Here is a 461,373-nt window from a genome sequence, read left to right as displayed (position 1 = left end):
TCGGGTAGACGCCGGGAGTTGAGGCGAGAAAGCCCGAAAGGCGGACCAAAGGGCTGGGTGAAAGGGCATCGTGATGCAGTCGACCAGAAAGTCAGGGGAGATCTTCCTGCGGAGAGAACCGGAATCGGTTTCGCGCGCACGGGAGATGGTGCTCGATCTCCTCGGCGCCGATCATCCGGCCTACGAGCAGGTGCGGCTGGCCGTCTCCGAGATCACCACGAACGCCGTCGAACACTCGGAATCCGGCCCGGTAGGGGACCTGGTCATGGTCGTACTGAAGGTGGTCAACGACTTCGTCCACATAGAGGTCACCGACCCCGGTTCCGAGTCCAGCAAACCACACATAAGGGAGAATCAATCCACGAATGCGGAAGACGGACGAGGGCTTTTCATCGTCAACCAGCTTTCATCGGGAAACTGGGGCATTCGCGACTTCGGTGCCGGTGGCCGGACGGTATGGTGTGCGATCCCGGCAAATCCCTCAGGCTCCGATGAAACTCCGGTGGATATGTATGTCATTCCCGCCGTCCAGTCGGAGGCGTAGCATTCGGTAATTTTCTTCAAGCGAGGAATGCGCTCAAAACCCGGTCCTCGACCGTCATGGTGTGTACGTCTTCCTTCGGAAGAGCTGCCCCGAACCTGAATCGGCAGGGGCCGCCGCCTCCACGCCGGGCGAGGCGTGGCTGTGAGGTTCTCTCCAGGCCCTGTCCCCACTGCGGTCAGGTGGCGCCCCGCCGCGTTGTCGTCGGTCACCGAGGCGCGCCGCGACTCCCTCCTCCGTCTCGCGAGGCACCACCTGACCGATCCTCGCCACGGCGAGATCCGCCAGGCAGGGCCTGGTGCGTTTCGACTCTCCGTTCTGACAGGTCACGGATGTGGTGCTGAGATGTCCCACAGTCGTGTCGCGCTATCGTGGCCGGCGGTGGCCAGCAGGTGGCCGTCGGGGTGGAAGGCCAGCGTGTGGACCGGCTTGGGGTGGTTGAACAGGGCGACGGTCTGGCCGGCGGCGTCCCACAGCCGTACGGTGCCGTCCTCGCTCGCGGTGGCCAGGTAGTGGCCGGCTGGGTGGAAGGCCGCCGACCAGACGGTGTCGGTGTGGCCGGTGAACAGGGCGATGAGCCTGCAGGTGGAGACCTCCCACAGCCGTACCCCGTAATCCCAGCCCGCGGTGGCCAGCAGATGGCCGTCAGGGTGGAAGGCCACCGTGTGAACAGATCTGATGTGGCCGGCCAGGGGAGTGCCGACGGGCTTTCCGGTGATGGCGTCCCACAGCCGCGCCGTGTCGTCCTCGCCGGCGGTGGCCAGCAGGTGGCCGTCGGGGTGGAAGGCCAGCGTGTGGACCGGCTCGGTGTGGCCGGTGAGCGGAACACCGACGGGCCGGCCGGTGGTGGTGTCCCACAGCCGTGCTGTGCGCTTGGCACTGGTGTCCCACAGCCGCGTGTGGTCGCTGTCAGGCCGGAGGGGCGCGGTGTCGGTGTGGCCGGGAAGGGAGGCGCCGACGGGCCGGCCGGCGCTGGTGTCCCACAGTTGCGTTGTGTCGTCCCAACCGGCGGTGGCCAGCAGGTGGCCGCCGGGGTGGAAGGCCACCGCGCGGACGGACGCCCGAGAGCTGTGCCGGATGAGGGCGGAGTGCTCCCGGACGCCGTCGGGTGGGGCGGCTCGCAGGGACAGGCCGACGTCGGCAAGCCTCTGCTTGACATCTTCGGCCAACTCGGAATTGAAGCCCTCGATGGCCAGCAGATCCCGTTCGCCGAGGGCGGTCAGCTCGCCGCAGGTGTGGACGCCCACGCGCTTGAGACTGTTGTACGCACGGACCGTGAGGTTGAGTTCCTCGATGGGCAGAGCCAGGTCGCCGCCCGACGAGTACCCCAGGCACAGTGAGTCGTGGTCCGTTGTCCATGACTGGCGCAGTGACACCGTGGACCTTCCTTAAGATCACACTCTCCCCGCCGGGAGTCTTTCCACCGCCTGCCGAGGTGTCAACACGCGCCGTTCCGTACAGGCGCCCTCCGGCACTGCTCACACCACGGTTGAGGTGGTCGTGTGCCGGATCTGCCGGACCCGGGAGCCTGATGGCACACCGCCGGTGTCCGGGCTACAGGGGGAACCTCACCTCACGTCAGCGCGCCGTAGATTCAGCGCGTCGCTCATAGCGCGAGCGTGCGAGGTGATGGGCCGTACACAGCAGCTCACGCGTTGCGGCTTCAGTACGCGAGCCCGGGTTCACCACGGCCAGCCAGCCGACGGTGCCGTAGACGGGGTGCGCGATCACGGTGTCGGTGGCGCTGGGGTCGACCTCGACGGTGGCTGATTCGCGTGGCGCGTGACCGGTCCACCGGATGAACGCCTCCTTCCCGGGGGAGATGTTCACGCGGAAGGTGTCCGGCCGGTCCAGGCGCGATGCCTCGTCGCCGGGGTAGTTCTTGGTCACGACCGTCGCGAAGGGCTGGGTCGTTGTCGGGGTGACGCCATCAGGTGCGTAGTAGAAGAACGTGTCGCCCCAGCTGATCTCCGGCGAGCCGTCGCCGGGCGCCGGCCTAAGGGTCAAGGCGCCGTCAAGGCCGTCGATGAAGCTGATGATCTCGTCTATGGTCATGCGCTCCAGCGTTGCATTAAAGTGCTTGTGGAGACTTTGAGGATGAGACTTAGGGGCTTCAGGGTGTCAGGTCTCAAATCGCGGGACATGCGTACCGTCGATGTCGCGCGGCGTGCCGGGTGCTCCGTTCAGCAGGTGCGCAATCTCGAACGCGACGGTGTGCTGCCGTCGGCGACGCGCACGGCCACGGGCTACCGGATATATGGAGAGATACATCTACAGTCCGCGCTGGCCTACCGAGCCCTCGCAGCAGGCGCGGGTCCGATTGAGGCCAAGAAGATCGTTCAGGCCGTCCATCGGTTCCCTGTCTCGCAGGTGCTTGCCCTCCTCGACGCGGCGCACGCCCGGCTCGACGCGGAGCGCACGGAACTGAGGCGGGCCGAGGAGGCCGCCCAGGCAATCTCCAGCGAGCCGATCGAAGATGTATGCGCATCGGACTCGATGGGCGTCTCCGAGCTCGCCGCCGCCCTCGGCGTGCGCCCTTCGACGTTGCGGCACTGGGATGCGGAGGATCTTGTCGTCCCTGACCGCGACTCCGCGCGAGGAACGCGACGGTACACACCCAACCAAGTGCGGGACGCACGGATCGTTCACCAATTGCGCAGGGCCGGTTACCGCATCGCACCCCTTCGGGCCCTCATGCCGGAGCTACGGCGCGCCCGCCGATTGGCGGATGTCGCCTCCGCGCTGGCTGCCAGAGACGCCGGCATTACGGCTCGCTCCAAAGCCCTCCTCGATGGTGCCGCCGCACTCGGCGCTGTGCTCTCGTCCGCCACCTCGGCACCCCGCGACCCTGCCGACGCGAAACCCGCGTAGGCGAACCCCAAGTCCCACGAGTGTTTGTGAGTCCGGGGCGGACCATGACTTAAAACCGATTAAATCGGTATGGAAATATGGTTTTTATGTTCGCGGCACTGGCTGTTGACGGCAGCTCGATAGTGACTGTTTACTATCAAGCATTATGGAAGGACGACGTCCCCGAGTGGACGCGAGTCGGCGGCGTGAGGAGATCCTCGAAGCCGCTCTGGCCGAGTTCGGCCATAAGGGGCTGCATGCCGGGCGTCGACGCCGACAAGGCGCATTCCTTTGTCGCCGAGGGGATGCTGTACATGGCCTCCGCAGCGATGGATCTGCCGACCCGGATCAAGGAGGACCCGTGGGTCGAGCGGTTTCCGACCTCGGGCTGAGCGGTGTTTTTTTCGACATTTGATAGTGATTACTCACTACAAAGGAGATGTGACATGACCACAGCAACCGCCTGTCGCCGCCGGCAGGGCACCGCGGCCACCGGCCGGGGAGGGGCCGCCACCGCCCTCCCGCTGCCCGCCTGAACCGGGCCGGGGGGCAAGCAGCTGGATCTCCTCTCAACCCGCCCAACGAGGATGTCGTGATCGACGCCGTCGACCTGAGGGGTACACCAATGTCACCTATTCTCGAATCGGTGACGCTTGCCGACATCGCCGGGGGAGAACTTCCCGGCCATGTTCGCGAACTCGCCGGTGACCCCAACGCCTGGGTGACCCACTGGTTCCAAAGCCCCGGCCAAATCCAGGGAACAGGCCGCAAGGTCTGATTCACGCCATAGTCGAATCTCAGGGGGACGAAACGATGAGCGGGAGCTCCACCGGACTGATCACCGCGGACGAGCTGGCCGAACGACTCGGGTCGGGGTCGCGTGTCCGGCTTCTCGACGTTCGCTGGCAGCTCGGTGACCCGCACGGCCACCGCGCCTATCTCGAAGGCCACCTGCCAGGTGCCGTCTTCGTCGACCTGGACACCGAACTGGCCGCCCCGCCCTCTCCCGAGGGCGGGCGCCACCCGCTGCCGGACCTGGACACGCTCCAGCGCGCCGCGCGCCGTTGGGGGCTGGACGACGGTGACGAGGTCGTCGCGTACGACGCCGGTGGCGGTCTGTCCGCGGCCCGCGCGTGGTGGCTGCTGCGCTGGGCGGGGGTGTCCTCGGTTCGGCTGCTCGACGGCGGCCTGCGGGGCTGGACGGCGGCGGGCCATCCGGTGGAGACCGGCGAGGTCCGGCCAGAACCGGGAGGCGTGACGCTGACCTCCGGCGCCCTGCCCGTCCTCGACGCCGACGCCGCGGCCGAACTCGCCGGCACCGGCGTGCTGCTCGACGCGCGGGCGGCCGAGCGCTACCTCGGCCGGACCGAGCCGATCGACCCGCGCGCCGGCCACATCCCCGGCGCGGTCAACGCCCCCACCGGGGAGAACCTGACGCCGGAGGCGACCTTCCTCGACGAGGAGGCACTCGCCGTCCGCTTCGGCGCCCTCGGGGTGAAGGAGGGCACGGCGGTCGGCGTCTACTGCGGTTCGGGGGTGACCGCCGCGCACACCGTCTTCGCGCTGGAGCGGATCGGGATCCACGCGGCCCTGTACGCCGGGTCGTGGTCGCAATGGTCCAACGACCCCGACCGGCCCGCGGCCACCGGCTGACGGGGACTCGCCCACCGTGCCTTGGTGAGCGCAGCGGCCGCCGCGAGCCGCCGTGCCCTCCGAGGATGGTGGGCAGGGTGCCTGGACCCCCAGCCGGGACACGGGTACGGAGGTCTTGGACAGGGGCCGGTCTGGGCCGTGAACGGTGTCGCCGCCGGAACACGTACCCGACCAGGGTGTGATAAGCGGGGCATGGGATAGTTGGAGTGACGACGGGGCGCGGTGTTGACATCGCCGCCCGTCGGCCCGGGACGATCGTGTCCCGCGCCGCGCCTCCTGCCGCCGTCACCGCCGCACAGAGCGAGCGGAGACCCGCGGAGAAGTCTCTCGTGGATCATCCCCCTGTCATGCCCGACGCCCTCGCGCAGCTCAAGGCCCTTCCCTTGACTTCGCCTCCCGCCCCCGTTCCTTCCGCCGCCGCCCTACCCGGGGCGCCCGATTCCCCCTTATCCCCGCCCGAGGTTCCCGTCTCCGCCGCGTTCGAGGAGACTTCCTCCGCACCCGCCCCCCGGCTCGGGCGGGTCTTCGTCGCCCTGCTGCTGGTCACCTTCCTGTCCGCGCTGGATCAGACGATCGTCGCCACGGCCCTGCCCGCCATCGTCGGAGAGCTCGGCGGCCTGGAACACATGTCGTGGGTCGTGGCGGCCTACGCGCTCGCCGCGGCGGTCGCGATGCCGGTCTTCGGGAAGCTCGGCGACGCCCTGGGGCGCAAGTCGCTGCTGCTCGGGTCGATCGTCGTCTTTCTGGTGGCGTCGGTGCTGTGCGGCGCGGCCCAGGACATCGTCCAGCTCGTCCTGGCCCGCGCCCTGCAGGGCCTCGGCGCCGCGGGACTGATGATCCTGTCGCAGGCCGTGGTCGCCGACCTGGTCCCGCCGCGTGACCGGGGCAGGTTCCTCGGCCCGCTGGGCTCGGTCTTCGGCGTCGCCACGGTGGTCAGCCCGCTCATCGGGGGGACGCTCACCGACGGCGCCGGATGGCGCTGGATCTTCTGGATCAACCTGCCGCTCGGCATCGTGGCGCTCGTCCTCGTCGCCACCTCGCTACGGCTCCCGAAGCGGCGGCTGTCGGCCCCCCTCGACGTGACGGGCACCGCGCTGATGGCCGTCACGACGACCGCGCTCGTCCTGATCGGCACCTGGGGCGGCACGCTCCACGGCTGGGCGTCCCCGACGATCCTGGGCTTGGGCGCGTTCGCCGTGGTGGGAACGTTCCTGTTCGTGCTCGCCGAGCGCCGTGCGGCCGATCCGCTCATCCCGCTCGGCCTCCTCGCCGACCGCACGGTCCTGGTCGCCGGTGGACTGAGCATCGTGGTCGGTGCAGGGCTGTTCAGCGTGGTCAGCTACGTGCCGTCGTACGTCCAGATGGTGTACTCGATGAGTGCCACCGCGGCGGGCCTGTTCCTGGTGCCGCTGACGCTCGGCCTGCTCACGGCGAACATCGGCACCGGTCTCCTGATCAGCAGGTTCGGGCGCTACAAGATTTACCCGATCGTGGGCACCGCCCTCGCCGCCGCCTCGACGCTGCTGCTCGGGTCGATGACCACGCAGACGCCCTGGTGGCTGCTGGCCGCCTACCTGGTGTTGCTCGGCCTCGGGGTCGGCTGCTTCATGCAGGTCTCGATCACCGCGGTGCAGATCGCGGTGCCTCAGTCCTCGGTCGGCACCGCCACCTCGACCGTCGTCTTCGTACGGGAGATCGGCGTGACGGTCGGGGCGGCGGTGATCGGTTCGGTGTTCGCCAACCGGGTCGCCGCGGGGCTGGGCCCCGTGCTCGGCGGGGCCGGTGACCCGCACCGCCTGACCCCCGAGGCCGCCGCCGCGCTGCCTCCCGCCACCCGCGCGCTCGTCGCCGGCGCGTACGCCGACGGCCTGGTGCCGATCTTCCTGTGGTTGGCGGTGGTGTTCGGCGCGGGACTGGTGCTGGCGCTGCTGCTCAAGGAACGCCCGCTCACCGGATCACCCGGCACGGCCGCCGACGGGTAGCCCTCCGCGACCGCTACCGTGGCCGAGACCTCCCTCAGGTTGTCCACCTGGGGCAGCAGGGAGGCGCCCGGGGCCGAGACGTCCACCATGCCGCCGACCGCCTCGGCGGCGGCCTGGAGCATGCCGTCGCTGACCCGCCGCGCTCGCGACACGACCGCGCCCAGTCCCAGCCCCGGGTACAGCAGGGCGTTGTTGGCCTGAGCGATGACGTAGGTGACGGCGTTGTGAGTAATGGGGGCGATCGGGATGCCGGTGGCGATCAGGGCGCGGCGGTGTAGACGGCCAGCTTGCCGACGGCGATGCCGGAGCCGCCGCCCACCCCCCAGTCCCCGATGCCCAGGATCTCCTCCGCGTCGGAGCTGATGGCTGCACGCCTTCCCGGACGCCGAACCCGCTACCGCGACATCCGCCCCGCAGTGGCCTGAACACCAACCGCCATCGCTCAGGAGAGTCGCCCACGCCCACGGCTGGTGGCCCTTCTTCCGTCACTACCCGGAGATGCTCGCGGCGATGTTCGTCGGCATGGCGGTGCTCGGCGCCGCCGTGCGCGCCGGCCTGGCGCTCGCGGGCCTGGAGTTCCCGGCGCGATCGGAGGCGGCCGCCCTGGAGATGGCCGTCAACATGTCCGCCGGGATGATCGCCTGGATGCGCTACCGGGGCCACGGCTGGGCCGCGACGCTGGAGATGGCCGGCCGTGCTGCGTTTTGCGGCGGCGCCGACGTTCTCGTCGCCGCGCAGCTCGTGTTCCTCGCATGAGCGGCGCGCACGGGTCCGGACTTGTGCGCTCCGCTTGAAGCCGCTTTTGCCGTGGCGTGGGTCCTGTCCTGCCTGCGCCTCCCGTTCGGGTGATGCCTTGACCTCGGGTAAAACATTGCGGGAACCGTATCGACTGGTCCTTACTTCGGGTAAACAGTAAGAAAAGCTCCCGTCCGGCCCATGTCGTCGGCTGGTTTCCGCCCGGTGGACGCCGGAGTATCGGCGCCCGGCGTCTGGCCGGGACATCAAATGATCAATCGGAAGTCGACCCGTCATGAGTGCACACGTTCACGTCCGTCTCGACCACGGCCTGACCATGAACGAAAAGAGCGAGCTGGTCGAGCTGAAGCACTGCCAGTGTGGCGCCGTATGGACCACGACCCACTGGGCCGGGGACGGCGACCTGGAGTGACCGCCGGGCGGCGGTGGCCGGGGACCGCACGCTGTTCTCGCGGTCTTCGCGGTCTTCGCGGGACGACATCGACGAGCGGCTCAGGGAGTGGATCACGGCCGATGCGCCGATCATGATCGACAGCCCGTCCCCGTCCCTGTCGGCGCGGCGGATGTGGCACTGCTCGCTGCCCGAGGGGGAGGCACGCATACCCTGCGGCGGGACGCATGTCTCGCGGACCTCCGAACTGGGTCCCGTGCGGGTCTCCCTCTCCCTCCAGGACGCGGAGCTCACGATGCGCACCGTCGTGGGCCTTCCCGCACAGCGGTAAGGTCTGGCCGCGCGGGAGGGGCCGGCCGCGAGGGGAGGTCGGCTCGCGGTCCCACCGGGCCGGTGAGCAGCGGCCCAACCCGCTCACCGGTCTTCTCGCTGATCCGCTCACCGGTCTTCCCCGCTCATCGGCTCACCGCCGAAGCCAGGGCGCGCACCCGTTCGGCGTTCTGGTCGTGCCCGATGACGACCGGTGGCTCGTTGTACGGCATGGCGTCGGAGGAGCGGCGCAGTTTGACGTACTGGCCGCAGGCGTCGACGGCGTAGGGCTCCATGTCGTCCTGGAGCGCGCCGATCACCGTGATCCCGTACGTCTCGCCGATCCGGCGGAACAACGCCACGGCCTCCCTGCGGTGCTCCTTGCCGAGGTTGCGGCCCAGCTCGTCGAGGACCAGGCACAGGTGCCCGCCGCCGGAGGACGCGATCGCCGCCGCGCAGACCAGCTTCACCGCCTTCTCGTCCATCAGCGCGGTGTTGGCCCGCCGGTTGTACGGCACGAACCCCTGCCCCTCACCCCTGCGCCACTTGGGCGTCACCCGCCACGCCCAGCGCTGCTCGGGGTCGGCGGGAGCGGGAGGCACGGGGAACTCCAGCGTCGCGCCGTAGCCGCCGTAGGAGGTGTCGAGCTTGTCGAACTCCTCGGCCACCCGGGTCAGCCGCGCCCTGATCGCGGCGGTCAGCGCGGCCCGGTGCACGGCGGTGGACTGCGCTGCCTCCTCGGCGCCCCTGGCCGCGGCCGTCAGGTCGCGCTGCCGGGTGGTGATCTGCGTCTCGATCTGGCGACGCCGGTGCCGCTCGTACTCCTCCTGGCCGCGCAGGTAGGACGCGAGCGCCGAGCACACACCGGGGAACGTCGCCTGCTCGCGGGCGGTGCGCCCGGCCCCGGGCGCGGTCCGCTCCCTGACCAGGAAGCGCAGCTCCTCGGGCATCTCCTCGTCCTCACCGGGGAAGGTGTCGCGCAGCGCCTCGTCCAGGCGGCGCTCGGCGGCTCGCCACCACTCCTCGGCCGTCAGTGGGCGCTCCTGCTCGTCCAGGGTGCCCAGCCACTCGCGGGCACCGTCGACGGTTCCGCCCCAGTCGTCGGCCAGCGCGGCAAGCCTGAGAGCCTCGCGGTCGGCGGCGATTCTCGCCGCCTGCTCAGCGGCCTGGTCGCGGTCGGACTCGTGCCGGGACCTGCGGCCCTCCAGGCGCTCGACCTCCATGCTCCTCGTACGGGCACGGAAGTCCAGCGTGCTCGCCCGGCGCTCGGCCTCGCCCACCTTCGGCGTGACCTCGGCCAGCGCCCCGGCCAGCTCGGCGAGCGCGCTCCGCCGCCCGGCCAGCCGCCGTTCGATGTCGGCCAGCTGCACCGACCCCTTGGCCCCCTCAAGCCGCCGGCCGGCCTCGGCCACGGTGTCCTCGGCGGCCCGCACGGCCGACGCGGCGCTCTCCTGCGTGTCGCGTGCCCGGTGCAGCCGCTGCTCGGCGGCCTTGATCCGGGCCTCCCTGCCGGTGACCGCCACCTCGAACGACCCCACGACGGTGACTCCCGCCGCGCTGACCAGAACCGAACCGGGCAGCGCGTCCAGCGCCCGCGCCGCGGCCTCCAGATCGGCCGCGTCAACGATCACCGCGTGTTCGTGCGGCCACCCGCGCGACCCGAGCGCAGGAGCAGCCTCCTCGTCCCGGGCCTGCTCGGCGACGTCGATCGCGTCGAGCAGGCCCGTCGCTCCGACACCCGCTCCGGCGAGCGCGTTGAGCTGTGCCGCCGCGGGGCCGCCCTCGGCGTCGTCCAGCGCGGCCTTCGCCCCCTCGACCTCGCGGTCGGCCACGCCCAGTGCTTTCAGCGCCTCGTTCAGCCGTGTCCTGGCCTCGGCCAGCTCCGCGCCCGCCGTCGCCACGTCGCGCCCGTCGGCCAGACGGCGCTGCTCCTCAAGCCCGGGGATCCAGCCGCGCAGCTCGTCCACCGAGTTCTCCGCCACCGCCCGGTCGGCGTCCAGTTTCGCGGCGCGTGCCTGCAGGGTGGCCAGCTCCCTTCGGGCCTCGGCCAGGCCGCGCTCCAGGGTGTCGTCCTTGAGGGTGGCGATCTCCGCCCTGATCTCGCCGATCGCCTCCGTGGCGCGCTCGCCCGCCGCGCGGGCCCGCTCCAGCTCCACCGCCAGCGCCTCGTCCCGCTGCCCGGCGTCGGCGAGCCTGCGCGCCAGCCGTCCCCGCCAGCAGCGCATCGCCTCGGCCAGCCGGACACGGGCACGGTCGCGCCGGTCGAAGGTCTCCAGGAGCGTACGGGACTCGCCCTCGAACTCCCGCAGCATCTCCACGGCCCGCGTCGCGCGCACCCGCCTGGCGTGCTCGTCGCGGCGGGCCTCCCGCTCCTGGTCGAGCTCGGCGTCCAGACCGGTCAGCGCGGCGATCGCCTCGAAGACCCGCTCAGGGGAGATCTCGTTGAGCGGCTGGGAGAGCAGGTTGGTGGCGACCTTGCTCCGTACCGAGGTGGACAGGAACGACACGCACCTGACCCGGTCGCCGTACAGGAATCTGGTCAGGTCGCGCGCCACCACGTCGCGTCGGCCCGCCGAGCGGGGCAGCGCCGCCCACAGCGCGTCGGCCCGCGTCACCCGCTCCGCCTCCGAGGTCGCCGACGCCAGGTGCACTCCCCGGGTCCACCTGATCTCCAGGTGCGGGGCCTCCTGGTTGACCCGCAACCACACGGTCACCGCGTCGTCCAGGGAACCGGTGTCCGCGGGGCTTGTGTGTACGGAGCCGGCCGGCGCGAAGACGCCGACGATGTAGCCGTGGTCGGCGCTGGCCCAGGTCCGGCCGCCCCCGCCCGCGGCGAGTTCGGCGTTGAACAGCAGCTCCGACACCGACTTGGCACCCGAGGCGAAACGCCACTGCTCGTCTCCGAGCAGCGCGGTGATCATCGCGATGAACGACGACTTGCCGGCACCGTTGGAGTCCTTGGGACCGGCGCCCGCGACCACGATCAGCGTGCCCGGCACGGTCGGCACCGGGTGGGTCGAGAGCCGGGAGATGTTGACCGGCTGCACGGCGATCAGCACCCGGTCACCCACCACGTTCTCGGTCGGAGCGGTGGCGCGGATCTCCACGGGGACCAGACTCGCCTGCGTCCCGGCCGAGGCCACGGAGGTCTCGGTACTCGTGGCTCGACCCCTTTTGGCCGGAACATCCTCGGTCGGAGCGGTTACGGCCCGACTGCCCTCGGCCGGAACGTCCACGGTCCGAGTGCTCGCACCTCGGCGGCCCTTGGCCGATGTGTTCCCGGTGCGGGCGTTTCCGGCTCCGGCGGCTCGGGTGGCTCCGGCGGCTCGGGTGGCTCGGGTGGCTCGGGAGGTTCCGGTCTGGACGGCTTCGACCGTGTCGGTGTCGGTGTCGGTGCCGGTGTCCGTGTCCGTGTCCGTGCCCATGCCCGTGTCCGTGCCGGTGCCCGTGCCGTCGGCCTCCGCGCGGCTCCCGCGTGAACTCTTCGCGGCCTGGTTCCGCTGGTCGGTCAACCCCGTCGTTCCTTTCTTCCATCCTGTTCCCGGTGCCGGGAGCGCCGGGTCCTCGGCACCTCCCACCGGGGTCGACTCATCGCGCGGTGTGGTCGCTGCACTCCCGCTCACCGCCGGTTGGCCCGTACGGCCGCCGCCAGCGGGGTGTGCGGCCCCGCCGCGAGGATCAGTTCCTCCTGCAGGCGCGCATCAGCTCCCGCAGTTGGGCGTGGGACGCGGGGGGCCAGGAAGCGCACCGGGGGCCGAGCCGTACGAAGCCGTCCGCGACCTCCAGCCAGGCCGAGTCGTGCAGGCGGCGCAGCGCGCCGATCGCCCAGTTGCGCATCAGGTCGTCGCCGCGCCCGATCAGTGCCCGGTACGCGGACAGCACGTCGTCCACCGTGGCCGGAGTGCCCGGCCACGGGTCGGTGGTCAGGTCGCTCCAGCAGCACCGCAGCGCCGCGGCCAGCACCCGCCGGGTCTCGCCGGATCGTTCCACCGTGACCGGCGCGACCTGGTACTCCTCCAGAAGCGACGGGGTCGCCCCATCGGGCCAGACCGGCAGCGCCATGCCCGTCCCGTCACCGCGCCCCAGTCGCGCCATCCCCACCGGAGCCGCCTGCCCGGCACGGAGCGCGAGAGGCCCGCCCGCCCTGGCACGGACATGTGCCGTCGCGGACGGCTCGGCCTCCGAGGCCCGCGGGTATGTCTCGATGGCACGGACATGTGCTGTCACGGACGGTTCAGGTGCGACTCCCTGGACCCGCGCGTACGTCTCGGAGCCGGCCTCCCCGGTCGTCACCGTGTGCCCGGATGCCTCGGCGTCGGCGCTCGCCGGTCCGGTCGTCGAGGCCGGTACGTTTCGCGGATCAGCCGACACCGCCGGTCCTTTCCAGATGGCCGTGGGAGAGCCAGGCGGGCTCGGCGCCGGGGATGGCGGTGAGACCGTCGGACCAGCGCAGGCGATAAGGGGAGTCGGGGCGCAGGTCGGCCGAGACGAGGTCGGCCAGCAGGCGGCGGGCCGAGACCCACTCGCCGTCGGCGGTGAGCAGCTCCTCCAGCCGTGCGGTGGAGCGCCCGGCGAGGGCGGCCTCGGCCACGGCGGTCAGGTGGTCGAGGCCGTCGGTGGCGGGGTCGTAGGTGTCGGCGGGGCCGGTGTCGGGCAGAGCCGAGCGCGGGGGAGTGGGCTGGGCGGGCGCCGGGCGGGGGCTCTCGTCCACGGCCCTGACGATCGCCGCCGGGTCGTGCCAGGGGGCGGGGGCGTCGAAGACGAAGCCGTCGAGCACCGAGGCCAGCCGCTCCTTGCTCGCGGTCTGGGCGAAGGTGCGCCAGAGCTCCGCAGGGAGCAGCGTCAGGTTCCTCGTCGTACCCGCGGAGTCGGCCAGGCGTCCGGCGGCGCGGCGCGAGGCGTCGCTGTAGGAGTAGATCGCGGCGCGCAGCTCGGTGCAGACGCGGTCAAGGTCGGGCCAGCGGGTGAGGATGGTGCCGTGCAGGTTCTGCGCCCGCCGGGCGATCTCCTCGGTGCCCCACAGCTTGGGCGCCTGCTCGCGCAGTTCCTCGATGGTGCCGCCGGTCAGCGTGATCAGCTCCAGGGCCCAGAGCCGGAAGGCACGCGAGAGGTTCTGCGCGCTGGTACGGGCCTCCTCCATCGTCGTGCGGGGGTCGGCCACGTTGAGGTCTTCGAGCGCGAGCAGCCGGTGCATCTCCGACTGGCCGCCGTCGTCCATCATCCGGCGGATGAACATCAGCCCCACCACGCTGGTGAACGACGCGCGGTAGCGGAGCTGGTTGGGTTTGGGGAACACCTCGCGGATCGCGCCGAGGCCCCGCAGGACCCGGAGCCGGTTCTCGAACCGGTCGAGCGGATAGGCGCGGCAGACGTGACGCATCTGCTCGTGGGTCAGCCATTCCTCGCCGGCCTCGGCGAACGCCGCGAACAGGGTCTCGGCGATGTCGACCAGCGCGGGGTCGTCCACCACCGCGCCGCTGTCGCGGGCGAGCGCCGCGAACATGCGGCGGTAGGTCGAGAGCACGGCCTCCTCGGTGAGGGCCGAGTCGAGCGTGAGCTCGTGGTTCGTCTCTGGCACGCGCCCTACCGTAAGGCTTGTGCCCGACATCCCTGACCCGCACGAGCCAGAAGCGCAGATGGGGCGGGTCCGTCGGATGCCTCTCGCGGAACGGAGTGGGAGCGTGCTCACCATCGTTTTCGCAACTATTCGCAACTTTCAGGACAGATCGCAACATCCGACGTACGGTCGGAGGATCAACCCCCCGCGGTGACGAGGTGACGGAGATGGCGACCTCCACAGCACGCATCGACGAGGCCAAAGGCATCCTCGCCGCCCGGCTCAGAGCGCTCCGCGCCGACGCCGGGCTGACCGGGCGAGCGCTGGCGGCCAAGACCGGCCTGGACCACACCAAGATCTCCAAGATCGAGAACGCGGTCCAGATGCCCAACCAGGCCGACATCCGGACGTGGTGCGAGGCCTGCGACGCGGACGAGCAGGTGGTCGACCTGATCGCGGCCGCCCAGAACATCGACGCGATGTACACCGACTGGCGCCGCCTTGAGGAGAGCGGTCTCGGCCACGTGCAGCGCTCCTTCCAGCCGCTGTACGACAGGACCCACCAGTTCCGCGTCTGGCAGCACTCGGCCGTCCCCGGCCTGCTCCAGACCGGCGACTACGCCCGGGGTCACCTGCGTGCCGTCATCGACTTCCGTGGCATCCCCGACGACATCGACGCCGCGGTCGCGGCGAGGATGAAACAGCAGGAGATCCTGCGCAACGGGAGCAAGCGGTTCGCGTTCATCGTCGGTGAGCAGGCACTCCGCACGCCGCTGGTCGGCCCGGCGGAGATGGCCGCCCAGCTCGACCGGCTGGCGGAGCTGACCTCGGGTGTCGCGAACGTGTCCTTCGGCATCGTTCCCGCGACGATCAGGCCGCCGCTCATGCCGCCGGAGAACTTCTGGATATACGACGCCAACCGGGTCCGCGTCGACACCGTGCCGGGCCAGATCCAGCACAAGGCCCCGAGCGACGTGGTCGTGTACGAGAAGGCGTTCCGGGCACTGAGCGGTGCCGCGGCCTACGGGCAGGAGGCCCGCGTCCTGCTGCGTTCCGCGGCCGCCGCGTTCCGCGAGATATGAACTCGCAACATCGCGCAACATGGTTGAGGCGGCCATCTCATGATCTCTAATCTCGCGAGTGTGACCGTTGATCACACATCCCCCGAAGATCTCGCGCCTCACCCAGCCGAACTCCGGGCCCGTGAACTGGCGGCCCTGCTGGCCCGAGCCCACAACATCCCGGCTGACGTCCACCGCCTGCCGTCCGGCAAGGTAGTCGTCTCCGTCTACTACGGGCTGGTCGCCCGCCTCGACGACGCCTGCCGTTTCTGGTGGGTCGTCCCGGCCTCTACCGGCCGGCACAGACCGCTGTGGACGAGCGCCGCCACCCCGGTCGCGGCCGCGTTCCGGATCGCCGCCCACTACCGGGAGATACGGGCCCATCCGCTGACCCACCTGATCTGCGGCGGCTACCTGCTGACCGACGTCCTGCTGGAACACCACGCCGCCGTCGCCCCGATCTGACGCCGCCGAGATTGCCGCTGTCACTGCTGCGCAGCAGTGGCCTCTGGACCGTGGAGTAGGGCAGGGCCTGGTATTCGGGAGGGGTTCCGGTTGTCAGGTCCGTCGTCGCCTGGGTCGCCAGGTGGAGCTCGTTGGCCTGACCGACCAGACCGTGTCCCACGTAGTAGAGGACGAGCACCTCGGTCGCCTGCCGGGCCGCGTCGTCAAGAAGGCTCGCGAAGTGTTGCGGATCCGCTGGTTGAAGCGCTCCCCACGGCTAAAGCCGGGGGATTCCAGCCGGCCCGGACGCCGCTGTTGCGGTGGTCTGCGCTGCTGTTGCTTGGCGGCTGGCCTTCCGGCCCACGCGGTTGCGTGGTCTGCGCGCCCCAGCTCGCACACCCGGCCTGGGCTGTGCGAACTCCGCCCTCCCGGCGGTGAGTACGTTCTTGGCGGCGTTCACGTCGGCGTGTTCGGTGTGTTTGCAAGAGGTGCACCGAAAGACCGCTTGGCTCTCGCGGGACCTCCGATCCACCACCTTGCACACGTTGCACGTCTGACTCGTGTACGCCGGGTTGACAGTGATCACGTGGGTGCCCGTATACCGGGCCCTACCACGGGTGGCCACCTCGATCCGGTACCAGCCCTTGTCCAAGATGGACCGGTTCAGTCCGGCCTTGGCGGCGGCCCCGTTCGGCAAGAACGCGCCCGGCTGCTCAGGGTCTGGCCTGGGTTCGACGCCGGCGGTCATGTTCTTGGTCTTGAGCGCCTCGAACATGACCATCTCAAAACCCGTGGCCAGGGTATGGGCGGTCTTGGCGGCGAAGTCCTCCCGGCGTCCGCGGACCGTCCGCACCATGTCGGCGACCCGCGCGGCGGCTTTCTTGCGCCGAACCGACCCCTTCGTGGTCCGGGCGAAGTCCCGCTGAAGCTTCTTGACATGCTCGACCTCCCGATCACGGGCGAACACCCGGTGGTGGAAGCGGCCGTCCGAGCGGGTCACGACCTTGACCACGCCCCGATCGATCCCCACGGCGCTGCCGGGGCCGGCGTGCCGCTCAGGCGGGGTGACCCCGTCCTCGACGAGAAAGCCGATGTACCAGTGCTCGCCGTCCCGGCTGACGGTAGCGTTCTTGACCTTCCCGCCGAGCGGGCGGGTGATCCGGAAGCGGACCCAGCCGAGTTTCGGCAGCCTCACCCGCGCCCAGCGCCGGTTGAGCCGCTCGACCGTGATTTTCCCGCCCTCGGGGAACCGGAAGCTCGGCGGATTGGCGGCCTTCGACTTCCAGCGGACTTTCCACGTGCCGTGCTTGGCACACGCCTGATCCAGGTCGATCAACGCCTGCTGGGGACAGTGACCGGGTACCTCGGCCAGCCAGGGGAAGTCATCTTTCGCCTCAGCCACCTGGCGGCCTGGTCGTGGTAGCCGATCCACCCACCGCGCCGACGGTGGATCCGGCGCTGTTCCAGCGCGGTGTTCCACACCGACCGGCACGTCCCGCCGATGCGTTCGGCGAACTCCCCCTGTTCGGGGGTGAGGTCCAGGCGGTACCTGCGTCCGGTGAGCATCGGCGATCACCGGTTCTTCTGGTTCTCGACGTAGCGCTTGACCACGTCCGGGGGCGCACCGCCCACGGTCGCCACGAAGTAGGAGTTCGTCCACAAGGTCGGCAGCTTCGACCTCAGCGCCGGGAATTCCTCGCGAAGCAGGCGAGAAGTACGGCCTTTGACGGCCTTGACCAGCTTGTGGATCCCGAACTGGGGGTCCACCTCGACCAGCAGGTGAACGTGGTCGGGCATGACGTCGAGCTCCACCGGCCACGCCTCCTTCTCCTCGATCACCTCACGGATCAACTGTTTAAGCCGTTCTTCGATCCGGCCGCCCAGAACCCGCCGCCGGTACTTGGGGCACCACACCACGTGGAACGCGCACTGGAAGGCGATGCTGCTGTTCGTCCGGAGCGTCACGGTCACACTGAGTCACCATACAGAAGGAAGCTATCTACCGCTCAAAGATTCGATTACCCATCAAGGAGAACTCTCATCAGGTTCAGAGCATGCTCGGGCCTGGCGGCCCTCCCGCGCCGGGCTTACCCCCATGGCTAAAGCCAGGGACCCGCGCCCGGCATCTCCGATCGACGCACCTGGTGAGCCGTGCGGGGATCCAGGCCGGCCCTGTCCACCAGGCAGTCCCCGAGGTCCTGAACCGTCGTACGGCTCGCCGGCACGGAGGGCAGGTGTGAACCGGGAACGTAGCTTCCCGAACCGACGAGCAGCACGCGCGTTCCCTCGTGGGACAGCAGGCTCACCGCTCAAGCTCCGATGGGCGACCCGCGACGGTTTCGGCGATCGGGTGACCCGCGACGGCTTCGGCGATCTGGCCGGTGAGCGCCCGTACTCCTTCCGGGGTCAGCGACTTGACCCCTTTGGCGGTCACCTCGATCTCCTGACCGTCGCGCGAGATCCGGATCGAGACCTCGCCGGGTCGGCTGTTCAGCCAGGCGATGACGATGCCGGCGAGGGCCGCCACCGCGCCCCCCGATCCGAGGGCCACCTGGAGGAGGTCGGTCGTCGGGCCGAGCTCGTGAGGTGCCCCGTCCCGTTCGAGAATTCGGACACGTCCGCGGAATTCCGGTTCCTCGATCAGCCACGAGTAGAGATTACGAAGCTGGTCGGCCTCTGCCCGTAAGAGTGCGTCCACGATTCCTCGCCACCTTTCCGCCTGCCGTCAATTTAGCCGCGACTTAGCCGCGACCCTGATTATGGTGGCCGGTTCGAGTAGATCGCCAGAACGGGGCTGCTGCGCGGCGTCGGTGGAGGGCGATCCGACGGGATGCTGAGCAGTCGGTCCTCATTCGGGCTGGATGTCCACGCCGATTACCTGATCCACGGGGCGCGGCCCAGGTGGGGCTTGCGCTGGAAATCCTCTCTTGCGAGGACGATAGCCTCATGTCGGGTGTTTCGGTGTTTAACTCTGGTACGCAGTAATCAGCTGAATTCTGTGGGTAGTCTCCTCGCGTGTGGGCAGTGGCCCCGGGCCAGGCACGAGCGCACCGCGAAACGACGGGGGAGACAACCCATGATCAGCGTCCTGATCGCCGAGGACATGCACCTGGTCCGGGGGGCCATGGTCGCCCTGCTCTCCACCGAGGACGACATCAAGGTCGTCGGCGAGGTCGGTCACGGCGACGAGGTCGTCCGCTCCTGTCTGCACCATCGGCCGGACGTCGCGCTCCTCGACATCGGCCTGCCCGGCACCGACGGCCTCACCGCCGCGGCGGAACTGCGCAGAAGGCTTCCCGACTGCGCGACGGTGATCCTGACCGGACTCGCGACCCCGGCCGCGCTGCACCGCGCACTGGACGCCGGCGCGCGCGGCTTCGTCGTCAAGGACACCCCGGCGGGCCAGCTCGCCGACTGCGTGCGCAGGGTGGCCGCCGGTCAGCGGGTCGTCGACCCCGAACTGGCCGTCGCCACCCTCAACGCGAAGCCGAACCCGCTCACCGCACGCGAACTAGAGGTCCTGCAGGCCGCCGCCGAGGGCGCGCCGGTCGGCGAGATCGCCGACCGGCTCTGCCTGTCCGGCGGCACGGTCCGCAACTACCTGGGACGAATCCTCACCAAGGTCGGTGCCCGCACACGAGTGGAAGCGGTCAGAATCGCCAAGGAGGCGGGCTGGCTCTGGTCCGACGACCTGGCCGAACTCGGCCTGATCCGCTATCGGAGGACAGGGTAGGCGCGTCGGCCGGTGAACCCTTTGAAGAGATGCCCATTCCCTACGATGAGGTCATGGGCAGCCGGTCAGGGCTCCCTACGAGGAGGCCATGGGCAGCCGGTCAGGGCGGGCAGGGGGTTCGGGCGCCGATGCGGTCGCCTGTGCTCCGTCGAGGGCTCGCCGGATCGCGGCGAGGGCGGCGTTCGGGTCGTCGGCGTAGAAGCGGAGCCGCCGGGCGGTGACGACGGCTCCCAGCGGGCGCACCGCGGTCACCGGCTCCGCCAGGTCGACGACCAGGTTCGTCTGGGACGACACCGCCAGGGAAAGCTCGTCGCCGGTCACCTGCAGGAGCCTCTCGTGGTCGTAGCGCCGGTCCACCCGTACCGACTCGACCAGCGCCATCGGCACACGGAGATCGAACAGGGCGCCCCAGCGGAGCCTGAGCTCGCCCGGTGCGGCGACGTGGGGCCGGGTGATGCCGGCGGCCGTCATCGCCAGCATCGTGACCACCGCGTACACGTCCAGGACCGTTACGACCGCGTGGACGACGGGCCAGGGCAGCAGGATGGCCAGAACCACCGTCTCGATCACGCACACCACGAGCAGGATGAGCATCATGGGGGTCTGTTCGCGGGCGTAGCCGATCGCGACGGCGTCGCCGTGAACTCCCTGCCGCCGCCCGGCGACCAGGTATCCGATGCTCGCCGCGGCTTTCGCCTCATGCGCCGTCAACCGCAGGATCGGCTCGGGAACCAGCTCCCGCAGTGCCGCCCCGGCAGCCTCGGCGGCCGTCAGGCCCTGTGACCGGTGCCTCCTGAACGCCCCGGCCAGCAGGAACGCCTCCACCCCGACGAGGGTGGCGACGGCCACCTCGGCCACCACGATCACCGGCATCGGGACGGGGACGCCCGCGACCAGGCACACCACCAGAGCCATCTCAGCGGGGAGCACCGCGTAGGCGATCGCGCGGACCAGCCGTCTCATGACAGCCGTCCGGTGAGAAGCCGCAACGTCTCGCGTACGACCTCGGCCTGGGCCGGGGGAAGCTCCGCCAGGAAGGTCTCGCCGAGTGGATCGGTGGAGGCCCCCGGGAGATCGGAGCCGAGGAGGGCCAGTAGGTCGGCCGGGATGTGGTCGGCGAACTCGGCGGCCAGTGAGGGGATCCGCGGATCGTCGGCGGTCGCCTCGGTCAGCTCACCGAGCCTGCGGTAGAGCTCGTAGGAGCGGGCCACGGCGCCGGGGTCGGTGGCCATCGGCCGCATGGCGGCGAACAGCCGTTCTCGATCCTCGGGAGTGGCGGTCGTGTCCATCAGCGCGAGCAGTTCGCGGTCCCAGGCCGCCGGCGCGGGTTCCGGCAACTCGCTCGCAGAGGCCGACATCGCACCGAACAATCCGGCCAGTCCGGGGGAGACCACGTCGTCGGGGTCAAGATCGGCGCCGGAGGCCTTTTCCAGCAGCACCGCCAGCCGGGACCGGCGCTCCTGGATCGCCCGCTCCTGGCGGGCGAGGTCGGCGTCCAGTTCGACGAGCACCTCGTGCAGGTCGCGGCCCCGGTCGTCGGCCAGGACGTCGCGCACCTCCTCAAGGGCCAGGCCGAGTTCGGTGAGCCGCCGTATCCGTGCCAGCTCGACCGCGTCCCGCAGGCCGTACGCGCGGTAGCCGTTGGGTCGTCGCGGTGGTTCTGGCAGCAGTCCCTGGTGGTGGTAATGACGTACGGCGCGGGTGGTGATGCCGACCAGCGCCGCGACCTCTCCGATTCGCATACCTGCATTACAGACGTTGACGTCGCGTCAAGGTCAAGCTCCTCCCTGACCGCGACCTACCGCGGGGGCCCTCCTTCACGAAAGCGGTGTACGGGCGCCTCGGGGCTGAAAGCGTGGCGAGGGCGAGTGATCATCTATGTCAGCGCTCGTCACGCCCCTTCGGCGAGTCTCCAACACCGGCCCGCGCCCGTCACCGTCGCGCAGCGGCCCCCTCCAGGGGGTGGTGCCGCGGGGATCAACTCGGCCGTAGCAGTTCGACGAGTTCCGGGGCGATGCCCGGGAATTTCCGGTCCGCGGTGAGCAGTGCGTCGGCCCCTATTCCACGTGCGGTCGCGATGATGAGGGCGTCCGGTACGCGAATTGTCAGGTCCGCGGCCCTGAGCAGGTCCGCGCTCTCAGTCGTCGCCTCGTTCACCTCGACGATCCGGTCGATGACGGCGGCACGGAACGCCCCGAGCATCTTCCCGGCTGTGACGCCCTTGCGAACCGCGCCCACCCGCAGTTCGCTCCAGGTGATCACGGAGATGGCGAACGAGGCCGCCTTGTCCTCCCAGTGGCGGACCGCGTCACGAGCATGGCTGTGCAGCGCGTCATCGGGATGGAGTAGGCCGGCGATGACGTTGGTGTCGAGCATCACGGTCGGCACTCGTCATCTCCAGCTCTCGCGGTTCGCCTCGACGAGCCCTACTTCCACCCTTCGGCCCCGACGACGTGTGACCATCGAATAGCCCATCTAGCTCAGCGGACGTGCCTCGGAGGTGGCGGTGACGATCGCGCCGAACACGAGAAGGGTCACCGGATCCGCAAGCGTGGCGGTCATCGTGCGGGCGTCGTACGTGGGCATGGGCGTCACTGTAACCGCGTTGAGCAGTCTGCTGCGTCTCTATGCTTCGGCATCGGTAGGTTGAGTTCTCATGGACAGCGCAGAATTTCTGGATCAGGTGCGGGAGCTACGCGGCCAGGGCAGATCTCCGAAGGAGATCGCTCGCACGTTGGGTGTGTCGCCATCGGTTGTTGCCCCGCTGATACGGGCTGTCGCGGCGGAGAACCGTGCGACGGCTCCTGCACCGGAGATTGTTGGTTGCTGGGTCAACGTCGGCTGGAGTGTGGGCCTGTCAATTGACGAGGGGCGCGGCTGGGTGGACGAGGCCGCGTCCGAAGACGGGACCGCGGGCATAGTGAGCGTGCTGGTCGCCCGGCGGCATCGCTGGGACAAGGTGGCGGTGTGCGGCTACCTGGTAGATGTGTACTGCCTGGGGGTGAAGAAGGCTCTGGGGCCTGACATCATGGATGAGCTGGCTCTGCTTCGGTTCCTCCCTGACTACTACTCCGCCTATTCATCCGGGTGGCAGGAGGCGCCAATCGAGCTCGCACAGGACATCGTCTTTGGCGCGATCGAGTACGCGCGCGGCCTTGGCTTCGAGCCCGCTGCGGATTTTGCGCAGACCGCCGACCACCTCGGCACGTGGGAAGGGCTGTCCGCGATCACCTTCGGCAAGGACGGCCAGCCGTTCTACATCTCAGGCCCGCACGACAATCCCCGGAGCGTCGTCAAGACCCTTGAACGAACGGTTGGGATAGGCGACTTCCACTACATCGTCACGGTACCGGAACGTCCCTTCGGGCTTACCGGCCATGCTTGGGGCGGGTGATCTGCCGAGTCGGGTGATCGTGGGAGCGGTCGTCTTACGGCAGGTAGCTTCCCCCGAGGACTTCGGGATATAGCTCCGAGGGCTGGCTTGCTTCCGGTCGTCTCGGGTCCTGCCGAACGATCACCATGCCCATGCTCCCTGGCAGATATGACCGGGGTACCGGCAGACCAACACCACCTCCCGCACGCGCGCCTGGATTGCGCTGAACACGGGACATGCGAGTCCTCCTTCGGTGAATGGGATGCCGGTCACCACCCGGCTCTGTTTAGATGAACATCTAGAAGTGCACTGAAAATCTTGCGTTCTGGTCCCGCCTCGGATGATTCGGGGCCAGACTCGTTGCGTGCAGGGTGAATGGGCTGGAGAACCGGTAGGGCCGGATGTGTGGCAGACCTGCCGGGAGCTGATCCCAGCCGGGAGCGTTTTCGCGTTCCTGGCCGAACATCGGCAGACGCTGTTCCCAGCAGACATGTTCACGGACATGTATCCCTCGGCGAACGGGCGGCCGAGCATGCCGCCGCAGGTGCTCGCCACAGTGATCGTCCTGCAGAGCCTGCACGGGCTGTCGGACTTCGAGACGGTTCAGGAACTGCGTTGTGACCTGAGGTGGAAGGCCGCCTGCGGCCTGGGTCTGTACGACACCGCGTTCGACCCGTCGCTGTTGACCTACTTCCGACGGCGCCTGCAGCGCTCGGCCGATCCGAACCGGCTGTTCACCAAGGTCAGGGAAGTCGTCGCGGCCACCGGCGTCCTCAAAGGCAGGCAGCGCCGGGCGTTGGACTCCACCGTGCTGGACGACGCGGTCGCCACCCAGGACACCGTCACCCAGCTCATCGCCGCGATCCGCCGGGTCATCCGCGACGTCCCCGGCGCCGAGCCGGTCGCCGCCCAGTGGTGCACCGCCCACGACTACACCGACCCCGGCAAGCCGAAGATCGCCTGGAACGACCAGCAGGCGCGGGACACACTGGTCGACGCCCTGGTCACCGACGCCCTTAATCTCATCGCTCACGTGCCCGGCCAACCGCTCGGCGAGACGGCGGCAGGCGCCCTCGGACTGCTGGCACTGGTCGCAGGACAAGACGTCGAGCCCGCCGACGGCTCCGACGGCCGATGGCGGATCGCCCGGCGCACCGCCCACGACCGCATCGTGTCCACGGTCGACCCCGAGGCCCGCCACATCCACAAGAACCGCACCCGCCACCAGGACGGCTTTCGCGCACATGCCGCGTTCGAGCCCGAGGCGGGGCTGTTCACCGAGGTCGCCCTCACCGCGGGCAGCGGCGCGGACAACCACGAGGCCGCCGTCGCCCGAAGCCTCCTCGCCGGCGACGACGATGCCCTGACGGTACTGGGCGACACCGCCTACGGCACCGGCGACCTGCGACAGACCCTCCAAGCCGACGGCCACACCCTGGTGATCAAGCCGCCGCCGCTACGCCAAGCCGTCCCCGGCGGCTTCACCACCGACGATTTCCAGGTCGACACCCAAACCGGCCGCGTCACCTGCCCGGCAGGCCACACCAAAACCCTCGGCCGCCCGCTGGCAGGTGGTAACCGCCAGGCCCAGTTCAAGATCCTGTGCCGCACCTGCCCACTGCGCGAACGCTGCACCACGTCCAAGACCGGACGCACCTTCAACGTCCACCCCCACTATGACCTCCTCAAAACCGCCCGGCAGCAGGCCGCCACCAGTCAGCGATGGCAGCAGGAGTACCGCCGCTGGCGACCACCCGTCGAACGCGCCATCGCCTGGCTGGTCGCCAAAGGCAACCGTCGCGTTCCCTACCGCGGCGTCCTCAAGAACAACATCTGGCTCCACAACCGCGCTGCCGCACTCAACCTCCGCCGCCTCATCAACCTCGGACTCACCCACACAGGCGGCGCCTGGGCACTGAACCCCGCCACTGCATAAGCCGCCGGGGCGCCTGCTCCGCGCCGATATCCACTCAAACCAAGATCTTCAGTGCACTTCTACTACTACTAGTCAGCGCGGTCAGCCGTTGGTACCCGGTGGTGGGTGTTGGAGTTCGACGTCGTTGATCTGGGTCAGTAGGTCTTGGACGTTTCTGGCTTCGATGGGTTCGGGGGTGTTGGTGTTCCAGGTGGGGAAGGCCCAGTAGCGGCGGGCCCAGTGGCGCCAGAGGATGACCCATCCCGGATGGCGGGCTTCCAGGTCGCGGGCCAGCTCGGTGGCGTTGTCCGTGCTTGCTGCGGGTGGGTCGGTACGGGCAGGATCTGTGCCGCGGCGGCGGCCTTTGGGGCGGAGGGGTTCGTTTGCCGGTGTGACCATGGGAACCATCGCTTTCTGCCAAGTCACCGTGGGGTGGGGAGGCCGGCGTCCCGGACGAGGGGGGACCAAGTCCAGGGACGCCGGCCTTTTTGTACGGTCCGCGCCCGGCGCGGGGGAGCCGTCGGCGTGGACCGGCTCCGGGGTCGGCGGGGATCGAGGGGCGATCCCGGCTGCCCGGAGGTCGGGAGGTCAGGGTTGGTGAGGCCGGGTGGGGAGGTCGAACCAGACGCCGCTCCGAGCACTACGCTCCCCACGAGGAAGGAGGTGGCCATGCCCGTCGAACCCACCCCGCGGCGCCGCCGTCTGGGCGCAGAGCTCAGGCGCATCCGCGAAGCCCTCGGCTGGACCCAGGAAGAGGCGGCGAGCCGCCTCGGCTACCAGTCCCTCTCCACGGTCAGCAAGATCGAAAACGGGCTGCAAGGATTGAAGATCCAGCAGCTTCCGCACTTCTTCGAGGTCTTCGGCATCACCGACGCCGCTCTACGAGAAGAACTCCGCGACCTCGTACGCCGCGCCGGCGAAGCCGACTGGTGGCAACGTTACGAGGGCGTGGTCGATGACCCACTCGGCGACTACCTTTCCCAGGTTGAAACTGCCAATGGCCTGTTCGTCTTCAATCCACTCGCCATCCACGGCCTGCTCCAGACCTCCGAGTACGCCCGAGCGGTGACCGAAGGAAGCAGGGTCTGGAAGACCCCCGAAGACATCGACCACTTCGTGGCCCTGCGACTGGAGCATCAGCGCACCATGCTGGAGCGTCGACCTCCGCTGAAGATCTGGGCAGTGTTCCCCGAGGGCCTGCTGCGACAGGAAGTCGGCGGCCGATCCTGCATGCGTGCCCAGATCGAGCACCTGATCCACCTCGCCCGTACCAACCCCACCGTCACCATCCAGGTTCTGCCGTTCTCCGCCGGAGCCCACGCGGGAATGGACGGCCCGTTCATGCTCATGTCCTTTCCCACCGGCCGAGACCTGGTGTGCGTCGAGTCCTTGCGCGCCTCCCTGCACTTGAACGAACCTGAGACCGTCGAGCTTTATCGCACGACCGGCGACCTGCTGAAGTCCGACGCCCTGTCGCCGAAGGCCTCCCTCCCGCTTCTCACCACGATCGCCAAGGACCTCTCGTGAACAAGAACACCCTCCCCCCCGACTGGATCGAGACCCAGCTCCGCAACGCTCGCTGGCAGACCAGCAGCCTCAGCAGCGGCGGCACCAACTGCGTCCAGATCGCCTTCCTGGAGCAGGGCATCGTGGCCCTGCGCGACTCCAAGAACCCCGAAAAGGCCCCGCACCTGTTCACAGACGCCGAGTACGACGCCTTCACCGGCGGCATCGAACGCGGCGAACTCCGACGTCCCTGAACTTGCGAGCCCATCTGAATGAGACGGAATGATGGTGACCGCTGACCTGGCCATATGAGCCAACCGTGACCCTCGTGTCGTCGTCGCGTCGGATGCCCAGGCGCTCGACGCGGCCTTCGTGGAGTTGAACGAGAAAAGGCTTGGTGACCTCGGGGCATCAGATTCGATGTCGTCGGCCGACGGGGCGGGGCCAGGGGCCGAGTTCGGAGGGCGGGGGACCGGGGGGCGGACGAACCGGAGCGACAGGATGATTGATAAGGGCTGTTGGCGGAGAGTCGCTTCAGATGGTCGGTTCTCCTGGTTTGATGTCGATGGGCGCTGAAGCAAGATCGCCGCGTCCTCTGTTGTCCTTCTGACTTCATGCTGGAGGCCCCCCGATGACCGATGACAGGAAGAGGCTGACCGCCTCCGAGGAGCGCCTGGTGGCACTCGCGGACGAGCGCGCTTTCAAGGTCTTGAGGAGTCCGACAGTGAAATACCTTGAGCTTGAGCACGCAGGTCAAGGCCAGGTCGGCTACGTCGGACGCGAAACGCCGCAGGGAACCATCTCCGTGCTTGTCTCGCCTGAGACCGATCTCGGGCGCCTGACCTCAATTCCCGGGCTCACCATTCCTGACAAATTCCGCTTTGGTGCCGCTATGATCAAGTTCCCTAAAGGCATGAACAAAGGGAAGGAAGAGAGCCACGATGGATATCGGATCGTCTGCGCGGACATCACCGCCTACTGCCGTCTATTGGAACGGCTGGTCAGTGAAGAGTGCGGCCCCGTGTGATTGGCGATGTGACTCCACTGGTGGTCTCTTTGGTAGCCGTAATACTTTTCCTCGGTAGCTGATCAAATAGCAACGGTAGAAAACCGGGCGCGGGTCAGGCCGACATACAGAATTCGGTGCTCTTCGTTTTCCGAATCTAGTCCTTTACGGAGTGTCTCATGCTCCCCAGAGGTTAGCCGCACTGCGACTCGATCCCATTCGCATCCTTTGGCTTGGTGGATTGTTATTCCGAGAATACGGTAAGGATGAGTGCTCGCTACACGTTTTTTAATATTTTCGAGCTCTCGGTATGGGCCTGTTTCCGGAAGGTATTGCTTGGTCTCATGCCGGATAGAAAGGGAAAGTTTTTTCCATGTATCCTGAACCGGGTCGGAGGCGAGAGAAGCCAGAACGCCGCCCAACCACTCGAAAAGGCGCTGCGGGGCGGCGGGGTCGAGAATCCCCAGGTTGCGAAGGGCATCGTTCAGAAAGGTGGACGACAGCCCGAACTCGACTTGTGTCAGTTGGTTGAGCAAGAGAGCGACTGCCGACTCTGCGGCTGTGTGAGGTGGCCCGAACGAGAGCGGAAGGATTTCCGTACCCGCACTCCAGAGAGACTGCCACTTCCAGGCAAGGGCGACATCGACTTTCTCCCCTTCCCCCGCAGAGAGTTCGACAGGTTTGCGTGCGCGTAGACACTCTGCAAGCAGGATGGTTTCGGGAGAACGGAAGCGGAAGGATTCAGACAGCGGGCAGCTGATGAAGCCGTACCGGGACACGAGTTTGTGAACGAGTTCGGGAGTAGCACCCCGGAAGGCGTATAGAGCCTGCCAGGGGTCGCCGATGATGGTTGTTTTGATGTCCTGCTCGCAGGCCATGCTGACGAGTCGCAGGTCCAGCTCGTTGGCGTCGAAGATTTCGTCAACGATCAGCGCACGTATTGAAGTCTTTATATGTGTGGAGATCGCATCCGCAAGTGCATGGTTTTCTAATGCCTGATTCAGAACGGTTCGTATTTCGGCGTGGGTGCACTTTCCCTGTTCCAGGTGATCGCGATATGTGGTTATATCACAAGGAACTACTTCGCCATCTATGATCGACAGCCAGGAGCTCGTGTCAGGGTACGTGTAACCCCAGGCTTTCCAGGAGTCCGCGACCGTTAATTCGACGCAACCACCGGGCCATGTCAGCAGACCATGGCGGAGAAGATACCCGAGTAGATCGTGCAGGTAGGCATCGATGGTGGCAACCCGATGGGGCCAGGTCAGCGCGGTTCTTCCCCACCGGGTATTGATCCGTTCTCGAAGTTCGGTAGCTGCAGCTCGATTGAAGCAGAGGGCGAGTACGGCTCGGAAGTCCCCCCTGCTGGTATAACGGTGCACGCCAAAGCGTTCAGCGGCGATAACGGTCTTTCCCGATCCGGGTTCAGCCTCGATATAAACACGTCCGGCTTCTGTGCCGGCGGCTTTGATCTGCGCAGGGGTTAGATCAAGGTTGGAGGTCACTGTTTCCTTCTTCTGAACTTAAGAAGTGGTTGAGATCTGCAAGGACGAGGATGCTTGGCGCGGGTTTGTCGTATAGGAAATCAAAAAGGCGATGCATATGGTCGGAACGTGTACCGAGGAAGGGTCCTTGTCGATGCGATCCTGCAGTTCCTCGGCCAGTGCAAGGGCGAACTCTCCCTTTTTTCTGGATGCGGATCCAGCACTGGTTTTGTGCTTTATCGAGGCGCTACGGAACAGCAATTGAATCTCGTCGGGGGTGATCTGAAGAGGAATAATCACACCAATTTTCCCAAGTGCTGCTGCGACTGCATCCTCGTTCCCGGCTGTGATCGCAGGCTCCAGGGTCGGCTCGCTTGCGAAATGCTTCACGATTTTTTGATCATGGGAAGCGAGCCATGCCGGATCCGTGAGCAAATTGCCGCTTGATGGCTTATCCGTATCGCCGAGTACGGCGATACGGTCACAGAGTTCTTTGCCTTTGATAGCGAGAAGCTGCACGGCCCAAGGCCTTCCTTTGAAGCCCATCGGAATGATAGCCAGCGCATTGACGAACGATGTTCGATTTTGGTTGCCCGCAGCCCACGCCAGGCCAAGCTGGCGGAGCAGCGCCACATCCGTCACTCCTTCGACGAGAGCCATACGTTCGGCGAACAAAGCTGAGGATCGGGTGGCGTCCAGATGCAGACGCGCCTTAGAAAGGACGTCTTTTTTGATGTTCAGGTGCGCTACAGCACAGGCGATTCGTTTTCCGGACTGAGGGCGCCTCAGCACTATGAGCTCCTCAGGCTGACAGGCCGAGATGACATTGGGAGCGTGCGAACTGAGGAGCTGACCAAGCGCTTCGTCCGCGAATCCCGGATCACCGCCCGGTTGGAACACCCCGGTGTTCCGATCGTCTACGACCACGGAATCTACGACGGCGAGCTCTATCTGGTGATGCAGCTCATCGACGGCTCCCCGGTCTCCACCGTGATCGACGAGGTTGAGCGGCTTCCGATCGGCTGGGTTGCCGCCATCGGCGCGCAGGTCTGCACGGTGCTGTCGGTCGCGCACGCGGCCTCGCTCGTTCACCGGGATCTCAACCCGGCAACCTGATGCTCTGCCTGGACGGGACCGTGAAGGTTCTTGACTTCGGGGTCGCTGGCGCGTTCGAGGCGTCGAGCATGCCCCGGATCCCCCAGACCGGCGTGACGACGGGCACCCCTGACTACATGGCCCCGGATCAGGCGTTCAGTGCCGTCACCACCCCGCAGTCCGACCTCTACTCCCTCGGGGTCGTCCTGTATGAGCTGCTGACCGGAGAACTGCCGTTCAGAGGGCCGACGCCCCTCGCGGTGATGCGTGGACACACCGACGAGCCACCCCGGCCTCCGCGCGAGCTCCGTTCCGGGATTCCGGTCCGGCTGGAGGAACTGGTCCTTCAGCTCCTGGCCAAGAAGGCGGAGGACCGGCCCGAGGACGCGGCGGAGGTCTTCGCCAGGCTGACCGAGTTCTGCCGCTCGGTGCTCGCCGAGGTGATCGAGCCGGCCGTCCAGATTCTCGGCCCTGCCAGTTCCGAGCTGAACGGTCTCCGGCTGGAACTGGCCAATGTGCTCTTCCTCGGCGGCGACTACCGAAAGGCCGCTCCGGAGTTCCACCGGCTCGCCACGGACCTGGCCGCACGCGAGGGGGCCGACCATGATCTGGTGCTTCGCTGCCGTCTGCAGGAGGCCGTCTGCCACGCGAAGGTGGGGGAGAACAGCCTGGCTCTCCGGCAGCTCCGCGGTCTGCCGGCCGACGGATACAAGTTCGGCGTCGACGAGGATCGCATCCTGGAGCTTCGCCGCGAGATCGGACTGCTGGAGCTCGCCGCCGGCGACAAGGCGGTGGCGATCCACACGCTGTCCATGCTCCTTCCGGATCTGGAACGCCGCTACGGCCCGCGGCACCCCGCGGTGGACCAGATCGCCGAGATCCTGGCCGACCTGGACCTGCACACCACTACCCGGTGATCGACCAGCGAGACGACTCGCCGAGCACCTCCTGCGCGCCGTCCAGATCGGCCAGGCGTGCGGCGAGCGTGGCGACCGCCAGCCGTTCGGGCAGGGCCACCGCGAACTTCAGCCCCGTCAACGCCCTGGGGTCCACCTCGGGCAGGCAGAGCCGGTCCGCCGCTCCGTCCATCGCCTTCCGCCACCCGTCCGGAGTCAGGTTCGTCCGGAGCCGGATGGATTCCTCCTCCACGCGCTGACCGCTGTCGGCGATCTCCGACAGGGTGGCCGCGAGGGTCGCGTTGACCCGGGAACCGGCCCAGGTCCACCAGTGCACGTCGCCGGTCTCATCCCTGGTGACGACGGTTCCGCCGGGGTGGACCGTTGCCAGACCGTCCTCGCGGATCACGGCGAGCCGCTCCCGCGCCCGGCGGCTCAGCTGAACCGATGGGTCCTCGCCCAGCAGCACCGAACGCATGGCACGGCAGAGGACGAAGGAGAGCCCACCCAGCCCTCGTCCGTTCCAGCGGGCCTTACCCCTGCCGTCGGCGGGTTCCACGTGGCAGCGCCGCCGCCGCCAGTCGATGTGGTTGACCCGCCAGGTCCGCCCGGCGAGCAGCAGCAGTCTCGGTCCCTCGATCTCCTCGGTGAGCAGTGCGGGATCGGTCCGCCCGATCTCCTTGCGCCCGTGCAGCACGGCGAATTCCGGGGCGGCGGTGAAGACGGAGGTCATCTCCATGAAATGCCGGAACCCGAAGCGCCGCTCGGCCTCCGGGCCGATGAACAGCATCCCGGAGTCCTCGTCCAGGTATCCCGACGCGACCAGGTGACCGACGACGGGTTCGGAGCCCGGGCCGAACGGCCACAGCCCGTTCCACCACCGTGGCCAGATTCGGTCCCCGACCCGATGCTCCTGCAGGCAGAGCGCCAGCATCTGCTGGGCCATGATGTGCCGGGGCTCGGGGGGCGGGGTGACCGGCTCCACCCAGCCGCGCCCCCAGAGCAGCAGCAGCGCCGCGGCCCGCAGCAGCGATCCCTCGTCCAGGGCGAGGAACAGGCAGTTCCGTACGCTTCCCGCCCGGCGCCCGGTCCTGCCGATCCGCTGCAGGAACGACGCGACGCTGAACGGCGCGTTGATCTGGATCACCCGGTCCAGGTCACCGACGTCGATGCCCAGCTCAAGGGTCGAGGTCGCGATGATGACACAGTCCCGGGCCTCAGCGAACGCCTCCTCCGAGCGCCGTCGCTCGTCGGCGGAGAGCGAGGCGTGCGAGAGGAAGACGGTGATGCCCAGACCGCCGAGCGCGTGCCCCAGCTCCTCGACGAGCTGTTTGGAATCGCAGAAGACCAGCCGCTTCTCACCCCGGTGCAGCGCCGAGATCACCTTCGCGGCGTTGGACACCGAGCCCACGTAGTCCAGCTGCACCTCTCCCGGCGGTACGACCTGCGCCTGACCGGGCGGGCCGGGCGCGACCACGTGCGCGGGGCGCTCTCCCGCGCCGGATCCCTGCAGCCAGGTCAGCAGCTCGCCGGGGTTGCCCACGGTGGCGGACAGGCCGATCCGCTGAAGTGGGCGGCCGAGCAGGTGGGTGAGGCGTTCCAGTACGGCGAGCAGGTGCCAGCCTCGGTCGTCGCCGGCGAAGGCGTGCACCTCGTCGACGACGACGGCCCGCAACCCGGCGAAGAACTGCCGGTGGTCGACGTTGACGCTGACCAGCATCGACTCCAGCGACTCCGGCGTGGTCAGCAGCACATCGGGCTGCTCCCGGAGGATCCGCCTGCGCCGGGGGGAGGTCACGTCACCGTGCCAGAGCGCGGTACGCCGCCCGAGCCACCCGGTGTAGCCCTCCAGCCGGGGCAGCAGGTTGTTCAGCAGCGCCTTGATCGGGCAGAGGTAGAGAACCGAGGTGCCGTGCCACTGCTCCATCGCCATCCGCGACAGCAGCGGGAACATCGCGGCCTCGGTCTTCCCACCCGCCGTCGGGGCGAGTAGCAGCGCGTCCGCGCCGGTCAGCACCGGCGCGATCGCGTCCTGCTGGAACGGTCGCAGCTCCGGCCAGCCGAGCGTGTTGACGATGTGGTGCAGCACCACGGGGTGGAGCTCGGAGCTCACGGCAGATCCAGCGAGATGTCGTCCATTGACAGCGCGTTCCTCTCCACCTCGGTCAGCTCGTGCGCGCCGACGGTGAGCCGGTAGTGCACCCGGGGGTCGAAGTCGGGGAACTGGTCCACTCGGTCGAGCACCTCGCCGACCAGCTTCTTCAGGAACAACCTGGGTGCGACCCCTACCCTGTCGCCCAGTGAACCCGCGACCGCCCGCGCGAGATCTGCCAGATAGGCGTCGTCCACCACCGAGGCCACCCGGGTGGACGCCCCCGCGGCGTACAGGTCCCTGACCCGGATCCCCAGCTCCAGCAGGCCGTCGTGGCTGAACCCCGGCAGCCGGGTCTGCACCGCCCGGGGGTTGTCGAACCGGGCGTCGGTGTCGAAGTCGGTGGCCAGCCTGGCCGCCAGCGGTGCCAGTCGCTGAACCCCCTGGGAACCCTCCGAGAAGAAGGCGGGTGTCCCGGTGATGAGCACGTACAGCCCGGGAAACCGGCCGGAGTCGACCTCGTCGATGAGCTGGCGGAGCGCGTTGAGCGCCTTGTCCCGCACGTCGGAGCGGACCCGCTGCAACGTCTCCACCTCGTCGAGCACCAGCAGCAGGCCCTGGTGCCCCGAGTCCCGCAGCACGGTCAGCAGACCCTGCACGAAGCCGAGCGCCCCGAAGTGGTCCAGGTCACCGCGGACTCCCGCCGCCCGCTTGGCGGACGCCGCCACATGCGGCTGCCCGCCCAGCCAGGCCAGTACGGCTTCAGCGGTCACCGGATCGGAGGCGGCCAGCGCCGCCCGGTAGCCTCGGAGCGCGGCGGCGAACGCGGGCGCGGAGCGGCTCACCTCGGCCAGCCGCTTCTCCAGCAGGGCCGCCACGGCCGGGTCCAGCTCGGCTTCCGGCACCCCGGCGGCGAGCGAGTCCTCCTCCAGGGTGTACATCCACGCGTCGATCACGGAGCGGAGCGCGCTCGGTGCGAACTGCGCGGTCGACAGGTTCTCGCAGAGCCGCCGGTAGACGGTCTCCAGCCGATGCAGCGGCGTCTCGGTCTCGGAGATCTGCACCTCGGCCACGGCCGGCCCGGCACGCTTCGCCCGCTCGGCGAGCCAGCGGGCGAAGAACGTCTTGCCGGAGCCGTACTCCCCGCGGACCGCCTTGAAGACCGCGCCGCTTCGCGACGCGACGGCCAGCTCGTCGTCGAGGGCGGCGGTGAACCGGCCCAGGCCCACCGCGAGCAGGTCCAGTCCGGCAGACGGGACGGTGCCGCGCCGCAGCGCGTCGATGACCTCGCGGCGGCGGCGCTCGCTGACGTTCCCTACCGTCACGACACCCCGAACTGCTCGATGAGGATGCCGATGTCCAGCACGACGGTGACCCCGTCGCGGTCGTAGCCGATCGGGTCGTAGCCGTCGACGCTGAGCACCCGCCGGACCGCGGCCAGCACGCTGCGCAGCCGGGTCGCGGGCACCTGTGCGAGCGCGGAGAGCGTCGACTCGTGCAGCCGCCCGCCGCCGTCGAGCAGCGCGATCAGCACGGCGCGGACCCGCTCGTCGTCGGAGGCGGCCCGTCCGGCGCTCTCCCGCTGCCGCGCGTAAAGCGAGGTGGCGAGCAGTTTGTCGACGAACCGCTCGGCGGCGCGTCGCAGCACCGGTGGCGCGGCGGGGAGCGCCAGTTCCTCGAAGGAGATCAGCTCCTCCTGGTTCTCCGGAAGCCTCGAGGAACTCGGCCGCTGGGCCTTCCGGGGAGCCGGGGGAGTCACGGGAGCCGCCGTGGATGCGGCGAGGGTGACCGTACTGTGCCACCAGGCGGGTTCCTGCGCCGGGGCGGGCCGCCAGCCGGCGATCCCGTCCACCGGAGCGGCGCTGAACACCGCGAACGGCACGGCGACCTCGGCGGCGGAGACACCGCCGTGGTATCCGGCGCGCTTCGCGGTGTAGCGCAGCCCCTCGCGCCAGGGCAGTACGGCCGCGCCGCCGCCGAGCAGCACCCGGCGTCCCTCGATGGCGATCTCCCCCTCGGTGACCGGGCCGCCGACAGGACGCCAGCGGGCCGACTCGGCTCCGGTGCCGGTCAGCGGCACGCTGTCACGTTCAATGACATGCCCGTGGTCACTGGTGAGGATCAGGGTCCGGCCGGTCGCCCTGGCCGCCTCGGTCAGCGCCGTCAGATGCCGGACCTGGGCGCGCGTCCAGGTGGTGCCACCGGGATCCATCTTGTCGAGCGCGTCGTCGACGGTGTTGAGCACCACGCCGACCACCCGGGCCTCGCCCTCCACCGCGCCGCGGACCTCCGAGTGCAGGGAGTGGCCACCGGGGGCGCGCAGCTCGTCCTTGTGGAACAGCCGGGCCGCCGGATCGCCCGTCGCGGCGGCGAATCCGGATTTCTCCTCGCGCTGACCGCCGGTCCGCAGCGTTCCGGTGAGCAGGCTGGTCCGGCAGGTCTCGGTGACGGTGGGCAGCGCGGGCAGCAGCACCCGTCGATGACCCAGCGCGGAGTCGATCAGCTCGATCCACCGGCTGCCCACCAGTTCGGCCGCCAGCTCGGCGAGCACTCCGGCGGACATCCCGTCCAGGACGATCAGCAGCGACCGGCCGAGCGGCCTGACCAGCGTGGACAGCGCCGACTCTATCGGCACCAGGGTGCCGGGCGGGGAGTCGGCGGCGACCATGGTCGCCAGGTGTCCGGCGAGCACGCGGTCCCGCGCGTCGCGCCGGGCCGCGACCACCTCCAGCAGCGACCGGTAGGCCCGGCCCACCTGCTCGTCGAGATCACCGTCCCACACGTCGGCGAATGCCCACTCGGCGTAGGCGCCGACCCTGATCTGGTGGTGTAGGGTGTCGGCGAGGGTGAGCGCGGGCTCGTCGGGGACCGCGAGCGACCGAAGCAGCCGGAGCGCCATCTGGGCCACCACGGCCCGGCGCTCCCGGTCCATTCCGCGCTGGGCCAGTTCGTGCGCCGCGAGCTGGGCGTACGCCTGCTCGGCCCGGTCCAGCTCCGCCGGGCCGGGGACGGGAAGCGCGTTCCGTACGGTCTTCGCGAACTCGCGCAGCCGGCTGTCGTACGCGCCGGGCAGCAGGGTGGAGCGGGTGATCAGCGCCCCGGCGTTGAACTTGCGGAGCAGCTCTTCGGCCCGTTCGAGCAGGCCGTCCGGCTGGTTCAACTGGACGATGGCCGCCTCCGCCGCGCGGCTCCAGGTCTGGGCCTGCTCGGCGGGCAGATCGGCGCCGCCGAGCCTGGCCCGGAGCAGGCCGCGGGCCTCACCGATGGACTGGACGCCGGTCCTGCCCTCCGGCCACAGCAGCCCGGCGGCCAGCGCGAGCGGGAGCGCGTCGCCGCCGTGCCCGGCCGCCGCGGCCCGCAACGTCCAGATCCCGGCGGGTCCGGTGACGCCGCCCAGCCAGTTGGTCAGCCCGATCCGTACCTCGCCGGGAAGCGCGGCGACAGCGGCCGTCGCCACCGGGTCGAGCGACCAGCGCAGCAGTCCGGTCGCGTCCGGGTGCCCCGGGGTGAGGTACGGCTCGCCGTCGGCCCGGGCCCCGAACAGTACCGAGGCGAGGTGCCCGAGCGCGTGCTCACGGGTGAGCGCCCCTCCGGGAGCGGGCGGCCAGCCGGAACCGGCCGGTTCCCACCTGCCCAGCGCCGACGCGGCCCAGTCCTCGGCCAGCAGCAGCGGATCGACGCTCCGTGCCGCGAACGACTGCTTGAGCAGGTCCCACGGCTTCAGCGGGATCAGCATGCCGCGTACCAGGTGGGTGAGCAGCCCGAGCCCGAGGTCGGCGGCGTCCGTGTCGGTGAGGACTACCAGGTAGCCGGGGTTTCCCCGGTGCGCGATGAGCTCCTCCCGGACGGCCAGCGCGGACGGGCAGGCCCTGACCTGGACGAGGGTCTCGCCGGAGGCACCCTCCAGCGGGAACGACGGCTCCCCGGCCCATTCGGGACGGGCGTGGATGCCGATCACCCGTTTCGACTGGCCGGGCTTCGCGACCCCGCTCACGATGCTGCGGATCGCGGGCAGCGTCGCGGCGGCGAGCCGGGTCCCGGTCCCGGAGGTCTCGATCACGACTGCGCCTCTCCCGTCGAGATCCGCCAGCTGATGGTGATCTGCGCCCCGGGGTGTGCGTCGGCCAGCGCCTTCAGCGTGCCGAGCGCCCCGTCGATGGTGCCTGCGGTCACGGTCGTCGTACCTGTCTTATCCGTCACGGTCACCGGATCGGGGTCGGATGACCCGTCGATCGGATCCGGCCAGATGATGATCGGGTCCGGATCGATGATGATCGGGTCCGGGATGACGATATTGGCCAGGAGTTGCTGTGCCTCCCGCTTGGCGTCGGCGAGCGCCGGGCCGAGGGACAATTGCACCTCCTGATATCCGGCCGCGTCGCGGAGCCGCCTCACGAGGTCGGCGGCGGTCTGGTCATGGGACGAGCGGGTCTCGACCGCGCGCAGCAGGTCCCAGTCCATACGGTCCAGCGCGGCCACCATGCTTTCGGCCGTCTTCAACGACCGGGCCACGGTTTCCGGTGCGGCGTCCAGTGCCGCCGAGGCCAGGCCGCTGACCAGGTCATAGGCTTCGGGTTCCGCTGCCAGCGAGGTGACCAGCGAGGCCGCGTTCCTGACGAGGCCCAGCCGGTCCGAGGTCCCGTCGGCGGCCCGGCTCCCGGTGAGGCCGAGCGCGTCGCGGTGGGTCTCCAGCAGCGCGACCAGCTTCCGGGCCGGCTCCTGCAACGCCCTGGCCTGGGTGCGCACGGCTCCCGCGAGCCGGTTGACCGTGGCGGCCGACCGGCGCTCCCCGGACGGCACCCCGAAGATCCGGGCGGCCCGGTCGACGGCGCCGCGCCAGATGGACTCGTCGGGCAGCCGGGGCAGTCGCAGCTCGTAGGCGGCGTCGATCCGGTCCACCGGTGGCCGGGGGACCGGTCCCTCCTCGCCGCGGAACCATTCGCGGTCCTGTGCCAGCGCGAACGCCGCGACGACCAGCCCGCGAACGGCCGGGTCCAGGCCGCGCGCCTGCGGCTGGTCCAGCCAGCCGATCAGCTTGCCGACCCCGATGGACTGCTCCAGGCCGTCCTGGGCGGCGAGCTGGGTGAGGTGCCGGCGCAGCGGGAAGGTGTCGGCGGTCAGCAGGAACGCGTTCTCCAGCGCCTCACCGAGCTTCAGCGGGTTGGCCACCTTCTTGAGCACCTCGCGGTCCTTGGCCGCGATCGGGACTCGGCCGTGCTCGTCGGCCGCCGCCGCCTCCAGATACTCCAGCACGGTGGTGAGGTCGCTGCGCCGCACCTCGGACTCGATCCTGGCCAGGTCGTCGTTGGGGCCGAAGTTCTGCTCGTCGAACGGGAAGTCGATGACGAGCTTCCACCGGTCGCCTTCGGCGAGCAGCGCGGAGTCCGGCAGCTCCTCGGCGTTGCGGACGTTGCCGTAGACCAGGTCCACCGTGCGGCGGCTGCCGCGCCAGACGAACGAGTGCGTGTACCCGCCGCCGATGGTGTCGGCGGGAGCCGACGCGCCGAGCGAGGTGAAGACCAGCTTGCGCAGCAGCTGCCGGCGCTCTCCGTTGGTGTCCTGGTTGCGGACCCGGTCCAGCACGCTCTCGTAGTCGACGCCCGCGAGCTGAATCGTGATCAGCGGGTTTCTCTGGTCGTCGGAGAGGTGGATCTCGCTCACCCCCGACTGCCCGAGCTCCTTGAAGAGGGCCAGCACCTTGCCGGTCTCGTCGCCCACCAGCCGGACCTTGATCGTGCCGTGGTTCAGCGCGGCCAGCTTCAGCGCGGCCAGCTTCAGCGCGGCCAGCTTCAGCGCGGTGAGGTTGCGCAGCGCGGGGACGTTCGGCGCAATCGCGGTGAGCAGCGCCGTCTTAACCAGCCGGGCGTCGCTGACGAAGGCGTGGGTCCGCGGCAGGCCCTCGGCCCGGTCGGTGGTGAGCCGGTGCCGGTCCAGCAGCCGGGGCAGCAGCTTCTCCTCGAACAGGGTCCGCGCGTTGGCGAAGTGCTGCGCTATGTCGTCGGTGAGCGGCACCATGCCCGCGCTCATCAATACGTCGTAGACGTCGCCGACCGGGATCAGATCGTCCACCCTCAGCTCGTCCCGGCCCCGGCGGAGCAGCTCGGCCATGGTCCGCAAGCCGGTCCGCTCCCGCTGCAGCAGGCCGGCGAGGGCGACCATGGTGGAGACCAGCGCCGGTGAGAACGGATAGGTCCGGCGGAAGGAGAGCTGGTCGGAGGAGTCGTCCAGCCCGTCCAGCAGCACGTTCCAGACCTTCGGCTCCCGGGTCACATGCGCGAACGCCGCCTCCGGCTTCTCCCGGCCGCCGGGCTTGAGGGAGAGCAGCCGCCGTTCCACGATCAACGGGAGGTTGCCGTCGGCAAGGACGATCTTGTTGAAGCGGTCCTCCCACCAGCGGAACGTCTGGCCGGTGGCGTACTTCTCCGCGCCGGTGAAGTTCGCGCCGAGGAAGTCCTTGATGTCCCGCTGCCTGGCGACGAACGACATCAGCGGGATCGGGCGCCTGCTGGACGCCGACTCCACCAGCTTGGAGAGCTTGGGGCCCTCGCGGTTGACGAACGTCGTGTCGTTGCTGCGGGAGGCGAGCCAGAGCACCAGCTCGTCGATGAAGAGGGCGATGCCCTGGTAACCGAGCCGCCGAGCAGAGCCTCCTCGACCGTCGAGGCGCCCATCAGGTGGTAGTTGAGGCAGAGCAGCTTTTTCCCGGCCAGCCAACGGTCATGCCTGTCGAGCACCCCCTCCAGGTCACGGAGCCCCCGGGCGTCCGGGTTGTGCTGGAGGATGGCGTTGAGCACCGCCATGAAATGGCTCTTGCCCGAGCCGAACGAGCCGTGCAGGAAGACCGCGTCGCTGGCCCCCTTCTCCAGGGTGCCCTGGACGTAGCCGAGGGCCGCGTCGAAGCTCTGCGCGAGCTGCGGGGTGACCACGTAGCTGGCCAGGGTCGCGTCGATACGCGAGACGCCGTCGCTGAGCTTGAGCACGAAGTCGTTCGCGCTCAGCGACTCGGGGATCTCGATGACGTCCCTGAGCAGCACCGCACCGTCGGGAGAGGCCGCCATTCGTCAGTTCCCCTTCTCAGCCGTCGGTTGGGTGTTCTTGACCTTCTTTTTACCCTTGGTGCCGCGGGCGGGCGCCTTCGGCCGCCAACTGGCCAGATCCGGCCGGGTCAGCTCGTGTTCGGTGAGCCGGTCCCGCAACCAGCCGGAGAAGTGCTCGGCTCGGGCGGCGGTCCAGGCGTCCTCCCGGCGCTGGAGCTCCCAGACCTCCTCCCACTCCGCTCGCTTGCGCAGCCCGCTCTCCTTGTAGCGGTACGCGGCCAGGAACGGCACCTGCTCGTCCTTCAGCAGCGCGGCCAGGCTCGCGGTCAGGTCGTGGTCGGGGGTTCCGACGTAGAGGTCGAGCACCTGCCGGAAGTCCGTGTCCAGCCGGGCCAGGTCGGCGAGCTGCGCCACGCTCAGCGCTCGGGGGTCCCCGTTCCGGTCGGACCAGAGGCTTGGCTTCTCAAGCCGGTCCAGCAGCCAGTCGCGCAGCGCGTTCGCCCGCGTCGTCTCGTACGGCTCCGCCGCCCAGCGCCGCTTGCACTCCGGACGCTCCACCAGACCGAGCAGCGGCTTGTTCGCGATGAAGTCGATCCGCCGGCGGACCAGCTCTTTGTACGCCTCCGGCCAGTGTTCCGGGAGGTCGGTACGCATGGTCGAACGGTGCCGCTCGAACCAGGCGGTCTCCGTCCCCCCGGCCTCGACCTGCCTGCCGAGCACGATCTCGAACGCCCGCTCCCCGAGCGCCAGCCCCGGCAGGTCTTTTCCGCCGTAGGTGAGATCCTCCTCCAGGATCCCGTAGAGCTTGTAGACCTCCCAGTCCAGCTCTTCCTGTATTGAGATCATCTGTGCCCGGATCGGCGTTCTCGTCTTTCTTTCCGAAGTCTTCTCCAGTGACCTCGACATTGAGTTCGGTCTGACGGCCGCCGGACATGCCACCGCCGTAGATGAGGGAGTCGCCGGTGCCGATGTTCAACTGCAGACCGGGAGTGTTGGGGCCGTCCAGGCGGGTCACCCGGCAGGCGCGGAGCGCGGCGACCATCAGACGGAACTTGGTGATCGCGGTCGCGGTCGGGTTGATGTCCACGCCGTGCACGCTGTCCAGCGCACGCTGCACCCGGACCCGCAGGTCGGTGCCCGGTTCGAGCCGCCCCCACTCCTCCAGCAGCCGGTCGAACGCACCGAGCAGGAAGTGCCCCGACCCGCAGGTGGGGTCGATCAGCTTCAGTTCCGTCAGATCGAAACGTTCCAGGGCCGGGGTGAGGGTCTGGTCGAGGATGAACTCCTCCACGAAGACCGGCGTCTGCAGCAGCGCGTACTTCTTCTGGACGTGCTCGGAGAGATCCTGGTAGAAGTCGCCGAGGAAGCGGGTGTCCAGGCTCTCGCTGTGGAAGTCGTGCGCGAGCCGGATGCCGTCGCTGTCCCGGCGCTGGAAAGCCTCGATCAGCGCCTCGGCCCGGTCAGCCGAGATGTCCCACCACCAGACGAAGTCGGTGTCAGTTGGCCGTGCGATGGGAGATCATTTTAAGAGCAGGTAAAGACTCCCCGCAGGTGGCGCGATGTCAGCTCCATAACGAGCTACGAGAGGACATGCGGGTGCCCATCGGACCCGGTCCAACCCCCGGTGCCCCGTACGCAGCCCCCCTCGAAGGACACCAAAAGCCGAGCGAGGGAAGGCCGAAAGTCAGAGCAGCCGGAAGTCGGAGAAGCCACAGGCCAGAGCAGCCGGAGGTCAGGATGGTCAGAGTCGGGAGGACCAGGGGATGGGGCGGTCAGGGATTGAGGTGGTCAGGGATCAGAAGTCGGAGGTTGAGGCGGTCAGGGATCAGAGGTCAGGAGGTAGGGCTCAGGAGACCGCGGCGTGCTGATGTGCCTTGATCCAGGTGGTGGAGAGCTGGACCGCGCCGATGGCGCCCGGAGCCGGGTGCCCGTCCAGGTGTGGCCGGCCGCTCTGGTTGGAGGGGAGCACCGTGGCCTCGTCGAGCAGCCGCCGCCTGGCGCCCTCCTCGTCCAGTGCGACCTTCAGGACCGCCTCGCCGTGCCGGGAATCCTTGACGAGCAGGGCGACGGCGGTGGACCCCTGCCCGAGCCGCTGGATGACCTCGAACCTTCCGGGCTCCTCCTTGGTGCCGAGGACGGCGCCCTGTCCGGCGGTGAGCGGGTCGACGCGCGGCTGACCGCCGAGCTCGGCGATCAGCTCTTCCAGGGCCTGCGCGAACCGGTCCACCGACTCGGTGCGGAGGTCCACGTCACCGGTGGTCGCCTCGCGGACCAGGTCGGCCATCGTCTGCGAGGCGCCGGGCAGTTCCAGGGTGAGATCGAGGCCGTTCTCCCGGACGATCCGCAGCAGCAGCTCCTCGTTGGACTCGGCGGGGGCCTTGCCGGTCAGGATGAGGAAGGTCAGCGCGCCCAGGCCGAACACGTCGGCCAGGACCGCGTCGGCGTCCGTGTTGTGCAGCGTCTCCCGGGCGAGATAACCGTGCGCGCCCCGGTCGGTCAGTATCTCCAGGGTGCGGGTCCCGGCCACCTGTCCGGTCTGCCCGGGCAACATCCGACCGGCGGTGTGCCAGTCCCGGACGCGGGCACCGTACCGGCCGTCACCGAGGGTGCGGACGTAGACCGAGAGCGGGCTGAGCCTGCGGTGGATCAGGCGGCGCGCGTGCGCGTACCGGAGCGTCCCGGTCAGGGTGCGGATCAGCTCCACCCGCTGGTCGACGCTGAGGGAGCCGCCTTTCTGCCGCAGGAAGTGGTCGAGGCGGACCTCGGTCGGGTCGTGCGTGAAGACGACCGCCGGGCCGCGTTCGTGCTCGTACAGCTCGATGGCCCGTGCGATGCCGGGATAGGCGGCGTTCTCCAGGACGGAGTACTCCCGCTTGGCGGCCCGCAGGATCCCGCTGCTTGAGCTCCAGCAGGTAGATGCCGCCCCGGCCGATGACCAGGAGGTCCACCTCGTACTGGCGGTTGGTCTTGGTGGTGAAGGTGAAGTTGCTCCACGCCCGGTAGGGGTCGCTCTCGCTGAGCAGCTCACGGATCGCGGCCAGACCGCTCCGCTCGTGCGCGTACTCGGAAGGCGTGACCTCGACCCAGCGCTTACTTCCGGGCTCCACCCAGTCCCTCTTGATCCTCAATGGCTGCCAAGTTTAGACATGTCCTGTCCGAAGCTGTAGATGGACTACTCCTCGGCCCTGAGGGGACCGTCCCCGGTCAGAAGTTCGAGGACCTTGACCGCCTCACCGCGGCGGAGCATGTCGTGGCTGCGCTCGTTGCGCCGGTTGCGCAGGCACCCGTAGCAGGAGGTCTCCTCGCCGCAGTCGCAGTTGGACATCCGTTTCAGCGCGGTCTCCACGACCAGGTCCAGCGAGTCGGCGATCCGCGTCACCGAACCCGCCCCGCCCGGCACCGCGTCGTAGACCACCAGGCTGGTCTGGCCGTCGTGCCCGGGGTGAACGGCGCCGTCGATGTCACCCCTGCTGATCTCCAGCCCGTCGGCGGCCCCTTCGAGCAGGGCGTACAGGGTGGAGATCCACTGCGACCAGGACAGCGACAGGGACTCCAGCCGCAGCTCCATGATGTCGGTCTCGTAGGTGTGCGCGAGAGAGCGCCAACTCAGCTTGCCCTTGCATTCCGACTGCCGCATCGGGTGGGTGTGCGTGGCGCTCTGCCTGCCCTTGCCGAAGTTGGGCGTGGCCCAGCCGCACCAGTCGCAGATCAGATAACCACTGCCGGTCGGCCCCTCGGCGAGCGCGATCATCTCGCCGCGCGAGCCGGACCGGCACAGTACCGACAACCCGCTCGCCGAGCGCCAGAGCCGCTTGACGGGGTCGTCCGCGAGCGACACCACATGGGCTGCCCCGTTCCAGGAGGTCTTCGGCGGGGCCGTACCGGGCTTGGCCGTCTTGTAGTCGGCGACGAAGCCGAACTCCGGCTTGTAGTACTTGCGCGCCTGGAAGTCGGCGACGGTGCCGCAGGCCGGGCAGACCGGATCGAGTTTCTCGCCGCCCTGCCGGAAGTGCTGGCACTGCCTGCACACGTAGTAGTAATTGCTGATCAGCTCCCGGCCGGGCAGCCGGTAGAGGCCGGCCGACCGCCACAGCACGCCTCCGGCGACCACCTCGGAGCCGGGCGCGTACTCGTAGATCGCGCTGGACAGGTCGCGGTCCAGCTCCAGCCTCGCTCCGACGGAGCTGTCACAGTGCGCGGTACGCAACTCGACGACATCCACCGGGAAGCCGTACTTGGGCAGCACGTTCCGGTTGGCCAGGAAACCGATCAGGTTGCGCCGGGTGATGGTGTTGATGGTCCGCTGGTAACGGTCGGCCTGAGCGAACTTCCTGCTCTCCGCGTACTCCCTGATGCGCTGCTCGAAGATCTCGATGTCCTGGGCCATCTCCTGCCGGACCTTCTCCAGGTGGACACACAGCTTGGTCACCCAGGCCTCCGACTCCACGCCGATCTCCGCCTGCACCGAGGTCGGCAGGATCCGGCGGAGGGACGCGGTGATCTCCTCCGGTACGGGGGTGAGGAAGTTCGCGACCCTGGTGCAGGGCGCGTCCCCACCGTCGATGGCCCGGAAGAACTCACCGGCCGTGCGCCAGACCTCCCCGCTGGTCGCCTTGGCGTGCCGGAAGAACGCGGCGATCGCCACCGAGTGCGCGTGCCTGCGGTCGATCCGCTCGTTGCCCAGCGGCACGTACGGTGCGCGTACCTTACCCGCGATCATGGTCTCGGGTTCCTGGTAGCGGGACAGGTCGTGCGAGCGGCGCTGGGCGTAGGTCACCACCAGCGCGGCGGAGTCGGCGCGCCGACCGGCCCGGCCGGCCCGCTGGATGTAGTTGGCCGTGGTCGGCGGCATGTTGCGCAGCATGACCGTCTGCAGCTCGCCCACGTCGACGCCGAGTTCGAACGTCGTCGAGCAGGACAGCACGTTCACCTCGCCGCGCAGGAACCGCTGCTGGATGTCGGCGGCCTCGTTGCCGGTCCACTGGGCGGTGTGCTCCTGGGCGACCAGCGGGATGGGCGTCATGCCCTGGTAGAGCGCCCGGTAGTGGTCGGAGTCGTCGGCCGCCCACTCCTGAAGGGTGCCCTCGCACTTCAGTGTGGGGCAGATGCCGCGTACCGCCACCGTGGTGATCCGCCGGCAGAGGTCGCACCTATACATCTCGGTGGCCGGGACGAGCCTCAGGCTGCGGTGATCCACCTGGTGGACCACCCCGATCCGGGGAACCTGGTCCCTGGGCAGCCACCCCTCCCTGAGCGCGGTCAGGAACTCCCAGCACTTCATGAGCACCCGTCGCGGATCCTCGGCGGAGCCGGCCGTGGCGAGCACCCGCTGGAGATAGTCGAGCCGCCGATTGCCCCCTCGGGTCGGCACCCAGCTCAGCACCTTCAGCTTGGGCTCCGAACCGTCGCCGCGTACGTAGATGGGGCCCCGGCGTGGGTCGAAGGCCTCGTCGCCGGGGTCGACCTCCTCGGGCATGGTGATCGCCCCCTGGGTGCGGAGCGAGCGGGTGAGCTCGCCCAGCAGCGTCCAGACCTCCTCTTCCGAGAGCCCCAGGGAGAGGAACGCCGGAGGGAGCCGCCAGCGCGGATCCCGGTCCAGGTCGACGCGGATCAGGCCCCGGCCCTCCAGGGACTGGCGGTCGTCGAGGGCGACCAGCTCGTGCATCACCCAGAGGGAGACGGCGCGCAGCTTCGTCTGCTTGCTGTCCTTGCGCTGGAAGACGCCCGCCTTCGTGGCGGCCACGGTCACATGATGCACCAGGTCCTCGACGGGTACCCGGTCGTCGTCCCTGGTCGCCCGGCGCAGGCCGTCCAGCACCAGACGCCGCCGCTGCAGGTTCGTGTAGCTGTTCTCCAGATAGGGCGCGAAGAAGGCCGCCTGCTGGCGGCTGTCGCTGAACGTCAGCAGCTTGCGACCGCCACCCGGCTGGTCGGCCGCCTCCTCGTCCGGTGCGGGAGGCAGATCCTGGTAGAGCGCAGTGGCCAGTACGGCCGCCGCGGCGTCGTTACCGCTCTCGAACTGCCTGATCTGACCGGCTCCCCGGGCGCCGCAGGCATGGCAGCCGGTGGGCGAACTGGCCTTCGTGTTCAGCTTCCTGACCGGCCGGAGCCGGGTCTCCTGGCAGCCGCCGTACCCGCAGACCAGCGGCGCCGCCGCGTGCAGCGCGCCGCACCGGGGACACAGGTGCCCGTCCTGGGCGTCGATCTCCGGGCCGGCCTCCAGCGTCACCTCGTCCTCGTCGACGACCTCGGGAGCGTCACCGACCAGCAGCCAGGTACGGGAGTCCTTGTGCTTGATCCGGGGCGTGAAGACCGTGCCGCCCGCGGACATCTCCACCGAGCCGATGAGATGGACCGCGCCGCAGCGCTTGCAGCCGGCCAGCTCGAACATGGCGCCGCCGCAGGAGGTACAGACCTCGTGCCTGCCCAGCGAGACGTGCGGACCGGCGCTCGTTAGGCAGGTGAAGGCGCCCTCGGTCGCGCGGGCGAACAGGTGGTAGCGGGCCGAGAGCACCGAAGAGCCCGACCGGTCCTGCACCTGGCTGCCGACCTGCACCAGCGCGGAGAGGCCGCCCGCCGGGTCGTCCTGACCGCCGAAGATCAGCTGGGCGAGCTTGTCGAACGACCGCGGTCCTGCCAGGAGGGCGTTGCGGAGGGCGGCCATCGCGTGCTCACGGGCGAGAGCCGTACCGGCGTCGGTGAAATCCGCGCCCGCCGAGGCCGCGCGCCAGCACAGCTCCTCGCCGAGGTCCTCGCTCTGGGCAAGTTCCCGGTAGTCCTGAGCCGACAGCGGTCCCCAGAACGGGCCCTCGGGCATGTCCACCCTGGTCGCGCCAACGAGGTCCTTGCGGCTCTCGTCGCCGTCCACCCATTCGAAGTCGACGTTGAACAGCTTCTGGGCGAAGTCCATGACCGGGGGCGGCTGGTCTCCCACCGTGGCACTGGTGGCGATGCACTGGAGCCGCTGCCGGGGAGCCACCCGGTCGTGCAGGCGCCGCAACAGCATGCCGAGTTCCTCGGCCTTCGCGCCGTCGTAGACATGAGCCTCGTCAAGCGCGATGAACCGCCAGTGCCCGCCGTGCTCGCCCTCGAAGAGGTCCATGTCGGCCGGGCGGAGCAGCAGGTACTCCAGCATCGCGTAGTTGGTGAGCAGGATGTGCGGCGGGTTGGCGCGCATCTCCTCACGGCTGAGCAGCTCGTTCGGCAGCCTCCGCTGTCCGGGGTTGAGCTCCTCGAACTGGGCGATCCCCTTGAGAGTCTGCTCGGGGGTGTCGCCGGTGTAGCGGCCGAAGGTGATGTGCGGCACGGCCTCCAGCAGCTGGCGTAGCCGCTTGAGCTGGTCGTTCGCCAGGGCGTTCATCGGGTAGAGCAGCAGCGCCCGCACCCCCGGGCCGAGCTCGCCGTCGGCGTGCTCCTTCGCCAGGGTGTTGAGGATCGGCAGCAGGAAGCTCTCGGTCTTACCCGAGCCGGTGCCGGTCGCCACGACCAGGTTCCGTCCGGCCACCGCCTTGCGCAGCGCCCGCTCCTGGTGCAGGTAGAGGGGGCGATCCAGCGGCAGGGCGGGCCCGCCGAGCTTGGCGAACTCCTCGCCCAGCACCCCGGCGGCGATCAGCTCACGGAGCGTGGCCCCGGTCCGATATGGCGGCGTCGCTTCGAGCAACGGCCCCTTGGTGAGCATCGGACTGTCCGTGATCTCCGCTGCCAACGCCTCGGCGATCCTCGGATCCCGTACCGGCAGGATCGACCGCAGATAACGCCGGTAGGTATCGGTAATGAGCGCACTGGTCTTGAGCGGGTCCACGCGTCAACTCCGGGGGGAGGCTTGGTCGGTTGTCGGGGCAGGCCGGCTCGCTCGGCGAGTACGAGCGCACCGGTCCTGGGGGCCATGCGTCGATTACCTGCCTGCTTGGTCGGCTCGGCCCGCGAGGAGAAGTTCGGCGCGGATGAGGTCGATCGTGGTCAGGTCTGGGGCGATCTTCGACAGGGCCCGCCACATGGGGCGGAATTCCCTTTCCAGGTGGCGGCAGCCGCTGTGGCCTCGGGCGGCGATCCTGGCGACCAGGGCGAACGCGATGGACGCGGCCGGTAGGGCCAGCCACCCGTCGCGACGCAGGGGATGGCAGCGGGCCTCGATGGATCGCTCCACCCCCCGGTAGTCGGTGAGCTTGATACTCATCGCCTCCCGGAGCACCCGGGCCGCCTGGTTGGCCACGTCACGGGCGTCGTAGCTGGTGCGCTTGTCGAACAGTTGCCGGGCGGCGGCGACGCGGGTGTCCTTGTCGAGCAGGGCGGAGGGCACGACATTGACCGCCCTCCACAGGTTCTCCAGCTGCTCGGGAGTCTGCTGGGCCATCCATTCGGCATCGGGGCCGAACCTGCCGACCTCGGCGTCGGGATCCGCCTCTCCGAGAAGCAGCCGCCCGGCCGTCTCGCCGCACTGGGCCTCGATGTTCGCGAGCAGATCGGACTCCTCGGTTGCCTGGCCGGGCAGGGCCGAGCCGGTGAGCAGCGCCGCGACCGCCGGATACTTTCGCCACAGGCGGCCGTGGGACTCCCGGTATTCGGGGGCGGGCGCGGCGGCGAGACCCGTGGTGATCAGGGCGACGATGGTCCGATCGGGCGGCAACGCCGCCTCGGGAAGCACCTGGACCGCATCCGAATGATGTCGCAGGACGGTCGCGATCTCGTCGATGCGCCGGTTCGCGGACCGGTGGTCGATGCGATTGGCCAGGTCGACGATCGCCCAGAGCCGCTCCAGCCGGGAGACCTCAGTGGGAAGCTCGTTCATCCCGGCGAGATAGCCGGAGATGGCGGCCTCCTCCTCGTCGGCCCCGCCGAACCGGCCGGGGGCGTCGCAGACGAAGATCTCGCGGGGATGCGGCCAGCGTGGCCACTCCTCCCAGAGCCACGGATCCTGAATGGCGAGCCGTACGTGCAACTGCCCGGCATCGACCAGATGCGCGGGGAGGGGGATCGAGCAGTCCTGCTCCACCGGGATGATCTCCGGTTCCCGCCAGGGAGCGGTCGTCAGGTAGATCCCCGCTGACAGCCCTTCGATCCAGATGCCGTCCTCCAGCACCAGGCGATTTTCGCGGTAGGTAACTGCCGAGGCGAGCTTGGCCGGCCGGACACCGGCGACGGGCACCGCCCGGCCAAGGAACGGCAGGATGAGATCGGCGCTGCGGTGCGCCTTCAGCGTGGTGGTGGCGCGCTTGAGGTTGTAGAGCCCCCGGCCGGAGGAGGGAACCTCCTGCACCGACTTCCCGCCGGCCAGGATCTCGACCGAAGGGAGCGCGTCGACCCCAGGGACCTCCACGCGGAGGGATTCGAGCCTCTCCACCTCCTCGGTCACCAGGCGGAGGGGGCTCGCGTGCCAGCGGGGGCTCTGCCCGGCCTCCTCGACCAGCACCCTCATGTGTGGGGGCGCGACGATGAACGGCTCCGCGTGCTGGTCGGTGCTACAGGTGATGACGTGTTCGCGCTCGCGAGGAGTGTAGGTGAGCACGGCCGGCTCCACCCGCATGCCGGAACCGGCGGCCAGCGACGCCTGCCCGGCGACCAGTCCCTCATGGTTGAACAGGCGGATCTGGGGAGTGCACCGGGAGGTGAGGCTCTCGGCGATGACGATGGAGCGGCGGGTGTTACGCCCGATGGGGCCTCGAACCGTGATCTCGAAGGCGCCGAGCACCGGCCGGGGCAGCGTCTCCCAGAGCCGTTCCGAGATCTCGGTGGGTTCGCTGACGGTGAAGGACCCGGTGAAGACGGTACGGCCACCGGCGGACGGGCGGATGTCGACCAGCCAGGTGGTCTCCCGCTCGGCGGGAAGCCAGATCGACGGGAGCTCGGCGAACACGGCGGAGCCGTACGGCGTGGTCACACCGGTGACGGGGGCACCGGTGAGGACGCGCGGCTTGCTGTGCCCGCGAACGGGGCGGCGAGCGGCGCCGCCGCCCAGGCCGATCCAGGTCGCACCCTCCAGCGAAACCAGGACCAGCCGCCAGCCGTCCCAGCCGATGGGCAGCGGGCTCTCGGTGACCACGCGCGGTGCGACGTCACAGGCCGGCTCGCGGTCGGCAGGGTGGAGCAGCCAGACGGTGTCCGGCGGGAGGGCCAGATGGCCGGGCAGGTGTCTGCCGTCCTCGGTGAAGACCAGCAGCGGATCGGCCGGATCCACGATCTCCAGCTCCACCTCGTGGGCGGAGCCGTACAGCGAGACCTGGGCCCGTCGGGCGGGTTGGGCGATCGCGAACGTCGTGCTGGGCGCGGCCTCGGCCGTCCCCACCCAGAGAGACCGGCTGCGGACGATGTTCTGCAGCCCATCGACGGTCACGGTCCACCGCGCCGTTCCGTCCGGGGCGTCTCCAACGGGAGGAAGCACGACCTGGACGCCCTGGCCGAACGGGTCGAGGCTCAATCGAGGTCGCTCGGTACGGCCTCGCCTGGCCTCGGCCGCGTCATACCGGGTGAGGTCGAGCCTGCCCCGGGTGGCGAGGTTCTGCGCCTCCTCGACGAACCGGGTGGGCAGGCCGAGCCCGTCCAGGTCGGGGTCGGGGGAGTGGAGCCGGTCCGTCAGGTCGAAGCAGCGGTCCAGGACGTCCATGGCGTAGTCGGTGCCGTGCCGGATGAATCGCCGTGCGGGCTCGTCAAGACTGTTGAGCCGTCCCTCGCGGCCGACCGCCCAGGTGAGGAACGCCTCGGCGTCCAGCCCGGGGTCCTGGGCGCGCCGCTGCAGGAGGAGCCGGAAGACGTCCTCCAGGCAGTAGGTCGGGATGCCCGCGTGCATCAGGATCGGGCCGACGTACGTCAACGACATGTCGGGGAAGGTCGGCAATCCGAAGGTCTCCAGGGCATGGGCGAAGCCGCGGCCCCATGCCGTCTGGTCCTGGGCGGTGCCGTGCTGGTAGCCGGTGGCCTTCCACCAGTACGGCCAGAAGGTGCCCTGGCGGTAGTCGGTGGCGGCCACCCCGGAGAGCGCGACCGCCACGCATCCGGGCCAGCGGTCGAACAGCGTCTGGAACTTTCCCTTGAAGACCTTGAGGCGGTACAGCTCGCCCAGCGCCGCCGCGGCCATGGCGAGCGTCTCGCCGCTCGCCTCGACCTCGGTGACGAGCGAGACAGCGCGAAGCCGGGGCCGCCACTCGGTTTCGAGAATGTCGAGGAGCTCGGATGGCTGCGTTCGGATGGATGAACCGAGGCTACCGATCTGTGACATGTCGTTACACCGTGTCCGTCAGGGGGCCGTGGAAGGCGCCGTGCTGCACAGGCTAAAGAGTTGGTCGCCGCATCACATCGAGCGTTACATAGATGAAGCTTCAATCTCAGCGCTGGAAAGTCACCCCGGATTTCCATCCGACAGGCGCTAGGCACAAGTAAAGCAGTTGTTTATGCGATTCACAACCAATATTTGTCGGTATGTATGGTTGGAGGCTATCCGCGGAACCGGCTCCGGTGCGTGTCTTCCCTGGTCTGCGAGGAGCGGCTCGAGAGCCGCGCACAGAGCTCACCGGACGAGGACTCAGCCGGTTTTCAGTGCGTCGTGCAGGGTGCGGGTTTCCTCGCGGGCGGGCCAGTGGTTTCGAAGCTCGTTGTCCAGGGTGTGCAGCTCACGCATGATCCGTGCCGAGTCGGTCTGGCGGGCGATGGTGAGTGCGGTGAGTCCCAACTGGGTGGCCCGGCTCGGATCGGGCCGGCCGGCCTGTGAGACGGCGAGGGCGAGTTTCGCGGTGAGGTGCCCGCGGTCCCGGGTGAGGTTCTCGCCCGTCGCGGTGATCCTGTTCTCCAGGATGGTGACGGCGGTGTCCGCGCGTCCGGCGGCGCGGTGGCAGACCGCACTCTGCTCCTGAAGCGTGTCCAGGTCGTAGTGGTGCAGGTAGACCGGCGCGTTCGGATCGCTGACGGATGGATGGTCGTTCAGGAGATCGGTGGCCTCGTCCAGGAGGGCGAAGCAGCGGTCGTACTCGCCGAGCATGGCGTGTCCGCGAGCCTGCTGCTGGCCGGCCGGCGCGCGGAGTTTCGGGTCGAGCGGGCCGGGGGAGTTGCGGGCGGCCGTGGCCAGCTGGACGACGGCTGCCGGATCGTCGGTGAGGCAGGCGATGTTGGATTCGCGAACGAGCAGGTAGGCGGCCATCTGGAGGTCACCGGCGCACTGTGCCCATTCGGCCGCGCGACGCGACCAGTGTCGCGCCGCGTCAAGATTGCCGATGTCCTGGTGCAGCCAACCGGCCATCTCCCCGTACTGGGCGAGGACCTGGAAGAGCGGCTCCACGCTCGTTGACCGGGCGCCGCGGCGAAGCTCGTTCAGCACCTCGATGTGTGCCATCACAGGCCGGAGCAACAGCCGGGGGCCGAGCATCTTGTCGGCGGCGTAGTGCTCTGCCAGCAGGCGGCGGAAGTAGTCGATGACGTCGGCGTCGACCCGGGTGGGTTGCTCGATCGCGCGGGCGATCCGTTCGGTCTGGGCGATGTCGACGGTCCCGGGAAGGACCGAGGAGAGCGCACCGGTGGTGAGCAACCGGGCGAACTCGCGTCGCGACATGGTCACGTGGACGCTCCCTCCGTCAGGCGTTCGCAACTCCAGCATGACCGGTCCGTCATCGGAGGCGCCATTGGGTAGAGCGGGTGATCTCGATGCGGTGTCACAGCCGATCGCTTCGCGTAACGCGATGAGCATTCCCTCGGCATTGAGCAGGCGATCGAGCTGCCGGACCTGCTCCAGTGGGATGAGGATCTCGCCGTTCTCCGCCCGGGAAAGGCGCGTGTAGTCGTACAGCGCCAGCTTGCCGAGTTCGCGCAGCTCGCCTCCGCGGCACCGGGGTTCACCCCCGAGGATCGGGCGCTGTTGCTGCGGGAGTCCGGCGGTGGCTGGTCGCCCGCCGATGTGCCGCTGCTGGACGAGGCGGCCGAGCTGCTCGGCGAGGACACCCGGGCGGAGCGGATCCGGGAGGAGTACGAACGGCGTAGGCGTGTCTGCTACGCCCAGGGTGTGCTGGACGTCGCGATGGGGTCGCGGGCCACCGACCTGGAGGACGACCAGGAGGCCGAGATACTCACGGTCAACGACCTGGTCGACGCGGACACGCTCGCCGAGCGGCACCAGGAGGCGGACCACCGCACCTCGGCCGAGCGCGCGGCGGCCGACCGGACCTGGACATTCGGGCACGTGATCGTTGACGAGGCGCAGGAGTTGTCGGAGATGGCCTGGCGGCTGCTGATGCGGAGGCTTGGCCGGACCGGCGTTGGCCTCGGCACGGTTTGGCCCCTCCTCCTTGGTCGTTCCACCTCCGGTACCGAAGCCCACCTGAACCGCTTTCCATGAGTACACGGCCCCGCACCCGAAAGCTGTCCATGCAATAATCCTCGGACGGATTGTGGATTATTACCTGGAGCCCTACCCGCCAATGGTGGAGTATTCGCCTGACCGCCTGCGGGGGACCTGCGGCCATCCGGGTGGGGCGACGCCTATGCGTGGGTTTTTGTGGAATCGGGTATGAGCGTCGCGATCACGCTGACATACTGTTGTCTGAGCTGTCCGGGATCAGCGTTGTTGGCCGGTCATGGGCCCGACGGAGGGCACGGGCAAGGCTTTACCTGTGAAAGGGAGTGACCCATGCCACCTTCGATTGTCGGACGTGAGGGCCCGCTTGCCGGGGAACGTTTTCCGGTGGGTGACACACCCGTTACATTCGGTCGAATGGACGGTAACAGTGTGGTGATCGACAGTGGCAGGGCCTCGCGCTTTCATGCGGAGGTGATTCCCGAGGCCGGCGGCTATGTGTTATACGACCGGGGTAGCCGCAACGGCACGCTGGTCAATGGGAAGCGCGTGATTTCACACGTGCTCCAGCCAGGCGATCTCATCACAATCGGCGATGAGACGTTCTGCTTCGAGGTGACCGGCGCGCTGGAGACGATCCTCGATCCGGCCGCGGTCCAGGACTTGATCGCATCCGCCGCTCCCGCTGATCCGAGGGTGCTCAACGTCACCGTTTCCGGCGGCGGTCCCGTCGGCCTGGGTTTCGCCTTGTTGCTCGAACACCTCATGGGCGAGCGGGTGTCCATCACCGTATATGACGGTCGCTGGACCCAGAATGGAACGCAGGTCGTCTGGAAGGACGAAGGGCAGGGAAACATCCGGCGGCAGCAAGTGGTGACGGTCCAGAGTCGCCAATTTCTGAACCTCCCAGAAGAGGTGCAGGACCGGTTGTTCGGCGCCGGATCGTATACCGAGATGTGGCCCTCGGGCCCCGATTCCATTCGCGGCTACAGCCCGCGGAACATTCGGATCGCCTATATCGAGGATAAACTACTGGAATTGGCGAACGAGAAATCCGGCCGCATCCGGCTCGTTCCTGCACGCTTCGACCCGGCCGAATACCACGATGCCGCGGCCAAGGACCATGTGCTCGCCGTTTGCGAGGGAGGGCGCTCGCGCACCCGGGAGCATTTCACCGACAAATTCGGCAACGCCGACAAGTCCATCTACTCGCTGGACGGCCGGCATATCCAGGACGTCGTGCTGGGCCTGCGGGTGAAGTCGGATCTGTCGGACCCCATGACGGTCCTGCTCACTGTCACCCAGAACCGCTTCCTCCTGAACTCCCTGCGCGGCGAAGGCTTCCTGAACATGCGCCTCACCGATGCCGAGGCCAAAGAGGTCGTCGGGATCGACCCCGTCCGGCAGGTGTTCGAGGAGTGCATCGCCTCGCGCCCATGCGTGATGGGACGGGACGAGCACGGCGACTTCCACTGCTCGACCCACAGCACGCTGTTCCTGCCCGCTCTGATCAGAGGCTCCGCACTATGGAAGCGGGTGCAGGAAGGGCTGACGTTCTTCGGCGTCGCCGAGGGGAACCTCAGCGCCGTCACCGCGTTCCGGCTGGATATGGTGCAGCGACCGCGGTTCACCGCGCAACTGTTCCCCGCGACGTCGGTCGCCCCGGGCACGTACGGATTCCTCCTCGGCGACGCCGCCAATGCGATCCACTTCTGGCCGGGGCGCGGGCTCAACAGCGGTTTGGCATCGGCCATCTCGCTGGCGCGGTCTCTCAGCAACGCCTGGCGCGGTAAGCCCTTGCGCGATGCCGACTTCGTCCGCCATGAAGCAGCGATGTCGATGCTGCAGTACCGGCACAAGAGCCGTGCGTGGAACGCGATGGTGGCCGCCGACGAGCGCGGCGTCAGCCATGCGATCAAAGACAAGATCGCCCAGAGCATCGAGGAGGCGTCGGGCGAAGACCTGGACAAGGACGCGACCATTGACGCGCTCATGGAGCAACTGCGATCGGTGCGGAGCCGCCTGGCGCCACGCATTCCCGGAATGCCCGACGACGCGACCCTCAAGGATCATCTGCGAAAGCTGAAAGGCGAGACGGTGCGAACCCTGCTGCGAAGCGGGGCATGGGACACGTTGATCGTCGGCGGCGAAGAGGTGGACATTGACATCTTCTACCAGCAGGATTCGCCGGTCCCGTCCGCGCCGGAAGAACTTCGGGCCGGAGACCGCACCAGGATGATTCCCAGGAAATCGAACAACTCGATGCTCTCAGGATGACATCGGCGAGCACAGGCTCGTATATTCGCGAGTCTCTCCGAACCAGACGTGGAGCTTTCCCCTGATGCCATCATTCACGGCTTTGAGAACCGGAGACCCGTCCCGGCTGGGAGACTACGATCTCCTCGGGCGGCTCGGCGAAGGCGGGCAGGGCGTCGTCTATCTCGCCACCGACGAGTCGGGACGACAGGTGGCGCTCAAATGGCTGCGTCCGCAGTACGCCGAGGACGCGGTCATGGTCGAGCGGTTCGTCCGCGAGGCCGCCGTCGCCAAGCGGGTCGCGCCCTTCTGCACCGCGCAGGTCCTCGGTAGCGGGGTAGAGGACGACCGGCCGTACATCGTCAGCGAGTTCATCGAGGGCGCGTCGCTGCAGAGCGTGGTGGCCCAGTCGGGACCTCGTACGGGCGCCGGCCTGCACCGCCTGGCCATCGGCATGGCGACCGCGCTCGCGGCCATCCACCAGGCCGGAATCGCGCACCGGGACTTCAAGCCCGCCAACGTGATCATCGCCCCCGACGGCCCGCGCGTCATCGACTTCGGCATCTCCAGGGCCCTGGACGCCACCTCGACGCTCAGTTCCTCGCCCATCGGCACGCCCGCCTACATGGCGCCGGAGCAGCTTCTCGGTCAGATGGTGGGCTCGGCGGCCGACATGTTCTCCTGGGGCGCCACGACGCTCTTCGCCGCCACCGGCCAGGCCCCGTTCGGCAGTGACACCCTGCCCGCGGTGATCCACCGGGTGCTCAGCAAGGAGCCGGACCTCTCCTCCTTGGACGGACCGCTGCGCGACCTCGTCGTCGCCTGCCTGAACAAGGACCCGGAGCAACGCCCGTCGGCCGAGCAGGTGATCCTACGCCTGATCCAGAGTCCGGTCACGGCCAGCGATCCCGTCCTCCTCAGGGAGGCGGCCGCCGTAGCGGCCCCCGGCCAACCCTCGTCGCCGCCGCCACCCGCGGGCGCCAAGCCCGCCGAGACCATCGCGGGCCCGCCGGCCTCTGGCGAGACCATCGCGGACCGGCCGTCTTTCCTCGAGACCATCGCGGATCCGCCGGCCTCTGGCGAGACCATCGCGGACCGGCCGTCTTTCCTCGAGACCATCGCGGATCCGCCGGCCTCTGGCGAGACCATCGCGGACCGGCCGTCTTTCCTCGAGACCATCGCGGATCCGCCGGCCTCTGGCGAGACCATCGCGGACCGGCCGTCTTTCCTCGAGACCATCGCGGACCCGTCGACCCTTCCCCAGTCAGCGGAGCGGTCGACCGCCTTCGGTGTCGCGGGCCCGCCCACCGCGTCCGCCCCTCCTGCTCCGGCGCCACCCGACCAGCACGCCGCGCCACCGCCCCTCCACTACCCGCACCCCAACATCCAGCCCACCCAGCCCACCCATCAGGTCCGATTCTCCCAGGCCGCCCAACTTCCCTCGCCTGGACCTGGGCACCCACATCCCGCTCCACCGTCCTCTCCTCCGCCGCCTGGCGAAGGAGGATCGGGGCCACGTGGCCGTACGCTCGCCTTCGCCCTGGGCGGCGTGCTGGCGGTAGTACTGGTGGGCGTCCTCGCTGTGGTGGCGCTGCGCGGCCAGGACGCGAACGGCGAGCAGAACAGCCCCGTAGCCGTGCGAACGGCCGACGCCTCGTCGGCGCCGGTGCCCACGGAGGGCCTGACCGCCATCCCGCTTCCCGGGGGCGGGGAGACCAAGCTCTACGAGGACCCGGCTGACCGTCTCACGCTCACCTCCTACGAGGTCCAGGATGCGGGAACGCAGGGGCAGGTGGACTACGCCCGCGACTCTCTCACCGGAGATTTCACGAAATATCTGGATCAATCGGAGACAGTGGTGTCGCCGAACGGCCGCTACCTTGCCGTCCACGGCAACTCCGCCGCCGAAGACGGCTACGACACCGTGACGATCGTCGACAGGGAGGCCGGCAAGCAGAGCACGGTCAAGACCGTGCAGCAGCCGAGGACCACCGCCATCGGACGATGGTCCAAGGACAGCGCCCGCCTCCTGCTCGTCATCCAGCGAGGAGCCGGCGCGAGCCGTACGACCGAGGGCTTCGTCATCCTCACGGCCAAGGACCTGGCCGCCGACGTGGTCGGCAACGACGACTCCGCCGTGGACCAGTCGCCCTATGGCTGGGCGGGCAACACGGGCGGCACGGTCGCCGTCGCCGACGACGGCTACCAGCGGTCCCTGCGCTTCTACGACACCAGCGGCAAGCAGGTGCGCAGCATCGACGGGGTCGGGAAGGTGCCGGACACGATGGACTTCTTCTCACCCTCCGGAGCGTTCTTCGTCACCGACTGCCCCGGCGACACGCCGAACATGCAGTGCATCTGGAACACGGAGAGCGGTCAGCAGGCCGACACCATCACTTCCGCCTGCGACAAGGTGCTCGGTTGGTACGACGAGAGCCACCTGTACTGCTGGGAGTCGGCGGGCACCGGCAGAAGGGTCAGCGTGATCGACCTCCAAGGCCACCCGGTACGGACCCTGCTGGAGACGCCCCCCGGCGTCACGATCGAGGTGACCTTCACCCGCAGACCATCCACAACCAGCTGATCCACTGAGCCTGCTCCAATACACGTTCCACGTGGCCGCCGGCGCCCTGCGGCTCTCACCGGACGAAATGACCCGTCTCGGCTCCCTCCACCAGGGTGGAGAGTGAGCAGCAGGACCGGAGGGCGCCGGAGATCTTAAAGCCGGGCGGAGGTTTCAGGCGCCGGAGATTCTAAAGCCGGGCGGAGGTTTCAGGCGCCGGCCTCCAGGCCGGTGTGGGCGGCGAGGAAGGTGAGCATGTCGGTGGCCAGGGCGACCGCGCGGCCGGTTGCGCGGGAACCGTGGCCGACACCCCCCTCGTGGCGGAGCAGGATCGGCCGCGAGCCCGAGGTCGCCCACTGCAGGGCCGCGCACATCTTGCGCGCGTGCAGGGGATCGACCCGGGAGTCGCCGCCGAAGGTGGTCAGCAGCGTCGCCGGGTAGTCGACGCCCTCGGTGACGCGGTGGTAGGGGGAGTAGCCCAGTAGCCGGCCCAGCTGCTCGGGGTCGTCGGCCGAGCCGTACTCCGAACGCCAGGCCGGGCCGAGCCCCGAGCGTTCGTAGCGGACCATGTCGAGCAGCGGTGCCGAGCAGACCGCGGCGGCGAACAGGTCGGGGCGCTGGGTCAGCGCGGCGCCGACCAGTAGCCCGCCGTTGGACTCGCCGCAGGCGCCCAGTTGCGCGGGAGTGGTCCAGCCGCCGGAGACGAGCGCCTCGGCCGCCGCCGCGAAGTCGTCGAAGACGTTCTGCTTGCGTTCCAGCATGCCGTCGCGGTGCCAGGCGGCGCCCTCCTCGCCGCCGCCGCGTAGCTGGGCGAGGGCGAACACCCCGCCGGCCTCGACCCAGGGCAGGATGTAGCTGGAGTACGACGGGGTGAGCGAGAGCCCGAAGCCGCCGTAGCCGTACAGGATCGTGGGCCGGGGGCCCGCGCCCGGCCGCGCCAGCACGACCATCCGCACCGGGGTGCCGTCCGCCGAGGCGAAGACCACCTGCCGGGCCTCCAGCTCCGGCACCTGCACCGCGCCGGGCGCGGCACTGTACAGCGAGATCTGCCCGGTACGGGTGTCGTAGCGGTGCACGCCCGGTGGAGTGACGCTGTCGGTGTAGCCGAACCAGACCTCGTGGCCGCCCTCGGGACGGGTGGTCATCGCGCCGGCCGAGCCGAGGCCGGGCAGCGGCACCAGGCCGCGCCGCTCCCCGGTCGCCAGGTCGTGGACGCTGATCTCGCCGACCGCGTGCCGGGTCCAGCCGACGAGCAGCGTCTGCCCGGCGATCGCGAACTCGCCGATCACCGCCTCCGGGTCCTCGCCGACCAGCTCGATCCAGTGCTCGGCGCCAGGGCGCGCGGGGTCGGCCACGCAGAGCCGTCCCCGTGGCGCGTCCAGGGTGGTGAGCAGGTACAGGCGCCCGTCGCGGCCGACCGCGCCCGCCGTCACCGTGTCCGCCGTCACCGCGCCCGTCACCGTGTCCGCCGTCACCGCGCCCGTCACCGTGCCCGCCGTCACTGTGCCCGCCGCCCGCTGGACGACCCGCAGGTCAGGGCGCTCGGGGGAGGAGGCGGACAGGTCAGCCAGCCAGAGGTCGTTGCCGTCGTCCGCCGCCGCCGAGACGGTCAGCCAGCGCCCGTTGTAGCTGATCCCCAGCCCGTAGGAGCGATCCTCGCCCATGATCACGGCATCATCCTCGGCCGGGGTGCCGAGCCGGTGCAGGCGGACCTGGCGGGCGCGGACGTAGAAGAACGCCTTCCCGTCGGGCAGCCATGCCACCGGGGAGTACCGGCAGCGGTCGATCGGGCCGTCGACCACCCGCCGGGTGGCGACGTCCATCACCCGCAGTTCCGAGCGCTCGTCGCCGTGCGTGGAGAGCTGGTAGGCCACCAGCCGGCCGTCCGAGTCGGGCTGCCAGTGGTCGAGCGTGGTCAGTCCGCTCGGGTCCAGCTCCACCGGGTCGATCAGCGCCTCCTCGACCCCGTCGGGGCCGGTGCGGTAGAGGACCGCGTGCTCCTGGTCGGCCGTACGGCGCAGTTGGAACCGGCTCCGGCCGCGCCACATCGGCACGCCGGCCATCCCGGCGCCGGTCAGCGCGGCCACCCGCGCGTGCCACCGGTCGCGCCCCGGCAGCGCGGCGGCGTGGCCGCACCACAGCTCCTCCTGGGCGGCCGTCCAGTTCTGCGTCTCCGGGCTGCCGGCGTCTTCCAGCCAGCGGTACGGGTCGGGCACCGGGTGGCCGTGCAGGTGGTCGACGACCGGTTGCCGTTCGGCGGGAGGGTAGATCATCGAGTCTCCTTCGGCGTGGATACCTCGGGCTTTGGCCCCGGGAAGAAAGTCCAGGCACCAGCTCCTGGGCTCCGGGAAGAGAGTCAAGGCACCAGCTCCTGTCTGCTCGACGGGTTCCACTGTCCGGCCAGGTCGGCGTAGAGCGGGGAGGCGGCGAGCATCTCCTCGTGCGTGCCCAGCAGGACGCCGGTGCCGTCCATGACGAGGATCCGCCGGGCCCGCAGGGCGGAGGTCAGCCGGTGGGCGATGACGAGGAGTGTGCCGCCCCGGCGGGCGAACGCCTCCTCCGCGCGGGCCTCGGCCGCCGGATCCAGATGACAGGTCGCCTCGTCGAGGATCACCAGCCGGGCCGGGGCCAGGTAGGCGCGGGCCAGGGCGATCAGCTGCTGCTCGGCGGGTGAGAGCAGGCCGGAGTCGATCTCGGTGGAGTAGCCGCCCAGCCGCGCCACCAGGTTCGTCAGGCCGACCTCGGCCACGGCGGCGTCCACCGCCTCCTTCGGGGCGTCGGCCAGGTAGGTCAGGTTCTCCAGCACCGAGCCGCGGAAGACGTACGCCTGCTGGGGGATGAGCACCCGGTCGGCGGGGTCGAGGCGGTCGGCGGGCACGCCGCCCACCATGACCTGGCCGGAGCCCGGCGGCAGCAAGCCGGTCAGCAGTGCGGCGAGGGTGGACTTGCCGATGCCGCTCGGCCCGACCACGGCGATGTGGTCCCCCTCGGGGATGGACAGGTCGAGGCGGTCGATCACTGGTTCGGCGTGCGGGCCGTAGGCGAACGTCACGCCGTGCAGCTCGGCACCTCCGCTCTCGGCCGCGAGCCGCCCGCGCGCCCGTACGGGCGGGTCGCCGTCGCGCAGCAGCCGGTCGAGTGCCACCCGGAGCCGGACGCCGTTGATCCCCAGTCCCTCCACGAGGTTGCCGAGCGCGGGTGCCAGCGACTGCGTGACATAGGCCAGCGCGCCCAGGATCACCCCGGCGCCCGCGCCCTCGCGGAGCAGCCAGGGGGTTCCGGCCAGCACCAGCAGTACCGGCAGCCAGCCGCCCACCGCCAGCGACGCGGTGCGCAGCGCGGTCACCCGCGCCAGTGACCTGGCCGCGCGGGCCTGCTCGGTCACCCGGAGGCCGACGTCGCCCGCGACCCGCTCCTCGGCTCGGCAGGCGGTGATGTCGCGCAGCCCGCCCACCATGTCGGCCAGCGCCTCGGCGGTGCGTTCGTCGGCCAGGATGAAGTCCCGCTGCCGCCGGGCCAGAGCGCGCAGCGACAGCAGGAAGAGGACGAGGCCGGCGAGGAACGGCGGCAGTACCAGCGTGAGCACCCCGGGGACGAGGGTCGCCAGCCCGAGTACGACGCTCACCACGGTGAACGCGAACGACCTGACCACGGTGATGACCGAGGCGAAGGCGTCGCGGGCCAGCTCGACCTGGAGGTTGGCGCGGGCCACCGCCCCCGCCCCCGGCCCTCGCCCGGAGGTGACCGAGTGGCGCAACGCGTCGTCGACGACATGTGCGAGCAGCTCCTCACGGAACGGCTCCACGATCGCGGCGACGGCCAGCACCACCTGACGGGCGCCGACGGCGGCCAGCAGCCAGGCGCCGCCGAGCAGGGCCAGCCAGGCGAACCCGGTCGCGGGGTGCCCCGCGCCGAAGCCGTCGTCGATCGCGCGCGCGATGGCTAGGCCGATGACCAGCGAGGGCGCGGTCTCCGCGACGGACCAGCCCGCGAGCCTGACCAGCTGGTACGGGTCTCTCCTGAGCGCCCGCCCGATGGGCCGGTTCACGAGGCACCTGCCTGGAAGGCGGTACGTACCCTGTCCTCGCCCGGTCGGAGCCTTCCCCTGATGGGCCGGTTCATGAGGCACCTGCCTGGAAGGCGGTACGTACCCTGTCCTCGCTCGGCCGGAGCCTTCCCCCGATGGGCCGCTTCATGAGGCACCTGCCTGGAAGACGGCGCGGTAGGCAGGGTCGGCCCAGAGGGTGTGGTGGCTGCCGCAGGCGCGTACCCGGCCGCCGTCCAGCCAGATCACCCGGTCGGCGGCCGCGGCGGTCGCCACCCGATGGGTCACGATCAGACGGGTACGGTCGCGCAGCTCCCTGGACAGCGCCCGGGCGACCTGGCGCTCGGTGACGGTGTCCAGGCTCGAGGTGGCGTCGTCCAGGATGAGCAGGCGCCGTCCCTGCGCGAAGGCGCGGGCCAGACCGAGCCTTTGCCGCTCACCGCCGGACATGGGTGCCTCCTGCAGTGGCGTGTCGTAGCCGAGCGGGAGCCGCCGGACGAAGGTGTCGGCGCGGGCCGCCCGCGCGGCGGCTCTCACGACCTCCCCGTTCCCATCCGGCTGCCCGGTCCGGCCGTCGCCGGAACGGGCGGCTTTCTCGGTGCCGGTACGACGACGGCTGTGGCGGCCGGGGCCGGGGCCGGTGTCGGCGCCGAGGACGCGGGCGGGGGCGGGGGCGGGGGCGTCGGCGCCCAGGGCGATGGCGGCGGCGACGGTGCCGCCGAGGAGTACCGGGCGCTCGAAGGCGTACCCGACGGCCCGGCGGAGCGCCTCGCGGGAGAGGTCGGGCAGCGGGACGCCGTCGAGGTGGACCGTGCCGTGGCGCGGATCCACCAGCCGTCCGGCGACCGCGGCGAGCAGTGACTTGCCGGCGCCCGAGCGGCCGACCACGGCCACCGCCTGCCCGCCGGGGATGACGAGGTCCACCTCGTGCAGGCCGCCCGCGTCGACATCGCGGAGCTCCAGCGTGCCGGGACCCGGCGGCAGCGGCCGTGTGCCGTAGGACCGGGGACTCTCGGCGACCAGCTCGTCCACCCTGGCGGCGGCGGCCCGTGCCCTGGCCAGGCGGCCGACGTAGCCCAGCGCCGAGCCGAGGCCGGCGCCGAGCACGACGTAACGGGCGGCGGCGTACAGCTCGCCGGCCGTGAGGTCGCCGCCGGCCAGCCGTAGCCCGCCCACCCCGAGTACGGCGACCTCCAGCAGCGGGACCACGGCGCCGGCCTGCACGCCGGCCCGCGCGTTGGCCCGCCACATGGCCATGGCATGCCTGCGCAGCAGGGGCAGCGCGGTCAGCACCCGCGCCCGCTCCCGGTCGGCGGTACCGGCCGCGGCGATCGTACGGGCCCCGGCGAGGGCGTCGACGAGGCGGGCGGCGATGTCGCTCTGCGCCGCCTGGTAGTCGCCCGCGATCGCGGTGCTCACGGTGAGGAAGGCCCGCAGGACGAGCGCGATGAGAACGAGCCCGACGACCAGCGTCGCGGTCAGCAGGGGGTCGATGAGGGTGAGGGCCACGATGCCGCCCGCGGTGGGGATGACCAGCGCCGCCCCGGTGACGAGCGACTCGGGGACGTGCCCGATCTCCTCGGTGTTCAGGCCCATCCGGGTGACCAGGTCTCCCTCGGGGAAGCGTCGGGTGACCGCCGGCCCGATGCCGAGAACGTTGCGCACCACCCGTTCCCTGAGCCAGGCCGAGGAGCGCGCGCCGCTCGATCCCGAGGCCCAGACGCCGAGGGTGTCGCAGGCCACGGTCAGGATCACCACGCACGCGCAGGCGCCGAGCCAGGTCGCCGTGCCGGTGCCACCGGCCACGAGCTCGTCGACGGTCCTGCCCAGCACCAGCGGGAGCGCGAGCTGCGCGAACGCGCCCAGCACGGAGGTGACCGCGAGGACGGCCAGCCAGGGTCCGCCACGCCGTACGGTCTCGGCCACCAGCCGGTCCGCTGCCCGCACGGTCCCTCCTTTCGGGAACGGGTGTGCCCGGGGCGGCCGCCGTCGCTGGCCGTCCCGGGCACGGGTTCTCACTAGTGGCAGAGCAGCAGGCTCAGGTTGCTGGGTCGGCCGGACTGGCAGCCGAGGACGGTGAGGGTGCTGCCACCGCCGCCGCCGTGGCCGCCGCCGGGGGTCTCCAGGGACTGCAGGTCGAGAAGGACCATGGGAATCGCTCCGTTTCCAGGTTTTCTGGGTCTTTGTGGAACAGGGGGACTAGTGGCAGAGCAGCAGGCTCAGGTTGCTGGGCCGGCCGGACTGGCAGCCGAGGACGGTGAGGGTGCTGCCACCGCCGCCGTGGCCGCCACCGGGGGTTTCCAGGGACTGCAGGTCGAGAAGAACCATGTCGTTACACCTCCTTCGGTGAGTCGCAGGAGCCAAACCGTCCGGCGGATCCGTGCGCGGACGCCCAGGCAGGGGCGTTCGTGCCGCCGGGCGGCTCGATGAAGGGGAGGAACACCGGCCGGTCGTGCAGCACGGCGCTCATCGCGAACAGGACTCCGGCCGTGCCGGTCGCGAAGTCCATGGAGAGCCTGAGCAGCTGGTCGCCGGGGAAGGCCAGCCCGCCGCCGTGGGGCAGCGCGTGCCAGCCAAGCCCGCGCAGCTGCTCGGCCAGGTCTGTGTGGTCTGTGTGGTCTGTGCGGGAGGTCTCGGGTCCCAGGCCCCACCCGAGGGCGGCGAGCATGCCGCTCCTGCCGGTGAACAGGCCGGACTGCACGAAGTACCGTCCTCGGGTGACGAGCCGGCAGCCGTCGAGCGCGGTACGGAGGTCCGCGTCGTCGCGGTGGGCCAGGTGGCGGGCGAGCACCATGCCGATGCCCACGGACCCCTCGTCCAGGTAGGGCAGCGTGCGCCAGCCCTGGTTGACCTGAAGGGTTCCGTCCTCGCCGGTGACGCAGCGCCGCAGGTCCTGCCGGAGCGCCGTGGCCGCCCGGTCGAGCAGCGCCGTGTCGCCGGTGCGCTCGTAGGCGTGCAGGAAGAGAAGGGCAGGCCCGGAGGAGCCGTACATCAGCCCGGCGCGGGGATGGCTGCCGCCGCTGATCTCCGGTACGTCGTCGGGCCCGCCCAGCCTGTCGGAGCAGATGTCGACGATCCGCAGGGCAAGGTCGGTGAAGGTCCGCTCGCCGGTGGTGGTGCCCAGATGGAGAAGGTTCAGGCCCATACCCGCCAGGCCGCCGAACAGTCCCGGCTCCAGTGCCTCCCACTTCTCGCGCAGGCACAACTCGACGGTGTCGATCGCGTCCTGGCGGTGCCCGAGCAGGTCGAGGACGTAGGCGACGCCGTGCAGCCCGTCGTAGAAACCGATGCCGGTCCCCGAGGCGGGGGCCAGCGCCCTGCGGCGCAGCCAGTCCTCGTGGGCGGGGAGGCGCTCGGCCCCGGCCATCGCCAGCGCGTAGAGCACGCCCGCCGCGCCGTGCGCGAGGTTGACGCCTCCGCCGGGCTGGAACTGGGCGACGTCACCGGGGAAGAGCCGGTCGTCGCGGTCGGGGGTGGCGCTCGCCAGGATGGCCCGGGTCATCGCCTCCCTGAGCTCGGGCCAGCCGTCGTGGCCGGGTCTCGGCAGGGGGGTGACCGTCGCCGGGGCGGGGCCCGCGATGGTCAGGACCGCCTCGTCGATCACCTCGGGCGGCACGGGGAAGGTCTCGGTGATGAGCCTGGCCAGGTCGGCCACCTTGGCGCGGTCGAGTGGCAGCATGATCGTGAGCTGGGGGGCGAACAGGCCGAGGCAGAGGCAGGCGAGGGCGTAGTGGTCGACGTCCGTGCCCTGCCGGTCGGCCGGTGCGCCGAACGCCGGGTGGGCGAGTGCCGCGCGGCCGCGATCGGTGGTGAGGGTCGCCACCTCGTAGTCGATCAGCGCCAGGCGGCCGTCCGCGGTCACCAGGATGTTGTTCGGGTGCAGGTCGCCGAAGACCACCCCGCGCCCGTGCAGGGACTCGATCGCCCGCCGGACCTTGGGAAGCGTGCCGAGCACCCAGGCGGTGTACTCGGCGAGGGCCGTCTCGTCGCAGGTCGCCCTGGTCAGCGGGTATCTCTGGACGAGCTGCCGCTGGAGCGGGTTGCCGTCGACGAACTCCTCGACCAGGAAGTGGTGGCCACCCAGGGTGAAGTAGTCGATCAGCGCGGGCACCGCGTCCAGCCCGGACAGGCGCTCCAGCATGTCGCGCTCGTGTGCCAGCCGCGCCACGGCGTCCCGGCCGGCGGCGTCGAGTCCGGCGTGCGGACGGGCCTCCTTCAGCACGACCCGCTCCCCGGTGCGCAGGTCCTCGCCGAGGTAGACGCCGCCGCCGTTGGAGAACTGCATGACGCTCTCGACCCGGTACGGCAGGTTCTCGGTGGTGACCGCGTTGCGGGCGGCCAGGTGGGGTTCGAGGAAGGCGGGCAGCGTCACCCAGGGCGGCACGCCGAAGGAGGGCTCGCGCACGTCGGGGACGAGCCGCCCCTCGCCGTCCTCCACGGCCAGCACCAGCTCACCGTTGCCGGCCAGGCAGCGCCGCCCGGCGAACCCGCCGTACCGCACGAAGAGCGGGCCCTCGCCGTAGCGGAGGTCACTGAGGATGTACGGCCCCTCGACGCCCGCGAGCAGCTCGTCGAGCTCCTTCAGCGTGAGCTCCAGCTGTGCCTCGTCCACCGGGTAGATCGTCACGAGCTTGCCGCTGGCGCCGCGGGGGGCGGCCTTGGAGTTCAGCATGGTCATGACCGGCAGGCTGCGCAGGAACTTGAACGCGATGCCGCGGGGCACGCAGTAGTCCCAGACCGCCGCTATGGCGCGCTCGGCGTCCTCGGTACGGGCCGAGACGTGGATCTTCCAGCCCTGGGCGGGGATACGGCCCGCGAGCGGCGCGTAGTGCATCCACGTGTCGGTCGCCTGGTGCTGCCAGCCGTCCGGGACCTCCCGGGCCGCGAGCGCGAAATCGGGGTGGTCGCCCCGCCGGCCGTCAAGCGTGTCATAAAAAAGCGGGTCCGCCAGGCAATAAAGCTCATACTGGTCATCCACGGCATTCTCCCCTGCTGTCTTCCAGAAGAGAGAATTACGGATAACCCGAGAAACCACTAGTTACAAACTAAACCACTCGTATATGTGAAACACACGGTGTCGACCGTGAAGGCGGGCGCTACCTGTGCTTTTGTAGGGGACGTGAAGACTATTCGGAATAATTACCGGGAACCTCGGCTATCAGGGTGAACCACCCGTCAGAGCCGCCGGCCACCCGTACCGTGCCGCCCAGCTCGTCCAGGCGGTGACGCAGGTTGCCCACCCCGCTGCCCACCCCGCCGCCGATGTCGCCGCCGATGTCGCCGCCGGTGGAGGGCGCCTCCCGCCGGGGAGCCCCGTCGTTGACGACGGTCAGGCGCAGCAGGCCGCCGTGCTCGACCAGCTCGATCGCGCACCGCTTCACCTGGCTGTGCCGCAGCATGTTCGTCACGCCCTCGCGTACCACGGCACCCAGCGCCGTGCTCACGGGCTCGGGCAGCTCGTCGGCGTCCATCCGGACCGAGCAGTAGGCTCCGAACCCCTCCATCAGGGCCCTGGCCCGGGCCGCCTCGCCGGGGAACGACAGCCGGTGGCGGGCCGCCGACACGTTTCGTACCGCGTGCGCGGCCTGCCGTACCGCCTGGAGCACCTCTTCCAGATCCTCACGCAGGCGCGTGTCGCCGGCCGCCCGCCGGTGGGCCAGCTCTCCCCTGACAGAGGCCAGCCAGAGCCAGTGCCCCACGATGTCGTGCATGTCGCGGGCGAACCCCTCGTAGGCCCTGGAGAGGGCGCGCTCCCGCTCGGCGCGCAGGCGCCTGATCCGCAGGGTGAGGGCGAGCGTGACGCCCAGAGAGATCAGCAGGATGCCCACCCCGGCCGCTCCGACGAGGTAGGCGGGGTGCGGCATGGAGCGCCTCTCGCAGAGGAAACGATATTCCTGTCAATAAACTCAAAAAGATGTTGGCTGTCAATCAAGGAGGGGCCTCGCGGCGCGGTGCGAGCAGGCAGGAAATGTCGTGAAATCAGGTGTAAATATGTCGATATAGACAGAATAATGATTCAGTCGTACCTGGCGATCTTTGTCGCGCCGTCGCCGGTCAATGGGGCGCCGGTCAATGGGGTGGCGGTCAATGGGGCGCCGGTCAGGGGGCGCCGGTCAATGGGGTGGCGGGCGCGGGCTTTCCCGCCGCCTCAGCCGGCGTTCACCAGGTGAGCTTGAACGCCGTGGGCAGCAGCAGGTAGGCCCCGGCCACCAGGCAGGCTCCCGCCACCGCCAGGAAGAGGAACACCCAGAACCCGCCGGGCAGGAAGGTCAGCCGGGCGAGCTGGTCGGCGTCGGAGTCGGGCGCCCGGCCGTAACGCCGCTTGCGCTGCAGCTCCACGATCGGCCGCACGCCCCCCAGCAGCAGGAACCACACGGCCAGGTAGGCGAGGATCGCGTCCATGTCGGGCGCGGCATACCAGGTGAACGCGAAGATGGCCCCCCCGGTGGCCAGCAGGCTCACCACGCCGAACAGGTTGCGGATCAGCAGCAGCATGCAGAACAGCAGTCCGATCACTATCGCGATCAGCACCGCCACGTAGCCGGAGGCGGTCAGCCACGCCCCGCCCAGCCCCAGCAGGGACGGGGCGATGTATCCGGCGGCGGCGGTCAGGATCATGCCGGGCCCGCGGGGCCTGCCCCTGGTCAGGGTCACGCCAGAGGTGTCGGAGTGCAGGCGGATGCCCTCCAGCTTGCGCCGGGTGAGCAGCGCCACCAGCGCGTGCCCGCCCTCGTGGGCGATGGTGATCAGCCCCCGCGACAGCTGCCACGAGGTGGACCACGACACCACGCCCAGTGCGGCCAGCGCGGACAGCAGCACGACCCACAGGGGCGGCCCGGAACGGGCCGTGGTCAGGGTCACCCAGAGGTCGGACAACGCTCACTTCTCCTTCGCGGCATGAGAGCAAAGCGTCCCACGACCACCGGTGTGTTGGCGATAAAGTCGGAGTCGTGCAGAACATGATTCCGGCCCAGGCGTGAGGAGATCGACGAGGTGTGGGGGCTGCTGGCCGAGCGGGGCGTCCCCGTCGTCGTCCACGCCAGCTCGATCCCGCTGCCCGGCCGTTGCACGGGGCCGGCGCCGATCGGCGGGTTACTGGAGTACCATCCCACCCTGCCGCTGGTCGTGGCGCACCTCGGCATGCCGGAGTACGACGAGTTCTTCGAACTGGCGGAGACCTTTCCGAACGTGCGGCTCGACACCACGATGACCTTCACCGACTTCGCCGAGCGCGGCATGCCGTTCCCCGCGCGCCTCCGGCCGCGCCTGCGCGACCTCGGGCTGGCCGGCAAGGTCCTGCTCGGCAGTGACTTCCCCAACATCCCCCCCCTACGCCCACCAGCTTCACGCGCTGGACAGGCTCGACCTGGGCGACGACTGGCTCCGCGCGGTCTGCTGGGACAACGCGGACAATCTTTTTGACCTTTCCTCGCACTACACTCGGTCGGCAGGACATCTGTGATCGGGAGAAACTCGTGAACGATCGGAACGCCGAGCTCATCAAGGCTTTCTATGACGCCTTCGCACGCCGTGACGCCGACGAGATGGAGCGCTGCTACCACCCCGACGTCACGTTCGGCGACCCCGTCTTCCAGGACCTCGAAGGGCGCGACAAGGTCATGGGAATGTGGCGGATGCTGCTCGGCCGCAGTACCGACCTCGGGGTGAAGGTCCGCGACATCGCCACCCGCCCGCACGAGGGCACCGCGCACTGGACCGCGAGTTACACCTTCGGTAGGACGGGCAGGAAGGTCGTCAACGAAATCGACGCTCTCTTCCGTTTCGAGGACGGACTGATCGTTCGCCACCACGACGACTTCGACCTGTGGCGCTGGTCCAGGATGGCCATGGGCCTGCCGACCGGGATCGTCCTCGGCTGGACCCCGATGCTCAGGGCCAAGATCCGTAACACGGCGAGGCAGTCGCTGCGAGAGTTCATGACCACCCGATAAGGAGACACGTGTGACCGACCGGCGAGTGCGGGGCCTGCGGAGCCTGATGCGTGGGCGTCCCGGTGCCGGCCGGGAATCCCCCGAGCGTTCGATGGACCCCAGATCCGTCGGCGAGGTGCAGCCGGTCCCACCTCGCTCGCGCGTCATCGACAACGCGATCTACGTCAACGGGCACCGCGCGGCCACCCCCGAGTCGCTTCCCGATGCCTTCGAGTACCTGAAGAACACCCCGGGCAGCATGGCCTGGATCGGCTTCTACCGGCCGGAGGACAGCTTCATCCTCGATGTCGCCGAGAAGTTCGACCTGCACGAGCTGGCGGTCGAGGACGCCATCGTCGCCCACCAGCGGCCCAAGGCCGACCGCTACGGCGACACCCTGTTCGTGGTGCTCCGCCCCGCCAGGTATCTCGACGAGGCCGAGGAGGTCGACTTCGGCGAGCTGCACGTCTTCGTCGGCCAGAACTTCGTGATCACCGTACGGCACAGCGAGGCCCCCGACCTGTCCCAGGTCCGCCGCAGGATGCAGCACGATCCCGACCTGCTCGGCCAGGGCCCGCAGGCGGTGCTCTACGCCATCCTCGACGCGGTGGTGGACGGCTACGCTCCCGTGGTCGCCGGTCTGCAGAACGACATCGACGAGATCGAGGTGCAGGTCTTCGGCAACGAGCCCGGGGTCTCCCGCCGCATCTACGAGCTGTCGCGAGAGGTGATCGAGTTCCAGCGGGCCACCCAGCCGCTGCTTGGCATGATCGAGGGTTTCATCGCGGGGGCCGCCAAGTACGGGGTGGATGAGGAACTGCAGAGATACCTGCGGGACGTGGCCGACCACGCGATCACCGTCGCGGAGCGGGTCGGCGGCTTCCGCCAGATGCTCCACGACATCCTCGTGGTCAACTCGACCATGGTCGCCCAGGCCCAGAACGAGCACATGACCAGGCTCACCGAGGCGAGCAACGCCCAGAACGAGGAGGTCAAGAAGATCTCCGCCTGGGCCGCCATCTTGTTCGCCCCCACCCTCGTCGGCACCATCTACGGCATGAACTTCGACGTGATGCCCGAGATCCACTGGACCTGGGGCTACCCCTTCGCGGTCCTTCTGATGGCGGGCGTCTGTCTCACCCTGTATCTGGTGTTCAAGCGCCGCGACTGGCTCTGAGCCGGCCGGGCCCGAACCCGACGGGCTCCGGAGCCTGCGGGGGGAGGGGTGTCAGCCGAGCTTGGCCGGGATCCGGAGGAATCAGCCGAGTAGTTTGCGGGCGGCCGCCTCGATCTCGGCCTCCGACAGCAGCACGTGCCTGGACGCCTCGCCCAGCGGGATGAAGCTGTCAAAGGAGGTCACCCGGGCGATCCTGCCGGTGAAACCCGCGTCGAGCAGTTCGGTGACGATGCCCTCCGAGACCCCCCCGGTACGGCGGGTCTCGTCGGCGATCAGCACCTTTCCGGTCAGCTCGGCGGCCCGCATCAGATCCTCCACCGGCAGGGGGGAGAGCCAGCGCAGGTCGAGCACCCGGCAGCCGTGGCCCTCGGCGGTGAGCCTGACCGCGGCGCGCAGGCTCATCCGCAGGCCGTTGCCGAAGGTCACGATCGTCAGGTCGCGGCCGTCGCCGTAGCTGCGGGCACGCCCGATCGGGATGTGCGTCTCCGCCCAGCGGGCCGGGGGCGCGTACGGGGAGAGCCAGCCGTTGTCGCCCTCCTGGAACATGTCGCGGGTGCTGTAGAGCGCGATGGGCTCAAGGAAGACGCAGACGCTGCCGTCGGTGCGGGCGGCGGCCAGGCAGGTACGCAGCATCGAGGCGGCGTCGTCGGGGCGTGCGGGGGAGGCCACGACCAGGCCGGGGATGTCGCGCAGCGCGGCGACGGAGTTGTCGTTGTGGAAGTGGCCGCCGAAGCCCTTCTGGTAGGCGTAGGAGGCGACGCGCAGCACCATCGGGTTGCGGAAGGCGCCCCGGGAGAAGAACTGGAGCGTCGCGGCCTCGCCGCGGATCTGGTCCAGGGCGTTGTGCAGGTAGGCCAGATACTGGATCTCGGGCACCGGCAGCAGGCCGGAGACCCCTGAGCCGAGCGCCAGGCCGAGCACCGCCTGCTCGTCGAGGTGGGTGTCGAAGACCCGGCCGAGGCCGAAGCGTTTCTGCAGGCCGCGCGTGACGCCGTAGACACCGCCCTTGCGCGCCACGTCCTCGCCGAAGACCAGCACGTCGGGGTGGGTGGCCAGGGAGTCGGTGAGAGTGCGGTTGATGGCCTGGGAGAGGGTCAGCGGGCCCTCCTGCTCGGGGAGCCTGCCGCCGAAGGCCCTTGCCCTGGTCTCGGGGGCGGCTGCCTTCGCGCCGGCCGCGGCGACGGCCGCGGGGGTGCGCGGGGCCAGTGGTTCGACGATGTCGAGGGCGGAGACCAGCCGGGGCCGCCGTGAACTCTCCATCGCCATCTTGAACAGGTGCTCGCGCGTCGTCTCATACCGGAGCAGCAGCTCGTCGGGGGTGATCAGACCGGCTTCGACGAGCAGTCTGGCGGTCGCCACGAGCGGGTCGCGCGCGAGGTCGGCGTCGATCTCCCGTTTGGTCCGGTAGGAAAGCTCCACGTCCGAGCCCGCGTGGCCCATCAGCCGGACGGTGCCGACACGCAGCAGGGCCGGGGCGCGGTTCACGCGGACGTGGTCGGCGGCGGCCGACGCCACGTCGTGGACGTCGGCCAGGTCGCAGCCGTCGGCCTCGAAGTACCTCAACAGCGGGTGGTGGGCGGCCTTGACCCAGCCGTCGGGGGTGCGCACGCTGATGCCCAGGCCGTTGTCCTCGCAGACGAACAGGATCGGCAGCGCCAGCTTCTGGTAGGAGCCGTAGGCGGCGGTGTTGAGCCCCGACAGGGCGCTGGCGTGGTTCGTCGAGGCGTCGCCGAAGCTGCACATCGCGATCGCGTCGGCCGGCCATGGTCCAGGCAGGCCGAGCTGGCGGGCGCGCTCGATGGCGAAGGCCACACCCACCGCGCGTGGCAGGTGGCTGGCGATCGTGGAGGTTTGCGGGATCACCGCCAGGTCGGGATGGCCGAAGACCTTGTGCCGCCCACCGGCCATCGGTTCCTCGGCCGCGGCGGTCAGGCCGAGCAGCACGTCGCGCATCCCCTCCTCGGGCAGCCGTCCCGCCATCGCCGACCGGGTCAGGTAGAAGGCGCCGGACCGGTAGTGCGGGAGGACGGGGTCGGTGACGCGCAGCGCGGCGGCGATCGCGGCGTTGCCCTCGTGCCCGGCCGAGCCGATGGTGTAGAAGCCCAGCCCCTGCTCGCGGAGCCAGCGGGCGGTGACGTCCAGCAGCCTGCTGCCGAGCTGGAACTCGAACAGTTCGCGGCAGCGGGCCCCGGTCAGGGTCGTGCCCTCCCGTATGGGCAGGCCGGGATCGCGCGGCGCCCCGGGGGAGAGGGCGGCCACGGCCTCGGTGAAGTGGGTCTCAACAGTGTCGCGCGCCACAGCCCGATTATGTCCCCATCGACGGACGCCGTCCTCAACCTTGACATCTTTGGTGCGGCCGGGGCGCGGAACGGCCCCATTCGACAGTCGTCCATGACAGGTTGTCGGGGTTTGTCGCCGATCATCGGAAACGGCGGTCAAGGAGGAATCTTTGCCGGTGCGAGCCGGAAAACGAGGAAAGACTTGTGAAGGGCCGCCTTTCCGGGGGTGAGGATCAGTGAAGTATGGAAGGTGAGCGACGCGGGAGGGGAGCCGCAATGCCGGTACGGGACGACGAGCGGCCGGTGGTCGTCGGATACGACGACTCCACGGAGAGCAGGCGGGCACTGCGGTGGGCCCTTGTGGAGGCCCGCCTCAGGTTTCTCCCGCTGCTGCTGTGTCACGCCTGGCAGTGGCCCTACCCGATGCTCTCCGTCACCTCCGAGACCACGGCGGTCCTCCGGCGGATGGGTTCGCACGTCCTGGAAACGGGGCTGGCCCTGGCACACGACCTGGCCCCCCGCGTGCAGGTGCGCGGTCAGCTGGTGGAGGGGTCGTCGGCGGCGGCCCTGGTGGGCGTGTCGAGTACGGCCGAGTTGATCGCGATCGGTCCGCGCGGCTCCGGCGGCTTCGACGAGCTGAAGATCGGCTCGACAACGGTCCAGGTCGCCTCGCACGCCCGCTGCCCGGTGGCCGTCGTCAGGCAGCCGGGCCACCTGCGCACCGGCCGTGTCGCGATCGCCGTGGAGGAGGCGCACCTGGACTCGGCGGAGCTCGGTCTGGCCTTCGAGGAGGCGAGTCTGCGCAGGGCGACGCTGCTGGTGATCTGCCTCTGCCCTGAGGGCACCGGCGACACCCGGCGGGTGGCGGTCCACCTCAACACCAACGTCGCACTGTGGGAGGAGAGGTATCCGCAGCTGGAGGTGGAGACCCTGATCGAGACGGGATCCCACGCCGAGGTGCTCCGCCACGCGGCCGACCGCTCGGATCTGCTGGTGGTGTCCGACAGGGAGCGCGACGACCCGCCCGGCCTCGCCATCGGCCCGGCCTGCCAGATGCTGCTGCGCGAGGCGCCGTGCACGGTCATGGTGAACCCCTCGCAGGCCTGGCTCGTGTCCCCGCGCAAGGGTGCCCACGTCGCGAGTTAGTGGTTGCTAACTTTTGGGTGCGGCCAGCGCCGCGCGGGCCATGCCACGCAGCAGTTCGGCCATCACCGGGGGCGGCAGTTCGCCCGCGCTGTGCGGTGTGGAGTTGAGCAGCCCGAAGACGGCGTGGGTCGCGGCGCGCAGTTCGGTCTGGGGGCGGCCCGGGTAGATCTCGCTCAGCACGGTGACCCACTCCTCGACGTACAGCCTCTGCAACCTGCGGATCCGCCGCCGGGCGGGCTCGGGCACGTTGTCCAGTTCCCTGTCGTGCACGGTGATCAGCGCCGGGTGGTTCAGCGCGAACTCGATCTGGCAGCCGAGCAGAGCGTTCAGGGCCTGCTCGGCGTCGGCAGCCTCGGTCACACGGTGGGTGCCCGAGGTGTGCAGGTGCTCGCTGACGTCCAGCAGCATCTCGGAGAGCAGTGCCTCCTTGCCGCTGAAATGCCGGTAGAGGGCCGGACCCGAGGTGCCGACCGCGCCGCCGATGTCCTCGATCGAGACGCCGTGGAAGCCGCGCGCCGCGAACAGTTCCGCCGCGGCGTCCAGGATCTCCGCGCGCCGCGAGCCGCGATTGCGGGTACGGGTCTGGGCAGTCGTCACCTCTCGCATGGTAGACGGTAGCGTTAATAATGACTAACATCTGCGGTGGAGTTAGTGACCGTTAACCCAGCGGCGACGGAGCCGTACAGAGGAGGGCCCGCATGAGTGGCTGGCCGGTGCTGCGAAGCGCCTGCGACCCGGGCGGCGAGGGATTCGGGCGCAACGCCGAGGTCAACGAGCGCCTGGTCGCCGAGCTCGGAGAACGCGTAGCCGCCGCGAGGCTGGGAGGCCCGGAGAAATCGCGCGCCAGGCACGTCTCCCGGGGCAAGCTGCTGCCCCGCGACCGCGTCGACTCCCTCCTCGACCCCGGCTCGCGGTTCCTGGAGCTCTCCCAGCTGGCGGCAGGAGGGATGTACGGGGACGAGGCACCCGCCGCCGGGATCATCACCGGGGTGGGCCGCGTCTCCGGCCGCGAATGCGTGGTCGTCGCCAACGACGCCACGGTCAAGGGCGGCACCTACTACCCGATCACCGTCAAGAAGCACCTGCGGGCCCAGGAGGTCGCCCTCCACAACAACCTGCCGTGCGTCTACCTCGTCGACTCCGGGGGCGCGTTCCTGCCCAGGCAGGACGAGGTCTTCCCGGACCGTGAGCACTTCGGCCGGATCTTCTACAACCAGGCCACCATGTCGGCGCGCGGCATCCCGCAGATCGCCGCGGTCCTCGGCTCCTGCACGGCCGGCGGCGCGTACGTCCCGGCGATGAGCGACGAGGCGGTGATCGTCCGTAACCAGGGCACGATCTTCCTCGGTGGCCCGCCGCTGGTGAAGGCGGCCACCGGGGAGGAGGTCAGCGCCGAGGACCTGGGCGGCGGCGACCTGCACGCCCGGGTCAGCGGCGTCACCGACCACCTCGCCGACGACGACCGCCACGCGCTGAGGATCGTCCGCGACATCGTCTCCACCCTCGCACCGCGCACGCCCTCCCCTTGGGAACGCCTGCCGTCGGAGGAGCCGGTCTGCGACCCCCGCGACCTGTACGGCATCGTCCCCGCCGACACCCGCACCCCGTACGACGTCCGTGAGATCATCGCCCGCGTCGTCGACGGCAGCAGGTTCGGCGAGTTCAAGGCCGAGTACGGCAGCACGCTCGTCACCGGATTCGCCCGCATCCACGGCCACCCCGTCGGGATCGTCGCCAACAACGGCATCCTGTTCGGCGAATCGGCGCTCAAGGGCGCCCACTTCATCGAGTTGTGCGACCGGCGCAACACCCCGCTGGTCTTCCTGCAGAACATCAGCGGGTTCATGGTCGGCAGGGCGTACGAGGCGGGCGGCATCGCCAAGCACGGCGCGAAGATGGTCACCGCCGTCGCCTGCGCCCGGGTGCCCAAGTTCACCGTGGTCGTCGGCGGCTCGTTCGGGGCCGGCAACTACGCGATGGCCGGGCGTGCCTACTCGCCCCGGTTCCTGTGGATGTGGCCGGGAGCCCGGATCTCGGTGATGGGCGGCGAGCAGGCCGCCAACGTCCTGTCCACGGTCGGCAACGCCGACCCCGACGCCATCCGCAGGCAGTACGAGGAGCAGGGCAACCCCTACTACTCCACGGCCCGCCTCTGGGACGACGGGGTCATCGACCCCCTCGACACCCGAACCGTCCTGGGCCTGGCCCTGTCAGCCTCGGCCAACGCCCCCCTCGACCCCGTCGGCTACGGCGTCTTCCGGATGTGATCGCACCCATGACCCACCCATCAGCACCCCGCCGGATGTTCGACACCGTCCTCGTCGCCAACCGCGGCGAGATCGCCCTGCGGATCACCCGCACGCTCAGGAGGCTGGGCATCCGTTCCGTGGCCGTGCACAGCGACGCCGACGCCGGGGCGCGGCATGTCCGCGAGGCCGATGTCGCGGTGCGACTCGCCGGCGGCTACCTCGACGTCGACGGCATCCTCGCCGCCGCCGCGGCGACCGGCGCCCAGGCCGTGCACCCCGGCTACGGCTTCCTCGCGGAGAACGCCGCCTTCGCCAGGCGCTGCGCCGAGGCCGGGCTCGTCTTCGTCGGCCCGCCGCCGGAGGCCGTCGAGGCCATGGGCGACAAGATCCGCGCCAAGGCCGCCGTCTCCGCGGCCGGCGTCCCCGTCGTCCCCGGCGGAGCCGAGCCGGGAGACGACCTGGCCGAGGCCGCCGAGCGGGTCGGCCTCCCCGCGCTGATCAAGCCCTCGGCAGGCGGTGGGGGCAAGGGCATGGTGCTCGTGCGCTCCGCGGCGGAGCTGCCGGAGGCACTGGCGTCCGCCCGCCGCACCGCCGCCGCCGCCTTCGGCGACGCGACCCTGCTGATCGAGCGGTTCGTGGAGAACCCCCGGCACATCGAGATCCAGGTGATGGCCGACGCCCACGGCGGCGTCATCCATCTGGGCGAGCGCGAGTGCAGCCTCCAGCGCCGCCACCAGAAGATCGTCGAGGAGGCTCCTTCCCCGCTCCTCGACGCCGCGACCAGGGCCGCCATGGGCGCCGCGGCGGTCGAGGCCGCCAGGTCCGTCGGCTACACCGGCGCCGGCACCGTCGAGTTCATCGTCCAGGGATCCACCGGCGACTACTACTTCATGGAGATGAACACCCGCCTGCAGGTCGAGCACCCCGTCACCGAGCTGGTCACCGGCCTGGACCTGGTCGAGCTCCAGCTCAGGGTCGCCGCCGGCGAGCCCCTCCCGCTCACCCAGGAGCAGGTGCGGCTCGACGGCCACGCCGTCGAGGCCCGCGTCTACGCGGAAGATCCCTTCCGGGGCTTCCTGCCGACCGGCGGCCGGGTCCTCGCGCTGCGCGAACCGCCCGGCGTGCGGGTCGACTCCGGCCTGCTGGCCGGGGGCGTGGTCGGCAGCGACTACGACCCGATGCTGTCGAAGGTGATCGCCTGGGGGCCGGACCGGGCGAGCGCCCTGCGTCGGCTCGACGGGGCGCTCGCGGCCACGGCCGTGCTCGGGGTGCCCACCAACATCGCCTTCCTGCGAGCCTTGATCGGCCACCCCGCGGTGGTCGCGGGAGACCTTGACACCGGCCTCGTCGAGCGCCACCTCGACGAGCTGGTCGCCCGCGAGGGCGTCCCCGACGACGTCCTGGCCGCCGCGGCCCTGGTCCTGCACCACGAGCACGTCCCCGCGGGGCCCGCCGACCCGTGGGACGTCCCCGACGGCTGGCGGCTGGGCGAGGCGGCGTGGACCGTCTACCGGCTGGAGAGCCGCGACGGCGTCCGCGAGCTCAGGGTGCGCGGCCTGCCCGCCTCCGGTGCCGAGGTCTTGCTCTCCGCCGACCTCTCCGCCGACCTCTCCGGCGACCTCTCCGGCGACGTCTCCGGCGACGTCTCCGGCGACGGCGCAGGTGCCGGCGCCGGGACAGTACGGGCGCTGCTGGCCGACGAGGGCGAGGACCTGCTCGTCACCCTCGGTGAGACCACGAGGCGCTACGCCGTCGCCAGGGACGGCGACACGGTATGGCTCGGCCACGACGGCGACGCCTGGGCGTTCACCCGCCGCCACCTGGGCGACCCCGGTGACAGGGCGGGCGCGGGCGGGCCGGGGGACGGCCTGGTCCGCAGCCCGATGCCGGGCACCGTCCTGGTGGTGAAGGTGGCCCCCGGTGACCGGGTCACCGAGGGGCAGCCGCTGCTCATCGTGGAGGCGATGAAGATGGAGCACACGGTGACCGCGCCGATCGACGGGGTCGTCGCCGAGCTGCGGGTCCGGACGGGCCAGGCGGTCGGCATGGACGCCGTACTGGCCGTGGTCGGCGGGGAGGAGCCGTGATGCGCGTCGTACCGGGACGCCTGAGGGCCGAGACGGGGAAGGGCGAGGGAGCATGATGCGCGAGCCGCAGCGGATCGGGGCGGCGGGGCTGCCCGAGCGGGTCACGATCTACGAGGTCGGGCCGCGCGACGGGCTGCAGAACGAGGCGGCGGTGGTCCCCGTCCGGGTCAAGGCCGAGTTCATCGCCCGGCTGGCCGCCGCGGGACACCGGGTGATCGAGGCCACCAGCTTCGTGCACCCCAAATGGGTGCCCCAGCTCGCCGACGCCGCAGAGCTGCTGGCGGGCATGGAGCGGGTCCCCGGTGTGCGATACCCGGTGCTCGTGCCCAACGAGCGCGGCCTGGACCGCGCGCTGGAACACGGAGTCCAGGAGATCGCCGTCTTCGCGAGCGCCACCGAGACGTTCGCGGGCAGGAACCTCAACCGGACGCTGGAGTCGCAGTTCGACATGTTCGAGCCGGTGGTCGCGCGGGCGCTGGCGCACGGACTGAAGGTCAGGGCGTACGTGTCGATGTGCTTCGGCGACCCGTGGGAGGGCCCGACGACGATCGCCCAGGTCGTCTCCGTCGGGCGCAGGCTGCTCGACCTGGGCTGCTTCGAGCTGTCGCTCGGCGACACCATCGGTGTCGGCACTCCGGGCCACGTCGCCGCGCTGATCGAGGCCTTCGGCGACCCCTCCCGGCTCGCGGTTCACTTCCACGACACCTACGGCCAGGCCCTGGCCAACACCCTCACCGCGCTGCGGGAGGGCGTGACCGTGATCGACGCCTCCACCGGAGGCATCGGTGGCTGCCCGTACGCCGAGAGCGCCACCGGCAACCTCGCCACCGAGGACCTGGTCTGGATGCTGCACGGTCTCGGCGTCGAGACCGGTCTCGATCTTCCGTCGCTGGTGGAGACCAGCACCTGGCTGGCCGACAGGCTCGGCCGCCCCAGCCCGTCGCGGGTCGTCCAGGCACTGGCCGGGAGCCTGTCCCGCACCACCGTAGAGAACGTCGAGGAGTGACCATGCCCAAGCTGACCGACGAGTACGAGGAGCTACGCAAGACCGTCGAGGCGTTCGCCCGCGACGTGGTGGCCCCGGTGATCGGCGACCTCTACGAGCGCGAGGAGTTCCCCTACGACATCGTGCGGCAGATGGGCGCGATGGGCCTGTTCGGGCTGCCGATCCCCGAGGAGTACGGCGGCATGGGCGGCGACTACTTCGCGCTCTGCCTGGCCCTGGAGGAGCTGGCCAGGGTCGACTCCAGCGTGTCGATCACCGTCGAGGCCGCGGTGTCGCTGGGCGCGATGCCGATCTACCGGTTCGGCACGGCGGAGCAGCGCGCCGAGTGGCTGCCCAGGCTGACGTCGGGCGAGATGCTGGGCGCCTTCGGCCTCACCGAGCCGGGCGGCGGCTCCGACGTGCCGGGCGGCATGAGCACCACCGCCGTGCTGGACGGCGACGAATGGGTGATCAACGGTACGAAGGCGTTCATCACCAACTCCGGCACCGACATCACCGGCGTCATCGGCGTGGCCGCGATCACCGGCGAGCAGGCCGGGGGCAAGAAGGAGATCTCCACGATCCTGGTGCCGGCCGGAACCCCGGGCCTCACCGTCGCCAAGAAGTACTCCAAGGTGGGCTGGAACTGCTCCGACACCCGCGGGCTCTCCTTCGACGACTGCAGGGTTCCGGCACGGAACCTGCTCGGCGAGCGCGGGCGCGGCTACGCGCAGTTCCTGCAGACCCTCGACGAGGGCCGCGTTGCCATCGCCGCCCTCTCCACCGGCCTGGCCCAGGGCTGCGTGGACGAGTCGCTGCGCTACGTCCGCGAGCGCCAGGCGTTCGGCCACCCCATCGGCCACTACCAGGCCATCCAGTTCAAGATCGCCGATATGGAGGTCCGCACCCACACCGCCCGCCTGGCCTACTACCACGCCGCGGAGAAGATGCTCGCGGGGGAGCCGTTCAAGAAGGAGGCGGCCATCGCCAAGCTCGTCGCCGGCGACGCCGCCATGGACAACGCCCGCGACGCCACCCAGATCTTCGGCGGCTACGGGTTCATGAACGAATACCCGGTCGGCCGCTTCTACCGCGACGCCAAGATCCTGGAGATCGGCGAGGGCACCAGCGAGGTCCAGCGCATGCTCATCGCCCGCCAGTTGGGACTCGGAGACCTCTGAGTCGTCGAGAGGGCGGCGGTCCCGGCCGCGTGAGCGGGCGCAGGGCCGCTCGGCGATCGACGCGTTCCTCTGGATCAAGCTGCCGGGCGAGGCGGACGGCTGCACCGCCGTCTGACCCGGTGGTGCGGCCCTGATCCGGTACGGCTCGCACGGTATGCCCCCCGTGCGAGCCGTACTGGATTCTCGCGTCTTCCCCGCGGTTCCGTGGCCGAAAGCGAGAACCGGGGTCCTGGGCCAGAGCTGCGCGTTAACCTGTGCTTTTGCCCGGCGCGGAGACGCGGAGCGGGCCGGCCGGCGCCGCCTCCATGGCCGCGGTGGCCTTCGTCATGATCTGCCGCATGATTTCGACCTCCTCGGGGCTGAGCCGGTCGATCAGGAAGGCGCGCACGACGGCCAGATGCCTCGGGGCGGTCCGCTTCAGGCAGCGCAGGCCCTCCTCGGTGAGTACGGCGAGCACGCCCCGCTCATCCGAGGGGCAGGTCGCCCGTGTGACGAGTCCCCGCCTCTCCAGCTGCCCGATCTGGTAGGTGAGGCCGCTTTTGGAAAAGATCAGCCGGCGGGCGAGTTTGGTCATCCGCATCTGCCGGTCGGGGCTCATGGAGAGTTTCACCAGGATCTCGTACTGGGCGTGGGTCAGATCTGAGTCGGCTTTCAGCTGATCCTCGATGCGGCGCTCCAGCAGATGCGTCGCGGACAGGTAGGCCACCCACATGGCCATCTCGCTCTCGCTGAGCCATCTCGTGTCGCTCACCGGCACATCTTATGGCTTGTTCGAATTTGAACCAACTGTTAGGGTTTGGTTCAAATTCGAATGACAGTGAGGAGTCATCGTGATTGACCAAGTACGCCCCTACGCCCTGCTGCTGGCGCGGATCGGCATCGGTGTGGTCTTCCTGGTCCACGGGCTGCAGAAGTTCATGACCATGGGGTTAGCCCAGACCACGGCCTTCTTCGACTCGCTGGGCATCCCGCTGGCGAGCGTCGCGGCTCCGGCGGTCGCCGTCCTCGAAGTCGTCGGCGGCATCGCGCTCATCCTGGGCGCGGCCCTGCCGGTCTTCGGCACTCTCCTCGTGCTCGACATGCTCGGCGCGATCGTCTTCGCCCACGCCGCGGCCGGCTTCTCGGTGAGCGAGGGCGGCTACGAGTTCGTCCTCGCCCTCGCCGCCGGCACCCTGGCCATCGCCTTCAGCGGTGGTGGTGCCCTCGCCGTTGACGGTCTCAGGCAGGGGCGCCGCCGTCCGGTGGCGGTCTAGGCACGGCCCTCTGGATCCTCTGCCCGCCGTGACCGGTCAGGCGGCCTCGCCGTGTTGCCGCCGGTCACCGTGGCCCGCCGGGACTCCCTCCGCCGCCTCGCGAGGCTCCGGTCTGACCGGTCCTCGCCACGGCAGGCTCCGGTCTGACCGGTCCTCGCCACGGCAGGCTCCGGTCTGACCGGTCCTCGCCACGGCAGGCTCCGGTCTGACCGGTCCTCGCCACGGCAGGCTCCGGTCTGACCGGTCCTCGCCACGGCAGGCTCCGCGGGACAGGGCCTGAAGTCACCCGGAACATCGGGCGCCACGAGGTCCTGGCCCCCCGACAATGGGCATAGCTGTTTCGACGGTGCCGAATGGCTGGGGGTCGATGTGCGGTGGCTACGAAGAATCGGCAGTGATTTCAAGGCTCGGCAGCACATCGACGCGTACGCTCTCACGATCGTCGTCTTCGGCTTCGCATTTCTGTCAATTGTCAGCGACGCACTGGATGACGACATCAGATGGGCGGTCCTGCTCTCGGGAGTGGGATTGCTGCTCTACCGGATCACCCTTCCCACGGAGCTCACCGAATCTCCCGACAGTCTCCTGAACGACCGGTCGGTATACGACATCGCACCGCTGTCGTCGCTGTTCGCCCACGCGCGTGACGTCCGCGTGTTCGCGCCCTCCGCGGTCAATCTGCTCTCCGCGCAGACCTGCGAGATCATGCGTAACACGGTGCTCGCGCGGGAGAAGGGACGCGTCAGGATCGTCATTCTCGACCCCCTGGAGAGGGCGGCGGTCCAGCAGGCCGCGAAGCAGCTGGACGAATCGATCGAGTTTCCGGTGCAGAGGCTTCCCGCCGCGCTGGAGAGCACCATGGAGCGCCTCCGCCTGATGAACGGCTGGAAGACCGCGGGTGAGTTCGAGTATCGCCTGCTCTCCTACAGTCCGGGATTCAGCCTTGTGCTTCTCGACCCGGAAACCCCGCGGGGCCGGGTCATCGTGGAGATTCACGGGTTTCACAACCCGTCGACCTCGTCACGCATGCACCTGGAGCTGACCCGCGGTCGCGACGAGCGCTGGTACACCTACTGGGTGGAGCAGTTCAACCACATATGGGAGGCGGCGAGATCCGATGTCACGCCGTTTTCCGGAGAAACTCCTCAGCCTGCTTCCGGAGATGCGGCGGAAGCCCGGGAGTGACCGCGTCGAGCGCCCGCGAGGCGAACTCCTCGGCGGTCGCGCGCTGACCCAGCAGGGCGTGGACGCGTGCGGCCCGCAGCAGGACCGGACCGCTGTCCGACTCGTCGGCGGTCGCGTCGAGGATCTCCTGTCCCGCGGCGTCGAACCGCTGAGCCAGGGCCAGGGCCAGCGCCCTGGCGGCGATCGTGGTGGGCCGCTGGTGCCGTCTCACCCGATCCAGGTCGCGCAGGGCCTCGCCGGGCCTTCCGAGATCGGCGAGGATCTCTCCGCGCAGCGCCAGCGCCTCGGCGGGGGGTTCGCTCGCGAGCGCCACGGCGCCGTTGAGAAGGGCGAGTGCGGCGCGCGGCTGTCCCAGATGCCACAGCGCCTCCCCGAGCGCCAGTTGCGCGGGCAGGTCGTTGGGAACCCAGGAGAGAGCGGCACGCAACTGCTCCACCGCCCTGTCGTACCGGCCCTGGGCCAGCCAGAGCCGTCCTTCCGCGGTCAGCGCCGAGGCCACCCCGTCGAACCGCTGGAGCGTCGCGAACACGTCGGCCGCCTCCTCGAGGAGGCGCCGCGCACCCTCCACCTCGCCTCCCACCGCCGCGACCTCCCCCAGGACGACCAGGGCCTCGGCCCGCACCCACGTCTCGCCGGGCCCCGAGGCGCGGACCGCCTCCTCCGCGAGGCCGCGGGCCGTCTCCCAGCTCCCCCTGGCCAGTGCCGCCCGCGCGTCGCCGAGGTAGGTCGCCGGGTGCTGCGACTGGCGCACCGAGCCGATCAGGCGGTCGTGCTGCAACTCGTACCAGCGGATCCCCAACCGGTGCTCGCCCCGCAGCAGGTGACGGTCCTCCAGCGCCTCGGCGATGGCGTTCGGCATGCCCGCCGTCTCACAGAGGCCCTCGTAGACGGTGTTGCGCGTCCCGTGCTCGGTGACGAAGGTCCTGCGCAGCCAGGAGCGGATCTCGCTCGACGTGACCCCCGACTCGGCCGCGACCTGCGCCAGCATCCGCTCGCAGAAACCGGTCAGGAAGTGGTCGACGTTCACGTGCAGGTTCACGTGCTCGGTGGTGATCTCGCGCAGGCCCGGCGGCAGCGAGTCCCAGAGCGCGGAGCAGACGACCTGCAGCTGGACGGGCTCCACGGTGTTCAGCGTCACCGTGGTCGTCTGCCCCTCGTCGTTGAGGAAGGGGACGGTACGCAGGTCGTCGACGAGTCGTTCGGCGGCTCCGGGGGCGAAGGATCGGCCGGTGCGCTCCAGGGGTCTCGTCGTGGCGTCGAGCGCCGCCGCGCGCGACAGCGGCAGCAGCTGGAACCGCGCCCGCGAGCCCCGGCCGAGCGGGCGCTCGTACGGCAGCACGGAGGCCAGATACTCCTCGCGCAGCGAGAGCAGCAGGTGGAGCCCGTCGTGCTCCTCGACGGCACTCGCGAGCTGGCGCAGCAGCGCGTGACGCTCCTCCTCCCGGTCGGGCGGACCGCCGAACAGCTCCTCCGCCTGGTCGACGGCGACCAGGGTGGGCACCGGGTCACCGTACCGGTCGACGCGTTCCGGGCGCCCGGCCAGGAAGTCCGAGACCGTCAGCCCGGCCAGCACGGGCAGTGGCTCCTCCGGCGCCCAGGCCGACAGCAGCGCCAGCGCGTACGGGTTGCCGGTGACCCTCGGGCGCAGTGAGACGATCCCGCGGGGCGACACCCGGGCCACGGGCAGAACGTCGGCGCGTTCGGGTTCGATGCGCGGCAGGACACCCGCGTGCAGCAGGGACGTCTTGCCCACTCCGGAGGCTCCGAACAGCACGGTGAGACCGGTGGCCTGCCAGATGGTGGCGATGTCGCGGCCCTCGCGCTCCCGCCCGAAGAACAGCGCGTGCTCGCCGCGATCATAGGGGCGTAGCCCCACGTACGGGTGGGTGGCCCTGTCGCTTTGGTGAGTCGCGCCTGTCATGGTGCCCGTCCCATTCTCCGCAGGAGCTCCGCGCAGAACTCCGAGGCGGTCCCCAGAAAGATCGAGATGTTCCAGCCGTCGAGATAGTGGGTGATGTAGCGTCTGGCCTTGCTCTCCGCGTCGCTCGCCGATCCGTTGATCTCGGGCATCAGCTGCACGCTCACGTGCCGCCGCTTGTTGCTGCGGGGCGTGCCGCGCACCAGGCCGTGGAACAACACCCGGAACGTCCAGTCCTGCAGGCTGTAACCCACGAAGAGCAACGGGCGGGTGGTCATCGCCTGAAGGATCGGGATCGGCAGCGGATGCCGTCCGTCGGTCGCGACCGCGTCCACCATGTTGACGAGGTAGGTCAGGTAGTCGGCCTCGGTCAGCACCAGCGACGCCGGTTCGGACCAGCTTCCGTGCAGATGGTAGACGAGGGGCCGTTCCACCGTCGGCTCCGGCAGGACGGGCGTGGCGGAGTCGGCTTTCCACCAGGGGGAGACGGCGACGTGGGGCTCCTTGCCCTCCGCCCGCAGCGCCTCGACCAGGAAGTCGTCGTAGTTCGTGGTGAGGAACGTCGTCACGGGGAAGCCGGCCAGCAGCCGGTGCGGCTCCCAGGGATCGCTCGCGGGAGGACGCCCGTGTGACCGGAGGTGGCTGCAGACCGTCTCCTTGAGGTCCACCGGATCTCGCACCACGGCCTCGCCGTACTGCATCACACGGGCCAGGTTGCCGGGGTCGGCGAACGGATAGTCATAGCGCATGGCGTACTGGTTGCTCAGGGTGGTGCCGGTGGGAAGCGTGCCGGCGCAGGCTCCCGCTCCGAGAAAAGGGGCGCAGTCGCCCCTGCCGAGCTGGTCTATCAACCGTTTCCAGTCGACATCATCCATGGGCCACCCTGATCATTGGGAAACAGTCCCTTATAGGACTCTATTTCCCGTCATGGCTGCACAGAAGTCAAGATCTTTCATATGGACGATGTGAATCCGGCGGCCGGTCCGGTGTCGTCGTTGTCAAGTATCCGCCTTAATGCACGCTTAAGGTGGGAATCATCTATATGATCAAGGTCGGTCAAACTCAGTCCGGTGACGTCGATGAGAACGCTCTCGATGGAATCGATCTCTCCCGTGATGACTTCCTCGCCCATGCGGACTCCCCTGGCCGTGGCCGGTTCACGCGAGCCACTCACGCCGCGTGCACCACTTACACCATTATCTTTCCACGCTCACCGAGCGCTTCCAACCCAGGGTATCCGGTTATCCTGGCATCATAAAGAAGGAAAACATTCACGTCTTATCCTCTCTTTGGTATGTCGCCATGAGACTCTGGCCTCAGCGTACATGCGCTCGGTCCGCCGGGAGTCTAAGCTGGACGAGAATCGGGCGAGCGGAGGCGGTCGCATGTCCATTTCAGAGCCATCGGGAATTTCCCGGGCCACGGGGCGCCAGCCCAAAATCTGGGGCAAGGTCCCACAGCGGAACAAGAACTTCACCGGTCGTGAAGATCTGCTCGACAAGCTGCACACCGGGGTCACGGCTGAGGTCACCGCGGTGGTGCCCCATGCCCTTCACGGGTTCGGCGGTGTCGGCAAGACCCATGTCGCGATCGAGTACGCCTATCGCTTCCGCCACGAGTACGACCTGGTCTGGTGGATTCCCGCGGACCAGCCGATTCTGGTGCGCTCCTCACTGGCCGCGCTCGCTCCGCACCTTGGCGTGTCCTCCTCCGTCACCATGGGAGTGGAGGAGGCGTCCAGGGCCGTGCTGGACGCCCTGCGCCGAGGCGAACCCTACTCCAGGTGGCTGCTCGTCTTCGACAACGCCGAGCAACCGGAGGACGTCAACGACATCATCCCGCGCGGTCCGGGGCACGTCCTGATCACTTCGCGCAGCCACGCCTGGCAGAGCGTGGTCGACACCGTCCCGGTCGACGTCTTCAGCAGGGCTGAGAGCATCGACTTCCTCAGCAAGCGCGTGCCGAGGTCGACCAGTCTCGACGACAGGAACCTGCTGGCCGAGCAACTCGGTGATCTCCCGCTCGCGTTGGAACAGGCGGGAGCCCTGCAGACGGAGACGGGGATGTCCGTCGGGCAGTACCTCCGTCTGCTCGACGAGCAGACGGTCCAGCTGCTCGACGCCAACAAGGCGTCGGACTACCCGCTCTCCATGACGGCGGCGTGGTCACTGTCGGTGTCACAGCTCAAGGCGAAGTTGCCCGAGGCCGTGGAGGTCCTGCGTTGCTGCGCCTTCTTCGGCCCCGATCCGATACCCCGTGATGTCTTCGGAGTGCTTCCCGAGGAGTTCGCGCAGGGATCGCGTCTCGGCCCGCTCCTCGCCGACCCGATCCTGCTGAGCAAGGCCATCAGGGAGCTGGGGCGTTACGCCCTGGTGCGGATCGACTCGGAGAACCGGACCATCCAGGTGCATCGCCTGGTCCAGGCGCTCCTGCGCGACGAGCTGCGCGACGAGGAGCACGTGTCCTTCCGCAGGGAGGTTCATCTCCTGCTGGTGGCGGCGACGCCGGGCCTGCCCGACGACAACGGCTCCTGGCCACGCTACGCGGAGTTGCTCGGCCACATGAGGCCCGCGCTGGTGGAGGAGAGCGGGGATCCCCGCGTCCGTGGCTTCGCCCTCGACGTCGTTCGCTATCTCTACTCGTCGGGTGGTTACCAGTCGGCTGTCGAGCTCGTGGAGAGCTTCATCAGGAGGTGGCGGGCCGACAGCGGCGAAGATGACCAGAATGTGCTCTCCGCGCGGCGACATCTCGGCATCGTCCTGCGCGAGCTCGGCGACTATCGGGCTTCCTTCGAGCTCAATCGCGACACCCTGGCACGCATGCAGGTGACCCTCGGGCCCGAACACGAGGAGACCCTCCTGCTTGTCAACAGCCACGGTGCCGACATGAGGATGCGGGGCGACTTCGCGGACGCGCTGGAGCACGACAAGGAGTCGTTCGGCCGGCACCAGGCGGTGTTCGGCCCCGATCACCGCCGGACGCTGCGCGCCATGAACAATCTCTCCGTGGACTACATGCTGCTCGGTGACTATCCGCAGGCCTTCGAGCTGCAAAAGGTGCTTTACACGAAGCAACGCTCCTCGGACTCGACGTCGAGCTCACTGGTCCTGCTGGCGGCGAGAAACGGCCTCGCCAGAATCGTCCGGCTCAGAGGCGACTACTCCGAGGCCTGCGACCTCGGCGAGGACGCGTACGAGTTCGGCGTGCAGGAGCTGGGGCCCGACCATCCATGGACCCTGCGCGTGGCGAAGGATCTGTCCATCGCCAAGCGCAGGGCGGGACTCATCGACGAGGCGTTCGAGATCGCCGAGCGGACGTACGAGCGGGAGAACCGCATCTTCGGCCGTGACCACCACGACACGCTCGCCGCGGCTCTGTGCCTGGCCAACGCGCAGCGCACCAGAGGAGAGATCACCGAGGCGCTGGAGTTGCTGCGCGATACCGCGGCACGCTACCCGGAAAGGTACGGGGACGAGCATCCGTTCACGTTCGGCTGCGACATGAACCTGGCGCTGCTCCTGCGGGTCAACGGAGAGATCGAAGAGGCGAGCCGGCTCGACCGGAGATCCCTGGAGGGCCTCGATCGTACGCTCGGCCGTGGGCATCACTACTCGCTGACCTGTGCGATCAACCTCGCCAGCGACTTCGCCGCCATGGGAGACACTCCGGCGGCCAGGCAGCTGGGCCAGGAGACTCTGACCCAGCTGCGGGAGCTTTTGGGGGTGGACCACCCGCTCACCCTGGCCTGCGCGAACAACCTGGTCGTGGACATGCGGGCGGAAGGTGACACCGAGGAGGCCGGCACGCTGGAAGCCGACACCTTCGAGCGCTACCAGCGGGTGCTGGGTAATGATCATCCTGATACGAAGGTGGCCCTGAGGGGTGAGCGGCTCGACTTCGACTTCGATCCGCCCGCGCTCTAACCGTTACGTTCGAGCCAGCGCGCGTGGTGGTCGTCCGCGCGTGCACGGCTCAGGGCCCGCGCGCGGGCGGGCACGCTCTCCCGCGACCAGTCGTCCAGGCGCCGCGCCATTCCGGTGGTGAAGCTCTCACCGGCTCGGGTCAGCCGCCCGCTGCCGAGGAGGGTGGCGGTGACCAGGCGGGCGGCCTCGCGCCACTGGAAGAACTCCGCACTCGCGCGCAGCGCCGCCTCCCCCGATTCCAGGTCGCGCTGGCGCATCCAGAAGCCGGACACACCGAGGAACGCGTACGCCCCCTGGAGCAGCCCGGGCACGGGACGGGGATCATCGCGCCAGGGGGCGTAGTAGCGGGAGCCGTCGTCGGGGAGCGTCAGCGGGACGAGGTCGAGCAGGGCGGAGAGTTTCGCGTGCTGCGTCTCGTGCGCCAGGGTGACCGCGAGCGCCGCCGCGTCCGGCGGCGTCGACAGGGCCACGCAGCCGAAGGTCTCCCGAGAGGTCGAACTCGACTGGCCTCCGGGGGGTGCGACCAGTGGTGTGAGGACCGTGATCGCCGTGGCCACCTCCTCGGCCACGATCCGGTGGTGGCGCACCAGCAGGTCCCAGGCCGCGTGCAGTGTCGACTGCCAGCGCTCGGTCTCGGTCTCGGTGAGCCGCTCGCCGATATTGGCCGTCTCCGGCATCCGGTAGGGGTCGAGATCGTCGATGATCAGGCGAAGCGACATGCCGTCCACCTCGGTGTACAGCGAGCGCAGGCCCTTCCAGCCCGGCGCGTCCCGGCGGGGATCACGGGGAACTCGGACGACGGTCCGGTCCGCCGTGACCTCGGCACCGTCCGCGGCGCACTCGACGGTGGCCCAGGAGACGGTCGGTGACAGGATCGCCTGACCCAGCGACGGCAGGGTGACCACCCCGTCCAGCGCGGGCACGTCGACGTCGCAGGCCGTGCGGGAACGGATCGCCGCTGCGGCGGCCAGCGCCGCGAGCTGTCCTGGCGCCGCGGCGGCGTCGCCCGCGTGGAGCATCCTGATCGTCCGCCGCGCCCAGGCACCCACCGCCGAATGGCGGAGCACGGTGTCGACGGCGTCGGGGTGACGGCGCTGGACGGTGGCGAGCAGGTCGTAGGCGCGGCGGGTGGTCGCCGCTTCCGGATGATCGACCGTGCGAGCCGTCTCCATCACTCCGCGTACGAGAAGCACGTGCTTGCTGTGCTGGGCGGCGGCCAGACGGCCGACCGCGGGGGCACCGCCGCCGCCGTGGGCCAGCTCCGAGAACACCTTTGCCGGAATCCGATGCTCGCGTAGGTTCATCGTTCCCCCTCAATTCCCGTTCTTCGATCGGAAGGCCGGATCGGCTCCGACTGTGTTATCGATATGCCCGGTGAGGAGAAACAGGTAGGCACGTTGGGAGGTGCGTGGCGGAGTCGACCCGCGGCCGGACCCGCGGGACGATCTCATGGAGCGGTTCGCCGCCGTGCCGCGCCGACTCGATGCCGTCGAGTCGGCGCGGGTGAACGTGTTCGGGGATTCTCCCGGCCGCGGCGGCGAAGGTCTCCTGCGGCACGTACTGCGGGCGGCTATGCCAGCCAGAGCCTGCCATTTCGTACATATAGCAATATTTGCATGCAGGGTTGCGTCTACTACGGATCTTCCGAATAAACCGGTAAAAAGGCGTCGGTCTCCGGTCGAGGGCGGGCGGCTTGCCGGTACCCGGGTTCGGCGGCCAATCGCGCACTGTTGATCAGCCTCCCCCGACACGGCGTTATATGTGATGCCCGAAAGCTGACTTCAGGGTAGGTGGAAGATGGGTGTCGCCGCGGCGGAAGGAGTCATCCCGCTGTACGACTCTGACGCGTGGCTGAATCAAGTTTTACAAGTTTTAATCTTGACTAACGGCACAAAGTAGTGCGAGATGGAAATGGCGCAAGAGAGGCGTGCCGCATTTGTCAGAGAAGCCGAAACTGGAAATTCTGTCGCCCGAAAATGCGTTTCCAGCCACGCTCGATGTGGCCGGACTGCTGGCCTCGGGATGGAGGCCGTCCGCCTTCCGACAGTTCATCCTGAAGATTCACAGTAGATGCGATCTCGCCTGCCGGCACTGTTACATCTACGAGATGGCGGACCAGTCCTGGAAGGCCCAGCCGCGGCGCATGTCCGAGGCGATCGTCAATCGAACGGCACAGCGCATCGCGGAGCATGCCCTGGCCCACGAACTGGCGGAGGTGGAGGTCATACTCCACGGCGGAGAACCGCTTCTGGCCGGCCCGGAGCTCATCTCCCACGCTGTGCGCACGATCAGGGGAGCGGCCGCCGACGTCGGGACCCGCGTCCACGTCGGCGTGCAGACCAACGGACTGCGCCTGGACGAAACCTACCTGCGGCTCTTCGACAGCCTGGAGGTCCGTGTCGGGGTGAGCATGGACGGCTACGAGGCCGCTCATGACCGGCACAGGCTCTTCACCAACGGAAAGGGGAGTCACGCCATGGTCACCGCCTCGCTGCGGAGACTGACGGCCGGCCCCTTTCACCATCTCTTCAGCGGCCTTCTGTGCACGATCGACATCCGTAACGATCCACTGGCCACCTACGAGGCACTCCTGGAGTTCGACCCGCCGGCGGTCGACTTCCTGCTGCCGCATGGCAACTGGCTCACCCCGCCACCCTTTCGCGACCCCGACTCGGCCGCCACACCGTACGCCGACTGGCTGCTCCCGATCTTCGACCGCTGGTATGGGGCCGCCGTGGAGGAGACCGAGATTCGCTTCTTCAACGAGATCGTCCGGCTGCTCACCGGGCGTGCGTCCCGTACCGAGGCCATCGGTCTCTCCCCGGCACGGATGGTCGTCATCGAGACGAACGGCAGCATCGAGCAGTCCGACATCCTCAAGTCCAGCTACCACGGTGCTCCCGCGACTCTGCTGCACGTCCTGCGTGACTCCTTCGACACCGTGCTCGAGCACCCGTCCATAGTGGCCCGGCAGATCGGCGAGCTCGCGCTGGCACCCGTCTGCCAGGCCTGTGACATCCGTTCCATCTGCGGTGGGGGGCTCTACCCGCACCGCTACAGCGAGGCTCGCGGATTCCTCGGTCCTTCGGTCTACTGTCCCGACCTCTACCGGCTCATAGATCACATTCGTGCGCGGCTGCTACGAGACGTCGCCCGGCTGAAGGGAAGCGGATGAGGCTCATCTCGCGTCCGGTGTCCGAAGAGACGTTCTCCAGGCTCGCGGCGGGTGGGGGCGGGGCCGGTGCCATGGCCGAGCTGCGCGCGATGCAGTGTTTCAAGAACAGGCTCCTCATCCGTGAGCTTGTCCTGGAGGCGCGGACGGCGGGGCACCCCCACGCCGACCTCTCGGCTCGCGCCTACGACCTCATGGTCGAGATGGAGACGCACGGCAGGGGCCGGGTCGAATCGGAATTGTGCTACCCGGCCGTGGGCGCATGGGCGTTGCGAACGTACCTTTCGCTCAAGGCCGGTACGGGAGTGAAGGACGACCCCGGCAGGCTGGCCGCCCTGGTCGTGGCGGTCGCCGTCAGATCGCAGACCGCCTGCCAGGTCCGCCTCGCGCTCTCCGACGACGCCATCGTGCTGCCCGGCCTCGGCCGTCTCAGCGCACCGGCCGGTGCCCGGGGAGTGTTCGACGTCACCGTGCGACCGGACGGTGAGGGGGCCGAGCTCGACATCGGCCGGTCAACGGTACGCGTCGACCCGCTCCGTGACGACACCGGCTGGCAGGTCCTGCGCCGGCTGCCGGTGGGCTCCGGGTTCAGCCTCGTCGTCGACGACGCGGACCCGTACCGGTGGCCCGCGGGTCACGTCACCGAGCCGAGGCTGAGCGACGCGAAGCTGGATCACTGGGCCCGGTGCCTGCGCGAGGCATGGCGTGTACTGACCGCCCGTCACTGGACCGTCGCCGAAGAGATGACCTGCGGTGTCTCGGTGCTGACCCCCATCCACGCGCCGGCTTTCGGCCAGAACAGTGCCACCTCCCGTGAGACGTTCGGGACCGTCGCCCTGTCCGAGCCGCAGCACGGCCTGGGAATGGCCGCGACGTTCGCCCACGAGATCCAGCACGCGAAGCTGACGGCGCTGACCGGCATGGTCGATCTGACCCGGCCGGAGAACGGACGGCGGCACTACGCGCCCTGGAGGAACGACCCCCGTCCGGTCAACGGGTTGTTACAGGGAGCGTACGCATATCTCGGGGTGGCGGGATTCTGGAGGCGCCAGCACCGTTTCGAGCAGGGGGCTCGCGCCTTTCGCGGACAGGTCGAGTTCACGCGCTGGAGGGAGGCCGCCCACCGCGTCACCGGCACCCTCCTGGCCTGCGGGGGCCTGAACGACCGCGGTGAGGAATTCGTGAAGGCGATGAGAGGCACGCTGGAACGGTGGCTGGACGAGCCGGTGGACCTCGCGGTCGCGGCGCAGGCCCGACGCGAGGCCGACCAGCATCTCAGAGCCTGGACCCGCCGCAACTCCCGGATCTAGAAGCGGTCAGATCGGCGGAGGGTCGAAGTCACAGTCGATGCGACGACCCTCGCTCGCGAACAGGGCGTCGGGGTGACCGATCTCCAGCGGGCGTTCGTAGCGCCGCATCGTGTCGGCGTACAGGAGTTCGGCCTCTTGCTCCGCGCCCGTCGCCCGTCGGTCGAGGACGAGGTTGCTGGCGCAGGCCAGGCTCAGGAAGTGGTTCTCGCCGAAGAGGCCGCGCAGTTTGGCGAGCGTGTCCTCGCCGAGCTCACGGGCGCGGCTGGTCTCTCCGGAGGCCGCGAGGTCCGTCTGGAGGCTGATGGCACAGGTCAGCGGGTAGTGATGGTTCTGGCTGACCTTGGCGATCAGGCTCTTCCTGACCTTCTCGTTCAGGTCGCGGGCCGTTGAGACGTCTCCTCGCAGCCGGTGGAGGATCGCCAGGTTGCCGAGGCACGCGTTGGTGTAGGGGTGGTCGGCGCCGTACACCCTGGGATAGCGGGCAACCGTCCTGTCCGCGATCGCGAACGCCTCGTCGATCTCCCCGGCTGTCCGCAGGGCGTTGGAGAGGTTGATCGCGGCCGCCATGGTGTCGGGATGGCCGTCTCCGAAAAGCCGCTGGAAGCGGGTGTGCGTGTCGTGCGCGAGCTCCAGGGCCTCGGGGATCTCTCCCGCCCGCCGTTTGGCGATGGAGAGGTCCTTGGCGGCCAGCAGGGTGTAGTGGTGGTCGAGGGTCAACTCCTGGACGCCGTAGGCGTAGGCCTCGTCACCCAGGTCGCAGGCCTCGGTGTAGTCACCGCAGAGGCGAACGGCCCTGGCCAGGCTGTTCCAGGACAGCAGCAGGGTGCCCTTGCTGACCCCCTCCGTCGCGTCGCTCTGCTCCAGGTAGGTCTCCTGGTGCAGCCTCCGCGCCTGTGCGTAGTCGCTGGTCAGCGCGTAGTCGAGGGCCAGGTTGTACAGAACGCGCAGGGTGGACGGTGCGGTCGGACCCGGCCCGTTGATATGCGTGGTCCGCGACTCCTCGTCCAGCCTGCGCGCGCCGAGGAAGTCGCCGCGGGCGCGAAGCGAGGCGGCGTACCCGTTGATCGTCGAGAGGGTCTCCGGGTGATCGGGACCGAGAGTCTCCGTCATCCTGTCGAGGGTCTCGTGGTCGACGTCGTAGGCCAGGGCGTACTGTCCGAGACCTCGCAGGATGTTGCCGAGGTGCTTGTGCGCGACGAGCACGTCCTGGTGTTTCGGCCCGCTTATCTCGGTCCATCTCCCGATGAAGCCGTTGATGAACGAGTGAGCGGACTGGTAGTTGCCCGATCGATACAGGTAGCGCACCATGTCCATGGCGAACAGCCTGGCCTGGGGGTCCGTGCATTCTTCCAGGCCGGAGGGGGCGACGTGGGCGACCAACTCCTCGAAACTACGCCATTTGTCGGTGTCATCGGGATCGTTCGGGGCGCTGCCGGCCAGCAGCACGTGGACCTCGTGCCGGATCTCGTGCTGGTCCTTCTCCGGCAGGTCGTCACGGAGGAGCGCCTGGACCAGGCGGTGGACCTGGATCGTGCGGGTCTTGGGCTCGATCCTGGCCAGGGCGAAGCGCCTGAGCTCGCTCAGTGCCGTGGCGAGCAGGATGGGGTCGGACAGGATCGCGTTCAGGCGGGGGACGTCCGCCCTGTTGCCCCTGCGGAACACATCGCGCGGGATGGGCTCGGGGCCGAAGAAGGCGCAGCACCGCAGGACCGTGATGGCCTCGGGGAGGCGGTCCTGCAGGAGCGACACCGACACCTTCCAGGCGGCCGTCATCGACAGCGGGTACCCCGGTGCCCGGTTCGCGCCCAGCAGACGGCTTGCCTGCTCGCTGAGCTGTTCCAGGTATTCGTCGACCGACATCCCGGTCTCGTACTGCAGCGCGCCGGCCTGCTCAAGGGCCAGGGGAAGGTCTCCGAGTTGCTCGGCCAGCCGTGAGGAGTCCTCGTCGGGAACCTCCCTGCGCAGGCGCTTCTTCAAAAACGCCACGCTCTCCTCGCGGGTGAAGACGTCGACCTGGAGGGTCTCGAAGTGGTCCTCCCACTTGGGGTTGCGGGAGGTGATCAGGACGTGGCCGGGACCGCGGGGGATGAACTCCTCGACCTGCCCGGGGTCCTCGGCGTTGTCGAAGATCAGCAGCCAGCGGCGGTAGGGGTCGCCGCTCTGCAACGTCCTGCGCACGGCCTCGGCGGCCTCCTCGACACCGGTGGCCGACACCGGTGGCAGGCCCAGGTAGGGCGCGAGCGCCGCCAGCGCTGAGGGCACCAGCACACGCTGGTCGGCGGGGATCCACCAGACCAGGTCGTAGTGCGAGCGGTAGCGGTGGGCGTACTCGATGGCCAGGTGGGTCTTGCCGACGCCGCCCCATCCCTGGAGCGCCTGGGGTTGGGGGACGACGGCGGTGACGGTGCTGATGCCCTGGCGGAGCTTGAGGAGCAGGTCGTCTCGCCCGGTGAAGTTCCTGTTGCGAGGCGGCACTTTCTCCCAGACCTCGGGCTGCCGTTCCGGCACCGTGTTCGCGGCGTGTGAAAGCTCCACCACCTATGGCCTCCACCCTGTCAAGCCGAAGGATTCTGTCGCCATCTTAGAGCTTGATTCGAGGAGCCGGGCATAACAGAATAAAATAAATGGCGGGCGCATCTTGAATTTCATGCGCAGCGGAGAAGGCCGTCGCACCGTGTTTTGGATGGCCGAAACCAGGCTGGCGATAGGGTCGCGAAGCAGGGAGCATAAATGCATCATGACGGTGCGGCGTCAACGGTCTCCATCGACATCACCGGTCTGTCGTTCAGGGATCTTGAAAAGGTCGGGAGTGCCTCTCTCAGAAGGGTGCTGGAAGAACTTCTCGGGCATGGTGCGGATCTAGAGCCGAGTGCGGGGTTCGACAGCTCGATATGAGCGATCGCCTTGCGGTTCCGGGCAGACTGCGACAGAAAGATAACCGTGAAGCATCAGCCCGTTTCCTGGCGATCGGCGAGTCAGACGCCCACATCCGGACCGCCGGGGGTTGACCGCGGCAATAGAGTCGTCCGGCATCGGGTCCGACGTCCGGCCGGGCCTTCGGTCTGTGAGGTGGTGCCCCGCGTGCACGACATGGGGGAGGCCGAGTGGGAGCGCCTGCTCGACCAGTTGAACAGCGGAGACTGCACGCCGTTCCTGGGATCCGGGGCGTGTGCGGGCACTCTGCCGACCGGGACCGCGTTGAGCCGCGACATGGCGCGCCGATGGGACTATCCGTTCGACGACGACCATGATCTTCCTCGTGTGACGCAGTTCGCGGTGATGCGATATGGGGATTCCGTATATGTGAAGAGGCGGATCTGCGACGAGCTCGACGCCGGGGGCGCGCCCGACTTCCTGGATCCCCTCGAACCGCACGGCCTGCTCGCGAGCTTCCCGCTTCCGGTATATCTGACGACGAACTACGACGACTTCATCCTGCGCTCGCTCGAAGCCGTGGGAAAAAGACCGAATGTGGCCGTCTGTCCATGGAACAAAGGGCTGGCCTACGCCGAGGAGCTGTTCAGCAGCGAGGCAGGGTGGAATCCCAAGCCCGAGGCCCCGCTCATCTATCACCTGCACGGCAACCTGCAGGATCCGGCGTCGATAGTGCTGGCGGAGGACGACTATCTGGAGTTTCTCACCAACCTCGCGGTGGACGGTGTCGCGGGCGGCCAGCGGATGCTGCCCACCTCCATTCTCGCGGCGCTGACCAGGAGACCTCTGCTGTTCATCGGATACAGCTTGCAGGACTGGACATTTCGCGTGCTTTTCCATGGGTTGTTGAAAGCCGTTCCCGGCATCAACCGCCGCAGGCACGTGAGCGTCCAGCTCGCCCCCTCGATCGCCAGCACGAAGGCGGACGTGCTGGAAGTCCAGCGCCAGCTGGCCAGATACTACGAAGACTGGCGGATCTCCATCTTCTGGGGGACGGCGGAGGAGTTCTGCCGTGAGCTGCGCCGGCGGATGGGACCGGTGCCGTGACCTCTGACGTGACCTCCGACCTTGTCCGGCCAGACGCGGCCGGCCAGCCGTACGTCGGCCTGCGGGCCTTCCGCCGCGAGGACCGAGCCAAGTTCTTCGGCCGGGACAGGGAGGCCTGCGAGGTCTCCGACCTGTGGCAGGCCGGACGCCTGACCGTGCTGTACGGGCCGTCGGGCGTGGGTAAGACCTCGCTGATCCAGGCGGGTGTGCTCCCGCTGCTGGACGCGGGCAGGACCGACGTCCTCCCGATAGGCAGGGTGTCGCACGGCTCGCCCTTCCCCTCCGCCGCGCTGTCCCGGCACAACCCGCACGTGTTCGCGCTGCTGTCGTCGTGGTCCCCTTCCGAGACGCCCACCCGGCTGGCGGGGCTGACGATCCGTGAGTTCCTGAGCCGGCGCCCACCGCGCCAGGATCCCTACGGCGACCCGATCCTCACCCTGGCCGCGATCGACCAGGCCGAGGAACTCTTCGGGGACTTCGCCCACCGCCAGCCGTACCGGGAATGGTTCATCAGCCAGCTCGTCGAGGCGCTGGACGGCGACCCGAACCTGCGTCTTCTCGTCTCGATCCGAGAGGACTACCTCGCCGCGATCCTGCCCCACGAGCCGAAGCTGGCGGGCATGGCCAGGAGCCGCTTCTCCCTGACCGCTCTTGACACGGCCGCCGCGGTCCGGGCGACCGAGGGCCCGCTGGAGGGAACGGGACGCTCGTTCGCCCCGGGCGCGGCGCGTGGCCTGGTGGACGACCTCCGCATGATCAGGGTCGGCAGGGCGCTGGGTGAGGAGGTCGTCGCCGACGCCAAGGTGGTCGAGCCCGTCCAGCTGCAGGTCGTGTGCTCGGCCATGTGGCGCTCCCTGCCCGAGGACGTGCGGATCATCTCCTCGGACCACGTCCGCAGGTTCGCCAACGCCGACCGTTCCCTCACCGACTTCTCCGAGCGGATGATCTCCGAGGTGGCCCATGACCACTTCGGAGACGACGTCGCCGAGCTCAGGAGCTGGCTGCGTCGCTGCTTCATCACCGAACTCGGCACCCGCGAGGTCGTCTACCAGGGGGAGACCGTCACCGCGGGCATGCCGAACGCGTTGGTCAGGGCGCTGGTGGACCGCCACATCCTGCGCGAGGACATCAAGGCGGGCACCCGCTGGTGCGAGCTGTCGCACGAACGCCTCATCCAGCCGATCCTGCAGAACGACCACCTCGTCGTGCAGGCCGAGAGCCGGACCTTTCCCGAAGACCACCTGCGGGCCGCCGAGCTCTCGTTCCGCGACGGTGAGTTCGCGCTGGCCGCCAAACAGGCCGAGGAGGCTCTGGAGCGGTGCGGTGACAACACCAGGATCCGCGCGGAGATCGAGTCCTTTCTCGGCAACGTGGCGCACCGGCGGGAGGACTTCGAGAAGGCCGTGTCGCACTACCGCACCGCCGCGGTCCTCTTCGAGACGCTGGGGGCGACCTCGGCCGTCGGCGGCCTTCTCGCCGGGATCGGCCGGCTGCGGCTGGCCCAGGGACGTCCCTCGGTCGCGGTGCGGGAGCTGTACTCGGCGATACGCCGTGTCCCCAATGACATGAGCATCCAGACCGAGCTCGCCTGGGCGCTCTGGTACGACGGCCATCCCGACGCGGCGCGTGACGTCCTCAACGACGTTCTGGGAAGGGAGGGGAACCTCACCGAGGCGTTGCGGGCGCGGGGCGAGATCCTCGCCGGGCTCGGCCGGGCGGAGGCGGCGCTGCGCGACCTCGACCGGGTCAGGCCGCTGCAGTGGCCCTCCACCCGGGCCGCCCACGCGCTCGCACTGGCTCTCCTGGGGAACCTTTCCGAGGCGGAGCGGGCTGTCAGAGCGGTGCTACCGGAGGCGGGAGATCACGGTCCGGCGCTGCTGTACGCCGCTCGGGTCAGGGCTCTGGCGCATGACGCCGAATCGGCGGCCGATCTGGCCCGCCGGGCCAGATCGGCGAGGGCACCCGCACTCCCCGCTCACCTGGCCGCCGAGGCCGACCGGCTCATCCAGCCACCCTGATCGGGGGTCCCTGTGCCGGGGCGGCACCTCTCGGCCCGATCAGGGCACCACGCAGCGAGGGGACGGCTGTCACCAGCACCGCAACCACGATCATGGTGAGGAAAAGGACCGTCGTCGCCCCCTCGTTGCCGAAGCAGGTGACGAGAAAGGCGCCGAGCGGTGCCGCCACCGATATCGCCGCGCGGCTGGTGAGCCGGGACACGCTTGCCACCCTGGCTATCCTGTCCGGTCCGATCTCGTGGGCCTCGAACGTCCTGACCGTGATGTTGCTGAGAGCGCCGGTGCATCCGGTCACCAGTGTCGCCAGGGCGAAGAAGACGGGATGGTGGCCGACGGCGGCGATGGAGAAGGCGGCCGCCCAGATCCACACCTGCAGGAACAGCATGCAGGGCGGCGGTGTGAGGCGCAGGACCACAAAGGATCCCAGGGCCCCGCCCGCCCCGCCCCCCGCGAGCACCAGGCCGACGACCAGCGGCGACAGCTCCGCCGAGCCCGAGAGGAAAACCATGGTCAGCGCGTTGACCATCAGATTGGTGAAGGCGGTCAGCCCCATCGCGGTGCGAAGAAAAGGCTGCCGCGCGACTTCCCGCAGGCCGTCGCCGACCTTGACCAGCGGGCGTGGACGTGCTTTCTGCCGGACGCCGTTCGTGTTCATGCGCAGCAGAAAACCGAACGAGAGAAAGAAAAGCACCGTGTTGACGGCGGACGGTACCGCCTGCCCGATCCCCAGCAGGAAGCCGCCGAGAGGTCTTCCCGCCAGGACGGCGGTGTGGAAGCTCATCTCGCTTCGCGCGAGCGCGCGGGGAAGCCGGTCGCGGCTGACGAGCGAGGGGATCAGCGCGGTCTCCGCCAGTGAGTGCAGGACCCACAGGGCTCCTTCGATGACCGCGGCCACCACCAAATGGGCCAGCGAGGCCGAACCGCACAGCAGGGCCACGAACACGCCGGCCGCGGCGATCCCCCGGATCGCCTCCGTCCAGAGCATGACCCGGCGCGGGGTGAGGCGGTCGATCAGGACGCCTGCCGGGATGTACAGCAGGAGGCCGGGGACGGTCGAGGCGAACCCCACCCATCCGGCGGCCATGGGAGAGCCGGTGAGCATCAGGGCTATCAGCGGATAGGAAACGCCAAGGGTCCGGAACGCGGTCATGGAAAGCGTCGACCCGGCCCACGCCAACCTGAAGTCCCTGGTGTTGTGGATCCGGGTTGCCCGCTCCGGTCCTTCCCTCACAGCTTGCGTGTTCCTGTTCTCGTGTCAGCCGCTGGAAACAGCTGACACCGGTCCGTGAGGTAAGTGGCCGAAACCGCCGAATAGAAGATGAGAAATGGGGGTTTGTTGACACGAAAACGACTAGTGGCACCCATGTCACATGGGGTTCCAGTAGTTAATTCCGGTCTTGGGAGGCCCAAGCATATCGCCGATTCACACAAGCGAATCAACGTTCGCCCTCCCCGCGGGATCGCTTTCCGGGGGAGGGCCTTTCCGAAAGTCAGGCGGGCAGCTGGGCGTCCAGGCGGTAACCGTCCACGGTGACGTAGACCTGGTCGCCCGGCCGGGCGTTCAGGCGCATCAGGACGGGCTGCAGGGAGTCGAAGACAGGGTGGTCCCGCCAGACCAGGACCACCGCGTTGTCACCGGGGCCGGTGACCGACAGCAGCGTGCCGGGACGCATGCCCAGCCGGGTGGCGTACCCCTCGGGCACGGCCACGGGACCGCCCCGCAGGTGGTCGCTGGTCACCTCGATGCGCTGCCAGCGGCTCGGGTCGGCCGACGGGCTCGCGGGCGGGTGGAGCGGAGCCCGCCGGCTGGTGATCAGGTGTGGCCGGGTGTTACCGCCCGACAGGGCCGACAGCGTGGCCAGGGCGGCGCGGGGGTCGATGCCGCCGGCGTTCACCTGCGGTATCGGCTGGCCGCCGCGGTGGTGGTGGCCGTTGCTCCCCGGAGTGCGGCGAGGCAGCTGCCTGGTCGCATCGGAGGCGGCCTCCTGGGGAGGCGTCTCCTGCCCGCTCGCGGCGAGGGCGTCCAGCCAGGCCTGGGCCGAGTGGGCCCGGATGCCGAGCTGGTGCTCCATGAGCGCGGCCGCGTCGGTGTCGATCGGCTTGTTCGCCAGGAGTTGGCGGGTCCTGTCACGCAGGCCGCCCAGATCGCCCACGACGAGCCAGTCGTCCTGGAGCCGTCGGTCGGGCATGAGAGTGACCAGCACCCGCCAGAGCGGGGTTTGGAGGGTGGGGACCTCGACAGGGTGCGCGGGGTCGGCGCCGATGAGCTGGTCCTTGGTGGCGGCGGCGCCCAGCCACTCGGTCAGCCCGAACATGTGCCCGGTGAGCGGTGCGGACTCCGAGGAGCGCAACCAGAGCAGGATGCGCTCCTCGGCGGTGCGCTGGGCCGAGGAGAGCGCGTCCCGGTCGGCGTTCAGCTTGTGCGCGAGTGCGCGCAGGCTGATCGGGTCCACCGCGAAGAGCCGTTCCACGGCGACCGCGCGCTCCAGCACGCTCCAGTCGCGGAACATGTTGTCCATCAGGCGCACCAGTGGATAGTCGCTGAGCCGGACCGGGGGTTTGGCGGCGGGAGGCTCGGGGGCGGGAGGGGTGGGGGCGGGAGAGACAGGGGCGGGAGGGGCGGGGGCGACCGGCGCCTGGCGCTGCTCCTGCGGCGGAGGTGGCTGGGCCGGGATCGGTGGCACGGGCATCTGCGCGGGGGCCTGGACCTCTGCCTGGACCTCTGCCGGGGACTGAGCCTGAGCGGCGGCCGGTGCGGCCTGTTCGGCGATCCCCGGGATACGGCTGAGCACCTCGTGGAACATGGCGGTGACCAGGACCTCGGGAGAGGCGGGCATCGCGGGCCCGCTCAGGTCTCCAGCGGTCAGGCGGCGCAGTCGGCTCCAGCCGCCCAGCCCGGCGATGGCCGAGCGTGCGGGCTCGGGCCAGCCTGGCAAGGTGGGGTCGACCGTGTGCACGTGCAGGGCGGGCAGCACGTCGCTCAGCGGCAGGTGGTCCCAGCGCGACAGTGAGAGCCGGGCCAGCCTGTCGCAGACCCAGTCGAGCCCGGCGGCGCCGAGGGCCTTGGGCAGGGCGACCGAGGACCACCAGCCGGCGGGCAGTCGGGGGTCGGTCAGGGCTTCGGCGACTTGCTGGGGTCGGCTCCAGCGCAGGGCTGGGACCAGATCACTCAGGCAGATCGATGACTCGGCATCCATCGGCGGACCGCAACCTCCCCAAAGTGACGCGTGTGGCTAATGGTGCAGCCTACGCCGCAAGCTATCAATTGGTGCTAAGAGGGTAAAGCTCATTCGTATCCAACTCCGACGGAAGGATACGTGGACGGCCCCCCAAGACCGTCACGGCCTCCGCTCCGGCACGGCGTCCGGCGTCCAGCGCGGCCTCGTCGCAGGCCCCGCTCAGCAGGGCCGTCAGCAACCCGGCCGCGAACGCGTCCCCCGCTCCAATGGAGTCAATCACCTCGGTGGTGAGCGCGGGAACCCGGGCGGCCAACTTTCCATTCCTGGCCATCAGCGCGCCGCGGGAGCCGAGTTTCACCGCCGCCGCGCCGTAGCGCAGGCTCAGGATCTCCGCCGCCCCCTCGGCCGAGGTCTCGCGGGTGAGCAGCAGCGCCTCGTCCAGGTTGGGAATGATCAGCTGGGCGGTCAGGGTCTCCTGGATGAACCGCTCGACACCGAACGAGCGCAGGAATCCGGTCGAGGCGGGGTCCACGCTGATCGAGACGCCGCGCCGGGACGCCTCGGCCATGGCCAGCCGGGAAAGCTGGAGCCCCGGTTCGGCGAACAGCGTGTATCCGGACAGGTGGAGATGGCCCACCCCCTCCAGCAGGCTCTCGTCCCAGTCGCCCGTGCCGATGTGCCCGCCCGCCCCCCGGTTGGTGAGCATGGAACGCTCCCCGGTCACGTCGACCATGGCGATCACCACGGCCGTCGGCCGGTCGGGGTCGATCCGCAGATGGGGCCGTACTCCGAAGCGCCGCAGCTCGGCGGCGTGCCAGTCGGCGGTGTCGAAGCCGACCCGGGTCAGGATGCGCGTGTCGGCGCCCAGCCGGGCGGCCCAGGAGGCGGTGTTGGCCCCCGAGCCGCCGGGCCGCAGCACGATGTCGGCGGCGGTGTCCGTGCCGACGGCCAGGACGCTCCTGGCCGACCCGCCGTGCAGCGCGACGACGTCGGTCACCACGTCGCCGATGACCAGCAGACCCGTTCCGGTCATGGTTTCCTCAGTTTCCCCGGCTCCAGGAGGCCGCGATCCGCCCGGCGACGCGGACGTTGCCCCGCACCGCGGCCAGGTTCGCCTCAAGCGAGGCGCCGCCGGTGCCGCGTACCAGGTAGCCCAGGAGGAACGGGGTGATGGCCTGGCCGGTGATCTTCTGTTCTTCGGCCGCGGCGAGGGCCTCGGCGAGGACGCGGTCGTGCAGGTCGGGGTCGAGCTGCTCCGCCGGCGGCACCGGGTTGGCGACGATCAGCGCGCTCTCCGGGCCGCCCAGCGCGTCCTGGGCTCGCATGATGTCCGCGGCCTCGGCCGGAGTCTCGATCCGCCAGTCGATCGGCTCGCCCGAGGTGTGCAGGTAGAAGCCGGGGAACTCGTCGGTACGGAACCCCGCGATCGTGACGCCGCGCGTCTCCAGCCGCTGCAGGGTGGCTCCGACGTCCAGGATCGACTTCACGCCCGCGCAGACCACGGTGATGCGGGTCCGGCTCAGCATGTCGAGGTCGGCCGACTCGTCCTGGCTGTCGGTCCACCCGCGGTGCACACCGCCGAGACCGCCGGTGGCGAAGATCCGGATTCCCGCCCTGGCGGCCAGGAACGAGGTGGCGGAGACCGTGGTCGCCCCGCTCGCCCCGAGTGCGGCGGCGGCGGGCAGGTCGCGGAAGCCCAGCTTGCGAAGCCCGGGCTCGCCGGCGATGCGCTCCAGCTGGCTCTTGTCGAGACCGATGCGCGCCACGCCGTCCAGTACCGCGATCGTCGCCGGTACCGCCCCGGCCTCACGGACGAGCCGCTCCAGCTCCACCGCGACCTCGAGGTTGCGGGGCTGGGGCAGGCCGTGCGAGATGATCGTGGATTCCAGGGCCACGATCGGGGCGCCCTGCTCCAGCGCCTCGGCCACCTCGGTCGAGGGGCGCGGCATGCCGCGGGTGAGGGACTGTCGGGTGGTACGCATGAGCTGGTTCTGTCTCCTTGTCCGAGCTCGTAATCGTTGCTTGCTTTTGGAACGGTGTAAACGACACCGTCTTCCCCAAAAAGAGCACGTTACGGCGGTTGCCGGGAGACGTCTACTTAAAGATCAGCTAATGAGTATGACTCCGATCAGTGAGATCCAGCCGATGATGGCCGTGGCGATCCCGCCCAGGAGCAGTGACCGCCCGCCCCGCACGAGCTTCCGGAGATCGACACCGGTGCCCAGGGCGAAGAGCGCCGCCGCGAGCAGCGTCGCCGTCAGACCGGGGACGGCCCGCGTGACCTCGGGTGGCACCGCGCCCAGGCTCCGCGCCGCCACGGCCACGACGAAGCCGGCGACGAACAACGGCAGCACCGGAGGCCGGCCTGCCGTCCGCCCGGCCTCCGGAGGCTCCGTCGAGGCAGAGCGCAGGGCGGCGGAGGTGAGGCCGACGATCGGGGCCAGCAGGACGACCCGGACCAGCTTGACGGCCACCGCGCTCACCAGGACTCCCGCGCCGGCCGCCGCGCCGATGGCCGCGACCTGCGCGACCTCATGGACCGAGGCGCCGGCCCACATGCCCAGCTGGTGCGGTGTCAGGCCCAGCGATCCCGCGAGCAGCGGCAGCGCGACGATCGAGGCACTGCCGTACAGGACGACCACGCCGACCGCGGCCGCCACGTCGTCGTCGTCGCTTCCGGCGACCTCGTGCATGGCGGCCACCGCCGCCGCCCCGCAGACGGACACGCCGGTCGCGATCAGCAGGGACCTGCGCGGGCTCACCCCGACCCGGACTCCGATCCACCGCGTCGCCGCGAACGTGACACCGGTCCCCGTCGCGACCACCGCCAGCACCGGCCAGCCGAGCGCCAGCAGCTCCGGCAGTGCGATCTGCAGCCCGAGCAGCACGATCGCCAGGCGGAGCACCCGGCGGGAGACGAACCTCAGCCCGGGGGCCAGCGAACGGTGCAGGCCGCCGAGGTTGGTGAGCGCGACCCCGAACGCCACCGCGATCACGGCGGCGCTCACCTCGGGCACGATCCGGGTCGTGGCCGTGGCCAGCACCACCGCGACGGCCACGGCCCCGAGCCCCGGCGCGAGCCCCCCGAGCCCCGATGCCGATGCCGATGCCGATGCCGTCGCCGGTGCCAGGCCCGTCCCCGCGGGCACCGGGTGGGACCGCCGGGGAGGTTCCGGTGAACGGGTGGGCGGGGAGGAGAACATGGTCCGAGTGTCGGCGTGGTACGGCGGGGCCGGTACCCGTCTCCTTACTGGTAGGTCATAGCCTGGGGCTATGAGTGAGCTGCCCGACATCGAGTCCCTGCGCCTGCTCGTCGATGTGGAACGCCTGGGCAGCCTCGGCCAGGCAGCCCGGGCCGCGGGCATCGCACAGCCGTCGGTGAGCAAGCGCATCTCGCTGCTGGAACGACGCCTTGGGCTGGAACTGCTGGAACGCACCCCGCGAGGCTCCGTCCTCACCCCGCAGGGCGCGATGGTCTCGGCCTGGGCCGCGCAGGTGCTGGCGGCGGCCGAGGAGCTCATGAGGGGGGTGGAGGCGGTACGGCGCGGCAGGGCCGCCCACCTGCACATCGCCGCCAGCATGACCGTGGCCGAGTACCTGCTGCCGCGCTGGCTGGGAGAGCTCCAGAATCGTGAGCCCCAGGTCCAGGTCGGCTTGGACGTGCAGAACTCGGCAGAGGTGGCGAAGCTGATCGGCGGCGAGATCGAGCTCGGGTTCGTGGAGGGCCCCTCGGTGCCGTCAGGGCTGGTGTCGCGGGTGGTGGCCACGGACCGGCTCGTGGTGGTGGTCGCGCCGGGCCATCCGTGGGCGCGCCGCCGTACCCCGCTGCTCGCCGCCGAGCTGGCCGCCACCCCGCTGGTCGTGCGGGAGCAGGGGTCGGGCACCCGTGAGACGCTGGACCTCGCGCTGACCGGCCACGTTGTCGCCGCCCCGAAGCTGGAGCTCGGCTCCAACGCCGCGGTCAAGGGCGCCGCCCGAGAGGGCGCGGCCCCGGCCGTGCTCAGCGGCTACGCGGTGGAGGCCGAGCTGGCCACCGGCCGCCTGATCGAGGTGCCCACCAGGGACATCGACCTCGCGCGCCGCCTTCGGGCGGTCTGGCGCCGAGGTCGCACCCCCAGCGGCCCCGCCGCCACCCTGCTGAAAATCACCCTCTCCGCCGCCGAGCGGCCGGAGCCCCCGGCCTCGCCGTCCCCCCAACCCGCAGGGAAGTCTCGTGCTCCGCTCTCGCTATGAAGCAGTGATCGTCGGAGGCGGCCACAACGGCCTGGTCGCCGCCGCCTACCTCGCCCGCGCGGGCCGGCGCGTCCTCGTCCTGGAGCGCCTCGACCACGTCGGTGGTCTCGCCGTGTCGGCGCGGGCGTTCCCCGGGGTCGACGCACGGCTCTCGCGCTACTCGTACCTGGTCAGCCTGCTGCCCGCCAAGGTCGTGGCCGATCTGGGGCTCAATGTCACGCTGCGCCGACGCCGCTACGCCTCGTACACGCCGGTGGGGGAGAGCGGGCTGCTGGTCGACAACGGCGACGCCGCGCGGACCGCCGCCTCCTTCGCCAGGGTCACCGGGGGCACCGGTGAGCTGGACGCGTGGCGCCGCTTCTACCGGATGACCGCCGACGTGGCCGGGAAGGTCGCGCCGACGCTGCTGGAACCCCTCGCCGACCGCGCGGCGATGCGGCGCCTCGTCGGCGACGAGGCGTGGCGTGACCTGTTCGAGCGGCCGATCGGTGAGGTGGTGGACGAGCGGTTCGCCGACGACACCGTGCGCGGGGTGGTCCTCACCGACGCCCTCATCGGCACCTTCGCCGACCCCTCGGACCCGGGCCTGTCGGCCAACCGGTGCCTGCTCTACCACGTGATCGGCGACGGGACCGGTGACTGGAACGTCCCCGTCGGCGGCATGGGCGCGGTCTCCGGCGCGCTCGCCGACGCCGCCCGCGCCGCGGGGGCTGAGATCCTGACCGGCGCGGAGGTCCTCGCGGTCGACGCCTCGGGCGAGGTCGTCTTCCGCGACGAGGGCGGGGAGCACACGGTGGTGGGCGAGCGGGTGCTGGCCAACGTGCCGCCCGCCGTGCTCGCCCGGCTCCTTGGCGGTGCCGAGCCCGCCCCGGAGGGCGCCCAGCTCAAGGTCAACATGGTGCTGTCGCGGCTGCCGCGCCTGAGGGACCCCGGTGTGGACCCCGAGGCCGCGTTCAGCGGCACCTTCCACATCAACGAGGGCCGCGACCAGCTCGCCCGGGCGTACGCGGAGGCGTCGGCCGGGCGGATCCCCACCCTGCCCCCGGCCGAGGTCTACTGCCACTCGCTGACCGACCCGTCCATCCTCGGCCGGGGGCTGCGGGAGGCCGGAGCCCACACGATGACGCTGTTCGGCCTGCACATGCCGGCCAGGCTGTTCCGCGACGACCCGGCCGGGGCGCGCGAGGCCGCGCTGCGCGCCACGCTCGCCTCGATGAACCGGGTGCTCGCGGAACCCGTCGAGGACTGCCTGCTGCGCGCCCCGGACGGCAGCCTCTGCCTGGAGGCCAAGACACCGGTCGACCTGGAGGCCGAGGCGGGCCTGCCGGGCGGCCACATCTTCCACCGCGACCTGTCCTGGCCGTACGGGGAACCGGGGCGCTGGGGCGTGGAGACCGACTTCGAGCGCGTCCTGCTCTGCGGGGCGGGCGCGCGGCGCGGCGGCGGCGTCAGCGGCATCCCCGGCCACAACGCCGCCATGGCGCTGCTCACCTGAGGCCATGGCGCTGCTCACCTGAGCCCGTCCGGCCTGGGCAAGGGGGCCGGAGGTGTTCATCGGGTTCTCATGATGAGCGTCTAACGTGAGGGCCATGGGTGACGGTGAGGCGGCGCGGGTGCTGGTCGTGGACGACGAGCCCGCGCTCAGGGAGGCGCTGCAGAGCAGCCTGGAGTTCGAGGGCTACCGGGTCGGCGTGGCCTCGGACGGACAGGAGGCGCTGGAGACGCTGGAGCGGGAGCCGTACGAGCTGGTCCTGCTGGATGTGATGATGCCCCGGCTGGACGGGCTGACCGCCTGCCGCAGGCTCAGGGCGGCGGGCGGTCAGCTGCCGGTGCTCATGCTCACCGCCCGCGACGCCGTGGGCGACCGGGTGTCGGGCCTGGACGCGGGAGCCGACGACTACCTGGTCAAGCCGTTCGAGCTGGACGAGCTGCTGGCGCGGGTCAGGGCGCTGCTGCGGCGCGGCGCGCTGAGCGCGCCCGCGGCCGAGGACGGCGCGCGCCTGGCCTTCGGCGACCTGCGGATGGACATCGCCAGCCGCGAGGTCACCAGGGCGGGCGAGCGGCTGGAGCTGACCCGTACCGAGTACCTGCTGCTGGAGCTGCTCATGGTCCATCCCCGTCAGGTGCTCACCCGCGAGCAGATCCTCAGCGAGGTGTGGGGCTTCGACTTCGAGCCCTCCTCCAACTCCCTCGACGTCTACGTCATGTACCTGCGCCGCAAGACCGAGAGCGGCGGGCGTCCCCGGCTGATCCACACGGTCCGGGGGGTCGGCTACGTGCTGCGGAACTCCGCGTGAACGGTCGCCGCTCCCTGCGCTCGCGGCTGACCCTGCTGGTGGCGGCGGCCGTGGCGCTGGCGATCGCGGTGTGCGCGGTGCTGTGCTGGTTCGTCGTCAGGGCAGAACTGCTGCGGCAGGTGGAGCGCTCCCTGGGCGTGCAGAAGGGGCCGCAGGGCATCGAGTGGATCGAGGCGTACTGCTCGGGAGGGCTGAAGGGTCCGAGGGAGCTCATCGACGAGCGCAGGCCGCCGCTCCGCCTCCCGCCCACCCAGCTGATCTACGCGGACGGCGGCCGGTGCGTCGTGGGCGCCACTCCCGTCAGGGTCACCCCGGCCGATCTGGCCCTGACCCATGCCCTGCCGGGCACGAGGGCTTACCGGAACGGGGTGACCGAGGGCGGCGAGGAGGTCCGGGTGATGACGAGGAACGTCGGGCCCGGCCTCGCGATCATGGAGTCCCGGTCGCTGGAGGAGGTCCACGCCACCCTCGCCGCCCTCGCCTGGATACTCGCCGGGGTCGCTGCGCTCGGCGTACTCGGCGCGGCCTCGGCCGGGCTGCTGGTCTCCCGCACCGCACTGCGCCCGGTCGGCCGGCTGACCGAGGCCGTCGAGTACGTCGCCAGGACCGAGGACCTCGACACCAGGATCCCCGTCGAGGGCACCGACGAGATCGCCAGACTCGGCGTCTCCTTCAACGCGATGACCACCGCGCTGGCCGGGTCCCGCGAGCGCCAGCGACGGCTGATCGCCGACGCGGGGCACGAGTTGCGCACCCCGCTCACCAGCCTGCGCACAAACATCGACCTGTTGCTGCGCAGCGAGAACACCGGGCGCCCGCTCGACCCCGCCCCCAAGCGCAGGCTGCTGACCAACCTCAAGGCCCAGTTCGAGGAGATGTCCACGCTCGTCGGTGACCTGCTGCAGCTCTCGCGCACCGAGGACGAGCACGAGCCGTACGTCGAGGTCGCCTTCCACGACGTCGTCGAGGCGGCCGTGCGCCGGGCGCGGCCGCGCGCCCCCGACATCCCGATCGAGGTGGAACTGCGCCCCTGGTACCTGCGAGGTGACCAGGCCGCTCTGGAGCGGGCCGTGCTGAACCTGCTGGACAACGCGGTGAAGTTCTCGCAAGGGCAGGAAGGCCCGGTGAGCGTGCGGCTCCGCGACGGCGAGCTGACGGTCAGGGACCACGGTCCCGGCATCCCCCAGGGGGAGCTGCCGTATGTGTTCGACAGGTTCTGGCGGTCGTCCTCGGCCCGCAGCATGCCCGGGTCGGGGCTGGGTCTGGCCATCGTGGCCAAGGCCGTGCGCGACGCCGGGGGAGAGGTGGGACTGGAGAACGCCGAGGGGGGCGGAACCCTCGCGCGCCTCCGCCTGCCGGGCTCCCCCGTCCGCGCCCGCCTTCCCGCGGCGCCGTGAGGTCTCTCATCAGGCGTCAAGAATTCGCTCAGCGAGATCGCAGAGGGCACGGTGAGCGTGGGAACCGATACGAGGAGGACATCACCATGAAGAACATCGACCGGAGGACGGCCCTGGCCGGGTTCGGCACCGTGGGCCTGGGGGCGCTGCTGGCCGCCTGCGCCGGGCCGGAGAGCACCACCAGGCAGGTGGCGACGACCACGGGTGGCACCGCGACCGTTCAGCCGACCACCGCGTCCTCCACCGGACTGGCCGCGCTGTTCGAGGACGCGTCGACGTGCGTCCTGACCGAGGAGGTCACCCAGGGCCCGTACCACTTCGACGCGGACAGGATCCGCAGCGACATCCGCGAGGACCGGCAGGGGAGCACGCTGCGGGTGGCGATCCGGGTGCAGGACGCCACCACCTGTGAGCCGATTCCCAGCGCGGTGGTGGAGATCTGGCACTGCGACGCGGGAGGCCTCTACTCCGGTTTCGAGAGTGCCTCCCGGGCGGTTGGCGGCGACGGCCCCACGGGGGAGCGCCCGACCGGCGTGCCGCCGAGCGGCGGTCCCGGCGGCCCGGGGGCGGGCGGCCGGAGGCCGGGGGCGGGCGACGGCACGCCCACCGACGAGGGGCGCTACCTGCGCGGTGCCCAGGTCACCAACGCCGACGGCATCGTGGAGTTCGTCACGATCTACCCGGGCTGGTACCAGGGGCGCAGCGTGCACATCCACGCGATGGTGCACATCGGCAACGCCCGGGTGCTGACCACCCAGATGTTCTTCGACGAGAAGGTCTCCGACCGGGTCTACGCGGCGCGGCCGTACGCCGGCCACACCGGGCAGCGACTGAGGAACGACTCCGACTCCTTCTACGACGACAGCCTGCTGATGAAGCTGACCAGGGAGGGCGCCGGCCACCTCGGGGTCATGACGTTCTCCGCCCCCGCCAAGAGGTGACCGCTTGAGAGCCCCCGGCCGGGCGGATTCAAGGGGTCGTCGCACCCCCTGAACGGATCAGCCGTCGCGACGATCCCTGGAACCCGAGTGCTTCCCACCGCCAGTAAGTGATCACTGTGTTGCGACGACCCCTCGAATTCGTCGCGGCCTGGTTCTGTCAGGAGGCGGTACGAACCGGCCGGATGCGCACGCTCGTCGCCTCGGCGGTGTTCGTCGGCCTGGCGTTCAACACCAAGATGCTCCAGGCCTACCTGGTGCTCCCGGCCTTCGCCCCGCTCTACCTGGCCATGGCTCCGGGGGCGCTGCTCCGCCGCCTCGGGCACCTGCTCGCGGCGGGTGTCGCGCTGGTGGCCTCCAGCGCCTGGTGGATGGTGATCGTGGACGCGTGGCCCGCGGCGAGCCGCCCCTACGTCGGGGGCAGCACCGACAACTCCGTCTGGGATCTCGTCATCGGCTACAACGGCCTCGGACGGATCTTCGGCAACGGCGGGGGGCGGGGCGGCGGGATGGGGTTCGGCGGCGAGGCGGGCGCCGGACGCCTGTTCAACGACATCATGGCCGGGCAGATCTCCTGGCTGCTGCCCTTCGCCGTGATCGTCCTGGTCGCGGGCCTGGTCCTGACCGCCCGCGGCCCGCTCCGCGGCGGCAGGATCGCCCTGCTGCTGTGGGGCGGCTGGCTCGCGGTCCACTACGTCGTGTTCAGCTTCTCCAGCGGTACCTTCCACCCGTACTACTCCACCGCGATGGCCCCGGCCGTCGCCGCCCTGACCGGTCTCGGCGGGGTGCTCACCTGGAGGGCCTACCGGCACTCCAGGGCGTGGTCGTGGGTGCTGCCCGCGGGGATCGCGGTCACCGGGGCGTGGGCGTTCATCGTGCTCCGCCGCAGCGCGGACTTCGTGCCCTGGCTGGCCTGGGCGGTCGCCGCGACCACCGTGACGGCGGTCGCCGGGCTGTTCCTGGCCCGCTTGGGGCCGCGGCTCAGGCTGCGGATCGCCGCCGTCGCGCTGGCGACCGGGCTGGCGGCCGGCCTCGCCGGGCCCGCCGCCTATGCGCTGACCCCGCTCGGCTCGGCCGTCAACGGCACCAACCCCACCGCGGGTCCCGCCGGGAGCGGCGGTTTCGGCGGCATGCGGGGCGGCTTCCCCGGTGGAGTCCCCGGTGGAGTCCCCGAGGGTGACGCGGGCCCTCCCAGCGGCGTACCGGGACAGAATTCGCAGCGGGGGGCGACCGGTGACGCCGCCCCGCAGCTGGGCGACGGCCTCCCGGCCGGAGGCGGGATGCGGGGCGGCCCCGGCGGGGCGATGGACCAGCAGATGATCGAATACCTGAAGCAGCACCGGGACGGCGCGACCTGGCTGGTGGCGGTGAGCAGCGCGCGGGGCGCCTCCTCGGCCATCCTGTCGACAGGGCTGCCCGTCATCGCCATGGGCGGCTTCACCGGGAGTGACCCCGCCATGACCGTGGACCGGCTCGCAGGGCTCGTCTCCTCGGGGCGGCTCAGGTACGTGATGACCGGAGACGACCGGGGTGGTCCCGACGGGGGTGGCTCCCGGGCGACCGAGTGGGTGCGAGGCAACTGCACGGCGGTCAAGGCGTCGGAGTACGGCGGTTCCGCCGACCGGTCCCTGTACCGCTGCGGCTGAGCCGGCACGCCGGCCGGTCCCTCTGTACCGCTGCGGCTGAGCCGCACGCCGGCCGTCCGGGACGGACTGTCTCCGGGCGGCCGGCGCCGTGCCGCTCCCGCTCTCCTCGCCCGTGCGGTGACCGGATACGGTCGGTGCGGCAGGGGCGGAGCCATTGACTGATCAGCCGGTCAGGAGTACGGAGGCGGCGGGCCCGCGCTGCTGTAGTCTTGCGCCGTGCACAGCGGAGGAGGAGCGCGCAGCCGCCGCGCCGACCAGGCCGACCAGCGCCGAGCGGAGCTCCTTGAAGCCGCCAGGCGGGTCGTGCTCGAGCGCGGGCTGGCCAGCACCCGCGTCGCCGACATCGCCAGGGCGACGAACGTGAGCGGCGGCCTGATCCACTACCACTTCGCCACCAAGGACGATCTCATCACCGAGATGCTCCGCAGCACCAGTGACTCGGAGGTCCAGCGGCTGAAGGAGATCGTCGCGGGTCCCGGCACCGCCGTCCAGCGCCTCGACCGTGTCCTGCGCTTCTACATCCCGGCCTCCCGATCCGACCAGAGCTGGATCCTCTGGGTCGACGCCTGGGCCGTGGGAGTGCGCGAGGAGCACGTCCGCACCATCCTGCTGGAGCTTGAGGGCGCCTGGATCGAGATCCTCGGCCGGGTGATCTCCGACGGTGTGGCCTCGGGCGAGTTCATCTGCGACGACCCCCTGGGCTCGGCCGAGCGGATCGACGGCATGCTCGACGGCCTCGTGGTCCGGTACACCCTGCACACCGGCAACATGTCCCGGAGCCGGATGCTCCATCACGCCAGGGTCGCCGCCGCCAGGGAGGTCGGCCTCCGCCTCTCGGACTTCCCCGACGAGCCGGCCGAGGCCCCGTAACGGCGGGAGGCCGCTCGGGGGCGGTTTGCGCGGGGGAGATCGTGGGCCGCCGAGGCGGGGGCGTCCGGGCGGCCTGGTCGGCTCTGAGCAGGTCAGACCTGGGGAGCTGGTCGGCTCTGACCAGGTCAGATCTGGGGAGTCAGACCTGGGGGGTGGGCAGGGCGGCGAGCAGGAAGGCCAGCCGCGCCGCGGCGCCGTCGATGTTCTCACTGGTGCCGAGCCGGTAACCCCACGAGGTGATGAAACGGCCGTCCTGGGAGCAGGTCACGGTCTCGGCCAGGGTGTTGCTGAAACGGTTGCGGACGTACACGTACGCGGGATCGCCGAACGAGATCCGCTGCACGGAAAGGTCGGCGTGCAGCCGTATCGCGGTTGCGAACCTCTCCAGACAAGACAGCGTGTCCAGCATCATGCGTCACCTCCGTCCCGACAGAGACTTGCACGATCTTGGGATGCTAATCAAGCAATTGCGGCGTTTAGTCTGCTGGTTGTCCGGAGAAATCGTTGAGTACGCGGACGATCACAGACCTGGCACTCTCCCCGAAGGCCGCGACCTCGCAGAGTTCCTCGAAGGTTCGCGCGTAGAAGGCGACGTCGTCCGGGTCGCGGAGAAGCAGGTCCCTCGTCCTGGTCGGCACCGAGACATGGTCGTCGTCGTACACCCAGAAACCGTTGAGCGGCGCCGAGGGCAGGGGTGCCTCGAAGGGGATCACGCCGAACGCCACATTCGGCAGCGCGGTCACCGCCAGTAACCGGTCGAGTTGCCCGCGCATCACGTCCAGCGGGGCCAGCCGGTAGCGCAGCACCGCCTCCGGCAGGACGAGCCTGAACCGCCTGCTCTGGTCGTAGAGGATGTCCTGGCGCCGCATGCGGATCCGGATGGCCGCGTCGATCTCGTCAGGGGTTTGGTGGAGGCGCCTGATCCGGGTGAAGATGCTCCGGGCGTACTCGGTGGTCTGCAGCAGGCCGATGACCACGCCGGGCTCGAACACCCGCAGCAGCGTGGTCCGCGCCTCCATGTCGCGGACGTCCTCCTGGAGGGCGGCCAGTCCGCCGCGGTGCCGCTGCCGCCAGGAGTCCTGGCGATCCGAGAGTCCCAGCGCGTGCTCCACCAGGTCCTCGACCACCTCGGGGGAGGCGTCTGTGGCCCGTGCCCACTGGACGATGTCGTCCTCGGTGACGGTCTGGCGGGCGTTCTCGATCCGGGAGACCTTGGAGGCCTGCCACCTCAGCCGCTCGGCCAGCTCCTTGCCCGACAGGCGGGCGGTCTCCCGCAGGTGCCGCAACCGTGCGCCGAGCTCGGTTCTGGCCTGCTGGAACCCGCTCACACGACCTCCCTGGCCGCTCTTGCCCGCCTGCTCTTCCCATGAGTTCAGGTCATCTCCCGCGTGGTGCGCACGACGCTAGACCCGAGCATATGGATCAAGCCAGAGAGCACTCCTAATCGTGACCAATATTTACAGAAAGTACTCGGCGCGCGATGTCCACGAGCAACTCGCGGGGCACCTCGACGGCGGTTTCACCCTCCAGGACATGGCGCAGATCGGCCAGCGCCTCCGCATCGGTCACCCGAAGGCCCTGGACCACGATGGTCCCGCGGTCGGTCTCGTAGAGGGAGGGGCAGGCGCCCGCCTCGGAGGTGGAACCAAGAAACCGGAGGCGCATGACTGAATCCTTCCCCGAACCACGCTCATGGAGCAATTGCGAGCAATCCTAGAGTTTGGAGGGTTGCGTGAAGGTTTCAAGCACGAGATAACGCATATGCCGGGGGATCACAGGAGGCGCCGCGGGATGTCGGCGAGTACGGCGCGGAGTTCCTCGCCAAGGGCCTTGGCCTGCGCGTCGAGGCGGGGGCCGGCGGCCACGCCGCGGCCGAGGAGGCCGTGGACGACGAAGTTGAGGGCGAGCAGGTTGGGCAGCCCGAGGCGCCCCGCCAGCTCGGCCACCGCCCCGGCGCACCCGGCGGGATCCAGCCCGCCCGCGTTAGAGACGATCTTGATGCCCCGCTCCAGGCAGGTCCCGAGGACCTCCTCCAACTGTTTCAGGAAGGTCGGCGCGTAGCCGGGGCGGCCCTTGAGCCGGTTCCCGGCCAGGATCAGCATGGTCAGCTCGGCGAGCCAGTCGCCGGTGAGCACGTCGATCGGACCGCCCTCCACCATCTCCCTGGCGGCCGACAGCCGGTCGCCGTAGAAGCCGGAGCAGTTGGCGACGCGCAGCATCAGATCTCCTCGGGCAGGGGCGTCTCGGACGCGCGCCCGGTGAGGAGCGCTGGCCCGCCATGGCGCATCAGCCCGCCTCGGGCCCGGGGATCCACGACGCGGGCCGCTTCTCCATGAAGGCGGCGATCCCCTCCTGCCCCTCGGCGGAGGTGAAGCGCCGGGCGGACAGCTCGGCCATCTGGCGCATGCCCTCCTCCACGCTCAGCCCGGGCACGGTCCGCACGAGCTGCTTGGTGAGGGCGAGCGACTCGGGGCCGCCGCGCAGCAGCATGCCGGTGTAGTGGGCGACCGTCGCGTCCAGCTCCTCCTCCGGCACGGCGCGGGTGAGCAGCCCGATCTCCCTGGCGCGGGCGGCGTCGAACGTCTCCCCGGTGAGCAGGTACTCGGCGGCGGCGCGCGGGTCGAGCCGCCGCAGCACGGTCACCGCGATCATCGCGGGCACCACGCCGAGCCGCACCTCGCTGAACGCGAACGACGCCGAGTCCGGGGCGATCGCGAAGTCACAGGCCGCCACCAGACCGAGCCCCCCGGCCCGCGCGGTGCCGTTCAGCCTGCACACGACCGGCTTCGGGCTCTCCCAGATCAGGCTCATGACCTCCGGAAACGACGCGGTCACCGGTGCCTCGTGCGCGCTGCCGGGGGCCACCCGCTGCTCCTTCAGGTCGGCGCCGGCGCAGAACACCGGTCCGGTCCCGGTGAGCACGATCACCCGGACGCTCTCCTCGGCCAGCGCCCAGTTGAGCCGGTCCTCCAGGTCGCCCAGCAACCGCACCGACAGGGCGTTGCGGTTGCGGGGGGAGTCGAGGGTGATCGTCGCCACCCCTCCGGACACCTCCCTGTGCACCAGGCGCTCCACCGGCCAACCTCCATCGGTTTTCATCTGAATCCTTCCAGCGGCAAGACCCCGCACTTCGGCTCCGGAGAGCCCGGGGAGGGGATCAAGTCTGCTCCTCGATCACGACCAGCACGAACCCGGCCTCGACCTGGCGGCCCGGAGTCACGTTCACCGCCGCCACCGTGCCCGGCGCGGGGGCGGCGATCCGGTGCTCCATCTTCATGGCCTCGAGCACCACGAGCACCTGCCCCGCGCCGACCCAGCCGCAGGCCGTGCCGCCCGCCGGGGGCGGGCGCGAAGCGGGAGTCCACGCCGGGGATCTCGAAGCGGTGCAGGGTGCCGCTCTGCGGGAGCCAGTCGCGGGCCGGGTCCTCGGCGTACAGGCGCACCTCGACGGCGTGTCCGGACGGCTCGGGCGGCGACGCGGGCAGCCGGGCGCCCTCGGCGATCCGCAGCTGCAGCTCGACGAGGTCGACGCCGTGGACGCACTCGGTCACCGGATGCTCCACCTGCAGGCGGGTGTTCATCTCCAGGAAGGCGACCAGCTCGCCCCTGACGAGGAACTCGACGGTCTCACCCCGGTTGGCGACGAGCAGGCGGCGGATCCGCGGGGCGGTCACGGGCATGTTCGCGGGCATGTTCGCGGGCATGGTCACATCCGGAAGACGCCGAAGCCCGCGGGCTCCGGGGCGGGGGCGTTGTGTACGGCGGACAGGCACAGGCCCAGGACCATCCGGGTGTCGCGGGGGTCGATCACCCCGTCGTCGTAGAGGCGGCCGGACAGGAAGAACGGCAGCGACTCGGCCTCGATCTGCGCCTCGACCATCCGGCGCATCGCCGCGTCGCCCTCCTCGTCGTAGACCTGCCCCCGGGCCTGGGCCGCGGCCCTGCCGACGATGGACAGCACTCCGGCGAGCTGGGCGGGCCCCATGACCGCCGACTTCGCGCTGGGCCAGGAGAACAGGAAACGAGGGTCGGCGGGTCGAACGGGATCTTCAGGTCCTCGGGCACGATGCCCAGCAGTTCGTCCTCGTCGTACAGCGGATCACCTGCGGCCCCGGCGGAGACGCCGGGCTTCCGCCGGTTCAGGCCCCTGACGATCTGCCGCCCGATCCGCAGCGCGTCGTGCTCGTCGGCGGCCAGGTAGTCGGCCAGCCCGCTGACCCGGGCGTGCATCTCGGCACCGCCCAGCGACTCGTCGTCGGACTCCTCCCCGGTGGCCATCCTGACCAGCGGTGGACCTCCGAGGAAGACCTTCGCGCGTTCCTTGACCATGACCACGTGGTCGCTCATCCCCGGTACGTACGCCCCGCCGGCGGTGGAGTTGCCGAAGACCAGGGCGATCGTGGGGATCCCGGCCGCCGACAGGCGGGTCAGGTCGCGGAAGATCCGGCCGCCGGGGATGAAGATCTCCTTCTGGGTCGGCAGGTCGGCCCCGCCGGACTCCACCAGGTTGATCAGCGGCAGCCGGTTCTCGAAGGCGATGTCGGCCGCCCTGAGCGTCTTGCGCAGCGTCCACGGGTTGGACGAGCCGCCCCGCACCGTCGGGTCGTTGGCGACGAGCACGCACTCGACGCCCTCGACCACCCCTATCCCGGTGACCACGCTCGCTCCCACGGGGAAGTCGCTGCCCCAGCCCGCCAGCGGCGAGAGCTCCAGGAACGCCGAGTCGGGATCGACGAGCAGCTCGATCCGCCCCCTGGCCGGCAGCCTGCCCCGCGCGCGGTGCCGGTCGACGTACTTCTCGCCGCCGCCGGCCCCGGCGCCGATGTTGACGACGGTACGGGCCTCGCCCAGCGCGGCGTGGACGAGGGCGGCGATGCGCGGATCGGTACGGCGCTGGACGGCGTATCCGTGGCCGTGGGTGTCGTAATCGAAGCCTCCCGCGGGAGCGGTGGTCATCGAGGTCGTCCCTTCCGTGCTTCTGTGAGGCGAACGCGCTGTCGACCGGGCCGGTCGAGCGCCCTCTCCCGGACCCCGGAGCTCAGGAATCGATGTAAACCCAGGCGAGCACGCCCGAGGCGAGCCTCACGAACACCCGGCGGTAGTCGGCCACCTCGTAGTCGTCGGCGGCGGCCAGTTCGGCGTCGGTGATCGCGAACACCGTTCCCTCGACGGCGTGGGAGAGGTCGCCCGTCGCGCGCACGATCGGATGACGGGCGGTGCCGCTGACCGCGATGACGTCGGGGTCGGTGATCTCCACCGTCGTCACCGTGTAGCCCGGCAACAGGTCCGGGGTGCCGTCCAGCTCGCGGCCGAAGGTGGACAGCTGTACCTCGCGCTGGCGCAGCGTCCCGTAGGAGAACAGGTACGTGCGGCCCTGTGCGCTCTCGGACAACGGACGCCCCCTTTTCCGTGCCTGGGTGAACCCCCACCCGCCGAGTCTAGAACGAGGCTGATCATTACTTCGCGGCCGGACAGGCCCCCTCTTTCGTCTCGGCGGACGTCGTCATCGGTCTGGGCCGAGCGCGACCTCGCGCGGGAAGGCGGCCCGGTGACCGTCGACGACCTGGGCGGCGCACCCGCCAGGCCGCTGTATGAGGAGCGTTACCTGCTGCTCACTCGCGACAATGGAGAGCTCGCCGACCGGGACGTGGTGCGCTGAGCGGAGGCCGCCGCGCTCCCTCTGCGCCATTCGGCGACAGATCCATCGGTGCCTCGCAACCGGTCGGTGAGTTCGGACAGATATGTGATCGGCGCGTCACCGGGGCGCATTGGACTCGCCGTTCATCGGCATGCGCTTGAACCCGACCAGCCGCCAGCTGAGATGGAAATCTTGGCTCGGTGGCTGGTTGTACACGTACAGCGGGTGTCCGTCAGCCGAGCCGGCCGTCCTTGATACCGCTGATGAAGGTGTTCCATGCGCCAGGGGAGAACTTCAGGACGGGGCCGGTGGGGTTTTTGGAGTCCCGTACGGCCTGGCCTCCGTTGGGGAGCGCCGCGACTTCGACACAGTTGTCGCCCGAGCCGGAATAGGAACTCTTTCGCCAGGCGAGGGGATGAGGCTGGGGGAGATCCATGATTACCTCTCGGTTTGTACAGCGGGTTTTGGTCAGTCGAGCTGGCCGTTTTGTATATTGTCGATGAAGGCGGACCACGCCGAGGGGGTGAAGATCAGGCTCGGCTCGTTAGGGGCCTTCGAATCACGTATCGCGACGATACCGGGAAGGTTCAGTGCGACTTCCACGCAATTGTTGCCGTCGCCCTGGCTGAGGGTGCTCTTGTGCCACTCGGCGTTAGAAAGATCCATTGGTGCCTCACAACCGGTCGATGAGTTCGGACAGATACGCGATCGAGGCGTCAGCTCCAAGTGCGTTGGCAGCGAGGCGCTGCATCACCAGGTTATAACGTTCGAGATGTTTAGGCTCTTCGAGATAGAGATTGTCTGTCGGGGTTTCAATGTAGACAACGTCCTGATCAGTGGAGTCAGGAAACCCGAGAATGACGAACTGACCCCATAGGCCGATGTGCGGACCGGCCGACATCGGAATGACCTGAATGGTCATGTGCTCAAGCGGATGGGTGTCGATCAACTTGCGAAGCTGGTCGCGCATGACCTTCGTGTCGCCTACAGGCCGTAGCAGGGCTGCTTCATCGATGATCGCGCGGTATCGGGGTGGGTTTGGACGCTGGAGGATCTCCTGTCGGCGCATCCGCGCTTCCACGCGCTTGTCGATCTCAGCGGGGTCAGCCAGAGAGGCTCGGATCAACTCGGTTGTGTATGCGGAGGTCTGCAGCAAGCCAGGGATCACAAGGGGTTCGAAAGTATCGATTGAGGATGCTTCCGCTTCGAGTCCTACATAGGTGCCGGTGAGGACGCCCTTGTACTGCTCCCACCATCCTCGTTCGCGGGCACCTCGGGCAAGGTCCATGACCGCCTCCCGCTGTGGATCTCCTACCTTGTACAGCTGGAGGATGTCCCGAATGTCGCGTGGGCGTGGTCGGGCTGTTTTGCCCGCTTCGAGGCGCGAAATCGTGGCTCGTGACAGATCCAGCGATTGAGCGACCTCCTCCATGGTCAGACCGGCGGCTTCGCGTAGACGCCGGAGTTCGGCGGCCAGACGTCGGCGGCGCACAGTTGGACTCTGGCCACTGTTTGTCATCGCTTGCCTCCAAAGCGTAGGGATGCTGATCGTAGAGCACTCGACGCAAGAGAAGACATATCGGTCGAGTTTCAAAATGAGAGTTGCAGTATCGACTGTGCGGGCCACATCATGGGGCCGTCAAGCGAACACGTTCTGTAAGTAGCTCGTGATGCTGTGTGACATCGGTCGCTGTCCTGGTCGGATTCGGACCTCGCAGTTCTGATCCCACGCACGGTAAGCGCGGCATTCACTCTGTCGGTCTCGCCTCGGCTGGAGAAACTTATGAAGACACCTCGCAAGGCTCTTGAGGCGTGCTGGGACCTGCCCGCCGATCCCGAAGTGGTCGGTGCGGCGCGGCGGCTGGCGCGGGAAGCCCTCGTCACCTGGGGCATCTCCGCCGTGACGGAGGACGTGACCATGGTCGTGTCCGAGCTGGTGAGCAACGCGGTCGTGCACGGGCGGGCGCCGATCACCCTCTCCCTGCACCGGCACGGGCGGATCGTGTGCGGGGAGGTCACCGACCACGGCGCGGTGTGGCCGACCCCGCTCCTGGCCGGTCCGGACTCGGAGCACGGTCGCGGGCTGGCGATCGTCTCGGCCTACGCGGAGCGGTGGGGGGTGGAGTCCGCGCCGGGGGGCAAGACCGTCTGGTTCGTCTGCGTGGAACCGGGATCTCGGTGAGCGGTCCGCTGCCCGTGCTGGACACGCCCGGCGACGTGCGCGTCTGCGCGCGGTGCGGCACCTGCATCGTCACGCTGGCCGCCGCCGTACGCCTGATCTGGGCTGATGTCACGGACGAGGTGATCTCGGCCGAGGTCGTCGAGCAGATCACCGCGCCGGTCGCCGACGTGTGGGTCGACGTGCTCTGTAACCCGTTCTGCCCGCCGGGCGACCACGAACCACACCCAGGCTGACCACGATGCCACCGCGCCGGTCAGCTCGGGTAGTTCGTGGTCCACACAGCGGTATGCGACGCCCCCTGCCGGTACTGCTCGATTCCGGCAGGGGACATCGGTCTTTTCCCGAAGCGGGCGACCTACCCGCACACCCCAGGCAGGTCGCACACCTTCTTCGTCATCTTCTTCGCCTGGTTGACGATTTTCTTGCCCGCTCCCAGGCCGTTGCCGATGTCGGTGTAGATGAACAGCGCGGCGCCCCGGCGGGCGACGACCCCCATCTCGACGGGCTCACGCTCACGCTTCCCCTGCTTGTGGAAGTAACCCGCGACAGACAGGGCCTCGTCTCCGACCCGCAACGGCTTGCCGACGTAGCCGAACCTGGAGCCGGTGTCGCCCTTCGCCGTTTCCCGCCTCGGGCACCTGGCCAGGTCCGTCCGAAGCTTACGGAACGCGGCCTGGGCGGGCCTGGTGCTCCTGTACAGCACGAGCTGTTCGCTGCTCCCGGAGGGAGCGCTGTTCGAGTACGTGATGGTGCGCATCGCGACCCGGCCGTCACGGGGTTTCCCCTTCGTGCGACAGGGATTGAGTTCGAGCTGCCGGGACAGACTGTTACTGATCTTCCACCACTCCTCGTCCTCCATGATCGGTCCCGCGGTCGCTGCGGGCTCGGTCAGCAGGAACCCCTTGGGGATCTCGGTGGCGCCCGCGTGGGCCACGCCGGTTCCGCCCAGCAGCGATCCGATCACCAGTACTGTTGCCATCGCTTGGTTGATCACGACTGTTGAGACGCGGGACCTTCTCGACGGGTTCCCCCGCTTCCTCGCGACGAGCCGGTCACAGGAGGAGCCTCCCTGTGACTCGCTCCTGGCGAGGGTTTGACCTGGCTGCCGGGGTCGAGGTCTCCCGGGGGACCCCTCGGGTATGGCCCCGGCGCGATCTCGCACCCCGGCCGGGCGCACCGTTACCGCCGTCAGCGGCCCGAGCCAATGCCGTTTAGATAGGGTTTGTGCTGGTAGCGTCGCCGGATGCAGTTGATCAAGGTCGGCGGTTCGGGCCGGTTGACGGATCTGGTGGGGTTGGGCGCGTTGACATCGCTGGTGCCCCGGCACGTGCTCGATGCGGCGATTGAGCTGCACGGGTGCCGTGAGGAGAGGATCCGGAAGCTTCCCGCACATGTGGTCGTCTACCTGTTGATGGCGTTATGCCTGTTCCCGGACGACGACTACGAGGAGGCCGCGGAGAAGCTGACCGGGCTGCTGGCTTCGGTGCCGGGTTCGGGTTGGGAACCGCCGACACGCGGCGCCGTCACCCAGGCTCGTCAGCGATTGGGGGCCGAGGCAGTCCGGGAGGTATTCGAGCGTGTGGCCCGCCCAGCCGCCTTCCCGACGACGACGGGTGCCTGGCTCGGCCGCCGGCGGCTGATGGCGATCGACGGGTTCGTGCTCGACCTGCCCGACACTCCGGCGAACCTCGAAGAGTTCCCCAAGGACAGCTCGGGCGGGTACGAAACCGCCTTCCCGCAGGCCCGGGTCGTGGCGATCAGCGAGTGCGGCTCTCACGCGATCGTCGCGGCGGATATGTCGGGCTGCTGGGACGGTGAACAGACCCTGGCCTACTCCTTGTACGAGCAGCTGGAGGAGGACATGCTGCTGCTCGCCGATCGCGGCTTCTACAGCTTCTACGCCTGGGGGCAGGCCCGCCGTACCGGCGCCCAGTTGCTGTGGCGGGTGCAGGCCGGGCTCCGCCCGTACTGGCTGTGTGACCTGGACGACGGGTCCTGGCTCGCGGTCATCACCAACCCCGTGGTCGGCCTGCACAGGTCACAGAAGGACCGGTTGCGTGAAGACGCCCGCCAGGGCCGGGACCTCGACCCCGACCGGGCTGTGGTCGTTCGCGTGGTCGACTACACCGTGCCCGATCGCAAAGGCGACCACATCAGGCTGATCACCGGCATCCTCGACCCGACCGACGCCACCGCCGAGCACCTGGCCTCCTGCTACCACCAGCGGTGGGAAGCCGAGATACGCCACCTGTGGTGCCCCTCAAGTCGTGTTCGTCTTTCACTGTGGGACTCCGTCCTGCGGGGATGGTTCGTCGGGGGGCTCGGTCCAGCGGGCGCGGGTGTAGAAGCCCGGCGGCCGACTCCGGCGCTGGTGTAGCCGCCGCAGTTCCGCGGCGTCGGCTGTGATGATCCAGTAGTTGCCTTCGGGGGCGTGCCGGGCGGTGATCCATCCTCGGTAGATCCAGTTGTAGACCGTGGCCAGGGGCATCTCCAGGGCGGCGGCCAGGCCCGGGACCGTCCACTCGCCGGGGTCCAGGTCAGCCAGGGCAGTGGGTCGATCGCGTCGCCGCGGGGCGACGATGCGGTACTGGTTCAGTAAAGTCCGGATCTGGGCGGGTTCGAAGCGGCTGGTCCGCTTGGGCGGCCGGAGCCCTTCGGCGTTGAGCGTGTCGGCGATCTGCCGGGTGGTCTTACCCTGTTCGGCGAGCTCGGTGACGCGGGCGAGCAGCCGCGGGTGGTACGACAGCTGGTCCAGACGGGCGACGGGCCGGATGGCCTGGCCGGTGGTGTGGTGCCCGCCGGCCCAGGTGATGGTGACATCCACCAGTTCGCTGTTCCCGATGACCGCGACGGTGATCTTCTCGATAAGGGTGCGCAGGAGTTCCTTGCGGTCTGCCTGGCCAGTGGTGGGCGCGTTCCAGATCTGCGGCAGATCGCCGGCCAGCTCCCCGATCGCCTGACGTTCTGCGTCAGTGAGTGTCATCGGCAGGGACTCGGTGAACCGCTGGTAGTCGGTTTGCAGGTGGTCGGCCTCGGCCAGGGCGGCTTCCCATTCCTTTTCCAGCTGCCGGACGACCAGGCGGTTCTCCGGTTCGGCCAGCTGGTACTGGCGGCGGGCCCGGTCGGCGGCGTACTGTGCCCGTTCCAGGCGCTGGCGCCAGAGCTTGTCGAGCATGGCCCGTTCGGCCTCGGCCTGGGCCGCCGCGTGGATCGAGATCTCCAGCGCGGCCGGCGCCACCGCGGCCAGCACCTGGCCGGTGACATAAGCGTCCAGGGCGGGCCCGGCGATGTGCTGGCAGGGCCCGCCGGTGCCGTAATTGACCTGGTTGTAGGCGCATACGTAGCCGTGGGCGGGGTTGCGGCTGCTGGGGGTGTGGTAGCGCACGCTCATGCGATGCCCGCCGCCGCATCGGCCGCATCGCAGCAGCCCGGCCAGCAGCGCCGAGCCGTCCCGCGGGGCTCCGGGCGAGGCGGCGGTCTGCCGGTTGGCCGCCATCCGGGCCAGATTCGCCTCATACCGCTCGATGGTGATGTAGGCGGGCATCCGGTCAGGCAGCAGCACCAGCCATTCGTCGCTATCACGGACGATGCGCCCGGTGCTGGGCCGACCCGGTTGCTTGCGGCGCGGGTCGACCCGGCGCCGCCCGTAGGCGTAGTATCCGGCGTAGATCGGATTGTGCAGCATGATCTGCAACGTCTCCCGGGTCGGGCGCCGCCACTCCAGCTCGCCCTTGGCCAGGCCGCCACGCACCCGGACCGGCAACTGGATCTGGTGGTCGACCAAGTAGCGCAGCACCGCGTTCAGCGTGCCCAGCCGGGTGAAGGTGTCGAAGACCAGGCCGACCACGTGCCGGGCCTGCTCATCGGGGTCGAAGACGACCTCTCCCGACGGGCGGCGAACATACCCGATCGGCAGTTGGAAGGCCAGCTCCCCACGTTCGGCCTTGGCCAGCCTGCCCGACAGCATCCGCTGCCGGATCAGGTACAGCTCGGCCTCGCTCATCGTGCCCTTCAACCCCAGCAGCAGCCGGTCATTGTAGAAACTCGGGTCGTAGACACCATCTGGGTCGGCCAGCAGCGCCCCCGACAGCGAGCACAGCTCCAGCAGTTGGTGCCAGTCTCGGCCGGTGCGCGCCAGCCGGGACATCTCGATGCCCAGCACGATGCCCACACGTCCCATCGTGACCTCGGTGACGAGTTTGGCAAAGCCCACCCGGGCATCGGCCATCGCGGCCGAGACCCCTAGATCGTCGTCGATCACCACGATCCGGGAACGGGCCCAGCCCAGCGCCGCCGCGCGCTCGACCAGCGCGTACTGCAACCGGGTCGATTCGGTGTGCTCAAGCACCTGCTGCCGGCTGGATTGGCGAACATACACCACCGCCGTCCGGTCCCGATGCTCCGGGCGGATCTTCTCCTGAGGCTGGCCCCAAGGCCGATACCCCGCCAGGCTCATCACGCCCGCCTCCGCTCCGGCCGACCACGGCCCGAGCCGCCAACACGGCCAGCAACCTCACCGTTGCTTGCCGGCTCTCGATCGGTAACCTCACCCAGATCCGGGATCGGGGGGCTCACCGCGCTCACCGGGCACTCGGCCTCACCTGCCTCACCAGACACCGGGGACCGCAACCGGTCGACCAAGGCCACCAGTCGCAGCAACGCCTCCACGCTGAGTATCGCCCCAGGCCCAGACGGTGCAATAGAGAGCAGTCCAGCTACAGGTGCATCACCGGTGGCGGATTGAAACCGGGTTCGACCAGCTGAAAACCCATCTGCGCGGGCCGGGTCGGATCCTGCGGTCCCGCACCCCCGATCTGGTGCGCCAGGAGATCTGGGCCTACCTGCTCACCCACTGGGCCCTGGCCACCCTGATCTGCGTCGCGGCCACCACCGCAGGGATCGACCCTGACCGGATCAAGTTCCTGGCCACCTTGCGTATCGTGCGCCGCTCGGTCACCGACCGGGCGGCCTTTCCCCCCCGAACCCCACGACACACTCTGGGTGCGCACCGTCTACCAGGTCGGCCGGCCCCGCAACCCCTCCCGCCGCCACCGCAGCTACCCCCGAGCCGTCAAACGCACCCGACGAAGCAGCTACAGGGAACGCCGCCCCTCCGACAAGGGAATCCGGCACGCAGGACCGCCCACCGTCGCGCTCCTACCCCGACAACCCCGAGCCAGAGGATGATCATTAACTAAACGGCATTGGGCTCCCCCCTCAAGATCGAAGAACCCGTAAAGGTGCCGAGAGACCGGGATCTTCTCACTCATTCACGGTTGCCGGGAGAACGTAACAGGCATAAACAGCGTCCAGCCATTCTTTGTTGATTTTCTGTCCAGTGATCCGCTCTACGAGAATCAACGCCGAGGTGAAGCTCTCACGCAAGTCGGTGACCCCGTCCTCGACGTCGTCATCAATGATGTCGAAGCGCAGACCTTCCATATGTGAATCCAGGGCGTTGGGGTCGCCTCCGTATCGGTCCTCGGTGTAGGTGATGTCGAGAACAGTGGCGATCTCGCCGTTTGCCGCATACCTGAGGATGGTTTCTCCATGGACACTCCATTCGATGCTCAGGGCCCGCCCGTTGTTTTTCGACAGGCCGACCACCGAGTCGATGCCAACGCAGCGATAATCTCCCAGCAGGAACGTCCATGTTCCGGCCGCCCCTACGAGAATGTTGCCGTCCTCGCGTCCGCTTCCGTCCGAGCCGGATCCCCAGCCTACGATTTTGCATGGCGTCACCGTATCGATATCGGCGCCCATGACACGAGCGACGTTCTCAACGCTGACACCTTCACACCACGTCACATAAAAATCGGCAAGGGAGCCATGGCCTCCTTCGTGAGCAGAAACAAGATCGTAGAGACTGTAAGGTGTGGTCATATCTCCTCGTTCGCCGAGGGTGTCGCCGTCCTGTCGGTTCGACAGGACGGCGACACCCTCATGTTGTGGCGAGCTTATTATCTATGGATTTTGGGGCGGTGGCCCGGTGACGCTGACCCAGTACTTATCCCCGTCGAGACGGGTTGTGCCGTCGGGGACAAGAACGCGGTAACGGGAGTAGAAGATTTGCAGTTGCCGCCCGTCATTGGTGTTTTCTATGCCAACTATTTTTTTGACCGAGAAGTTGCCGTCTCCCCACCCAGGTCCCTGTTTGGCGGTATTGAATGGGTACTCGTCGCAATGACCGGCGGTCTTCAGCGGCCTGCACGCTTTCTTCCTCGCACTCAGCTGAACCGCGCCCCATGTTCTTCCCTTGGGGTCCCCGGGCGCAGCAGACCTTCGTTGACGCGCGTCAATGCAGCCTTGGTGCCAGCCGTTGTCCCATTCCAGTTTCCTGGAATGATCTTCGGTACGGGAGCCTTCGAGGGAACGGTGGAATCCGGCTGATTGAACGCCTTCCAAAGGTGCTGGGCGACGGCACCTCTATCGGGGTCGTCCGTCTTTATCCTGTAGATGCGGCTGACTTCCGGGAAAGTGCACGCACCTGTGTATCTGATCTGCTTATCGTCGGGAACGTTGTTGAGCATCCCTCCCATCACCTCGTCCTCGCAGCGGACAGTGGGCGGGTTCCAGCTGCCGTTTTGCTCCTCCTTCGGCCTGTCCCACAAAGGAACGGCCTCGTTCGTGTCCATGAAATTGGCGTTGATGAACACCAGCCACGGGAAGACGCTGCACCGACGCACGTCATCGCTGGAAGACGTGGATCTGAATCGGTAGTACCGAGTGCGTGTTCCCCACTCGTCGATCCTCCCTGCCCAATCTCCGTCGACCGTTTTAGCGCAGGTCGAATTAGGCCCACTTGATGCGGCGGTCATCTCCAGCGACATTTCCTGCTGGCCTGCGGCTATGTGATCCGGAGTGATGTTGTCCAGGCTGACCCATACCGAGATGTCCTTGGGCTTCAGTGAGCCTGTCGCTCCATCGCTTCCTGGATCGCGGATCGACTCTCCGTCAGGCATGCCCAGGTAGGTGTTGACGACCACCGTCGACCGCCATATCAGGTCCGTCTCCTCTTCGACGGTACCGTCCGGCCTCTTCTTCGTCTTTCTCTTCTTTCCTCCGAAGATGTCCTCCGGGTCCGGGACCCAAATACTCATTCCATACCATCTGACGGTGCAGCCGCTGTAGACGGAAGCGGCGGTCCAGACGCCCTTCTTGTATTGCTTCGGTCCTTCCGCCTTACACGTGTCGAGTGTGAAATGTTGGTAATTGAACGACGGGTCGGGTACGGCACTCTGCTGGCTGGACCGTACGGTTTTCCCGGGAGAGGACTCGGACGGCTCGTCACGCTCGCCTTCGCCACCCCTCTCCGACTCCCACGGTGAGGCGGCGACCGTGGTCGTGCTGCCGTGAAGCGCGCCGACCTCGTCGGCTGACAACGCCTTTTGATACACCCGAACGTCGTCGAGGTCTCCGCGCATGACGGTACCCAACGTCATAGCGGCGTCGGCGTCCCATCCGGAGAAACCAATCACGTCGTTTCCGATTGGGGTGCCGTTGAGATATAGCGTCGCGGTGTCAGCCTCGGCGTCGTACACCCCGGCGAGGTGGAACCATTCGCCGACCGGTGGTTCGACACCGGAGAGCACGCCCTGGGGGGTGGCGCCGGCAGCGTCGGCGTTGGTGAGCGTGAACACCAAGCCGTGGTCGGCGGTGTTGCCCAGGCGGAAAGGAGCCTGGTGGACACCCTTCTGTTCCAGGACGATGTAGTCGCCGTCCTTGTCGCTCCACCGTAGCCAGGCCGCCGCGGTGAAACTCTCATCGGTGCGGATGACCGATCCAGCGGTCTGCGCCAGCGGTTCCTCACCCGACTGGACGACGTCGATCTTGATCTCTTGCCACGCCGACCAGGCCGAGGCTGATTCTCCGGCGACCGCACGGGCGCGCCAGCGGACCTTCCAGCCGTCGATCAGTTTCCCGTCTGGAACAGCGATGTCCGCCTGGCTGCCGGAGGCGGCGCCGTCCACGGCCCCGGCCCAGATCTGCCCGGTGCCCTGGCCTTCAGGCGCGGCCGGGTCGTGTTCGAGCTCGAACTCGGCTCGCAGCGCCTGCCCACCCGGGTGGGTGACCGTGGCGTTGAGGGTCGGAATGATCGTGCGAGTCGTGGTCGTGCCGTCCACTACCGCTGACGGGGTGACCGTGAGGTTCCCCACCGTGGGTTTGGGCATGTCGACGGTGACCTGCTGCCAGTCCGACCAGGCGGAGGAGGCGGTGGCCGAGGTGGCGCGGGCACGCCAGCGCACCAGCCATCCGTCGGCCAGTTCGCCCTCGGGGACGACGACGGTGGCCTGGGTGCCGGAGGCCACCGCGGTGGAGGTGCCGGCCCAGATCTGGCCGGTGCCCTGCCCGGTGGCGGCCGGGTCGTGCTCGACCTCGAACTCGGCCCGCACTGGCTGGCCAGCGGGGTCGGTGACCGTGGTGAGCAGGTTCGGAGTGAGGCTGGTGGTGACGGTCTTGCCGTCTACCAGGGTGGAGGGGGTGACCTGGAACTGGCCGACCGTGGGGTTGGGCACGTCGACGGTGACCTGCTGCCAGTCCGACCAGGCGGAGGAGGCGGTGGCCGAGGTGGCGCGGGCGCGCCAGCGCACCTTCCAGCCGTCGGTCAGCTTGGCGGCTGGGACGGTGATGGTGGCCGGGCTGCCGGAGGCCACTGCGGTGGAGGTGCCGGTCCAGATCTGGCCGGTGCCCTGCCCGGTGGCGGTGGGGTCGTGCTCGATCTCGAACTGGCCGGTCAGGGTGCCGCCGATGGTGTCGGAGACGGTGGCGGCCAGTTGCGGGGTGAGCGAGGTGACCGTGGTGATGCCCGCCACGTTCTGCGCCGGGGTCACCGTCAAGCCGGTGATCGCCGGAGCCGAGGCCTGGCCGGAGGTGGTGACGGTCAGCTTGGGCGGGGAGTTGAACTCGAAGGTCTCCTCGGCGGAGGGGAAGACCCGGTAGTTGTCGTTGGTGTTGGCCTCGTTGGGGTGTTGCAGCACCAGGCCGTGGTTGGCAGCGCCGCCGGCCCAGTCCTGAGCGATGGCGGTGACCGGCCACTCTAGCGGAGCCGGCTCACAGGTCGGGCCGAGGGCGACCCTGTTGATCTGGGCGTCCTCGGTGGTGGAGGTCGGTTTGTTGGCCCAGTACAGGTTGTTCTCATCCCACGCCGAAGTCAGGCGTCGGACTTGAATGCCCGGCCCGACCGTGGGGCCGCAGCCTTGGGCGTCGATGTTGAGCAGCGACAGCCTGGCATCGGTCACTGTGCTGCCCGCCAGGACGGCGGTGTCGAAGCGCAGATGCACCCGAGACAAGTCGCCGAACAACCGCCCGGCCATCAGATACCCGGCGGTCGGATCGGCCGGCAAGTCGGCGTCGCTGGTGGAGGCGACCTCCACATCATGGTTGAACGGCAAGGTAGTGGTCGGATCCACCCGCACCGGATACCGGGTGGCGGGGTCGGACAGGAAGGCGTGGTCGGGCTTGAGCACCAGCTCGGTGCGGCCGCCCGTGGTCACCACGTCGGTGGCGATCTTCGCGTGCCGGGCCTGGGGCAGGCGGCCCTTGGCCAGGCGAGCTCCGGCGGAGGCGTCCCACATCACCGGCTGCGGCGCCGAGGCGACGAGCTTGTCGTCCTTGCTCTCGTCCGTGCCGGTCGCGCCGGCCTTGGTGTCGGTGAGCAGCAGGCGTCCACCCTTGCCCTTGGTCAGGGTCAGGCCGCCGGTGTCCACCCCGATGCGCAACTCCAGGGGTTTGGCGGGCCGCTCGCGCAGCACCACGTCATGACGGAATCCGGTCGGTAGCACCGTCACCACCAGGTCCGCGCCGCGGCCCGCCGCATCGACGTACGTGGCCACGTTCTTGCTGATGGCCGGCTTGGGCAGCGCGGTCGGCCACCGCAGCGCATAGGACCGCCCGTCAGCGGCCGTCATCTTCACGAACGCGTCTGTACCACCGGTGGAAATTCCCACGGTGACACCTGATGGCAGCATCCTCGGGCGAAGTCCGCCGCCATGCGCCACCAGCGAGGTGTCGATCGGCACCCATTTGCCGCCCTGCCTGGTCCGTACAGGACCTGCGGCGATCTCGGTCTTGAACGTCTTCCCGTCGGGCTGCGCGTAGGTGAGGCTCGTTTCGGACGTCTCACCGACGACCGCAACAGCCTTCCCCTGCTTGACGGCATCAAGGGAGGCGGCTACCCGCGACTGAGAAGCCGCGTTCGAAACGGCGCTACCGTTTTTACCTGGAATCCAGGAAGCCGTATCGTTCAGAATCGCATCGTTCTGGTTTCTGGATGAATCCTCTGCGGTGTTTCCCGTTCCCTCGTCGAACGTCCAGCGGCCACTTTCCGGAATCTCTGTCGTAAAGGACCACAAGTGGGGGGTGAAGGGGTTGGGGGCTGCGTCGACGGCGTCGCTGACCTGTACCGTGTAGCGAGTCCCCGAGGACAAAGGATGGGTCGGCGTGAAGGTGAATGTTTTGTCATCGGCGGCTGCTGTTGTGTCGCCGGGAACCTCCACTCCCACAGCGTCCTTCATTGAGATGTCCGGTTCCCATACCGGCTCGCTGAAAGTCACCTCGACTTCGGTGCCCGGAGACACGTTCTCCGCATCGCTGCCGGGGGTGGTGGCAACCACGGTCGGCGAGCTTGTGTCACCTGTCTCGCTTCCCTCGACACCCTTCCCGTCCCAGTCGCCTAGTTCGTCACCCCTTGCTTCTCCGTCGATCGGTTGCAGTTGTTCCGTCGGGATCTCTTCCGGGTAAAGCTGCTGCTCTGTGAGAAGCTGTTCATTCCCAGCGCTCATCGCAGGAAGACTGGGAATGTTTTCCGCTGTGTCGACCTGCATGGCGAGGGCTTCCGCGTAGGTCGGTGGTGTCGTCCTTTCCGGGGTTCCGCAGTTGATGTAGCGGGATAGTCCGCGAATCTGGGGATTGACATGCGGAAACATGCCGTCTGCTGGCGGGACGGCGTGTATCTAGGGGCTGGGGTTCGGCCTGGTCAGCGGCTGGGCGGGGTGAGCTGGTAGATCCTGGGCGGGGCATCGATTTTGAGGGCGTGGAGCAGATCGCGCTGGGCTTTGGTGATCTCGGTGCGTTGCCGGAAGGTGCCGGCGGGGCCGGTGAAGGTGCCCAGAGTGATCCGGTCGAGCTCGCGGCGCAGGGCGGGCCAGGTCTGCCCGGTGGAGGTCTCGGCGATCCGGGCCAGCAGCAGCGCCAGCCAGCAGAGCAGGACGTGCGCGCGGATGCGCTGCTCCTTGCGGTGGAAGACCGGCCGCAGATCGATGATCTGCTTCATGTCGCGCCAGCCCCGCTCAACCTCGAGGAGCTGCTTGTAGCCGAGCGCGATGTCCTCAGGAGTCATCTTCGGGTCCGAGGTGCGCAGCAGGTACTTGCCGTCGAGGTTCTCCTCGGCCTTGATTCTCGCGGCGTCGATGCGCAGCAGCCCGCCGGGCGTGGTCCGCAGGTACCGGTTCAGGCCGGGCTTGGTGGAGATCACCCCGCGCAGCTCCGCACGTTTGGTCGCGTTCAGCCGATCGGTGCCCTCGATCAAGGTCGCGAGCTGGGCGAGCAGTCGTTCCCGGACCTTCTCGTCCCGCTGCGCGGCCTCGGGGTTGAAGCAGATGATGAACCGCTCGTCCTCGCGGATCCGAACCTCCTTGACCCGCAGGTTGTCGCGGATCTCCTGGTAGCGGCCCTGACGGGCGAGTGCTTCGGTGGCCTCGGCCGATCCGGAGCGGAGCTTCTCTCCGATGATGTAGTGGTGGTCGCCCTTGCGCAGGTGCAGCCGGTTGCGCTCGGAGGCGAAGCCGCGGTCGGCGACCCACACGATCCGCGACAACGTCCAGTCCCGCATATCGTCCTTGACCTGCCGGATCAGCGCGGAGTCGCCGGTCGCGCCGGGCCAGGACCACACCCGGACGGGGATGCCGGTGCGGGTGACGGCCATCCCGATCACGACCTGCGGCAGGTCATCGCGGTGGTCCTTGGACTTGCCGAACGACCGGAACCCCTTGCGCTTGTGATCGTCGGTGGCGTCCTGCTCGGGCACGACCTGGCCGAACGCGTCGCGAGGCACGGCTTCGTCGGCGTCTTCGGTCTCGAAGTAGGTCGAGGTGGTGTCGAAGAACAGCAGATCGACCTCGAGGTTGAGGAGGTTTGCGACCTGGTGGAACACCTCTTCCTCGAGCTTTCCGGAGATCTCGATCAGCCAGTCCATCGCCCGGTAGCAGGCGTCGTCGCTGGTCGCGGGCAGCAGGCCGTCGATCGCCACGTCCTCGTTCACCCAGCGGGCCGCCGCGAGCTTGGAGCAGGGGGCCAGGGCCCGGTTGGCGACCAGCGCGAACAGCACCCGCTCCGCGGCCGGGTCGAGCCGGCGGCCCTTGAGCAGCCGTTTCATCACCTTGCCGATCTCCAACTGCCGCCAGAGGGCATCCAGCACCCATGTGCCGCCCAGAGGTCGGGACTCGGTGAACGCCAGCCCGTCGGTCGCCGCCGACAAGGCGGCGTCGGGATCGAGGAACCGGGTGACCGAGGCGATCAGGCGCTGCAAGGCTTCCCGGTTCGCGGCATCCTCGCGGCCGAAGTTGTAGACGACCTGCACCTTCGACCGCTTCAACACCGGATCCCACACGTTGTGCGCGAGCTGCAGGTATCGGACTTCCGTCCCGTCCTTGTTCCGGCGAGGCGTCGACCGCAGATACATGGACTAGACGATAACGCCATAACCCTTGGCAGGCCTAGGAAACGGCGAATATGCGTGTATCTAGGCAGAATCGAGAATCCGACCAGTCCCCACCCCTCTGACCAGCATCTACACCTTCAGCCGTGGCCCAGAACCCTGATTAGCTGCGGAACCCAGGCCTTTGCGCTCCGTCGTATGAGTAGACGACCACTTCGATCGGAGCGGGCGTGAAGTCGACGGTGAGCTTGGGAGCGTGGGCCCCCGAGCTGCAGCAGGTGTATTCCTGGGTGCGGTAGCGGCGCCAGTTGGTGATGTCGGATTCGTTGCCGGCGGTGAGCTGGAAGCCGTAGTTCGGCTGGCCATCGGCCCATGCCTGGACGATCCCGTTCACAGAGTGGATCAGGTCATGCTCGTAGTCCATGTAGCCGCGGGTGCAGCCGGGGAGATAGGCGCCGTACTCGGTGTTCGCACTCGCGCCGGTGACCGGCGGCTGGTTGTTCCACGTCAGGGTGGAGACATCCCACCGCTGGGTGATGCGACGGGCGGTGACGCCGGATCCGACGAACTCGCCGCAGTCGTTGGACAGGTGGTTCCACAGGACCAGGTCGGCGTTGTCAACCGCCCCGCCCAGCAGCAGGGAGTCCGCGGGGATCTCGTCGAAGCGGATGTAGCTGCGCCAGCGCACCGACCCGTTGTTGGACTTACCCACCAGGATCCGGTCCAGGCTGCTGTTGTAGTAGCCGTCCTGGTATTCAGGCTGTTGACGAAGGTGTCATTGCCCAGGGACGGTTCCCACCAGTCGGAGTCGATGGCCATCAAGGTCACCGGGTAGGAAACCGCCGGATCGGCGAGGAACGTCACGTCGGGGGTGAACACCAGGGTGGAGGTGTCCTGCTCCACACCGACGGCGGCCTTGCCGACCTTGCCCGCGTCGATCGGCCCGTTGCCGTCGGCGGCCACAGCGTCGAGCAGCGGCGCCGGCCGAATATCGGCGATCTTCTTCTTGCCGTCCTCGGCCAGCAGGGTGGGCTGTCCGGCGGCGTCCTTGCCGTAGGACATGCCCGTGGGTAGATCCACCGGAAGCCGGAAGGTCAACGGGCCGGCGGGCCGCTCGCGGATGATGATCCGCTGCCGGAAGCCGGTCGCGGTCACGGTGACCACCAGGTCTATGTCCTCGCCGTAAGCGGACTGATAGGTGGCGGCGTTCCCGGCGAGTTTCGGCTTGGGCAGCTTGCCGGAAGCGGCGATCTCCGCGGTGCCCTGCGCGCTCTTGCTCTTCACCAAGGCGGTGTCGTCGCCCACCGACAGGGTCAGATCGCCCTTGACGGCTTTGGGCTTGATGACCCCGTTTTCCTCGACGAGGGTGGTGTCGATCGGCGTGAAGCCGTTTCCCTTGGCTTTTTTGACTCGGATGGGCTGTGCGTGCAGTTCCATTCGCAGGGTCTTGCCGTCAGGATTGGCGAAGACCGTCGTGGTCTCGGTCCGCTGAGAGGGAATCTCCACCCGTTTGCCGGTCTTGCCGGCCTTCTCCTTGGCGGCTTCCACCACCTTGTCCACAACCGGCCTGCCACCCTTTGGTGCCGGTTTCGGTGCCGGCGCGGGTTGCGTTTGCGCGGGGGTTGGTGCCGGTTCCTGCTGTGCCCATGATGGGACCGCGGCCAAACTGACGATCATCGTCACTGCCAGTCCTACCGCGGTGGCATTCACCAGTCGGCGTCTGCCTCGTCTGCGCCGAGATAAGAAGGGTGAGTTCTCTCTTATCCCTGGGGTTGGTGTCACTCATCACTCCTGCAGGCATGCGTTTGGCCCGCACGACGTGCGGGTCATGCGAACAAGGGTTCGACTCGAAGGAAGCTATCAGTAAAATTCACCCAGGAAAAGGGAATGATCAAGCGAGCAATCGCGGGCGGCTGGGCAAATGTCAAACACGAAAAATTGTAACGATCAAGTAAAAATCGTTCAGCGGTTGTGCGGAGTAATCGCGCCTCCGCGAGGCTTTTTCGTCCTGATGGTCGGCAGCATGAAGATCTACACCACCCGCCCCGGCCCGCCTTGTCACCCACCGCGAGGACGCCCGCAGGGTGGGGGCCGGTACCGCTCCCCGAATCCCGGCCGGTCTGCGCGACCTGGCCGTCGGCCTGGCCCGCCTGATCGGCTGGGCCCACATCGCCGCCACCCAGCCCACGGCCTTCGATCATTCGGTCTCACCACGTGAGAACGCTTCAGCCCTGGGATCGGCGAACGGCCTTTCGGATCGAAGGGGCTGAGAACGGCCTGCCGAGCGGTGTCGTTCTGGCGGCTCCGGATCCCCAGAGGATGATCTTCGACAACGGCTCGAAGCTCGTGGGCGGGCAGGAAGACCTGGAGGGCGAGTGGAAGACCATGGGGAGCATCGACGAAGTCGCCCTCCGGGTGAGGAAGGCAGTGAGCGTCGAATGACCTGACGACACACCGCCGGTGTCCGGACCATGGGGGGAACCTTCGCGAGGTCGTCGCGTGTGTGCGCGGGGCGGTGAGCGAGATCGACCTCTTTTGAACGCGTTCAGCGCGCCGCGCTAAGCTGGCCTCACACATTCTGGGGGCCCGATGAAGATAGTGATACCCGGAGGAAGCGGTCAGGTGGGTGCGGTCCTGGATCGCGCGATGACCGCCGCGGGGCATGACGTCGTGGTGCTGACCAGGCGGCCGGTGCGGGAGCGTGACGTCCGCTGGGACGGGGAGACCCTGGGGCCCTGGGCGGAGGCGATCGACGGTAGCGACATCGTGGTCAACCTGGCCGGGCGCAGCGTCAACTGCCGCTACACCGCCGCCAACCTGAGGGCCATGATGGACTCGCGTGTTCACTCCACCCGGGTCGTGGGCGAGGCGATCGCGGCCGCCGCGCGGCCTCCCCGGGTCTGGTTTCAGATGAGCACCGCCACCGTCTACGCTCACCGCTTCGACGCGCCCAACGACGAGGCGACCGGCGTGATCGGCGGTACCGAACCCGGTGTCCCGGCCTACTGGGCCTACAGCGTCGAGATCGCGAAAGCGTGGGAGCGGGAGCAGGAGCAGGCCAAAACCCCGCATACGCGTAAGGTCGCCCTGCGTACCGCCATGGTGATGAGTCCCGATCGCGGCGGCGTCCTCGATGTCCTGCTGCGGATGGTGCGGCTCGGCCTCGGCGGCCCGATCGCGGGCGGCGCGCAGTACATGTCCTGGATCCACGACCGCGACTTCGTCCGTGCCGTCGAGTTCCTGGCCGATCGGGACGACCTCGCCGGGCCGGTGAACCTCGCCGCCCCCGATCCTCTGCCGCAGCGTGCGTTCATGCGCGTGCTGCGCGCCGCGTGGGGGATTCGGGTCGGCCTGCCTGCCACGAGGTGGATGGCCGAGCTCGGCGCGTTCGCGCTGCGCTCGGACACCGAGCTCCTGCTGAAAAGCCGCCGGGTCGTCCCGGGTCGCCTGCTCGAAGCGGGTTTCGCCTTCGACCACGCCCGGTGGCCGGAGGCCGCCGGCGACCTCGTGCGGCGCGTGCGCGGCGGGGGCCGCGTCCCCGTGTGAGCCTCCGGGGCTCCTGCGGACCACCGGCGCGGCCTCGCCGTTCCGCGTCGCGTGGCCCGTGCGGACACGCTCTCCGGCGTTCAAAGGATCAGGCGCGCCGCCACCGCGAGAACCGTGATCACGATGGATACGTCCACCGGGTTCGACGATCTGCCCGGGGTCCGGGCGCAGGTCGTCCCCGCTGAACGCCACGATGCCCGGGTTTCACCGCTCTCGGCCAGCGTACGCACGCGAGGCGGCCGAAACGACCGGAGCCGGCCGGGCCGGATGAAACGGAAGCCGACGAAGCGCGCGGGATCTCCCGTGCTCAGCCGCAGTGGCTCCAGCCGCTCTTCCACGACAGCGACCCGTGTGAACCTCCCCAGATGACGCACTTCTTGGCCGCGGACAGGCGTACGGGGCCCGCGTAGACGGTGAACCTGCCGGGGTTGCTCCCGCTGGAGCCGCCCTGCACCTGGAGTATCGCGTTCATCGCGACCTTGGCGGGGACCACGTACCTGGACATGGTGACGACACAGTTCTTGCCCGCGGCGGAGTTGTAGAGCAGGTAGATCGTCGCTACACCACCCAGGGCCCTGGAGTTGACGACCTTGTAACCGCTGCCGCAGACGCCGGTGGCCGTGTAGGGATTGGGCTTCTGGGGGGTGGGCTTCGGGCTCGGCTTGACGGTGGTGGTGGGTCTCGCCGTCGGTCGCGCGGTGGTGGGCTTGGGCGTCGGCTTGGACGTCGGCTCGGAAGCCGATGAGGGCTTGATGGCGTTGTCCGGGTCCGACGGGTTCGCCGACGGGGTGGGCTTGGCGGTGCCGGCCGCCGGGTTGGGAGTACGGGAGGGGGGCCTGGTGGGCTCCCTCGTCGGCTTTCCCGCATCGCTGTTCGGGTTCTCGGCCGGCCGGGAGGACGGCCGTGCGATCCGCCGGGACGGGGGAGGCGTGATCGGGGAGACCTCTTCGGCGTCCTCCCCGATCTCCGAAGGCAGGGGCGGCTTCTTGCCGGCCGTGGGCGGACCGTCGGTAACGGATGCCGGGGCCGGCCTTGAGGTCTCCGCCGCGGCGGACGCCGCTCCGGCTCGCGCCACCGCGGTCTTCTCGTCGTTCTGGAGGACCGTCACGGTCCCGGCGGCGGCCACGCCGAGCGTGGCCACGACCGCCACCCCGGTGAGCAGGAGCCCCACAGGGCCGCGTGCCTTCCTCCGCCCGGACCCGTCCTGGCCGGAGCCGCCGTGTCCTGGCCCGCCGTGTCCCGGCCCGCTCTGTCCTGGCGCGATGTCTCCCGGCCCGCCCGCCGGCGGTCCGTCCTGGCGTTGCCCGCTCTGCCACATGGCCGCCGCGGACATGTGGCCGGGATCCGGCGCGGGACCGGTGAGGGGCGCCGGCCGCCGGACCGGGGTGGTGGGGGCGGTGCCCATCAGGCGGTTGACGAGTTGCTCGGCGGTTGGGCGCAGCGCCGGGTCCTTCGACAGGCAGGCCGCGACCAGTTCGCGCAGCTCTCCCTCCAGCGCGCCCAGTTCCGGCTCCGTGTTCAGGATCCGGTTGATCACGACGGGGATGGAGTCCTGGCCGAACGCGGGCGTGCCGGTCGCGGCGAAGACCATCGTGACGCCCCAGGCGAACACGTCGGCCGCGGGCGTCACCTCGCCCGGCCCGAGCTGCTCGGGCGCGAGATAGGAAGGGGTCCCCATCGCCACCCCGGTCGCGGTCATCCCCGGAGAGTCCAGGGCTCTGGCGATACCGAAGTCGATCACCACCGGGCCCTCGGGGCCCATCAGTACGTTGGCGGGCTTGAAATCACGGTGCAGGATGCCCGCGCGGTGGATCGCCGACAACGCGGTGGCCGTACTGACGGCGAGACGTTCCAGGGAGGCGCCGCGCCGCGGCCCCTGGCTGTCGACCAGCTGGCGCAGGGACGGACCCGGGACGTACTCGCTCACGATGTACGGACGGCTGCCGGCGAGGTCGGCGTGGAGCACGGAGGCGGTGCAGAACCGGGCCACCCGTTGCGCGACCGACACCTCGCGCAGGAAGCGGGCCCTGGCCTCGGGGTCGCCGGCCAGCCCGTGGTGGAGAAGCTTGACGGCGACCTGCTCGCCCTCCGGCCCCCGCCCGAGGTAGACGATCCCCTGCCCGCCCTCCCCGAGCCGCCCGGTCAGCTCGAACGATCCCAGGCGCGGGGGATCCTCCGCTGTGAGTGGTTCCATCAGCTGCCCCCCGGCAAAACCCGAAAAATGGTTTAGGTGGGGCAGAACGCTACCAGCGTGAGAGGGGAGCGAACGGCCATGGAGATTCGAGGGAACCGCGGAATCCCGCGCTCGGCCGGAGGGGGATTCGCTGAGATCCCGGCTCCCCGCCTGGTAAGAGGGGATCTCCGGATCTCCCCGCCCGGTGGGCGGGGGTCCGCTCAGATGGCCTTGCCGGGGTTGAGGATGCCGAGCGGGTCGAAGACCCGCTTGATCCCGTGGTGGATCTCCTCGGTGACCGGCCCGGTCTCCATGGACAGCCAACGCTGTTTCAGCAGACCGACACCGTGCTCGCCGGTGAGCGTGCCCCCCATCTTCAGGGTCTCCCTGAAAAGCTCGTCGGCCGCCGCCCACACCTCGGGCGGCGGTTCGGCCAGGGCCTTGTCGAAGACGAAGACGGGGTGCAGGTTGCCGTCGCCCGCGTGGGCGACCGTGGTGATCAGCACGCTGTGTTTGGCCGCGATCGCCTCGATCTTCTCGATCATGTCGGGCAACAGAGAGCGTGGCACGCACACGTCCTCCACCAGGCACTTGCCCAGCCGTTCCTTGGCCTCGTACGCCATCCGCCGGACCCCGATCAGCTGCTCGGCCTCCTGCGCCGACGACGACACCGCCACGAAGGCCGCGCCGTTGGCGGTGCAGAGTTCCGCCATGCGCTCGGAGACGGCCGGGCCGTCCACCGCGTCCGACTGCGCGATCAGCATCGCCCGGGTCGACTCCTCCAGCCCGATGTTCCGCCAGTCGTCGATGGCCTTGAGCGTGTTCCGGTCGAGCAGCTCCAGCAGGGACGGCTCGCACCCGGCCGCGATGATCGCGGAGACGGCGGCGGCCGCCTCCCTGAGGGAGGCGAACTCGGCCGCGATCGTCGCCGGGTAGACCGACGGCGCTCTGCGCAGCCGCACCGTCGCCGCGGTGATGATCCCGAGCGTCCCCTCGGAGCCGACGAACAGGCCGGTCAGGTCGTACCCCGTCACGCCCTTCACGGTGCGCCTGCCGGTGTTGATCACCCGCCCGTCCGCGAGCACGACCTCCAGGCCGAGTGCCGAGTCGCGGGTCACGCCGTACTTCACGCACCGCAGGCCGCCCGCGTTGGTCGCCAGGTTGCCGCCGATGGTGGAGATCTCGTAGGAGGAGGGGTCGGGGGCGTACATCAGCCCGTGCTCGCGGGCGGCCCGGTCCAGGTCGGCGGTGATGACCCCAGGCTCGACCACGGCGATCTCGTCGTCGGGGGAGAGTTCCCTGATGGCCGCCATCCTGTGCAGCGCCAGTACGACGCACCCCTCGATGGCGGTCGCCCCGCCGGCCAGGCCGGTCCCGGCACCCCGGGGCACCACGGGAACCCGGTGCCTGGTGGCCCATCTCATCACGGCGACCACGTCGTCCCTGGTGTGCGCCAGCACCACGGCCAGAGGTCTCCCGGGTTCCAGAAAGGTCCGGTCCCGGGCATAGGCGTCGGTCACGTCGGAGTCCGTCAGCACCCTCTCCGGTGCCAGCGCTGCGACGAGTTCGGAGATAGCGGTCACAACTGGACTGTACGACCTGGTTCCGCATGAACGTTCAGGCGGCACGCTCATCGCGCCCCCGCATGCCAACGCGGCACCTCAGGAGGCGGGCAGGCAACGCCGATCCGGATCGGAGTGAAAATCACCACCATTTTCTAACAAAAGGCATTTTATTTCAGTTTTGCAACATCATTTGGCGCCTTGACTCTGGCTTTGCTTTCTCGTCGAACCTCCCGGTTCGGTGCGCTTATCCGGCGCGCCGGAGATGTCCGCGCCCGGTAAACCCGCGCGCAGGGAGGGGACACGTTGTCCGGCAGAGTCAGCAGAGAAGGCGCTCCCAGGCGCCTTCTCGCGATGGTTCCCGTACTCGGCCTGGCCGTCACGGGCCTGGCTGTGAGCAGTGCGTCGGCCGAGAGCGACTCCTCGGTCGCGCGGTACCAGCCGACCGCGGCCGACTACTACATCAACTACGCACCGCCCAGGGACGAGCCGGAGGTCGGCGATCCGGCCCTGCCGTCGGGCAAGGCGCGCAAGGCCGCTCCGTCCAGGAAGATCGACCAGAAGTACTCCGAGGGCAACCCCGTCGCCGCGCGGGTGCTGGCCGCCCGCGAGGCCGAGGCGATCAGGACGGGGCTCAACCCCGCCGACCTTCTCTTCAAGAAGGTGAAGACCCCCAAGACGGCCAAGCTCCTCACCCTGCTGGTGGAGTTCAACGACCAGCGGCACCAGCACGCTGTGGTCCAACTTCGACCAGGAGTGGGCCAACGTCAAGATCGCCCGTGACGTCCAGGTGCCGGCCGGGACCGATCTGAAGTTCTGGCTCTGGAACAACTACGAGATCGAAGAGGACTGGGACTACGGTTTCGTCGAGGTCTCCGTCGACGGCGGCACGACCTGGGCTCAGCAGAGGGTCTACACCGAGGGCGGCGCCCTGGTCTCCACCGACGATGACTACACCGACCCCAACGGGAACCTCGTCGCGTTCGGCAACAAGAGGTACGGCCTGACCGGCAACACCGACGGCTGGCGGCACGACTACGTCGACCTCGCCCCGTTCGCCGGTAAGGCGATCAAGCTCCGCCTGGCCTACAACACCGATGCCGCCTACACTCCGCGCGGCTGGCACGCCGACGACTTCGCCCTCAAGAACATGAGCGGTCGCGTGCAGTCCTCGAACGCCGCCTTCTCCTTCGCCAAGACCTACCCCTTCACCGAGTGCATCGAGGGACTCGACGAGCCCTTCAGCGCGTACTGCACCAAGGTGGACGGGCTGAAGGGGGTCTCGGAGTTCACCGACGCCAAGACCTGGTACCCCGGCTTCGAGGCGCGCGGCGACAGCCTGCTTCTCCGCGACGCCGACGCCTCGACGGTCATCCCGTCGGCGGGCGACCAGATGTACAGCACCCGGGTCGTCAACCCCGACGGCAGCCCGGCCACCCAGGCGTACGGCATCGACATGGGCGGCGGCCACGTCCTCGGCTCCGGCAACCCCGGCGACGAGGGCAAGGCGCTGAGTGTGAAGCTCAAGCTCATCACCCCGCTGCCGGGTAACCTCGGCGCGATCGTGCAGGTCACCCCGCCCAAGAAGTAAACCCCCCAGGATATGGCCCCGCTGTCACCGATGGCGGGGCCATACCATTTGAACGGGCAGGCACCCGATCGGATGGGAACAGCGTGGGAGAGCTCCGAAGCAAGGCCGAGCACACCGAGGCCATCAGGACCGAGGGCAGGGTCTGCGTGGTCGTCAACACGCGCTCGCGCCGAGGCCGGCGCCACTACCCGGAGGTGGTCCGCGCACTGCGGGCCGAGAGGTTCGGATCGATCCGCTTCTTCCCCGTGGAAGATCCCAGGCGTCTGCGCGCCATCATCGAGGAGGCCCTGGCCACGGGCCCCGACCTGCTCGTCGTGGGCGGTGGCGACGGCACGCTCAGCTCCGCCGTCAAACACGTCGCCCACCGTGACGTCGCCCTCGGCGTGCTGCCCCTGGGCACCACCAACAACTTCGTCCGCAGCCTTGGCGTCCCCCTCGACCTCGCCGGAGCCGTCCGGGTGCTGCGCACCGGCAAGGTCGCGGACATCGACCTGGGCATCGCCGGAGACCGGGAGTTCGCCAACCTGGCCAGCTTCGGGGTCTCGGTGGAGGTGGCGGGCAAGGTCAGGCACGGGGTGAAACGTCTCCTCGGCCGCGCGGCCTACTCGCTCACGGCCCTGATGATCCTCCCGGGTCACCAGCCGTTCCGGGCTTTCCTCACCGTGGACGGCCGCCGCCACGAACTGCTCACCCACCAGCTCAACATCGCCAACGGCCGCTTCCACGGCGGCTGGCAGGTCGCCAAGGACATCAGCATCGACAACGGTCGTCTGGTCGCCTACCAGCTCGGCTCGGGCAAGCGCCTGCGCCTGCTGGTAGAGACCATGATCCGGGCCGGCAGCGGCCGCTGGCGCAGCCTCGCGGGAGGTCCCTTCGTCATAGGGCGGGAGATGCACCTGGAGACCGACCCGCCGCTGGCCGCCGACATCGACGGTGAGGTCCGTCTGATGACCCCCATCACGATCCGCACCGTCCCCAACGGCCTGCGGGTGATGGTCCCCGACGACTTCGTCGACTCCTGAGCCGCGTTCAGGTTGGGTTCGCCTTCACGGCTGTTTTCCGGTGATACGCCGGAATCTCCCCCTGAGCCTGGCGAGTAGCGGCTTCTGTCCCGGTACGTTCCTGTCAGGCAGGCTCTCCTCGTGCTCATCTCCGTTCCACGCGGGCGCGTGGGCGTCTCGCGGGTGGTGTCCCGGCCCGTGCCTCTCCGGGCGTTCGGGAACCGCCACGCCGGTGTTCGCCGTACCGGGGTCCTGGAGAGGGAGGGCCGGTACGCCGGAAGCCGGCGGGGAGAGGGCCGGCGGGCGGGGACGCCGCGCCCGCCGCAGGTCGGCCAGGGCCTCGGCGGCATCGGGGCGCTTGTGCGTCGCGTGGTCACGCATCCGCCGGAGCAGGTCCATGATCTCGGCGGACGCCTCACCGGGGGCGGGTTCGGCGTCGGGATTGGCCGGGGGGAGCTCCCCGGTCAGCAGCTGGAAGGCGATCACCCCGGCCGCGTACACGTCGGAGGCGGCGGTCATCCGCTCGGGCATGGCCTGGCACTCGGGGGCCGCGTAGTGGGTGTCGAGCACGTTGGGCAGCTCGTTGGCAACGGTGTGCGCACGGGGGCCCGGCTTGGCGTAGTCGAACCCGGTGAGCATCGCCCGGCCGTCCTCCGTCACCAGCACGCAAGCGGGACTGAGCGCCCGGTGGATCACGTTGTTGGCGTGGACATGGGCCAGGCCCAGCAGCATGTCCTCCACCACGTCCAGCCGGGCGGCGGTGGAGAGCGTGCGGGGGGAGGCGGTGAGGTGCAGGTGCAGCGCCTGGCCGTGCACGTCGTCGAGGACCAGCACGAACCGGCTCTCGTCGTCGATGGCGAAGAAGTCACGGGCACGCACCACGCACGGGTGCGCCGGGATCCTGGTGAGGGCCTGGTAGGCGTTGGTGATCAGCCGTCGTTCGGCCGCTCGCGGTTCCTCCTCCGCCAGCGGGTCGGCCCGGTAGACGCGTAGCAGGACCGTCTCGCTGCCGGGGACCGTCGCGTTGATCGCGCGATACTCGGTGACCCGGTTGTCGCCGCCCAGCTGCTCCTCCACCTCCCAGCTGCCGAAACGCGGCGGCGCCGTGGAACGTCGCACGCTCCCGTTGAGCGCCTCGATGATCGCGGTGCCGTACGGCGCGGTATCCGTGGTGTGGCCGCGTCTGACGCGGGAGGCGTCACTCAGCGTGCCGACAAGCCCGGCCAGGTCGGTGACGTGGCGTGAGTCGCGGCCGGCCGGGTCGACCAGCTCCGCGTCGGCCCCGGTGAGAACCACGAGGCTGTCGACGTAGACCCGGTCCAGCTCGCGCCGCTCCTGGGTGAGCAGGCCCTTGAGCGCGCGCCCGTTGCCGCGCAGCTTGGTGACAGGGGAGCCGAACGCCTCCCGCCGCAGCGGGAACCAGCGGTTCCCCGCGACCTCGATCCTGCCCCGGGTGCCCTTGACGTCGATGACGCAGAGCGAGTGGCCTGTCAGGACGATCAAGTCCACCTCGAAGGTGTCGTCGCCGCGGGGCACCTCGATGTTGTGCAGTAGCAGCCAGTCTTGCGGGGCGCTGTCTCGCAGGTGTGCGATGACCCGTCGCTCGGCGTCGTTGACCGGGCTTCCGCCGCCGACGATCTGTGCCATCTCTAGCGTGCCGCCTTCCTAATCGTGCTCATCGTGCCACGCAGTATCTCAAGAGGCTCATCTTTGCCCGTAGCTTTACTTTTCCACCACTCGGACACGCGGGCCTCCCTATGATCATGGCGTAGTCCCGGCCGTGAGACGTGATCGACGTGTCCGGCACGTCGGCGCTGTCGCTCCGGCCGGCCCTCGGATGGCAGGCGGGACACCGCGGCCGGTCAGGATGCCGGACATCTTCTTCGGTTTCCGTGGTCGCCGTGGGTCGTGCCGGCAGGTCGTGCTGGTGGGCCGGCCCGTGACGTGGCACGGTGTTGCCCCTGAGGCTCCCGTGAGCACCGCCGCCGTACGGATGTTTGCCGTGGCGGGACAGGGTAGGCGTCCTTTCCTGTAGGGGAGGAGGCAGTCCATGGTCAATACCAAGGAGTCACTGCCGACATCCGAGCTGATCCGGCAGATGTCGGAGCAGGTCTCGCGTCTGGTCAGGGACGAGCTCCGCCTGGCCAAGGCGGAACTGACCAAAAAGGGCAGGCATGCGGGAATCGGCGTGGGACTGTTCGGCGGGGCGGGAGTCGTGGCCCTGTTCGGGGCGGGATCTCTGGTCGCCGCGGTGATCCTGCTTCTCGCGTACGTGATGCCCGCCTGGTTGGCCGCGGCGGTCGTGGGCGTGGTGCTGCTGGCCGTGGCCGGCGCACTCGGGTTCTTCGGCAAGCACCAGGTCGCCGAGGCGTCCCCGCCGACTCCCGCGCGGACCATCGAGAGCGTCAGGGACGACATCTACGCGGTGAGGGAGAGGGCCCACCGATGACTGAGACAGACCCGGGCGGCTCCGACCGCCCCCCGGCCGAGGCCGGAATCACCGGATCCCGAAGAAAAAGGGTCGGTGCTCCCATAACGCCGGATGAGAGGGAGTCGCTGAACATCCCGCCGAAGCAGCCGTACGGCACGCCCGGCGAGGATCTAGGTGTTCCGGAGTCCGAGCGCGACGACACGCCCCGGCTCCCGGAGAGCGCGGTCGCCGGCGCCACCCCGTACGGCAAGACCGTCAACACCGCCGGCACCGGTGTCGGCGAGACGAAGACCGGAAAGATCATCACAAAAGACGAGAACGATGCGGAAACCGTGCGGCGGGACATCGAGGACGCCCGCCGCGAACTGGGCGACACTGTGGAGGCACTGGTGCACAAGACCGATGTGAAGGGCCGTTTCCAGGAGACCGCCGCCCATGTGGGCGAAGATCTGCGCAGGGCGGGGGCGGCGACCGCCACCACCGCCACCGAGATGGTGGAGCGGGTCAAGACGGCCGCTCCTGAGATGGTCGGGCGGGTGAAGGAGACCGCCCCCGAGATCGTCGGCCGGGTCAAGGAGGCGACCCCCGTCGAGATCAAGGACGCGGCGGAGAAGGTCGCGACCGAGGCGGGCAAGCGTCCCGTCCTGACGGTCGCGGCGGTGGCCGCGTTCGCCCTGCTCGTCTTCCGGGTCCTGCGGCGAGGCAAGAGGAGGTAGATGCCAGGCAGGGCCGTCCCCGAAGATCTGATGGGTGTCCCGAAGCCTTCGGAACCGCCCTGACGGGAGGATCCCGGGGGTCGTCTGGCGGATGGTCCGGGAAGATCTGGGGGCGTCCCGAAGCCTTCGGAACCGCCCTGACGGGACTCTCGGACCGAGGATCCCGGGGGTCTGGCGGGATGGGTCCGGGTAACCCCCGGAACCGCCGAAAGCGGCGCGACCGCCGGATCTTCGGAGATCCGGCCGACACCTGTGCGCCCAGGCAAGCCAAACTCATGTCTGTCGGGGTAATCTGACCGTTTCCGGGTGGGCGGCGGACCCCCTCCTCTCCGCCTGCCCGGATCTCCCCCACGGATGTCCCGCCGGACAGCCTCCGCTCGGCCCTGGCCTTCACACCGGGTCTTCGCGGTCAGGGGCGCCGCGTCGTCTTCGCGGTCAGGGGCGCCGCGTCCCTGTTTTCGTATTTCGTAACCAACGGCGAAGTATCCCGATCTTGGGCACACGCGTGCCCGAGCACATGTAGCGTTCCTGGGCGGGACATGTTCTCGGGGCAGGACACACGGGAGGTTTCATGCGCCACGCTCTGACGAGTGGAACGCCCGGCTTCCCCCTGCTCCAAGGGGTCGGAGCTGAGACGTCCGCCCGCAATGGCCATCGGCGAGGGCACCAACGACATCCAGCGGATGGTCATCGCGAAATCCCTCATCTCGGGTACCGCTAAGGTCGGATGGTGATGCGATCTGCCCTTTATGTCCCGGGTGACCAGCCCGAAAAACTCGCGAAGGCGCTCGACAGGGGAGCCGACAGCCTGATTGTGGACCTGGAGGACGCGGTCCTGCCCGTGCACAAGGAGGCAGCCCGCGCGGCCGTCGCCGTGTGGCTGCGCGGGCTCGGCCCCGACACCTCCGAGATCTACGTACGGATCAATCCCGGCGCGGCCGGACACGACGACCTCCGGGCGGTCGCCCTGCCCGGGGTGCGCGGAATCTGCGTGGCCAAGACCGAGTCGGCCGCCGAACTGGAGGCCGTCGACGCCGTGCTCACCGCCGCCGAGGCGGCCGAGGGAGTGCCCGGCGGCTCCATCGTGGTGTGCCCCCTGCTGGAGAGCGCGGCCGCGATCCTGGCGGCTCCAGAGATCGCCAGGGCGCCTCGTGTCGCGCGCCTCCAGATCGGTGAGGCCGATCTCCGCGCCGACCTCGCGGTTGAGACCGGCCCCGACGAGCGCGAGCTGCTGTGGGCTCGCTCCCAGGTCGTCCTGGCCTCGGCGGCCGCCCGGCTCGACCCACCCCTCGCTCCGGTCAGCACCGACTTCCGTGACCTCGATGCCCTGCGCGTCTCCACCCTCGCCCTGAAACGCCTCGGCTTCCGCGGCAGAGCCTGCATTCACCCCGCCCAGGTGGCCGTCGTCAACGAGGTCTTCACCGCCTCGGCGGAAGAGCTCGACCGGGCTCGTGACCTGATCGCCCGCTTCGAGGCATCCGGATCAGGTGTCGTCACCGACGCCAGGGGGCAGATGGTCGACGAGGCGGTGGTGAGGGCCGCCCGCCGCCTCCTATCCTGACGTGATGCCAGGTGAACGGTGTCTGTTCTGCGCCATCGCGACCGGAATCCCCGGCGTGAGGAATGGCCACCGATCCGCACAGCGGAAGTCCTCCAGGTCCTGCTCTGGCCGGATACGGAAGGCCGGTGTGATCTGTATGGGCCGGGCGCGGGTGGGGCTTGGCGTATAAGGTCCGGAGCGTGGAACCCGTCATCGCAGTGTTGCTGGTCGTCGCCCTGATCGGGGTGCCCGCCCTGGTGCTGTGGCGGGTGTTGCGCGGGCGCAGGGAACTGGGCAGCAGCCCAGCCGAGCGGGCCACGTTCGAGACCCTGCACACGGCCTCCCTCGCCGCGCCGCCGCTGCGGGCCGGGCTGACCGAGGCGGGGGCGCAGAAGGCGTCCCGGTACCTGCGTGAGCTGCTGGGTTCCCCGGCGCTGGCGGTCACCGACGAGGAGCGGCTGCTGGTCTACGACGGCGAGGGCGACCATCACGCCCGTGAGGCGTTCACCCACGCCGCCAAGACGCTCGCCGGGGGCCGGACCCGGGTCCTCGGCCCAGAGGTGGTCTGGTGCGATCTTCCCGAGTGCCCGATCAGGTTCGCCGTGGTGGTGCCGCTGACCACCGACGGGCGGGTGGTCGGCTCCCTGGCCGCGTACGGCGGGCACGCCTCGGCGGGTCTGGTCAGGGCCGCCCACGAGGTCGCGAATTGGGTCGACTCGCAGCTGGAGCTGGCCGAACTCGACAGGTCGAGGACACGCCTGATGGAGGCCGAGGTCCGGGCGTTGCGCGCGCAGATCTCCCCGCACTTCATCTACAACTCGCTGACGACCATCGCCAGCTTCGTCCGTTCCGACCCTGACCGCTCCCGTGAGCTGCTGCTGGAGTTCGCTGACTTCACCCGCTACTCCTTCCGGCGGCACGGGGAGTTCACCACGCTGGCCGAGGAGCTGCGTTCCATCGACCGTTACCTCACCCTGGAACGTGCCCGCTTCGGCGACCAGCTTCAGGTGACGCTGCGCATCGCCCCTGAGGTGCTCGCGGTCGCGGTGCCGTTCCTGTGCCTGCAACCGCTGGTGGAGAACGCGGTTCAGCACGGGCTGGAGAGCAAGCCCGGGATCGGGCGCATCTCGATCGTCGCAGAGGACGCCGGGGCGGAGTGCCAGATCAGCGTGGAGGACGACGGCGTCGGTATGGAACCGGAGCGCCTGCGCCGCATTCTGGCCGGTGACGCCGACGAGCGCTCGGGGGCGGGAGGAGTGGGGCTGGTCAATGTGGACGAGCGGTTGCGTCAGGTCTACGGTGACGAGTACGGCCTGGTGGCGGAGACGGCCAAGGGGGCGGGCACGAAGGTCAGCGTCCGCCTGCCGAAGTACCACCCGGGTGTCTCCGCCCGTTGAACCGTGCCCGATCGGTCGCCCCCGCTCACGGTCGGGCCCCCTCGTTGAACCGCCCGTCCGCCTGCCACACCGTTCACCGCCTGCGCATCCACCTGTCGGGCTCTCCGGCCTACCTGGTCGCCCATCGTTCGTTTGCCCGGGCCCGTTCGATTCTTCTCCCGAGTACGACAAAGTTGACAGGCGATGTCTGATTCATCACCCTCTAGAAATTCCCACGTGAACGACCCGGAGGAGTGACCGTGACCGGCCTGCGCGTCCTTGCGGTGGACGATGAGCTTCCCGCGCTGGAGGACCTGGCCTACCTGCTCAGGGACGACCCTCGTATCGGGGAGGTCTCCCTGGCCAGGGACGGGGCCGCCGCGCTGCGCGTTCTGGACCGGGCGATCGCCGACGGGCGGCCGATCGACGCGGTCTTTCTCGATATCCGGATGCGCGGCCTGGACGGGGTGGTGCTCGGCCGCCTGCTCTCGCAGTTCGCCAACCCGCCCCGGGTGGTCTTCGTGACGGCCTACGAGGAGCACGCGGTGGACGCCTTCGAGATCAAGGCGGAGGACTATCTGCTCAAGCCGGTGCGGCCGGAGCGACTGGCCGAGGCCATTCGGCGGGTGTTCGTCTCGGCGGAGCTGCCGGAGAGCGAGGGCGCGGGCCGTGGCGACCCCGACACCATCCCGGTCGAGCTCGGCGGCGTCATCAGGTTCGTGGCCAGCACCGAGGTCCGCTACGTCGAGGCGCAGGGTGACTACGCTCGCCTGCACACCGCGGGCGGCAGTCACCTTGTGCGCATCTCGCTGGCCACGTTGGAGGAGCGCTGGTCGTTGGCGGGTTTCGTCCGGGTGCACCGCAGCCACCTGGTCGCGGTCAAGCACATCGACGAGCTGCACATCGACTCGGGCCGGTGCGTGGTCCGCATAGGCGAGACCGAGATCCCGGTCAGCCGCCGTCACACCCGCGAGCTGCGCGACCTGCTGGTCCGCCGGGCGCGCAGGGGCAGGTCGGAGTGAGTCGCGACTCCGGGTCCAGGGAGGAGGCCGAGCCGCGTCGGTGGATCACCGAGCGTTCGCGTAAGGATTCCGAGCGACTGCGTAAGGAGTCTGACCGCTCGCGTAAGGATTCCGAGCGACTGCGTAAGGAGTCTGACCGCTCGCGTAAGGATTCCGAGCGACCGAGGCGCGAGGTGGTGACCAGCCCTCGCACCATGGCGCCCCGCCACCCCCGCTACCCGGTCACTCGTGAGATCGACGAGCAGACCCGGCTGGGCGAGATCTACATGCACTCGCTGGTCCGTACCCAGTTCCGGCTGGCCCTGTTCGTCTGCACGGTGCTGGGCTGCGTGGTGATGGGGCTGCCACTGTTGTTCCTGCTGGTGCCCGAACTGCACGCGGTCCGCCTGCTGGGGATCCCGCTGCCCTGGGCGGTGCTGGCCGGTCTGATCTACCCGGCGTTCGTGATCGGTGCCTGGCTCTATGTCCGGCAGGCTGAACGGAACGAGCGCCACTTTGCCGAGTTGGTGGACAGGGCCCGTTGACCTCCGCCCCGGGCCCGGAGCCCGAGGTCTCCACGCCGGGAGGCATCAGATGAACACCGCGTACGGTGTGACGGCGGTCGTGCTGGTGGTGCTGGCGGCGGTGCTGATCGGCGCGTTCGGCATCCGGCTGTCGCGGACCACCTCCGACTTCTACGTCGCCTCCCGCACCGTCTCCCCGCTGTGGAACGCCTCGGCCATCGGTGGGGAGTATCTGTCGGCCGCGAGCTTCCTGGGCATCGCCGGGCTGATTCTCACCTACGGCGCCGACATGCTGTGGCTGCCGGTCGGCTGGACGGGTGGCTATCTGGTGCTGCTCGTACTGGTCTCGGCACCGCTGCGCCGTTCGGGCGCGTACACGCTGCCCGACTTCGCCGAGGCGCGGCTGGAGTCGATGGCGGTGCGGCGGATGGCCGGGGTGCTGGTCGTGCTGATCGGCTGGCTGTACCTGATGCCGCAGTTCCAGAGTGCGGGCCTGGTCCTGCGGGCCATCACCGGCGCCCCCGAGTGGGCGGGAGGCCTGCTGGTGGCGGCGGTGGTGGCGGTGAACGTGATGTCAGGTGGCATGCGGTCGATCACGTTCGTGCAGGCCTTCCAGTACTGGCTGAAGCTTACGGCCCTGGCCGTGCCGCTGGTGTTCCTGTTGCTGGCGTGGCGGAGCGGGGGAGCTCCGGGGCTGAGTGAGCGGGACGCGGCCACCTGGGCGCTGCCGCTCTCCAACGGCAGGGAGTACGGTCTTTACTCGACCTACTCGCTGATCCTGGCCACGTTTCTGGGCACCATGGGACTGCCGCACGTGCTGGTCCGCTTCTACACCAACCCCGACGGCCGGGCCGCCCGGCGTACGACGCTGGTGGTCCTGTCGTTGCTCGGGGCCTTCTACCTGCTGCCGGCCGTCTATGGCGCGCTGGGCAGGATCTACGTCCCGGAGTTGAAGGGCAGTGACACGGTGGTGCTCACGCTGCCCGGACGGTTGATCGGCGGTGTGGCCGGCGACCTGCTGACGGCGCTGGTGACGGCCGGGGCGTTTGCGGCGTTCCTGTCGACCTCCTCAGGGCTGACGGTCTCGGTCGCCGGGGTCATCGGGCAGGACATTCTCAAGGGAGGGGTGCGTTCGTTCAGGACGGCGGCGGTGCTTGCCGTGATCGTTCCGCTGGGCCTGGCGGCGCTGGCCCGCTCGCTACCGGTCGCCGACGTCGTCGGTCTGGCGTTCGCGGTGGCGGCGTCCTCCTTCTGTCCGCTGCTGGTGCTGGGTATCTGGTGGCGTCGGCTGACTCCTACCGGGGCGATGGCCGGACTGCTCGCCGGCGGTGGCCTGGCCTGCGGCGCGGTTCTGATGACGATCGGCGGGGGGCCTTACGCCGGTCTGGCGGGTGCCATGCTGGCCCAGCCCGCCGCGTGGACGGTGCCGATCGCCTTTCTCGTCATGGTGGTGGTCTCGCTGCTGACGCCGGGGCGCATCCCGCCGAACGTGGCCCGTACGATGGTGCGCCTGCACACCCCCGAGATCCTCAATCTGGACCGGGGTGATTGGCGGCCTCGGTCTTCTTGACGGGGCGGGCCCACCGTTCCTTCCGGCCGGCCGGGGCAATCGGTGGCGCGCCCCCGCGGGACCCTCCGGCGGGAACCGTTCGTCGCGCGAGACAGACCTTTCACCGCAAGCCATGTCCAGCTGAACGCGGCGCGGCGGCGCCTCGGCGAAGAGTCCGCGAGCGGGTCTCCACGAAAGGTAGCTTCCCCTCTTACGTTGTCCGTGATCCAGATCACATTCGTGGGAGGTCTTGTGACCGCCAGGCAACATGACTCATCGGTCTATGAAGAGATTCAGGCCGGTGAACAGTTCCAGGAGTTGAAGAGGCGTTTTCGGGCCTGGGCGTTCCCGATGACCGCGGCGTTCCTCGCGTGGTATCTGCTTTACGTCGTCCTTTCCGGCTGGGCGCGTGACTTCATGGGCGCGAAGGTCCTGGGCAACATCAACGTGGCGCTGATCTTCGGTCTGCTCCAGTTCGTGTCGACGTTCGGGATCGCCTGGGCCTACTCCCGTTTCGCCGAGAAGAAACTCGACCCGCTGGCTGACGAGATCCGTCACAAGGTCGAGGGGAAGACCGAATGAGCCACCAGAGCCTGTCCACGATCCTGTTCCTGCTCTTCGTCGCGGGAACGCTGGGGATCACCTTCTGGGCCAGCCGCAACACCAAGGACGCCACCGACTTCTACGCCGGTGGCCGGTCCTTCAGCGGTGTGCAGAACGGCCTCGCCATCGGCGGCGACTACATGTCGGCCGCGAGCTTCCTGGGTATCGCCGGGATCATCGCCCTGTCGGGCTATGACGGCTTCCTGTACTCGATCGGCTTCCTGGTCGCCTGGCTGGTGGCACTGCTGCTGGTCGCCGAGCTGATGCGCAACTCCGGCAAGTTCACCATGGCCGATGTGCTGGCCTTCCGGATGAGCCCTCGCCCGGTCCGTACGGCGGCGGGTGTCTCCACCATCACTGTGTCGATTTTCTACCTACTGGCCCAGATGGTCGGCGCGGGCGCGCTGGTCGGCCTGCTGCTCGGCGTCACCTCGCCGACGGGTAAGGCGCTCACGATCGTCGGCGTCGGCATCCTGATGATCGTCTATGTGGTCGTCGGCGGTATGAAGGGCACGACCTGGGTGCAGATCGTCAAGGCGGTGCTGCTCATGGGCGGCGCGACCCTGGTCACCCTGCTGGTGCTCGGCCACTACGGTTTCAACCTGTCCGGCCTGCTGGGTGACGCCGCCGCGCAGAGCGGCAAGGGCGACGCGTTCCTCAACGCGGGCCTGAAGTACGGCACCGAGGCGCAGGGCATCGCGGGCAAGATCGACCTGATCAGCCTGGGCCTGGCCCTGGTGCTCGGCACCGCAGGTCTGCCGCACATCCTGATCCGCTTCTACACGGTGCCCACCGCGCGGGAGGCTCGCAAGTCGGTCCTGTGGGGCATCGGCATCATCGGCGTCTTCTACCTGCTGACCCTGGTGCTCGGCTTCGGCGCCGCGGCACTGGTCGGCGGCGAGAAGATCCTGGCGCAGGACAAGGCAGGCAACACGGCGGCGCCGATGCTCGCCGAAGCGGTCGGTAAGACCATCTTCGGCGACGTCGGAGGCACGATCCTGCTGGCCGTCATCGCGGCGGTTGCGTTCGCCACGATCCTGGCGGTCGTCGCCGGGTTGACGCTGGCGTCGAGTTCCTCCTTCGCCCACGACCTGTACGCGCATGTGTTCAAGCGCGGCAACGTCACGGACAAGGAGGAGGTCCTGGTCGCGCGGATCTCAGCCTTCGTCATCGGCGCGGTCGCCATCGGGCTCGGCATTCTCGCTCAGGGGCAGAACGTGGCCTTCCTGGTCGCGCTCGCCTTCGCCGTGGCGGCTTCGGGGAACCTGCCGGCGATCCTCTACAGCCTGTTCTGGAAGCGGTTCAACACCGCGGGTGCGGTCTCGGCGATCTACGGAGGCCTCGTCTCGGCCCTGCTCCTGGTGGTCTTCTCGCCGGTCGTCTCGGGCAGTGCCACCGCGCTGTTCCCCGATGCGAACTTCGCCTGGTTCCCGCTGAGCAACCCCGGCATCGTGTCGATCCCGCTCGGCTTCCTGGCCGGGTTCGTCGGCGCGCGTCTCAGTAAGGAGTACAGCGCCGGCAAGTACGCGGAGATCGAGGTCCGCTCGCTCACCGGCATCGGGGCCGAGCAGGCCACCTCGTACCAGCCCGTCGGCGAGGTCCAGCGGCAACCCGGCACCAACCCGAAACTGGAGCCCAGTACCGATTAGGCTCCGACCCGGAACCGGAGCCCGGTACCGACTAGGCTCCAACCCCGCACAGCTCCTGAACCCGATCGAGGCCCGGCCGTACCACGGCCGGGCCCCGTCGTCCTTCTAGCGGGACGCCTCGTCCAGCAGGGCCAGTTCATCCTCTGACAGCGTCAGATCGGCGACCGCGAGCAGCGGCCGCAGCTGCTCGACGTTGCGGGCGCTGGCGATCGGCGCGGCCACCGTGGGCTGGGCGGCCAGCCAGGCGAGGGCGATGGTGGCCGGGGCGGCTCCGTGGGAGGCGGCGATCTTGTCCAGGGCGTCGAGCACCTTCGGCCCGCGCTCGCTCCGAAGGTATTCCGACGCCTGGCCCGCGCGGGGGCTGTCCACTGTGACCCCCGGCCGGTACTTGCCGGTCAGGAAACCTCGGGCCAGGCCGAAGTATGGTGTGCTGGTCAGCCCCGCCTTGGCCACCACGTCTCGCAGTGCCCCCTCGTAGCCGCGTTCGAGAAGGTTGTAGTGCTGCTGCAGCACCCCGTACCGCGCCAGACCGTCCCGCTCGGAGATCTCCAGCGCCTCCGCGAGCCGCTCGGCGCTGTAGTTCGAGGCGCCGATGTTGCGTACCTTGCCCTCGGTGATCAGGTCGTCGAACGCGCCAAGGGTCTCCTCCAGAGGCGTGGCCGCGTCGTCGATGTGGGCCCAGTACAGGTCGATGTGGTCGGTGCGCAGCCGCCGTAGCGAGTCCTCGGCCGCCGCGCGGATGTTGGCCGCCGACAGCCCGGTGCGGCCGTTCAGTGAACCCACCTTGGTCGCCACCACTATCCGGTCACGGTTGCGGCGGGAGGTCATCCACTCGCCGATGACGGTCTCGGACTCCCCGCCGACGTGTCCGGGCACCCACGCGGAGTAGGCGTCCGCGGTATCGATGAGGTTGCCGCCCGCCTCGGCATAGGCGTCCAGGACTGCGAAGGAGTCGTTCCGGTCCGCGGTCCAGCCGAATACGTTGCCGCCGAGACAGAGAGGAAACAGGTTCAGCTCAGAAAAGCTCATGGGCTAACTCTATTTCTCGAATAATCGCGCGGTTGCGGGGCATCGGTGGCGGCCGTCGGAGCACTGTTATGTACGGCGTCAATAAGACTGCCGGAGGCTCTCTTGGCCCCCGGTTACCCGGACTCCTCATCGGTGCTGTCGCCGACCACGCCGAGAAGTTCCTCACGGACGAGTCGGCGGACGGGCCCCGCCGTGGGCGCACGGCAGACGTACGTGCGTCACCAGCCGCTGGCCCACTCCTTGGGATCACGCCGTGGGACCTTCCCCTCCGGCAGGTGATCGGATTTGCCGTGCCGGCCCTTCAGGCGGGCACCATCTGCCTGACCGGGGGGCTGTCCACCGGGGCGATCCGCCCGGAGGGCTCGATCTGCTCGATCAACTCGTCCATGGCCTCCTGCAGGTGGCCCATGAGCCGCCACACGTCGGCCACCCGGTCCGGGCAGGACAGGATGCCGAAGTCGAGCGAGCCGTCGTAGGAGAAGCAGGTGATGTTGACCCCGCCGCTCAGGTCGGTCAGCACGGACATGGGGTGGTAAGCGAGCACCCTGGCCCCGCAGAGGTACAGCGGGAGCTGCGGCCCCGGCACGTTCGAGACGATCAGATTGATCGGCGGCAGCACGATCGAGGCCAGCCGGAACACCGTGGAGGTCGCCAGCGCGGTGACGGCCGCGGGCAGCATCGACGACAGCTCTCCCAACCAGCCGGTGGGGGAGCCGGCGAACCGCCGCTTGGCGGTGCGCATCGTCCGCGCCATGACGCGCAGGCGCTCGCGGGGACAGGCCAGGTCGGTCGGGATGGGGGTGACCATGACGGAGATCTGGTTGCCGACCACCTCCCGGGCACTCGCGGTGCGGACCGCGACCGGGACGGCGGCGATCAGCGGCCGGTCGGGCAGCGCGTCACGCTCGCGTAGCCATGCGCGCAGCGCCGAGGCGCACAGCGTCATGACCACGTCGTTGACGCTGGCTCCCGAACTCCTGGCCACCCGCTTGACGTCCGCCAGCGGGATCGACCCGTAGGAGAAGCGCCGCTCGGGGCCGATCGGGCCGTTGAACGGTGTGCGCGGCGCCGTCAGCACGGGCAGCTCCGGCAGCTCCCGCACCCTTCCGGCGATCATCCGGGTGGCGGCGGCCACCCGCCGGGCGCCCGGTAGCGCCGAGGCCAGCGGCATCGTGTCGAGCTCGGTCGCCATCCGGCCCAGCGAGTACAGCGTTCTGGCGGGCTGCATCACCGACCTGGCCACGGCCCCGGCGAGCATGCCCGCCAGACCCGGGGCGGTGGTCCGCGGTGTGGGCGCGGGCCGCTCGACGATGCGAGGCTCGGGCGTCAGGTCCAGCAGCGCGGCCAGTGTCTCCGCCCCCGAGACCCCGTCGATGGCGCAGTGGTGGACCTTGGCGTACAGGGCGACCCGGCCGCCGGTCAGCCCCTGGATGAGATGCATCTCCCAGAGCGGGCGGCCCCGGTCGAGGCGCCGCTCGTGGATCCGGGCCACCTCCTCCGCGAGCTGGGCGTCGTCGCCCGGCGCCGCGAGGGTCACCTCGTGGACATGGCCGGCGACGTCGAGATCGGAGTCCTCCGTCCAGTACGGCCGGTCGAGGTCGAACGGCACGGTGGCCAGGCGGAGCCTCAGCGCCGGGGCCAGGTGCACCCGCTCGCGGAGCAGCTCGACCAGGCACTCGCGGGTGACGGCCCCGGCCCGGGAGTAGGCGGGGTCGAGGATGGCCAGCCCTGCGACGTGGGCCGCAGTGGTCGCCGATTCTGCGTGAAGAAACTGCGCGTCGAGCGCGGTCAGCTGGCGCATCGGTCGAGCCTCCTGGCGAAAGATGGGAGAACACGTATTGCCATCATCAGGTCGGCACGTTTCCCTCTCGTTTCCTCCGTGGGACCTCGGAATGTCTTTCTGGCGAGGTCTGAAGGCCCAGCCGATCATCGCGTTCCGTAACGTTCCCATTCCGCTCGGTAGTCACGCCTTGTGGATGGAGATGTCCTGGCGATTCTTTCCGAAGGTGATACTCGGGTACGGGCATCAGGAGCCGTGGGCCGAGGCGTTCACCCGGATGGGGCTCCCGGTCACCTGCTTACGACGGTCATCCGCTCACGACGGTCATCCGCTCACGACGGTCACCTGCTCACGACGGTCACCGGGTGGCGGACGACGGCGTCGAAGAGGTAGCCGAAGTCGTTGTGCGTGGTGCGCGGCGGCTGGACCGCGCCGGTCTCGTCGGTGGCGCGGGCGAGTAGGAGGTGCCGGCCGGTCTCGGTGGGTTTCCAGGTGACCTGCCAGCGGGTCCAGGTGGATGCCACGTGCGGTCCGCGTAGCGGGGCGCGCTGCCAGGTGGCGCCGCCGTCCAGGCTCACCTCCACATCGGCGATCCGGCCATTGCCCGACCATGACCGCCCGCGCAGCAGGTACGGGCGTCCGGCGACCAGTGTGGCGTTCCACGGCAGCTCGAAGGCGCTCCTGACGCCCCGCGTGGTCAGCGGGGCGCTGCCCTGCGGCGGATAGGCGTCGCCGAACATCCGGTAGAACTCGGTGTTCCACGGTGAGAACAACGGTGAGGTGGAGACCTCGATGTCGCCGACCCACTTGACCGAGGCCAGGCCGATCCAGCCGGGGACGATCAGCCGCACGGGGTGGCCGTGGTCGGGCGGGAGCGGCTCGTCGTTCATCTCGTAGGCGAGGATGACGTCCCGCATCGCCTTGGCCACCGGGATCGGGCGGCGCACCCGGCCGTAGTCGACCCCGTCGGCCACGTAGGCGGGGTCCAGTCCGCGGGCCATGACGTCGACGGCGTCCGGGATGATCCCGGATCGTTCCAGCACCGTGGCCAGCGGCACCCCGCGCCAGCGGGCCACCCCGATGCCGCCGAGCCGCCACGGGGTGCCGGCGACCTCCTGGTGCTGCTGGGCGGTGAAGAGGCTTCGCCCGTTGCCCGCGCACTCGATCGCCACGTCACGCGTCACCGAGGGCAGTGCGAGCAGCTCCTCGTAGCCGAAACTTCGGGGGCCGTTCAGGCCCGTGCCGTGCAGCCGCAGCCGCCAGGTGGCCGCGTCGATGATCGGGGTGGAGGTGTGATTGCGTACGAAGAACCGGTTGTTGGGCACATGGAACCCGATATCGCCCATGGCGTCCCAGCGCATCTCGGCATTGGTCTCGTGCTCGATGAACAACTCCGGCGGCAGGGGCTTGACGATCCCCGAGGCGGACGGCTCGCCGCCGACGGCCTCACCGCCACGGGTCCTGTCATCGACGGTCCTGTCGTCGACGTCATCGGCGGCCTCGCTGTCACGGGTCCTGTCATCGATGGCCCTGCCGTCGGCGGTCCTGCAGCCGACGGAGGCCGACCGGAGCCGGTCGGGGGTCTCCCGCAGGATCTGCCCGGCTCGGGCGCGCTGGTAGGTGGCCTCGTCGTTGAGGTCCTCGTACGGCATCCGGCGCCACTCCTCTCCCTACATCTATTTCCTACCAGTAAACTATGTAATATGTGAAGGATGCCACACCCCTGCCGCTTTCAATCATCCCCTCAACGGCCGAGGAAAGCCAGCAACCGCTCCAGGGGCCAGGTGTTGATCACATCGTCGCCGGTGAGCCAGCCGCGCTGGGCGACACCGATGCCGAACCGCTGGTTGTCGAAGTGCGGAACCGCGTGGGCATCGCTGTCGATGGAGAACTTCACGCCGTGGTGCTGTGCCAGCCGCACCAGGTCCGAGGGGAGGTCGGAGCGGTCGGGGAAGGAGTCGATCTCCATCGCGGTGCCGGTGCGGGCCGCGGCGCGGAACACCTCGTCCCAGTCGGCGTCCACCGGAGGGCGGATGCCGATCCTGCGGGTGGTCGGGTGGCCGATGATGTGCACGTGGGGGTTCTCGCACGCGGCGACGAACCGTCGGGTCATCTCCTCGCGCGACTGGGTGAAGTGCGAGTGGACGCTGGCCACGCACACGTCGAAGCCCGCCAGCACCTCGGCCGGCCAGTCGACCGAGCCGTCGGGGGCGATGTTCAGCTCGCTGCCGTGCAGCAGCCGCATCTTCGGGTATCTCTCCTGCAGCCGGTGCAGCCGCTCGCGTTGCTCCAGGGCCTTGTCCAGTGTCATCCGCTGCATCGCCAGGTCGGGCGCGTGGTCGGTCACCGCGTAATAGGAGTAGCCGCGAGCGTGGGCGGCGGCGACCATGTCCTCCAGCGAGGCGATCCCGTCGGTCAGGTCGGTGTGAGTGTGCAGGTCGCCCCGCAGATCCTCCAGAGTGACCAGCGTGGGCAGCTCACCGGCGAGCGCGGCGGCGATCTCACCGCTGTCCTCGCGCAGAGTCGGGGGGATCCACTGCATGCCGAACGCCTCGAAGATCTCCTCCTCGGTCGCGGCCGCGATCACCCGCTCCTTCTCGAAAAGGCCGTATTCCGACAGTTTCCAGCCCTTCTTCACCGTGATCTCCCGTAGGTGCACCGTGTGCTCCTTGGAACCGGTGAAATACATCAGCGCGGCGCCCCACGACTCGGCGGGGACCAGGCGCAGGTCGACCTGGACGCCCTGGGTGGTGCGGATCGAGGTCTTCTTGTCGCCCGAGGCGATGACCTCCGCGACGTAGGGCTGTGCCTTGAAGTCGTCCATCAGCGACTCGGGGCCGACCGCGAGGATGTCGACGTCGCCGATGGTGTCCTTCATCCGGCGCAGCGACCCGGCGTAGGCGATCCGCTCGGCACCCGGCAGCGAGGCGATGACCCGCTCCGCCAGGTCCATCGCCATCCCGGTGTGCATCCTGGCACTGTTCTCTGCCAGGTGCTCGACACCTTTGAGCAGGTTTTCCACGGTCTTGGCGCCGAAGCCCTTGACGCCCTGGAGGCGGCCCTCCCCGATGGCCTTCACCAGCGCCTCGGGAGAGTCGATGCCCAGCTCCTGGTAGAGGAAGATCGCCTTCTTCGGCCCGAGCGAGGCCACCCGGGTCAGCCGCCGCACCCCCTGGGGAACCTTTTCGCGCAGGTCGTCGAGTTGCCGGAAGCCGCCCCGCTCCAGGTATTCCTCGACCTTCTTGGCGATCGCCTCACCCACCCCTGACACGCTTCGCACCGGCACGGTCGTGATGTCCCCGGGAAAGCCTGCGATCGCCTTGGCCGCCTTCTGGTAACTGCGGACCCGGAAGGCGTCGCCGCCGGTCATCGCGAACAGCTCGGCGTACTCCTGCAGAGCGGCCGCGACATCGTCGTTAGCTCGTGCCATGGAGCCAGCCTAGAAGATCGCACCGACAGTTCCCGCTCCCGGCGGCCCGCCGCGACCTCTGCCGGCCTCAGGCCCCGTCCCGTTTCACAGCCAGGTGCCAGACAAACCCAGGTCCTACCTCGGCTCCGCAGGCGTTTCGCGACCGTCGTTTCGTGGCCGGCCGGGCAAGGTCGCCGGAGCGACGCTCGGCCTCGCGGGAATCTTCGAGTGGGGAGCCGCCCGGAGCGCCGCGCTGCTCGCCTCAGCTCTCCGAGGGGCTGGGGCTTTCTGAGAGGCTCGGGCTTTCCGAAGGGCCGGCACTTTCCGAGGGGCCGGGAGTGGAGGCCCTCTCGGCCTTGAGCAGCAGGTCTATGTGCTCCTGCACGATGGGCTTGGCCTCGGTGGCGAGCTCCTTCACCTCGGGGGAGGAGCCGTTCTCGATCTCCTGCTCCACGGCGGCGAGGGTCTCGTGGTGGCCGTGGAGTTCCGCGCTGATCCAGGCCCTGTCGAACTCCGCGCCGCTCAGGGCCGACACCTCGTCGAGCTGCTTGCGCTGCTCCGTGTTGGGCGTGTCGGGAAGTTTGACGCCGAGCTGATCGGCCACCTGGCGGACGGCCTTGTCGAGTTTCTTGTGGTCCTTGATGAATTTCTTCGCCAGCTTGCGGACGGTCCTGGTGACCTCCCGGTCCTGCTGGCCGGCGGTCTTCTCCCGGGCGGCCTTGCTCGACTCGATCTCGGTCAGGTTGGCCTGGTGTGCCTGGACGAGGAAGTCCCTGTCCTGCTGGGGGATGGCCTGGGGAGAGGGGGAGACGACGGCGCCGGCCGTACCGCCCATCGCGGCCATGGTGACGGCCACCAGGATGATCATCTTTCGAACCATCGGATCCTCCGTTGATCAATCCACGGTCGGAACTACTATCTCCCCCTCATATGCGCGTATCTCTGGAGATGTAGCGCCACAGGCGGTAAATCCTGACAAAAGCTCACATGTGGTCCTGTTGAGTAAGCCAGCCGGTCGGGCGCCCGCCGAACCTCGCTCGTCCCGCCCGGTACGGATGCGGACGCCCCGCCGGGCCCGGATGTCCTGGCGGGGCGTCATGCCGTGATGCCGGGCGGGCAGGGGACCGGTGCGCGCTGTGCCGCCCGGGTGGGCCTCCCGGACATCGGGTGGCCCACCCGGGCACACGCGGGTGAGCCGGAAAGGTCAGTGCTTGACGGCCCGGGGGCGGTACGGCTCGGCGAGGAAGGCGAGCTCCTTCTCGCTCAGGGGCAGGTCCACCGCGGCGACCGCGTCGTCCACGTGCCTGTTCTTGGTCGCGCCCACGATCGGCGCCGACAGGCCGGGCTGGTGGAGCAGCCAGGAGAGCGCCACCTGGGCGGGAGGGACCTCGCGTTCCCCGGCCAGCTGGGCGACCCGCTCCAGGATCAGCCGGTCGTTGTCGGCGTCGTCATAGAGGGCCTCGATGCGCGGGTCGCTGCCCGCGCGGGTGGTGGCCTCCTCGGCTCCGGCGCGGGCGAGCAGCCCCCGGGCCAGCGGGCTCCACGGGATCAGGCCCACCCCCTGGTCGCGGCAGAGCGGGTTCATCTCCCGCTCCTCCTCACGGTAGAGCAGATTGTAATGATTCTGCATTGATGCGAACTTTGTCCATTCGTGGACCTCGGCGACGTGCTGGGCCTTGGCGAACTGCCAGGCGTACATGCTGGAGGCGCCGATGTAGCGGGCCTTGCCCGCGCGGACCACGTCGTGCAGGGCCTCCATGGTCTCCTCGATCGGGGTTTCCGGGTCCCAGCGGTGGATCTGGTAGAGGTCCACGTAGTCGGTGCCCAACCGGCGCAGCGAGGCGTCGATCGAGGACAGGATGTGCTTGCGCGACAGGCCGCGGTCGTTGACACCCTTGCCCATCGGCAGGCACACCTTGGTGGCCAGCACATAGTCGTCCCGGTCGGCGAAGAGCCCGCTCAGCAGCCGGCCGGTGACCTCCTCGCTGCCGCCCAGCGAGTAGACGTCGGCGGTGTCAAAGAAGGTGATCCCCGCCTCGACCGCCCGGCGCACGATCGGCTCGGCGGCGGCCTCGTCGAGCACCCACTCACCCCACTTGGCGGGATCACCGTAGCTCATCATGCCGAGGCAGACCCTCGACACCTTCATGCCGGTGGATCCCAGGCGCACGTACTCCATGTCAAACCTCCCGATCTTCACAACCCTGGGCCCCAGCCTACGACCGCCGACTCCGGCCACTCCCCGCCCGGATGCTCCTCGACCCGCCCGATTCGGTAGAAGAGAGCACGATCACCCTGGTTGCTGGTGATGTCCGGGACCTGTAGTCCTCGCTGAGCGTAGGTGACCCCTCGGGCATGATCACCTCGGTAGAGGCTGACCCGGCTCAGGCTGTCGTACGCGCGGGCCTGCTGTGGCCCACCGCGGGCTTGCGGTGCCGTGGCTGGTGGTCTGTTTCGCGGAGAAGTACGGCGTGCGCCCCGACGGCACCAGGGTCAAGCACTACTACGTCAACGAGAGCGTCGGCATCGCCTGCGGGTTCTTCATCGCGGCCCTGCACGCGATGGGCCTGTCCACGCTCACCCACACTCCGAACCCGATGGCGTTCCTGACCGGTATCTGCGGACGGTGCGCCCTGTGGTGGAACCGGTGTCCGCGACCCGCAGGCCGGCGGCCTGGACGGTGGCGGGACGCGCGGGTGTGCTGCCTGGTGCGGGGGAGAGGCTCGCGGGAGCGCCGGCGGAAGCCTGGGCGGTGCCCCGAGTGGAGGAGGCGGTCGGGGCGCACGCGGTCGTGGTCGCCAGCATGGCCACCGCCGCCACCGCCGAGGTGGTGGCGAGCAGTCCGGCGCCGATGGATCGTTTCATGATCCGTTGGACGCGTACCGCACCCTCCTGGTTGCCGTACCGGGACATTCCACGAGGCTCAGGTTGTCTGAGTGATACGGGACAGCACAGCCGGTCCAGCCGGCGGTCAGGGTTTCGGAGGGAGCGGGAAGCGGAGGGCGGCGGCTGTGACGTGGTCTTTCAGTTGGGTGTCGACGGCGACGTGTTCGACGGAGCCGCCCTCGTTGATGACCGTTTCGGTCAGTTCGTCGAGGACGTCGGGGACCTGGCGCGTGGCACCGCCGCAGAGAGGACAGGTCTGGCCGGAGCGGGCCAGCCAGCCGGATTCATCGCAGATCACGCCAGGAACCTCGGCGCCGTCCTGGATGAGCAGGGTGTCGATCGCGGCGGTGGTGCCGCCCCACAGGCATTCGTCGACCCCTATCGCGGCGTTGCCACCGACGGCGGCCCTCTCGAAGACCTGCTGCACCAGGCGGCGTTCCTCCTCGCGTTCGTAGTCGGCGACGATGCGCTCGGCGCTCTCCCGGATCTCCTCGGGCGTAGCCACCTTGCCCATGTCGACGTTGAAGACGCCCGCGACCTTCGGGCGCAGTTGCTGCGGCAGGAAGTCCAGGAAGACGGTGACCTCATCGTGGTAGCCGCCAATGATCAGCAGGTCGTGGCCCTCGGCGCGGAAGATCTCGTCCAGCAGGCTCACGGTCTGGCGATAGTGGCGTTTGGTGAGGTCGTCGGCCTTGTTGCGGACCCGGTACTCGGCGAGACCGGCCCAGCCGGCGTAGTCGGGCTTGCGCAGGGTGCGCCCTCGCACCTCGCCGATCTCGCGCATCTCCGTCTGGTACAGCTCCCACGCGCGGGCCGACTCCTTGTTGACGACCAGGACACAGCAGCGGTGGTACTCGTCGAGCACCGCGAGCATGGGACGGACGTACGGGGTCTGGTCCACCACGACCTGGTCACGCACCTTGCGCGGGAGCAGCACGACCTCGAACAGGCCACCCTCACCGCATGCGAACACCGCGACGGCGCCGATCGTGCCCCGCCCGAGATCCGGCGTGCCCTCGATACGCTCGATGTCCTGCCGCAACGAGAGCCGTGCCCGCCGGTCGAGCGACGGGTCCTCGGTGAGCGGGCGGATCTGGGTGATGAGGCTGTTCAACCGGGTACGGACGGCGTCAAGGCCGTCGTGGCCCACGGCGACGTACATGGAGAGAACCGGCAGACCTCCGCTGTCGAAGCGGATGAGACGGTCGACAGTGCCCTTGGTGATCATGCGATGTCCTCGTCATGGCGGTCGGATGCTTGAGTTTCAGGGGGCGATCGTGGACGGCCCGCTGCGGATCAGGTCGGTCTCCGCCGCCTCGATCACCTGTTGCAGGTGCAGGCCGTGCCGTACGTCCGTGGGGGGCGGTGTGCCGCGCTCGACGGCCCCGGCGAAGTCCCGGTACATCGCCTCGTACGCCTCCCGGCCCACCGCGGCCACGCAGTCGATCGACGTGGCACCGCCGGGCCCGTAGATCTCGACCTCGGCTCGCGGTGGGTCGATCACCGCCCTGGCGTACAGGGAGGCCTGGCTGAACCGCCCGCCCTCGTGCTCAAGCAGCAGCCCGAACCAGCCGGACGGATCCCCCTGTGCGCGTACGTCGACCACCCTTCCCAGCGCGGCCTCCAGCAGATCGACGAGGTCGGGGCCGAGTTCGAGCACGACGCTGCGTTCAAGCCGCCACGGGCTCGCCGATGATTCGTCGGTCTGCGTCCCCGAGATGGCAAGGCCGCTGCCGCCCACCGGCCACGTCCGCTCGGCCGCGTCCAGAAACCGCTGGATCGCGGGAGCATGGCGCCAGACCAGCGCGACCTGCGAGACGGCTCCGCCCCGATCGACCGCCATGAGAAGGTTCTCCGCACCCGCGATGTCCCCGGCGATCGGCTTCTCCAGCAGCACCGCCTTGCGTGCGTGCGCCGCGTGGGCGCCGAGCTCGGCCTGGGCGGCGGGCGGCACCGCGAGGGCGACGGCGTCGCACTCCTCAAGCAGGTCGTGGTAGCTCTCGAAGGCCCGTGCCCGGTACCGGGCGGCCAGCTCGGCCGACGCGCCGTGAGAACGCGCCCACACCCCGGCGAACTCGGTTTCGGCACATGCGGCGAGCGCGGGCGCGTGAACCTCCGACGCCCGCTGCCCGGCACCGACCATGCCGACCCTTATCGTCATGGAAGTAAATCTAGGATCCGCTAAGTAACGCGAAAGGCGAAACCGGACAACGTGCCCGACAAGATGTCAGCGAGAGCGCCTGACGGCGTAGCGCCTGTTCAGGAGCCCCAGGTATCTGTGCGGCCGGCTCGAAACCCCGGCCTTCTGATCTTTATCCGGTTTGAAATCGTCCACCGACGTCCACGGGTGTCAGATGCGGATGTCCTCGACGCAGACGAACGTCCACCGGCCCTCCTTGGCTCCAACCGGCCGGCGGCGGGCCGGGGAGCCACCCACTGAGGCTCTCCCCGGCCCGCCGCCGTTGGTGGGTCCGGCTACCAGGGGATGGGGCCCTCCTGGGAGCTGAACGTGCCGGTCGGGCCGTCGCCGCCGAGGGTCGCCATCCGTACGGCCACCGCCGCGCCCTCCGCCGCCGTACGGCTTCCGGTGTGGCCGGTCAGGTCGGTGGCGCAGTGGCCGGGATCGACGGCGTTGACCAGGATGCCGGAGCCGCGCAGCTCGTTGGCGTAGAGCACGGTGAGCGCGTTGAGCGCGCTCTTGGCGGAGTTGTAGGCCAGCATCGGCCACGCGACGTTGAGGTCGTCTCCGGCGGAGGTGAGGCTGATCGAGGCCAGCCGGGTCGTCATGTTGACGATCCTGGCCTCGCCGGCCGCCCGCAGCAGCGGGATCATCGCGTGGGTGACCGTGACGACCCCGAAGACGCCCACCTCGTAGGTGGCCCGCATGTGCTTGGCGGTCACCTCCGCCGGGGTCATGCCGAAGTCACCGCAGGTCGCGGCATTGTTGACCAGTACGTCCAGTCGTCCGAACTCCTCACCGACGATCTTGGCCGCGCTCGCGACCGCCGCCGGGTCGGTGACGTCGAGCAGTATGGGACGGGTGCCTTCGGGAGCGTGGTTCTCCTCGCGGACTCCGGCGAACACGATCATCTCGCGTTCGGCGAGCTGTCGGGCGGTCTCCCGGCCGATGCCCCGCCCGGCCCCGGTGACCAGTGCGATCTTCACAGGTCGTTCTCCTTCTGTTGAGTTCGCACAGTCTGGGCGCGGCCTCTTGGAAGTGACCTGTGGATCAGTTGGGGAGTCCGGTGAGCAAGGGGTGACGGCCGAGGCCACGCGGCCGGCTGAGGTTCAGCAGGGTCCTGGAGACCTCTCTCAGGGTGAGCAAGGGGTGACGGCCGAGGTCACGTGGCCGGGCCGTCACCGCAGAGATGGAATGATCATCGTGACGCCGGGGACGGATCCGATCGAGGCGAGTGCGGCTCCCGCCTCCTGAAGGCCGATGGAGCGGGTGATCAGGGCGTCCGGGCGGAGGGTGCCGTCGGTGACGGCCTCCAGCATCGCCGGGTAGGCGCGCGCGGCCATGCCGTGGCTACCGAGAAGTTCGAGTTCGTAGCCGATCACCCGGTCCATCGGCAGCGCGGTGAGCCCCGGCAGCAGACCGACCTGAACGTGGCGTCCCCGGCGGCGTAGGCTCTCGATCGACGCCGCGCACGTTTCGGGGCTGCCGAGCGCGTCGATGGAGACGTGGGCGCCCCCCGAGGTGAGCTCCATGACCCGCGCGGGGACGTCGGCCTCGGCCGGGGCGGCACTGACGCAGGCGGTGGCGCCGAACGCCCGGGCCATCTCCAGGGCGCCCGTGGAGATGTCCACGGCGATCACCCTGGCCCCGGCCGCGGCCGCGATCATGACGGCGGACAGGCCCACACCGCCGCAGCCGTGCACGGCCACCCACTCGCCGGGCCGCGCCCGGCCCACGGAGGCCACGGCCCGGTAGGCGGTGGCGAAGCGGCAGCCCAGGCTCGCGGCGGTGCCGAAGCTCATCTCCTCGGGGAGCCGCACCAGGTTCACGTCCGCGTGATCGATCGCCACGTACTCGGCGAAGGACCCCCAATGGGTGAATCCCGGCTGGGTCTGACGCTCGCAGACCTGCTGCTCACCGGCCGCGCACGCCGCGCAGGAACCGCAGGCGCAGACGAACGGGACGGTCACCCGGTCGCCGGGCCGCCACGAGGCGACGCCCGCGCCCACCGCCTCGACCACCCCGGCAAGCTCATGCCCTGGCACGTGGGGGACCTGGATGTCCGGGTCGTGACCCTGCCAGCCGTGCCAGTCGCTCCGGCAGAGCCCGGTGGCCTCCACGCGGATGACCGCTCCGCCGGGTGGTGGTTCGGGGGCGGGCACCTCCCGGACCTCAAGATCGGCTCCAAACTCGTCGAAGACCACCGCTCGCACTTGCGCACACTCTCTTCCGGCTGTCGGCCTCTGCCTTTCGGCCCCGCTCGAACCTGACACTACTCAAGCCGGTCCCGGCCACCGTTCCCTTCTCGGCGTCCACGAGGCATCGTGGGAAGTCGGGGAGACCATGGAAAGGGCGCGCAGGCTCCCGGAACGCGCCGCGCGCCGTCGTTCACGGAGGGCTGTGACGAAAGTACTGAAGGGAGACCGTGGAAAGGGGGACGGGCTCCCGGGACGCGCCGCGCGCCGTCGTCCACGGAGGGCTGTGACGAAAGCACTGATTAGAAGGCGCAAGCTGGGAGAGAGGGAGGGAGCACGAGGACCAACTGATCGGACGGTGTGATGGGGCAGAAAGTCGACAAGGACCGTTTCTCCGAAGTGGAGTTCGTCCGCTTCGGGGAGAGACTGGTGGAGCAGATCGACACCCTCCGCGAGGTGCTCGCGCGGCCTGATTTCGGTGCAGGTCCCGTGACGATCGGGGCTGAGCTGGAGATGTTTCTCATAACGCCCGACGGTCGGCCGCTTCCACGTAACCGCGAGGTGCAGGTCGCCGCCGACGACGCCCGGCTCACGCTGGAACTGGGCAGGTTCAACCTGGAGGCCAACCTGACCCCGTTGCCGATCGCCGGGCGGCCGTTCACCGCTCTGACGCGCGAGATGCGGGAGATCATGGCCGTGGTGGACGCGGCGGCCGCGACCCAGGGCGGGCAGGTCGTGGTGATCGGGATCCTGCCCTCACTGAGCGAGTTCGACTTCAACCACGAGGCGCTGAGCGGCGAGGGCCGCTACCGAGCGCTGGCCAGGGGCATGCGGCGGCTGCGCACGGAGCCGTTCCGGGTGCGCATCGAGGGGGTCGAGCTGCTGGAGCTTGAGGTCGAGGGGGTGATCCTGGAGAGCGCCAACACCTCCTGGCAGGTCCATCTCCGTACGCCTCCCGGCGATTTCGCCCGCGTTTACAACGCCGCCCAGCTGGCCATCGGCCCGGTCCTCGCGGTCAGCGGCAATTCACCCGCCTTCCTGGGCAGGCAGCTCTGGGAGGAGACGAGGATCGCGCTGTTCGAGGAGGCCGCCGACGACCGGGACGTGGAGCGGCTCGACCGCAGGGACCGGCGGGTGGCGTTCGGCTCCGGCTGGGCGCAGAGCGCCGAGGAACTGTTCGAGACATGCGTCCGCGACTACGAGCCGGTGCTGCCGATGAGCTCGGTACCGGAGGAGGTGCCCGAGGGCGGCGTCCCGAAGCTGGCCGAGCTCCGGCTCCACCAGGGCACCGTGTGGCAGTGGAACCGGCCGGTCTACGACCCGGTCGACGGCGGCCACCTCCGAGTGGAGATGCGCGCCCTGCCCGCGGGGCCGAGCGCGGCGGACATGGCGGCCAACAGCGCGTTCCTGCTCGGGCTGACCGCGGCCCTGGCCCTCCAACCGGTGGAGGAGTTCCCCTTCGCCGGGGCCTACCGCAACTTCTACCGAGGCGCGATCCACGGCCTGGACGCGCCGCTGATCTGGCCCGGCCTGCGCGAGGAGGTCCCGGCCTGGCGGCTCGCCCTGGACCTGCTGCCGGTCGCCGAGACCGGTCTCGGCAGGATGGGCGTGGAGCCGAGTGAGATCCGGTGGGCGCTGGACATTGTGCGGGAACGCGTCACGCGCCGCCGTACCGGTGCGATCTGGCAGCGGAAGACCCTGGTCGGGATGGGGGGCGACCAGGCGGCGCGGGCGCGCCTGGTGAGCCGGTACCGGGAGCTGTCGCTGACCGGGGAGCCCGTCCATACCTGGCCCTTCTAACTACAAAAGGGATTTGAGTAAAGGCATACTCATGAACTCCGTATCTTGATCCGCCAATCCTGGCGAGACCGGACAAGGAGACCCCCTCATGAGTCAGATGAAGGCCGCATCGGCAGAGCCGTTCGGGTTGAAACGGGACGCCGGCGGCCTCACGGCCGGGATCAAGATCCTGGAGAGGGAACTCCAACGTGTGTCCCTCGACGCCGTGCTGGCCAAGGCGAACCGCGTCGCGGCCAGAAAGGGATCGACCGGTGCCGGGGCGTTCGCCAAGATGACTCCCAAACCCGTTGACTGGTACTGCTTCGACGCGGACGACAACGTCACCAGGGAGTGGTATCCCCAGGGCCTGACCTCCGCCTCCGACGCCGGGATCGGCGGGAGCACGTTCGTGGTGAGCTGGTACCACTCGCCGACGTCGGGAGCCGAGCGGGGTGCGCGCCTGACCTTCCTGAACACCGCGACACTCCGGTACCGGCACGTCCTGCTCGTGCGGGTCGCCGCCGACGGGAACATCACGCCGATCAACATCCACGCCGGCGGCGTCGCCTGGTACGGCGGCCTGCTGTACGTCGTCGACACCACGCGGGGCCTGCGGGTGTTCGACACCCGGCAGATCTTCGAGGTCAACGGGGACGGCACGGCTGCGATCGGCAGGAAGGACGGCGGATACGAGGCGTTCGGCTACCGGTACGTGATGCCGCAGACCGATGCCTGGACCACCACCAGCGGCACCGTGCGCTTCTCCCACACCGCCGTCGACCGCAGTACCGCCCCGCACACCCTGATCTGTGGCGAGTACGTCGACACGGCGGGCACGATCGGACGGGTGGCCCGCTGGCAGCTGACCGCGCAGGGAGCACTGAACGCCCCCGCCGGCGGCGTCGTCCAAGCCGTGGACGCCTACGCGCTTCCCGCGGGCAAGATTCAGGGCGCGCTCTCCTACAACGGCACCTGGTACCTCAGCCAGACCGCGGGCGCCACGGGGAACGGCACCCTGGTCGTGGTCGGCGACACGGTGCGCAGACGGCCCTATCCGGTGGGCCCTGAGGACCTCACCTGCGTCCGGGACAAGAGGACGCTGTGGAGCGTGACCGAGTTCGCGGGCCGTCGGGTGGTGTACGGCGTGCCGCTCTGACCGGGCGCGGACCGGCTTTCACCGGACCGGGGAAGGGGAGCGGCCGGCCCCGATGCGGGGGCGCCTTCCCGCACGGGTGTCCGGTCAGTGGAGGGAGCCACCGACCAGGCGGAGATCGCCGCCCAGCGAGACGGAGACGGCGGTGGTCACGATCGCGGTGAGCGCCTGGGCGGTCACCGTGACGGGCATGGAGGGTCTGGCCTCGCCGAGGACCTGCTCGGGGCTGTACGGCACGTGCACGAAACCACCGCGGACCCCCGGCCGCTCGGTGGCGATCAGGTGCATGAGGCCGTAGAAGAGGTGGTTGCACAGGAACGTGCCGGCGCTCTGCGAGACGCTAGCGGGCACCCCGACCGCACGCGCCGCCGCCACGCACGCCTTCACCGGCAGCGTGGCGAAGTAGGCGGCCGGGCCGCCACGCACCACCGGCTCGTCGATCGGCTGCCGCCCGGTGCCGTCGGGGACGCACGCGTCGTCGAGGTTGACGGCCACCCGCTCCACGGTCACGTCCGGCCGTCCCCCGGCCTGCCCGACGCACACGACCACCGCCGGGTCGTGCTCGGCCACCACAGCGCGCAACTGCTCCAGCACCTCGCCGAACCGGCAGGGGAGCAGCGCGGTCCGCACCCCGGGCACCAGGGCGACCGCCTCCCATGACGGGTTGCCGCCGCCGTCGAGCGGCTCGAACGCGGCGAGCAGGACGCCCTTCATCGGGGGTCCGGAGGAAGGGCGCAGGCGGGGGTGCCGCCGGGCAGGCGGTGCCGGTTGCCGGCGATCAGCCGGTAGAGCCCCTGGGCCGCCCAGCGCAGCGGCGGGACCCGCAGCACGAACCCCAGCGGGCTCCAGGGGAGACCGGCGGCGATCAGCAGCCTGGCCACCGCCTGCGCCCCGCCGTGCACCTCGCCGTCCTGAACCCAGAGCACCTCGCGCTCGGCCCGCTCGCGGGTGACGCCCAGCGCCGGAAGGTCGGTGAACTGCCAGGGGACGACCAGGGCGTGAACCCCGATGCGGCGCTCGGCGAACCTGACGCTCGTCGTGCAGAAGCCACAGTCGCCATCGAAGATCAGTACAGGTCGTCCTGTCATGCAACCGACACTACCCAGCGGAACCCGATCAAGGCCCGGCGACCAGGGTGACCGCGATCGGGCGGTGGTCGGAGTGCGGAACATCAGGGTTGACCTGGTCTTTTCCGGTGAAACCCGGGGTGACGAGCACGTGGTCGATCTGCTCGACCGAGTGTCCCTGGGACGGAATGGTGTTGAACGGCCTGACCGGGGCGATGGGGTCGGTCAGGCCCGCGCCGGTCAGCACCTCCCAGGCCCGGTCCCCGGGCTGAAGGTTGAGGTCACCGGCCACGATCACCGGGGCGCCGCTTCTGGAGGCATCCCTGACGATCCCGCCGAGCTGCTCGACCTGGTCGAGCTCGCGCCAGCCCGGCGGAGGTTGCAGATGGGTGCCGATCACGGTGATGTCCCCGCCCTGCCAGCGCAACCCGACCTCCAGTGCCTGCGCGCCGGTCGGTCCGCCCTGGACCAGCACGTGGTTCCTTATCGAGGTGATCGGCAGCGTGGTGAGCAGGGCGTCGCCCCACACCTCGTCGGCCGCCGGGGCCCAGATGTAGTGCATGTCCAGCCGTTCGGCGATCAGCCGCACCCCGTCGTGGCCGCCGTTGAGCAGCCAGCCCCTGTCGGCCTCGCTCAGCACCACCACGTGCGGCCGCAACTCCCTGAGCGCGTCGGCCTGCTGCTCCAGGGAGAGCCTGCCGGATTCGCCGTACCCCATCCTGATGTTGTACGCGGCGACCCGCAGCCCGTCACGCGGTGCCTCCCAGCGAGGCCGCTCCCCCTGCCAGAGGGGGACAGCCGCCGCCAGCGCCACCGCGGCCACGGCGACCGCCGCGAACCGCCGGTCGTAGGAGCGGCGCGGCAGGCCCGCGCTGCCCGCCAGGCCCAGCACCGCGACGACGAGTGCCGCGCAGACCGGCACCCACTGGTTGGGAAGGTAGAGGTCGTAGGCGGCGTAGTAGCCGAAGACGAACACGACGAACAGCAGCATGCCCCCTGCCGCGGCCAGGCCCCGCCGAGCCGCCCTGTCCGGGCCGAGGGTCGCCGCGGCGTGCGCCAGACAGGCGCCAAGCGCGAGCTGGCCGATGATCTGCGCGGCGATCGTCCAGCCGGGTGCCACTCCGTGGACACCGTCCACGGTGGCCCTGCCCAGCGTGAACGCCACCGCCGAGGCCACCAGGGCGATGGCGGGCGGCAGCGGGCGGCGCAGCACCGGCAGCGCGGCGGGCGCCGCCGACACCACCGCGAACGCCGCCACGACCACGGCGGCGGCCTGCTGGGCGGAGACGGTCGCCGCCTGGGCGTGCGCGGTGTTGCCCGTATAGAGGCCCCAGAGCAGCAGGGCGGGGCCGATGGCCAGCCAGGCACGGGGGGCGCCGGAGTACTCCTCGTCCGGGGGTTCCGCCCGGATCAGGAACGAGCCGAAGAGCACGAGCTCCACAGCCAGCAGCGCCCACGGGACCGCTCCAGGCCGCCACATCAGGTCGATGCCGTCCAGTGCCGCGTGGATCACCGTGGCGGCCGCCAGGCCGCCGATCACCCCGGCCGTCACGGGCCGGGCGTCCCGGCCGCCCATCGCGGTCGCCACCAGCCAGACCAGCCCGGCCAGCAGGCCGAGGCTGGCCACGTACAGCTGCGGGTCCCCGCCCTCGGTCAGCTGAAGCGCCGGCCGGGCCAGGAGCAGCAGGCATCCGGCACCGAGAGCGATCAGCCGCGGCCGGACGAGTCTGGCCAGCGGGACGGTCAGGAAGGCCAGCACGAACCAGGAGAGGGCGTACAGGCCCATCATCTCCGCGGGAGTGCTTCCCGCCCGGCCGAAGAGCGTGATCAGCGAGGGCAGGAAGACTCGTAACACGTCTACCAGCACGACCACGCCGAGGGTTACATCCAGGCGGATCCGCATGCTACCTCCAAAGAACGCGAGCTATCCTCGCCTTCTTTGTGATCCGTGACAAGGGCCGGTTCGCCCGGGGAGGGGAGATCCGTCCTCAGGGGGTCGAGGGGTCCTCTCGGGGGCCTCGGGGGCCTCCGGAGTTCGGGGGAGAGGAGGGTTCGCTCGGAGCGGTCGAGGGGCCGGCGGCTCCGCCGGCGGCAGCGCCGTCGAGGTGGCGGAAGGCCTCGTGCGCCGAGCGGACACTGTCGCGCAGCGCCTGCTCCAGGTGATCGGCGTCCTCGGTCAGCCTCCCTATCTCCGGTACGGCGAAGGCGTCGGCGCCCGACTCCGCCAGGAGTTCCTCATAGCGGGGAAGCCGTGAGCGGAGTACCTCGATCTGCTCGTGGGCGCGTAGCGCCTGCTCGGCGTCGGACACGTGGCCCGCGTAGCGTTCCAACGCCTCCACCCGTGCGAGCACGGCGGCCTCGCTGGCGGCCAGGGCACGCTCCAGCGGTGCCATGGCCGCGGCCACCTCCGGCGTGCTGCCGCCGTGCACGAACTCGTGGTGCTCGTTCCGCAGTGCGGAGAGCTTGGTCAGCAGCTGGGCGATCTCCCACTCCTGGGAGGGGAGCGTCACCGCGTTGCGCACGTCGTCGAGCATGCCCATGGCGTTGACCCGGGAGCGCAGGATGAGGTCGATCGCCCGCTGGGCCCGTTCGAGCAGCCGGCCGGCGTTGTAGTCGAAGTCCTCGGCGGGCAGCAGGTAGCGGCCCTCGTACCAGCGGGCCTCGCGATACAGGTCGTGCTCGGTCGTGTCCGGCTCCAGCGGCTCGCGGGCGGTGAGGAAACCGACGAGGACCACGAGGGCGAGCAGGGCGAGCACGAAGAAGAACAGCTGCCCGGCGTCCGCGAGAAAGAGCAGGCAGGCCAGGAGGAGCGCCGACATCGCCCCTCCGGACCACAGGAAACGGACGGGCAGCCTTGAGGCGGGCTCGGGAGGGTCGGGGCTCCAGCCGGCGCGGATGCGCGACAACATCGATGCGTGCTGGCGGAAGAGATCGGCGGTCCGGGAGGGAACCTCAGGATCGACCACCACTCGCCGCACAGGCCCGCCCCCTCCATCCGGTCAGGTTGACATCATCGGTCGAGATGGCGGAACGCCTCGTGCGCCGAGCGTACGCTCTCGCGGAGCGCCCGCCGGAGCATGTCGGCATCATCGCTGAGATGCCCGATCTCCGGTGCGGAGAACCTGGCCGCGCCCGTTTCGGCGACGAGCTGCTCGTACTCGGGCAGGTGAGCTCGCAGGACCTCGATCTGCCCATGGGAGAGCAGGGCGCGCTCGGCGTCGGACACGTTCCGGGCGTAGCGTTCCAACGCCTCCACCCGTGCGAGCACGGCGGCCTCGCTGGCGGCCAGGGCACGCTCCAGCGGTGCCATGGCCGCGATCACCTCGGGGCTCCTGCCGCCCCTGGCGAGGTGGTGGTGCTTGGCCCGCAGTGCGGAGAGCTTGGTCAGCAGCCGGGCGATCTCCCACTCCTCGGCGGGGAGCATCACCGCGTTGCGCACGCTGTCGAGCATGCCCATGGCGTTGACCCGGGAGTGCACGATGAAGTCGATGGCCCGCTGGACCCGGCCGAGCAGGCTTCTGGCGTCGTGGTCGAAATCCTCCAGGAGAAGGAAGCGCCCCTGCCACTGCACGGAGTGCCGGTACAGGACCCGCTCGACGGAGTCGACGGGTGAGGGCTTCCTGGCGAGATAGATCACCGTGAGGATGAGGAGATACAGACTGACCAGCGTGGTGAGCACGACGGCGGCCGCCGGGAGCGGGAGGTCGGTGAGTGTCAATCCGCCCGCCGCGACAACCGTCGACCCGCCGAAGAGCCCTATGAGCACTCCCGGAATCCGGGGGCCGTCGTCCTCCCTCGGGACGCGTCCGGTGCGAAGGCGATAGAGCAGGGGCCCGTTACGACGGAGCAGTTCGGCGATGTTCCTGGGCACCTCAGGATCGACCACCACGCGCTGCACAGGCTCGCCCCCTTTGCCACGTTTCAAGAGCATAGCGATTAACCGTGTTTCAGGTCATGCGTCCTCCCATGGTGCCTCTTTGTCGGCCGGTGACGCGTGCCAAAAAGATGATCGTGATGATTGTTCCGGATCCGAGATCGCGTCAGGCGAGGGCGGCCTCCGTTCGGAGTCGCTCCGTGCGTGCGTCACGGTGCCGGGAAACAGAAAATCCCAGGCGGATGGCCTGGGATCTGTCTGGTGGACGATACAGGGATTGAACCTGTGACCTCTTCCGTGTCAGGGAAGCGCTCTCCCGCTGAGCTAATCGTCCTCGGGTGTCATCAGAGCGGAAGACGGGATTCGAACCCGCGACCCTCACCTTGGCAAGGTGATGCTCTACCACTGAGCCACTTCCGCGTATTCGCTTCGGGTTTCCCCTCGGCGTTCGCCCTACCTTACCGGATCCTGGGGGTCCGCAGGTCGTGCGCTGAGGTGGAGACGGGATTTGAACCCGTGTAGACGGCTTTGCAGGCCGTTGCCTCGCCTCTCGGCCACTCCACCAGTCAGATCCCGGAGGATCTGCCGGAGCGGAAGACGGGATTCGAACCCGCGACCCTCACCTTGGCAAGGTGATGCTCTACCACTGAGCCACTTCCGCGTGTTCACCGGAGACGACTCCGGCGGCGCACGTGAAAACTCTAGCGCCTCCGCAGGGCGGATGTGCGCAGGGAGCGGGTCTGACGAAGATCTTCACTTCCTGAGCGGTTGAACGTCGGAGGCCCGGACGAACATGATCCGGTGCCCGAACTGGATCTGCCGGTAGCGGATCTCGCCCCTGACCACGCGGTGCTCGGACGGGTCGAAGGCGGCCGCTCGCAGATAGGAGGCCGTGGTCATCGGGCCGGAGCTGTAGACCTGCCCCGCGGGTATCGAGTACTGCAACGGGGTCAGGGCCTGTACGGGGACGCCCCCGGGGTAGGCATGCGCCTTCGGGTAGGCCCTGCCGTACACCTTCACCGGGGAGCGGCCCGGCCTGGGCGTCACCAGCGGGCCGGAGGCGGGCAGGGAGGTGGGGGCTCCGGCGGGATCGCTGAACCACGCCTTCTGGCCGAGGTACCAGATCGCGGTCCAGCCGTCCCTGCGCTCGGCGAGTGCGTACCGCTGGCCGGTGGAGGCGCGGGCGGCGTGGTCGTAGACGCTGTACGTGGAGTCGCCGGTGGGGTGCTTGCCGATATCCCTGACCAGGGGCGCGGTGAGGGAGGGACGGGTGTGCAGCCAGACCGAGGCGGCGCCCAGGCTGCGGCACCCCCCACTGCAGCCGGTGAAGTTCGGGCTGTTCGTGCCGTAGTCGGGCTTGATTAGCACCGAGCGCGCGGTGTCGCCGCCCGAGGCGCGCAGCGGGCTGCCGAGCAGTTCGAAGTAGTGGCTCCAGTCCCAGTAGGGGCCGGGGTCGTCGTGCATGCCGCCCACGGTCTCCGGGGTGGTGCCCGGCACGTTGTCGTGTCCCAGGATGTGCGCCCGGTCGAGAGGGATGTCGTACTTGGCCGCGAGGTGGCGTACCAGTCTGGCCGAGGCCAGGTACATCGCCTCGGTGAACCAGGCTCCGCCTTTGGCCAGGTAGCCCTCGTGCTCCAGGCCGACGGAGCGGGAGTTGACGTACCAGTTTCCGGCGTGCCAGCCGATGTCCCTGGCCCGTAGGTGCTGGGCGATATGGCCGTCGCTGGAGCGGATGGTGAAGTGCCAGCTCAGGTAGTCGGGGTTCTTGACCAGGCGGGTCATCGCGTCGTAGCTCGTCTCGCCGTCGTGGATCACGATGTAGTCGATCTTCCGGGGGCCGTCGGAGCGATCGTGGTTGCCGTACCCGCCGCTCTTGAGCCGCCTGTAGACGGCGGGGAGCCACTCGCAGGAGACGTTCCTCGGGCAGTCGGGCCCCACGGCGGGTTCCACGGCGGGTCCTATGGCGGGTTCCACGGCGGGCCTCACATCGGGTGCCACGGCGGACGCCGCAGGTCTCGCCACGGGTCTCGCCATGGGCAGGGGGGAGGGGGCCGCAGGGAGCACTGCGGCGATCTTTGTTGCGGGCTCGGTCACGGGTTTCTCGGCGCGCTCCGTGCCGAGGGAGGGTGCGGCGGTGGGTGTGGGTGCGGGGCCGTGCGCACGGCGCTGTGCCTTCGGGGCGAGCGGTTCGGGGAGAGACGGTTCGGGGAGAGACGGTTCGGGGGTGAGTGGCGCCCGCGGTGTGGAAAGGTCCGGTATCGCGGGCAGCACCACCCGTTCGCCGTCGTCGGTCACGCGTGCGGCCCCGGCCTGGATCGTCGCGTAGACCTCGTCGGCGAAGGACCGCGCCGCCTCCGTTCCCGCGGCGCCCCTTTCCGGTGTGCCGGGGTAGCGGGCCACCGCCTCGTACCAGCCCGCCGGACCGGTGTCAGGGCTCCCGCCGGTGCGGCGCCGGTAGTCGGCGAGCAGCGCGGCACCGCCCATGATGTTGGCGGAGGCGTCCTCGCGCAGCCGGCCGAGGGGCAGGCCGGTCAGTTTCGAGGCCCGTCGCAGGGTGTCCTGGGGCGGGGGCGGCGCGACGGGGGGAAGGGCGATCGCGCGCGGCCGGGTCTCGTCGCCGCGCGGGTCCTCGCCGACGCCGTGGGGGCGGCCCGGCCTGGCTCGGCCGTCGACCAGGTGCATCGGACCGTAACCGGCCGAGACGCTGGGCAGCCCGCCGTGGCCCTCCCAGCGGGACTCCAGATAGGAGACCGCGAGCAGCACGCTCTCCGGCACCCCGTACGCCCGCGCCGCCTCGGCGAAGGCGGCCTGCCTGCCGGACCGCGCCCTCGTTCCGGTCGGTGACGGCGTGTCGGTGACGGCATCGGGGGACGTCGCGGTCGTGAAGGGGGCGGGGTGCTTCCAGGGCCATGCCACCCGGTCCTCCGGACGTGTCGCCTGTGCTGGGACGGCTGAGACCAGTACGGTGAGAGCGGCGACGACGGTGATCCCCGGCAGGCGGCGCATGAAGGTTCCTCCCCCTCTGATGGCTACTTAGAGTTATCAGAGATTGCCGACTGTCGCGTGCTGTGGCGGGGTTACCGCATTGTGGAGATTCTCTGCCCGGAATCGGGCAGAAAACTTGGTGTCCGCTCTCCCGGGTGCGTATGGTCCTGCTCTGTGTCCACGACGCGGCATCCGTATGAGGATCTGATCACCCACCTGACCCGGACGAGCGCGCTCGGTCCGGGCGAGGCGGCGCGAGTCGTCGCCGAGGTGCTGGCCTACTTCTCCGAGCCCGTCGAGGAATTCGTACGGCGGCGTCACGCGGAACTCAGGGCGAGGGGGCTGGTCAACGATGAGATCTTCCCCCGGGTGGCCGTCGAGCTGGCGGTACGTCGTGTCGCGGCACCCGAACTCTCCCAGCGCCAGCTGCGCCGGATCGTCTATGGATAAGGAACGGTTACATGTGTGGAATCGTGGCCTATGTAGGGCCCAAGGACGCGGCCCCCATCCTGCTGGAGGGCCTGCAGCGCCTTGAGTACCGGGGTTACGACTCGGCCGGGGTGGTGGTCTCCAACAAGGGTCTGAAGATGCGCAAGGTCAAGGGCCGGGTGGCCGACCTGGCGGCGGTCGTGCCCGCGCGGTTCAAGGGCGGGCTGGGCATCGGCCACACCCGCTGGGCCACCCACGGCGTGCCCAGTGACGTCAACGCCCACCCTCATCTGTCCAGCGACGAGCGCATCGCCGTCGTGCACAACGGCATCATCGAGAACGCCGACGAGCTGCGCGCCAAGCTGGAGGCCGACGGCGCGGTCTTCCTGTCGGAGACCGACACCGAGGTGCTCTCGCACCTGATCGCCCGTACGGTCAAGGATTCCGACTCCCTGGAGGATGCCGTCAGGGCCGCGCTCAAGCGTGTCGTCGGCACATACGGCATCGCGGTGATCGACTCCGAGCGCCCCGGCGAGGTGGTGGTGGCCCGCAACGGCAGCCCCATCGTGCTGGGCATCGGTGAGAAGGAGATGTTCGCCGCGTCCGACGTCTCCGCGCTGGTCCGCTACACCCGCCAGGTGGTCCACCTGGAGGACGGCGAGATCGCCGTGCTCAAGGCCGACGGGTTCAACACCTTCGCCAGCGACGCGCGGGAGACGGCCAAGGAGACGCTGACCGTTGACTGGGAGGCCGGGCACTACGACACCGGCGGGTACGAGCACTATCTGCTCAAGGAGATCTCCGAGCAACCCGACACCGTGGCCAGGACGCTGCGCGGGCGCCTGGACGACCGCTTCCACGTCGCCCACCTGGGCGGCCTCAACATGGACGCGCGGGAGACCCGCTCGTTCCGCCGGGTGAAGATCATCGGCTGTGGTTCCGCGTACTACGCGGGCCAGATCGGCGCGCAGCTCATCGAGGAGCTGGCGCGCATCCCGGCCGATGCGGAGCCGGCCAGCGAGTTCCGTTACCGCAGCCCGGTGGTGGAGGCGGACACCCTGTACGTGGCGATCAGCCAGTCGGGGGAGACCTATGACACCCTCGCCGCCGTCCAGGAGCTCAAGCGCAAGGGCGGCCGGGTGCTCGGCATCGTCAACACCGTGGGCAGTGCGATCGCCCGCGAGTGCGACGGCGGCGTCTACCTGCACGCGGGTCCCGAGGTCTCGGTGGCGAGCACGAAGGCGTTCACCTCGACCGCCGTGGCCTTCGCGCTGCTCGCGCTGCACCTCGGCCGGGTGCGTGACCTGTCTCCCGCCGACGGCCGCCGGATCTGCGAGGGGCTGCGGAGGCTGCCGGACCAGATCAAGGAGATCCTGGCGCTGGAGCCGCAGCTCAAGGAGCTGGCGCAGGAGTACGCCGAGGCGCCGAGCATGATGTTCGTGGGCCGGGTCCGGGGGTATCCGGTGGCCCGCGAGGGCGCGCAGAAGCTCAAGGAGATCTCCTACGTGCATGCCGAGGCGTACCCGGCCAGCGAGCTCAAGCACGGGCCGCTGGCGCTGATCGGCCCGGACATGCCGACCGTGGCGATCGTCCCCGACGACGAGCTGCTGGACAAGAACCTGACCACTCTGGGTGAGATCCGTGCCCGGGGTGGCCGGGTGCTCATGGTCGGTCACCGTACGGTCGACTCCAAGCTGGCCAACGACTGCGTCGTGGTACCCAAGAACGAGACCGAGCTGGACCCGATTCTGCTGTCGATCCCGCTTCAGCTCTTCGCCTACCACGCCGCCGTGGCGCTGGAGCGGGACGTCGACAAGCCTCGCAACCTGGCCAAGAGCGTCACGGTGGAGTGAGACGGCTACCGGTGCGACCGCCGACGATGGTCGCCCCGTCAAGGGATGGGCTGCGGTCACCTCCCCGACCTGTAGCGGAAAGTGATTGAGGGGTAACCTATGGTATAGGAGGTTCTTGGGGGAAGGGGCGCTTATGCGCCGTAGGAGGTTTTTCGCGCTGGTGGCGGGAGCCATGGTCGTCGCGAGCTGCGGCAGAGTCGGCGACTCCGCCGACTCCGCCGACTCCGCCGTGGGCCGCCTGATCATCCTCGAGCCCACCGCCGACGGCCACGGCTGGGGCGGGATGGCGGGCAGGCTCGCCTCCGTCCTGGTCCTGGCGGGGCTGGCGCGCTCCGCCATGGTCGTCGAGCGGCCGGGAGCGCTGGGTTCCGTCCCCCGTGACGCGTTCGGCGCCGTCCGCGGCTCGTTCGTGCGCGAGGGCAGGCTGCTCGTCACCGCGATGCCGATGGTGACGGCCGCGGAGATCGCCAACACCGCCGCCGTGGTGGACGCCACCACCCCCCTCGCCCGCCTGGTCGGGGACTGGACGGTCCTGGTCGTCCCCGCCGACTCCCGCCTGCACACCTTCGAGGACTTCGCCGCGGAGCTGCGCCGCGACCCGGCGGCGCTGACGGTCGGCGGACGGCTGGAGGGCGGCTCCGACCACGTGCTCTACGGCATGATCGGCAAGTGCCTCGGGGTGGACGCCCGGTTGCTGGAGTACGCCGGCTTCCTTGCCGCCGAGGATGCCGCCGAGGCGCTTCAGATCGGACGGGTGGCGGCCCTGCTGGGGTCGGCCCGCGCCCTGCGACCCGAGATCGCAGCCGGCCGCCTGCGTCCCCTGGTGGTCTCCTCGGGCGGCCGGCTCGACGGGATCGACGCGCCGACGCTCCTGGAGGTCGACGTCCGGCTGGAGTACAGCGACTGGTGCGGTCTGCTGGGGCCCAAGGGCATGAGCCCGGCGGACCGGGACGCCGCGATCGCCCTGTGTGACAGGATCGACGCCGCGCCGCGCTGGCGCGCCCTGTGCGCGGCCAATGAGTGGAGCCGGGTCTACCTCAGCGGCGACGACTTCCGTCAGTGGCTCCTCACCGAGACGGCCCGCACCCGCGGGGTACTCCACGAGCTCGGGTTGCTGAAGTCCTCCGACACAACTTGTTGGGGTAGTTGCGTCAGACGCCCCTAGATGTAGGATCCTGCTCGTTGCTGGTTCGCCCCGGAAGGGGCGAGGCAAGAGGGAACCCGGTGAGATTCCGGGACTGCCCCGCAGCGGTGAACGGGAACGAAAGCCGTCATGTGAGCACTGGGTGAACCATGCCCGGGAAGCGACGGCCGGTAGGCACGCGCAGGGCGCCCGTGAGTCCGAAGACCTGCCGGTGACGTGATTGTCCAGGGCCTCGTGGGAGGGCCCGCGGAACGAGGCGGTCCGGCGTGCCCGGGATCGCTCGCGGACGCGTGCCCATCCGGCGGAGCCGTACGGGGAAGTCCGAGCGAGCGAGGGGCACCAGGTGACAGAGACCTTGGCAGGGACCGCGGTGGAGAACGCGGCAGGGGTCGTGGCGGAGAACGCCGGGGACGACCGGGGCAGCGGGAACGCGACGGTCGATCGCAGGCAGGCCATCGACGAGGCCGCCGCCAGGGTGATCACCGACCCGGAGAACTCCAGGGTCGCCGCCGCGCTGCTGGCCGAGCTGATCGCCGACGAGGCAGCCGAGCACGGCGTCCGCGACTTCTCCGAGTCCGTCGCCGCGACGCACCGGGCGGGGCTGATCGCCGACGGGCTCGCGGAGTTCGTGGCCGCACACGCCGAAGTCCTGGACGCGCTCATCGAGCCGGACGCCGACACCAGGTTCGAGTACTTCGGGCTGCGTACCGTCTACGATCGCTACCTGCTGCGTCACCCGAGCACCCGCAAGGTCCTGGAGCGCCCGCAGCACTTCTTCCTCCGGGTGGCCTGCGGCCTGTCCGAGACCGTCGAGGAGGCAGCCGAGCTGTACGCGCTCATGGCCACCATGTCCTACCTGCCCAGCTCGCCCACGCTGTTCAACTCCGGCTCGCGCAGGCCCCAGCTCTCCTCGTGCTTCCTGCTCGACTCGCCCCGCGACGAGCTGGAGGCCATCTACGAGCGCTACGGGCAGGTCGCGCGGCTGTCGAAGTACGCGGGGGGCATCGGGATCGCCTGGAGCCGGATCCGCTCGCGGGGCTCGCTGATCCGCGGCACCAACGGTCACTCCAACGGCATCGTGCCCTGGCTGCGCACCCTGGACGCGAGCGTCGCCGCGGTCAACCAGGGCGGCCGCCGCAAGGGCGCGGCCTGCGTCTACCTGGAGCCCTGGCACGCCGACATCGAGGAGTTCCTCGAACTGCGCGACAACACCGGCGAGGAGGCCCGCCGCACGCACAACCTGAACCTGGCCAACTGGATCCCCGACGAGTTCATGCGCCGGGTCGAGGCCGACGGCGTGTGGTCGCTGTTCGACCCCAAGGAGGTCCCGCACCTCACCGACCTGTACGGTGCCGCGTTCGACGACGCCTACCGGACCGCGGAAGCCGAGGGCCGGTTCGCCGCGCAGCTGCCCGCCCGCACCCTGTACGGCCGGATGATGCGCACGCTCGCCCAGACCGGCAACGGCTGGATGACCTTCAAGGACGCGGCCAACCGGACCTCCAACCAGACGGCCAGGCCGGAGAACGTCATCCACCTGTCGAACCTCTGTACCGAGATCCTTGAGGTCACCGGCGACGCCGAGACCGCGGTCTGCAACCTCGGCTCGATCAACCTGGCCGCCCACCTGTCTCCGGCCCCCGGAGACGGGGTCGACTGGGTACGGCTGCGCGCGACGGTCCGCACCGCCGTGCGGTTCCTCGACCGCACCATCGACCTGGGCTTCTACCCGACCCCCGAGGCCAGGAGCGCCAACCAGAGGTGGCGCCCGATCGGGCTCGGCGTGATGGGCCTGGCCGACGTGCTGTTCACGCTGCGGCTGCCGTTCGACTCGCCGCGGGCACTGGAGCTGTCCACCCGGATCTCCGAGGAGATCGCGCTGGCCGCCTACCGGACCTCCTCGGACCTGGCCGTGGAGCGTGGCCGCCACCCCTCCTACCAGGAGACCAGGGCCGCCACCGGGGTGCTCCACCCCGACCACTACCGGGCCGCGACGTCCGAGGAGTGGACGGAGATCAGGGAGCGGATCGCCAGGACGGGGCTGCGCAACTCGCTGATGATCGCGATCGCGCCCACGGCCACGATCGCCTCCATCGCCGGTTGCTACGAGTGCATCGAGCCACAGGTCTCCAACATCTTCAAGCGCGAGACCCTCTCGGGGGAGTTCCTCCAGGTCAACCGTTATCTCGTCGCCGACCTGCGGGCCCGCGGCCTGTGGACCTCGCGGATCCGCGACGTGATCAAGCGTGCCGACGGCTCCGTCCAGGACATTCCCGAGATCCCCGCAGACCTGAAGCTGCTCTACCGGACGGCCTGGGAGCTGCCGCAGAAGGCGCTGATCGACCTGGCCGCCGCGCGCACCCCGTACATCGACCAGTCGCAGTCGCTGAACCTGTTCATGGCCACCCCGACCATCGGCAAGCTCTCCTCGATGTACGCCTACGCCTGGAAGTCGGGCCTCAAGACCACCTACTACCTGCGCTCGCGTCCGGCCACCCGGATCGCGCAGGCCACCGTGGCGGCATCGGTGGCCGGGGAGGTCCCCGTCCCCGCCCCTGTCCTCGACCCCGAGGCCGTCGCCTGCTCCCTGGAGAACCCCGAGTACTGCGACGCCTGCCAGTAGACCGGCCGGCGACCATCCGCGGGCGGGCACCGATCCGGTGCCCGCCCCCTCAGTCACCCCGAAAGGGCGTTTTCCCGATGTTGCTCGACCCCGGCATGGATCTCACCCTGCGGCCGATGCGCTACCCCGAGTTCTACGAGCGCTACCGGGCCGCGATCCGCAACACCTGGACCGTCGAGGAGGTGGACCTCGCCTCCGACCTGGCGGACCTGGCGAGGATGACACCCGAGGAGCGTCACCTGATCAACCGCCTGGTGGCGTTCTTCGCCACCGGTGACTCGATCGTGGCCAACAACCTCGTCCTCAACCTCTACCAGCACCTCAACGCCCCCGAGGCGCGTCTCTATCTCAGCAGGCAGCTGTTCGAGGAGGCGGTGCACGTCCAGTTCTATCTGACGCTGCTGGACACCTACCTGCCCGACCTTGACGAGCGGGTCAAGGCGTTCGCCGCGGTCGAGCACATCCCCTCGATCCGCGACAAGGCGGAGTTCTGCTTCCGCTGGATCGACTCGCTCGGCGGCCTGACCCGGCTGGAGACGAGGGAGGACCGGCGGGCGTTCCTGCTCAACCTGATCTGCTTCGCGGCGTGCATCGAGGGCCTGTTCTTCTACGGGGCCTTCGCCTACGTCTACTGGTTCCGCTCCAGGGGGCTGCTCAGCGGCCTGGCCACCGGGACGAACTGGGTCTTCCGCGACGAGTCCATGCACATGGAGTTCGCCTTCGGCGTTGTGGAGACCGTACGGGCCGAGGAGCCCGAACTGTTCGACGACAAGCTCGCCGAGCAGGTCACCCGGATGATCGAGGAGGCGGTGGCGGCCGAGCTGGCCTTCGCCGCCGACCTGTGCGGCGACGGCATGCCGGGAATGGGGGTGGAGCAGATGCGACGCTACCTTGAGTACGTGGCCGACCAGCGGCTGGTCAGGCTCCAGATGCCCGTCCGGTACGGCACGGCCAACCCGTTCGCGTTCATGGAGTTGCAGGACGTGCAGGAGCTGGCCAACTTCTTCGAGCGGAGGGTTTCGGCCTACCAGATAGCCGTCGAGGGGAATGTCGCCTTCGACGAGTCCTTCTGATTAGCTAATGGCCCGGGGAAGAGAACGACGAGAGGGACGCCGTCAGTGTCCAACTGGATCATCCTGATCGTTTCCGTGGTCGCCGCCGTCGTGGCGGTGGAGGTGGTGCGCAGGGTGCTGCGCTCGCGGCTGATCGGCGAGAAGTGGGCCCTCGCCGGTCCGGTCGTGAGCCGCTGCACCTGGCCGGGGTTCGTCACGGCCGCCGTGGCGACGGCCTACACCGTCTACGAGCCCGGTATGGCGGAGGGCTCGGTCAGCCAGGTGATCGACCGAGGCCTCAGCGTGGCGATGATCGGGGGTGCCACCTGGCTGGTCATCCAGGCCGCCTACGCCGTCACCGACGTGGTCCTGAAGCACCTGGTCACGGTCCAGGGCGAGGGTAACCGCAAGGCCCGTCGCATCCGCACCCAGATCACCCTGGTCCGCAGGGTCGCCTCGGCGGTGATCATCGTGGTGGCGCTGGGCGCGATGCTCTTCACCTTCCCGCAGGTACGGGCGCTCGGCGCCGGTCTTCTGGCATCGGCCGGGATCGCCGGCGTCGTCGTCGGCATCGCCGCCCAGTCGACACTGGGCAACCTGCTCGCCGGCCTCCAGCTGGCCTTCAGCGACGCGCTCCGCCTGGACGACGTCGTCGTGGTGAAGGGCGAGTGGGGCCGCATCGAGGAGCTCAGCCTGACCTACGTGGTGCTGCGGCTGTGGGACGAGCGCCGGCTGGTCCTGCCCGTCTCCTACTTCACGACCAACCCGTTCGAGAACTGGACCCGGCACAGCAGCAGGGTGATCGGCCACGTGTTCATCCGGGTCGACTGGTCGGTGCCGATCGAGGAACTGCGCACCGAGCTCTACCACGCCCTGCGAGAGCACCCGCTCTGGGACCAGAAGGACTGGGCCATCCAGGTCACCGACACCCTTCCCAACGGGCTGCTGGAGCTGCGCGCCCTGATGAGCGCCGCCGACTCCGCCAGCGCCTGGGACCTCAAGTGCGACATCCGCGAGCACCTGGTGGCCTTCGTCCGCGAGAAGTACCCCCAGGCCCTGCCCCGTTTCCGGGTCGAGACCCCGCCCGTGCCCGCCACCGTTCCCGGGACACTCACCGGGCTGATGGGCAAGGACCCGACGGTGCCGCGACCGGGCCGTTCCGGTGGCCAGGGCGACGGCCGGCCCGATCCGTTGTGAGATGACCGTCGTTGGCCGCCGCGAAGGAGATCGTGGACGGCCGCGCCGACGAGGCGCGCTTCCTGCTGTGGCAGCAGGAAGCGCGCGAGGAGGTCACCGAGGGCGTCGCGGCCTTCCTCGGACGTCGCCCGCCCCGCTTCACCTGGACCGGCGCGGGGCGCGGCGGTCAGTCGGCCATGACCTCGTAGAGGTTGCGCGTCTCGTCGACGAGGAACAGGCCGCGCGCGGGTATGGAAGGTCCCCGGGCCGGGTCAGCGTTCGACGATCTCGTTCTTGCCGATGATGACGACGCCTCCCCTGGTCACCGCGAATCGGCTGCGGTCGTACTCGAGGTCGAAGCCGATCCGGGCGCCGTCCGGGATGATCACATTCTTGTCGATGATGGCCTTGCGGACGATGGCCCCCCGGCCCACCTTCACGTTGCCCATCAGGACCGAGTCCTCGACCTGGGAGTGGGAGTGCAGCACCACGCCGGGGGAGAGGATGGAGCGCTCAGCCAGCCCACCGGAGACGACCACGCCCGCGGAGACCAGGGAGTCGATCGCCCGGCCCACCCGATCGCCGTCGTTGTGCACGAACTTGGCCGGGGGGAGCGGATCGTGGCCGGTGTAGATGGGCCAGTGGCTGTTGTAGAGGTTGAAGACCGGATGCGCCGAGATGAGGTCCATGTGGGCCTCGTAGTAGGCGTCGAGCGTCCCGACATCCCTCCAGTAGCCCCGGTCGCGCTCGGTGGAGCCGGGCACGACGTTGTCGGCGAAGTCGTAGACCTCCGCGCTGCCCGACTTCACCATCATCGGGATGATGTTGCCGCCCAGGTCGTGCTTGCTCGTCGGGTCGAGCGCGTCCTCCCTGAGCGCGTCGATCATCGCCTGGGTCTTGAAGACGTAGTTGCCCATCGACGCGTAGACCTGGTCGGGCGCGTCCGGCAGGCCCACCGCGTCCTTCGGCTTCTCGTGGAACGCGACGATCCGCCGTCCGGCCGGATCCGCCTCGATGACCCCGAACTGGTCGGCGAGGGAGAGCGGCTGCCGGATCGCGGCCACGGTCACGTCGGCTCCGCTCTCGATGTGCTGCTCCACCATCTGCCGCGGGTCCATGCGGTAGATGTGGTCGGCGCCGAACACGATGACGTGGTCCGGCATCTCGTCGTAGATCAGGTTCAGGTTCTGGAACAGCGCGTCGGCGGAGCCGGAGAACCAATGCGGACCGAGACGCTGCTGGGCGGGGACCGGGGTGACGTAGTTGCCGAGCATCGCCGACAGGCGCCAGGTCCGGGAGATGTGCCGGTCGAGACTGTGGCTCTTGTACTGCGTCAGTACGACGATCTGTAGGTAGTTGCTGTTGGCCAGATTGGATAGCACGAAATCCACGAGCCTGTATATCCCCCCGAAGGGCACTGCGGGCTTCGCCCGATCAGCTGTCAGAGGCATGAGCCTCTTACCTTCTCCGCCGGCGAGCACGATCGCGAGGACTCTCATGTGTGGACCTTAACCTGATGAATCAGAGGTGAAACACTAGTGCGACGTTCCTCACCGAAAGTGCGGATCCACCTCGGTCCTGATATGCAGGAGAAGGCAGGCCCGATAATCTCGGTTTCCCCGTAGCGCATTCGCAACCTCCGCTGAGGAACGGAGCACTAGGCTGTTCATATGCGAGTGGATCTACTGACCCGTGAATATCCCCCCGATGTGTACGGAGGTGCGGGAGTTCATGTCGAGTACCTCGCCCGGGAGCTGCGCAGGCTCGCCGACACCCGGGTCCATTGTTTCGGAGCGTCACGGCACGAGGAGGGCGTCGCGGCCTACCGGGTGCCCGGCGGACTGGAGGCGGCCAACACCGCGCTCCAGGTGCTCGGTGTCGACCTGGAGATGGCCGCCGGGTGCGAGGGCGCGGACCTGGTCCACAGCCATACCTGGTACGCCAACTTCGCCGGTCACGTCGCCAAGATGCTGTACGGAACACCCCACGTGGTGACCACGCACAGCCTGGAGCCGCTGCGACCGTGGAAGGCCGAGCAGCTGGGCGGCGGTTACACACTGTCGTCGTGGGCCGAGCGCGGCGCGCTGGCGAGCGCCGACGCGATCGTCGCGGTCTCGGAGGGGATGCGCCGCGACGTGCTGGCGAGTTACCCTGAGATCCCGCCGGAGAGGGTCACGGTGATCCACAACGGGATCGACACCGGGGAGTACGCCCCCGACCACGGCACCGACGTCCTGGTCCGGCACGGCATCGACCCGAACCGGCCGTACGTCGTCTTCGTCGGCCGCATCACCCGGCAGAAGGGCCTCGTCCACCTGCTCCACGCGGCGCGTGACTTCCACCCCGAGGCTCAGCTGGTGCTGTGCGCGGGCGCGCCCGACACCCCGGAGATCGCCGTCGAGGTGACCAAGCTCGTGCACGGGCTCGGTCGCGAGGGCGTCGTCTGGATCTCGGAGATGCTTCCCCGCTCCGAGGTGATCCAGATTCTCACCCACGCGACGGTGTTCGTCTGCCCCTCGGTCTACGAGCCGATGGGCATCGTCAACCTGGAGGCCATGGCCTGCGAGACCGCGGTCGTGGCCACCGCCACCGGCGGCATCCCCGAGGTCGTGGCCGACGGCTCGACCGGCCTGCTGGTTCCGATCGACCAGGCGGCCGACGGCACCCCGCACGATCCCGACGCCTTCGCCGCCGACCTCGCCGAGCGGGTCAACCGGCTGCTCGCCGACCCGGCCCTCGCGGCCCGGATGGGCGAGGCCGGGCGCCTGCGCGCGGTGGAGCACTTCTCCTGGGAGCGCATCGCCGATCGGACCATGGAGCTCTACCGGCAGGTAGCGCGTGGCCGGATGACGGCTTCCGCAGGGGTGTGAGGGATTCCTAGGCGGTCAACGACCCCCTCCTGAAGGAGGGGGCTTGAGGCGCGGTAATGCGCTTTGAAGCCCCGCGTTGACCAGCCCTGGCCATCGCTCAAGGAGGTGCGTTTTGATGGCTACGTTGAACACGAGATCGCAGACCCACCGGCAGGTGCTTCCTCAGCCTGCCGCTCTGGAATTCGTGGGAGCAGACACGCCCGAGGGTGGGCACGAAACGGCTCACGGACACCGCCGCCAGGCGGTACCTGGTGTTCAACCCGGGCGAGGGGAGATCGAGCGGACCGGCACCCGGTCTGCTCGGCGTCACCCCGAGGACGCTTCGGCGTCCGAGGGAGCCAACCGTGAGGTTCACCCCGTCGTGTTCGTCCTGGACAGGCACGGCCACCCGCTCGACCCCTGCCATCCCGCCCGTGCCCGTCGCCTGCTGGCGGCCGGGCGGGCGGTCGTGGCCCGTCACACCCCGTTCGTCATCCGTCTCAAGGACCGCGACGCGGCGACCTCGACCGTCGAAGGCGTGCACGTCGGCATCGACCCTGGCAGCAAGCACACCGGTCTGGCCGTGTTCACCCCGCGTGGCGCGAACCGGAGGGGAAGGTACGCGATCCAGCTCGACCACCGAGGCGCGGCGATCCGCGACAAGCTCACCGCCCGCTCGCGGTATCGACGGCGACGCCGTGGCGCGAACCTGCGTTACCGCGCGCCCCGGTTCCTCAACCGGGCCAAGCCGAAGGGGTGGCTCGCGCCGTCGCTGCGACACCGCGTCGATGTCACCTTGTCGTGGGTGGCGCGGCTGACCCGGTGGGCGCCCGTGGCCGCCGTCCACGTGGAGAAGGTCTCCTTCGACACGCACGCCCTGTCGGCCGGGCGGCCGCTCGAAGGAGTGGAATACCAGCAGGGCACCCTCGCCGGGTACGAGGTCCGCGAATACCTGCTGGCCAAGTGGGGGCGCACCTGCGCCTACTGCGGCGCGAGCGGCCTGCCACTCAACCTCGACCACATCCACCCCCGCAGCCGGGGCGGCTCCGACCGGATCAGCAACCTGACCGTGGCGTGCATCGGCTGCAACCAGACCAAGAACGCCACCCCGATCGAGGAATTCCTCAACGGCAGGCCCGCCCTGCTAGCGAGGATCCTCAAGCAGGCGAAAGCACCGCTGCGCGATGCCGCCGCCGTCAACGCCACCCGCTGGGCGCTGTGGCGGGCACTGGAAGCCACCGGCCTGCCCGTTCACACCGCCTCCGGCGGCCGCACGAAGTGGAACCGCTCGCGCACCGGCGCGCCGAAGTCGCACACGTTGGACGCGTTGCACGTCGGCGAACTGGAGACCGTGACCGCCTGGCCGCCGGTGGTCCTGGTGGTCGCGGCGACCGGGCGCGGCACCTACGCCCGCACCACCCCCGACCGATACGGGTTCCCCCGCCTTGTCCGGCCACGGAGCAAACTGCACCACGGCTTCCAAACCGGCGACCTGGTCCGGGCGAACGTCCCGGCGGGCAAGAAGGCCGGGGTGCACGTCGGGCGAGTCCTGGTCCGCTCCTCCGGCTCGTTCGACATCACCACCCGGCACGGCCGCGTCGCCGGGATCAACCACCGCCATGTCCATCATCTTCAGCGCGCGGACGGCTACGGCTACACGACTCAGAAAGAAGCCGATCGACATGGCTGACCGGTCAGGGCACGCTCGGGCCTTGGCGGCCCTCCCGCTCCCGACTCCTCCCCGGCCTGAAGGCCGGGGCATCCTCGGGAGGTTCTGGTGAACTTTCAGATGAGGATCACCGATCGTCATGGTGGCGTCAGCACCGGTCCGTACGGCAGCCGCAACCTCGGAGGCCTGTGTGGTGACGAGCCGGACGCGGTCGCGGCGAACAGGGCCAGGACGGCCGCCGAGTTCGGTCTGGAACGGGTCGTGTTCATGCGGCAGGTTCACAGCGCCGACGTCCGTTACGTCAGCGCGCCGTTCGGTGACGACCCGCCGCCGCTGGACGGGATCTGCACCGACGTGCCAGGCCTCGGCCTGGCCGCGCTCTGTGCCGACTGCGCGCCCGTCCTGCTGGCTGAGCCGCGGGCAGGTCTGGTCGGGGCCGCGCACTCGGGGCGGGTCGGCACCGTGTCCGGCGTGGTGACGGCCCTGGTCGAGGAGATGGCCAAGCGCGGTGCGGTCCCGGCGAGGATGACCGCCCTGATCGGTCCGATGGCCTGCGGCACCTGCTACGAGGTTCCCGCCGAGCTGCGGGAGGAGGTGGCGGTGGACCTCCCTGAGGCGTGGTCGATCACCTCCGGGGACACCCCGGCCCTCGACCTGCGGGCCGCGATCACCTCGCAGCTCGGCAGGGCGGGTGTCGGAGAGATCATCCACGACACCCGCTGCACCATCGAAACCGCCGATCTGTTCTCCCACCGCAGGGAGGGCACGACCGGCAGGTTCGCGGGTTACGTCTGGCTGGAGCCCTGACCCGGACCTTGTCTCGGTCGGGTATGGGGCGGCTCCCACAGCACCAGGTGGTGAGCTCCGGCGCGACCGAACGCGGTGGAACCCGGCAGGTTGCCGTAACGCCGGTCACGAGGGGACGCGTTCCAGCACGACCACCGGAATCTCCCGGCCGGTCTTCGCCTGGTAGTCGTCGTAGGCGGGCCAGGCCGCCGTCATGATCTGCCACAGTTCCGGCTTCTCCTCCGGGGTGGCGGTGCGCGCCCTGGCCGTGAACCGGTCCCCCAGCACCTGGACCTCGACCTCGGGGTTGGCCTGGAGGTTGAGATACCACAGCGGAGGGTTGTCGGCACCGCCCTTGGAGGCCACCACCAGGAAGTCGTCGCCATGGCGCTGGTAGATGAGCGGGGTGTCGTGCCGTTCGCCGCTCCTGCGGCCTGTGGTGGTGAGGATCAGGGCGGTGGTGCCCTGCCATTCGTGTCCTTCGGCACCATCGGTCGCCCGGTACCGCGCAACGTGCTCTTTTCCGTACAGCATGATCTGTCCCCTCTGACAACTTACGCAGGTCAGTACCCGTCAGAGGGGATCTGTCACATCGGGTCGCTCAGTCCGCCGCCAGGATGCTTCCGTAGGCGCGGGCGGCCAGATCCGCGATCAGGTCGTGAGAGCCGAGGAGATCGGCGCACTCGGCCCCGATCTCCGCCGCCGCCGCGCTCGCGAGCCCCGGGGCCGCCTCGGGGCCTAGGACGCACGGGGACAGGGCGATCCGCTGGGCGCCGATGCCGCGGAGCCGCTCGGCCGCGTCGGCCACGGCGGGTGCGCTGTCCAGCGAGGCGACCAGAACGGGCAGCGTCAGCCGGGAGGCCAGCAGCACGGCCGTCGACTGCGCCTCCGCCGCCGCGTTCTCTCCGCCGACGGTGGCGAGGATGACCGCGTCGACCGGGGTGTCGACCGGGTTGGAGATGTTGAGCAACCGCATCCGGTCGGCCCGTGCCAGGTTCTTCTCCGCCAGGCGGATGTGTAGTGCCTCGGCGAGCAGCGGGTGCGGCCCCAGTGGATCGGTGACCGTCACCGACACGCTGCTGGCCGTGACGGCCGTGGAGATCAGCTGCTCCGCGACCGGGTGCGGGCCGGTCAGCAGCGGCACCACGATGGCGGCTGTGGCGTCTTCGGGACGCTCCCTGGCCGCCGACTCCAGCTCGGAGGTCAGCTCCTTGGCGTCCTCGCCGAGCCCGGCCAGTCTGACCTGGATCTGCGGGTTGTCCACCCGGATGAGGGCCGCGAGCTCCGCGGCGGTGCCGGAGGTGTCGCCGAGCGTGGCCAGCACCAGTGCCGGCGCCTCGGGCGGGAGCTGGGAAGGCACGGGCCTGCGGTGCCTGCCGGAGGGCCGTACCGGGCGCCCTCGTACGGGGAGGATGGGACTCTCACTCACATGCGCGGACTCTAGGGCCATTTGACTCTTCCCGTGACCGGAAACGGCGGCATTTCCGTCACAACATTCCGAAAGGCGGGGTGCGCGGGATCATCCGGGACGGGTCTCCCGGTGTCTCCGGTCGGTGCGCGGCCGGGGGATCCTCCGAGGTCAGACATCGCGGTGGCCTTCCCACTCGTCCTCCAGGGCCGAGTGCACGATGGAGTCGCGCCAGACTCCGCGGGCCCGGACGTGATGCCTGATCCTGCCCTCCTCGACCATTCCGGCGACCAGCATCGCCAGCTGGGCGGCGGTGTTGGCGGGGGAGCGGGCGCCCCAGATACGGTGCAGGCGCAGGTCGCGGAAGCCGAACGCCAGGATCAGCCGGATCAGGTCGGTGCCGATGCCCCGGCCCCAGTGGTCGGGGCGGAGCCCGAGGCCGATCTCCGCGCTGTGCGGGTGGTCGGCCTCGATGTGCAGCCGGGCGACGCCGAAGGCCTCGCAGCCGTCGAGGTCTGTCACCGCCAGCATGTAGAGACGCCGGGGCTCGGTCTCCGAGGACTTGATCGCCTCGATGATCGACTCTTCGACCTCCTCGCGCGTGCGGGGGTCGAACGGCAGGTGTTCGGTGGCCGTTGGGTCGCCGTATACCGCGTGCAGGGCGTCCACGTCATCGATGGTGACTTCCCTCAGCCGGAGTCTCCGGCCCGAGATCTCAACGTGGCGCATGCGCAGACGTTAACGTCTCGGGGGTTCCACGGCTAGAGATCATTCCAATAAGTGGACATACCATCATTTTAGTGATCTTATACTCACGCCTCCGCGTGTGCCCAGGCCCAGCTCCAGGCCATCGTGTGGCCCCGGCCGGCCGGCCCGGGACCCGTCGCCGGCGAGAGGGCCGGCGGGGTGCGGGAACGGCCGGGGAGCTGCTGACACGGGCCCGAGGGTTCGAGCGGTAGTCGCGGAGTTATGGGGCAGAATGGGCGGATGATTCCTCCGAGTCTGCATGTGCCGGTAGTCATCGGCCCCGGCCTGGTCGCGGACCTCCGCCTGCTCACCGAGGTGGCCGACCGCGAGTTCGCGGCCCTCGGGGTCAGCGGGACGGTGTCGATGACCTCCGACCTGCCCGGCTTCCGGGCGGCGCTGGACTCTCCCGGTGCCCTGGTCGTGCTGCCGGGTCCGGATCCAGGGGCCCGCGGCCTGTTCGCCGAGCGTCCCGAGGCGGTCTGGCTCGACGTGACGAAGTCCGAGGCCCCTCTCCCCGGGTCGGCCGGCGGCGCGTTGGGCACCCACCTGCACGGGCGGGGAATCTGGGGGCTGACCTGGGCGATCAGACACGCCGTGCACCGGCTGCGCCGACCGGCGCACCGGGTCGCCTATGGTGATCATCCCGACCAGTGGGCGGAGATACGGCCGCCGTACGGGACCGCGGGGCAGGCGCCGTCGCCCGAGGCCGACGGGCAGACGCCCGTCGCGGTGCTGCTGCACGGCGGTTTCTGGCGCTCGATCTGGGGTGCGGACCTGATGGACGCGCTCGCCGTCGACCTCGCCGAGCGCGGGTTCGCCGCCTGGAACCTCGAGTACCGTCGCCCCGACCTGCACGGCTGGGACGCGACCACCGCGGACGTCGCCCGGGGCATCGCCCTCGCGGCACAGGGCGCCCGTGGCCCGCTTGTGGTGATCGGCCACTCCGCGGGCGGGCAGCTCGCCCTCCGCGCCGCCGCCGACGACGCCGCCGCCGACGACCGGCGGATCACCCTGGCCGTCTCCCTGGCCGGAGTGCTCGACCTGGCCGAGGGGGACCGCAGGCACATGAGTTCCGGCGCGGTCGCCGCCGCGCTCGGCGGATCCGTGGCCGAGGTGCCCGAGACCTACCTGCGGTCGGGGCCGCTGGAGCGACTCCCCCTGGTGGTTCCCCAGCTCATCGTGCAGGGTACTGGGGATGATCTGGATCTGGTCGACTTCGGCCGCCGCTACGCGCGAGCCGCCCAGGAGTCAGGTGATCAGGTGATATATCTCGAAATGTCGGGTGATCATTTCGACGTCATCGAGCCCGCGTCGCCGATCTGGCGGGCCACCGCCGAGGCGATGGCCGAGCACTGCAAGGCCACCTGACGCGACGTCCCATCTCAGGCGGGTGACAGGGGACGCCAGGGGACGGGGCTGGACAGCACCATCATGCTCGACGGGTGGCCGTACGGAGCGAGCCGGTCGATCATCTCCTCGAACGTCGTCATCGAGGAGGTGGCGACCCGCAGCAGGCAGCAGGCGTCACCGGTCACCCGGTGCACCTCAAGGATCTCCGGCCAGGCCAGCGCCTGCTCGTCGCGGAGCACGCAGCGGGGGCCATAACACGACATCCTGATCAGGGCGGCCACCCCGCGCCCGGCCCGTGACGCGTCGACCCGGGCATGGTAACCGGTGATCACCCCGGTCTCCTCCAACCGCCGTACCCGCTCCGCCACCGCCGGAGCCGACAGATGCACCCGCCGGGAGAGCTCGCTGTACGACAGTCGCGCGTCCTCCTGCAACTCGGCCAGCAGTGCCCAGTCCATCGTGTCCACGATCACGCTCCGTCATGCCGTAAGTTGATCTGCTCGATGCCTTCCGTTCCGAAGGCACAACCTAATAATCACCTTTCCTGCATCATTTTCGTACAGACCGATACGGAGCACTATGGAGGTGCACAGGCGTAGGAGGAGCGATGACCGCTATCAAGCAGCTCACGGAGCAGGACCGCAAGGCGCGCGCGGAGGCCAATGACGGGCTGCCAACGCTGGGATTCGAGGCCGGCACGCCCTACGACGACTACGTGGGCACCGCCGCCCTTCATGATCTTCAGCACACCGTCACCGACGCCCCGGAGGAGCTGGCGTTCCTGGTCACCACACAGGTGATGGAACTCTACTTCGGGCTGCTCCGCTCGGAGTGGCGGCTGGCCCAGCGGCAACTCGACGAGGACGACGTCACCGCCGCGACGGGGACGATCAGGCGCACGGTACGGCACTTCGAGGCGCTCAACGCCGCCTGGGCCGCGCTGAGCTGGCTGACCCCGGCGCAGTTCAACACCTTCCGCGACGCCCTCGGCGAGGGTTCGGGCTTCCAGTCGGCGCTCTACCGCCACGTGGAGTTCCTGCTCGGCAACAAGTCCGAGGCGCTCATCAGGCCACACCGCCGCAACCCCGAGGCGCACCGGGAACTGGTGGAGGCACTGCACCGGCCGAGCCTCTACGACTCGGTGCTCGCCATGCTCGCCCGCGCGGGCCACGCGATCCCCACGTCGGTGCTCGAACGCGACCTCGCCGCAGAGTACGAGCCCAATGCCGAGGTCGAGGCGGTCTGGGTCGAGGTCTACGCCGGGCCGCTCGCCCCGCTGGCCGAGACGCTGACAGACCTGGCCGAGCAGTTCTCCGACTGGCGCTACCGGCACCTGATGGCGGTGCGCCGCTCGATGGGCGCCAAGCCCGGCTCGGGCGGATCCAGCGGCCTGAGCTGGCTGGAGCGGAGCATGCGGCGGGAGGTCTTCCCCGAACTCTGGACGGCCCGCACCCTGATGTGACGCGACGCCGTCACCGCCCGGGTCAGCCGGTCTGGCAGACCGGGCACCAGAAGAGATTGCGCCCGGCGAGCACCTGAGTACGGACCTCGGTGCCGCAGAGGAAGCAGGGCATGCCGGAACGCCGGTAGACGTAGACCTCGCCGCCGTGGTCGTCGACGCGGGGCGGACGGCCCATCGCCTCCGGAGTGTGCTCGGGCCTGACCGTGTCGATGCGGCCCACCCGGACACCGTCGGCCATCAGGACCACCAGATCCGCCCAGATCGCCTCCCACCGCTCGCGGGTGAGGTCGCGGCCGGGCCGTGACGGATCGACGCCCTGCCGGAACAGTGCCTCGGCCCGGTAGATGTTCCCCACGCCCGCGACGACCGACTGGTCCATCAACAGGACCCCCACGGAGGTGCGGCTGCGGCCGATCCGCCGCCAGGCCGACTCGGGGTCGGCGTCCGCGCGCAGCGGATCGGGCCCGAGTCTGGCGTGCAGCGCGGCCTTTCCCGCCGGGTCGAGCAGCTCGCAGGTGTTGGGGCCACGCAGATCCGCGTACTCGCCGGTGTTGCTCAGGCGTAGCCGCACCATCCCGGTCGGTGCGGGAAGGGGGACCGGGCCGAAGGCGTACTTGCCGTAGATGCCCAGGTGGACGTGGAGCCACCGCTCGTCGTCGAAGCCGAGCAGCAGGTGCTTGCCGTGGGCGTCGGCCTCGGTGAGCACCCGTCCGTCGATCCGCAGCGCCCCGGCGGCGAACCGCCCCTGAGGGCTTTCCGCGCGGACCTCACGGCCGCCGAACGCCCGCCGGTGCTCCCCGGCCAGTCGATGAATGGTGTGTCCTTCAGGCATGATCCCGAAATCATACGGCGCGTCCGGTGATGGTCAGGGCGGCGTGGCCACCGTCTCCGGCCGGTGCCCGTGCCGTCGCCGGAGCAGGGCGTGGGCCGACGCGGCGAGGGCCGCCCCGGCCGCGTAGGCCACCAGGTCGGCCGCGCCGAACGTGCTGCCGAGCACCAGCCTGGCCAGCACGCTCACCTCGGAGAGCGCGGCCGGAACGGGTGTCAGCTGGGCCAGCTCGACCGCCCAGCTGAACGCCGGTGCGCCGAGCGCGGCCCGCACCGGTGTGATCCGGGGCCACACCAGCACGATCAGCGCGTACACCAGCGCGGTGTAGAGGGCGTCGCCCGCGTACTTGCCGAACCAGCCGCCGGTGACCGCGCGGACGGTCAGCCCGGCGGCGACGGTCAGGGCCGCGGCGAGCGCGGCGAGCAGACGGGTGCGGAGGGTGGGCGACACCCGCCCACGATAGCGATGATGTACGGAGGTCAGGGAAGGGATGGCAGGCGGCGGTCGTGCAGCCAGCCCGCGAACAGCCTGTTCAGCGGCCGCACCGTGTGGCGCGTGGCCAGCGCGGTGAACGCCTCGGTGCTGACGCTCCCGTGGCGGTGCCCGGCCGTCCACTCCCGCAGCAGCGCGAAGAAGGGGTCGTCGCCGATGGTGCGCCGGAGCGCGTGCAGGGTGAGCGCGCCGCGCCGGTAGACGCGTTCGTCGAACAGGCGATGGGGGCCGGGGTCGGCCAGGACGAAGTCCTGGGGGAGGTCGGAGAGCAAACGGTGCCAGTGGCGCGCGTGGTCATCGGATGACAGGCCGCCGGAGTTCTCCGACCAGATCCACTCCGCGTAGGACGCGAACCCCTCGTGCAACCAGATGTCGCGCCAGTCGGCCACTGTCAGACTGTTGCCGAACCACTGGTGGGCCAACTCGTGGGCGACCAGCCGCTCCTCGCCCCGTCTGCCGTCCACGTGGTTCACCCCGAAGATCGACATGCCCTGCGCCTCGACCGGGATCTCCAGCTCGTCGTCCACGACCACCACGGTGTAGGAGCCGAACGGGTAGGGGCCGAACCGCTCGCGGAAGACCTCCATCATCCGGCCCTGACGCTCGAAGTCGTGGCGCACCCGCGAGGCGTGCCCGGCGGGGAAGAGCAGCTCCATCCCCGGGCCCGGCTCGGCCCGCTGGTAGCGGCCGATCTGCACGCTCGCCAGGTAGGAGGCCATCGGCTCGGTCTGCTCGTACACCCACGTGGTCGTCGAGGCCGCCCGCCGCCGCGCGACCAGCTCCCCGTTGGCGGTCACCTGGTACGCGGAGGCGGTGGTGACCGAGATCCGGTAGGTGGCCTTGTCATCGGGCCGGTCGTTGCACGGGAACCACGACGGGGCCCCGATCGGCTGGCTGGCCACGATGACGCCGTCGGTGAGCTGTTCCCAGCCGAGCTCGCCCCAGTGGCTGGCCACCGGCTGGGGACTGCCCGCGTAGCGGACCTCGACGGTGAAGGGGCCGGGGCGCAGCCCGACCGGCGACAGGTGGAGCTTGCCTCCGCGATGGGTGAAGCGCACCCGCGCGCCGTCGACCAGCACCCCGCTCACCCGCAGGGCACCCAGATCGAGGGAGAGCCGGGTGAGCCGCCGCAGCGCCACGGCGGAGATCCGGGCGACGCCACCCAGGCGGTTCGGGCCCACCCGGTAGTCGAGGGTCAGGTCGTAGTGCTCCACCCGGTAGCCGTCGTCGCCGTGCGTGGGGAAATACGACTTGGGGGTAAAGGGCGTGCTCAGCACCACACCGGCTTCCTCTGTTCCACTCTCTTCGTACGCTATCCCCGCCGGGTCCATGCCGCGATCGGGTTGCCGAACCAGCGGGTCCCGGCGGGCACGGACTCGCCGCGCATCACCAGGGAGGCCGGTCCGACCGTGGTGTTCTCCCCGATCACCGCCGCGGGCAGGATCACCCCGTGGGGCCCGAGCGTCGATCCGTCCCGCATGACGACAGTATCGATGCTCATCACGCGGTCGTGGAACAGATGAGTCTGCAACACGCATCCCCGGTTCACCGACACCCCGTCGCCCAGGCTGACCAGGTCGACCTCGGGCAGCCAGTACGTCTCGCACCACACGCCCCGGCCCACGCGCGCGCCCAGGGAGCGCAGCCACACATTCAGCGGTGCCGTCCCCAGCCAGCGCTGGGCGAACCAGGGCGCGGCCAGCACCTCCACGAAGGTGTCGGCCAGTTCGTTGCGCCACACGAACGAGCTCCACAGCGGCCGGTCGCCCACTGCGATCCGGCCCACCAGCGCCCACTTGGCCACAGTGGTGACCGCCGCGGCGAGCACCCCGCCGCCCAGCACCACCACGCCCGACAGGACGATCGCCGCCGCGAAGCCGTACGCCCTGGCCAGCCACTCCAGAGCCGCCGCCACGAGCACGGCCACGGCGACGGTGCACATCACCGGGACGACGCGGCACACCTCGACCGCGGCGCGGGCGACCTTCAGTCTCGGCGGCGGATCGTAGGTGCGGCTCCGGTCGATCTCCTCGGTGGCCCTGCGCAGCTCCACCGGTGGCATGCCCAGGTAGGACGAGCCCGCCTTGGCCTTCTTCGGCGCCGCCGACAGCACCGCGACCAGGCCGTCCTTGGGCACCTTGCGCCCCGGTGCGGTCATCCCCGAGTTGCCGAGGAACGCGCGCTTGCCGATCCGCACATGGTCGACTCGCAGCCGGCCGCCCTCCAGCTCGTACGGTGCCACCATCGTGTCGTCGGCGAGGAAGGCGCCGTCCCCGACGGAGGTCATCGACGGCAGCGCCAGCACCGTCGACAGCTCCACGTCCCGGCCGACCTTCATACCCAGGGCGCGTAGCCAGGCAGGGGTGGCCATGCTCGCGTACAGCGGGAACAGCCAGACCCGCGCCATCGACATCAGCAGGCCCGTCGCCCACGCCTGCCAGGCCTGGCGGCTGTGCACCGGGTGCTGCCCGGGGTGCAGGCCGGCCGAGAGCAGCCGCACCGAGGCAACGGTCAGCAGGACGAGGGTGGCCGCGGAGACGACGGTGGCCACGGGCACCCCGGAAAGGACGGAGGTCAGGGAGGGGGCGCCGCCGCGCAGCAGCACGGCGAGGCCGGGCAGCACGGCGATCACCGGGAAGAGGCCCAGGACCGGCGCGGACAGCCCGTAGACCGCGGCCCAGCGCCACGAGCGCGGCGGACGGTCGGCCGACGGCTGGCGGGCCTTGCCCATCCGGCTCGCGGGCACGCCCGCCCAGCGCTCCCCGGACGGCACCGAACCCGCCACCGCCGAGCCGGGCGCGACCTGGGCGTTCTTGCCGATCTTCGCGCCGGGGAACAGGGTGGTGCGGGCGCCGACCGTGGCGGAGGCGCCGATCTTGATCTCGCCGACACGCACCCGGTCGCCGTCGATCCAGTAGCCGCTCAGATCGACCTCGGGTTCGACCGCCGCGTACTTGCCCAGCTTGAGCATCCCGGTTATCGGCGGCATCGAGTGCAGGTCCGCGTCATCGCCGATCTGGGCGCCGAGCGCCCACGCGTAGTGGGTGAGCCACGGGGCGCCGGACACCTCGCCCACGCCGAGCCGCTCGGCGAGCTGCTCGGCGAACCAGAGCCGCAGATGCGTGCCGCCACCTCGGGGGTAGGTGCCGGGTCTCAGCCCGCGCAGCAGCAGCCGGGCGCCGCCCGCGGCCAGCGCGATCCGCCCGGCGGGGCTGACGAACAGCAGCGCGCCCGCGAGCACCCACCACCACGAGACGGCCGGGGCCCAGGGCAGGTTCACCAGGTTGTTCAGCGCGGCCAGCGCCACCACCCAGCGCAGCGCGCCGGCGGTGAGCAGTGGGATGGTGAGCACCGCCTGCGTGATCGCGGCACGGCGCGGCATCGGCGTGACGATCCGGTCGGTGGTCACGATCTCCGGCGCGTCGAGTGCCGACAGGTGCCCGGCGAGCCGGGGCAGCGTCGGGTTGTCGTAGACGTCGCCGACGGTGACCGCGGGGTAGCGGGTCCGCAGCGCCGAGACCAGCCTGGCCGCCGCGAGGCTGGTGCCGCCCTCCGCGAAGAAGTCGCCCTCGACGCCGCCGAGGATGTCCAGCCAGCACTCGGCCACCCACGGGTCGGCGTCCGGCACCCCGGTAGGGGCCGGGCCGGGCCTCTTGGGCAGCGGCCAGGGCAGGGCATCCCTGTCGATCTTCCCGGAGGTGCGCGTCGGCAGGTCGTCCACCAAGGCGATCCGGGGGACCAGCGCGGCGGGCAGGGTGTGGCGGAGGCGGTCCCTGGCGTCCTGCTGGTCGAACTCCTCGCCGGGCACGACGTAGCCGACGAGCAGCTGGTGCCCGCCACCGGTCGTGCGGACCGCCGCGGCCGCCCCGGCGACCCCGGGCAGCGCCCGCAGGGCCGCGTCGACCTCGCCCAGTTCGATCCTGCGGCCGCCGAGCTTGATCTGCTCATCCGCCCGCCCGACGAAGAGCAGTCCCTCCGGCTCGGCCCGTACCAGGTCGCCGCTGCGGTAGGCGCGTTTCCAGCCGAGCGACCCGAGCGGGGCGTACTTCTCGGCGTCCTTGGCCGAGTCCAGGTATCTGGCGAGCCCGACCCCGCCGATGACCAGTTCCCCGGTCTCGCCCATGGCCACCGGCTCGCCGTCCTTACCGACGACGGCCAGATTCCAGCCCGCCAGCGGCAGCCCGATCCGCACCGGCCCCTCCCCGGTCAGCGGCGCCGCGCACGCCACCACCGTCGCCTCGGTCGGGCCGTAGGTGTTCCACACCTCGCGCCCCGGCACGGCCAGCCGCTCGGCGAGCTCCGGCGGGCACGCCTCGCCGCCGAAGATCAGCAGCCGTACGTCGTCGAGCGTCTCGACCGGCCAGAGCGCGGCCAGGGTCGGTACCGTCGACACGACCGTGATGCCCATGTCGACCAGCCACGGCCCCAGGTCCATGCCGGTGCGCACCAGCGCCCGCGGTGCCGCCACCAGGCAGCCGCCGTGCCGCCAGGCCAGCCACATCTCCTCGCAGGAGGCGTCGAACGCGACCGAGAGCCCCGCCAGCACCCGGTCACCGGGCCCGATGGGCTCCCCGGCCAGGAACAGCCGCGCCTCGGCGTCGACGAATGCCGCCGCGTTGCGATGGGTCACCGCCACGCCCTTGGGCTTTCCGGTGGACCCCGAGGTGAAGATGATCCACGCGTCGTCCTCGGGGCCGGGCCGCCCGCCGTCGCCGTGAGACGGGACGGCCGGGCTGTGTGTCAGGTCGTGTGCCGGACCGCCGTCGAGAGGGGAGACGCCAAGGTCGCCGTAGGGGATGATCTTCCCGCCGTCGACGATGACGGCGCGGACTCCCGCTTCGCCGAAGACCAGCTCGGCCCGCTCGTCGGGGTCGTCGGCGTCGACCGGTACGTAGGCGGCGCCCACGGTGAGCACGGCGACGATCGCGAGGTACAGTCCGACGGTGCCCGAGGGGATCCGCACCCCGACCCGGTCGCCGCGCCCGACCCCGGCGGCCCGCAGCTCCAGGGCCATCCGTCCGGCCTCGGCCCGCAGGCCGGTGTAGTCGAGACGGGTCCGCCCGTCGTCCAGCGCGGCCGCGTGGGGGTGGCGCCGAGTGGTCCGGTCGAGGATGTCCAGCAGCGTCCTGGCCTGCGGCGCGTTCCCTCCCGGCAGGAGCGCCCGCGGTGGCACGTCGGTGTCGGCCGGTAACGGACTCACGGTCTTCCCCCATGTGGTGTGAGGCCCTTCCGGCCACGGAACAGCTTATGCGCATGGGGTTAACGCATTTCGGGTGCCTGGTTGTACGTCGGGTGAACCCTGCCTTTCCGATCATATTCCGGCTGGTCGGCCGCCCGGAGGAGGCTTCACTCGAAGCGGGGTGCGCATCGTGTCCATGCGGTGCGGGACCGTGAGCGGACCCGCTACCGGCGGTGCCGTCCTGGGTCACTGCCCCGCTACGCCTCATCGGCGCATCACTTGTCGTCGCCGGGGTCGTGGTGCTGGTCAGGGCATTCGTCGGGTTCGTCGTGGAAGGGCTGGGCACTCCCGCCCCGATCGCACCGCCCGAGCGCCTGGTCGTCGGCGGGATGTACAGATACGTCAGGAATCCGATGTACGTGGCCGTCCTCGCGACGATCGGCGGGCAGACACTGCTTCTGGGGCGGCCCGTCCTGCTGCTGTACGGCGCCGTCATGGCCGCGTCCGTCGTCGCGTTCGTCCACTGGTACGAGGAACCGAATCTGCGCCGCAGGTTCGGCGCCGACTACGAGAGGTACCGTGCGGCCGTGCCCGGCTGGTGGCCCCGTATGCGCGCCTACAACCTCTGATCCCCTCACCTGGCGGGAGGCGGAGCCGCCGTCACGGACGGGGCAGCCACCCTCTGGTGGCCGCGAGGTAACCGGCCTGGAAACGGCTGCGGGCTTCGAGCCGCTCCATCAGGTCGGCGGTGACCCGGCGCAGGGTGCGTACCGAGACATCGAGCCTGCGGGCCACCGCCTCGTCGGTGAGTCCGGCGGCGAGCAGGCGGAGCACCTCGCGCTCCTGGTGGCTTAGGCCCTTCTCGTCGCGCCTGCGCTCCTCGCCGAGGGGGGCGGCGGCACCCCAGGTCTGCTCGAACAGTGCGACCAGGGCGGTGACGACGCCCGCGCCGCGCAGCAGGACCGCGCCGACGCTGCTGTCCTCGGGATCCGTCGGCAGTAGGGCCACCCGCCGGTCGAAGATGAGCATGCGGAGCGGAAGGCCGGGAATGCTGCGCACCCGGCCGCCGCGGTCGGTGAGCCAGGCCGCGTATGCGCTGGTCGGCTGGTCGTTGCGGACGCTGTCGGGGTAGACGACGCGGATCGCCACACCCCGGTCGAGCAACGCCTCGTCCAGGGGGCGGCTCGCCGCGATGTTGTCCGGCGTCTGGGCGCTCTTCGGCTCGAACCCGAGTAGCTCCTGCCGGCAGTCGGCGACCAGTTCCTCGATCCTGGTACGGATCGTGTCGATGCCGACGAGGGACTCGGAGTCCTCGCCGGAGCGCGCCGGGTTCTGGTCGGCGTAGGCCGCGATCATCTGGGCGACGGCCGTCCGGCTCCGCTCGATCTCCTGCTGCTTGGCCAGCAGCGCGGCCTCCTCGCGGGCCAGCAGCGCGGCCAGTCCCACCTCGGGCCGGACCAGGCGCAGCACGTCCGGCTCCTCCCAGGAGGGGCGTAGCAGCGACAGCTTGGCCAGCTCGTCCAGCGTGCTGCGGATCCGGTGGACCGGCCAGCCCAACTCCAGGCTCAGTTCCATCACGCCGTAGGAGGGATTTTCCAGAATGGTGCGGTAGACGGTTTCCTCGGCGGACCCGATGCCAAGCAACATGAGCACGACTCCTCCCCGGTTCGAGCATGACCGAGACCCGATCTGCGGGCAGGACCCACGATGGTCTCAGCCTGAAACTAGCCAGGCGTAGTGACGACGGGGTTATGTGATCACCTTCGGGCACGCGTCTTCGGGCACGCGTCTTCGGGCACGCGTCTTCGGGCACGCGTCTTCGGGCACGCGTCTTCGGGCACGCCAAGGGCTGGAACGGCGGGGCGGGAGAGCCGTTCCCGCGTCGGCCGGTAGTCACCGCCCGCGGCGGAACGGGAGCTCGCCGACCGGCCTGCGGCACGCTGGCATGACCCTGCCACGTTAGGGACCTGCCAGGCGAAATGCCTGGTTTATTCGTGGTGCGCCGACCACTGTCGATTCATGTATCTCATCAACGCGCACCTACGCGCCCCCGAGATCGAAGGCCGCCTGGCCCCACCCGGCGGCCGGATGTCCGCGCGCGAGATCCGGCGCCTGCTCCTGATGCTGGCGGAGCCCGAGGAAGGGCTTGAGCATGTTTACGGCGAGGACCACGCCGACGGCGTCGACCTCGGCCTCTTCATTCGCAGGCCCACCCTCGACGCCGCCGAGAGCGCGGCGGCCCGGCTCTGCGCGCGCTGTCTCGACGGCGTGCCCGGACTCGCCGGCTGGTCGCTGGCGGGCTGTGGCACCGACCTCGTCCTCGCTCTCGCCCGCTTCAAGGCCTCCGGCGGCCAGGCCTGTCAGCGTCCTGCCATTGCAGCGCGCTGACAGCCCCTAGGTCTTCCGGAATACCCAGATATCGACCAAGAATCGAAGTGTCAGAACAAAGCGGGAAATGTCCGAAGGAAGTAGTTCGGAAAACCACCCGCGAAACAGCGAAAAAGGGCGCCGAGAATTACCGGCCGAAAGGAAGAAGAACGATGAATGCCGCGGTCCGTTCAGTCGCCACCGTATTCGGCGTCCTCTCGCTCACCGTCACCCTCACGACCGCCGTGGCGGTCGTGGCCGGGGAGAAGGTCGGTGGCCCCGCGGCCACCACGGTTCTCATTCTGGCCGGCGGAGCCGGCTGGCAGTGAGCCGATCAGGAGAAACCCATTCGTCACGGGCACCGCGCCCGAGAAGTCGTCCGGGAGGCGACCATCGTGAAGCACCAGGAAGTCGAGTTACTCGCTCTCGGCGCAGGGCCGTCGAACCTCGCCCTCGCCGTGGCTCTTGAAGAGCTCGCTCCGGAACTGGCAACCAGAACGCTGATCATAGAGCAGCACGAGAACGTGGCCTGGCAGCGGGGAATGCTGCTGCCCTGGACGCAGAGCCAGGTCTCCTTCCTCAAGGACCTGGTCACCCTGCGGAACCCGCAGAGCAGGTTCTCCTTCGTGAATCACCTGCACTCGGTGGGACGGCTCAGTGAATTCGTCAACCTGGGTAGTTTCACCCCGTACAGAATGGAGATTTCGAATTACCTGCTCTGGGTCGCGGAGTCGCTCGCCCAGGTGCGCATCGAGTACGGCCGGCGCTGCGTGGCGGTCGAGCCGATCCTGGCCGGCGACGGCCGGGTCGAGCGCTGGATCGTCCGGCTCGCCGACGGCTCGACCATCGGCTGCCGCACCCTGGTGGTCGGCGCGGGCCGCGATCCGCACATCCCCGAGGTGTTCGAGACGCTCCCTCGGGAGCGGATCATCCACAGCACCGAGTACAGCAGGGGGATCGCCGGGCTCGACCACGACGCCCCGCACCGGGTCGCGGTCATCGGCGGCGCGCAGAGCGCGGCCGAGATGCTGTGGGCCACCCACCAGAGCATGCCCAACGCCGAGTGCACGATGATCATGCGCTCCATCGGCCTCAACGGCTACGAGAGCAGCAAGTTCACCAACGAGCTCTTCTACGCCTCCTTCGTCGACGAGTTCTACGATTCGCGCCCGGATGCCCGACGCCAGCTCCTCAGCGAGATGCACCGGACCAACTACGCGGGTCTCTCACCGGGCCTGCTCGAAAGCCTCTACCGGCAGATCTACCTGGAGCGCCTCACCGGACAGGAGAGGATCCGGATGATCACGATGGCCGAGATCGCCCAGGCCAGGATCGAGAGCGGTGAGATCATCCTCACCCTCAAGGACAGGAAGAGCGGCCGTCTCGACGAGCTGCCCTGCGACGTCCTGCTGCTCGGCACCGGCTTCGACCGCCGGATGCCCTCGCTCATCCGCGACCTGGCCACCAGGACCGGCCTCGGCGAGATCGACGTCGACCGTTTCTACAAGCTGACCCTGCCCGCAGGGTCGAGCGCCGCCTGCTACCTGCAAGGCGTCAACGAGGACACGCACGGCATCGCCGACTCCCTGCTCAGCACGCTGGCCAACCGGGCGGAGGAGATCGTCGGCGACATCCAGGAGAGCCTGGCCACGGCCGAGATCCTGTCGCCGTTCGCCCTGCCGGTCGCCTCCTGATCCCCCCGAACCCCTGCAAGGAGAATCCCCGTGGACCTCCGTTCCTATGACCCTGCCCACCTACGCCCGGACAACGGCCTGCTCGCCAAGAGGCTGCTGCCCTGGGAGACGCTGAACGCCCCGTTCGAGGGGGCCTGGTGCGTCATCGCGCCCGGCACCGCCTCGACCCGGCACGCCCACCACGAGTACGAGATCTTCATCGCGGTCTCCGGCGAGGCGGTCCTGGAGAGCGAGGGCGAGCGCGCCCCCTTCGCCGCGGGGGACGTCGCCTACTTCCCGCCCGGTACCGACCACCAGGTGGTCAACGACGGCACCGCCGACTTCGAGATGTACGGCATCTGGTGGGACCACGACCTCGCCCGCACGTTCGAGACCCGGCACCTGGAGGAGAAATGACGGGGACGATCGTCATCGCCGCCACCCCGACGCCAAACGGCGACCTGCACGTCGGCCACATGGCCGGCCCCTACCTGGCCGGTGACGTCTACGCCCGCTACCTGCGGGCCGACGGCCGCCCCGTCAACTACAACACCTGCACCGACGACAGCCAGTCCTACATGATCTCGACCGCCCGTAAGCACGGCACCACGCCCGCCGAACTGTGCGCGACCTCCACCGCGGCCATCCAGCGGTCGGTCGAGGCGATGGGCATCTCGCTGGCCCCGCTGCCGCCAGTCGACGACGCCTACCGGCAGACCGTGCTCGACTTCGTCGCGACCCTGCACAACCAGGGCCGCTTCGAGCTCCGCACCGTGCGCATGCCGTACGCGGAGAACGCGGGAACCTACCTGTTCGACGGGCTGGTCAAGGGCGAGTGCCCGGCCTGCCTGACCGAGAGCTGCGGCGGATCGTGCGAGGGCTGCGGCCACCCCAACCACTTCGACGACCTCGGCGACCCGCGCTCGGTCCTGGACCCCGACGACCCGGTGACCTCGCGAGAGGTCACCGTCCTGGTCCTGCCCATCGAGAACTACCGGAAGGAGCTCACCGCCTACTACGCCGCCAGGGAGAGCACCTGGCGGGGGCACAGCAGGCAGCTCATCCGCGAGATCCTGGCCCGGCCGCTCCCGGAGATCCCGATCACGGTGCCGTCGCCGGGGTGGGGGGTCGACGCCCCGTTCGCCGAGACCCCCGGCCAGATCCTCTACCCGTGGGTCGAGGCGATGCCCGCCTCGATCTACAGCACCTGGAAGGCGGCCGGCGAGCCCGAGGGCCCCGTCGACAGCGCCTGGCGCGCCGGGAGCGGCAACGGCCTGGTCTACTTCCACGGCTTCGACAACGTCTACTTCTGGGGCATGGTCGACCTGGTCATGCTGCTGGCCCACGGCGACCGCTACATCACCCCGGACGCCAACGTCTGCAACGAGTTCTACGAACTCGAGAACGAGAAGTTCTCCACCAGCCGCAACCACCTGATCCGCGGCGCCGACCTGGTCGCCGAGGTGCCGCGCGACCTCGTCCGGTTCTACCTCGCGCTCACCTGCCCGGAGGACCAGCGGGCCAACTTCACCAGGGAGGGACTCGACAAGGTCACCGGCCGGCGGCTGCGCGAGCCGTGGAACGCGCTCGCCGACCGCCTCGACACCATCGTCACGGACCCGGGGGAGGAGCTCAAGGTCACCGCCGCCGGCCGGCACCGGGCCGCGGTGATCGTCGAGAGGTTCCGGCTCTGCTACGACCTCACCTCCTTCAGCCTGACCAGGGCGGCGGACGGCATCGTCGCCCAGCTCGGCAGGCTGCTGACCGCCGAGCGTGACGAGCCCGGTGACCTGCTGATCGAGGTGCGCGCCTTCCTGGCCTGCGCCGCGCCCATCCTGATCGACGTCGCGGCCGAGGCCGAGGCGGCCGGTGTCGAGCTCACCCTCGACACCTCCGCCGAGACGATCGACGCCTTCTCACTACCGCGACTGCCCGGGAGTCCCCGATGAAGCTCCTCGCCCTTGAAGCCAGACAGAACGCCACCTACTACCAGTCCCGCTACCAGCAGGTTCAGGACTTCGGCGCCGAGCTCTACGTACTCAACGGCATCGGCACCCCGGACTTCTGGCCCACGGACCGCTACCGCGTCGCGGGCTCCCAGCGCATCGACGACCTCATCACCGAGGCCAAGAACTGGCACGAGCAGGAGCGCTTCGACGGGATCATCACCTTCTCCGAGTCGGCGGTGACCACGGTCGCGGCGGTCGCGGAGGCGCTCGGCCTGCCGGGCGTGGGCGTCGAGGCGGCCAGGACCAGCCGTAACAAACTGCTGATGCGCGAGGCGCACCGCAGGCACGACGCCCCGCACCCGGACTTCCGCTTCGTCACCGACCTACCGGAGGCGCTCGGGGCCGCGGACGACTTCGGCTACCCGGTCATCCTCAAGCCCACCCTGGGCGCCGCGAGCAACTTCGTGTTCAAGATCGACGACAGGGAGGAGATGGCGGAGCTGTTCCCGCAGGCCCTTGAGGGCATCGAGGGGATGTCGTGGTTCGAGATGGAGGCCCACGGCCTCGACCTCGGCCCGCACGGCCTGCTGATCGAGTCGTTCCTGGACGGTGAGGAGTTCCTCATCGAGGCCGTGGCCTGGGACGACGAGGTCTACCTAGGTTCCATCGTGGACCGGATCACCGTCGAGGGCGGCACCTTCGACGACGACGTGCACCACGCGCCGACCTCGCTCACCACCGAGCAGGTGGCCGCGGTCCACCGGGTGGTCAGGGCCGGCGCGCACGCCCAGGGGCTGCGGCGCAGCGTGCTGCACGCCGAGGTCCGCTTCCACCGGGGCGAGCCGTACCTGCTGGAGATTGCGATCCGGCCCGGCGGCGGGGGACTGGATCTCATCGCCGGGATCACCGCCGCGCACAACCCGATCCGCGCGGTCATGGACGTGGCGCGCGGCGCCACGCCGAGAGTGCGCCACTACCGGCCGACCGGCGTCCACGTCACCGCGATGTGCCTGCTCTGCGACGCCGGCCAGGTCGCCTCGATCGAGGTGCCGGCCGAGGTCGCCGAGTCCGATCGGGTCTTCTTCCTCAAGGTCACAGCCAGGCCCGGAGACGTCATCCGGCGCCCGCCCGAGGGCAACAGCATCCTCGGCTTCCTCGGCACCACCGGCAACTCGCTGGAGGACGCCAGGGAGACGATGCTCGACTACGCATCCAAGATCAACGTCACTTTCGTCCAGGAAGGAGAACTGACATGACACAGCTGGCCACCGAGGCGCCGCAGCGGATCCGGCGCGTGGCGCGCACCCGCCGCTACCTGATGTGCCCGCCCACCCACTTCGACGTCGTCTACTCCATCAACCCCTGGATGAACCCGGACAAGCCGGTCGACGGAGCGCTGGCCCGGCTCCAGTGGGACGGCCTGCTCCGCGCCTTCCTGGCACTGGGCCACCAGGTGGAGTTCATCGAACCGCTGCCCGGCTACCCCGACATGGTGTTCGCCGCCAACGGCGCGACGGTCATCGACGGGAAGGTGCTGTCCGCCCGCTTCCGCTACGAGGAGCGGGCCGCGGAGGGCCCCGCCTACCTGGAGTGGTTCCGCGCCCGCGGCTACCAGACCCGCGAGGCGGTCCACGTCAACGAGGGTGAGGGCGACTACCTGCACGCCGGAAGGTACCTGCTGGCCGGCACCGGGTTCCGTACCGACATCCGCTCGCACCGTGAGGCGGAGCGGTTCTTCGGGATGCCCGTGGCGGGGCTGCGCCTGGTGGACCCGCACTTCTACCACCTCGACACCGCGCTGGCCGTGCTCGACCGCGACCAGATCATGTACTACCCGGGAGCCTTCTCCAAGGAGAGCCAGGGCGTCCTGCGCGTCCTGTACCCCGACGCGATCATCGCCACCGAGGCCGACGCCGAGGTGTTCGGGCTGAACGCCGTCTCCGACGGCCGCCACGTCCTGATGCCGCCCTCGGCCACCCAGCTGATGGACCGGCTGCGCGAGCGCGGCTACGAGCCCATCGGTGTCGAGCTCTCCGAGCTGTTGAAGTCCGGTGGCAGCGCCAAGTGCTGCACCCTCGAACTCAGGGCGGGCCGATCATGATCGACTACGACGGGCGCCGCTTCACCACCGGCGGCGTGCCCTCCACCGAGAAGCACCCGATCGCCCTGTACCGCCAGGACGGGGACCTGCTGTGGGGCGAGTTCTCCGGCGGGCACGCCCGCCGGGGGACCCTCACCGGGCTCTGCGCCCCCGACGGCACCCTCGACTTCGCCTACACCATGGTCCTCGACAACGGCGCCGTCGTGTCGGGCCACTGCCGCAGCACCCCCGAACTGCTCCCCGACGGCCGCGTGCTGCTCCACGAGACGTGGGAGCGCTACGGCGCCCACGCGGACAGCGGCGTGTCTCTGCTCGAGGAGATCGACCCGAAGACGTTCGCACAGAACCACCAGACGACGGAGAGCCGGACATGACCCTGAACACCATCGCCCGCCCGAACGTGCAGAAGCCCGTCAAGGGCGGCACCGTGACCTGGGCCTGCGCGCCGGGATTCCCCCCGTCCATCATCTTCCCCTTCACCCCGCCCGAGCGTTTCGGCACCCGCAACCTGCTCGAGTTCCAGATCCTGATGTACCGGCCGCTCTACTTCTTCGGCACGCACGGCACCCCCGAGGTCGACTACGACCTCAGCATCGGCGAGCCGCCGCAGTGGAGTGAGGACGGCCTGACCGTCACCGTCACCGTCAAGCCCTGGAAGTGGTCCAACGGCGAGACGATCTGCGCGGACAACGTGCTGTTCTGGGTGAACATGATGGCGGTCAAGGGCGAGCGCTACGGCGAGTACGTCCCCGGCTGCTTCCCCGACAACCTGGTCTCCTACGGCAAGCTCGCCGAGGACAAGGTCTACTTCACCTTCGACAAGGTCTACTCCAAGCGCTGGGTGCTGATGAACCAGCTCAGCACCATCACCCCGATGCCCAAGGCATGGGACCGCACCGCCGACGGGCCGTCCGACGCCTCCTACAGCCTGGAGAACGTGGCCGCGGTCTACGACTTCCTGATGGGCGAGAACGGCGGCGTCATCGAGGAGGACAACTCCGACCGGGTGCACTGGGCGACGAGCCCGGTGTGGAGCGTGGTCAGCGGCCCGTGGCGGCTGAAGAGCTACACCATGGAGGGGGTCGTCACCTTCGTCCCCAACGAGCACTACTCGGGGCCGAACAAGGCGCACCTGGACGAGTTCCGGCAGGTCCCCTTCATGTCCGACGGGGAGGAGTACCGGAAACTGCTGGAGGGGCCGGACGGGCCCGACGGCATCCAGGTCGGCTACCTGCCGCTGAGCTTCAGCGCCGAGCCGACGGACGACCCCACCAAGGGCGGTCCCAACCCGCTGGGCGAGAACTACACGCTGGTCCCGCAGGCGGCCTTCTGCATCCGCTACATCCCGCTCAACTACAACAACCCGACGGTCGCCGGCAAGATGCTCGCCCAGACCTACATCAGGCAGGCGATGCAGCACGCGCTGGACCAGGACCGCGCGTCCCGCGACATCTACCACGGCTACGCCTACCGGCAGGACGGCCCGGTGCCCCGCTACCCGGTGAGCGACCTGGTCTCGCCCACCCTGCAGGGCGCGCCGATCCTGCCCTTCGACCCCGACCGGGCCCGCGAGCTGCTGGAGGCCAACGGCTGGGACACCAGCGTGACGCCCGCCGTCTGCGTCAACCCCGGCGAGGGCCCCGGCCAGGCCGGGGCGGGCATCCCCGGCGGCACCAGGCTCAGCTTCTCCCTCAGGTACGCCGAGGGCCGCCCCGCGCTCACCCGGCTGATGGAGCAGTTCCGCGACGACGCCGCCAAGGCGAGCATCGAGATGCGCCTGCAGGAGGTATACGGCTCGGTCCTGGTCGCCGAGGACGCCCCCTGCGTCGCCGGACCCGACAGCCCCTGCCTATGGGAGCTGAGCACCTGGGGCGGCGGCTGGGTGTACCACTACCCGAGCGGCGAGATCCTGTTCCGGACCGACGCCGGCGGCAACTTCGGCCACTACACCGACCCCAAGGCCGACGAGCTCATCGACCGCACCCTGACCAGTGACGACCCGGCCGCGCTCTACGAGTACCAGGACTACATCGCCGAGCAGGTCCCGGTCATCTTCATCCCGAACTTCTCGCTGCGGCTGTTCGAGGTGGCCAACAACCTCCGGGGCTTCGAGCCGATCAACCCCTTCGGGATGATCAGCCCGGAGAACTGGTACTACGTCGAGAACGGTGACTGACCCCATGACGCTCGCCGCGGCGCCGGTCGCCGTCATCCCCGCGCAGAACCTCATGATCCTGCTGCTGCAACTCGGGCTGCTCCTCGGCCTGGCCACCGTTCTGGGCCGGCTGGCCGTCAGGTTCGGGCTGCCCGCCCTGCTCGGCGAGCTCAGCGCGGGCATCCTGATCGGGCCCTCGCTGCTCGCCAACGTCGCCCCCGACTTCTCCGCCTGGCTGCTCCCCACCGATCCGGCCAGATTCCACATGATCGACGCGGTCGGACAGCTCGGCGTCCTGCTGCTGGTGGGTCTGACCGGAATGCATCTCGACCTCGGCTTCATCCGCCGTCAGGGCAGGGCCGCCGCCTGGATCAGCGGCACCGGGCTGGTCATCCCGCTGGTCCTCGGCGTCGGGATCGGCTTCCTGGCACCCGCCGAGATGATCGCCGAGGGCGTCGACCACACGGTCTTCGCGCTCTTCCTCGGCGTCGCGCTCTGCGTCAGCGCCATCCCCGTCATCGCCAAGGTGCTGATGGAGATGCGCCTGCTCCACCGCGACATCGGCCAGCTCATCCTGAGCAGCGCGGTCGTCGACGACGTGGTCGGCTGGCTGCTGCTGTCGGTGGTCTCCGCGCTCGCCACCGCCGGGGCACGTACCGGGCAGGCCGCGCTGACCGCGATCGCGCTGCTCGCCGTGCTCGTGCTGGTGGCCGTCCTGCTCGGCCGCCGGGTGGTCGCCAGGGTGTTGCGCGCCGCCGACCGGGGCGGGAGCGTCACCACCATCGCCGCGGTGGCGATCATGATCCTGCTCTCGGCCGCGGCCACCCAGGCGATGGGGTTCGAGGCCATCCTCGGCGCCTTCGTCTGCGGCGCGCTCGTCGGCTCCTCACCGGACCTGAAGGTCGCCAGGCTGGCGCCCCTGCAGACCCTCGTCGCCGCGGTGCTGGCACCGATCTTCTTCGCCACGGCGGGCCTGCGGATGGACCTGACCGAGCTGGCCAAGCCGCCCGTACTCGTGGCGGGCATCGTGGTGCTGCTCGTCGCCATCGCCGCCAAGTTCGCCGGCGCCTACCTCGGGGCGCGCATCGCCAAGCGCACCCGCTGGGAGGCCCTCGCCCTGGGGGCGGGTCTCAACTCCCGCGGCGTGATCGAAGTGATCATCGCGATGGTCGGACTCCGCCTGGGCGTGCTCACCACCGCGTCCTACACGGTCATCGTCCTGGTCGCGGTCGTGACCTCGATGATGGCGCCGCCCCTGCTCCGCTTCGCGGCCTCCCGGATCGCCCCCACCGAGGCCGAGTCCGCCCGCGAGGAGTTCTTCGACGCCCTGCAGAGCCCCGACCGGGAGCTCGTGACCACCGCCAAGGAGGCGTGAGATGACCACCGACACCAGACCGCTGATCCTGGTGATCGCGACGGGAATGCGGCACTACCGCGAGTACCTGCTGCGCTCCATCGCCACCGAATACCGCATCCATCTCCTGGTGACCGCGGAACCCGGCTGGGAGCAGGAGTACGTCACCGGCTGGACCGTGGTCGCCGACACGACCGACGGCCCCGCGATGGCCGGCGTCGCACTGGAGCTGGCCGCCCGCGAGCCCGTGCACGGGGTGCTCTGCTGGGACGAGGCCAGGATCCTGGCCGCCTCGTACGTCTCCGAGGCCCTCGGCCTGCCCGGTGGCGACCCCGAGATGGTGCGCCGCTGCCGCGACAAGCACCGCACCCGCGTCGCACTCGACGCGCTCGGCGTGCCGCAGCCCAGGTCGCTGGCCGTCGCCACGCTGGAAGAGGCCCTGCGGGCCGCGGAGGAGGTCGGCTATCCGGCCATCCTCAAGCCGCGCGGCCTCGGCGGCAGCCTGGGCGTCATCAAGGTCGAGGACTCCTCGGAACTGACGGAGCGGTTCACCTTCGTCCGGGACCTGACGGTCCCCGACGGGGCGACGTACGAGGTCCCCGTCCTGGTCGAGGAGTTCGCCGACGGCCCCGAGGTCAGCGTGGACGCCGTCGTCCAGGGCGGCGTGGTGACCCCGCTCTTCCTCGGCAGGAAGGTCCTGGGCTTCGAGCCGTACTGCGAGGAGGTGGGGCACTTCGTCGACGCCCAGGACGTGCTCCTGCAGGACCCGGAGTTCTGCCGCGTCCTGCAGGACACGCACACCGCGCTCGGGTTCACCGACGGGTTCACCCACACCGAGATCAAGCTCTCCTCCAGGGGACTGCGCGTCATCGAGGTGAACGCGCGCCTGGGCGGCGACATGATCCCCTACCTCGGGCTGCTCACCACCGGGATCGACCCCGGCCTGGCCGCCGCCGCGGTGGCCTGCGGCCGCGCGCCCGCGCTCGCCCCCGAGCGCAAGCTCGTGGGCGGGGTGCGCTTCTTCTACGTCGACGAGGACGACACCACGATCGAGTCGATCGAGTTCGACGAGGCCGGCCTGCCCCCGGAGATCGACAGGGCGATCACGGTGGTCGCCCCCGGGGCGACCGTCTCGCCACCGCCCAAGGGCACCCTGTGGGGGCGTATCGCCTACGCCACCGCGCTGTCAGAGACCGTCGACGAGTGCCGGGCCGCGCTGGACGCCGCCCAGGCCAACCTGAAGGTGAAGGCAACCGCGTGACCGCCGTTATCGAGAACGAGAAGAATGTGTCCTCGACACCCCCTGACAAGCCGGACGACGGGGTGTTCGTCACCCTGCGGGAGACCCCGCGTGCCGTCAAGGCACTGCTCTTCGGCGGCTTCATCAGCAGGCTTGCCGCGTTCATCCAGATCTATCTGGTGCTGTTCCTGACCGACAGGGGATTCTCCGCCACACAGGCCGGGCTCGCGCTGGGCATGTACGGAGCCGGCGCGGTGGTGGGCTCGCTGGCCGGCGGGTCGCTGTCGGACCGCCTCGGCGCCCGGGCGGTCACGCTGATCAGCATGGGCGGCTCCGCGCTCCTGATCGTGTCCATCCTCTACGCCCCGACCTACGCGCTGCTGCTCGCCGCGGTCTTCGCGGTCAGCACGGTCGGCCAGTTCTACCGGCCGGCGGCCCAGACCATGCTGACCGAGCTGACGCCGAGGCACCGGGTGGTGATGATCACGGCGATGTACCGGCTCGGCCTGAACCTCGGCATGACCGCCGCCCCGCTGATCGGCGCCGCGCTGCTGTCCGTCTCCTACAACGCGCTCTTCTGGGGCGAGGCCGCCGCGGCGCTGATCTTCGGCGTCACCGTGATGTTCGCGCTGCCCAGGCGCGCCGCACACGCCGCGCACGTCGCGAAGCAACAGGAGGCGGCGGCGGAGGAGGAGGCGGACCCGGCAACGCAGGGCCGCTCCGGCTACCTCGCGGTGTTCGCCGACTGGCGCTACAGCGTCTACCTGCTCGCGATGCTGCTCACCTCCATCGTCTACTGCCAGTACACGGCCACCCTCCCGCTGGACATCTCCGCCGCCGGGATCAGCCTGTGGTGGTACGGCGCGGCCGTCTCGCTGAACGGCTTCATCGTCATCACCTGCGAGCTGGCGATGACGAAGGTCGTGCAGAAGTGGCCGATCCGGCTGACCGCGCTGCTCGGCCTCGGCCTGGTCTCGGTCGGCTACGCGATCTATGCGATCTCCCCGCTCCCGATCTGGTTCATGGTCGGCACCCTGGTCTGGACGCTCTCGGAGATCATCGGCGGGCCCACCACGTTCGCCTACCCCGCCCTGGCCGGCCCCGAGCGACTCCGCGGACGCTACATCGGCGCCATGCAGAGCGTCTTCGGGCTCGGCACCGCGATCGGGCCGGTGATCGGCACCCTGGTCTGGTTCCAGGTCGGCCGCTCCGTCTGGCTGTGGGCGGCGCTGGTCTCCGCGGTGGCGACCGTGGCCGGACTGATCGGCATGCGTGACCCGAACCGAGCCGACGAGTCGCAGCCCGCGACCGCCTCGGCGACATGAAAGGAGGGTGAGATGCTCAGAATCGCCGTCGTGGGTGGTGGGATCGCAGGAGCCATGCTGGCCTGGCGGCTGTGCGAGGTCATCAGGGGCAGCGCGGTCCACCTGTACACCGGAGAACCGCACCGGCGGGCCGATGCCAGCGCCGCCTCCGGCGGCCTGACCAGGGCGTTCGAACCCGACCCCGCTCTGTGCCTGGAGGCCGCGGACAGTCTGGCCGAGCTCCACTCGAATCCGGAGCTGAGGGAGTGGGCCTCCTACCGGGAGACCGGCTCGGTGTACCTGCTCCCCGGTCTGGGGCCGGGCACCGAGGGCCTGGTGGAACTGGTGCGCAGCCGCCTGCCGGGCTCGATCTCCCTGGTCGGCGGCGAGGAGCTCAGCACCCGCGGCACGTTCCGCGAGCTGCCCTCCGGGAGCGTGGCCGTCGTCGAGAAACGCGCCGGCTACCTCTCCCCGAACGGCTTCCGCGACCGGCTCCTGGTGGAGCTCGCCCGCTCGGGCGCGTTCGTCACCGACGGGCAGGTCGACGGGATCACCGCCGATGCCGAGGTCCGCCCCGCCGAGGGCAGCCCGGCCAGGTTCGACGCCGTCGTGGTGGCGGCGGGGGCCTGGACCCAGGATCTGCTCGCCCGCACGGGCCTGTCGGACGCGGGACTGCGCACCAAGGTGATCCAGTACGTGCTCGGGCCCTCGGCGGGGAGGGACCCCGGCGCGTTCGTCGACGAGACGTCCGGCCTGTACGGCAGGACGTACGCGGAAGGAAGGGTCCTGCTCGGACTGCCCACCAACAGATGGGACATAACCCCTGGAACCGCGCCTACAGACCCCGCCCTCACCAGCAGGATCCTGGACGTCGCCGAGTCCAGGATCGGGTACCGCCCGCCGGGGAGGAAGGTCAGGGCCGTCACCGCGGTCGAGTGCTACCACCCCACGGGCGGGCTGTCGCTGCGCCCCCTGGCGAAGGGTGTCTACACCTTCACCGGGGGCAGCGGCGGCGCGGGCAAGACGGTGCTCGCCGCGAGCCGCACGGCCGCGCGAAGCCTGGTCAGGTCTCTGCGGTGAACACCAGATAGCAGTAGTCGTCCAGCATCTTCGCCAGTGGCCGGCCGGGCCGGCCCAGCTCCACCGCCAGCGCCTCCTCGCCGAGCCCCGCCTCGGCAAGGAGGCGCTGCGCCCATTCTCGGCCCAGCCGCAGGTGTGCGCGGTAGGCGTCGGCCGTACGGGCACCGTGCAGGGTGTCGGCGATGGCGGCGTCCCAGGGCATCAGCGCTCGCGGGCGCAGGGCGTGCAGCATCTTGGTCGCCGCCGTCGGTCCCAGCGAGCGGGGTCTGGCCCCGGGAGCCGCCCGCATCGCCGAGAGGTCCGCGTAGCACTCGCCCACCACATCGATCTCGACGTCGTCCAGGTGCGCGAGCGCGACGTCCCGGCCGGGAAGGCGATCCCGCCAGCGCTCCCACCAGGCCCCGGTCTCCGCGCAGAAGACGTCGTGCTCGCCCTCACGCGGGTAGCGCAGCCGGCACCCCCAGGCGTTCAGCCAGGTCAGCAGTGCCCGGCGATGGGCCGCGAGCGCCGGGTCGACGCACGGCCCGGTCGCCAGCAGCAGCCGCTCCCAGGATCGCTCGGCCGCGGTGTAGCCGGCGAACTCACCGACCGCCGCGCGCAGTCGGGCCAGGTCGGGCCCACGACCCGGGAGGCGAGCCCCCGGATCGTGGGCGGCGAGATGGATGTCCATCCTCTGCGGTGAAGTCGTCACGGTCACGGCCGGTCAGCGGCCGGCCAACGGTGGCCGGCTGCGGCCCCGCATCAGCGAGGCCAGCAGCCGTTCGGTGCGCTCGTTCGGCTCCACCCCGAGGTCGGTACGGAGCCGGTGGCGGCACACCTCGTACCAGCTCAGGACGCGGCCGAGCTCGTCGAGCTCGCCGTGCATCATCATCAGGGTCTGGTAGGTGGCCTCGTGGTAGGGGTCGACGTCGAGGGTCCGGCGGCACCAGTGCATCGCGGCCGGCCAGTCCTCTCGCTCCAATGACTCGCTGCGCAGCGCGGACAGTGCGCGCAGGGCGGTCCCGCGCATCCACTGCCGCTGCTCGTTGATCCAGGCGCCGCTCTCGCCGGTGAGGAAGTCACCGATGTAGAGATCGGCGGTGCGCTGGAACCACGCGATCGCGGTGTCGTGGTCCTTGGCGACCCACGCGTCCCGGCCCCGGTCGAAGGCGCGCTGGAACTCCTCGATGTCCACCCACGCGCTGTTCGTCTGCAGCAGGTAGCCGTGCTTCTGGTGGAGCAGCGTGAAGCCGTCCCGGTCCTCGAACTCGTTGAGCACCCGTCGTACGCCGTGCACGGCCACCTTGAGCGAGCTGGAGTGGTGGTCCGCTCTTTCCGGCCACAGCACCTCGTGCAGCCGGTCCCGGTGGACGAACCGCTCGCGGTTGACCAGCAGATACTGGAACAGGGCACGGGCCTTGCCGGCGCGCCAGTGTGACACGGCCTGCCCGTCGACCTCCAGACGGAAGTTGCTCAGGCAGCGGGCGACGACCGAGGGTGTGCCCTCGTCGGCTCCGGGGTTGTAGGGGCCAGGTTCCGCCAATTGTTGAACAGGCATGTTCGCTTCCCTCAGGAGAACGGACTCCGCCGCTCGCGGAGTCAACCGCGGACGCCGAAATACGTCGTGTACGAGTGCGGTGCCAGCACGACCTGGATGTGATAGGGCATGCACTCGTCGTGCATTCTGAACATCACCGTGACCTCCGGGTAGGAGGTGGTCATGCCAAGCCCGGCGAAATAGTGGTCGGTGGCGAGGACGAGACGATAGAGCCCGCGCTCCATGAATTCGTCCATCCATTCTTTTACGTTTCCCTCGATGTCGGTCTCTCCTTCGGAGACCTGCTGCCAGTCCGCGCCCACGGCTCGCTCCAGGCGAGCTCGGACACCGGCCGCGGAGCGGCCGTAGACGCCGTCAAGTGCCTGCGTGGCGATGCTCATGGTGAGGATACCCATCTTCTGGTCAAGGCCGGGTGACCTGTATCACGCGACCTCGGTTCCATCAGGTTCCACCGGGGCGTTATCCGTCCGCTTTCGGCCCGCTATCCATCGGCTACCGCTCCCTATCTTTTCGTGGCGAATGCGGCGGATGCCGCATCAGAAGAGATCGGATAAAGGCCGGATAGGGGGGCTGCCTAACTTTTGAAGCAGACAGGCGAACAGCAGCCAGGAAGACACGACAAGAGGTGCAGAAAATGCGGGAATTCGCTAGCTCCAACGCTCTCCGGTCCATCGTCGCCGCCGCCATCCTCGGGTGCCTCGGCCTCACCGCCGTCCTTCCCGCAGTCGCCGCCGGCGGGTCCCCGGAGACCATGGTGCTCGCCAGCAACACTCCCTGGGGCTGAACTGCACTCCCCGCCCGGTGGTCACCGGCGGCGGGGGTTCGCCGGAGCGGTCGGAGCCGTCCAAGGCCCGGCCGCTTCTTCGCGTCTCAAACCCACCCGTTAGTCGCAAATCAGGGCAGACCTTAACAAACCCCCCTGGTTCTCCACTCGGTGACGTTGTATGATCCCGGACAGGCGGTGGTTCATACACATAAAATCACCCGTCGTGGCCTCTGGGGCATATGTCCAGGATTGCAGACGGTTGGGATTCGGTATATTTTCTCTGAGTTTAAGTTAATAGTCAGGTGCCTGACGTCTCTCTTACGCCAAGCCATGCGGTGATTTCCTGGACAGGCCGCGACTCTGTAAGGAGATTCGGGTGGAGTATCGAATCCTCGGTCCTCTGGAAGTCGTGGCCGGTTCCCAGCGCCTGGATCTGGGAGCACCTCGGCAACAGGTGGTTCTCGCCTGCCTCCTGCTGGAGGCCAATCGGATGGTCACCATCGGGCGACTGACGGATGCGATCTACGGTGAGGACCTTCCCAGCACCTCGCGCGCGCAGGTGCAGATCTGCATCTCCTCGCTCCGGCGACTATTCACCGCCCACGGCAACCTCGATGTCATCGCGACCCATTCCCAGGGGTACACCCTCCGGGTCACCGAGGGGCAGCTCGACTCCCAGAATTTCGAGAACCTGCTGAGCCAGGCACGCCAGGCGCGTGAGAACCGCCGGCCGGAGGAGGCGGTCAGGCACTACCGGGACGCGCTCGCCCTCTGGCGAGGCCCCGCCCTCGACGGCCAGGAGAGCCGGCTCGTGCAGGCGGCGGTCGGCAGGCTGACCGAGCGCCGGATCAACGCCAACGAAGACTGCGTCGATCTGGAGCTGGAACTCGGCAGGCACCACGAGCTGGTCGGCGAGCTCAGCGAGCTCGTCGAGGAACATCCGCTCAGGGAGCGGCTACGCGGCCAGCTGATGCTCGCGCTCTACCGCTCGGGACGCCAGGCGGAGGCGCTGACGGTCTACCGCCGTGCCCGCCAGACGATGATCGACGAGCTGGGCATCGAGCCCAACGAGAGCCTGCAGCAACTCGAGTACGCGATCCTCACCTCCGACGAGAGTCTCGACCCGCCGGGGCAGCAGCAACAGCAGCAGCAGCCCCAGCGCCACGGGGAGACGAACGAGGTGCCGGTCGCCCACCGGACCGTACCCCGGCTGCTTCCCACCGACATCGCGGACTTCACCGGCCGGATAAAGCTGGTCGAGGCCATCCGCCGGCAGCTCACGTTCGCCGCCGAGGACCGGCAGCGACTCGCCGTGCCCATCATCGCCGTCGTCGGCAAGCCGGGGATCGGCAAGTCCACGATCGCGGTGCACGTCTCGCACAGCGTCGCCGGCCGCTACGAGGACGGCCAGCTCTTCGCCGACCTGCACGGAGGGGAGTCGCGCCCGCTCGGTTCCGGGCAGGTGCTCGAACGATTCCTGCGGGCGCTGGGCGTGCCGGGCACCGCCATACCCGACGGGGTGGACGAGCGGGCGGAGATGTACCGCGCGCTGCTCGCCGGACGCAGGATGCTGATCGTCCTGGACGACGCCAGAAGCGAGAGCCAGGTGCTACCCCTGCTTCCCGGCAACCCCGAGGCCGCGGTGATAATCACCAGCAGGACCCGGCTCGCCGGCCTGCCCGGTGCCGCCCACCTCGACGTGGACCTCTTCGACTCGCGGCAGTCGGTCGACCTGCTCTCCCGCATCGCGGGCGTCGAACGGGTGCAGGCCGAGCACGAGGCGGCGGCCCAACTGGCGGACCTCTGCGGCCACCTCCCGCTGGCGCTGCGCATCGCGGGCGCCAGGCTCGCGGCCCGCCCGCACTGGACGATCGACCAGTTGGTGGGCCGGCTCGAAGACGAGACCCGCAGGCTCGACGAGCTCAAACACGGAGACCTGGGCATCAGGGCGAGCATCTCCCTGACCTACGAAAGCGTCAGCGAGGACGCGCGGAGGCTGTTTCGGCGCCTGGCCATCCTGGAGTTCCGGCACTTCTCCGGCTGGGTCGCCGCCGCGCTGCTCGACAGCGACCCCTATGACGCCCAGGACCTGCTCGACGACCTGGCCGACACCCAGCTGATCGAGGCGACGGACACCGGGTACGGCGTGCACGGCCAGTACCGCTTCCACGACCTGATCCGCGTCTTCGCCCGCGAGCGCCTGGCCGGCGAGGAGGCGGTCGCCGACCGCAAAGCCGCGCTGGAGAGGGTACTCGGCGGACTGCTCTTCCTGACCGGTGAGGCGCACCGCCGCGAGTACGGCGGAGACTACGTGCAGGTCCACAGCGACGCCCCACGCTGGCCGCTGCCCGACCGGCTGGTCGAGAAGCTGGTCATGGCCCCCCTGCCCTGGTACGAGCGCGAGCGGCTGACACTGGTCGCGGGCATCCGCCAGGCGGCGCAGGCCGGGCTCGTCGAGCTCTGCTGGGATCTCGCGATCAGCGCCGTGACCCTGTTCGAGTCGAGGATCTACTTCGACGACTGGCGGGAGACCCACGAAATCGCGCTGGCCGCCGCCCGGCGGGCCGGAGACCGCAGGGGGCAGGCGGCGATGCTCTACTCGATCGGCTCGCTCTACATCGCCGAGCAGCGCTTCGGAGACGCGCGCCGCGACTTCGAGGCGGCCGCGGAACTGTTCGAGGAGGCGGGCGACGACCTCGGCGTGGCCCTCGTCATCCGCAACATCGCCTTCCTGGACCGGATCAGCGGCCGGCTCGACGACGCGGTGGAACGCTACGAACGCGCGCTGACCATCTTCCGCAGGACCGGCGACCAGGTCGCCTCCGCCTACGTGCTGCACAGCGTGGCCCAGATCAGACTGGACTGCGAGGACCTCGACGCGGCCAAGCGGCTGCTGAGCGAGGCGCTGGAACTCAGCAGGGTCGGCGGCAGCCGGCGCGTGGAGGCACAGGTCCTGCACCGGCTGGGCGAGACCTACCTCCGCTCGGGAGAGCCGCGGTCGGCGGCCGAGGTCTTCGAGCGGACGCTCACCACGGTACGCAACATCGGGGACCCGACCGGAGAGGCGTACGCCCTGCACGGCCTGGGCGTCGCCCAGCTGCGCCAGGGTGACTTCACCGAGGCCGACCTCACGCTCCAGCGGGCTCTGGAACTGGCGAGCACCACGGGAGAGAGGCTGGCCGAGGCGCGGGTCGTGCTCGGCCTCGGCGAGCTGGCGCTGGCCACCGACCAGACCGAACAGGCCATCGGCCGCTTCCACCAGGCCCTCGGCCTGTTCCACAAGATCGACGCGCCGTTCCACGTGGTCCGCGTCCTGGTCATGCTCAGCGAGGCGTACTCGGCCGTCGGCGAGACCGAGGCGGCGCGGAGCGTCTCGGAGGAGGCGCTCGAACTGGCCGACACGATGCCACCCGCGATCGCCGCCCAAATCCGCACCCAGCTGACCCACCCTCCGGCCGCCTGACCTCGGCGGCCGGAGGGTGGGTCAGGGACGTATGGACACCGATACGTCCCTGACCGGAGTGAGTCAGCCGATGCGGCGCAGGGCCTCGGCCAGGCTGGACAGGCCGACCGGTCCGAGCTCCAGCGCCGCGGTGTGCCAGGCCCGCAGGTCGAAGGCGTCGCCCTGGCGCAGCCTGGCCTCCTCACGGGCCTGCACCCAGGCCCGCTCGCCCAGCTTGTAGGCGATGGCCTGGGCCGGCCAGCCGAAGTAGCGGACCACCTCGGCCTCGACCCGGTGCGGCTCGCAGCGGCCCCGGTCGCGCAGCACCTCGCAGGCCTTCTCGAAGGTCCACTTCGAACCGTCGGGGAGCGGCAGGTCCAGGTGGACGCCCAGGTCGATGACCACCCGGGCGGCGCGCAGCGCCGACCAGTTGAGCATGCCCAGCCGGGTACCCGGATCGGTGAACCAGCCCAGCTCGTCGGCCAGCCGCTCGGCGTACAGGCCCCAGCCCTCACCGTGGCCGTCCACCCAGGAGACCTTGGCGAACCTGGACAGGCCGTCCCCGGCCATCCGCATCGCGCCGAACTGCAGGTGATGGCCGGGAACGCCCTCGTGGAAGATCGTGGTCAGCTCGGTCCAGGTGGCGAAGCGCGTCCGCCCGCCGACCGGCCACAGTGTGCGGCCGGGGCGCGACAGGTCCTCGCTGGGCGAGTTGTAGGAGGCCGCGCCGGAGGTGGAGCTCACGTCGACCTCGGCCACGATCAGCTGCAGCGGCTCGGGGATGTCGAAGTGGGTGCCGTGCAACTGCTTGATCGCCCGGTCGTGGCGCTCCTGCAACCACGCCTGGTACTCCTCCAGGGAGTCGACGGCCTGGGTCTCGTTGAGGATCTCGGTGGCCTCCTCGATGGTCGCGCCCGGCTTGATCCGCTCGACCTCGGCGGCCATCTCGGTCCCGATGCGCTCCAGCTCGGCCCAGCCCCACTCGTACGCCTCGCGCAGGTCGATGTCGGAGCCCAGGCTGATCCTGGCCGCGACCGCGTAGCGCTCGGGGCCCACCGCGTCGGCCTCGTCCGCCCTCGGGGCGTACTCCTCGCGCAGGTAGCGCCCGGCGTCGGCGTACGCGGCGTGGGCCGCCGCCGCCGCGCTGAGCAGCTCCTCCTTGACCGGACCCTCGCCGTAGGTGGCGACGAAGGCGTCGTGCGCCGGGGGAGTCCCGCCCGCGCCGGCGAACTGGTCGGCCTGGTCGGCCATGGCCAGCGCCTGCCTGCGGGCGCCCCGCAGGCCCGAGGCCAGGCCGGCCTCCAGGCTCTCCCGCCATCCGGCGAGCATCGTGGGGATCGCCGCCAGGCGGGCGGCGACGTCGCGCCACTCGTCGTCGTTGCCGTGCGGGAGGAGGACGACGCTGGAGCGCACCCGGTAGGGCAGCCCGTACGGCGCCGCCACCCAGCGGAGCGGCTCGCCCATGTCGTGCCAGCCGAGTTCGGCCTCCAGCCGCTCCCGCAGGTGGGCGGCAGCCCGGACGTCCGACTCCCCGGTCGGGGCCATCTCGTCGAGACGCTTGAGGGTCGTGCGGATCAGCTCGGCCCGGGCGGCGCTCCCGGCGGGGCTGTGGTCGGTGGCGGCGACGAAGTCGGACACGATGCCCTCGGCACCTGCCGCGATCGGGTCGAGGGCCGCCCAGCGGGTGACGTACTCATCGCAAAGCGCAAAGATCGGAGTGCTCATGTCCTGGACCGTAGGATGGTCCAACATCCATGCCTTATCGCTCCGCTATCGAGCCTGGTACCGGGCCTGCGTGACGTCGGCCACCCGGTCCCGCGTCCCCGGGCGGCCAAAGAAGGGGGCGGCGCCGGCTCCTCGACTCCCCGCTCTCCTGGCCGGCGGGTCTCTTGGATCGAGCCCGCTTCCCACGGGCGGCGGGCCTGGGTTCGGTGGATACCGGGTTGGCAGGTCGTCGGGTGGGCTTCTTCCAGGGAGGACCGTCTCGTCTGGCCTTCTTCGGCGTGCGAAGCATGTTCCTCACCCCGGATGCCGGAACTTGCGATCCACCTGTAACCGGCTGGTACTGGCCGAGATAATCCACTTCAGCGAGTCCCTGATCAGCGGCGTCGAGACCGGTCTGCTTCCGGCCAGCCCGGAGTTCGCCGACGCCTGCGACGCGGCCCTTAACACGGGCGGAGCCCTCCGCCGCCTCCTCGACTGGCGGAAGTGGATCCAGGCTGAGTATGTCCATCGATCTAATCAAGAGGACGGTAGAGGAAAAATGGACCTGAGTGGCGCCAAGTGGTTTAAGTCAAGCTTCTCTGGAAGTAATGGTGGCGACTGTGTTGAGGTCGCGGAGCTCAAGGGCGTCGCCGATGGCCTCGGTCACAAGGCCGAGCACCCCGACCTGATCGCCGTACGTGATTCCAAGGACCCCGACGGCCCCAAGCTCTTCTTCACCCCCGCCGAGTGGGACGCCTTCGTCAACGGTGTGAAGGCCAGCGAGTTCGACCTCGGCTGAGAGGTCCCCTACCGGCCGCCCGGACATCCCCTCCTGGCGGCCGGTTGCCTGCCGGAGACGATTCGCGAGGTCAGACGGGTCTCGTCGGTATCGGGCAGGAAGACACGGGGCTGAGACGACGGTCTGTCAAAGTCCCGGGGGGAGGCCGCGTGCTCGCTGAGAACAGAAGGTCGATCTCAGGTCCCCGGTCTTGCCAGGCTCGCCGGTATGCGAGGCGACACCGCTGGTCAACGATGGATGGCCGACTTGATGGTGGAGAGCCGGGCGCCCGTTCCGTTCCAGGTGAGGGCGATGATCTCGGCCGCGATCGCCACCGCGGTCTCCTCCGGCGTCCTGCCTCCGAGGTCGAGACCGATGGGGGAGGACAACCGGGCCAGGTCGGCCTCGGACACGTTCTCCTCGCGTAGCCGTGCCATCCGGTCGTCATGCGTGCGGCGGCTACCCATGACGCCGATGTAGGCGGCGGGCGTTCGGACGGCGAGTTTGAGAAGCGGGACATCGAACTTCGGGTCGTGGGTGAGCACGCAGATCGCGGTGCGCTCGTCGACGACCGTCTCGGACAGGAAGCGGTGCGGCCAGTCGACGACGACGTCGTCCGCGTCCGGGAAGCGTTTCGCGGTGGCGAAAACCGGCCGGGCGTCGCAGACGGTGACGTGATAGCCGAGGAACTTGCCGATTCTGGCGACCGCCGCGGCGAAGTCGATCGCGCCGAACACCAGCAGGCGCGGCGGCGGGGCATAGGAGCAGATGAACACTCGCACGTCGTCGAGCCGCCGCTCACCGCCGGGGCCGAAGGTCAGCACACCGGTCCGTCCGGCGGCCAGCATGCCGCGCGCGTCATCGGTGACGGCGTGGTCGAGCGGGTCGTTTCCCAGCGAGCCGGCGATGCGGTCCGGCCAGATCACCAGCCGCGCGCCGAGGCGGCCGTCGCCGTCGAGGACCGTCGCGACGGCGACCGGCTCGCGTGCCTCGACGGAGGCGAACACCTCGGTCAGGGCGGGGAACGTCTCCGGCGACACCCGTTCCACGAAGACGTCGATGAGGCCACCGCAGGTCAACCCGACGGAGAAGGCGTCATCGTCGGCTATGCCGTAGTGCTCAAGCCGGGGCAGGCCCGAGGACAGCACCTCGCGCCCGGCCTCGTACACCGCGGCCTCCACGCAGCCGCCGGAGACGGAGCCGACCGCCTCTCCGGCCGCGTTCACCGCCATGATCGCGCCGGGCGGACGCGGTGCGCTGCTCCAGGTGTCCACCACGGTGCACAGGGCGAAGGGTGTCCCGCGCCGGTACCAGTCTCCGAGTTCGGCCATTGCCTCACGCATCGGTCGGCCCCTTCCCAAGTGTGATCGAGGCGGCTACTTCGTGGCCCACCAGGCGATCAGCGCGATCGCGACGACCCCGGCGATCGCGACCGGGGCGAGTCGCTTCAGGGCCGCGCCGCGGGCGGCGCCGAGCAGGTCCAGCGCCTCGACCGGTTGCGGTGCGGGTCGCACGGCCGCCACGGGCGCCGCGGCCGAGTTCGGGTGCGGGGTGGCGGGCTGTGCCGGGGCCGGCTGGTCGCCCGCGGCGAGGCTCGCGGCGAGATTGGCGGAGAACTGGCCGAGGACCTTGTTGCCGACCTCGAGCATCATGCCGCGGCCGAACTGCGCGGGCCGGCCCGTGACGTTGAGGTCGGTGACGATGGAACACCTCGTGCTCGACGTCGAGACGGCGTGCAGGGTGGCCGTCACCTGCGCGGAGGCGTTGCCGCCGCCCTTGATGTCGGCGCCCTTGGCGTCGATGAGGACGCGGTGGTTCGCGGCGTCCTGCTCCTTGAACTCGGCCACGCCGTTGTAGTTCAGCAGGACCGGGCCGAGTTTCACCTTCACCGAGCCGTTGACGACGTTCCCCTCTACCGACGTCAACGACATACCGGGAAAACACGGAGCGATCCGCTCCACGTCCAGCAAAACCTCCCAGGCGCGATCGACCTCGACGGGGATGGTGAATTCCTGCTCGAGCTTCATCGGGTACTCCAGACGAGGGTCGTGGGGACGGTGACAGCAGCGAGTCCCGCACTCACTGAAGGGATGTGAGATCCGTTCAGTGAAGAAAATCCCTACTGCTTGACCGCCAGATGTTCCGTTGACAGTGGACCTTTGGTAAAGCTACTGTCCCTTCAGCGCATAGTATGTCCGTTCAGCGGATACGAGTCAATAGGAGCGATCACGTGGCCAATACTTTGCGGATCTCGGTGGACACCGGGGGCACGTTCACGGACGTGATCGGCATCGATGGGGAGACCGGCGACGTTCACGTCGTCAAGACCCCAAGCGACCGGGAGGATCCAAGCAGGGCATTGCTCACCGGTATCGAGAAGGTCCTCACCCAGGCGAACCGCGGCTTCGACAGCGTCGAGATGGTCGTGCACGGCACCACCACGGCGACGAACGCCGTCCTGGAGCACGAGTTCGGCGGCATCGGCCTGCTCGTCACCGAGGGCTTCAGGCACATCATCGAGATCGCGCGCCAGTCCGTCCCCGACGGTTACGGAAACTCGTTCTTCTGGGTGAAGCCCCCGCGAATCGTGCCGCTGCACCTGGTGCGCGAGGTTCCCGAGCGGCTCACCTACGACGGCTCGGTCCATCGCGAGCTGGACGAGGCGGTGGTGCTGAGCGCGGCGCGGGAACTCGTGGACGCCGGGGTGACCCGGCTCGGGGTCTGCCTGCTGCACTCCTACGCGAACCCGATGCACGAGCAGCGGATCGGGGAACTGCTCAGGCAGGCGTTCCCCGATCTCTTCGTGTCGTTGTCCAGCACCGTGCTGCCCGAGTACCGCGAGTACGAGCGCGCCATGACCACGCTGCTCGACGTGATGGTCAAGCCGTACTGCCGCACCTACCTCGACCGGGCACACCAGGAACTTCGTACCCGCTCGGGCGAGCTGCCCTTCCTCATCATGCAGTCCAACGGTGGCGTGGTCAGTGCGCGTGCCGCCGGGGAAAAGCCGGTCACCATGCTGCTGTCCGGGCCCGCCGGCGGCGTGCTCGGCGCCGTCGAATCGGCGCGCAGCGCCGGTATCAAGAACATCATCACGCTGGACGTCGGTGGAACCTCGACCGACGTCGCGCTGATCGAGGACCTGACGATCCGGCTGACCAGTGAGACCGTGATCGAGAACTACCCGGTGAAGATCCCGATGATCGACATCGCCACGGTGGGAACCGGCGGTGGCTCGCTGGCGTGGGTCGGTCCGAACGGGGCGCTCAAGGTCGGTCCGAAGAGCGCGGGTGCCGTGCCCGGGCCGATCTGCTACCGGCGCGGTGGTGAACTGCCCACGGTGACCGACGCGGCAGCGGTCCTGGGATACTTCCCGGCCTCCCTGGTGGGGGGCGATCTCCTGCTCGACCGGGCCTCGGCGCACTCCGTCTTCCGCGAGTTCGGCGCCAACTGGGACATGTCCGCCGAGGAGATCGCGGCCGGCGTCCTGGAGGTCGCGGTGGCCGGTCAGGTGGCCGGCATCCGGCAGGTGTCGACGCTCAAGGGCCGCGACCCCGGTGACTACACGCTGGTCGCCTTTGGTGGCGCGGGGCCGCTGCTCGCCACGGAGGTCGCCGAATTCCTCGGCATGACCTCGGTGCTGGTCCCGCCGAACCCCGGCAACCTGTCGGCCTTCGGCCTGCAGGTGACCGACGTCAAGCGCGACTACGTCAGGACGTTCGTCCGCCAGGTGGCGGACGGGGTCGACGCCGAGGTGACGCCGGTCTGGCAGGAGCTGGAGCAACAGGGCCGGGACGAGCTCTCCGAAGAGGGCATCAACGCCGCCCGGGTGGAGCTGATCCGGGGCGCGGACCTGCGGTACGTCGGCGAGGGGTACGAGGTATCCGTGTCGATCCCGGCCGGCGTCTCGAACGAGGACTCACTGGCCGCGGTGACGGCCGAGTTCCACGCCGAGCACGACCGGATCTACGGCTTCTCCTACGAGGGCAAGCAGGAGGTCGAGATCGTCAACCTCCGGGTGCAGGCGATCGGCCGGCTGCACCGGCCGGAACTGGTGGGAGTGCCCGCCTCGACCGGTCCCGTCGAGCCGACGGCGCGGCGCGAGGTCTACTGGCGAGGCGTCGGCCGGCAGGACTGCGCTATCTACCAACGCTCGGAGCTGGGCGCGGGCAGCCGGATCAGCGGCCCCTGCGTGGTCGAGGAGTACGGCGCCACAGTCGTCGTACCCGCGAACTGGGCGGCTTCGACGGACTCCTTCGGCAACTTGATCATGGTGAGGCGGCAGGCATGAAAACCACACTCGGACCCATCGAGCTCGAAGTCATCACCGGAACGATCCGCTCGGCCGAGGTCGAGATCGAGGCGGCCGTCGAGCGAGCCGCCCGGTCCCCGATGATCCGGGACCAGCACGACTACCGGGTCGGTCTGTACGACGCCAAGGGGCGCAAGCTCACCGGCCGGTCGTACGGCTCGCTGGTCGAGCCGGTGTTCGAGTTCTTCGGCGACGACATCAACCCCGGAGACGTGTTCTTCTGGAACGATCCGTACAACAGCTCCGGTTCGTGTGGTCACGTCCCGGACCTGTGCACCACCGTGCCGATCTTCCACGAGGGCCGGTTGCTGGGATTCGCCCAGGTCTTCGGCCATCACGACGACGTCGGCGGCTGCGTGCCGGGCAGCCTGCCGGTGCAGGTCCGTGACCAGTGGGGCGAGGGTCTGGTGGTTCCGCCGGCCAAGCTCTACGACCGGGGCGTGCTGAACGAGACCGCTTTCAGGATCATCGAGCGCAACTCGCGGCTCCCCGAGCACCTGCGCGGCGACATCGACTCCGAGATCGGCGCCTGCCAGCTGGGCTCCCGCCGGCTCATCGAGCTCGCCGAGCGGTACGGTGTCGAGACCCTGGAGAGCGCGTTCGACTCCATCATCGACAACTGCGCCGAGACGATCCGCAGGGAACTGCTGCCCAAGATCGCCGATGGGGTGTACACCTTCGAGGACTACATCGAGTCCGACGGTTTCACCCGCAAGCTGTTCGCGATGCGCATCACCATGACCAAGACCGCGGAGAAGATCACACTTGACTTCACCGGTACCGACCCGGAGGCCGAGGGGCCGATCAACTGGGCGATCGACTACTGCGAGGGGCGTTTCGTTCGCAAGTGGCTGGGACCGGTGCTGCGCTGCCTGGCGGACTCCCCCGAGCGTGCGGCCGAGATCGACATCAACGAGGGGATCCTCGACGTTCTCGATGTGAGGTTCCCGGAGAAGGGCACCCTGGTCACCCCGCATTTCGGGCGTCCCACCGGGCTCCGGTTCTTCATCCTGATCCGCTCCCTGGGCATCTTCGCCGGAGTCCTCGCCAAGGCGACCGGCGGGAAGATGCCCGCGGACCACGAGACCATCCGCATCTGGGGCATGCACAGCCGCGAGAGCGACGGCAAGCTGAGCCTGTTCCGCGAGGTGCTCGGCGGCGGCGGCCCTGGGCGCCCCTGGGCCGACGGCAGCGACGTGGTGCACATCGTGCCGAACTCCCGTAACCTGCCCGCTGAATTCTCCGAGCAGCGCTATCCCGTGCTGGTCGAGAGCCTCGCGCTGCAGACCGACTCGGCCGGCGCGGGCAAGCGCAGGGGCGGGTTCGGCTACGACAAGCGGGTTCGGGCGCTGCGCGACTGTTTCCTGCTGTCCAACGCGGACCGCTCCGAGCTCGCTCCCTACGGGGTGAACGGTGGAGTCGCCGGCCAGCCGTACGGGGTGTCCATCGAGAGCGACGGCGGCGGCCCGCGGTCGCTGCCGGGGATGGTCGACGACGTGCCGGTGCGCGCCGGTGATCTGGTGCGCCTGTGGACGACAGGCGGCGGTGGCTGGGGAGACCCGCTGGATCGGGAGACCGAGCTGGTTCACTACGACGTGCTGTGCGGTCTCGTCACTCCCGAGGCCGCCGAATCCGAGTACGGGGTGGTGGTGACCGGAACCGGAAACGATCTGGTGGTCGACGCCGACGCCACCGAGCGCCTCAGGGACGAACGGCGGCGCGGTCGTGACACGCTCGGCATGTTCGACCGCGGCGAGCACTTCCGCAAGGTACAGAGCGCCGGTGGCCTGGTCTGGCCCGAGGGGTGGTCCGATCCGGACGACTGGCCGGCCGTCACCGGATGAGCCCAGACGGGGGAGGCGGCCCGGGCCCGGTCCTCCCCCGCCGGACTCCGTCCGTAGATCGTTGTCGTGCGTTAGAATCGCCACTGCCGCGGGCCGGGTCCGCATATCTACCGCTCGGGGCCGGGAAGCTCGGGGCCGGGAAGGGAGTGGGTGAACGTGGCGCGACGCACCGCGAAGTCCTCTGGGCAGCCCACCGACTCCGCCGGTCGGGCGAAACCGACGCTACAGGGAGTCTCCCGCGCGCTGCGGGTCATGGAGTTGCTGTCCCAGCAGCCGATGCGCGCCTCCGAAGCCGCCGAGGCGCTGGGCATGTCGTGGGCGACGCTGCACCGCACGCTGTCGCAACTGGAGGCGGACCAGTTCCTGGAGCGGGACGCGTCCGGTGTCTTCAGGATCGGCCGGCGCACGTGGTTGCTGGGCTCCACCTACCTGGTCGGGCACCGACTGCTCGAACTGGCCATCCCGTTGATGAACCGCGCGACCCAGGACACCCCGTTCGCCGTTTTCCAGTTGGTCGAACGGAGTGAGGGCATCGCGGTGGTCCTTTACTCCCATGAGGCGCTGTCCGGCGAAATCATCACCAGAACCACCTATGGTTACCATTTCCCGCTGCATACCGGCTCGAAAGGCCATGTGCTACTGGCCTACGAGCCCGATGAATTCATCGAGGAATATCTGGCCGGCGATCTCATCGCGCTGACTCCCGGATCGATCACCGATCCGAAGGAGCTTCGCGAGGTGCTCGCCACCGTCAGGAAACAGGGCTACGCCGTCACCATGGGTGACGTGCAGACCTTCACCGGCTCGGTGTCCGCGCCCGTGTTCGACAGTGAGGGCGCGGTGGTCGCGGCGGTCTGCGCGGTCGTCTCGCGAGCCCATCTCGACGGTGGCCAGAACCAGGTCGTGGTCACCGACGCGGTCCAGCGACTGGCCCAGGCGCTCTCGCTGGGCATCGGCTGGCAGCCGATGCGCAACCTCCGCTACCAGGCCTGATCCGCCACCACTCGGTTTCGCTCCCACATCGCCACACCGGACCCGGTCGGCGGCGATGCCGCCGCGTCGTGACGTGGCGGTCGCCGCCGACCGGTGATCGCGGCGTCGCGTCGCGGGCATCGTCGCAGCGTAGGAGCCGCGTCCCTGGTCACAGGCGACCTCACCGGAAAAGAACTTCAGTGGTGAGACCTATTGACACGGGTACTTCTCGCCCTAAACTCTCATCATCGACTAGCGAACACGGTATCCGCCCAGCGAATAAGGGGTATGGCATGCGCGCCACGCTAGAACTGCGCAATGTGGAGAAATCCTTTCCTGGCGCGCGGGCACTCAAGGACGTCTCGCTCACCGCTTTCGCCGGCCGCGTTCACGCTCTGCTGGGTGAGAACGGCGCGGGCAAGTCGACACTCATCAAAATCGCCTCCGGCGCACTGCAGCCGGACGCGGGTCAACTCCTGGTGGACGGTCGCCGGCAGCGGCTCACGCCGCGGTCCGCCAGGGCCGCCGGGGTGCGGGTGCTGCACCAGGAGCGCCAGATCGCGCTCACCAGGACCGTCGCGGACAACGTTCTGCTCGATCTGCCGCCTCGGGGCAGGTTCGGTCTGGTCACCGGTCGCGGGGTGGCCCGCGAGGCCGGTCGGCGACTGGCGCGAGTCGGAGCCGACCTCGACCCCGATGCCCCCGCCTGGACCCTCAGCGTCGCCCAGATGCAGCTGCTCGAACTGGCACGGGCGGTGTGCGCGGATGCCAAGTGCATCATCATGGACGAGCCGACGGCGACCCTGCACCGCGCGGAGATCGACCAGCTGTTCTCGGTCGTACGGCAGGTGCGCGACAGCGGCATCGCGGTCATCTACATCAGCCATCACCTCGACGAGGTGATAGAGCTCGCCGACGACTACACGGTGCTACGCGACGGGACGAAGGTCCACGACGGCCTGGTCGCGGAGGTGACGACCGGCGAACTGATCAGCCACATGTTCGGCGACGAGGTCTCGATGCGACGTGCCGACATCCACGAGGGCGCCGCGACCCCCGGCCCGGTGGCGATAGAGCTCAAGGACGCCTGCTTCGGCGGAGCCGTCCGGTCGGTGAGCCTGAAGGCGCACCGGGGCGAGGTGCTGGTGGTGACCGGGGCGGTCGGCTGCGGCAGCCGCGAGGTCGCGCAACTGATGGCGGGCGCCATTCAGCCGACGTCCGGCACGGTGCGGATTCTGGACGGGCACCGGAGCGGACGCCGGGCGGCGACCCGGGCGGGCGTCGGCTTCCTGCCGGCCGACCGCAAGCGTGAGGGCCTGATGCTGGATCGCTCCATTATCGAGAACGCCCTGCTCGCCGAGAACGGCATGCTGCGAGCTCCCGCCTTCAACCCCCTCTCGGCGGCGCGTCGGACAGCCGAGGTCTGCCGGCGGCTGTCCGTGAAACTCTCCGACGTCCGCGCGCCGATCAGAGGACTGAGCGGCGGCAACCAGCAGAAGGTCATCCTCGCCCGCTGGCTCCAGGTCGGTAGCGACGTCCTGGTCCTGGACGAACCCACAGCCGGAGTCGACATCCCGTCCAAGTCCGAGATCTACCGGCTGCTTCGCGAGCGGGCCGTTGCCGGTGACGCGGTGGTGGTGTTCTCGACCGAATACCAGGAGATCTGCTGCATCGCCGACCGCGTCGTGGTGATGCGGGACGGCCGGATCGCCGGTGAGCTTGACGGCGAGAGCGCCACCGAGCACCGAATCTTCGAGATGGAACTAGGAAGCTGATATGTCGGCAACGCAGACTCAGGTGGTCCTCCCGACGACCGCCCGGCGAAAGTGGCTCACTCCGGCGGTTCGCGAGCACCTCCAGGTCTATCTGCCGCTCTTGGTGATCATCATCGCCCTGTCGGCGCTCGCCTCCTCTCGCAACGGCGCCTTCCTGTCGACCATGAACCTGGAGCGGATGCTGGTCGCCAGTTCGGTGCTGGGCATTCTCGCGGTGGGCCAGACCTTCCTGCTCGTCGGTGGCCAGCTGGACCTCTCCGTGGGCAGCCTGGTCTCGCTGGGCAGTGTCCTCACCGCGAAGCTGGTGGTGGGCGAGGTGCCCGACGTCGTGATCGTGCTGGTCGCGGTCCTGGTCGGTGCGGCCTCCGGAGCGCTGTGGGGCCTGCTCGTGTCGCTGCTGCGGGTTCCACCGTTCATCCTGACGCTCGGCGGCCTGGCGGTCTTCGCCTCGATCGCGCTGACCGTGGCGAAGAGCACTCCGATTCCGCTGCCGACCGGCCTGGACTGGCTGCAGACGGGCAGCTTCCTCGGCCTGCGTACCCCGACCCTGATCTGGCTGCTCTGCGTGATCGTCGGCGGTGTACTGCTGCATTTCACCCGGTTCGGCCGTAACGTCTTCGCGCTCGGCGCGAACGAGGAAGCCGCCTTCCTCTCCGGTATCGCGACCACCCGGACGAAGATCGCGATTTTTGTCCTCAACGGCACGCTCGCCGGCCTGGCCGCGGTCGTTATCACCGGCCGGGTCGGCGCCGGCGATCCTCGGGCGGGCGTCGGGCTCGAACTCGTCGTCATCGCGGCGATCGTGCTGGGTGGCGCCTCGCTGGCCGGCGGCCGCGGCTCGATCCTGGGAAGTCTGCTCGGTGTGCTCGTGCTCGGTGTCGTCACCAGCTCGCTGACGTTCCTGAGCGTTCCCGACTCCTACGACCAGTTCGTCTTCGGCGCGATCCTCATCGCGGCCGTGTCGGTGACCGCCGGGGCCGACTTCCGTAGACGCCGCAAGGTCCAGCGACGTGCCTGACCCGGCCGGCCCGAACGAAACGGAGAAAGTAATGACCCAGCAAGAACCCGTATCCGGTGCCGCGATGACGGGCATCAGCCGACGGACACTGTTCACCGGCGCCGCCGCACTCGGCGGACTGGGACTGCTCACCCCGATCCTCAGTGCCTGCGGGTCGTCGACCGGCTCCGCGCCGACCGGCTCCGCGCCGACCGGCTCCGCGCCGACCGGTTCCGCGGCGATCGGCTCCGCGGCGGGGATCGGTTCCGGCAAGACGATCGGGGTATCGCTCAACGGCCTCGTCGAGTACACCAGGTACGTCGCGGAGGGCGTCGCCAAGGTGCTGGACGGCACCTCGTACAACCTCAAGATCGTACAGGCCAACTTCGACGTACAGACCGAACTGAAGAACCTCGAAAGCCTTATCTCGCAGGGCGTCGCCGGGCTGGTGGTGCTGCCCAACACCGTCGACACCGTGCTGTCGGCCGTGAAACAGGCCAAGTCGGCGGGCATCCCGACCGGCATCGCCCTGTGGGCGGCACCGGGTCCGCTGGACGAGTACGCCAAGGGCGTCGCCCACGTCGACTCCGTCGGCGGCGGCCGGCTGATCGGCGACTGGCTCAAGAAGAACGCCAAGCCCGGCAAGGTCGTGGTCGTGCAGGGCGTGGTCGGGCAGGGATTCTCGGAACGGATCGACCAGGGCCTGGACGAATCGCTCAAGGGGAGCGGATTCCAGATTGTGCTCCGCGAACAGGGGTACTTCGACCGTAGCAAGGCGGTCGGTGTCGTCGAGCGCGCGCTGCAGGCGCACCCGGACGTGACCACGGTCGTGTCCTACGCCGCGGCGATGGGCAACGGCGTCTCCGCGTACCTGAAGCAGAACGACATCAAGAACATCACCCACGTCACCAGCGACGCGGATGCGGAGATGCTGACCTGGCTGGGCACGCCGTACCTGGCGGCGACCCGCTACTACTCGGCGGCCGAGACGGGGGTGCTCGCCACGGAGGCGGTGCGCGCCGCGATCGAGGGCGGCAACCCGACTTTCAAGAACACCGTCTTCCAGGACATGATGACCGGCGAGAACAAGGATTCGATCGTGGCGAAGTCACCGATGAGCTACCCGGAGTACGAGGGCAAGCTGACGGACCTGTGACGACGGCACCGTACCGGGTCGCCGGCGGTGCCGATCGATTCGACCCTTGTAGGAGTGACAGTTGAAACCATCCGCTTTTCGATACGCGTTGCCGTCGACGTTGCGGGATGCCATCGACATCCGGGCCAGGTTCGAGGACTCGGTGATCCTTGCCGGTGGACAGAGCCTCATCCCGACGATGAACTTCAGGCTGGCCAATCCAGAGGTCGTCATCGACCTGCGGAAACTTGACGAACTCAACTATGTTCGAGTGGCGGACGGCGTCGTGCGGATCGGTGCGATGGCTCGGCAGCGAGTGGTCGAGCAGAACGACGAGGTCGCTGCGGCGAACCCGCTGATCCGCGAGACCCTGCTGAACGTGGCACATCCGGTGATCCGCAACCGGGGCACGGTCGGCGGCAGCCTGGCGCACGCCGATCCCTCCGCGGAGTTGCCGACGCTGCTGACCACGATGCGTGGCGCGATCACCGTCTGCGGGCCGTCGGGCAGCCGGACCATCGCGGCCGAGGATTTCTTCGAGTTCATCTTCACCACCGTCATGGAGCCCGACGAGCTGCTCGTCGAGGCGGCCATACCGGCGCTGGAGCCCGGTGAGGGCTGGGCGTTCGCCGAGTTCGCCCGCAGGCACGGCGACTACTCGGTGGCCGGGGTCGCCGTCACGCTCAAGCTCGGCGCCGACCGGCGGATCGACCGGGTACGGCTCGGCGCCTGCGGAATCGCCACCACACCGGCCCTGCTGACCGAGTGCGAGCGCCTCCTGACCGGCAAGTCGCCGTCGCCGGAGCTGTTCGCCGAGGCGGGGGCACTGGCCCGCGACGCGGTGACCGTTTCCGACGACAGCGCGACGAGCAAGGCGTACCGGCAGCACGTACTCGCCGGCCTCGTCGAACGAAACCTCACAACGGCGATGACCAGAACAGATGGTGCGTGATGACCGAGACCACTGAATTCGAGCCGAACGCCCTCGTCCAGATCAACGTCGAGGTCAACGGACGCGCGGTCAGCGAGGAGGTGCCGACCAGGCTGCTGCTGAGCGACTTCCTGAGGCACCGGCTCCGGCTGACCGGTACGCATGTCGGCTGCGAGCACGGGGTGTGCGGCGCCTGCACGGTCCACATCGACGGCACCCCGGCGAGGTCGTGCCTGACGCTGGCCGTCCAGGTGGACGGATGCTCCATCCGCACCGTCGAGGGACTGGCGAACGCGGACGGGAGCCTGCACCCGGTGCAGCAGGCGTTCAAGGAGTGCCACGCGCTGCAGTGCGGGTTCTGCACCCCGGGATTCATGATGGCGGTCGCCGGTCTCCTCGATGAGCGAGACGACCTGCGGACCGCCGAGGACGACTCGATTCGTGAGGACATCGCGGGCAACGTCTGCCGGTGCACCGGCTACATGAACATCGTGTCGGCGGTGCGGCGTGCTGCCGAACTCACCAACGAGAAGGGGTGACGGCCGGTGTCCACCCGCCAGTTCGGCGCTCGGGTACAGCGCAACGAGGACGACAGGCTAATCCGGGGTAAGGGCCGCTACGTCGACGACATCCCGCTGGAGGGCGCGCTGCACGGAGCGTTCGCACGCGGCAACGTCGCGCACGCGAAGATCACCCGCCTGGACGTCTCCAGGGCCGCGGCGCTGCCCGGCGTGCTGAAGGTATACACCCACGAAGACCTCGGCAGCCTCGACATGAAGATGCCGCTGCTGATCCCGCACCCGTGCATCACGCACGGCCGGACCCAGTATCCGCTCGCCCGCGACGAGGTGTTCTACGTCGGCCAGGCCATCGCGTTCGTCGTCGCCGTCGACCGCTACGTCGCCGAGGACGCCGCGCTGCTGATCGATGTCGAGTACGAGACGCTGCCCGTCGAGATCGACCTGCGACGCGCCGCCGAGCCCGGGGCGCCGCTCGTGCACGCCGACGTCCCGAACAACATCGCGGCGAACCTGGTGCAGGAGAGCGGCGACGTGGCATCGGCGTTCGCCAAAGCCGACCACATCACGTCGATCACCGTGCACTGCGAGCGGAGCACCGCCGCACCGATGGAGTGCCTGGCGACCGCGGCGCGCTGGGACGAGGTGTCCGGCGAGCTGACGGTCTGGGACGGGACCCAGGCACCGATCGGGCTGCGCGGGGCACTGGCCAGCCTGTTCGATCTGGACGAGCACGCGGTGCGGGTCATCGCTCCCGACGTGGGGGGCGGCTTCGGCCCGAAGATTCACTTCCCGTACGCGAACGAGGTCCTGGTGCCCCTGGCGGCCCGTGAGTTCGGCCGTCCGGTGAAGTGGATCGAGGACCGCTCCGAGAACTTCGTGCACATGACCCACGAGCGGCTGCAGATCCACGACATCGAGCTCGCGGCCACCAGGGACGGAATCGTGCTGGGGCTGCGTGACCGGTTCCTGCACGACACCGGGGCGTTCATCCCCTACGGCATCGCGGTCGCCCAGGTGGCCTCCTGTCAGATCGCCGGTCCCTACCGGATCCCCAACATCCTGGTCGAGTTCTCCTGCGTCTACACGCCCACCGTGCCGGTGACGCCCTACCGCGGCTGCGGGCGGCCCCAGGCCAACTTCGCGATCGAGCGGGCGATGGATCAGCTCGCCGACGAACTGGGGCTGGATCGGTTCGAGATCCGCCGGCGCAACTTCATCCAGCCAGAGGAGTTCCCCTACACCCGGCCGAACCTCATCTTCGCCGACGGCCTGCCCGTGACGCACGACTCAGGAGAGTACGAGCAGGCGCTGCGGGCGCTGATGGACGCGATCGACGTCGACGCGTTCAAGGCGGACCAGCAGGCGGCCCTGGAACAGGGACGCTACCTGGGCCTTGGCCTGTCCTTCTACGTCGAGGGCACCGGCCTCGGCCCGTACGAGGGCGGCCACGTCCGCGTCCATCCGATCACCGGAAAGGTGTTCGTCAACACCGGCCTGACCACCCAGGGACAGGGCCACGCCACTGTGTTCGCGCAGATCGTCTCCGATCAGCTCGGCGTGGCCGTGGAGGACGTCATTGTCGTCGAGGGCGACACCGGGGTGTACGACTGGGGCGTCGGCACCTTCGCCAGCCGCGCCGCGGTCGTCAGCGGCAGCGCGGTGCACAAGGCCGCCGTACTGGCCAGGAAGCAGCTGATCGAGGCCGCGGCCAACATGCTGGAGGCGAACCCGGACGACATCGAGCTCTCCGACGGCCGGGCCTTCGTCAAGGGGGCCGGGGTCGACGGGGTGACGCTGGCCGAGATAGCGACGGCCAGCAACCCGCTGCGCTACGCCTTCAACAAGGCCGCCGAGCGCGCGACCCAGTTCGCGCCGGCGGCCCGCAGTGACGGCCCGCCGCTCGCCGAGGGGGCCCACCCGGGTATCGAGGCGACCGACTACTACTCGCCGCCGCACGCCACCTGGGCCTACGGCGTGCACGGTGCGATCGTCGAGGTCGACCCGGCGACCTACGGGATCAAGATCCACCGCTACGTCTGCGTGCACGACTGCGGAAACATGATCAACCCGATGATCGTCGAGGGCCAGATCGCCGGTGGGGTGGCCCAGGGGATGGGCGGCGCGTTCTACGAGAAGCTGGAGTACGACGAGGACGGTGCCCTGCGCAACGCGAGTTTCATGGACTTCCTGATCCCCTACGCGACCGAGATCCCGCACATGGAGATGATCCACCAGGAGACGCCGTCGCCGCTGAACCCGCTCGGCATCAAGGGCGTCGGCGAGGCCGGCACCATCCCGGTGGCGCAGGTGATCGCCTCGGCGATCGAGGACGCGCTGCGACCGCTGGAGATCGCGCCGATCAGGAAGGTGCCGCTGAGCCCGTCCCTGCTCCACTCGTATGTCGCCGAGGCCGGGCTTCGGAAGTGAACGAGGTGCGGGCACCGCGACGCCCGGAAACGGAACTCACCGACCTCTCGGCGGTCGATCTGCAGGCGCTGCTGCGGTACGGCGAGGTCTCCGCGACCGAGGTGCTCGACGCGCATCTGGCGCGGATAGCGGAACGGAACCCGGTGATCAACGCCGTGTGCTCGGTCAGCGAGGACCGCGCGCGGGCCGAGGCGAGGCGAGCCGACGACCGGATGGCCCGCGGCGAGTACCTCGGCCCGCTGCACGGCCTGCCGATCCTGCACAAGGACCTGATCGAGACCGCGGGGGTGCGCACCACCTTCGGGTCGGCGGCATACCGCGACCATGTCCCTGACCAGGACGCGCTGATCGTGCGGCGGGCGGCCGACGCCGGAGCCGTGATGCTCGGGAAGACGAACACTCCGCAGTTCGGCACCGGTGGCCACACCTGGAACGCGCTGTTCGGCACGACGGTGAACCCGTACGACACCACTCGGAGCGCCGGGGGAAGCAGCGGAGGCTCGGCGGCGGCGCTCGCCGCCGGAATGGCGCCGCTGGCGACCGGTACCGACATGGCGGGATCGCTCCGGATTCCGGCGGCGTTCTGCAACGTGGTCGGGATGCGCCCCTCACCGGGTCGGGTGCCGTGGGTCCCGTCGCGGATGGGATGGTTTCCCTATGTGGTGCCGGGGCCGATGGCGCGGACCGTCAACGACCTCGCGCTGCTGCTGTCGGTGACGGCCGGACCGGACGCCCGGGCGGCGATCTCGATCGAGGAGCGGGGCGACCGGTTCACCCCGCCGCTCAACGCCGCCGTCTCGAAGCTCAAGGTCGCCTGGGCACCCGGCATCGCCGGACTGCCGGTGGACGCCGACGTCCGTCCGGTGCTGGAGCAGCTGGGCGGCACGCTCTGCGGACTCGGCGCCGAGGTGGTCGAGGCGGAACCGGACCTCACCGGTGCGGAGGAGGCGTTTCTCACCTGGCGATCCTGGTACTACGCCACCAGCTACGGAACGTTGCTGCGCGAGCGCCCCGAGGTGCTTGACGAGTTCACCGCGGCCAACACCCGGGCGGGCCTGGCCGTGAGCGGCGAGGATCTCGGCCGGGCCGAGGTGCTGCGGACCGCTCTGCACCTGCGGATGGCGGACTTCTTCGCGGAGTATGACATCCTCGTCATGCCGTGCGTGCCGGTCGCGCCGTTCGGCGCGGACAGCCGCCACCCCGAGACGCTGGGCGACGCGCCGGTGGTCTCCTACCTGGACTGGATGCGGCACCTCTACTACATCACCGCCACCGGGTTGCCCGTGGTGAGCCTGCCGGCCGGTTTCACCGAGCGGGGGTTGCCGGTGGGCGTGCAGATCGTGGCCGGACCCAGACGCGATCTCGACGCGCTGAGGTTCGCCCGTGCGCTGGAGACGGCGACCGGATTCGGCGCCGTGCGGCCGGGTGATACAGCTCATGATTCTGCTCGAAAGGTATTGAAGTGACTGGACCGCTGGCGGGCACCGTTGTCGTGGACCTGTCGCGGGCGCTGGCCGGCCCGCATGCCGCGATGATGCTGGGCGACCTCGGAGCCCGTGTGATCAAGGTGGAGAGCCCGGGGGCCGGCGATGACACCCGGGGCTGGGGCCCGCCGTTCGTCGGCCCCGAGCACGCTCGCGAATCAACATATTTCCTGAGTTGTAACCGGAACAAGGAGTCGATCACCCTCGACCTGAAGTCCGAAGACGGCAGGGAGACGCTGAGCAGGCTGGTCCGCCAGGCGGACGTGCTGATAGAGAATTTCCGCACCGGCGTGCTGGATCGCCTGGGATTCTCGATGGACGCGCTGCGCGAGCTGAACCCGAGGCTGGTGATCCTGTCGATAACCGGCTTCGGCCACGACGGTCCCGAAGGCGGCCGGGCCGGCTACGACCAGATCGCCCAGGGGGAGGCCGGCCTGATGTCGCTCACCGGCGCCTCGCCCGACGAGCCGACCCGGGTGGGGGTGCCGATCGGCGACCTGCTCGCCGGGATGTACGGGGCCTACGGAGTGGTCTCCGCGCTGCACGAACGTAGCGGCACCGGCACCGGGAGCGTGGTCAGGACCAGCCTGCTCGCCGCCCTCGTCGGGGTACACGCCTTCCAGGGCACCAGGTACACGGTGGCCGGTGAGACACCGCACGCCACCGGGAACCACCACCCGTCGATCTGCCCCTACGGCCTGTTCCGCTGCGCGGACGGCATGCTGCAGCTGGCGGTCGGCTCCGAGGGACTGTGGGACACCTTCGCCGCGGCGTTCGGCCTGCCCGCGGGCGAGGACGGCTTCGCCGGCAACGCCCAGCGGGTCGAGAACCGCGAAGCCGTGATCGACGCGGTCAACGCCGCGTTCGCCCCCTGGAAGCTCGACGACCTGCTTACCAGGCTCGCCGAACTCGGCATCCCGGCAGGTGAGGTCCGCACCCTCGACCGCGTCTACGAGTGGGAGCAGACCCGATCCCAGAATCTGCTGATCGAGGTCGAGCACGCCACCCTCGGGCGGGTGACACTCCCGGGATCACCGCTCCGATTCGACGGGGCGGCACCGGTCGAGCATCTGGCGCCGCCCACGCTCGGGCAGCACAACGAGTCGGTACGGGCCTGGCTCGACGAAGTCGACCCGCGAGGCAGGGGAGGGGACTCATGACCCCGCGGCCGACCTCGCACGAGCTGATCGATCAGGTCCTGGACCCCGGAAGCTGGATCTCCTGGGACATTCCGGTCAGTGATCGACGCGACAACGACGCCGAATATCGCGAGACGCTCGCCCGCGTCCGGGAGTCCACCGGGCTGGACGAAGCGGTGACGGTCGGCGAGGGCACCATCCGCGGGCGCAGGGTCGCCGCGCTCATCGGCGACTTCCGTTTCCTGGCCGGTTCCATCGGCGTTACGACGGCCGAGCGGCTCGTCCGGGCCATCGACCGCGCCACCCGGGAGGGCCTGCCCCTGCTGGCCGCGCCCGTTTCCGGAGGCACCCGGATGCAGGAGGGCACGGTCGCCTTCGTGCAGATGATCAAAATCACCGACGCCATCGCCGCGCACCGTGCCGCACGGTTGCCCTACCTCGTCTACCTCAGGCATCCCACCACCGGAGGCGTGTTCGCCTCCTGGGGCTCGCTCGGACACCTCACCGTCGCCGAACCGGGCGCGCTCGTCGGCTTCCTGGGGCCGAGGGTGCACGAGGCGATCAACGGCGAGAGGTTTCCCGAGGGGGTGCAGACCGCGGAGAACCTGTTCGCGCACGGTCATCTCGACGCGGTCCTGCCGGTCACCGACCTCGCCGAGACGGTCGATCGGGCGCTCAACGTGCTCTGCGCGCCGACCGGGCACCTGAACCGGCCGTACCGCTCGGCCGACGAGGAGATCGCGGACACTCCCGCCTGGGATTCCGTGACGCGATCGCGCCGGCCCGACCGCCCCGGAGTCCGCGCGCTGCTGGAGAGCGCCGGACAGGATGTGGTCCGGCTGGGCGGCGCCCGAGGGGACGGAATCCTGCTCGCCCTGGCCCGCTTCGGCGATGCACCGTGCGTGGTCCTCGGACACGACCGTAGCATTGGCCGACAAGGCGGGCCGGTGGGTCCGGATGGTCTACGGATGGCGCAGCGCGGCATGCGGCTCGCCCGGGAACTGGGCCTGCCGCTCGTAACGATCATCGATACGTCCGGAGCGGAACTGTCCAAGGAGGCGGAGGAGGGCGGCCTGGCAGGGGAGATCGCGCGGAGCCTGCACGCTCTGATCACCCTGGAGTCACCGACGCTCTGCGTCCTGCTGGGCCAGGGGACAGGCGGCGGAGCACTTGCTCTGCTGCCGGCCGACCGCGTCGTCGCCGCTCAGCACGCCTGGCTGTCGCCGCTGCCTCCCGAGGGTGCCAGCGCCATTCTGCACCGCACCGTCGACCGGGCGCCCGAACTCGCCTCGGCACAGGAGATCCGTTCGACGGACATGTTCCGCCACGGCATCGTCGACCGGATCGTGGGGGAGGACTCCGGGGACCCCCAGGAGTTCCTGTCGCGCCTCGGCCAGGTCATCGAGGACGAACTCGCCGGACTGCTCAAGGTCCCGACCGCCTCCAGGCTCGCGGACCGCCGCGCTCGCTTCCGCCGGCTCGGTAACGAGGTGCTCAGCGCGTGACTCCGGTGATAGCCCTCACCGGCGCGGCCGGATACACCGGCCGCGCCGTCACGGCCGCGCTGTCGCGCCAAGGTGTCGAGGTGATCGCACTGGTGCGTCGCGCGCGGCAGGCACCCCAGATGCTCGCCGCCGGCGCCGGGCGGGCAGTGGTGGTCGACCTCGCGGACCTCTCGTCGCTGACCGACGCGCTCGGCGGCGTCGCCGCCGTCTACCACATCCCGCCGAACATGCATCCGGCCGAGGACACGCTCACCGCCGTGGTGATCGACGCCGCGGAGCGGGCCGGGGTGCCGAGGTTCGTGCTGCACTCGGTCCTCGCGCCGTACCTGCCCCGGATGCCGCACCACCTGCGCAAGGCGAACTCCGAGCTGACCCTGCGCGAATCAGGCCTGACCTGGACGATCCTGCAGCCGGGGTGGTACGCGCAGAACCTGCTGCCGCACGCGGAACAGGCCCGGGACACCGGGCGGATCGCCGTGCCGTACTCGGTCTCGGCCCCGTTCGCACCGGTGGACGTGCACGATGTCGCGGAGGCGGCGGCCGTCGTGCTGACCGAGAGCGGTCACGACTTCGCCACTTATGAGCTCAGCGGGCCGCGGCTGCTGGACACCCGCGAGATGGGTGCCACGCTCGGCGAGGCGCTCGGCATTCCGGTGGTCGCGGTCGAACAGACCCTCGAAGAGTGGCGGGCCGGCGCGACCTCGCTGCCGGACTCCACGGCCGACGGCCTTGCGGCGATGTTCCGCTACTACGACGACCACGGCCTCCCGGGCAACCCCCGGGTGCTCGCCATGCTCCTGGGACGCGCCCCCACCGAGCTGAGCACCGTCCTCGCCCGCGACCTCCCAGGTGCGCCCTGACAACAAGCTGATCTTTCTCGGATGAACGCCGGTCGATCCAGGTGGAACACGTGCCAGGACCGGGGGCTCGTGCACCACGCACCAGGTCCGGACAACCGTTCCACTACGGTTCACAGGGCGGGTTCTTCTTCCTCACCCGCCGCCCGAGCCCAAAGGAGGACAGTATGGAAATCTGGATCAATCCCGACTGTTCCAAGTGCCGCTCCGCGCTGTCCGTCCTGGACGCAGAGAAGGCCGAGTACACGGTCCGCCGCTACCTGGAGGACCCGCCCGACGAGCGGGAACTCCGCGAGGTGCTGACCAGGCTCGGCCTCGAACCCTGGGACATCACCCGGACGGGTGAGAGCGCGGCCACCGAGCTCGGCCTGGCCGACTGGCCCCGTACCCCCGAGAGTCGTGACCGCTGGATCCAGGCGCTGGCCGCCCATCCGATCCTCATCCAGCGGCCCATCATCACCGCCGACGACGGACCGGCCGTCGTCGCCCGAACGGAGGAGGCCGTCCGTTCACTGCTTCCACCCGGGTAGGCACCGGAGAGCAATGCTTGAGACCTAGGTCATGTTCCTGGTTTGGATCTAGATCTTCGGATTCTGCCCCTCTTCGCGGTTGGGCGACTCCCGCTTGAGGACAACTCAACGCCTGCTATCGAGGGCGACCGGAACCGGGATTTCCGGGCCTCGGCATGCTCCTGCCGGGGCCCGGCGCGCAGCGGACACCCCCGCGCCGAGGAAGGGGGCGGCCCGGGGGTGCTGGTGGATGATCAGCCGAATTTGGGAGCCGGGGCCGTGGCGTTGAGCGCCGTCACGATCGTCTCCTCCTCGTACCTGAAGTGGGACTCCAGCTGGTTCGCCAGCCGCTCCAGGTCGGTGCGCAGCTGCACGGAGTCGCTTTCACCGGGTACGAAGCTGTCGACGAGCTGCTGGATGTCGTCCTGCAGCCGCGCCACCACCTTGTGCTCCTCGCCGAGCTGCGTCAGTGCCGGAGCGAGTGCGGGGAACTGCTTGGCCAGCATCGGGAACACGGCCATGTCCTCGCCGCCGTGATGCTTCTTCAGCGCCCCGCAGAAGTTCAGGCAGTGGGTGCGCATCTGCTGGGCGAGGTCCGGCGACGTCCGCTCGATCGTGTCCACGCCGCCCTCGATCGCCTGGTCCGCCTGGGCGCGGAGCGTCTCGAGCTCCTTACGCAGCCAGTCGTGCACCTCGACGATCCAGTCGCCCATGCCCTTGACCCGCTCCTCGCCGGGCTTGGGGCCGATCCGGTGCAGTACGACGACCGGGATCTCCCGGGTCGTCTTGGCCTGGTAGTCGGCGTACCCCGGCGCCTCGGTGATCACGCGGTCGAAGAGCTTGTCACGCTCCTGGGTCGGCGGGATGGCGGCGATCGCCTGATAGGTGTCGCCACCCGTCTCGACCGTCACGATCGGGTTCTTGCGGATGTTGTGGTACCACGCGGGGTGCTTGTCGGCGCCATTCGAGGACGCGACGACGATCCCTTTTCCGTCGAATTCGAGATACCCCAGGATGCTCTCCCGTCGCAGGCCGCTCTTGGCTCCGACGGTCGTCAGCACGGTCAATGTCCAGCCCTCGAACATGCCGCTCATCTTCCCGTTGTTCGCCCGAAACTCGGCGATGACCTGACGCTGGAACTCATTGACGTCGAAGCCCGCCCAGGTCTCGGCCTGTTCCTTGCTCATGCACTGCCTTTCCGTGTCGATTGATCGCGAAGAAGGGCCACGCCACCGGAAATCGACACAGAAATACCCCGCATGCCTACGCAATGAAGATGGGCGCAGCAATCCCAGGACAGGGATTGACAAGCTGCGAGAGACGGAACGTGCCGACCTCTGCAATGGCTGAGTAGCCGCTACCTCCATGCGTAGGCCCATACGGGGCTCGGTGAGACCGTAACACCGTCCCCGCTGATCGAGCAACGTCACGTTGGCGGGTGCAACCGGGAGCCGGTGGACCGGAGTTGGGCCTGATCTCGAGTCAGCTCCCTAACGGACCGAACTCGCCTATCGGCAGGAACGGCTCGATCAACATCCACTCGTCATCCGTCACTTCAGACCGCGTCACACCAGCCTGCTACCAGCACGAACCGCGAAGAGGGGCAGAATCCGAAGATCTAGATCCCAATCCGCAACATCATGATCTCAACCCCGTACTGGCCCTAGGCGGCGTAGTCAACGATCAGCAGGAGGTCAGACAAGGATTCACCAGCTCATGGTGATTGGTGAGTTCTACGAGAGTAGGACCCACTCTGGCGCGGTATGACCTGACTTCGACACCAGTAAGGGATCGAGGGAACGGTGGAGAGGACCTTGTCAGCTGTGGTGGCGGTGTTCGCGGCCGCCGTGGTGCTGACGGGCGGTTGCGGCGGCGGCGGCTCGCCCGCGCAGGCACAGCCGGTCATCACGCCAGCCGGCAAGATCGTCCCGGACAAAGGCAGCGGGGACCTTCCCGAGGCCACGGCCAAGGTGGGTCTGGACTGCCAGACAATGCTGGAAAACCGCGATTTCGCGTCGGCGGCCACAAAGATGGATCAGGTGGCGTCCGCCGACGACAGCACAGACAGCGAAAAAGCTATCGCGCAGATCTGCGCGGCGGCGGCGAAGGCGAACATGAGACACTATCGCGAGGCGCTCGAAAGCATCGACGCGGCGGAAGAGAATCTCTCCGATCTTCCTCCTGAGATGCGCTCGCTACTGTCGGAACTTCGCTACCACACAGAGCTGATCAGCGCCGCTGCCGTAGGCGAGTACAACAGGGCCCAAGAGGCCCTTGCCCGCCTCCTGGAGCTCGGACACAAACTGGGCGACTACGTCAGGGACGCGTGCGCGGTGGCGTCCGATCCCGCCGCTCTCCCGGAGTGCACGACGGCCACGCCTTCAGCCACCATGACCGAGTCCCCGTCGGGCAAGCCGAAAACACCAGTGACGTCCCCACCCGAGGACTCCACTACCAGGCCGACAGGCGACACCACCACCCCCACCGGCGGCGCTAGCAAGTCACCCAATGAAAGGAAGTCCGTATCGCCGGACGTTGATGACGATGGCCCGGCGCCAAGCTAGGCGTGGAATGCCTCCGCCCATGAACACATCCGCACGTAACGACGGCGAGGCCGGTCAGGACTTCACCCGCGTGTGGCCCGTCCTCGCCCACATCGTGACACCGACCACCTTGGTCACGGCGATCATGATGTATTTCGGAGCGGTACGCACCAACGCCATGTACGGGCGCCTCGGTGTGGATTCGAGCATGCTGGGCCTGCCCTTTCAGGAGTACGTGCTGCGCAGCGTCACACTGACCATTGAACCGCTGGTGCTGGTCCTGGTCGTGGCCCTGATCGCTCCCCCAGTGCACGTATGGCTGACCCGGTCCGTCGCTGGGCATCACACTGCCACGATGCGGATGGTTGCGATAGTGGCTGTGCTCGGAGTCGCGGGCGCCATGGTAGGCGTCATGGGGATGGCCGGCTGGGTGGGACTTCCGCCCTTCGTCATGCCGATCTGCCTGGGCCTCGGCGTCTTCGTACTGGTCTACAGCGCTTCTCTGTACCGCAGGGTCAACCCGCAACGAACGACCTCCCCCACGGACCAGATCGTCCAGCGCACGGTCTGCGCGGTGCTCCTCCTGCTCCTGCTTTTGTGGTCGGTCACGGAGTTCGCGGAGCAGCGGGGATGGGAGGCGGCCGACCAGTACCGGGCGGACCCAGGCATGCTACCGAACACGGTGGTATATGCGACACGACGTCTGTATTTGGAGGGTCCCGGGATTACAGAGACCACGCTGCCGGACCCGAACGCGATGTTCCGCTACCGATACACCGGCCTGCGCCTGCTGATCCATTCGAACCGGCGGTACTTTCTCCTCCCCGCCTGCTGGACGACGAGCCCGTGGGCCCGAGCGATAGCCCTTCCTGCCGACGATTCGCTGCGGCTTGAGTTCTTCTTGATCAACGTATTGCCGGAATGCCCACATGGGCAATGAGGACAGCACTTGACCCGATAGGTCTCGGCCTGCCCTTGAGAAGCGTGTCACCAGGTACACAGTGAGAATGGCAGTGGCGCCACCGAGCGAGACCTGTACGACCAGGTCAGAGACGCCGTCAAGAGCATTGGACCTGACAGGGAAACGCCCGTTTCCTGTCACATCAGCGATCTCGCCCAGGTGCTCCGCGTCGACGCTGGTCGGCGATATCCGGCCTGGCAGGGTTCCGAGGGCTGGGGGCGGGTCCCGGCGATTCGACGGTTGTCAGAGGGTGAGTTGGCGGGGGTGGGTGATCTCCCGGGCTGTGGTGGCCGCCGCTTCCATACGGGCCAGGGGGTCGGCGTCGGCGAGGGTGTCGAAGGACAGCCGGGTGAGGTCTTCGATGCGCTGGATCGGGACTTGGTAGGTCTTGTAGGCGCCGTAGGAGAACTCCGCGGGGGCGGTTTCCAGGCCGTCGATGAGGTGGTCTTGGCTGAGCAGGTAGCCGGTGGCCGACAGCTCACCGTTCTGTTTGATCATCGCCACGACTTTCCAGTATTGGCGGGGCAGCTGGACGCCGCGGTAGGGGTCGTCGTCGGCGGCCAGGACCGGGCCGGTGAAGACGGTGGCTTTCAGGTCACGGGTGTCGGCGTTGTCCAGGATGTAGTCCTCCAACCCGGCCCAGGTGGTCTGGTTCTGGTTGAAGTCCTTGTGCTGCGGGGTGCAGTTGGTGAAGTGGAAGGTGTCGTCGTTGCCGGACTTGGCCACCACGTTGCTGGCCCCCCACGCCGGGTCCAGGCGGCGGACCAGGTGGCCGCGGTCCAGAGGGTTGTCGCGGTAGACCTCCTCCCCGGCCTGTTCGCTGTCGGGCAGGCGGGGGTCGAAGATCCAGCGGTCGGGGTCACGGCGGATACGCAGGCTGGTTGCGCCGTCGATGTTGACCGCGGTGAAGAAGGCCAGCCGCCGCTGCCGGTTCATCACCACGCTGAAGTGGTGATAGTTCAGCACGTGCGCCTGCCCGTCCGCCTGCCCGTCGCCAGCGTGCCGGTTGAGCGCCGCCAGCGCGACGAGATCGGGGGGCAGGGCGGGCAGCGGCACCCGAGGCCCGCCGGGCAGGAAGTCCGGGTCGTAGCCGCGGCGGCCGGCATAGTCCGGATCGATCCGGATCGCCTCCGGCGCAGCTGCGGCCGGCCCGTCCGCGGCTGCCGGCTCGCCGCGGAGTCGGATGTCGAAGGGGACCGTCAGCGTCAGTGTCAGCGGCACCTGCCCGGCGGCCGGCCGCCCCACCGGCTCGGCCGGCTCGATTGCTCGGGTGAGTGACCGGTCGGTCAGAGCGGTCACAGTCGGTGGGGCGGGCGGGAGGCTGATGCGTTCGGTGAACAACCGGTCGACCAGGGCCTGCTGGGCCGGCGGGAACGGCTGGCCGCGTAGGAAGGCCAGCAGCCGGCTGACCCGCACCCCTTCGTTGATGACGCCGCCGAACGCGTCGTGGTCGGGGGCGGGGATGCCGGCGTGGTGCAAGGCCACGATCTCCCACTGGTCGTTGAAGACTGGGGAGCCGGAGGACCCAGGCTCGGTGTCGGTCTGGTAGTGCAGGAACAACTCCAGGATGTCGACGATCCGGTTTTCCCGCAGGGCGACCTGTTTCTTCTCCCCGCCCGGATGCTGGATGATCGTGACGAAGTCGCCGACGATGGCTTTGCCCTCGGACGCCACCAGCCGGTTGAACCCGAACCGGGCCAGCTCGCCTGTGCCGGCCTTCACCGCCACCAGCGCGAAGTCCAGCTCTTGGTCGGCGAAGAAGAACCGGCCCGGATCCAGGGAGAAGCCCTGCAGCGGGAGTGGCCGTCCGTCGAGGCCGTCCTGGTAGTCGAACTCGACGCCACTGCGGCCGGCCGTGCGGGCATCAGCGAGCACGTGCTGGTTGGTGAGCAGCAGGTCCGGGGAGACCAGCGATCCGGTGCCATAGCCGGCCAGCCGCCCGCGCGCGTCCCGGACGACCACGCGCCCGACCGCCCGCGCCGCCGTCGCCCCGCCTTCCAGGTAGCCGACAGGCAGCAGGTCGTTGGTTTGGATGATCCGTTCCAGCACCGCCGCCGCCGCTGTCACGGCCGCCGGTTGCGCTGCGGTTATCGCTGTGGGGTCGATCGGGCGGATGTCCCGGTAGTGGCGGCTGAGTCGATCGATGCGGGCGGCCACCCGCACCGGCTCATCGGCTCGGGCGATCCCGCCCGGCTCGGCGAGCACGGCGATCTTCCGTCGGCGCTGCTCGCTCCTGTCGGCTACCCGCGCGGCCACATCCTCCTGCAACCCGGCGGGCGGTCCTTCAACCGAATCCATGCCCTGCCCCCATCCCGCCGCCCCCGGCCGGCCTCGTCGCTTTCCTGGTGGGGGCGTTATTCCCCGACCGGTATCAAGTAATTCTCCCAGGAATGGGCTGGTTGTGGGGGCTGGCCAAGGTATGCCGGAAACCTGCTACGCCGCAGTAAACCCCGGATTTACTGCGGCAGAGCCCGAACGGCCCCCACAATGACGACGCCTATCTGACCGCCGCCGGAATCGGCGCCCCCTCCCGGAGCTCCACCGGCCCGCCCCCTGTCACCCACACCCGACCAGCGCCCGCCACCACCCCGCACGATGCGTTACCGGTGAGCGGCCCCACACCACTCCACCGCCCTCGCTGCGCTTTTCTCCACGTACTACGCCGCGCTTTTCAGCGGCGATCAGCCAGGCGCGACGCAGGTACCGATCTCAAACACTCGTACATCACCTGCGCGGACGCGACCGGGCCCGACAATCTTGGTTTCCCCGCAGCGCGTTCGCGATCTCCGCTGAGGAACGGAGCACTTAGCTCCTCCGTTGGTGGCGCAGATAGACGCCGAGCAAAACGATACTCAGCAGAGCCTGAATCGCGAGCGAGGTCGGTGTCACAGCCAGCAGCAGCGGCGTACTGCCGAGAGCGGCCAGATCTATTCCCGTGATCGCCCACAGCACGGGACCGGTGGGAATCCCTCCGGAGCCGAGGTCGATGACGGGCATCGCATGGTTGATCGCACCACGCTGCGCCATACGCAGGGCTCCCGCGGCAAGGCCGGGAGCCATCGCCAGACCGTACAAGCAGCTCCAAATGGGCATGAACCCCGCGATGGACAACAGGACAAAAGCCAGGCTGACCCAGAGGAAGGCGAAGACGGCAGGCATCACAGCCCTCGCGGCGGACCACTTCATGGTGAACAGACGGGCCAGTTCGGGGTGCTGAACATCCCAGCGTGCCCCGGCGGCCGCCGTTGTCGCCGCGGCCAGGCCTCCGCAGAAGAGTACGATCATGGCCAGGCCGGTCGTTCCCCCGGCGAAGCGGACGAGGACCGGCAGTGAGATCAGGGCCGCCAGTACGGCGAGTCGGCCCGGACGGCGACTCAGCATGCGCGCATCCGACCGCACCATCGCCAGTCGACCGGTAACCGGCCAGGCGCGTGAGCGCAGCCGTTTGGACCGCCAGAACCGTTGCTCGGCGATCGACGTCAACACAGCGGGTTCGAGGTTGAAGGAAGCGGCGACCAGCGTGCCCATCCGAATCGAAGTGTTCAAAAGCGCGCGCGAAGGGAAGCTCGACAATGCCTGCCACGCGTGCCATGCCAGGAACGCCGCGACCACCGGAGCCGAATACGCGATCAAAGCGATGGGCAGACCGGGAAGGGCCGGACGCAGCAGGATGAGCAGCCCCACCACCACGGCCAGGAGAATCACGGTGAGCCGAAGCCAGTCGTACCTCGCTTCGGCCGCCTGAAGCAGCACAGCCGCCGAACCCGCGGCGATCGCGACGGAGACGCCCAGGGACACACAGGCGATCACATCCTGCGGCCTGCCGAACACGGCCGTGCCCAGGGAGCTCAAGGCCAGTCCCGCGACCGTCAAGGACGCGAGGAGCACCAGCGCGTTACGGGCGAGTACCCGGCGGCGATTCAGCGGGGAAAGAATCAGCCACCGCATATCAGCGGGCGACGCCACCACCGGCCCCACCCATGCCAGGAGCATGAGAAGGCCGGCCAGAAGGGCCAGAAGGAGGGCCAGCCCTCTTGCGGGGTCGGCCAGTCCGGCCCCGCTGAAGAGCCAGGAGGTGAACCGGACGAGCTGCGGGACGCCGATCGCGGCGGCGAACCCCACGGCGATCAGCCAGTAATACGTTCGCTGCCAACCCGACTCCCGGACCGGTCGGCGACGCCGGGTCAGTTGAGCAACCGTCGTCAAGCGCCGTCCCCTCCGTGGAGTGTGACCATACGCGCCCCTGCGGACTCGGCGAGCCGCACGTCGTGTGTCGCCATCACGAGGGTGCCGCCGTCACCGGCGTACTTCGCGAGCAGGCCGCCGAGGCTATGGCGGAAAGCCTGGTCCAGTCCCTGCTCCGGCTCGTCGAGCAGGAGTAGACGGCTCGGCCTCGCGAACATCGCGGCCAGCGACAGCCGTTGCCGCTGGCCGGTCGAGAGCATCATCGGTGCGACGTCGGCTCGGTCGGACAGACCGAACATCTCGAGCAGCACCTCCGGTTCCAGGCATGAGCCGTCAATCGGCGCGTGGATCTTTCTGACCAGTTCCAGATGCTCACGGACTGTAAGCCACGGGTACCACGCCTGTTCGTCCGTGACCAGACCGACATCGCGCCAGAACGCCGCGTCATCCCTCAGTGGAGCGCCGAAGACTTGAATCTCTCCCGCCGCCACCCGCTGGATACCGGCGAGGCAGCGCAGCAGGGTCGATTTCCCGACACCGTTCACACCCGTCAGCGCGACGACTTCCCCCTGATCCACGCTGAGGTCGAAATGGTCGAGTACCGTGAAAGCGCCTAATGCAACGCACACGCCTTTAACCGTGATCACCGGCACCCGGTCGTCATTGACTTTGGACCGCACTACTCGGGGGACCCGGGCCATCGAGCTCCAATCTTCCGAAGGGACCGGCTGGTCCGGCTGGACCGACGACTGGGCGCCCTTTCCGCCAATGACATCATCGACTTCCAGATATGGCCGGGCACAGGCTCAGTGCACGATCATAGGATGGGGCGGCCTATGGCGTTACAAGCTCCTCCCGGGGGTTCGCCGTACTGCGTCGAATCCCCTGGGCTACGCCGGCGGTGGCGAGTGCCAGGGCCACCAGCAGCGCACTGACCCACAGTGGCGAGCGGTAACCGAGTCCCGCACTGATGGAGATCCCGCCGAGCCAAGGACCGATTGCGGCGCCCACGTTGAACGCGGCCGTGGCGAACCCCCCGGCCAGGGTCGGCGCCTCGGCCGCCGCGTAGAGCACCTGCGAGATCAACGTCGACCCGACGGCGAACGAGAGGGTCCCCTGGACGAAGACGAGCACTATCGCCGCCACCGGGTTCCCGGCGGTCACCGCGAATACCGTCCAGCCGATGAGCAGGGCCACCCCGCCGGTCACCAGGAGTGGAATGGGTCGCACGTCGGCCATTCGGCCGCCGATGGTGACACCGAGGAATGAACCCAGCCCGAAGAGCGCCAGTATGGCGGGCACCCAGGTGGATTCGATTCCGGTGACGCCGGTGACCAGCGGTGCGAGGTAGGTGAACGTGCAGAACGTCGCGCCGTTCACGAGGGCCCCCAGTAGCAGGGTCGCCACAAGCCGCCGGTCGCGCAGTGAGCGCAGTTCCCCGCGCGCGCTCGGGTGGGTGGATCCGGGGTTGCCGGCCGGTACCGACCGCAGGATCGCGATGATGGCCGGCACCGACACGATGGCCACCGCCCAGAACGCTGAGCGCCATCCCCACAGCTGACCGAGCAACGCGCCGGCGGGGACGCCCACGACACAGGCGATGGTGATGCCACCGAGCAGGATTGAGGCGGCGCGGCCCTTGGCGTTCGGCGCGACCATATCGGTGGCGGTCGCCAGGGCCACCGCCAAGAAGCCGGCGTTGGCCAGCGCCCCGACGATCCGGGTGGCCAGCAGTACTCCGTAGCCGGTGGTGAGCGCGCCCAGGACATGGACGAGCAGGAAAGTGATCAGGAAGGTCAGGAGTGAGCGACGTCGTGACCAGCGCAGGCTCAGAATCGCCATCAGTGGCGCGCCGATGACCATCCCCACCGCGAACGCCGAGGTCAGAGCTCCCGCAGTGGGGATGGACACGTGCATGTCCCGTGCGATGCCCGAGACGAGGCCGGACAACATGAACTCGGACGTTCCCTGGGCGAAGACCGCCAGTCCGAGCAGGTAGATAACGAATGGCATGACAAAACTCCGCAACCACATTGTGGGTCGGTAAGGAAGCGGTGGGCCGCAGCGGCACCCGCATCGACGTCGGAGAGAACGACGGTCCGATCGGGGGCGCGGCCATTCCGCGAGAGACCCTGCCGACGTCACGGAGGTGACGTTCGGCCCAGGTCGAGCACAGCCCGCTCTACGGTGATCCGGTGGCGGTGGTCGCAGACAGCAGTGATCGCGGCCTCATTGGCCGCGAAGCTTCAACGCGACGACGTGAGTGGCCACCGGACGACCGGTGGCTAGCGTCTGGACGCCTCGGGGCTGGACATACGCGAAAGCTAGCAACGCCAAACGCATCATGTCCAGTTGTTTGGCCGCGAGCTCATCGGGCGGTGTTGATCTCCATACCCAAGAAACGATCTTCTTCGTCGCCGTCCGAATCGGCGGACGTCCCGATGCGCGGCCGGAGTGTCAACCGGTGATGGTGCCCAGTGCCGAGATGAGGTAGAGGCCTCCGGCGGAGGAGACCGCGAGGCCGGCGGCGGCCGGGGCCCAGGTCATCGCGGTGGAGGCCAGTGACCACCTGTGGGTTCCGTGGGCCAGCAGGGTGTAGCCGCGGATCGTCACGACGCCCACGCCGGTCAGGGTGAGGGCCATCCCCACGCCGAAGGCGGCGACGAGCGCGACGGCGTCGAAGGCACGGCCGGTGAGCAGCCCGCTCATCAGGACGATGAACGCCGAAGGGGAGGGCAGCAGGCCGCCGGAGAGGGCGAGCGCGACGAGGCCCCGGCGTGACCAGGGATCCGGCCCGTCCTCGACCTGATGCCCGTGCCCGTGGCCATGTCCATGTCCATGTCCGTGCCCGTGCCCGTGTCCGTGCCCGTGTCCGTGCCCGTGTCCGTGCCCGTGTCCATGTCCGTGGCCATGTCCATGTCCATGTCCGTGCCCATGTCCATGTCCGTGCCCATGTCCATGTCCGTGCTCATGCCCGTGCTGGGTCTGTGTCTGGCGCCGACGTCCTCGGAGGTGGCGGTAGATCAGATGGATGCCGACGCCGATCGTGACCAGGCCGGCCAGCACCTGCATCCAGGCGGTGACGCTCTCGGTGCCGAAGCTCGCGGCGCTGCTCAGCCCCACCCAGGCGAACGCCAGCACCAGCACCGAGAAGGTGTGCATCAGCGCGACGATGACTCCCAGGCGCAGCGCGTCGCGGTAGTTGCCCCGGGTGCCGACCAGGTAGGCCGCGGTGACGCTCTTGCCGTGGCCGGGGGCGACCGCGTGCATCGCCCCGGTGACGAGGGCGACGGCCAGGACCACCCAGAAGACGCCCCTGTTGTCGAAGAGCGAGATGAAGCGGCTCTCGAAGCCGCTGAGCTCCGTCATGATCGCGTGCCTGTCGTGTCTGTCGTGTCTGTCGTGTCTGTCGTGTCTGTCGTGTCTGTCGTGTCCGTCGTGCCCGCCGTGTCCGTCGTATCCATCGTGCTCGTCGTGCCCGCCCTGCGCCGGGTCCGCAGCATGACGAACGCGCCCGCCCCGGCCAGTAGTACGGCGGAGCCGACGGCGACGCTCGTCGTCTGCCCGGACATGGCGTTCCCGCCCGAGCCGGAGAAGCTCAGACGCTGGGTGCTGACGGCCTCGGTGAAGAGTGCCTGCTTGGGGGTGGCGGGCGTGTCCGCGACGAGCATCGTCCGGTACGCCGTGTTGAGGTCGGTCAGGGCGGCGACGGTCACGTCCACCTCGGTCACCGGGTTCCGGCAGTCGAAGACGAACCGGGCGCCGTTGACGAGCAGCGCCCGGAGTTCCGCCAGCAGGCTCTCGCACGGCTGACCGGCCTGGGCGACAGTGATCTTCTCCAGCAGGTAGTCGCGGAGGGCCGTTGAGCGCTCCAGCTTCTGCTCACCGGTCAGCTCCGTCGAGACGGTGCCGGTGGACGGGTCCTCGAACGCGCCGAGCGACTGGCCGAGCGCGACCCAGTCGTCCTCGGCGGGGAGCCACGAGATGGTCACGCGTGAGCCGTCGGCCTCGATCCGCGCGGTGGACGGCGGCCCGAAGGGGTGGGCGGCGGCCGGGGTGGCCCAGCCGGCCAGGGCGCAGACGAGCAGCGCGCCCGCCAGCGCACGGGCATGGGTCTTCATGGATTTCCTGTCCGACGAGGCTCCGGAACGGCTCTGGCGTGTCCGGGGTACGGGGCCGCGGTGATGGCGGCCCCGTACCCGGCGGAGTTATTTCTTGGCGACCGTGATGGCCGGGCTGGTGATCTTCTGGTTGGCGCTGTCCAGGTAGACCACGTAGGTCTCGCCCTTCTTCGCGTTGCTCGGCAGCCTGAAAGTGTAGGTCAGGCGGCCCAGCTCATCGGCGTTCCGCACGCCGACCGAGACGGTGTCTTTGCGGTCGTGTTCTCTGCCACGCGCGTTCGCGTTCGCGTCGGCCTTCCGCAGGGAGACGGAGACGCGTTCGGCCGGGTCGTAGCCGTACGCGGAGATCGTGAGCTCGCCGCGGTGGTCGACGGTGGTCTTGTCGACGGTGACCTGCTCGCCGACGGTGTTCTCCGCGGTGCGGACCTCGTTGACGGTGCGCTCGCCCTTGTTGTTCTTCCGGACGACGAAGCCGTCGTGGTGCTCGCCGTTGGCGTAGCGGGCCTCGAACGTGATCTTGTCGGCCTCGACGTCGATCAGCTGGTAGAGCTGGGTGTTCTGGCTCTTGCTGACGACCTCGGCGCCGTTGCCGGTCCAGTTCTCGCCGTTGTTGAGGGCGTACATCTTGCCGCCGGAGACGGACACGACGTAGGCGACGCCGTTGTTGACCGTGACCGACTTGCGGGCGGTCGCCAGGTTGCCACGGCCGTAGGAGTGGTCGTGGCCCTGCAGGACCAGGTCCACCCCGTACTTCTCGAACAGCGGGCCCCACTGGTCGCGTACGGCGGGGTTGTTGCGGGTGCCGGTGGTGGAGTAGACGGGGTGGTGGAAGGTCACCACGGTCCACTTGTTCGGGTTGTCCTTGAGTAGACCCTCCAGCCAGGTGGCCTGCGCGGCCATCAGGGCGGCGTTGCTCTGCACGTTGGAGTCCAGGCCGATGAAGCGCACGCCCTGGTAGTCGACGGTGTAGGCGGTCTGCTTCAGCTCCGGGTTACCCGGTCCGTTGTCCGGATAGGGGAACTGCGGACGCCAGAAGGTGGACAGGCCGCCGCTGTACTCGTGGTTGCCGGGGATGGAGATGTTGTTGACCTGGCTGTCGATGAAGCCGGCGGCCTTGTACCACTGGCCCCACTCCTCCTCGTTGTTCGCGGAGTTGATGAGGTCACCGGCGTTGACGATCACCTTGGCCTGCGGGCGGTCGCCGAAAGCCTGGCGGAAGACGCGCGGCACCGCGGAGTCGATGTAGTTCTGCGCGTCGCCGTAGTAGATGAACGAGAACGGCTGGAGGTCGGCCGCCGCGGTGGTGAAGTCGCTCCACTCGGCCCAGTTGGTGCCGTCGCCGACCCGGTAGCTGTAGCGGGTGTTCGGCTTCAGGCCGGTGAACTCCACGGTGTGGTAGACGGAGGCGTACCCCAGCGTGGTGTTGACCGGGGTGGTGCTTGCCGCCTTGACGTTGGTGACCGCGCCCGCGGCCGGTGCGACCCCGCCGAGCGCGCGCGGGGCCTCGAGGATCTCGGCCTGCGCGGACTCGGCGTCGGTCACGGCCCGCCAGGTGACCTTCTGGCTGGCCGACGGCGTGGTGGTCGGGGTGAGGATGACCCGGTCGGGTATGGGGGAGGGCTTGTGGATATCGGCGGCGGGGTACTTCGGCGGCGGGGCCGCGCCGAACGCCACCGGGCTGAACACGAGGCCGCTGACGATCAGTACGCCCGCGCCCGCCGCCGCCAGCCTCGTACGCCGGGATCCGGCGGATCGGGGCAGCTTGACTTTGCCCATCATGAGCTCTTTTCCAGGGAGGATCACATTCCACCGAGGGAGTGCGGTGGACGTCCGTATTGATCCAGAAAAGAGGGACGAATACCTATATAGAGCGTTGCGTCCGGATGAACGCGTTCCCTTTTGTGTCTCTGGCCCCAGACGCACCACTGATGTCGCCGGAAGGCCGCGCGCTCGCCACCTTCCGTTGCCCTCGCGTTCGATGGCGCACACCTAACATCGTGCGGGCAGGCTCGGCTGGAAAAGGGACATGTATGCCTGCTTCGCGACCTGCGCCACGGCACGCGGTTTCGGTCAGAGTTTCGATGAATCCATCGGGTGGCATCGGGTCACATTTCCTCCCGGACCGAGGCCGAGATCCCCAGAGGTTCAGACGATCCCCAGAGGTTCCCAGAGGTCCCCGAACGGAAGGTACTTGATGACGGGCACCCGGCAGGCCGGTGACCGGCGGCTCGCCCGCCGCTGGACGCTGCTTCCCGGCTTCCTGGTGCTCGGGGCGCTGTTCCTGCCGCCGCCCACGGTGGGGACGGCGGGGCCGACGGTCAAGGACGAGACCTTCATCACCGCGGAGACCGGCGGGCTCCTGCACATCGAGGCGGGGGAGTGCTTCACCGACCCGGCCTACTCCCCGGAGGCGGCCGAGGTCGTCGTGCTCTACACGCCCTGCGAGGAGCAGGCGGCCAACCAGTCGTACGGCTTCGTGCACGCCCCCGACGGTGAATGGGATCCGGCCGCGCTCGCCACGTTCGCGTGGGAAAGCTGCCGACGGGGATTCGACAGCAACTGGAGCGGTGAGTCGGCCTCGGGACTGGCCTTCTATCCGGTCATGCCGACCAGGGAGACCTGGGACGACGGCGACCGCGACGTCATGTGCGCGGTCTACAGCCCCGAAGGCCCGATGAACGGCTCGGCGCTCCCCCTGGCGAAGTGGTGACTGCGGATCGTCTATATCGCCTCGACGACCTCCACCAGAACGTCCGGCCCGCCCACAGTGGTCTTCTATTAGGGCTTGGTTAGGTGGGGATAGGCCGGCCGCACCTGCAACGCGGCGAAACGCGAGCGTAACGGCCCTCTGGACCCGTGCTCCTCACGGCGACTCCTCGCCGTCCTTGGGAAAGGACACATCATCGACCACCCAGGCGGCCGGGTCGATCGCTGCGTCCATCCGCCAGGCCGGCTCGGCCGGCACCAGCTGATGCGACCAGGGGGCGTCGGTGAGGAACTGCTGCAGCCCTTGGCAGTCCACGCCCAGCCGGGCCGCCATCGGCTCCATCGATTTACGCGCCCCATCGCTCAGCAGGCCACGCACATACCGCTCGCCCCACCGCCGCTGATCAGTACGGGCGAAACCGGAGAACACCTCGGCGGCAAACGTCTCCAGTCGCGCCCGCACGGCCTCGAGTTCTTGAGGGGTCATGTTCCCTCACCCCCAAAGCAGGTGAAATACCGTCTCCTACCCGAGGTAACCAAGTCCTACTAGGTGACGATCTGTGTCGGTGGGTTGCTCACCGCCATAATCGTGACGATGATCGTGTGGGTGGTACCTCAGCTATGGCACTACGCCGCCCCAGCGATAGATCGCTGATAAGGAGCACCCCCCGTGGCCCTTGCCGGAACCCTCCTGCCCATCGCGTTGGCGATCATCATGTTCGGCCTCGGGCTGAGCCTGACGATCTCCGACTTCCGCCGTGTCGTCGTCTATCCGAAGGCCACCGTCGTGGCGCTCGGCTGCCAGATCCTGGTGCTGCCCGCGATCTGCTTCGGTCTGGTGGTCGTCTTCGACCTGCCGTCGGCGCTCGCCGTCGGCATGATGCTGCTGGCCGCTTCGCCCGGCGGCACGACAGCCAACCTCTACAGTCATCTGTTCGGCGGTGATGTCGCGCTCAACGTGACGCTGACCGCGATCAACTCGGTGCTGGCGGTCGTGACGCTGCCACTGGTAACCAACCTGTCGCTGTCCTACTTCGAGGCCGGCTCGGGCACGCTCGGCCTGCAGTTCGACAAGAGCCTGCAGGTGATGGCGGTCGTGCTGGTTCCGGTCGCCATCGGCATGGCGGTCCGCGCCATGGCACGGAGCTTCGCCGAACGGATGAATACGCCCGTGAAGATCGCCTCAGCGGTCATCCTGGCGCTGGTGATCGCCGGCGCCCTGCTCCAGGAGCTCGACAACCTCAGCGGCTACATCCAGTCGGTGGGCCTGATCACGCTGGTGTTCAGCGTGATCAGCCTGACCGTCGGCTACTGGGCGCCGCGCCTGGTCGGGGTGGAGCGCGGCCAGGCCGTCGCCTCCTGCATGGAGATCGGGATCCACAACGCCACGCTGTCGATCGCGGTGGCGCTCTCCCTGCTGAACAGCTCCCAGATGGCCATCCCGGCCGCCACGTATGGCGTGCTGATGTTCTTCACCGCGGCAGGAGCCGGGTTCCTGCTCAGGTCTCGCGCGGTGGAGTCGATGCCTTCGGATCGGTGATCGCCGCGATCGTCCTGGTGGTCACCCGTCGCTCCGTCCGCCCATGCCTGGCCGAACGCCGGCGACCAAGCGGGCGTGGCGCCCGCTTGGTCTTGGCGATCATGTCCTACTCCACATCGTTGAGAGCGAGGGGATGCGCGAGCACCTCGGGATCCACGGCGACCACGCCGGAGAACCGCCCGGGAGCGAGGAACTCCTCGGCCGCGGACACCACGGCGTCCGGCGTCACAGCGGCCAGACGGGGTGAGGTTGCCGCCTGACGGCTATGGCTTCCCAATAGGCCCCCGGCTATGGCCGGGGGCTTCCTGCTTCAACGTCGCGCAATATTTGATCATCCTCTTGCGTACGGGCACGCATGAAGTCACGATAGGCCAGTACAGGGTGCACTGAAATCTGCTGCGGCGGCGTCCAGCCCGGCAAGGCCAACGAAGGCCTGTCGTGCCGTTGAGGAAAAAATCGGGTCGAAGGTGCTGCTCAGGTGATGCAACGATGTGCGGATGACAGGCTTCTTAGACCGGTTTCTACAGCGTATCGGGCATCTGAACGTCTCCGATGAACCCACCGTGGACTCGATTCATCGGCTGGTCCTCGCGGGCGCCCGGGGTGGCCGGGATCCTCTTGAGGATCTTGCACGTGCCCTGTTCATCGCCGTTTCCAATGATGAGCTCGCCGAGCTGACCCTGGGCCTTCTCACTGCGGCCGGGCCGAAGATCTGGCTGGAGCTCGACTCTGTGTTGCGTCCGTGGATGTACGGTTACCAGGATCCACGCATCACGCTGGCGCAAGCCGTACGCGAAATGAGCAATCCCCTTGCGGTCGCATTGACCGCCTGCAGCCGGGATGGCCGCGAGCGTGCGAAAGCAGTCAAGCACCCCGCCATGCGTACCGATGTCCGGCTGTTTCCCGTGTTGGCGATCAGAACGGCTGACTGGGCCAACGCGGTGCAGCGCCAGGCCCTGCGAGCCCTGAGCGAGGTTGTCTCCCGAGCGGACGCGGCGGCGTTGCTGACCCTCGTACCGGTCGTGGTGCGGCTCGATGACCGGCGGCGTGGGCAGCCCGCCACCGAGATGATCCGCGCTGCTCTGTTGCGAGCCGACGGAGACACGCTTGGCACCGTACGCAGATGCGAAGACCTTCGAGGGCGGCGTTTCGTATTCGAGGTCTCGCTGGAGGCCAGGCGGATGGATCAGCGGCAGCTGGCTGAGGCGGCCCTTCACGAGTCCGACATCATCTCCCGGACTCGGTGTGCCGAAGCTCTGGCAGCCGAGGCAGTCGAACAGAACCGACCGGAACTGGTAGAGGAACTCCTGGACAGCTCCTCGGCCCGGGTCCGCGTCGAAGCGCTCACCGCCCTGGTACGGCTCGGCCGTACCGAATCGGGCCCGCGATTCCTATGTGACGGCGCGTCGATGATGCGCCTGACCGCGCAGTGGGCGGTTCAACGGGCGGGCGGCGATCCGGCCGAGCTCTACAGGCGATACCTCGCGGCACCTTCTGGCCAGGGGCTGCGTGGGTTGCTCGCCGGACTCGGCGACTGCGGCACTCGGGCTGATGCCGGACTGGCTCTTCCCTTTCTGAGTGACCCACGGCCTCGAGTCCGGGCAGAGGCGGTGCGGACACTTCGTCGCCTGGGTGCGACGGTCGATATCGCCGACCTGTTGGAGGACCCCGCTCCGGTGGTGGTCCGGAATGTGGTCAACTCACTGCGGGCGTCGGGTCCTGCCGTGCGGATCGAGCAGCTGTGGGCGCTGCTCGGGCCTGATAAACCCCGTCATGTACGGCAGGCCGCCCACCGGCTCCTGGCCGACCGCGATGCCTGGAGCCGGATCAGAGCGGATCTTCTCCTGCTCGGCGATCTGGACCCAGTGCTGAGTGCGTGTGCCCGCACCGACCTCGGCTCTTGGTGCTCGCGTGATTCGACGAGGGTGTATCGCGGCTGCCCCGACGAGATCCGCAGCGAACTGGAGGACATGCTGGCAAGGTCGGAGAGCATCGTGGGCGTGGAGAACGCCCGCCTGCTGCGCTGGCTGATCCGGACGAGCAGATGACCGCCGCGGAGTTCTCGGGCGTCTCGACACCCACCTGACCGTGGCCGCGAGCGACGACGTCGAACGGCTTGGCGTCTGGGCGAACGCGAACGGCGTGAAGTTCGCGCACATCGTGCTCGCCCGGGGCATCGGGGGTATGCCCGAGGGTCGCTTGATCCCTAGCCGTTCATCGACACGGGCACGGACACAGGGCCAAGGTTCGGGGATTGGATGACAGACGGTGCAGTGCAGGCTTCCGCAACTCGCGATGCAGAACGGGTCTCCACCCCAGTGAGGTAGCCAGTCTGCGCATGCCATGGGTCGACGGACACCTTGGATGTTCACTACGCGACCCCCTGAAGGACTTCTAAGAGCAGAGCCGCGACAGCCTTGGGACTGTGCCGGAGCGACCAGATCGCGGCGCGGTTTGAGGCGCTGAAGGCATCGCGTGACCAACTGAAATGGAGCGGTGATATGGATCACTGCAACTTCTCAGGTTGATGGATCTTGGGGCGTTCTGGTGAGCCGCCACGGGTCAGCACAACATCAGCACCGGTGCTGACAAAGACGGGGAATGACCCGAAGCAACAAGAAGCCCCAGACTCACGATCTAGGCCGTGAGCTGGGGCTTTGTCTCCTGTTTGACCAGGTCAGGCCTGGTCTGCTATGGAGCGTGGTGGACGATACAGGGATTGAACCTGTGACCTCTTCCGTGTCAGGGAAGCGCTCTCCCGCTGAGCTAATCGTCCGCATGGGGAAGGACCAGAGGTGGAGACGGGATTTGAACCCGTGTAGACGGCTTTGCAGGCCGTTGCCTCGCCTCTCGGCCACTCCACCGGAGTGAGAGCCCGAAGACCCTTCGAGCGGAAGACGGGATTCGAACCCGCGACCCTCACCTTGGCAAGGTGATGCTCTACCACTGAGCCACTTCCGCGTGTTTCCTCCGGGTTTCGCTCCCGGTGGCGACGAGAGAACTCTAGCGGGTTTTCCGCGCGGTTGCGTAACCGTGCGTTCAGCCGTCCGCCCGGCGCCCGTCGGCTGAGCGGGCGGTTCAGTCGGCCGGATGGCGCAACTGGCGGGCGACGGCGCGTTCCACCGCGGGCAGGGTGAGGAAGATCTCCAGGATGCGGGTGAGGCGGTGCACCTCGATGCGGTGGAAGGCGGGGCCGGTGGTGCGGGCCAGCAGGAAGGTCAGGGCCAGCGGGGGCAGCGGGGCGACGATCACGTGCAGGCCGGAGTCGAGGGTGAAGGCGGTCGGCCGGGCGGGGGTCTCGTCGGGGAAGGGCACCTGCTCGGGGGCGCGCCAGCTGGAGTGGACGGTCGCGCGAGGGATCTTCTCGGTCGCCGCCGCGGCCCAGTCGGCGCTGAACAGCACGGGCATGGAGTCGATCAGGGTGGCCAGGGCGCGGTCGCCCGCCGTGGTGATGTATTTGAGGATCTCCAGCTCCGGGTAGGTGCCAGGTGCCTCGCGCGTGCTCCAGACGCCCTCGATCGTCACCCCCGGCACGCTCTCCAGCCCATCGATCAGGGTCTGTCTGGGAGCGGAGTCGGGCCAGTAGACGGTGATGTCGTCCAGCGCCCGGCCCTCGCCGCGCTCCAGGACGACCACCTGGGTGATGTCGGCGCCCGCGACGCCGAGGACACGGGTGACCTTCCCCAGGGAGCCCGGCTGGTCGGGCAGTGCGATCCGCAGTCGCAGGAGCATCCGGGGCCTCCCAGGTCACGTCTGACTACTCAGGGACACCATATCCAGCGAGGATTCGTCCCGCTCGCCGCGGTGCGGTAGAAAAGCCAGGTGGAGTCGTTGAAACTGGGATCGCTGGAGGTATGGCCGCCGGTCGTCCTCGCCCCGATGGCCGGTATCACCAACACGGCGTTCCGCGCGCTCTGCCGGGAGCAGGGCGGCGGTCTGTTCGTCTGTGAAATGATCACAACGCGGGCGCTGGTGGAGCGCAACCCCAAGACGTTCAAGATGATCCGGTTCGAGTCCGACGAGCGTCCCCGGAGCGTCCAGCTCTACGGGATCGATCCGGTGACGGTCGGCAGGGCCGTCCGCATGATCGCGGAGGAGGGCCTGGCCGACCACGTCGATCTCAACTTCGGCTGCCCGGTGCCCAAGGTGACCCGCAAAGGCGGTGGTTCCGCCCTGCCGTACAAGCGGAACCTGCTCCGGGCGATCCTGCGCGAGGCGGTGCGCAACGCCGGGACGCTGCCGGTGACCATGAAGATGCGCAAGGGCATAGACGACGACCACCTGACCTATCTGGACGCCGGTCGGATCGCCGTGGAGGAGGGCGTCTCCGCGATCGCGCTGCACGGCCGCACCGCGATCCAGCACTACGGCGGGACCGCCGACTGGGAGGCGATCGCGCGGCTCAAGGAGAGCGTTCCGGAGATCCCGGTGCTCGGCAACGGCGACATCTGGAGCGCCGACGACGCGCGCCGCATGATGGACGCGACCGGATGCGACGGCGTCGTCGTGGGCCGGGGCTGCCTGGGGCGCCCGTGGCTCTTCGCCGACCTGGCCGCCATGTGCGAGGGCGGCGACGAGCGGCGCCGCCCCCTGCTGGGCGAGGTCGCCGCGACCATGGACCGGCACGCCACCCTGCTGGCCGAGTGCTTCGAGAGCGAGCCGCACGCCGTGGCCGACTTCCGCAAGCACGTCAGCTGGTATCTCAAGGGCTTCACCGTCGGCTCGGCCCTCCGCCGTCGCCTGGCCACCTCCGAGACCCTCGCCGGTCTGCGAGAGGGTCTCGCCGAGCTCGACGCCGCCCAACCCTGGCCCGAAGGCGTGGACGTCCCCCGGGGCAAGACCAACCCGCGTGACCGCGTTCACCTGCCCGCCGGCTGGCTCGACGACCCGTACGACCTCGCGGTCCCCTGCGCCGACGCCGAGACCGACACCCCGGGCGGCTGACCTGCTCGTGGTGACCGAGAAGATGGACCCCGCCCTGGTGGAGAGCCTGACGAGGCTGCTCTTCGAGCGCGGAGCGGAGCTGGAGAAGATCCACCCCGTGGCCAGGGAGATCAGCCGCGACAATGCGCGGAAGACCGAGCCGCTGCCCCTGCACGACGGCGCGCGGAAGTACTACGGCTGATTCAGGCCTCGACGGAGCCGCCGCTGCGCCAGTAGAGGTTGTTCTCCCTGCTGAGCATGCCCTCGTCGACCAGGTAACGGCGCAGTGCCGCGTGGTCGTCGTGGAAGGCGCGCAGCGCGACGTTGACCTCCTTCTCCGGGTAGCGGACCCCCGGCTCGAAGACCTGGACCACGTAGTCGAGCACGACCAGCTGTTTGTCCCGCTTGCTGGGGATCGCCCGCAGCCGCCCCTCGACGAGGAAGGAGCGCAGCACCTTCTCCTCGGCGGAGACCGCGGGCGCGGGCTTGGCCGTGGTGTGCAGCAGCTCGCGGAACCGCTCGCGCCGCACCTGCCACTCGCCGCCCTCCCCCCGCACGGCGAGCCCGCCGCGTTCCAGGCGGTCCAGCGCGCGCCTGACCGCCTCCCTGTCGAGGCCGGACTCCTCCTCTGGCTTGCCGCCCAGTGCCAGAGTCGCCAGCACCCGCAGCGTGTCCTCCTGGTAGAGCAGGCCGAGCACCTGCCTGATCGCTTCGTCGCTCATCCCGCCATTCTCGTCGGTCGAGCCCGGTGTTTCCGTGCTCACGGACAATCGGGGAGCGGGGGAATTCCCCGCCACACTGAACGAGTACGGCGAGTGGCGGACCCCTGTCGGGGCGGTCAGAGGCGGTTCAGGCCGATGACGTGGACCACGGCGCGGCCCTCCTCGTCGGAGGAGGCCAGGTCGACCTGGGCGTCGATGCCCCAGTCGCCGTCGCCGGCCGGGTCGGAGACGACCTGGCGGACCCGCCAGAACTCCTTCTCCTCCTCGATGCGGAGCAGGCCGGGACCCCGGGCGTCCGGGCCGGTGCCGACCTCCTCGTGGTCGGCGTAGTAGGCGTCGAGCGCGGCGCCCCAGTCGACGTCGGGGGCCAGCTGCTCCAGCTCCTGCTCGTTCTCCAGAGCGGTCAGCTCGATCAGGCGGAACATCGCGTTGCGGACCAGCACGCGGAACGCGCGGGTGTTGGCGGTGACCGGCTTGGTGCTCTCCTCCAGGGAGGGCGCCTCCAGTTCCCCGGTCGGGTTCTGCAGCTGCTCCCACTCGTCCAGGAGGCTGGAGTCGACCTGGCGGACCAGCTCGCCGAGCCACTCGATGAGGTCGACCAGGTCCTCGGTCTTGAGATGCTCGGGGATGGTCCGCGACAGGGTGCGGTAGGCGTCGGCGAGGTAGCGGAGGACCGTGCCCTCGGACCGGGTCAGCTCGTAGAACTGCACGTAGTCGGCGAAGGTCATCGCCCGCTCGTACATGTCGCGGATGACGCTCTTGGGGCTGACCGTGTAGTCGCCCACCCAGGGGTGGCCGCGCCGGTAGGTCTCGTACGCGCCCAGCAGCATGTCGGCCAGCGGCATCGGATAGGTGACCTCGTTGAGGAGCTCCATCCGCTCCTCGTACTCGATGCCGTCGGCCTTCATCTGCGCCACCGCCTCGCCGCGCGCCTTGTTGAGCTGCGCGGACAGGATCTGGCGGGGGTCGTCGAGAATCGACTCGATGATCGAGACCATGTCCAGGGCGTAGTTCGGCGCCTCGATGTCGAGCAGTTCGAGGGTGGCCAGCGCGAAGGTGGAGAGCGCCTGGTTCAGCGCGAAGTCCTCCTGCAGGTCGACGGTCAGGCGGGCCATCCGGCCGTGCTCGTCGGGCTCCTCCAGCTTCTCCACCACGCCTCCGGCCAGCAGTGACCGGTAGATCGCGATGGCCTGGCTGATGTGCCGCCGCTGCCACTTGCGATCCTCGTGGTTGTCGGTGAGCAGGTGGCGCATGGCCGTGTAGCAGTCGCCGGGCCGGTTGATCACCGCGAGGAGCATGGCGTTGCTGACCTTGAACCGGGAGTTCAGCGGCTCCGGCTCGGCGCTCTGCAGCTTCTCGAAGGTCTCCTCGCTCCAGCCGACAAACCCCTCCGGCGGCTTCTTACGGGCGAACCCGCGCCGCCGCTTGGGGTCGTCGCCGATCTTGGCGAGTGCCTTCTCGTTCTCCACCACGTGGTCGGGGGCCTGGCAGACGACGTAGCCGATGGTGTCGAATCCGGCCCGCCCGGCCCGTCCGGCGATCTGGTGGAACTCGCGGGCACGCAGCCGCCGCACCCTGTTGCCGTCGTACTTCGACAGCGCGGTGAAGAGCACGGTCCTGATCGGGACGTTGACGCCGACGCCGAGCGTGTCGGTGCCGCAGATGACCTTCAGCAGGCCCGCCTGGGCGAGCCGCTCCACCAGGCGGCGGTACTTCGGGAGCATCCCGGCGTGGTGCACGCCGATGCCGTGCCGCACCAGGCGGGAGAGCGCCTTGCCGAACCGGGTGGTGAACCGGAAGTTGCCGATCATGGAGGCGATCGCCTCCTTCTCGGCCTTGGTCGACATGTTGATGCTCATCAGTGCCTGTGCCCGCTCCATGGCCGAGGCCTGGGTGAAGTGGACGACGTAGACCGGGTACTGGTTGGTGGTGAGCATCTCCTCCAGCGTCTCGTGGAGGGGGGTCATCCGGTAGGAGTAGACCAGCGGGACCGGGCGCTCGGCGTTCTTCACCACCGCGGTGGGCCTGCCGGTGCGCCGGGTGAGGTCCTCCTCGAACCTGGTGACGTCGCCCAGCGTCGCCGACATCAGGATGAACTGGACGTTCGGTAGCTCCAGGAGCGGTACCTGCCAGGCCCAGCCGCGGTCGGGCTCGGAGTAGAAGTGGAACTCGTCCATCACCACCTGGCCGATATCGGCCTGGGCGCCGTCGCGCAGCGCGACGTTGGCGAGGATCTCCGCGGTGCAGCAGATGATCGGTGCCCCGGGGTTCACGCTCGCGTCGCCGGTCATCATGCCGACGTTCTCGGTGCCGAAGACCGCGCAGAGGTCGAAGAACTTCTCGGACACCAGTGCCTTGATCGGGGCGGTGTAGAAGGTGCGGATGTCCTTGGTCAGCGCGGTGAAGTGGGCTCCGGCGGCGACCAGGCTCTTGCCCGAGCCGGTGGGGGTGGCCAGGATCAGGTTGTTTCCCGAGACCACCTCGATCAGAGCCTCCTCCTGCGCGGGGTAGAGGGTCAGCCCTCGCTCGGAGTTCCATTCGACGAAGGCGTCGAAGATGGCATCGGGATCGGCGTCGATCTCTTCTGGCAGGCGGTCTACAAGGCTCACAGTCCAATACTGCCGAAGAACTTGTGGTGGTCGAACCGGTGGCGGCAATGGATCGCATTACATTTTGTGTAAAACGTGTAACATTATGTAGTTATGATCGCTTTTTTTGGTATAAACAGCTACTAAAAGGACTTAGCGTCGAGTGGGGTGTGCGGTGAGCGTGCCGGAACCGTCAGACGCGCCGCGGGTGCCGGTGATCCGAGGCCGGACGCGGTCCGGGAATGCTCGTCCGTGAGGCGGGTGAGGTGCGAAAGGACGGACCGGTGAGCGCCAGGCCCGCCACGATCGCGCCCGCCCCGAGCAGGGGAGCCGTCCCCGGGACGAAGCCGATCGCCGTGAGCGTGAGCAGACCCAGCCCAACCAGCACGGTGGCCACGACGACCCTGGCCGTCCCCCCGGTGTACGGTCTGCCCGCGGGGGGAGTCTCGAACCGCGCGAGGCCCCGCAGCAGCGGCCACATCGCCAGGATGAGCATGAGCAGCCAGTGCGGCCAGCCCGACAGCCAGGCCGAGGTGCCCGGCTCGGGAGTGGAGACTCCCAGACCCACCACGACCATCGAGACGATGACGAACAGCGCGCTCATGTGCCACAGGTAGAGGGTCGTCATCCGGCTGCCGGCCCAGCCGAGCGCCCTCGACACCCCGGGCCACCCCGCGAAGGAGACGATCCAGCGGCGCAGTGCCAGCGCCAGCCCGATCTGGCCGACCCCGACCGAGAGCAGCGCGAGCGTGGGCGGTGCCATGTTGGAGACGGGGGCGCCCGGCATCCCGATCATGCTGAGTGGATAGGGGCCGAAGGTCACCAGTGCCGTGGCCAGACCGTACCCGGCCGACGCCAGGATCCAGGGGCGGCCCAGCCGTCCGTCGGCGTACAGGAAGCCGAGTTGGTGCACCGCCAGCCAGACCAGCACGATGTTGGGAAAACCGGCGACGTCCAGGCCGCTGGTGAAGCGCAGGATGTCCACCGCCACCGCCCCCGCCGCCAGCGCGACCGGCACCCGCCAGCCGTACGCCATGTTGAGCCTGAGCATCGACGGGGTCAGCGCCACCGTGACAAGGTAGATCGCCAAAAACCAGAGCAGCTGCCCGGCCAGCCGCGAGGCGGTCATGACCGGTTGCTCCGGCATGCCGAGCGTCAGGAGCAGGTGGGGGAGGGGCAGCCAGACCGCCGCCAGCGGCACCACCGGCCAGGCCAGGCGGCGCAGGCGCGTCGCAAGCCACGCGGGAGCGCTGTCACCGCGCCGCACTGCGGCGCGGCTACTGATCGCGCCCGCCGCACCCCCGGCGAAGAACACCAGCGGCATCACCTGGCTGATCCACGTGAGCATCCAGCCGCTTCCGGCGGCCAGCGCGTTGCCCATGGTGATCCGGCCGTCGCTGAAGGAGAGCACCGGCATGCTCCAGTGCTGGAGCACCACCAGGGCCATGCCGAACACACGGAGCACGTCGATGAACGGGTCGCGACCGGCGGACGCCGGTGTCACAGGGGTTATCGGACGCGTTGCCGGACTGGGGATCACGGCGGTCAAGGGGGTCTCGATTCTCGGGGAGGGCAAGTGGAAACCTCGGGAAAGGCTGTGTGAAAAGCCTCCCGCCGGGACCCCGGCGGCGCAGTGACGTACGCGGCACTCTTCTCGCCGGATCCCCTCACCCCCGGGGGTAGTGCTGGCCCCACCCCCGACAAGCAGGTGCGCAGGGTCGATTGCCGCAGCCGGTACTCATAGCGTTGGCGGTATGAGAACCCTCCTGAGCCGCATCGGCGCCGACACCCGCTACCTGCTCGTGGGCTTTCCCCTCTCCATCATCTGGTTCGTCATCATGGTGGCTGGTTTCTCCGCCGGGACAGGCTTGGCTGTGGTGTTCGTGGGCCTGCCCATCCTCGCGACGACACTCCTGGTCGCCCGGGGCCTCGCGGACGTCGAGCGGCGCTGGCTGCCCGAGGTGCTCGGCCGCCCCGTCGCCAGGCCGAGGTACCGGCCCGCTCCACAGGGCGCCGGATGGTTCCGCAGGATGATCAATCCGTTGACCAGCGGCCAGTCCTGGCTCGACCTGCTCTACGGCATCGTGGCCTTCCCGATCTCCATCGTGACCTTCGTCTTCGCGGTGGTCTGGTGGGCCGGGACGATCCTCGGCCTCACCTATCCGCTCTACGGGTGGATCATCTACGCCATCCCCGGCAATAACGGCGGGCTCGGCCCGCTCCTCGGCCTGGGCGGCAGTCTCTGGGTCGAGGTGGTCATCAACACCGTCATCGGTGTGCTGTTCGCGATCACCCTCACGCCGGTCGTGCGGAGCGCCGCGCTCATCCAGGCCGGGCTCGGCAGGGCCATGCTGACCGGCGTGGCCGAGCTGCACGACCGCATCGACGACCTGGCCGAGGGCCGGGCCGCCGCGGTGTCGGCCGAGGCCAACGCGCTGCGCCGGCTGGAGCGCGACATCCATGACGGGCCGCAGCAGCGCCTGGTCTCCCTGGCCATGGACCTGTCACGGGCACAGCGCCAGCTCAGGCGCGACCCGGCGGCAGTCGAGCAGATGCTCAGCCAGGCCATCACCTCGACCCGCGAGACGCTGGACGAGCTGCGTGCCCTCTCGCGCGGCATCGCCCCTCCGGTCCTCAGCGACCGCGGCCTGGCCCCCGCGCTCGCCGCGCTCGCCGGGCGCTGCACCGTCCCCGTCGAGCTGGACGTCCAGGTGGAGGGACGCTTCTCGGCCGCGGTGGAGAACAGCGTCTACTTCGTCGTCGCCGAGTCCCTCACCAACGTCGCCAAGCACAGCCATGCCACGATCTGCACCGTGACGCTGACCAGAACGGGTGACTTCCTGATGCTGACAATCGGGGATGATGGGGTCGGCGGCGCACACGTCGCCAAAGGGCATGGCCTGTCCGGTCTCGGCGACCGCCTGAAGGCGGTCGACGGCGAACTGGCCGTTGATTCACCCGTCGGAGGGCCGACGGTCATAGTGGCGGAGGTTCCGTGCGGGTAGTCGTGGCCGACGACGCGGTGCTCATCAGGGAGGGCCTGATCAGGCTCCTGGAGGAGTTCGGCTGCCAGGTGGTCGCAGCGGTGGGGGACGGTGACCGGCTGGTGGCCGCCGTCGCCGAGCACAGGCCCGACGTCTCGGTGGTGGATGTGCGGATGCCGCCGGGCTTCACGGACGAGGGACTGCGGGCGGCGGTGGAGGCGCGCCGGAGGGTGCCGGGCGCGCCGGTGCTGATCCTGTCCCAGTATGTGGAGGTCTCCTATGCCGACGACCTGCTCGCCGACGCCAGAGGCGCGGTGGGATACCTGCTCAAGGACCGCGTCGTGGACGTGGACGACTTCATGGCGGGCCTGCGCACCGTCGCGGCGGGCGGTACGGTCTTCGATCCCCAGGTGGTGGCACAGCTGATGGTGAGGCGCCGTCGTGACGACCCCCTCGCCCAGCTCACCCCACGCGAGCGCGAGGTGCTCGGCCTGATGGCCGAGGGCAGATCCAACCCCGCCATCGGCCGTCAGCTGGTGGTCAGCGACGGGGCGGTGGAGAAGCACATCCGCAGTATCTTCGCCAAGCTCGGCCTGTACGCCGAGGACGGCGATCAGCACCGCCGCGTCCTTGCCGTCCTGGCCTATCTGCGCTCCTGACCGTGAGCCCACCCGCGGGACCCCGGCCTGCGCGTCCCCTCCCGTGGAGCCCCCGCGCCGCGCCCCTGGACGCCTGCCCGGCCATCATGGGGGCTGGGAGAGTGACGCCGGGAGCGCGACCGTAGGCTCGGCCTCGGCTGGACGCCTGCCCGGCCATCATGGGGGCTGGGAGAGTGACGCCGGGAGCGCGACCGTAGGCTCGGCCTCGGCGCGCCGATAAGCGTGTCGGGACCAATGTGGAAACGGTCTCCGAGGAACCGGCTGACCCACGGTGTCAGCGGATTCGGAGGGATCGAAGTGGACGAATCGGCAGGCCGGACGCCGGCGCCGGTGGTGGAGGAAAAAAATGATCTCGGTCTTCGGCAGTGCCAACATGGACCTGGTGGCCTACGTCGATGCCGCCCCCGCGCTCGGCGAGACCGTGACCGGCCGCGCCTTCAGCACGGTTCCCGGCGGCAAGGGCGCCAACCAGGCCATCGCCGCCGCGCGGGCGGGTGCCAAGGTGGCCTTCCTCGGGGCCGTGGGTGACGACGACTTCGGGACCGAGATGCGCAGGACGCTCGCCGAGGCGGGCGTCGACGTGACGAACCTGCGCACGGTCCCCGGCCCCTCGGGCATCGCCCAGATCGTGGTGGACGGCGGCGGCGGCAACTCGATCATCGTGGTTCCCGGTGCCAACGGGGCCGTGACCGCCCCCACCGAGGCCGAGATCGAGGTCATCTCCCGCTCAGACGTGCTCCTGCTGCAGTTGGAGCTCCCCATCGAGGCGGTCACCGCCGCCGCCAGGGCCGCCCGCGCCGCCGGGACCACGGTGGTCCTCACCCCCGCGCCTGTCCAGCCTCTGCCCGCTGAGCTGCTGGAGGCGGTGGACATCCTGGTGGCCAACGAGCACGAGGCCGTCGCGATCACCGGCCAGGCGGACCACGAGCGTGCCCTGGAGGAGCTGAGGGGCACGGTCGGCTGGGTGATCATCACCCTGGGATCGCGCGGCGCGCTCACCGCCTCCGGCGACGAGGCCGCCGTGTGGGTCGAGGCGCCCAGGGTGAACGCGGTGGACACCACGGCCGCGGGCGACACCTTCGTGGGCGCCCTCGCCGTGGCCCGCGTCGAGGAGCAGCCCGCCGACCGGGCCGTCCGCTTCGCCACCGCGGCGGCGGGTCTGTCCGTCCAGCGCGCGGGTGCCAGCAGCTCGATGCCCACCCGCGCCGAGATCGACCGGAGCCTTTCAGGAGCCGGCGCCTGACATCCGGCTATGCCCCTTCCCAGAGGGCGGCGGCGGCCTCGGCGCAGGCCACGTCCTGACCGATGGTGCCGCCGCTGACGCCGACCGCGCCCACCACGTCGCGGCCGTTGCCGGGCTCTCCGAGCGGGATGCCGCCGCCGAAGCACACGTACCGGTCGCCGGCCAGGCCGTACAGTTCGCCTCCCGGCAGGATCAGCGGCGCGAGGTCGGCGGTCGGCATGTGGTGGGCCAGCGCGGTGTGGGCCTTGCCGGGGGCGAGGACGGGGCCGGAGATCCGCGCGCCGTCCATCCGCTGGAACGCCACCAGATGCCCGCCCGCGTCGACCACCGCGACCGAGATGAGCGCCCCCTCCCGCAGGGCCTGCCGCACCGCGGCCTCACACATGCGCAGCGCGAGTTCCAGGTTCACCGGGCTCCTCACTGTTTCGAAAGCCTCCGGTGCGGACGGTCGGATGCGCACGTGTCGCCGCTCGGGGGATGCGAGGTGTCATAACGATTCGACGCTCATGTGCGCTCTTCGGAGGACCGGGGCGAGCCGGGATCACTGCCCGGTGAGGAGAGGAGAACGCGCGGCGACATTCCGACGACTCTTACCAAGAGTGATGATCACCTTACTTCAAGCTACGATCTCGTCACCGGCGGAATCGTTGAGGTGTCGTCTCGACGTGGGGAGAGGCATGCACAGTCATAACCGTGCGAACATCGTTCACCAGCTCAAGTACGCCCTCAGTCATCCGGGGCGAGTTCCCAGGCACCTGAGCCGGCTGAGCAGGAACATGTGGCTGCGCCTGAGCACCCGCGACCATGTCTCCTACTATCGGGCCATCATGAGGTCCGACGCCGCGCGCAGCCCCCACGCGGCCGTGGGCAGCAGGTCCTACCGGCGTTGGACGGTCCTGGGGAAGATGCAGTTCGACTACCTGGTGCGGCACGGGCTGAAACCCGAGCACCGCATGCTGGAGATCGGTTGCGGCAACCTGCGGGCCGGGCGCCTGTTCATCGGTTACCTCGACACCGGAAACTACTACGGTCTCGACATCTCCCCGGACATCCTGATCGCCGCCCAGGAGACCCTGGTCTCCTACGAGCTGCGTGAGAAACTCCCCTACCTCATGCTGGTCGGGAACCTGCGCTTCGCCGCCCTGCCCAGTGAGATGTTCGACGTCGTGCACGCCCACAGCGTCTTCTCCCACTCCCCGCTGCCGGTGATCGAGGAGTGCTTCCGGAACATCGGCCGGGTCGTGAAGCCGGGAGGCTGGTTCGACTTCACCTTCGACCGTACCGAGGGCAGGGAGCACCAGGTCCTGGGTGAGGACTTCTACTACCGCGCCGAGACCCTGCTCGACCTGGCCTCCGGATGCGGCCTGCAGGCGACTCTCATGGAGGACTGGGAGCGGCTTCCGCACCGGCAGTCCAAGATCCGTATCACATTCCCCGGCGACGGGTCCCCAAAGGAGTGGACCGCACCCGGCCGCGCCCGGCCTGAGGCGGTCCGTCAGGGACATCTCGACCGCGAAGCCGAGCAGGAGACGCCGGATCTCGTATAAGATCGAGCGTTTCGCGCGACCGATCTGGGGGAACCGATGCGGGCCCACGACCTGTCCGCCGGGGGCGGCGTACTGGCCCGTGTGCATGACGTGGCACGTGCGGCGACGCGGATCCACGGCCTGCCCGACGCCGAGGTCACGCTGATCAACGTGTCGGAGAACGCCACCTACCGGGTGGACGACCCGGCCACAGGAAGGCGTTCCATCCTGCGGGTGCACCGCCTCGGCTATCACTCCACCCCGGCGATCCTGTCCGAGCTGGCCTGGCTGGAGGCGCTCCGCGAGCAGGAGGGGATCCGCACCCCCCGGGTGATCCGGGCTCCCGGCGGCTCCCGGGTGCTGACCGTCCCCGGCGCCGAACCCCGGGAGCGCGTCATGTTCGAGCCCGGCGCCGAACCCCGAGAGTGCGTCATGTTCGAGTTCCTGCCCGGCGCCGAGCCGTCCCAGGAGAACCCGGTGCCCGGCTTCGAGCGGCTCGGTGCCCTCACGGCGCGGATGCACCGGCACACGCGCCGCTGGTCCCCGCCCGAGTGGTTCACCCGCTTCCACTGGGACTACGAGGCGGCCCTCGGCGCCGGGTCGCGATGGGGCCACTGGCAGGACGGCCTGGGCATGGGGGCCGAGGCGCGGGCCGTGCTGGGGCGGCTGGACAAGGAACTGCGCGAGCGGCTCCACCGCTTCGGCCGGGGGCCGGAGCGCTACGGTCTGATCCACGCCGACCTGCGTTCCGCCAACCTGCTCGTGGCGGGCGAGGGACCGCCCAGTGTCATCGACTTCGACGACTGCGGTTTCGGCTGGCACCTCTACGACCTGGCCGCGGCGGTCAGCTTCATCGAGCACCGGTCGGAGGTCCCCGAACTGGTCGACGCGTGGGTGCGGGGTTACCGGACCGTCCTGGACCTTCCGGCCGAGGACGAGGCGGAGATCTGGACGTTCGTCATGTTCCGCCGCCTGCTGCTGGTCGCCTGGATCGGCACCCATACCGGCGCGGACATCGCCGCCGAGCTGGGCTCCGGTTACACCGAGGGCACCTGCGAGCTGGCCGAGCGCTATCTCGGCGGCTCGCTTCGCTGACCCGGCCCGCCACCTGGTACGCGCGATGTTCCCGTACGGGCTGTCCGGCGAAGTGGCGCGCCGTGACCGCGCATCGGGAAATCGTCCCTATCCGCTCCCGGGTCCCGGCGGGTCCGGGATGGCGAATACGCGCCGGCGTCCGCATCACCGTCGCATCACCGTGCGCGCGACGGATATTCCGATAATGAGATTTCCGAGATGGGATTCTGTCTTCCCGAATCCTGATTTCCGGTTCCCGCCGCCCAATGCGGGGTGTTTTCCAGTTGACTTCGTCTCCGTGGCCACGGGCGGCGGTCCCGGTAAGGTCAGGATTTCAGTTCGCGCCTGATGTCCTCGTCGTCCGGTGCCAGTTCCAGTGCCCGGGTGAGGTCGGCGACCGCCTCCCCCTCTCGCCCGGCGGCGCGCAGCGCCATCGCCCGGTTGAACAGCAGGGCGGGGTCCGCTCCGGGTTCGAGGGCTCGGGTGAAGTCCGCGACGGCGCCCTCGGGGTCACCGGTCTCGAACGCGAGCAGCCCCCGGTTCGCCCAGGCGGCCGCCAGCGAGGGGGAGAGCTCCAGCGCCCGGTCGAAGGCGGTACGCGCCCTGTCGTAGCGCCCTTCCGCGGTCTCCACCTGGCCCAGCGCGCACAGCAGGTACGGGTTGGCGGGATCGATGGCAAGCCCGGCCTCCGCGTCCGCCCTGGCCCTGTCGTAATCGCCGAGCGCGGCCAGCAGCCCGGCCCGGTTGGCCAGGCCGTCCACGAACCCGGGGTCCAGCTCCAGCGCATGGTCCAGGTCGCTGAGCGCGCCCCGGTGGTCGCCCCTGGAGAAGCGGATCTCGGCCCGGTTGTAGTAGGGCTCGGGGAAGGGCGGGCCGGCCCGCATGGCCGTCTCGTAGTCGTCGATCGCCGCGTCCATCCGGCCCAGCCGGTGCAGCAGGTTGCCCCGGTCGATGTAGTAGTCGGGGTAGCCGGGGTCGGCCGCGATCACCGCGTCCAGGTCCTCCAGCGCCTCCTCGGGGCGGCCCAGCATCACGGTGAGCTGCGCCCTGTTGGCCAGCAGCACCAGCCGGTGTATCGGGTGCTCGCCGGGACGCAGGTCGCGGTCGGCCAGGGCGACGGCCTCGGAGACCAGCTCCAGTGCCTTGGCGGGGCGGCCCCGCCGCACCTCCACCAGTGCCCGGCCGTTGAGGTCGAACCCCAGCTTGAACGCCCGCTCGCGCGGATCGGGCAGCAGCGAGGAGATGGCGATCGCCTGGTTCACCAGCGCGAGCGCGGCGTCCGGGTCACGCCGGTTCTGGTCGTGGTGGCGTACCTTCAGCATTCCGGTGGCGTAGGCGGCCGAGGCGTGGACGGCCGGGGAGATGCTTTCCCGCCTGGCCAGGTCGAACAGGGCCTCAGCCTCGTCCTCCCTGCCCAGCGCGGCCAGCGCGGTCGCGGTGCTGTGCAGGAGCCGCCACCAGGTCCCGGGGGCGCCTTCGGGATCGGTGAGGCGCAGGGCGCGCCTGCCGAGGTACACCACGGCGTCGTGGCAACCCGCGTCCAGGCACCACTGCACCGCGAACAGGAACGCCTCCACCGCCTTCGAAGGGTCGCCGCCGCGCTCGCGATGGTAGGGGACCGCTCCAAGTCGCGCGCCGACCGTCCCCTCTCTCTCCAACTCGTCGGCGAGGGCGTCGTGCTCCTCCTCGCCAAGCGGATCCTCGGTGGTGATCCCCTCGCGGGTCACCACGGTCAGCAGCTCGGTGGGGACGCGGCGCCGCAACACGGCCAGGAACTCGAGGTCGGTGGGGTCGGCTCGGCCGGTGTTCTCGACGACGAGCGTCCGGGGACCGGTTTCGGCCAGGTACTCGCGGACGAACTCGGCCAGGCCGTTAGCCAGGCGTAGCGTTCGCCGCGGCGCGTGCACCAGGATCCGCTCCGCGCTGGGCAGGCTCGCGGCCACGGAGCTGCGCCGGGCGGGAACCAGATCCCGTAGGTCGGGCGCCACCGCGAGCAGTTCGATGTCGTAGCGGGTGACCAGCTCTGGCCGGGCGGTGGGCACCAGGGCGGAGACGAGCGCGCCCCCCGCTGTGTAGGGCCCGCGCAGGTGCCGGTCGGCGTCCACCGCGAGCAGCGGCGGCATGGGAAGAGGCGGGTTTTCTGGCGGTTGCGGTCCCCGACTCACCGGACTCCTCTAAGTCGATTTAGATGATATTCGATGATATATCGCGCTATGTCGTGACAGGGGCCGGCGCCCACCGCTGGACGCCGGTGCTGTGATTCGTGTCAGCCGATGTGCTTAGCGCTTGCGGTGCCACTGAGCGTGACGGTGCCGGGTTTGTGAACAATAATGCGCTTCATTACAGGCCTCTCTCGCAAATAACAACAAATCGCAAGTATTCGCAGTAATTACCCATATTGACAAGATCTATTTCTTAGAGTGGCCGGATCCGGACAACCCTATGGACAGCGGGGCGTGCCGGTGTTCACGGATGCTTCGCGGACCACGCCCGGTCTGGCCGCTGTGAGCGGCTCCCGCGGGGGATGCGACCCTGGTGTGATGGAACAGAGGAGTCGCTGGGCGGACATCGCGGGAGATGACGCCGGGGAGCGGTATGCGGCGAGGTTCGCCAGGCTGGCCGAGTCGGGGGCGGACACGCATGGCGAGGCGCGGTTGTGCGCGGGGCTGCTGCCGCCGGGTGCGCGGGTGCTGGACGCCGGGTGCGGTACCGGGCGGGTGGCGATCCGGCTGGCGGAGCTGGGATACGACTGCGTGGGTGTCGACCTCGACGCGTCCATGCTTGAGGTCGCCCGGCGGACCGCGCCGGAACTGCCCTGGATCCTGGCCGACATCAGCGACATCAGCGACATCAGCGATCTCGGTGATCTCAGCGATTTCGGCGGCTCCGCGGATCCGGCGGAGCGGGTCGTATCCGGCGAGCGGCGTGGGCAGGGCGAGCGCTTCGACATGGTCGTCGCCGCGGGTAACGTCATCCCCCTGCTCGCCCACGGGACCGAGGCGCGGACCGTCGCCGGGCTCGCCGCACTGCTGCGGCCCGGCGGGCTGCTGGTGAGCGGGTTCGGGCTGGACACCGCGCATCTCCCGCTCGCCTCCGCCACGGTCACCCTGGCCGACTACGACACCTGGTGCCAGGCCTCGGGGCTCGCCCCGCTGCGGCGCCTGGCGACATGGGACGGCGCCCCCTACGACGGTGGTGGATACGCGGTAAGTGTCCACATACGCACCCCTGGTGGACGAGCCTTCGAGGAGTAGTAGCTTCATCCCATGCGACTGGGCGTTCTAGACATCGGTTCCAACACGGTCCATCTGCTGGTGATGGACGCGCATCGAGGGGCCCGGCCGCTGCCAGCGTACTCTCACAAGGAGGAGCTGAGGCTCTCCGAGCACATGGACGAGGGCAACCGCCTGTCGGCGCAGGGCGCGACGCGGCTGCGGGAGTTCATCGAGGAGGCACTGCGGATCGCCGAGGACAAGGGGGTCGAGGACCTCATGGCCTTCGCGACCTCCGCGGTCAGGGAGTCGGTGAACGGTGAGGAGGTCCTCGCCGGGATCAAGGCCGACACGCAGGTCGACATCGAGGTGCTGTCCGGCCAGGACGAGGCGAGGTTGACTTTCCTGGCGGTGCGCCGCTGGTTCGGGTGGTCCTCCGGGCGGCTGCTGGTGCTGGACATCGGCGGCGGGTCGCTGGAGATCGCCTCGGGTATCGACGAGCAGCCCGACGTGGCGGTGTCGCTGCCGCTGGGGGCCGGCCGTCTCACCCGCGACCACTTCACCGCCGACCCGCCGCCGGCCGACGAGGCACGGGTGCTGCGCAGGCACGTGCGGGCCGAGATCGCTCGCGCGGTGGGCAAGGTGTCGCGATACGGCCGGGCCGACCACGCGGTGGCGACGTCCAAGACGTTCAGGCAGCTCGCGAGAATCGCCGGCGCGGCGCCCTCGAACGAGGGGGCGAACGTACGCCGGGTGCTCGGGCACGCGGACCTGGTCGGCTGGACCGACCGGCTGATCAGGATGAGCACGCGGGAAAGGGCCGAGCTGCCCGGGGTGTCGGAGGGGCGGGCGCCGCAACTGCCCGCCGGTGCCATCGTCGCCGACGCCGCGATGGACCTGTTCGGAGTGCCCCGGCTGGAGGTGTGCCCGTGGGCGCTGCGTGAGGGGGTCATCCTGCGGAGGCTGGACGCCATGCCCGAGCAGTAAGGTTTATTCGGCCGCCTGAGGGTTAGCGCGCAAAGCCATGAACAGCCCTCAGACTCAGCTGGAAGGTGCCGCTCGCAGAGCGGCCAACAGTCAGACGCTGGACAGGCTGGCGCGGATCGGCCTGGCCTGCCGAGGTGTCCTGTACGGGCTGATCGGTTTCCTTGCCCTGCAGATCGCCTTCGGCGGGGGCAGCGGTGGCAAGGAGGCCGACAAGACCGGGGCCATCCAGACGGTGGCCGAGCAGCCGTTCGGCATGGTGCTGCTCTGGCTCATGACCGTCGGTTTCGCGGCCCTGACCCTCTGGCAGCTGTCGGAGGCCGTCATCGGCCGGGGCCGGACCAAGGACCGGGTGGAGGCGGCGGCGCGCACGGTGGTCTACGGACTGATCGTGTTCACCCTGATCAACGTGGTGCTGCGCGGGGACTCCGGCGACTCGATGGACGAGCAGTCGAAGGACCTCACGGCCAAGCTGATGGACCTGCCCGGCGGCCAGGTCATCGTGGGACTGGTCGGCCTGGGACTGATCGCCCTGGGTGCCTACTGGATCCGCAAGGGCTGGAAGAAGAAGTTCCTCCAGGACCTGCGCACCGGCGAGATGCCGGCCGAGGCGCGTGACCTCACCGAGCGGCTGGGCATGGCCGGTTACGTCGCCCGTGGTGTGGTCGCCGTGGTCGCCGGTGTCTTCGTCATCCAGGCCGCGGTCACCTACGACCCCGGCAAGGCCAAGGGCATCGACGCGACGCTGCGCTCGCTGGCCGAGACCCCGGCCGGTCCGTGGCTGCTCGGGGTCGTCGCGATCGGACTGCTGCTGTTCGCGGTCTACTGTTTCTTCGAGGCTCGCCGGCACCGGATGTGACGGGTGAAACCGCACGGTACGGCAGGTGCGGGCACGCAGCTGAAGGCCCACCTGGCAAGCCCTACCTATCTATCCGGTAAGTGATCGCATTCCTACTTTTCCGAGACATCTTCCCTTTCGAGCTCCGCGTCTTCCCAGAGGCAGGAACAATATCGGAGGGGCATATGGACTCGTCGGAGTACGACGGCAGCGAATGGGTTCTCCGCCTTGCGGGTTCCCCGGACCAGGTGGTCAGAGCCCGCCGCCTGGTCTCGATGACCCTGGGGCGAGACCATCCCCTCCATGACGACTGTGTCCTGCTGACCAGCGAGATCGCCACCAACGCGGTGATCCACTCCCGGTCCGGGGACGGCGGGGCGTTCACGGTCACCGTGGCCTACTCGGCAACGGGCGTGCGGGTCTGCGTCCAGGACGAGGGCTCGTCACAGGCCCCCTGCGTGTGTCACGCCTCGGCGGACGAGACAGGGGGCCGCGGCCTGCCCCTGCTGGAGGCGCTGGCCCACCGCTGGGGCCTGGTCAGGGAGGCGGGGGCCAACAAGGTCTGGTTCGAGCTGGTACTCGAACTGGCCGGGATACGCGCGGGCAGCCTGGCCGGTGCCAGGTGAGCGCCGGTCGGATCGGCCGTTCCGAGGGCGAGGTGGGCGCCGGTCGGATCGGTCGTTCCGAGGGCGAGGTGAGCGCCGGTCAGGCCGGCCGCTCCGAGGGAGAGGTCGGGCGTGTGGCGGGGCGGGCGTCGAGTTCGGTCAGCAACCTGGCCATGCGGGTGGCGCGGAGCGGGTCGACGGGCAGGACATGGCCGGTCCACCAGCGGGCGATCTCCTGGGTCGGCCCCCCGGACACCAGGTCCAGGTAGTCGTCCAGCGGCGGATCGTAGATGAAGCCGGGCACCACGCCCCGGCTCTCCAGCCGGGCGACCACCACGTCGCGGTTCTCGACCAGCAGGGGCACCCGCAGCAGCGGTTGCGGCGCCGCGTCGCGGACACCCTCGGCCGCCCAGGGCAGGGTACGCAGCAGTTCGACCCCGGCCACCCGCCGCTCGCGCTCGCGGTCGATCACCCGGAAGCGGGAGCGCTGGTAGCGGCGGAGCAGCGGCCCCTGGCGCATCCGCCAGTCGTCGAGGTCGATCCGGAGCCAGTGGTCCATGGCGCGCAGGTCGACCGGATCGGCGGTGGTGACCGCGCGCAGCTCCTTCTCACGGGGCGGGCAGCGGTGGCCGGTCCACTGGACGAGCCCGAGTGCCTTGAGGGCGTGCCACATCGGCCTGACCAGCCCGGTGCGGTAGATCGTCTCGCGAAGTACGGGCCGCAACGTGCCGAGCAGCTGGGCGCGCGCTCCGCCGGGGAGCAGCAGCTCGTCCCTGGCACGGGCCAGCTCGGGCAGTGCGGCCGGGTCCCGCGCGGTGAGGAACCCGCCGGACATCGACCGCCCGTGCTTGGCGAGGCTGAACACCCCGGCGGTGCCGAACGTACCCGCGGGGCGGCCGTCCACTGTCGTCTGCATGGCGTGCGCCGCGTCGTCGAGGAGGATCACGCCGCGCCGGTCGCACTCGGCCCGCAGCTCGGTCACCCGGTCGGGCTGGCCGTACAGGTGCGTGGTGACGACACCGGCCAGGCCGCTCCAGTCGACGTTGGGGACGTCGATGTTGCCGTCGCGCCAGGAGACGGGCGCCATCACCGGTTCCAGCCCGGCGGCCAGCACGACGAACAGCACGGTTTCGCAGTTCGTCGGCGAGATGAGCACCCTGTCGCCGCGCCTGAACCAGTGACGCAGTGCCAGGAGCAGGCCGAATCTGGCGGACGGCACATGGAGGCACTCCTGGCCGATCCGGTCACGCATGGCCGCCTCAAGCTCACGGCCGCCGTTCTGTCCGTTCAACGGACCTTCCCTCGGGTACGCAGCCGCCCGTACCGCTTCATGGCCCTGTCGGCGGCGCCGTACAGGGCCGGACTGTCAAGGATGAACCGCCGCACGCGGCGGACCGGTGCGGTGCGCAGCCAGTGCGCCGCCGCACCGGCCGAGCGGCGGCGCACGATGCCCTCGGTGACTGGAACGGTCCTACTGCACAGCGCGTCCTTGTACTCCGAGCCGTTGCTGATACCGAGGTCCAGCGAGCCGACACCGATCTTCGCGGCGGCCTCGACCATGTGCAGGTGCTGGATCAGGCCGGGGGAGTACTTGGCATAGTCGGGATCGTACGCGGGGAACCAGCCGATCATCATCGTGCCGGTGCGCAGCCCGAAGTGGCCCGCGACGGGCCTGCCGTCCGCGTACAGCATGGACAGCGGCCCGGCGAAGTCGGGGGTGTCGACGGAGTGCAGGCGCTCGGTCAGCTCCACCACCCATGACTTGGCGAAGCGGTCGGGGCGGCCCATCCGCTGGTACTGGGCCGACTTCCACTCCCGCAGCAGCCGGAACTGCTCCGCGTCGCGCACCGCGAACTCGGAGGTGACCTCGCCCGCGTCGCGGCTCAGCTTCCGTTCCTTGTACAGGGTGGTCTTGACGAACTTCGGAGAGCGTTCGCGCAGCTCGTCGAGGAAGGCCGGGTAGCCGTCGGCGAAGTCGAGGACCACGGCCTCCTGCCTGAGCGTCTCGAACGGCTGGAACCACGGCTGGTGGTCGATCATGCAGCCGAACTCCCACACGTTCAGCCCGCACTCCTTGAGCAGGGTGTTGGAGTCGAATTCGGTGCCGGGCGCGTGGACCACGCCCTGGGAGAGCGAGACCCATCCGCCCAGGGCGGTGCCCACTCCGCCGCCGTGCCGCTCGAAGGGAAAGAACCCGACGGGCCCGTCCGACTCGGTGATCACCGCCACCCGCGCTTCGGCGCGGACCTCACCCATCGCGATCGTGAAGTCCGGGCTGAGAAAAGGGTTGGCGAGGTGCGCGCCGGAGCTCTGCATCTCGCGCCAGGCCGCGACCTCGCCCGAGCCCAGCTCCGCGGGCCGGATGACGTTGACCTTCATGTAGCCCCTCCCGCCGCGCCGGGGTGACCGGCGACCGTACCTGCGGTGCACGTCAACCTACCGTTCACGAGGAGGTGATCCTTTCTCGAAGCCCGGGCTCAGGAACTGAACGTCGTCCTCGGAGCGGAGCACGCGCGATCCGACTGGCCCGCAGAAATGGGTGGCGTGCGTCACGGAGCGCGGAAACCGTCCCGGAACCGGGCGGCGATCCCCCACCGCCGTCCGATACAGCGAATCTACCTAAATTTTACCTTACCTGCTAAGCGATATCGGAGATGGCCGGACTCGGCAGCACCGGGGGAACCCTGGGAAGGGCGGGGGGGATCGCCGGGACGAGTCGTTCGACGACCGGCAGGGCGCGGTGGGCGTAGAGCGGATCGACCGGCAGTACATGCCGGCCCCACCAGCGCGCGATCTCGGGTGCAGGTGAGGGTCTGGTGAACCCGGGCAGGTAGCTGTCGTACGGCGGGTCGTAGAGGTATCCGGTGGCGACCCCGTGCCGCTCCAGCTCGGCGATGGCCTCGTCCCGGCCCGAGACCAGCAGCGGGACCCGGAACAGCGGCTGGTCCAGATGGCGGTGAACGGCCGGTGCCACGGTGGGCAGTGCGGCCAGTGCCGAGACGCCGACGATCCGCCGCGACCGCTGCCGGGGCAGCGTCCGCAGGCGCCGCGACTGGTACCAGCTTGAGAGGTGGCCGCGCCTGGCCCGGTAGTCGTGCAGGTCCGCCTGGACCCAGGAGTCGAACGCCGGTAGTTGCGGCGCGTACTCCAGCGCCCTGAGCAGCTCTGCCGGGCGCGGGGCGATCCGGTAGCCATCGCGCTCCTCCTCCATGCCGAGCGCGCGCATCGCCCTCAGCGCCGGGCGGACCATGTTCAGCCGCAGCGCGGCGTGCCGGCCCACCGAGGTCAGCACGGTATGGATCTCTTTCCTGAAGGCGCCGGGCTGTAGCAGCCGGTCACGGTCGCGCTCCAGGGCGCGCAGGTCCTCCAGGCGCTCGACCGCGATCACCCCGCCGGAGCCCGCTCCGGCGTGCTTGGACAGGCTGAACACGCCGGCCACCCCGAAGGTGCCCAGCGGCCTGCCGTGCACGCTCGTCTCCATCGCGTGCGCGACGTCCTCGATCAGGATCTTGCCGGTGAAGGCGGCCACCCGGTCCGGCAGACCGTACAGGTTGGTGGTCAGTACCGCGTCGACCGTGTCGAGATCGACGGCGTCCGCATCGATGTTGCCGTCGTCGATGGAGAGCGGTGCGATGACCGGGCGCAGCCCGGCGGCGAGCACGAGGAAAAGGATCTCGTCGGCCGACAGCGGCGACATCAGCAACCGCTGGCCGGGGCTGCACCAGTGCCGCAGGGCCAGATACAGGCCCAGGCGGTTGGAGGGCAGCGGAAGGCAGAAGCGGCCTGTTCGCTTCGCCACAATGTGCTCAGGAGTCACTGGAGACCCTCTATCACGGGCGAGATCAGGACTGCAAATGGAACCGCGCTCCCTAGTCGGCGGCCACCTGGGACGTCTTACCGTGGTTGATCACCCTGCGGATGTTCGGGAGGATCAGCAGCGCGACCAGGAGTTGGCTGCCGAGCATCGCGTAGCCCACCGCGGCGATCCCGAAAAGGGGGAACAGCACGGTGATCGAGGTGAGGACCAGCACCGCCATCCCGATCTGGATGAGTGCGAGCTTGCGGGCCTCGCTCTGCGCGCGCAGCATGCTGAGGCAGATCTCTATCACTGTCTGGGGAAGTACGGCGATCGCCATCAGGCGGAGCAGCGGCGTGCCCGCCTCGGCGAACCCGGGGCCGAACACGCTCAGGATCAAGGGTGCGCCGACCACGACCACCGTGATGACCGGTCCGACGATCAGGAAGGTGCGGCGCAGCGCGTTGCGCACGCTCTGCGCCAGTCGGGTGGCGTTGAAGGACCCCTCGACCGTGAGGGACACCGCCATGTTGGCCGCCAGCAGCCCGACCATGGAGCCCAGCGTGTGGGCTATTGAGAAGTAGCCGAACGTCGGCGCGTCGTCGAGCCAGCCCGCGATGATGACCGGGACCAGGTAGAGGATCAGCAGGATGGAGAACGCGCCGGGGAAGTCTCCGGCCAGGAACCGCCCCACCTCGCGCAGGCGCGGCGGGTTCGCGGCGCTCTCCTCGGTGTTCTTGACGTGTTTGGGGATGATGACGCCGAAGATGAACCAGCTGATCGGGATCAGCGCCATGGCCGTCGGTATGATCCACGAGACGAAGATCCCGCCAAAGAGGCCGCCCTCCGGCAGCGCGAACGCCAGCGCGGCGAGCATGCCCATCTTGACCAGGCCGAACGCCAGGCTGTTGACCGGCACCCAGACGGCCTTGCGTAGCCCGGCCAGAGTCACGTCCTGGAGGGTGAAGATCGTCCAGATGAGAACCGAGACGAGGAAGAACAGTCCTGGGCCGAACCCGGCGAGGTCGGCGTAGACCGTCCCCCACGCCGGCAAGGTCAGCAGGAACCCCAGCGCCGCCACCAGGCCGGTGGCCCCGGCGATCGCGTAGCCGCGCAGGACGAACTCGGCGGTGCGGCGGCCGGCCACCGGGATGAACCTGGCCAGCGCGCCCGCGAAGGCGAGCCCGGTCAGAGAGGCGAACAGCCGCATCGCGCTGATCACAGCCTGGCCCTCACCGAACGCGGAGGCGGTGTACATGTGCGTGGCGAGGAACCAGTAGCCGAGGCCCAGCACGGCGGTGATCCCGGTATTGATCATCAGTGCGTAGCCCTGGAGGAACAGGGGGTTTCTCAGGTCCTTGCGCAGGCGGTCCATCAGGCCGTTCCTGCGCTCCTCGGTCACTGTCCGGCCCATCGCCTGGTCGCCTCCGTCGCGCGTCACCTCGTCGTCATCATGGGGCGGAGCGCTTGCATCGACCTTGCCGTCGGCTGTACGCAGGCCGGTGGCCGAGTCCGGCCAGGTGTCCGGTGGGTCCGGCCGGGTGCCCGGCTGGTTCGGCCGGGTATCCGGCGAGAGAGTGCCGCCCTCGTGCCGGGCAGGCAGCCCCGTGCCGTCCTCATTCACCTCGACGCTCCCGATCCGCACCGTTTTCCGGGGCGGTGCCGGATGCCCGCCCATCGCTCGCGCGGGGTGGTTCGACGGCATTCCCGGGGGGAGCGGGATGGCGCCTCACCAACGTTCGCGTCTCGCCACGAGACCGGCCGGTCACCGAGGGGTACATGAGAGTCGGCACGTGAGCCATGATGCCCCAGTTTCAGGCGGGCCGTGTCCGGCATGTATCCGGAAGTACCCGGCAGGACTCGATTGCGATGGGGGCCGCCCTGTTTTATCCGGGATTGGCGCTGCCACCCGCGGAGGCGGCCGGGGTGGCCGGAAGGATTCAGGAGGTGAGGAGGCGGTCCAGGACGCGGACGCCGAACTCCAGGCCCTCGACGGGGACCACGTCGAGATGGCCGTGGATCAGCAGGGCATCGGGCGAGTCGCCGGGGATCCTGGCGACCACGCCGGTCCTGCCGGGGCGGGAGCGGCACCTCCGGGTTCGCCCTGTGTACTCCCGGTCGGCTGTGACGCCGTTACCTCCAAGAGGGGCCGGGAGCTTGGTCGCTACTCGCTGAGCGCGGCCTGCGAGGTCTTCTTGGCCGCGGCCTTGGCCACGCTGGGGTCGCCCGCCGCGAACGCCGCGGCGACCTTTCCCCCAATGCGCCCGCGCTCGCTCACCTCGATTCCGTGGGACTTCGCCCACGCCCGGATCTCGGCGCTCCGCTCGCGGTTGCCGCCGGACCCCTTCGTCTTGCCCTTACGGCTCAGGGCGGTGCTCGCCTTGCGGGCGGCGGACTGGAAGGGTTTAAGGGCCTCTCGAAGTTTTGTGGCGTTCTTCGTGCTCAGGTCGATCTCGTAGGCGGTCCCGTCCAGGCCGAACGAGACGGTCTCGTCCGCCCGTTTCCCGGTGATGTCATCGGTGAACGTGACGACTTGCTGACGTGCCATTGTGTCACTCCTTAATCTTGGCGCCAGAGTGTGCGGCTGTGAACCCGGCCGGCGACGGCTCCCGCGTCTCTTCTCCGCGAGTAAAACTCTAGCCCCTCCTTTCGCCGTCGCGCCGGGAAACCCTGTCCGCCGGAGATCCACTCGATCAGGTTAATTACCCAAGGTTGAACTCCGGCGTCTCCGCGTCATTGGGAAATGCTTCCCGCTCGCGAGGGATTAAAAACGACGGAGGTGCGGTGCGCCCCTTGGTGTCTTGGCTGCCGAGATCTGTCGGTTGCCCATGGCGGGTTTTCTGGACGGAGGTGTCTGAGCGCTTTGGAGTTTCGTGACCTCCGAGTGGTTTCCGCCCCGGTCGCCGTGAAAAAATCGACTTCGGCCACTTGGGGGGGTCTGGTCCATCGTTCCACTGCCGCTCGCTTCGAGGCCTCCACCGCGCCGGCCGTGATGTCCCACCGGTGCGCGAGTGAGTCCTCCATCCCCTTTTCGCTGGCCGTGACACTTGATGGGGTGAGGGGCCGGCGAGTGAACCGGGTCCGGAGGGAGGGGCGTGGCAGGGGAGAAGCGCTGTGGGACCCGCTCCGGATGCCCGTCGGACAATTCGCGCATGCCAGGTGTCTGCCACCGAACATGTTCCAGGATTTCCGGAGGACAAATGACTTCCTCGCGCTCCGGAATGCGGGCCGCAGGTCTCCGGTTTTGCCGGCACTTGAGATCGGATGCGTTCGAAGGTGGTCGCCGACACGTGGCCGATCACCTTGGGGCATGGTCTCGACACGCTCGGGTGAGGCGAGGCCTGCCACACGGACCGTACGATTTCGGGCGCCTCCCATTGTGGGCGAGGAGGAGCCGCAGGCTCCGTTTGCCCCTTGACCGCCATTGGCCCGTTCCATCGTCTGGGCGGATCAACAGCCGGTGTTCCCTGAATTGTTCGTGTAACGGCCGGAGAGTGATATGGGCATTGCCGGTCCCCCGCGCCCGGGGGCGCCGGTCGATGACCGCCTGGACGAGATCGGCCGTACCTCCCGCACGGCCGGGGGTCAGAGGTAGAGGCCGGTGTGCTCAGGGACGGCAGTGCGGCTGAGCAGGCCGTCGCGGAGGGCGAAGAGTTCGGCGAGGGTCGCACCGGAGGGGGAGAGCCCTTCGGTGCCGCCGAGCCAGTGGGCGGCCTCGTCGTAGGGGAGGCGGCCGACCTCGATCTGGGCGAGGCAGCGGCCCGGGCGGGTGACGGACATCAGCCGCGACAGCGGCTCGCCGACCGACCTGGCGTAGTTGCCGCGGACCTCCGCCCAGGGGGAGGCGGTGATCGGCCTCTCCGAGCGGCGGCTGCCGCCGGGCGTGGCTCCGGCGAGAAGTGGACCTCCTTGAGTACGGACATGGCGGTAATGATCCTCTTGGCACGCCCGCCGGTCGACGGGTTTTCGCGAGGTGGCCGGGCTCAGGGTGCCACCGGCGGTGCGGGGGCCTCGGGGCGGTGCGGAGCAGGGCGTCGACCAGGGGGCTCGGCGGGCGGGTCAGCGGGCCGGTGAGGACGAGGGCACGTTCCAGGGACGGTTTCAGCGGGATCATGACGAGCCCGGGGGTGAGGAGACCGCGGCCGAGGTCGGGAACCGTCGAGACGCCGATGCCCGCGGCGATCATGCCGATGAGCGTGCCGAGCTCGCGCACATGCTGGGCCGGAGCGTAGGGGACACCCGCCATGGAGCACAGGGTGCGGGTCTGCGGCTCGCAGCCCCCCTGGAGACCAGCAGCGGATCCTCCAGCAGCTCGGCCATCGCGATGTGTTCCTGGCCGGCCAGGGGATGGTCGGTGCGGACCACCGCGTGGAAGGCGTCGCGGCCCACCACCACGTGCGCGGGAGGCGGGGGCGTCGGGTCGACGAGGATCGCGGCGTCGACGACTCCGGTCTCCAGCCAGGGGGACAGCTCGTCGTCGTCGCCCTCGAAGACCTGCACCTCGACACCGGGGAGTTCCGCGCGCCACGTCCGCATGAGCCGGGGGAGCAGCCCGCAGCAGACCGTGGGCGGGGCGGCGACGCGGACGACTCCGGCGAGCCAGTCCGTCCTTGCCCGATATCTCGCGCTGAGCCCGCTGCTGGCCACCGGTCCCGTGCACCTGGACCTGCCCGTCGTGGCGAGCATGGCGGCCCTGGGCATCCTGGGCACGGGGCTCGCCTACATCTGGAACACCACGGTCATCGCCCGTTGGGGGGCGACGGCAGCCTCGACGGTGACGTACCTGACCCCGCTGGTGGGTGTCGTCCTCGGGGTGCTCGTCCTGGGCGAGGCGCTGACGTGGAACCAGCCGCTAGGGGCGGTGGTGGTCGTCGTCGGCATCATGACCGGCCAGGGTGTGTTCACCTCCTGGACAGGTCGCCGGTCTCGGTGACAAGGGTTTGGTCGAGGTGACGCCGTCACCCGCCCACGCGCCGGCGAAGGAGGCCGGACCTTGATCGCCACTCGCTCGCCGCCGGGGGCGTGCGCGAGGTAGACGACGCCCCGCCCGCCCTCGCCTATTCTTCCGCCTATTCTTCCGGCCGGAAGGCGCCGAGCCGGGTCGGATCGTCAGGGGTGAGGGGGGCGCGACCATGAGGGCAAGGCTATCCATGCCCGTCTGAAATGGGAGGAGACGCGGGTGGACGGCGGCTGCCGAGAGGAGTGCGGGCGTTTTCCTGGTTCAAGCCATCCGGTTGCGGTTAAGGGGACGGCTGTTTCGCTGCCCGACGACTATCCGGTGTGCTCTCAGATCCTGATACGACGGAGATCAGTTGATTAACAGCACTGTATGGTGCCGTGTCAACCGTTACCCTCCGTAGGGCAGTATCCCCCAGACAGTGGAGACATTCCGTGGCCATCGATCTTGTTACTCGCCGCGAGTGGGGCGCTCGCCAGCCGCGCGGTTCCTACAGCAGGCTCAGCTCCACTCGGGGAGTGAAGGTCCACTACACGGGTGGCCAGGTCAGTCCGGACATCGTGAACGACCACGCCAAGTGCGTTGCTCTAGTGAAATCCATCCAGAGCCACCATATGGATGGCAATGGATGGATTGACGTCGGTTATTCGATGCTGGTCTGTCCGCACCGGAAGGTCTTCGAGGGCCGGGGCCCGAATCGCGTGCCGGCCGCCAACGGTGCCGGTCTCAACAGCGACCACTACGCGGTGCTCGGCCTGGTCGGCTCGTCGGGGCTCACCAAGCCGACCGACGGCATCCTGCACGGCATTCTCGATGCCGTCGAATACCTCAGGGACAAGGGCGGGGCAGGCAAGGAGATCAAGGGCCACCGCGACGGCTACTCGACCAGCTGCCCCGGCGAGCCCCTGTACGCCTGGGTCAAGCGGGGTGCCCCCCGTCCCGGTGGAGGGCCCGCCAACCCGCCGGAACCGCACCCCTCCTTCCCCGGCCGTACGCTCAAGCAGCCGCCGGTCATGAAGGGGGAGGACGTTCGCACCTGGCAGCGGCAGATGCGCGACCGAGGCTGGAACATCGACGTCGACGGCCTGTACGGCCCCGGCTCCAGCGACGTCTGCAGGAAGTTCCAGGAGGAGAAGGGCCTGTCCGTCACGGGCGCCGTCGACCGCGCCACCTGGGACGCGGCCTGGCAGGAGCCCGTCAGCTGAATGGTCCGGGAATCCCCCGCCCGATCCCCCTGACGACCCTCCTGTTGATGTTTGTCAGGAGCCCGGCGAGAGTTCGGAAAAAGGCAACGTTTAGTATCCGGTGCATGACGGTGCCGCCTGAGGAACCCCGACCGGCCGCCGAGTTCCCGCCGACCACGCGTGAGCGGTGGCGGGAGCTGGCGCTCGGGGTGTTGCGCAAGTCCGGGGTCGAGACCGGTTCCCCGGAGGAGGCGTTGGCCTCCACCACGTACGACGGTGTGACGATCGCGCCACTCTACGACGCGTCCGACCTGCCCGGTGATCCCGGCCTTCCAGGATCCGCCCCCTACATCCGGGGCTCCGCCCCCGAGGGGGGCTGGGAGGTGCGGCAGCGCCACGAGGTGCCCGATCCCGAGGCGATCCTCACCGACCTGGAGAACGGTGTCACCTCGCTGTGGCTCACCCTCGACCCCGAGGACCTGCCGCGAGCCCTGGAGCGGGTCCACCTGGATCTGATCTCGGTCACGCTCGACGCGGGCAAGCGGACCCGCGAGGCGGCCGAGGTGCTCATCGGGCTGGCGGGTGAGAAGGCCGGCACGCTGAAGGGGAACCTGGGAGCCGACGCGCTCGCCGACGCGGAGACCGCGATCGAGCTGGCCCGCCGCTGCGTTCGAAGCCACCCCGGCCTCAGGGCCGTCACGGTGGACGCCACCGCCTACCACGACGCGGGAGGCGGTGACGCCGAGGAGCTCGGCTGCTCCCTCGCCGCCGGGGTCGCCGCGCTGCGTACCCTGACCGGCGCGGGCCTGACCGTGCCCGAGGCGTTCGGGCAGCTGGAGTTCCGGTACGCGGCCACCGCCGATCAGTTCCTCACCATCGCCAAGCTCCGGGCCGCCCGCCGGCTCTGGGCGCGCGTCACCGAGGTGTGCGGCGCCCCCGACGGGGGACAGCGGCAGCACGCGGTGACCGGCTCGGCCATGATGACCGCCCGCGATCCGTGGGTGAACATGCTCCGCACCACGCTCGCCTGCTTCGCGGCCGGGACCGGCGGGGCCGACGCGGTGACCGTCCAGCCCTTCGACGCCCGCCTCGGCCTTCCGGACGCCTTCGCCCGCCGCATCGCGCGCAACACCCAGTCGCTGCTCGTGGAGGAGGCCGGTGTGGCCCGGGTGATCGACCCGGCCGGGGGCTCCTGGTACGTCGAGCGGCTCACCGAGGATCTGGCCTCCAGCGCCTGGGAATGGTTCCAGGAGATCGAGCGCGCCGGGGGCATCGGGGCCGCCGAGGGCTCCACGCTCGTCGCCGAACGGCTCGCCGCCACCTGGGAGCGGCGTTCGGCCGCCATCGCCAGGCGCCGCGACCCGATCACCGGTGTCAGCGAGTTCCCCGACCTCGCCGAGAAGCCTCTGGTCAGGCAGGCCAGGCCCACCGGGGATACCGGGGTGCACTACGCGCAGGAGTTCGAGGCGTTGCGCGACCTGGCCGACGCCCAGGCGAGCCGGCCGAAGGTCTTCCTGGCGACCATCGGCCCGGTGGCCGCGCACACCGCCAGGGCGTCGTTCGCGGCCAACCTGTTCCAGGCGGGTGGTATCGCCACCGTGGCCGGTGGCGCCGCGACGGACCCCGCGGAGATCGCCGCCGCGTTCTCCGCGGCCGGTACCGAGGTCGCGTGCCTGTGCTCCAGCGACCGGCTGTACGCCGAGCACGCCGAGGCGGTGGCCGCCGCGCTGAGGGGCGCGGGGGCGCGCAGGATCTGGCTGGCAGGAAAGGGCGGGTTCGAGGGCGTGGACGCCAACCTCTACACCGGGTGCGACGCGCTCGGCGCGCTCCGGACGACCTTCGAAGACCTGGGGGTGGCTCGATGATTCCCGACTTCTCCGAGATCGAACTCGGCACGCGACCGGCGGTGGCCGCCCCGGCCGCGGCGGACGGACCTCGTGGCCCGGTGTGGGAGACGCCCGAGGGGATCGAGGTGAAACCGCTCTACACCGCCGCGGACACCGATGGTCTCGACTTCCTGGGGACCTACCCCGGCGTCGCGCCCTACCTGCGCGGCCCGTACCCGACCATGTACGTCAACCAGCCGTGGACCATCCGGCAGTACGCCGGGTTCTCCACCGCGAGTGAGTCCAACGCCTTCTACCGGCGTAACCTGGCCGCCGGGCAGAAGGGGCTGTCGGTCGCCTTCGACCTGGCCACCCACCGGGGCTACGACTCCGACCACCCGCGCGTCGCCGGGGACGTCGGCATGGCGGGCGTGGCCATCGACTCCATCTACGACATGCGGCAGCTGTTCGACGGGATCCCCCTCGACAAGATGAGCGTGTCGATGACCATGAACGGCGCGGTGCTTCCGGTGCTCGCGCTCTACGTCGTGGCCGCCGAGGAGCAGGGGGTGGCACCCGAGCAGCTCGCCGGGACCATCCAGAACGACATCCTCAAGGAGTTCATGGTCCGCAACACCTACATCTACCCGCCGGGCCCCTCGATGCGGATCATCTCCGACATCTTCGCGTACACCAGCGAGAGGATGCCGAAGTTCAACTCGATCTCGATCTCCGGGTACCACATCCAGGAGGCCGGGGCCACGTGTGACCTGGAGCTCGCCTACACCCTCGCAGACGGGGTGGAGTACCTGCGGGCGGGTGTCGAGGCGGGCATGGACATCGACAGGTTCGCGCCGCGCCTGTCGTTCTTCTGGTGCATCGGCATGAACTTCTTCATGGAGGTCGCCAAGCTGCGGGCCGCCCGGCTGCTCTGGTCGCGGCTGGTGTCCGGGTTCGACGCGAAGAACCCCAAGTCGCTCTCGCTGCGGACCCACTCGCAGACCTCCGGCTGGTCGCTCACCGCCCAGGACGTCTACAACAACGTCGTCCGCACCTGCGTCGAGGCGATGGCCGCCACCCAGGGCCACACCCAGTCGCTGCACACCAACGCCCTGGACGAGGCGCTGGCCCTGCCCACCGACTTCTCCGCGCGGATCGCCCGCAACACCCAGCTGCTGCTCCAGCAGGAGTCGGGCACCTGCCGGGTGATCGACCCCTGGGGCGGTTCCTACTACGTCGAGCGGCTCACCCACGAGCTGGCGGCCAAGGCATGGGCCCACATCGAGGAGGTGGAGGCCGCCGGGGGCATGGCGAAGGCGATCGACGCCGGGCTGCCCAAGCTCCGCATCGAGGAGGCCGCCGCCCGTACCCAGGCGCGCATCGACTCCGGGCGCCAGCCGGTCATCGGCGTCAACAAGTACCGGCCCGACGCCGACGAGCCCATCGAGGTGCTCAAGGTCGACAACACCTCCGTACGCGCCCAGCAGCTCGACAAGCTGCGCCGCCTGCGCGCCGAGCGCGACCCCGAGCGGGTGGAGGAGGCATTGACGGCACTCAGCAAGGGGGCCGCGAGCGACGGGAACCTGCTCGCGCTGGCGATCGAGGCGGCCCGTGCGATGGCCACGGTCGGGGAGATCTCCGACGCCCTGGAGCGGGTGTTCGGGCGGCACGCGGCACAGATCCGTACGATCACCGGCGTGTATCGTGAGGAGGTGGGATCAGGCGTGGACACGGTCCGCGAGGCGTGCGCCGAGTTCGAGCGGCTGGAGGGCCGCCGCCCCCGCATCCTGGTGGCGAAGATGGGCCAGGACGGTCATGACCGGGGCCAGAAGGTGATCGCCACGGCCTTCGCCGACCTCGGCTTCGACGTGGACGTCGGCCCGCTGTTCCAGACGCCCGAGGAGGTCGCCCGGCAGGCGGTCGAGGCGGACGTGCACGTGGTCGGCGTGAACTCGCTGGCCGCCGGCCACCTCACGCTCGTGCCTGCGCTCCGCGAGGCGCTGGCCGAGCTGGGCGCGGAGGACGTCATGATCGTGGTCGGCGGCGTCATCCCGCCGGGCGACTTCGACGAACTGCGCGCCGCGGGCGCGAGCGCGATCTTCCCACCCGGCACCGTCATCGCCGACGCGGCCAGGGGACTGCTGGCGGACCTGCTCACCCGGCTGGGTCATGACGCGCACGCTTGACGACTACGTCCAGGGGGTGAAGGAGGGCTCCAGGGTGTGGATCGCGCGGGCGATCACACTGGTGGAGTCCTCCAGGGCCGACCACAGGGAACTGGCCCAGCGGCTGCTGGTCGAACTGACCCCGCTGGCCGGTGCGGCGCGCAGGGTCGGCATCACCGGTGTGCCCGGCGTCGGCAAGTCCACGTTCGTCGACGCGCTCGGCACGTTGCTGACCGGGGAGGGCCACCGGGTGGCGGTGCTCGCCGTCGACCCGTCCTCGACCCGTACCGGCGGGAGCATCCTGGGTGACAAGACCAGGATGTCCCGCCTGGCGGCCGACCCGGCAGCCTTCATCCGCCCCTCGCCCACCTCGGGCACCCTGGGCGGGGTCGCCAGGGCGACCCGCGAGGCGATGGTCGTGGTGGAGGCGGCCGGGTACGACGTCGTCCTGGTGGAGACCGTCGGCGTCGGCCAGTCGGAGACCACCGTCGCCGACATGGTCGACACCTTCCTGCTGCTCACCCTGGCCAGGACGGGCGACCAGCTCCAGGGCATCAAGAAGGGGGTGCTGGAGCTGGCCGACGTGATCGCGATCAACAAGGCCGACGGAGCCGAGGGCAGCCCCCACGAGCTGGACGCGCGCAGGGCCGCCAGGGAACTCGCCGGCGCGCTCCACCTGCTCGGCGCGGAGCGTACGCCTCCGGTGCTCACCTGCAGCGGGCTGACCGGTAACGGCCTGGAGGAGCTCTGGCTCCAGGTCGTCAGGCACCGCGACGCCCTGGAGGCCTCGGGGGAGCTCGCCGAGCGCCGCCGCCGCCAGCAGGTCCGCTGGACCTGGGCCATGGTCACCGACCGGCTGCTCACCCGGCTCCGTGAGCACCCGGGGGTCGCGGCGATCATCGCCGAGATGGAACGCGAGGTCGCCGAGGGTGAACTCACCCCCTCGCTGGCCGCCGACCGCATCCTCGCGGCCTTCGGCAGGGGCGACTGACGGCTCCGGGCGCGAATCTCCGGTAACCCTGGGTGACATCGGGTGACGGCGCGCTGGGGAGCTGATCCGTCATTTAAGCCGCCGTGTTAAGCGCATGTTAACGAAGCTCGTGTCCGAAACGGGCAGGGTTTATATCAAATACGAGCTTGATCACTTCTGGTAGGTCATGTGATACTTCATGTGAAGACTTACCAATGATGTGATGTGATGCGCTTTAGTACGTAAATCCGGTACTGAGACAGGCGAGGAGACCCGGAGTACTCTGGAAGGATTTCGGTCGGCCGGTTCTGATCCGCTGGTCGGCCAGTCGTTATCCATGCACCGGGTGGGAGCGGGACAAGTGGAATGTCCCCGTTTCCGAACGCTGCCGCGCTCACCCGCGCGGACGGTTGTCTCACGCTGCGCGAATTCACATCACGTGAGGTGGGAGACGTTTGCCTATGTCCGTCGACGTGCATACCGGTCCCGGTCGCCGAGTGAGATCCATTCCGATACGCCAGGCCCTGCCGAAGCTGCTCCGTGAACCGGCGGGCGCGCTCGCCGAGTTCGCCCGGGAGGCCGGCGGGGAGGTCGTCCGGCTGGAGTTGGGACCGTTCCGCCCCTACCTGGTCACCCATCCCGACCACGTCCAGCAGGTGATGCGCGTCGAATGGACGAACTACCGGCGCCTGGGGATGTTCTGGCGCCCCCTGGAGCGGCTCTTCGGGCACAGCATCATGAGTGACGGCGAGCACTGGCAGAACAGCCGGAAGGTCCTGCAGCCGCTGTTCACCACGCGGTACATCGCCACGATCGCCGAGGAGGTGTCCAGGCGCGTCGCCGGGCGCGTCCAGGAGTGGGACGGGTACGTCCAGTCGGGGCGCGACTTCGACGCGGCCACGGAGATGTCCGGGATCCTCAGCTACATCGTCAACCGGGTGCTGTTCGGGGACAAGCTGAACCGGGAGGACGGGGAGCGCATCATCCCCGCCTTCGACCGGGTGTCCCACTCGCTTGTCTACCGGATCCTCATGCCGTTCATGCCGTATTTCATCCGGATCCCCGGCGACCGGGCCTTCCTGAAGGCCGTCAGGGAGATCGACGACGTGGTCTTCCCCGTGGCGAGAAAGGCGATGGCCGACCCCGACGACAACGTCGACGTCATCTCCGTGCTCTGCCGGTCCGTCGACGAGAACGGCGACAGGCTCACCGAGAAACAGATCCGCGACGCCCTGGTCAGCGTGTACGCCGCGTCGTCGGAGACCACCGCGATGGTCCTCACCTGGCTGTGGCTGCTGCTGGACGAGCACCCGGACGTCGAGGCCAGGCTCCAGGCGGAGATCGACGAGGTGGTGGGCGCGGGGCCGGCCCGCCCAGAGCACATCCCCCACCTCACCTACACCCGCATGGTCCTTCAGGAGACCCTGCGCCTGTACCCGGCGGGCTGGCTGCTCCCTCGCATGGTCATGGAGGACGCGGAGATCGGCGGTGTGCGGATCAAGGCCGGCTCGACGGTGCTGGTAACCCCGTACGCCACCCAGCGGCTTGAGGAGTTCTGGGAGCGCCCGGACGAGTTCGACCCCGAGCGGTTCGCGCCCGGCAGGTCCGAGAGCGAGGAGCGCAGGCACAGGTACGCCTACTTCCCCTTCGGCGGCGGGCCGCACAAATGCCTGGGCGAGCCCCTGTTCTACATTGAGGCGCCGCTCGTGGTCGCGAGCATCCTCAGCCGGTTCCGGATGTCGGTGCGCACACCGGGGCCGTTCATCACGGGGTGGGCCGCCTCGCTGCGCCCCAAGGGCAAGGTCGAGCTGGGCGTATCCTCCGCCCGGCACGATCAGGGCGGGGTCTTGCGATGACGGCGCGACTCGACCCCGGCATCCGGCCGGAGGCCATGGAGGCGACGGCCGCCGGGACGATCTGCGCCCGCGCCGGCCGCTCCCAGCGGGACATGCGCGAGTGGGCGGAGACCTATCCCGGCCTGTTCTCCGCGAAGCCCTTCGACGCGGCCCTGTACAGCACCCTCTCGCTCGCCATGGCGTTCGGCGGGCCCTGGTTCACCGCCGAGCAGCTGCGGATGGCGAACAAGACCTCCCTGTGGGCGTTCGGGCTGGACTGGCTCGTCGACTACGTCGCCACCTCGCCGGCCGAGGTGGCGGACATCTCCCGGCGATGCCTGGACGTGGCCGCCGGGGGTCCGCCGGTCCCCGGCGACGACCTCACCCGCATGCTCGCCGGCATCCGCGACGAGCTCGCCTCCTCGCCGGTCTTCCCCGAGCTCGGGCCGATCTGGCGTGACGAGCTGGAACGCATGCTGGACGGGATGCTCGTGGAGTGGCGCTGGAAGAGCGACAAGGTCGTGCCGACCTTCGAGGAGTATCTCGGCAACGCCGACAACCTCGGCTTCTCCTTCGTGTTCGCCGCCCACTGGATCCACGTCACGGGCCGGGGCGCGGTCGCGGACGTCGGCCCGCTGCGCGAGGCGGGCTGGGCCGTGCAACGGGTCATCCGCCTCCTCAACGACCTGGGCACCTACGAGCGGGACGTCGCCTGGGGAGACCTCAACGTCCTGCTGCTCGACATCGGCCGCGCCGAGGTGGAGCGGCGGATCGCCGAGCTGGCGGCCCGGAGCAGGGAGCTGGTCGCCCCGCTTCGGGAGGCCCATCCGGAGCTGGCGGGCTACATGGAACGGCAGATGGACTTCTGCGCCGGTTTCTACCAGGTCGGTGACTACTGGGGGACGTTGTGAGCATCGACGACCTGTCCGCCCCCGCGGCGCTCGACATCTCGCCGGAGATCGGCCGGAGGGTCCCTACCGGGTCCGACGCCGGGAGCGGCACGAAGACCGGCACCGGGCCAGGCGACGGGATCGACATGGTCGCCGAGGCGCGCGAGCTGGTCGCCGGGCTGCTGGCCCAGCCCTGGGGGCAGGTGTCCGCCTCCCCGTACGAGACCGGCCGGGTGGTGAGCCTGGCCCCGTGGCTGGCCGGGCACGCCGAGCGGGTCGGGTTCCTGCTCGCCACCCAGCGGCCGGACGGCGGCTGGCACTCATCCGGCGACCATGCCCTGGTCCCCACGCTGAGCGCGGTCGAGGCGCTGCTGGCCGAGATCGGGCGCGGCGCCTCCGCCGACCTCGACCTGCTCGCCAAGGCGGCCGACCGCGGGCTGGAGGCCGTGAGGAAGCGGTTCCGCCGCGCCGAGTCCCTGCCGGACACGCCCGCGATCGAGCTCATCGTGTCGTCCCTGCTCTCCCTGATCGACGGTCACCTCGGCGGGGCGGGGCCGAAACCGCCCCCGGGCATGGACGGTGCCAAGTTGGCCTCGGTCAGGGCGTGGCTGACGTCGGGCGCGGAGATCCCGCAGAAGCTGGTCCACGCCCTTGAGGTCGCGGGGGCGGAGGCGACGGCGGCCTCCGGGATCCTTCCCACGCCGATGCCCGGCGGGATGGCCGCCGTCGGTGCCTCGCCCGCGGCCGGCGCGGCCTGGCTGGCCGCGTCGCCCGGCTCCAGGCCAGGCCAGGAGGCGGCCGTACGGCGTTACCTGGAGGCGGTCGTGGCCTCCACCGGCGGGCCGGTGCCCTGCGCCCTCCCCATCAGCGTGTTCGAGCGCGGCTGGACGCTCAGCTGGCTGCGGCGCGCGGGAATCCCGGTGGACGTGTCACCGGAGCTGGTCGCGAGCCTGCGGGACGGGCTCGGTCCCGAGGGGGCCGCCACGGGGCCCGGTCTTCCCGCGGACGCCGACACCACCTCCGTCGCCCTGTACGCGCTGGCGCTGATCGGCGAGCCACGCGAGCCCGAGGGGTTGTGGCCGTTCGAGACGGAGACCCACTTCTGCACCTGGCGCGGAGAGGAGGGAATGTCCCCGACGACCAACGCGCACGTGCTCGACGCCTTCGGCGAGTACCTGCGCCGGTGCGGGGGGGAGCCCCGCCACGAGGCCGTCGTGACCAAGCTGGCCGGGTGGCTGCGTGACCGCCAGGAGGCGGACGGCAGCTGGACGGACCGCTGGCACGTCTCGCCGTACTACGCCACCGCCTGCTGCGCCATCGCGCTGCACGAGTTCGGCGGTGAGGAGTCGGTGGGCGCGGTGGACAGGGCACTGGAGTGGGTGTTCGGCACCCAGCGCGCGGACGGGTCGTGGGGCCGGTGGGAGGGCACCGCGGAGGAGACCGCCTACGCGCTGCAGACCCTGCTGCTGACCGGCGCGGCGCGGGGGGAGCGGTGGCGGGAGGCCGTGGAACGTGGATACCGCCGCCTGGCGGCCACCCGCGACGGCGAGGCGCCGTCGCTCTGGGTCGACAAGGACCTGTACCTGCCGGTGGCGATCGTCAGGGCGGCCGTTCTGGGCGCGCTTCACCTGGCACGGCGCGGGCTCTCACTTCCGGAGACGACTCGTATTGAGAATTGACGATGAATGCGAAACGGGACAGAAGGGTACATCTGCTCTGTCCCGCCTTGAGTGTGTTTAGTGACATTGCTAGGGTTCGGCGGGTGTGATGCGGGATGTCCCGCTGATCCGTGCGATGCGGCGACCGTTTGACCTATGTGCGTCGACTGCCGCAAAAAGTGCCGTCTATTTTCTTTCTGCTTCCCGGGGTGGACACCATGCGCTTGCGTAACGCGAGCTTGCGGACCAAGGTCACGGCACTTCTGGTGTCGCTCACCGCGCTTTGGGCGTTCACGGCATGGGTGACGGTCCGTGACGGTGTGAACATGCTGGGCGTGGCGACCCTCAACACCGACGTGGCGGAGCCGAGCGAGCGGCTCATCGTCGAGGTGCAGGCCGAACGAAGGCTTACCGCGATCACGCTGGGCGCGGGCGGCACGGAACACCGGCGCGACGCGCTGGCCGCCCAGCGCGGGCGCACCGACGCCGCGGGCGCGAACTTCCGGGAGCTCACCGCCGGTAGCAGCGTGCAGCTTCTGGGAAGCTCGGCCCTGCAACGCCGTATCGCCGAGACGCGCCGGTTGCTGGACGACCTGGCCGCCGCGCGCAAGGCGATCGACGCGGGCCGGGTCAACCGGACCTGGGCCGCCGAGGAGTTCACCGACATCGTCGACTCCATCTTCCGCGTCTACGACTCGCTGGCCACGCTGGACGACGAGGAACTCGCCAAGGACACCCGCACGCTCATCGAGATGAACCGGGCCCGGGACATGCTCTCCCAGGGGGACGCCCTGGTGATGGGCGCCTTGACGGCGGGCCGGTTCGCCGACGGCGAGCAGGTCAGATTCACGCAGATCGTCGGCACGCGGCGTTTCCTCCTCGCCGATGCGGTGGCCGAGCTGCCCGCTGCCGACCAGGAGGCCTACCGGCGGCTGGCCGCCGGCGAGCAGTTCACCCGGCTGAGAGCCATGGAGGAGCAGCTGATCGGGGGCGCGAGCGTGGTGTCGACCGGAATGGTCGACGTCACGCGGTGGAGCTCCGACGCCCAGCCCGCACAGACCAAGCTGACGGAGACGGTGCTCACGGCCGGCAGCGGCGTGGTCGAGCGGTCGGGCCCGGTCGCGGCCGGCGTGATCGTGCGGCTTGCGCTGGCCGGCGGCCTGGGCCTCGTGGCCGTCATCGCCTCGGTCGTCCTGGCCATCACCACGGCCCGCGCCCTGGTCCAGCAGCTGGAGAAGCTGCGGGCCGCCGCCTGGGAGCTCGCCAACGAGAGGCTGCCCTCCGTGGTCGAGCGGATCGGCCACGGGCAGATCGTGGACATCGAGGCGGAGGCGCCGCCACTCAAGTTCGGCGACGACCAGATCGGGCAGGTCGGCCAGGCGTTCAACGCCGTGCAGCAAACCGCGATCAAGGTCGCGGCGGAGCAGGCCCAGTTGCGCCGTGACATCGCCGACATCCTGCGCAACCTCGCCCGCCGCACCCAGTCGCTCGTGCACCGCCAGCTGGGCGTGCTCGACATCATGGAGCGGCGCGAGAACGACCCGCAGGAGTTGCGCGACCTGTTCCGGCTCGACCACCTGGCGACCCGGATGCGGCGCTACGCGGAGAACCTCCTCGTCCTCTCCGGTGCGGCGCCCGGCCGGGCCTGGCGCGAGGCGGTCCCGATGATCGACGTGGTCCGCGGCTCGCTCGCCGAGATCGAGGACTACACCCGGGTCGACGTGATGCCCCTGGGAGAGGTGGCGCTGGACGGCCGGGCCGTGAGCGACGTCATCCACCTGATCGCCGAACTCGTCGAGAACGCCGCCTCCTTCTCACCGCCCTACACCACGGTCCAGGTCGGCGGGCACCTCGTGGCCCACGGCTACGCGCTGGAGATCGAGGACCGGGGGCTGGGCATGAGCGCCGCGGACATCGCGAGCGCCAACGAGCGGATCGCCAACCCCCCGGAGCTCAAGCTCTCCGGCAACGCCAGGCTGGGCCTGTACGTCGTCAGCCGCCTGGCCGAACGGCACAACGTCCGGGTGGCCTTCAAGGCGTCCCCGTACGGCGGCACGACCGTCGTCGTCCTCATCCCACAGGACCTGATCAACGAGGAGGGGCCGGGCGCCTCCGTCGGCGTCGGCGTGCCGCAGGCACGCCCGGCGAGCACCGGCGAGATGAACGGCACCACGTCCGCGGTCGCCGCGGTCCGCAGCAGGGTCGGCGATCCCCTGGGCATCGCCGGTGGTCCCGTGCGGGCCGGCGGCGCCGAGGGAGAGCCCGTCGGCGAGCCCGTCCTGGGGGCCTGGCCCGAGGCGTGGGAACCCGCGTCTCCTGGTCGCTTCGCCGACCAGGGTCTCGCCGCTCAGGCGCCCGCGGAGGGGTTCGCCGATCCCGCGGCACTCAGGCGGCTGCCCGACTCCGGAGCACCTATGAGCCTGCCCGACTTCACGAACCCCGGACATCCCGCCTCACCGGGCGCGCCTGCGGGCGGAGCCCTCGACGGCTCCGCGGCTCCCGGACGTCCGGGAGGCCCAGGGGGGGCACCGCCGCCCGTGCTGCCCCCGCCCGACAGCAGCCACACACCGGGCGGCCTCCCGAGACGCGTTCCCCAGACACATCTCGCCGCCCCGCTGCAGGACGACGAGCCGGCGGCGCCGGTGCCTCCGGACGACGGTGGCGCCGACGAACGCTCCCCGGAGATGATCCGCGCGGCCATGACGTCCTTCCAGACGGGCACGCGCCGCGGCCGCGACGTCGCGGCCCAGTTGACCAGGCAGGACGGCGACCCCGTGAACGAGGGTGGGCCTGCCGTGTGACCCCAATATTTGATCTTGAGTCGCGCGTGCCAGGTTCGGTGCCGACGAGGCGCCGAGGGCCGGCGACGGAACATCGGCAGGCAGAAGGAGAGGACAACGAGTGGTGCAGGGAACAGGATCTTTCACGGACCTGGCCTGGTTGCTGGACGACCTGGTCTCGCGGGTGGAGGAAGCTCAGCACGGAATCGTGTTCTCCACGGACGGCCTGCTGCTGGCGGCCTCGGCCGGATTCCCTCCCGCCGACGCCGAGCACCTGGCCGCCGTCGGGTCGGCGATCCAGAGCCTGGGCCGCGGGGTCAGCGACCGGGTCGGCGGCGGGCCGATGCGCCAGACCATCATCGAGATGCGGACCGCGTACCTGATCGTGACGGCAGCCGGGAAAGGGGCGTGCCTGGCGGTGCTCTGCGGCGCCGACGCCGACGTCGGCCTGGTCGCCTACGAGATGGCCATGCTCGTCACCCGCGTCGGCCAGTACCTCACCTCGCCCACCCGGACTGCCGACACCTCCTTCAGAGGCGACGGCACGCGATGAGCATCTTCGACGAGCAGCCCGAGGCCCAGTGGGTCGGGGACGAGGCAGGGCCGATCGTCAGGCCGTACATCCTGACGCGAGGCAGGACCGAACCGACCCGCGGTAGGTTCGACCTCATCACCCTGGTGGTGACCATCCGGCAGGTCTCGTCGAGGGAGCCAGGACTGGACCCGGAGTGCCTGGCCATCGTCCGGCTCTGCCAGTTGGCCCAGTCGGTCGCGGAGATCGCCGCCCACATGAACCTTCCGGCAGGCACGGTCCGCGTCCTGCTCAGTGACCTGCTCGACCAGGGATTCATCGCTATACAAGAACCGCATTCGGAGACGGATATGCACGACGAGAGGTTGTACAGGGCGGTGCTCGATGGACTCCGCGCGCTCTAGCCGTGACGCCGGGCGCGCGAAGATGCCCAAGGCGATCAAGATCCTGGTCGCCGGAGGGTTCGGCGCGGGCAAGACCACGCTGGTCGGCGCGGTCTCCGAGATAGAGCCGCTGCGCACCGAGGAGACCCTGAGCGACCGGGGCATAGGCGTCGACGACCTGTCGGGCGTGGAGACCAAGCAGACCACCACCGTCGCGATGGACTTCGGCCGGATCACCATCGGCGACGACTACCGCCTCTACCTGTTCGGCACGCCGGGGCAGGAGCGCTTCTGGTTCCTCTGGGACGAGCTGGCGCTGGGCGCGCTGGGCGCGGTGGTCCTCGCCGACACCCGCAGGCTGGCCGACTGCTTCCCCTCGCTCGACTACTTCGAGCGGCGCGAGACGCCCTTCATCGTCGCGGTCAACTGCTTCGACGGGGCCCGTCACTACGAACTCGACGAGGTCAGGCTCGGGCTGACCCTCCACGAGGACATCCCGATCGTGCTGTGCGACGCCAGGCAGCGGGAGTCGGGCAAGGAGGTGCTCATCGCCCTCGTGGAGCACGCGATGCGGATGCGGCTGGGCACGACATCCCCGCAGGGGAGTGCCGAACCCTCCGCGGAGCGGACCGGGACCCGCTGACGAGCATGCCCCCTTCCGGGACGGGCGGGGCTCCACCGAGCCCGTCTTCTCGCTCGCCGACCACCTTGACCTGATCGGCCGGGCCAGAGAGGTCTACCGGGACGCCTGACCTGACGGCGCGCGACCGGAGCCGCTCTTCGGGAGTGCGCACAGGATGGGACATGCGAGGCTTGTCAGCATGAATCGCCTGGCTGAGGTTGACCTGTCACGGAAACTCACCAAGAAAGAGGCCTCCGAGCGTCTCGACGCCGCTCTCGAACGCCTGCTCCACCTGCGGCTCACGCTCGGCGGCCAGGTCGGCGAGCAGCGCATCGGTCCACCGCTGTGCGTGGTCTTCGAAGGGTGGGACGCCTCGGGCAAGGGAGGTGCCATCAAGCGGCTGGTGCGCCCGCTGGACCCGCGCCACGTTCGCGTCGCACAGTTCGCCGCGCCGACCTACGACGAGAAGCGCCACCACTTTCTGTGGCGGTTCTGGCCGGTCCTGCCCGGCTGGGGCGGGATGACCGTGCTCGACCGCTCCTGGTACGGCCGGGTGCTGGTGGAGCGGGTCGAGGGCTTCGCCACCGAGGAGCAGTGGTCCCGCGCGTACGGAGAGATCGTGGAGTTCGAGCGGACCCTCGTGGCCGAGGGCATGATCATGGTCAAGTTCTGGATGCACGTCTCCGAGGACGAGCAGCTCCGGCGCTTCCAGGACCGGGCCGGCGACCCGCTGCGGGCGTGGAAGCTCACGGACGAGGACTGGCGCAACCGCGAGAAGCGTCCGCTGTACGAGGCCGCCGTGGAGGACATGCTCGCACATACCGACCACCCGAAGGCGCCGTGGCACGTGGTCCCCGGCGACGACAAACGCCTGGCCCGGGTCACGGTGGTGGAGACCGTCTGCGCCGCGATCGAGGCCGAACTCACCGCCCGGGGCTACAGGCCGACGACCCCCTCCGGGGCGGAGGGGATGGCGGACGACTAGCGAGACCGTGTCGTTAAAAGGGCGGAGGGGATGGCGGACGACTAGCGAGACCGTGTCGTTAAAAGGGCGGAGGGGATGGCGGACGACTAGCGAGACCGTGTCGTTAAAGCCGTTCTGACGAGAAGTATGGAGGTGGTGGAGACGTGCCACGCACCGTGGATCGGGGTAGGCGGCAGAATCAAATGACCGTCCATTCGTCGGTCATTGTTCTTCGTCATCGCGGGAGGGGACGCATGCGGTTGAGCTCGCGGCTGAGCAGGCTGGACCGGAGGGTGTTCGCCATGGTGGCGAGCGCGAGGTTGCCCGGTCTTGAACGTGTGGTGCCCGCGCTGTCACGCGCGGCGGACAACTCCCTGCTGTGGGCCGGGGTGGCCGGGGCGTTCGCGGTCAGTGGGCGCCGGCCGCTGCGCCGCGCCGCGACCAGGGGGCTGCTCGCGGTCAGCCTGGCCAGCCCGCTGGTCAACCTGGTCGGCAAGCAGGCCTTCCGCCGGAACCGGCCGTCGGCCGAAGGGCTCCCGCTCGCCCGGATGATCAAGATGCCCACTTCGGCGTCGTTTCCCTCGGGCCACTCCGCCTCGGCCGCCGCCTTCGCCGCGGCCGTGGCGATGGAGGCGCCCCGAGCGGTCGCGGTCCCTGTCGGGCTTCTCGCGGCCGCCGTCTGCTTCTCCCGCGTCTACACCGGTGTGCACTATCCGGGCGACGTACTCGCGGGGGCCGGGATCGGCGTGGTGGCGGGACTGGCCACCCGCCGTATCTGGCCCGACGCGGGAGAGGCGGGGCACGCCCGTGCCGCCCTGACGGCGCCCTCCGTGCTGCTCGATCCGGAGGGCGAGGGGGCGGTCGCCGTGGTCGACGGCTCAGCCGACGCCGCCGCGGGAACGGCCGAGACGCTACGCACGGCCCTTCCCCGGGCCGAGATCGTCGAGGTGGCGCCAGGTGCCGACCTCGGGGCCGCCGTGCGGGACGCCGCTTCGCGGGCCAAAGTGCTCGCGGTGGCCGGGGGAGACGCCGTGGTCAATCTCGCCGCACAGGAGACGACGGGCGCGGCGACCCCGCTGCTGGTCGTTCCCACGAGCCTCCGCGGTCGGTTCGCCCGCGCGCTCGGAGTCGAGACCGCCCAGGAGGCGGTTGAGGCGTACCACAGCGGTGACCTCGTGGCTGTCGACGTCGGCGAGGTCGCGGGCCGGAGGTTCGTCAACTCCGTCAGTGTGGGCCTCCACCAGGCGCTGGTGGAGAGCGGGGAGCGACGGCAGAGCCGGGTCGGCACGTGGCCCGCGCTGTTCTGGGCCATGGCCGAGGTACTCGGCCCGGGGGGCGCGCGGCCGGTGGATCTCGTCGTGGACGGTGTGCCCAGGCGTGTCTGGACGGTGTTCGTGGGCAACTGCCGTTACGAGGCGCGCGGTGGCGCTCCCGCCAGACGGCAACGGCTGGAAGACGGTCTGCTGGACATCCGTGTGCTCACCGCCGCCGACCGGCTGCCCCGGGTGCGGGTATTCCTCAGCCTGCTGGCCGCAAGGGTGAATCTCTCACGCCACTACCAGCAGTGGCAGGCCGACACGCTGTGCCTTTCGGCCCCCTCGGGACGACTGCGGCTGGCGTGCGACGGTGAGACGTTCACGGTCACGGGCGAGGCGGAGTTCACCAAGCGCCCGCGGTCGCTCCTCGTGGTCCGGCCGACCGGCTGAGATCCGGACGAGGTCTCGGCTGCGATCGGGTTCCGCGCCGGCCGCCTTCGGCGACCGGCGCGGAACATCCTGATCTGTTGGCGCGGGTTCACTGCCGGAGCTGTCCCGGCCGTTGGGCGGGCGCCGGTGTTTCTACCGCCTCATCGCTTGGCACGTGCGGTGTCGAATGCCTCTGGCGATGGTCTCTGCGGCTGTCGGTGGATCAGCCTCCGCCTCCGCCTCCGCCGCCGCCTCCTCCTCCGCCGCCGCCGCCTCCACCGCCGCTGCGGTCGCCGCCGCCGCCTCCGCCGCCGCCTCCGCGGTTGCCGCCTCCGCCGCCGCCACCTCCACCGCCGCCGACGATGTTGGTGTTGGTGTTGACGTTGCTGACATTGGCGCCGCCTCCGCCTCCGCCTCCGCCTCCGCCTCCGCCACCGCCACCGCCGCCGCCTCCACCGCCTCCGCCGCCACCACCACCACCGCCTCCGCCACCGCGCCTGGCGAAGCATCTCGCGGGATTCTTGTGGAACCTGCAGGGCTTCTCAGCGGAGATGAGGGTGGTCGTGACGACCTCCTGTGCCACGGTGCCCGCACTGGCGGGCTGGGCCGACATCGCTACGGGGGCGGCGAGGGTTGAGACGACCATCGCGCCGGCTGCGAGCATGTTCCTAAGGATGATCATGAGAGATCACTCCCTGCCGAATTGGTGGAACCCTGGGAGATACCCGGGCTGCCAAGACGCCTGAGCCGGTATCGAGGACGACACCTGCACAGCGTCTGGATCTGACTCACGCTAGGTGCGAAGCGTGAGAACGGTCATCTCAGGGAGGCAAAGGTAGCGGTTCAGTCTGATTGCCCTCGGGTTCCCGGCAAGAATTGATCAGAGGCGTTTAATCACTCTGAGCTACACCTCCGGTGACGAGGGTAGTTGTTTTCAAATGTCTCCTGATCCGATGGCATGGTTTTCCGGGAACTCCTCATGGCACGGGCGGTCTTCTGGCGCGAAAACCTTGTTTAGGTAAACCGCGGAGCCTTCCGTCGCACACTCCAGCGGGAGCCGGGCCGACACGGAGCACGCGCCGGCAGGCATGGGGGGAACATGCCGGCGCCCCGGCCCTCCAGGTGAGGTGGGGGTAGATCATGCTGTCCTGCCCGCAGTGGTGAGCATGACCTCAAACCGCCATATCGGAGCCCTGGGAGCCGGAGGGTGCCTGAGACTCCGGCGTATTTTACGAATGTCCCGCGGCCGGTCCGGGCGTTGGGGGTCTACCGGCGCGCGCCTGTCATCGTCGGTCACGACCTGCGGTTCCTGAGGTCCGCCGGTATCACACGACGGCCGTCCATGAATCTGGAGGGGGCCCGAGCAGTTAGGAGACGGACGCGAAGACCGCGATCTCGCCGTGAGATCGCGGTCTCTGTGTCCCTCCGGCCCGGATCAGGTCGAGAAGAGCATCCCCACCCAGCTGCGCTGGCGGTGGTGACCGTAGTGACCGTGGTGCGGTGCGCCCCAGCCGGGAGCGCCGTGCACGGGCGGCGGCGGAGGAGGAGGAGGCGGAGCAGCATGGGACTGCTGTGACCACTGGCTCTCCATGCGGGTCAGCGTCTCAAGCTCGCCGTAGTCCAGGAAGATTCCGCGACAGCTCTCGCACTGGTCGATGTGGACGCCGTTGCGCTCGTAAGTGCGCATGGCACCCCGACACTTGGGGCACTGCATCTGGCTGCTCTCCTTGTTCGGGCCTGGTTGCCAAGTAACCACAACCTACTGCGTGGGCACAGCATGGCAGGCGCTTCTGTGCCGGACAATCCTCAGGCACGCCTCAACGAGGATCTCCTCGACCTCGTCCAGGGGGCGCCCCGCCCGCCCGGCGGTGGACACCGCCGCCGCCGCGAGCTGTACGGTCATCGCCTGCGCCGGGATATCCAGTCGTTCCCACGGGTCACCGTCCGGTGGAACGGCGACCCCGCCCGCGGCGCGGTAGGCATCCAGGAAGCGGTGCCACACCTGTGGTTCCAGCAGTCCGGCCGCGAACCAGGCGGCGGGCCTGGACAGGTCCCATGCCTGGTCGCCGATGCCCAGGTCGTCGATGTCGATGAGGATCCACTCGTCAGGCGCGCGGACCATCTGGCCCATGTGCCAGTCGCCGTGGGTCAGGCCGCCGGGGCCCGCGGAGGGGAAGGGCAGGCAGCTGAAGGCCCGGCGTACCGCCAGCTCGGCGGCGGAGCGGTCGCCCAGGCGGGCGACCGTCGCGGCCACCCGGCTCGGCCCTCCCGCGTCTCCCAGCGGGGGCAGGGCCCGCGCGGGTACGGTGTGCAGCCGTGCCAGCAGCCGGGCGGCGGCCTCCCAGGGCGCCGCGTCCGGATCCTCGTGATCCACCGGAGTTCCGGCGGGCCAGACGGTGATCAGCCGGTCCTCGACGGTCATGACCTCCTCGGTCACCGGCTGGAGCATGATCCCGCGCAGCGCCGGGTGGGCGGTGGCCCGCATCCGCTCCGCCAGCGGCTCCCGCTCCGCTCCCGGCGCGTGCGCCTTGACCACGATGGAGCCGGCCCGCAGGATGATCACGTCTGGCCTGGTCGGCAGCACGGTGGCGGGCACACCGCCGTATCCGACGCCGATCCGGCGCAATTTGTCGATCAGGTCGTCGCTGTTCACCGGGCAAGTGAACCACTCGATCCATGATCCTTCCGGGCTGCCGCATAAAGTACGGGATATGAGGATCGGTTTTGCGGTGCCGGTATCGGGATCATGGGCGACGCCGGGCAACATGACGCGGGTCGCCCGCAGGGCCGAGGAGCTCGGCTACCCCGAGGTGTGGACCTTCCAGCGCCTGCTCTATCCGCAGCGTCACGACATGGGCCCGGTCTACCGCAGCGTGCACGACCCGGTGGTCACGCTCGCCTACCTGGCGGGGTTGACGAGCCGGATCAGGCTCGGGGTCGCGGTGCTCAACATGCCGTTCGCCTCGCCCGCGCTGCTGGCCAAGCAGCTGGCGAGCCTGCAGGCGGTCTCCGGCGGGCGGCTTGACGTGGGACTCGGGCTGGGCTGGCTGCCCGAGGAGTTCGCTGCCTCGGGGGTGTCGTTCGAGCGGCGCGGACGGCGTGGGGAGGAGTTCGTCACGCTGCTGCGGCGCCTGTGGACGGAGGAGACCGTGGAGCACAGCGGCGAGTTCTACGAACTGCCGGCCGCGTACCAGGACCCCAAACCGCCCACCGTGCCGCCGATCCTGCTGGGCGGGTCGGCGGAGGTGGCGCTGCGGCGCGTCGGGCGGCTGGCGGACGGCTGGATCAGTTCGAGCCGAGAAGACCTCGACAACATCGACAAGAAGATCTCCATCGTCAAGGAGGCGGCTCGTGACGCCGGGCGCGATCCCGAGGCGCTGCGCTTCGTCACCCGGGGTGTCACCCGCATACGCCCTTCCGGGGCGGCCGGACGCGAACCGCTGACCGGCTCGTTCGAGGAGATCAGGCAGGACGTCGACAGGCTCGCCGCCAAGGGGGTCACCGACGTCTTCCACGACCTCAACTTCGATCCGGAGATCGGATCGCCCGATGCCGACCCCGAGGAGTCGATGTACCGGGCGGAGGCGGCACTGGAGGCACTCGCGCCCTGATCAAGCGTTTGGTTCGATAGGGGCATGAGGGCACAGGAGATGGCAGACCGGCTGGAGATCGGCGAGTTGCTCGCCAGATACGCCTACGCGGTGGACACCGGAGACTGGGAACGGCTCGATCTGGTCTTCACCCCGGACGCGGTGATCGACTACACCTCGGCGGGCGGCATCAGGGGCAGCAGGGACGAGGCGCGGCGATGGCTCGCCGAGGTGCTGCCGACCTGGCCGGGACGCCAGCACCTGATCGGGGCGATGACCATCAGGTTCGACGGGGACGAGGCGGCGGTCACCGCCTCGTTCACCGACACGCTCGCGCCGTCCAGGGACATGATCGCCGCCGACACCGCAGGGCTCATCCGCGGCGGCGGCTGGTACCACCACCGCCTGGTCCGCACCATGTACGGCTGGCGCAGCAGAGAACTGATCGAGGAACAGACCTGGCGGACCATGTGTTAGTCCGCGGTCCCTGGGTCTTTCGCCCACCGTTCCCCGCCACGGCAAGATCCGAGGGACAGGGTCCGGCGGGGAACCGGTCGAAGGGCGGTCCGGCGCCGCGCGGCGGCCGCAGGCCCGATTGGACGACCGTTCATCTGTGCGATGCTCCGATGTACGGGTCTGATGGCGCATCATCGGCCTCGCCCTGTCATCCTTGTTCTCGTACATATACGGCCGAAACAGGGGAGAACGGTGGACGAGCGCAAGCCGATCGAGTGCTGGCTGTCGGACATGGACGGGGTCCTCGTCCATGAAGGACAGCCGGTGCCCGGTGCAGACGAGTTCATCCGCCGCCTGCGCGAGTCCGGAAAGCGGTTCCTGGTTCTGACCAACAACTCCATATACACCCCGCGTGACCTCGCCGTACGGCTGCGCGCGGCAGGCCTGGACATCCCGCCGGAGTCGATCTGGACCTCCGCACTGGCCACGGCCAAGTTCCTGGACGGCCAGCGCCCCGGCGGCTCGGCGTACGTGGTCGGGGAGGCGGGCCTGACCACGGCCCTGCACGAGATCGGCTACATCCTCACCGACATCGCCCCCGACTACGTGGTCCTGGGCGAGACCCGCACCTACAGCTTCACCCAGATCACCCGGGCGATCCGGCTGATCGAGGGTGGCGCCCGGTTCATCGCCACCAACCCTGACGCGGTCGGGCCCTCCAACGAGGGGTCGCTGCCCGCCTGCGGTGCGGTCGCCGCGATGATCACCAAGGCGACCGGGGTGGAGCCCTACTTCGTGGGCAAGCCCAACCCGATGATGATGCGCAGCGCGCTGCGGGCCATCGACGGCCACAGCGAGAGCACCGCGATGATCGGTGACCGGATGGACACCGACATCGTCTCCGGCATGGAGGCGGGGCTGCACACGATCCTGGTGCTGACCGGGGTCGTCAGCAGGGACCAGATCGACCGCTACCCGTTCCGCCCCTCCCTGGTGGTCGACTCCGTCGCCGACCTGATCGAGCTGATCGACTAGGCCAGGTCCGCACGCAAGGTCGGCGTCCGCCACAAGCCCCCGCGCGAGCCCCACCCTCTACACGCCCATGGCGGCGAGCCCCACCCTCTACACGCCCATGGCGGCGAGCCCCACCCTCTACACGCCCATGGCGGCGAGCCCCACCCTCTACACGCCCATGGCGGCGAGCCCCACCCTCTACACGCCCATGGCGGCGAACACCGCCCACGCCACGCCCGCCCCGGCCACCGCACCCGCGGCGGCTTGGGCGAGCGTGTGGTGAGAAATCCGCACCCGCGCCCACCCGATCACCGCCACCAGCGCCGCACCCACCGTGAGCGTCACCGCGGCCGGCAGCACGTACGCCAGCATCACAACGACGCCGGCCGCCGTGCTCGTGTGAAACGAGATCTTCCACACCAAGGTGATCGGGCCTAGCACCGCCAGCCAGCCGAGCATCACCACGACCATCGCCGTCAGCTCGACCGGCTCCCCGTCGGCCAGCAGCAACATCAGCAGTGTCACCAGCACGGCCGCCAGCGCCGCCAGCATCGGCTTGAAGCGGCTCGTCCGCTCCACGATGTGCCGTGAGTCCAACCGGCCCCGCCACACGCCGATCGCGATCACCGTGGCCGGTACGCCGCCGCACACCGCCGAGATCGCCGCACCCCATGCCGCACCCGCCCAACCGGCAGCCAACCCGCCGACTACCGGCGGCAGGCTCAGCATCAGGTTCTGCGGCGCGAATACCTCCGTCACCGCCCACGCGAACCCGTTCAGGCCGGTACGCGAATCGGCCCCGGACGCCTCCACGCCCGCCACAGACTGATCAGCCACTGCGCCTCCTGCACATCGTTTCCACCTTCGACCGCCTGGCCGGCCACCAACCCGCCACCCGGGGCGCCGGTCTGCCTCACCGTGAGAGCCTCACGCAGCTGGAGCGCCGCAGTTTCCGCATCCACCCGGCCGCTTTCGTAGCTGTGCTACGCCGCGCTGCCGATGGTGAGCCGGTGCGCCCAGGAGACCCGGAGCTACGCCATCGTGACGGCGGTGGTCGTGCCGGCCCCTGGTCGCCCTCATGATCTTCGGGGTGATCTCCGGCGGGCGGCTGACCGGGGTCGCGCTGCCCTGGGCGCTGCTGCCGTTGGTGTCCATGGTGATCTCGCAGATCCATCCGGTCTACAGCCCGAGATACCTGCTCTTCACCGTCCCCGCCATGGCGCTGATCGCAGGTGCGGGCCTGGACGCCCTGCGGCCCCGGGCGTCGGCCTGTGGCAGGAGGCGCCAGAACAGCGCCTTTGTGGAGGACGACGAGCGCTACCTGGCACTCATGGGCAACCGTGATTTCGTGCTGAGATTCACAGATGATTTTGGGTATTCGTGGATCGGCCTTTATGCCCGCAGGTCGGCCTGCTGCGGTGCCACTGCCTCGCCCGGCGCGAGCCGGTAAGACCGTTCGCGATGACCTCGGCGGGCCCCGATGGACGGGAGGATCAGGCGATCAGGCGATCAGGCGATCAGGCCGGGCAGCAGGGTGACGGTGCCTGCCAGGTAGGTGCCGAGCTCCGGGGGGACGAGGTTGATGGCGGAGATCTCGGCCGGATCGAGCGGGAGCCGCACCACCTCGTACCGGCCACGGGCGGGGTCGTCGAACTCCGGGCCGCAGCGCAGGGCGAGATCCATCGAGACCAGGCGGCAGCCGTAGACGTGCTGGGTCTTGATTCCCTCGTCGCGCACGCATTCCAGGGTGGTCAGCGGGGTGACGCCGGAGACCACGGCGCCGAGCTCCTCCATGACCTCGCGGTGCAGGGTGTGCTCCAGCGAGGCGTCCTCGGGCTCGACATGGCCGCCGGGGACGGACCAGTAGAGCTCCTTGCCGGGGACCGTACGCCGGAAAACCACCAGCCGGTCGTCGTCGAGGAGGACGGCGCGAACACTCGGCACGTCAGGCATGGGGCCATTGTGCCACCGACCCGGTGACGTGATCCGCATCCGGGCCCCGGGGAGGCGGGATTTCCTTGCCGAGGTCGACCTCCCCGCGCAGGTCGCCGCCGTTCCCCAGGCCCGCCGCTACGTCCGCGACCTGCTGGACGGCGTGAACCACCCGCACGCCGACGACGCGCTCCTGCTGCTCACCGAACTCGTCACCAACTCGGTACGCCACTCCGACTCCGGCCGTACCCGGGTCCAGCCAAGGTGAGCCCAAAAGCCGCAACGCAAGATCAGACAATGCTGCGGCTCGCGCGTGAATCGCTGGATCGCCGCCCCTCGGAGTTTCCGGTTTTTTCGGACGCCCCTCCAGCCGCCTTCGACTGGCAGGATGGCCGCCATGCCCTACGACCCCGCCCCCGCCCCGGCCCGCGAGGAGTTCCTCGGTCTCCTGGACCACCTCGACTTCACAGACCGCCCCGGTGCCGGACACCTCCACAGCCGGCCTCCCGGCCACATCCTCACCGGCGTCACCGACCTCGACGCCGTCCTCATCAGCCTGCCCCCGGCACCCTGACCGTCGTGGCCTCCCGCCCCGGTGTGGGAAGCACGACCCTGCTGCTCGCCTTCTGCCGGGGAGCCGCCCTCGTCCGCAACACCCCCACCCTGCTGGTCAGCTACGAGTCCTCCCGCCGCGACCTGCTCACCCGCATCACCTCGGCCGAGGCTCGCGTCGTCGGGCACGCGCTGCGCTCCGGCGCCCTGCGCGACGACGACCGGGCCACGCTCGCCCGCGTGATGCCCCGCCTCGCCGAAGCCCCCCTGCACCTGGCCACCCCGGCCGACTGGACCCTGGGCGAGCTGAGCGCCCGCATCACCCACGCCTGCACCGCCGGCGAGCCCGCGGCCCGCCTGGTCGCCGTCGACGGCCTGCGCCACATCCGCCCCGACGTGCGCGGCGGCACCCGCGAACGCGAGGTCACCGAAACCGTCCACACCCTCAAGGCGCTCGCCGTGCGGCTGGAGGTCCCCATCGTCGTCTCCGCCGACCTCGACCGCCTGCCCGAGGTGGGTTCCGGCCGGCTGCCGGCCCTGCACACCGATCTGTGCGACGCCGTCGCCCGCACCGCCGACCTCGTCGTCCTGGTGCACCGCGAGGACGCCGCCGAGCGCGACTCCCCCCGCGCGGGGGAGGCCGACCTGATCGTGGCCAAGCACCGTAACGGCCCCACGGCCACGATCACCGTGGCCTTCCAGGGCCACTACTAAGCGGAAACTAGATTACTGGACCAAATTCGTCGTTGCATACCACTTCGCTTTACCTTTCAGATTAGACAATAATCGCATGGAGAAACCATCTCGGCGCATTCCGCGGCGCACCCTTGAAGGCACCCGAACACTAGTTCTCAGCGCAATTGACAAGGGAATGCGCGTGGATGAAGCCGCCACTGTCTTCGGTGTTGGGCGATCCACAATATTCGGTTGGCTCAAGCTGCGGAAAGAGTCGGGTCCAGCGGCATTGGTGGTGAAAAAGGCTCCGGGACGCGAACCGCAACTGACAGAACGTCAAATGGCGCAGCTGCGGGGATGGATAATCGGTAATGACCCCCGCCAATTGCAGTTCGAGTTTGGTCTGTGGACTCGCGAGATGGTCGGTGAGCTTATCAAGCGCAAGTTCGGTGTCGTGTTCACATCGCAATGGGTCGGGACACTCCTGCATCGGCTCGACCTGTCTCCACAGCGACCATTGGTCCGCGCGTATGAACAGAATCCAGAACGCGTGCGGCAGTGGAAAGAAGAGGAGTATCCGAAGATTCGAGCTATGGCCATCACCGCAGGTGCAAGCGTCTTCTTCGCTGACGAGGCGGGTGTCCGCACTGATTACCACTCCGGTACCACATGGGCTCCAGTCGGGAACACGCCGATTGTAATCGGGAGTGGAAGTCGAGTTTCAGCAAACATGTTCTCCGCAGTGAACACGCAGGGGAAGCTGTACTTCTCCTTCTTTGAAGGAAACCTCAACGCCGAGGTGTTCATTGAATGCCTCAAGAAGCTGCTCGACGACATTCCCGGGAAGATCTTCTTGATCATAGATGGTGCGTCGGCCCACAGATCTAACGCCGCTAAGGAGTTCGCGAAGTCCACCAAGGGCCGACTGAAGTTGTTCTTCCTTCCACCCTACTCTCCTGAACTGAATCCCGATGAGTGGGTGTGGAAGAATATAAAGCACGATCATGTTGGGCGGATGGCCGCGCGAACCAAGGATGAGCTCAAGAAGGGGATCGAGAAGGCAGTAGCACGGATGCGCAACCTTCCCGAAATCGTCCGAGGCTTCTTCGCGGATCGAGGCCTCCGCTATATGACCACATGAGTAAAGTTTCTTACAGTCCAGTAACTTAGTTTCTGGTTAGTAGTACCTGGGAGATGTCGAACTCATCGGCCATGCGAGGTTCGCCCGGAATCGGGTTACCTGGCTGATATTCGCCATTCTTGATGCGTCGCCGTATCTCTTCAAGGACGGCTTGCCATTTGAGCTGGTCAGGCCGGAAATCGATCACAACACAAGAAGGAAAGCCTCTCTCGGAGTTCGGAGTTTTCTCGCTCAAGTTCACGCAGTCGGGCGCGCTCGGGGCCGCTGAGGGAGTGCGGTTCTTCTTCCGCGCGCGTTCGCTTGTAGGTGCTCACCCAATTGCCGAGCGTGGTGTCGTGGACGCCGAACTCTCTGGCGACCTCGGCGATCGTACGGGGGCCGTCGAGGACCATGCGCACAGCCTCGTCCTTGAACTCCTGGCTAAACCTACGCCTGGAGCCTTTCAGTATGTTTCTATCTCCTTCGGACTTTTACCACTCTACTGAGGCGATCATGTGCGCCCAGTAGAACTGGAGGTGAAGCCGTGACATAGCGGCTGATCTGCATGTTCGTAAGCTCGTCGTCGCTTGCCGGTGAAAGTCCGGTCCGGGTAGCTGCCAGGAGGCCCGGTAGCAGGCTGGCGGCTTCGTCTGGAAACGGGCGGGGTCGAAGCCCAGCGTCAAAAGCCCTTAAGGGGGAGCGACGATGCGGTCCGTAGCATGACGCGAAGCCTGCGGCGTCGTTACTCAGCCGTCTTCGGACGGGACAAGGGAGAGCCGAGCCCCTCGTGATCGGGGTGAAGGCCATGGAAGCGGCGAAGAGCCTGGAAATTGCAGCCGCGAAGAACTCCCCGGCGTATGGGGCGCGGAACGTATCGATAGTGACGGCGGGAACTGGGGAGGCCCTCCCCGGCCCGGTGACCTGCGGAAGGTGTTACCGGAGCGTGGCGTCCTATAACCGGTCAACGCCGGGAAGTGGATTGCTGGCCGGGTGGGCGTCGGAGGCGGCCGTAGTACTGCTTGAGCCGACCGGACAACATAACCGGCGGTGAGGGAAGGGCCGCTACTTCGTCGATGCATATTGAGGTGGAGGAGGGGCTCGGTGAGTGCCGTTTTGGCTATTCCCGCCGCCGTGGGGCCGCGTGTTCCGCGTGATCCGGTCCGCGCCTTGCAGCATGTGCTCTACCGGGCGGCCAAGGCCGATCCCGGACGTCGGTTCCACGCGCTCATGGACAAGGTCTATCGCAGAGACGTTCTGGAGCGCGGGTGGGTCATGGTGCGCAGCAACAACGGCGCACCGGGCATCGACGCGACCACGCTGGCCGACATCGAGGAGTACGGGATCGTCCGGCTTCTTGAGGAGTTGGCCGCGGAACTTCGGCAGGGCCGGTATCGGCCATTGCCCGCGCGCCGGGTGATGATCCCCAAGCCTGGGCTGAAGGACGAGTACCGGCCGTTGTCGATTCCCGCTGTTCGGGATCGGATCGTGCAGGCCGCTGTGAAGATCGTGTTCGAACCGGTCTTCGAGGCGGACATGGCTGATTGCTCATTCGGGTTTCGCCCGAAGCGCTCAGCACACGATGCTCTGCAAGTGCTCATTGAGGAGCAGGCGCGGGGCCGCCGGTGGGTGGTCGAGACGGACATCGCCAACTGCTTTTCGGCGATTCCGCACGATGAGTTGATGCGTGCGATCGAGGAACGCGTCTGCGATCAGTCGCTCCTGAAGCTCCTGCGGGTGATTCTGCGCGCCGGGGTGATGGAGGACGGACAGATCCGGCGAGAGGTCACCGGCACGCCACAAGGCGGCGTGGTTTCACCCGTCCTCTGTAACGTCTACCTGCACCGATTGGATCGGGCGTGGGACGAGGCGGACGGCGTGCTGGCCCGCTATGCCGACGACGCGATCGTGATGTGCTGGTCCCGCGGTCAAGCCGAGCGGGCCCTGGCCCGCCTGACGGAGCTGCTGGCGGCACTCGGTTTGGAGCCGAAGGCCGCCAAGACCCGCATCGTGCACCTGGAGGTCGGTGGGGAAGGCCTGGACTTCCTGGGCTTTCACCACCGGCTGGTGCGCTCACGCGGGTTCAACGGGAAACGGCCGTTCGTTTTCCTCGCTCGCTGGCCCTCAGACAGGGCGATGCAACACGCCCGCGACCGGATCCGTGACCTCACGGACGGCCGCAGGCTGCTGCTTCGCACCGAAGCGATCACCAAGGAGGTCAACCTGTTCCTGCGGGGATGGGCTGGCTATTTCCGGTACGGGCATTCTGCCCGGCGCTTTAGCAAGATCAGAGAGTTCGCCTGGATGCGCCTGGCGCTGTTCCTCAGCCGAAAACACCGGCGCAGCCGGAGCTACGGCCGGGGCGTGCTGAAACGCTCGCTCAGCGATCTCGGCTTGATCAGCCTGTATGGAATCGTCGTCGCGCCCAGGGCGGGCAAGCCCTGGCGGGAAAGGCCGAATGCCGGCGGTGAACGACGTCGGTGAGCCGTGTGCGGGAGAACCGCATGCACGGATCGAGGTGGCGGGGGTTGGAAACGGAGCGAAGAACCTGGTCACGGCCACTGGGGTGGCACACCCGTCCGGGAAACCGACGGAAGGAAGGCCCCAGGCCCTCCCGCCAGGAGAAGCCACCGCGCCAGCCCCCGACCCTACAAATATTGAGATTTTCCGGAGGTCCAGGTGGTCCGCCTGCCACTCCAGCAGGGCCGACGCGCCTTCCGATCTTCTCAAAAGTCCCAGAACTTATGATCGGCTCAGTACCAGCTATGGACAACACAGGGAAGCGCGTTGCGGAATGTGGCCACCGGGCGGTGCCTGGACAGCAACTCTTCGGGCAGCGTCTATGCAGGTGGGTGCGCGTCTGGCGACGCGGGTCAGCAGTGGTACAGAAATTAGTAGTAAAGGCCAGGTCGCGCCGGCGCTGCGGGAAGAGGTCGGCGACCTGGGGGGGCGTCCATGGACGTGGTGTACGAGCATCCGAATCCGGTAAGCCGGTCACGGTGGAAAAGCGCGGCGTCGTCCGTGGTGAAAAGCGCGGCGAGGGGGGTGGAGTGGTTCAGGGCCGCTCGTTGGTGTCGTGTCGTGCGGGGTGGAAGGTCAAAAGCGCGGCGAGGGGGGTGGAGTGGTTCAGGGCCGCTCGTCGGTGTCGCGTCGTGCGGGGTGGAAGGTCAAAAGCGCGCCGAGGACCGTGGAATGGCCCCAGACCGCCCATCGGTACGGGTCCGCCGCGGTGCGGAAGGATCCGGGGCCGCTCCTCGCCGCCGCCTCGCGCGGGGCTCTCGCCGTGCGGGGTACGAAGGTCCGCGGGGCGTCCGGTCAGGGGTCGCCCTCGGCCGGGTGCGGGGACGAATCGGGCCTTCCACCACGAAAAGCGGCCCATCCGAGGGGGTGGGAGTGGCGCTTTCCTTGATCGGGGTGAATCCGCACGCCCCCAGCGTGCCAACTCACCCAGATCATGGAAAATCCCCGATCGTCACCACCACGGCCCCGCCTCCACGCCCGCCATGACCCGCTTTGCCCCCTTCCGGAGCTCCACCGGCCCGCCCCCGGTCACCCACACCCGGCCAACGCCCGCCACCACCCCGCACGATGCGTTGCCGGTGAGCGGTCCTGAGCCACTCCGCCGCCCTCGCCGCGCTTTTCCCCACGGACGACGCCGCGCTTTTCAACGGCGATCAGCCAGGCGCGACGCAGGTACCGATCTCAAACACTCATACACCACCTCCGCGGACGCGACCCCTGGAGGCCGCCGGGACGGTGATCATCCAGGTGGACGAGCCCGCCCCTGCAGGAGACCCTGCCGCTGCGCGCCGCCAACCGGCCCGCCTACCTGGCCTGGGCGACGCTGCACGTCTTTTCGTTCGGGGCCGTTCCCTCTGCTCAAACGGCGTAGCGCTTACTCGGTCAGCGGTGGTCCCTGCGCAGGCGTTTGAGGTCGGAGCGTTGCTTCTTGGCGGTGATCCGCCGTTCGATCGCGCCCCTGCTCGGTTTGGTCGGGCGGCGCTTCTTGGGGGGCGGGGCGATCGCCTCGCGGAGCAGCTGGGCCAGGCGCATCTCGGCGGCCTCGCGGTTGCGCAGCTGGGAGCGGAACTCCGAGGCGGCGATGGTGATCACGCCGTTCACCAGGCGGGAGGCAAGACGTTCGAGGGCTCGGGACTTGAAGACCTCTTCGAGGGCCTCGGTGGCGGCCAGGTCGAAGCTGAGCTCGACCCGGCTGTCGGTGGTGTTGACCCCCTGGCCGCCGGGGCCTGAGGAACGGGAGAACCGCCAGCCGAGCTCGGCCTCGGGGACCGAGACCGAACCGCTGATCTGGAGCGGACCGGGCATGGCGGCGACTTCCTTCTCACGGGGGTGTGCGTGTTCTCAGGGTACCGAGGGAGTACAAGCCTGGATCAAATAGTTTTATGCCCCGTTCCTCGACGGAGACTACGAACGCAGGGCCGAAACGGAGCCGTCTGCACGACGTGGTAGAGCAGTCCGGGGCCGTCCCGCGCGGACGTCCCCGGACACGCTCACCGCGTGTCGCAACCCGGTGAACCCATGTGGTCGGCGCAGTGGTGGGTTTTCGAGACCGCCTTGGTCAGGTCATGGGCCGATCCGGGACGGCTGCCCCTCGCAGGAAGAGGTCGACGACCTCGTGGACCAGCTGATCGGCGGGAGGCGGAACGGGACGCTCCTGCGGGGGCATCGCCACATCGGCGGGCATGGGCTGGAGCATGCCGGCCAGTTCCATGAAGGCCATGGCCAGGAAGCTCGGATCAGCCTTCCGTAGCTCGCCCGTCTCCACTGCTTGGGCCATCAGGTCGGTGACGGGTGTGATCAGGCTACGCACGTAGGCGTGCGAGACGTCGGCGCGCTGTGCGTCATCCAGGTGGCGGGTGGCGTAGTAGATCTGGTCACCGAGAGCGGAGTTGTACGTTCCCCGCGCATAGGTGTCGGCGAGGGCGAGGAGACGGTCGCGGAGATCACCGTCGCCCCCCAGCGCCCGCTGGAGCGCGGCGGAGGTCTCCTCGATGTAGTGGTGGGCGACTTCCATGAACAGGGCGGGCTTCCCGCCGGGGAAGTGGTGGTAGAGGCTGGCCTTCTTCACGTCCACGGTTTTTGCGATCTCGTCGAGGGAGACCCCGAGGTAGCCGCGTTCGGCGAGGAGGCGGGCGAATTCATCGCGGGCGCGGACGCGGGTATCGGCTTGACGTGGCATGGCGGTTCAGACTCCTGTTCGGGTACGGAGGGTAAGGGCGAGGCGGGCCGCGACAGCGCCCGCGGCGAGAGTGCCGGCGGTGACGAGGGCGCCGGGGAGAAGGTTCTGCTCGCTCCAGGGTGAGGTGAGCAGGCCGCGCATCGCTTCCAGGGGCGGGGTGAGGGGGTTGATGTCGGCCGCGTAGGCCATCCAGCCGTCGAGTTGGTCACGCGGTACGAAGGTGGCGGTGAAGAACGAGAGAGGGAAGAAGACCAGGGTGACGGATCCGATCGCCGAGCCGTTGCCGGTGTGGAGGGCGACCGCGGCCGTCAGCAGCTGGAATCCGATACCGAGGAGTACGGTCGCGCCGACCAGGGCGAGCAGGGCGGGGAGGCCGGAGACGGGGCTCAGACCGAGCAGCAGGCCGAGTGCGGTGAGCGCGCCGGCCTGCGCGGTGAGGATGAGGATCCCGGCTAGGACGGGGGCGGCGGTGAGCGTCCAGCGGCCCACCGGGGTGAGCCATAGCCTGGCGTGATAGCCGGAGCCGATGTCGCGTACGAGGAGCTGGCCGGCGGTGGCGCCGCCGGTGAAGACCGTGGTGAGCAGGCACAGCGGTAACACCATGTCGATGTAGCGTCCGCCGGGCGTGGTCGCGGAGGCGACCGTGGAGAGCTGCGCCTCGTAGACGATCAGGAAGAACGCACTCATGAACAGCGGTGAGTAAAGCAAGGAGGGGGTACGGGCGCAGGCCCTGAGCGAGCGGGCGGTCAGGGCCCGGAACGCGGCGAACGATGTCGGCGCCGCGGACAGGGGCATGCGGTCGGCATCGAGGGCGGTGATGGTGGCCGGGGCGGTGCTCATGCGGCGGATTCGCCTTTCGGCGCGGTGGCGAGGCGGAGGAAGACGTCCTCCAGGCTGGGCTCGTCGACGCTTAGGGAGTCGGCGTGCAGTCCGGCGGAGGCGAGGGCGAGCAGTATCTTCCCGTCGGCGCCGGGGTGTGCGAGCCGGGTGCTCAAGGCGCGGGCATCGGGTCCGGTCAGGGCGGCCTGCTCGCCCCGGTCGGTGAGCAGCCGCAGGGCGTGGCCTGTGGTGTCGGCGTCACGGAAGCGCAGGGTCAGGACGCGGTCGCCCGCCTCCGCCTTGAGGGCGTGGGGGGCGGCGGAGGTGACGAGGCGGCCTTCGCGCAGGATGCCCACGCGGTCGCAGAGCTGGTCGGCCTCCTCCAGATACTGGGTGGTCAGCAGGACGGTCATGCGGTGGCCGGCGGACAGGGTGCGGATTTCCTCCCACAGGCGGCGTCGGCTGATCGGGTCGAGGCCGGTGGTGGGTTCGTCCAGGAAGAGGACCAGGGGGCGCTGGACCAGGGCGACGGCGAGGTCGACGCGGCGGCGCTGGCCTCCGCTGAGCCGGCTGACGGGAGTGTCGGCGAATTCCTCCAAGGAGAAGGACGCGAGGAGTTCAGCACCGCGGTCACGGGCCTGCCGGGCGGTGAACGACTGCAGCCGGCCCTGCAGGTGCAGCAGTTCGCGGGCGGACATGAGAGGGTCGAGGGCTGTTTCCTGCAGGACGATTCCGATGCGGCGGCGCACGGTCTCGGGCTCGCGGGTGATGTCGGCACCCGCGACGTGGGCGGTGCCCCGGGAAGGGCGGAGCATCGTGGTGAGCATGCGGACGGTGGTGCTCTTGCCGGAGCCGTTGGGGCCGAGCAGTCCGTAGACCTCTCCGGTGTTCACTTGAAGATCGAGCTGGTGCACCGCGGAGCGGTCTCCGAAGTCCCGGCCGAGTCCGGCCACCCGAATGGCCGGTGGAGTGGTTCTGTCCATCCACAAAACCTACCTATCGGTAGGTAGATTTTGTGGATGGACACCCTGTGCCGCGATAGACCGATCGCGCCGCTCGCCGCGGTGTTCAGCAGAAGGCCGGATCGGCGTGGACTCGATCGCCTTCGACGTAGGTGGCCAGCACCGTGGTCTCGCCGATCTCGCCGGCCGGGATCGAGTAGGGGTCGCGGTCGGTGATCACCAGGTCGGCGAGCTTGCCCTTCTCGATCGTGCCGGTCCGGGTGTCCAGGTGGTTCACTCGTGCCGTGCCGATCGTGTAGGCGGCCAGCGCGGCCGTCAGGCTCAGACGCTGTTCCGGCAGGAACACCTCGGCACTCTCGCCGGGGATCGTCCGGTTGACCGCGACATGGATGCCCAGGAACGGGTCGGGGCTGCTGACCGGCCAGTCGCTGCCCGCCGCGAGCGGCGCGCCGACGCGAACCAGATCTCCGAACGGGTACTGCCAACCTGCCCGTTCCGGGCCGAGGAACGGAATGGTCAGTTCGTCCATCTGCGGCTCGTGCGCCGCCCACAGCGGCTGCATGTTGGCGGTGATCCCGAGGTCGGCGAACCGCGGCACGTCGTCCGGGTGCACGACCTGGAGATGGGCGATGTGGTGGCGATTGTCGTTCGTTCCGTTGGCGGCCCGAGCGGCCTCGAACGCGTCGAGGGCTTCGCGGGCCGCCCGGTCCCCGACGGCGTGCACGTGAACCTGGAAGCCCTCGGCGTCCAGGAGGGTGACGTACGCGCGCAGCCTCTCCGGATCGACGAAGCTGATCCCCTGGTTGCCGGTCCCGCAGCCGCAGCCGTCCAGGTACGAGGAGGTCATCGCGGCGGTGTAGTTCTCCGCCACACCGTCCTGCATGATCTTGACGCTGGTGGCCCGGAACCGGCCCGCGTCGCCTCTGCGCGCGAGCAGTTCGGGGATCTGCTCCTCACCCCTTTCGCGGTCCCACCACAGCGCGCCGACCACGCGGCCGGTGAGCAGTCCGGACTCGGCGGCGGTCAGGTAGGCCCGCTGCACCTCGGGGTTGACCATCGCGTCCTGCCAGGCGGTCACCCCGGCCGAGTGCAGCCGCTGCTGGCCGGCCCACAGGGCGCGCAGCATCGTGTCCGCGGCCGGCTCGGGGATGTGCCGGCCGACCAGGTCCGACGCGCCTTCGTGGAGCGTTCCCTGTGGGTAGCCGTCGGCCTCCCGCTCAATGCGCCCGTCGACCGGGTCCGGGGTGCCCGCGTCGATTCCGCACAGCTCGAGAGCCCTGGTGTTGACCCAGGCTCCGTGGCCGTCACTGTTGATCAGGTGGACGGGCCGGTCGGGGACCGCCGCGTCCAGTAGGCGACGGCTGGGCGTTCCCCGGGGGAACCATTCCATGGACCAGCCGCCTCCGCTGATCCAGCCGGCCTCGGGGTTCGCCCTGGCATAGGCGCGGACGGCGGCAACGGCCTCGTCGGCGTCGCCGGCGTCGTGCAGGTCGCACCGGATCATGGTGAGGCCGGCGAGGACCGGATGCACGTGGGCGTCCTGGAACCCGGGGAGCAGGGCTCGACCGGCCAGGTCGACGATCTCGGTGGTCGCGCCGATCAGCGGCTTCACGTCGGTGTCCTCCCCGACTGCGACGATCCGGCCGTCGCGGACGGCGACCGCCGTGGCGGCGGTACGGCCGGGGGCGAGCGTGTGCACCGGACCGCCTTGGAAGACGAGGTCGGCGGGGGTGGTCATGCGAGTTCTCCTCGAGATGAGATCAGGGGATCAGAGCGAATCGGGGCGGAAGGCCCACGGGCGGACCCGCTCGACGGCGGCGCCGATGTGGAAGACCGTCGCGTCGTCGTAGCTGCGTCCGACGATCTGCACCCCGGTCGGTACGCCGTTGGACGCCCGCCCGGACGGGACGTTGAGCACCGGGCAGCGGCTGGCGATGTTGAAGACCGGCGTCAGCGAGTACTCCAGATACTGGTCGAGCTCCACGCCGTTGACGGTGAGCTTGGTGTCGACGTACTCCTCGCCGGCGCGCAGGCCGGGAGCGCCGGTGGTCGGGCAGATCAGCGCGTCGTAGCGGTCGAGCAGCTCGCCGATCGGCGCGTAGATCGCCGCCTCCAGCTCCAGACCGGCCAGGAAGGCGCCGCTCCGTCCCATCGCCCGCTCGGCGTCCGCGGCGAAGGCGAGGGCGTAGGGGGTGAGCTTGTCGCCGTGCTCGGCAGCGACGCGGGTGACCATGGGGCCGAAGATGGCGCCGAAGTGGATGAAGACGGCTTCGGTGACGTCGGCGCGGCGCAGGCCGACCTCGACCTCCTCCACGATCGCCCCGGCCTCCCGCAGAGCGTCCGCGACCGCCCGGGTGTTGGCCGCGATCTCCGGCTCGATCTCCCAGTCGCCCAGGTTGGGCGCGTACGCGACGCGCAGGCCGGTCACGTCCCCGAGCCGGTCCGGGATCTGAACGGCCGGGCGGAGCGAGACCACGTCGTGCGGGTGCGGGCCGACGATGACGTTCTGCAGCAGCGCGCAGTCGGCGACGGTGCGGGCCATAGGCCCGTCGTGGCAGTAGTGGTCGAGGTTGAACGGCGGCATCGCGGGCACCCGGCCGTAGGGCGGCTTGTAGCCGACGGTGCCGGTGTTGGCGGCGGGCATCCGGATCGACCCGCCGATGTCGGAGCCGGTCGCGAGCGTTGCCGTACCGGAGGCGAGCGCCGCCCCGGAGCCGCCGGAGGAGCCGCCGGGCGAGTAGTCCAGGTTCCACGGGTTGCGGGTGATCCCCCACAGCTTCGAGTGCGTGAAGCCCGCGCAGCAGAACTCGGGCGTCGTGGTGCGGGCGTGCACGATGCCGCCGGCGGCCAGCACCCGCTCGATGACCGGGTGGGTCACCTCGGCCACATGGTCGGTGTAGGCGAGGGAGCCGTCCGTGGCGAGCCGTCCGGTGATCGGCTGCTCGTCCTTCGTGGCGATGGGAATGCCCTCCAGCGGTCGCGGGGAGCCGTCGCGGTAGGCGCGTTCGGCCTGCTTGGCCTGGAGGAGGGCCTCGTCGAAGGTGCGCTCGCTCAGCGCGTTGACCTGTGGCTCGACGGCCTCGGCGCGCTCGACGACGGCGGTCATCAGCTCGACGGGGGACAGCTCTCGGGACGTGAACAACCGCAGGGCCTCGGTCGCGGAAAGGTAGGTGAGGTCTGTCATGAGAGCTCCTTCGAATCGGTTGCGAGGGCACGTCGGTCTGCCGCGATCTGGGAGGGGTCCCAGCCGGGGCGTGGCACCGAGTGCAGCAGCAGGCGGGTGTAGGGGTGCTCGGGGTCGGCCAGCACCCGCGGGCTGGGACCTGACTCGACCACGCGCCCCTGGTAGAGCACGAGGATGTCGTCGGCGACGTGCCGGACGAGTGCCAGGTTGTGGGTGACGAACAGATATCCGACGCCGGTGTCACGGCGGATCTCCGCGAGCAGGTCGAGGATCTGGGCCTGGATGGACACGTCGAGGGCGGCGGTCGCCTCGTCCAGGATCAGCACCTTCGGCTCGGTCGCCAGCGCGCGGGCGATGGCGACCCGCTGGCGCTGGCCGCCGGACAACCGTTTGGGGAGCGCGTCCGCCTCCCGCTCGCCGAGGCCCACCCGCGCCAGCAACTCGTCGCGGCGGGCTTGCCTTTCCCGTCGGCTCATCGCGAAGTGCAGGCGCAGCGGCTCCTCGACGCACTGCGCGACGCTGACGCGGGGGTCGAGCGAAAGATAGGGGTCCTGGAAGACCATCTGGATCTCTCGGGCACGGGAAAGCCGGGTCGCCTTGCCGCGGGCCACATCGGAGCGGTCCCGCCCGCCGACGCGGATCCGGCCGGAGTCCGGCCGCTCCAGGCCGACGAGCATCCGCGCGGTGGTCGTCTTCCCCGATCCCGACTCGCCCACGATGGCCAGGGAGCCGCCGGGCCGCATCGAGAAGGAGACGTCGTTGACGGCCACATGGTCGCCGAACGACTTGCGCAGGTCCTCGACCTCCAGCGCGTACTCAGCCATGGATCAGTTCCTCCGCGCGCAGGCAGGCCACCTGGACACCGTCGATTTCCCGCTGGACCGGCGCTTGCTCGGCGCATCGGGGGCGCGCATGAGCGCATCGGGCCGCGAACGCGCACCCGCTCGGAGCCTCGGCGAGCGACACCGGCCGCCCCGGTACGCCGCGCGGTGGCCGGTCCACGTCCAACCGCGGGGTCGCGGCCAGGAGCCCCATCGTGTACGGGTGGCGGGGCCGGTCGAACAGCCCCGCTGTGGACTGGACCTCCACGATCCGGCCCGCGTACATCACGCAGATGCGGTCACAGATCGCCGCGGCCAGTTCCAGGTCGTGGGTGACGAAGAGCATCCCCATGGCACGCTCGGCCTGCAGACCGGTCAGGATCGAGATGACCTCGGCCTGGGTGGTGACGTCCAGCGCGGTGGTGGGCTCGTCGGCCAGCAGCAGCCGCGGCTCTCCGGCGAGCGCGCCGGCGATCATCACGCGCTGCAGCATGCCCCCGGAGAATTCATGCGGGTACCTGCGCAGAGCCGCGCGCGGCTCACGGATGCCGACCGACTCCAGCAACTCCGTGGCCCGCTTGAGAGCGTCCTTCCGTGACACCCCGCCGGCCCGCATCCCCTCGGTGACGTAGTCGCCGATCCTGCGCAGCGGGTTGATGGAGGCCCGAGGATCCTGAAAGATCATGGAGACGTCGCGGCGGCGCAGGTCGCGGAGCCGGGTGGAGGACATCGTCAGGACGTCTTCTCCGTCCACCCGCACGCTGCCGGCGGCTTCGGTCTCCTCGGGAAGCAGGCCCAGCACCGAACGGCAGGTGACGGACTTGCCCGACCCCGACTCGCCGACCAGCCCGACGGTCTCGCCGCGTTCGACGTGCAGCGACACGCCGTCAAGGATGGGACGCGCGGCCTTGCCGGCCGCGAGCCGCACGTTCAGGTTCTCGATCTCCAATAGCCGACTGGTCATCACCGCTCCCGCCTGGCGACGCGGTCGGCGATGGACTCGCCGACGATGCTGAATGCGACCACCGTGATCACGATGGCGGCGCCTGGGGCGAGGGCGGGAAGCATCGCGCCCTGGAGCAGGGCCGGGGCACCCTCGTTGATCATCGCGCCCCAGTCGGCGGTGGGCGGCTGGACACCGAAGCCGAGAAAGGAGAGCGCCGCGAGATCCATGAGCGCGTATCCGAAGTTGATCGCGGACTGGGCCAGGATCAGCGGAGCGATGTTGGGAAGCAGATGCTTCACGCAGATCACCCAGCCGGACCAGCCCTGCACCCGGTACGCCTGGATGTAGGGGCGGGACTTCTCCTGCAGGGCCACGCTGCGGGCGAGCCGGCCGACGTACGGGGCGTAGGCGACGCTCATCGCGATCACCGGTGCGGTCAGCCCGGCCCCGAAGACCGCCACCAGGATGATGGCCAGCAGCAGGGCGGGGAAGGAGAAGACGAGCTCCATGGCGCGCGACAGCACGGAGTCGACGATCCCGCCGTACCAGGCGGCGGTCACCCCGATCAGCGCGCCGAGCACCGTCGATACGACCACGACCATCAGCGGGCCGAGCAGCCCCGTCCGGGCACCGAAGATCAGCCGGGACAGCACGTCGCGGCCGGACTGGTCCGCGCCCAGCAGGTGGTCGGAGGTGGAGCCGCTCAGGGTCGCGGACAGATCGACGGCGTCGGGGTCGTACGGGGCGATCAGCGGGGCGAAGACCGCCGTGACGAGCAGCACGGTCAGCACGGCGAGGGCGGCCGTGACGAGCTTGTCGCCTCCCACGATGCGGGCCAGCGGCGCGAGGAGGCTGCGCCGGTGGATGGGCAGGGGGGTCATCTTGTGCCTCCCTTCGCGTGGGACAGGCGGGGGTCGATGAGCGGATGGATCAGGTCGACGATGAGGTTGGCGCAGACGAAGGCCAGCACCACCATCAGGCTGATGGCCTGCACGACCGGGAAGTCCTTGACGGTGACGGAGCCGACCAGTAACTGGCCGACCCCGGACAGGCCGAAGGCGGTCTCCACGATCGAGGTGGCGACCAGCAGGCCGGCCACGATCGTCCCGGTCACGGTGGTGATCGGGACGAGGGCGTTGCGCAGCACATGCCGCCGTACCACGTCCGAGCCGGGCACCCCGCGGGAGCGGGCCACCTCGACGTGCTCGCGTCCCAGCTCTGCCAACATGGACGTTCGGGTCACCCGGGCCAGCAGGCCGATGAAGGTCAGGGCGAGCGCCGCCGCCGGGAGCGTCAGATGGTTGATCCGGTCGCCGAAACCGCTGCCGTTGCCGAAGGCGGGGAACCAGCCCAGCTGGACGGAGAACAGCGAGATCAGCCCGATCGCGGCGACGAATGACGGGGTGGCCGTGGCGACGCCTGTGCCGATGAGGACCACCCGGTCGACCGTGCCCCGCCGCAGCGCGGCCAGTGCCCCGATCGCCACCCCTCCGATCAGGATGAGCAGGCCGGCGTAGCCGATGAGCCACAGCGTCGTCGGCAGCCGGGCGCCGATCAGGCCGCCCACGTCCTGCCGGAACTGCACGGACTTGCCGAAGTCTCCGGTGACGATGCCGCCGATCCACTTGGTGTACTGGACCAGGAACGGGTCGTTCAGGTGGTACTGCTCTTTGATGGCCGCGACCGCCGCCGGTGACGCCGAGCGGCCTCCCAGGAGGAAGGACGCCGGGTCACCGGGGGCGAGATGGACCGAACCGAAGACCAGGAACGACGTGACGAGCAGTGTCACGATGATCCCGGCGGCCCGGCGGAGGAGAAAGCCTGCCATGGTCGAACTCAACCGGCTGAGCCCAGACGAGCCGCCCACGGGTAGACAAGCTGCGAGATGCTGGTCGGCGCGCCGGTGAGCCGCTTGTTGAGGAACATGTTGTGCGGCACCTCGTACAGCGGGATCCAGACCACATCGCGGACGGCGATCTCCTGCAGCTTGGCGATCGTCGCCGCGCGCGCGGCCGGGTCGGGCTGGGCGGCCGCCTCCTCGACGATGGCGTCGTACTCGGGGTTGGAATAGCCGCCGTAGTTGGCGAAGTTGCCCGTCTTCAGGATCCCGTAGAACTCCAGCGGGTCGGGAGTGGAGTCGTACCAGATCGTCATGACCAGATCGATCCCCTCGCGGGCCTTCGGGTCGGAGAACAGCGCCGTGTAGGCCTCCGGGGCGACCGCCTTCAGCTCGACCTGCAGGCCGATGGCCTGGCCTGCCGACTGCACCGCGTTGGCGATGACGCCGATCTCCGGGGAGAGGGTGCTGGTCGCGATCACGATCTTCTTGCCGGTGGCGCCCGCCTCCTCGATCAGCTTCTTCCCCCCGGCGATGTCCCGGGTGAGGGCCGGAAGCTTGGCGTAGTAGTCCTTGGCCGCCTCCGGGGCGATTCCCCAGGCGCCGATGGCGCCGGGCGCCTTCGCCGGTGTGGCGACTCCGCCCGCGGCGGCCTTGATGATGCCGTCACGGTCGATCGCCATGGACAGCGCCTTGCGGACCTTGACGTCGCCGAGCGTGCCCTTGAGGTTGGTGGGGATCATGCTCACGGCCGTCGTGTTGGGGCCGAAGTAGAGCGTGCCGTTGGTGGCGGTGCGAAGCTTGGGATATCCGGTGGACGGCAGCAGGTAACCGCCGTCGACCTCGCCGGAGAGCAGTGCGTTGACGCGGGCGGCGGGGTCCGGGATGAACACGTTCTTGATCGTGTTCACCTTGGGTGCGAGCGATGCGTCCCAGTAGCCGTCGAACTTCTTGAGGTTGATCGACTGGCCCTTCTGCCATGAGTCGAGCATGAACGGCCCGGTGCAGTTGACTCCGACATCCGGGGTGCCGTAGCCCTCCTTTGCCAGGGAGGCGGCGCTCGCGATGGTTCCGGCGGAAGTGCCCATCTCCTCGTTGAAGACCTGGTCGGGCTCCTTCAGATGGACCGTGACCTCCATCGGGCCGGTCTTCTCGATCTTGTCGACGTTCTCGTAGGTCGAGACCCAGTACGAGCCGACCTTGGGATCCAGGTGGCGGCGCATGCTCGCGACGACGTCATCGGCGGTGAGTGTGGAGCCGTCGTGGAATTTCACGCCGGAGCGGATCGTGTAGACCCAGCGCTTGGGGTCGGGAGAAGACGCGGCGCCGGCCAGGCCGGGCTCCAGCTTCAGGTCAGGAGTGATCCGCATGAGCTGCTCGCACACGTTGGCGAGCACGGTGTTGGGGTGGTAGTCGAAGGCGTACACGTAGTCGAGTGACTGCGGTTCGGCGTAGAGCGACCAGGTCACCGAGTCCACGGGGCCCTTGGCCGGGGGAGTGTCCTTCGTGATCTCGAAAGCGGCGGAGTCGCCGCCGCCCTTGCCGGTTTGCGAAGCGCCGCCGCAGGCGGCGACCGCGAGGGCGAGCAACGCCGTTGCGGCGGCGAAACGGGAGGTGCGCATCAGACCACCTCTTTCTGAACGGGCCGCAACGATCCGGTGTGCGGCTGAGGTGGCAGTGAGTATTCGTGAAGGAACGTTCCTGCACAAGGGAGTGAAGGAACGATTCTGCAACGCTGGGAGACTGGGTGACGAACCACCCGGCCAGATGACAGGATCCTGCTCATGAGCATGTCGGATCGCAGGTCCCGGGTTCGCCTCGTGGACGTGGCCCGTGCCGCGGGGGTGTCCAAGACGACCGTGTCGGACGCACTGAACGGAGCCGGGCGCCTTCCCTCGGCCACCCGCGAGCATGTCCAGAAAGTGGCGCGAAGCCTCGGCTACCGCCCGAACGCCACGGCACGGCTGCTGCGCAGTGGGCACACCCGGCTGCTCGGCCTCGCGGCACGGGAGTATGTTGAGGCGCCGTGGGTCTATGCGGAACTGGCCTACTTCGGGCTGCTTGTCACTGAGGCGACCCGGGCGGCCCTTGCCCACGGATACGGCGTCGTCCTGCTGCCCACCTCCGGGCCGGACGACTGCTGGCTGGACATGCCGCTGGACGGCGTGTTCGTCGTCGACCCGGTCGAGAGAGACCCGATGGTCGGAGACTTCCTCGCGGCAGGTGTCCCCGTGGTCACCGACCGCCGGGCCCTGGCGGAGGTCGCGAGCGGGGAATGGGAGACCGGCCGGTGGGTCGACTTCGACTACGACAGTGCCGTGCGTCAGGTCCTCGATCACCTGAAGGAGGCCGGCGCCGAACGGATCGCGGTCGTCGCGGCCGCGACCACGGCCTGCTTCCACCAGCAGTCGGTCGGCGCCTACCAGGACTGGTGCGCCGAGCAGGGGCGCGAACCCCGGATCGTCTGCCTTCCCGGCCCCGGTGTCCAGCAGACGCTCGACGCCGTGCGGGAACTGCTCGCGGCCCGCGTCCCGCCCGACGCGCTCTTCACCCTGGTCGAGCTCAGCCCGCCGCTCCTGCTGGACACGATTCGCAGGCTCGGCCGCTCCGTCCCCGATGATCTGCTGCTCGTCTGCGCCACGGAGGATCTGGCGGCCGTCTACACCGATCCGCCGATAAGCACGCTCGGCTTCCTGCCCGGTGAGACCGCCCGGGCGGCGGTGGAACTGCTCGTCGACCGCATCGAAGGCCGGGAGGGCGACCAGGGCCGCCTCTTCTCCGCCGACTTCCAGATTCGCGCGTCTTCGGCCTTTCCCGGCCGGCGGCCCACGCGGCGGACACGACGGCCGGTGGTGTCCCCGATCACCCCCGGGTGACGTTCAGGCGGAATCGGTCCCGGCGACCCACGGATTACGAGCTGCGGCCTGGGTCGTTCAGTCCCGATTCCGATCACCGATCCAGAGCGAATCATCGATCTGAACATACGCCGAAGAGACAGGCTCGGCGGAGTCCTACACGAGTATCAACATGCCGCTTGAACTGCATGGATGATGTTTTCGGCAGACACAGACCTCACCGCAGAATGTACACGGCGACATCGGCCGACTCGAACACCGAGAACGCCGCAGCATGACGAAGAAAACTCCGACGGGAACCGCAGGACCGCCATCGGCACGTTGGCCGGTGGAGCGGCAGAGGCGCCGTTAACAGCCTTCGCGCCGAGATCGGGCGCGGCGATCGTCGGTCAGCCGCAACCGCCCGCGTGGCCGGCGTCTCCGGCTGCGGCCGGCGGCACCACCGTCTCGATCGGCTCGGGCTGCGGCGCCCATGTGCCACGGACCGATGCCACGAAGTCCAGTACCCGGTCGGCGCCCCAGAACTTGTCGCGCCCGTTCATGAACATGGGCACTCCGAACACGCCGTCCTTCTCGATATTCTTCAGGTAGGCAACGCTCCGCGCCTGCATCAATGGATCCTCATGGGCACCCGCGATGCGGACCGGGTCGAGGCCGATCTCCTTGGCGACAGCGGCGACAACGTCAGGATCGGAGATGTTGAGGCCGTTCTCCCAGCGGGCGCGGTAGGTCGCCGCGACGAACTCCTCGCCCTTGCCCTCGTCCAGCGCCGCCAGGTAGCCGAGGTGTGCCACGTCCCATTCCGGGTCCTTGTCGACAGGCCAGGTCATGGTCAGCCCTCTGGCCCGGGCCAGCCGACGTACGTCCTGGAGGATGTAGAGGTGTTTTGCCTTGGACATGACCGTGTAGGGCAGTTCGATCCCCTGCTCGGCCACCAGACGCGAGCACTCCTCACCGGGTTCCCACATCGGTAGCCACTCTACGGCGGCCAGAACGTCCGGGTGGTGCGCGAGCAGGTCACGATAGGCGATCCAGGAATACGGGCTACGCAGTGAGAAGTACCACTTCAGCCGCTTGGGTTTGGCCATCGAATCATCAGTCCGTTTCTATCGCGTTCATTGACTGCACAACGTCTCCTGCGGCAAGAAGATTGGACCGAGGCCGGCTTCTACGCGGGCGCCCCACTCCCGCACGGCCGATACCCCGAGAGCCGCCGCTGACAATGGCGACCCTGGACTCAATGGTCATGTCCGCCTGTCGCTGCACGCAGTTGTTCGGCGGGGCGGTAGGCCACCACCATTTTGGACACGGTGAACACGAGCTCGCCGCGCACGACGCATTCACCTTCAAAGATCACGGTCTCGCCGATGGCCCGGGACACCCGCACCCGGTGCTCCAGCACGTCACCGGGCAGTACACGACGGTGGAACTCGATCCCGGCCAGCGATCCGAGGAGCATCACCTGTCCGGCCGGCACGTCCGGGTCGAGCAGCCCGACCCGGACGTGCCGGCCGTCCGGGTCGGGCTGCTCGACGCCGAGGATTAGGCCCGCGGCCTGCGCCCAGGACTCGACGAGCAGCACCTCTGGGTAGGGCCCGTCCACATGATCGCGATACCATGGCTCGTTGCGGCTGACCGACTTCAGCGCGGTGATCCGCTCACCGGGAGAGATATCGAGCACCTCGTCCACCAACAGCATCGGGTAGCGGTGTGGCAGAATTTTACTAAGGTCGGCCATTGGTCATCCCGCTCCGGTACCGCAATTTGACAGATGCCACGTTCCGGTCGGCCACCCTGGCCTTGGCCGAACAGTGCCAGTGCTCCCGGCCCTGCCTCCACTCGATGACCACGGTCAACTCGTCGCCCGGGAATACCGGCGTCATAAAGCGGGCCGACTCCAGCGCCGCCATTGTCAGCTCGCCCGCCTCCGCCGGCGCCGTGAGAAGCGCTCCGCGATGCACCACCTCCACCACGCACATGCCGGGGAAGATCGGGAATCCGGGGTAGTGACCGGCGAACACCGGCTCGTCCGGGCTGATCGTGATCGCCACCTCGTTGCCGGACAACAGGTGTATCTGTCCGGTAACCGGGCTGATCGCACTACGATTCACCGGCGGCGTCATGTCATCTCGCCAATCGGAGCAGGGCGCAGGCCACAACGCCGTGGTTGTCGACGGCTGTGACGACCGCGAGTTTTCCGGCGGCCTCCGGCGAACGCCTGGCCACACTGAGCACCGTCGCGATGCGAAACGCCGACGACGCTGCGCCGGTGTCGCCCAGCAGGTCTGTCGCCGGCAGCCGCTGCACGGCGTCATCACCGAACATTCGCCGCAGGACCGCCTGCTCGTGGTCGCCCTCGATGCCCGTCATCGAGCCCGATGCAGCCCAAACGTCACCCGGCGCGGCCGGCACGCTGGACAGTGCGCCGCGGACAAGCGACTCGAGTGTGGCCCGCGGGTCTTGGTCCAGGTAGACCCGCGACCCGATGGCCAGCACCTCGGCCAGCGGCTCACGGCCCTCGCCGATGCCGGCCAGCGGCTCTACGAGGAAGAACGCGCAGCCCTCGCCGAGGGTGGAGGTTCCACCGTAATGGTGGTGCAGCCAGGCCCGTACGCTGGAGTACTCCTCCGCCGCGCCGACAAGGACCTTGCGTGCCCGGTTGTTGTCGAGCAGTCGGCGGGCGTAGTCCATCGCGAGCAGACCCGCGGTGTCACCGCCGGCGAGCGTGGCGTTGGGTCCGCGTAATTGGTGCCAGATAGCGCATTGGCCCGCGGCGCTGTTCATCACCGTGTTCAGCATCCGGCCCGGGTCCACTTGGTAGGGCAGTTCGGCGGCGGAGGACTCCCGGGCGAAATCCATCGCAGACTGCGCGCTGCCCATTGTGGTGCCCAGCACCAGTGCTGTGTCGGTGCCCGTCTCTACGACCTGATTGCCCTCGGCGTCGCTCAACACCAACCTGACCGTGCTCACCGCCAGGCCCGTCACCCGATCCATCGAACGGGTTCCCTTGCGCCCCAAGACGTCCTTCGCGGAGAAGTCCGGGACCAGGCAGGCGGTGGTCGCAGGTCCCGGCCACAGCTCGCGGTCGAGCGGAGCCACGGTGGGCTTGGCCGTGGAAACACCGTCCACGAAGGACTGCCGGCCGAGGCCGAACGGCGACACCGCGGACCATGCCGTGATCACAGGCCGGGCGGAGAGCAGAGGTGGGGCGTTCACCGGCCATCCTCTTTGACGTATTTGCCGAGGATCACGCTGGCGTTGTTGCCGCCGAACGCCAGCCCGTTGTTTTGCACCACGCGCAAGTCGGCGGCGACCGACGTGTTGGGCACGCAGTCGATCTCGCACCCGGGGTCGGTGACTCGATGGTTGATGGTCGGCGGGATGAATCCATGCGTGATGGCCAGCGCGCACGCGATGGAGCCCAGCGCGCTCGCGGCGCCCATGGTGTGGCCCAGCATGGACTTGATCGAGACGGTGCGCGGCGGCTTGTCGCCGTAGACCTGGCGGACGGCCCGAGATTCGGTGATGTCGTTGGCCTGCGTGCCGGTGCCGTGCGCGGAGACCAGGTCCACCTCGTGGGGCTTGACTCCTGCGTCGTCCAGCGCCAGCCTCATGCAGCGCTCGATGCTGGATTGGTTCGGCGCCACCTGATGGTATGCGTCGCAGTTCAGGCCGTAGCCAAGCACCTCGGCGTAGATGCGGGCACCACGTGCCAGCGCGGAGTCCAGGCTCTCCATCACCAGCACGCCCGCGCCCTCACCGGTCAGGATGCCTCTACGATCAGCGTCAAAGGGTTGGCAGACCTGCGGTGCGATGGCGCCCAGCCGGTAGAACGAGGCAAAGGTCTTGCGGCACATGGCGTCCGCGCCACCGCACAAGGCGAACTCGACGTCACCCGAGCGCACGGCATCGAAGCCGTCGCCGATGGCGTAGTTGCCCGCAGCGCAGGCCGTGCCGATGGTGTATGCGCTGACGTTGCTCATACGCAGCTCGCGAGCGATGGAGATGGACAACATTAGAGGGGGGACCCAGCGGCTCGTCGCCGGGGCCGTTGCCCTCACCCCCTCAGCGATCCGTGGCTCCATCAACACGTCGAGGTCGAACGGCTCTCCGTTGGTGGTGCCGACGGTGACCAGTCCACGCTTGCCGGCCAGTTCTTTCTCGTCCAGTCCCGCGTCGGTGACCGCCATCCTCGCCGCGGCGGCGGAGAACTGACTTGCCCTGCCCAACGTGGCCGGATCGATGTTGCGCAGCCAGACGGTCGGGTCGAATCCCATGACCTGGCAACCGTTGGCGTGCTCGAAGCCCGAGGTGTCGAACACGGAGATCGGCCTGGCGCCGCTACGGCCGGCCCGTAGTCCCTTCGCGAACTCCGCGCTCCCCAAGCCGATGCTGGATACCACCCCAAACCCGGTAAGCACCACCCTGTTCACGGGGCTTCCTCCTGCTTTCGCGGTTTCGGGCCTACCAGCCGGCAGCTTCGGCGGTTACCTCGTAGACGCCGTTGATGTTGATCATTCTGGGCAGTTCGGACTGCTCGATGACGATCCGGAACTCCTTCTCCAGCGCGGCGAGGATCTCGATCGCCCGCAGTGAGTCGGCCTCGTGGTCCTCGATGAACAGACTGGATTCGGTAACCTCGTCCTCTTCAAGCTCCAGGACCTCGCAGACGATCTCCCTGATCCTGGCGGCACGCTCGTTGGTTATGGCGGTCATCTTGTGCTCCTTGATCTCTGCCGGAAGGAAACGCGGTTCGTTCAGGTGTTGTGCAGGGCTATCAGTGACAGGGGCCGCATGTCGGTCCAGTTCTCGGTGACGAACCTCAGCGCCTGCTCCCGGCTGCCCGGCCCGAACACCTGACGCCAGCCGTCGGGCACGGCTGCGAACTCCGGCCACAAACTGTGCTGGCCCTCGGCGTTGACCAACACCAGGTACGTGCCGGCCTCGTCATCAAAAGGATTGGTCATCCAAGTGCTCCCTATCTCTCAGTGGACGGCAAAGTCGCGGGTGACGGCGACCACCGAATCGGTGACGTCCCTTGACTCATCAGAAGCCGGCCACAGCACGGCCCGCGCGACGTCACGCGCCCGCGTCGGCCGGTTAGTTGATTGGCTCGCTGTGAACACCCGCTCACTGACGTCCACTGCGTCTGCGATAGTTACAGTTGCCGCCGACGCCGGCTCGGGTAGCCGCCGCGCGTCCAGCCTTCCGTGGGGCTGGTACCGCCGTGCCGGACATGAACGACTCCCTAGGCTCACGACGAAAGTGACTATATCGAGGACCAATCAAGGAAATCACTAGTGATTCCCTTAGAAGCGACCGGATATCGTACGCTTCGGTGAGTCAAGCCTCCGTTGAGGGCCACTTTCTGTGATTGAGGGTCGTCTATGTCCGGTAAGGCGGCGGCGCCGGCTTTCTCCGTTATATCCGGCACTCAGGTAAGTCATGCGCTGGATGGAAGGGAGAAACAGGTTGTCGATCTGGTGGAAGCCGCATACAGAGTGCACGGTCAACGTGACACGGTAAACCCTCCCTCCTATTTCTTGACGTTCCCCGACCGGCCTACCTCGCGCATCATCGCGCTGCCGGCCTCGCTCGGCGGGAGCAACAAGGTGGACGGCCTCAAATGGATCTCCAGCTTCCCGGAGAACGTGGCCGCGGGGTTGCCCAGAGCGTCAGCCGTGTTGATCCTGAACGATCGCGACACCGGCTACCCGTTCGCCTGTCTGGAAAGCTCGATCATCTCCGCGTCGCGCACCGCGGCCTCGGCCGCGCTGGCCGCGGACTGGCTGTCTCGGGACCGCGAGGGCGGCAGGCCGTTGCGGGTCGGCTTCTTCGGTGTCGGTCTGATCGCCCGGTACATCCATACCTACCTGGTGGGTACCGGCTGGCAGTTCGACGAGATCGGTGTGCACGACCTGTCGCCGGCGCACATGAGCGGTTTCAAGGACTACGTGGAGACGAGGGACGCCAGTGCGTGCGTCAAGGTCCACGAGGCGGCCGAAGACCTCATCCGGTCGAGCGATCTGCTGGTGTTCGCAACCGTTGCCGGCAGCCCGCATGTCACGGACCTGGGTTGGTTCTCGCATAATCCGTTGGTCCTGCACGTGTCGCTGCGCGATCTTGCGCCGGAGATCATCTTGGGCAGTGCCAACGTGGTTGACGACGTGGAGCACTGTCTGAAGGCCAACACCTCGCCGCACCTGGCCGAGCAGCGGACCGGTAAGCGTGAGTTCATCGACGCCACCCTGTACGAGGTGATGGCGGGTATCAAGAACGTGCGCACCGACCGGCCTGTCGTGTTCTCGCCGTTCGGGCTCGGAGTGCTTGACCTTGCCGTCGGCAAGTATGTCCACGATGAGATCGCCCAACACGGCGGACTTGTGACGGTCGATGGGTTCTTCCATGAGTTGACGCGTTACGGCAAGGGCTGAGGCTGTAGAAGAGGACCATGGCGTGCCAATCATTTCCGCTCCACAGGACTTTCACGTCGAAGATCTTTACGTTGCGTTGGAGGGGCTGCTCGGCCGGGCACTTCATCTGAAGTGCGAGGGGTTCAACTTCGCGGGCTCCGGGAAGCTCAAGGCCGCTTCGGAAATGATCTCGGCCGCCGAGCACAGTGGTTTGCTCGATCACAGCTCGGTGCTCATCGAGTCGTCGTCGGGCAACATGGGTGTGGCGCTGAGCATGATCGCGGCGAGCAGGGGTTACACGTTCGTGTGTGTCACCGATCCTCGGTGCAACCTGACCACCAAGCGGCTGATGGAGTCTTTGGGCAGTCAGGTGCATACGATTACCGAGCCGGACGACGACGGGGGCTTTCTTGGCGCACGGTTGTCCTATATCCGTACGTTATGTGCGTCTGATGATCGTTACCTCTGGCTTGACCAGTACCGCAACCCCAATAACTGGCAAGCGCATTATCGGCGGACGGCGCCTGCGATCAGTCGCCGGTTCCCGGAGTTGGACGTGCTGTTTGTCGGTGCGGGTACGACCGGGACGTTGATGGGCTGTGCGCGCTGGTTTGGTGAGTTCGCGCCGCAGGTGCGGGTGGTTGCTGTGGACAGTGTCGGTTCGGTGACGTTCGGCGGGCCGCCCGGTCGGCGTATGATCCCTGGTCTTGGTACCAGCGAGCGGCAGGTCCAGGTCGACGAGTCCTATCTGTGCGATGTGGTGTATGTGTCCGAGCCGGACACGGTCCGGATGTGCCATCGGCTCGCGAAGAAGGGGTTTTTGTTCGGGGGGTCGACCGGGACCGTGTGCAGCGGTGCGTTGCAGTGGCTCCAGGTGCACGATCCTGGTCATCACCTGTCCTCGGTGGCGGTTTCACCTGACCTTGGTGAGCGCTATCTGGACACGGTTTACCAGGAGAGCTGGGTGCGTGACGTTTACGGCGATGACGTGCTCGCGGGGGACCGGCGCGAGCCGGTTGGGTGAGTCCAGGGTTTCTACTGAGCCGATCATAAGTTCTGGGACTTTTGAGAAGATCGGAAGGCGCGTCGGCCCTGCTGGAGTGGCAGGCGGACCACCTGGACCTCCGGAAAATCTCAATATTTATGATCGCCTCAGTACGCGTGTCGAGGAGTTTGTGGAAGATGAATGAGCTGCAGGGGTCAGGTTGTAGTTTGCCGTTGTCGGCTGCTCAGCTGGAGGTTTGGTTTGCCCAGCAGCTTGATCCTGATAATCCGATCTGGAATATCGCGGAGTATTACGTTATTGAGGGTGATCTTGATGTAGCGCTGTTGGAGCGGGCTGTGCGGGTGGCCGTGGGGGAGGCGGAGTGCCTGCGGGTCCGGTTCGGCATTGTTGGTGATGAAGTGCGGCAGACGGTGGTTCCTTGTGAGGATTGGGAGTTCTCGGTCGTTGATTTAACGGGCGAGGTTGATCCTGATGGGGCGGCGCTGGGGTGGATGCGGGCTGATGCCGGGACTGTGGTGGCGTTGGATGCGCCGGTGTTGTTCCGGTTCGCGTTGTTGAGGGTTGGCCCGGATCGTGCGGTGTTGTATCAGCGTGCTCATCATTTGTTGTGGGATGGTTTTAGTGAGGCTTTGTTTGTCGCTCGTGTGGCGGGGATTTATACCGCGGTTCAGGAGGGCCGGTCGTACGGGGATGGTGTGTTTCCGCCGTTGGCGGGTTTGATCGAGGAGGAGCTGGCCTACCGGGAATCGGCGCGGTTCGAGAAGGATCGCGGGTTTTGGGCGGGGAGGTTCGCGGGGCCGGTGGAGTTGACGAGCATGTCGAGCCGGCCGATCACCGCGGTGCGCACCTTCGTGCGTCGTGGTGTGACTTTGGGGGTGGGGGTTGCGGAGCGGATGCGGGCGGTGGCGTGGGGGCATCGTGTCGCGTGGCCGACGTATCTGATCGCGGCGACGGCGTGTTATGTGCAGCGGGTTACCGGGGTTCGTGATGTGGTGTTGTCGTTGCCGGTGACCGCGCGTACGTCGGCTGTCACCAAGGCGACGCCTGGCATGCGTGCGAATTTGGTGCCGTTGGTGTTGGCTGTTCGGCCGGGGATGGGCCGGGGTGATGTGCTGGCGCACGCGTCGCGGGAGGTGGGTCTCGTTGTGCGTCATCAGCGTTTCCGCACCCGGGAGATCCGGCAGATGATGGGACTGGGCCGCCACCGGATCGGCCCTGAGCTTAACGTGGCGAATATCTTCGGCCAGATGAGCTTCGGCACCGCGACGGTGAAGGCGTTGAACCTGACAACCCCGCCCAGCGACGATCTCACGATCATGGTGCGTGACAGTGAGGACGGCGGCCTGCGCGTAGAGATGGACGCGAACACCGACCTGTATGACGTGGCGGATGTGGAGGCGCATCTCGCGCGTTTCACTGCATTCCTGGACACCTTTACCGCTGCGCCCGCGGACCAGCCGTTGAGTGCGATCGATGTGCTCGGGCCGCAGGAGCGTCGCCGGTTGTTGGTGGAGTGGAATTCGTCGGCGGTCGAGGGTGGTTTCGCGGGTGTGGTGGAGCGGGTTCGTGAGTGGGCTGTTGCGGTTCCGGACTGTGTCGCGGTCTTGGACGATGCGGGTTCGGTGTCGTATCGGGAGTTGGTCGCTCGGGCGAACGCGGTGGCCAAGAGGTTGCCGGCGGGTGTGTTGGTGGGGTTGCTGGGCGATCCGGGTGTCCGGTATGTGTCGGCGGTGCTGGGCGTGCTCGGCGCCGGGGGGGCGTATGTTCCCTTTGATCCGGGCGCGCCGGTGGCCCGCATAGCGGGTCTGGTCGCCGACAGCGGTGTTGAGGTGTTGATCGTCGCGCCGGAGTATCTGGACTTGGCCCGTGAGGCCGTCGGGGCCGGTGGCGTGCGGGTGCTGGTGTTCGACGATGCGGTGGACGGTGATCTGGGCCCGGTGCGGGGGGTTGAGGACGACCTGGCGTATGTGATGTTCACGTCGGGGTCGACGGGTCGGCCCAAGGGTGTGATGGTGTCTCGGCGTGGGATGGTCAACCATTTGTTGGCCAAGGTGGAGGATTTGGGGTTGGGGGCGTCGGATGTGGTGGTGCAGAACGCGCCGGTGACGTTCGACATCTCGGTGTGGCAGATGCTGGCCGGTCTGATCGTGGGTGCGCGGGTGCGGGTGGTGTCGCGGGAGACTGCGATGAACCCGGAACGGTTGTTTGGTATTCCGGGTGTGACGGTGCTGGAGGTGGTGCCGTCTGTGCTGCGCGCTGCTCTGGATGCGTGGGATGCCGGTGCCGCGGTGCCGGGGTTGAGATTGCGGTGGTTGGAGTCGGCTGGTGAGGCATTGCCGGCGGAGTTGTGTCGGCGTTGGCTGCAACGATTCCCTCGGATTCCGGTGGTGAATGTGTATGCCCCGACGGAGTGTTCTGATGGTGTGACGGGTGCGGTGATCCGCAACCCCGATGACGCTACGGGGTTGCGGGTGCCGATTGGTCGGCCTATCCGTAATACCCGGGTTTATGTGTTGGGTGATGATTTGCAGCCGGTTCCGGTGGGGGTGCCGGGTGAGTTGTATGTGGGCGGTGTGGGTGTCGGTCGTGGGTATTTGAATGACCCGGCCCGGACTGCGGCGGTGTTCGTGGCCAGCCCGTTCGGTGGGGGCCGGTTGTATCGGACCGGTGACCGGGTGGTGTATCGGCCGGATGGGCGGTTGGAGTTCCTGGAGCGCCGCGACTTCCAGGTGAAGATCCGCGGGCACCGGATCGAGCTCGGTGAGATCGAGACCGCGATCCGGTCGGCCGACGGGGTGCGGAACGCGGTCGTCACTGCCAACCGGCAGCGCCTGGTCGCCTATGTGGTGGGCCAGGTCGAGCCTGGCGCGGTCCAGGCGCATGTCGCCGCCCTGTTGCCGGACTACATGGTCCCCGCGGTGGTCATGATCCTTGACGCACTACCGCTGACCTCGAATGGCAAGCTGGACCGTAAAGCGTTGCGGGAGCCGGACTTCACGGCCACCGCTGAGGGGCGTGGGCCGCGTGATCCGCGTGAGGAAGTGTTGTGTGCCTTGTTCGCCGAGGTCCTCGATGTGGACTCGGTGGGTATTGACGACAGCTTCTTCGATCTGGGTGGGCATTCACTGCTCGCGGTGAGGTTGATCAGCCGGGTCCGTGGCGCGTTGGGTGTTGAGCTGTCGGTGCGGGATGTGTTCGACGCGCCGACGGTGGCGGGTCTGGTCGGACGGATGGGTGATGAGGGTCGGAGCCGGCCGGTGCTGGTGGCCGGACCGCGGCCGGGCGAGTTGCCGTTGTCGTTCGGCCAGCAGCGGCTGTGGTTCCTCAACCTGCTCGACGGGGAGTCTGCGGCCTACACCATGCCGTTGGTTTTGCGGTTGACCGGTGAGCTGGACCGGGATGCGTTGGGGCAGGCCTTGGCGGATGTGGTGGGGCGGCATGAGGTGCTGCGGACGGTGTATCCGGAGGTCGACGGCCGGCTAGTGCAAGAGATCAGGGATCAGGGGCCTGAGCTGGTGGTCAGAGCGGTGACTGAGGCTGAGTTGCCGGGCGCGATCCAGGCCGTGTGTTCGACAGGTTTTGATCTCACTGTTGAGTTGCCGATCCGGTGTCAGCTGTTCGTCCTGGGACCGACCGAGTCTGTGTTGCTGTTGGTGTTGCATCACATCGCCGGTGACGGCTGGTCGATGATGCCGTTGGCGCGTGATTTCGCCGCGGCGTATGAAGCACGCTGTTCGGGGCTGGTGCCGGGGTGGAAGCCGTTGCCGGTGCAGTATGTGGATTACGCGTTGTGGCAGCGGGAGCTGCTGGGGAGTGAGGATGACGAGCAGAGCCTGATTTCGGAGCAGCTGGGGTTCTGGACCAAGGCGCTGAAGGGGTTGCCGGAGGAGATCGCGCTGCCGGCCGATCGGCCGCGTCCGGCGATCGCCAGCTACCGGGGTGACGTGTTTGAGTTCGTGCTCGCCCCGGAACTCAAGGCCGGGCTGGGCGTGCTGGCCAGGGAGAACAACGCGAGCCTGTTCATGGTGTTGCAGGCCGGGTTGTCTGCGTTGTTGAGCAAGCTGGGGGCGGGCACCGACGTCCCGCTGGGCAGCCCGGTCGCCGGCCGGACCGATGACGTTCTCGATGATCTTGTCGGGTTCTTTGTCAACACGTTGGTGTTGCGTGCGGATCTGTCCGGTGATCCGACGGTGCGGGAGTTGCTGGGCCGGGTGCGGGATGCCGATTTGGCGGCGTTCGCGCATCAGGATGTGCCGTTCGAGCGATTGGTCGACGTACTCAAGCCCGCCCGGTCCAGGTCGCGGCACCCGTTGTTCCAGGTCGTGATGGTGCTGCAGAACAACGCGGCCGCACAGATCGAACTGGCCGGCCTGGACGTGAGCGCCAAACCGCTCATCGCTCCGACCGCTGACGACGACTTGTATTTTGATTTCACCGAACACGACGACGGCGGTATCAGTGTGCTGGTCACGTACGCCACTGATCTGTTCGACCGCTTGACGATTCAGCGGATTTCGGCCGGGCTGGAACGGGTGTTGAGCGGCATGGTGTCTGATGTGGACGCCCCGCTGAGCGCGATCGATATGCTCGGCCGGCCCACTCCGGCGGCGAGGTAGCGGAGAACTGGTTTTCCCGGCCCGTCAAGGGCGGCCCGAGGTTGACCGGTGCCAAGAATTAAAGGAAGCCGCTAGCCTTCGTGGCTCATTTCCCGCCGTAATAAGCACATGCCGCCCTGTCGAATGAACATAGTGAACATCATATGAACATGATCCGGGTTCCGGTGAACTAATCCGGTGTGTTTACTAGTGATTGCCTTAGAAAGGGCTGGATATGGTGAGCGAGTCTCAGTTGAGGGCCGTTTTATGGCGATGGGAGTCGCCTATGTCCGGTGAGGCGGCGCCGGCTGGATGGAAGGGAGAGACGGGTAGTCGATCTGGTAGATGCGGCGTACAGGATGCACGGTCAAGGCGATACGGATAGTCCTGCCCGGTCGACGCATGATCCTGGTCTTGGTGCCGGCGAGCGGCGGGTTCAGTTCGATGAGTCCCAGCGTGTCGAGGAGCTTGTGGAAGATGAATGAGCTGCGGGGTTCAGGTTGTAGTTTGCCGTTGTCGGCTGCTCAGCTGGAGGTTTGGTTTGCCCAGCAGCTTGATCCTGATAATCCGATCTGGAATATCGCGGAGTATTACGTTATTGAGGGTGATCTTGATGTAGCGCTGTTGGAGCGGGCTGTGCGGGTGGCCGTGGGGGAGGCGGAGTGCCTGCGGGTCCGGTTCGGCATTGTTGGTGATGAAGTGCGGCAGACGGTGGTTCCTTGTGAGGATTGGGAGTTCTCGGTCGTTGATTTCACGGGCGAGGTTGATCCTGATGGGGCGGCGCTGGGGTGGATGCGGGCTGATGCCGGGACTGTGGTGGCATTGGATGCGCCGGTGTTGTTCCGGTTCGCGTTGCTGAGGGTTGGCCCGGATCGTGCGGTGTTGTATCAGCGTGCTCATCATTTGTTGTGGGATGGTTTTAGTGAGGCTTTGTTTGTCGCTCGTGTGGCGGGGATTTATACCGCGGTTCAGGAGGGCCGGTCGTACGGGGATGGTGTGTTTCCGCCGTTGGCGGGTTTGATCGAGGAGGAGCTGGCCTACCGGGAATCGGCGCGGTTCGAGAAGGATCGCGGGTTTTGGGCGGGGAGGTTCGCGGGGCCGGTGGAGTTGACGAGCATGTCGAGCCGGCCGATCACCGCGGTGCGTACCTTCGTGCGTCGTGGTGTGACTTTGGGGGTGGGGGTTGCGGAGCGGATGCGGGCGGTGGCGTGGGGGCATCGTGTCGCGTGGCCGACGTATCTGATCGCGGCGACGGCGTGTTATGTGCAGCGGGTTACCGGGGTTGGTGATGTGGTGTTGTCGTTGCCGGTGACCGCGCGTACGTCGGCTGTCGCCAAGGCGACTCCTGGTATGCGTGCGAATTTGGTGCCGTTGGTGTTGGCTGTTCGGCCGGGGATGGGCCGGGGTGATGTGCTGGCGCACGCGTCGCGGGAGGTGGGTCTCGTTGTGCGTCATCAGCGTTTCCGCACCCGGGAGATCCGGCAGATGATGGGACTTTCACCCGAGGACCGTCGTCCGGTTGGTCCCGAGGTTAACGTGGCGAATATCTTCGGCCGGATGAGCTTCGGCACCGCGACGGTGAAGGTGTTCGACCTGACAACCGCGCCCAGCGACGATCTCACGATTCTTATGCACGACAGTGAGGACGGCGGCCTGCGCGTAGAGATGAATGCGAACACCGACCTGTATGACGTGGCGGATGTGGAGGCGCATCTCGCGCGTTTCACCGCGTTTCTTGACACCTTTACCACCGCGCCCGCGGACCAGCTGCTGAGCACCATTGATGTGCTCGGGCAGGAGGAGCGTCGCCGGTTGTTGGTGGAGTGGAATTCGTCGGCGGTCGAGGGTGGTTTCGCGGGTGTGGTGGAGCGGGTTCGTGAGCGGGCTGTGGCTGCTCCGGATGGTGTCGCGGTCTTGGACGATGCGGGTTCGGTGTCGTATCGGGAGTTGGTCGCTCGGGCGAACGCGGTGGCCAAGAAGTTGCCGGCGGGTGTGTTGGTGGGATTGCTCGGCGATCCGGGTGTCCGGTATGTGTCGGCGGTGCTGGGCGTGCTCGGCGCCGGGGGGGCGTATGTTCCCTTTGATCCGGCCGCGCCGGTGGCCCGCATAGCGGATCTGATCGCCGACAGCGGCATCGAGGTGCTGATCGTCGCACCGGAGTATCTGGACCTGGCTCGTGAGGTCGCCACTGGCGTGCGGGTGCTGGTGTTCGACGACGCGGTGGACGGCGACCTGGGCCCGGTGCGGGGGGTTGAGGACGACCTGGCGTATGTGATGTTCACCTCGGGGTCGACGGGCCGGCCCAAGGGGGCGATGGTGCACCGGCGCGGGATGGTCAATCATCTGCTGGCCAAGGTGGAGGATCTCGGGCTGGACTCGTCGGATGTGGTGGTGCAGAACGCGCCGCTGACGTTCGACATCTCGGTGTGGCAGATGCTGGCCGCCCTGATCGTGGGCGCGCGGGTGCGGGTGGTCTCCCGGGAGAGCGCGATGGATCCGCAACGGTTGTTCGGCATTGCGGGTGTGACGGTGCTGGAGGTGGTGCCCTCCCTGCTGCGGGCCGCCCTGGATACCAAAGTGACGGTGGCTGAGCCGGGGTTGCGGTGGCTGCTGGTCACCGGGGAGGCGTTGCCGGCGGAGTTGTGCCGCCGGTGGCTCCAGAGTTACCCGGCCGTCCCGGTGATGAACGCCTACGGCCCGACCGAGTGCTCCGATGATGTCACTCATGCGGTGATCCGTAACCCCGGTGAGGTTGCGGGGCTGCGTACCCCGATCGGTCGGCCTGTTCGCAACACCCAGCTTTATGTGCTGGGTGATGACCTGCAGCCGGTTCCGGTGGGGGTGCCGGGTGAGCTGTATGTGGGCGGTGTGGGTGTCGGTCGTGGGTATTTGAATGACCCGGCCCGGACTGCGGCGGTGTTCGTGGCCAGCCCGTTTGGTGGGGGCCGGTTGTATCGGACGGGTGACCGGGTGGTGTATCGGCCGGATGGGCAGTTGGAGTTCCTGGAGCGCCGCGACTTCCAGGTGAAGATTCGTGGACACCGGATCGAACTCGGTGAGATCGAGACCGCGATCCGGTCGGCCGACGGGGTGCGGAACACGGTGGTCACCGCCGATCGGCAGCGCCTGGTCGCCTATGTGGTGGGCCAGGTCGAGCCCGGCGCACTCCAGGCACATGTCGCCGCCCTGTTGCCGGACTACATGGTCCCCGCGGTGGTCATGATCCTTGACGCACTACCGCTGACCTCGAACGGCAAGCTGGACCGTAAAGCGTTGCCGGAGCCGGACTTCACGGCCACCGCTGAGGGGCGTGGGCCGCGTGATCCGCGTGAGGAAGTGTTGTGTGCCTTGTTCGCCGAGGTCCTCGATGTGGACTCGGTGGGTATTGACGACAGCTTCTTCGATCTCGGTGGGCATTCACTGCTCGCGGTGAGGCTGATCAGCCGGGTCCGTGGCGCGTTGGGTGTTGAGCTGTCGGTCCGGGATGTGTTCGACGCGCCGACGGTGGCGGGTCTGGCCGGGCGGATGGGTGATGAGGGCCGGAGTCGGCCGGTGCTGGTGGCCGGGCCGCGGCCGGGTGAGTTGCCGTTGTCGTTCGGCCAGCGGCGGTTGTGGTTCCTCAACGTGCTCGAAGGGGCCTCGGCGACCTACACCATTCCGGTGGCCTTGCGGTTGACCGGTGAGCTGGACCGGGACGCATTGGCCGCTGCCCTGGCCGATGTGGTGGAGCGGCATGAGGTGCTGCGCACGGTGTATCCGGAGGTCGACGGCCGGCCGGTGCAAGAGATCAAGGGCCAGGGGCCTGAGCTGGTGATCAGCGAGGTGATCGAGGCGGAGTTGCCGGGCGCGATCCAGGCCGCGTGTTCGGCCGGGTTCGATCTCATCGGCGAGTTGCCGATCCGTTCTCAGCTGTTCATCCTCGGTCCGACCGAGTCCGTGTTGCTGTTGGTGATCCATCACATCGCCGGTGACGGCTGGTCGGCGATGCCGCTGGCGCGTGATTTCGCTGCGGCGTATGAGGCACGCTGTTCGGGGATGGTGCCGGGGTGGAAGCCGTTGCCGGTGCAGTATGTGGATTACGCGTTGTGGCAGCGGGAGCTGCTGGGGAGTGAGGATGACGAGCGGAGCCTGATTTCGGAGCAGCTGGGGTTCTGGACCAGGGCGCTGGAGGGGTTGCCGGAGGAGATCGCGCTGCCGGCCGATCGGCCGCGTCCGGCGATCGCCAGCTACCGGGGTGACGCGTTTGAGTTCGTGCTCGCTCCGGAACTCACGGCCGGGCTGGGCGTGTTGGCCAGGCAGAACAACGCGAGCCTGTTCATGGTGTTGCAGGCCGGGTTGTCTGTGTTGTTGAGCAAGCTGGGTGCGGGCACGGACGTCCCGCTGGGCAGCCCGGTGGCGGGCCGGACCGATGACGCCCTCGATGATCTTGTCGGGTTCTTTGTCAACACGCTGGTGTTGCGTACCGACTTGTCCGGTGATCCGACGGTGCGGGAGTTGCTGGGCCGGGTGCGGGATGCCGATCTGGCGGCGTTCGCGCATCAGGATGTGCCGTTCGAGCGGCTGGTCGATGTGCTCAACCCGGCCCGGTCCAGGTCGCGGCACCCGTTGTTCCAGGTGATGATGGCGCTGCAGAACAACGCGGCCGCACGGATCGAACTGGCCGGCCTGGAGGTGAGCACCGAACCGCTCATCAGCCCGGCCATTGACGACGACTTGTTCGTCGAATTCACCGAGCACGGTGATGGCAGTGTCGGTGTGCTGGTCACGTATGCCACCGACCTGTTCGACCGCGCGACGGTTCAGCGGATGTCGGAGCAACTGGTCCGCGTTCTCGACGGCATGGCATCTGGCGTGGATGCGGCGTTGAGTGCGATCGATGTGCTCGGGCAGGAGGAGCGTCGCCGGTTGTTGGTGGAGTGGAATCCGCCTGCGGTCGAGGGTGGTTTCGCGGGTGTGGTGGAGCGGGTTCGTGAGCGGGCTGTGGCTGCTCCGGATCATGTCGCGGTCACCGATGATTCCGGCTCGGTGTCGTATCGGGAGCTGGTGGGTCGGGCGAACGCGGTGGCCAAGAGGTTGCCGGCGGGTGCGTTGGTGGGGTTGCTGGGCGATCCGGGGGTCCGGTATGTGTCGGCGGTGCTGGGCGTGCTCGGCGCCGGGGGGGCGTATGTGCCCTTTGATCCGGGCGTGCCGGTGGCCCGCACCGCGGGTCTGGTCGCCGACAGCGGCATCGGGGTGCTGATCGCCGCACCGGAGTATCTGGATCTGGCCCGCGAGGCCGTCGGGGCCGGTGGTGTGCGGGTGCTGGTGTTCGACGACGCGACGGACGGCGATCTGGCCCCGGTGCGGGGGGTTGGGGACGACCTGGCGTATGTGATGTTCACGTCGGGGTCGACGGGCCGGCCCAAGGGGGCGATGGTGCACCGGCGGGGGATGGTCAATCATCTGCTGGCCAAGGTGGAGGATCTCGGGCTGGATTCGTCGGATGTGGTGGTGCAGAACGCGCCGTTGACGTTCGACATCTCGGTGTGGCAGATGCTGGCCGCTCTGATCGTGGGCGCGCAGGTGCGGGTGGTCTCCCGGGAGACCGCCATGAACCCGCAACAGCTGTTCGGCATCTCGGGTGTGACCGTGCTGGAGGTGGTGCCCTCCCTGCTACGGGCCGCTCTGGATGTGTGGGATGCGGGTGTCCCGGTTCCCGAGCTGGGGTTGCGGTGGCTGGAGTCAGCCGGGGAGGCGCTGCCGGCGGAGCTGTGCCGCCGCTGGCTTCAGCGTTACCCGGCTGTGCCGGTGATGAACGTTTATGCCCCGACCGAGTGTTCCGACGGTGTGACGGGTGCGGTGATCCGTAGCCTTGATGAGGTTGCGGGGTTGCGTACCCCGATCGGTCGGCCTGTTCGCAACACCCAGGTCTATGTGCTGGGTGATGATCTGCAGCCGGTTCCGGTGGGGGTGCCGGGTGAGTTGTATGTGGGCGGTGTGGGTGTCGGCCGCGGGTATCTGAACGACTCGGCCCGGACTGCGGCGGTGTTCGTGGCCAGCCCGTTTGGTGGGGGCCGGTTGTATCGGACCGGTGACCGGGTGGTGTATCGGCCGGATGGGCAGTTGGAGTTCCTGGAGCGCCGTGATTTCCAGGTGAAGATCCGCGGGCATCGGATCGAGCTGGGTGAGATCGAGACCGCGATCCGGTCGGCCGACGGGGTGCGGAACGCGGTCGTCACCGCCGGCGAGCAGCACCTGGTCGCCTACGTGGTACCGGCGGCCGGGCCGTTGGATACTGCTGTGTTGAGGGAGTATCTGACCGGTTTGCTGCCGGAATACATGCTGCCTGCGGTCTATGTCACGCTGGATGAGCTGCCCTTGTCGTCGAACGGCAAGCTGGACCGCAAAGCGTTGCCGGCGCCGGACTTCACGACCCCGGCTTCGGGCCGTGGCCCGCGCAACCCGCGGGAGGAGGCCCTGTGTTCGGTGTTCGCCGAGGTCCTCGATGTGGACTCGGTGGGTATCGACGACAGCTTCTTCGATCTGGGTGGGCATTCACTGCTCGCGGTGAGGTTGATCAGCCGGATCCGTGGCGCGTTGGGTGTTGAGCTGTCGGTGCGGGATGTGTTCGACGCGCCGACGGTGGCGGGTCTGGCCGGGCGGATGGGTGATGAGGGTCGGCGCCGGCCGGTGCTGGTGGCCGGGCCGCGGCCGGGTGAGTTGCCGTTGTCGTTCGGTCAGCGGCGGTTGTGGTTCCTCAACGTGCTCGAAGGGGCCTCGGCGACCTACACCATTCCGATGTTGCTCCGGCTGAGGGGCAGCCTGGACCGGGACGCGTTGGCCGCTGCCCTGGCCGATGTGGTGGAGCGGCACGAGGTGCTGCGCACGGTGTATCCGGAGGTCGACGGCCGGCCGGTGCAGGTCATCAGGAGCGACCGGCCCGAACTCGTGGTCAGGTCGGTCACCGAGGCGGAACTCCCGGCCGCGATCCCGGCCGCTTGCTCGGGCGGTTTCGACCTGACTGCGGAGTTGCCGGTGCGGGCCGAGCTATACGTGCTCGGCCAGTCTGAGTATGTGCTGCTTGTCGTGTTGCACCACATCGCCAGTGACGGCTGGTCCATGATGCCGCTGGCGCGTGATTTCGCTACGGCCTATGAAGCACGCTGTTCGGGGATGGTGCCGGGGTGGAAGCCGTTACCGGTGCAGTATGTGGATTACGCGTTGTGGCAGCGGGAGCTGCTGGGGAGTGAGGATGACGAGCAGAGCCTGATTTCGGAGCAGCTGGGGTTCTGGACCAAGACGCTCGACGGCTTGCCCGAGGAGATCGCGCTGCCGACCGATCGGCCGCGTCCGGCGATCGCCAGCTACCGGGGCGACGCGTTCGAGTTCGTGCTCACCTCGGAACTCACGGCCGGGCTGGAGGTGCTGGCCAGGCAGAACAACGCGAGCCTGTTCATGGTGTTGCGGGCTGGGCTGTCGGTGTTGTTGAGCAAGCTGGGTGCGGGCACGGACATCCCGCTGGGCAGCCCGTTCGCGGGCCGGACCGATGACGCCCTCGATGATCTTGTCGGGTTCTTTGCCAACACGCTGGTGTTGCGCACCGACTTGTCCGGTGATCCGACGGTGCGGGAGTTGCTGGGCCGGGTGCGGGATGCCGATTTGGCGGCGTTCGCGCATCAGGATGTCCCGTTCGAGCGGCTGGTCGAGGTGATCAATCCGGCTCGGTCTCAGTCGCGGCAGCCGTTGTTCCAGGTGATGATGGTGCTGCAGAACAACGCGGCCGCACGGGTCGAGCTGCCCGGCCTGGACGCCGGTGTCGAGCCCCTCACCGCGCCCGCCGCGGACTTCGATCTCGAATTCGACTTCGACGAACACGATGATGGCAGCATCGGCGTGCTTGTCACGTATGCCACCGACCTGTTCGACCGCGCGACCGTTCAGGAGATTTCAGCCCGGCTGGAGCGGGTGCTGAACGGCATGGCATCTGGCGTGGATGCGCCGTTGAGTGCGATCGATGTGCTCGGGCAGGAGGAGCGTCGCCGGTTGTTGGTGGAGTGGAATCCGCCTGCGGTCGAGGGTGGTTTCGCGGGTGTGGTGGAGCGGGTTCGTGAGCGGGCTGTGGCTGCTCCGGATGGTGTCGCGGTCTTGGACGATGCGGGTTCGGTGTCGTATCGGGAGTTGGTCGCTCGGGCGAACGCGGTGGCCAAGAAGTTGCCGGGGGGCGCGTTGGTGGGATTGCTGGGCGATCCGGGGGTCCGGTATGTGTCGGCGGTGCTGGGCGTGCTCGGCGCCGGGGGGGCGTATGTGCCCTTTGATCCGGGCGCGCCGGTGGCCCGCATAGCGGATCTGATCGCCGACAGCGGCATCGAGGTGCTGATCGTCGCACCGGAGTATCTGGACCTGGCTCGTGAGGTCGCCACTGGCGTGCGGGTGCTGGTGTTCGACGACGCGACGGACGGCGACCTGGGCCCGGTGCGGGGGGTTGAGGACGACCTGGCGTATGTGATGTTCACCTCGGGGTCGACGGGCCGGCCCAAGGGGGCGATGGTGCACCGGCGCGGGATGGTCAATCATCTGCTGGCCAAGGTGGAGGATCTCGGGCTGGACTCGTCGGATGTGGTGGTGCAGAACGCGCCGGTGACGTTCGACATCTCGGTGTGGCAGATGCTGGCCGCCCTGATCGTCGGCGCGCAGGTCCGGGTGGTCTCCCGCGAGACCGCGATGGATCCGCAACGGTTGTTCGGCATTGCGGGTGTGACGGTGCTGGAGGTGGTGCCCTCCCTGCTGCGGGCCGCCCTGGATACCAAAGTGACGGTGGCTGAGCCGGGGTTGCGGTGGCTGCTGGTCACCGGGGAGGCGTTGCCGGCGGAGTTGTGCCGCCGGTGGCTCCAGAGTTACCCGGCCGTCCCGGTGATGAACGCCTACGGCCCGACCGAGTGCTCCGATGATGTCACTCATGCGGTGATCCGTAACCCCGGTGAGGTTGCGGGGCTGCGTACCCCGATCGGTCGGCCTGTTCGCAACACCCAGCTTTATGTGCTGGGTGATGACCTGCAGCCGGTTCCGGTGGGGGTGCCGGGTGAGCTGTATGTGGGCGGTGTGGGTGTCGGTCGTGGGTATTTGAATGACCCGGCCCGGACTGCGGCGGTGTTCGTGGCCAGCCCGTTTGGTGGGGGCCGGTTGTATCGGACGGGTGACCGGGTGGTGTATCGGCCGGATGGGCAGTTGGAGTTCCTGGAGCGCCGCGACTTCCAGGTGAAGATTCGTGGACACCGGATCGAACTCGGTGAGATCGAGACCGCGATCCGGTCGGCCGACGGGGTGCGGAACACGGTGGTGACCACCGGCGAGCAGCACCTGGTCGCCTACGTGGTACCGGCGGCCGGGGCGCTGGATACCGCTGTGCTGAGGGAGTATCTGACCGGTTTGCTGCCGGAATACATGCTGCCTGCGGTCTATGTCACGCTGGATGAGCTGCCCTTGTCGTCGAACGGCAAGCTGGACCGCAAAGCGTTGCCGGCGCCGGACTTCACGACCCCGGCTTCGGGCCGTGCCCCGCGCAACCCGCGGGAAGAGGCCATGTGTTCGGTGTTCGCCGAGGTCCTCGGCGTCGACACCGTCAGCATCGATGACAGCTTCTTCGATCTCGGTGGGCATTCACTGCTCGCGGTGAGGTTGATCAGCCGGATCCGTGGCGCGTTGGGTGTTGAGCTGTCGGTCCGGGATGTGTTCGACGCGCCGACGGTGGCGGGTCTGGTCGGGCGGATGGGTGATGAGGGCCGGAGTCGGCCGGTGCTGGTGGCCGGGCCGCGGCCGGGTGAGTTGCCGTTGTCGTTCGGCCAGCAGCGGCTGTGGTTCCTCAACCTGCTCGACGGGGCCTCGGCGACCTACAACCTGCGGATGACCTTGCGGTTGACCGGTGAGCTGAACCAGGACGCATTGGCCGCTGCCCTGGCCGATGTGGTGGAGCGGCATGAGGTGCTGCGCACGGTGTATCCGGAGGTCGACGGCCGGCCGGTGCAGGTCATCAGGAGTGACCGGCCCGAACTCGTGGTCAGGTCGGTCACCGAGGCGGAACTCCCGGCCGCTTGCTCGGGCGGTTTTGACCTGACTGCGGAGTTGCCGATGCGGGCCGAGCTATACGTGCTCGGCCAGTCTGAGTATGTGCTGCTTGTCGTGTTGCACCACATCGCCAGTGACGGCTGGTCGGCGATGCCATTGGCGCGGGATTTCGCGGCGGCCTATGAAGCACGCAGCTCGGGGATGGCGCCGCAGTGGAAGCCGTTGCCGGTGCAGTATGTGGATTACGCGTTGTGGCAGCGGGAGCTGCTGGGGAGTGAGGATGACGAGCAGAGCCTGATTTCGGAGCAGCTGGGGTTCTGGACCAGGACGCTGGAGGGGTTGCCGGAGGAGATCGCGCTGCCGGCCGATCGGCCGCGTCCGGCGATTGCCAGCTACCAGGGCGACGCGTTCGAGTTCGTGCTCACTCCGGAACTCACGTCCGGGCTGGAGGTGCTGGCCAGGCAGAACAACGCGAGCCTGTTCATGGTGTTGCGGGCTGGGCTGTCGGTGTTGTTGAGCAAGCTGGGGGCGGGCACCGACATCCCGCTGGGCAGCCCGGTCGCCGGTCGGACCGATGACGCCCTGGATGATCTTGTCGGGTTCTTCGTCAACACGCTGGTGTTGCGTGCGGATCTGTCTGGTGATCCGACGGTTCGGGAGTTGCTGGGCCGGGTGCGGGATGCCGATCTGGCGGCGTTCGCGCATCAGGATGTGCCGTTCGAGCGGCTGGTCGACGTACTTAACCCCGCCCGGACCAGGTCGCGGCACCCGTTGTTCCAGGTGATGATGGTGCTGCAGAACAACGCGGCCGCACAGGTCAAGATGACCGGCCTGGACGCCACCGTCGACCCGCTCCGCCCCTCGGTTACGGACTTCGACCTGAATTTCGATTTCACCGAGCACGGTGATGGCGGTGTCGGTGTGCTGGTCACGTACGCCACCGACCTGTTCGACCGCGCGACGGTTCAGCGGATGTCGGAGCAACTGGTCCGCGTTCTCGACGGCATGGCGTCTGGCGTGGACGCGCCGTTGAGTGCGATCGATGTGCTCGGGCAGGAGGAGCGTCGCCGGTTGTTGGTGGAGTGGAATCCGCCTGCGGTCGAGGGTGGTTTCGCGGGTGTGGTGGAGCGGGTTCGTGAGCGGGCTGTGGCTGCCCCGGATGGTGTCGCGGTCTTGGACGATGCGGGTTCGGTGACGTATCGGGAGTTGGTCGCTCGGGCGAACGCGGTGGCCAAGAAGTTGCCGGCGGGTGCGTTGGTGGGATTGCTCGGCGACCCGGGGGTCCGGTATGTGTCGGCGGTGCTGGGCGTTCTCGGCGCCGGGGGGGCGTATGTGCCCTTTGATCCGTCGGCGCCGGTAGCTCGGACCGTTGGTCTGGTCGCCGACAGCGGTGTTGAGGTGCTGATCGTCGCGCCGGAGTATCTGGACTTGGCCCGTGAGGCCGTCGGGGCCGGTGGCGTGCGGGTGCTGGTGTTCGACGATGCGGTGGACGGTGATCTGGCCCCGGCGCTGGGGGGTGAGGATGATCTGGCGTATGTGATGTTCACCTCGGGGTCGACGGGCCGGCCCAAGGGTGTGATGGTGCACCGGCGGGGGATGGTCAATCATCTGCTGGCCAAGGTGGAGGATCTCGGGCTGGATTCGTCGGATGTGGTGGTGCAGAACGCGCCGTTGACGTTCGACATCTCGGTGTGGCAGATGCTGGCCGCTCTGATCGTGGGCGCGCAGGTCCGGGTGGTCTCCCGCGAGACCGCGATGGATCCGCAACGGTTGTTCGGCATTGCGGGTGTGACGGTGCTGGAGGTGGTGCCCTCCCTGCTGCGGGCCGCTCTGGATGTGTGGGATGCGGGTGTCCCGGTTCCCGAGCTGGGGTTGCGGTGGCTGGAGTCGGCCGGTGAGGCGCTGCCGGCGGAGCTGTGCCGCCGCTGGCTTCAGCGTTTCCCGGCTGTCCCGGTGATGAACGTTTATGCCCCGACGGAGTGTTCCGACGGTGTGACGGGTGCGGTGATCCGTAGCCTTGATGAGGTTGCGGGGTTGCGTACCCCGATCGGTCGGCCTGTTCGCAACACCCGGGTGTATGTGCTGGGTGATGATCTGCAGCCGGTTCCGGTGGGGGTGCCGGGTGAGTTGTATGTGGGCGGTGTGGGTGTCGGCCGCGGGTATCTGAACGACTCGGCCCGGACTGCGGCGGTGTTCGTGGCCAGCCCGTTTGGTGGGGGCCGGTTGTATCGGACCGGTGACCGGGTGGTGTATCGGCCGGATGGGCAGTTGGAGTTCCTGGAGCGTCGTGATTTCCAGGTGAAGATCCGCGGGCATCGGATCGAGCTGGGTGAGATCGAGACCGCGATCCGGTCGGCCGACGGGGTGCGGAACGCGGTCGTCACCGCCGGTGAGCAGCATCTGGTCGCCTACGTGGTGGGCCAGGTCGAGCCTGACGCGCTCCAGGCACACGTCGCCACTCTGCTGCCGGACTACATGGTCCCCGCGGTGTTCATGATCCTTGACGCACTACCGCTGACCTCGAACGGCAAGCTGGACCGCAAAGCGTTGCCGGCGCCGGACTTCACGACCCCGGCTTCGGGCCGTGCCCCGCGCAACCCGCGGGAGGAGGCCCTGTGTTCGGTGTTCGCCGAGGTCCTCGACGTCGACTCGGTGGGCATCGATGACAGCTTCTTCGATCTGGGTGGGCATTCACTGCTCGCGGTGAGGTTGATCAGCCGGATCCGTGGCGCGTTGGGTGTTGAGTTGTCGGTGCGGGATGTGTTCGACGCGCCGACGGTGGCGGGTCTGGTCGGACGGATGGGTGATGAGGGCCGGAGCCGGCCGGTGCTGGTGGCCGGGCCGCGGCCGGGCGAGTTGCCGTTGTCGTTCGGCCAGCGGCGGCTGTGGTTCCTCAACCTGCTCGAAGGGGCCTCGGCGACCTACAACATCCCGATGCTGCTCCGGCTGAGGGGCAGCCTGGACCGGGATGCCTTGGCCGCTGCCCTGGCCGATGTGGTGGAGCGGCACGAGGTGCTGCGCACGGTGTATCCGGAGGTCGACGGCCGGCCGGTGCAGGTCATCAGGAGCGACAGCCCCAAACTCGTGGTCAGGTCGGTCACCGAGGCGGAACTCCCGGCCGCGATCCCGGCCGCTTGCTCGGGCGGTTTCGACCTGACTGCGGAGTTGCCGGTGCGGGCCGAGCTATACGTGCTCGGCCAGTCTGAGTATGTGCTGCTTGTCGTGTTGCACCACATCGCCGGTGACGGCTGGTCCATGATGCCGCTGGCGCGTGATTTCGCGGCGGCCTATGAAGCACGCAGCTCGGGGATGGTGCCGCAGTGGAAGCCGTTGCCGGTGCAGTATGTGGATTACGCGTTGTGGCAGCGGGAGCTGCTGGGGAGTGAGGATGACGAGCAGAGCCTGATTTCGGAGCAGCTGGGGTTCTGGACCAAGACGCTCGACGGCTTGCCCGAGGAGATCGCGCTGCCGGCCGATCGGCCGCGTCCGGCGATCGCCAGCTATCGGAGTGAGACGGTCACTTTTGAGTTGGATGCGCTGTTGTATCGGGGGTTGGCTGAGCTCGGGCGTGAGACTGGGGCGAGCCTGTTCATGGTGTTGCAGGCTGGGCTGTCTGTGTTGTTGAGCAAGCTGGGTGCGGGCACGGACATCCCGCTGGGCAGCCCGGTGGCGGGCCGGACCGATGACGCCCTCGATGATCTTGTCGGGTTCTTTGTCAACACGCTGGTGTTGCGCACCGACTTGTCCGGTGATCCGACGGTGCGGGAGTTGCTGGGCCGGGTGCGGGATGCCGATCTGGCGGCGTTCGCGCATCAGGATGTCCCGTTCGAGCGATTGGTCGAGATGATCAATCCGGCTCGGTCTCAGTCGCGGCAGCCGTTGTTCCAGGTGATGATGGTGCTGCAGAACAACGCGGCCGCACGGGTCGAGCTGCCCGGCCTGGACGCCGGTGTCGAGCCCCTCAACGCGCCCGCCGCGGACTTCGATCTCGAATTCGACTTCGACGAACACGATGATGGCAGCATCGGCGTGCTCGTCACGTACGCCACCGACCTGTTCGACTGTGCAACGGTTCAGCGGATGTCGGAGCAACTGGTCCGCGTTCTCAACGGCATGGTGTCTGGCGTGGATGCGCCGTTGAGCGCCATTGATGTGCTCGGGCAGGAGGAGCGTCGCCGGTTGTTGGTGGAGTGGAATTCGTCGGCGGTCGAGGGTGGTTTCGCGGGTGTGGTGGAGCGGGTTCGTGAGCGGGCTGTGGCTGCTCCGGATGGTGTCGCGGTCTTGGACGATGCGGGTTCGGTGTCGTATCGGGAGTTGGTCGCTCGGGCGAACGCGGTGGCCAAGAAGCTGCCGGGGGGCGCGTTGGTGGGATTGCTCGGCGATCCGGGTGTCCGGTATGTGTCGGCGGTGCTGGGCGCTCTCGGCGCCGGGGGGGCGTATGTGCCCTTCGACCCGGCCGCGCCGGTGGCCCGCATAGCGGATCTGATCGCCGACAGCGGCATCGAGGTGCTGATCGCGGCGCCGGAGTATCTGGATCTGGCCCGCGAGGCCGTCGGGGCCGGTGGCGTGCGGGTGCTGGTGTTCGACGACGCGACGGACGGCGACCTGGGCCCGGTGCGGGGGGCCGAGGACGACCTGGCCTACGTGATCTACACCTCGGGGTCGACGGGCCGGCCCGAGGGGGCGATGGTGCACCGGCGCGGGATGGTCAACCATCTGCTGGCCAAGGTGGAGGATCTCGGGCTGGATTCGTCGGATGTGGTGGTGCAGAACGCGCCGTTGACGTTCGACATCTCGGTGTGGCAGATGCTGGCCGCCCTGATCGTGGGCGCGCGGGTGCGGGTGGTCTCCCGCGAGACCGCGATGGATCCACAACGGTTGTTCGGCATTCCGGGTGTGACGGTGCTGGAGGTGGTGCCCTCCCTGCTGCGAGCCGCCCTGGATACCAAAGTGACGGTGGCTGAGCCGGGGTTGCGGTGGCTGCTGGTCACCGGGGAGGCGTTGCCGGCGGAGTTGTGCCGCCGCTGGCTCCAGAGTTACCCGGCCGTCCCGGTGATGAACGCCTACGGCCCGACCGAGTGCTCCGATGATGTCACTCATGCGGTGATCCGTAACCCCGGTGAGGTTGCGGGGCTGCGTACCCCGATCGGTCGGCCTGTCCGCAACACCCAGCTCTATGTGCTCGGTGATGACCTGCAGCCGGTTCCGGTGGGGGTGCCGGGTGAGCTGTATGTGGGCGGTGTGGGTGTCGGCCGCGGATACCTGAACGACTCGGCCCGCACCGCGGCGGTGTTCGTGGCCAGCCCGTTCGGCCAGGGCCGGCTGTATCGCACCGGTGACCGGGTGGTGTATCGGCCGGACGGCCAGTTGGAGTTCCTCGAACGCCGCAAGTCGGACCGTGAAACGCTACCAGAACCGGCTCCGGACTCCATGTCGGCGCCTGTGCCGCGCGGGCCACGCAACCTGCGGGAAGAAGCTCTGTGTGCCCTGTTCGCCGAGGTACTCGGCGTCGACACCGTGGGCATCGACGACAGCTTCTTCGACCTGGGCGGCCATTCGCTACAGGCCGTCAAGCTGATCAGCAGGATCCGCAACACGGTCGATGCTGAACTTTCCATTCGGGACCTGTTTGACACGCCGACGGTGGCGGGCCTGGCCGGGCGCGCGGATGTCAGTGGCTCGGTCAACTCGTTTGAGGTGTTGCTGCCACTGCGGGTGACAGGGCATCATACGCCGATTTTCTGCGTGCACCCGGTGGGCTGCGTCGCCTGGCCGTATATCGCGCTGACCGCGCAGCTCGGCCCGGACTTCCCGGTGTACGGCCTGCAGGCGCGGGGCATGCTGGAGCCGGACCGGGTACCGGAAAGTGTCGAGCAGATGGCGGCCGACTATCTCGAGCAGGTCCGCACCGTCCAGCCCGAAGGGCCCTACCACCTGCTGGGCTGGTCATTCGGCGGTGTGGTCGCCCATGAGATGGCGCGGCAGTTGCAGCAGGCAGGGCAGACCGTCGCGTTGCTGGCCAGCCTGGACAGCCACCCGGTGGCCGAGGCAGGCGAGGTGGAGCTGACCAGCGATACCGAACTGCTGCGAGCCATCCTTGCCCTCTTCGGGCATGCGGCGCCGCAGCGGCCTTCGGCGGCCGAGGTACTGGAGATCCTCAGGCACGAGCACAACCTCGCGGTGCTGGCGACAGAGGAACAGTTGATGAACGTGGTCGCCGCATGGCGTGCGAACGTCGAGCTGAACCTGGCTCACCGGCCCGGCAGGGTCGGAGGCCGGATGTTGCACTTCGTGGCCGGCCGCGAAAACACCCCGGGCGATTGGACGCCGTTCGCGGAGACCGTCGACAACCACCGAATCGACTGCGGGCACGATGAGATGCTGCAGCCCGAGCCGCTGGCTGAGATCAGCCGAGTCCTCGCCAAGGAGATCATCCCGAAGGAATAGGAGGCCGATCGTGCCTGACGCGCTGATCCCGTGGCGGGGCAAAACCATTGTCGCGACAGCGGATCGTGAAAGAGATTCTGAATAGGAAAGGTGTGGAGCACTACCACCCTTTCACGGCACATGGACCGAACGTTTGGTTCATCTGAATAGGAAAGGTGTGGAGCACTACCACCCTTTCACGGCATATGGACCGAATGTTTGGTTCACCGGATTCCGGCTGGAGAAAATGTCATGACTACCACTAATTCTGGCTCGTTCGTCGATGAGGAGCGCCGCGCGCAGATCAAGGAGATCGTCTGCGAGATCCTTGAAATCGACCTGGATGAGATGACCGGCGACAGCCTGTTCAAGGAGGACCACGGCGCCGACTCGATGGGCGCCATCGAGATCCTCTCCTCGCTGGAGCGCACCCTCGGGGTGGACATCGACCAGGGCGAGCTGGTCCGGATGGTCAACCTGGACGGTGTCGTCGCCGTCGTCGACGAGGCAGCCGCCGCCAAGTAGCAGGCAGGCGACGGCGGCCAGGAAATCGCCACCGACAAAGAGATGGAGCACTAAGTGTACGACGAACGCCAGCCACCGCGCCGGGTGGTGATTACAGGTCTTGGCGTGGTCACCAGTATCGGCGTCGGTGTCTCCGACTTCCTGGCCGGCCTGCGGTCCGGTCGTAGCGGCGTCAAGCCGATCACGTCGTTCGACACGAGCGGCTACGCGTACGCGAACGGTACCGAGATCACCGGGTTTCGTGCGGAGGACTGGATCGTCAACGTCGATCCCGGCCGGCTCGGCCGGGCCGGTCAGTTCTCCGCCGCGGCCGCCAACCTCGCGGTGGCCGACGCGTCGATGTCGCTCAAGGAGGTGCGCGCCAGGCGGGTCCTGGTCTCCATCGGTACGACGGATGGAGAGTCAAGGGATCTGGACAACCTGGCCGTCGAGCAGTTCGAGTCGGGTCCCGAGCGGCTCAGCCCGGTGCTGGCCGGCCGGATCCAGGCAGGCAGACTCTCCACGAGCATCGTGCGCGAGCTTGGCCTGACCGATGTGGAGGCGGTCACCATCCCCACGGCGTGCGCGGCGGGCAACTACGCGATCGGCTACGGCGTGGACGCGATCCGCGCCGGTGACGTGGAGATGGTGCTCGCCGGCGGCGTGGACGCCTTGTGCCGTAAGACCTTCGCCGGGTTCTACCGGCTCGGCGCGATGGCACCCGAGGTGTGCCAGCCGTTCGACAAGGACCGCAAGGGCATCCTCACCGGTGAGGGGGCGGGCATCTTGGTGATGGAGAGTCTGGAGTCGGCGAAGGCCCGCGGTGCCCGGATCTACGCCGAGTTACTGGGCTACGGGCTGAACTGTGACGCGCTCAGCCCGGTCGCGCCGGACCGCAGCAGCCTTGCCCGGTGCATGCAGCTGGCGCACCGCAACGCGGGTGTCAAGCCGCAGGACATCGATTTCATCTCCGCGCACGGCACAGGGACGAGGGCCAACGACCAGACCGAGGTCGAGGCGATCATGGAGGCGTTCGGCGACACGCCGCCGCCGACCGTGTCCATCAAGGGCATGCTGGGCCACACGATGGGGGCCGCGAGCGCGCTGGCCACCGCGGCGTGCGCGCTGGCGATCACCGAGGGATTCATTCCGCCGACGATCAACCACAACGAGACCGACCCGGCGTGCCAGGTGGACTGTGTGCCGAACGTGGCGCGGGCCGCGGAGGTCCGAGTGGCGCAGAACAACTCGCTGGCGTTCGGCGGTAACAACGCGGTGGTCATCGTCGGGCGGCACGAGGAGGCGTGATCTGTGGCACCAGCGAGTGTCCGGCGGCCAAGGCGCAGGCGGCCGGCCGGCGGCAAGCCAGTGGCCCGGGTGCTGTTGTTGCACGGACTGGGCTGCACGACCAGCATGTGGGAGCCGCTCGACCGGTACCTGCCCGATGACGTCGAGTTGTGGGATGTGAAACTTCCCTGGCACGGTATCGAAAGCGCGGACTGGAGTCGGCAGTGTGATCCGGTCTCCCTGCTGGTCGACTCGATGGACACCGGTGAGGCGGGCCGATTCGACGCTGTCGTCGCGCACTCGTACGCGGCGAACCTGCTGATCGAGGCGATGTCGGAGGGCAGGCTCGCGCCGGGGGCCGTGGTGCTGGTCAGCCCGTTTCACCGGCACAGCGCCGCCGACTTCGACTGGCCGACGATCTCCTACTACCTCAACGATTTCCACCGTATCTTCGCTGAGGCGCTGGACATCGGCGCCCGCGGCATCCCGGAGGTGTGGCGCGCCGCGGCCGCGCTGCACGTCCGAGACCAGATCGGCGTATACGGCTGGATGCGCTTTTTCGAGGCGTATCTTCGGTCGCCGTTCGTTGATCTGTCCACGATTGACGCTTCGGTGCTCGTTATCACCGGGCAAGACGACATCGCCACCCGGGCCTCCGACGGCAGGCAGCTGGCCGCGGCCCTGCCGGAGGGCCGGTTCGAGCTGATCGAGGACTGCGGTCATTTCCCGATGGCCCAGCAACCGGGCCGGTTCGCCTCACTCGTGCACGGCTTCCTGCGTGAGGCCCTGTCCCTGCCGATTGTTTCTCCCATCACCATGCCTGGAGTCGATGTGAACCCGACAGCCCCTCAGACCCCGATCGCGGCGGGCCTCGCCGCGGGGGAGCCGACCACCACCACGCTCAGGCCCCGGTATGAGGGGTCGAACATCTGCACCTGGATCGGTTTCAAGCACGTCAACTATCTGGTCGAGGAAGCGGTGCTCGATCACCTGAGGCAGCGCGGGTATCCGGCGGGCGAGCTCTATGAGCGGTACGGCATCTGCGTTGACATCGCAGACATCGACACTCGCATGTGGACCGCGTACCACATCGACGACGTCGCCGTGGCAACCGTGCGGCCGGTCGCCTCGAAGGGCGGTGCGCAGCTGCGGTTCGTGGTCGAGATGATCGCCCAGCGTGAGACGCCGGTGAAGACCGTGACCTCGAAGGTCGCTGTCACCCTGCGAAACGATCCGCGGGGGTTTCCGGCCGAGGCCGCGCCGGCCGAGCTGGGGCCGCACATCGTCGAGCGGCTCGGCGAGCGGCTCGGCGAGCGGCTCGGCGAGCCGGTCGCGCCGATCGAGATCATCGGCGATGACCCGCTCAAGCAGCTGATCGGCGACGCCAACGCCTTTGGCTGGGTCTGGCGGATGCCGTACTTCTACTGCCACTTCACCGAGCGTGTGCAGATGACCGGCTACCTGCGGCTGATGGAGGAGGTCGTCGACCTGTTCCTCCAGGAGCGCGGCGTGTCCATCAAGACACTGCTCGATGAGCAGAACTGGATCCCGGTGGTGCCCTCGTCCAAGGTCAGGATCTTGGACGAGGCGTGGATGGAGAACGAGGTCTACACGGTTTTCACCGTGGAGGAGGTGTTCAAGCGATTGACCTACACCGCGCGGATGGACTGCTACGTCAAGCGGGACGGAAAGCTGGTCCAGGTCGCCACCGGTAAGATCACCCATGGTTACGCGGTGATCGAGAACCGGCGTGACTGGAGCCAGGTCGACTTCGACGACCGGCTGGCCAAGGCGCTCACCGGTGGCGCGGGCTCGGCGGCACGGGCGGGGCGAGGTCAATGAGCGCGCCGACGGTTTCCTCCACTGTGGACGGCAAGACATCGGCGGGGCAGCTTGTCTTGTCGGCCTGGTCCACGCTTTCTCCCTACGGGGTGGGCGGCGAGGCCTTCAGTGCGGGCATTCGTGCCGGCCGAAGCGCCGTCCGCCCGTTGGACCGGGATGCGTTTCCCGGACCGTTCACGCGGGGCGGTGTGCTGGCCGACTTCTCACCTGCCGGGTTCCTCGGTAAGCGAGGCACCCGTGCGATGGACCGGCTGACCGCGCTGGCGATCGGCACGCTGGGCCTGATCGTCGAGGAATGCGGTCCGCAGCTGACCGCGGACGCCGAGCGGATCGGCCTGGTGCTTGGAACCGGTTCGGGCAGCATTCAGTCCATCATGGACTTCACCCGGGACTCGCTGGCCGGCAGGAAGCCCTACCACGTCGACTCGGCCCTGTTCCCGAACACCGTGATGAACAAGGCCGCCGGGCAGAGCGCGATCTGGCACGGCATCAAGGGGCCGAACACCACCATCACCGGTGACTGGAGCACGTGTCTGCTCGCGCTGAGCTACGCGATACGACTGGTCCGCGGCGGGCAATGCGATCGTGTTCTTTGTGGAGCGGTCGAGGAGCACTCGGCTCAACGGGCCTGGCTGGAGTGGCATGCGGGCGCGAGCCACAGCCAAAGGCCCGCGCTTGCCGAGGGGGGCGCGTTCTTCCTGCTGGAAACGTTGGCTGGAGCAAGGAACGCGGGGCGTACCCCGGTCGCCCGGGTGCTGTCGACGCGATTTCGTGGCGTCGGCGACCCCGCGGACCCGAGGGCGGCGCTGGCCGCTTGCGTCAAGGCGGCTGTGGAACAGGCGGGCGTGCGCGGTGAGGACGTGCGTGTTGTGGCGCCGTCCGCTGCCGAGGGGGACATCGGTAGCGCGGAGAAAGCCGGAATCACCGACGTGCTCGGCGCGACGGCGAAGTGGGTGGGCTGCAGGTCGCTCATCGGGGACGCCTCCTCGGTGTCCACCGGGTTTCAGATCGCGGCGGCGCTGTCGGTCGCCGAATCGTTCGGTGACAACGATCTGGCGTTGGTCACCACGATCGACCGTGACGGCACGGTCGGGTGCGCGTTGCTCGGCGGATACGGAGCCGGGTCATGACGGCCGCGCAGGTGAGCGGAGTCACTGTCACCGTGGACGTTTCCCCGGACGATCCGGTGTTCGCCGGCCATTACCCGGGCTTTCCGATCCTGCCCGGCCTGTTCCTGGTGGAGTACGTCAACTCGGCCTTTCGTGATATGTGCGCCGCCCGCGGCGCGGATCCGGTGCGCCCCGTCGCGCTGGAGAGGGTCCGGTTCATGCGGCCGGTCTACCCCGGCGACCAGGTGAGGCTTGAGCTGGCCGTCGAGCAGGTGGGCGGGTTCACCCGGTGTTCGGCGTCGGCCGTGGTCAACGAGGAGCGGGTCGCTGAGATCCGCGTGCGCTACCCGGCGGTGACGGCATGATCGGAGTCGCGGAGATCAAACAGATCATTCCGCACCGGTACCCGATTCTTCTCCTGGACCGGGTAATCGAGGTGCGGCCGGGTGAGAGTCTGGTGGCGCACAAGGCGATCACGTGCGCTGAGCCGTGCTATCAGAACACCGACGATTACGCGTATCCGGTGAGCTTGTTGGTGGAGTCATGGGCGCAGGCGGCCGTGTTGCTGGCGTGCTGGGAGACACCGAATCCGGACGTGCTGGCCGGTAAGGTCGAGCTGGCCGCCGGGATCAAGAACGTGGACCTGCTCGAGCCGGTGTTCCCGGGTGAGGTGCTGGAACATCACGTACAGATCCTGCGTAACGTCGCAGACGCGGCGATCGTCGCGGGCAGCAGCTTCGTGGGCGGCCGTAAAGTCCTTGAGGTGGGCAGTTTCTCCGTGGCGTTGCGTGGTGTCGAGGTCTTGATGCGTCCTGGAGGTGACTGACATGCGTCCTGTGGCATTGGTGACGGGTGGTTCACGCGGGATCGGCGGCAGTGTCGTGACCCGTCTGGCGGCCGATGGATATGATGTCGCGTTCTGCTACCGCTCCAACAAGGAGGCCGCCGACCTGGTCGTCGGGCAGGTTGCCGAGGGTGCTTCGGTGCTCGCCGAGCAGGTGGATGTCACGGAGTTGGGTGCGGTCAGGCAATTCGTCCGCCGGGCCGAGAAGGAACTCGGCCCGCTCGGCGCGGTGGTCTCGTGCGCGGGGATCATCCGCGACAACCCGCTCGTGATGATGAGCGAAGAGGACTGGCACACGGTATTGCGTACCAATCTCGACTCCACGTACAACGTTTGCAGTGTGGCGGTGTTCGGGATGATCAAGCGTAGGGCGGGTTCGATCGTCACGCTGTCTTCTGTGGCGGGTGTGTATGGGAACGCCGCGCAGACCAATTACTCGGCGTCCAAGGCGGGCATTATCGGTTTCACTCGTGCGCTGGCCAAGGAGTCGGGCCGGTATGGTATCCGGGCCAATGTCGTGGCGCCCGGTCTTATCGAGACCGACATGACGGCGTCCATGGCGGGTAAGGCGCGTTCGGGAATCGCGGAGCGGATTCCGCTTGGCCGGTTCGGTAGGCCGGAGGAGGTCGCCGATCTGGTGTCCTTCCTCGTTTCGGAGCGTTCCAGCTATATCACCGGTCAGGTATTGGGGATCGACGGCGGTCTCGTTGTCTGAGTGTTAGGGGGGCATGATGTCCGGGGGGTTGCCGGTGAACGGTCTCGAACTGCGGGAGTTACGCGATCTCGCGCGGGCGTTCTGTGGGAAGGAGTTGGTGCCCAATCAGGAGCGTTGGGCGTCGCAGAGGTGTGTCGATGCGCGGCTTTGGCGGGCCGCGGGTGATACGGGCCTGCTTTGTATCGGGATTCCCGGGCGGTACGGCGGTGGTGGCGGTACTTTCGAGCACGAGATGGTGTTGATCGAGGAACAGGCCATGGCCGGGGACACTTCGTGGGGTGTCAGTGCGCACGGCGTCGTCGCGCACTACGTACTGGCATACGGCACCGAGGAGCAGAAGCGGTCGTGGCTTCCCCGGATGGCGTCCGGCGAACTGGTCGGCGCGATCGCGATCACCGAGCCGGCCGCCGGTTCGGACATCCAGGCCGTCACCACCAGGGCGGAGCCCGACGGTGACGGCTACCGGGTCAACGGCTCGAAGACCTTCGTCACCAACGGCACCCAGGCCGGGCTGATCCTCGTCATGGCGCAGACCACGGGATTGTCTTTGCTGGCAGTCGAAACCGCCGGCGTGACCGGGCTTCGGCGGGGCAAAGCGCTTGAAAAGATCGGCAGGCACGGCCAGGACACGTGCGAGCTGTTCTTCGACGACATGCCGATCCCCGCCGACGCCGTGCTCGGTGGCAAGCCAGGGCTGGGACTGCGTCAGCTGATCCCGTTCATGTCGATGGAACGCCTGCACATCGCGGTCGCGGCGGTCGCGTCGATGGCCGCGTCGGTCGATGCGGCGATCCAGTACGCCAAGCAGCGAAAGGCGTTCGGGCGCAAGCTCATCCGCATGCAGAACACGCAGTTCAAGCTTGCCGAGTGTGCCACGGAGGTCGCGGTCGCCCGTGCGTTCGTGGCCGAGTGCGTCCGCGAACAGGCGGCGGGCGAGCTGACCATGGCCAAGGCCGCGATGGCCAAGCTGTGGGCGACCGAACGACTGTCCACAGTGGTTGACGACTGCCTGCAAGTGTTCGGCGGTTACGGCTACATGAGCGAATACCCGGTCGCCAGAGCATGGACCGACGCGCGGGTGGCTCGGATCTTCGGCGGCACCAGCGAGATCATGAAGGGGATCATTGCGGCCTCGCTGTAGACACGATGCGGTAGGCACGATGCGAGGTGTACGCACAGCCGCCGAGCCGGGCGACAAAGCGGCTCGGCGGCTGTCGGTGCGAGCACGTGATCGTCACGCCGCGGTCCGCGCGGTGAGACATCAGCACCTTGTGCGGCAAAAAGACCGGTGAAACCCATAGTCATAGTCCCGCCGCGTTGACCACCCATCGGCATTCTGGGCACGCTGGAACGGACTCGGCCGCAGCCTGTCAGGGAGCCTAAGACACTGGGACAGATGAGTACAGTTCGGGAACGGACCATGCGATAGCGCCTCGATCGCATTTGGCGGCGATCGGCGGATATCCCCTTTCGCGAAGGAGGTTCATCGGTGTGCGCGGATAGGCGTCGGCACGACAGCGCGTCCGGGTTGACCGGGCGGATCAGTGCGGGCCCTGACGAGCTGGTGCGGCGCGAAGTGCTGCGCCCGCAGCTGGAGTTCGAGGCCGAGCACCTGCTACCCGGCTATCTCCGGCTGGAACAGGTGCTGTTGCTGGAATACCATCGGATGGGCCTGCTCAGTACCATCGACGTCGCCACGATCGCACCGGTTTTGTCCGAGTTGGACAGCGAAACAGTCCGGAATCTCGCCGATGCGGCGATGAGCGACATCGCGTTCACCATCGAGCGGTACGCCATCGAGCGGATCGGCGACATCGCGCCCGCGTGGCACGTGGATCGCAGTCGCAACGATCTACAGGCCACCGCGCAGGCGATCTACGGCCGCGACCGTGTGCTGGACACCGTCGACGATCTGATCGGTCTCGGCAGGGCCGCGCATCAGCTGGCCTGCCGTGAGATCGACACCATGATGCCCGGGTACACGCATTCGCAGCCGGCGCAGGTCGCCAGCGCGGGGTTCTACTTCTCCGCGATGTCCGCTCAGGTGTTGCACAGCCTGCACCGCATGGACACCGTGTACGCCTCCGTCGACACCTCGCCGATGGGCGCGGGCGCGATGACCGGCGGCGAGCTCGACTGGGACCGGACACGGATGGCGCGGCTGCTCGGCTTCAGCTCCGGGGACGGGCACGCGCTGATCGGCGTGGCGACCCGCGACTGGGCGCTGGAGGCCACCGCGGAGCTGTGCCTGATCGGCGTGTCGCTCAGCCGGTTCGCTACCGACCTGTTGACCTGGAGCGGCGCGGGTTACGGCTTCATCGACCTGCCCGACGAGTTCAGCGGGATCTCCTCGGCCATGCCGCAGAAGAAGAACTTCCCGGTGCTGGAGCGCCTGCGCGGCCGGACCGCCCAGCTGGCTGCCGGGTTCGTGGGCGTGGTGCTCGGACAGCGTGCGACGCCGTTCAGCAACACAATCGAGGTGTCCAAGGAGGCAGGTACGCACGTCCCCTTGGTGTTCGACCAGGCAGGCTCGGTCCTGCGATTGTTCACGGCCGTCTTGGCCGGCTTGCGGCTACGGACCGACCGCCTGCGTGAGGTCTGCGAGACCGAGTACCTCGGTGGTCTCAGCCTGGCCAATCGACTGTGTCTCGACGCAGGCGTGCCTTGGCGTACCGCGCAGGTGATCGCGGGCCGCTACATCGTCGCCGCCGTTGACCGAGGGCTGACGCCTGCCGAGCCGGACGCCGTCCTGCTCGAACAGGTGGGTCGGGATGCAGGTTTCGAGGTGACCGACGCCGAGCGGCTGTTGACGCAGGCGTTCGATGTGGACAAGGCATTGTCGGCGAAGCGCACGACAGGTTCGGCCAGTGGGCAGAGCGTGCGCGCCATGTTGAACCAGCAGGCCGCCGACTTCGACTTGGTGCAACAACGCTGGACGGCCCGCCGTCGCCGGATCACCGCGGCCTACGCCACGACAGACCGATTACTCCAAGCGCTCACCGAATCCACCGATCTGCAGGAGCCACCGCGTGATCTGTGAGAACCTGCTCGACGCCATCGGCAACACCCCGCTCGTACGGCTGGCGATTCGCGGCGGCCCCACCTGCTACGCCAAGCTGGAGATCCAGAACCTGTTCGCGATGAAGGACCGGGTGGCACGCAACATCCTGCTGCGCGCCAAGCAGAACGGTGACCTCGCCGACGGCGCGCCGATCGTGGAGAGTTCGTCCGGCACGATGGCACTGGGCGTGGCACTGGTCGGCACCCTGATGGGGCATCCCGTGCACATCGTCACCGACCCGAGAATCGACCGTATGACGTTGGCCAAACTGGAATCGCTGGGCTGCGAGGTCCACGTCGTGCCGAAGATGGACGAACACGGCTGGCAGGGAGCACGGCTCAAGCGACTCGCTGAGATCATGGTGGCCAACCCCGGCGCCTTCTGGCCGAAGCAGTACGAGAACCCTGACAACCCGGCGGCGTACCAGACGCTGGCCGATGAGCTGATCGACGACCTCGGCGAGATCGACGTCCTGGTCGGATCGGTCGGCAGCGGCGGATCGCTGTGCGGCACGGCACGGGCGCTGCGCGAGCGCCTGCCGAGTATCCGGGTGGTCGGCGTCGACTGCGTCGGCAGTGTCCTGTTCGGACAGCCGGACTGGCCGCAGCGGCTGCAGAGCGGGCTGGGTAACAGCATGCATCCGAAGAACCTCGACCAGGGTCAGATCGACGAGGTGCACTGGCTCAACGACCGCGAGGCCTTCGAGGCGACGGTGGCATTGGCCAAGGAGCAGAAGCTGTTCGCGGGTAACACGTCCGGCTCGGTGTACCGGGTGATGACGCACCTGGCCGGGCACGAGCCCGCCGGCACGACCATTGTCGGGATCTTCCCCGACCGCGGTGACCGGTACGCCGAGACCGTGCACAACCAGAGGTACTGGGCCGAACGCGGCCTGCCTGACCAGCCGTTGGCCACGCGACCCCGCCAGGTTCCGCCCGGCACCGTAGTACGCTCCTGGGCCTTTTCCCGGCTGACCGATCCCGACGCGGCTCGGCCGGTCCTCGCGTTCGTCGAGTCCAACACGTCCGGCACCGGGATGGCGGCGATCGGTATCGCCGAACGCCTCGGCTACGAGCCGATTCTCCTGACCGACAAGCCCGAACGGTACCTGGGACTGCCGGAGACCGGATGCAGGGTGCTGCGGTGCGACACCGCGGACCCCGATGCGCTGGCCGCGGCACTCGATTCTCAGGTGCCGCGCCGCCGGATCAGCGCGGTGACGACGACCAGCGAGTTCTACCTGTCCACCGCGGCGAGGCTGGCTGCCGGGCTGGGGCTGCACGCCGAACGGCCCGAGGCGATCGACTGCTGCCGCAACAAGGCTGAGCTGCGTGCTCGGATCGACAAGGCGGGGTTGCCGCAACCGATGTGGGTGCGGGTCGAGAACGCCCTGGAAGTGCCTGCCGCGGTGGACAAGGTGGGCCTGCCCTGCGTGGTGAAACCGATAGACGAGTCCGGCTCGACCGGCGTGGTCCGCTGCGACACGGCCGACCAGGCGCTGGCCGCGGTCGAGGCGATCCATGCTGTGACGGTGAACGTCCGCGGCATGCCGAGGGCGAAAGGTGCGCTGATCGAGTCCTACGTGGATGGTCCGGAGTACAGCGTCGAGATGTTCGCGGTGGACGGGCGACACGAACTGGTGGCCTTGGTCCGGAAATCGGTGGTGGGCGAGCCGAACTTCGTGGAGTCACGGCACATCGTTCCCGCGTCCGTGCCCGAGGACGTGGCCGACCAGGTCGCCGACGTGGTACGGGACGCTCTGCGGGCGGCCGGACTGACCAGGGGCGCGAGCCATACCGAGGTGAAGGTCACCGAGACCGGACCCGTCATCATCGAGATCAACCCCCGGCTCGCCGGCGGCATGATCCCGGAGCTGATCCGCCTGGCCACCGGCGTCAACCTGCTCGAACAGCAGCTCAGGCAAGCCTGCGGATTGCCTGTCACGCTGCCGTCCGGCACGACCGGCTTCGCCGGTATCCAGTTCCTGACAACGCCGGACATCGGGGTGCTCACCGAGATCTCCGGTGTTCAGCGCGCGGAGGCGGTGCCGGGCGTGCACCAGGTGACAGTGACGACCGAACCGGGACGCCATGTCGCGCCGCCGGTCGACGCGTACGGCCGCCTCGGGTACGTCATCGCGACCGCGCCCAGCCGGGAAGATCTCGTCGACGTGCTGACCACCGCGTCCACGTCGATCCATTTCACGGTGAACTGAAGGAAAGAACGATGATTCTCACTGAAGGCCAAATCAACGTCCGTCGGGGGCTCCGATGACAGACCGGCTGCGACTGAGCCCTACCAGGATTCGGCCGTGGATTGCGCCTGGTGGAGCGCCCGCCGCCGGGCCGGACTTGTTGCGCAAGGCGGTGCCCGCCGAGGTGGTCGCGCGACTCCGCGCACTCGGCTCACTGCCTGACACCCTGCTCGCCGCGCACCTGAAGGTCCTCGGTGTGATGGGCGGCGAACGGTCGCCACTCACCGGATATCTGGCGCCGGGCGCCGATCTGGCGCCGCGCGGGATCGCCTTGGCCGAGGCTACCTGGCGTGACCTGATCGGCAAGGTGAACGAACCGGTCGACGTCGTGGACGACGCGCCCGCGTTTGACGTCGTCTTCGGCCTTTCCGGGGCCGGGATGATAACCGGCGCCGTGCTCGACGTCGGCTATGTGGACGCCGAAGACGGACTGTGGCTGGAGCTGCGGTTCCGGCCGGACGTGATCGACCGCGCGCACGCTGACCGGTTCGCCGGATACGAACTACGGGCACTGGAACTGCTCGTCACCGATCCCGACGCCCCGCATGACGCGAAGAGCCTGGTGGAGCCGGACGAGTACGAGTACCAGATGCATGCGCACTCTGGCGCCGACATCCCGTGGCACGGCAAGCTTTTCGTGGAGCTGTTCGAGGAACAGGTACGCCTGCGCCCGAACGACTTGGCTGCTTCGCACGGCGACAGCCGCTGGACGTACCGCGACTTGAACGCGAACGCCAACAAGGTCGCGAACACGTTGCTGCGGCGCGGGTCACTGCCGGAGGACCCGATCGCGGTCGTGATGAACCGGGAGCTGAACTGGGTCGCGGCCATGCTCGGCGTGTTCAAGGCGGGCGGTGTTTACCTGCCCGTGCGCCCGGACTTCCCACCTGACCGCGTGGCCACGCAATTCGAGCGCGCGGACTGCAAGTTCGTCCTGTCGTCCGCGGATGCCGTCCGCACGGCGAACGAAGCGCTGGCCGGCTTGGCCCATGACTGTCCGGTGTCGCTTGTGGAGGACGTGCTGCGCGACGAAACCGACGACACCAACCCGGACACGTCCATCGAGCCAGGACAGCTGGCGTACATCTACTTCACCTCGGGTTCGACCGGTGCGCCGAAGGGCGCGATGTGCGAGCACGCCGGGATGCTCAACCACCTGTACATGAAGATCGACGACATGGAGCTGGCCGAGGGCGAGGTGGTCACCCAGACCGCGTCGCAGTGCTTCGACATCTCCCTGTGGCAGGTGATCGCGCCATGGCTGGTCGGTGGGAGCACTCGGATCATCGACACCGAGACGCAGCTGGACGTCGACTCGTTCGTCGAGGAGATCGCCGCGGGCGGCATCCAGGTGATCCAGATCGTGCCCGCCTATCTGGACGTGATGACCTCGCACCTGGCCAAGCACCCGAGGCCACTCGGTGACCTGCGGACCATCTCGGTTACCGGTGAGGCGCTGAAACTTCGGCTCGTCCGCCGGTGGTTCGAGCTCTACCCGTCGATCTCGCTGGTCAACGCCTATGGTGCGACTGAGGTTTCCGACGACACGATGCACGAGGTGCTGACCGGTTTGCCGGAGCGTGACTTCGTCACGGTTGGCCGTCCACTGCGGAACGTGTACACGTACGTGCTGGACGAGAAGCTCCGACCGGCACCGCTCGGCGCGCCCGGCGAGATCGCGTTCTCAGGTGTCGCCGTTGGTCGTGGCTACATCAACGACGAGGAACGCACCGCGCACGCATTCGTCGAAGACCCGCACCGGCCGGGCACCCGGATGTACCTGACCGGTGACTTCGGCCGCTGGCTGCCCGAAGGCAAAATCGAGTTTCTGGGCCGCCGGGACGAGCAGGTCAAGGTCCGCGGGTTCCGGATCGAAATCGGCGACATCGAGACCAAGATCCTCGGCGTGTCGGATGTCCGTGACGCCGCCGTGGTCATCGAGGGCGACTCGGACACCAAGACCCTGGTGGCGTTCTACAGCGGCGCGGCCTCGCTGAAAGCCGAGGATATCCAAGACCACCTGGCCACACAGCTGCCGGAGTACATGATCCCGACGTATTTCCACCGGCTGGACACGTTGCCGCTGACCGAGAACGGCAAGGTCGACAAGATGCTGCTGACTTCGCTCGCCGGCACACTCGGCCACGCGGGCGCATCCTATGTCGCCCCGGTGACCGACGTGGAGCGCAGGCTGGCGACCGCGTGGGCGGAGGTGCTGGGCGTTCCACTGGAGCGCATCGGCCGCCGCGACAACTTCTTCGAACTCGGCGGGACCTCGCTGGCGGCCGTACGGCTCGTGATTAACCTGGACCGCCAGATCTCGCTGACCCAGGTGGTGACGAACCCGGTGCTGGAGGACCTGGCCGCGGGCCTCGTCGCTGTCGGCGAGCCGGTCGCGGGCCTGGTCCAACGGCTGTCCATCGGTGAATTCGACTCCGTGGCGACGCTGATCTGCCTGCCTTACGCGGGCGGAAACGCGGTCAACTTCCAGCAACTGGCGAAGGCACTGCAGGACAGGAACATCGCGGTGCACGCCGTCGAGCTGCCCGGGCACGACCTGGTCGGTGGGCAGGACGCGTCCCTGCAGGAGGTCACCGAGATCGCCAAGGCGGTCCATGACGAGATCCGCGGCATCACCGGTCCGATCATTCTGTGGGGACACTGCGCCGGTGCGGCGTTCGCGGTGGAGATCGCCCGGCTGATGGAGGAGAACGGGCGTCCGCCGTTGCGGATCTTTGTCGGCGCGCTGATGCTCGACCCCGTGTCGGACCTGAACGCCGAGAGCGCCGAGGTATCCGCGATGAGCAACACGGAAATCACGGCGTTGCTGCGGCAGGACAGCGCGTTCGTCGACCTGGACTCGCTCAAGCCGGAACGGATGGATGTGGTGGGCTCGGCCTACCGGCACGATGTCTGCTCCACCAACCGCTATCTGGCCGACATTCAGCAGGGCGGGGTGAGGCTCACCGCACCACTGGAGATCGTTGTCACCGCGGATGACCGCACGACTGCCGGTTACGCGATGCGGCACGGGCGGTGGAGTTTGGTCGCTGACCGCGTTGTGCTGCGTGAACTCGCCGAAGGTGGGCATTACTTCACGCGTACACGGGCGGACGAGGTCGCGGGACTGGTCGCCGAGGCGGTATAGGCATGTCACTGGCTGTCCAGCCGCTTTACCGCGGCGCCACCGGGTTGAGCACCGCGTTCGGCACCTTCGGCGAACTGCTGCAGGGCAGGCTGGACGAGGCCGACGGGGATTTCCTCGTCACGTTGCCGATCGCGCGCTGGACGGTGGCCACGTTCCTGGCCGACCCGGCCATGTCCACGATCGAAGTCCGGCCACGGCACAAGACGAAGTCGCTCAAACTGGCCCAGATGGTCATGCAGACCATGCCGAAGCCAGTCGGCGGAGTGCTCACTCTGGACAGTGGACTGGCCGAGGGCAAGGGCATGGCCAGCTCATCGGCCGATCTGGTCGCCACCGCGAGGGCGATCGGCAACGCGCTGGACGTGGAGCTGACGCCAAAGTTCATCGAAAGGCTGCTCTGCCAGATCGAGCCGACCGACGGCGTGCTGTATCCCGGAATCGTGGCGTACCACCACCGCAGTGTCCGACTGCGGCGGATACTGGGCTCGCTGCCGTCAATGACCGTGGTCGGCCTGGACGAAGGCGGCGCGGTGGACACGGTTGCCTTCAACCGGATCCCAAAACCTTTCGGCATGGCGGAGAAACGCGAGTACGCCCGGCTGCTCGACCGTCTCGCTTCGGCGGTGGCCACCGGAGACCTGGCTGAGGTAGGAGATGTGGCAACCCGCAGCGCCGAGCTCAACCAGGTCCTGCGTCCGAAGAGGACGCTCAAAGCGATGATTGGGATCTGTGCCGACATCGACGCACTCGGCGTGGTGGTCGGGCACAGTGGAACCGTGATCGGCGTGCTGATCGACCGTTCGACCCCAGCCTATCCCGACAAAGTCGCGGCGGCGGCGAAAGCATGTGCCACGCTGATCGGCAACGTGACGATGTACTCGACCTTGAGCTTCGACTGAAACGCTGGGAGGACAAAGCAAGTGAACGCATCGCCCGACTGGCAGCCGCGGGAGATCCGCCCGGCCGCCGTCGGAGCCGAGGCGAGCACCGGCGGGCTGATCTCGTACCTGAAGAACGTCAGTACTCCTTGATCCGGACGGCCTCGCCCATAGCCACGACGATCTCCCGCTCACCCTTGTACGGCTCGACCGCATGGGCCATCCGGATGTTGTCGACGAGCATGATGTCGCCGTCCTGCCAGGGCTCACGGATGGTGTGGGTGTCGTACACGGCGTTGATGGCGTCGACGGTCGCCCGGTCGAGCGGAGTGCCGTCTCCGGCGAACGTGTTGAACGGCAGGCCGCCGTCGAACGCCGTGATCAGGTAGTCACGGACGTCCGGGTCCATGGTCCACTCATTCAGGAACGCGATCTGGTTGAACCAGCCGAGCCGCCCTGACGCCGGGTGCCGCACCAACGCAGGACGGGTCTGCGTCGTCCGGAGGCTGCCATCCGCGCCCCAGGTTAACGAAATCCCGTGGGCCTCGCAGTACGCCTCTATCACATCCTTGTCGGAACTACCGAACGCGTCCGCCAGCGAAACTCCGACCAGGCCGTTGTAGTGGCGCACCAGCTGCCAGCCGTGCTCCGAGAACCGAGCCACCACATCCGGGTCAAGGGAGTCCAGCACCGCGTGCGAGTCGGCCAGAGCCGTCACGCCACCCGAAACCGGGGCACGCAAGCAGGTGAACGCCAGCACAGTCGGCACATCGGTCACGTAGCTCAGCTCGTGATGCATGCACATCGGCTGGTCCGATGGCCACTTCGTCGCCGAGTACACGCCATGCTCGAGCGAGTCACGTGGCGCGAAGCCCTCACGTTCGGTCACGAACGAGTCGATCAAGGCACGGCTGACGGCTGCGGCCGTGGACACATCCGCGATTTCCAGGCCACGCACCAGCACGGCGCCGTCGGCGGCCAGCAGCGAACGGAGGTCGGCACGGTTGTCGGCCGCCCAGGATGCGGGGTCCGTTTTGGACACCGGAAGGATCTTCACCGGGCGTGCTCCAGTTCGGTGGCGGCGAGACTGAGGTACATGTCGTCGAGCGTGGGTTCCCGATGGCGGGCTCGGCCGCCTCGATCACGGCTTTGTCCAGTGCGCGCACCATGACCGCGAGGTCCGCGGACGTGTCGACCGGCGCGGTGATCGTCAATCCGTCCGCCTCCGCGGTCGATCCAGTCCGCGGCTGCGCTTCCATGTACTGCATGGTCAGCAGCACAGTTGTGCTGTCGGAGGCCGGTTTCTCGACGGCCTCCCACGGCCGAACCTGCTGACCCGGATGTCCCGTGCGTCGATCATCAACTCGGTCACGCATACGAGGGTAGGGCAATTTCCAGGCCGAATCTCTAGCGAAAGACCCAGACCCTGTGTACGGCCGGCAGAACCACGTGCAGCACGTCCGGGTCCGGCCCTGTGGGGTGCGAAAACCCGGATGTGGCCTCTGGTCTGTGGTTATCCGCCCCGTCTATGCGGTCCGCCGGTACTGGTTGATCAGGCCGTCGAGTATCTGTCGGCGTTGCAGGCGGATTTGATCGAGATTGCTGGGTGTAGCCGGGGCATGTGGTGGCTGAGGTGGTTGACGGTCTCGTGAGCGATGGGGACGGTGCCGGTTGTAATGCCACTGGTATGCCTGCAGGACCCGGCGGAGATGGCGGTCGTTGTAGACCAAGAGCCGGTCGGTGCATTCCCGTCGAACGGTGCCGCCCCAACGCTCGGCGATCGCGTTGGCCTGCGGCGCGCGAACCGGCGTTTTGATGACGCGGGCGCCGAGTGAGGTGAACACCTCGTTGAAGACCGCGGTGAATTTGGCGTCGCGGTCGCGAATGAGGAATCTGATGCGCTCGGCCTGCTCTCCCAGGTCCGTGAGCAGGTTGCGGGCCTGTTGAGCGACCCAGGCTTCGGTCGGATGCGCCGTGACACCCACGACGTGAACGGCGCGTGTGGCGTGCTCGATGAAGAACAGAACGTAGAGCCGCTTGAGGAAGACGGTGTCCACGTGGAACAGGTCGCACGCCCAGATGCCCTCGGCCTGCGCTTTCAGGAACTCGCCCCAGCTCAAGCCGCCCGAGTGGGGCCACCTCAAGTCGTCATAACCACTCGGGCCGGTGCGACGTGGTGCCGGACCGAGCCCGGCTCTTTTGAGGATGTCGCGCACTGTGCTGGGCGGCACCCGTAGCCCGACGCCGGCCAGTTCGCCGCTGATGCGCTGATAGCCACCCAGCAGGACCAGGAGCTGAACGACACGTCCGAGGATGAGGTAAAGCAAGGACCACGACACCGTCAGCAGGATGCCCGAGACCTCATCATGCTCGAGCCACGAACCTCCAGGTCAACCACTACGGCCGAGTTTCCGCACCCCACAGGGTGGGGCTTGAACCCACGACCCACGGATTATGAGTCCGTTGACGGTTTTCGCCGGTGCCGCCGTGGTCTTGTGACGCGGGGCTCGCTTCCGCCACAGTTGCTCGGGGGCGTATGTCATCAACGCCCGTGAAAACCGGGCATGCGAAACAGGAGGCGGGGGAGTATGGACACGATCGTCGGGGTGCACGGTATCGGTAAGTACCGCTACTACCGCGACGCGGGTAACTCGGTCGGCGGCGCGGCGGTCGCGATGCGCGACAAGTGGGACCGCTACCTGCACAAGGGCCTGACGGGCGGCAAGCCGCACGTCAAGGAGCGCTACATCACCGAGATCGCCTACTACGCCCATCTGCTGGGTGAGAGCAAGGAGGACTCTCCGCGCGCGGTGCGGAGCATGAACGTCGGCGCCCAGGAGGTCTTCGTCGCCTGGGCCAAGCAGCTCGACTCGGTGGGGGAGGGGCTGACCGGTGCCCTGCACCGGATGACCGGCTGGCTGCTGGACCGGTTGCAGGCCAACGCCGCCGACTTCGCCAAGCTCTTCTGTCCCGAGGTCGCCACCTACATGGCGGCCGGGGGTGAGGCGCGCGAGAAGTCGAGGGCGGCCGTGGCCGAGGTGATCAGGCGGAACCGGCCCAAGGTGGTGATCGCGCACTCGCTGGGCAGCGTGGTGACCTACGAGACGCTCTGGGCCAACCCCGACCTGGAGGTGGACCTGCTGATCACTCTGGGCAGCCCGCTCGGCATGCGCAACGTGATCTTCGAGCGGCTGATGCCCGCACCGGTCAACGGCTGGGGCGAGCGGCCCCCCAAGGTCAGACGGTGGGTGAACATCGCCGACAAGGACGACATCGCGGCGATCCCGCCGGGGCTGCGGACCTGCTTCACCGGCGTCGACCAGGAGGCGCTGGTCAACCTCGACTGGCTCGACTTCCACACCGCGGAGAAATACCTGGGCTGCGGCGCCCTCAACCCCCACCTCAAGCCCTACCTGGGATGACCCGGGCCGGGGTCTCCCCGCCGGCTCGCACTCACCGCCGCGGAGGTCGGCACCTCCGGTTCCCTGACGTGAGCCTCGTCGCTTCCCGAGCCGTCCCTCCGGGTTCCGGTGCGACCACCACCGGGAAGCCGGCCCTTCGCCCCGATGTCGCCCGCCGGTCGGCCGGCGTTAAATCACCGCGGGTAGGGCACTCGCCTGTGCAACGGCTGTTCATCATGCCTTGATGCGCAGGCCATGGCGGGGAAAGCTGGAACGGTTGCACTGGTGGTGTGGAGCAGAAGCTGTCACGCAGAGTGTTTCTTTCCGCCGCCGCCGGTGCGGGCGGCCTGTTGCTCACCGGGGCCGGGCCCGGCCCGGCCCGGACCCTCGCCGGCGACCCGTTCACGCTCGGCATCGCCTCCGGCGACCCGTCGGCGGACGGCGTCGTGCTGTGGACCAGGCTCGCCCTCGACCCGCTCGGCCCGGACGGCCGGGGCGGGATGCCGGTCCGGGACGTGGACGTCGAATGGCAGCTCGCCACCGACGAACGGTTCGCCAGGGTGGTCCGCGCGGGTACCGAGACCGCACGCCGGCAGCGGGCGCACAGCGTCCACGTCGAGGTGGAGCACCTGGAGCACGGCCGGGAGTACTTCTACCGCTTCAGAGCCGAGGGCCACCTGTCGCCGACCGGCCGCACCCGCACCGCCCCGTCCGCGCTGTCCCCGCTGACCCTCGCCATCGCCGCCTGTGCGCACTACGAGCACGGTTTCTACACGGCGTACCGGAGGCTGGCCGAGCAGGATCCCGGGCTGGTCGTCCACCTGGGCGACTACATGTACGAGTACGCGCCACGGGGGTACACGGCCCTCGCCGGGAGTGTCCGGCAGCACACCTCGGGCACCTGCGCCACGCTGGCCGACTACCGGATGCGGCACGCGCAGTACAAGAGCGACCCCGACCTGCAGGCGGCGCACGCGGTCGCGCCGTGGCTGGTGGCCTTCGACGACCACGAGATCGAGAACAACTGGGCGGGAGAGGTCTCCAGCTCCGGGGACCCGGCGTTCGCCCGGCGCAGGGCCAACGCCTTCCAGGCGTACTACGAGAACATGCCGCTGCGCCGGACGAGCGTGCCCGGCGGGGCGTCGATGCGGGTCCACCGCCGGGTGGACTGGGGGCCGCTGGCCCGTTTTCACCTGCTCGACACCCGGCAGTTCCGCGACGACCAGGCCTGCGAGGACGGGCTCAGGTCCGGCTGCGACGACAGGCTGGCCGCCGGGCGCACCCTGCTCGGGGAGGACCAGCGGAACTGGCTGCTCGACGGTCTTGCGACCTCCGGCGCCCGCTGGAACCTGGTCGGCCAGCAGATCCTGATGGCCCAGCGTGACTCCAAGGTCGGGCCGGGTACCGAGGTCAACATGGACTCCTGGGACGGCTACGCCGCCGAGCGCACCCGCCTGCTGACCGGATTCCGGGACTCGGGCGCGGCCAACCCGGTGGTGTTGACCGGAGACGCGCACATGCACCACGCGGCGGACCTGAGGCTCGACTTCGACGACCCCGACTCGCCCCGGGTCGCGGTGGAACTCGTCACCTCCTCGATCGCCAGCGACGGCGACGGTTACCGCGACGAGAGCCGGATCGCCGAGACGATCGCCGAGAACCCGCACATCTCCTATCTCGACCAGCGGCGCGGCTACATCGTCTGCCGCCTTACCCCGCAGGAACTGCACGCCGACTTCCGCACGCTTGAATACATCAGCAGGCGCGGTGCGCCCGCGAAGACCGGTGCTCGGTTCACCATTCCGGCAGGACAGGCGGCACTGACCTAAAGCACCAGAGGAATTTCTGAAGAAATTCCTTCTTGCATATATCTTTCATTTACCCTTCGGTCATGTCTTTCGCGCCAGGTGCTGCCCTTCGGGCTGCGGTCTACAGGCGAGTCAGCAAGGACAAGAGCAAGCGCTCCGGGCTTGTTGGTGATGCTCGGTCTGTTGAGGATCAGAACACAGCCAACGTGAAATCATGTGCTCAATACGGTTAGACCGTAGCTGAATTATTTGCCGATCCAGATCGGAGCGCCTCTCGATTCGCGCGCTCTGGCCGCCCCGACGGGGAGCTCCTCCTGGCGAAGCTAGAACGAGAAGGCGTTCGATGTTCGGGTCCTATGGGAATCCAGCCGCGGTGATCGCAAACCCGTGAGCGGTTCACTTTCCTAGGCCTACTGAACCTGAAAGCTCGACGTGACACGCGATCATGCCTCTGACCTGCAGTGACAGGCGCGTTCTGCGTAACGTCGACCTTTGATCATCAGTATGTCGCGAGCGTGGTGTCTTCATCCACATCACCAACCATGACCGTACCTACGACATGGGCCGGTCTCGTGACTGGAAAGTGCTTGCCGATGAGGGGATCGACTCCGCCTTGGAGTCTGAAGAGATCAGCGAGCAGATCCGGCGAGGCACGGGCCCTCGTGCGTTAGAAGGGGCCTCGCATGGCCGAAAACTGTACGGCTATGACCGCGTCCATGCCGGACACCCGATCGCCTACGTGTCTGGGCGCAAGGAGCAGTGCCGCCGCCAAACGGAGATGTGGCTGGCCGCCAACGTCGGCCACCTCGACGACGCTGAGGGCTTGTGGATGCGCGACGACCACGACAACCAGCCCGACGTGCAGGTGAAGCACGACATCTACACCGAACACTTCGCCCACAGGGAGATCGCCGGAGTCATCGACGACCGCGCGGCCGTCGTCCGCATGTGGCGCGAAGAGCTTGGCCTGACCGTCTTTCAAGTCGCAGCAGGGGATTACTGAGCAGATCAGACAGTGCGGCAATCCGCTCCCCCCTCACCGACCTTGACGAACAGATGGCGCTGTGCCTCATGGCCGGCCGTGATGACGCTGGCGGAGTTCCAGGGGCACGTCAAGGATGAAGCTGACGCCGAGGTCGCCCGGCGGGCATCATGACCAGCCGAGAGGACGCTCGACGAGACCTGAGACGATGCCTCATCATTCGTCTCGCTTTGTACAGCTTCGTCATCGTGGTAGGCGTGGCTGCTCTTTGGTGGGGACGGGGTGCGGCATCGCGAGCGAGTCCTGCCCGACCTGCCGAGGCCGCGGCACTCTCCCTGACACGAAGACGTGCGCTCTCGCGGACTGTGGTCGAGAGTTCAAGTGGCAAGACGAAGGCCGCGGCCGAGAGCATCCGCGCGAGGATGCCGCCTACTGCTCGAAGTCCTGTGGACATTCCGCGACGCGCTCCTCTGACGAGGGCGCGCCGGCTCCGTGCACGCTTCCCCGCGGTGCACGTCGAGCCTGGGGGCCGGCCGGCCCTCCGAGGGCGCCGGCTTGTCATCACTCTGTGGAAACAGTGACGCCTCCAGTTGGCCTACACCCTGCCTGCGGAAACTCTCAAGGGATACAGCTTTATGGGTAGCCGGAAAGGTATATCTAAGGAGGAATTTCTGAAGAGTTGTTGGATGATGCCGCTTATGAGTCCCCTCACCAAGAGGCTCGGCGCCGTGGCTCTCGCCATGGCGCTGGGTGGCACCCTCCTTGTCCAGACCCCAGCCTCGGCCGCCGGGTCCGCCTTACCCGCCGCACCTGCCCGGTCACCCGCCGCTGCGGCGCCCACCGACTTCAGATACGTGATCTCCTTTCCCAAGCACGTCCGCAGGGGCGGATCCCTCGTCTACACGGTCAAGGTCCGTAATGCCAAGGCCCGCGGCCAGCACTACGTGGCGCTCGTCGGGGACTTCTCCACCCGGTTCCGCAAGATCAAGGTGATCTCCAAGCCGCGCAGCGTCAAGTGCTCGGTCAAGCGCCGTGACCTTTCCTGCTGGATCACCTCTCTCGACAAGGGCGACTCGACGACGGTGCGGATCCGCGCCTGGGCGGGCTCGCGCCGGGGCACCGCCACGGCCAGGTTCGGCGTGATCGTCACCACCGACGCGAAGGCCGACATCGACAAGCTCCGTAAGGAGATCCGCCGCACCGTCAAGGCCAGTACCCGCATCCGTTAGTCACCCGGTGGACCGGGGCCGTGCGGCCAGGCTCCTTGAGGTCCTGGCCGCACGGCCCGTCGCGTGGAACGGGCGCCCGCGGCTCCCTCGGAACCAGCCGGAACGAACGGTCAGATCCCGGCGCGGTTACGGGGACGCACGGTCGTCTACCGGGTCGTCTACCGGGTCGTCTACCGGGTCGTCTACCGGGTCGTCTACCGGGTCGTCTACCGAGGGGAGGAGGGGCTGGTGAAGGCGTAGCCGAACAGGGTGTCCCCGGGAGCGCCTGCCAGGGGCCTCGCCGTCGACGGGCGGATACCGGGGTAGGGGCCCTTACGCACGGCCCCGCGCAGCAGGGTGAGCCTGCCGTCGCCCGGGGCGGCGACGACCAGGCCGCGGCCCGGGACCGTGGCCAGAGCACCGCCGAAGTCGCCGCCCGTGCCGGTGACCAGCAGATTGTTGTTCTTGGTGAGGCCGCCGGAACGGGTACCCGCGAGCACCTGGACGGCGTTCTCACCCGGCACCCCGATCGCCAGCTCGTCGTCGCCGTCACCGTTGAGGTCTCCGGCGGCGAGGGCGGCGCCGAAGCGGTCGAAGTAGCGCGGTTCCCCCTTCAGCGAGCGCTGCGACCAGGTTTCCGAGCCCGCGGTGCGCAGCCCGGCGCGGGAGCCGTAGACGACGTGTACCGTGCCGTCGCCGTAGTCCATCGCCCGCTGGTTCTCGGTCAGGCCCTCGCCCGGTACGCCGATCGCCAGGTCGTCGCGGCCGTCGGCGTTGAAGTCACCGCCTGCCAGGGACTCGCCGAAGAAGTCCCAGACCTCGGCGCGGCCGCTGATCCCCGGGCTGTCCTGGGTGAGCAAGGTCGCCTTCCGCCGCCGGACGTCGAGAACGGTGACCGAGCCCTGGCCGTTCTTCAGGGCCGTGTCCGCGGGCGCGCCCACGGCGACCTCGGTCCGGCCGTCGCCGTCGAAGTCCCCGGTGGCGAGCACCGCGCCGAACTGGTCGGTCTCCTTCTCGGGCTGTCCCACCCATCCGGTCTCCTGCGTGATCATGTATGGCTCGCGTCCGCCGAACCCGTACACCCCGATCGCGCCGCCGCCCAGCCCCGGGGCGCCGATCACCAGCTCGTCGTCCCCGTCGCCGTCCAGGTCCCCCGCCGCGAGCGCGGCCCCGAACCGGCCGGACTCGCGCTCGCGGCCCAGGTCCCCGGCGTCGATCACCCGGCCGGGCCGCAGACCGCCCGGCGAGCCGTGAAACAGCTGCACCACTCCGTCGCCGTCGGCCCCCGGCAGGGAGCGGTCCTCCTCGGAGACGCCCACGGCCAGGTCGGCGCAGCGGTCGCCGTCGAAGTCACCGGTCGCCAGCGCCGAGCCGAATGCGTCCCCGGTCTCGCTCTCGCCGGGCACGCCGGGCTCGTCCTGGGTCAGTCTCCGGGCGGTGCGCATGTCGTACAGGACGGTGACCGCCCCCGCTCGGGTGTGGCCGCCGGAGCGGGTGTAGGGCGCGGCGACCGCGAGATCGGCCCGGCCGTCGCCGTCGAAGTCGGAGGGCACGTCGGAGCAGACGCCCGCGATGGAGGTGGCCCCGGCGGCCCCGGCGGCCCCGGCGGAGGAGGCGGGGAGCAGAAGGGAGGCGAAGGTAATGGAGGCGAGAAACGCGGCTCTCATGTATGTGATGGTTTCTGGTAATTCGGACACGCGGCCCACCGGGACATGAAATTCGCGTGGCCGGTACGGGTAAAGAACGTGCCAGGATTGGCAGCATGGAAATCGACCTGGCCGACCTGGGATTCTGGCGGCGGCCGCTCAAGGAGCGGCATGAGGCGTTCGCGCGGCTTCGGGATCTCGATCGGCCGGTGTTCTTCGAGGAGAAGCGGGTGCCGCTGCTCCGCTCGGGCAGGGGTTTCTACGCGCTGGTCAGGCACGCCGACGTGGTGGAGGCCAGCCGCAACGCCAAGGTGTTCTCCAGCGAGCCCGGTGTGACCAGTCCCGAGCCGCCCGGATGGGTCAAACACGTCTTCGGCGAGTCCATGGTCAACATGGACGACCCCCGGCACGCCCGGCTACGCCGCATCGTCTCCCGGGCGTTCAGCCCGAAGATGCTGAGCAACCTGCAGGGCGACATCGACGCCGCGTGCGCGCGGATCGTGGACGACGTGACGGCCTCGGGGCCCGGCGACTTCGTCCAGCAGGTGGCCGCAAGGCTGCCTATTCACGTCATCTGCGACATGATGGGCGTCCCCGACGAGGTGAGGGCCAAGGTCCACCAGCACGTCGACATCTCCACCGCCTACTCCGGCGTGCGGCCCAGCCTGGCGCACACGGTCAGGATGGCCGCCCAGAACACGCTCGCGCTGCTCGCCCTGCAGCGCCTGGTGATCAAACTGGGTAGGGAACGCTCGGGGGCGCCGGGCAACGACCTCGTCTCCGCGCTGGTCACCGCCAATGTCGACGGTGAGAGGCTGACCGACAGGGAACTGGGGTCGTTCTTCACGCTGCTGCTCGTGGCGGGCAACGAGACGGCACGCAACACCATGGCGCACGGTATCAAGCTGCTGACCGACAACCCCGAGCAGCGGCGCCTGCTGGTAGACGACTTCGACGCCCACATCGGTGGTGCCATCGAGGAGATGGTCCGTTACGTCTCGCCCATCATGCAGTTCCGCCGCACCGTCACCGAGGACTACGACCTGCGCGGCCTGCACCTGAAGGCGGGCGACAAGGTGGTGCTCTTCTACGGCTCGGCCAACCGCGACGAGACGGTCTTCCCCGACGCCGACCGGTTCGACATCACCCGGGACACCAAGCCCCACGTGGGCTTCGGCGGTCCGGGGCCGCACTTCTGCCTGGGGGCCAACCTCGCCAGGCAGGAGATCAGGGCGATGTTCCGCGAACTGTTCACCCGGCTGCCCGAGGTCCGCTCGTTCGGCGAGCCGGAACTGCTGGTGTCCAACTTCGACAACAGCGTCCGCAGCCAGGCGTTCACCTTCTGACGGCTCACCTGCCCGGCTGGGGAGCCGTCACCGGGCAGCCCGTCTTCGGCTCCGAGCGGATCAGGACGTTCTCCCGGATGGTGAGGAAGGTGAGCAGCGCCGCGAGGCCCATCATCGACGCGCTGACCAGCCTGGTCGTGTGGAACCCGGTAGTGAAGATCGCGGGAGAGTCGAAGGCGTCGCCGGTCAGCCCGGCCAGCGGGGGGATCGCGGCTACCGCGAGCAGCCCGCCGGTCCTGGCGACGGCGTTGTTGACGCCGCTGGCCACCCCCGCGTGGCGCTCGTCGGCGCTGGCCAGCGCCGTGCCGTCCAGCAGGCGATACCGGAACCGAGCACCGTGGTGAGCAGAACCCGGCGTCCCGTCGCGGAATTGAGACGGATGTGACCGTTGTCCATGCCGTCCATCATCGCTGACGCCCCATGCCCGGCTGACCTGCTCGCATGATTCCGAGAATGTCGGGTGACTCTGGTAGGACGGGTCCTGCCACGTTAAGCCTGACGGGAGTTTCCGATGGACCACAGCGAGTTCAACGACGACGTCGACGGTCTCTACCGTGGAGAGTACGCGGGCCTGCCCATCGTGAGCCTGCGTCCTCCAGGGGCGCCCATGCCCGCGGCGGGCGAGGCCGCGTGGCGCCTCTCGGTCCGCGTCTACGACGCGAAGGAGACCTTCGAGGAGCACTTCGCGCGCTTCGTCGCGACCGTCGACACCACCGAGGTCAAGGCGATCATCGTCGGCGGCTGGGGCGAGGCCTACGAGAACGACGCCTCGGGTCCCATCCGGCTGCTGGCCGAGAACGCGGCGCGTCTCCCCGCGCTGCGCTCGCTCTTCCTCGGCGCGATGCCGTCGGAGGAGTGCGAGATCTCCTGGATCCAGCAGGGCGACGTCACCCCGCTGCTGGAGGCGTTCCCGCTGCTGGAGCGGCTGGAGGTCCGTGGTGGCACGGGGCTGGAGCTGCGGCCGATCCGGCATGACAGCCTCAGGATCCTCCGGTTCGAGACAGGCGGTCTGCCCCCCGCCGTGGCCAGGGCGGTCGGCGAGAGCGACTTTCCCGCGCTCGAATACCTGGAGCTCTGGCTTGGGTCGGAGAACTACGGCGGAGACACCACCGTGGCCGATCTGGAGCCCATCCTGTCCGGCGAGCGGCTGCCCGCGCTCAGGCATCTCGGCCTCCAGAACAGCGAGATCCAGGACGAGGTCGCCGCGGCCGTCGCCTCCGCCCCGGTGGTGGCCCGGCTGGAGTCGCTCGCCCAGTCGATGGGCACGCTCACCGACATGGGCGCCGAGGCACTGCTCTCCGGCCGGTCGCTGACCCACCTCAGGCGCCTGGACCTGCACCACCACTTCCTGAGCGACGCCATGGTCGAGCGCCTCAGGACGACGTTCTCCGGCGTCGAGCTCGACGTGTCCGAACAGGAGAAGCCCGACGACGACTGGTACTACGTCGCGGTCTCCGAGTGACCGCGCTCGCCGTCGTCGGCACGCCGGGGGAGCGGCGGGTGACCATGTTCGCCGACGCCTGCGTCCGGCAGGGACTGCGCGAGCCCGCGGTCCTGCCGTGGACGTCCGTGCTGCGCGGTGCGGAGATCCGGATCGAGCCGGGCACGCTGGTAAGGATCGACTCGCCAGGGGAGGACGCGGAGACGGACGAGCTGCTGCGCGGAGGCGGCGAGCCGTCCCGGGTCGGTGGTGGGGCACGCTGGCACGCCGCGTTCGTCGCCGGGGCGGCGCGGGTCCGCGAGGCGGTCGACCGGATGCCGGGGGCCGTGCTGCTCGCCGATGTCGAGGACATCTCGGTGATGTTCGACAAGCGGCGCTGTCACGCCGGGCTGTCGGCGGCCGGGGTGCCGGTGCCGCCCGCGCTTTTCGGGCCGATCCGCGGCTATGCCGAGCTGCGCGAGCGGATGGGGGAGGTGCGCTGGGGGCGGGTGTTCGTCAAACCGGCCCATGGCTCGTCGGCCTCGGGGATCGTCGCCCTGCACGCGTCGGGCGACCGGGTCAGGGCGGTGACCTCGGCGGAGCTGACCTCCGAAGGGCTGCGCAACTCCCTGCGGATCAAGGTTTATGAGAACGAGTCGGACCTGGCGGCGATCGTCGACCTGCTGGCCGGAGACGGTCTCCACGTCGAGCGCTGGTTTCCCAAGGCGAGCATCGGCGGGCGCGCGATAGACCTGAGGGTGGTCGTCGTGGACGGCACGCCCACCCACGCGGTCGTCCGTGCCGGGCGCGGCCCCATGACCAACCTGCATCTCGGTGGCACCCGGGGTGACCTCGGCGTGGTCACGGCCATGCTCGGTCCCGAGGCGTGGGCGGGGGCGCTTGAGGTCTGCGCGCGGGCGGCGGCCTGCTTCCCCGGGAGCCTGGCCGTGGGAGTCGATCTGATGGTCGGGGCCGACTGGCGGAGCCTGGCGGTGGCCGAGGTGAACGCGTTCGGCGACCTGCTGCCCCGGCTGGGGGGCCTGCCCGGAAGCGGCGCGGAGGGCCTCGACACCTACGGCGCCCAGGTCCGCGCGATCCTCGCCCGGCACTCGCGGGAGGAGCCGGAGAGCCTCGCGTCCCGGGCACCGCGACGGCTCGCCGCACGGGCGGTCCGGTGACATCGGGGGCAAGGGAAGGTCCGGTGCGTGCCATGAACGAGGTCGTGGGCAGTCACGACCTGTTGCTGGTGACGCTCGACACGCTCCGCTACGACGTGGCGGAGGAACTGCTGGCCACGGGGCGGCTGCCCACGCTGGCACGGGCGCTGCCCGGCGGGCGGTGGGAGCGCAGGCACAGCCCTGGGAGCTTCACCTACGCCGCGCACGCCGCGATCCTCGCCGGTTTCCTGCCGACCCCCGCCTCGCCGGGACCGCATCCTCGCCCGTTCGCCGCCGCGTTCCCCGGCAGCGAGACCACGGTCCCGGGCACCTGGGTGTTCGACGCGCCCGACCTGCCCGGCGGGCTGGCCGGGGCGGGCTATCACACGATCTGCGTCGGGGGAGTGGGGTTCTTCAACAAGCTGACCCCGCTCGGGTCCGTGCTGCCGGCGATGTTCGCCGAGAGCCACTGGGAGCCGGCCTTCGGGGTCACCGCTCCCGCCTCGTTCGAGGCGCAGATCGTCTGCGCCGAGAGGGCGGTGGCGGGAGTGGACGGCCCGGTGTTCCTGTTCGTCAACGTGTCGGCGCTTCACCAGCCGAACTGGTTCCACCTGCCGGGGGCCACCCGCGAGCACGGCGACAGCCGCCGGAGCCACGCCGCCGCGCTCGAATACGTCGACAGGCACATCGGCAGGCTGTTCGCGCTGATGAGCGAACGGCGGCCGGGGTTCGCGATCGTCTGCTCCGATCACGGTACCGCCTACGGTGAAGACGGATATGTCGGGCACAGGATCGGCCACGAGGTCGTCTGGACCGTGCCCTACGCGGAGTTCACGATGGAGCGGGGGCAATGGCGGTGACCACAGGTTCAGGCCGGGGGCGGGAGACGGCGGGCGGCGAGCGGCCCGTGTTCCCCATGTCCTCTGCATCCCCGGCGCGACCCGCCGATGCCGTGGCGCATGCGGGTCCGTACCAGGGCTACGTCTACGCGTACCCGCACAAGACGGCCTACCGGCCGCTGGAGGACCGGCCTTCGCTGACGGAGGTGTGGGCGGAGGAGCCCACCGACCACCTCTTCCTCTACCTGCACATCCCGTTCTGTGAGATGCGCTGCGGATTCTGCAACCTGTTCACCCGCACCGGCGCCTCCGAGGAACTCGTCGACGCCTACCTCGGTGCGCTGGCACGTCAGGCGAGGGTCGTAAGGGACGCTCTGAGCGGCCCTCGTTTCGTGGCGGCGGCCGTCGGCGGTGGCACGCCGACCTATCTCGACGCCGCCGAGCTCACCCGGATGTTCGACCTCACCGAGCGGATCATGGGCGCCGACCTGCGGGCCGTCCCGGTGGCTGTGGAGACCTCGCCGGCGACCGCGACGGCCGACCGGCTCGCGGTCCTCGCCGAGCGGGGCACGACCCGCGTCTCGATCGGCGTGCAGAGCTTCGTCGACGCCGAGGCCCGTGCGGCGGTCAGGCCGCAGAGACGGCAGGAGGTCGAGACGGCGCTCGGCCGGATCCGTGAGGCCGGATTCGAGACGCTCAACATCGACCTGATCTACGGCATCGACGGGCAGACGGAGGCATCCTGGCGTTACTCGCTGGACGCCGCGCTTGCCTGGAAACCCGAGGAGATCTACCTCTACCCCCTGTACGTCCGCCCGCTCACCGGTCTCGGCCGCCGCGCCCGCGACTGGGACGACCACCGGCTCACCCTCTACCGAGCGGGCCGCGACCACCTGCTCGCCGCGGGGTACGAGCAGGTCTCGATGCGGATGTTCCGGCTGCCGGGGCGGTCGAGCCCCGCCGAGTACACCTGCCAGAGCGACGGCATGGTCGGCCTCGGCTGCGGTGCCCGCTCCTACACCTCCGCTCTGCACCACTCCTACGAGTACGCGGTCGGCGCAGGCCAGGTGCGCGCGATCATCGACGACTACGTACGGCTGGAGACGGAGGGGTTCGCGGTCGCCAACATGGGTTTCCGGCTGGACGACGACGACCGCCGACGCCGCCACCTCATCCAGTCGCTGCTCCAGGCCGAAGGGCTCGACCCGATGGCCTACCGCGCCCGCTTCGGAGCCGGGGTCGAGACCCACTTCGGCGAGGAGCTGGAGCGCCTGGCGGAGAGGGGCCTGCTGGAGCGGGACGCGCCGCCGCCCGGAGGCACGGCGCGGCCCGGGTGGTTCCGGCTCACCGCCGAGGGCCTGGCCCACTCCGACGCGATCGGTCCCGGGCTGTTCTCCGGCAGGGTCCGCGCGCTGATGGCCGGACATGAGGAACGATGAGCACCTCAACAGACTCGCCCGGCTCGCCTGACGCTCCTGTCGCCGGAACCCGCCGCCCGCGGCTCCTGCCGCTCCTGCCGGGCGAGCCCGGTGGACCGGGACAGGGTGGACCGGGACAGGGTGGATCGGGACCGGGTGGGCCGGGTGGCCGGAGCCCCGCCGACGCCGGGGAGTCGTGCGACGGTGGCCAGGGGCGCGACCACCTGACGATCCTCTACCGGGGACCGCTGGCGAGCTGTGACTACGACTGCCCCTACTGCCCGTTCGCCAAACGACGCGACAGCCCGGGGCGGCTGAGGCGGGACCGGGTGGCGCTGGAGCGGTTCACCGCCTGGACGGCCGGGCGAGACCATCCGGTCTCGGTGCTGTTCACCCCGTGGGGCGAGGGCCTCGTCCGCTCGTGGTACCGCCGGGCGATGGTCGAGCTGAGCCACCTCCCGCACGTGCGGCGGGTCGCAATCCAGACCAACTTCAGCTGCCGCCCCGGCTGGCTGGCCGAGGCCGACCTGGACACGCTCGCCCTCTGGGTGACCTACCATCCCGGCCAGGTCACCCACGAGCGCTTTCTCACCCGCTGCCGTGACCTGGTCAGGCGTGGGGTCCGGTTCAGCGTCGGCGTCGTCGGGCTGCCCGAACACCTCGGCCACGCCCGCCGCATCCGGGCCGACCTGCCCGGGGAGGTCTACGTCTGGGTGAACGCGGCGGAGGGCGTCGCCTACACCGACGACGAGGCGGGTGCCTGGACGGCGATCGATCCGCTGTTCCGGTACAGCCGGACACCGCACCGCAGCGCGGGCCTGCCCTGTCGTACGGGCGACAGTGTGATCTCCGTCGACGGCGACGGCACCGTGCGGCGCTGCCACTTCGTCCCGGCCGTGCTCGGAAACCTCTACGAGGGCACGTTCAAGCCGAGGGCCACGGTGTGCCCGGCGGCGATTTGCGACTGCCACATCGGCTACGTGCATCTGGAGACGACCGGCCTCTACGACGTCTTCGCCGGGGGGATCCTGGAACGCATCCCCGCCCGCTGAGGTCAGGCCACCCCCCCGCACCGCCCGACGGGCTCAGCCGGCGTCCGGGGGGTGCGGGAGGGAGCCCAGGCCACGCAGCACGAACTCCAACACCATCTCCTCGGCCTCCTCGGGTGTCACCGCGCCGCTGAGCAGCGGGACCCGCTCGGCGCCGATGACGGCGAGGATGAAGCGGGAGGTGGCGGCCACGTCGAGGGTGTGGAAGTCGCCTGAGGCCACGCCGCTGTCGATGATGCCCGTCAGGATGCGCTGCATCGGCTCGACGTGGTCGGCCAGGCGCTGGTAGGCGTCGGGGCCCAGGGCGGCGGACAGGTCGGCGGGGCCGGGATGGGGGTGGGCGAGCAGCCCTTCGAGCTGGAGCCTGACGAAGACCCGCAACTGCTCGGCGGAGGAGGCCCGCTCGGGCAGTTCCCGCTCGTAGCCGTCGATGAAGTAGTGCGTCACCCGCTCGGTGAAGGCCAGCAGCAGCGCGGCCTTGTCGGGGAAGTAGTTGTACAGAACGGTGCGGGTGATCTCGGCCTCGCTCGCCACGTCGGTCATGGAGATGGCGTCGATGCCCTGCTCCCGGGAGAGACGTGAGACCGCACGCAGGATGCGGTCCTGTGTCTGGGCGCGGTGCTCGCCGATGGTAGCGGCCGAAATCCGGGGCATGGCCCCATGGTCGCACAGTGCCGCAGCCCCGGTCAGGTCGTCCGCGTCCGGCCGCGAGGTCAGCGCTGGGGGCGGGTCGCGATCATGGCGGTGTGCAGGTCCTTGGTGCTGGGGGCCGGGGGGAGCGGGAGGCCGGCGCGGTCGGTGCGGCAGGCGTCGAGGATCAGGCCGATCAGTCGCCGCCACGCCTGAGGGGCGGCGTAGCGCGTGGAGCCGAGCACTCCGGCGTTGGCCATCATGATCAGCATAAGATCCTGGCCGGTGAAGTCGGCGCGTAGCGTCCCGGAACGGCGGGCCCGCTCGATCACCCGGTCGATCGCCGCCATCGCCCGCGCTCTCGGTGCCTCCAGCGCGGCTCCGGGGAAGCAGGTGGTGAGAGCCTCGGTCACCCCCTGGTCGGCGGCCTGCATCCCGCAGACGTGTTCGACCAGCCCGGCGAACGCCTCCCAGGGGTCGTCGGCGAGCTCCGCCGCCTCGGGATCGGGCTGATCCTGCCCGCTCTCACCGGCGTCCTGCCCGTGCTGACCCCGCTCGCCGCCGCCGGCCTGGTGGTCACGATGATCGGCGCCATCATCGTGCACGTCCGGCGCAAGGAGTATTCGGCACTCGTGATGAACCTGGTGCTCCTCGTGCTGGCCGCCTTCGTGGCCTGGGGGCGTTTCGGGCCGTACGCCTTCTGAGCACCGTACGTCTTTGAGGGCCTTTGCCGGGACCGTGCGATTTCCGAAGGTCCAGCGCCTCCTGGAGGGCGCCGGACAGCTGAACGCTCCGGTGCGGAGACATCCGTGCCGGAGCGTTCTCTCGTGCTGTGGGACGACCGGGTTCAGGCGGCGACCTCGGACCGGGCCACCCGGCCGAGCTCGCCCAGGACCTCGGTGTTGAGCAGGTAGGCGAGCTTGGTCTCGCGGATCAGACGCTGCTTCTCGGCCTCGTCCAGGGGCAGCGCGTCCAGCCGGGCCCGGTACTCGTTCTTGAAACGGGGCAGGCTGCCGATCTCGTCGAACAGGTAGAAGTCGATGCCGCCACCCGGCTGGTAGCCGTAGATCTTCTGCAGCTCCATCCGGATGAACTGCCCGCCGGACAGGTCACCCATGTAGCGGGTGTAGTGGTGGGCGATGTAGCCGGCCGGCCAGGTGGCGACCTGGTTGATGCGGGCGACCAGGGTCAGGGTCGGCTTGGAGGGCTCGATCCTGGACCGCCAGCCGGACCCGTAGATCGTCTCCAGGTCGCGGACCAGGGCCTCCTCCCGGTAGAGCTCGGGAAAGACGAACGGTGCCGCGACGGGGTCCTCGGCGAGCGACCGTGAGGCGCCGTCCAGGGCCACGTAGGCGAAGTAGTGCTGGGCGACCATCTCGCCGTACGCCTCGGGGGTGAGCTGGCCCGCCATCAGGGCCTTGAGGTAGCTCTCATCCTCGGCGGATTCGTGGTCGCCCCAGGTGGCGTTTCTGAGGACTTCGGAGAACGGTGACTCACTCATGATCACTCCGCGGCGAGGAAACTTTTCATGACACAGTGTCACAAAAATCGCGCCACCTCGTCAAGCCGATGACGACACCTTGTCATTAAACCGGCCGTCCTTCGCGTCGAGTTCGGGTGGGACGCGCGGGGACGGGCTTCTTGGCGCGAGCGGGTGGGGCCTGTCGCAGGGAGCCGGGCGCGTCGGATGGTGCCGTGGCCTCCGAGGGGGGTGCCTTCGCCGCCAATCTACCCTTAGGTTAGGCTCGGCTAACTTTTACAGCGTTGTCGTTGAAACCGTGGTCGGACTCCTCCCGATCGACAGAAGGAAAACACCGCCATGCCCGTTGAACTCCCCAAAGCTGTGCTCGCACCGGCAGCGGGAGCCCTGCTGTCCGGGATCACCGCCTGCGGAAACGAGTCCGACAGCGGTTCCACCGCTGCCGGCGCCGCGAACGACAAGAAGATCACCGTTTGCGGCGGCCGCAGCGAGTCGCCGGTCAAGGGATCAGGACTCCTCCCCTGACCACGCGACCACATCTCGCCAGGCGGGTCCGCCGCGACGGACCCGCCCTACGGCCGTTCGGTCGTATCCTGCCGACGGGCGGGCGTCCTCGCCGGCCGCTACTGCTCGCCCTGTCGGTACTGGCCGTCGCGGTGGCCCTCATCCCGGTGCTCTACCTCGGCGTGCGGACGGCCGAAGCGGGCTGGAAGCGTATCGCCGAGGAGGTGTTCACCGCGCGGGTCGCGCTGCTCGCGCTCCGCACCCTCGGCCTGGCCGCGGTGGTGAGCGCCGGGTGCCTCGTGCTGGGGGTCGGTTCGGCGTTCCTGGTCGTACGGACCGATCTGCCCGCCAGGCGCGCGTTCGCGGTCCTGGCGGCCCTGCCACTCGCGGTACCGACCTACATCGCGGCATTCGCGTGGAGATCGACCGTTGACGGGTTCGAGGGCTTCTGGGCGGCGGCGCTGGTGCTGACGCTGTGCTCCTATCCCTACGTCTTCCTGCCCGTCGCCGCGGCGCTCAAGGGCGCCGACCCGGCCCAGGAGGAGGTGTCCCGATCACTGGGCAGAAACGCCTGGCGCACCTTCACCGGTGTGACACTGCGGCAGGTCCGTCCCGCGGTCGCGGGTGGCGCGCTTCTGGTGGCGCTGTACGTTCTGTCGGACTTCGGCGCGGTGTCGATCGTGCGGGCCGACACCTTCACCCGGGCCATCTTCGTCGCCTTCGACCTGGGCTTCGACCGAACCGGAGCGCTGGTGCTGTCAAGTGTGCTCGTCATCTTGACGATGCTCATACTCGCGGGTGAGACGGCGAGCCGCCAACGCGGTGCCCGCTACGCTCATCTGGGCGCTACTCGCCGGGCCCCGGCCAGGTTCCGCCTCGTCCGGACGCGCTGGCCCGCCACCTTCATGCTGCTCGTTCTCGCGGGGCTCTCCATCGGCGTCACCGTGGTGAGCCTCGGCCACCGGATGATCGAGGGTGTCTCGCGGCCGGGGACCTGGTCCGAGGTGGCCGACGCCGCGGGCAACTCGCTCTGGCTCTCCTTCGCGGGCACCGTGCTCACCGTGCTGCTCGCGCTGCCACTGGGCGTGCTCACCGCCAAGGCGCCAAGCCTGCTGACCGCACTGCTCGATCGTCTCGGCTACCTCAGCCACGCCCTGCCCGGCCTGGTCATCGGCCTTTCCCTGGTCTCCTTCGGGATCAGCCTCGCCTATCCGATCTACCAGACGACCTGGCTGCTCGCGCTCGGCTACGTCGCCCTGTTCCTCCCGCTGGCGGTGGCCGCGGTCACCGCGGCGGCGGCACAGGCGCCCCCCGTCCTGGACGACGTCGCCCGCTCACTGGGCCGGGGACCGCTGGCCGTGCTGCGTACGGTGACCCTGCCCCTCACCCTGCCCGGCATCGGGGCCGGTGCCGCGCTGGCCTTCCTGGCCTGCATGAAGGAACTGCCCGCTACACTCCTTTTGCGGCCGACCGGTATCGACACCCTCGCCACCGAACTGTGGACGCACACCACCGTGGCGGCCTATGCCGCCGCTGCCCCCTACGCGGCGTTGCTCGTGCTGCTGTCATCGGTGCCCGCGTGGCTGCTCACCTCGCGCACCGGCATCCTCACCCGGGAGTCCACCAGATGAGCCGGCTGGAACTGCGCGGTATCGCCAAGAAGTACGGAACGATGACCGCGCTCGCCGGGGTCGACCTCACCGTGCCGAGCGGCACCCTGACCGCCGTACTCGGCCCTTCGGGCTGTGGCAAGACGACCCTGCTGCGCTGTGTGGCGGGTTTCGAACGGCTCGATGCCGGTGAGATCGCCGTTGATGGGCGGACTGTCGCAGGCCCGGGAGTGCACACATCCCCAGAACGCCGGCATATCGTCACCGTCCCGCAGGAGGGCGCGCTCTTCCCGCACCTGTCGGTGGGCGACAACATCGGGTACGGCCTGAACCGGGAGGAACGGCGTTCTGGCCGCATCGAGGAAGTGCTCACCCTGGTGGGCCTGTCCGGACAGGGCGAGCGGATGCCACATCACCTGTCCGGCGGACAGCAGCAGCGCGTGGCGGTCGCCAGGGCGCTGGCACCGCGCCCCTCCCTCATCCTGCTCGACGAGCCGTTCAGCGCGCTGGACGCCGGGTTACGCGTCGAACTGCGGCGCGATGTGCGCGACGCGCTGCGAGCCGACGGGGCGACCGCCATCCTCGTCACCCACGACCAGGGCGAGGCCCTCTCCAGCGCCGATCAGGTCGCGGTGATGCGCGACGGCCTGGTCATCCAGAGCGGACCGGCGGTCGGCGTCTATCGGGAACCGGTGGACCCATGGGTGGCGGCATTCGTGGGCGACGCGGTGTTCCTGCCCGCCGGAACCGGTATCGGCCCAGGTACGGGTGACGCCGTGCTGTCCACGGCACTCGGTCCCATCCCGGTGGGCGAGGTACCGGCAGGGACCGGTGCCCTCACCGCCATGGTGCGCCCCGAACAGATTCGCATCACCACGGCATCGGCCCGCCCGGCGGTGGCCGCGACCGTGATCGGTTACGACTTTCACGGCCATGACGCGGTCGTCACACTCCGGCTCGCCGATGACACACGGATCATCGCGCGAGTGCCCGGCCACGCGGCCCCGGTGACGGCGGGAGCCGCTGTCGGGGTGCTCGTGGAAGGAACATGTCAGGCCTGGCGTGGGGCTTGAGGAACAGCGCGCACGCCGGTTGTCCGTGATGGAGGCGGGTGCGCGGCGCGTGCGCATCCGGTAAAACGAACGGTTTGTCGTGCCGCGGACGGGTTGCGCGCCGTCGTTGGCCGTTCCCGGCCCGGCACCGGTGGCGCGGTGTCGCGAGGGCCTGCCGATCGTTTCCGTTGACGGGAAAAGTCCCTCGTCGCTCCAGGTGGGATCGCGGAGCAGGAAGGCGACGAGGGGGAGTGAGCTGGGGCCGTCCTATTCTGTGGCGGCCTGTAGCGGAGTGGCGCCGAGGGGGCCGGTCTCGGGTGGTGTGAAGTCATGGTCCGCGGTAGGTCGCCGAGCGCCGGGAGTATCGCGATCGACCGAGCAGATCGATGGCCTGCTCGGCCTGCTGCGCGGTGATGGACTTCTTCCGGCAGGATGACAGAAATTACACAATTACGATCGCTCACAGCGAACACGCTCAACCTCGGGAACATTCTCAGGCTCCCATTAATTGAGTGAGTACAACTCAACCCTTGGAGTTCACATGAGTGAGAGCTTGATCCTCCCGGTCCTGCCGCTCGACGACGAGGTCGTGCTGCCGGGCATGGTGGTTCCGCTTGACCTGTCGGAGACCGAGGTCCGGGCTGCGATCGACGCGGCTCAGGCTCTCGCTGACAACAAGCCCGAAGTCCTGCTCGTTCCCCGGATCGACGGAAGATACGGCTCGGTGGGCGTCCGGGCGATCGTCGAGCAGGTGGGCAGGCTGCCGGGCGGCGAGCCCGCCGCCGTGGTGCGCGGTGTCGACCGGGTCCGCGTGGGCACCGGCACGACCGGGCCGGGCGCGGCCCTGTGGGTGCAGGCCACCCGGGTTCCCGCCGTCGCGGCGGACGAGCGCGCCCACGAGCTGGCGAAGGCGTACAAGGCGCTGGCCACCACGATCCTGCAGAAGCGGGGCGCCTGGCAGGTCGTCGACGCGGTCAACCAGATGGACGACCCGTCGATCCTGGCCGACAACTCCGGTTACGCCCCCTGGCTGAGCACCTCGCGCAAGGCCGAGATCCTGGAGACCGCGGACCCGGCCGACCGGTTGGAGAAGCTGGTCGAGTGGTCGCGCGAGCACCTGGCCGAGATCGACGTGGCCGAGACGATCCGCAAGGACGTCCAGGAGGGCATGGAGAAGCAGCAGCGTGAGTTCCTGCTCCGCCGGCAGCTCGCCGCGGTCCGCAAGGAGCTCGCCGAGCTGAACGGCGACACCGCCGCCTCCGAGGAGGAGGACTACCGCTCCCGCGTCGAGGCCGCCGACCTGCCGGAAAAGGTGCGTCAGGCCGCGCTTAAGGAGGTCGACAAGCTGGAACGGACCTCTGACCAGTCTCCCGAGACCGGCTGGATCCGCACCTGGCTCGACACCGTTCTCGACATCCCGTGGAACGAGCGGACCGAGGACTCGTACGACATCGCCGCGGCCCGCGCCGTCCTCGACACCGACCACACCGGCCTCGAGGACGTCAAGGACCGCATCATCGAATACCTCGCGGTCCGCGGGCGCAGGGCCGAGAAGGGGCTCGGCGTGGTCGGCGGCCGTCGCAGCGGCGCCGTGCTTGCGCTGGCCGGCCCGCCCGGGGTCGGCAAGACCTCCCTCGGTGAGTCCGTCGCCCGTGCGATGGGCCGCAAGTTCGTCCGGGTCGCCCTCGGCGGTGTCCGGGACGAGGCCGAGATCCGCGGTCACCGGCGTACCTACGTCGGCGCCCAGTCGGGCCGGATCGTCCGCGCCATCCGGGAGGCCGGCTCGATGAACCCGGTCGTGCTGCTCGACGAGGTCGACAAGGTCGGCTCCGATTACCGGGGCGACCCGACGGCCGCGCTGCTCGAGGTGCTCGACCCGGCGCAGAACCACACCTTCCGTGACCACTACCTGGAGGTGGAGCTCGACCTCAGCGACGTGCTCTTCCTGGCGACCGCCAACGTGCTGGAGGCCATCCCCGGCCCGCTGCTGGACCGCATGGAGATCGTGACGCTCGATGGCTATACCGAGGACGAGAAGGTCGCCATCGCCCGTGACCATCTGCTCCCGCGCCAGCTCGACAAGGCCGGCCTCACCGCCGAGGACGTCACGGTCGACGAGGACGCGCTGCGCAGGCTCGCGGGTGAGTACACCAGGGAGGCCGGGGTCCGGTCCCTGGAGCGCTCGATCGCCAGGATTCTGCGCAAGGTGACGGCCAATGTCGCGCTCGGTGAGGGCGAGCTGCCCGTGGTGGTGGGGGACCTGGTCCCCTATCTGGGCCGCCCGCGTAACGTGCCGGAGTCCTCGCTTCCCGAGTCCAGCCAGCGCACGGCGGTTCCCGGTGTGGCGACCGGTCTGGCGGTCACCGGGGCGGGAGGTGACGTGCTCTACGTGGAGGCGTCCCTGGCCGACCCCGAGACCGGTGACACCGGCCTGACCCTGACCGGCCAGCTCGGCGACGTCATGAAGGAGTCGGCCCGGATCGCGCTCTCCTACCTGCGCTCGCGGGGCGCGGAGCTGGAGCTGCCCGTCGGTTCCCTCAAGGACCGCTCGGTGCACGTCCACTTCCCGGCCGGAGCCGTTCCCAAGGACGGCCCGTCCGCGGGCGTCACCTTGATCACGGCCCTGGCCTCGCTGCTGTCGGGCCGTCAGGTCCGCGCCGACGTGGCCATGACCGGCGAGGTCTCCCTCACCGGCCGGGTGCTCCCGATCGGCGGGGTCAAGCAGAAGCTGCTGGCCGCCCACCGGGCGGGCATCACGACGGTGCTGATCCCGGCGCGCAACGAGCCCGACCTGGACGATGTCCCGCAGGCCGTCCGCGACGAGCTCACCGTTCACGCGGTGAGCGACGTGCGCGAGGTCCTGGACATCGCGCTCACCCCGGCCAAGGTGGCCGAGCACATCGCCGCCTGACCCACGGCCCGCACCACGGCCCGCCCCCTCACCGGAGGGGGCGGGCCGTCCGGCTGCCCGATCTGGCGGCCAAGGGCCGGCTCATGTCGTACGGGGAGACCAAGGGCCGCTTCTACGCGCCGGGGGCGAGGATGCGGGCGATCAAGGACGACTTCGCCCAGCGGATCGTCCCGCTACGGGATCCGTACTGGCATGACCAGCGCTTCGTTCCGTAGACCGAACTTGAGGGCGAGGCCGGCACCGACCACCTCGCCGCCTGGTTCGCCGCTCGCTGGGGCACCGCCGCCGCGACCGTCAACGCCCGCCTGGACGCGCTGAGGCGGCGAACGGCAGAGCTACTCCCCCTGGTCGCACGAACCCGAGCGGTGGGCAGTGAACCGGGGGCGAGGAGGGTCCGGGCTAGAAGTGCACTGAAAATCTTGCGTTCTGGTCCCGCCTCGGATGATTCGGGGCCAGACTCGTTGCGTGCAGGGTGAATGGGCTGGAGAACCGGTAGGGCCGGATGTGTGGCAGACCTGCCGGGAGCTGATCCCAGCCGGGAGCGTTTTCGCGTTCCTGGCCGAACATCGGCAGACGCTGTTCCCAGCAGACATGTTCACGGACATGTATCCCTCGGCGAACGGGCGGCCGAGCATGCCGCCGCAGGTGCTCGCCACAGTGATCGTCCTGCAGAGCCTGCACGGGCTGTCGGACTTCGAGACGGTTCAGGAACTGCGTTGTGACCTGAGGTGGAAGGCCGCCTGCGGCCTGGGTCTGTACGACACCGCGTTCGACCCGTCGCTGTTGACCTACTTCCGACGGCGCCTGCAGCGCTCGGCCGATCCGAACCGGCTGTTCACCAAGGTCAGGGAAGTCGTCGCGGCCACCGGCGTCCTCAAAGGCAGGCAGCGCCGGGCGTTGGACTCCACCGTGCTGGACGACGCGGTCGCCACCCAGGACACCGTCACCCAGCTCATCGCCGCGATCCGCCGGGTCATCCGCGACGTCCCCGGCGCCGAGCCGGTCGCCGCCCAGTGGTGCACCGCCCACGACTACACCGACCCCGGCAAGCCGAAGATCGCCTGGAACGACCAGCAGGCGCGGGACACACTGGTCGACGCCCTGGTCACCGACGCCCTTAATCTCATCGCTCACGTGCCCGGCCAACCGCTCGGCGAGACGGCGGCAGGCGCCCTCGGACTGCTGGCACTGGTCGCAGGACAAGACGTCGAGCCCGCCGACGGCTCCGACGGCCGATGGCGGATCGCCCGGCGCACCGCCCACGACCGCATCGTGTCCACGGTCGACCCCGAGGCCCGCCACATCCACAAGAACCGCACCCGCCACCAGGACGGCTTTCGCGCACATGCCGCGTTCGAGCCCGAGGCGGGGCTGTTCACCGAGGTCGCCCTCACCGCGGGCAGCGGCGCGGACAACCACGAGGCCGCCGTCGCCCGAAGCCTCCTCGCCGGCGACGACGATGCCCTGACGGTACTGGGCGACACCGCCTACGGCACCGGCGACCTGCGACAGACCCTCCAAGCCGACGGCCACACCCTGGTGATCAAGCCGCCGCCGCTACGCCAAGCCGTCCCCGGCGGCTTCACCACCGACGATTTCCAGGTCGACACCCAAACCGGCCGCGTCACCTGCCCGGCAGGCCACACCAAAACCCTCGGCCGCCCGCTGGCAGGTGGTAACCGCCAGGCCCAGTTCAAGATCCTGTGCCGCACCTGCCCACTGCGCGAACGCTGCACCACGTCCAAGACCGGACGCACCTTCAACGTCCACCCCCACTATGACCTCCTCAAAACCGCCCGGCAGCAGGCCGCCACCAGTCAGCGATGGCAGCAGGAGTACCGCCGCTGGCGACCACCCGTCGAACGCGCCATCGCCTGGCTGGTCGCCAAAGGCAACCGTCGCGTTCCCTACCGCGGCGTCCTCAAGAACAACATCTGGCTCCACAACCGCGCTGCCGCACTCAACCTCCGCCGCCTCATCAACCTCGGACTCACCCACACAGGCGGCGCCTGGGCACTGAACCCCGCCACTGCATAAGCCGCCGGGGCGCCTGCTCCGCGCCGATATCCACTCAAACCAAGATCTTCAGTGCACTTCTAGAAGTGCACTGAAAATCTTGCGTTCTGGTCCCGCCTCGGATGATTCGGGGCCAGACTCGTTGCGTGCAGGGTGAATGGGCTGGAGAACCGGTAGGGCCGGATGTGTGGCAGACCTGCCGGGAGCTGATCCCAGCCGGGAGCGTTTTCGCGTTCCTGGCCGAACATCGGCAGACGCTGTTCCCAGCAGACATGTTCACGGACATGTATCCCTCGGCGAACGGGCGGCCGAGCATGCCGCCGCAGGTGCTCGCCACAGTGATCGTCCTGCAGAGCCTGCACGGGCTGTCGGACTTCGAGACGGTTCAGGAACTGCGTTGTGACCTGAGGTGGAAGGCCGCCTGCGGCCTGGGTCTGTACGACACCGCGTTCGACCCGTCGCTGTTGACCTACTTCCGACGGCGCCTGCAGCGCTCGGCCGATCCGAACCGGCTGTTCACCAAGGTCAGGGAAGTCGTCGCGGCCACCGGCGTCCTCAAAGGCAGGCAGCGCCGGGCGTTGGACTCCACCGTGCTGGACGACGCGGTCGCCACCCAGGACACCGTCACCCAGCTCATCGCCGCGATCCGCCGGGTCATCCGCGACGTCCCCGGCGCCGAGCCGGTCGCCGCCCAGTGGTGCACCGCCCACGACTACACCGACCCCGGCAAGCCGAAGATCGCCTGGAACGACCAGCAGGCGCGGGACACACTGGTCGACGCCCTGGTCACCGACGCCCTTAATCTCATCGCTCACGTGCCCGGCCAACCGCTCGGCGAGACGGCGGCAGGCGCCCTCGGACTGCTGGCACTGGTCGCAGGACAAGACGTCGAGCCCGCCGACGGCTCCGACGGCCGATGGCGGATCGCCCGGCGCACCGCCCACGACCGCATCGTGTCCACGGTCGACCCCGAGGCCCGCCACATCCACAAGAACCGCACCCGCCACCAGGACGGCTTTCGCGCACATGCCGCGTTCGAGCCCGAGGCGGGGCTGTTCACCGAGGTCGCCCTCACCGCGGGCAGCGGCGCGGACAACCACGAGGCCGCCGTCGCCCGAAGCCTCCTCGCCGGCGACGACGATGCCCTGACGGTACTGGGCGACACCGCCTACGGCACCGGCGACCTGCGACAGACCCTCCAAGCCGACGGCCACACCCTGGTGATCAAGCCGCCGCCGCTACGCCAAGCCGTCCCCGGCGGCTTCACCACCGACGATTTCCAGGTCGACACCCAAACCGGCCGCGTCACCTGCCCGGCAGGCCACACCAAAACCCTCGGCCGCCCGCTGGCAGGTGGTAACCGCCAGGCCCAGTTCAAGATCCTGTGCCGCACCTGCCCACTGCGCGAACGCTGCACCACGTCCAAGACCGGACGCACCTTCAACGTCCACCCCCACTATGACCTCCTCAAAACCGCCCGGCAGCAGGCCGCCACCAGTCAGCGATGGCAGCAGGAGTACCGCCGCTGGCGACCACCCGTCGAACGCGCCATCGCCTGGCTGGTCGCCAAAGGCAACCGTCGCGTTCCCTACCGCGGCGTCCTCAAGAACAACATCTGGCTCCACAACCGCGCTGCCGCACTCAACCTCCGCCGCCTCATCAACCTCGGACTCACCCACACAGGCGGCGCCTGGGCACTGAACCCCGCCACTGCATAAGCCGCCGGGGCGCCTGCTCCGCGCCGATATCCACTCAAACCAAGATCTTCAGTGCACTTCTAGAAGTGCACTGAAAATCTTGCGTTCTGGTCCCGCCTCGGATGATTCGGGGCCAGACTCGTTGCGTGCAGGGTGAATGGGCTGGAGAACCGGTAGGGCCGGATGTGTGGCAGACCTGCCGGGAGCTGATCCCAGCCGGGAGCGTTTTCGCGTTCCTGGCCGAACATCGGCAGACGCTGTTCCCAGCAGACATGTTCACGGACATGTATCCCTCGGCGAACGGGCGGCCGAGCATGCCGCCGCAGGTGCTCGCCACAGTGATCGTCCTGCAGAGCCTGCACGGGCTGTCGGACTTCGAGACGGTTCAGGAACTGCGTTGTGACCTGAGGTGGAAGGCCGCCTGCGGCCTGGGTCTGTACGACACCGCGTTCGACCCGTCGCTGTTGACCTACTTCCGACGGCGCCTGCAGCGCTCGGCCGATCCGAACCGGCTGTTCACCAAGGTCAGGGAAGTCGTCGCGGCCACCGGCGTCCTCAAAGGCAGGCAGCGCCGGGCGTTGGACTCCACCGTGCTGGACGACGCGGTCGCCACCCAGGACACCGTCACCCAGCTCATCGCCGCGATCCGCCGGGTCATCCGCGACGTCCCCGGCGCCGAGCCGGTCGCCGCCCAGTGGTGCACCGCCCACGACTACACCGACCCCGGCAAGCCGAAGATCGCCTGGAACGACCAGCAGGCGCGGGACACACTGGTCGACGCCCTGGTCACCGACGCCCTTAATCTCATCGCTCACGTGCCCGGCCAACCGCTCGGCGAGACGGCGGCAGGCGCCCTCGGACTGCTGGCACTGGTCGCAGGACAAGACGTCGAGCCCGCCGACGGCTCCGACGGCCGATGGCGGATCGCCCGGCGCACCGCCCACGACCGCATCGTGTCCACGGTCGACCCCGAGGCCCGCCACATCCACAAGAACCGCACCCGCCACCAGGACGGCTTTCGCGCACATGCCGCGTTCGAGCCCGAGGCGGGGCTGTTCACCGAGGTCGCCCTCACCGCGGGCAGCGGCGCGGACAACCACGAGGCCGCCGTCGCCCGAAGCCTCCTCGCCGGCGACGACGATGCCCTGACGGTACTGGGCGACACCGCCTACGGCACCGGCGACCTGCGACAGACCCTCCAAGCCGACGGCCACACCCTGGTGATCAAGCCGCCGCCGCTACGCCAAGCCGTCCCCGGCGGCTTCACCACCGACGATTTCCAGGTCGACACCCAAACCGGCCGCGTCACCTGCCCGGCAGGCCACACCAAAACCCTCGGCCGCCCGCTGGCAGGTGGTAACCGCCAGGCCCAGTTCAAGATCCTGTGCCGCACCTGCCCACTGCGCGAACGCTGCACCACGTCCAAGACCGGACGCACCTTCAACGTCCACCCCCACTATGACCTCCTCAAAACCGCCCGGCAGCAGGCCGCCACCAGTCAGCGATGGCAGCAGGAGTACCGCCGCTGGCGACCACCCGTCGAACGCGCCATCGCCTGGCTGGTCGCCAAAGGCAACCGTCGCGTTCCCTACCGCGGCGTCCTCAAGAACAACATCTGGCTCCACAACCGCGCTGCCGCACTCAACCTCCGCCGCCTCATCAACCTCGGACTCACCCACACAGGCGGCGCCTGGGCACTGAACCCCGCCACTGCATAAGCCGCCGGGGCGCCTGCTCCGCGCCGATATCCACTCAAACCAAGATCTTCAGTGCACTTCTAGACGAGAAGTTCCGAAGTAGCGGCGACGCTGATGGTTGGCTGCGCCGGGTTGGCCGCTTGCGGCCCGCCCGTGGAGCGGATGCTTCGGTGGTGCACCTGCTAAGAAATAAGCTCTGAGTTCCCGAGTGCCTCTCCGGGTCATCTCACCCCAGGACCAGGGCGTTCTCCGTGTAGAGCACGTCGCTCCGGCGGTTGAGGAGATCTCGGGATCGGTGAAGCCTCCCCCTTGTCGCCGAGGTTTTTGTAGCGGTGGTGAAGCTGAGGAGTCGCGTGCCGGCCCCGGTCGATCCCGGTGTACGAACGAGGGGGAGGGGGACGGGCTGCCGGACGACTCCGGGCACGGGTGTTCGTGAAGGCCGATCGATTTAACATAAAATGTCGGGAATGACGGTAAATAAGGGTTGCGTTGGGCCAGGTGTGGACCGAGGCCAGAGACCATGATCTGATCGCTGGACCATCTCCTCCCGCACCGTCCGGGCCACCTGCCCTCCTTCCGGGACGCCCGTCGGCTCCCTCCCCGGAAGCCTGCCGAGATCCGTTCCATGTTGGGGTACAGCAGTGATTGACGTGTCGGACCTGCGAAAGGTCTATCGAGATCGGGGGCGCGAGGTGGTCGCCGTCGACGGCGTCGACCTCCACGTCCGCGAGGGTGAGACATACGGCGTGCTCGGGCAGAGCGGCGCCGGTAAGAGCACCCTGCTGCGCTGCGTGAACCTCCTGGAGCGGCCCACCTCGGGCACCGTCTCGGTGGCGGGTCAGGAGCTGACGAGCCTGGCCGAGCGGGACCTGCGCAAGGCGAGGCAGCGGATCGGGATGATCCACTAGCATTTCGCGCTGCTCTCCTCCCGTACCGTCGCCGGCAACGTCGCCTTCCCGCTGGAGGTCATGGGAGTGGCAAAGGCCGAGCGCGGCAGGCGGACCGCCGAGTTGCTGGAGCTGGTCGGGCTGGCCGACAAGGCCGGGGCGCACCCCGCGCAGCTGTCGGGAGGGCAGAAGCAGCGGGTCGGCATCGCCCGCGCGCTGGCCGGCAGTCCTCCGGTCCTGCTGTCGGACGAGGCCACCTCGGCGCTCGACCCCGGCACCACGCAGTCGATCCTGGCCCTGCTCAAGAGCCTCAACCGCGAGCTCGGCCTGACCATCCTGCTGATCGCGGTGATCCCGTTCACCAGGCTGATCGTCGGCACGACCATCGGCACCATCGCCGCGGTGGTCCCGCTGACGCTCGGCGCGGCGCCGTTCTTCGCCCGCCTGGTGGAGACCGCGCTGCGCGAGGTCGGCAGGGACAAGGTACAGGCGGCCCAGGCCATGGGGGCCGGGCGCGCGACCATCGTCGGCAAGGTGCTGCTGCCCGAGGCGATGCCCGGCCTGATCGCGGGGCTCACGGTGACCGTGGTCGCGCTGATCTCGTACTCGGCGATGGCCGGGGCGATCGGCGGGGGCGGGCTCGGAGACCTGGCCATCCGCTACGGCTACCAGCGCTTCGAGACCATCCTCATGATCGTCACCGTTGTCGTGCTGGTCGCCGTCGTGCAACTCGTGCAGAGCCTGGGCGACACCGTCGCCCGCCGTCTCGCGCGCGACTGACCGGCCGAGCCGATGACCTTCTGCCGCCGCGCGGCCACACCGGGGTGACCGGGGGAGCGCTTCCATGGCCGTGAGAAACCCGCTTCCACGGCCGTGAGAAACCCGCTTCCACGGCCGTGAGAAACCCGCTTCCACGGCCGTGAGAAACCCGCTTCCACGGCAGGGCCCCGGCGTTGAATTGTTATGTCCAAGTCCGTCCTGTTGATCAGATGTTGTAGACGGCGAATGCGGCATCGTGGTCGAGGAGATCGCGGCGAGCGTGGGCGATGTTGGCCCGGCCGGCCAGACGGATGGTGCTGATCGCCAGATTCCGGAGGCTGGCTAGGGTTCTGGGTGCGGTACCCGTCCTGACCTGGGAATGATCCTCCGCGAATGTGACGTCCCTGACCCAATTCAGCCGGTTTTCCACCCCCCAGTGCGCCCTTTCGTAGTGGTTGAGGTGCGCGGGGCCTGCCAATTCAACGGGCAGGCTGGTGATGCCGAACACGATCTCCTTGCTGGTCCAGGCGCCATCCAATTCGCCGACGTCGCGGCGGAGCCGGAAGGCTTGCCGGGCGCCGGGGAAGAGGCCGTCATCGGCAGAGGCGGTGCGGATGGTGCGGCGTTCCCTGCGGCCGTGCCCGTGATCGTCATCGACCGCGGTGGTTTGCGTCCAGTCGGCATCCGGCCCGGACAACAGCGCGTGCGCGGCGGCGCGTGCCAGCGGTTGATTGCCCTTGAGGATGAGGACGTAGTGGCCGCCCAGCTGGGTGATCAGACGGGCGGTGGTCTTGGTGGTGTGCAGGGCGTCCAAGGTCAAGACCATCCCGGCCACCCGCAGGTGGGGCAGCATCGCGCGGGCGGCGGGACCCTCGCCTTTCTTGCCGGCGACCTGACACTGGCCCAGGATCACGCCGTGCTCGTGGCTGATCGCGCCGACCAGGAAGACCCTCCCGTCTTCGCTGGTGCGTGCCCCGCGCAGGGCCTTGCCGTCCAGCGCCGCTGCGGGCAGCAGCCCGGCCGGGGCGGGATGGCTGAGCCGGCGTCGTGCCGCGCGGCGCTGTTCCCGTTCGGCGGGGCCGGGAGTGTCGGGCAGTTGTGGCGTCAGAGCCTCCTGCCGTATCACCTCGGCGACATAGCCGCTGATCGCGGCGTCCAGCGCATCGGCGTCCAGCTCCGCCAGAACACGGCGGAAGGTACGCTCACTGGGCACGAGGAACAACCCGGTGAACAGATCACGGTAGGCGCCCAGCCGCTCCAGCGCCGCTTGCGGGCTTCGGGCGGCCCACTGCCAGATCGCCGCGACGCTGTCGCCGCCGACGACCAGGGTCGCGCACGCGGCCAACGTCAAGATGGCCACCAGCGGATGGCGCAGACCGCAAGCAGACCGCCGATCGGGAACCGTCGCCAACCGGCGCATCAACGCCGATTCCACCACGACCGGATCGGGTGCCAGTTCGGACTCCCACAATGCCAAGTCGGCGAGCTGGTCAAGACACGAGACATGCGGGGAACTGGTCAGAGAAGATGGGGACACGAGCGCGACTCCTGCGATGATCTCCGGATTTCGACACCCGAAAGATCAGCAGAAGTCGCGCTCTTTCGCGTTCCACCTGGCCAAACGCTCAACGTCGGCATACCGCATCAGAACCCGGGAACGCCGGGGCCCTGGCTTCCACGGCCGTGAGAAACCCGCTTCCACGGCCGTGAGAAACCCGCTTCCACGGCCGTGAGAAACCCGCTTCCACGGCCGTGAGAAACCCGCTTCCACGGCCGTGAGAAACCCGCTTCCACGGCCGTGAGAAACCCGCTTCCACGGCCGTGAGAAACCCGCTTCCACGGCCGTGAGAACCGTCATCCCAGGGCCGCGACCTCGTCCGCGAGGTCGCGGCCCTGCCGCGTTCGAGTACTTCTCACCGAACCTGAAGCCGAGTAATGTTCTGCTCCATGCACCCGGGAGCCATCGCAGCAGTTTCGCCGGACAAGCCCGCTGTGATCATGGCGGGCTCCGGACGGGTCGTCACCTACCGCGAGCTGGACGAGGAGTCCAACCGCCTCGCCCACCTCTTCCGCGCAGCCGGCCTACGGCCGGGTGACCACATCGCCTTCATGCTGGAGAACCACCCGCTCTTCCTGGTGGTCGCCTGGGCCGCGCACCGCTCGGGCCTGTACTACACGGCCATCAGTTCGCGTCTGAAGACCGACGAGCTCGCCTACATCGTCGACAACTGCGGGGCCCGGGTCTTCATCTCCTCGGCCGCCCTCGCGGACGTAGCGGTCTCCATCACCGACCTCGCGCCCAAGGTCGGGCTCAGGCTCATGCTGGACGGTGTCGCCCCCGGTTTCGACTCCTACGAGAAGGCCGTCGCGGCCCACCCCGCCACGCCCGTCGAGGACGAGTGCCAGGGCGTGGACATGCTCTACTCCTCCGGCACCACCGGGCGCCCCAAGGGCGTCAAGCCCACGCTCTCCAAGGCCCCGCTGGAGGAGCCCGGGCCGCTGCTGCGGCTCATCCAGTTCCTGTTCGCCCCCTCGGCCGACAGCGTCTACCTCTCCCCGGCTCCGCTCTACCACGCCGCCCCGCTGCGCTACTGCATGAGCTTCCAGCGGATGGGCGCCACGATCGTCGTCATGGAGAGGTTCGACCCGGAGCAGGCGCTCACGCTCATCGAGAAATACCGTGTCACCCACTCGCAGTGGGTGCCGACGATGTTCATCAAGATGCTCAAACTGCCCGAGGAGGCCCGCGTGCGCCACGACCTGTCGTCGCTGGCCTGCGCGATCCACGCCGCCGCCCCCTGCCCCATCCCCGTCAAGGAACGGATGATCGACTGGTGGGGGCCGATCATCCACGAGTACTACGCGGGGACCGAGGGCAACGGCTTCCTGTACGTCGGCTCGCAGGACTGGCTCGCACACAAGGGCACGGTCGGCCGCCCGCTGCTCGGCGTCACCCACATCTGCGATGAGGACGGCAACGAGCTGCCGCCGCGCCAGCACGGCACCGTCTACTTCTCAGACGGCCCGCAGTTCGTCTACCACGGCGACGAGGCCAAGACGGAGGCATCCCGTGACCCGCGGGGCCGGGGCTGGACCACCCTCGGGGACATCGGCTACCTCGACGAGGAAGGCTTCCTCTACCTCACCGACCGCCGCTCCTACATGATCATTTCTGGCGGTGTCAACGTCTATCCGCAGGAGGCCGAGAACGTCCTGTCCGTCCATCCCAAGGTGGCGGACGTGGCGGTCCTCGGCGTTCCCGACGAGGAGATGGGCGAGCAGGTCAAGGCGGTCGTCCAGCCGGCCTCCATGGACCTGGCGGGTCCGGAGCTGGAAGCCGAGCTGATCGAGTACTGCCGCTCCCAGCTGGCGTCCTACAAGTGTCCCAAGTCCGTCGACTTTCGCGAGGAACTGCCCAGGCACCCCACCGGGAAGCTCTACAAACGCCTCCTGCGCGACGAATACTGGCCCGCCGGCTCCTGATCGCCTCCCGCACCGCTGCGGACTTGGTCTTGACCAGGCGCTGCTGGACGGCCTCGGTGGCCGCGCGCAACCTGCGGATCGAGTCCAGCCTCACCTCGGCCGTCGGCGCCGGGAGGTCCCGCTTGAGTTCGTCGGCGATCGTCTTGACCAGGGAGGCCTAGACCTCGCGGTAGAGGTCGGCGACGGTGCTGGCGATCTGGTCGAGGAGGTCCTGGTCTACAGCCATGAGGTGGACCTCCTCGTGGCATCAGCACTATGTGTCTGGCTGATCGAGCCAACATCGCCCACGCTCGCCGCGACCCCATCGACCGCAATGCCGCATTCGCCGTCTACAACATCTGATCAACATGCCGGAACCGGACATGGCGAATCAACGCTGAGGCCGGGACTGAACGGGGAAATCCGGACGCCCGGTCAGGCCCGCCCGTCCGGCGCGCAGCCCCGCAGGATGAACGCGATCACCTCGTCCAGCCCGTGTTCCACGATCTCCGGAGCGAGCATGCCGGTCGCGGCCAGGTTGGCGTAACCGTGAAGCGTCGCGAAGACCGGGACGCCGAACTACTGCACCCAGCACCGCACCCGGCAAGTGGAACATCACCGACATACCTGACTGGAACGGTCGCACTGCCGTCGTTACCGGCGCCAACAGCGGTATCGGCATCGCCACCGTCGAGGCGCTGGCCGCCGTGGGTGCCCATGTGGTGCTCGCGGTACGGGACCCCAAGCGTGGCGAGGCCGCCGCCGCGGGCGTGCACGGCAGCGTGGAGGTACGCCGGCTCGACCTGGCCGACCTCGCCTCCGTGCGTGAGTTCGCCGCCGCCTGGCGGGGCGATCTGGACCTGCTCGTCAACAACGCCGGCGTCATGAACACCCCGGAGTCCAGCACCAAGGACGGCTTCGAGACGCAGTTCGGGACCAATCATCTGGGCCACTTCGCCCTGACCAACCTGCTGCTGCCGCACATCACCGACCGTGTGGTGACCGTGTCGTCCGAGGCGCACAAGAAGCCGGGCACCCCGCACATCCACTTCGACAACCTCAACCTCACCGGCGAGTACGCCCCGAGGAAGGCATACAGCCAGTCCAAGCTGGCCAACCTGCTGTTCACGCTGGAACTCCAGCGCCGCCTCGCCGCATCGCACTCGCCCGTGTGTGCCCTGGCCGCGCACCCCGGCCGGGCCGCCACGAACCTGCAGCGCCACGACGGCAGCGCGCTGGGCCGCGTCGTCATGCGGGCCGTGGCCCAGGACAACAAGGCCGGCGCACTGCCGACCCTGTACGCCGCCGTCCAGGACCTCCCCGGCGCGAGCTGCGTCGGCCCGGACGGCTTCGGCGAGGTGCGCGGCGCCCCGACCCTGGTCGGCCGCTCCCCGGCGGCCAGCGACCCGGCGACGGCCCGGCGCCTGTGGACGGTCTCCGAGGAGCTGACCGGCGTCACGTTCCCGCAGCCGACCGCGGTCACCGGAGCGTGAGGGCGCCGCGCCCTACTACCCCCGCCCGGGGTCGGTCAGCCGTGCGCCCGGAGGCGGAACACGGGATGGTCCGCGGGGTCGGGCAGCGCCGTGAAGACCGCGGAGACCGTCGGCATACTGCCGTACTTCTCCGGTAGGCCGCCATCGGCGGCGGCCGCTCCGCCACGGGCACCTCTTCCGTGCGCCGCGCGGAACTGGACGGGCTCGAAGAGCAGCCGGCCAAGCAGTTGGCGGAGGTGCAGGCCGAGCGGGAGGAACTCGCCGTCGCCGAGCGGGTCCTTAGAGGGGCCGAGGAAGATTTTTGAGCTGCCCTCCGGGGTCTGAGCACGGCTGATAAAGCCGTTGTCAGGAGATGCGGATCACCGCGATCAGCCCCTTAACCTGCGCTTACACGCCATCGGGCATCGTTTCTACCAACCGGTGAGCACCGGCCTCCGCCCCGTCGAATCGGGGGGACGTGGGACTTGGGGAAGACATGGACCCGAACAGGAACGAGCAGCAGGACACACCGGCCGAGGCGACCCCGGGGAACGACGGCTGGACCCAGTTCGGCAAGGTGCCGCCGAGCGCCGGCGCCTATCGTGCCGGTGAGGACACCGGACCGCAGCCGACGCTGATCCACCCGGTGCCGGAGCAGCTCGCCGCCGAGGCCCCGGAGAAGGCCGGAGGACCGGCGGTGGTCCCCGCTCAGCGCGGCAGGCTCACCGCCGGGCAGAAGATCGGCGCCGGTCTCGCGCTGGCGGCCATGGCCGTCGGCGGCGGGGTCGCGGGAGCCTTCGCCGCGACGAGCCTCAACGGCACCGCCACCGTGGTGTCGTCGTCCAGCCCGATCGTCAGCCCGGTCGGCAACGTGACAACGGTCGCGGACATCGCCCAAGCGGTCCAGCCCTCAGTGGTGTCCATCGAGGTCAGGACCGCCGCGGGCGGGGGCGAGGGGTCCGGAGTGGTGCTGTCGGCCGACGGCCTGATCCTGACCAACAACCACGTGGTGACGGCCGGCGGGCAGGGAGGCCCGGACAGCCGGGTGACCGTCAAGTTCAGCGACGGCAAGACCGCCACCGCGAAAATCATCGGCACCGACCCGGCCACCGACCTCGCGGTCATCAAGGCGGAGGACGTCTCCGGCCTCACCAAGGCCGCGATCGGCGACAGCGACCGGCTCAAGGTGGGCGACTCCGTGCTCGCCATCGGCAGCCCGCTAGGCCTGTCAGGGTCGGTCACCGCCGGGATCGTCAGCGCGTTGAACCGTACGCTCACCGTCGGTGGAGACCAGGGCCAGCGGCAGCTCCCGCCCGGCTGGGGCAACCAGGCGGAGGGCGGCCAGAGCCCCACCACCATCGGTGGCGCCATCCAGACCGACGCGGCCATCAACCCCGGCAACTCGGGCGGCGCGCTGGTCAACGCCGCCGGGCAGGTGGTGGGTATCAACACCGCCATCGCCACCAACGGCGGGGAGGGCAGCATCGGTGTCGGCTTCGCCATCCCCATCAGCACCGCCAAGCATGTCGCCGAGCAGCTCATCAAGAGCGGCAAGGTCTCCCACGCCTTCCTGGGTGTGAGCGTGACCGATGCCACCGGGGATGCGGATGGCGCGCTGGTCGGCCAGGTCACCGAGGGCAGCCCGGCGGCCAAGGCGGGCCTCAGGCAGGGCGACCTGATCACCAAGATCAATAACACGGCCGTGGACGAGGCGGCCACCGTGGTCGGAGCCGTCCGCGGCTTCAAGCCCGGCCAGCAGGTGACCGTCGCCTACGTCAGGGACGGGCAGCCCCAGACCGTCACCGTGACCCTCGCGGAGAAGACCGGCGAGTAGTTCCACCCGCAGGTCGTGCCGCCGGAGCCCTTGTGATCCGGCGGCACCACCTGTTTTCGGGACTCAGGAGAAGCGGCGGCCCTCGTCACGCCGGTAGGCCCAGACGGCCAGGGCTCCGGCCGCCAGGGTCCAGAGGCCGAACATGACCATCGACAGTGTCCCGGGGGTGCCGTGGCCGATCGCGGCCCAGACCAGCTCGACCGCGCCCCGGCTGGGCAGGAAGGGCGCGACCAGCTCGATGAACGCCGGTGCGTCCGTCGGGTTCATGAACAGCCCTCCGCCCACCGCCATCGGGAACAGTGTCAGCTGCACCACCGCCATCGCGGCCTTGGAGGGCAGTGCGCAGCCGATGAACAGGCCCAGGAGCTGGAACGGGACCGAGGCGACCACCAGGGCGCCGAGGCCGAGCAGCAGCCGCGCCGGCGTCACGACGGCCTCGGTGAGCAGGGCGGCCACCAGCAGCACCGGTACGATCCCGATCGTTGTCATGGCCAGCGCGTTGAGGATCCGGGCACCGAACCTCGGCCAGGGACCCGCGGGAAGGGTGCGGGTGTAGGAGTCCCAGGGCTGGGCGCGGTCCTCGGCGATGCCCAGGCCGTGGGTGAACAGGGAGCTGGACATAGCCGAGTAGATCAGTATCGACGCGGTGGCCAGGGTGGCTCCGACGGGGTGGTCCCCGGCGAACGGCACTACGAAGAAGAACATCGAGGCGGCGGGGAAGAAGCCGTTCCCGATCAGGGCGATCGGCACCCGGACGGTCTCCAAGAGCTGGTACCGGGTGTAGGTGAGAAGAAGCGACATGGGTGATCCTCCCAAGAAGGCTGGACGCGCCGGAAGAGCCGGGCAGGGCGAACCGTTCCAGCAGCGCCCCCCCGGTCGACGCCGCGCGGGTAGTGGGCGGCGACGAAGTCCAACACCTCGCCGACCCGCAGTGTCGCCGGCAGTCCGGTCTCCTGCGGGGTGACGCCGATGCGGCGCCGCCGCCCGGAGTCGGTGGGGGAGCCGCCCAGCAGTTCGACCCGGCCCACACTGGGCCTGCGCAGACCACAAGGAGGTTGATCAGGGTGGACTTCCCGACTATCGGTTTGGGACGCTTTTCCCGGTTTCCCAGCCAGCCCTACCCCTGGTACCGGGCACAGGCCCCCAGCCCAGGCACTGATGATCTTGAACGTCCCTGCACCGGCCCGCCGCAACCCACCCACCCTCCCTCGAGTCCGTCGTGGCTCAGCTCGCCCCCACCCTGACGACGCCGACCGTCCAGATATGGAGCCTTTGGCACCGACCTTCCAGGACAACCCGCGACGCTGACGGCAAGTGGGCTCAAACCTTCTTTACTGGTTTCAAGGCGCCAGCGCTCCGCGCCGCCGCTCCCCGAGCCGCCGGAACAGTTGCCGAATTAATCAGCGACCCTCACGACACCCCCGCCACCGACGAGTTGCCGAAAGAACCAGCCGCCCCCGCTACCGCCGCCATCGGTTGCCGAAAGAACCGGCGATCTCCCCCGCGCACACCCGTAGCGTACGAATTGCCGAATTAATCTTGTATAGGTCAAGCAGGCGGCAGCGCTCCGCGCCGCCGCCCGGCGCGGCATGCCCGCCCCCGCCGGACAGACATCGAGGCCGGGCATGCGGCCTGGAGGCCGGTCCCGCCCCGCGCCCGCCCGACAGGGACGCGCAGACCCCGCCGCCCACCGCACAGCCCGCCGCCGCAGCCAACCGCACCCGCCGACCACCCACGCGCAGCCGCCCCAGGCCCCAGACGACGAAATGACGTACGCACGGTCAGTACGTCACCCATAAGACGTACCGATCACCAGAGCCCGTCATGTTCACCCGCCGACAGGCCGCTCCGACCACCGGCCCCAACCGCTACGCGGCCCCTACGGGGTGCTTCGCATTGGCGCCGGCCGCTCCGCTCCGTAGTCCCGGTACGGCTTCCCCCGTAACAGGTAATCCGGTCTCACCGCCCATGGATACGTCAGCGACCGGCAATCAACACACCTGCACTTAAGCTTCTTCGCTACGCGCCACGATCCGTGCTCCACACCGGGGTCACGCACAGCGATGAGCGCCCCTTCGAAGGCAGCGGCCCACTGATCATCGTAGGCCCGCCACATCAGCACCTGCCGGAGTCGGTACCCATGCTTTTCCGCCACCCGCACCAAGTCACTCTCCAGACAACCACCCCCCTTCAAGACGTCGTCAACGATCCGCGCCTGCAACAAACGATTCTTATACGGAGGCGTCTCCCGGTACACCGGGAAACAGTTCCCCCCGACAGCGAACGACGCATCAACAACGACCCGATCAAACTCCTGATCCGCGCAACGGTAACTGTGAATCGTGGTCGTATCCACACCTACCTTCACCGACACTTCGGCCATGGTAAGACCGGACGCGATCCCTTCAATTATCTGACGTCTCACGCCGTCGTCATCGAGGATTAAAATTGACACCTATAATCCCGCACTCCATCAATTATTCCGACATTACCGCTTCAACTCGTAAGTCGAAAGTGACGTACTCAGCGTTGGGCCGGGGATCTCAACAAGCGCCCTCTTGACTCGCGCAGCCCCCCGGCCAGGTGCGACGGCCATTAGCGCGGGGATGGCGCACCGCCGCACCAGCTCAAAGCATCAGCAGGCCAGCCGGAACCAGACCGCGCGACCTATCTCCGGATCATGGTCAGAACCCCAACCGCTCGACAGGCGATGGACCCAGTCCAGACCCCGCCCGCCGAGACTGTCCTCACCCGCCGACCGCATCGCGGGCACGTTGACCGACGACCCCTGATCGATCACCTCGATGTGGATCACGTCCCTACCCAGCCCCACGGCGACCGTGACCAGCCCCTCGGGGTCAATGCCCGAATCACTGTGCAGGATGCTGTTCGTCACGACCTCACTGACCAGCAACCGCGCCGTCTCCAGGACCTCACCCGAGAAGCACTGCGCACTCAGCAGCTCCACCACCCAGCCACGAGCCTGCCCCGCCGACCGCACCTCACCACCGAAGTTGCGCATACCGACGATGCACAGCCCATCCCAGCGCCGGAACATCGTCTCCACCGCGCCGTAGACGTCTTCCCGGCTCACCGCGCCGCCGCCTTGAGAATGCGCCGCACCGCGTCCTCGCTGAACGCGTCGACCCGCTGAGTACGCCCCCGCCCCCAGGTGAAGATCCACCCTCCGTGCTGGAACAGGGCAGTCACTCGCAGATCCCCCACCGCGCGCGGCATCACCACACGCGGTTCGCCGGTCAGCGGGAGTTCCACCGTCGTCGCCACACCCAGATAACGGAGATCCCAGGCCAGCCGGACAAGATGGATGAACCGGTCCTCCTGCGGATCTTTCACGACTGATCGCTGTACGACAGCGGATACTTTGTCCCGCTTCTCTGCCGTCGCTTCACTAGAGCGCCTGGCTCTAGGATGATCCATGGATCGCACCTCCCTGTGCGGTCAAGGACCCGTCCAGTGCGCAATCACTGAGGCGGGTCCGCTCTTTTATGAGCTTGGATGAGAGCGAGAGCTACGCCACGCCTCTAGTGCAGGCAGGAGGGGCGTCGCGACTCTTGAGCGCAAGCCGTAGCCCCTGCTGTACGGAGCGGAGAAGCACTCATAGGGCGATCATCGCTGCGGGCATTGGCCCTAGTTAATGCCGTAGCACTGGCAGCACTAGGATTATTCTTCTCACGAATATCTGTGCGGTAGCACTTCCGCGCCTAACCTAAAGTTATGAGACAGGACCAAGGTCGTCCCTCGCTTCAGTTCTGGTCCACGCCCGCCGTAGCAGCCGCTCTCGCGGAGTGCGACATCCCCGCCGTCCTCGCTGAGGTGCAGCGGGCCAACGGATGGACGCAGGGCCAACTAGCCGAGGCGATCGGCTACTCCCAGAGCTGGGTTTCTAAAGTGCTGCGGAATCGTCAGCCGCTCACGGTGGACCAGGTCCGGGAAATATCAGTCCGAATCGGACTTCCACTTCATTTGCTCCGATTCGGTGCCCGAGGGGATGACGATCCAACGAAACGCAGAGACTTCGGCAAGGCGGTGGCTTTCACGGCTCTCGCAGCCCTACCCCTGCCTAAACGTGCGGAGGTGGACGAAACCACCGCACCCACTTTGACCAGCATCACCGGCGCTCAACGACGCCTAGAGGCAACGACGCCCGCTAATGAGCTAGCCCGAGGAGCCGTAGCCCATGTGAATCTGGCGAACCGTGTCCTCGGACGCGCCGCCCAGTCCGACTACGCCAGTGACATCCGTGCAGTGATGAGCGAAGCCGCTGGTTTCGCCGCATGGCTTCATGCCGACATGCACGACATCGGCACCTCGCGCACCTACTACCGCTTGGCGATCGACAGCGCCCGTCAGGCCGAACACTCCCTGTTGGCGGCTTACATGATCGGCAGTCTGGCCGCCTTCGAGATCGACGCCGATGACCCCATGTTGGCGCTGGACCTACTCGCCCAAGCGCGAAGGGAACTAGGTGAACAGCCACCGGCAACCGCACGAGCATGGCTGTACAGCATTGAGGCACTCGGCCACGCGACCGCCCATGACGCCCCCGCCGCTGTAGCCGCGTTACGAGAGGCTGAATCCGCAGTGATTGCCAGCGAACGGGCAGCAGCACCGCCGTGGCCTTGGGTCTTTCCGTTCGATGATGCGAAACTCGCGGGCTATCGCGCACTGGTCATGGTACGACTCGGCCGCGCAGACGAAGCCGTGGCCGCGTTCGCTGAGTCGTTGTCATCGGTCCAACCAGCCATCAAGCAACGTGGAGTGCTCATGACTGAGATCGCCACTGCCAAGGCCATGTCCGGGGACTATGACGAGGCTTTTCACCTGGTATCAAACGCCCTGACGGTAGGGATCACCTACGGCTCAGAGCGGATCATCCAACGTGCTAGACGGTTCCGCCGAACCTATGGCGGTCCAATGACAGGCAGCGCCCGCGCGTTCGACGAGCGTCTTCGCGCGACTCTCCTTTAGAAAGAAGGCCATGATCCGTATCGCCGTCTCCGGACACCGGGGCCTTTCCCCCGCGATCACTACCCTGATCGACGACGCTATTCGCTCACTGCTTGCCGAACATGCCCCTACGTTCACGGGCCTGTCATGTCTCGCGGACGGAGCTGATCAGATTTTCGCCCGAGCCGTCATCGACCTAGGTGGAGTGCTGGAGGTCGTGACCCCCGCCAGACAGTACCGGGAAGGGCTACCCGTCGAGGCGCACCAGGAGTACGACGCGTTACTCGTCAGAGCCGAGCAGGTTCACGCCATGGATTTCATCGAGTCCACATCTGAGTCACACATGGTGGCCAGCCGTTTCATGCTTGATCACGCTGACGAGCTACTTGCTGTCTGGGACGGCAAGCCTGCCAGGGGATACGGCGGAACGGCAGATGTCGTAGCTGAAGCCAGAGAGCGAGGGCTGAAGATTCATGTCATCTGGCCTGAAGGGGCTCAGCGCTGACGGCCAAGTCTGTCGCGGATAGTCAGCCTGTTTGGTCTACACGGCCCGCTCCGCGCGCCGATTCGCGTGGCGCGTGCGGGTGGGCGCCCCCGTCGCCCAATTGTCCGGGGCTCCCGGAACCCGTCAAGCACGGCTGTGATCGTAGGACAACCAGTCTGTACGGAAGGTCACCGGGAACATGTACACGCAAAGCCGCCCTTGACAGAACCCGGTCGCAGTCCCGGTGTCGGCAGCTATGGGGGTTGAGGGAGATGTGGGACCCGCATGGTGCCGACCGTTCCGAAGAGCTGGACCTAGACAGCGAGCCGACGCATCCGGCAGGGGAGCGCCCTAGGCAACTGGCATGGGAAGGTGCCCATGAGGCCCCTTGAGCTGCCGTGCCAACTTAAGCGGGAGTGCTCAGTGCCCGGTGGTCAGTGCCTCGGAACGCCACAGGTCCCGGTAATACCCAGGCAGGTCCACCAGCTGCTCGTGGGTGCCCCGCTGGACCACCGAGCCGTTCTCCAGCACGACGATCTCGTCCACCCGCTCCAGCCCGCGCAGGCGATGGGTGACGAGCAGCGTCGTGTGGCCGTGGGTGGCGTCCAGCAGGTCGGTCATGAGCGCGTCCGCCGTCGTCTCGTCCAGAGCCTCGGCGGGCTCGTCCAGCAGCAGCACCGGCGGGTCGTGCAGCAGCGCCCGCGCGAGCGCCAGCCGCTGCAGCTGCCCCCCGGACACCGTCCGGCCGTCCTCTCCGAGCACGGCGTCCCAGCCGGTCCGCTCCACCCATCCCTCCAGGCGCGCCCTCCGCAGGGCCCCGGCGAGCTCCTCGTCACCGGCCTCGGGGCCCGCCAGCCGCAGGTTGTCCCGCACCGACGCCTGGAACACGTACGGATCCTGGGTCAGCCCGGTCATCACCCGCCGGACGTCGTCGGACGCCAGCTCCCTGACGTCCACCCCGCTGACCCTGATCGTCCCCGACTCGGGCTCGACCAGGCGCATCAGGGCGGACAGCAAGGTGCTCTTGCCGGCGCCGCTCGGGCCGACCAGGGCGACACGCCTGCCGGGAGTGAGGGTCAGGCTGACGCCGTCCAGCGCGGGGGCGCGGTCGGCGCCGTGCCGGACCACCAGCTCCTTGATCTCAATGGTCGGCGGCCCGGCGGGTACCTCGACCGCGGTGGCCGGCTCCGGCACCGCCGGAGCGGTCGCGCCGACCTCCCGCAGGCGGCGCAGGGCGGCGAGCACCCCGGTCAGCCGCTCGGCGGCCGAGGCCATCGGCAGCACCGGTTCGAAGGCGACCAGCGAGGTCAGCGCGAGCACCGCGGCGGCCACGGAGCCCGCGCCGGAGTTCTGCGCCACGAGGACGATCGCCGCCACGGTCAGGCCCTGGGTGAGCATGCCCAAGGCGGAGGCCGCCGCGTTCGCCCGTGCCTGGCGGCGCTCCAGCGCAGCCAGCCGGCTGTCGGTCTCGGCGGCGGCGGCCAGGGCCCGCTCGTTCGCCCCGTAGGCGGCCAGGTCGGCCGCGCCGTGCACCAGGTCGGCGACCCGGGCCGCCAGGTCGGCCCGTGCGGGGGCGATCCGCGCCGACCAGCGCCGCGCGGCGGCGGCCGTGCCCGCCGGGATCAGTACCCCGGCCACCAGCAGCCCGGCCACCAGCACCAGCGCCGCGGCCGGGAGCAGGAACAGCCCGATCACCACCGCGGTCATGCCGGTGACCAGCGCCGCGACGGCCGGAAGCAGGCAGCGTACGAGCAGGTCCTGCACCGCGTCGGTGTCGTCGACCATGCGGCTGAGCAGGTCGGCCCCCCGCTGGTTCAGCGGTCCCGCGGGGATGAGCGCCTGGTAGAGCCGCTCCCTGGTCGTCGCCTGGGCTCGCAGCGCCACGTCGTGTCCGGCCAGGCGCTCCCCGTAGCGGAAGACCCCCTTGGTCGTCGCGAATGCCCTGACCCCGACGATCGCCACGCTCAGCGCCGCCAGCGGAGGCTGCTCGGCGGCCCTGGTGATGAGCCACGCGGCGGATCCGATCAGCCCGAGTCCGGCCAGCTCGGCCGCCGCTCCGGCCGCCGCGGCGAGGGCCGTCCGCCTGCCGGTGCCGGACAGGATCCCGTTGGAGTGGATCATGGGGAGGGGATCTCCTCTCGCGTCCCGGCCACCACGCGGCCGTCGGTGACCCGGATCACTCGGTCGGCCAGTTCGATCATCGCGGGCCGGTGGGCGACGATCACAGCGGTTCGGCCCTCGGCGAGGTCGCGGGTCGCGCTCACGACCGCGCTCTCGCTACGGCCGTCGAGCCGTGCGGTCGGCTCGTCCAGCAGGAGCAGGCCGGCTCCCGGACGGCAGAACGCGCGGGCGAGCGCGACCCGCTGCCGCTGCCCGGCCGACAGGTTCGTCCCGCGCTCGCCCAGCACGGTGTCGTAGCCCTCCGGCAGCGCCGAGATGAACTCCTCGGCCTGCGCGGCCCGCGCCGCGGCCCTGACCTCGTCGATCGTCGCGCCGGGGGCGCCGAGCCTGATGTTGTCGGCCACCGAGGTGGCGAAGAGGTGCGGGCGCTGGGGGACGAACGCCAGGCGCGCGCGCCAGGAGTCGTGGTCGCCGATCTCGGCACCGTCGACGAGCACCCTGCCCTCGGTGGGGGTGACGAAGCCGAGCAGCAGGTGGAGCAGGGTGCTCTTTCCCGCGCCGCTCTCGCCGACCAGCGCCACCCGCTCACCGGGGGCGATCACCAGCGACACGTCCTCCAGCGCGGCCTCCTCCCGGTCCGGGTAGCGCACCGTGACATGCTCCAGCCGGATCTCCGGTGCCGTCGTCGCTCCAGAGCCCGCGTGCCCGACGGCGGGTGCGCCACGCGGGGACGGAGCCTGCGCGTGGCCGTCGAGCACGGCGAACGCCTCGTCGGCGGCGGCGACGCCCTCCATCGCCGCGTGGAACCTGCTGCCCATGTTGCGCAGCGGCAGGTACGCCTCCGGTGCCAGGAGCAGGACCAGCAGCGCGGTCGACAGGTCCAGTGAGCCCGACAGCAGCCGCAGGCCCACCGGAACGGCGACCAGGGCCAGTGAGAGCGACGCGGCCAGCTCCAGCACCAGTGAGGACAGGAACGCCACCCGCAGCGTGCGCATCGTCGTGGCCCGGTGGGCGTCGGCCACGGACGCGATCACCTCGGCCTGGTAGCGGGCCCGGCCGAAGGCGCGCAGCGTGGGAAGGCCCCGGACCACGTCCAGGAAGTGGCCGCCGAGGCGGGACAGGGCCCTCCACTGACGTTCGGTGACGGCCTTGGTGTGCATGCCGACCAGTGCCCCGAAGATCGGGATGAGCGGCAGCGTGACCAGCACGATCACCGCGCTGGCCAGGTCGGCGGTGAAAAGCCGGACGAGCACCGCGATCGGCACGACGCCCGCGACCGCCACCGCGGGCAGGTAGCCCGACAGGTAGGGGTCGAGGGCGTCCAGACCGCGGCCGGTCAGGGTCACCAGCTCTCCCGAGCGCACCGAGGCCGGCCTGGTGGGGCCGAGCTCCTGCAGCCGCGCCAGCAGGCGGTGTCGCAGGGCGGACTTCACTCCGGTGCTCATGCACCCGGCGGCGACCCCCTGTACCAGGGCGAACAGCGCCCGGACGCCGACGAGCAGAGCCAGCAGGATCAGGGCGGAGGTCGCGAACCGCCCGGACAGCACCCCGGCGAGCAGCTCCGCCTGACCGAGGACGAGCAGTCCGGTCAGGACGGCGGAGGCCAGGCACACGGCCAGATGGCGGCGGACCGCCCGCTCGCCCAGCGCCAGCCGTACAAGATCCTTGTGCATGCCAACCTTAGAGACCTCAGAAGAACGATGGAACCCGGTCGGCGGCACGCCAGGGACCGAACGTCCGCCATACCCATACTTGCGCACCCACCATGAAGGGTGCGAACGGCAGAATCATGAGACTCAGCACATTTAGCGTCCCAGCGGGCGCCATATGGTGCAGAAGCCAGGGGGCGAGCACGACGAGCAGCACCGTGACGGGCGCGGCCGCGGCGCACGCCGAGCCCAGGAGCGCCCATCCGGTGCGGCGCGCCCCGGTCATCCGCTCGGGCAGCCGCCAGGAGAGGAACGTCCAGCCGTGGAGGGCGAACAGCACGGCCATCGCCAGAGCGCCCGCCAGACCGAGCAGACCGATCACCGGCCCCGACAGGCCGCCGGCCACCGCGACCAGTGCCATGCCCCAGCTCAGTGCCAGGCCGTAGGAGCCGGCGCAGATCGCCCAGTCCCAGGTCGCACGCCATGCGCTCCCGTCGGCACGGCGGCGGAACCAGAGCCCGGCGTCGCGCAGGATCCACGACACCAGCAGCAGTACCACCAGCGGGTAGAGGCCGAACAACACCTTCCCCTCGATCGAGGGGAAGGCGCCGAACAGCACGCCCGCCACGGCCACCAGCCACACCTCGCCCGCCAGGACGAACGGCGCCATGGCGGCGACGATCTCGTCCCGGTCCCGTTGCGTCCTGCCGAGCACGGGCAGCAGCATGCCCACTCCGATGTCGAAGCCCTCCAGGGCGAAATAGCCGACCAGCAGGAGTGCGAAAACGCCCAGCCAGAGGATGTCCACGATCAGCTCCCTAGTAGCTGAGCGCGTGCGCGCGCTCGTTGGGGTCGGCGGGGGCGTCCGCGCCGAGGGTGGCGACGGCGGGTCCGTGCCGTACGGTACGGGCGATCAGCAGGTAGTCGACGAGCGCGAGCAGGCCGAGCACGCCGCCGAAGGCGATGAACGAGACGGTGACCATCCCCGGGGTGAGTCCGGGGGACATGGCGTCGGCGACGGTCAGCCTGCCGTTGATCAGCCAGGGTTGCCGCCCTGACTCCCTGGCCAGCCAGCCGAGGATCGCCGCCAGGAAAGGCAACGGGGTGATCGCCATCAGGACGGGGTGCGCCCAGCGCCAGCGCGGCAGCCAGTACACGGTCGGCGTCAGCGCGAACATGATGACGAACTGCAGCAGCTGGCCGATCATGATCATGAAGCCGAGCCCCAGCCCCGAAAGTCCCCCGCCCCCGAACTTGTCCGGCTGGACCCCGGAGATCGCGCCGAACTGGGCGTAGCCGAAGCCGACCGTGATCAGCGAGCCGACGAAAGAGGTGATCACCCCCGTACGGAGCGAGCTCGTGAAGAACTCCCGCTCGGAGGTGTGCCTGAACAGCTGGTAAGCGCTGGCCCCCATCACCACGAAACCGCCGGCCCACAGGCCGGCGCCGAGCACGTGCGGCAGCGCCATGGTCAGCGTCGGGTTGGTGAGCAGCGCGCCGAAGTCGGTCAGGACCAGGCGGCCGCCCCGCTCCACGGCTCCGGCGGGGTGCTGCAGGAACGAGTTGGCCACCATGATCCAGAAGGCGGAGGCGTAGGCGGTCAGCGTCACCATCCAGATGCACATCAGGTGCAGCCATCTGGGCAGCCGATGCCAGCCGAAGATCCACAGGCCCAGGAAGGTGGATTCCAGGAAGAACGCGCCGAGTGTCTCGATCGCGAGCGGCGCCCCGAAGATGTCCCCGGCGTAGTGGGACAGGCCACTCCAGTTCAGGCCGAACTGGAACTCCATCACCAGCCCGGTGAGGATGCCGAGCGCGTAGTTGATCACATAGATCTGGCCCCAGAAGCGGGTCGCCCGCTCGTGGATCGGCTTGCCGGTGATGGCGTAGCGGGTGTGCATGATCGCGATCAGGGGGGCCAGGCCCAGGGTCAGCGCGACGAACAGGAAGTGAAGACTCCCCGTTACGGCGAACTGCGTCCGGGCCAGGTCGAGCACGTCCACACTCTCACCTCCAATATTATGGCTGCCTACCTGTAGGCACTCTACATGTAGAACGCCTACAGGTAGAATGCCTATACGAGAGGTAGGCTGACGACGTGAGTGAGCGAAGCGAACGGGCCGCCCGATGCGGCGATGCGGGATCCGTCCGGCCCGCGGAGGCGATCGCGTGAACACCGACGCGCTCCGCGGCCACATGGACGCCCTGCTGCTCTCCGTGCTGGAGCACGAACCCCTGCACGGCTACGCGATCATCGAGGCGCTCCAGGCGCGCAGCGGCGGCGCGCTGAACGTGCCGACGGGCACGGTCTACCCGGCGCTGCGCCGGCTGGAGCAGGCGGGATACCTGACCGGCGAGTGGGCCACGGTGGGCGGCCGCAGGCGGCGCACCTACCGATTGACCTCCTCCGGTCGCACGACCCTCGCCGGCGAGCGCTCCGCCTGGCAGAAGTTCGCCGGAGTCATCGGCGGCGTCCTGGAGCCGCGGACCACCCGCTGACGTCCGGCATGTCCGGCGGAGGCGGGGCCTGTGCACAGTCGGGGCTTATGCGCAGTCGGGGGTCATGTGCAGTCGGGGCTTATGCGCAAGTCCGGGTTTATGTGCAGTCGGGGCTTATGCGCAAGTCCGGGTCTATGTGCAGTCGGGTTTATGTGCAGTCGGGGGTCATGTGAAAGCCGGGGTTTATGTGCAGGCGGGGACGGGGCCGCGGCGGGTGAGGCTCAGGCATCGGAAGGCGCCATAAAGCTGCAGGCCCCAGAACGCGTAGCTCACCAGCGCCGCACCGACTCCCGGCGGGTAGTCGCTCAAGCCGATCGCCGCGCGGGAGCCGAGCATCAGTGCCCCCGAGAGCACGAGCATGACCGGCAGCATCGCCCAGACGAACATGCCCAGGAACCGGGTGATGAGCCGGGGGCGCCTGATCCTGCGCAGCCCCCGGCCCAGCGCGAACAGCGCGATCCCGCCGAGCACGCCAATGAGCATCTGGAGGATGTCCAGGCCACGGGCGACCGGGACAAACCAGTCGGGACTGGTCTCGTACCCCATCGGGGTGGTGGGGAAGATCTTCCAGATCGCGCTCCACATGACCGTGGTGAGCGGCACGGTGAGGAACAGCACGACGGCCAGCCTGCGGCCCGCCGCGATGGACAGCTCCTCCTGGTAGTCCGGCGCGATCTCACCGATCGCCCCGAACTCCTCGACCGCGGCACGCTCGGCCTCCTCGCGCCCCAGGCCGCCGCTCTCCAGCGCCTCGGCGGTGTCGAGCAGGCTGTCGCGGGCCTCGGTGATCATGTCAAGTCTCGGACCCCTGGGACCTCTGAGAGCGCGGCTGAGCCCGGTCACGTAGTCGTCGATGACCCCGGTGCCTGCCATGCGCTCTCCAGATGTTCTCCAGCGGCCTGATCCCCGCCCAGGGTATGGATATCCCATCCTGGTCGCCCATCCGGGACCGTCGCATCGGGGACCACCCTGAGAAGACCCCGAGTCGACAGCCGGCCACCCGCGGAACACGCTCGGATCCCGTGGGAGCGTACGGTCTTCCGCGGGCACGCGCGGTCTCACGGGCGGGTCTCAGCCGTGGTTGGGCACGCGCCGCAGAGGCCACCAGCGCAGCCTCGGCCATGGACTGCGCGAGGCGACGGCGAGTGCGCAGCCGCTCAGCCGGAGCCCCTCGGGATGGCGGATTCCGGTGAAGAGGCAGGCGCTGAGGTCCAGGTCGGAGAGTTCCAGTTCCCCGGCGTCCACCTCGTGCAGCGAGGTCACCCGGGCGCCGGCCCGGCCCCGCACCGTGGCCGGGCCGCGCAGGGTCGCTCCCTCCAGGTCGGCCCGCGCGTTGTCGAGCCGGACGGTCAGCCGCCCGTCCACTTCCAGGCGCCGCAGGTCCACCGAGCACCCGCCGGTGGTCACGTCGAGACCCTTGCCCGCCCACGCCCCGGCGAGGGTCAGGTGGCGGCCGACCGAGATCGGGCCCAGGTAGCCACCCGCCGAGAATCGCGCCCCGTCGAACCCGGCCAGCCCGCCGAAGCTCGTCTTGCGGAACGACACGGTACGGCGGAACCTGCAGCCTCTCAGGGTCGCGTCGCCGGTGAATCCGGTGCCGTCGAAGGTGACGAAACCCCGGAAGTCGGCGTTCTCGAAGGACGCGGTCCGGTCGAAAAGCGCTCCTCCGAACAGCGCGTCGCCGTTGATGGACACTTGGTCGAAGGCCGCGTGCCCGGTGATGGCGACCCCGTGCAGGGAAAGTTCCCTGTCGAACCTGACCTCCCTGAAGGAGACGTTGCGGGCGAACCTGGCGTTGAAGAACGAGGCGAGGCGCTGGAAACGCGCATGGTCGAAGGAGACGTCCCCGCCGAATGCGATGTCGCAGAACCGCACGCTCTCGGGAAAGGTCGCCCAGTCGAACCGGGCCCGCCCCAGGCGCCCGCGGGTCGCGGAGAGGATCCGCTCCAGCAGGTTCCTGCTGACGACTGTGGCCCGCAGGTCGATCGTGGAACCGGGGGAGAGGCCGCGGACGACCTCGTCGAGTTCGGCGGCGTCCAGATGGGCCAGGCAGCGCCGGTACGGCTGCCGCGCGGATCCGGCGCACCCCTGGGATGCGGCGCAGGTGTCCCAACCCACGTCCAGAGTTCTCATAACCGCAGTGATACCCGCAGGCGCCGAGGCAAGCGACCTCTAGGTCAAGGAAAGCCATATCTGGCCGGGCTGGATAGACATGAAGTGTCAAGATTCTTGAATTCGCCCTCTATCCACTTTTGGGTGGATGTTCTGGAATTCATCCCGCTCTACGCTCCCGGTCATGCGTGCTTTATCCCGGGCGTTCGCCGCCCTCGTGACCGTCGGTCTCGCCGCCACCGGCGTCGCGACCCTCGCCTCATGCCCGGCCCTGGCGGAGCCGGGCACCATTGTCATCAGCCAGGTCTACGGTGGTGGCGGTAGCGCCGGCGCGCCACTCACCAACGACTATGTCGAGCTGTTCAACCGCAGCGCCGCGCCCGTCGCACTGGACGGCTGGTCCGTCCAGTACGCCAGTGCCACCGGCACCGGAAACTTCGGCGCCAACCCGGTCGTCCCCCTGGCGGGCACGCTCGCACCCGGTCAGTACCACCTCCTCCAGCTCGCCGGCGGCGCCGTCGAGCCCACGCCAACGCCCACCCCGACCGTGGAACCCACGGTGGAACCCACGCCGACGCCCACCCCGACGGGGGAGCCGTGTGAGATTCCGGTCACCCACCAGATCGCCCAGGTACAGGGGAGCGGTGACGCCGGCCCGCTGGCCGGCCAGGTCGTCCGCGTCGAGGGCGTCGTGACCGCCGACTTCCAGGAGACGAACCAGCTCAGCGGGTTCTTCTTCCAGCCCGACGCCTTCCGTGCCTCCGACCACGACCCCGTGATCGTCGGCCTCACCCTGTAGGCCTGGCCCCGCAGGCCGGCAAGAGCTGACAGACGGTGGCCCGGTGCCGATCGGTGCCGGGCCACTCGGCCGTCCTGGTACTGAGAGGCCGCTAGGCCGACGAGCCGTGCAGCTCCGCGACGACCACCGTGTTCCCGTACAGGTCGGCGAAGTGCAGGGAACGGCTGTCGGCGTCCTCCTGCTCGCCCCACACGCGCACGCCACGCTCGCGAAGGCGCTCGCCGACCAGATCGAGATCGGCGGTGTACAGGACGAGCAACGGCCGGCCGCCGGACTGCCGTCCGATCAGCTCGCGATCTTGGTCGTCGACGACGGGCATGAGCCACAACCCGACCGCCTCCTGACCTGGCAGGCCGATGTGCAGGTAGCGGTAGCCGTTCGTGACCTGGTCGTGGAGCACGGAGAAACCGAGGACGTCCCGGTAGAAGGCCAGGGCCGCGTCGGGGTCGTCGACGAGCACCACCAGGCGTCCAACGGCGGAGAACAGGTCCTTGGCAGGGGGAGCGATCATGCGGGGAACCCTAGCCGGGGCGACCGACGTTTCCGCCGGGCCGGTGAACACCGGGGACGCGCGGTGAGCCCGGGTCTCGTGGCCCCCGCGGGCGGCGACTTCCCAGGTCGCCCGGTTCGAGGGGGCCGGCGGCCGGCGGGATGGAATGCACGTGGACGGGAAGTGGTTATGCCAGCCATACAGACGTGAACGACAGGAGGAGCCACCGGTGGCCACCATCGAGGTAACCGAGAAGAACTTCAACGACATCGCCGATGAGGGGATCGTCCTGCTGGACTTCTGGGCGGCCTGGTGCGGACCGTGCCGCACCTTCGGGCCGATTTTCGAGAAGTCGTCCGCGAAGCACACGGACATCAAGTTCGGCAAGATCGACACTGAGGCCGAGCAGGCCCTCGCGCAGGGATTCGAGATCACGTCGATCCCGACGATCATGGCCATCCGCGATGGCATCGTCGTCTTCGCCCAGCCGGGCGCGCTGCCCGAGCCCGCTCTCGAGGACCTCATCGGCCAGGTCCGCGCGCTCGACATGGACGCGATCCGAGCCGAGCTCGCCAACGAGCTCGGTGTCCAGAAAGGCTGACACAGATCGGGAGAGCCTCGCGACCGGCTGCGGCGCGGGGCTTTCGCACGCTCGGGGATCGTGTCCGCGGGCCCGGAACGACCTCGCGGGCCTGTGAGCGCCTTTGCGGATCCTCGATCGTTCGGATGGATCCGGATCTCCTCGCGGCCCGGGCCCTTTGAAGGGTTCGGGCCGCGGCGGAGGCGGGTATCAGACCGAGCGGTAGAGCTCGGCCACCCGGAAGGCCAGGTCGAGCGACTGGCTGCGGTTGAGGCGCGGGTCGCAGGCCGTCTCGTAGCGCCGGGCCAGGTCGTCTTCGACGATCTCGGCACCGCCGCCCACGCACTCGGTGACGTCGTCGCCGGTGAACTCGATGTGCACGCCGCCCGGGTGGGTGCCGAGCGCGCGGTGCACCTCGAAGAAGCCCGCCACCTCATTCAGCACGTCGTCCAGATGGCGGGTCTTGTGGCCGCTGGGCGCCTCGAAGGTGTTGCCGTGCATGGGGTCGCAGATCCACGCCACCTGGGCGCCGCTCGCGGTCACCTTCTCCACCAGCTCGGGGAGGTGGTCACGGATCTTCGACGCGCCCATCCGGGTGATGAAGGTCAGGCGCCCCGCCTCGTTGTCGGGGTTGAGCTTCTCGATCAGCGCGAGGGCGTCCTCGGCGCTGGTCGTCGGGCCGAGCTTGACGCCGATCGGGTTGCGGATGCTGGCGAAGAACTCGACGTGCGCGCCGTCGAGCTGGCGGGTGCGCTCGCCGATCCAGACCATGTGCGCCGAGACGTCGTACGGCCGGCCGGTCCGCGAGTCGATCCGGGTGAGCGCCTGGTCGTAGTCGAGGATCAGGGCCTCGTGCGAGGAGTAGAACTCGACGGTGTGGAACTCCTCCGGCTCCGCCCCGCAGGCGCGCATGAAGGCCAGTGCCTGGTCGATCTCGCGGGCGAGCTGCTCGTAGCGCTTGCCGGCGGGGGACTCGCCCACGAAGTCCTGGTTCCAGGCGTGCACCTGGCGCAGGTCGGCGTAGCCGCCCTTGGTGAAGGCGCGGACCAGGTTGAGCGTCACAGCCGAGGAGTGGTAGGCGCGCAGCAGCCGCCACGGGTCGGGGACGCGGGATTCGGCGGTGAAGTCAAAGCCGTTGACCATGTCGCCCCGGTAGGCGGGCAGCTCGATGCCGTCACGGGTCTCGCTGTTCTTCGAGCGGGGCTTGGCGAACTGCCCGGCCATGCGGCCGATCTTCACCACGGGGACCTTCGCCGCGTAGGTGAGCACGATCGCCATCTGGAGCAGCGTCTTGAGCTTGTTGCGCACATCGTCGGCGGTGGCGCCGGCGAAGGTCTCGGCGCAGTCTCCGCCCTGCAGGACGAAGGCCTCGCCCCGGCTCACCGCCGCCAGATCCGCCTTGAGGTTGTCGCACTCGCCCGCGAAGACGAGGGGCGGAAGCCCTTTCAGCTCGGTGACGACCTTGTCCAGCTCGCCGCGGTCGGGCCACTCGGGTTGCTGCGCCGCAGGCAGCCGCCGCCAGGAATCGAGGTTGATGCTCACGGCATCAGGCTATTGCAACCGGCTGGGCGAACGGACCCGACTGTCCACATGGTGAGAAGGCCTTCATGCCTGGTGAGATCCCGCGGGATCGGCGACGTGTTCGGGCAGGACGCCCAGGCCGATGAAGCGCCTGGCCAGCGGGCCCATCAGGGGAAGGCGGGAGATGTCGCGCGGCAGCCGCACCGGGCGGCTGCGCTCGGTCAGCGCCGGCCGGATCAGCCGGTTCTGGACAACGCGCTGGGCGAACTGGGTGATCACGGTGGGCGGGGTGCGCCGCCGCTGGACCCCTGCGAGCAGCGATTCGGGAATCTCGGCCCCGGCGGCGAGCGGTCCGGCCAGCAGGTTCGCGGCGGCGACCGCGTCCTGCACGGCCAGGTTGATGCCGACGCCGAAGACAGGGGACATGGCGTGCGCGGCGTCACCGATGACCAGCAGTCCCGGCCGGTGCCAGCGGCGCAGCCGGTTGAGCGCGACCGACAGCACGCTGACGTCCTCAAAGCCGGACAGCAGCTCGACCCGGTCCGCCAGGGAGGGCAGGAGCCTGGCGACCGGCTCGCGCAGCGCCGCTATCCCCGCCGAGCGCAGTTCCTCGAAGCCGCCCTTGGGGATCACGTAGGCGAGCTGCCAGTAGGTCTCGCGGTTGATCGACACCATCAGGTGGCCCGCCGACAGCCGCAGGAACGTCGAGTCGGAGTCGGTGGGCTCGCGCGGCAGCCGGAACCAGACCACGTCCATCGGGGCACCGTGCTCCAAGGGGACGAGTCCGGCGGACCGGCGCACGTCCGAGTGGCGGCCGTCGGCGGCGACGGTGAGCGTCGCGCGCAACTCGTGCTCACCCGAGGCGTCCCGATAGCGCACCCCGCGCACCGCGTCGCCCTCGCGGATCACCCCGCGGACCTCGGCCTCCATGCGGAGGTGGAAGTTCGGATACCTGGCGGCGGCACTGGTCAGCAGGTTGAGGAACTCCCACTGCGGCACGAAGGCGATGTACTGATATTTGCCTTTAAGTCCTGATAGGTCAGCGATCGGCACCGTGGCGTCGTCGGTCTGGATCTCCATTCCGTACGCCTTGCGGTGCGGGAGCCGGTGGAATTCCTCGGCCAGGCCCAGCTCGTCGAGAATCTGGAGGGTCGACGGGTGGATGGTGTCGCCCCTGAAGTCGCGCAGGAAGTCGCCGTGCTTCTCCAGGAGCGTCACCTCGACGCCGGCTCTGGCCAGCAGTAGTGCGAGCATCGCCCCGGCGGGTCCGCCCCCGGCGATCACGCATGTGTTCCGAGCCATAATTCATCACCCCATGAAATTCTGGCACGAGATGCCGCCTAAGAGAACAGCGGGCGCGGTCTTTTCCTCGGCGCCGCGTCCGCACCGATCGGGCCGTGGCGGCTGGCCGGTGGCGGCGCCCGATCCGAGCTCTGGGCGTAGATCTTCTACTTGACCTGGATGTCGGGGTGTGCCGCGTTCCAGGTCTCCACGGCCTTGTCGTAGCCGAAGTTCTCGCCGCCGCCGAAGGTGTGCACGGTGATGGTCACCGGCTCGGCCGCGGCGGTGGCGCCGCCGTCGCCCGCCGCGGGCTTGGCGGGCTCGCTGGAACCGCACGAGGTGATGGCCAGGGCGGTGGCCGCCATGACCGCTACGGCGGCGAGCGTGCCGTGCCGCTTGTTGTTCAACATTTCCGGACCCCTCTCAGGTGGTCGCCCGAATCATTGGGAGGTGACACCGCGGGCCGCTCCCCGACAAACACGGCCTCGCGGTGCGGTGGTTCCTCAATATGTTTTGGGAGCGCTCCCACGAGGAGTGGGCGACGGGCAACCGGAACGTCAATATGCCGAAACTCAACCGTTACATCTGATCGTTTTAGGTGGGATTATCGGCATGAAGTAGGGATATACCCCTTCATTGGGGCAGTTGGGAGCGCTCCCATCTCACGGATATACAGTCAGGGCATTTCGTGTCCGTGCGGAGGCCCGCCGGGGAGCGGCGGACAGCCCGCCGAGCTCCGGTCGAGGGCCTCCGCCCCCGGTCCGGTGTTCGGTGAAACCCGCTAGGCTTATCCAAGACGTTGAAGGGTGAACCGCGAACCGACAGACCCGACCATCAGGTCGGGTGCTGGAATCCCCGGCTTTCGAGCCATGGGAGGGCGTCAATCCAGGCGGCGAAACGGCCGGGTAAGCGAGTTGTCGGTCGCCGAAAGGTCTCCGGCAAGGAAGATCTCATCGAGTACCACGGCGGCGGGGAGGCATCCGGCGGGCTGTCCAGGCAAACTATGCCCATGAGTCGACGTTCACGGTGGGCGGCGCTCCTGGCGGGACCCGCCGCCGCCCTGATGGTGGCGGGCTGCACCACTGACGGCGGAGCGCTCCGACCCGACACGGAGCTGACCAGAATGTCGAGCCCCAGCGCCGCGCCCGGCCCCGGCCTGTTCGCTGTCAACTCGCAGCGACTCAGCGGCCTCATCGTCATCGACGTCCAGGGATACGTCCTCTACCGTAGTGACGCCGACGACGCGAGCCCGTCACGTTCGGCCTGCGTCGACGAGTGCGCCGAGATCTGGCGCCCGATGCCGGTCAGCGACATCGGGAGGCTGCGGATCGTCGGCATAGACCGGGGAAAGATCGGCAGGGTCATCAGGCCCGACCGCACCGAGCAGCTCACCCTCTCGGGGTGGCCGCTGTACGGTTACAGCGGTGATCGCATGCCGGGTGACACCAGCGGGCACGGCCGGAACGGCTGGTTCGCCATCTCACCCGCCGGAGCCAGAGCCGGCCGCTCCACTCCCTGACGCTGCCTCGCCACGACACCGCGGTGAGCGTCATCGCCTGTCAGGCGGAGGCTCGTCGGGCAGGGTCATGATCGCGGCAGTGCCCCCTCCGGGCGCCGGATGAAGCCGCAGCGCCCCACCGTGCAGCTCCGCCACCCATAGTGCGATGGTCAGACCCAGGCCGGTGCCGTCCGCCGCATCGCTCCGGAAACGCTGCGCCGGTCGGCCGTCCGGACCCGGACCCGGACCGGCATCCTTGATCATAACCATGCCGGCGGTGACGACGAGGGTGATCGTCGCGGGTTCGGCACCGGTCCGGCCATGCCGGACGGCGTTGTGGACCAGATTGCGGATGGCGATGCGGACCAGGGTCGGGTCACCGCTCGCCACCGTGGGCGAGACCGACACCGCCGCCGTGTGCGGCGGCTGCACGGTCTCGGTCACCACCTCTTCGGCCAGCTGGTCGAGGCGGAACGGCTGCCGCTGGAGCTCTCGCAGCCCGGCGACGAGACGCGCCCGCATGAGCAGCGCCTCAACCGAGTCGGCAAGCCGTTCGGTGGAGCGCAAAACCTGCCGCAACGCCTGAGACTGCTGGCCGGGATCTTTGATCGCGGCCTCCGACAGTGCCCGGATGACCGTCAGAGGGGTGCGCAGCTCATGCGCCGCGTCGGCGACGAACCGCTCCTGCTGGCCCAGCGCCTCGACAGCCGGCCGGGTGCCCCGCCGGGCCAGCAGATGCCCGCCGAAGCCGGCCAGGAGTGTGAACACCGCTCCTCCGATGAACAGGATCCACCCCAGCCGCCGATGGGCCCGCTGAACGGGCTCAAGATCGACCGCGACCACGATGGTGCCCGACACCACTCCGGTGACGGCGTGCGAGAACGGGACCGCGAGCAACCGTGAACGACGCCCCACGCTGGTGACGGTCGCGGCGAGCTCGCCGCGCCCCTGCCAGACGGGCCGGGCGAGGCCGCGCAGAACCTCTGGCGCGATCACCGGCAGGCTCGACGGATACGCGAAGACGAGGCGGACGTCGGTGCGGGTACCTTCGTACACGTGCACCGCGGTCGGGCCCTTCGACGCCGGATCGGCGAAGAGGCGGTCCAGCCGCAGCGCGCCGGACTCGTAGTACAGCAGGGCTTTCGCGGTCCGGGCGGTGCGCTCCAGCTCCGCCTTGACGAGACCGTCGCGCTGCTGCTGGTCGACGACCATCGCGACGGTTCCCATGCCGGCCAGACCCATCACATTGAGAGCTGTCAGCAGCAGGGCCAGGCGGATCCGAAGCCCGTTGAGGCGCCCGGTCGTCTGCAGGTGCGTCGGCTGCGCCCCCTTCTGCCCCCTGCCGCCGGGACCGGGGCCGCGAAGACGTAGCGGGTTCACAGCCGCACGGGCCCGGCCCGGTAACCGGTACCCCGCATAGTGAAGATCACGGCAGGCTCACCGAGCTTGCGTCTCAGCTGGTTGACGACGACGTCCACCACATTGGACGCCGGGTCGGCCCGCTCGTCCCAGCAGTGCTCGATGAGCTCGGTACGGGTGACGACGGCCGGTTGGTGGGTCATCAGGATCTCAAGGACCGCGAACTCCTTGGGCGTGAGGGTTTGCAGCACCCCGGCACGGCGGACCTCCCGGCGGGCCACGTCGAGTGTGACGTCACCGACGCGCAGGATCGGCGGGACCATCGTGGTGCGGCGCCGGCACAGGGCGCGCACCCGCAAGACCAGTTCGTCGGTGGAGAACGGCTTGGTCAGATAGTCGTCGGCGCCGGCCTCCAGGCCTGCCACCCGGTTGCTGATGTCGTCGAGCGCGGTCAGCATGATCGCTGGTATGGCCATGCCGGCCTGACGGCGCCGGTGGAGCTCGTCGGCCGAGTCGCCTTCCGGGAGCATCCGGTCGAGGATCAGGCAGTCGTAGTCGTTGACGCTCATGCTGAGGTCGGCCTGGCTCCAGTTGGCCGCCTCGTCGACGGCGAAGCCGGCCGAACGCAGCCCGGAGACGACGACACCACGCACGTCGGGATCATCCTCGACGACGATCACACGCATGGGACGAGGGTAGCGACCTGCCGGGGAAGTTCAAGACGAGGGTGGCGACCTGCCGGGGAAGTTCAACCAGCCGCGTGCGGAGCGGGCCGGGGGCGTCCGAGCGTTCAGCCGCCCGGTCACCGCGCGTGATCACAGGGCATCGCGGAACTCGCATGAAGGCTCCTGACGAACCTCTCCTCCGGAGATCGGATCGGTTCCCGTTTCCGTGGTCCATCTCGCCCTTCACCGGATCTTCATCGAATCCTCATGATCATCATCGCAGAATTCATGTCGGGTGACCGCGACGCGGAACGCCCCCGTACGCTGTGGCATCCGCCAGGCGGCGGCTGGACGGCCTAGACGCCTGGAGGCGATCGATGCGCAGCGCCCGCCGGTTGACCGCCTTCGCCGCGGCGGCGCTGCTGGCAGCCGTGCCGGGGTGCGCCGACATCGGGGGGCGCGTCCCGGATCCGGGGCGCTGTGGCCTGCGTGTCGCCTTCTTCGGGCCACTCACCGGCGAGTCCATGAACCTCGGGCGCAACATGCGCGAAGGCGCGCTGCTCGCCGTCGAACAGCACAACGCCCGCAATCCGGCCTGCCCCGTCGGGCTCGTCGACTTCGACACCCAGGGTGATCCGAAGCAGGCGCCCGAACTCGCTCAGCAGGTCGTCGCCGACCCCGCGATCATCGGTGTCGTCGGGCCGGCGTTCTCCGGCGAGTCGCACGCCGCCAACCCGATCCTGAACCAGGGCGGGGTCAGCACCATCACCCCGGCGGCCACCGACCCCGGCCTCAGCCGCTGGGGGCGATCGACCTTCCATCGCATCCTGGGCAGCGACGCCGCGCAGGGACCGGCGGTCGGCCGGTACATCAAGGAGAGGCTGCTCGCGCGGAAGGTGTTCGTCATCGACGACATGAGCCCCTACGGGCGCGGCCTCAGCGAGTTGGTCATGAAGGAACTTGGCTCGCTGGTGGTGCAGAGCGCCTCGGTTCAGCCGAATGCGGTCGACTTCCGCAGCGCGGTCTCCGAGGTCGAATCGGCAGCCCCCGACGTGATCTTCTTCGGCGGTTACTACACCCAGGCCGGCCGGCTCCTGCGCGAGCTGCGCGACGCGGGCGTGAGCGCCGTCTTCGTCTCGGGCGACGCGGTCAAGGACGACGGATTCGTCCGCACGGCGGGGGCCAAGGCCGCCGAGGGTGCGGTTCTCACCTGCCCGTGCCGGCCGCCGGAGGAGGATCCCGGGTTCGCCCGGCGCTACCGGATCCGTTTCGACCACGACCCGGGCACCTACAGCGCGGAGGCCTACGACGCCGCCACCGTCTTCCTTCGGGGCATCGACGCAGGCAGGACGCGACGCTCTGACATGGAGGAGTTTGTCGACGGCCACTCCGGCGCCGGTATCACTACGAAGATCCGATTCAACGGCGACGGCGAGCTCGCCAGATCCTCGGTCACGGTGTGGGCCTATCGGGTCCGCGGCGGCCGGATCGTCGCCGACGACAGGCCGATCCCCGGAAACTGACCGCACAGGAGATCAGAGATCATGACAAGCACCCCGATCGCTTATCGGATCCCCGGCCCGACCGCGTCGCCCCCCCTCACGAGGTCACCGTCCGCCGGACGCCACGACTGCGCGAGCGGCAACGTCCACCGCGCCCTCGCGGAGGCTCCGATCGGCGGGTACGGCATGCTGGAGGCGGCGCTCGCCTGGCAACATCTGCGCCCTGCCGGACCCGGGAACACCGGCGGGGGGACACCCGCCACAGCGTCGCGTCATCTTCCCGTCGTGGAGACGCGCAGCGAGGCGGTGGCGGCACGGATCGCCCGGCTGCTGTCAGGGCTGGCCTGGGCCATCGTCACCCAGGCCGACGCCGGCGACACCGGCTTCAAGCGGTCGCCGGCCGTGCGCGTCGAGGTGCCCAGAACACTACACCGTAGGGTCCTGCGGGCGTTGACCAACGCGTGGCGCGACGCCCGGCGGCAGTTCGACCCGCGCGTCCCGGGCACCGCCACCGACGACGACGCGGCCATCGCCCTGTGGCGCATGGGCATTCTCGTCGCCGGGCTCGGTCCCAGCCACAACATGGTCTACCTGCATACCGGCACGTCCACGATGGCCGAGATGATGGCAGCCGCCGCCAGGCGTCTCGGACTCACCCCGATCGTGGACAATGTCCACGGCGCTCCGGCGGTAGCCCTCTACCACCTGGGTGAGGTGCACTGGCTGCTCGCGGAAGCGGGAGCGGGAGGCGCGGCGACCGGGTGGGTGCGCGGCGGCCGTCCCGCCGGTGCCGCCGGTACCGGCGTCGGACCCTGGCCGTGAAATAGGCCTGACCGCCGAGCAGTTCGGAACCGTCCCTGCTCGGGCTGGTCCGGAACCTGCTGCGGCAGCGCACCACGCGCTGGTACAGTCAGTCGCGGTCGAACGCGTGAGCGATAACCAAGCTCGCAACCTTGGCCATTACTCACCGCCGGGAGGGCGGAGCCCACGTCACCCGGAACGGGATCGTGGGCTGGGGCGTGGAAACCCCCGTAAACGGGGCCGGAAGGTGAACCGCCAAGCAACAGCATCGCGACCATGCGCAGAGCCGCACGGTTGGGACGGCTGGAATCCCCCGGATTCATCCGTGGGGAGCGCTTCAAGCGAAGGAGTCGCGAAGGCGGCCGGGGGAACGCCGTCAGGGGCTCCGCGCGAGCGAGCGGAGCCCCTGGACGAGTGCGGATCGGCCCGCGTTCACCGGCGGGGGCCGGGTGCCCGCCCCATGGGGGATGGTGCGGGCGGCGGGTGTGGATCAGTTGGAGTAGACGGGGTAGCCGTAGCCGACGACCTGGGAGACGGGCCGGATGCGCTGCTCGACGTTGCCGTTGCCGGTATTGCCCTCGATCGTGGTGATCGTGCCGTCTCCGTTGTCCTTCTTCACGAAGCCGACATGGTCGATGCCGTCAATGCTCTTGCTACCGGCCCAGTCGAAGTAGACGACGGCGCCGGGGGTGGGGGTGGTGCCCCAGTGCTTGTTCTCCTTGAACCACTTGGCGTGGGTGACGGTGTAGGCGTCCCAGCCCATCGTGGGCCGGATGCCGGCCATCTCGCCGACCCAGGAGACGAACATCGCGCACCAAGGGGCGTTGGCGTAGCCGCGCAGGGTGCCGCCGTCGCGGGCGACGGTCTCCTGGGCGCGCGGGGAGGACATGTACCACGAGTGGAACTTGGTCCCGCCGCCCTGGGCGTTCTCGTGGACGCCGATCTGCTTGGAGGCGAGGTCCAGGACCTGCGCGGCGGAGACCTTGGGCAGCCTCTCGGCCGCGGTCTCGAGCGGGGTGCTCGCGAGCCTGTTCTGCGAGGCATCGGAGACCTTCGCGTCGGCGGGCGGCGCGTTCAGGGCGGTGTGGCTGTCGGCCAGGGCGGCGGAGCCCACGGAGCCGGTCGCCAGGACGACGCAGGCGCCCAGGAGGGCGCTCACCACGCGGGGGGCGCTGAGGGTGGGGGTGAGGCGGTTCTTGGTCATACTGGGGTTCGACTCCTTGCTTCGCTTCCATGCCGCCTACCGGGTTAGCTGACGGGTTCGGGCTGGGAAGTGCCCTACGGCGCGAGAACGCGCTGATTCACCCCAGGAACGTGGTTCCCCGGTTCCGCAGACCTCGCGGATTCGGCGGCCGTGCTCACCGCGGGCGGGGGTTCCGCCCAGGTGGAGCGCGGTCGGGCAATGTGACGGCAATGCGTAGACCTATACAGACCCAGACATTTGCCATGAACAGGACGAACGTACGTCACCCGGGCAGACGATTACAAGTAGGACACATTGCTCTGACTTGGTAAAACGTCAGATTTGAGGGGTTGGGGCGGGAAGTCGCTTGGTCGGGGAAGGGGGTGGATCGCGCCCGTTCCCGGCCGGTCGCGTCGGCTGGGGTCGCCGCGCCGTCATGGGCGGGATCCCCTGTTTTTCCGGTGCTCCGGGCGTGTGGTACCCGCCGGTGGACCGCCTGTCCCGGGGTGCTACGGCATGATCGGGGGCCCATGGGTAGGAGGGGACGGGTCGACTTTTTCTTGAACAAGTATTCGATGGTAAAAAGTGCGGAGAGGCTGCGTCCCTCCCCCTCGGGAGGCTCGAACATGGTCCGGCGACAGGGTGCTGCCCCGAAGACGGCCTCGCCCCGAAGACGATCATGACGGACGCGCGTGGGCGGCTGTTCACCCGCAGTTCCCAGGCGCTTAAGGCCACCGGGTTAGCTTGGGTCAGTCGTGAACGGGTCATTACCCGGCGTGGAGGACGGTCGAGACCACGCGCGGGAGCAGGGTTCGGCCATCGCCTGGGTGGAATCCCCGCTGCAGATGCTCTGCGCCGTGGAGGCCCACCACGCAGGGCTGCTCGGCGCCCGCAGCCACCTCGTGCCCAGGGCGAGGCTACGCCCCCTGGCCGTGACGGGACGTGAGCTCGGCCGCCTCACCCTGCCGCCGGGCCTGGAGCTCACCGCCGCGCGGCCGGACATGCCCAGGCCGCGCCGGGGCGCGACCTGGGCGGTGGGCGACGCCTTCTCCGGCAAGGTCCAGCTCCGCTGGCTCACCGGGCTCCCCGGCCGGATCGTGATCGTCGACGACGGGCTGGCCACCATCAGGCTCCTGGAGCTGCTCGTCGGCCACGCGGGTACGCCCCTGCTGAGAGCCAGGGGAAAGGCGGGACGGTTCAGAACCGTCCTCGGTGCGGCGGCCGGACTCAGGTTGCGCGCCGCCGCCCGCTCGGGGCGGTTGTCGATCTTCACAGCGCTGCCCGTCCCCGTGGACCTGGCGAAGGCCGTACGGGCGGGAGGGGCCGAGCTGGTCACCCACGACTTCGCCTGGCTGCGGTCACAACCGCTGCGCAGGCCACGTCCCGAGGAGCGCACGGTCGTCCTCGGCACCTCGCTGGTCCGCAACGGCCTGATCCATCGAGACCACTACCTCGGCTGGCTGGCCGCTCTCGGCTCGGCCGGGCCGGTGGCCTACTTCCCGCACCGCAGGGAGGACCCCCACGATCTCGCCGGTGTCGGGGAGCAGCCCGGCATCACCGTCTACGACGGTGGGATCCCCGCCGAGATCACTCTGCGCGGGCTGGCCGCCGGGCAGCGGGTGCTGAGCCTGCCGTCCACCGCGGTCACCTCCCTGCGGGTCCTGCTCTCGGCCAGGGGCGTCTCGATCGAGACGGTTGACGTCCCGGACGAGTGGTGGACGGCGGAGGCGGCCCCCTCGCTCCGCTCCCACCTGTCGATGTTCGCCCATCACGACACGGGAGCCACCGGGGCATGACCTTGTGACCTCGTGACCTCATGGCCTCGCGGCCGGAGCCCGAGGGCGCGCCGCCCCCGGGATGCGAGCCGCGCCGTGTCCACCCATGTGAAACCGGATATGCACCCGGGGGATCCCCGTTGGAGGTTCTCGTTGAAGGTCCTGGCCGTGGCCGATTCCGACTCCTACCTGAAGTGGGCGGCCTGCCTGCTGCGGGACCTGCCCTCGGGATGTGTGCGGGAGTTGGCGGTCATCCGCACCCCCATCACCCCGTCCCCGGCGCAGATCCGCGCCGCGGTCGCGGGCTCGTCGGAGGATCCGCCCGTGCTCTCGGCCCGCGCGCTGCGCCGGGCGGCGGAGCGGTTCAGGCCTGACGTGGTGCTCGCCGCCTGCACCGGGCCCGTGGTGGACGTGCTGGTCAGTGAGGTGCTGGCCGGGTTGCGGCCACGGCCCGTGTTCGTCTCGGGCCTTCCGGGCATCTCCGTCCCCGCCACCGAGAAGGCCTGGCTGTTTCGCAGCGGATGCGAGCTGTTCGTGCTGCACAGCGGGCGGGAGGTCGAGGAGTTCTCGGCGATGGGTCGTGAACTGGGCGGGGGCGGCCAGGTGGGGCTGGCCCGGCTGCCGTTTCTGCGCGGCCAGGAGGAGGTCGCCCGCATCGGGCCGCGGGACCGGGTGGTGTTCGCCACCCAGGCCAAGGTGCCCAGGCGGAAGGAGGAGCGCGAGCGCATCCTGCTCGCCCTGGCCGAGCTGTCCGGGCGGCGACCGGATCTGGACGTCGTCGTCAAGCTCCGCGCCCTGGACACCGAGCGGCAGACCCACAACGAGCGCCACCACTACCAGCGCCTGTGGCAGTCGCTCGTGGGGGAGGGCAGGGTGCGCGCCGAGGCCGTGCGCTTCGCGGTGGGGTCCATGCACGAACACCTGGCCCACGCGGCCGGGTTCGTCACCGTCAGCTCGACCGCCGCGCTGGAGGCGATCGCCCAGAAGGTGCCCCTGCTGGTGCTGTCGGACTTCGGGGTGGGCGCCGAGATGATCAACCTGGTCTTCGAGGGCAGCGGCCTGCTCGGCACCCTCGACGACCTTTCCGCGGGGCGCTTCCTGGCCCCGGACGAGGCCTGGTGCAGGGACAACTACTTCCATCCCGGCGACGAGAGCGACTGGGTCTCACGGATGGTCTCCCTGGTCGGGCAGGCCCGCTCGGAGCGTCTGGTCCCCGCCAGGTCCCTGCTCGACGGCCCCGAGTACGCCGCCGCCCGCCGTCGCGCCCGGATGCGTGTGGAGGTCCCGCCGAACGTGCTGCGCGCCGGCTACCGCGCCAAGCGCCGAATGCGCCGCTACCTCAGGGCACTGGGCTAGTGATCCGTTTCTCGAAGCGGGTAGGTCGGATCACCGGCGGCCGAGGGGAGATGTTCACGCACTCCGGCCGGCGAAGCGGCGGATCAGAGCCTGTTTGTCGATCTTACCGACCGCGGTGACCGGGAGGTCCTGGACGGTTTCGATCCGGTCGGGCACCTTGAAGGCGGCCAGTCCGCGGCCCATCAGGTGCAGGCGCAGCTCCGGCAGGGTCGGCGGTCGGGACCAGGGCACCACGACCGCGCACAGCTGCTCGCCGTAGCCGGTGCCGGGCAGGCCGATGGCGACGCCGCGGCGGATCGCGGGGTGGGTGAGCAGGTGGGCCTCCACCTCCTCGGCCGAGACGCTCTCGCCACCTCTGTCGATGGTGTCCTTGATCCGGCCTTCGACGACGAGGTGTCCGCTGGGCAGGACGCGGACCAGGTCGCCGGAGCAGTAGTAGCCGTCGGGGGTGAAGGCGGTGGCGTTGTGCTCGGCGGCCCGGTAGTAGCCGCGCAGCGTGTACGGCCCGCGGACCAGCAGTTCGCCGACCTCACCCGGTGCGATGTCGTGGCCGTCGGCGTCCACGACGCGCAACTCGTCCTCGGCACTGAGGGGACGTCCCTGGGTGTGCTCCACCAGGTCGATGTCGTCGTCGGCGCGGGTGTAGTTGAGCAGGCCTTCTGCCATGCCGAACACCTGCTGGACGGCGCAGCCCAGGCCGGCCGGGATGAGGCGGGCGGTCTCGGCGGACAGCTTGGATCCGCCGGCCTGCAAGAGTTTGAGGGAGGTCAGGTCCGCGGGGTCCCACTCGGCGGCCTCCAGCCACAGTGGTACCAGTGGTGGGACCAGGGCGGTGATGGTGATCTGCTCGGCTTCGATCAGGGCGAAGGCGTCGGAGGGGGCAGGCGAGGGGGACAGGACCACCTTCCCGCCGGCACCGAGCGTGCCCAGGACGCCGGGGCAGGCCAGTGCGAAGTTGTGCGCCACCGGCAGGCAGGCCAGGTAGGCCGCATCGGCGTTCAGGCCGCAGATTTCGGCGCTGGCCCGGGCGTTGAAGCCGTAGTCCTGGTGGGTGCGCGGGATGAGCTTGGGCGCGCCGGTGGTCCCGCCGGACACCAGTAGCAGGGCCAGGTCGGAGGGGTCGGGGTCGGCGTGCGGCACCGGGTCGGCGTCGACCTGGTGCAGCGGGGTGAACGGGCCGGGCTCGCCGGCCACCAGGACGTGGCGTAGGTCCGGGGCCTCGGCCAGGACGGCGGTGGCCAGATCGCGGTAGTCGAATCCGCCGGCCTGGTCGGGGATGACGTAGGCGACGGCACCCGACAGCCGGGCCAGGTGGCCGATCTCGGTGATCCGGTGGGCGGGCAGGGTGAGGACCGGCACCGCTCCCAGGCGTGCCAGGGCGAAGAACAGGACCACGAACGCGCCGATGTTGGGCAACTGGACCAGGACTCGGTCGCCGGGACGGATGCCCAGGCCTGCCAGTCCGGCGGCCATCCGGTCGGCGCGCCGGTCGAGGTCGTGGTAGGTGAGACGGTCCTCGCCGGCCACCAGCGCGGTGTTCTCGCCGTAGGCGCGGGTCCATTCGGTGAGCAGGGTTCCGAGTGTGCGGCCGTCCCAGATGCCCTGTTCGCGGTAGCGGGCGGCCAGGTCGGGCGGCCAGGGGGTGAGGCCGGAGGGTAGCGAGGGGGGAGCGGCTGAGGGCATCGAAGCTCCAGCGGAGTCAGGGTTTCCATCGGGGATTCGCGCCGCACGATTGTGCGACACGGGCCTGCAAGATTAACTTAGGTCAGGCTAACCAAACTTTCTTTAGGTTAGCCTACCCAAATAAAAATCTACCCTATGTTCGACCGGAGGCCCCGGATGTCCCAGCGTCCGTTCACCCTCACCCCGATGGGCCGGCGGAAGTTCCTTGCCACCCGAGCACATGGTCCCCTCCGTCGTGATGGCGCTGTCGGCCCTGCCGCTGCTGCCCAACGGCAAGCTGAACCGGGCCGCTTCACGCACAAGACCCCGGCCGCGCTCGCCGCCGCTTCGGCCTCCTCCCAGCGCACAGCCGTCCCCCGACCCGTCCGCACCATCAAGCAAGTAAAGGACACCCTCACTCCATGCTGACGATCGACGATCTCCGGCAGATGGCCACCGAGTTGCTCGGTCCAGGTACCACCCCGCCAGGCGACCACGACGATCTGATCGCCTTCGGACTGGACTCGATCCGATTCATGCAGATCGCCAACCGCTGCCGGCGAGCCGGCTTGACCATCGGCTTCGGCGACCTGGCCCGCACCCCCACCTTGGCCGAATGGTCGCGCCTGATCGCTCCCTCACCCGACCCCGAACCCGAACTTGAACCGGCCTCGGTGCTCGTGGACGCGAGCGGCCCGTTCCCGCTGGCCTCGATGCAGCACGCCTACTGGGTCGGCCGGGGTGGATCAGCTGACCTCGGCGCGGTCGCCGCCCACCTCTACACCGAGTTCGACGGCCACGGCGTCGACCCGGTCAGGCTCGGCGCCGCGGTCGCCGCGCTGGCCGACCGGCACCCGATGCTGCGCGCCCGCATCACCGACGACGGCCGGCAGGTGATCGAAGAATGGAGCCGAGGGGAGGAGCCGGAGGTTCTTGACCTGCGCGAGGCCACCCCGCAGGAAGCCGAACGCCGCCTGGCGGAGCTGCGCGACCGGCTCTCCCATCAGCTCCTCGACGTGGCCGCCGGCCGCATGTTCGACATCAGGGTCACCCTGCTGCCCGGCGGCGGCACCCGGGTGCACGTGGACGTCGACATGCTCGCCGCCGACGCCCGCAGCTACCGGGTGCTGCTGTCCGACCTGGTCGCCCTGTACCGGGACCCCGCCGCGCGGCTTCCCGAGATCGGCTGCACCTTCGCCGGCTACCAGGCGGCCCGCGGCGCCCAGCGCCCGGCCGAGCGCGATGTCACCTGGTGGCGCGAGCGGGTGCCGAACCTGCCCGGCGCGCCGGCCCTGCCCCTGCGCGCCGACTCCGCGGAGCCCGACCGGGTCACCCGGCTGCACCACTGGCTCTCTCCGGCCGAACGCGACCGGCTCACCACCTTGGCGCGCGCCCGCGGCCTCACCCCCGCGGTCGCCGTGGCGACCGTGTTCGCCGAGGTCGTCGGGGCCTGGAGCGGTGAGCCGCGATTCCTGCTCAACGTGCCGCTGTTCGACCGCCGTCCGCTGCACCCGGATGTGGACAACCTGGTCGGTGACTTCACCAGCTCGATCATGCTGGAGGTGGACCTGACCGAGCGGCGCACCTTCGCGCAGCGAGCCGCCCAGGTCCAGGAACGCATGCACGAGGCCGCGGCGCACTCCTCCTATCCGGGGCTGGACGTCCTGCGCGACCTGGCCCGCGAGCAGGGCGCGCCGGTGCTGGCCCCCGTGGTGTTCACCAGCGCCCTGGACCTGGGCGAGTTGTTCGGCCCCGAGGTCGAATCCTGCCTGGGCGAGGCGGTGTGGATCGTCTCCCAAGGGCCGCAGGTACTGCTCGACGCGCAGATCACCGAGTTCCACGGCGGGCTGCTCGCCAACTGGGACATACGCGCCGGGGCGTTTCCCGACAGCCTGCCCGAGGACATGTTCGCGGCCTTCCGCACGCTGCTGGCCAGGATCGGCGACCCCGAAGCCTGGGACGAGCCCGTCGGGCCACTGCTGCCCGCCGCCGCCCTGAAGGTCCGGGCCGAGGCCAACGACACCGACGGCCCGCTGCCCGCCCTCCCGCTGCACCGGCTCTTCTTCGACCAGGCCGCCCGCACCCCGCAGGCGCCCGCCCTGCTCGGACCCGGAGGGCCGGTCGCCTACGGCGAGCTGGCGGAACAGGCCTTGCGGGTGGCCGGAGCGCTCCGCGCGCACGGCGTACGCGACGGCGACCCGGTCGCGATCCGCCTGCCCAAGGGCCCCGAGCAGGTGGTGGCCGTCCTCGGCGTGCTCGCCGCCGGAGGCCACTACGTACCGATCGGCGTCGAGCAGCCGCAGGCCAGAGCCGAACGGATCACCACCCGGGCCGGGGTCGGCGTGGTGCTCGGCCAGAACCTGCCCTACCAGGACGCGGTGAGCTGGCCGGAGCCGCTGGCCGAGCCGGTCGCGACCGCACCCGAGGCGATCGCCTACGTGCTGTTCACCTCGGGATCGACCGGCGAGCCGAAGGGCGTGGAGGTCTCCCACCTCGCCGCGGCCAACACCGTCGCCGATCTCGCCGACAGGTTCGCCCTCGGCCCGGCCGACCGGACGCTCGCGCTGTCGGCGCTCGACTTCGACCTGTCGGTCTTCGACGTCTTCGCGCCGCTGTCGACCGGCGGCGCCGTGGTCACCGTCGAGGAGGAGGCGCGCCGTGACGCCGCGTCCTGGGCGCGGGAGGTACGCACGCATCAGGTGAGCGTGCTCAACTGTGTGCCGAGCCTGCTCGACATGCTGCTGACGGCCGCCGAACGCGACCCGCTCGGCCCGACCCTGCGCGCGGTCCTGCTCGGCGGCGACCGGGTCGGCGTCGACCTGCCGGCCCGGCTCGTCGCCCAGGTACCCGGCTGCCGCTTCGCCGGTCTGGGCGGCACCACCGAGACCGCGATCCACTCCACTTTCCAGGAGGTCACCGCAGGCCGCGTCCCCGCAGGCTGGACCGGCGTCCCGTACGGCACGCCGCTGCGTAACGTGCGCTGCCGGGTGGTCGACGCCCAAGGCCGGGACTGCCCCGACTGGGTGCCCGGCGAGCTGTGGATCGGCGGCGCGGGCGTGGCGGACGGCTACCGCGGCGACCCCGAGCGCACCGCCGACCGGTTCGTCCCCCTGGACGGTGTGCGCTGGTATCGCACCGGTGACCGGGCCAGGTACTGGCAGGACGGCACGATCGAGTTCCTCGGCCGTGCCGACCACCAGGTGAAGATCCGTGGCTTCCGGATCGAGCTCGGCGAGGTCGAGGCGGCCCTGGGCGCCCACCCCGCCGTGCGCCAGGCCACCGCCCTGGTCCTCGGGACCGGTGCACCGCGGCTGCACGCCGTCGTGGCCGCGGCCGGCGGCCTCACCGAGGAGGAGATCACCGCGCACGCGGCCGAACGGCTGCCCGCGCACATGATCCCGGACCGGGTGGTCGTCGTCGACGCGCTGCCGCTGACCGGCAACGGCAAGGTCGACCGCCGTGCGCTGACCGCTCTGGTCACCGCCCAGGCGCAGGCACCCGGGCAGGCAGAGCCGGTCACCGCGCTGGAACAGGTGATCGCCCTCATCTGGGCTCGGGCGCTCGGGCTGGAAAAGGTGGGCAGAGACGACGACTACTTCCTGCTCGGTGGCGACTCGGTGCTGGCCACTGTGATCGTCGGCAGACTACGGGACGTGCTGGACACCGACGCGGTCTCGGTTCACGACGTCCTGCGGCACCCGACGGTGGCGCGGCTGGCCGCCCAGGTCCGTGACGACCGCACCGCTCAGGTCGCCGAGATCTACCTGGAGATCGAGGCCATGACCGACGACGAGCTCAACGGTGAGTTCGACGGCGAGTCGGGCGTCGGGGAGCCGGAGGCGCCGCGCCGGTAGTCCAGAGGTGCCCCGGCGCGGCGCCTCCGGCTCAGGGGGACGTTCTCGACAGGCGGCTGCGGAGCCTGCCAAGGGGGCTCCGCCCCCGGGGGGCGGCGACCGGAGTGGTGGTCGGTGCGGCGATCAGGTCCAGGGCGGCGAGTCGCCGGTGCTTGAAGTAGCGGGCGGGGCCGCAGGCCTGGAGATAGGCCACGGTCTGCTCGCGCAGCCCCGGATACGCCTCGCTCCGCATGCAGTAGCCGACCGCGCCCACCAGGGCGGAGATGTCCACCGGCGGGGGCTCCCACAGCGAGCCGTCCGTCGACAGGCGGGGCAGCAGGGCGTCGGTGATGGTCGCCGGGATCCGGTTGCCGTTCTCGTACGGGGTGAGCCTCTCCAGGATCAGCTCGCCGCCCACCGTCGCCACCGGGAGCCCGAAATACCGCCCGGCGGTGATCAGAGCGGTGGAGAAGCAGCCGACCACGAGCTCGGGTCCGAGGGCGGCGAAGCACGACTCGGCCGGGACGGTCTCCGCCACCACGTCCAGTTCGACGTCCAGCTCGGCGGCCGTCTCGCGCAGCCGCCGGGCGTGCCGCCGCCCGGCGGCCGGGTGCGGCTTGAACAGCACGCGCGAAAACCCCCGGGCGACGAGGCCGCGCAGCATGTCGGCGTGGAGTTCCGCCTCCTCCTCGGGGGTCACGATGCCGAGGGCGGACAGGTACTGGCCGAGGATCATCGCCCGGCCCGGGGGCGGGTCGCCGGTTCGGCGGCCGGCCACGTCGAGAAAGGCCCGGTCGGGGAGGGGCTCGGCGGGCACCCCGTACTCCGACAGCAGCAGCGGCCGAAGACCCGGCACCAGGTCGAGGTGGAGCAGTCGGGTGATCCGCCCGGAGATCTCCTGCGGCAGCGGGTCGCGGGTCGGGCCGTAGCTCATCAGGCCGTCGGAGTAGACCGAGATCGGGCAGTCTCTGACCAGTCCCGCCAGCGTTCTGGCAGGGGGGACCGCGATGGACTCCAGGACCAGCTCGGCGGGCCCGTCATCCAGGGACAGGTGCGAGCAGAGCAGGCGGCCCAGCATCGGCACCTCGACGACGCGCGCCTTCCAGTCCGAGGGATGCAGCGGGGCCACGATCTCGTTCCACGAGTGGATCTCGTCGAAGCGTGGGCGCAGCGTGGCGAAACCCGGGCTCTCGTGCAGAGCCGGGGTGATCTCCGGGATGGCCGCGTTGTTGGAGACCAGCAGGATCCGGCGCCCCCGGCGGGGACCGAAACGGCCGTCGTCGATCGCCGCCGCCAGCGTCATCGCGCCGAACAGGGTCGAGGCGTAGAACAGCTGCGTCATCGGTGCTCCAGGAGGCCGAGCAGGATCTGATCGCGTTCGGCGTCCAGGGTGGTCCCGGCGAGCAGGTCGGCGGGGAGCCGCCTCAGGGCCGCGGCGCCGCGCTCCTCGAAGCGGGTACGGAGCTCGGGGGAGAACCGCTCACTCAGCTCCAGATGGTGGGCCAGCAGCGCGCGGAAGGTGCGCACCGCCTTGGGCATGAACTCCTCCTCCAGGTCCGCGAAGACCAGGTCGAAGGCGTCGAAGAAGTGCAACTGCCTGGCGTCGCCGATCCGCGTCAGCGAGCCTGTCACCATCCGCCGGTAGAACAGCCCGGCCAGCGACACCACCGCGAACGAACCCGCGTCGCGGTGCAGCCGCCAGATCCACGGCCTGTCCTCGGCGGTGTGCAGGTGCCCCGGGAAGGTCAGCAGGTCGCCGAGGTCCCGGCGGTAGATCCCCGCCCAGGCATACGGGTAGTCCACCATCGTCCTGGCGTGATCGGGCAGGATGTGGTCGCGCGGCTTCAGCACCACCTCGCGGGTGGCGAGCGGCGCCCGGTGGATCGTCCGCCTCCGGCCCTCCGCCTGCACGTGGTCGACCCGGACGAAGTCGCAGCCGAGCCGCTCGATCGCTCCGACCAGGTCCCCGAGATATCCGGGGGCGAGCCAGTCGTCGCCGTCCATGAACGTCAGGTAGCGGCCGGAGACGAGGGAGATCCCGAGGTTACGCGCGTCGGCCAGTCCGACCGGCGCGTCGTTGCGCACCACCACCAGACCGGGCAGAGCTTCGCGGAAGTCCTCGATGATCTGTCCGGTAGCGTCCACGGACCCGTCGTCCACCACGATGAACTCGAAGTCCCGCCGCGCGTTCCTGACCAGCGATGTCAACGCGTCCCCGATGTACTCCTCCGCGTCCCGCACCGGAACGACCACCGACAACTTGATCAACTTTGCCTCCCGTCCCAACTCGGACGACCCAACCAAGCCCCCCGAACCAAGCCCCCCTCACCCTCCCCTCGACGGGACGACCCGTGAGGCCGCGCCGGCGACTGGACTGAGGAGAGCGGGGTCGTGAGGAACGAGCGACCCCGCTCGACGAGGGAAGGAGTCGGGTCCCAGCGGCCTCACCGCGACGCGCCAGCGTCGCCATCGGCACGAGCCGGGTCCCAGCGGCCTCACCGCGACGCGCCAGCGTCGCCATCGGCGCGAGCCGGATAAGAGCGGCCGAACCGCGACGCGTTAGCGTCGCAATTCATACCGTGACCCGGCGGAGGCGGGACTTGGGGGCCTCCTCACCCGGAAAGACCCGCTTGACGCCGTCGCCCAGGGCGGTCTCGATGATGCGGATGTCGCGGACCAGGTGCTCAAGCCCGGCGGGCTCCAGCGAGGCGGCCTGGTCGGAGCCCCACATGGTGCGGTCGAGCGTGATGTGCCGCTCCACGGTCACCGCGCCCAGGGTCACCGCGGCGAGCGAGATCTGCAGGCCGCGCTCGTGGCCCGAGTAGCCGACCGGCACGCCGTACCGCTCCTGGAGTGTGGCGATCGTGCGGAGGTTGGCCTCCTCGGCGGGGAGGGGGTAGGTGGAGGTGGCGTGCATCAGCACCAGCTTGGAGGTGCCGAGAAGCTCAACCGCCCGGTCGATCTCCTCCAGCGTGGACATGCCGGTGGACAGGATGATCGGCTTGCCGGTCGCGGCGAGCGCGCGGAGCAGCTCCAGGTCGGTCACGCTCGCCGAGGCGACCTTGTGGGTGACCACGTCCATGGACTCCAGGAACTCCACGGACGGCACGTCCCACGGCGAGGCGAACCAGTGCAGGCCCCGATTCCGGCAGTGCTCGGCGATCTGGGTGTACTCGGCCAGGCCGAACTCGGTCCTGAGCTTGTACTCCATGTAGGTCATCTCGCCCCACGGCGTCTGCCGGATCTGGTCGCGCTGCTCCAGCGGTACGCAGATCTCCGGCGTGCGCTTCTGGAACTTGACGGCCTGACAGCCCGCCTCGGCCGCCACGTCGATGAGCCGGCGCGCGATGTCCGGGTCGCCGTTGTGGTTGATGCCGATCTCACCGATCACGTAGACCGGCTGTCCGGCCCCGACCAGCGCGTCGCCGATCTGGACGGGCCTGGTGGCCGGGGCGAGCCTCAGCTCGGCGCGGGGCGCGGTCCTTCCGGTGGCCACCTCGTCCGCCGGGCGGGCCGCGAGGACCCGGTCGCACAGCTCCCGTACGGCCCCGGCCCCGCCGGGCCTGGTCAGCACGGTCCTGGCGGCGGCGCGGACCTTCGGGTGGGCGTCGGGGACGCTGACGGGCCAGCCGACGTCGCTCATCGGGCCCAGGTCGTTGACGTCGTTGCCGACGTAGGCGACGCGGGCCGGGTCGATTCCCTCGATGGCCAGCCAGTCACGCAGCACGGTCTGCTTGTCGGTCAGACCTTGCAGGACGGGCACGCCGAGCTTACGGGCGCGGGCCGCGACCACCGGGTTGTGCTCGGTGGACATGATCATCAATTTGACGCCGGAGCGGCGCAGTAGCGAGATGCCCATGCCGTCGGAGCGACTGACCGCGACCATCTCACGGCCGTCCTGGTCGACGTAGGCGCGGTCGTCCGTGTGCACGCCGTCGAAGTCGGTGATCACCGCGTCCACGTCGATCGGCTCGGGCTGGTCCACGAACGGTGCCAGCGCCCGTACGATCTCCAGGTCCTCGGGGGTGTCCACCTCGACGGCGTGGTGCGGGGGCACCTGCTGCACGGCGACGGAACCGAAGAAGCGGTGACCGTGCTCGCGCAGACCCTTGGTGCGCATCACGTAGAAGGCGCCGGTCTCGCGGAACTGCGGCTCGCGGTCCTGGCGGCGCGGGCGGTAGGAGGGGTCGTGGTTGACGCCCGCACCGCTTGAGCTCCACAGGAACTCGTGCGTCTCCAGCCCGGAGAACACCACGTCGGCGCTGCCGTCCAGGACCTTGGCGACCGCGCCGTCCAGATCGGCGGGGTCGATGAACGCGCTGGTGCACTGCACCAGGATGACCACGTCGGGGACGTCAGGGGTGTGGTCGAGCGCGTGCAGCACCGCGGACTCGCTGGAGGCGGTCCCGCCGCTCAGCTCTTCCGGCCGGTCGATCACGGTCGCGCCCGCGGCGCGGGCCACCTCGGCGATCCCGGCGTGGTCGGTGCTGACCACGACCTCGTCGACCAGTTCGGCCCGCACGCAGGCCCGTACCGCACGGGCGACCAGGGGGGTGCCGCCCACCGGGGCCAGGTTCTTAAGGGGAACGCCCACCGAACCTCCGCGGGCGGGGACAACGGCCAGGACTCGCAAGGTGACTCCTCATGACATACGGCGAACGCCCCTGAGCCGGGGTGTCATAGGAACCTAGTCACGAGGGTGACCGGCCAGGGGTGCCTGAGCTGAACGCCCAGAGTCGTCCGTCTTAACTTTCCGCGCCCCCGGGCCCCGCGCGGGTACGCCCCGCTCCGGGGCGTACCAGGGGGCTGAGGAGCATCCACGCGGAAACTGGTGGTACGGGCGTTGTCGCAGATAACGGGCTGCTTCGTGTAGAGGGGGACGCGCGAAACAGCAGGCGGATTTTCAGCCGGTCCGCCGTCCGGCACAGGTGCTGGACGGCCTCGAACAGGTCGTCGCCCTTTTTCGGTCGGATGTTCCTCGACCCCCTACCAGCGCTCGTGTCCTCCCCGAACGGAGCGGATCGTCAGGGGGCGGCGCCGATGGAACCCATGAGCATGGGAAGCGCGCGTTCGAGGCCGCGGCGCCAGTAGGGCCAGCTGTGGGTGCCGGGCCCGTAGAAGTCGGCGGTCACGTCGGCGCCGTTGGCCCTGGCCCGCTCGACGAAGGTCACGGCCTGGCCGAGCAGGGCGGTCTCGCCCTCGTCCGGTACCTCGGAGGTGTCGTCCAGCGGGCCGGGGGAGCCGTCTCCGCTGGAGACGAAGAGCCGTACCCCGTGCAGCGCGCCGGTGAGATCGGCCGGATTGTGGGCGGCCCACTCGGGGTCCCGCGGAGGGCCCCAGAGCTTCGCGGAGTCCTCGCCGTTCCGGTTGAGCAGCCAGTCGACGCCGCCGTTGCCGTCGCGGGTGTGCAGCACTCCGGAGAAGGAGGCGGCCGCCTGGAACGTGCCGGGATGGCGGGCCGCGTACGACATCGCCCCGAATCCGCCCATGGACAGCCCCGCCACCGCCCGCCGGTCCCCGGCGCCGTAGTCGCGCTCCAGGATCCGTCGTACCTCGGTGAGGTGGAAGGTCTCCCAACCGGGGCCGTCGCGCCAGTCGGAGTAGAAGCCGACGGAGCCGCCCTCGGGGATGACCACGATCGCCCGGTAGCCCGAGGTGAGGCTTGCGGCCTCCCCCTTGGTGACCCAGGTGTCGTAGTCGGACTGGCAGCAGCCGTGCAGCAGGTACAGCACAGGCCACGGACCCGAGTCCGGCGTCCACCCCTCGGGCAGCAGGACCCGGACCATGCCCTCGCGGCCGAGCGCGGCGGAGGTCACGGTGAGCTCGTGGTCACGGCCGCCTAGCTTCTTCACCGCGACGGCGGGGGCTTGCGAGGCCCCGTCACGCGTGCCGGGCGAGGACGGTGGCAGCAGTGCGATCAGCACCGCCACGACCGCCGCGGCGGCCAGCAGGAGCACTCCCAGACGTACAGCGGTGCGGTTCACGCCGCCAATACTCTCGCTTCTCGCCGATCGCGTGAAGCCCGCTTGACGCGTCGCGGGCCGACCGGACGGG

Annotated in this window: 377 protein-coding genes, 8 tRNA genes, 12 pseudogenes and 2 riboswitches; of the genes and pseudogenes, 204 read left to right on the top strand and 193 right to left on the bottom strand. The window is 69.1% G+C overall.

Annotated elements, in window-relative coordinates; genetic code table 11:
* The first annotated feature begins 73 nt into the window (after positions 1 to 73).
* Positions 74 to 544, top strand: a complete 471-nt coding sequence (locus OG884_RS02385) for an ATP-binding protein (protein WP_326646840.1) — start codon at positions 74 to 76, stop codon at positions 542 to 544.
* A gap of 323 nt (positions 545 to 867) precedes the next feature.
* Here OG884_RS02385 and OG884_RS02380 read toward each other — a convergent pair whose 3' ends face one another.
* The 3 genes and pseudogenes from OG884_RS02380 to OG884_RS02370 all read right to left on the bottom strand — a co-directional run bounded on the left by OG884_RS02380 (position 868) and on the right by OG884_RS02370 (position 2,596).
* Complete coding sequence (locus OG884_RS02380) at positions 868 to 1,620, bottom strand: WD40 repeat domain-containing protein (RefSeq protein WP_326646839.1); 753 nt, start codon at positions 1,618 to 1,620, stop codon at positions 868 to 870.
* A gap of 27 nt (positions 1,621 to 1,647) precedes the next feature.
* A pseudogene (locus OG884_RS02375) lies at positions 1,648 to 1,851 on the bottom strand (DNA-directed RNA polymerase subunit alpha C-terminal domain-containing protein); the annotation flags it as partial.
* Positions 1,852 to 2,119: 268 nt separating this feature from the next.
* A complete protein-coding gene (locus OG884_RS02370) occupies positions 2,120 to 2,596 on the bottom strand; it encodes a DUF6194 family protein (protein ID WP_326641645.1) in 477 nt (158 codons plus the stop codon).
* 87 nt (positions 2,597 to 2,683) lie between these two features.
* Here OG884_RS02370 and OG884_RS02365 point away from each other — a divergent pair, with 87 nt between their 5' ends.
* The 5 genes from OG884_RS02365 (at position 2,684) to OG884_RS02345 (ending at position 7,026) form a co-directional block, all read left to right on the top strand.
* A complete protein-coding gene (locus tag OG884_RS02365) occupies positions 2,684 to 3,412 on the top strand; it encodes a MerR family transcriptional regulator (RefSeq protein WP_326641643.1) in 729 nt (242 codons plus the stop codon).
* Positions 3,413 to 3,498: 86 nt separating this feature from the next.
* Positions 3,499 to 3,783 (top strand): hypothetical protein, encoded by a 285-nt coding sequence (locus OG884_RS02360; protein ID WP_326641641.1) that lies wholly within the window; start codon positions 3,499 to 3,501, stop codon positions 3,781 to 3,783.
* A 200-nt stretch (positions 3,784 to 3,983) separates the two neighbouring features.
* Positions 3,984 to 4,169: a hypothetical protein gene (locus tag OG884_RS02355; protein WP_326641639.1), complete on the top strand. Its 186-nt coding sequence runs from the start codon at positions 3,984 to 3,986 to the stop codon at positions 4,167 to 4,169.
* 35 nt (positions 4,170 to 4,204) lie between these two features.
* On the top strand, positions 4,205 to 5,044 hold the full coding sequence (locus tag OG884_RS02350; RefSeq protein ID WP_326641637.1) for a sulfurtransferase: 840 nt from the start codon (positions 4,205 to 4,207) through the stop codon (positions 5,042 to 5,044).
* 329 nt (positions 5,045 to 5,373) lie between these two features.
* Positions 5,374 to 7,026 (top strand): MDR family MFS transporter, encoded by a 1,653-nt coding sequence (locus OG884_RS02345; protein ID WP_326641636.1) that lies wholly within the window; start codon positions 5,374 to 5,376, stop codon positions 7,024 to 7,026.
* A gap of 65 nt (positions 7,027 to 7,091) precedes the next feature.
* On the opposite strand, the pseudogene OG884_RS37385 reads toward OG884_RS02345, so the two are convergent.
* A pseudogene (locus tag OG884_RS37385) lies at positions 7,092 to 7,259 on the bottom strand (malic enzyme-like NAD(P)-binding protein); the annotation flags it as partial.
* Between the two features lie 26 nt (positions 7,260 to 7,285).
* Positions 7,286 to 7,390, bottom strand: a complete 105-nt coding sequence (locus OG884_RS37380) for a hypothetical protein (RefSeq protein WP_442811710.1) — start codon at positions 7,388 to 7,390, stop codon at positions 7,286 to 7,288.
* 134 nt (positions 7,391 to 7,524) lie between these two features.
* Here OG884_RS37380 and OG884_RS02335 point away from each other — a divergent pair, with 134 nt between their 5' ends.
* The 3 genes from OG884_RS02335 to OG884_RS02325 all read left to right on the top strand — a co-directional run bounded on the left by OG884_RS02335 (position 7,525) and on the right by OG884_RS02325 (position 8,504).
* Complete coding sequence (locus OG884_RS02335; RefSeq protein WP_326641632.1) at positions 7,525 to 7,782, top strand: hypothetical protein; 258 nt, start codon at positions 7,525 to 7,527, stop codon at positions 7,780 to 7,782.
* A gap of 274 nt (positions 7,783 to 8,056) precedes the next feature.
* Positions 8,057 to 8,194 (top strand): hypothetical protein, encoded by a 138-nt coding sequence (locus tag OG884_RS02330; RefSeq protein ID WP_326641630.1) that lies wholly within the window; start codon positions 8,057 to 8,059, stop codon positions 8,192 to 8,194.
* A 13-nt stretch (positions 8,195 to 8,207) separates the two neighbouring features.
* Positions 8,208 to 8,504, top strand: a complete 297-nt coding sequence (locus tag OG884_RS02325) for a hypothetical protein (RefSeq protein WP_326641628.1) — start codon at positions 8,208 to 8,210, stop codon at positions 8,502 to 8,504.
* Positions 8,505 to 8,628: 124 nt separating this feature from the next.
* On the opposite strand, the gene OG884_RS02320 is transcribed toward OG884_RS02325, so the two are convergent.
* The 3 genes from OG884_RS02320 to OG884_RS02310 all read right to left on the bottom strand — a co-directional run bounded on the left by OG884_RS02320 (position 8,629) and on the right by OG884_RS02310 (position 14,060).
* A complete protein-coding gene (locus OG884_RS02320) occupies positions 8,629 to 11,994 on the bottom strand; it encodes a chromosome partitioning protein ParA (RefSeq protein WP_326641626.1) in 3,366 nt (1,121 codons plus the stop codon).
* Between the two features lie 166 nt (positions 11,995 to 12,160).
* Positions 12,161 to 12,853, bottom strand: a complete 693-nt coding sequence (locus OG884_RS02315) for a hypothetical protein (RefSeq protein WP_326641624.1) — start codon at positions 12,851 to 12,853, stop codon at positions 12,161 to 12,163.
* Positions 12,843 to 14,060 carry a hypothetical protein gene (locus OG884_RS02310; protein ID WP_326641622.1) on the bottom strand — a complete coding sequence of 406 codons (1,218 nt, stop codon included), beginning with the start codon at positions 14,058 to 14,060 and terminating at the stop codon, positions 12,843 to 12,845. Before OG884_RS02310 ends, OG884_RS02315 begins: the two co-directional genes overlap by 11 nt.
* Positions 14,061 to 14,266: 206 nt before the next feature.
* Here OG884_RS02310 and OG884_RS02305 point away from each other — a divergent pair, with 206 nt between their 5' ends.
* Both OG884_RS02305 and OG884_RS02300 read left to right on the top strand, forming a co-directional pair.
* Positions 14,267 to 15,121: a helix-turn-helix domain-containing protein gene (locus OG884_RS02305; protein ID WP_326641620.1), complete on the top strand. Its 855-nt coding sequence runs from the start codon at positions 14,267 to 14,269 to the stop codon at positions 15,119 to 15,121.
* Between the two features lie 60 nt (positions 15,122 to 15,181).
* Positions 15,182 to 15,565 carry a hypothetical protein gene (locus OG884_RS02300; protein ID WP_326641618.1) on the top strand — a complete coding sequence of 128 codons (384 nt, stop codon included), beginning with the start codon at positions 15,182 to 15,184 and terminating at the stop codon, positions 15,563 to 15,565.
* A gap of 256 nt (positions 15,566 to 15,821) precedes the next feature.
* Here the strand turns inward: OG884_RS02300 and OG884_RS02295 are convergent, their stop codons facing one another.
* The 5 genes from OG884_RS02295 to OG884_RS02275 form a co-directional block, all read right to left on the bottom strand.
* Entirely contained in the window at positions 15,822 to 16,946 is a 1,125-nt protein-coding gene (locus tag OG884_RS02295; protein ID WP_326641616.1) for an RNA-guided endonuclease InsQ/TnpB family protein, read from the bottom strand.
* On the bottom strand, positions 16,877 to 17,110 hold the full coding sequence (locus tag OG884_RS02290) for a helix-turn-helix domain-containing protein (RefSeq protein WP_326641614.1): 234 nt from the start codon (positions 17,108 to 17,110) through the stop codon (positions 16,877 to 16,879). The genes OG884_RS02295 and OG884_RS02290 overlap by 70 nt, the downstream gene beginning before the upstream one ends.
* A gap of 6 nt (positions 17,111 to 17,116) precedes the next feature.
* Entirely contained in the window at positions 17,117 to 17,515 is a 399-nt protein-coding gene (gene tnpA / locus OG884_RS02285) for an IS200/IS605 family transposase (RefSeq protein WP_326641612.1), read from the bottom strand.
* A gap of 128 nt (positions 17,516 to 17,643) precedes the next feature.
* A complete protein-coding gene (locus OG884_RS02280) occupies positions 17,644 to 17,850 on the bottom strand; it encodes a hypothetical protein (protein WP_326641610.1) in 207 nt (68 codons plus the stop codon).
* On the bottom strand, positions 17,847 to 18,242 hold the full coding sequence (locus OG884_RS02275) for an effector-associated constant component EACC1 (protein WP_326641608.1): 396 nt from the start codon (positions 18,240 to 18,242) through the stop codon (positions 17,847 to 17,849). The genes OG884_RS02280 and OG884_RS02275 overlap by 4 nt, the downstream gene beginning before the upstream one ends.
* A gap of 378 nt (positions 18,243 to 18,620) precedes the next feature.
* On the opposite strand from OG884_RS02275, the gene OG884_RS02270 reads away from it, so the two are divergent.
* Positions 18,621 to 19,277, top strand: coding sequence for a response regulator transcription factor (locus OG884_RS02270; protein WP_326641606.1), 657 nt, complete (start codon positions 18,621 to 18,623; stop codon positions 19,275 to 19,277).
* Between the two features lie 75 nt (positions 19,278 to 19,352).
* Here the strand turns inward: OG884_RS02270 and OG884_RS02265 are convergent, their stop codons facing one another.
* The 3 genes from OG884_RS02265 to OG884_RS02255 all read right to left on the bottom strand — a co-directional run bounded on the left by OG884_RS02265 (position 19,353) and on the right by OG884_RS02255 (position 21,665).
* Positions 19,353 to 20,240 (bottom strand): hypothetical protein, encoded by an 888-nt coding sequence (locus OG884_RS02265; RefSeq protein WP_326641604.1) that lies wholly within the window; start codon positions 20,238 to 20,240, stop codon positions 19,353 to 19,355.
* Positions 20,237 to 21,019 carry a MerR family transcriptional regulator gene (locus OG884_RS02260; protein WP_326641603.1) on the bottom strand — a complete coding sequence of 261 codons (783 nt, stop codon included), beginning with the start codon at positions 21,017 to 21,019 and terminating at the stop codon, positions 20,237 to 20,239. The genes OG884_RS02265 and OG884_RS02260 overlap by 4 nt, the downstream gene beginning before the upstream one ends.
* A 235-nt stretch (positions 21,020 to 21,254) precedes the next feature.
* On the bottom strand, positions 21,255 to 21,665 hold the full coding sequence (locus tag OG884_RS02255; protein WP_326641601.1) for a type II toxin-antitoxin system VapC family toxin: 411 nt from the start codon (positions 21,663 to 21,665) through the stop codon (positions 21,255 to 21,257).
* 268 nt (positions 21,666 to 21,933) lie between these two features.
* On the opposite strand from OG884_RS02255, the gene OG884_RS02250 reads away from it, so the two are divergent.
* Both OG884_RS02250 and OG884_RS02245 read left to right on the top strand, forming a co-directional pair.
* Positions 21,934 to 22,671, top strand: a complete 738-nt coding sequence (locus OG884_RS02250; RefSeq protein WP_326641599.1) for a helix-turn-helix domain-containing protein — start codon at positions 21,934 to 21,936, stop codon at positions 22,669 to 22,671.
* A gap of 343 nt (positions 22,672 to 23,014) precedes the next feature.
* Positions 23,015 to 24,586, top strand: coding sequence for an IS1182 family transposase (locus OG884_RS02245; protein ID WP_326639485.1), 1,572 nt, complete (start codon positions 23,015 to 23,017; stop codon positions 24,584 to 24,586).
* A gap of 81 nt (positions 24,587 to 24,667) precedes the next feature.
* On the opposite strand, the gene OG884_RS02240 is transcribed toward OG884_RS02245, so the two are convergent.
* Positions 24,668 to 24,964, bottom strand: coding sequence for a hypothetical protein (locus OG884_RS02240; RefSeq protein WP_326641597.1), 297 nt, complete (start codon positions 24,962 to 24,964; stop codon positions 24,668 to 24,670).
* 270 nt (positions 24,965 to 25,234) lie between these two features.
* Between OG884_RS02240 and OG884_RS02235 the strand changes: the two genes are divergently transcribed.
* The 3 genes from OG884_RS02235 to OG884_RS02225 all read left to right on the top strand — a co-directional run bounded on the left by OG884_RS02235 (position 25,235) and on the right by OG884_RS02225 (position 27,098).
* A complete protein-coding gene (locus OG884_RS02235) occupies positions 25,235 to 26,092 on the top strand; it encodes a helix-turn-helix domain-containing protein (protein ID WP_326641596.1) in 858 nt (285 codons plus the stop codon).
* On the top strand, positions 26,089 to 26,325 hold the full coding sequence (locus OG884_RS02230; RefSeq protein WP_326641594.1) for a DUF397 domain-containing protein: 237 nt from the start codon (positions 26,089 to 26,091) through the stop codon (positions 26,323 to 26,325). Before OG884_RS02235 ends, OG884_RS02230 begins: the two co-directional genes overlap by 4 nt.
* Positions 26,326 to 26,702: 377 nt before the next feature.
* Positions 26,703 to 27,098, top strand: a complete 396-nt coding sequence (locus tag OG884_RS02225) for a hypothetical protein (RefSeq protein ID WP_326641592.1) — start codon at positions 26,703 to 26,705, stop codon at positions 27,096 to 27,098.
* Positions 27,099 to 27,160: 62 nt separating this feature from the next.
* On the opposite strand, the gene OG884_RS02220 is transcribed toward OG884_RS02225, so the two are convergent.
* Entirely contained in the window at positions 27,161 to 28,582 is a 1,422-nt protein-coding gene (locus tag OG884_RS02220; protein WP_326641590.1) for a UvrD-helicase domain-containing protein, read from the bottom strand.
* Between the two features lie 18 nt (positions 28,583 to 28,600).
* The gene (locus tag OG884_RS02215; protein ID WP_326641587.1) at positions 28,601 to 29,353 is read right to left on the bottom strand and encodes a hypothetical protein; all 753 of its coding nucleotides are present in this window, start codon (positions 29,351 to 29,353) and stop codon (positions 28,601 to 28,603) included.
* A gap of 42 nt (positions 29,354 to 29,395) precedes the next feature.
* Here OG884_RS02215 and OG884_RS02210 point away from each other — a divergent pair, with 42 nt between their 5' ends.
* Both OG884_RS02210 and OG884_RS02205 read left to right on the top strand, forming a co-directional pair.
* The gene (locus OG884_RS02210) at positions 29,396 to 29,677 is read left to right on the top strand and encodes a protein kinase domain-containing protein (protein ID WP_326641586.1); all 282 of its coding nucleotides are present in this window, start codon (positions 29,396 to 29,398) and stop codon (positions 29,675 to 29,677) included.
* A gap of 20 nt (positions 29,678 to 29,697) precedes the next feature.
* Positions 29,698 to 30,573, top strand: a complete 876-nt coding sequence (locus OG884_RS02205) for a protein kinase domain-containing protein (protein WP_326641584.1) — start codon at positions 29,698 to 29,700, stop codon at positions 30,571 to 30,573.
* On the opposite strand, the gene OG884_RS02200 is transcribed toward OG884_RS02205, so the two are convergent.
* Genes OG884_RS02200 through OG884_RS02175 form a run of 6 tightly spaced genes read right to left on the bottom strand, consistent with a single transcriptional unit; the run spans position 30,563 to position 40,527 of the window.
* Complete coding sequence (locus OG884_RS02200) at positions 30,563 to 32,665, bottom strand: DEAD/DEAH box helicase (protein ID WP_326641582.1); 2,103 nt, start codon at positions 32,663 to 32,665, stop codon at positions 30,563 to 30,565. The genes OG884_RS02205 and OG884_RS02200 overlap by 11 nt on opposite strands.
* Positions 32,662 to 33,969: a BREX system ATP-binding protein BrxD gene (brxD, locus tag OG884_RS02195; RefSeq protein ID WP_326641581.1), complete on the bottom strand. Its 1,308-nt coding sequence runs from the start codon at positions 33,967 to 33,969 to the stop codon at positions 32,662 to 32,664. The genes OG884_RS02200 and brxD overlap by 4 nt, the downstream gene beginning before the upstream one ends.
* The gene (pglZ, locus tag OG884_RS02190) at positions 33,966 to 36,704 is read right to left on the bottom strand and encodes a BREX-2 system phosphatase PglZ (protein ID WP_326641579.1); all 2,739 of its coding nucleotides are present in this window, start codon (positions 36,702 to 36,704) and stop codon (positions 33,966 to 33,968) included. Before pglZ ends, brxD begins: the two co-directional genes overlap by 4 nt.
* A complete protein-coding gene (locus OG884_RS02185; RefSeq protein WP_326641577.1) occupies positions 36,701 to 39,238 on the bottom strand; it encodes a hypothetical protein in 2,538 nt (845 codons plus the stop codon). Before OG884_RS02185 ends, pglZ begins: the two co-directional genes overlap by 4 nt.
* Complete coding sequence (locus OG884_RS02180) at positions 39,130 to 39,702, bottom strand: DUF6079 family protein (RefSeq protein WP_326641575.1); 573 nt, start codon at positions 39,700 to 39,702, stop codon at positions 39,130 to 39,132. The genes OG884_RS02185 and OG884_RS02180 overlap by 109 nt, the downstream gene beginning before the upstream one ends.
* A 3-nt stretch (positions 39,703 to 39,705) precedes the next feature.
* Positions 39,706 to 40,527 carry a DUF7008 domain-containing protein gene (locus OG884_RS02175; RefSeq protein ID WP_326641573.1) on the bottom strand — a complete coding sequence of 274 codons (822 nt, stop codon included), beginning with the start codon at positions 40,525 to 40,527 and terminating at the stop codon, positions 39,706 to 39,708.
* Positions 40,528 to 40,771: 244 nt separating this feature from the next.
* Between OG884_RS02175 and OG884_RS02170 the strand changes: the two genes are divergently transcribed.
* Entirely contained in the window at positions 40,772 to 41,209 is a 438-nt protein-coding gene (locus OG884_RS02170; RefSeq protein ID WP_326641571.1) for a hypothetical protein, read from the top strand.
* A gap of 318 nt (positions 41,210 to 41,527) precedes the next feature.
* Here OG884_RS02170 and OG884_RS02165 read toward each other — a convergent pair whose 3' ends face one another.
* From OG884_RS02165 to OG884_RS02150, 5 genes and pseudogenes are all read right to left on the bottom strand, one after another.
* Complete coding sequence (locus OG884_RS02165; protein ID WP_442811709.1) at positions 41,528 to 42,568, bottom strand: protein kinase domain-containing protein; 1,041 nt, start codon at positions 42,566 to 42,568, stop codon at positions 41,528 to 41,530.
* A gap of 61 nt (positions 42,569 to 42,629) precedes the next feature.
* Positions 42,630 to 42,788, bottom strand: a pseudogene (locus OG884_RS37375) (hypothetical protein); the annotation flags it as partial.
* 65 nt (positions 42,789 to 42,853) lie between these two features.
* Positions 42,854 to 47,482: a DEAD/DEAH box helicase gene (locus OG884_RS02160; protein ID WP_326641567.1), complete on the bottom strand. Its 4,629-nt coding sequence runs from the start codon at positions 47,480 to 47,482 to the stop codon at positions 42,854 to 42,856.
* Between the two features lie 93 nt (positions 47,483 to 47,575).
* Positions 47,576 to 50,893, bottom strand: a complete 3,318-nt coding sequence (locus OG884_RS02155) for a hypothetical protein (protein ID WP_326641565.1) — start codon at positions 50,891 to 50,893, stop codon at positions 47,576 to 47,578.
* Between the two features lie 303 nt (positions 50,894 to 51,196).
* Entirely contained in the window at positions 51,197 to 52,222 is a 1,026-nt protein-coding gene (locus OG884_RS02150; protein ID WP_326641563.1) for a hypothetical protein, read from the bottom strand.
* 297 nt (positions 52,223 to 52,519) lie between these two features.
* On the opposite strand from OG884_RS02150, the gene OG884_RS02145 reads away from it, so the two are divergent.
* From OG884_RS02145 to OG884_RS02135, 3 genes are all read left to right on the top strand, one after another.
* Positions 52,520 to 52,996 (top strand): hypothetical protein, encoded by a 477-nt coding sequence (locus tag OG884_RS02145; RefSeq protein ID WP_442811617.1) that lies wholly within the window; start codon positions 52,520 to 52,522, stop codon positions 52,994 to 52,996.
* 291 nt (positions 52,997 to 53,287) lie between these two features.
* Positions 53,288 to 55,231, top strand: coding sequence for an FHA domain-containing protein (locus OG884_RS02140; RefSeq protein ID WP_326641561.1), 1,944 nt, complete (start codon positions 53,288 to 53,290; stop codon positions 55,229 to 55,231).
* Positions 55,232 to 55,313: 82 nt separating this feature from the next.
* Positions 55,314 to 57,794 (top strand): serine/threonine protein kinase, encoded by a 2,481-nt coding sequence (locus OG884_RS02135; RefSeq protein ID WP_326641559.1) that lies wholly within the window; start codon positions 55,314 to 55,316, stop codon positions 57,792 to 57,794.
* A gap of 188 nt (positions 57,795 to 57,982) precedes the next feature.
* Here the strand turns inward: OG884_RS02135 and OG884_RS02130 are convergent, their stop codons facing one another.
* The 8 genes from OG884_RS02130 to OG884_RS02095 form a co-directional block, all read right to left on the bottom strand.
* Complete coding sequence (locus OG884_RS02130) at positions 57,983 to 60,046, bottom strand: prolyl oligopeptidase family serine peptidase (protein WP_326641556.1); 2,064 nt, start codon at positions 60,044 to 60,046, stop codon at positions 57,983 to 57,985.
* Positions 60,047 to 60,129: 83 nt separating this feature from the next.
* Positions 60,130 to 61,821: an ABC transporter ATP-binding protein gene (locus tag OG884_RS02125; protein WP_326641554.1), complete on the bottom strand. Its 1,692-nt coding sequence runs from the start codon at positions 61,819 to 61,821 to the stop codon at positions 60,130 to 60,132.
* A 144-nt stretch (positions 61,822 to 61,965) separates the two neighbouring features.
* Positions 61,966 to 63,765: an ABC transporter ATP-binding protein gene (locus OG884_RS02120; protein ID WP_326641552.1), complete on the bottom strand. Its 1,800-nt coding sequence runs from the start codon at positions 63,763 to 63,765 to the stop codon at positions 61,966 to 61,968.
* A gap of 71 nt (positions 63,766 to 63,836) precedes the next feature.
* Positions 63,837 to 63,968 carry a SapB/AmfS family lanthipeptide gene (locus tag OG884_RS02115; RefSeq protein ID WP_326641550.1) on the bottom strand — a complete coding sequence of 44 codons (132 nt, stop codon included), beginning with the start codon at positions 63,966 to 63,968 and terminating at the stop codon, positions 63,837 to 63,839.
* 49 nt (positions 63,969 to 64,017) lie between these two features.
* Positions 64,018 to 64,146 carry a SapB/AmfS family lanthipeptide gene (locus tag OG884_RS02110; protein WP_326641548.1) on the bottom strand — a complete coding sequence of 43 codons (129 nt, stop codon included), beginning with the start codon at positions 64,144 to 64,146 and terminating at the stop codon, positions 64,018 to 64,020.
* A 4-nt stretch (positions 64,147 to 64,150) separates the two neighbouring features.
* A complete protein-coding gene (gene lanKC, locus OG884_RS02105) occupies positions 64,151 to 66,796 on the bottom strand; it encodes a class III lanthionine synthetase LanKC (protein WP_326641546.1) in 2,646 nt (881 codons plus the stop codon).
* A 148-nt stretch (positions 66,797 to 66,944) separates the two neighbouring features.
* Positions 66,945 to 67,682 carry a sensor histidine kinase gene (locus tag OG884_RS02100; RefSeq protein WP_326641544.1) on the bottom strand — a complete coding sequence of 246 codons (738 nt, stop codon included), beginning with the start codon at positions 67,680 to 67,682 and terminating at the stop codon, positions 66,945 to 66,947.
* 295 nt (positions 67,683 to 67,977) lie between these two features.
* Complete coding sequence (locus OG884_RS02095; protein WP_326641542.1) at positions 67,978 to 68,694, bottom strand: M50 family metallopeptidase; 717 nt, start codon at positions 68,692 to 68,694, stop codon at positions 67,978 to 67,980.
* A gap of 117 nt (positions 68,695 to 68,811) precedes the next feature.
* Between OG884_RS02095 and OG884_RS02090 the strand changes: the two genes are divergently transcribed.
* The 3 genes from OG884_RS02090 to OG884_RS02080 are packed head-to-tail and all read left to right on the top strand — an operon-like array spanning position 68,812 to position 70,926.
* Positions 68,812 to 69,240, top strand: coding sequence for an amidohydrolase family protein (locus OG884_RS02090; RefSeq protein WP_326641541.1), 429 nt, complete (start codon positions 68,812 to 68,814; stop codon positions 69,238 to 69,240).
* Between the two features lie 53 nt (positions 69,241 to 69,293).
* Positions 69,294 to 69,770: a nuclear transport factor 2 family protein gene (locus OG884_RS02085; RefSeq protein WP_326641539.1), complete on the top strand. Its 477-nt coding sequence runs from the start codon at positions 69,294 to 69,296 to the stop codon at positions 69,768 to 69,770.
* 10 nt (positions 69,771 to 69,780) lie between these two features.
* Positions 69,781 to 70,926 (top strand): magnesium and cobalt transport protein CorA, encoded by a 1,146-nt coding sequence (locus OG884_RS02080; protein ID WP_326641537.1) that lies wholly within the window; start codon positions 69,781 to 69,783, stop codon positions 70,924 to 70,926.
* A gap of 81 nt (positions 70,927 to 71,007) precedes the next feature.
* Here the strand turns inward: OG884_RS02080 and OG884_RS02075 are convergent, their stop codons facing one another.
* Positions 71,008 to 73,224 carry a thiamine pyrophosphate-dependent enzyme gene (locus tag OG884_RS02075; RefSeq protein WP_326641535.1) on the bottom strand — a complete coding sequence of 739 codons (2,217 nt, stop codon included), beginning with the start codon at positions 73,222 to 73,224 and terminating at the stop codon, positions 71,008 to 71,010.
* Between the two features lie 257 nt (positions 73,225 to 73,481).
* Here OG884_RS02075 and OG884_RS02070 point away from each other — a divergent pair, with 257 nt between their 5' ends.
* Positions 73,482 to 74,351, top strand: a complete 870-nt coding sequence (locus OG884_RS02070) for a universal stress protein (protein ID WP_326641533.1) — start codon at positions 73,482 to 73,484, stop codon at positions 74,349 to 74,351.
* 6 nt (positions 74,352 to 74,357) lie between these two features.
* Here OG884_RS02070 and OG884_RS02065 read toward each other — a convergent pair whose 3' ends face one another.
* On the bottom strand, positions 74,358 to 74,957 hold the full coding sequence (locus tag OG884_RS02065; protein WP_326641531.1) for an SACE_7040 family transcriptional regulator: 600 nt from the start codon (positions 74,955 to 74,957) through the stop codon (positions 74,358 to 74,360).
* A gap of 92 nt (positions 74,958 to 75,049) precedes the next feature.
* On the opposite strand from OG884_RS02065, the gene OG884_RS02060 reads away from it, so the two are divergent.
* The 4 genes from OG884_RS02060 to OG884_RS02045 are packed head-to-tail and all read left to right on the top strand — an operon-like array spanning position 75,050 to position 80,853.
* Entirely contained in the window at positions 75,050 to 76,618 is a 1,569-nt protein-coding gene (locus OG884_RS02060; RefSeq protein ID WP_326641529.1) for a carboxyl transferase domain-containing protein, read from the top strand.
* An 8-nt stretch (positions 76,619 to 76,626) separates the two neighbouring features.
* Positions 76,627 to 78,687 carry an acetyl/propionyl/methylcrotonyl-CoA carboxylase subunit alpha gene (locus OG884_RS02055; protein WP_326641527.1) on the top strand — a complete coding sequence of 687 codons (2,061 nt, stop codon included), beginning with the start codon at positions 76,627 to 76,629 and terminating at the stop codon, positions 78,685 to 78,687.
* A gap of 52 nt (positions 78,688 to 78,739) precedes the next feature.
* Entirely contained in the window at positions 78,740 to 79,693 is a 954-nt protein-coding gene (locus OG884_RS02050; protein WP_326641525.1) for a hydroxymethylglutaryl-CoA lyase, read from the top strand.
* Between the two features lie 2 nt (positions 79,694 to 79,695).
* Positions 79,696 to 80,853 (top strand): acyl-CoA dehydrogenase family protein, encoded by a 1,158-nt coding sequence (locus OG884_RS02045; protein WP_442811614.1) that lies wholly within the window; start codon positions 79,696 to 79,698, stop codon positions 80,851 to 80,853.
* Between the two features lie 247 nt (positions 80,854 to 81,100).
* Here the strand turns inward: OG884_RS02045 and OG884_RS02040 are convergent, their stop codons facing one another.
* A complete protein-coding gene (locus OG884_RS02040) occupies positions 81,101 to 81,604 on the bottom strand; it encodes a MarR family winged helix-turn-helix transcriptional regulator (protein WP_326641521.1) in 504 nt (167 codons plus the stop codon).
* A gap of 79 nt (positions 81,605 to 81,683) precedes the next feature.
* Here OG884_RS02040 and OG884_RS02035 point away from each other — a divergent pair, with 79 nt between their 5' ends.
* Together OG884_RS02035 and OG884_RS02030 are read left to right on the top strand one after the other, a co-directional pair.
* Complete coding sequence (locus tag OG884_RS02035) at positions 81,684 to 82,106, top strand: DoxX family protein (RefSeq protein ID WP_326641519.1); 423 nt, start codon at positions 81,684 to 81,686, stop codon at positions 82,104 to 82,106.
* 369 nt (positions 82,107 to 82,475) lie between these two features.
* The gene (locus tag OG884_RS02030) at positions 82,476 to 83,291 is read left to right on the top strand and encodes a hypothetical protein (RefSeq protein ID WP_326641517.1); all 816 of its coding nucleotides are present in this window, start codon (positions 82,476 to 82,478) and stop codon (positions 83,289 to 83,291) included.
* On the opposite strand, the gene OG884_RS02025 is transcribed toward OG884_RS02030, so the two are convergent.
* The 3 genes from OG884_RS02025 to fxsA all read right to left on the bottom strand — a co-directional run bounded on the left by OG884_RS02025 (position 83,227) and on the right by fxsA (position 86,341).
* A complete protein-coding gene (locus tag OG884_RS02025) occupies positions 83,227 to 85,212 on the bottom strand; it encodes a tetratricopeptide repeat protein (protein WP_326641515.1) in 1,986 nt (661 codons plus the stop codon). The genes OG884_RS02030 and OG884_RS02025 overlap by 65 nt on opposite strands.
* The gene (locus OG884_RS02020) at positions 85,209 to 86,084 is read right to left on the bottom strand and encodes an SIR2 family NAD-dependent protein deacylase (RefSeq protein WP_326641513.1); all 876 of its coding nucleotides are present in this window, start codon (positions 86,082 to 86,084) and stop codon (positions 85,209 to 85,211) included. Before OG884_RS02020 ends, OG884_RS02025 begins: the two co-directional genes overlap by 4 nt.
* 77 nt (positions 86,085 to 86,161) lie before the next feature.
* A complete protein-coding gene (fxsA, locus tag OG884_RS02015) occupies positions 86,162 to 86,341 on the bottom strand; it encodes an FxSxx-COOH cyclophane-containing RiPP peptide (RefSeq protein ID WP_326641511.1) in 180 nt (59 codons plus the stop codon).
* Between the two features lie 253 nt (positions 86,342 to 86,594).
* Here fxsA and fxsT (OG884_RS02010) point away from each other — a divergent pair, with 253 nt between their 5' ends.
* Positions 86,595 to 89,132 carry an FxSxx-COOH system tetratricopeptide repeat protein gene (fxsT, locus tag OG884_RS02010; RefSeq protein ID WP_326641509.1) on the top strand — a complete coding sequence of 846 codons (2,538 nt, stop codon included), beginning with the start codon at positions 86,595 to 86,597 and terminating at the stop codon, positions 89,130 to 89,132.
* Here the strand turns inward: fxsT (OG884_RS02010) and OG884_RS02005 are convergent.
* A complete protein-coding gene (locus tag OG884_RS02005) occupies positions 89,129 to 90,436 on the bottom strand; it encodes an HEXXH motif domain-containing protein (protein ID WP_326641507.1) in 1,308 nt (435 codons plus the stop codon). The genes fxsT (OG884_RS02010) and OG884_RS02005 overlap by 4 nt on opposite strands.
* 623 nt (positions 90,437 to 91,059) lie before the next feature.
* On the opposite strand from OG884_RS02005, the gene OG884_RS02000 reads away from it, so the two are divergent.
* Positions 91,060 to 92,307 (top strand): FxsB family cyclophane-forming radical SAM/SPASM peptide maturase, encoded by a 1,248-nt coding sequence (locus OG884_RS02000; protein ID WP_326641505.1) that lies wholly within the window; start codon positions 91,060 to 91,062, stop codon positions 92,305 to 92,307.
* On the top strand, positions 92,304 to 93,614 hold the full coding sequence (locus OG884_RS01995; protein ID WP_326641503.1) for an HEXXH motif domain-containing protein: 1,311 nt from the start codon (positions 92,304 to 92,306) through the stop codon (positions 93,612 to 93,614). The genes OG884_RS02000 and OG884_RS01995 overlap by 4 nt, the downstream gene beginning before the upstream one ends.
* Before the next feature lie 6 nt (positions 93,615 to 93,620).
* On the opposite strand, the gene fxsT (OG884_RS01990) is transcribed toward OG884_RS01995, so the two are convergent.
* Complete coding sequence (gene fxsT, locus OG884_RS01990) at positions 93,621 to 96,152, bottom strand: FxSxx-COOH system tetratricopeptide repeat protein (protein WP_326641501.1); 2,532 nt, start codon at positions 96,150 to 96,152, stop codon at positions 93,621 to 93,623.
* 192 nt (positions 96,153 to 96,344) lie between these two features.
* Between fxsT (OG884_RS01990) and OG884_RS01985 the strand changes: the two genes are divergently transcribed.
* The 3 genes from OG884_RS01985 to OG884_RS01975 all read left to right on the top strand — a co-directional run bounded on the left by OG884_RS01985 (position 96,345) and on the right by OG884_RS01975 (position 99,613).
* A complete protein-coding gene (locus tag OG884_RS01985) occupies positions 96,345 to 96,509 on the top strand; it encodes a hypothetical protein (RefSeq protein ID WP_326641499.1) in 165 nt (54 codons plus the stop codon).
* 195 nt (positions 96,510 to 96,704) lie between these two features.
* Positions 96,705 to 97,595 carry an SIR2 family NAD-dependent protein deacylase gene (locus tag OG884_RS01980; RefSeq protein ID WP_326646838.1) on the top strand — a complete coding sequence of 297 codons (891 nt, stop codon included), beginning with the start codon at positions 96,705 to 96,707 and terminating at the stop codon, positions 97,593 to 97,595.
* Entirely contained in the window at positions 97,592 to 99,613 is a 2,022-nt protein-coding gene (locus OG884_RS01975) for a tetratricopeptide repeat protein (protein ID WP_326641497.1), read from the top strand. Before OG884_RS01980 ends, OG884_RS01975 begins: the two co-directional genes overlap by 4 nt.
* Here the strand turns inward: OG884_RS01975 and OG884_RS01970 are convergent.
* The 5 genes from OG884_RS01970 to OG884_RS01950 form a co-directional block, all read right to left on the bottom strand.
* Positions 99,597 to 100,844, bottom strand: coding sequence for an MFS transporter (locus tag OG884_RS01970; protein ID WP_326641496.1), 1,248 nt, complete (start codon positions 100,842 to 100,844; stop codon positions 99,597 to 99,599). The two genes, OG884_RS01975 and OG884_RS01970, sit on opposite strands and share 17 nt — an antisense overlap.
* A gap of 259 nt (positions 100,845 to 101,103) precedes the next feature.
* A complete protein-coding gene (locus OG884_RS01965) occupies positions 101,104 to 102,810 on the bottom strand; it encodes a hypothetical protein (RefSeq protein WP_326641494.1) in 1,707 nt (568 codons plus the stop codon).
* A gap of 64 nt (positions 102,811 to 102,874) precedes the next feature.
* The gene (locus tag OG884_RS01960) at positions 102,875 to 103,825 is read right to left on the bottom strand and encodes a carbohydrate kinase family protein (RefSeq protein ID WP_326641492.1); all 951 of its coding nucleotides are present in this window, start codon (positions 103,823 to 103,825) and stop codon (positions 102,875 to 102,877) included.
* Between the two features lie 7 nt (positions 103,826 to 103,832).
* Positions 103,833 to 104,774, bottom strand: coding sequence for a pseudouridine-5'-phosphate glycosidase (locus OG884_RS01955; protein WP_326641490.1), 942 nt, complete (start codon positions 104,772 to 104,774; stop codon positions 103,833 to 103,835).
* Between the two features lie 123 nt (positions 104,775 to 104,897).
* Positions 104,898 to 105,995, bottom strand: a complete 1,098-nt coding sequence (locus OG884_RS01950; protein WP_326641489.1) for a YeiH family protein — start codon at positions 105,993 to 105,995, stop codon at positions 104,898 to 104,900.
* A 70-nt stretch (positions 105,996 to 106,065) separates the two neighbouring features.
* Between OG884_RS01950 and OG884_RS01945 the strand changes: the two genes are divergently transcribed.
* The 7 genes from OG884_RS01945 to OG884_RS01915 all read left to right on the top strand — a co-directional run bounded on the left by OG884_RS01945 (position 106,066) and on the right by OG884_RS01915 (position 114,173).
* Positions 106,066 to 107,025 (top strand): LysR family transcriptional regulator, encoded by a 960-nt coding sequence (locus OG884_RS01945; RefSeq protein WP_326641487.1) that lies wholly within the window; start codon positions 106,066 to 106,068, stop codon positions 107,023 to 107,025.
* A complete protein-coding gene (locus OG884_RS01940; protein WP_326641486.1) occupies positions 107,006 to 108,520 on the top strand; it encodes a phytoene desaturase family protein in 1,515 nt (504 codons plus the stop codon). Before OG884_RS01945 ends, OG884_RS01940 begins: the two co-directional genes overlap by 20 nt.
* Positions 108,521 to 108,614: 94 nt before the next feature.
* Entirely contained in the window at positions 108,615 to 109,322 is a 708-nt protein-coding gene (locus OG884_RS01935) for a response regulator transcription factor (RefSeq protein ID WP_326641485.1), read from the top strand.
* Positions 109,319 to 110,719 (top strand): sensor histidine kinase, encoded by a 1,401-nt coding sequence (locus OG884_RS01930; protein WP_326641484.1) that lies wholly within the window; start codon positions 109,319 to 109,321, stop codon positions 110,717 to 110,719. The genes OG884_RS01935 and OG884_RS01930 overlap by 4 nt, the downstream gene beginning before the upstream one ends.
* Before the next feature lie 86 nt (positions 110,720 to 110,805).
* Entirely contained in the window at positions 110,806 to 111,660 is an 855-nt protein-coding gene (locus OG884_RS01925; RefSeq protein WP_326641483.1) for a dioxygenase family protein, read from the top strand.
* Between the two features lie 116 nt (positions 111,661 to 111,776).
* Complete coding sequence (locus OG884_RS01920) at positions 111,777 to 113,303, top strand: glycosyltransferase family 39 protein (RefSeq protein ID WP_326641481.1); 1,527 nt, start codon at positions 111,777 to 111,779, stop codon at positions 113,301 to 113,303.
* 216 nt (positions 113,304 to 113,519) lie between these two features.
* Positions 113,520 to 114,173: a TetR/AcrR family transcriptional regulator gene (locus OG884_RS01915; protein ID WP_326641479.1), complete on the top strand. Its 654-nt coding sequence runs from the start codon at positions 113,520 to 113,522 to the stop codon at positions 114,171 to 114,173.
* A gap of 139 nt (positions 114,174 to 114,312) precedes the next feature.
* On the opposite strand, the gene OG884_RS01910 is transcribed toward OG884_RS01915, so the two are convergent.
* The 11 genes and pseudogenes from OG884_RS01910 to OG884_RS01860 form a co-directional block, all read right to left on the bottom strand.
* Positions 114,313 to 114,585, bottom strand: coding sequence for a hypothetical protein (locus tag OG884_RS01910; RefSeq protein ID WP_326641477.1), 273 nt, complete (start codon positions 114,583 to 114,585; stop codon positions 114,313 to 114,315).
* 64 nt (positions 114,586 to 114,649) lie between these two features.
* A complete protein-coding gene (locus OG884_RS01905; RefSeq protein WP_326641475.1) occupies positions 114,650 to 115,501 on the bottom strand; it encodes a helix-turn-helix domain-containing protein in 852 nt (283 codons plus the stop codon).
* 112 nt (positions 115,502 to 115,613) lie between these two features.
* Positions 115,614 to 115,838, bottom strand: a complete 225-nt coding sequence (locus OG884_RS01900; protein ID WP_326641473.1) for a hypothetical protein — start codon at positions 115,836 to 115,838, stop codon at positions 115,614 to 115,616.
* A gap of 107 nt (positions 115,839 to 115,945) precedes the next feature.
* The gene (locus OG884_RS01895; RefSeq protein WP_442811613.1) at positions 115,946 to 116,392 is read right to left on the bottom strand and encodes an acyclic terpene utilization AtuA family protein; all 447 of its coding nucleotides are present in this window, start codon (positions 116,390 to 116,392) and stop codon (positions 115,946 to 115,948) included.
* Between the two features lie 67 nt (positions 116,393 to 116,459).
* Positions 116,460 to 117,272 (bottom strand): enoyl-CoA hydratase-related protein, encoded by an 813-nt coding sequence (locus OG884_RS01890; RefSeq protein ID WP_326641472.1) that lies wholly within the window; start codon positions 117,270 to 117,272, stop codon positions 116,460 to 116,462.
* 215 nt (positions 117,273 to 117,487) lie between these two features.
* Positions 117,488 to 117,799 (bottom strand): annotated as a pseudogene (locus OG884_RS01885) (ATP-binding protein); the annotation flags it as partial.
* A gap of 80 nt (positions 117,800 to 117,879) precedes the next feature.
* A pseudogene (locus OG884_RS01880) lies at positions 117,880 to 119,129 on the bottom strand (acyl-CoA carboxylase subunit beta).
* A gap of 82 nt (positions 119,130 to 119,211) precedes the next feature.
* The gene (locus OG884_RS01875) at positions 119,212 to 119,565 is read right to left on the bottom strand and encodes a gamma-glutamylcyclotransferase family protein (protein WP_326641469.1); all 354 of its coding nucleotides are present in this window, start codon (positions 119,563 to 119,565) and stop codon (positions 119,212 to 119,214) included.
* Between the two features lie 478 nt (positions 119,566 to 120,043).
* Positions 120,044 to 120,247, bottom strand: a complete 204-nt coding sequence (locus tag OG884_RS01870) for a DUF397 domain-containing protein (protein WP_326641468.1) — start codon at positions 120,245 to 120,247, stop codon at positions 120,044 to 120,046.
* Positions 120,248 to 120,279: 32 nt separating this feature from the next.
* Complete coding sequence (locus OG884_RS01865) at positions 120,280 to 120,477, bottom strand: DUF397 domain-containing protein (protein WP_326641466.1); 198 nt, start codon at positions 120,475 to 120,477, stop codon at positions 120,280 to 120,282.
* Between the two features lie 7 nt (positions 120,478 to 120,484).
* Positions 120,485 to 121,303, bottom strand: a complete 819-nt coding sequence (locus OG884_RS01860) for a helix-turn-helix domain-containing protein (protein ID WP_326641465.1) — start codon at positions 121,301 to 121,303, stop codon at positions 120,485 to 120,487.
* 291 nt (positions 121,304 to 121,594) lie between these two features.
* On the opposite strand from OG884_RS01860, the gene OG884_RS01855 reads away from it, so the two are divergent.
* Both OG884_RS01855 and OG884_RS01850 read left to right on the top strand, forming a co-directional pair.
* A complete protein-coding gene (locus tag OG884_RS01855; RefSeq protein WP_326641463.1) occupies positions 121,595 to 121,993 on the top strand; it encodes an ATP-binding protein in 399 nt (132 codons plus the stop codon).
* Positions 121,990 to 122,226: a hypothetical protein gene (locus tag OG884_RS01850; RefSeq protein ID WP_326641461.1), complete on the top strand. Its 237-nt coding sequence runs from the start codon at positions 121,990 to 121,992 to the stop codon at positions 122,224 to 122,226. The genes OG884_RS01855 and OG884_RS01850 overlap by 4 nt, the downstream gene beginning before the upstream one ends.
* Positions 122,227 to 122,348: 122 nt before the next feature.
* Here the strand turns inward: OG884_RS01850 and OG884_RS01845 are convergent, their stop codons facing one another.
* A complete protein-coding gene (locus OG884_RS01845; protein ID WP_326641459.1) occupies positions 122,349 to 122,972 on the bottom strand; it encodes a hypothetical protein in 624 nt (207 codons plus the stop codon).
* A 264-nt stretch (positions 122,973 to 123,236) separates the two neighbouring features.
* Here OG884_RS01845 and OG884_RS01840 point away from each other — a divergent pair, with 264 nt between their 5' ends.
* A complete protein-coding gene (locus tag OG884_RS01840) occupies positions 123,237 to 124,370 on the top strand; it encodes an IS4 family transposase (RefSeq protein WP_326641458.1) in 1,134 nt (377 codons plus the stop codon).
* Here OG884_RS01840 and OG884_RS01835 read toward each other — a convergent pair.
* Positions 124,272 to 126,449 carry a recombinase family protein gene (locus tag OG884_RS01835; protein ID WP_326641456.1) on the bottom strand — a complete coding sequence of 726 codons (2,178 nt, stop codon included), beginning with the start codon at positions 126,447 to 126,449 and terminating at the stop codon, positions 124,272 to 124,274. The genes OG884_RS01840 and OG884_RS01835 overlap by 99 nt on opposite strands.
* Before the next feature lie 268 nt (positions 126,450 to 126,717).
* Between OG884_RS01835 and OG884_RS37370 the strand changes: the two are divergent.
* A pseudogene (locus tag OG884_RS37370) lies at positions 126,718 to 126,972 on the top strand (IS4 family transposase); the annotation flags it as partial.
* Between the two features lie 283 nt (positions 126,973 to 127,255).
* Here OG884_RS37370 and OG884_RS01830 read toward each other — a convergent pair.
* The 6 genes and pseudogenes from OG884_RS01830 to OG884_RS01815 all read right to left on the bottom strand — a co-directional run bounded on the left by OG884_RS01830 (position 127,256) and on the right by OG884_RS01815 (position 135,360).
* Complete coding sequence (locus OG884_RS01830) at positions 127,256 to 127,876, bottom strand: DUF6461 domain-containing protein (protein ID WP_326641454.1); 621 nt, start codon at positions 127,874 to 127,876, stop codon at positions 127,256 to 127,258.
* An 81-nt stretch (positions 127,877 to 127,957) separates the two neighbouring features.
* Positions 127,958 to 128,224 (bottom strand): NucA/NucB deoxyribonuclease domain-containing protein, encoded by a 267-nt coding sequence (locus tag OG884_RS37365; protein ID WP_442811708.1) that lies wholly within the window; start codon positions 128,222 to 128,224, stop codon positions 127,958 to 127,960.
* Entirely contained in the window at positions 128,221 to 131,901 is a 3,681-nt protein-coding gene (locus OG884_RS01825) for a DNRLRE domain-containing protein (protein ID WP_326646837.1), read from the bottom strand. Before OG884_RS01825 ends, OG884_RS37365 begins: the two co-directional genes overlap by 4 nt.
* 438 nt (positions 131,902 to 132,339) lie before the next feature.
* A pseudogene (locus OG884_RS37360) lies at positions 132,340 to 132,774 on the bottom strand (Ig-like domain-containing protein); the annotation flags it as partial.
* Between the two features lie 194 nt (positions 132,775 to 132,968).
* Complete coding sequence (locus tag OG884_RS01820; protein WP_326639544.1) at positions 132,969 to 134,672, bottom strand: IS1634 family transposase; 1,704 nt, start codon at positions 134,670 to 134,672, stop codon at positions 132,969 to 132,971.
* Between the two features lie 139 nt (positions 134,673 to 134,811).
* Positions 134,812 to 135,360 (bottom strand): DNRLRE domain-containing protein, encoded by a 549-nt coding sequence (locus OG884_RS01815; RefSeq protein ID WP_326641452.1) that lies wholly within the window; start codon positions 135,358 to 135,360, stop codon positions 134,812 to 134,814.
* Positions 135,361 to 136,967: 1,607 nt separating this feature from the next.
* On the opposite strand from OG884_RS01815, the gene OG884_RS01810 reads away from it, so the two are divergent.
* Positions 136,968 to 137,090, top strand: a complete 123-nt coding sequence (locus OG884_RS01810) for a hypothetical protein (RefSeq protein ID WP_326641450.1) — start codon at positions 136,968 to 136,970, stop codon at positions 137,088 to 137,090.
* Positions 137,091 to 137,237: 147 nt separating this feature from the next.
* Positions 137,238 to 138,194, top strand: coding sequence for a TIGR01777 family oxidoreductase (locus tag OG884_RS01805; protein ID WP_326641448.1), 957 nt, complete (start codon positions 137,238 to 137,240; stop codon positions 138,192 to 138,194).
* A gap of 307 nt (positions 138,195 to 138,501) precedes the next feature.
* Here OG884_RS01805 and OG884_RS01800 read toward each other — a convergent pair whose 3' ends face one another.
* Positions 138,502 to 140,388 carry a serine/threonine protein kinase gene (locus tag OG884_RS01800; protein ID WP_326641446.1) on the bottom strand — a complete coding sequence of 629 codons (1,887 nt, stop codon included), beginning with the start codon at positions 140,386 to 140,388 and terminating at the stop codon, positions 138,502 to 138,504.
* A 200-nt stretch (positions 140,389 to 140,588) separates the two neighbouring features.
* Positions 140,589 to 141,950, bottom strand: a complete 1,362-nt coding sequence (locus OG884_RS01795) for an FAD-binding oxidoreductase (RefSeq protein WP_326641444.1) — start codon at positions 141,948 to 141,950, stop codon at positions 140,589 to 140,591.
* Between the two features lie 333 nt (positions 141,951 to 142,283).
* Between OG884_RS01795 and OG884_RS01790 the strand changes: the two genes are divergently transcribed.
* From OG884_RS01790 to OG884_RS01780, 3 genes are all read left to right on the top strand, one after another.
* Positions 142,284 to 142,712, top strand: coding sequence for a hypothetical protein (locus OG884_RS01790; RefSeq protein ID WP_326641442.1), 429 nt, complete (start codon positions 142,284 to 142,286; stop codon positions 142,710 to 142,712).
* Positions 142,663 to 143,520, top strand: a complete 858-nt coding sequence (locus OG884_RS01785) for a hypothetical protein (protein WP_326646836.1) — start codon at positions 142,663 to 142,665, stop codon at positions 143,518 to 143,520. Before OG884_RS01790 ends, OG884_RS01785 begins: the two co-directional genes overlap by 50 nt.
* Positions 143,521 to 143,603: 83 nt before the next feature.
* Positions 143,604 to 144,542 carry a diacylglycerol/lipid kinase family protein gene (locus tag OG884_RS01780; RefSeq protein WP_326641440.1) on the top strand — a complete coding sequence of 313 codons (939 nt, stop codon included), beginning with the start codon at positions 143,604 to 143,606 and terminating at the stop codon, positions 144,540 to 144,542.
* 24 nt (positions 144,543 to 144,566) lie between these two features.
* Here OG884_RS01780 and mads6 read toward each other — a convergent pair whose 3' ends face one another.
* Positions 144,567 to 146,168 carry a methylation-associated defense system protein kinase MAD6 gene (gene mads6 / locus OG884_RS01775; RefSeq protein ID WP_326641438.1) on the bottom strand — a complete coding sequence of 534 codons (1,602 nt, stop codon included), beginning with the start codon at positions 146,166 to 146,168 and terminating at the stop codon, positions 144,567 to 144,569.
* A 403-nt stretch (positions 146,169 to 146,571) separates the two neighbouring features.
* On the opposite strand from mads6, the gene OG884_RS01770 reads away from it, so the two are divergent.
* The 9 genes from OG884_RS01770 to OG884_RS01730 all read left to right on the top strand — a co-directional run bounded on the left by OG884_RS01770 (position 146,572) and on the right by OG884_RS01730 (position 155,910).
* Complete coding sequence (locus OG884_RS01770) at positions 146,572 to 146,970, top strand: phage holin family protein (protein ID WP_326641435.1); 399 nt, start codon at positions 146,572 to 146,574, stop codon at positions 146,968 to 146,970.
* Positions 146,967 to 147,668: a DUF3618 domain-containing protein gene (locus tag OG884_RS01765; RefSeq protein ID WP_326641433.1), complete on the top strand. Its 702-nt coding sequence runs from the start codon at positions 146,967 to 146,969 to the stop codon at positions 147,666 to 147,668. The genes OG884_RS01770 and OG884_RS01765 overlap by 4 nt, the downstream gene beginning before the upstream one ends.
* 733 nt (positions 147,669 to 148,401) lie before the next feature.
* The gene (locus OG884_RS01760; protein ID WP_326641431.1) at positions 148,402 to 149,229 is read left to right on the top strand and encodes an HpcH/HpaI aldolase/citrate lyase family protein; all 828 of its coding nucleotides are present in this window, start codon (positions 148,402 to 148,404) and stop codon (positions 149,227 to 149,229) included.
* A gap of 179 nt (positions 149,230 to 149,408) precedes the next feature.
* Positions 149,409 to 150,605 carry a sensor histidine kinase gene (locus OG884_RS01755; RefSeq protein WP_326641429.1) on the top strand — a complete coding sequence of 399 codons (1,197 nt, stop codon included), beginning with the start codon at positions 149,409 to 149,411 and terminating at the stop codon, positions 150,603 to 150,605.
* A gap of 239 nt (positions 150,606 to 150,844) precedes the next feature.
* On the top strand, positions 150,845 to 151,606 hold the full coding sequence (locus tag OG884_RS01750) for a LytR/AlgR family response regulator transcription factor (protein ID WP_326641427.1): 762 nt from the start codon (positions 150,845 to 150,847) through the stop codon (positions 151,604 to 151,606).
* A gap of 176 nt (positions 151,607 to 151,782) precedes the next feature.
* Complete coding sequence (locus OG884_RS01745; RefSeq protein ID WP_326641425.1) at positions 151,783 to 152,130, top strand: hypothetical protein; 348 nt, start codon at positions 151,783 to 151,785, stop codon at positions 152,128 to 152,130.
* Between the two features lie 49 nt (positions 152,131 to 152,179).
* Positions 152,180 to 153,679, top strand: coding sequence for a sodium/solute symporter (locus OG884_RS01740; protein WP_326641423.1), 1,500 nt, complete (start codon positions 152,180 to 152,182; stop codon positions 153,677 to 153,679).
* 201 nt (positions 153,680 to 153,880) lie between these two features.
* A complete protein-coding gene (locus OG884_RS01735) occupies positions 153,881 to 154,240 on the top strand; it encodes a DUF485 domain-containing protein (protein ID WP_326641421.1) in 360 nt (119 codons plus the stop codon).
* Positions 154,237 to 155,910: a solute symporter family protein gene (locus tag OG884_RS01730; protein WP_326641419.1), complete on the top strand. Its 1,674-nt coding sequence runs from the start codon at positions 154,237 to 154,239 to the stop codon at positions 155,908 to 155,910. Before OG884_RS01735 ends, OG884_RS01730 begins: the two co-directional genes overlap by 4 nt.
* A 105-nt stretch (positions 155,911 to 156,015) precedes the next feature.
* On the opposite strand, the gene OG884_RS01725 is transcribed toward OG884_RS01730, so the two are convergent.
* From OG884_RS01725 to OG884_RS01675, 11 genes are all read right to left on the bottom strand, one after another.
* Complete coding sequence (locus OG884_RS01725) at positions 156,016 to 156,939, bottom strand: aldo/keto reductase (RefSeq protein WP_326641417.1); 924 nt, start codon at positions 156,937 to 156,939, stop codon at positions 156,016 to 156,018.
* Between the two features lie 301 nt (positions 156,940 to 157,240).
* Complete coding sequence (locus tag OG884_RS01720) at positions 157,241 to 158,740, bottom strand: WS/DGAT/MGAT family O-acyltransferase (RefSeq protein ID WP_326641415.1); 1,500 nt, start codon at positions 158,738 to 158,740, stop codon at positions 157,241 to 157,243.
* Between the two features lie 320 nt (positions 158,741 to 159,060).
* Complete coding sequence (locus OG884_RS01715) at positions 159,061 to 160,371, bottom strand: sulfite oxidase (protein WP_326641413.1); 1,311 nt, start codon at positions 160,369 to 160,371, stop codon at positions 159,061 to 159,063.
* 92 nt (positions 160,372 to 160,463) lie between these two features.
* A complete protein-coding gene (gene polX / locus OG884_RS01710; protein WP_326641412.1) occupies positions 160,464 to 162,149 on the bottom strand; it encodes a DNA polymerase/3'-5' exonuclease PolX in 1,686 nt (561 codons plus the stop codon).
* A 241-nt stretch (positions 162,150 to 162,390) separates the two neighbouring features.
* Positions 162,391 to 163,008, bottom strand: a complete 618-nt coding sequence (locus OG884_RS01705; protein WP_326641410.1) for a DUF4142 domain-containing protein — start codon at positions 163,006 to 163,008, stop codon at positions 162,391 to 162,393.
* A gap of 324 nt (positions 163,009 to 163,332) precedes the next feature.
* The gene (locus tag OG884_RS01700; RefSeq protein ID WP_326641409.1) at positions 163,333 to 164,307 is read right to left on the bottom strand and encodes an aldo/keto reductase; all 975 of its coding nucleotides are present in this window, start codon (positions 164,305 to 164,307) and stop codon (positions 163,333 to 163,335) included.
* Positions 164,308 to 164,705: 398 nt separating this feature from the next.
* Positions 164,706 to 164,993 carry a hypothetical protein gene (locus tag OG884_RS01695; RefSeq protein ID WP_326641407.1) on the bottom strand — a complete coding sequence of 96 codons (288 nt, stop codon included), beginning with the start codon at positions 164,991 to 164,993 and terminating at the stop codon, positions 164,706 to 164,708.
* Between the two features lie 106 nt (positions 164,994 to 165,099).
* On the bottom strand, positions 165,100 to 166,242 hold the full coding sequence (locus OG884_RS01690) for a baeRF10 domain-containing protein (RefSeq protein ID WP_326641405.1): 1,143 nt from the start codon (positions 166,240 to 166,242) through the stop codon (positions 165,100 to 165,102).
* A gap of 36 nt (positions 166,243 to 166,278) precedes the next feature.
* On the bottom strand, positions 166,279 to 167,175 hold the full coding sequence (locus OG884_RS01685; protein WP_326641403.1) for a Gfo/Idh/MocA family protein: 897 nt from the start codon (positions 167,173 to 167,175) through the stop codon (positions 166,279 to 166,281).
* A gap of 314 nt (positions 167,176 to 167,489) precedes the next feature.
* On the bottom strand, positions 167,490 to 168,179 hold the full coding sequence (locus OG884_RS01680) for an SDR family NAD(P)-dependent oxidoreductase (RefSeq protein WP_326641401.1): 690 nt from the start codon (positions 168,177 to 168,179) through the stop codon (positions 167,490 to 167,492).
* A gap of 192 nt (positions 168,180 to 168,371) precedes the next feature.
* A complete protein-coding gene (locus tag OG884_RS01675; protein ID WP_326641399.1) occupies positions 168,372 to 169,406 on the bottom strand; it encodes a zinc-binding dehydrogenase in 1,035 nt (344 codons plus the stop codon).
* A 345-nt stretch (positions 169,407 to 169,751) separates the two neighbouring features.
* On the opposite strand from OG884_RS01675, the gene OG884_RS01670 reads away from it, so the two are divergent.
* Together OG884_RS01670 and OG884_RS01665 are read left to right on the top strand one after the other, a co-directional pair.
* On the top strand, positions 169,752 to 171,188 hold the full coding sequence (locus tag OG884_RS01670) for a glutamate--cysteine ligase (protein ID WP_326641397.1): 1,437 nt from the start codon (positions 169,752 to 169,754) through the stop codon (positions 171,186 to 171,188).
* Between the two features lie 88 nt (positions 171,189 to 171,276).
* Positions 171,277 to 172,323: a hypothetical protein gene (locus tag OG884_RS01665; protein WP_326641395.1), complete on the top strand. Its 1,047-nt coding sequence runs from the start codon at positions 171,277 to 171,279 to the stop codon at positions 172,321 to 172,323.
* Between the two features lie 84 nt (positions 172,324 to 172,407).
* Here the strand turns inward: OG884_RS01665 and pcp are convergent, their stop codons facing one another.
* From pcp to OG884_RS01615, 10 genes are all read right to left on the bottom strand, one after another.
* A complete protein-coding gene (pcp, locus tag OG884_RS01660) occupies positions 172,408 to 173,034 on the bottom strand; it encodes a pyroglutamyl-peptidase I (RefSeq protein WP_326641393.1) in 627 nt (208 codons plus the stop codon).
* Positions 173,031 to 173,408 (bottom strand): thiol-disulfide oxidoreductase DCC family protein, encoded by a 378-nt coding sequence (locus OG884_RS01655; protein WP_326641391.1) that lies wholly within the window; start codon positions 173,406 to 173,408, stop codon positions 173,031 to 173,033. The genes pcp and OG884_RS01655 overlap by 4 nt, the downstream gene beginning before the upstream one ends.
* Positions 173,409 to 173,436: 28 nt before the next feature.
* Positions 173,437 to 175,290, bottom strand: coding sequence for an endonuclease/exonuclease/phosphatase family protein (locus tag OG884_RS01650; protein WP_326641389.1), 1,854 nt, complete (start codon positions 175,288 to 175,290; stop codon positions 173,437 to 173,439).
* A gap of 85 nt (positions 175,291 to 175,375) precedes the next feature.
* Positions 175,376 to 176,296, bottom strand: a complete 921-nt coding sequence (locus OG884_RS01645; protein WP_326641387.1) for a hypothetical protein — start codon at positions 176,294 to 176,296, stop codon at positions 175,376 to 175,378.
* A 101-nt stretch (positions 176,297 to 176,397) separates the two neighbouring features.
* Positions 176,398 to 177,285, bottom strand: coding sequence for a hypothetical protein (locus tag OG884_RS01640; protein WP_326641385.1), 888 nt, complete (start codon positions 177,283 to 177,285; stop codon positions 176,398 to 176,400).
* 235 nt (positions 177,286 to 177,520) lie between these two features.
* A tRNA-Val gene (locus OG884_RS01635) sits at positions 177,521 to 177,595 on the bottom strand.
* 14 nt (positions 177,596 to 177,609) lie between these two features.
* Positions 177,610 to 177,681, bottom strand: a tRNA-Gly gene (locus OG884_RS01630).
* Between the two features lie 73 nt (positions 177,682 to 177,754).
* Positions 177,755 to 177,825 (bottom strand) — tRNA-Cys (locus OG884_RS01625).
* 25 nt (positions 177,826 to 177,850) lie between these two features.
* Positions 177,851 to 177,922 (bottom strand) — tRNA-Gly (locus tag OG884_RS01620).
* A gap of 92 nt (positions 177,923 to 178,014) precedes the next feature.
* Complete coding sequence (locus tag OG884_RS01615) at positions 178,015 to 180,267, bottom strand: N-acetylmuramoyl-L-alanine amidase (protein ID WP_326641383.1); 2,253 nt, start codon at positions 180,265 to 180,267, stop codon at positions 178,015 to 178,017.
* 153 nt (positions 180,268 to 180,420) lie between these two features.
* Here OG884_RS01615 and OG884_RS01610 point away from each other — a divergent pair, with 153 nt between their 5' ends.
* The 7 genes from OG884_RS01610 (at position 180,421) to OG884_RS01580 (ending at position 188,732) form a co-directional block, all read left to right on the top strand.
* On the top strand, positions 180,421 to 180,696 hold the full coding sequence (locus OG884_RS01610; RefSeq protein WP_326641381.1) for a hypothetical protein: 276 nt from the start codon (positions 180,421 to 180,423) through the stop codon (positions 180,694 to 180,696).
* Positions 180,697 to 180,707: 11 nt separating this feature from the next.
* A complete protein-coding gene (glmS, locus tag OG884_RS01605) occupies positions 180,708 to 182,528 on the top strand; it encodes a glutamine--fructose-6-phosphate transaminase (isomerizing) (RefSeq protein ID WP_326641379.1) in 1,821 nt (606 codons plus the stop codon).
* 133 nt (positions 182,529 to 182,661) lie between these two features.
* Positions 182,662 to 183,693, top strand: a complete 1,032-nt coding sequence (locus OG884_RS01600) for a tripartite tricarboxylate transporter substrate-binding protein (RefSeq protein ID WP_326641377.1) — start codon at positions 182,662 to 182,664, stop codon at positions 183,691 to 183,693.
* A 4-nt stretch (positions 183,694 to 183,697) separates the two neighbouring features.
* A riboswitch (cobalamin riboswitch) is annotated at positions 183,698 to 183,899 on the top strand.
* Positions 183,900 to 184,015: 116 nt separating this feature from the next.
* Positions 184,016 to 186,295 (top strand): ribonucleoside-diphosphate reductase subunit alpha, encoded by a 2,280-nt coding sequence (locus OG884_RS01595; RefSeq protein ID WP_326641376.1) that lies wholly within the window; start codon positions 184,016 to 184,018, stop codon positions 186,293 to 186,295.
* Positions 186,296 to 186,372: 77 nt separating this feature from the next.
* Positions 186,373 to 187,368: a ribonucleotide-diphosphate reductase subunit beta gene (locus OG884_RS01590; protein WP_326641374.1), complete on the top strand. Its 996-nt coding sequence runs from the start codon at positions 186,373 to 186,375 to the stop codon at positions 187,366 to 187,368.
* A gap of 45 nt (positions 187,369 to 187,413) precedes the next feature.
* Positions 187,414 to 188,544 (top strand): mechanosensitive ion channel family protein, encoded by a 1,131-nt coding sequence (locus OG884_RS01585; protein ID WP_326641372.1) that lies wholly within the window; start codon positions 187,414 to 187,416, stop codon positions 188,542 to 188,544.
* 11 nt (positions 188,545 to 188,555) lie between these two features.
* Positions 188,556 to 188,732, top strand: a complete 177-nt coding sequence (locus tag OG884_RS01580) for a hypothetical protein (protein WP_326641370.1) — start codon at positions 188,556 to 188,558, stop codon at positions 188,730 to 188,732.
* A 63-nt stretch (positions 188,733 to 188,795) separates the two neighbouring features.
* Here OG884_RS01580 and glgC read toward each other — a convergent pair whose 3' ends face one another.
* Entirely contained in the window at positions 188,796 to 190,022 is a 1,227-nt protein-coding gene (glgC, locus tag OG884_RS01575; protein WP_326641369.1) for a glucose-1-phosphate adenylyltransferase, read from the bottom strand.
* Between the two features lie 171 nt (positions 190,023 to 190,193).
* On the opposite strand from glgC, the gene glgA reads away from it, so the two are divergent.
* From glgA to pgeF, 3 genes are all read left to right on the top strand, one after another.
* Positions 190,194 to 191,393, top strand: coding sequence for a glycogen synthase (glgA, locus tag OG884_RS01570; protein ID WP_326641368.1), 1,200 nt, complete (start codon positions 190,194 to 190,196; stop codon positions 191,391 to 191,393).
* A gap of 361 nt (positions 191,394 to 191,754) precedes the next feature.
* Positions 191,755 to 193,062, top strand: a complete 1,308-nt coding sequence (iscB, locus tag OG884_RS01565; protein WP_326641366.1) for an RNA-guided endonuclease IscB — start codon at positions 191,755 to 191,757, stop codon at positions 193,060 to 193,062.
* A gap of 99 nt (positions 193,063 to 193,161) precedes the next feature.
* Complete coding sequence (pgeF, locus tag OG884_RS01560; RefSeq protein WP_326646835.1) at positions 193,162 to 193,848, top strand: peptidoglycan editing factor PgeF; 687 nt, start codon at positions 193,162 to 193,164, stop codon at positions 193,846 to 193,848.
* 105 nt (positions 193,849 to 193,953) lie between these two features.
* On the opposite strand, the gene OG884_RS01555 is transcribed toward pgeF, so the two are convergent.
* From OG884_RS01555 to OG884_RS01545, 3 genes are all read right to left on the bottom strand, one after another.
* Positions 193,954 to 194,361: a nitroreductase family deazaflavin-dependent oxidoreductase gene (locus OG884_RS01555; protein WP_326641364.1), complete on the bottom strand. Its 408-nt coding sequence runs from the start codon at positions 194,359 to 194,361 to the stop codon at positions 193,954 to 193,956.
* Positions 194,362 to 194,428: 67 nt separating this feature from the next.
* Positions 194,429 to 195,256, bottom strand: a complete 828-nt coding sequence (locus OG884_RS01550; protein ID WP_326641362.1) for a sirohydrochlorin chelatase — start codon at positions 195,254 to 195,256, stop codon at positions 194,429 to 194,431.
* Positions 195,257 to 195,406: 150 nt separating this feature from the next.
* Complete coding sequence (locus tag OG884_RS01545) at positions 195,407 to 195,964, bottom strand: GNAT family N-acetyltransferase (RefSeq protein ID WP_326641360.1); 558 nt, start codon at positions 195,962 to 195,964, stop codon at positions 195,407 to 195,409.
* Between the two features lie 258 nt (positions 195,965 to 196,222).
* Between OG884_RS01545 and OG884_RS01540 the strand changes: the two genes are divergently transcribed.
* Positions 196,223 to 197,350 (top strand): alpha/beta hydrolase, encoded by a 1,128-nt coding sequence (locus tag OG884_RS01540; RefSeq protein WP_326641358.1) that lies wholly within the window; start codon positions 196,223 to 196,225, stop codon positions 197,348 to 197,350.
* A 14-nt stretch (positions 197,351 to 197,364) separates the two neighbouring features.
* Here the strand turns inward: OG884_RS01540 and OG884_RS01535 are convergent, their stop codons facing one another.
* On the bottom strand, positions 197,365 to 197,790 hold the full coding sequence (locus OG884_RS01535) for an Lrp/AsnC family transcriptional regulator (protein ID WP_326646834.1): 426 nt from the start codon (positions 197,788 to 197,790) through the stop codon (positions 197,365 to 197,367).
* Between the two features lie 149 nt (positions 197,791 to 197,939).
* On the opposite strand from OG884_RS01535, the gene OG884_RS01530 reads away from it, so the two are divergent.
* Positions 197,940 to 198,794, top strand: coding sequence for a tryptophan 2,3-dioxygenase (locus OG884_RS01530; protein WP_326641356.1), 855 nt, complete (start codon positions 197,940 to 197,942; stop codon positions 198,792 to 198,794).
* Positions 198,795 to 198,816: 22 nt separating this feature from the next.
* Here OG884_RS01530 and OG884_RS01525 read toward each other — a convergent pair whose 3' ends face one another.
* The 4 genes from OG884_RS01525 to OG884_RS01510 are packed head-to-tail and all read right to left on the bottom strand — an operon-like array spanning position 198,817 to position 205,315.
* Positions 198,817 to 199,626 (bottom strand): Fpg/Nei family DNA glycosylase, encoded by an 810-nt coding sequence (locus OG884_RS01525; protein ID WP_326641354.1) that lies wholly within the window; start codon positions 199,624 to 199,626, stop codon positions 198,817 to 198,819.
* A gap of 33 nt (positions 199,627 to 199,659) precedes the next feature.
* Positions 199,660 to 200,073: a ribosomal maturation YjgA family protein gene (locus OG884_RS01520; protein WP_326641352.1), complete on the bottom strand. Its 414-nt coding sequence runs from the start codon at positions 200,071 to 200,073 to the stop codon at positions 199,660 to 199,662.
* 29 nt (positions 200,074 to 200,102) lie between these two features.
* Positions 200,103 to 201,395 (bottom strand): M1 family metallopeptidase, encoded by a 1,293-nt coding sequence (locus OG884_RS01515; protein WP_326641350.1) that lies wholly within the window; start codon positions 201,393 to 201,395, stop codon positions 200,103 to 200,105.
* Positions 201,396 to 201,427: 32 nt separating this feature from the next.
* Complete coding sequence (locus OG884_RS01510; protein WP_326641348.1) at positions 201,428 to 205,315, bottom strand: Pls/PosA family non-ribosomal peptide synthetase; 3,888 nt, start codon at positions 205,313 to 205,315, stop codon at positions 201,428 to 201,430.
* Between the two features lie 212 nt (positions 205,316 to 205,527).
* On the opposite strand from OG884_RS01510, the gene OG884_RS01505 reads away from it, so the two are divergent.
* On the top strand, positions 205,528 to 205,923 hold the full coding sequence (locus tag OG884_RS01505; protein WP_326641346.1) for a methyltransferase family protein: 396 nt from the start codon (positions 205,528 to 205,530) through the stop codon (positions 205,921 to 205,923).
* 31 nt (positions 205,924 to 205,954) lie between these two features.
* Here OG884_RS01505 and OG884_RS01500 read toward each other — a convergent pair whose 3' ends face one another.
* Positions 205,955 to 206,941 carry a helix-turn-helix transcriptional regulator gene (locus OG884_RS01500; RefSeq protein WP_326641344.1) on the bottom strand — a complete coding sequence of 329 codons (987 nt, stop codon included), beginning with the start codon at positions 206,939 to 206,941 and terminating at the stop codon, positions 205,955 to 205,957.
* Positions 206,942 to 207,313: 372 nt separating this feature from the next.
* Between OG884_RS01500 and OG884_RS01495 the strand changes: the two genes are divergently transcribed.
* The 13 genes from OG884_RS01495 to OG884_RS01435 all read left to right on the top strand — a co-directional run bounded on the left by OG884_RS01495 (position 207,314) and on the right by OG884_RS01435 (position 220,517).
* Positions 207,314 to 207,682, top strand: coding sequence for a hypothetical protein (locus tag OG884_RS01495; RefSeq protein WP_326641342.1), 369 nt, complete (start codon positions 207,314 to 207,316; stop codon positions 207,680 to 207,682).
* Positions 207,683 to 207,834: 152 nt separating this feature from the next.
* Positions 207,835 to 207,990, top strand: a complete 156-nt coding sequence (locus OG884_RS01490; RefSeq protein ID WP_326641340.1) for a hypothetical protein — start codon at positions 207,835 to 207,837, stop codon at positions 207,988 to 207,990.
* 66 nt (positions 207,991 to 208,056) lie between these two features.
* On the top strand, positions 208,057 to 209,355 hold the full coding sequence (locus OG884_RS01485) for a SidA/IucD/PvdA family monooxygenase (protein WP_326641338.1): 1,299 nt from the start codon (positions 208,057 to 208,059) through the stop codon (positions 209,353 to 209,355).
* 30 nt (positions 209,356 to 209,385) lie between these two features.
* On the top strand, positions 209,386 to 209,751 hold the full coding sequence (locus OG884_RS01480) for a cupin domain-containing protein (protein WP_326641336.1): 366 nt from the start codon (positions 209,386 to 209,388) through the stop codon (positions 209,749 to 209,751).
* Entirely contained in the window at positions 209,748 to 211,283 is a 1,536-nt protein-coding gene (locus OG884_RS01475; protein WP_326641334.1) for a class I tRNA ligase family protein, read from the top strand. The genes OG884_RS01480 and OG884_RS01475 overlap by 4 nt, the downstream gene beginning before the upstream one ends.
* Positions 211,280 to 212,539: an ATP-grasp domain-containing protein gene (locus OG884_RS01470; RefSeq protein ID WP_326641332.1), complete on the top strand. Its 1,260-nt coding sequence runs from the start codon at positions 211,280 to 211,282 to the stop codon at positions 212,537 to 212,539. Before OG884_RS01475 ends, OG884_RS01470 begins: the two co-directional genes overlap by 4 nt.
* Positions 212,536 to 213,384 (top strand): dimethylargininase, encoded by an 849-nt coding sequence (gene ddaH, locus OG884_RS01465; RefSeq protein ID WP_326641330.1) that lies wholly within the window; start codon positions 212,536 to 212,538, stop codon positions 213,382 to 213,384. The genes OG884_RS01470 and ddaH overlap by 4 nt, the downstream gene beginning before the upstream one ends.
* The gene (locus tag OG884_RS01460) at positions 213,381 to 213,758 is read left to right on the top strand and encodes a hypothetical protein (RefSeq protein ID WP_326641328.1); all 378 of its coding nucleotides are present in this window, start codon (positions 213,381 to 213,383) and stop codon (positions 213,756 to 213,758) included. Before ddaH ends, OG884_RS01460 begins: the two co-directional genes overlap by 4 nt.
* Positions 213,755 to 215,560: an ABC transporter substrate-binding protein gene (locus tag OG884_RS01455; RefSeq protein WP_326641326.1), complete on the top strand. Its 1,806-nt coding sequence runs from the start codon at positions 213,755 to 213,757 to the stop codon at positions 215,558 to 215,560. Before OG884_RS01460 ends, OG884_RS01455 begins: the two co-directional genes overlap by 4 nt.
* Complete coding sequence (locus tag OG884_RS01450) at positions 215,553 to 216,914, top strand: cation:proton antiporter (protein WP_326641324.1); 1,362 nt, start codon at positions 215,553 to 215,555, stop codon at positions 216,912 to 216,914. The genes OG884_RS01455 and OG884_RS01450 overlap by 8 nt, the downstream gene beginning before the upstream one ends.
* 1 nt (position 216,915) lies before the next feature.
* Positions 216,916 to 218,154 (top strand): ATP-grasp domain-containing protein, encoded by a 1,239-nt coding sequence (locus OG884_RS01445; RefSeq protein WP_326641322.1) that lies wholly within the window; start codon positions 216,916 to 216,918, stop codon positions 218,152 to 218,154.
* Positions 218,151 to 219,458, top strand: coding sequence for an MFS transporter (locus OG884_RS01440; protein WP_326641320.1), 1,308 nt, complete (start codon positions 218,151 to 218,153; stop codon positions 219,456 to 219,458). The genes OG884_RS01445 and OG884_RS01440 overlap by 4 nt, the downstream gene beginning before the upstream one ends.
* Before the next feature lie 12 nt (positions 219,459 to 219,470).
* Entirely contained in the window at positions 219,471 to 220,517 is a 1,047-nt protein-coding gene (locus tag OG884_RS01435) for an FAD-dependent oxidoreductase (protein ID WP_326641318.1), read from the top strand.
* Here OG884_RS01435 and OG884_RS01430 read toward each other — a convergent pair.
* The 3 genes from OG884_RS01430 to OG884_RS01420 are packed head-to-tail and all read right to left on the bottom strand — an operon-like array spanning position 220,501 to position 222,434.
* Complete coding sequence (locus OG884_RS01430; protein ID WP_326641316.1) at positions 220,501 to 221,187, bottom strand: hypothetical protein; 687 nt, start codon at positions 221,185 to 221,187, stop codon at positions 220,501 to 220,503. The genes OG884_RS01435 and OG884_RS01430 overlap by 17 nt on opposite strands.
* A 33-nt stretch (positions 221,188 to 221,220) precedes the next feature.
* A complete protein-coding gene (locus OG884_RS01425) occupies positions 221,221 to 222,054 on the bottom strand; it encodes an AfsR/SARP family transcriptional regulator (RefSeq protein ID WP_326641315.1) in 834 nt (277 codons plus the stop codon).
* A gap of 41 nt (positions 222,055 to 222,095) precedes the next feature.
* On the bottom strand, positions 222,096 to 222,434 hold the full coding sequence (locus OG884_RS01420; RefSeq protein ID WP_326641313.1) for a hydroxyisourate hydrolase: 339 nt from the start codon (positions 222,432 to 222,434) through the stop codon (positions 222,096 to 222,098).
* A 254-nt stretch (positions 222,435 to 222,688) separates the two neighbouring features.
* Here OG884_RS01420 and OG884_RS01415 point away from each other — a divergent pair, with 254 nt between their 5' ends.
* Both OG884_RS01415 and OG884_RS01410 read left to right on the top strand, forming a co-directional pair.
* Positions 222,689 to 222,838 (top strand): hypothetical protein, encoded by a 150-nt coding sequence (locus tag OG884_RS01415; RefSeq protein ID WP_326641312.1) that lies wholly within the window; start codon positions 222,689 to 222,691, stop codon positions 222,836 to 222,838.
* A gap of 358 nt (positions 222,839 to 223,196) precedes the next feature.
* On the top strand, positions 223,197 to 226,283 hold the full coding sequence (locus OG884_RS01410) for an AfsR/SARP family transcriptional regulator (protein WP_326641310.1): 3,087 nt from the start codon (positions 223,197 to 223,199) through the stop codon (positions 226,281 to 226,283).
* Positions 226,284 to 226,346: 63 nt separating this feature from the next.
* Here OG884_RS01410 and OG884_RS01405 read toward each other — a convergent pair whose 3' ends face one another.
* Complete coding sequence (locus tag OG884_RS01405) at positions 226,347 to 227,987, bottom strand: DUF885 domain-containing protein (protein ID WP_326641308.1); 1,641 nt, start codon at positions 227,985 to 227,987, stop codon at positions 226,347 to 226,349.
* Positions 227,988 to 228,300: 313 nt separating this feature from the next.
* Between OG884_RS01405 and OG884_RS01400 the strand changes: the two genes are divergently transcribed.
* Positions 228,301 to 228,765 carry a DUF397 domain-containing protein gene (locus tag OG884_RS01400; protein WP_326641306.1) on the top strand — a complete coding sequence of 155 codons (465 nt, stop codon included), beginning with the start codon at positions 228,301 to 228,303 and terminating at the stop codon, positions 228,763 to 228,765.
* Between the two features lie 227 nt (positions 228,766 to 228,992).
* Here OG884_RS01400 and OG884_RS01395 read toward each other — a convergent pair whose 3' ends face one another.
* Together OG884_RS01395 and OG884_RS01390 are read right to left on the bottom strand one after the other, a co-directional pair.
* Entirely contained in the window at positions 228,993 to 230,087 is a 1,095-nt protein-coding gene (locus tag OG884_RS01395) for an XdhC/CoxI family protein (RefSeq protein ID WP_326641304.1), read from the bottom strand.
* Between the two features lie 33 nt (positions 230,088 to 230,120).
* On the bottom strand, positions 230,121 to 230,771 hold the full coding sequence (locus OG884_RS01390; RefSeq protein ID WP_326641302.1) for an SRPBCC family protein: 651 nt from the start codon (positions 230,769 to 230,771) through the stop codon (positions 230,121 to 230,123).
* Positions 230,772 to 230,974: 203 nt separating this feature from the next.
* On the opposite strand from OG884_RS01390, the gene OG884_RS01385 reads away from it, so the two are divergent.
* The 14 genes from OG884_RS01385 (at position 230,975) to OG884_RS01320 (ending at position 249,173) form a co-directional block, all read left to right on the top strand.
* Positions 230,975 to 233,035 carry a hydantoinase/oxoprolinase family protein gene (locus OG884_RS01385; RefSeq protein ID WP_326641300.1) on the top strand — a complete coding sequence of 687 codons (2,061 nt, stop codon included), beginning with the start codon at positions 230,975 to 230,977 and terminating at the stop codon, positions 233,033 to 233,035.
* Complete coding sequence (locus OG884_RS01380) at positions 233,032 to 234,900, top strand: hydantoinase B/oxoprolinase family protein (RefSeq protein WP_326641298.1); 1,869 nt, start codon at positions 233,032 to 233,034, stop codon at positions 234,898 to 234,900. Before OG884_RS01385 ends, OG884_RS01380 begins: the two co-directional genes overlap by 4 nt.
* Positions 234,901 to 235,056: 156 nt before the next feature.
* Entirely contained in the window at positions 235,057 to 235,893 is an 837-nt protein-coding gene (locus OG884_RS01375; protein WP_326641296.1) for an IclR family transcriptional regulator, read from the top strand.
* A gap of 272 nt (positions 235,894 to 236,165) precedes the next feature.
* Positions 236,166 to 237,647: a sugar ABC transporter ATP-binding protein gene (locus tag OG884_RS01370; RefSeq protein ID WP_326641294.1), complete on the top strand. Its 1,482-nt coding sequence runs from the start codon at positions 236,166 to 236,168 to the stop codon at positions 237,645 to 237,647.
* Position 237,648: 1 nt separating this feature from the next.
* Entirely contained in the window at positions 237,649 to 238,665 is a 1,017-nt protein-coding gene (locus OG884_RS01365; RefSeq protein WP_326641292.1) for an ABC transporter permease, read from the top strand.
* Between the two features lie 31 nt (positions 238,666 to 238,696).
* The gene (locus OG884_RS01360) at positions 238,697 to 239,800 is read left to right on the top strand and encodes a sugar ABC transporter substrate-binding protein (RefSeq protein ID WP_326641290.1); all 1,104 of its coding nucleotides are present in this window, start codon (positions 238,697 to 238,699) and stop codon (positions 239,798 to 239,800) included.
* Between the two features lie 61 nt (positions 239,801 to 239,861).
* Positions 239,862 to 240,731 (top strand): FAD binding domain-containing protein, encoded by an 870-nt coding sequence (locus tag OG884_RS01355; protein ID WP_326641288.1) that lies wholly within the window; start codon positions 239,862 to 239,864, stop codon positions 240,729 to 240,731.
* Complete coding sequence (locus OG884_RS01350; RefSeq protein ID WP_326641286.1) at positions 240,731 to 241,249, top strand: (2Fe-2S)-binding protein; 519 nt, start codon at positions 240,731 to 240,733, stop codon at positions 241,247 to 241,249. Before OG884_RS01355 ends, OG884_RS01350 begins: the two co-directional genes overlap by 1 nt.
* Before the next feature lie 6 nt (positions 241,250 to 241,255).
* Positions 241,256 to 243,658 carry an aerobic carbon-monoxide dehydrogenase large subunit gene (gene cutA, locus OG884_RS01345; RefSeq protein WP_326641283.1) on the top strand — a complete coding sequence of 801 codons (2,403 nt, stop codon included), beginning with the start codon at positions 241,256 to 241,258 and terminating at the stop codon, positions 243,656 to 243,658.
* A 5-nt stretch (positions 243,659 to 243,663) separates the two neighbouring features.
* Positions 243,664 to 245,124 (top strand): amidase, encoded by a 1,461-nt coding sequence (locus OG884_RS01340; RefSeq protein WP_326641281.1) that lies wholly within the window; start codon positions 243,664 to 243,666, stop codon positions 245,122 to 245,124.
* Positions 245,121 to 246,302, top strand: a complete 1,182-nt coding sequence (locus OG884_RS01335; RefSeq protein ID WP_326641279.1) for a CaiB/BaiF CoA transferase family protein — start codon at positions 245,121 to 245,123, stop codon at positions 246,300 to 246,302. The genes OG884_RS01340 and OG884_RS01335 overlap by 4 nt, the downstream gene beginning before the upstream one ends.
* Positions 246,299 to 247,786: a carboxyl transferase domain-containing protein gene (locus tag OG884_RS01330; RefSeq protein ID WP_326641277.1), complete on the top strand. Its 1,488-nt coding sequence runs from the start codon at positions 246,299 to 246,301 to the stop codon at positions 247,784 to 247,786. Before OG884_RS01335 ends, OG884_RS01330 begins: the two co-directional genes overlap by 4 nt.
* Positions 247,783 to 248,646, top strand: coding sequence for an SDR family oxidoreductase (locus OG884_RS01325; protein WP_326641275.1), 864 nt, complete (start codon positions 247,783 to 247,785; stop codon positions 248,644 to 248,646). Before OG884_RS01330 ends, OG884_RS01325 begins: the two co-directional genes overlap by 4 nt.
* A 164-nt stretch (positions 248,647 to 248,810) precedes the next feature.
* A complete protein-coding gene (locus OG884_RS01320; RefSeq protein WP_326641273.1) occupies positions 248,811 to 249,173 on the top strand; it encodes an arsenate reductase family protein in 363 nt (120 codons plus the stop codon).
* A 233-nt stretch (positions 249,174 to 249,406) separates the two neighbouring features.
* Here OG884_RS01320 and OG884_RS01315 read toward each other — a convergent pair whose 3' ends face one another.
* A complete protein-coding gene (locus OG884_RS01315; protein ID WP_326641271.1) occupies positions 249,407 to 250,339 on the bottom strand; it encodes a nitroreductase/quinone reductase family protein in 933 nt (310 codons plus the stop codon).
* Positions 250,340 to 250,966: 627 nt separating this feature from the next.
* Between OG884_RS01315 and OG884_RS01310 the strand changes: the two genes are divergently transcribed.
* Positions 250,967 to 251,716 (top strand): hypothetical protein, encoded by a 750-nt coding sequence (locus OG884_RS01310; protein WP_326641269.1) that lies wholly within the window; start codon positions 250,967 to 250,969, stop codon positions 251,714 to 251,716.
* A gap of 19 nt (positions 251,717 to 251,735) precedes the next feature.
* Positions 251,736 to 252,635, top strand: coding sequence for a hypothetical protein (locus OG884_RS01305; RefSeq protein ID WP_326641267.1), 900 nt, complete (start codon positions 251,736 to 251,738; stop codon positions 252,633 to 252,635).
* 264 nt (positions 252,636 to 252,899) lie between these two features.
* Here the strand turns inward: OG884_RS01305 and OG884_RS01300 are convergent, their stop codons facing one another.
* The 7 genes from OG884_RS01300 to OG884_RS01270 form a co-directional block, all read right to left on the bottom strand.
* Positions 252,900 to 254,954, bottom strand: a complete 2,055-nt coding sequence (locus OG884_RS01300; protein ID WP_326641265.1) for a DNA/RNA non-specific endonuclease — start codon at positions 254,952 to 254,954, stop codon at positions 252,900 to 252,902.
* 507 nt (positions 254,955 to 255,461) lie between these two features.
* Entirely contained in the window at positions 255,462 to 256,862 is a 1,401-nt protein-coding gene (locus OG884_RS01295; protein ID WP_326641264.1) for a DUF6297 family protein, read from the bottom strand.
* Complete coding sequence (locus OG884_RS01290; RefSeq protein WP_326641262.1) at positions 256,859 to 257,494, bottom strand: ABC transporter ATP-binding protein; 636 nt, start codon at positions 257,492 to 257,494, stop codon at positions 256,859 to 256,861. The genes OG884_RS01295 and OG884_RS01290 overlap by 4 nt, the downstream gene beginning before the upstream one ends.
* Before the next feature lie 181 nt (positions 257,495 to 257,675).
* Positions 257,676 to 258,854 (bottom strand): Cmx/CmrA family chloramphenicol efflux MFS transporter, encoded by a 1,179-nt coding sequence (locus OG884_RS01285; RefSeq protein ID WP_326641260.1) that lies wholly within the window; start codon positions 258,852 to 258,854, stop codon positions 257,676 to 257,678.
* A 444-nt stretch (positions 258,855 to 259,298) separates the two neighbouring features.
* Positions 259,299 to 260,210, bottom strand: coding sequence for a nickel/cobalt transporter (locus tag OG884_RS01280; protein WP_326641258.1), 912 nt, complete (start codon positions 260,208 to 260,210; stop codon positions 259,299 to 259,301).
* Positions 260,207 to 260,962 (bottom strand): hypothetical protein, encoded by a 756-nt coding sequence (locus OG884_RS01275; protein ID WP_326641256.1) that lies wholly within the window; start codon positions 260,960 to 260,962, stop codon positions 260,207 to 260,209. Before OG884_RS01275 ends, OG884_RS01280 begins: the two co-directional genes overlap by 4 nt.
* An 87-nt stretch (positions 260,963 to 261,049) precedes the next feature.
* Positions 261,050 to 262,741 (bottom strand): metallophosphoesterase family protein, encoded by a 1,692-nt coding sequence (locus tag OG884_RS01270; protein ID WP_326641254.1) that lies wholly within the window; start codon positions 262,739 to 262,741, stop codon positions 261,050 to 261,052.
* Positions 262,742 to 263,156: 415 nt separating this feature from the next.
* Between OG884_RS01270 and OG884_RS01265 the strand changes: the two genes are divergently transcribed.
* Positions 263,157 to 263,672: a hypothetical protein gene (locus OG884_RS01265; RefSeq protein ID WP_326641252.1), complete on the top strand. Its 516-nt coding sequence runs from the start codon at positions 263,157 to 263,159 to the stop codon at positions 263,670 to 263,672.
* Between the two features lie 156 nt (positions 263,673 to 263,828).
* Here OG884_RS01265 and OG884_RS01260 read toward each other — a convergent pair.
* Positions 263,829 to 264,155: pseudogene (locus OG884_RS01260) on the bottom strand (transposase); the annotation flags it as partial.
* Between the two features lie 183 nt (positions 264,156 to 264,338).
* On the opposite strand from OG884_RS01260, the gene OG884_RS01255 reads away from it, so the two are divergent.
* Positions 264,339 to 265,208, top strand: a complete 870-nt coding sequence (locus OG884_RS01255; RefSeq protein ID WP_326641248.1) for a bile acid:sodium symporter family protein — start codon at positions 264,339 to 264,341, stop codon at positions 265,206 to 265,208.
* Between the two features lie 106 nt (positions 265,209 to 265,314).
* Here the strand turns inward: OG884_RS01255 and OG884_RS01250 are convergent, their stop codons facing one another.
* Positions 265,315 to 265,437 (bottom strand): hypothetical protein, encoded by a 123-nt coding sequence (locus tag OG884_RS01250; protein ID WP_326641247.1) that lies wholly within the window; start codon positions 265,435 to 265,437, stop codon positions 265,315 to 265,317.
* Between the two features lie 334 nt (positions 265,438 to 265,771).
* On the opposite strand from OG884_RS01250, the gene OG884_RS01245 reads away from it, so the two are divergent.
* Positions 265,772 to 267,256: a HEAT repeat domain-containing protein gene (locus OG884_RS01245; protein ID WP_326641244.1), complete on the top strand. Its 1,485-nt coding sequence runs from the start codon at positions 265,772 to 265,774 to the stop codon at positions 267,254 to 267,256.
* Between the two features lie 653 nt (positions 267,257 to 267,909).
* On the opposite strand, the gene OG884_RS01240 is transcribed toward OG884_RS01245, so the two are convergent.
* From OG884_RS01240 to OG884_RS01225, 4 genes are all read right to left on the bottom strand, one after another.
* Positions 267,910 to 267,984 (bottom strand) — tRNA-Val (locus tag OG884_RS01240).
* A gap of 17 nt (positions 267,985 to 268,001) precedes the next feature.
* Positions 268,002 to 268,072, bottom strand: a tRNA-Cys gene (locus tag OG884_RS01235).
* Between the two features lie 25 nt (positions 268,073 to 268,097).
* Positions 268,098 to 268,169 (bottom strand) — tRNA-Gly (locus tag OG884_RS01230).
* Positions 268,170 to 268,286: 117 nt separating this feature from the next.
* Positions 268,287 to 268,940: an amino acid-binding protein gene (locus OG884_RS01225; RefSeq protein WP_326641242.1), complete on the bottom strand. Its 654-nt coding sequence runs from the start codon at positions 268,938 to 268,940 to the stop codon at positions 268,287 to 268,289.
* 90 nt (positions 268,941 to 269,030) lie between these two features.
* Here OG884_RS01225 and dusB point away from each other — a divergent pair, with 90 nt between their 5' ends.
* Together dusB and OG884_RS01215 are read left to right on the top strand one after the other, a co-directional pair.
* Positions 269,031 to 270,152, top strand: coding sequence for a tRNA dihydrouridine synthase DusB (gene dusB, locus OG884_RS01220; protein ID WP_326641240.1), 1,122 nt, complete (start codon positions 269,031 to 269,033; stop codon positions 270,150 to 270,152).
* Positions 270,153 to 270,162: 10 nt separating this feature from the next.
* A complete protein-coding gene (locus tag OG884_RS01215) occupies positions 270,163 to 270,333 on the top strand; it encodes a TAXI family TRAP transporter solute-binding subunit (RefSeq protein ID WP_326641238.1) in 171 nt (56 codons plus the stop codon).
* Position 270,334: 1 nt separating this feature from the next.
* On the opposite strand, the gene OG884_RS01210 is transcribed toward OG884_RS01215, so the two are convergent.
* From OG884_RS01210 to OG884_RS01200, 3 genes are all read right to left on the bottom strand, one after another.
* Positions 270,335 to 270,853, bottom strand: coding sequence for a DUF2087 domain-containing protein (locus tag OG884_RS01210; RefSeq protein WP_326641236.1), 519 nt, complete (start codon positions 270,851 to 270,853; stop codon positions 270,335 to 270,337).
* Between the two features lie 116 nt (positions 270,854 to 270,969).
* Entirely contained in the window at positions 270,970 to 273,462 is a 2,493-nt protein-coding gene (locus OG884_RS01205) for a DEAD/DEAH box helicase (protein ID WP_326641234.1), read from the bottom strand.
* Between the two features lie 172 nt (positions 273,463 to 273,634).
* Entirely contained in the window at positions 273,635 to 274,945 is a 1,311-nt protein-coding gene (locus OG884_RS01200; RefSeq protein WP_326641232.1) for an acyltransferase family protein, read from the bottom strand.
* A gap of 250 nt (positions 274,946 to 275,195) precedes the next feature.
* On the opposite strand from OG884_RS01200, the gene OG884_RS01195 reads away from it, so the two are divergent.
* From OG884_RS01195 to rbsK, 3 genes are all read left to right on the top strand, one after another.
* Positions 275,196 to 276,446 carry a sensor histidine kinase gene (locus OG884_RS01195; protein WP_326641230.1) on the top strand — a complete coding sequence of 417 codons (1,251 nt, stop codon included), beginning with the start codon at positions 275,196 to 275,198 and terminating at the stop codon, positions 276,444 to 276,446.
* Complete coding sequence (locus OG884_RS01190; RefSeq protein WP_326641228.1) at positions 276,437 to 277,084, top strand: response regulator transcription factor; 648 nt, start codon at positions 276,437 to 276,439, stop codon at positions 277,082 to 277,084. The genes OG884_RS01195 and OG884_RS01190 overlap by 10 nt, the downstream gene beginning before the upstream one ends.
* A gap of 346 nt (positions 277,085 to 277,430) precedes the next feature.
* Complete coding sequence (gene rbsK / locus OG884_RS01185) at positions 277,431 to 278,327, top strand: ribokinase (RefSeq protein ID WP_326641226.1); 897 nt, start codon at positions 277,431 to 277,433, stop codon at positions 278,325 to 278,327.
* A 7-nt stretch (positions 278,328 to 278,334) separates the two neighbouring features.
* On the opposite strand, the gene OG884_RS01180 is transcribed toward rbsK, so the two are convergent.
* Complete coding sequence (locus tag OG884_RS01180) at positions 278,335 to 278,736, bottom strand: GlcG/HbpS family heme-binding protein (protein ID WP_326641224.1); 402 nt, start codon at positions 278,734 to 278,736, stop codon at positions 278,335 to 278,337.
* 268 nt (positions 278,737 to 279,004) lie between these two features.
* Here OG884_RS01180 and OG884_RS01175 point away from each other — a divergent pair, with 268 nt between their 5' ends.
* Together OG884_RS01175 and OG884_RS01170 are read left to right on the top strand one after the other, a co-directional pair.
* Positions 279,005 to 279,874, top strand: a complete 870-nt coding sequence (locus tag OG884_RS01175; protein ID WP_326641222.1) for a class I SAM-dependent methyltransferase — start codon at positions 279,005 to 279,007, stop codon at positions 279,872 to 279,874.
* Between the two features lie 36 nt (positions 279,875 to 279,910).
* Positions 279,911 to 280,948, top strand: coding sequence for a phosphotransferase enzyme family protein (locus OG884_RS01170; protein ID WP_326641220.1), 1,038 nt, complete (start codon positions 279,911 to 279,913; stop codon positions 280,946 to 280,948).
* Positions 280,949 to 281,253: 305 nt separating this feature from the next.
* On the opposite strand, the gene OG884_RS01165 is transcribed toward OG884_RS01170, so the two are convergent.
* Positions 281,254 to 283,050: a tetratricopeptide repeat protein gene (locus OG884_RS01165; protein ID WP_326641218.1), complete on the bottom strand. Its 1,797-nt coding sequence runs from the start codon at positions 283,048 to 283,050 to the stop codon at positions 281,254 to 281,256.
* Between the two features lie 417 nt (positions 283,051 to 283,467).
* Between OG884_RS01165 and OG884_RS01160 the strand changes: the two genes are divergently transcribed.
* The 4 genes from OG884_RS01160 to OG884_RS01145 all read left to right on the top strand — a co-directional run bounded on the left by OG884_RS01160 (position 283,468) and on the right by OG884_RS01145 (position 286,587).
* Positions 283,468 to 284,181: a class I SAM-dependent methyltransferase gene (locus tag OG884_RS01160; RefSeq protein WP_326641216.1), complete on the top strand. Its 714-nt coding sequence runs from the start codon at positions 283,468 to 283,470 to the stop codon at positions 284,179 to 284,181.
* Positions 284,182 to 284,193: 12 nt separating this feature from the next.
* Entirely contained in the window at positions 284,194 to 285,126 is a 933-nt protein-coding gene (locus OG884_RS01155) for a Ppx/GppA phosphatase family protein (RefSeq protein ID WP_326641215.1), read from the top strand.
* Positions 285,127 to 285,163: 37 nt separating this feature from the next.
* The gene (locus OG884_RS01150; RefSeq protein ID WP_326641213.1) at positions 285,164 to 285,982 is read left to right on the top strand and encodes a DUF1206 domain-containing protein; all 819 of its coding nucleotides are present in this window, start codon (positions 285,164 to 285,166) and stop codon (positions 285,980 to 285,982) included.
* Positions 285,983 to 286,146: 164 nt separating this feature from the next.
* Complete coding sequence (locus OG884_RS01145; protein ID WP_326641210.1) at positions 286,147 to 286,587, top strand: ATP-binding protein; 441 nt, start codon at positions 286,147 to 286,149, stop codon at positions 286,585 to 286,587.
* A 79-nt stretch (positions 286,588 to 286,666) separates the two neighbouring features.
* Here OG884_RS01145 and OG884_RS01140 read toward each other — a convergent pair whose 3' ends face one another.
* The 9 genes and pseudogenes from OG884_RS01140 to OG884_RS01100 form a co-directional block, all read right to left on the bottom strand.
* Positions 286,667 to 287,857 (bottom strand): DegT/DnrJ/EryC1/StrS family aminotransferase, encoded by a 1,191-nt coding sequence (locus tag OG884_RS01140; protein WP_326641208.1) that lies wholly within the window; start codon positions 287,855 to 287,857, stop codon positions 286,667 to 286,669.
* Complete coding sequence (locus tag OG884_RS01135) at positions 287,854 to 288,945, bottom strand: GNAT family N-acetyltransferase (RefSeq protein ID WP_326641206.1); 1,092 nt, start codon at positions 288,943 to 288,945, stop codon at positions 287,854 to 287,856. Before OG884_RS01135 ends, OG884_RS01140 begins: the two co-directional genes overlap by 4 nt.
* A gap of 259 nt (positions 288,946 to 289,204) precedes the next feature.
* Positions 289,205 to 290,365 (bottom strand): DegT/DnrJ/EryC1/StrS family aminotransferase, encoded by a 1,161-nt coding sequence (locus tag OG884_RS01130; protein ID WP_326641204.1) that lies wholly within the window; start codon positions 290,363 to 290,365, stop codon positions 289,205 to 289,207.
* A 70-nt stretch (positions 290,366 to 290,435) separates the two neighbouring features.
* Positions 290,436 to 291,986 (bottom strand): lipopolysaccharide biosynthesis protein, encoded by a 1,551-nt coding sequence (locus OG884_RS01125; protein WP_326641203.1) that lies wholly within the window; start codon positions 291,984 to 291,986, stop codon positions 290,436 to 290,438.
* A gap of 316 nt (positions 291,987 to 292,302) precedes the next feature.
* Complete coding sequence (locus OG884_RS01120) at positions 292,303 to 292,425, bottom strand: hypothetical protein (protein ID WP_326647124.1); 123 nt, start codon at positions 292,423 to 292,425, stop codon at positions 292,303 to 292,305.
* Positions 292,426 to 292,526: 101 nt separating this feature from the next.
* Complete coding sequence (locus OG884_RS01115; RefSeq protein WP_326641202.1) at positions 292,527 to 292,910, bottom strand: histone-like nucleoid-structuring protein Lsr2; 384 nt, start codon at positions 292,908 to 292,910, stop codon at positions 292,527 to 292,529.
* A 1,037-nt stretch (positions 292,911 to 293,947) separates the two neighbouring features.
* Positions 293,948 to 294,142 carry a hypothetical protein gene (locus OG884_RS01110; protein WP_326641199.1) on the bottom strand — a complete coding sequence of 65 codons (195 nt, stop codon included), beginning with the start codon at positions 294,140 to 294,142 and terminating at the stop codon, positions 293,948 to 293,950.
* A gap of 6 nt (positions 294,143 to 294,148) precedes the next feature.
* Positions 294,149 to 294,349, bottom strand: a pseudogene (locus OG884_RS01105) (DUF5925 domain-containing protein); the annotation flags it as partial.
* Positions 294,350 to 294,440: 91 nt separating this feature from the next.
* Positions 294,441 to 294,898 (bottom strand): annotated as a pseudogene (locus tag OG884_RS01100) (LysR family transcriptional regulator substrate-binding protein); the annotation flags it as partial.
* Between OG884_RS01100 and OG884_RS01095 the strand changes: the two are divergent.
* The 14 genes from OG884_RS01095 to OG884_RS01030 all read left to right on the top strand — a co-directional run bounded on the left by OG884_RS01095 (position 294,897) and on the right by OG884_RS01030 (position 312,834).
* Positions 294,897 to 295,295, top strand: coding sequence for a DMT family transporter (locus OG884_RS01095; protein ID WP_326641195.1), 399 nt, complete (start codon positions 294,897 to 294,899; stop codon positions 295,293 to 295,295). The pseudogene OG884_RS01100 and the gene OG884_RS01095 sit on opposite strands and share 2 nt — an antisense overlap.
* Before the next feature lie 458 nt (positions 295,296 to 295,753).
* Positions 295,754 to 296,524, top strand: coding sequence for a peptidoglycan recognition protein family protein (locus OG884_RS01090; RefSeq protein ID WP_326641193.1), 771 nt, complete (start codon positions 295,754 to 295,756; stop codon positions 296,522 to 296,524).
* Between the two features lie 104 nt (positions 296,525 to 296,628).
* Positions 296,629 to 298,368, top strand: a complete 1,740-nt coding sequence (locus tag OG884_RS01085) for a methylmalonyl-CoA mutase family protein (protein WP_326641191.1) — start codon at positions 296,629 to 296,631, stop codon at positions 298,366 to 298,368.
* On the top strand, positions 298,365 to 300,515 hold the full coding sequence (gene scpA, locus OG884_RS01080; protein ID WP_326641189.1) for a methylmalonyl-CoA mutase: 2,151 nt from the start codon (positions 298,365 to 298,367) through the stop codon (positions 300,513 to 300,515). The genes OG884_RS01085 and scpA overlap by 4 nt, the downstream gene beginning before the upstream one ends.
* Positions 300,499 to 301,485: a methylmalonyl Co-A mutase-associated GTPase MeaB gene (gene meaB / locus OG884_RS01075; RefSeq protein WP_326641187.1), complete on the top strand. Its 987-nt coding sequence runs from the start codon at positions 300,499 to 300,501 to the stop codon at positions 301,483 to 301,485. Before scpA ends, meaB begins: the two co-directional genes overlap by 17 nt.
* A 476-nt stretch (positions 301,486 to 301,961) precedes the next feature.
* The gene (locus OG884_RS01070) at positions 301,962 to 303,320 is read left to right on the top strand and encodes a cytochrome P450 (RefSeq protein WP_326641185.1); all 1,359 of its coding nucleotides are present in this window, start codon (positions 301,962 to 301,964) and stop codon (positions 303,318 to 303,320) included.
* Positions 303,317 to 304,210 (top strand): terpene synthase family protein, encoded by an 894-nt coding sequence (locus OG884_RS01065; RefSeq protein ID WP_326641183.1) that lies wholly within the window; start codon positions 303,317 to 303,319, stop codon positions 304,208 to 304,210. Before OG884_RS01070 ends, OG884_RS01065 begins: the two co-directional genes overlap by 4 nt.
* Positions 304,207 to 305,868 carry a prenyltransferase/squalene oxidase repeat-containing protein gene (locus OG884_RS01060; RefSeq protein ID WP_326641181.1) on the top strand — a complete coding sequence of 554 codons (1,662 nt, stop codon included), beginning with the start codon at positions 304,207 to 304,209 and terminating at the stop codon, positions 305,866 to 305,868. Before OG884_RS01065 ends, OG884_RS01060 begins: the two co-directional genes overlap by 4 nt.
* 197 nt (positions 305,869 to 306,065) lie before the next feature.
* Positions 306,066 to 308,648 (top strand): sensor histidine kinase, encoded by a 2,583-nt coding sequence (locus tag OG884_RS01055; protein WP_326641179.1) that lies wholly within the window; start codon positions 306,066 to 306,068, stop codon positions 308,646 to 308,648.
* Positions 308,649 to 308,748: 100 nt separating this feature from the next.
* Positions 308,749 to 309,180: a roadblock/LC7 domain-containing protein gene (locus tag OG884_RS01050; RefSeq protein WP_326641177.1), complete on the top strand. Its 432-nt coding sequence runs from the start codon at positions 308,749 to 308,751 to the stop codon at positions 309,178 to 309,180.
* Positions 309,177 to 309,563, top strand: coding sequence for a DUF742 domain-containing protein (locus OG884_RS01045; protein ID WP_326641175.1), 387 nt, complete (start codon positions 309,177 to 309,179; stop codon positions 309,561 to 309,563). Before OG884_RS01050 ends, OG884_RS01045 begins: the two co-directional genes overlap by 4 nt.
* Complete coding sequence (locus tag OG884_RS01040; RefSeq protein WP_326641173.1) at positions 309,544 to 310,185, top strand: GTP-binding protein; 642 nt, start codon at positions 309,544 to 309,546, stop codon at positions 310,183 to 310,185. Before OG884_RS01045 ends, OG884_RS01040 begins: the two co-directional genes overlap by 20 nt.
* 178 nt (positions 310,186 to 310,363) lie before the next feature.
* Positions 310,364 to 311,149, top strand: a complete 786-nt coding sequence (locus OG884_RS01035) for a polyphosphate kinase 2 family protein (protein WP_326641171.1) — start codon at positions 310,364 to 310,366, stop codon at positions 311,147 to 311,149.
* A gap of 233 nt (positions 311,150 to 311,382) precedes the next feature.
* Complete coding sequence (locus tag OG884_RS01030) at positions 311,383 to 312,834, top strand: bifunctional phosphatase PAP2/diacylglycerol kinase family protein (protein WP_326641169.1); 1,452 nt, start codon at positions 311,383 to 311,385, stop codon at positions 312,832 to 312,834.
* 202 nt (positions 312,835 to 313,036) lie between these two features.
* Here OG884_RS01030 and OG884_RS01025 read toward each other — a convergent pair whose 3' ends face one another.
* The 3 genes from OG884_RS01025 to OG884_RS01015 form a co-directional block, all read right to left on the bottom strand.
* Positions 313,037 to 313,495: a hypothetical protein gene (locus tag OG884_RS01025; RefSeq protein WP_326641167.1), complete on the bottom strand. Its 459-nt coding sequence runs from the start codon at positions 313,493 to 313,495 to the stop codon at positions 313,037 to 313,039.
* Between the two features lie 753 nt (positions 313,496 to 314,248).
* Positions 314,249 to 314,527 carry a TFIIB-type zinc ribbon-containing protein gene (locus OG884_RS01020; RefSeq protein WP_326641165.1) on the bottom strand — a complete coding sequence of 93 codons (279 nt, stop codon included), beginning with the start codon at positions 314,525 to 314,527 and terminating at the stop codon, positions 314,249 to 314,251.
* A 45-nt stretch (positions 314,528 to 314,572) separates the two neighbouring features.
* Positions 314,573 to 315,466, bottom strand: a complete 894-nt coding sequence (locus tag OG884_RS01015; RefSeq protein WP_326641164.1) for a phosphotransferase family protein — start codon at positions 315,464 to 315,466, stop codon at positions 314,573 to 314,575.
* 58 nt (positions 315,467 to 315,524) lie between these two features.
* On the opposite strand from OG884_RS01015, the gene OG884_RS01010 reads away from it, so the two are divergent.
* The 3 genes from OG884_RS01010 (at position 315,525) to OG884_RS01000 (ending at position 317,894) form a co-directional block, all read left to right on the top strand.
* On the top strand, positions 315,525 to 316,424 hold the full coding sequence (locus tag OG884_RS01010; protein WP_326641162.1) for a TIGR03619 family F420-dependent LLM class oxidoreductase: 900 nt from the start codon (positions 315,525 to 315,527) through the stop codon (positions 316,422 to 316,424).
* A gap of 24 nt (positions 316,425 to 316,448) precedes the next feature.
* Positions 316,449 to 316,880, top strand: a complete 432-nt coding sequence (locus OG884_RS01005) for a nuclear transport factor 2 family protein (protein WP_326641160.1) — start codon at positions 316,449 to 316,451, stop codon at positions 316,878 to 316,880.
* Between the two features lie 231 nt (positions 316,881 to 317,111).
* Positions 317,112 to 317,894, top strand: coding sequence for an HAD-IIA family hydrolase (locus OG884_RS01000; RefSeq protein ID WP_326641158.1), 783 nt, complete (start codon positions 317,112 to 317,114; stop codon positions 317,892 to 317,894).
* Positions 317,895 to 318,071: 177 nt separating this feature from the next.
* Here the strand turns inward: OG884_RS01000 and OG884_RS00995 are convergent, their stop codons facing one another.
* Positions 318,072 to 318,710, bottom strand: a complete 639-nt coding sequence (locus OG884_RS00995) for a hypothetical protein (protein ID WP_326641156.1) — start codon at positions 318,708 to 318,710, stop codon at positions 318,072 to 318,074.
* Positions 318,711 to 318,951: 241 nt separating this feature from the next.
* On the opposite strand from OG884_RS00995, the gene OG884_RS00990 reads away from it, so the two are divergent.
* The gene (locus OG884_RS00990; RefSeq protein WP_326641154.1) at positions 318,952 to 319,323 is read left to right on the top strand and encodes a hypothetical protein; all 372 of its coding nucleotides are present in this window, start codon (positions 318,952 to 318,954) and stop codon (positions 319,321 to 319,323) included.
* 59 nt (positions 319,324 to 319,382) lie between these two features.
* On the opposite strand, the gene OG884_RS00985 is transcribed toward OG884_RS00990, so the two are convergent.
* A complete protein-coding gene (locus OG884_RS00985; protein ID WP_326641152.1) occupies positions 319,383 to 319,826 on the bottom strand; it encodes an NUDIX hydrolase in 444 nt (147 codons plus the stop codon).
* Between the two features lie 28 nt (positions 319,827 to 319,854).
* On the opposite strand from OG884_RS00985, the gene OG884_RS00980 reads away from it, so the two are divergent.
* The 4 genes from OG884_RS00980 (at position 319,855) to OG884_RS00965 (ending at position 322,173) form a co-directional block, all read left to right on the top strand.
* The gene (locus tag OG884_RS00980) at positions 319,855 to 320,073 is read left to right on the top strand and encodes a hypothetical protein (protein WP_326641149.1); all 219 of its coding nucleotides are present in this window, start codon (positions 319,855 to 319,857) and stop codon (positions 320,071 to 320,073) included.
* Positions 320,074 to 320,202: 129 nt separating this feature from the next.
* The gene (locus OG884_RS00975; protein WP_326641147.1) at positions 320,203 to 320,379 is read left to right on the top strand and encodes a hypothetical protein; all 177 of its coding nucleotides are present in this window, start codon (positions 320,203 to 320,205) and stop codon (positions 320,377 to 320,379) included.
* Between the two features lie 5 nt (positions 320,380 to 320,384).
* On the top strand, positions 320,385 to 321,071 hold the full coding sequence (locus OG884_RS00970) for a DnaB-like helicase C-terminal domain-containing protein (protein ID WP_326641146.1): 687 nt from the start codon (positions 320,385 to 320,387) through the stop codon (positions 321,069 to 321,071).
* A 76-nt stretch (positions 321,072 to 321,147) separates the two neighbouring features.
* Entirely contained in the window at positions 321,148 to 322,173 is a 1,026-nt protein-coding gene (locus OG884_RS00965; RefSeq protein ID WP_326641144.1) for an IS630 family transposase, read from the top strand.
* Positions 322,174 to 322,340: 167 nt separating this feature from the next.
* Here OG884_RS00965 and OG884_RS00960 read toward each other — a convergent pair whose 3' ends face one another.
* A complete protein-coding gene (locus tag OG884_RS00960) occupies positions 322,341 to 322,619 on the bottom strand; it encodes a transposase (protein ID WP_326646833.1) in 279 nt (92 codons plus the stop codon).
* Between the two features lie 634 nt (positions 322,620 to 323,253).
* Between OG884_RS00960 and ltrA the strand changes: the two genes are divergently transcribed.
* Positions 323,254 to 324,633, top strand: a complete 1,380-nt coding sequence (gene ltrA / locus OG884_RS00955) for a group II intron reverse transcriptase/maturase (protein ID WP_326636118.1) — start codon at positions 323,254 to 323,256, stop codon at positions 324,631 to 324,633.
* A 1,419-nt stretch (positions 324,634 to 326,052) separates the two neighbouring features.
* Here ltrA and arfB read toward each other — a convergent pair.
* The 11 genes from arfB to OG884_RS00900 form a co-directional block, all read right to left on the bottom strand.
* On the bottom strand, positions 326,053 to 326,475 hold the full coding sequence (arfB, locus tag OG884_RS00950) for an alternative ribosome rescue aminoacyl-tRNA hydrolase ArfB (RefSeq protein ID WP_326641142.1): 423 nt from the start codon (positions 326,473 to 326,475) through the stop codon (positions 326,053 to 326,055).
* A 253-nt stretch (positions 326,476 to 326,728) separates the two neighbouring features.
* A complete protein-coding gene (locus OG884_RS00945; RefSeq protein WP_326641140.1) occupies positions 326,729 to 327,349 on the bottom strand; it encodes a TetR/AcrR family transcriptional regulator in 621 nt (206 codons plus the stop codon).
* 6 nt (positions 327,350 to 327,355) lie between these two features.
* Entirely contained in the window at positions 327,356 to 328,189 is an 834-nt protein-coding gene (locus tag OG884_RS00940) for an ABC transporter permease (protein WP_326641133.1), read from the bottom strand.
* Positions 328,186 to 329,151, bottom strand: coding sequence for an ATP-binding cassette domain-containing protein (locus OG884_RS00935; protein WP_326641131.1), 966 nt, complete (start codon positions 329,149 to 329,151; stop codon positions 328,186 to 328,188). The genes OG884_RS00940 and OG884_RS00935 overlap by 4 nt, the downstream gene beginning before the upstream one ends.
* A gap of 85 nt (positions 329,152 to 329,236) precedes the next feature.
* Complete coding sequence (locus OG884_RS00930) at positions 329,237 to 330,868, bottom strand: amidohydrolase (protein WP_326641130.1); 1,632 nt, start codon at positions 330,866 to 330,868, stop codon at positions 329,237 to 329,239.
* Positions 330,869 to 330,898: 30 nt separating this feature from the next.
* The gene (locus OG884_RS00925; RefSeq protein ID WP_326641127.1) at positions 330,899 to 332,314 is read right to left on the bottom strand and encodes an amidase; all 1,416 of its coding nucleotides are present in this window, start codon (positions 332,312 to 332,314) and stop codon (positions 330,899 to 330,901) included.
* Positions 332,311 to 333,138, bottom strand: a complete 828-nt coding sequence (locus tag OG884_RS00920) for an ABC transporter ATP-binding protein (RefSeq protein WP_326641125.1) — start codon at positions 333,136 to 333,138, stop codon at positions 332,311 to 332,313. The genes OG884_RS00925 and OG884_RS00920 overlap by 4 nt, the downstream gene beginning before the upstream one ends.
* On the bottom strand, positions 333,131 to 334,099 hold the full coding sequence (locus OG884_RS00915; RefSeq protein ID WP_326641123.1) for an ABC transporter ATP-binding protein: 969 nt from the start codon (positions 334,097 to 334,099) through the stop codon (positions 333,131 to 333,133). Before OG884_RS00915 ends, OG884_RS00920 begins: the two co-directional genes overlap by 8 nt.
* Complete coding sequence (locus tag OG884_RS00910; protein ID WP_326641120.1) at positions 334,099 to 334,962, bottom strand: ABC transporter permease; 864 nt, start codon at positions 334,960 to 334,962, stop codon at positions 334,099 to 334,101. Before OG884_RS00910 ends, OG884_RS00915 begins: the two co-directional genes overlap by 1 nt.
* The gene (locus OG884_RS00905; protein ID WP_326641118.1) at positions 334,959 to 335,909 is read right to left on the bottom strand and encodes an ABC transporter permease; all 951 of its coding nucleotides are present in this window, start codon (positions 335,907 to 335,909) and stop codon (positions 334,959 to 334,961) included. The genes OG884_RS00910 and OG884_RS00905 overlap by 4 nt, the downstream gene beginning before the upstream one ends.
* An 8-nt stretch (positions 335,910 to 335,917) precedes the next feature.
* On the bottom strand, positions 335,918 to 337,540 hold the full coding sequence (locus OG884_RS00900; protein WP_326641116.1) for an ABC transporter substrate-binding protein: 1,623 nt from the start codon (positions 337,538 to 337,540) through the stop codon (positions 335,918 to 335,920).
* Positions 337,541 to 337,702: 162 nt separating this feature from the next.
* Here OG884_RS00900 and OG884_RS00895 point away from each other — a divergent pair, with 162 nt between their 5' ends.
* A complete protein-coding gene (locus OG884_RS00895; protein ID WP_326641114.1) occupies positions 337,703 to 338,794 on the top strand; it encodes a LacI family DNA-binding transcriptional regulator in 1,092 nt (363 codons plus the stop codon).
* 368 nt (positions 338,795 to 339,162) lie between these two features.
* Here OG884_RS00895 and OG884_RS00890 read toward each other — a convergent pair whose 3' ends face one another.
* The 7 genes from OG884_RS00890 to OG884_RS00860 all read right to left on the bottom strand — a co-directional run bounded on the left by OG884_RS00890 (position 339,163) and on the right by OG884_RS00860 (position 343,740).
* The gene (locus OG884_RS00890) at positions 339,163 to 339,861 is read right to left on the bottom strand and encodes a 2-hydroxychromene-2-carboxylate isomerase (protein WP_326640864.1); all 699 of its coding nucleotides are present in this window, start codon (positions 339,859 to 339,861) and stop codon (positions 339,163 to 339,165) included.
* Between the two features lie 149 nt (positions 339,862 to 340,010).
* The gene (locus tag OG884_RS00885; RefSeq protein WP_326641112.1) at positions 340,011 to 340,511 is read right to left on the bottom strand and encodes a 3-hydroxyacyl-ACP dehydratase FabZ family protein; all 501 of its coding nucleotides are present in this window, start codon (positions 340,509 to 340,511) and stop codon (positions 340,011 to 340,013) included.
* Positions 340,498 to 340,884: a 3-hydroxyacyl-ACP dehydratase FabZ family protein gene (locus OG884_RS00880; protein WP_326641110.1), complete on the bottom strand. Its 387-nt coding sequence runs from the start codon at positions 340,882 to 340,884 to the stop codon at positions 340,498 to 340,500. The genes OG884_RS00885 and OG884_RS00880 overlap by 14 nt, the downstream gene beginning before the upstream one ends.
* Positions 340,885 to 340,897: 13 nt before the next feature.
* The gene (locus tag OG884_RS00875; protein ID WP_326640860.1) at positions 340,898 to 341,989 is read right to left on the bottom strand and encodes a beta-ketoacyl synthase N-terminal-like domain-containing protein; all 1,092 of its coding nucleotides are present in this window, start codon (positions 341,987 to 341,989) and stop codon (positions 340,898 to 340,900) included.
* Complete coding sequence (locus tag OG884_RS00870) at positions 341,986 to 343,206, bottom strand: beta-ketoacyl-[acyl-carrier-protein] synthase family protein (protein ID WP_326640858.1); 1,221 nt, start codon at positions 343,204 to 343,206, stop codon at positions 341,986 to 341,988. The genes OG884_RS00875 and OG884_RS00870 overlap by 4 nt, the downstream gene beginning before the upstream one ends.
* Before the next feature lie 31 nt (positions 343,207 to 343,237).
* Positions 343,238 to 343,489 carry an acyl carrier protein gene (locus OG884_RS00865; RefSeq protein WP_326640856.1) on the bottom strand — a complete coding sequence of 84 codons (252 nt, stop codon included), beginning with the start codon at positions 343,487 to 343,489 and terminating at the stop codon, positions 343,238 to 343,240.
* Between the two features lie 41 nt (positions 343,490 to 343,530).
* Complete coding sequence (locus tag OG884_RS00860) at positions 343,531 to 343,740, bottom strand: MbtH family protein (protein WP_326640854.1); 210 nt, start codon at positions 343,738 to 343,740, stop codon at positions 343,531 to 343,533.
* Between the two features lie 420 nt (positions 343,741 to 344,160).
* Between OG884_RS00860 and sbnB the strand changes: the two genes are divergently transcribed.
* From sbnB to OG884_RS00780, 16 genes are all read left to right on the top strand, one after another.
* Positions 344,161 to 345,207, top strand: coding sequence for a 2,3-diaminopropionate biosynthesis protein SbnB (gene sbnB, locus OG884_RS00855; RefSeq protein ID WP_326641108.1), 1,047 nt, complete (start codon positions 344,161 to 344,163; stop codon positions 345,205 to 345,207).
* Positions 345,208 to 345,229: 22 nt separating this feature from the next.
* Positions 345,230 to 346,210 carry a 2,3-diaminopropionate biosynthesis protein SbnA gene (gene sbnA, locus OG884_RS00850; protein ID WP_326640852.1) on the top strand — a complete coding sequence of 327 codons (981 nt, stop codon included), beginning with the start codon at positions 345,230 to 345,232 and terminating at the stop codon, positions 346,208 to 346,210.
* Between the two features lie 158 nt (positions 346,211 to 346,368).
* Positions 346,369 to 350,808 (top strand): amino acid adenylation domain-containing protein, encoded by a 4,440-nt coding sequence (locus OG884_RS00845; RefSeq protein WP_326641106.1) that lies wholly within the window; start codon positions 346,369 to 346,371, stop codon positions 350,806 to 350,808.
* A 324-nt stretch (positions 350,809 to 351,132) separates the two neighbouring features.
* Entirely contained in the window at positions 351,133 to 367,275 is a 16,143-nt protein-coding gene (locus OG884_RS00840) for a non-ribosomal peptide synthetase (RefSeq protein ID WP_326641104.1), read from the top strand.
* 231 nt (positions 367,276 to 367,506) lie between these two features.
* A complete protein-coding gene (locus OG884_RS00835) occupies positions 367,507 to 367,779 on the top strand; it encodes an acyl carrier protein (RefSeq protein WP_326640844.1) in 273 nt (90 codons plus the stop codon).
* A gap of 54 nt (positions 367,780 to 367,833) precedes the next feature.
* Positions 367,834 to 369,066, top strand: coding sequence for a beta-ketoacyl-[acyl-carrier-protein] synthase family protein (locus OG884_RS00830; RefSeq protein ID WP_326640843.1), 1,233 nt, complete (start codon positions 367,834 to 367,836; stop codon positions 369,064 to 369,066).
* A gap of 3 nt (positions 369,067 to 369,069) precedes the next feature.
* The gene (locus tag OG884_RS00825; RefSeq protein ID WP_326640841.1) at positions 369,070 to 370,887 is read left to right on the top strand and encodes an alpha/beta fold hydrolase; all 1,818 of its coding nucleotides are present in this window, start codon (positions 369,070 to 369,072) and stop codon (positions 370,885 to 370,887) included.
* On the top strand, positions 370,884 to 372,017 hold the full coding sequence (locus tag OG884_RS00820; RefSeq protein WP_326640839.1) for a beta-ketoacyl synthase N-terminal-like domain-containing protein: 1,134 nt from the start codon (positions 370,884 to 370,886) through the stop codon (positions 372,015 to 372,017). The genes OG884_RS00825 and OG884_RS00820 overlap by 4 nt, the downstream gene beginning before the upstream one ends.
* Complete coding sequence (locus OG884_RS00815; protein WP_326640837.1) at positions 372,014 to 372,361, top strand: 3-hydroxyacyl-ACP dehydratase FabZ family protein; 348 nt, start codon at positions 372,014 to 372,016, stop codon at positions 372,359 to 372,361. Before OG884_RS00820 ends, OG884_RS00815 begins: the two co-directional genes overlap by 4 nt.
* Positions 372,358 to 372,822 (top strand): 3-hydroxyacyl-ACP dehydratase FabZ family protein, encoded by a 465-nt coding sequence (locus OG884_RS00810; protein ID WP_326640835.1) that lies wholly within the window; start codon positions 372,358 to 372,360, stop codon positions 372,820 to 372,822. Before OG884_RS00815 ends, OG884_RS00810 begins: the two co-directional genes overlap by 4 nt.
* 1 nt (position 372,823) lies before the next feature.
* A complete protein-coding gene (fabG, locus tag OG884_RS00805) occupies positions 372,824 to 373,555 on the top strand; it encodes a 3-oxoacyl-ACP reductase FabG (RefSeq protein ID WP_326640833.1) in 732 nt (243 codons plus the stop codon).
* 13 nt (positions 373,556 to 373,568) lie between these two features.
* A complete protein-coding gene (locus tag OG884_RS00800) occupies positions 373,569 to 374,696 on the top strand; it encodes an acyl-CoA dehydrogenase family protein (protein ID WP_326641102.1) in 1,128 nt (375 codons plus the stop codon).
* A 348-nt stretch (positions 374,697 to 375,044) separates the two neighbouring features.
* Positions 375,045 to 376,595: an argininosuccinate lyase gene (locus OG884_RS00795; protein WP_326641100.1), complete on the top strand. Its 1,551-nt coding sequence runs from the start codon at positions 375,045 to 375,047 to the stop codon at positions 376,593 to 376,595.
* A complete protein-coding gene (locus OG884_RS00790; RefSeq protein WP_326641098.1) occupies positions 376,585 to 378,831 on the top strand; it encodes a pyridoxal-phosphate dependent enzyme in 2,247 nt (748 codons plus the stop codon). Before OG884_RS00795 ends, OG884_RS00790 begins: the two co-directional genes overlap by 11 nt.
* A 136-nt stretch (positions 378,832 to 378,967) precedes the next feature.
* Positions 378,968 to 382,018 (top strand): non-ribosomal peptide synthetase, encoded by a 3,051-nt coding sequence (locus OG884_RS00785; protein WP_326641096.1) that lies wholly within the window; start codon positions 378,968 to 378,970, stop codon positions 382,016 to 382,018.
* A 2-nt stretch (positions 382,019 to 382,020) separates the two neighbouring features.
* On the top strand, positions 382,021 to 382,917 hold the full coding sequence (locus tag OG884_RS00780; protein ID WP_326641094.1) for a GHMP family kinase ATP-binding protein: 897 nt from the start codon (positions 382,021 to 382,023) through the stop codon (positions 382,915 to 382,917).
* A 118-nt stretch (positions 382,918 to 383,035) separates the two neighbouring features.
* Here the strand turns inward: OG884_RS00780 and OG884_RS00775 are convergent, their stop codons facing one another.
* Positions 383,036 to 383,938 (bottom strand): TauD/TfdA family dioxygenase, encoded by a 903-nt coding sequence (locus OG884_RS00775; RefSeq protein ID WP_326641092.1) that lies wholly within the window; start codon positions 383,936 to 383,938, stop codon positions 383,036 to 383,038.
* 20 nt (positions 383,939 to 383,958) lie between these two features.
* Here OG884_RS00775 and OG884_RS00770 point away from each other — a divergent pair, with 20 nt between their 5' ends.
* On the top strand, positions 383,959 to 384,231 hold the full coding sequence (locus OG884_RS00770) for a hypothetical protein (protein ID WP_326641090.1): 273 nt from the start codon (positions 383,959 to 383,961) through the stop codon (positions 384,229 to 384,231).
* Between the two features lie 191 nt (positions 384,232 to 384,422).
* Here OG884_RS00770 and OG884_RS00765 read toward each other — a convergent pair whose 3' ends face one another.
* Together OG884_RS00765 and OG884_RS00760 are read right to left on the bottom strand one after the other, a co-directional pair.
* Positions 384,423 to 385,235 (bottom strand): integrase core domain-containing protein, encoded by an 813-nt coding sequence (locus tag OG884_RS00765; RefSeq protein ID WP_326641089.1) that lies wholly within the window; start codon positions 385,233 to 385,235, stop codon positions 384,423 to 384,425.
* Positions 385,236 to 385,313: 78 nt separating this feature from the next.
* Positions 385,314 to 385,387: transfer RNA gene (locus tag OG884_RS00760), tRNA-Met, on the bottom strand.
* A gap of 97 nt (positions 385,388 to 385,484) precedes the next feature.
* Between OG884_RS00760 and OG884_RS00755 the strand changes: the two genes are divergently transcribed.
* From OG884_RS00755 to OG884_RS00735, 5 genes are all read left to right on the top strand, one after another.
* Entirely contained in the window at positions 385,485 to 386,318 is an 834-nt protein-coding gene (locus tag OG884_RS00755) for a hypothetical protein (RefSeq protein WP_326641087.1), read from the top strand.
* Between the two features lie 269 nt (positions 386,319 to 386,587).
* Positions 386,588 to 388,126, top strand: coding sequence for an alkaline phosphatase D family protein (locus OG884_RS00750; protein ID WP_326641086.1), 1,539 nt, complete (start codon positions 386,588 to 386,590; stop codon positions 388,124 to 388,126).
* Positions 388,127 to 388,688: 562 nt separating this feature from the next.
* Positions 388,689 to 389,108: a phosphatase domain-containing protein gene (locus OG884_RS00745; protein WP_326641085.1), complete on the top strand. Its 420-nt coding sequence runs from the start codon at positions 388,689 to 388,691 to the stop codon at positions 389,106 to 389,108.
* A gap of 677 nt (positions 389,109 to 389,785) precedes the next feature.
* Positions 389,786 to 390,316 carry a hypothetical protein gene (locus tag OG884_RS00740; RefSeq protein ID WP_326641083.1) on the top strand — a complete coding sequence of 177 codons (531 nt, stop codon included), beginning with the start codon at positions 389,786 to 389,788 and terminating at the stop codon, positions 390,314 to 390,316.
* 63 nt (positions 390,317 to 390,379) lie between these two features.
* Positions 390,380 to 390,556, top strand: coding sequence for a hypothetical protein (locus tag OG884_RS00735; protein WP_326641081.1), 177 nt, complete (start codon positions 390,380 to 390,382; stop codon positions 390,554 to 390,556).
* Here the strand turns inward: OG884_RS00735 and OG884_RS00730 are convergent.
* Complete coding sequence (locus OG884_RS00730) at positions 390,523 to 391,962, bottom strand: FG-GAP repeat protein (RefSeq protein ID WP_326641079.1); 1,440 nt, start codon at positions 391,960 to 391,962, stop codon at positions 390,523 to 390,525. The two genes, OG884_RS00735 and OG884_RS00730, sit on opposite strands and share 34 nt — an antisense overlap.
* 95 nt (positions 391,963 to 392,057) lie before the next feature.
* Between OG884_RS00730 and OG884_RS00725 the strand changes: the two genes are divergently transcribed.
* Positions 392,058 to 393,287, top strand: a complete 1,230-nt coding sequence (locus tag OG884_RS00725; RefSeq protein ID WP_326641076.1) for a cytochrome P450 — start codon at positions 392,058 to 392,060, stop codon at positions 393,285 to 393,287.
* Between the two features lie 4 nt (positions 393,288 to 393,291).
* On the opposite strand, the gene OG884_RS00720 is transcribed toward OG884_RS00725, so the two are convergent.
* Positions 393,292 to 393,555 carry a hypothetical protein gene (locus OG884_RS00720; protein ID WP_326641074.1) on the bottom strand — a complete coding sequence of 88 codons (264 nt, stop codon included), beginning with the start codon at positions 393,553 to 393,555 and terminating at the stop codon, positions 393,292 to 393,294.
* A gap of 243 nt (positions 393,556 to 393,798) precedes the next feature.
* On the opposite strand from OG884_RS00720, the gene OG884_RS00715 reads away from it, so the two are divergent.
* Genes OG884_RS00715 through OG884_RS00695 form a run of 5 tightly spaced genes read left to right on the top strand, consistent with a single transcriptional unit; the run spans position 393,799 to position 399,173 of the window.
* The gene (locus OG884_RS00715; protein WP_326641073.1) at positions 393,799 to 394,749 is read left to right on the top strand and encodes an STM4015 family protein; all 951 of its coding nucleotides are present in this window, start codon (positions 393,799 to 393,801) and stop codon (positions 394,747 to 394,749) included.
* On the top strand, positions 394,746 to 395,885 hold the full coding sequence (locus OG884_RS00710) for an STM4014 family protein (RefSeq protein ID WP_326641072.1): 1,140 nt from the start codon (positions 394,746 to 394,748) through the stop codon (positions 395,883 to 395,885). Before OG884_RS00715 ends, OG884_RS00710 begins: the two co-directional genes overlap by 4 nt.
* 32 nt (positions 395,886 to 395,917) lie before the next feature.
* Positions 395,918 to 396,724, top strand: coding sequence for an STM4013/SEN3800 family hydrolase (locus tag OG884_RS00705; protein WP_326641070.1), 807 nt, complete (start codon positions 395,918 to 395,920; stop codon positions 396,722 to 396,724).
* Positions 396,725 to 396,780: 56 nt separating this feature from the next.
* Complete coding sequence (locus OG884_RS00700; RefSeq protein ID WP_326641068.1) at positions 396,781 to 398,142, top strand: STM4012 family radical SAM protein; 1,362 nt, start codon at positions 396,781 to 396,783, stop codon at positions 398,140 to 398,142.
* On the top strand, positions 398,139 to 399,173 hold the full coding sequence (locus OG884_RS00695) for an STM4011 family radical SAM protein (protein ID WP_326641066.1): 1,035 nt from the start codon (positions 398,139 to 398,141) through the stop codon (positions 399,171 to 399,173). The genes OG884_RS00700 and OG884_RS00695 overlap by 4 nt, the downstream gene beginning before the upstream one ends.
* Before the next feature lie 33 nt (positions 399,174 to 399,206).
* Here the strand turns inward: OG884_RS00695 and OG884_RS00690 are convergent, their stop codons facing one another.
* Both OG884_RS00690 and OG884_RS00685 read right to left on the bottom strand, forming a co-directional pair.
* Positions 399,207 to 399,824 (bottom strand): TetR/AcrR family transcriptional regulator, encoded by a 618-nt coding sequence (locus OG884_RS00690; RefSeq protein WP_326641064.1) that lies wholly within the window; start codon positions 399,822 to 399,824, stop codon positions 399,207 to 399,209.
* A 59-nt stretch (positions 399,825 to 399,883) separates the two neighbouring features.
* Positions 399,884 to 400,234 (bottom strand): SbtR family transcriptional regulator, encoded by a 351-nt coding sequence (locus tag OG884_RS00685; RefSeq protein WP_326641062.1) that lies wholly within the window; start codon positions 400,232 to 400,234, stop codon positions 399,884 to 399,886.
* 9 nt (positions 400,235 to 400,243) lie between these two features.
* Here OG884_RS00685 and OG884_RS00680 point away from each other — a divergent pair, with 9 nt between their 5' ends.
* Positions 400,244 to 400,504 (top strand): DoxX family protein, encoded by a 261-nt coding sequence (locus OG884_RS00680; protein WP_326641060.1) that lies wholly within the window; start codon positions 400,244 to 400,246, stop codon positions 400,502 to 400,504.
* A 143-nt stretch (positions 400,505 to 400,647) separates the two neighbouring features.
* Here OG884_RS00680 and OG884_RS00675 read toward each other — a convergent pair whose 3' ends face one another.
* Entirely contained in the window at positions 400,648 to 401,301 is a 654-nt protein-coding gene (locus OG884_RS00675; RefSeq protein WP_326641058.1) for a biliverdin-producing heme oxygenase, read from the bottom strand.
* Positions 401,302 to 401,619: 318 nt separating this feature from the next.
* On the opposite strand from OG884_RS00675, the gene OG884_RS00670 reads away from it, so the two are divergent.
* The 9 genes and pseudogenes from OG884_RS00670 to OG884_RS00630 all read left to right on the top strand — a co-directional run bounded on the left by OG884_RS00670 (position 401,620) and on the right by OG884_RS00630 (position 414,434).
* A complete protein-coding gene (locus tag OG884_RS00670; RefSeq protein WP_326641055.1) occupies positions 401,620 to 401,805 on the top strand; it encodes a hypothetical protein in 186 nt (61 codons plus the stop codon).
* A gap of 131 nt (positions 401,806 to 401,936) precedes the next feature.
* Positions 401,937 to 403,415: an ABC transporter permease gene (locus OG884_RS00665; protein WP_326641053.1), complete on the top strand. Its 1,479-nt coding sequence runs from the start codon at positions 401,937 to 401,939 to the stop codon at positions 403,413 to 403,415.
* Positions 403,412 to 404,467: an ABC transporter ATP-binding protein gene (locus OG884_RS00660; protein WP_326641051.1), complete on the top strand. Its 1,056-nt coding sequence runs from the start codon at positions 403,412 to 403,414 to the stop codon at positions 404,465 to 404,467. The genes OG884_RS00665 and OG884_RS00660 overlap by 4 nt, the downstream gene beginning before the upstream one ends.
* Positions 404,468 to 404,987: 520 nt before the next feature.
* Positions 404,988 to 407,357, top strand: coding sequence for an endopeptidase La (gene lon, locus OG884_RS00655; protein WP_326641049.1), 2,370 nt, complete (start codon positions 404,988 to 404,990; stop codon positions 407,355 to 407,357).
* 83 nt (positions 407,358 to 407,440) lie between these two features.
* The gene (locus tag OG884_RS00650; protein ID WP_326641047.1) at positions 407,441 to 407,572 is read left to right on the top strand and encodes a hypothetical protein; all 132 of its coding nucleotides are present in this window, start codon (positions 407,441 to 407,443) and stop codon (positions 407,570 to 407,572) included.
* A gap of 250 nt (positions 407,573 to 407,822) precedes the next feature.
* On the top strand, positions 407,823 to 409,394 hold the full coding sequence (locus tag OG884_RS00645) for an IS1182 family transposase (protein WP_326639485.1): 1,572 nt from the start codon (positions 407,823 to 407,825) through the stop codon (positions 409,392 to 409,394).
* A 125-nt stretch (positions 409,395 to 409,519) separates the two neighbouring features.
* Positions 409,520 to 411,091 carry an IS1182 family transposase gene (locus OG884_RS00640; RefSeq protein WP_326639485.1) on the top strand — a complete coding sequence of 524 codons (1,572 nt, stop codon included), beginning with the start codon at positions 409,520 to 409,522 and terminating at the stop codon, positions 411,089 to 411,091.
* Positions 411,092 to 411,216: 125 nt separating this feature from the next.
* Positions 411,217 to 412,788 (top strand): IS1182 family transposase, encoded by a 1,572-nt coding sequence (locus OG884_RS00635; protein WP_326639485.1) that lies wholly within the window; start codon positions 411,217 to 411,219, stop codon positions 412,786 to 412,788.
* Between the two features lie 620 nt (positions 412,789 to 413,408).
* Positions 413,409 to 414,434, top strand: a pseudogene (locus tag OG884_RS00630) (ATP-binding cassette domain-containing protein).
* A gap of 205 nt (positions 414,435 to 414,639) precedes the next feature.
* On the opposite strand, the gene OG884_RS00625 reads toward OG884_RS00630, so the two are convergent.
* On the bottom strand, positions 414,640 to 415,950 hold the full coding sequence (locus OG884_RS00625; protein WP_326638736.1) for an ISAs1 family transposase: 1,311 nt from the start codon (positions 415,948 to 415,950) through the stop codon (positions 414,640 to 414,642).
* 398 nt (positions 415,951 to 416,348) lie between these two features.
* On the opposite strand from OG884_RS00625, the gene OG884_RS00620 reads away from it, so the two are divergent.
* The 5 genes from OG884_RS00620 to OG884_RS00600 all read left to right on the top strand — a co-directional run bounded on the left by OG884_RS00620 (position 416,349) and on the right by OG884_RS00600 (position 421,181).
* Positions 416,349 to 417,896, top strand: a complete 1,548-nt coding sequence (locus tag OG884_RS00620) for an acyl-CoA synthetase (RefSeq protein WP_326641045.1) — start codon at positions 416,349 to 416,351, stop codon at positions 417,894 to 417,896.
* Positions 417,897 to 417,925: 29 nt separating this feature from the next.
* A complete protein-coding gene (locus OG884_RS00615; protein ID WP_326641042.1) occupies positions 417,926 to 418,057 on the top strand; it encodes a hypothetical protein in 132 nt (43 codons plus the stop codon).
* 432 nt (positions 418,058 to 418,489) lie between these two features.
* Positions 418,490 to 419,368, top strand: a complete 879-nt coding sequence (locus OG884_RS00610; protein WP_326646832.1) for an oxidoreductase — start codon at positions 418,490 to 418,492, stop codon at positions 419,366 to 419,368.
* A gap of 179 nt (positions 419,369 to 419,547) precedes the next feature.
* Positions 419,548 to 419,673, top strand: coding sequence for a hypothetical protein (locus tag OG884_RS00605; protein ID WP_326641040.1), 126 nt, complete (start codon positions 419,548 to 419,550; stop codon positions 419,671 to 419,673).
* A 170-nt stretch (positions 419,674 to 419,843) separates the two neighbouring features.
* Complete coding sequence (locus OG884_RS00600; protein ID WP_326641038.1) at positions 419,844 to 421,181, top strand: S1C family serine protease; 1,338 nt, start codon at positions 419,844 to 419,846, stop codon at positions 421,179 to 421,181.
* A gap of 63 nt (positions 421,182 to 421,244) precedes the next feature.
* On the opposite strand, the gene OG884_RS00595 is transcribed toward OG884_RS00600, so the two are convergent.
* From OG884_RS00595 to OG884_RS00580, 4 genes are all read right to left on the bottom strand, one after another.
* Positions 421,245 to 421,982: an ABC transporter permease gene (locus OG884_RS00595; protein WP_326641035.1), complete on the bottom strand. Its 738-nt coding sequence runs from the start codon at positions 421,980 to 421,982 to the stop codon at positions 421,245 to 421,247.
* 1,078 nt (positions 421,983 to 423,060) lie between these two features.
* Positions 423,061 to 423,636 carry a hypothetical protein gene (locus OG884_RS00590; protein WP_326641033.1) on the bottom strand — a complete coding sequence of 192 codons (576 nt, stop codon included), beginning with the start codon at positions 423,634 to 423,636 and terminating at the stop codon, positions 423,061 to 423,063.
* 180 nt (positions 423,637 to 423,816) lie between these two features.
* Complete coding sequence (locus OG884_RS00585; RefSeq protein WP_326641031.1) at positions 423,817 to 424,275, bottom strand: ATP-binding protein; 459 nt, start codon at positions 424,273 to 424,275, stop codon at positions 423,817 to 423,819.
* Positions 424,272 to 424,535: a hypothetical protein gene (locus tag OG884_RS00580; protein ID WP_326641029.1), complete on the bottom strand. Its 264-nt coding sequence runs from the start codon at positions 424,533 to 424,535 to the stop codon at positions 424,272 to 424,274. Before OG884_RS00580 ends, OG884_RS00585 begins: the two co-directional genes overlap by 4 nt.
* Positions 424,536 to 424,916: 381 nt before the next feature.
* Here OG884_RS00580 and OG884_RS00575 point away from each other — a divergent pair.
* The 3 genes and pseudogenes from OG884_RS00575 to OG884_RS00565 all read left to right on the top strand — a co-directional run.
* Positions 424,917 to 425,156: pseudogene (locus OG884_RS00575) on the top strand (helix-turn-helix domain-containing protein); the annotation flags it as partial.
* A gap of 225 nt (positions 425,157 to 425,381) precedes the next feature.
* Positions 425,382 to 426,170, top strand: coding sequence for a hypothetical protein (locus tag OG884_RS00570; RefSeq protein ID WP_326647123.1), 789 nt, complete (start codon positions 425,382 to 425,384; stop codon positions 426,168 to 426,170).
* A gap of 10 nt (positions 426,171 to 426,180) precedes the next feature.
* Complete coding sequence (locus OG884_RS00565) at positions 426,181 to 426,654, top strand: hypothetical protein (protein ID WP_326641027.1); 474 nt, start codon at positions 426,181 to 426,183, stop codon at positions 426,652 to 426,654.
* Between the two features lie 399 nt (positions 426,655 to 427,053).
* On the opposite strand, the gene cydC is transcribed toward OG884_RS00565, so the two are convergent.
* Genes cydC through OG884_RS00545 form a run of 4 tightly spaced genes read right to left on the bottom strand, consistent with a single transcriptional unit; the run spans position 427,054 to position 432,406 of the window.
* Positions 427,054 to 428,754: a thiol reductant ABC exporter subunit CydC gene (cydC, locus tag OG884_RS00560; protein WP_326641025.1), complete on the bottom strand. Its 1,701-nt coding sequence runs from the start codon at positions 428,752 to 428,754 to the stop codon at positions 427,054 to 427,056.
* Positions 428,751 to 430,427: a thiol reductant ABC exporter subunit CydD gene (gene cydD, locus OG884_RS00555; RefSeq protein ID WP_326641023.1), complete on the bottom strand. Its 1,677-nt coding sequence runs from the start codon at positions 430,425 to 430,427 to the stop codon at positions 428,751 to 428,753. The genes cydC and cydD overlap by 4 nt, the downstream gene beginning before the upstream one ends.
* A 16-nt stretch (positions 430,428 to 430,443) precedes the next feature.
* Positions 430,444 to 431,211: a cytochrome d ubiquinol oxidase subunit II gene (locus OG884_RS00550; protein WP_326641021.1), complete on the bottom strand. Its 768-nt coding sequence runs from the start codon at positions 431,209 to 431,211 to the stop codon at positions 430,444 to 430,446.
* A 10-nt stretch (positions 431,212 to 431,221) separates the two neighbouring features.
* A complete protein-coding gene (locus OG884_RS00545; RefSeq protein WP_326641019.1) occupies positions 431,222 to 432,406 on the bottom strand; it encodes a cytochrome ubiquinol oxidase subunit I in 1,185 nt (394 codons plus the stop codon).
* Positions 432,407 to 432,572: 166 nt separating this feature from the next.
* Here OG884_RS00545 and OG884_RS00540 point away from each other — a divergent pair, with 166 nt between their 5' ends.
* A complete protein-coding gene (locus OG884_RS00540) occupies positions 432,573 to 432,902 on the top strand; it encodes a PadR family transcriptional regulator (RefSeq protein ID WP_326641017.1) in 330 nt (109 codons plus the stop codon).
* Positions 432,903 to 433,085: 183 nt separating this feature from the next.
* On the opposite strand, the gene OG884_RS00535 is transcribed toward OG884_RS00540, so the two are convergent.
* Both OG884_RS00535 and OG884_RS00530 read right to left on the bottom strand, forming a co-directional pair.
* Positions 433,086 to 433,775, bottom strand: a complete 690-nt coding sequence (locus tag OG884_RS00535) for a permease prefix domain 1-containing protein (RefSeq protein WP_326641016.1) — start codon at positions 433,773 to 433,775, stop codon at positions 433,086 to 433,088.
* A gap of 198 nt (positions 433,776 to 433,973) precedes the next feature.
* Positions 433,974 to 435,035, bottom strand: coding sequence for a pentapeptide repeat-containing protein (locus tag OG884_RS00530; RefSeq protein ID WP_326641014.1), 1,062 nt, complete (start codon positions 435,033 to 435,035; stop codon positions 433,974 to 433,976).
* Between the two features lie 163 nt (positions 435,036 to 435,198).
* On the opposite strand from OG884_RS00530, the gene OG884_RS00525 reads away from it, so the two are divergent.
* Positions 435,199 to 435,813 (top strand): lamin tail domain-containing protein, encoded by a 615-nt coding sequence (locus OG884_RS00525; RefSeq protein WP_326641012.1) that lies wholly within the window; start codon positions 435,199 to 435,201, stop codon positions 435,811 to 435,813.
* 91 nt (positions 435,814 to 435,904) lie between these two features.
* Here OG884_RS00525 and OG884_RS00520 read toward each other — a convergent pair whose 3' ends face one another.
* On the bottom strand, positions 435,905 to 436,324 hold the full coding sequence (locus OG884_RS00520) for a VOC family protein (RefSeq protein ID WP_326641010.1): 420 nt from the start codon (positions 436,322 to 436,324) through the stop codon (positions 435,905 to 435,907).
* Between the two features lie 208 nt (positions 436,325 to 436,532).
* Here OG884_RS00520 and trxA point away from each other — a divergent pair, with 208 nt between their 5' ends.
* A complete protein-coding gene (trxA, locus tag OG884_RS00515) occupies positions 436,533 to 436,904 on the top strand; it encodes a thioredoxin (protein ID WP_030908921.1) in 372 nt (123 codons plus the stop codon).
* 189 nt (positions 436,905 to 437,093) lie between these two features.
* Here the strand turns inward: trxA and OG884_RS00510 are convergent, their stop codons facing one another.
* From OG884_RS00510 to OG884_RS00500, 3 genes are all read right to left on the bottom strand, one after another.
* The gene (locus OG884_RS00510; protein WP_326641006.1) at positions 437,094 to 438,425 is read right to left on the bottom strand and encodes a class II 3-deoxy-7-phosphoheptulonate synthase; all 1,332 of its coding nucleotides are present in this window, start codon (positions 438,423 to 438,425) and stop codon (positions 437,094 to 437,096) included.
* 63 nt (positions 438,426 to 438,488) lie between these two features.
* Positions 438,489 to 439,706 carry an FAD-dependent oxidoreductase gene (locus tag OG884_RS00505; protein WP_326641005.1) on the bottom strand — a complete coding sequence of 406 codons (1,218 nt, stop codon included), beginning with the start codon at positions 439,704 to 439,706 and terminating at the stop codon, positions 438,489 to 438,491.
* 146 nt (positions 439,707 to 439,852) lie between these two features.
* Positions 439,853 to 440,095, bottom strand: coding sequence for a hypothetical protein (locus OG884_RS00500; RefSeq protein WP_326641003.1), 243 nt, complete (start codon positions 440,093 to 440,095; stop codon positions 439,853 to 439,855).
* 599 nt (positions 440,096 to 440,694) lie between these two features.
* Here OG884_RS00500 and OG884_RS00495 point away from each other — a divergent pair.
* The gene (locus tag OG884_RS00495) at positions 440,695 to 441,204 is read left to right on the top strand and encodes a hypothetical protein (protein ID WP_326641001.1); all 510 of its coding nucleotides are present in this window, start codon (positions 440,695 to 440,697) and stop codon (positions 441,202 to 441,204) included.
* A gap of 30 nt (positions 441,205 to 441,234) precedes the next feature.
* Here the strand turns inward: OG884_RS00495 and OG884_RS00490 are convergent, their stop codons facing one another.
* Positions 441,235 to 442,563 carry a sensor histidine kinase gene (locus OG884_RS00490; RefSeq protein ID WP_326640999.1) on the bottom strand — a complete coding sequence of 443 codons (1,329 nt, stop codon included), beginning with the start codon at positions 442,561 to 442,563 and terminating at the stop codon, positions 441,235 to 441,237.
* Positions 442,560 to 443,228: a response regulator transcription factor gene (locus tag OG884_RS00485; RefSeq protein WP_326640997.1), complete on the bottom strand. Its 669-nt coding sequence runs from the start codon at positions 443,226 to 443,228 to the stop codon at positions 442,560 to 442,562. Before OG884_RS00485 ends, OG884_RS00490 begins: the two co-directional genes overlap by 4 nt.
* Positions 443,229 to 443,584: 356 nt before the next feature.
* Here OG884_RS00485 and OG884_RS00480 point away from each other — a divergent pair, with 356 nt between their 5' ends.
* Complete coding sequence (locus OG884_RS00480) at positions 443,585 to 444,730, top strand: branched-chain amino acid ABC transporter substrate-binding protein (RefSeq protein ID WP_326640996.1); 1,146 nt, start codon at positions 443,585 to 443,587, stop codon at positions 444,728 to 444,730.
* A gap of 21 nt (positions 444,731 to 444,751) precedes the next feature.
* The gene (locus OG884_RS00475) at positions 444,752 to 445,531 is read left to right on the top strand and encodes a hypothetical protein (protein ID WP_326640994.1); all 780 of its coding nucleotides are present in this window, start codon (positions 444,752 to 444,754) and stop codon (positions 445,529 to 445,531) included.
* A 469-nt stretch (positions 445,532 to 446,000) separates the two neighbouring features.
* Here the strand turns inward: OG884_RS00475 and OG884_RS00470 are convergent, their stop codons facing one another.
* Positions 446,001 to 446,714 (bottom strand): CHAP domain-containing protein, encoded by a 714-nt coding sequence (locus OG884_RS00470; RefSeq protein ID WP_326640991.1) that lies wholly within the window; start codon positions 446,712 to 446,714, stop codon positions 446,001 to 446,003.
* Positions 446,715 to 446,732: 18 nt separating this feature from the next.
* A riboswitch (cyclic di-AMP (ydaO/yuaA leader) is annotated at positions 446,733 to 446,871 on the bottom strand.
* A gap of 577 nt (positions 446,872 to 447,448) precedes the next feature.
* On the opposite strand from OG884_RS00470, the gene OG884_RS00465 reads away from it, so the two are divergent.
* Together OG884_RS00465 and OG884_RS00460 are read left to right on the top strand one after the other, a co-directional pair.
* Positions 447,449 to 448,489 carry a hypothetical protein gene (locus OG884_RS00465; RefSeq protein ID WP_326640989.1) on the top strand — a complete coding sequence of 347 codons (1,041 nt, stop codon included), beginning with the start codon at positions 447,449 to 447,451 and terminating at the stop codon, positions 448,487 to 448,489.
* Between the two features lie 132 nt (positions 448,490 to 448,621).
* Complete coding sequence (locus OG884_RS00460) at positions 448,622 to 449,824, top strand: DUF6716 putative glycosyltransferase (protein WP_326640988.1); 1,203 nt, start codon at positions 448,622 to 448,624, stop codon at positions 449,822 to 449,824.
* Between the two features lie 54 nt (positions 449,825 to 449,878).
* Here the strand turns inward: OG884_RS00460 and OG884_RS00455 are convergent, their stop codons facing one another.
* Positions 449,879 to 451,507 (bottom strand): (2,3-dihydroxybenzoyl)adenylate synthase, encoded by a 1,629-nt coding sequence (locus OG884_RS00455; protein ID WP_326640986.1) that lies wholly within the window; start codon positions 451,505 to 451,507, stop codon positions 449,879 to 449,881.
* A gap of 401 nt (positions 451,508 to 451,908) precedes the next feature.
* On the opposite strand from OG884_RS00455, the gene OG884_RS00450 reads away from it, so the two are divergent.
* Entirely contained in the window at positions 451,909 to 455,340 is a 3,432-nt protein-coding gene (locus tag OG884_RS00450) for an amino acid adenylation domain-containing protein (protein WP_326640985.1), read from the top strand.
* 31 nt (positions 455,341 to 455,371) lie between these two features.
* On the opposite strand, the gene OG884_RS00445 is transcribed toward OG884_RS00450, so the two are convergent.
* From OG884_RS00445 to OG884_RS00430, 4 genes are all read right to left on the bottom strand, one after another.
* Complete coding sequence (locus tag OG884_RS00445) at positions 455,372 to 456,661, bottom strand: polysialyltransferase family glycosyltransferase (RefSeq protein ID WP_326640983.1); 1,290 nt, start codon at positions 456,659 to 456,661, stop codon at positions 455,372 to 455,374.
* Entirely contained in the window at positions 456,658 to 457,587 is a 930-nt protein-coding gene (locus OG884_RS00440) for a glycosyltransferase family 2 protein (protein ID WP_326640981.1), read from the bottom strand. The genes OG884_RS00445 and OG884_RS00440 overlap by 4 nt, the downstream gene beginning before the upstream one ends.
* A 304-nt stretch (positions 457,588 to 457,891) precedes the next feature.
* Positions 457,892 to 459,952 (bottom strand): N-acetylneuraminate synthase family protein, encoded by a 2,061-nt coding sequence (locus tag OG884_RS00435; protein ID WP_326640979.1) that lies wholly within the window; start codon positions 459,950 to 459,952, stop codon positions 457,892 to 457,894.
* Between the two features lie 391 nt (positions 459,953 to 460,343).
* Positions 460,344 to 461,303: an alpha/beta hydrolase gene (locus OG884_RS00430; RefSeq protein WP_326640976.1), complete on the bottom strand. Its 960-nt coding sequence runs from the start codon at positions 461,301 to 461,303 to the stop codon at positions 460,344 to 460,346.
* Between the last annotated feature and the right edge of the window lie 70 nt (positions 461,304 to 461,373).

It is taken from the genome of Streptosporangium sp. NBC_01755 (genome assembly GCF_035917995.1).
In the GTDB taxonomy this organism is placed as follows: domain Bacteria; phylum Actinomycetota; class Actinomycetes; order Streptosporangiales; family Streptosporangiaceae; genus Streptosporangium.
The sequence above is the reverse complement of the archived record's forward strand: the minus strand, read 5'-3'. Positions and strand labels throughout refer to the sequence as shown.

Coding starts and splice junctions, on each gene's coding strand:
- OG884_RS02385 (WP_326646840.1), top strand. CDS start 74: ATGCAGTCGACCAGAAAGTCAGGGGAGATCTTCCTGCGGAGAGAACCG.
- OG884_RS02370 (WP_326641645.1), bottom strand. CDS start 2,596: ATGACCATAGACGAGATCATCAGCTTCATCGACGGCCTTGACGGCGCC.
- OG884_RS02365 (WP_326641643.1), top strand. CDS start 2,684: ATGCGTACCGTCGATGTCGCGCGGCGTGCCGGGTGCTCCGTTCAGCAG.
- OG884_RS02360 (WP_326641641.1), top strand. CDS start 3,499: ATGTTCGCGGCACTGGCTGTTGACGGCAGCTCGATAGTGACTGTTTAC.
- OG884_RS02350 (WP_326641637.1), top strand. CDS start 4,205: ATGAGCGGGAGCTCCACCGGACTGATCACCGCGGACGAGCTGGCCGAA.
- OG884_RS02335 (WP_326641632.1), top strand. CDS start 7,525: ATGCTCGCGGCGATGTTCGTCGGCATGGCGGTGCTCGGCGCCGCCGTG.
- OG884_RS02330 (WP_326641630.1), top strand. CDS start 8,057: ATGAGTGCACACGTTCACGTCCGTCTCGACCACGGCCTGACCATGAAC.
- OG884_RS02305 (WP_326641620.1), top strand. CDS start 14,267: ATGGCGACCTCCACAGCACGCATCGACGAGGCCAAAGGCATCCTCGCC.
- OG884_RS02290 (WP_326641614.1), bottom strand. CDS start 17,110: ATGCTCACCGGACGCAGGTACCGCCTGGACCTCACCCCCGAACAGGGG.
- OG884_RS02270 (WP_326641606.1), top strand. CDS start 18,621: ATGATCAGCGTCCTGATCGCCGAGGACATGCACCTGGTCCGGGGGGCC.
- OG884_RS02265 (WP_326641604.1), bottom strand. CDS start 20,240: ATGAGACGGCTGGTCCGCGCGATCGCCTACGCGGTGCTCCCCGCTGAG.
- OG884_RS02260 (WP_326641603.1), bottom strand. CDS start 21,019: ATGCGAATCGGAGAGGTCGCGGCGCTGGTCGGCATCACCACCCGCGCC.
- OG884_RS02250 (WP_326641599.1), top strand. CDS start 21,934: ATGGACAGCGCAGAATTTCTGGATCAGGTGCGGGAGCTACGCGGCCAG.
- OG884_RS02240 (WP_326641597.1), bottom strand. CDS start 24,964: ATGGTCACACCGGCAAACGAACCCCTCCGCCCCAAAGGCCGCCGCCGC.
- OG884_RS02235 (WP_326641596.1), top strand. CDS start 25,235: ATGCCCGTCGAACCCACCCCGCGGCGCCGCCGTCTGGGCGCAGAGCTC.
- OG884_RS02225 (WP_326641592.1), top strand. CDS start 26,703: ATGACCGATGACAGGAAGAGGCTGACCGCCTCCGAGGAGCGCCTGGTG.
- OG884_RS02180 (WP_326641575.1), bottom strand. CDS start 39,702: ATGGCGGCCTCTCCCGACGGTGCGGTGCTGCTCAGGGACGTCATCGAG.
- OG884_RS02175 (WP_326641573.1), bottom strand. CDS start 40,527: ATGATCTCAATACAGGAAGAGCTGGACTGGGAGGTCTACAAGCTCTAC.
- OG884_RS02155 (WP_326641565.1), bottom strand. CDS start 50,893: ATGTCACAGATCGGTAGCCTCGGTTCATCCATCCGAACGCAGCCATCC.
- OG884_RS02140 (WP_326641561.1), top strand. CDS start 53,288: ATGCCACCTTCGATTGTCGGACGTGAGGGCCCGCTTGCCGGGGAACGT.
- OG884_RS02130 (WP_326641556.1), bottom strand. CDS start 60,046: ATGATCTACCCTCCCGCCGAACGGCAACCGGTCGTCGACCACCTGCAC.
- OG884_RS02115 (WP_326641550.1), bottom strand. CDS start 63,968: ATGGTCCTTCTCGACCTGCAGTCCCTGGAGACCCCCGGCGGCGGCCAC.
- OG884_RS02110 (WP_326641548.1), bottom strand. CDS start 64,146: ATGGTTCTTCTCGACCTGCAGTCCCTGGAAACCCCCGGTGGCGGCCAC.
- OG884_RS02100 (WP_326641544.1), bottom strand. CDS start 67,682: ATGCCGCACCCCGCCTACCTCGTCGGAGCGGCCGGGGTGGGCATCCTG.
- OG884_RS02070 (WP_326641533.1), top strand. CDS start 73,482: ATGCCGGTACGGGACGACGAGCGGCCGGTGGTCGTCGGATACGACGAC.
- OG884_RS02065 (WP_326641531.1), bottom strand. CDS start 74,957: ATGCGAGAGGTGACGACTGCCCAGACCCGTACCCGCAATCGCGGCTCG.
- OG884_RS02060 (WP_326641529.1), top strand. CDS start 75,050: ATGAGTGGCTGGCCGGTGCTGCGAAGCGCCTGCGACCCGGGCGGCGAG.
- OG884_RS02055 (WP_326641527.1), top strand. CDS start 76,627: ATGACCCACCCATCAGCACCCCGCCGGATGTTCGACACCGTCCTCGTC.
- OG884_RS02050 (WP_326641525.1), top strand. CDS start 78,740: ATGATGCGCGAGCCGCAGCGGATCGGGGCGGCGGGGCTGCCCGAGCGG.
- OG884_RS02045 (WP_442811614.1), top strand. CDS start 79,696: ATGCCCAAGCTGACCGACGAGTACGAGGAGCTACGCAAGACCGTCGAG.
- OG884_RS02025 (WP_326641515.1), bottom strand. CDS start 85,212: ATGACAGGCGCGACTCACCAAAGCGACAGGGCCACCCACCCGTACGTG.
- OG884_RS02020 (WP_326641513.1), bottom strand. CDS start 86,084: ATGGATGATGTCGACTGGAAACGGTTGATAGACCAGCTCGGCAGGGGC.
- fxsA (WP_326641511.1), bottom strand. CDS start 86,341: ATGGGCGAGGAAGTCATCACGGGAGAGATCGATTCCATCGAGAGCGTT.
- fxsT (WP_326641509.1), top strand. CDS start 86,595: ATGTCCATTTCAGAGCCATCGGGAATTTCCCGGGCCACGGGGCGCCAG.
- OG884_RS02005 (WP_326641507.1), bottom strand. CDS start 90,436: ATGAACCTACGCGAGCATCGGATTCCGGCAAAGGTGTTCTCGGAGCTG.
- OG884_RS01995 (WP_326641503.1), top strand. CDS start 92,304: ATGAGGCTCATCTCGCGTCCGGTGTCCGAAGAGACGTTCTCCAGGCTC.
- OG884_RS01985 (WP_326641499.1), top strand. CDS start 96,345: ATGCATCATGACGGTGCGGCGTCAACGGTCTCCATCGACATCACCGGT.
- OG884_RS01980 (WP_326646838.1), top strand. CDS start 96,705: ATGGGGGAGGCCGAGTGGGAGCGCCTGCTCGACCAGTTGAACAGCGGA.
- OG884_RS01965 (WP_326641494.1), bottom strand. CDS start 102,810: ATGGATGCCGAGTCATCGATCTGCCTGAGTGATCTGGTCCCAGCCCTG.
- OG884_RS01960 (WP_326641492.1), bottom strand. CDS start 103,825: ATGACCGGAACGGGTCTGCTGGTCATCGGCGACGTGGTGACCGACGTC.
- OG884_RS01955 (WP_326641490.1), bottom strand. CDS start 104,774: ATGCGTACCACCCGACAGTCCCTCACCCGCGGCATGCCGCGCCCCTCG.
- OG884_RS01950 (WP_326641489.1), bottom strand. CDS start 105,995: ATGTTCTCCTCCCCGCCCACCCGTTCACCGGAACCTCCCCGGCGGTCC.
- OG884_RS01945 (WP_326641487.1), top strand. CDS start 106,066: ATGAGTGAGCTGCCCGACATCGAGTCCCTGCGCCTGCTCGTCGATGTG.
- OG884_RS01935 (WP_326641485.1), top strand. CDS start 108,615: ATGGGTGACGGTGAGGCGGCGCGGGTGCTGGTCGTGGACGACGAGCCC.
- OG884_RS01925 (WP_326641483.1), top strand. CDS start 110,806: ATGAAGAACATCGACCGGAGGACGGCCCTGGCCGGGTTCGGCACCGTG.
- OG884_RS01910 (WP_326641477.1), bottom strand. CDS start 114,585: ATGATGCTGGACACGCTGTCTTGTCTGGAGAGGTTCGCAACCGCGATA.
- OG884_RS01900 (WP_326641473.1), bottom strand. CDS start 115,838: ATGCGCCTCCGGTTTCTTGGTTCCACCTCCGAGGCGGGCGCCTGCCCC.
- OG884_RS01895 (WP_442811613.1), bottom strand. CDS start 116,392: ATGCTGCGCGTCGCCAACTGCTCCGGCTTCTACGGCGACCGGCTGTCG.
- OG884_RS01890 (WP_326641472.1), bottom strand. CDS start 117,272: ATGAAAACCGATGGAGGTTGGCCGGTGGAGCGCCTGGTGCACAGGGAG.
- OG884_RS01870 (WP_326641468.1), bottom strand. CDS start 120,247: ATGGATCTCCCCCAGCCTCATCCCCTCGCCTGGCGAAAGAGTTCCTAT.
- OG884_RS01865 (WP_326641466.1), bottom strand. CDS start 120,477: ATGGATCTTTCTAACGCCGAGTGGCACAAGAGCACCCTCAGCCAGGGC.
- OG884_RS01855 (WP_326641463.1), top strand. CDS start 121,595: ATGAAGACACCTCGCAAGGCTCTTGAGGCGTGCTGGGACCTGCCCGCC.
- OG884_RS01845 (WP_326641459.1), bottom strand. CDS start 122,972: ATGGCAACAGTACTGGTGATCGGATCGCTGCTGGGCGGAACCGGCGTG.
- OG884_RS01840 (WP_326641458.1), top strand. CDS start 123,237: ATGCAGTTGATCAAGGTCGGCGGTTCGGGCCGGTTGACGGATCTGGTG.
- OG884_RS01835 (WP_326641456.1), bottom strand. CDS start 126,449: ATGAGCCTGGCGGGGTATCGGCCTTGGGGCCAGCCTCAGGAGAAGATC.
- OG884_RS01830 (WP_326641454.1), bottom strand. CDS start 127,876: ATGACCACACCTTACAGTCTCTACGATCTTGTTTCTGCTCACGAAGGA.
- OG884_RS01825 (WP_326646837.1), bottom strand. CDS start 131,901: ATGACGGCCGCTGACGGGCGGTCCTATGCGCTGCGGTGGCCGACCGCG.
- OG884_RS01820 (WP_326639544.1), bottom strand. CDS start 134,672: ATGTATCTGCGGTCGACGCCTCGCCGGAACAAGGACGGGACGGAAGTC.
- OG884_RS01810 (WP_326641450.1), top strand. CDS start 136,968: ATGATCTTCGACAACGGCTCGAAGCTCGTGGGCGGGCAGGAAGACCTG.
- OG884_RS01805 (WP_326641448.1), top strand. CDS start 137,238: ATGAAGATAGTGATACCCGGAGGAAGCGGTCAGGTGGGTGCGGTCCTG.
- OG884_RS01800 (WP_326641446.1), bottom strand. CDS start 140,388: ATGGAACCACTCACAGCGGAGGATCCCCCGCGCCTGGGATCGTTCGAG.
- OG884_RS01790 (WP_326641442.1), top strand. CDS start 142,284: ATGGTTCCCGTACTCGGCCTGGCCGTCACGGGCCTGGCTGTGAGCAGT.
- mads6 (WP_326641438.1), bottom strand. CDS start 146,168: ATGGCACAGATCGTCGGCGGCGGAAGCCCGGTCAACGACGCCGAGCGA.
- OG884_RS01770 (WP_326641435.1), top strand. CDS start 146,572: ATGGTCAATACCAAGGAGTCACTGCCGACATCCGAGCTGATCCGGCAG.
- OG884_RS01765 (WP_326641433.1), top strand. CDS start 146,967: ATGACTGAGACAGACCCGGGCGGCTCCGACCGCCCCCCGGCCGAGGCC.
- OG884_RS01760 (WP_326641431.1), top strand. CDS start 148,402: ATGCGATCTGCCCTTTATGTCCCGGGTGACCAGCCCGAAAAACTCGCG.
- OG884_RS01740 (WP_326641423.1), top strand. CDS start 152,180: ATGAACACCGCGTACGGTGTGACGGCGGTCGTGCTGGTGGTGCTGGCG.
- OG884_RS01730 (WP_326641419.1), top strand. CDS start 154,237: ATGAGCCACCAGAGCCTGTCCACGATCCTGTTCCTGCTCTTCGTCGCG.
- OG884_RS01725 (WP_326641417.1), bottom strand. CDS start 156,939: ATGAGCTTTTCTGAGCTGAACCTGTTTCCTCTCTGTCTCGGCGGCAAC.
- OG884_RS01720 (WP_326641415.1), bottom strand. CDS start 158,740: ATGCGCCAGCTGACCGCGCTCGACGCGCAGTTTCTTCACGCAGAATCG.
- OG884_RS01715 (WP_326641413.1), bottom strand. CDS start 160,371: ATGCCGTACGAGGACCTCAACGACGAGGCCACCTACCAGCGCGCCCGA.
- polX (WP_326641412.1), bottom strand. CDS start 162,149: ATGGCACGAGCTAACGACGATGTCGCGGCCGCTCTGCAGGAGTACGCC.
- OG884_RS01705 (WP_326641410.1), bottom strand. CDS start 163,008: ATGGTTCGAAAGATGATCATCCTGGTGGCCGTCACCATGGCCGCGATG.
- OG884_RS01700 (WP_326641409.1), bottom strand. CDS start 164,307: ATGGAGTACGTGCGCCTGGGATCCACCGGCATGAAGGTGTCGAGGGTC.
- OG884_RS01695 (WP_326641407.1), bottom strand. CDS start 164,993: ATGAAACGATCCATCGGCGCCGGACTGCTCGCCACCACCTCGGCGGTG.
- OG884_RS01690 (WP_326641405.1), bottom strand. CDS start 166,242: ATGATCACCAAGGGCACTGTCGACCGTCTCATCCGCTTCGACAGCGGA.
- OG884_RS01685 (WP_326641403.1), bottom strand. CDS start 167,175: ATGACGATAAGGGTCGGCATGGTCGGTGCCGGGCAGCGGGCGTCGGAG.
- OG884_RS01670 (WP_326641397.1), top strand. CDS start 169,752: ATGGGGCAGAAAGTCGACAAGGACCGTTTCTCCGAAGTGGAGTTCGTC.
- OG884_RS01665 (WP_326641395.1), top strand. CDS start 171,277: ATGAGTCAGATGAAGGCCGCATCGGCAGAGCCGTTCGGGTTGAAACGG.
- pcp (WP_326641393.1), bottom strand. CDS start 173,034: ATGAAGGGCGTCCTGCTCGCCGCGTTCGAGCCGCTCGACGGCGGCGGC.
- OG884_RS01655 (WP_326641391.1), bottom strand. CDS start 173,408: ATGACAGGACGACCTGTACTGATCTTCGATGGCGACTGTGGCTTCTGC.
- OG884_RS01650 (WP_326641389.1), bottom strand. CDS start 175,290: ATGCGGATCCGCCTGGATGTAACCCTCGGCGTGGTCGTGCTGGTAGAC.
- OG884_RS01645 (WP_326641387.1), bottom strand. CDS start 176,296: ATGTTGTCGCGCATCCGCGCCGGCTGGAGCCCCGACCCTCCCGAGCCC.
- OG884_RS01615 (WP_326641383.1), bottom strand. CDS start 180,267: ATGCGCCGCCTGCCGGGGATCACCGTCGTCGCCGCTCTCACCGTACTG.
- glmS (WP_326641379.1), top strand. CDS start 180,708: ATGTGTGGAATCGTGGCCTATGTAGGGCCCAAGGACGCGGCCCCCATC.
- OG884_RS01600 (WP_326641377.1), top strand. CDS start 182,662: ATGCGCCGTAGGAGGTTTTTCGCGCTGGTGGCGGGAGCCATGGTCGTC.
- OG884_RS01590 (WP_326641374.1), top strand. CDS start 186,373: ATGTTGCTCGACCCCGGCATGGATCTCACCCTGCGGCCGATGCGCTAC.
- glgC (WP_326641369.1), bottom strand. CDS start 190,022: ATGAGAGTCCTCGCGATCGTGCTCGCCGGCGGAGAAGGTAAGAGGCTC.
- glgA (WP_326641368.1), top strand. CDS start 190,194: ATGCGAGTGGATCTACTGACCCGTGAATATCCCCCCGATGTGTACGGA.
- pgeF (WP_326646835.1), top strand. CDS start 193,162: ATGAGGATCACCGATCGTCATGGTGGCGTCAGCACCGGTCCGTACGGC.
- OG884_RS01555 (WP_326641364.1), bottom strand. CDS start 194,361: ATGCTGTACGGAAAAGAGCACGTTGCGCGGTACCGGGCGACCGATGGT.
- OG884_RS01545 (WP_326641360.1), bottom strand. CDS start 195,964: ATGCGCCACGTTGAGATCTCGGGCCGGAGACTCCGGCTGAGGGAAGTC.
- OG884_RS01540 (WP_326641358.1), top strand. CDS start 196,223: ATGATTCCTCCGAGTCTGCATGTGCCGGTAGTCATCGGCCCCGGCCTG.
- OG884_RS01535 (WP_326646834.1), bottom strand. CDS start 197,790: ATGGACTGGGCACTGCTGGCCGAGTTGCAGGAGGACGCGCGACTGTCG.
- OG884_RS01530 (WP_326641356.1), top strand. CDS start 197,940: ATGACCGCTATCAAGCAGCTCACGGAGCAGGACCGCAAGGCGCGCGCG.
- OG884_RS01525 (WP_326641354.1), bottom strand. CDS start 199,626: ATGCCTGAAGGACACACCATTCATCGACTGGCCGGGGAGCACCGGCGG.
- OG884_RS01500 (WP_326641344.1), bottom strand. CDS start 206,941: ATGTTGCTTGGCATCGGGTCCGCCGAGGAAACCGTCTACCGCACCATT.
- OG884_RS01495 (WP_326641342.1), top strand. CDS start 207,314: ATGTATCTCATCAACGCGCACCTACGCGCCCCCGAGATCGAAGGCCGC.
- OG884_RS01490 (WP_326641340.1), top strand. CDS start 207,835: ATGAATGCCGCGGTCCGTTCAGTCGCCACCGTATTCGGCGTCCTCTCG.
- OG884_RS01475 (WP_326641334.1), top strand. CDS start 209,748: ATGACGGGGACGATCGTCATCGCCGCCACCCCGACGCCAAACGGCGAC.
- OG884_RS01470 (WP_326641332.1), top strand. CDS start 211,280: ATGAAGCTCCTCGCCCTTGAAGCCAGACAGAACGCCACCTACTACCAG.
- ddaH (WP_326641330.1), top strand. CDS start 212,536: ATGACACAGCTGGCCACCGAGGCGCCGCAGCGGATCCGGCGCGTGGCG.
- OG884_RS01460 (WP_326641328.1), top strand. CDS start 213,381: ATGATCGACTACGACGGGCGCCGCTTCACCACCGGCGGCGTGCCCTCC.
- OG884_RS01455 (WP_326641326.1), top strand. CDS start 213,755: ATGACCCTGAACACCATCGCCCGCCCGAACGTGCAGAAGCCCGTCAAG.
- OG884_RS01445 (WP_326641322.1), top strand. CDS start 216,916: ATGACCACCGACACCAGACCGCTGATCCTGGTGATCGCGACGGGAATG.
- OG884_RS01435 (WP_326641318.1), top strand. CDS start 219,471: ATGCTCAGAATCGCCGTCGTGGGTGGTGGGATCGCAGGAGCCATGCTG.
- OG884_RS01430 (WP_326641316.1), bottom strand. CDS start 221,187: ATGGACATCCATCTCGCCGCCCACGATCCGGGGGCTCGCCTCCCGGGT.
- OG884_RS01425 (WP_326641315.1), bottom strand. CDS start 222,054: ATGCCTGTTCAACAATTGGCGGAACCTGGCCCCTACAACCCCGGAGCC.
- OG884_RS01420 (WP_326641313.1), bottom strand. CDS start 222,434: ATGAGCATCGCCACGCAGGCACTTGACGGCGTCTACGGCCGCTCCGCG.
- OG884_RS01415 (WP_326641312.1), top strand. CDS start 222,689: ATGCGGGAATTCGCTAGCTCCAACGCTCTCCGGTCCATCGTCGCCGCC.
- OG884_RS01405 (WP_326641308.1), bottom strand. CDS start 227,987: ATGAGCACTCCGATCTTTGCGCTTTGCGATGAGTACGTCACCCGCTGG.
- OG884_RS01395 (WP_326641304.1), bottom strand. CDS start 230,087: ATGCGTGAGGCAATGGCCGAACTCGGAGACTGGTACCGGCGCGGGACA.
- OG884_RS01390 (WP_326641302.1), bottom strand. CDS start 230,771: ATGAAGCTCGAGCAGGAATTCACCATCCCCGTCGAGGTCGATCGCGCC.
- OG884_RS01380 (WP_326641298.1), top strand. CDS start 233,032: ATGAAAACCACACTCGGACCCATCGAGCTCGAAGTCATCACCGGAACG.
- OG884_RS01370 (WP_326641294.1), top strand. CDS start 236,166: ATGCGCGCCACGCTAGAACTGCGCAATGTGGAGAAATCCTTTCCTGGC.
- OG884_RS01365 (WP_326641292.1), top strand. CDS start 237,649: ATGTCGGCAACGCAGACTCAGGTGGTCCTCCCGACGACCGCCCGGCGA.
- OG884_RS01360 (WP_326641290.1), top strand. CDS start 238,697: ATGACCCAGCAAGAACCCGTATCCGGTGCCGCGATGACGGGCATCAGC.
- OG884_RS01350 (WP_326641286.1), top strand. CDS start 240,731: ATGACCGAGACCACTGAATTCGAGCCGAACGCCCTCGTCCAGATCAAC.
- OG884_RS01330 (WP_326641277.1), top strand. CDS start 246,299: ATGACCCCGCGGCCGACCTCGCACGAGCTGATCGATCAGGTCCTGGAC.
- OG884_RS01320 (WP_326641273.1), top strand. CDS start 248,811: ATGGAAATCTGGATCAATCCCGACTGTTCCAAGTGCCGCTCCGCGCTG.
- OG884_RS01315 (WP_326641271.1), bottom strand. CDS start 250,339: ATGAGCAAGGAACAGGCCGAGACCTGGGCGGGCTTCGACGTCAATGAG.
- OG884_RS01305 (WP_326641267.1), top strand. CDS start 251,736: ATGAACACATCCGCACGTAACGACGGCGAGGCCGGTCAGGACTTCACC.
- OG884_RS01300 (WP_326641265.1), bottom strand. CDS start 254,954: ATGGATTCGGTTGAAGGACCGCCCGCCGGGTTGCAGGAGGATGTGGCC.
- OG884_RS01285 (WP_326641260.1), bottom strand. CDS start 258,854: ATGCCATTCGTTATCTACCTGCTCGGACTGGCGGTCTTCGCCCAGGGA.
- OG884_RS01280 (WP_326641258.1), bottom strand. CDS start 260,210: ATGACGGAGCTCAGCGGCTTCGAGAGCCGCTTCATCTCGCTCTTCGAC.
- OG884_RS01275 (WP_326641256.1), bottom strand. CDS start 260,962: ATGAAGACCCATGCCCGTGCGCTGGCGGGCGCGCTGCTCGTCTGCGCC.
- OG884_RS01270 (WP_326641254.1), bottom strand. CDS start 262,741: ATGATGGGCAAAGTCAAGCTGCCCCGATCCGCCGGATCCCGGCGTACG.
- OG884_RS01265 (WP_326641252.1), top strand. CDS start 263,157: ATGACGGGCACCCGGCAGGCCGGTGACCGGCGGCTCGCCCGCCGCTGG.
- OG884_RS01225 (WP_326641242.1), bottom strand. CDS start 268,940: ATGCTCCTGCGACTGCGGATCGCACTGCCCGACCAGCCGGGCTCCCTG.
- OG884_RS01210 (WP_326641236.1), bottom strand. CDS start 270,853: ATGAGCGACGAAGCGATCAGGCAGGTGCTCGGCCTGCTCTACCAGGAG.
- OG884_RS01195 (WP_326641230.1), top strand. CDS start 275,196: ATGAGAACCCTCCTGAGCCGCATCGGCGCCGACACCCGCTACCTGCTC.
- rbsK (WP_326641226.1), top strand. CDS start 277,431: ATGATCTCGGTCTTCGGCAGTGCCAACATGGACCTGGTGGCCTACGTC.
- OG884_RS01175 (WP_326641222.1), top strand. CDS start 279,005: ATGCACAGTCATAACCGTGCGAACATCGTTCACCAGCTCAAGTACGCC.
- OG884_RS01170 (WP_326641220.1), top strand. CDS start 279,911: ATGCGGGCCCACGACCTGTCCGCCGGGGGCGGCGTACTGGCCCGTGTG.
- OG884_RS01165 (WP_326641218.1), bottom strand. CDS start 283,050: ATGCCGCCGCTGCTCGCGGTGGACGCCGACCGGCACCTGCGCGGGCCC.
- OG884_RS01160 (WP_326641216.1), top strand. CDS start 283,468: ATGGAACAGAGGAGTCGCTGGGCGGACATCGCGGGAGATGACGCCGGG.
- OG884_RS01155 (WP_326641215.1), top strand. CDS start 284,194: ATGCGACTGGGCGTTCTAGACATCGGTTCCAACACGGTCCATCTGCTG.
- OG884_RS01150 (WP_326641213.1), top strand. CDS start 285,164: ATGAACAGCCCTCAGACTCAGCTGGAAGGTGCCGCTCGCAGAGCGGCC.
- OG884_RS01145 (WP_326641210.1), top strand. CDS start 286,147: ATGGACTCGTCGGAGTACGACGGCAGCGAATGGGTTCTCCGCCTTGCG.
- OG884_RS01135 (WP_326641206.1), bottom strand. CDS start 288,945: ATGAAGGTCAACGTCATCCGGCCCGCGGAGCTGGGCTCGGGCGAGGTC.
- OG884_RS01115 (WP_326641202.1), bottom strand. CDS start 292,910: ATGGCACGTCAGCAAGTCGTCACGTTCACCGATGACATCACCGGGAAA.
- OG884_RS01110 (WP_326641199.1), bottom strand. CDS start 294,142: ATGTCCGTCACCCGCCCGGGCCGCTGCCTCGCCCAGATCGAGGTCGGC.
- OG884_RS01095 (WP_326641195.1), top strand. CDS start 294,897: ATGAGCCGGGGGAGCAGCCCGCAGCAGACCGTGGGCGGGGCGGCGACG.
- OG884_RS01085 (WP_326641191.1), top strand. CDS start 296,629: ATGACGGTGCCGCCTGAGGAACCCCGACCGGCCGCCGAGTTCCCGCCG.
- scpA (WP_326641189.1), top strand. CDS start 298,365: ATGATTCCCGACTTCTCCGAGATCGAACTCGGCACGCGACCGGCGGTG.
- meaB (WP_326641187.1), top strand. CDS start 300,499: ATGACGCGCACGCTTGACGACTACGTCCAGGGGGTGAAGGAGGGCTCC.
- OG884_RS01065 (WP_326641183.1), top strand. CDS start 303,317: ATGACGGCGCGACTCGACCCCGGCATCCGGCCGGAGGCCATGGAGGCG.
- OG884_RS01055 (WP_326641179.1), top strand. CDS start 306,066: ATGCGCTTGCGTAACGCGAGCTTGCGGACCAAGGTCACGGCACTTCTG.
- OG884_RS01045 (WP_326641175.1), top strand. CDS start 309,177: ATGAGCATCTTCGACGAGCAGCCCGAGGCCCAGTGGGTCGGGGACGAG.
- OG884_RS01040 (WP_326641173.1), top strand. CDS start 309,544: ATGGACTCCGCGCGCTCTAGCCGTGACGCCGGGCGCGCGAAGATGCCC.
- OG884_RS01035 (WP_326641171.1), top strand. CDS start 310,364: ATGAATCGCCTGGCTGAGGTTGACCTGTCACGGAAACTCACCAAGAAA.
- OG884_RS01030 (WP_326641169.1), top strand. CDS start 311,383: ATGCGGTTGAGCTCGCGGCTGAGCAGGCTGGACCGGAGGGTGTTCGCC.
- OG884_RS01025 (WP_326641167.1), bottom strand. CDS start 313,495: ATGATCATCCTTAGGAACATGCTCGCAGCCGGCGCGATGGTCGTCTCA.
- OG884_RS01020 (WP_326641165.1), bottom strand. CDS start 314,527: ATGCAGTGCCCCAAGTGTCGGGGTGCCATGCGCACTTACGAGCGCAAC.
- OG884_RS01010 (WP_326641162.1), top strand. CDS start 315,525: ATGAGGATCGGTTTTGCGGTGCCGGTATCGGGATCATGGGCGACGCCG.
- OG884_RS01005 (WP_326641160.1), top strand. CDS start 316,449: ATGAGGGCACAGGAGATGGCAGACCGGCTGGAGATCGGCGAGTTGCTC.
- OG884_RS00990 (WP_326641154.1), top strand. CDS start 318,952: ATGATCTTCGGGGTGATCTCCGGCGGGCGGCTGACCGGGGTCGCGCTG.
- OG884_RS00985 (WP_326641152.1), bottom strand. CDS start 319,826: ATGCCTGACGTGCCGAGTGTTCGCGCCGTCCTCCTCGACGACGACCGG.
- OG884_RS00975 (WP_326641147.1), top strand. CDS start 320,203: ATGCCCTACGACCCCGCCCCCGCCCCGGCCCGCGAGGAGTTCCTCGGT.
- OG884_RS00965 (WP_326641144.1), top strand. CDS start 321,148: ATGGAGAAACCATCTCGGCGCATTCCGCGGCGCACCCTTGAAGGCACC.
- arfB (WP_326641142.1), bottom strand. CDS start 326,475: ATGCCCGGTCCGCTCCAGATCAGCGGTTCGGTCTCGGTCCCCGAGGCC.
- OG884_RS00945 (WP_326641140.1), bottom strand. CDS start 327,349: ATGCCACGTCAAGCCGATACCCGCGTCCGCGCCCGCGATGAATTCGCC.
- OG884_RS00940 (WP_326641133.1), bottom strand. CDS start 328,189: ATGAGCACCGCCCCGGCCACCATCACCGCCCTCGATGCCGACCGCATG.
- OG884_RS00935 (WP_326641131.1), bottom strand. CDS start 329,151: ATGGACAGAACCACTCCACCGGCCATTCGGGTGGCCGGACTCGGCCGG.
- OG884_RS00930 (WP_326641130.1), bottom strand. CDS start 330,868: ATGACCACCCCCGCCGACCTCGTCTTCCAAGGCGGTCCGGTGCACACG.
- OG884_RS00925 (WP_326641127.1), bottom strand. CDS start 332,314: ATGACAGACCTCACCTACCTTTCCGCGACCGAGGCCCTGCGGTTGTTC.
- OG884_RS00920 (WP_326641125.1), bottom strand. CDS start 333,138: ATGGCTGAGTACGCGCTGGAGGTCGAGGACCTGCGCAAGTCGTTCGGC.
- OG884_RS00915 (WP_326641123.1), bottom strand. CDS start 334,099: ATGACCAGTCGGCTATTGGAGATCGAGAACCTGAACGTGCGGCTCGCG.
- OG884_RS00910 (WP_326641120.1), bottom strand. CDS start 334,962: ATGACCCCCCTGCCCATCCACCGGCGCAGCCTCCTCGCGCCGCTGGCC.
- OG884_RS00905 (WP_326641118.1), bottom strand. CDS start 335,909: ATGGCAGGCTTTCTCCTCCGCCGGGCCGCCGGGATCATCGTGACACTG.
- OG884_RS00900 (WP_326641116.1), bottom strand. CDS start 337,540: ATGCGCACCTCCCGTTTCGCCGCCGCAACGGCGTTGCTCGCCCTCGCG.
- OG884_RS00895 (WP_326641114.1), top strand. CDS start 337,703: ATGAGCATGTCGGATCGCAGGTCCCGGGTTCGCCTCGTGGACGTGGCC.
- OG884_RS00890 (WP_326640864.1), bottom strand. CDS start 339,861: ATGGCCAAACCCAAGCGGCTGAAGTGGTACTTCTCACTGCGTAGCCCG.
- OG884_RS00885 (WP_326641112.1), bottom strand. CDS start 340,511: ATGGCCGACCTTAGTAAAATTCTGCCACACCGCTACCCGATGCTGTTG.
- OG884_RS00865 (WP_326640856.1), bottom strand. CDS start 343,489: ATGACCGCCATAACCAACGAGCGTGCCGCCAGGATCAGGGAGATCGTC.
- OG884_RS00860 (WP_326640854.1), bottom strand. CDS start 343,740: ATGACCAATCCTTTTGATGACGAGGCCGGCACGTACCTGGTGTTGGTC.
- sbnB (WP_326641108.1), top strand. CDS start 344,161: ATGTCCGGTAAGGCGGCGGCGCCGGCTTTCTCCGTTATATCCGGCACT.
- OG884_RS00845 (WP_326641106.1), top strand. CDS start 346,369: ATGAATGAGCTGCAGGGGTCAGGTTGTAGTTTGCCGTTGTCGGCTGCT.
- OG884_RS00840 (WP_326641104.1), top strand. CDS start 351,133: ATGCGGCGTACAGGATGCACGGTCAAGGCGATACGGATAGTCCTGCCC.
- OG884_RS00835 (WP_326640844.1), top strand. CDS start 367,507: ATGACTACCACTAATTCTGGCTCGTTCGTCGATGAGGAGCGCCGCGCG.
- OG884_RS00820 (WP_326640839.1), top strand. CDS start 370,884: ATGAGCGCGCCGACGGTTTCCTCCACTGTGGACGGCAAGACATCGGCG.
- OG884_RS00815 (WP_326640837.1), top strand. CDS start 372,014: ATGACGGCCGCGCAGGTGAGCGGAGTCACTGTCACCGTGGACGTTTCC.
- OG884_RS00810 (WP_326640835.1), top strand. CDS start 372,358: ATGATCGGAGTCGCGGAGATCAAACAGATCATTCCGCACCGGTACCCG.
- fabG (WP_326640833.1), top strand. CDS start 372,824: ATGCGTCCTGTGGCATTGGTGACGGGTGGTTCACGCGGGATCGGCGGC.
- OG884_RS00800 (WP_326641102.1), top strand. CDS start 373,569: ATGATGTCCGGGGGGTTGCCGGTGAACGGTCTCGAACTGCGGGAGTTA.
- OG884_RS00780 (WP_326641094.1), top strand. CDS start 382,021: ATGTCACTGGCTGTCCAGCCGCTTTACCGCGGCGCCACCGGGTTGAGC.
- OG884_RS00755 (WP_326641087.1), top strand. CDS start 385,485: ATGGACACGATCGTCGGGGTGCACGGTATCGGTAAGTACCGCTACTAC.
- OG884_RS00740 (WP_326641083.1), top strand. CDS start 389,786: ATGAGTCCCCTCACCAAGAGGCTCGGCGCCGTGGCTCTCGCCATGGCG.
- OG884_RS00730 (WP_326641079.1), bottom strand. CDS start 391,962: ATGAGAGCCGCGTTTCTCGCCTCCATTACCTTCGCCTCCCTTCTGCTC.
- OG884_RS00725 (WP_326641076.1), top strand. CDS start 392,058: ATGGAAATCGACCTGGCCGACCTGGGATTCTGGCGGCGGCCGCTCAAG.
- OG884_RS00715 (WP_326641073.1), top strand. CDS start 393,799: ATGGACCACAGCGAGTTCAACGACGACGTCGACGGTCTCTACCGTGGA.
- OG884_RS00705 (WP_326641070.1), top strand. CDS start 395,918: ATGAACGAGGTCGTGGGCAGTCACGACCTGTTGCTGGTGACGCTCGAC.
- OG884_RS00700 (WP_326641068.1), top strand. CDS start 396,781: ATGTCCTCTGCATCCCCGGCGCGACCCGCCGATGCCGTGGCGCATGCG.
- OG884_RS00695 (WP_326641066.1), top strand. CDS start 398,139: ATGAGCACCTCAACAGACTCGCCCGGCTCGCCTGACGCTCCTGTCGCC.
- OG884_RS00690 (WP_326641064.1), bottom strand. CDS start 399,824: ATGCCCCGGATTTCGGCCGCTACCATCGGCGAGCACCGCGCCCAGACA.
- OG884_RS00685 (WP_326641062.1), bottom strand. CDS start 400,234: ATGCAGGCCGCCGACCAGGGGGTGACCGAGGCTCTCACCACCTGCTTC.
- OG884_RS00675 (WP_326641058.1), bottom strand. CDS start 401,301: ATGAGTGAGTCACCGTTCTCCGAAGTCCTCAGAAACGCCACCTGGGGC.
- OG884_RS00670 (WP_326641055.1), top strand. CDS start 401,620: ATGCCCGTTGAACTCCCCAAAGCTGTGCTCGCACCGGCAGCGGGAGCC.
- OG884_RS00660 (WP_326641051.1), top strand. CDS start 403,412: ATGAGCCGGCTGGAACTGCGCGGTATCGCCAAGAAGTACGGAACGATG.
- lon (WP_326641049.1), top strand. CDS start 404,988: ATGAGTGAGAGCTTGATCCTCCCGGTCCTGCCGCTCGACGACGAGGTC.
- OG884_RS00650 (WP_326641047.1), top strand. CDS start 407,441: ATGTCGTACGGGGAGACCAAGGGCCGCTTCTACGCGCCGGGGGCGAGG.
- OG884_RS00620 (WP_326641045.1), top strand. CDS start 416,349: ATGTTCTGCTCCATGCACCCGGGAGCCATCGCAGCAGTTTCGCCGGAC.
- OG884_RS00600 (WP_326641038.1), top strand. CDS start 419,844: ATGGACCCGAACAGGAACGAGCAGCAGGACACACCGGCCGAGGCGACC.
- OG884_RS00595 (WP_326641035.1), bottom strand. CDS start 421,982: ATGTCGCTTCTTCTCACCTACACCCGGTACCAGCTCTTGGAGACCGTC.
- OG884_RS00565 (WP_326641027.1), top strand. CDS start 426,181: ATGATCCGTATCGCCGTCTCCGGACACCGGGGCCTTTCCCCCGCGATC.
- cydC (WP_326641025.1), bottom strand. CDS start 428,754: ATGATCCACTCCAACGGGATCCTGTCCGGCACCGGCAGGCGGACGGCC.
- cydD (WP_326641023.1), bottom strand. CDS start 430,427: ATGCACAAGGATCTTGTACGGCTGGCGCTGGGCGAGCGGGCGGTCCGC.
- OG884_RS00535 (WP_326641016.1), bottom strand. CDS start 433,775: ATGGCAGGCACCGGGGTCATCGACGACTACGTGACCGGGCTCAGCCGC.
- OG884_RS00530 (WP_326641014.1), bottom strand. CDS start 435,035: ATGAGAACTCTGGACGTGGGTTGGGACACCTGCGCCGCATCCCAGGGG.
- OG884_RS00525 (WP_326641012.1), top strand. CDS start 435,199: ATGCGTGCTTTATCCCGGGCGTTCGCCGCCCTCGTGACCGTCGGTCTC.
- OG884_RS00520 (WP_326641010.1), bottom strand. CDS start 436,324: ATGATCGCTCCCCCTGCCAAGGACCTGTTCTCCGCCGTTGGACGCCTG.
- OG884_RS00505 (WP_326641005.1), bottom strand. CDS start 439,706: ATGGCTCGGAACACATGCGTGATCGCCGGGGGCGGACCCGCCGGGGCG.
- OG884_RS00500 (WP_326641003.1), bottom strand. CDS start 440,095: ATGTTGAACAACAAGCGGCACGGCACGCTCGCCGCCGTAGCGGTCATG.
- OG884_RS00495 (WP_326641001.1), top strand. CDS start 440,695: ATGAGTCGACGTTCACGGTGGGCGGCGCTCCTGGCGGGACCCGCCGCC.
- OG884_RS00485 (WP_326640997.1), bottom strand. CDS start 443,228: ATGCGTGTGATCGTCGTCGAGGATGATCCCGACGTGCGTGGTGTCGTC.
- OG884_RS00480 (WP_326640996.1), top strand. CDS start 443,585: ATGCGCAGCGCCCGCCGGTTGACCGCCTTCGCCGCGGCGGCGCTGCTG.
- OG884_RS00475 (WP_326640994.1), top strand. CDS start 444,752: ATGACAAGCACCCCGATCGCTTATCGGATCCCCGGCCCGACCGCGTCG.
- OG884_RS00470 (WP_326640991.1), bottom strand. CDS start 446,714: ATGACCAAGAACCGCCTCACCCCCACCCTCAGCGCCCCCCGCGTGGTG.
- OG884_RS00455 (WP_326640986.1), bottom strand. CDS start 451,507: ATGCCCTCAGCCGCTCCCCCCTCGCTACCCTCCGGCCTCACCCCCTGG.
- OG884_RS00450 (WP_326640985.1), top strand. CDS start 451,909: ATGCTGACGATCGACGATCTCCGGCAGATGGCCACCGAGTTGCTCGGT.
- OG884_RS00445 (WP_326640983.1), bottom strand. CDS start 456,661: ATGACGCAGCTGTTCTACGCCTCGACCCTGTTCGGCGCGATGACGCTG.